The organism is Selenomonas sputigena ATCC 35185, assembly GCF_000208405.1.
Lineage (GTDB): Bacteria > Bacillota > Negativicutes > Selenomonadales > Selenomonadaceae > Selenomonas > Selenomonas sputigena.
Genome location: NC_015437.1, coordinates 1,850,084 through 2,311,456, shown reverse-complemented (window position 1 = coordinate 2,311,456; position 461,373 = coordinate 1,850,084). Strand labels below are relative to the sequence as shown.

The window sequence follows — 461,373 nt, the reverse complement described above, 5'->3', positions numbered from 1 at the left end:
ACCGCGCCGAGTGCGCCGAGGACGATGCCCGAAAAGAGCAGTTCGCGAAAATCGACATCCTTCAGATACAATACCTTGAGCATGCCTGCGTGCTCCTCGGCAATTCCCGTCAGGTAGGTGAAGTGGATGGCGAGGAGAGCGAGCAGGCCTGCGACGAAGATGCCGCCGATCGTGCCGACGATCGCGCCCGCCGACTTCATATTGCAGCCGTTGACGACGAGCTGGGTGCTGAGCGTGATGAGAGAGCCAATGAGGAACGTCCACAAGAGGATGTGCGTCGGCGAGAAGAGGATCAGCGATATGAGCCCCTTGGCGATGAGGAAGACGGCGAAGAGCAGCACGAGAAGAGCCTTGAGCCCCGTTATGCCGCCGAAGAGGATGAGGACGAGCGCGAAGCCGAAGAGCAGCCACAGCACGCCGGGCAGACGGTCGTAGTCGACGATGGCATAGGAGCCGTGTTCCTCGCGCACGAGGATATTCTCGCCCTCCTTCGGATGGATGTCAAAGGCCGGATTGTTGAGCGTGCGGTGGACGATGCGCGCCTCCTCGCCCTCGTTGGGTCCGGATTCGAGACGGATCGTCACATAATATTTCTCGCTGCCCGGCGCGAACTTCTCCATATCGTTCGCGCTCTCCTCGACGGCGAGAATCTGTGCCTTGCACGTCGGCGGATCGTCCCCCTCGCCGCCCGGCAGGTGGAAAAGCCCGTAGAGAGCGAGGGCAATGAGAAAGCAAAAGGAAAGGAATGCGCCCAAACGGCGCGGTTGCGGCTGGATTTTCATAGTGGTCTCCTAAGGTGGTTTATTGCGCGTTATTGTGCCCAGTTTTCTATTGGTAAATCCGGCACGCGAGCAAATTCTCGTACATTATTCGTGACCAAGATCAACTTTTCTGCGCGTGCGTGTGCAGCAATCAACATATCCATTGTTCCAATCGGAGTGCCTTTCTTTTGCAGTGCAGCACAAATGTTGCCGTATTCCCTTGCTGCTACAGCATCAAACGGTAAAATTTGCAAAATGATTAAAAATTGCAGCAGAGCGGCAGCGTTTCTTTCCGGATAGGCACTTTTGCAGACACCATGTTCCAATTCCGCCAATGTGACCGATGATATGGAAATTCCTTCAGAAACATGTGATCGAAGGCGTTGCAGTACCTGCGTCGGTTGGTTTTTTATTGCATAGATGCAGATGTTGGTATCTAGCATATATCTCATAGGACTTCCCTCGGTGAAATGATTTCTACATCTCTGCCATGTTCAAAGAAATCCTCGGAGAAGCTGTGAATACCATTGAGAAAAGTTTTCCAGACATCATTCTTTGGGACAAGGAGAACAGCCTCACCGAGCTGTTGAATGAATACTTCATCGCCACTGAAACGGAATCTTGGGGGTAAGCGAACGGCTTGGTTTTGCCCATTTCGGAATAATTTTGCTGTTTCCATAGAAAACACCTCCTGTATAGTGATGATACCCTTCACGCAAACAGCCCGAGGACATACGCCCAAAGCCCCTCGATGCTCAGCCCTCTGCCGACGCTCTTTTCGGCGAGCAGCGGGATGCGCGTAAGCTCCTTGCCGCCGTGGGAGACGACGAGATCGCCGACGCGGTCGCCCTCCTTGACTCCGGCGGCGATGACGCGCGGCAGGTCGTAGGTCAGGCGATAGTTTTCCTCGGCCTCGCCGTCGACGAGCGGCAGGCGCAGATCCTCCGTCGGATAGACGGCAAGGCGGCCTTCCTTGCCGCCCTTGACCCAAACCCTTCGCGCGAGATCCGTCTTCGTATAGGCGGGCGCGGCCTTCACGCGGCGAAAGCCCATGTCCAAGAGCTTTGCCGCATCAGAGAAGCGTGCCTCTTCGTCTGCCGCGCCGAGGACGACGGCGATCAGCTCGACGCCGCCGCGCCGCGCCGAGGCCGCGAGGCAGCCGCCCGCCGCATTCGTGTAGCCCGTCTTGATGCCCGTTGCGCCTTCGTACGTCGAGAGCAGGCGGTTCGTGTTCGCCATCCGGGCGCGTTTCTTCTCGGGCGTGACCCAGGTGATCTCACGCTCCTTCGTGCCGACGAAGGAGCGGAACTTCGGATTCTTCATGCCGTAGGCGGCGATGCGAGCGATGTCGTGCGCCGTCGAGACATGCGCGGGATCGGGCAGCCCGTTCGGATTGAGGAAATGCGTGTCCTTCGCGCCGATGGCCTTCGCCTTCTCATTCATGTGTGCGGCAAAGCTGCCGACAGAGCCGGCGAGGTCTTCGGCAATGGCGACAGAAGCGCCGTTGTCCGAGCGCAGCATCATCTCGGCGACGAGCTCCGCGAGGACGAAGCGATCGCCTGCGCCGACCTCCGTATCTTCCGTTTCTGCTGCCGTGCGGCTCACGGTGAGGATGGACGAGAGATCTCCCTCCTCGATGGCGAGCACGCATGTCATCATCTTCGTCGTGCTCGCGGGAAAGCGCGGCACATCCGCCGCCTTCTCGTAGAGCACACGCCCCGTCGAGGCCTCGATGAGAATCGCCGAGGCCGCCGTGATCTGTATGTTTTCCGCCGCGCCCGCCCTCGCTGTGAGAAGCAGGAGGACGAGCACGCAGAGGGAAAGGATTCGCTGGAAATGCAAGAAAAAGCCTCCTGTCGTGATTGCTTTCCCTATTATAGCACACGGCGAGAAAAAAAGGACCGCCTCATGCAGCGGATTCGACGCATGAGACGGTTCTTTTGCTTTGCAATCCGTCCGTCGCACGAATTTTCCTGGCAGCTTGCAAAGGGTGCGCTTTGTGGTTATGATAAGGATGAGAAGGTGCATAAAGATGCTCCATCGGGTGAAGGAGGCAGAATCATCATGAAAAAAGCGATTGTCGTCGTCGATATGCAGAAGGATTTTATCGACGGCGCATTGGGGACGAAGGAGGCGCAGGCGATGCTGCCGCGCATGGAGGCGAAGCTGGTGGCGGCGCGTGCGGCGGGGACGGCGCTCGTCTTTACGATGGACACGCACGGCGAGGACTATCTGGCAACGCAGGAGGGGAAGCGGCTTCCCGTGCCGCATTGCATTCGCGGCACGAAAGGCTGGGAAATTGCCGCATCCCTGCAGCCGTTCGTTCAGGCGGCGGCAGCCGTCGTCGAGAAGCCCTCCTTCGGCTCGACAGAACTGCCCGCCGTGCTCGCAGGCTATGACGAGATCGAGCTTGTCGGCCTTTGCACCGATATATGCGTCATTTCCAATGCCCTGCTGCTCAAGGCGTTCTATCCCGAAAAGCGCATATCGGTCGACGCCTCCTGCTGTGCGGGCGTGACGGTTGAGAGCCACGAGGACGCACTGCGTGCGATGAAGATGTGCCAAGTCGACGTGAAGTGAAGGCGGCTCTGCGAAATGTGGCTGGCGGATGTCGGACTGCAATTCTTGAAGCGCCGTTTGTGCGGGGAGGCGCTTCAAGAACCCTAGCAGGCCAGCACGTCTGTGCTGTGGCGCATACGATAGGAATACCTGTTTTTCGAATGGAAATAGAAGGGAGGCGGCACGCCCCATGAAGCAGCGATTCACCTACGGCGTCGTGCATATCGGCTCTGTTCATACGAGTCTACTCATCGCATCATTCGCCGCGCTCGACGATGTCGAGATCATCGAGCGCGTGCGCAAGGAGACGCGGTTCGGCGAGGAGGTGTTCCGTCACGGGCGGCTCTCCTTTGACTCGATTCGCGAGCTTTGCCGCATCCTTGCAGGCTTTCGCCGGCTTCTCGCCGACTACGGCGTGGCGCAGGTCTTCGCCATCGGCACGTCCGTCCTGCGCGAGGCGGAAAATCGCCTCGGCATCCTCGACCAGATTCGCATTCGCACAGGCTTTACGGTTGAAGTCGCCGACATGACGCAGGAGATCTACTACAAGTTCTTTGCCCTGAGTCACGAGCTTTTGGAGAATGCGGAGAACTTCGGCGAAAAGCCCGTGCTGCTCATGGACATCACGTCGAGCGGACTCGGCCTCACGGGCTGGCAGGGGGGCAGGCTGCTCTTTCAGCAGAACGTCGCGAGCGGCAGCCTGAGCATCCTTGAGCATTTCAGCGAGAAGGAACACGAGAGCCTGATCTTTCCCTCTGCCGTGCGCGACTACATCCACGCGACGCTCTCGCCGCTCTGGCCGAGCATCGAGCATCATGCGATTCGCCATCTCGTGCTCTCGGGACTCGAAGCGCGCACCGTCGCCGCGCTCCTCGCGCCGGGCGCGAAAGGCGCGTATACGTTCGTAGAGGGCGAGGACTTCCTGCGCTTCCTCGACTCCTTCGCGGGGCTGACGCCGCAGAAGCTCATGACGCGCTGCGCCGTCACCGAGAGCCGCGCCCATCTCCTCATGCCGACACTGCTCCTCTACGGCGAAGTCGTGCGTGCGACGCGCGTCAAGGGCATGTTCCTCATGGGCACGACATTTCTCATGAGCTACAGCGTCTATCGCGGCGCACAGCTGGCGGAACTTTCGTGCCTCGCCGAGCAGGAAGAGCGCACCGTGCAGCTCGCACGCACGACGGCGGAGAAATACGGCTCGACGAGAGAGCACTGCGCGCGCGTCGAGCGAGCGGCCACGGAGATCTTTTGTGCCTTGGGCGGTGCACATGGGCTTTCCTCGCGCGCACTCTTGCTGCTCAGACTCAGCGCGATCCTGCACGAGACAGGCAAGTTCATCAACCTGCGCCACTACAGCCGCTATTCCTATCAAATCATCATGGGCACCGACTTCTTCGGCGTTTCCGAGGCGGAAAAGGAAATCGTCGCGAGCGTCGCCTACTACTACAACCGCGAGAACCCCGGCAGCAAGGATGAGCACTATGCGCGCCTTTCGCACGAGCAGCAGGTCACGATGCTCAAGCTCTGCGCTGTCCTGCGGCTTGCGGACGCGCTCGACCAAGGGCACAGCGGCAAGATAGCAAAACTCTCGGTCAAGCTCTCAAAGGAGGAGCTTTGCGTGCACTTCGAAGCGGAAGAGGACATCTCCTTGATTCGCTGGACATTCGCCCGCGCCGCCGCGCTCTTTCGTGAAATCTTCGGCATCGAGCCTGTCCTGTGCAAAGCGTGAGGAGGAATCGTCATGGACATGTTGAAAAGAGCCTATTTCCTGAACCGCGAATGTTCGTGGCTGAGCTTCAACCAGCGCGTCCTCAAGGAATCGACGCGCGAGGAGAATCCCCTGTTGGAGCGCCTGCGCTTCATCGCCATCGCCTGCTCGAACCTCGATGAATTCTTCATGATCCGCGTCGCCGGCCTGAAGCACCTCGTCGCGAGCGGCGTCGCGCACAAGGACATCGCGGGGCTTTCTCCCGGCGAGCAGATGCTCGCCGTCTCGCGCCAGGCGCACCGCCAATACCGCGCGATCTATCGCTGCCTCGCTCTCGTCACCCGAGAACTCGCCGCAGAGGGAATAGGCTTCGTGCGCCCCGAAGAGCTGACGGGAGAGCGAGCGCTGTGGCTCGCGGAGCTTTTCGAGCGCGAGATCTATCCCGTCGTCACGCCCATGGCGCTCGACCCCGCGCACCCCTTTCCCTTCCTCGCGAGCCGCAGCCTGAACCTCGCCGTGAAACTTCGCCGTGCGGGCGAAAGCGCCGAGCATCTCGCCATCGTTCCCGTGCCCGCGCCCGTGCTCGACCGCCTGTGGAAACTGCCGGGCGAGCCGACCTTCCTCTTCTTGGAGGACATTCTGCGCTTCTTCGCCGCACGCTTCTTCACGGGCTGGGAAATCGTGCAGACGGCGGCCTTCCGCCTCACGCGCGACGCCGACCTCGACATTCGCGACGACGTCGAAGACCTCTTGGCAGAAGTCGAGAAATCGCTCGAAAAAAGGCGCAAGGGCGCAGCCGTGCGCCTTGAAGTCGCCGAGGACTTTCCCGCCGATCTCCTCGATTTCCTCAAGGAGCAGCTTTCCCTAGAAGAAATGGATGTCTACCGTGCGAAAGGCCCGCTCGGCGCGGCCTTCTTCGCCGCGCTCGCCAATCTCGCGGGTTTCGACCGCCTGCGCTACCCGCGCTTTTCCCCGCGCCCGGCAGAGCTTGCCGCCGAGGGCGACATCTGGCAGGCGATTGAAAAAGACGACATCCTCGTGCACCATCCATTCGACTCCTTCGCCATCGTGGAAGACTTCCTCGCCCGTGCCGCCGCCGACGAGCGCACGCTTGCCATCAAGCAGACGCTCTACCGCGTCGCAGGCGACTCACCCATCATCGCCGCGCTCGAAGAGGCCGCGAAAAACGGCAAGCAGGTCACCGTGCTCATGGAGGTCAAGGCGCGTTTCGACGAGGAGAACAACATCCTCATGGCGCGTCGCCTCGAAGAGGCTGGCTGCCACGTCATCTACGGAATCTTGGGGCTCAAGACGCACTCAAAGATCACGATGGTCATACGGCGCGAAGAAGACGGCATCCGCCGCTACTGCCATCTCGCGACGGGCAACTACAACGGCGCGACGGCGAAGATCTACACCGATGTCGGCCTCTTCACCGCCGAAGTCCTCACGGGCGTCGACGCCTCGGCGTTCTTCAACTTTCTCTCGGGCTTCTCCGATCCGCCCGTCTGGAATCGCCTCGCCGTCGCCCCGCTGACGCTCCGAGAGCGTATCACCGAAAGCATCGAGCGGGAAATCGCGCACGCCAAGCGGAGCGAACGCGCCTACATCGCGGCGAAAATGAATTCGCTCCTTGACCGCTTCATCATCGCCAAGCTCTACGAAGCCTCGGCGGCAGGCGTTGAAATCGACCTCATCGTGCGCGGCATCTGCGTGCTGCGCCCCGGACTCAAGGACGTCAGCGAAAACATCCGCGTGCGCAGCATCGTCGGCCGCTTCCTCGAACACAGCCGCATCTTCTGCTTCTATAACGGCGGCAAGGAGGATGTCTTCCTCTCGTCCGCCGACTGGATGCCGAGGAACCTCAACAACCGCATCGAACTCATGACGCCCGTGCGCAAAAAGGCGCACAAGAAGCGCCTGCTCGCGCTCCTTGCCACATACCTTGCCGACAACACGCGCGCCTGGCTCATGCAGCCCGACGGCAGCTACCGCCGCGTGCGCCGCGCCAAGGGCGAAAAACCGCGCGCCGCGCAGGAAGAGCTGATGAAATAATTTCGTTGTGACACTCTGGTTGCTCAGACGGGAAGAAACTGCTATAATGAACCGAAATATCTAGTTATAGAAAAAGTTTCAAGTCTAAAGACCCAAGAGGAGAAAATGAATGTCCAACAAGAAATTCTCGCGCCCATCCTTGGCGCTTTTTACAGCCATCGCCTTGAGCGGTGGCGCTTTCTTTGTACCGTCCTTCGCCTCTGCTGCGGATGTGACGATCGACAGCACGCATCCGCCCCAGAGGAATGTGCCGAACCCCGATGATCCCAGTACGCCGAACAGTGCGGCGAGTGTCGGGACGGGCAGCGAGGATGCGTCGGGCAACAGCCTGACGGTCGATCGGTATCAAGAGGGTCCGCTGAGTGTCTTCGGCGGCGTCGCCCGAGGTACGGGAAACGCCGACGGCAATACCGTGCGCATCAAGGGCGCGACGACGGAGATCGCCTCCGTCTATGGCGGCGCGGCATGGGGCATAGGTCATGCGAGAGAGAATCGGGTTCGCTTCGATGCGGGGACGATGTCGTTTGCCGAATGGCTGGTCGGCGGCTACGTCGGACGCAGCGGCACGGCGGAAGAAAACACCGTCGAGGTAAACGGCGGCAAGACGGAGTCTCTTTACGGCGGCTTTTCCAACAGCAGGAATGCGGCGGGGCAAATCCAGAAGAATCATGTTGTCATTCGAGGCGGGACGATTGCGGGAAAGGTCTACGGTGGCGCGTTCGGCGGTGCGCATGCCACGGGCGATGTGACGCACAACACGGTCACGATCACGGGCGGCACGCTGAAGAAAGCGGTATGCGGCGGATCGCTTGAAAAAGCAGATTCCACAGGCAATGTGGCGCACAACGAGGTCACCGTCGCGGGCGGCGTCTTCCGCGGGGACGTCTACGGCGGCTATACGCGGCGTGGCGGCGTCTTGACGGGGAATATCGTCACGATCACGGGCGGCGAGCTGAACAACGTCTATGCTGCGCATTCTGCGGGCAATGTCAGCGAGATCAAGGGAAACGTCGTCAATCTCGGCGACGGGAAAAATGAGATGAAGGCGGGTTACCGGATCGCGAAGTACATCTTCGGTGCATCGGGCGGCAATCGTGCATCTTATGCGGGCAATACGCTCAACGTCAAGGCGAGTGCACGGGCGAAGAACATCGTCAATTTCGACAAGGTCAACTTCTATTTTACTGATACGCTGCAGCCGCGTCTCACGCTGCGCGATTCGATGGGTACGAAGTTCAAGAGCCTCAAGGACATCGCCATCTACGGCTCGCCGAGCACCCCCTCGGGCACGCTGATCGAGAACAACACGTCGGGCGGCATCGTCGTGCGCGACGGCGTGAACACGGTCGTACGAACAGGCGATACGGTGGAGGTCACGCTGGAAAAGGACGCGACGGGCAGGAAGATCCTCTATTCGCGCTTGATCTTCAAGGGCGCGACGACGGCTGAGAGTGACGGCACGCATATATGGGGCGGCCGCTCTGCCATCGGCAACACGACGACGGGCAACGACGTTGCGCTCGCAAGCGGCAGCTATGCGAATGCCTTCGGCGGCTGGACGACGGGCACAGGCTCGGACGCCGCCGCCGACAAGCTCGGCGACAGCACGGGCAACAAGATCACCGTTAGCGGCACGGCAAATGTCACGGGCACGGTCTACGGCGGCTATACCGATGCCGCAGGCGGCAGGGCGCGGGGCAACACCGTCACGATTGAGAGTGCCGTGCACGACGTCGTCGGCGGCGAAGGCGCGGGCGAGGCGTCGGGCAATACCGTGGACATCCGCGCGAACGCGGCAGCCGTCACGGGCGGCAGATCCATGGGCGCGGCGTCGAACAACATCGTGAACCTCGGAAATGTCACGGTCACCTCCGTCACGGGCGGCGAAGGTGCAACGACAAACAACAACGAAGTCCATCTCAACGGCAATGTGCGAGTCGCAGGCGCAATCAAAGGCGGTTCGCAGGCAAGCGGTACGGGCAACACGCTCAGCATCAAGGGAAGGGGCAACAAGGCGGGGGAAATCACTGGCTTCCAGAAGCTGACCTTCGATGCCGCAGGCCTTGCCAAGGATGATACGATGCTCGAAGTCACAGGCACGGGTGAGACTGACGTCGATTGGGCAAGCCTCACGGCGACGGGCACGGCGGCGAAGCCGCTCACGCTTCTCAAGAACGAGCAGGGCATCAACCTCGCGCACTACACGGGCGCGGCGAAGTCCGAGACGGGCGATGAGGCGGAGACGAACATCGACGTTCGCAAGTCGGGCGCACGCATCACCGCCATCACCTACGAGGGCTATCGCTTCAAGGGAGCGACACAAGCGACGCGAGAAGGAAGAGACGCCTACGGCGGCCGCTCCAAGGCGGGCAATTCGACGCGCAAAAACGAGATCGCGCTTTCGAGCGGCACACATGCGAACGTTTATGGCGGCTGGACAAGCGGCGTAGGCACGACGGCTGCGGACAAGGGCGCGAGCTATGAGAACAAAGTCAAGATCAGCGGCACGGCAAATGTCACGGGCACGGTCTACGGCGGCTATACCGATGCCGCAGGCGGCAAGGCGAGGGGCAACACCGTTACGATTGAGAGTGCCGTGCACGATGTCGTCGGCGGCGAAGGCGCGGGCGAGGCGTCGGGCAACACCGTGAATATTCGAGCGAACGCTGCAGCAGTCACGGGCGGCAGAGGCGCAGGTGCGGCGTCGAACAACCGCGTGACGCTCGGAAACATTACTGCCACTAGTGTTGTAGGAGGCGATGCCGCGACGATTGCAGAGGGCAACGCCGTCAGCATGGACGGAACGACCGTCACGAATGATGTCATAGGCGGCAGAGGTGCGGCGGCAAATGGCAACACGGTCGACTTGAAGGACGCAGCTGTCAACGGCGCGGTCATGGGCGGTCATGGCACGGTACAGAGTGACGGCAATATCGTCAGCTTGCAGAATGCGATGGTCAACGGCGCAGTCACAGGCGGCCATGGCACGGCGACGAACAGCAACATCATCCATCTGCGCAACACTGTCGTCAACGGCATCGTCACGGGCGGCACGGCGTCGGGCGGCATGGGCAACACGCTCGCCGTCTACTACAGTGCAGGCACATCCTCGATCCATGATTTCAAGGGGATCGAGAACCTCCGACTCGATGTCGAGGATGCCCCGACCGACGGCACGGCGCATACCTTGCTCAAGCTCACGAATGTCAGCGGCGGCAGCAAGAATCTCACGAACATGACGCTCGACTTCCGTCGCAGCGGCGCAGCAAGGAAACTTCAGGCAGGTGATTCATTCACGCTGTTGGAGAACGCGAACGGCAAGATCACCGTTGGCGAAGGTGTCACGATGAAGGGGACGGACGGCATCGCACACGACTGCCTCTTTGCGATTGCGCCCGACAAGGCGCATCCTGAGAAACTCCGGGCGACCGTGACCAAGACGGGTGTTGGCGAGACGGCGAAATCCCCCGTGGAGACGCGTGCGGGTCTCGCGAATTTCGTCAACCAAGGCGCGGACTATCTTGTGGAAATCGGTTTTGCCGCCGCTGAGCTGAGCGCAGAAAATGCAAGTGCCGACGATGCGGCAGAGTCTCGCGCATCTGCCAAGGACACGCAGCGCAGGACGGCTGCGTCAGATCCGGCGTCCTATCATCTATGGGCAGGCGCAGGAGCCAATGCCATGCGTGTGGAGAGCGGCTCCCACGTTGACTCCAAGGGCTGGAATCTCGGCGTTGGCTGGGCGCGTGAAGATGCGGCGAAGGACGGCACGAAGCGACTCTTCAGCCCCTTTGTCGAATACGGACGCAGCACCTATGATTCCTATCTCGACAACGGCGCACATGGCAGTGGCAAGCTCAGCTATCTTGGCCTCGGCGTCATGGGCAAGCTGACGCAGCAGGGCGGCCTGTGGTTCGAAGCCTCCGCACGCGCAGGCCGCGCCAAGAGCGACTACAGCCTGCACGGCGAGAATGCAGAATATGACGGCTCGAATGCCTACTATGGCATCCACCTCGGCGTCGGCAAGACCTTTGCTCTGCAGAAGGGCATTTCCCTCGACGCCTATGTGCGCTATTTTTGGTCGCACCAAGACGGTATGTCAGTGAAACTGCGCGGCTCGGGCGACGCCTATGACTTCGCCGATGTCGACTCGCATCGCCTGCGCCTCGGCCTCCGCTACAGCAGGAAGGACAGGAGCACGGGCGAGTGCTACGCTGGGCTGGCCTGGGAGCATGAATTGGGCGGCGAGACGAGTGCGAGCGTCGGCGGCGACGCAGCGCCCAGCCCGAGTCTCAAGGGATCGAGCTATATGCTCGAACTCGGCTATCGCTTCCTGCCGCAAAATAGCCGCGTCAGCTATGATTTCCACATCAATGGTTGGCAAGGAAAGCGCAAAGGATTCAGCGGCGGCGCCGCTGTCCGATGGGCATTCTGACCGCGTGCAGGTTTTTCCGATGGAAACCGTATGACATCCTTTGTGGAGGTGAGGATGCCCATCGAATCGCATCAAATTTATTTTTCGAGCAGGGAAACGCATTCTTTTAGAGAATCCAAATAATAGAAAGGTCTTGCGGGAAAACTGTATTGGGAGGGATGTATCATGCGGAAAATCTTCTTGGTTCTCGTTTGTGCCTTGCTGCTTCTGCCGGCAAGTCTGGCGGGGGCGGAACCGGCGACGGGCGCACCGGCAGAAGCTGCGCCTGCGGTCGGCATGGAGGCGCGGCTGAAGCTCCTCGAAGGAGATTGGCTCAGTCCCAAGGGAACGCTCATCTTGGAGATTCAAGGGCAGAAGATCAACGGCTGTGAGATCACGAAGTACGAAGATCTCGTTGACCGCTCGACCATGGGCACGACGGTATTTTGGATCGTCGAAGAAGAAGGCGAGCGCATGATGCAGCTCGACTGGCGCATCCAAGGCGACGATAGTGACTACATCTTCCTCGACGGCAAGCTCAAGCTGCACCGCGATGGTGCCTTGTAGGGCAGGACGTACGGCGGCAAAAAAACAGGAGCACAGACCCCGAGGGGGCTGTGCTCCTGTTTTTTGTTTGCTTCTTTGAAGCCGCTTGCTTTAAGCGGGGGATTAGAAGCGATAGGTGACCTGCGCCCTTGCGAAGTTGCCGAGCTTGAAGGTCTCGGGGCCATGCAGGGTGTCGCGCTGGTTTGTGCTCTTGGCGTCGAAGGTGTAGAAAAGTTCCAAGAGCCAGTTCTTCGCGGGGACGTAGCCGCCGCCGATGGAGAAGCTCTCGATGCCGTCGAGGTAGCGATCGGGCAGGTAGTCCGTACCGTTGCCGCCGAAGAAGGAGCCGTGCTCGAAATGCTTGTAATCCACGAACGCATTCCATGTGCCTGGCTTGTCCATATCGGCTTCGCCGATGTCAAGACGCGCCGTCCAGAAGGTCGGCACACCGCCGTCCTGGTGTCCTCGCGGCGTGAAGATGTCGGTACGCGCGGGATGATCGAAGGTCGAATGACCGTTCATATACTTGCCGAACGCGGAGCGATTCTGCCCGTAGTCGAAGGAAACGGCGGTCTTCTTGCCGATCTGCCACTTGGCACCGACACCGATGACATTCGCGAGTTGGTCGAACGTATGCTCATCGTTGCCCGTGCCGTTCGCTGCGAGAATCGTATGGCTCTTATCGCCGACGGAGCGCAGATACCATGCCGTCACGCCGAGATTCGGCGCAAGCTCTTTTCTGACCTGCAGGTAGAACGCCTTGTCGATCGGCGGGATATCGTCCTTTTCAAGGACGACGCCCGTCGTCTTGATGAGGTTGCCGACAACATTGCCCAAAGAAGCGCGAGGCAGCTTGTTGCCGGATTCAGCCTCCGATACGATCCTATTAAGAATATCAAGATACTCATAGCCCATCTGGCTCATATTGGCTAAGCCGTAATTGCTGTTCGCATCTGCAGAAGGCTTTTGGTAAAGTTCCTCTTTGAAGAACTTTAGGACATCGACATTCGTAAGCTTATATTTGTACGGGCTGGGTTCACCCCATTCATATTTATCTTCGTAGGTGCCAACCACGCCGTCAAATGTATAATCGTCGGATTTCGTTGTCCAATCGCTTGAGGATTTCCCCCGCCCGGAAGACAGCTCCCAAACCTCGCCCAAGGACTGACTCGTAGGGTTTCCCTCAGAATCGAATTTGTAGTCTCTCCAGTTTTCCCGCGCCCTGTATTCCGCAATCTCTTTATAGGTGCTTTCCACTTCCGCAGAATGCTTCTGGAAATACGAGCCATCGGACTGCAATGCGTCGGGATCGGTCGGCTTGATGGAAAATTTCTTTTCCATATCCCTTGCCCACGCCTTGCCTGCTGGGGTGGTTTCTCCCTCGGGACCGTTGAAATTCACCGGCGCCTTCTTGATCTTTACATTGCCATGCGAATCTTTGATCCTATAGTAGACATAGGAACCAAACGTCGGCGGGCGCAGCGGAATGGTTTTCTTCGCAAGATCGCTGCCATACGCCTGATTGACGATGGACTGCATGCGCTTCAATACTTCCATCTTCGCCTCCATTGTGGGAGCATCTTTGAGCTGCTGATAGAAGTACAGATTCTGCGTCTGCGCCGTATCGCCTGCCGCCTTCGCAGCAGCATATGCCTGATTGCCGGCATCAGCTGCATGCGCCGAATCCGTCACATCCCGATCAAGACCAAGGAACTCGGCGGCTGTCGGCGGACGATAGAACGTCTGATTTGTCACATGCGTATATGCTGTATCGGAAACGCCCGTCGAGTGCTTGAATGTACCGAAGCCCAAGCGCACCTGCATATCCTTCGCGGTATTCGTATAGACGGCACGCACGCCGTCGTATTCCTTGCCGAACCAATAGCCCGTGACGCCCATCGGCTCTTGGATGCGACCGAGCGCGAACGTCCAATCCTTCGCCTTGTGCGTCAGCGCCGCACGTTCCAGTCGTGCTTCATTCAAGCCTTTGTTATCGGGCAGACTCTGTGCCGTATCGACATCGCCTCTGCCCGACAGGCTGCCGACGACGGTGAGATCGGTGTTCTCGCCGAGACGTGCGCTTGCGCCGACACGCACGCGCTGCTCAAACGCATGACCGTCCGCATCAAGCATATTCTTCTGCGCTGTTTCGCTGACGGAAGAATTCTCTGTATACGTTGACTGCGGGCGATTCGTGCCGTTGTGCGCGTTCCAACGCATCTGATAGTCGCCGAAGAACTCGATGCCTTCCTTGCGGCTCTCATCGAAATCTTTGAGCAGGAAGCCCTGCAGGCGCGGCACTTCGTCCTCCGCTGTTTCGTTGAGCGCAACGGGTGAGCCTGCCGCCTTTCTGACCTTCTTCTTCCATGCCGTATCGAACTTGAAGTTCGCGCCGAAGCGATAGATGCGCTCCTGTGTCGCACGGTCGTCGTCACGGTGATTGAAGAGATTGTTGACGCCGAAGTAGACCATCGCATCGGGCGAAAGCTGCTTCTGGATCATGATGTTCCAAATGCCAAAAGTCTTACTTTGATATGCGTGCTTCTGGTCGAGCGCCAAGCCGCCCTTCAGATAGTCCGTCCAATAGTTTGCACCATTCGCAAGCGTATTGCTGTCGAGCATATCGATATAGTAATCGCCCCAGATCTGACCGCTCCAACCGTATTGCTTGTTTTCGTAGGCAAACGCGATGTCGATCTTATGCTTCGGGCGGTCAAGAAGCCGATCCGGCATCAAGGGATCCGTCTTATTGAGTGCATAGAGCCATGTATAGCCGAGCTTCACATTCCAGAAGGGACTGAGCTTGTGACTCACTTCTGCCTCAAGACCCGTGATCTCTGCCTGTCCGATGTTCTTGAAGCTGTAAATCAAATCCGGCGCACGCATCCATTTTTGGTTTGGATCCTTGATATACGGTGCAAAATCAAGAATTTTTCCTGTGTAGTAAACAGACATGTAATCGCGGATGCGGTTGTGGAAAATGCCGACACGCGCATACGTATCCTTTGTTTCCCCCTCGATGCTCATGTCAATATTGAAAGATTTCTCAGGCTTGAGATTGGGATTGCCTGCCCACCACCAGCCCATTTTTGCGTCACCGCCGCCAAAAAGTCCGGGAAGCGGTGTACTGGCATACATCTCCCAGTTATACCAAAGCTCGCCCATGCCCGGCTCCGTATAGCCCGTGCCGATGTTCGCCTTGAAGCGGCGATGCGGATTGCCCGCGATGTTGTGCGTGATGCCGAGGTTGCCCGAGATATTCGTGCCGAAGAGACTGCTGTAATCAAGGCGCAAAATCGGCGAGAAGATCGTATTCTTCGACATCTGCCAGGTATCGCCAACAAACAGATTGTAGCGTTGAATCGTACCGCTACCGACGGTAATGCGCTGGTCGCGATCCCAATATTCTTCGAGGAACATTTTCCCATTCAGAGTAGGCGTATACTGATCATTCTTATCCGCACGATCTATTCCCTTTTTGAAATACTCTCCGACGATGTTGCTGCCGGGATAAGCGGCACCGTTATGCCGGCTCTTATATTCGTCATTCAATTTTGACTCAAGCTCATCATAGTCCGCTTTAAGATTGCTCCGTGCAATGTCTGTAATCTTGCGTGAGCCGACATAGAGATCGTAGTAGTAATCCTCCGAAAGTATTCCTTTCTGGAATTGATACTTTGTAAAGTCATCATAGGTAAGCTTCGGATTATAGCCGATACCGGTCTCATCGTCGTAGTTATAATATTCAAGCTCTTCCTTCCAACGAGGATTTCCCGTATAGTTCTTAGGAAAGGCATAATCGTGAATATGCGACCAAATATAATTGGTGTTATCTTCGCCGCGCATCAGGCGATCCTTTTTGTCAACCAGCAGACTTTTGTCATAATCCCACGGGTCGATGTGGCGCGTCGAGATGTTCGGTGAACTCTTGAGACGGCTGCCCTCTCCGGACTCCTTCGTATAGCCGAAACCGTAGCTGAGGAGATGCTTGTCACTCAGCTGCGTATTTGCCGATGCCTTGAGGTCAAACTGACTGTGATCGACGTTGTCAACGTAGCGCAGCTCGTTCTTTCCCTCATAAACCGACTTGCCCGCATAGTTGATCAGCGATACATCATCTTCTTTGATCGTCGTATAATTGAACTCAACATTCCAATCGCTGATCTTGTTCATGCCGCGCCAGCCGAGGTTGTATGCGTCGCGTCCTGTCTTGCGTTTGAAATGCTGCTGCGGCTCAAGGTCGGAGTCCGTCCGCTTGATGATGCGGCTGAGATCTTCAGCATAGTGGTCAACGCGGAACTCAAAGGAGTTGTTCTTATTGGCATCGTAGGTGCCTACAAGACCGACCGTCGCCGTATCACCGTAGAAACGCAGCGCATTCGGCTCAAAGTCGAGATCAGAGCCGCTCATGCCAGTTTTCTTGCGCTCCCTGCTCGCGTACACAGGCATGACTTCGCGCTTGCTGCCCGAAAGGCCGATACGGAACTTTCCCATGTCGCCCGAATCGGCGCGCAGGAAGAAGTTCGTATAGGGGATCGTGTGATCGTCGTCGGCGCGGCGCATGCTCTCGACGTTGAACTGCACACCCGGCTCATGCTGCGCCTTCTTCGTGATGATGTTGACGACGCCGCCGATGGCGTCCGAGCCGTACTTCGCGCTCGCCGCGCCCTGGATGATCTCAATGCGCTCGACGTTCTCCGTGCCGAGACGCATGACTTCGTCCGCCGCGCCCGAATATTTCGCCAGATCTCCCAGGACGGGCTGTCCGTCCACGAGAATCAGCGTGTGGCGCGGCTCTGCGCCGCGAATCGAGATGCCGACGCGCCCCATAGCGTCGACCGTGCGCGAGACGCCCGTCTCGGAGAAGATGATGTCTTCAACGGCTTTCGCCTGTTTCTTCTCAATATCTTCCTTGGTGATGATCGTCTTCTGCTGCGACTCGTACTTCGCTTCTTCCTGCGCCGCCTGCGCTTCGACGTCAACGGCTTCCGTCTGGACGCGCTGTGTCTCCTGGGGGGGGGCATCTTCTGCGTGCGCCGCACTCAAAGGCGCCGCCAGCCAAAGTGCCACGCCCAGCGAGAGCAGTTTGTAATCGCGAAGACGGAATCTCTTCCTTGCCATGCTGTTTCCTCCTTGGTAAGTATGAAATAAAATGCAGTCTCTATTATAAAAGAAAACAAAAATGAATACAATTACAAAGTTAGAGTTTTATCAATTAAAAAAATATAATTATTATCCGTCTGCACCCTTCGGGCTTGGTTTCTTGGACTTTCATCGGAAATTCACTTGCCTTGCGAAAGATTCCCCCATATAATAAAAGGCGTATACATCGTGCGGCGGCTGGATGCTGCACGGGCGCTTCTGCGCCGAAGGGGAGAAGGAAGAATGGACATCAAGGACATGCGCGCCTTTTATGCGATCGTGGAGGAGGGCAACATCAGCCACGCCGCAGGGCGGCTTGCCGTGGCGCAGCCCGCGCTGTCGAGACAGATGAAGCGGCTAGAGAGCGCGCTCGGTGTGAAGCTTTTCGAGCGCGGCAGCCGCCGCATCCGGCTGACGGAGGCGGGGCGCGTGCTCAAGGAGCGCGTCGAGCAGATTCTAGGCCTCGTCGACGGCACGGTGCGCGAGATCCAGGACGTGGGCGAAGGCACAGCGGGCGAGGTGCGTATCGGCACGATCACAAGCTCGGGCGCGAATCTCGTGCCGGGGCTTCTGGCGGCGTTCCACAAGACGCATCCGCGCGTGACCTTCCAGATCTTCGAGGCCGAGGGCGCACGCGTCCTCGACATGCTCGACAATCGGCTCATCGAGATCGCCGTCACGCGCACGGAGGTCGAGCGCGAGAGCTACGAGTCCATCGTGCTCGCGAACGAACCGCTCGCGGCGATGATGAACCGCACGGCGTCTTGCGGTGCGGCCGAAGATTTCGTGCGGCTCGCAGAGCTTGCCGAGCAGTCGATCATCATCCCGCTTCGCTGGCAGGGCATCTTTCTTACTGCCTGCCGCAAGGCAGGTTTCGAGCCGCGCATCCTGTGCCTGAGCGACAGCATCGTACAGGATGTCCTGGCGGCGAAGGCGGGACTCGGCGCGGCGATCCTGCCGCAGTCGGCGAAGAGTCTTCTGACGGATGAAGCGATGGTCTGCAAGCGGATCGTCGAGCCGGAGATCTTGACGCACACGGTGATCGCGTGGAAGCGCGATCGACCGCTTTCAGCGGCGGCGGCAAGCTTTTTGTCGCTCCTTCGCGAGCGGCTTCTATAGGAGGCGTATTTTTTTCGTGCTTCCTGTAAGCCGCCGAGAGTGATGATAGGAAGCGTCCGCACGCAAGATGTGCGGGGCGCAGTGAAGAACAGGAGGATACAGCATGGCGAGAGCAGCAAAGGCCGTGAAGGCAGCGAAGAGTGCAGCGACGGAGACGGTGAGCGCAGCGGAGACGGCAGAAGCGGCGAAGAAGATCATGATCGTCGAGGACGAGAGGCGCATCGCACGCTTTCTGCAGATGGAGCTGGAGCACGAGGGCTTCGAGACGGAGTCCGAGGAGAACGGACGCCGCGCCTACGAGCGCATCGTGCAGGAGCAGTACGATCTCGTGCTCCTCGACATCATGCTGCCCGATATGGACGGTCTTGAGGTCTGCCGCCGCGTGCGCGAGATCAGCGACGTGCCGATCATCATGCTGACGGCGAAGGACGATGTCGAGGACAAGGTCAACGGACTCGACATCGGCGCGGACGACTACATAACGAAGCCGTTCGCCATTCAGGAACTTCTGGCGCGCGTGCGCGCGGCGATCCGCGTGCACAAGGCGAACGAGGCGGGCAACCGCGACGAGCGCGTGCTCGCCGTCAAGGATCTCGTGCTCTATCCGGGGCGCTACGAGGTGCGCGTCAAGGGCGATCTCGTCGAGCTGACGAAGAAGGAGTATTCGCTTCTCGAATACATGCTGCGCAACAAGCCCAATGTCCTCACGCGCGACCAGATCCTGCAGGAGGTCTGGGGCTACGACTACGTAGGCGACACGAACGTGGTCGACGTCTACATCCGCTATCTGCGTGCGAAGATTGATGAGCGTTTCGACGACAAGTACATCTACACGGTGCGGGGCGTCGGCTATGCGATCAAGGGCTAGGCGGCTCTGGCGTGCACTTTCCCGCCTGCGCTCCTCGCGCCACATGCGCATATCGACGTGGCTGACGCTCGTCTATGCGGCTGTGCTCGTCTTCGTGCTCGTGTTCACGAGCATCGTTTCCGCCATCGGCATCTATTATTCCCTCTACCATCAGGCGGAGATCGAGCTTACACGTTCGCAGGAGCATGTGCTCTCCGCAATCGAGCACGGTACGGAGATTTTTAATGAAACGGCGCCCGATATGCGCCATCGCTATCCGCTCGCCTTCGCCGTCTACGAGGACGACCTCTTAATGCCCGGCGTCGTGCTGCGCGTGACAGAGGGCGCGGACGGCCCCGTCGTCTACGAGTCGGATACGCACTATCCGTCCATCAGTCTCGTCGAGGCGCACATCGACCAGCATCCACCGCTTTGGGCGAATTCGGCGATGTACGTTTCGACCATCGGCAACACGCACATCTATTACCACAAGATCATCATCAATCAGAGCGGGCACACCTATGTGCTTCACTTCTTCCGCACGATCACGGCGGAGCGCCACTTCCTCACGACCTTGCAGAAGGTGCTGACCATCACGAATCTCGCGGGCATCGTTCTGGCGCTCGCCGCCGGCTACTTCATCAGCTGCCGCATCCTGCGGCCGATCCGCACGATGACGCAGGCGGCGCGCTCCCTCGAGGTCACGGACCTCGGGCGGCGCATCGCCGTGCCGCCTGTCAAAGACGAGCTTGCCGAGCTTGCTGAGACGTTCAACCACATGCTTGAGCGCATACAGGCGGGATTCGAGCAGCAGCGGCGCTTCGTATCCGACGCCTCGCACGAGCTGCGGACGCCCGTGACGGTCATCCGCGGCTATTCGGATATGCTGAGCCGCTGGGGTGCAAGCGACCCCGAGACGCTCGAAGAGGGACTGAGCGCCATACACTCGGAAGCCGAGGACATGCAGGGACTGATCGAGAAGCTCCTGTTCCTCGCACGCGCCGATCAGAAGCGGCTTGCCATGCACAAGGAGCGACTGGAGCTCGCGCCCCTGGTCGAGGATGTCGTGAAGAAGATGGCGCTCATCGCGACGCGGCACGAGGTCGAGCTTCTCGCAAACGAGCCGGGCGCGATCTATGCCGATCCGCTGCTCATCAAGCACATGATGCGCATCATCCTCGAAAACAGCATGAAGTATACGCCCAAGGGCGGCCGCATCACGATCGAGCTGCGCCGCGGCGCGGGCGAGATGGTTCTGACGCTTGCCGACAACGGCATCGGCATTGCGAAGGAGCATCAGGACAAGGTGTTCGAGCGCTTCTATCGCGTCGATTCCGCGCGGACGCGCGGCAAGGATGCGCCGGGCGGTACGGGACTCGGACTTTCGATCGCGCGCTGGATTGCCGAGCAGCATGCGATCGGCATTGGGCTGGAGAGCGATCTCGGCAAGGGCACGAAGTTCATCCTCCATGTGCCGTGCGTGGAGTGAGCGCAGGAGCTGCCCAAGGGCGGAAATCGCGGAAGCGTGAAGGAGGCTGGAATCTTGCAGGCAAAGGGAAAGCTCCTCGTCTTGGAGGCGGGCGACGGCTCAGGCAAGGCGACGCAGACGAAGATGCTCAGGGAAAGGCTCGTCGCCGAAGGCCGCTGCGTGCGGCAGGTCGAGTTTCCCGACTACGCTTCGCCGTCGTCGGCGCTCGTGCGCATGTACCTCGGCGGCGATTTCGGCGAACGTGCGTCCGAAGTCAATGCCTACGCCGCATCTGCCTTCTTTGCCGTCGACCGCTACGCTTCGTTTCAGACAAAATGGCGTGCGGATCTTGAGGCGGGCGCGATCGTCCTCGCCGACCGCTACACGACGGCGAACATGGTGCATCAGGCCGTGAAGCTTGAGGAGGCGGCTGAGCGCGAGGCTTTCCTTGCGTGGCTTGAGGATTTCGAGTACGGAAAGCTCGCGCTGCCGCGCCCCGATCTCGTCCTCTTTCTCGACATGGATCCTGCCGTGAGCCGCCGCCTCATCGCGGCGCGCGCGGCGGCAAGCGGCGCGGCACGGGACATCCACGAGCGCGACGAGGGTTACCTCGTGCGCTGCCATCGGGCGTCGGTCAATCTTGCCGCGCGCTGCGGCTGGCAGCGCGTCCGCTGCAGCGAGGCGGGCGAGCCGCTTTCGCGCGAGGCGGTGCATGAAAAAATTTACGAAGCGGTGCGGCGCATCCTGTGAGGAATATACGCATAAGCGTACAATCGTGCGCCGCCCGCAAAACCGCCCTTGTGGAAGGCGGAATATGATTTGCAGTGAACGAGGGCTGTGCATAAGTCGAAGCGGGCTTATGCACAGCCCCTTTGTGGAAGGGAAAGATATGCTGAAAGAAGTTCTTGTTGTGGAAGGAAAGATGGACGTCGTCGCCGTCCGCAAGGCGATAGACGCCGACTGCATCGTGACGGGCGGCTTCTCGCTGGGCAGGCGTGCGCTCGCCGACATCGAGGCGGCGTACAAGAGGCGCGGCATCATCATCCTCACCGATCCCGATTCTGCGGGCGAGCGCATAAGGCGCTTTCTCGCGAAGAGATTCCCCGAGGCGGGTCATGCCTTCATCCCGAAGGAGGAGGCGACAGCCAAGGGCGACATCGGAGTCGAGCAGGCCTCGCCCGATTCGATTCGCCGCGCACTCGCCAAGGTGCGCACCTGTACGATCGCGCCGCGCGAAGTCTTCACGAGCCGAGATCTCATCCTCGCGGGGCTTTCGGGCGGCGAGGATGCGAGTCGGCGGCGCGCGCGGCTTGGCGCGCGGCTCGGCGTCGGCTGGGCGAACGCGCGTACATTCTGCAAGCGCCTCAACAGCTACGGCGTGACGCGTGAGGAGTTCGAGGCGGCGCTGACGTCATTGGAGGACGGCAATGAAACGGCTGCCGTACGGAACGCGGAAGACGGCGCTGAAACGGCTGCCGTGCGAAATGACGAGCCGAAAGCAGCCGCGAAAGGAGGCGCATTATGATCGCTCCCGAGATTGCCAGCCCCGCCGTCACGCGCCATATTCTGAAGGCTTTCGGCCTTCGCGCCTCGAAGCGGCTCGGGCAGAACTTCCTCGTCGACGGCTCTGTCGTCAAGGACATCGTGGCGGCGGCGGAAATTGAAGAAGGCGACCGCGTCTTGGAGATCGGCCCGGGCATCGGCACGCTGACGCAGGGGCTTCTCGAAGCCGGCGCACACGTCACCGCCGTCGAACTTGACAAGAAGCTGCCCGCCGTCCTCGCCGAGACGCTCGCCGCCTACGATCATCTGCGCATCGTGCCCGGCGACATCTTGAAGACGGACATCCGCGCCCTCATGGAAAATCAGCCGTTCAAGGTCGCGGCGAATCTGCCCTACTACATCACGACGCCGATTCTCCTCGCGCTCCTTGAGCAGCATCTGCCCATCACGCACATCGTGACCATGGTGCAGAAGGAAGTGGCGGAGCGCATGATTGCCGCGCCCGGCTCGAAGATCTACGGTGCGCTCTCCGTCGCCGTGCAGTACCATACGGAGCCGCGCATCGTGCGCGAGGTCGCGCCGCGCTCCTTCATTCCTGCGCCCGAGGTCGCCTCCTCCGTCATCGCGTGCAAAAAGCGTGGGAAACCGCCGGTAGAGGTAACCGACGAGCGCATGTTCTTCCGCGTCGCGCGCGCCTCCTTCGGCCAGAGGCGCAAGACACTCGCCAACGCGCTCCTCGGCACGGGAGCGTCGAAGGACGCCGTGCGCCGTGCGCTGGACGCGGCCGCGATCGACGAGAAAAGGCGCGGTGAGACGCTGAGCCTTGCCGAATTCGCGCGCCTTGCCGACGCCTTTTCTGCCATGCAAACGGAGGGAGAACGATGATATTCGACAGCCACATGCACACGGAAGTCTCCGCTGACTCCGCGATGAAGGCCGAGGTCGCACTCGAAAGAGCCGCAAAGCTCGGCATCGGCGCGGTATTCACCGAGCATGAGGACATGGACTTTCCGGGCGAGAAAGACTTCACCTTTTCGCCCGAAGACTACTGGAAGAAGTACGAGGCGCTTCGCGGCAAGGGAGAGCGGCTTCGACTCGGCGTTGAACTCGGCATGCAGGAAGACCTTGCCGAAAAGAACCGCGCCTTCCTCCTTCGAGCGCCCTTCGATCAGGTCATCGGCTCGATTCACACGCTGCTGGGCTTCGACCTCTACTATGAAGCCCTCTACGAGGGGCGCGAAAAGGACGAGGTCTACCGGCTCTACCTCAAAACGATGGCGCACTGCGTGCGCTCGCACGGCGAGTTCATCGACATCCTCGCGCACATCGACTATATTGCGCGCTATGCCGCCTACCTTGATACGGAACTGACCTATGCGGCCTACGGCGAAGAAATCGACGAGGTGCTCAAAGCGCTCATTGAGACGGACACCGTGCTTGAGCTGAACACGCGCCGCTTCGACGCGCCGCAGGGCAAGTCGTCGCTCGTGCCGATCTTCCGTCGCTACCGCGAGATGGGCGGGCGCGAGGTGACGCTCGGCTCGGATGCGCACAATGCGGCCGCGATCGGCTTCGCCTTTCGTGAAGCGCACGAGATGGCAGAATCTCTCGGGCTTCGTGTCGTAACTTTTTTTGCCCGCAGGAAGGAATATTGCTGAACCTTAGCGAATTTTAAGAGGAGAGTTGACCGATGGAGGATGGAAGTAGACGTGAATGAAAATTTATTTCAAAAAATGCTTGACAGCCGCCGTATGTTGTGATATTCTTTATTCATCAGCTAACAAATAATAATTATTCGCTAGGAGTGATTGAAAATGTCGTTAATCAACAAGGAAATCGGAGATTTTGCTGTACAGGCTTACCAGAATGAGGCCTTCCGCACGGTGACGAAGGCGGATGTGCTCGGCAAGTGGAGCGTATTCTTCTTCTATCCGGCAGACTTCACGTTCGTTTGCCCGACGGAGCTTGAAGACTTGGAGAACAACTACGCGAAGTTCAAGGAAGCGGACTGCGAGGTCTATTCCGTCTCGTGCGACACGCACTTCGTGCACAAGGCATGGCATGACCATTCCGAGCGCATCAAGAAGATCACCTACCCGATGCTCGCCGATCCGACGCACGTCCTTGCGCGTGACTTTGATGTACTTATCGAGGACGCCGGCCTTTCCGAGCGCGGCACGTTCATCGTGAACCCCGAGGGCAAGATCGTCGCCTACGAGGTGAACGCGGGCAATGTCGGCCGCAACGCGGACGAGCTTCTGAGAAAGCTTCAGGCCTGCAAGTTCGTCGCGGAGCATGGCGACGAGGTTTGCCCGGCGAAGTGGCAGCCCGGCGCTGAGACGCTGAAGCCGACGCTCGACCTCGTGGGAGCGCTCTGAGATGGCGGCGGAAAAAAACGAGCTTTATGATGCAGTAGTGATCGGCGGCGGCCCTGCGGGGCTGACCGCCGCGCTTTACTTGGCAAGAGCCTGCTGCCGTGTGCTCGTGGTGGAGAAGGAGACTTTTGGCGGTCAGATCGCTCTGACGGCGGAGGTCGTGAACTATCCGGGCAGCGACCCTACGAGCGGCGCTGACCTCACGGCGAAGATGCACCGTCAGGCGGAAGGCTTCGGCGCGGAGTTCCTGCTCGCCGAAGTCAATTCGCTCGAAAAGAAGGGCGATACTTGGCATGTGCATACGAGCCGCGGCGACTATGAAACTTTTACCGTGCTGCTCGCGACGGGCGCACATCCGCGCCAGATCGGCTTTGCGGGCGAGAAGGAATTTCGCGGGCACGGCGTCGCCTACTGCGCGACGTGCGACGGCGAGTTCTTCACGGGCAAGGATGTCTTCGTCATCGGCGGCGGCTTCGCAGCGGCGGAGGAGAGCGTCTTCCTCACGAAGTATGCGAAGCATGTGACGATCCTCGTGCGCGAGGAGGATTTCACATGTGCTCCCGCCACGGCGCAGCCCGCACGCGACAATGAGAAAATTTCGATTCACTTCCAGTCGGAGGTCGAGTCGGTCGAGGGAGACGCCCTGCCGCGCAAGCTCACATGGAAGAACCTCGCGACGGGCGAGCGAACGGTGTTTACACCCGAAGGCGGAGATTCCTTCGGGGTGTTCGTGTTCGCGGGCTACCAGCCGTCGACCGATCTCGTCAAGGGACTGGCGGAGCTTGACGAGCATGGCTACATCGTGACCGACCGCCAGCAGCGGACGACGGTCGAAGGGCTCTATGCGGCGGGCGACGTCTGCATCAAGCCGCTCAGGCAGGTCGTGACGGCGACGGGCGACGGTGCTCTCGCCGCGACCGAGATGGAAAAGTACGCCATGAAGATGGAAGAAAAGACGGGGCGGAAGACGAACCACAAGGTGTGCCGCGCCGCGCAGCACACGGCGAAGGATACGGGGAAGGACACGGGGAAGGGAGCGGCGACGGCCTCGACGAGCGGCCCCTTCACGGCCGATATGAAGAAGCAGCTCATGACGGTCTTTGATCGCATGGAGCGTCCTCTGCACCTTGAGGTCGCGCTGAGTGACGATCCGCGCTCCAGCGAGCTTCTCGACTTCATGACGCAGCTCGCAGAGATGACGGACAAGCTGTCCGTCGAGATCACAGGCGGCATGGGCGTGCCGAACGTGCGCATCTACAATGCGGACGGCAGCTGGGCGGGACTCGCCTTCCACGGCGTCCCGGGCGGGCACGAGTTCACGAGCTTCGTGCTCGGTCTCTACAACGCTTCGAGCGCCGGACAGAAGGTCGCCGACGAGGATCTCGCGCGCATTGAGAAAATCAAGGAAGATCACCATATCACCATCATGGTAAGCCTCTCGTGCACGATGTGCCCTGAGCTCGTCACGAGCGCTCAGCGCATCGCGACGCTCAACCCGCATGTCAAGACGGATGTCTACGACTTGAGCCTCTTCCCCGAGATCAAGGAGCAGTACAACATCATGAGCGTGCCGTGCTTCTTCATCGACGACGACGCGAAATTCCACTTCGGCAAGAAGAACATCTCACAGCTCCTCGACCTGCTCGAACAGGAAGAAGCGAACGCATGAATTGACAAAGTGTTTGAAGCTTTGCTATAATGAGCGTAGAAAGTATCCCGCTGACCGATATGCGGTATATAAGTGGTCGGGTGGAAGTAGTTACGCATAAAAAAGCCGCAGCCGACGCAAAATTGCGTGGACTGCGGCTTTTTTTGCTCATTTCCTAGAACACATACTTCCTCTTCTGCGGCTTGAGCTCTCCGTAGCGCAGGCGGTCGAGATCCCAGATCGATCCCATGACCTTTTCCATCGGGGCGTCGGCCTCGACAGAGAAGACGGGAGCGACGTCCTCTTCGGGGAATACGAGGAAGGAGGCGACCTCCTCGCCGTTTTGGAAGAAGATCTCGATGGCCGTGCGGTCGATGAAGATGTTCATGGCGAGCGAGTGATAGGTGTAGAGCTTGAAGCTTCGCACGCCGCGGCCGCCGAGCTTCATTCCCTCGCGGCTGATCTCGACGATGTCCGTCTCGCGATTGTAGCTGACCTTCACTTTTTCCCTGCCGTAGCGAAGCTCGATCTTGATGCGCTGGGCGACGCCCAAGACGATGTTCATGAGGATTTCCGAACAGTAGGCAAGCTCCGTCTTGAGGGACGGCACGGCGCGTCCCGAAAGCTCGCGTGCGCTTCTCGCTACGCGAAGCGCCTTGAGTTCGGGCGCGGGTCTTGAGAAGATCTTGCCCTGCTTGAGCGTCAGGACGCGCGGCAGGGTCAAGGTGTGCATCCAGCCGTGCTTTCCCGTCGGATAGTCCTCGTCCTTGTGCGGCATGCTCAGCCAGCCGAAGAGCAGCGCACGCCCCTCGTGCACGCCCACATGCGGCGCGAAGAAGTCGAAGCCGCGGTCGAGCTCGTGGAATTTGCCGTGAATCATCTCGCGTCCCGCAAGAGACAGATGCCCCACGATGTAGCCCGACTGGAAGAGGTTCTGCCAGTCGAACTCGCGATCAGAGAGACCGCGCGGCGAGAAGAAGAGCACGTCGTGCTTGCCGAAGGAGAGGAGTGCCGGGCATTCCCAGACTTTGCCGAAGAAGCCGAGCTGCGTCTTCAGCTCGCCGGCAAAGTGGAAGAGTCCCTTCTCCTCGCGATAGAGCAGAAGGCAGCCGCGTGCGTCGTCTGCGGGCGCCGCCTGTGCGCCGAGGAGCGCGTAGGCGTGGCTGTCGCGCACGAAGAAGTGCGGCCCCTGGAAGAGGTCGGTATATCCTTCGGGCTGCTCCTTGATGAGCACCATGTCCTTGCGGATGACGCCTTCTTTTGTCATCGTGCCGAGAATCTGGCGGTTCGCACGCTTTCCTTCTTCCTCGCGTCTGCCCGTGTAGAGGACGCGCAAGTTTCCGCCGTTGATGAAGGCGCAGCCGGAGCCGCAGCCGCCCTTATCGTTGTCGTCCGTCGGCCACAGGACGAGCTTCGGATCGGTCCAGTAGACGAAATCGCGCGTCTTGAATTCGACCCAGCCCTTGTTCTTGTCTTCAGTCGAAAAGGGATTCCACTGGCAGAAGAGATGGTACTCGCCCTGGAAGAAAACGAGTCCCTTCACACTGCCTGTGAAGCCGAAGGGCAGTTCCAGATGAAAGCGGTTGCGCCAGCGGTGACCCGCGTGGTGCAGCTCATCCTGCAAGCGAGAGTCAAGTTCCTTCTTGTCGTATTCCATCGTGTCCTCCTAGGTCTATTGCATGCGTGAGAGATTGCCGAACTTCGTAAACTGTTTGAGGAACGTGAGATCGACGGTGTCGACGGGGCCGTTCCTGTGCTTGGCGATGATGACTTCCGTGATGTTCTTGTTCTCCGTTTCGGGATCGTAGTAGTCCTCGCGGTAGAGGAACATGACGATGTCGGCGTCCTGCTCCAAAGAGCCGGATTCGCGCAGGTCGGAGAGCATCGGACGCTTGATCTGGCGCGACTCGACGCTTCTCGAAAGCTGCGAGAGCGCGATGACGGGCACGTTCAGCTCACGCGCGAGCGCCTTCAAGGAGCGCGAGATCTCCGAGATCTCCTGCTGGCGGTTGTCGCCGCTCTTATTCCCCCGCCCCTGCATGAGCTGCAGATAGTCGATGACGATGAGCGAAAGCCCGTGCTCGGCCTTCAGGCGGCGCGCTTTCGAGCGCAGTTCCATGACGGTGATGCCCGGCGTGTCGTCGATGTAGAGCGGTGCGGCGGAAAGGCGGTTCGCCGTGTCGATGAGGTCGCCCCACTCCTTTTCCTCAAGCTCGCCGACGCGCAGGCGCTGCGAATCGATGCGCCCTTCCGAGCACAGGAGACGCTGCACGAGCTGCTCCTTGCTCATTTCCAGGGAAAAGAAGGCGACGGGCTCTTTCGCGCGCAGTACGACGTGCGCCGCGATGTTGAGCGTGAATGCCGTCTTGCCCATCGAGGGGCGTGCGGCGACGAGGATGAGGTCGGATTTCTGCAGCCCCGCTGTCAGATGGTCAAGCTCCGTGAAGCCTGTCGGCAGTCCCGTGATGCTGCCCTTGTTGTTGTAGCGCAGATCGATTTGCTCCAGGGTGTCGAGAAGAATGTCCTGCAGCGGCACGAAGTCCTTGCTGCGCTTTCCCGAAGAGACAGCTAGGATGCGCTTTTCCGCGCTGTCCATGATGTCCTCGACTTCGTCGGCGCTCTCATAGGCGGCACCCGCGATCTCCGTCGCGGCGTTGATCAGCGAGCGAAGCTGCGCTTTCTCATGCACGATGCGCGCGTGGTAATGCACGTTCGCCGCCGTCGGCACGGAGTTCGCGATCAGGGACAGCGCGGGGATGCCGCCGATCTTCGCGAGCTTGTCTGCCTTCTTTAGCTGCTCGGTCAAGGTCACGAGGTCGACAGGCTCCGTGCGCTCCTTGAGTTCCATCATGGCCTCGAAGATCAGCCGATGTGTCTCGCGATAGAAGTCGTCCGCCGACAGTTCTTCGGCGGCGGTCGTCACGGCGTCGGGCTTTAAGAGCATTGCGCCGAGAACGGCCTGCTCGGCCTCGATGCTTGCGGGCGGCATGCGATCCATTTCAGACGGCCTCCTTTGGCTTTTCGAGCGATGATTCAGCGAAGTTTTCCGCGTCGATCGTCGCGTTGTCGGCGCGGCCTTTTTCGCTGTTCTGCGGCTTTTCGAGTTTCAGCCGCAGCGGCTCGCCGTCCGCCTCGGGCGCAAAGAGCACGGCGAAGGCTTCCTCCGCCGTCTCGACGGCGTGGATGTCAAGCCCCAAGTGCCCCTCGGGGATGTCCTTGTCGTTCTCCTTCGGGATGACGAGCGTCCGGATTCCCGCCTGCTTTGCGCCGTACGCCTTTTCAAAGACGCCTCCGACGGGGCGCACGCGTCCGGCGAGCGAGATTTCGCCCGTGACCGCGACGTCCTGCCTGAGCGGCTTCTCCGTCACGGCGCTGACGAGCGCCGCGAGGATCGCCGTGCCCGCGCTCGGGCCGTCGATGTTGCCGCCGCCGATGACGTTGATGTGCACGTCGTAGTCGTGGATGCTCTTGCCCGTCAGATGGCGCAGCACGGAGGCCGCGTTGAATACGGAGTCCTTCGCCATGCTGCCCGCCGTCTCGTTGAAGCGCACCTGTCCCTTGCCCTTTTCCTCGGCGGGGAAGACGACGGCCTCGATCTCGATGACAGAGCCTAGGAATCCCGCGACGCCGAGTCCGAAGACGTGCCCGACCTCGGGTTTCTTCGAAGCCTTCTTCGTCACGAACTGGTAGAGGCGGCTGACCTGTGCGACCTCGTAGATGTCGCCCTTGGAGATCTTGACGTCTTCGCCTTCTTTCGTGCGCGAGAGCGCGAGGCTGTAGGCGTCGGCGAGGATGTTGATCGCCTTGCGGCCTTCCGTCGTATACTCGCTGATGAGGCGCACGACTTCCTCTGCGACCTCGACTTTGAGCTTCTTCGCCGCATTCTGCACGATCTCCTCGATGTGCTTGGGCGTCAGAGGCTCGAAGTAGATTTCCGCGCAGCGCGAGCGAAGCGCGGGGTTGACGTGCGAGGCGTCGCGCGTCGTCGCGCCGATGAGCACGAAGTCGGCCGGTGCGCCCTCCTCGAAGAGCTTCCGAATGTAGGGCGGCACCTTCTCGTCCGTATGGTCGTAGTAGGCGGACTCGAAGAAGGCGCGCTTGTCTTCGAGCACCTTCAGGAGCTTGTTCTGCAGCATTTCGTCCATCTCGCCGATCTCGTCGATGAAGAGGATGCCGCCGTGCGCTTCGGTGACCATGCCGGGCTTTGGCTCGGGGATGCCGCCGTCGGCGAGGTCGCGGCGCGCGCCCTGATAGATCGGGTCGTGCACCGAGCCTAAGAGCGGGTTCGTCATGTCGCGCGAATCCCAGCGCAGCGTCGTGCCGTCCGTCTCGACGAAGGGCGCGTTCTCGGCAAAAGGCGAGTGCGCCTCCTTCTTGACGGCTTCGAGGACGATGCGCGCCGCCGTCGTCTTGCCGACGCCCGGAGGCCCGTAGAGCAGGAGGTGCTGCGGGTAGGGCGAGGCGAGCTTCGAAGCGAGCGCCTTGACGGCACGCTCTTGGCCGACGACCTCTTCGAGCGTCTTGGGGCGCAGAAGCTCCATGACGGACTGCGTGAGATGAACCTTTTCGAGCGCTTCGAGTTCCTCGCGCTTCTTCGCAGCCTGCGGCGACTCGATCGCGCTCTTCTCGTCCTTCAAGACCTGCATGCGGATGTCCTGCACATAGTCCTGATGGTTCTCTTCAAGCTTTTCTTGGATCTTCTGCTCGATCTTGTCCTCCATGCTGCGCCGCGCCATGATGTCGGCGATGCGCTCGGAAAGTTCGACGAGGATGGCGGGGATCTCCGACTCCGTCGGCACGCGCTCGATCGTCGGGTTCTCGTAAACGATGCGCTCAAGCGCAAGAACGCGCTCGCCGCGAACGGGCGAGCGCATGAGGCGCATGGCGTCCATCTTGCCCGCCTTGATGACGAGCCTGTCCGATCCCGCCTCGTCGGCGAGAATCGAATAGAGCGCGTCGATCTCGCGGTCGAGGCGCTCTGCCGCCGCGTCGGCCTGAGGTTCAGGCGCGGGCGCTGCGGGGCTTGAGAAAAGACGCTTGAAAAATTTCAGCATGATACCTCTTTCCTCTTCATTCGGCGACGACGAGAACGCGGATCGTGCTCTGGATCTCGGGATGCACCTTGATCACTGCCTCGTACTCGCCCGCGCCCGTGACCTCGCTCTTCAGCGAAATCTTGCGGCGGTCGACGTCGATGCCGTGCTCCTTGGCGAGCGCGTCGGCGACGTCTTTTCCCGTGACCGAGCCGAAGAGCTTGCCGCCTTCACCGATGCGCACGGCGACCTTGACGCTGACCTTTTCGAGCTGCGCGGCCAGAAGACGCGCTTCGTCGGTCGCCTGCTGCTTCTTCCTTGCGGCGGAATTCGCCTTCTGCTTCGCCGTCTCAAGGTTCGCTGCCGTCGCTTCGACGGCGAGCTTCTTGGGCAGCAGGAAGTTCCTGCCGTAGCCTTCCGAAACCTCGACGATGTCACCCTTGCTTCCGACCTTCTTGACGTCCTGCTGCAATATCACTTTCATCTTTATCATTCTCCTCTATATGTTTCTCACTGATGGCGATGGCGCGTTCCTCGATCGAGGCGAGCGGCTCGCCCTTGACCTGTGCGCCCGCGACGTTCTGATGACCGCCGCCGCCGAAGCTTTCCATGATGACCTGCATGTTCAGCTCGCCCGTCGAGCGGGCGCTGATGCCGACGGTGTTAGCGTCGAGCTGGAAGAAGACGAGGCTCATGCGCACGCCCTCGATGCGAAGGAGTGCGTCTGCAACCTGGCCTGCGATCGCCTGCACATTCGGGATGGCGGCAGGGAATCGTGCCGTGATGAGTCCGCCGGGGAAAAGACGCGCTCCCGCTTTCGCCGTCGACAGCGCCTTTTCTGTATCGAAGTCCGCGCGGAAAAGGTGACGCACGACGACGGGATCCGCGCCGCCTCGCCGAAGGTACGCCGCCGCCTCGAAGGTGCGGATGCCCGTCTGCACGGTAAAGTTCTTCGTATCGACGACGATGCCCGAATAGAGCGCCGTCGCCGCGAGGCGCGAGAGCACGAGGTCGTCGTTGAAGTACATCAAAAGCTCTGTCACAAGCTCGCTCGTCGAGCTCGATGCCGGCTCGATGTAGACGAGCAGCGGCGACTTGATGAAGCTCTCGCCCGAGCGGCGATGGTGGTCGATGACGATGACCTGCGCGATGCGCTCTAGGAGCACAGGCGCGGCGACGAGGTGCGGGATGTGCGTGTCGACGACGAAGAGCACGGGATTCAAGGAATCGATTGTCTCCAAGTCCTCGGCACGAACGAGCAGGCCTTCGTATTCGGGCGCGTCCCGCAAAAGATCGGTGAGCTTGTCGATGCCATCGTTCATATCGCTCAAGACGATATGAACGGGCTTCTTGAGTTCGTGCGCCATCTTTGCCACGCCGATCGCTGCGCCGAAGCAGTCGAAGTCCTCGTTGTGATGTCCCATGATGAAGACTTCGTCAGCATTCTCCATGATCTCGCGCACGGCATGGGCGACGACGCGCGCCTTGACGCGCGTATGCTTCTCGACCGCCTTCGCCTTGCCGCCGAAGAACTGGTTCTTGCCGCCCATGCGCACGGCGACTTGGTCGCCGCCGCGCCCGAGCGCGAGGTCGAGTCCCGCCTGCGCTTCTCGGCCAAGCTCTTCCATCGACTGCTCTTCCGCGACGGCAAGCCCCATGGAAAGCGTCAGCGGCAGGCGGTTCGTGCTCTGCAGGGTGCGCACGCGGTCGAGGATGTCGAAGTGCTCCTCGATCGCGCGGTCGAGGGATTTTCGCTCCAGTACGGCGACGTAGAGATCATCGCTCACACGTCGCATGAAGCCGCCGAGTCCCTTGAGCCATTCGTCGAGACGGCGGTTCGCCTCGAAGAGCAGCGCCGTGCGCTCCGCCTCGGAAAGTCCCTGCATGACCTCGTCGAAATTGTCGATCTGGATGTAGGCGAGCACGGCGCGGCTGTTCTTGAAGAAGATGCGCATCTCCTCGTATTCCGTCCAGTCCTCTACATAGAGCGCCATGAGACCCTGGATGTCGTCCGAGGTCACGATGGGGCGGTAGCGCACCTTGTAATAGTGCGCTTCATGGGCGAAGACATACTCGCCCGATGCGCCCCAGATTGGCTCTAAGATGATGCCCGGCCAGAAATCTTTGAGAGAAAGCCCCGGTTCGGGATTTTCCCCCAGATACTCCTTGGCGATGCTGTTCGTCCAAGCGATGCGCCCCTCGGGGTTGACGATGACAACTGCCTGCGGCAGACGCTCGATCGCGAAGTTCGTCACCTCGCTGACGTTGCGCACGACGTCGCGGCAGTAGGTGTCGAAAGCAAAGTGCCGTGCACGGCAGCGCTCGCGCGCGAAGAGCGCGACGAGCAGCCAGACGACGAAAGCGATCGAAGCTACATAAGTGTTGTAATAAGACAGCACCAAAACGAGTGCCAGCAAAGCGGCGAGATGGACGCAGGCATCCACCCACGCCGACAGATTTCGGGGCAAGAAAGCCACCTCCTATGAGATTGGAAAATGCCGCTGGGACGGCATCTCCTAGCGCCGACGGCTGAAGCGGCGGCGGTAGTCGAAGTACATATCGAAAAGCCCCGTAAAGGCGATGAGCTGCATGAGGAATGCGCTCAAAACGGCGAAGGCGACGATCGTCCAGCGCCAGAAGCGTCCGATCTTCCAGTGATCGGCCACATACCACAAGAGCGAAAAGCCCTGGATGAGACCTGCGAACGTCGCAATGATGTCGCCGTTGAGCGATGCCTCGTAAAGAAGCGGGATGTGGCGCGTGCCGCCCCAGTAAAGCCCCACGAGGGAAAAGCCGAAGAGGAAGAGAAAGTAGACGGAAAAGCGCCACTCGCGAAACGGCGGCAAGGACGGCATCTTCTGACCAATACGAGAGAACAGGACGCCTGCGGCGACGAAGTTCACGAGGACGGCGAGAGTCGACTCCACGACGAAGATCGTCGGCGCGATCAGAGAGACCGTCTCGACGAGCGAGGCGACCTGCTTCTCCAAAGCCTGCGTCTCGGCCGGGGTAAGGCTGCCGCTCGACCGCATGGCAGAGCCGAGCCCTTGGTACGACTCGCGCACAGCTTCGATAAAGGGCGCCAGAGGGTCAACGCCGAAGATGAGCGCTGCAAAGAGCAGCGAGACGAGCGTGCCCGAAAGCGAGATCACGAGCCCCCACTTGATGAGGCGCACCGCCTCCCATTTGCGGCGAAGGCCGAATCCTAGGAAGAACGCCAGCGGCACGACGAGAAAAAGCGTATGCAGTGCCCCCAGAGCGCCGAGCACGGCATAGTAGAAACCTGCCGCAAGGACGACGCCGGGCACGGCGTAGCCGTAGCCGTGGCGCACGATCAAGACGACCAGCGGCGCCGTCCAGCCTAGAAGAAAGACCACGCCCAAAACCGGCAGGAACGGTGCGGCAAGCGCAAAGAGAAACGCCATGATGAGGAGCGCCCAACGCTCCTGCCCCGGCGAGATCTGTCGCATCGTCATATTCCATCCTCTCTGAATCAAGCCGCCGCTCTTTTCAAGCTGCGGCTATTTTTGTCGCGATACCCTATTATAGCAGAAAAGGCGGCGATTGTTAAACATTATATATGGACGGCTCAATAGTGGCGAGAGTGAAGCTGCACCTGAGCAGCAAGAAAGTCGATTACCCACTTTTGCGAGGAACGTGACTTGAGGCAAAACCTGAGAACGGCTGGATGCCCGTATGATAACGCCCCTAGGGAGCGCTATTTCAATACGCTGAAGAACGAAGAACTTATCTTCGCGAGCGCCGAGATGAGTAGCCTTCCTGCCGTACCGTGGAATATTTTGCTTATACCACATACAATCATGTACGACCGCATTCTTATAACGGATATCGTACGCTATTTGAAGTGAGAAATTTGACATATGTTGATTGGATACTCGTGTTATAAAAAAACTTGATCACAACAGAAGCTGATGATTCAAGGAGAGCGAGCAGTGAATTTTGCAAGAACGCCTAGACGGCTTCTCTGCCTAGGCGCTCTTGTGTATCGGCAATGCTGCATGTAGTGCTCATCGCATGCTTGATGATATTGTTGCGATAATTAAAAACATCTAAAATAGATTTTTTTTAAGCAAGCAGGATTTTCGACATAAATGTAGTATGGAAATTATAGATAAAGGAAAGTCAAGCATATTCTTTTAACGAGGTGTTTTTTATGATATTGGCTGATACGGAGATAAGGAAATTGGTCAAAGAAAAGGCCATGATCGTACCTTTTGATGAAAAGAAATTGCAGGCGGTATCTTATGATATTTCGTCCAGTGACATTGTTATGGCGTATCAATCTTTAGATAAAGCTGTAGATTTGCGCAATAAGAAACAGATGGAGCTTGTTACCCGCAAGATAGACATCACGAAAGGCTATCATATCAAACCGAACGAATATCTGTTGGTAAAGACGAAAGAAAAATTTTTCATTCCCGCAAATATGACAGCTCATGTTCGCCCGCGTACGACGTTTAACCGGTTTGGTCTTGTGGTGTCTGATCAGCATATGAACCCGAACTTCAAAGGGTATTTGTATCTTGGCTTGTACAATGCTACCCCTAATATCATAGATATTTATCCTGATTTGGCAATTGCTCAGATGGTTTTTGAAGAAGTGACAGGGGATATTACGGAAACAAAATTATATGACCGTAAAAAGGCGGCGAAGTATCAGGATGAGGATGATTTTGTCACGCCTAGCCTAGATGATGATATATCAGACACTGAAAGAAAAAAAGTCGATGCTTTTATCAATGCGCTGGTAGGGAGATAGGATGTCGATACTGCACGATACCTTAAGAAAGTATATATCTACGCAAGATGGCGATGCTGAATTAAAAAGTCGGGCATTGAAACAATTGGAGGCCGAGATAATACAAGAGATTGTATCGTTGAAAGCGAATGAAATTGCAAAGGTTGCTGCAGATAGAGAGAAGAAAAGGTTGACTTCTGTACGCCGACAAGAGATGGTGAGGAAGTTGCAGGACGCACAGCGTGCGTTTTTTATCGTCGTTATACTTGGCCTGTTGGTGGGGATGGTCGGAAATCAATTTACAGAAATGATTAGTGCTCTTAAGAATAGCGCGGATGCATTCTGGATGGGGACGATAGGGGCGCTCGCTTTGCTCCTTGCCTCAGTATATGCTATATTCAGAAGTGAGTACTTTGCAATTGCAGATAAAATGTTGGAAAAAATTTTGAGGGAGACTAATGAGGAATGATTGATAGAGCCTTGCCGATGCATGGTGAAATATGGCGGCATTTCAAACAGAATGATTATCGAATTATCGCGATTGCGGAGCATACGGAGACAGACACGCGATTAGTCGTCTATCAAGCTTTGTACGGAGGGTATGGAATTTATGCCAGACCGTTGGAAATGTTCATGAGTGAAGTAGATCATGAGAAATATCCAACGGTAAAACAGAAATACAGGTTTGAGAAGATTGTGGCACAATAGGTCAGCATTGCTTATCAACTCGAAATTCCCATGCTTAAAGATTGTGATCAAGCATTTTTGTAAGAGGCGTAATCCAATAAGTTTATGCCGAACTCTGCGCGATATCGGGGACTGCGTGATGGAAAGAAGGAATCGTTCAAGGCAGAGCTCAAAGAAGCATTGCAGAACACCTGTCAGGAAAGTTCGGATGGTGTATGGGAGGTATTCCTTCCAGGAGATTAGGTCATTTGTTTCACCGAAACTCATCTAGCAGAGGTTCAGGCAATATTGTCTCTGCTCGAAGAGCATGGTGTGCCGAATGTAGATGCGTGAGCGCAAAACGCAACAAGAAGGGCGCCGTCGACGGACGGCGCCCTTCTTGTTGCGCTGCGTGGCGTCACATGCTATAATCGCCCCAGTGACTGGCGACAGTCGGTTCTCCTCCATGCGAGGAGGTGATGCGCGTGACGCTCTATGAAAAGCTGTCACTCCTGATTGCAGCGCTTGCGCTTGCAGTCGACATCACTTTTCATCTGCTTGATATGTAAGTAGAAAAAAGAACCGCAGCGCGGTTACGGCGGCTCCTCTTTCAAGAACTAAAAATTCAAGGGAGAGACCGACGCGACCAAACGCCAGTCACTCTTCTTTTGTCATTATAGATTTTTCGCAAGTTCCTGTCAAGCGTGCGGCTTCATCAGGCCGCCGGGGATGTCGAGGGTGGCGAAGTAGTCGCCCAAGGTTTCGGCGCGGCGGATGAGTTCGACGCTGCCGTCTTCTCGGAGCAGCAGTTCCGCGCTTCTGAGCTTGCCGTTGTAGTTGAAGCCCATGGCGTGGCCGTGTGCGCCGGTGTCGTGGATGACGATGCGGTCGCCGATGTCGATCTTGGGCAGTTTGCGATCGATGGCGAATTTGTCGTTGTTTTCGCAGAGCGAGCCGGTGATGTCGTAGATGTGATCGCAGAAGGCGTCTTCCTTGCCGACGACGGTGATGTGGTGATACGCGCCGTAGAGTGCGGGGCGCATGAGGTTCGCCATGCAGGCGTCGAGGCCGATGTAGTCCTTGTACGTCTTCTTTTCATGCAGCGCCGTTGTGACGAGCCAGCCGTAGGGGCCGGTGATGTAGCGGCCAGATTCTGCCTTGATGGCGAGGCCTGCGAGTCCCGCCGGCTCGATGATCTTCTTGTAGAGCGCTTCGATGCCGCTTCCGACGCGCTCGACGTCGATGGCTTCTTCTTCGGGGCGATAGGGAATGCCGAAGCCGCCGCCGAGGTTGACGAATTCGAGCGAGATGCCGAGGCGCTTCTTGATTTCTACGGCGAGGTTGAACATGAGTTCCGCCGTGAAGAGGAAGGCTTCATTCCTAAGCTCGCTCGATATGACCATGGTGTGCAGGCCGAAGCGCTTGACGCCCTTTTCGCGTGCGATCTTGTAGGCGTCGAAGATCTGGTGGTGCGTAAGGCCGTACTTCGCCTCGGTCGGCTTGCCGATGATGTCGTTGCCTTCGATGAGCGGGCCGGGATTGTAGCGGAAGGAGAGGCAGTCGGGGAAGCCCGCGCACTTTTCGAGGTAGTCGATGTGGCTGATGTCGTCGAGATTGATGATGGCGCCGAGTTCGCGCGCTTTCTGGAATTCCTCGGCGGGCGTGTCGTTCGAGGTCAGCATGATCTCTTCGCCCTTGATGCCGGCGGCCTCGGAGAGAAGGAGTTCGGCGATGGAGCTGCAGTCCGTGCCCGCGCCCTCTTCGTGCAGAATCTGCAGGAGGCGCGGATTTGGCGCTGCCTTGACGGCGAAGTGCTCGGTGAAGTTCGGCGCCCACGAGAAGGCTCGCTTGAAGCGGCGGAAGTTCTCGCGAATGGCCTTTTCGTCGTAGATGTGAAAGGGCGTCGGATATTGTTCGATGATTTCCTCAAGCCTCTCGCGGCTTATGGGGAAAACTTTTTCTGTCATAAGGATGCCTCCCAAAATGTTTCTGATGGAGTGAAAAGCCGCCTGTGCGGCGGCGCTGATTCTTTCGCCATTATAACAATGCAGCGCAGGGCTGTCAATGAAGGCGATTTGTGGTATAATAGAAGAAAATATTTGATTTGCATGAGAAACTGCACGCACAAACGTCCGCTTCGTGGACAAACGTGCGCCGCCCTTAAGGAAAGTTACCCAATCAGCCTGCGCCTTCGGCTGGGCTTCGTGGGCTTTCATAAAATATCGCTGTGCGCGGAAAGGAGGAGAAGTCTTGCGGCTCTACATTGCGGAGAAACCGAGCATGGGGCGCGAGATTGCCAAGTGCCTCGAAGGCCCTGTGCGCGCGCACGACGGCTGGCTGGAAACGGCGGAAGGCGCGGTGACGTGGGGCTTCGGTCATATCCTGCGACAGAAGGAGCCGGAGGAGTACAGCGAGAAGTACAAGTTCTGGCGCACGGAGGATCTGCCCATCGTGCCCGCCGAGTGGCAGCTCGTCGTCGCGCCGTCGGCAGCGCGGCAGTTCCGCATCGTCAAGGATCTCATCGCGCGTGCCGATGAGATCGTCCATGCGGGCGACCCCGACCGCGAGGGGCAGCTTCTGATCGACGAGGTGCTCGACTTCGTCGGCAACGAAAAGCCCGTCAAGCGCATCCTTCTGAACGCGCTCGACGAGAAGAGCATCCGCGAGGCGAATGCGGATCTTCGCGAGAACAGCGACTTCTACGCGCTCAAGCAGTCGGCGCTGGCGCGTGCCCGCGCCGACTGGCTCATCGGCATGAACCTTTCGCGCGCCTATACGCTCGCGGCACGCCGTGCGGGGCACAAGAAGCTCGTTCTGCCCGTGGGCAGGGTCAAGACGCCGACCTTGGCGCTCGTCGTGCGCCGCGAGCGTGAGATCGAGGGCTTCAAGCCCGTAGATTATTTCGAGATTCGTGTGAAGTTCCGCCATGCAGATGGGGATTTCACAGCCGTCTGGAAGCCGCGCGAGGAGGAGCCGGGGCTTGACCGCGAGGGAAGGCTCGTCGACGAGGCGGCGGCACAGGCGCGCCTCGCGGGTTTCGCCGAGCCGCCTGCAGACGGGCACGTGACGGAGCTGCATCGCGCGAAGAAGACGGAGGGACAGCGACTGCCGTTTTCGCTTTCATCGCTTCAGGTGCTCGCGGGCAGGAAGTACGGCTACGAGCCGCAGCTCGTGCTCGATACGGCGCAGAAGCTCTATGAGAAGAAGCTCACGACATACCCGCGCTCGGACTCGGAATATCTGCCGCTGAACCAGCGAAAGGATGCGTCCGCGATCCTCGCGCATCTCAGGGACGGCGACGATGCGGCTCTGTCGCATTGGGCGGGCGGCGCGGACGCGAAGATCAAGAGCCGCGCATGGAACGACAAGAAGGTGACGGCGCATCATGCGATCATTCCGACGCGCGTGCGTGCGCGGCTCGGGACGCTCACGGAGACGGAAGAGAACATCTACCGCCTGATCGCGCAGGCGTTCATCGCGCAATTCTATCCCGAACATGTCTACGAAAAGACGCATGCGGTTCTCGACTATCACGGCGAGGTGTTTGCCGTGAATGGGCGGCGCGAGATTCAGGCGGGCTGGCGTGCCATTTACCGCACGGCGAAGAAGGGCGCGGGTGAAGAAGCTGATGCGGGCGATGCAGACGGCGAGGAAGAAGACGGCGGCGTCCTGCCGCCCTTGAAGAAGGGCGACGCCGTGACGTACTTGAGCGGCGCGCTCAAGAAGCGTGCGACGAAGCCGCCGCCGCGCTTCACGCCGGCGACGCTCCTGCAGGGCATGAAGGAGATCCACAAGTACGTGCTCGACCCCGAGGCGAAGAAACGCCTCAAGGATGTCTACGGCATCGGCACGGAGGCGACGCGTGCGGCGATCATCGACGATCTCATCAAGCGGCGCTTCCTTTCGGCGAAGGGCAAGAAGAAGCTGCTCTATCCGACCGATACGGCGTACCTCCTCGTCGACGCCCTGCCCGACGATCTCGTCTATCCCGACGCCACGGCGCTTTGGGAGGACAAGCTGCACTCGATGGCAGACGGCGAGGGCACGCTCGAAGAGTTTCTGTCGGCGCAGGTCGCTTTCACGCGCCGCCTTGTGGCGAAGGCGCTCGACGCGAAGATCGAGCGCGGGGGCGAGCATCCGTGCCCGCGCTGCCAAAACGGCGTCCTCGTGAAGCGCCGCGGCAAAAACGGCGACTTCTGGGGCTGCTCGAACTACCCGCGCTGCCGCATGAGCTGCGACGACAAGGAGGGAAAGCCCGATCTCGGCTCGCGTGCGCCACGGGCAGCTTCGGCGAGGTCTGCACCGTCTCGCGCAGGTCAGAAGGATGTGCGCCCCGCCCGCAATTTTGGCGCGCCCGCGCTTTCGGAGGAGGAGATGGCGGCATTCCTCGCCGAGTATGCGCCGCTGCCGTCCGCACAAGAGATGATGAATTCCCCTTCGGACGGCAAAAAGGGAGCAGGAAAAGCAAAAGCGGTTGTAGAATAAACGAAAGTAAGATATGTCAGTGCATTTTGATGGGGGAGAGTTCTTGGAAGATCCTTTTTTATTGTCTTTGAAAATTCTTGTCGTCTTTCTGCTCGTCTTCGGCAATGCGTTCTTCGTTGCGGCGGAGTTTTCCATCGTCAAGATGCGCAGTTCGCGGCTCGACGTGCTCATCGCCGAGGGCAACCGCCGCGCATCGTATGCGAAGAAGCTGGCCGATCGCCTTGACGTGGCGCTTTCCGTCACGCAGCTTGGCATCACCATCGTTTCCCTGGGCTTGGGCTGGCTCGGCGAGCCTGTCGTCGCTTCCTTGCTGCATCCGGCATTTTCGTGGTTCGGCGTGCCCGAGAGCGCGGTTGAAACCGTCTCCTTCGCCATCGCGTTTTTCCTCATCACCTCGCTGCACATCGTGGGCGGCGAGCTGATTCCGAAGAACGTCGCGATCCGCAAGGTCGAGAGTGTCGCGCTCACGGTCGCCTTGCCGCTCCTCGTCTTCCAGCGCATCATGTATCCTTTCGTCTGGCTGCTGAATCACGTCGCGAACTGGGCGGAGGAACGCATGGGCTTCTCCGTCGTGACGAAGGAGGAGGATGTGGCGCATACGGAAGAGGAGATCCGCGTCCTCATGGAGGAGAGTCATCGCCAAGGCTTCATCGATAAGACGGAATTGGAATTCGTCGACAACGTCTTTGACTTCGCCGATCTCTCCGTGCGCGAGATCATGATTCCGCGCACGGACATGGTCTGCCTCGACCTTGAGGATTCCTTGGAAGAGAGCATTGAGATGGCGATGGAGGAGAGGCTCACGCGCTATCCGATCTGCGACGGGGGCAAGGACAACATCATCGGTTTCCTGCATATCAAGGACTTTTTACAAACGCTTTACAAGAAAGAAGAGCCCGATCTTCGGAAGCTCGCTCGTCATGCGCTCGTCGTGCCCGAGGCCATGGCCGTCAGCCGCCTTTTGCAGACGATGCAGCAGGAGCGCTCGCAGCTTGCCATCGTCGTCGATGAGTACGGCGGCACGGCGGGCATGGTCACGATCGAGGACGTCATCGAGGAAATCGTCGGAGATATTCAGGACGAGTTCGATACGGATCGCCCGCTGGTGGAAAAGAAGGGCGCGTGTCTTTACTCTGTCGACGCCAAGATGCTCTTGGAGGAACTTGAGGACATCCTGGAGGTCGCGATCGACGAGGAGGAGATCGACAGCGTGGGCGGCTGGCTTTCGGCGCATGTCGACAATCCGCCGCGCATCGGACAGAAGGCGGCGTTCGGCGATGCACAGTTCTTCGTCGAGGAAACGGAGGGCGTGCGCATCACGCGCGTCCTCTGCCGCCTTGGGCGAGAGCTGCAGAAGGAGCATGACGAGATCGTCGATCTCACGCAGTCGCGCAAGACCGACGGCATAAGATATATGAGCGGGCGCCGCAGGGATGGAAAGGGCGTCCGCGTGAATTGAGATTCTCGTAAGGGAAGCCGGGGCTGGCGCAGGAGAAGGTTGCGAAGCAGCCCGATCAGGGAAAGAACGGTGAGGACATGGCATCAAATTTTGATTTCTTGATGGCGCGAAAGGATTACAAGGCGATCGCGAAGACGGCGATGGAGGCGGAGCGGCGCTTCGGCACGTCATATCCGGAGTGTGCGATCTTGGCGGAGCGTGCAGTCAAGCTGGCGGTGCGCTGGATGTTTACGCACGATGCGGGACTCGCGCTGCCGTATCGCGAGGCGATCGCTCGCCTCATTCATGAGCCGACGCTCAAGAAACTCCGTCCGGCTGGAATGAATTCTCTCGTGCATTACATCCTGCATCTCGGCAATGTCGTCGCTTATCGCGGCATGGACGTCTCACGCGAGGAGGCCTTGCTCGCACTGCGCGGACTGCACGCAGCCCTTTCATGGTTGGCGGCGTGCTACGAGGAAGGTTTTTCGCCGACTCCTTTCGATGAGAGCCTTTTGCCGACGGGCGGCAAGGAACACAATGCGAATCCTCTGAAACTTTTGGAGCTCTACAAGGAGCCGTTCGAAGGCGGCGCCCTTTTGCCGCGGCGCAAGAAGAACCGCGAGGCTTCGGAGAAGTTTGCCGCCCTGCGGGAAAAAAATAGGAACGGCAGCGTCGTCGAGGTGCCTGCCGACCTCCTTGCTGAGACGCGCGGCCGCTACATCTTGGTGGACAGTGCGCAGGCGGGATGGACTCTGGGCGAGGACTTCTTCATGAACGCGCAGATCGAGGGCGCGGGAAAAAAGACGCCGACCATCGACATCCTCTTCACCGACGCCGAGAAGAAACCGCTGGCCGTCATGGCGGTCAAGGCGGCGGAGCATTCCGCAGAAGACGGCGTCGCTCAAGCGAAGGAATGGGCGACGCTCGTGGAACAGAAGTACGGCGAACGTCCCTATATTTTTCTTCTGCGCGAGGGAGGATACTGCTATCTGGATGAGGCGAGCGGCACATTGCGTCCGATTCATGGATGCTTTTCGCGCGCCGGTTTGGAGCGGCGCCTGCGCTTCCGCCGCCTTTACGATCCGGACGGACATCCGGATCTTGCCGGGGACATTGTGAACCGCCCGTATCAGCAGGAAGCCGTCTGGCGTATATGCGAGGATGTGCATCGGGGCGTGCGCCGGCTTCTCGTTTCCACGCCGCCGGGCACAGGGAAGACGCGCATGGCGGCGGGCGCCATTGAGGCATTGCTCCACCAGAAAGCCGTCAGCAAGGTGCTCTACCTTGCTGATCGCGAGGAACTTGTGCATCAGGCTTACGAGCAATTTCGCATGCTGCTGCCCGACGCGAAGCTCGTCGACCTTCTCGGCGATGTGCGCGAAGAGGCGCAGGCAGACATCGTTTTCGCGACGGCGACCATCATGATGGACGCCGTGAACGAGAGTCGGACAGAAACGGGGGCGCGTCTCTACGATCCGGCGCACTTCGATCTCGTCATCATTGACGAGTCGCACCCGAGCATCTACGATGACCATCTTGTCATCCTCAACTACTTCGATGCGATCCTCTTGGGTTTCTCGTCGCTTCCACCGACAGCTCCGGGTGAAGCGGAGGTCTACCGCTTCTACGATCTTGCACCGGGCAAGCCGACCTTTGCCTACAGTCTGGCAGAGGCGCTGCGCGATGGATGGCTCGTCGACTTCACGCTGCGCGACGAAGCGCCCGAGGGCGTCATGGAACCACGCCTTCTCTATGCCGATCTCACGGAGGAGCAGCGAACGATCGCGGAGATGGAGTATTCCGATACGGGCGCGATCGCGAGCAAGGATTTCGACGTGCCGGCCGTGAACAACTGGCTCTTCAGCGAGGAAACGATCCAGGCGATGCTCGAAAACCTTTTGCAGCATGGTCTCAAAACGCCGGACGGCAAGCTCGGCAAGACGATCATCTTTGCGAAGAACAGTCTGCAGGCGAAGGCGATCGCCTTCATTTTCCAGCGGCTCCATCCCGAGTACGGTGCAGACTTCATCCGTGCGCTCGATGCCCGTACGCCCGATCTTGCCGAGGCGGTGCAGGCTTTTTCGCTGTCCGATGAGCAGCTGACGATCGCTGTTTCCGTCGACGTCTTGGACACGGGCTTTGACATTCCTTCCGTCGAGAATCTCGTCTTCTTCCGCAAGGTGCATTCGCTGAGCAAGTTCAGTCAAATGCTCGGCAGGGGCATGCGCTTCTGCGCCGACTTGAACGGTGCGGGAAAGGACAAGGAAAAGTTCCTCGTCATGGACTACTGCAAGAATTTTACATTCTTCGATATGGAGAAGTGAGGGAAGTTTATGAAATTCAAGTTTTTGCATAACAACATCAACGTGCGCGATCTCGCGCGTTCGCTCGCCTTCTATGAGAAGGCGCTCGGTCTCAAGGAAGTGAGCCGCATGGAGATGCCCGATTTCACGCTCGTCTACCTGGGCGACGGCGGCTCGACGCCGCACGAGCTTGAGTTGACATGGCTCAAGGATCGCGAGACGCCGTACAATCTCGGCGACAATGAGTTCCACCTCGCCTTCGGCGTCGACGACTTTGCGGCGGCGCACAAGCTGCACGAGGAGATGGGCTGTATCTGCTACGAGAATGCGGCGATGGGCATCTACTTCATCAGCGATCCCGACGGCTATTGGCTCGAAGTCTTGCCGAAATGGTGATCGCGCAGTTCGAGCGGACTGGCGTATGGGGAAGGGGCACGGCAAGGATGCAGAATATGAGAGATAAGACGAACAGTCATAAGGGAACGAAAGCGGCGCGGACGGCATGAGTCTCCGCGCCGCTTTTTCTATATATAAAATTTATATGTTGATAAGTTTTTCTGGCGCGAAACGAATGACGGCTGTCGAAGAAGCCGAGGCACTTTCGCGCCGCTGCCAAGTCGGGGAGTTTCCCGCACCCAGGAAGGGAGAAAGAACATGAGCAAGAAAACACGTATCGTCGTCGTTGGCGCAGGCTTCGGCGGAGTCAAGGTCGTACGCGAACTGGCAAAGGATAAGAGCCTTGACATCACGATCGTCGACCGCCGCAACTTCCATCTTTTTCAGCCGCTGCTCTATCAGCTCGCGACGTCACTTCTTTCAACCGATGAGATCGCCTATCCGATCCGCTCCTTCTTCCGCCATAACAAAAATGTTGATCTCTTCATGGCGAAGCTTCGCGGTCTCGACAAGGAGCGCAAGGTCGTCATCACGAATCACGGCGAGATTCCCTACGATTATCTGGTTCTCGCGGCGGGCGCGACGACGAATTTCTTTGGCATGGAGAGCGTCGAGGAGCATTCCTTCCCGATGAAGACCTTGCAGGAGGCGCTGCACATCCGCAATCATGTCATCCACATGTTCGAGCGCGCCAACAAGATCGAGCATAACGAGGAGGAGCGCCGCCGCATGCTGAGCTTCGTCGTCGTCGGCGGCGGCCCGACGGGCGTTGAGCTCGCAGGCTCTCTGGCCGAGGTCATCAACCTCATCATGAAGGACGAGTATCACAATCTTTCGCCCGATGAGATCAGCGTCAAGCTCGTCGAGGCGACGGGCGGGCTTCTGCCCATGATGCCGCCTGATCTGCAGCAGGAAACGGTGCGCGTCTTGGAGAAGAAAGGCATCGACGTCATGCTCAACACGCAGGTCGCAGGCTGCGACAAGAACAGCCTGATCTTGAAGGATGGTCGGGTCATTCCGACGAATACGGTCATTTGGGCGGCGGGCGTCAAGGCGGTGCCGATCATCAGTAAGCTCGGTTTCGCGTGCGACCGCGCAGGACGCGTCATCGTCAACGAGAAACTGCAGGTCGAGGGCGAGCGTGACATCTTCGCCATCGGCGACTGTGCCTCCTTCTGCCACGGCACGGAGCGTCCGCTGGCGACGGTCGCGCCCGTCGCGACGCAGGGCGGCGCCGTCGCTGCGCGCAATATCAAGCGCTTGATCGCGGGCGATGAGAATTTGGAAACGTTCCACTACAAGGATCAGGGCGCGATGGCGACGATCGGCAGGACGGAGGCCGTCGTCAATATGAACGGCACGAAGATGAAGGGCTTCATCGCTTGGGTCGTCTGGATGTTCGTCCACCTCCTGCGTCTCGCGGGCGCACATACGAACACGACGGTGCTCTTGAAATGGACATGGAACCTCTTGTCGGGCACGCGTCTTGGCCGCATCATCACGAATATGCAATACGACGAGTCGCGCGAGCTTCGGCCGATGCCGCTCGATCCGGAGGAGAAGGGTTGAACTTGCAGAAAAACTATCATTGCTATTGGAAAAAAAGTGCCGCCGCCCTGGCTTTGTGCCTTGCGGCGGCGGCACTTTCGCCGCAGGGAGCGGAGCGCGCGGAGGCTGCAGCGACCTTGGGCGAAGTGCACATGACGGCGTATGCCGCGACGAAGGACCGTACAATCGTGCTGGAACGTGATGCGGCGCAGAAGGAGGCGGGCGCTCCCATGGAGGAGGATGCGAATGCAAGGAATGAACAGATGGACGAGAGGGCGGCGGCAGGCACGAGGCCGCCGATGTCCGTGAATCCCGAGGGGAAGGAAACGGTGCGCAGGCTGCCGAAGAAGCTGCGCTTCTTGTGGCAGCCCGTCGCCGACGCCGTGCGCTACGAGTTCGTCATCGAAGAAGGCGCGGGAGAGAAGGCGAAGGCTGTCTACCGCGACACGCATGTGTTCAACAACGGCGTGGAAATCGCGCTCGCAGGACGCGGCTGGCTCGATGCGAACCACTATTGGCGCGTGCGTGCGCTCGATTACGACGGCAATGCACGCTCGGCTTTCACGCCGCCTGCCGCCGTCGAGCTGGCCGAGAAGGATCCGGCGGCGCCGCATCCGACGAGCGAGTTCCAGAAGATGGACTATGTGCCGCTCTATCCGACGTACTCGTGGATTCCTGTGCAGGGGGCTGCTGAGTACGAGGTCTCCGTCTGGAAGCGAGGCAGGACGGAGCCCGCGCTCCTGCACATGCTTTACGCGACCGATCTCACTTGTTACGATACCTACGGTTTTGCGACGCCCGGCAATTACTACTGGAAGGTGCGTGCCCTTGACGCTGCACGCCAGCCCATCAGCGGCTGGTCGGAGAACGTGCCGTTCGAGGTCAAGTCTCCCGTCACCGTCGCCGCGCTCGGCGACAGCATCACGCACGGCGGCGGCGCCATCGTCTACGGCCCCGACCGCGCAATCTACGATTGGGAAACGTACGCGGCATTTCCCATCAAGAACCTCGGCTACTCGGGCGATACCGTCGAGGCGATGGAAGCGCGTTTCGAGCGCGACGTGCTGCCGTTCCGCCCGAAGATTCTCGTCATCATGGGCGGCGTGAACAACTATCGCGTGGGCGGCAGGGCGACGGATATCATCATCGTGCTCGCACGCATCCGCGACAAGTGCACGGCGCACGGCATCACGCCCGTCTTCTCTACGGTCACTTCGCTCAATCCCGCGAAGATCGCGAAGCTGCAGTATGCGCAGAATCCGCCCGCCAACTGGAGCGACGAGCAGGCGGCGCTCAACCGCTGGATCTTGTCGCAGCCCTACTGCGTCGACATCACGACGGTTCTCTCCGATGAGCGAGGGCAGCTTGAGGATATTTACACAACTGACGGCCTGCATCCCGACAGCGCGGCGAAGCGCTTCATCGGCGAGACGATCAGCAACTACCTGCGTGCGAGATTTCCGCAGGTGGTCGAGCCGATTTTGCGCGAGCCGAGAGTGTGAAGAAGGGAGTTTCCGGAATAAGAGCTGCCCGCGTTGTCTGCGCGGGCGGCTCTTATTCTGTCTGAATCCCGTGGTCGGCAAAGTTTGTGGAATGTTGCTCCGAACTATGCTATACTTTATGCGTTGCCGCCTCCAGACTGGCACGGGAAGGAGGGTATCGGTGATGTTAGGTACATTTATTCTCTCCATCTTGGCTGGTGTAATTGCCAATCACATTAGCAAATGGCTCGATGAGAGGGAGAACGACGGCGACGAGCCTAGGGAGTAAGCCCACCTGCAATAAGGGAATAGAAAATCCCCCAAGCTGCAATCTTGGGGGATTTTCGCGTATCGGTTATGATACTAGGTACATTCGCCAGTCACAGTATAGCATACTTTACTGTTTTCATGCAAGTTGAATATAGTGGCTTTGCCCTGCTTTCCGGCAGGTTTTGCGTTTTTTAGACCGTCGCCTTGCCCCAAACCGTGCCGCGCTCCTCAAAGATGGCTCTGCCCGCAGTGAGGTCTGTCAGAGTCGCCTGAACGGGAGCGAGCTGATGCTCTTCCAACAGCAGCAGCAAGGTGACCTTTTCCTCGTAAATCGCATCCTCCGTGCGAAGATTCTCCTGCCGCACGAAGTTTTCGACGAGTGCGAGAAGCGTGTAGTCGACTGTCACGGCGAGACGCGCAAGCTGCATAGAGCGCACGAGGGAGGAGGCTTCGAGCGCGAGGTGTGCGGCGTGGCCGTAGGCGCGGATGAGGCCGCCCGCACCGAGCTTGATGCCGCCGAAGTAGCGTGTGACGACGACGACGGTATCGACGAGGCCGCGCTTCTTGATCGCTTCTAAGATGGGATTGCCCGAGGTTCCGCCCGGCTCGCCGTCGTCGTTCGACTTCTGCTTTTCGCCGCCTGCGCCGAGCACCCAGGCGCTTGGGTTGTGGCGTGCGTCGTAATACTTCTTCTTGCAGGAAAGCAGGAAGGCGCGCGCTTCCTCTTCCGTCGCCGCGTGAGCGGCTTCGGCGATGAAGCGCGATCGCTGAATCTCATATTCGGCTGTGCCGCCCGTTTCGATCGTCGTGAAATTTTCCATGTGCTTTCTGCTCTTCCTTATGATTCAATTCCGCAATGTTCGTTGCGGACGCTTGTCTACTATATACTATATATAGTAACACATCTCCCGGTGAAAGACGAGGGGGATCGGGATGTCAAAAAATCCTGCGATTTCTCAGAAATATTCGCTTGGCATTTCCCTGCGTTTGGTGTAGTATTGTCCTTAAGCTGTATTCGTGCAGAGAGTTTCTCTAGGGGGTTTTAACTTCATCATACGGAAGGTTGTGTTATCAAGGCCATGAATGGGACGCAGATGAACAGAGGGTTGAAGAACAGGCATGTGCAGATGATTTCGCTCGGCGGGGTCATTGGCAGCGGCTATTTTCTCGGCACGGGGTATGTGCTGGAAAAGGCAGGGCCGGCGGCGATCCTGGCGTATCTTTTGGGCGGAGTCATCGTGCTCTGCGTCATGCTCTCCTTGGCGGAGCTGGCGGTCGCCAAGCCTGTTTCGGGTTCTTTTGTCGCCTATGCGCGCGAGAACATCTCTTCGACGTGGGCGTGCGGCGTGGGCTGGGCGTACTGGCTCAACTGGATGGCGTATGTGCCGTCCGAGATGATCGCCGCGGGCATCATCATGAACAATTTTGTGCCCGAAGTCAGCCAGCTGTGGTGGGCCGTGTTCTTCGGCCTCGTCGTGACCGTGCTGAACCTCTTTCGCGTCGACAAGTTCGGCGAGAGCGAGTTCTGGCTGTCCCTTGTGAAGATCCTGGCCTTGGTTGCTTTCAGCGTCGTGGCGGCGCTCATCTGTCTCGGGCTTTTCGGCGGAGAGGGATTCATCGGCACGCGCATCCTCCTTTCGAGCGGCGGCTTCACGCCGAACGGCTGGTGGGCGATCGTCCTGACGATGGTCATCATCCTCGTGAATTTCCAAGGCACGGAGATCATCGGCCTTGCGGCGGGCGAGTGCAAAGAGCCGGAGAAGAGCATCCCCATCGCCGTGCGCAACGTGACGTGGCGCATCATCGCGCTCTACATCGTCCCGATCTCCCTTCTGATCTCCATTCTGCCGTGGGAAGAGGCGAGCATCTCCGAAAGCGTCTTTGCGGCGGCGCTCGCCGCGCACGGCCTCGACTCCTTGGCGGCCGCGCTCGCCTTCGTCGTTCTGACGGCCGCCGTGTCGTGCTCGAACTCGGGTCTTTATTCGAGTGCGCGGGCGCTCTATTCGCTCGCTCGCATGGACATGGCGCCGGCATTTCTCGCCCAGATCAACAGCAAGGGCGTGCCGCGCAATTCCATTCTCATGTCGGTTTCGGCGTGCTGGCTCGTCATCCTGCTCTACACGTTCAATCCCGATTCGGCGGTCTATACGTATCTTCTCGCTGTATCGGGCTGCACGGGGGCGATCGCGTGGATTTCGATCTGCTGGAGTCAGTATCGCTTCCGCCGCCGCCTCATCGCCGAGGGGCTGGAGCATACCCTGCGCTACAAGACGCCGTTCTTTCCTTATGTGACGCTCTTCGGCATCTGGGCGCAGGTCTTCTGCCTCGTCGTGCTCGCCTTCACGCCCGACCTGCGGCAGGCCTTCTACATGGGCGTGCCGATGCTCGTCGTGCCGATGCTCTGGCATAGGCTGCGCAGTCTGTACCGCGCACGCGTCGCAGCGGCGAGAAATGGCTGAATCGTAGAGCCAAGAACCAACATAAGAGGCACGCGTGCTGCACCGCCCAATGCGAAGGCAATATTTCCGCGAGCTAAAGCCCGCCCATTCCCCTAAAGAACGACCAAGATTCAAACGCGCTTCGCTTGAACGAGAATCTTGGTCGAAGGGGGAATGGGCGGGCTTTTTGACGCTCGCTCCAAAAAGGCTTCGCTTATGGACGGTGCAGCACGATTCGTCATTCGTCCTTTTCCGGCGGAATCGTGAGATTTTCGCGCAGTGCGCTGATTTCTTCGGCGAGGAAGAGGCCGGGCGGCGATTCGCGGATCATCGTGTCCTCCAGGATGCGGCTCTGCTCGGCGACGTCGCGCGTGAGGAGCTGCGCGGGGTCGGCGGCGTTCTTCGTGCGGCTGATCACCTGCTGCTGCGCTTCGGCGTAGGCGAGCGTCTTCTGCCGCACGGCGGCGCAGAGGTCGTAGTTGATGCCGCTGAGCGCGAGCGGCGGGATGTGCGCGTCGACGGCGTCACGCGTGTGCTTGGCGTCTTCGGCGAGCTGCGTGAGACGCACGTAGGCCGTCTGGATGTCGATCGCGCCTTCTTTGAAGCTCTCAAGGATGTTGTGGTACTGCTGCCAGTTGTAGTCGAGCTGTGTGATGTTCTTCTTGTGCTCGTCGTACCAGGCGGTGAAGATTTCCTGCTGCTGATGAATCTCGCTGCGTTCTTCTTCCGTCATCTTGGACGCGGGCGGCGGCGGGAAGCTCCAGAACGCCGCTGCTCCTGCGAAGAGGAGCGTGAGGGAGAAGAGTGCCCAGATCTTTCGGTTGGGAAGCCAGCGGTAGAGCAGCACGAGGGATAGGAAGATGAGAGCGAGCAGGATGTATTTGTATGATGGCATAGGTTTTTCCTTTCGGGGAGGGAGGAGCAGCAGACAAAACTTTCCTCCATTGTAACATAAGGAAGTCCTTGCGTGAAGCGATGAAAGCCGTTATACTGAAACAGTGTGGACGTGAGAAAGATTCGCGCGGAAAGGTGGAAGCGCATGCTGACGATCGTTATGCTTTTGACGGGGGATGTGCAGGAAGCGCGCATGGTGCGGGCATACCTGCAAGAAAATTATTCGGGAGAGGAATACGAGCGCATCCTTGTCTACTGCGGCGAGAATGCGGAGGCCGTGACTTTTTTGGATCAAGATCCTTCTGCGGTGCTCTTCGACGGCAGGGGAGCAGGTATAGCGGCTTCTTGCAACGCGGCGCTTCAATATGCGAGCGGACGGGAAATTTTGTTTTCAGCAGCGCCCTACGTCCTTGTGCCGGCAGCGCTCCGCTCCATGAAACGGGCCGCAGACGGCAGTGGCGGAGTTTCGCTCGTCGTGCCGATGCTGCAGGCTCCCGTGGGTGTGGACAAGGCGCAGGAGTTGTTCAAAGACCAGCGTCTCCCCTATCAAGATGCCGAGGGGATGGGGCTCTTTGCTGAAGAGTTGTCCGCGAATCTGGACGTTTCGTTTGTTTCGGCCGTTTTGGAGTTCTGCGTCCTCGCGCAGCGTCAGGTGTTGCTCGATATGGGCGGCTTTTCAGAGGAGTTTCATACGACGCCGTTCCTCATGCTTGACATTTGCCTGCGCTTCTGGCAGATAGAGCGGCCGTGCATTGTCGCGCACGGAGCGTTCGTCCATCGAAATGAGCTGCGGCTATCCTATGATCAGGAAGATGATGAGAATTTTACGCGCAAGCACGGCTTGAAATATCCGTACTCCTTCAATCCGCGGCTGGATCTTCTGCAGATGATGGATCTGCAGAAGCCTTCGCTTAGCGTACTTGAGGTTGGCTGTGCCTGTGGCGTGACGCTTCTCACCGTGCGTAATGCGAATCTTGGGGCGAAGACGTACGGCATCGAATTTGACGAGCAGGCGGCAGCGTTCGCCCGCCATTTCTCCGTTGTCGAGGCGCTCGATGTGGAGACGCTCGATCGGCCTGAGTGGCATGAAAAGTTCGATTACATCATCTTGGGCGATGTCATCGAGCATTTGCGTGAGCCGCAGCGAGCGATGACGAATCTCGCGCTTCTCCTGAAGCCGGGCGGCTGCGTCCTCGTCAGCACGCCGAACGTCATGCATTTCTCCGTATTCCGCATGATGCTTGCGGGGCGCTGGAAGTATGAGGAAGCGGGCATTCTCGACCGCACGCACCTGCGCTTTTTCACGCGCACGGAGCTCCTTGCGCTTTTGGAGGCGGCAGGCTTGGAGCCGCAGAAGGTGTTTGAGTCAAGGGAGGAAACGGAGCACGATCAGGCATTTATCGCGCAGCTTGCCGCCCTTTTGGCAACGGGCGTCGATCCGGAGGAGCTTCACGCTTATCAATGGAAGGTCGTAGCAAAGAAGAGATAGGGGAGAGTTTGTGGAGAAGAAGAGCGTCTGGCGTATATGCCGCGCGATTGTTCGCGGCTATTGGTTTTCCGAGGAGAAGTGGAAGGCGCGAGGGCTTCTCGCCGTCGTCATCGCGCTGAATTTCGTTGCGGTCGGCATGCTCGTCCTGATCAACGATTGGTACAACGAGTTCTACAACGCGCTGCAGGCTTACGAGTACGAGCTTTTCTGGCCGCTCGTCGGCAAGTTCGCGTTTCTCGCCTTCGTGCATATCGCCGTCGCCGTCTACGCCATCTATCTGCGGCAGATGCTGCAGATCAAGTGGCGCACATGGCTCACGGATCGCTACCTCGCACGCTGGATGGAGAATCGCGCCTATTACAAGCTCGAAACGCTTGCCGAGGGCACGGACAATCCCGACCAGCGAATATCGGAGGACATCGGGCAGTTCGTCGAGCTGACGCTCACGCTCTCCGTAGGCTTCTTGAAGCAGCTGACGACGCTCGCGGCGTTTGCCGTCGTCTTGTGGAATCTGTCAGGCGTTTTGACCGTTCCTGTCGGCAGCTGGGAGTTTCACATCTACGGCTACATGCTGTGGTTCTCGCTCATCTACTCCGTCTTGGGCACGGTCGGCGCGCACCGCGTCGGCAGAAAGCTCATCGGGCTGAACTTCGAGAAGCAGCGCTTCGAGGCGGACTTTCGCTTCAGCATGATGCGCGTGCGCGAAAACAGCGAGAGCGTCGCCTTCTACGGCGGTGAAACGCAGGAGGTGCGCGGCTTTTCCGAGCGCTTCGCGCGTGTCATCGGCAACTTCCGCGAACTCATGCGTCAGACGAAGATCCTGAACTTCTACATCAACGGCTACGCGCAGCTCGCGATCATCGTGCCGCTCGTCATGGCGGCGCCGCGCTACTTCGGCGGGGAGATGGCCTTGGGCGGACTCATGCAGACGATCTCGGCCTTTGGCAAGGTGCAGGACGCGCTTTCCTACTTCGTCGAGGCATACGGATCGATTGCCGAGTATGCGGCTGTCGTGCGTCGACTGAGCGGCTTCACGGCGCACATGGAAGAGGTCGATGCCAAGGAGAGCGCTGTCACGCTTTCGACGTCTTCAGGCGGTCTTGACGTGGAGGGACTTTGCGTCTCCCTGCCCGACGGCACGGAGCTTTTGCAAGGCTGCTCATTTTCGCTCGCGCCGGGCGAAGCGCTTCTCGTCACGGGCGCGTCGGGCGCGGGCAAGTCGACGCTTCTTCGCGCTCTTGCAGGGCTTTGGCCGTTCGCGCGTGGCCGCGCAGCGTTCCCAGCGAATGAAAAGCGGCTCTTCCTCTCGCAGCGCCCCTATCTGCCGCTCGGCACGCTGGCGCGCGCCGTAGCGTATCCTTTGACGGCGCAAGGCCCGCGCGAGGAGATGGAACGTGCGCTGCGGCTCGTCGGCATGGAAGCCTTTCTCCCGCGTCTCGACGAGGCTGCCGATTGGAGTCACATCCTTTCGCTTGGCGAGCAGCAGCGCATCGCCTTTGCACGCATCCTGCTCGTGCGCCCGGCGTGGGTGTTCCTCGACGAGGCGACGAGTGCGCTCGACGAGGCGCGCGAGAAGGAACTGTATGAAATGCTCGCGCACGAGCTGCCCGAGATGGGCATCGTGAGCGTCGGGCATCGCTCGACGCTTCGAGAGCAGCACGAAAAGGAACTTCACTTGGGCGGGGCGGGCAGCTTTTCGACGCGCGTGCTCACGGAATCAGCATGAACCCAAAATGAACCAAGAGTGAACCAGAAACAGAAAGCGGGTATCTCCTATATGAATCGCAGAAATTTCCTCAAGAGCGCCGTCCTTCTTGCCGCGGGCGCCTATGTCGCGCCGAGTCTCCTTGTGCCCGAGGAAGCGAAGGCAGCCATTTCGAACGGCGTGCATGTCGTGGAGACGAATCTGACGTTCTTGGAGCTTGATAAGCGAAGCTTCACGGACAGCATCATCCTGCACCATATCGGCGACACGGATCGAGATGTGTCGGCAGCGACGATTCACCAGTGGCATCTGCAGAACGGTTGGTCGGGCATCGGCTATCACTTCGTCGTGCACAAGAATGGCATCATTGAGCGCGGGCGTCCGCTCGACGCCGTTGGCGCGCATTGCTGGCATCACAACGCGACGTCGATCGGCATCAACCTTGTCGGCAACTTCGAGCAGGCGGAGCCGACGACCGTGCAGCTCGATTCCGCCATGCGCCTCATCGCGGAACTTTCGCATCGCTACAAGCTAAAGCCCGGCGCGGGTACGGTCTTCGGACATCGTGATTTCAACTCGACGCTCTGCCCGGGCAAGAACCTCTACGCGAAGCTCTCCGGGATTTGTGCGAGCGCTTCGCGCCTGTAGGAGGACGACATGAGCGAATCGTATCATTATCGGAGAATCCCGAAGCCGCCGCCGGAGGCGAAGGCGCAGGAAAAGACGCGCGGACGAAACACGAAGCGCAACCTCGCGCTCGTCATCCTCGGACTTGGCTACGCACTCTACACGCATGATGTGCCGCTTCTCATCGCTGCGGTTTCCATACTGCTCTTCTTCCTGCAGCCGCTTGCGGAAAAGTACCTCGGGAGCTTCGGCAAGGCGACATCGGGCTTCTTGCGCGGCATCGGCATAGCGCTCTTCATCGGGGCGATCGCCATGCTTTTCCTTTGACGGGCGGCGTGCGGCCGCCCTTTTTTATGTGCTGCGTTCCGTGGACAAGAGTTTGAAAAATCGAGAAAAAAACATTTTCCACGGCTATTACAGCAGGAAATCTTCGTGTTTTGTGGAATAGATATAAAAACGTAAGAAAATGCGAAAGAGCAAGACATTCGTTTCCTCCGCATGGGCGGAAAAGCGCGATGGTTAGCAAGGTGAAATATGGGCGCGGCGAAGTGCGCCCCGAGGAGGGATTCTTATGAGAAAAACAGAGTATCTGGCCATGATCTTGGCGGGCGGACAGGGAAGCCGCCTGGGCGCCTTGACGAAGAAGATCGCAAAGCCCGCCGTACCGTTTGGCGGCAAGTACCGCATCATTGATTTTCCCTTGAGCAACTGCGCCAATTCCGGCATCGACAAGGTCGGCGTCCTCACGCAATATCGTCCGCTGGAGCTTCACAACTATCTCGGGACGGGAAGCGCGTGGGATCTCGACAAGAAGGACGGCGGCGTCTTCATTCTGCCGCCCTATGCGCGCGAGAAGGGCGCCGACTGGTATCAGGGCACGGCGGACGCCATCTATCAGAACATCAACTTCATCGACATCGTCGATCCCGAATATGTGCTGATTCTTTCGGGCGACCATATCTACACGATGGATTACTCGTGGATGCTTGAGGCGCACAAGGGGCACAAGGCGGAGGCGACGATCGGCGTCATCGAGGTGCCGTGGGAAGAGGCGTCGCGCTTCGGCATCATGAACGCCGACAAGGATGGGCGCATCCTTGAGTTCGAGGAGAAGCCGTCCGAGCCGAAGTCGAACCTCGCCTCGATGGGCATTTACATCTTCAACCGCAAGTTCCTGCAGCAGTACCTGGAAGAGGATGCGAAGGACACCATGTCGAGCCACGACTTCGGCAAGAACATCATCCCGAAGATGCTCGCCGACAAAGCGCGTCTCTTCACCTACGCCTTCGACGGCTATTGGAAGGACGTCGGCACGATCGAGAGCCTGTGGCAGGCGAACATGGATCTTTTGCAGGATGAGCCGCCCTTCGCCCTCGACGGCAACTGGCGCATCTATTCGTCCAATCCCTCGCTGCCGCCGCACTACGTCGGCCGCGAGGCGCATGTGAGCCGCTCGATGGTGAGCGAAGGCTCGATGGTCTTTGGCCAGGTGAAGAACTCCGTGATCTTCCAGGGCGTTCGCATCGGCAAGGGCGCACGCGTCACGAATTCGGTCATCATGCCGTTCGCGAAGATAGAGGAAGGCGCCGTCGTCGATCATGCAATCCTCGCGCAGGGGGCGACGATTGCAGCCGGCGCGAAGGTCGAGGGCGAGGAAGGCGCGATCGCCGTCATTCCCGAGAATGAGGTTATCACGGCGGAAGCGGGCAGCAAGCAGGCCGGTTGAAACCTTGCAGCAAGATTTCGAGGAACGGAGTGAAACATTGTGAACACGGTCATGGGACTCATCAACCTGCAGGAAGACAGCGGGCGCATCAAGGAGCTGACCGAGAGCCGGCCCATCGGCTCCATGCCGTTTGCGGGACGCTACCGCGTCATTGACTTCGCGCTTTCGAGCATGGTCAACTCCGGTATCAGTCATGTCGGCATCGTGCTGCCTGAGCAGTCTCGTTCCGTCATGGATCACCTGCGCTCGGGCAAGGACTGGGATCTTGCGAGGCGTCACGAGGGCATGTTCTATCTGCCGCCCGCAAAGGGCGACAAGGACACGCGCCCCGGCGACCTCAAGACCTTTTACCAGAACATCGACTTCGTCGAGCACAGCGCACAGAAGTATGTGCTTCTCGCAAACGCGAGCTACATCTACAACATGAACTTCGCGCCCGTGCTGCGTTTCCATCAGAACACGAACGCGGACATCACGATGGTCTACAACATCGTGAGGGAGGAAGTGCCGGGCGAGAGCATCGTCATTGAGACGGCGGAAAACGGCCTCATTGAGGACATCGCCATGAAGCCCGTCGTCTATCAGGGGTCGAAGGTGTCGAACGGAGCGCTGCTCATGGAGAAGCGCATCTTCGTCGATATGGTGCGCTCGACGTACGAGCACGGCGGCACGGATCTCGTGCTCGACGGCATCATCCGCCGCGCCGATCGCTACACAATGTACGGCTGTATGCACGAGGGCTATACGGCGTGTGTCGCCTCGACCGCCTCGTACTACCGCGCCAACATGGAGGCGCTCGAACCTGCGAACTGGGAAGAGCTCTTCATGCAGAACGGCTTCATCTTCACGAAGTCGAAGGACGGCGTGCCCGTGCAGTACAAGGAGTCCTCACACGTCCAGAACTCGCTCGTCGCGAACGGCTGCGTCGTCTACGGCGAGGTCGAGAACAGCATCCTGTTCCGCGGCGTGACGGTGGGCAAGGGCGTCAAGATCCGAAATTCCATCATCATGGAGAAGTGCGACCTTGAGGACGATGCGCTCGTCGAAAATGTGATCTGCGACAAGAACGTCGTGATCACGAAGGGTCGCTGGCTCAAGGGGGCGCCGAACTACCCGCTGATCGTCAGCAAGAATGCCGTAGTCTGAGGAAGGGCGCGCCGGCAGCGCACCCGCAAGGAAGCCGCTCCTGGGCGCTTGCCTGTTGGAAAAGGCGGGGCGCACGGGGCGGCTTTTCGTCAATGGAATCATGAAGCAGGAAAAGCAAGAAAGCAGTCTGCATTTCGGTCGCATCTTGGTGCGCGAAGCACTCGGGGAAATTTCACTGCGCGAGGACTCGTTTTGTGAAAGGCGTGTAGATCCAAGTGACTGCCAATGTAAGTTAGGAGGACTGATCTCATGGCAAACAAGAGGAATGAGCTGGGGCTGGCAAAGGAAGGTTTGAAACAAAGGTTTCTGGCTACGGCGCATATCCTGTGGGGCAGCGATTTCGCCGACCTCACGTCGCATGAGGTTTATGCGACCATTGCTGCCGTCGTGAAACAGTACATCAGCGAGAACTGGGTCAAGACGAACAAGGCGTACACGAAGCGCCGTGACAAGCAGATCTACTATTTTTCGATCGAATTCCTGCTCGGGCGGCTCATGCGCTCGAATCTCGTCAACTTGGGCGAGATGGAGCTTTTCTCCGATGCTTTGGAAGAACTCGGCGTCAACCTTGACGAAGTGTTTCCCGAGGAGCCGGACGCGGGTCTCGGCAACGGCGGCCTTGGGCGTCTCGCGGCCTGCTTCATCGACTCGATGGCCTCGTTGGGGCTTCCCGGTCACGGCTGCAGCATACGCTACCAGTACGGACTCTTCGAGCAGAAGATCATCAAGGGTAACCAGGTCGAGATTCCCGACAATTGGCTCGGCAACGGCTTCGAGTGGGAGTATCGCAAGGCAGATAAGGCGGTCAACGTCAAGTTCAATGGCAATGCCTACATGAAGGAGGAGGAGGACGGCAGCCTCTCTCTTGTACACGAAGACTACATGACGGTCATGGCTGTTCCCTACGACGTGCCGATCGTCGGCTTCCGCAACAATACGGTCAACACGCTGCGCCTGTGGAACGCCGAAGTCAACCGCGATTTTTCCGACTATGGAACAATGACGCGCGAGCAGATTCAGGCGAAGAAGGAATACCGCAACTTCGTCGAGAGTATCACGGAGTATTTGTACCCCGACGACAGCTCCTACGAAGGCCGCCGCCTGCGCCTCATCCAGGAGTACTTCTTCGTGTCGGCGGGCGTGCAGAGCATCGTGCGCCACTACCTGCTCGCGGGCATGGATATCAAGGATTTCGCGAAGAAGATCGCCATCCACATCAACGACACGCATCCGGCGGTCGCCGTCGCCGAGCTCATGCGCATCCTTGTCGATGAAGAGAGGATGGACTGGGAAGAGGCGTGGGAGATTACGCGCGAGACGATGGCGTACACGAACCACACGATCATGCCGGAAGCTTTGGAGAAGTGGCCGATCGACATGTTCCGCCCTCTCCTGCCGCGCATCTATATGATCGTCGAGGAGATCAACCGCCGCCACCTTGAGGAGGTGCGCAGGCGCTTCCCGAACGGCGAGCAGATGGTGCACGAGCTTTCCATCATCGAGGACGGGCAGGTGCACATGGCGCGGCTCGCCATCGTCGGCAGTCACAGCGTCAACGGCGTTGCGGCAATCCATACGGACATCCTGAAAAAAGACACGTTGAAGTTCTTCCATCGCTATTATCCGACGAAGTTCAACAACAAGACGAACGGCATCACGCATCGCCGCTGGCTCATCGGTGCGAATCCAGAGCTGACCGCGCTCATCGACGAGACGATCGGCGACGCATGGCAGAAGGCGCCAGATCAGCTCTCGCACCTCAACGATCATGTGACGGACAAAGCGTTCTTGGCGGAACTTTCGAAGATCAAGCGCCTCAGAAAGGTCGATCTTTCCGACTATATCCACACGCACGGCGGCATCCTCGTCGATCCCGACATGATCTTTGATGTCCAGGTCAAGCGCATCCATTCGTACAAGCGCCAGATCATGAACATCCTGCACATCATGTACCTCTACCATGAGCTGAAGACGAACAAGCGCTTCCGCATCCCGCCGACGGCGCGATTCTTCGGCGGCAAGGCGGCGCCCGGCTACTACATCGCGAAGGAGACGATCCGCCTGATCAACGCCGTCGCCGACAAGGTCAACAACGACAAGGCGGTCAGCGACATGCTCAAGGTCGTCTTCATCGAGAACTTCGGCGTTTCCATCGGTGAGATCGTCTATCCGGCCGCCGACATCTCCGAGCAGATCTCGACGGCCTCGAAGGAAGCCTCGGGCACGGGCAACATGAAGTTCATGATGAACGGCGCTCTGACGCTCGGCACGCTCGACGGCGCGAACGTTGAGATCAGCCAGGCGGTCGGCCGCGAGCACTGCGAGATCTTCGGCCTTCGTGCAGAGGAGGTTCTGAATTACTACGCGACGGGAAGTTACAAGGCGTGGGACGAGTACAACACGAATCCCGCCGTGCGCCTCGTCGTCTCGCAGCTCGTCGACGGCACCTACGGTGACTTCCACTCGCTGCGCGATTACCTGATTCAGGGCAACGACGAATTCTTCGTGTTGAAGGATTTCAGCGCGTACGACAGGGCGCACAAGAACATGAATCGCAAGTACGAGGATCAGGCTGCATGGCTCAAGTCGTCGGCGATCAACATCGCCAACTCGGGCGTATTTTCTTCGGATCGCACGATCAAGGAGTACGCGGACGACATCTGGCATGTGAAGCCCGCGATCATCGTCTGACGGAAGACCGGTTTGCTGCCCCCGGCGCGAAGACGCGGGGGCGGCGCCCGCAGGTAAGTAAGGAACGAGGCAAGCCGCAAGCCCGCACGGTGGGAGAGCCTTCCCGCGTTGAAGTAAGGGCGACGGAAAGGAATCACGGATAAAGGAATGACCGACACATTCAGTACCTTATTCGTGCTCCTTAGAGTTTTTCTAAGCTGGGAGGAATTATTGTGAACGTATCTGCTTTGAGTGAGTTCGATTTATTCTTATACCACCAAGGGACCAACTACCACGCTTACGAGATGCTCGGCGCCCACTTCATGGAGAAAGACGGCAAAAACGGCGTGCGCTTCGCTGTCTGGGCGCCGCATGCGAAGTCCGTGAGCGTCGTCGGCGACTTCAATGCGTGGGACACGCGCACGCACACGATGGAAAGGATCGGCGACGGTGAGATCTGGGTGACGTTCATCGAGGGACTCGAAGAGGGTGAGGTCTACAAGTATGCGATCGAGCCGCAGTGGGGCGGCCCGCACATCATGAAGGCCGATCCTTACGGCTTCTACGCGGAGAAGAAGCCCAAGACGGCATCGCGCCTCTACGACTTGAGCAAATATCAGTGGAACGATGCCGCATGGCAGGAGCGCAAGAAGACGCATCCGTCGTACTCCAACCCCATGCTGACGTACGAGGTTCATCTCGGCTCGTGGCGGCGCACGCTTGAAGGCGGCTATCTGTCGTATCGCGAGCTTGCCGACCAGCTCATCGGCTACGCGAAGAAGATGAACTATACGCACATCGAGGTCATGCCGCTCTGCGAGCATCCGTTCGACGGATCGTGGGGCTATCAGGCGACGGGGTACTACGCGGTCACGAGCCGCTATGGCGAGCCGGATGACTTCCGCTACTTCGTCGACACGGCACATGCGAACGGTATCGCCGTCATCATGGACTGGGTGCCCGGCCACTTCTGCAAGGACGAGCAGGGGCTTCGCCACTTCGACGGCATGACGCTCTACGAATCGGACAACGAACAGCGTGCCGAGAACTGGGAGTGGGGCACGACGAACTTCGACTACGGTCGGACGGAAGTGCAGAGCTTCCTCATCTCGAACGCCATGTTCTGGTTCGAGGAGTACCATATCGACGGCCTGCGCATCGACGCCGTCGCCAACATGCTCTACCTGAACTACGGCAGGAAGGACGGCGAGTGGCAGCCGAACAAGTACGGAGACACGGGCAACTTGGAAGCCATGGACTTCATCAAGAAGCTCAACGAGGCGATCTTCAAGTTCCATCCCGACGCTTTGATGATCGCTGAGGAGTCGACGGCTTGGCCTCTGATCTCGAAGCCCGTCTACATGGGCGGCATGGGATTCAACTACAAGTGGAACATGGGCTGGATGAACGACATGCTCTCGTACATGAGTCTCGACCCCATCTACCGCAAGTGGAATCAGGACAAGGTCACGTTCTCCTTCATGTATGCCTTCAGCGAGAACTTCGTGCTGCCTCTGTCGCACGACGAGGTCGTGCACGGCAAATGCTCGCTCGTGAGCAAGATGCCCGGTGACTACTGGCAGAAGTTCGCGGGACTGCGCGGCTTCTTCGGCTACTGGATGGCGCATCCCGGCAAGAAGCTCCTCTTCATGGGCGGCGAGTTCGCGCAGTTCATCGAGTGGAATTACGACGACAGCCTCGATTGGCACCTCGTCGAGGAGTACCCGATGCACACGAAGATGCTCGAATACTCGCGCGCCTTGAACAAGTTCTACAAGGAAAACCGCCCGTTCTGGGAAGTCGACTTCGACTGGAACGGCTTCGAGTGGATCGACTGCAACGACAGCGAGAACTCCATCATCACTTTCGTCCGAAAGGCCGACAATGCTGCGGACTTCCTCGTCGTCCTCTGCAACTTCACGCCTGAGGTGCGGCATGACTACCGCATCGGCGTGCCGAAGAAGGGCGAATACCGCGAGGTCTTCAACAGCGATGCCGAGGAGTTCGGCGGCTCGGGCGTGAAAAACGAGGGCGCTCTCCATACGGAGGACGTCCCCTGGCACGACCGCGAGCAGTCGCTCGTCATCACGGTGCCGCCGATGGCCACGATCTATTTGAGGCACAAAGACACGCTCCCTTTTGTCAAACGCTCCACGCCTGAAGAGGAGACGGACGTCCTCGTCGTCAAAGGTGTGGAGACGAAGAAGGAAAAAGAGCCGAAGAAGCCGGCGGCGAAGGTGAGCGATTCGGCGCAGAAAGAAGCGACGAAGGCAGAGCAATCGCCCCGCGAAGCGGCAGAGGGGAAGAAGGCGCACGAAGGGAAGGCGGCGCCTTCCAAGGCCGAGGCGGTGAAGAAGTCGTCCGCTGCCCCGCAGAAGAAGCCGAAGGGCGGCGAAGCGAAAAAGTCCGTCAAGGCTCGTCCGCGCAAGGCGGAGACGGCGAAAGGCGCGACGAAGACGGCGAAACCGCCGAAGAAGAGCAGCAAGAAGAAAGCGGCTGCCCAATGATCGTGGGGAAATGACAGCTGCGTCCGCCTTGGGGAAGGCGTGAGCCTTCCGAGGCGGACGCGGGCGATATAGAAGATGGTGCGCTGCGGGGCAGGGGCTGGAAGCCCCGCAGAAGAGAAGGGGGTTCATATCATGCGGGTACTTTATGTTGCTGCTGAAGCGGTGCCGTTCGCCAAGACCGGGGGCCTGGCAGACGTTGCGGGATCTCTCCCGAAGGAACTCGTCAAGCAGGGCGTCGACATCCGCGTCGTCATGCCGAAGTTCGGCAAGATTTCAGCGGAATACATCGACAAGATGGAACATCTTTACGACGGCACGCTCAATGTTGCGTGGCGTGACAAGTTCGTCGGCGTTGACCGACTCGTCATGGACGGCGTGACCTACTACTTCATCGACAATGAAGAATACTTCTACCGCGAGGGCTTCTACGGCTACGATGACGATGCGGAGCGCTTCTCCTTCTTCGCGCGCGCCGTCCTGAACCTCTTGGAGGCGATGGATTTCTGGCCCGACATCATCCATGCGAACGACTGGCACGCGGGACTCGTTCCCGTGCTCTTGAAGCTTGAGCACATGGGAGATGCGCGCTACGAGAAGATCCGCACGATCTACACGATCCACAACCTCAAGTATCAAGGCGTCTTCCCGAAGAACGTCATGCAGGACGTCTTGGGACTCGACTGGAAGTATTTCACGAACGGCGATCTGGAGTTCTACGATGCCGTCAACTTCATGAAGGGCGGCCTGACCTACGCCGACTATATCTCGACGGTGTCGCGCACCTACGCCGAGGAGATCCAGTACGAATACTTCGGCGAGATGCTCGACGGGCTTCTTAGGAAGAGGAGCGCGGACATCTACGGCATTGTCAACGGACTCGACTACGAAGTCTACAACCCGGCGACGGACAAGGCGATCTATGAGACGTTCGACATTACGTCCATCGACCGCAAGATCGACAACAAGGTCGCGCTGCAGAAGCAGCTCGGACTGCCCGTAAATCGTCAGATCCCGATGGTCGCGCTCGTCTCGCGACTCGTGCCGCCCAAGGGTCTCGATCTCATCGTGCGCGTCATGGATGAGATCCTGCAGCACGAGGACATCCAGTTTGTCGTCCTCGGCACGGGCGACAAGGTCTATGAGGATTGGTTCAAGGGGCTCGCGTGGCGTTTCCCGAGCAAGGTTTCGGCGAACATCCGCTTCTCGAACGAGCTTGCGCAGCGCATCTATGCGGGCGCGACCGTCTTCCTCATGCCGTCGAACTACGAGCCGTGCGGCATCGGCCAGCTCATCGCCATGCGCTACGGCACGATTCCCGTCGTGCGCGAGACGGGCGGACTCAAGGACACGGTCACGCAGTTCAGCAACAAGACGGGCGAGGGCACGGGCTACCTCTTTAGCAACTACAACGCGCACGAAATGATGTACGCCGTCAAGCGCGCCATCCGCGAATGCAGCACGCTCGAAATCTGGCAGAAGATCGTCAAGAACGCCATGCAGGCGGACTTCAGCTGGAAGAAATCGGCAGGAGAGTACAAGGCGCTCTATGAGAAATTATTGGCGAAGTGAGATTTGGCAAAGCCCAACGCTTGCGTTGGGCTTTCTTGCCTTTCTCGCCTATTAATTTTCTGCGAAGAAAAGACGAAACAAAGTAGAGAAGGGGAAGAGGGAAGTGCGTTTTCTATCGGTGCTTTCCTAGCGGATTTCCCTGCTTTTTCGAATAATTTAGGAGGCGATATTATGGCGCAGCGAGAAGCGGAGCACAACTCGCAAGATGTGTTTTACCGCTCGCCCGTGGGACCCGCCGAGGCATCATCCTCCGTCCAACTCGGCATTCGCATCCGAACGCAGGACGAAGTATCGAAGGTCATTCTGCGCCTTTGGCGAGAAGGCGCGGGGGAAAGGCTCATCGAGCTGGAGACGAAGTCGGCGGAAGGCGTCCAGGACCGCTTTTATGTCGCGCGCATCGATTTGCCCGATACCGGCTGCCTGCTATGGTACTATTTCATCGTTGCCACGAGTTCCGGCACATGGTATTACGGCAACAACAACGAGCATCTGGGCGGCATGGGCGGCATTTACGACAACGCACCGCCGTCGTTCCAGATCACCGTGTTCAACAAGGGCGCGAAGACCCCTGACTGGGCGAAGCATGCCGTCATGTACCAGATCTTCCCCGATCGCTTCTGCCGCGAGGGCGATGCGATCGTCGAGAAGAAGGGCGCCGTCGTGCACGCGCACTGGGGCGACCAGCCCTGCTACTACAAGGATGTCGATACCAAGGAAATCGTGCAGTACGATTTCTTCGGCGGCAATATCAAGGGGCTGAAGTCGAAGCTTTCCTACCTGAGGGAGCTTGGCATTTCCGTCATCTACCTCAATCCCGTTTTCGAGTCGCCGAGCAACCACCACTACGATACGGGCGACTACCACAAGATCGATCCGATCTTCGGCACGAACGAGGAGTTTCAAGACCTCGTGAAGGCGGCGAAGGCCGAGGGCATCCGCATCGTCCTCGACGGCGTATTCAGCCATACGGGAAGCGACAGCATCTACTTCAACCGCGAGGGCAATTACGATAGCTTAGGCGCGTTCCAGTCGCAGGAGTCGCCCTATTACAGCTGGTACAACTTCCATAAGTATCCTTACGAATACGACAGCTGGTGGGGATTTTCCACGCTGCCGAACGTGACGGAGACGACGCCTTCCTACATGGACTTCGTGATCCGCGACGAGAACAGCGTGCTGCATTACTGGACGAAGATGGGCATCGGCGGCTGGCGTCTCGATGTCGTCGACGAACTGCCCGCGAAGTTCACGCAAGGCTTCTACCGCGAACTCAAGGCGATGAATCCCGATGCGATTCTCATCGGCGAGGTCTGGGAGGACGCGTCGAACAAGATCAGCTACGGCGTGCCGCGCGAGTACCTCTGCGGGCAGGAAATCGACTCGGCGATGAACTATCCATTCCGCAAGACGGTCTTGGACTTCCTGCTCAACTACGTTGACGGACGCCAGGCGATGCGCCTTCTGGAGAGCCTCCGAGAGAATTACCCGAAGGAAAATTTCTACGTGATGATGAACCTCATCGGCAGCCACGACGTCGAGCGAGCGATCACGCTCTTGGGCGAGGCGCCGTTCTACGACGGCATGCCGGCGATCCATCAGTCGCGCTTCAAACTCGACGCCGAGCACTACAAACTCGGCACGGATCGGCTGCGCCTCGCGGCGCTTCTGCAGATGACGTATCCGGGAATGCCGTGCATCTACTACGGCGATGAGATCGGCATGCAGGGATTCCGCGACCCGTACAACCGCAGCCCGTACGCATGGGAGAATCCGGATGCCTCCGTGCGCGACTGGTACAAGAAGCTCATACGCCTGCGAAACGAGCATACGGCGCTTCAAACGGGCGACCTCCTGCCGCTCGCGGGCGAGGGCAACATTCTCGCCTATGCGCGCACGATCCGAAGCGGCACGGACGAGTTCGGCGCACCCGCGAAGAACGAGGCCTTCGTCGTCATCATCAACCGCAGTCGTACGCAGGAGGAGAAGGTCATGCTCAATGTCGGCGATTTCCTGCAGGGAACATTGCAGGAAGCTCTCGAAGGGGAGGAACGCGTGCAGGTTCAGCGCGGCGTCCTGACCGTGAAGCTCCCGCCCCTTTCGGCGCGCATCTACGAGGCCGTGCAGGAGGAGAGGCGCTTCCCGCGCGAAGCGGGCGTCCTGCTTCATCCGACATCCCTGCCGTCAAAGTACGGCATCGGCGATCTTGGCGGCGACGCTTATCGCTTCGTCGATTTCCTCGCCGCCGCCGGGCAGAAGGTCTGGCAGGTTCTGCCGCTGTGCCCCGTCAGCGATTTCGGCTATTCGCCTTATCAATCGCCGTCGGCGTTCGCGGGCAATCCCATGCTCATTTCGCTCGACATGCTCATCGACGACGGACTGCTCGCGGCGCGTGACGTGAAGGCGGCGGCCGACAGTGCGACCGCTTTCATCGATTATGAGCGGGCATGGGCGTTCAAGAAGAAGCATTTGGAGCGTGCGTGGAAGAACTTCCAGAAACAGGGAGAAAGCGACGCTTTCCGGGATTTCTGCGATAAGGAGGCAGCCTGGCTTGACGACTACGCGCTCTTCGAGGCCTTGAAGGCTGAGAACAAGAAAGCGCCGTGGTTCGAGTGGAAGCCAGAGCTGAAGGAGCGACAGAACGCTGCGCTTCGTGCGGCGCGAGAGCGCCTGGCGGACGAGATCGGCTGCCAGAAGTTCTGGCAGTATCTGTTTGACAAAGAGTGGAAACACCTGCACGACTACGCGCGAAAGAAGGGCGTCAAAGTCATGGGCGACATGCCCATCTTCGTCTCGCACGACAGTGTCGACGTCTGGGCGAACCAAGGCTTGTTCTCGCTCAACGAGGACGGCACGGCGAAGACGGTCGCGGGCGTGCCGCCCGACTACTTCAGCGCGACGGGACAGCTGTGGGGCAACCCGCAGTACGACTGGACGGCGATGAAGGAGGACGGCTACGGCTGGTGGAAGGCTCGCTTCCGGAAGCTTTGCTCGCTCGTCGACATCGTGCGCCTCGATCACTTCCGCGGCTTCGAGGCGTATTGGGAGATCGACGGCAAGGCGAAGACGGCGGTCAACGGCTGCTGGCGCAAGGGGCCTGGCAAGGCATTCTTCGAAGAGATGGAGAAGTCGGTCGAGAATCTTTCCATCGTCGCCGAAGATCTTGGCATCATCACCGACGAAGTCGAAAAACTGCGCGACGACTGCGGCTATCCGGGCATGAAGGTTCTGCACTTCTGCCTGAACTTCAACGAGATGCGCCGCGTCGGAATCGCCGTGCCCGAAAACTCCATCGTCTACACGGGCACGCACGACAACAATACGACGGTCGGCTGGTTCACGCAGGATCTCGACGCCCCCGAGCGGGCGGCGGTCGCGGAGCTTTTGAACGCACACGCCGACCGGCCGAAGGACATCTGCGATAAGCTCGTCGAGTTCGCCTATGCGTCGAACGCGCGTCTCGTCATCGTCCCCATGCAGGATGTACGCGCCCTCGACAGCCGCAGCCGTATGAACGTGCCCGGCACCGTCGGCATCAACTGGCGCTGGCGGCTCAAGGACTTCGCACATGCCGAAGAGGACGCGAAGCGCCTTAGGGGCTTGTGCGAGCTGTACGAAAGGTAGCGTATGCAATGGGATGGCGGAAAAGATCCGCCGTCCCTGCAGATATATGATTACAGCAAAGGAGATCTGATACAATGGCTGAAAAGGATTATCTCTATGTGGTGAAGAAGCCCTGCCCGATCTGCAGCATGGAAACGCGTGCGACGAAGGTGCGCTCGCGCCTCATTACCGAGACGGTCGACAATGACCTCTGCACGCACTACAAGGACATCAATCCTTACTACTACCGCATCTGGGTCTGTGAGCACTGCGGCTACGCCGAGGACGAACGCCACTTCCTGAACGGCGTCGCACCGAAGGCGAAGAAGGAGATTCAGGACTTCCTCGCTGGACATAATGGAACGAGCGAGTTCAAGGAGCAGCGCACGCGCGACGATGCCATCAAGGCGCTGAAGCTCGCGATCTTCTACACGAAGTTCACGACGGAGACATTCGCCCACAAGGCGGGACTGAACCTCACGCTCGCATGGATCTACCGTGAGGCAGGCGACAAGGAGAACGAGGAGAAGTTCCTCGCGGAAGCCGGCAAGCTCTACATCGAGTCGCGCTCGCGCGAGGTTTTCCCGCAAGGACAGATGACGGAAGCCGACTGCATCTACCTGATCGGTGCGATCCACTTCCGCCTCGGCGACTACGATACGGCTGGCCGCTACCTGTCGATGCTCATGCACAACAAGGAGCTTGAGACGAAGGAACGCGTGACCGTCGACCGCGCGAAGGATCTGTGGTCAGACATGCGTGACAAGATGAAGGAAGAGCGTGCCGAGACGTCGGACGATGCGTCTCCTGCAGAGTGAAAAGAAGGGAAGTGCAAATTGCAGAAAACATACAAGGTCTTAGCGCTTTTGCTCGCGCTCGCCTTCCTCGCCCTTCCTGCTGCTGAGGCCGGCAGGAAGGACAAGGCGGAAGAGATGCCGCGCCAGAAGCGCATCATGTTCATTCCGCACGACAACCGTCCGATCTCGGACAAGCAGACGGCGGACGTCGTGCGCGAACTTGGCTATGAGGTCATCGTGCCGCCCGACGACATGCTCGGCAGCCGCACCGACCTCGGGCATCCCGAGGAGCTTTGGACTTGGGCGGAGGAAAATGCGTCCGGGGTCAGCGCCGCCGTCATCTCGTCGGACTCGATGCTCTACGGCAGTCTCGTTGGCTCAAGGAAGCACGACTGCACGCGCGGCGAGATCATGGCGCGCCTCAAGAACTTCGAGGATTTCCGCGCAGCGCATCCCGCGCTGCCGCTCTACGTCTTCGGCTCGATCATGCGCACGCCGCGCTCGGGCGAGGCGTCGGGATCGGAAGAGCCGGGCTATTACAAGAACTACGGCGCGGACATCTTTCGCTACACGCTCCTGACGGACAAGCAGGAAGTCGAAGGACTGACGTCGAGGGAAAAGAAGGAATATGCCTTCTTGAAGGAGCTGATTCCCGAAAAGTCCATGGAAGACTGGATGAGCCGCCGCACGAAGAATTTCGCGGCGAACGAAAAACTCATCGACTATACGAAGAGCGGCGTCTTTGACTACTTCGTGCTCGGGCGCGACGACAATGCGCCGTACTCGCAGACGCACATGGAAGGCCGGAAGCTCCTTGCCTACAGCGCAGGACTGGGCTCCTCGAAGTTTCAGACGATGTCGGGCATTGATGAGGTGGGGCTTCTCCTGCTTTCGCGCGCCGTCAACAACATCGAGCACAAGATGCCCTTCATTCACGTTCGCTACAACAAGGGAACGGGCGGGCGCACCGTGCCCGCCTACTCCGACGAGCACATCCAGGATTCGGTGCGCGCCGCTGCCACGGCGGCGGGGGCTGTCCTCATTCAGCGCCCCGAGACGTCGGAGTACGTCCTGCTCGTCAACACGAATCCCAACGGCAAGACGTATGAAGCGAACGAGCGCACGAACGACGGCAAGGTGCGCGATGGCACGCAGTACTTCCTCGATCTGCTCAAGGACTACATCGCTAAAGGTTATCCCGTCGGCATCGCCGACGTCGCCTATGCGAACGGCGCGGACAACGCACTCATGGAAGGCCTGAAGCGCGAAGATCTGCTGTTCAAGCTGCGTGCGTATTCCGGTTGGAATACGCCGACGAACAGCACGGGCTTTGCCGTCGCTGAGGGGCTGCTTGCCGAGCGCATGACGGACGACGCGCGGGACAGCCTCCTGCTCACGCGCTACCTCGACGACTGGGCGTATCAGGCGAACGTCCGCAACAAGATCGCGCGTCAGCTCGGCTGGCTGCGCGGCAGCGGCGTCTACATGAGCCTCGACGACAAGATCCTCGGCGTTCAGTACCGCGCCGACCGCATGATGCGCGAGTTCGCCGACAACAATCTGCCGCCCCTGCCCGCACTGCGCGAGATAAAGGTCAACTTCCCATGGAATCGCATGTTCGAAGCCGACATCGTGACGGCACAGTGATGTAAGAAACGCATAGAAAAGAGCCGCCCGAAGCTGGATTCCAGCTTCGGGCGGCTCTTTCGTGTTTCCTTTAGTTTTCCTTGCGGAATTTCTGCATGAAGTCGACGAGAGCGGCGACGCCTTCGTAGGGCATCGCGTTGTAGATCGACGCTCTCATGCCGCCGACGGAGCGGTGTCCCTTGACGCCGCCAAGTCCGTATTCTGCGGCTTCGGCGACGAACTTCTTCTCAAGCTCCTCGCTCGGCAGGCGGAAGGTGACGTTCATGAAGGAGCGGCTGTCCTTGTCCGCATGTCCCTTGTAGAAGCCGTCGGAGCTGTCGATTGCATCGTAGAGCAGCGCAGCCTTCTTCTCGTTGCGCTTCGCCATTTCGGCGAGACCGCCCTGCGCCTTGATCCATGCGGCGACCTTGCCGACCATGTAGATGCCGAAAGCGGGCGGCGTGTTGTAGAGGGAGTTCTTCTTGTAGTGCGTCGAGTAGCGAAGCATTGTGGGGAGCGTCTCGGGGCTCTTTTCGAGCAGCGACTTCTTCGCGACGACGAGGCAGGTTCCGGCGGGGCCGAGGTTCTTCTGCACACCTGCGTAGATGAAGCTGAATTTCTTGAAGTCGAGGGGACGCGAGAGCATGTCGGACGACATGTCGGCAAAGAGCGGAACTTCGCCCGTCTCGGGAATGTAGTGATACTCCGTGCCGTAGATCGTGTTGTTGTAACACAGATGAAGATACGCTGCATTCGGATCGAGTTTGATTTCTTCCTGCGTCGGCACATGGCGGAAGCCGCCGTCCTTCGAGGAAGCCGCGATCTCACCGACGCCGAGGAGTGCGGCCTCTTCGTAAGCCTTCGTCGCGAAGCTGCCCGACAGCACATAGCTGCCCTTCTTCTCCTTCGTCGCATAGTTCATCGCAATCATGGCGAAAGCGAGGCTTGCGCCGCCCTGCACGAAGAGCGCGTCGTAGTCGTCGCCGAGTCCCATGAGCGAGAGGATGTCCGCCTTCGCCTGGTTGTGCACCTCGTCATACGCCTTGGCGCGGTGCGAAACCTCCAGGATCGACATGCCCGAGTTGTCGAAATTGAGAAACTCCGCCTGCGCTTCCTTGAGCACCTCAAGCGGCAGAGCGGCAGGGCCGGGATTGAAATTGTAAATGCGATTCGCTTCCACAGAAAGACCTCCTGACAGAGTGAAAAGTGACTCCTATACAAATATACACTCAATTCTACCCCCTTTTTCGTGTTTTCGTCAAGTGAATCTTTGTTTTCTCGGTAAGTATGCTTGCCATACGATTGTCCACTGGATAAGTTGCTGAAAAAATGATATGATATTACTATGAAAGTCCAAGAAGTCAAGCCGAAGGCGCAGACTGATTGGATAACTTTCATTAAGGGCGGCGCACAATGTCCACAGAGTGGACGTTTGTGCGTGTAGTTTACTATGAAAGTCCAAGAAGTCAAGCCGAAGGCGCAGACTGATTGGATAACTTTCATTAAGGGCGGCGCACAATGTCCACAGAGTGGACGTTTGTGCGTGTAACTTGCTTATGGAGTGAACATCTAGTCGTAGAGGAGCGATGGATATGAAAATTCTCGTAGCAGACGGCGTATCTCAGAAGGCGATTGACATCCTTTCCCCGAAGTTTGAGGTTGTCGAGAAGCCGAAGCTTTCGCATGAGGAGCTTCTGGACATCATCGGCGATTTCGAGGCTGTTATCGTGCGCTCGGCATCGAAAGTGACGAAGGACGTCATCGACAAGGCGGCGAAGCTCAAGATCATCGGCCGCGCCGGCGTCGGCGTCGACAACATCGACGTGGCGGCGGCGACGGCGCGCGGCATCATCGTCATCAATTCGCCGGGCGGCAATACGATCGCGGCGACGGAGCACACGATGGCGATGATGCTCGCGATGAGCCGTAACATCCCCATAGCCAACGAGACGATGCAGAAGGGCGAGTGGAACCGCAAGAAGTATGTCGGCGTCGAGCTGCGCGGCAAGACGCTCGGCGTCATCGGCATGGGGCGCATCGGCTCGGGCGTCGCCAAGCGTGCGCTCTCCTTCGATATGAACGTCATCGGCTACGATCCGTACATCAACGAGGAGCGCGCCAAGGCGATGGGCGTCGTCGTCGGCACGCTCGATGAAGTGATCGAGAAGTCGGATTTCATCACGGTGCACATGCCGCTCAATCCCGATACGAAGGACATGCTCGACAAGAAGGCGATCGCACGCATGAAGAAGGGCGTGCGCCTCGTCAACTGCGCGCGCGGCGGCATCATCAACGAGCAGGATCTCGCCGACGCTGTGAAGGCGGGGCATGTCGCAGGCGCGGCGATTGACGTCTTCACGAGCGAGCCTTTGGAAGAGGGAAATCCGCTCGTCGGCGTGCCGGGCATCATCCTCACGCCGCATCTTGGCGCATCGACGGTCGAGGCGCAGATCGGCGTCGCTCTCGACGTGGCGGAGGGAATCCGCGCGGCGCTTTCGGGCGAGCCTGTCTTGACGGCAGTCAACATGGCGCCCGTGTCGGCGGACGTCATGCACGTCATCCGTCCCTATCTCGACCTCGCCGAGCGTCTTGGCTGTACGGTATGCTCGCTGGCTGACGGCGCGATCACGGAGCTCGCCGTCGAGTACAGCGGCGACATCACCGAGGTCAACACGCAGATGCTCACGACGGGCGTCATCAAGGGCATGCTGAACCCCGTCCTGGAATTCAACGTCAATTACGTCAACGCACCGAGCCTTGCCAAGGAGCGCAGCATCAAGGTGCGCGAGGTAAAGCACAAGGAGTCGCAGGACTTCCAGAACCTCATCTCCGTCTGCGTCAAGACGGCGAAGGGAGAAACGGTCGTCAAGGGCACGCTCTTCGGCACGGAAGGCCGCATCGTCTCGATCAACGGCTACCGCGTCGACGTCGATCCGCACGATCGCATTCTCATCTGCCCGCACATCAACCGCCCCGGCGTCATCGGCACGGTCGGCACGATGATGGGCGAGCGCGGCGTCAACATTTCGAGCATGCAGGTTGGCCGCACGGACAAGGAAGGAACGAACGTCATGGTGCTGACCGTCGATCACGACATCCCCGAAGATCTGCTGCAGCAGATCACCGCCGTCGACGGCATCTTCGGCGCGCGCCTCGTGAACTTCCACGCCATCTGAGGCTTGGATGCGGCAGATGCTCGTCTGCGGTGAACGCTGATGAAGGCTGCAGGCGTGATGAAAAACACGGTGGAGAGAAGTTTCCTCAAAAAGGGGCGGCATGGGCAGGCCGCCCCTTTTCTTGTTCCATCATGTAGGTTATAATGGAGGAGGAAAGAGAGAGGAGGCCATCATGAATTTGAGAAAAGCAATGCTGATCGGCGCTGTCTTGCTGACTGTCCTGGCTGCTGCGGCGTACAGTCTGCAAGGTTCCTTTGCCGGTTTCGGTTTTGGCGGTCCTAAGGTGCTTGTCGCGTATTTCTCCCGCGCGGGTGAGAATTATGCTGTCGGCCGCACCGAGAAGGGCAATACGGCGGCACTGGCGGAGATCATCGCCGACGAAACAGGCGGCGATCTTTTTGAGATCAAGACGAAGGAGGCGTATCCGGAGAAGCTCAAGGAGGTGCTTGAGGTCGCACGTCGTGAGCAGAAGGAGAACGCGCGGCCGGAGCTTGCGGAGAAGGTGAATCTCGCCGACTACGACATCATCTTCCTCGGCTACCCGAACTGGTGCAGCGATATGCCGATGGCGGTCTATACGTTCCTCGAAACGAACGATTTCGAGGGCAAGACGATCATTCCGTTTTCGACGTCCCTGACGGATGCTCTGACGGGAAATGAGAAGAACATCCCGCTCCATGCGAAGGGCGCGAAGGTTCTCGACGGTCTCGGCCTTGAAGGGAAGTTTGTCCACGATACGCCGAGGCTCGTGAAGCCCTTGGTCAAGGAATGGCTCGACAACCTCAACTGGAAAGAAGCTGCGAAAAGCGAATAGGGATATGGGAAAGGGAAGAGACTTCCTCTGCGCGCAGAGGAAGCCTCTTCCCTTTTTATATGTAGTATTCCGTCTTGTCGGCGGGCTTCAGGGAGAATTCGCGGAAGATGCGGTCACGGATGTGGAGAAAGTCGGGACTTGTGCGGTCACGTTTGCCGTGGAGGTCGACCTCGATGATGCTCTTGACCTTGCCGGGGTTCGGCGTCATGACAACGACGCGGTCGGCGAGCACGACGGCTTCGTCGATGTCGTGCGTGACGAAGATGATGGTCTTGCCCTGCCTGCGGCAGATGGCGGAGATCTCGTCCTGCAGGCTCATGCGCGTGATGGCGTCGAGGGCGGCGAACGGTTCATCCATGAAGATGATGTCGGGATCGACGGCGAGGGCGCGCGCGATGGCGACGCGCTGCTGCATGCCGCCCGAGAGTTCTGCGGGATGGTGCGAGGCGAAGCGCTCCAAGCCGACGAGGGCGAGGTAGCGGCGCGCGATCTTTGCGCGCTCTTCGGGCGCTGTGCCGAGACTTTCGAGCCCCAGTTCGACGTTCTTTTCCACCGTGCGCCACGGCAGGAGCCCGTAGTTCTGGAAGATCGTGACGTTCTTGATGCACGGTGAGGTGACCTCCTCGCCCGCGATGCGCACGCTGCCGCTCGATACGCGGTCGAAGCCCGCGAGCGCTGCGAGGAGCGTGCTCTTGCCGCAGCCCGAGGGGCCGAGGAGGCAGATGAATTCGCCGTGCTCGATGGCTAGGTCGACGTGGGAGAGCGCCGTGAAGCGTGCGCCCTTCTGTTCGTAGTGGCGGCAGACGTCTCGTATTTCGATGTAGCTCATGATTTCCTTCCTCGTATGCCCCAGGCGCGGTAAAGCTGCCTCTCGGCGAGGCTCATGGCGCTGTCCAAGAGAAGTCCGAGAAGTCCGATGGTGAGGATTGCTGCCATCAGGAGGTCGGCTCTGAGATTGTTTCGCGCATCGATGATGAGGAAGCCCAGCCCCGATTGGGCGCCGACCATCTCGCCGGCGACGAGGAAGACCCAGGCCGTGCCGAGGGCGAGGTGAAGCCCCGTGGCAATCTGCGGGAAGATGGCGGGCAGGATGATCTTCGTGAAAACGGCAGGCTCTTTGATGCCGAAGTTTTGCGCGACCTTCAGATAGACGGGGTCGAGCTTCTGCACGGCGGCGACAGTCGCGAGCAGCACGGGGAAGAACGCTGCGAGGAAGATGATGACGATGGCAGGCGCTTCGCCGATGCCGAAGAAGAGTACGATGAAGGGCAGCCAGGCGACGGGTGAGACGGGGCGAAGAACCTGCGCGATGGGGTTGAGGTACGCCCATACCTTGGAGTACCAGCCGAGAATGAGACCTGCAGCGAGCGCGAGGAGGACGGAGGCGAGGTAGCCGACGGCGAAGCGCACGAGGCTCGCCGCGACATCCTCGAAGAGCACACCGTCCTTGAGGAGCTCGACAAATCCCAGGATGGCGGCGAGCGGTGAGGGGAAAAGCGCTTCGTGCCAGCCGCCGAACGCACAGATCGCCTGCCAAAAGAGGAGAGTGACGGCGGCTGCGCCGATAAGATGCCGGACGTTTTTCATAAATCACAAACCTTTCAAGGGAGAAGGCTTCGGTCGACGAAGTCTTCGTAGGGCGGCGCTTTCTGCAGCAGCCCCGCCGCTTTCATGCGTGCGGTCAATGCATCGTAGGTCTCTTCGCTGATGGCGAGATCGTCGTAGGAGATCCAGCCGAAGGATTTTTCCAGTACGGCGGGCTTCGTCTTGAGAAAATGGCCGGCGATCTCCGGCCGGCTTTCAGGATGTTCGCTCAGATGCTCGCTCGCCTCCATGTATGCCTTGACCGTCGCGCGTGCAAGTTCCTCATTTTCGCGCACGAAGCTGCCGTTGAAAACGAGGGCGCAGCACGGGCTTTCGTTCCAGAGTTCGTCATCACGCGCGAAGAGTTTTCCCACGCCGAGAGCGATGGCCTGCGAGCCGAAAGGCTCGGCAACGCAGTAGCCGGCGATTTGTTTCTGCGCGAGTGCGGCGGGCATTTCGGGCGGCGTCATCTCGACGACTTTCAGATCGCGTTCCGTCATGCCGTGAGCGGCGAGAAGCTCGTCGAGGAGCAGCTTGTGCGTCGATTGCTTGTGCGGGATGGCGAAGACTTTGCCCTTGAGGTCTTCGACGCGTTCGATCTCGGGCAGGGTGACGACGATGTTGCCGTCCTTGTGCCCGAGGGTCGCCGCCTTGAGATCGATGCCTTGTTCGCGCGCTTTGACGGCAAGCTCGATGAGCACCGAGGCGCCGTCGACGCGCCCTGTGTTGAGCGCGTCCATAAGCTCGGGCCATGAGCCGTACTTGATCAGCTCGATCCGGACGGGACCGTCGGGCGATTCCATTTCCTTTTGGGCAAAGAGCGGCAGGGCATGGGTGGTCGGCAGGTAGGCGAGGCGCACGGTGCGCACGTCTCGCGGCTCGGCTTCGCTTCGGTAGCTGCCGAAGATGGCGAGTGCGCCGACGACGGCAAGGAGTGAAGCGAGGACGAGGATGCGTTTTCTTGCTGCTTGTTTCATGCGTTTGCCGCCTTCGCTGCCGGTATGGAATCCGTCTCGCCGCTCGCTTCCGAGGCGGAAAGCTGCAGCGGTGCGCACGTCTTCCAGCCGAGCGCCCGACGCGCTTCGTCGATGTCTTCGAGCATTTTCTTCGCGAGCGCCTTGGGATCGGTGATGACCGTCATGACGGCGCCGAGCGTTTCCTGCGTGTCCTTCTTGAGGAAGTTCTCGACGTTCGTCGAGCCCTGTACGGGCGGTTCGACGCAGTGGTAGGAGTTGATGCCGAAGAGGCGGAAGGCGAGCGAGGCGTCAAGTCCCTTCTCGTTCGCCCACTCGGGACTCGCAAACGCGAACGGCATGTCCTTGATGTCCTTGCCTGCCGCTGCTGCCGTGCCGCCGAGGATCGTCGAGGCGCGCGTGTTGTCGACGCACTCGCCCATGTGCCATACGGGCGGCTGGTCTTCGCCGAGGAATTCGCGCAGATTCCTGCTCGTCTTGGTGAGCGCCGAGAGGCTGCAGTAGCCGAGCTTCAAGAGCGGGAACGAGGCGCAGCCGTTGGTGAAGATGAGGACATCGTTCTTTATCAGCTCCTCAGCGATGTCGATGATGGCGCGCTCGTAGACGACGCGCGGGTTGTTGCAGCCGACCATGTTGACGATGCCGCGGATCTTGCCGCTCTTCAGCGCTTCTGCAATCGCGCCGAATCCCTTGTAGCGATCGCTGACGGATTCGGCACTGAAGCCAATTTCCGCCGTGACTTCGTAGGCGGGGATGAAGACGGGCACGTCGCGCCGCGCGGCGAAGCTTTCGATGGCGCGCGTGACGATTTTGCGCGCGAGCTTCTCCGTGTCGGCGACGTTCGAGTGATGGTGGTCGTAGGCGTAGTGCTCCGCACCGGGCAGACGCGCCGCATCGCTCGTCGTGACGACGGTCGTCTTGAAGCAGCGCGCCACGTCCATGATGGAGGGGAAGACGTCCTGCACGTCGGCGACCCAGAGGTCGAGCGCACCCGTGCCGAGCACGAGTTCTGCGCCGACGGCGTTCGAGAGCGGGATGACGCCTTCGTAGCGGTACATGGCGGCGAGGCACGAACAGCAGATGCCGTAGAACTGGATGCCCTCTGCGCCGTGTTTCTTCGCGAGGTCGATGAATTCCTGCGTGCGGCCGATACGCACGATTTCGCTGACGAGCGTCGGCAGATGGCCGTGCACGGCGATGTTGACCCAGCCTTTCTTGAGTGCTCCGACGTTGACCTTCGAGGTCGCGCGATGACCGACGCCGAAGAGCGCGTCGGTCGCGATGTTGGCGGCGACGACGCCCGTGTAGCAGAAGGCGAGGCCGCAGCGCAGGAACTGCTTCATGACGCTCTGCCAATCGCCGTCCGTGCCGCAGCCCGTGCGGTGGAAGGCGTCGAAGACCTCGTTGTAGGCGCTGATCGGCAGAATGTCGAGTTTCTGCCAGACTTCTTTTCGTTCGGCGGGGGCGAGTGCAGCGATGGAGCGATACTCTTCGGGCAGGGCGCGCGAGAGATCGGCGAGCAGCACGTCGGCAAGGCGGCTCGCGAGGCGGCGCGTGCTCTGACCGCGCGTATTGATGCCGAAGGCACGGCAGACCTCGCGGATGCGCTTTGCTCCGAGGAGCGGCAGTTTGAGCTTGCCTTCGGCGGCGAACTTCAGCGACAGCAGCACTTCGCGCGCGTGTGCGCCGTGCTGGGCGACGCCGCCCGCAGCGCTCCGAAGGAGGTTGCGCGAGACGATGAGGTCGGCATCGGCGCCGCAGACGCCGCGCGGGCTCTTCGCCGTGATCTTGCACGGCCCCATGTTGCAGTTCTTGCAGCAGACGCCGGCGAGGCCGAAAGAACACTGCGGCTTCTGCTGATCGAAGCGGTCGAACGCCGTATCACAGCCGATCTGTTCCATGTGCAGCAGCATCTCGCGCACGGCGGGATCGGGCGTCTTGTCGAGCACATCCTGCTTCGAGGCGAACGTCTTGCGGTAGGCGGAAACCGCCTGCATGTAGTCGTTGACTCCGCCGTGCGTGTGCGGATGCGCCGCGTCGTGCGTGTGCGGCTGCCAGGCAGGGTGTGCGTGGTCGTGATCATGTGTGTGCACATGGTCGTGCGTGTGGCCATGTGCATGTTCGTGGTCGTGGCTATGGTCGTGGCTGTGCGTGTGCTCGTGGCTGTCAATCGTCTTCTTCATGGCGGCAGCTCCTTTTTTGTAGAAGGTATTATTCATACATGTTTAGTATACAATAAAGATAATATAACATACTGGATTACATGTCAATGGGGCGAAAAAATTCTTTTTGCTGCGCATTCCTTCTAATCTATTGACAATGATTCTTGCGCGGGGTAAGATAAAAGTGGAATTATGAAACCGATTTCATAGAAAGGGGAATGGGAATGGCGGAATTATTGTTGGAAAGCCCCTTGGAGGGCGAGCTCATCGCCCTCAAGGAGGTCAACGATCCTGCGTTCGCCGGCGAGCTCATGGGGCGCGGTGCTGCGGTCAAGAATCCGCAGGGCAAGGTTCGCGCGCCGTTCGACGGCGAGGTCACGGTGCTCTTTCCGACGAAGCACGCGATCGGCCTTCATTCGACGGCGGGCGTCGACCTGCTCATTCACGTCGGACTCGACACGGTGAACCTTGAGGGCAAGCACTTTACGGCGCATGTGGAGCAGGGGGCCGAGATCAAGAAGGGCGATCTCCTCATCGAGTTTGACGAGGCGGCGATCCGCGCGGCCGGTTACGATACGACGACGCCCGTCGTCGTGACGAATGCGGCGGACTACGGCACGATTACGCTCTCTTTGGGTGCACAGAAGGTCTCCTCGCCGGGCGAAGGCGAGGAAGAGGCAAGCGAGGCGGCAGCGCCTGCGGCGGCGGGAACACCTGCGGCGGCTGCAGCACCGGCAGGGCCGAATCCCGCCTATGCCTCGATGCCTGCCGAGGAGCGCGTGGCGCGAGAGATTCTCGACCACATCGGCGGCATGGCGAACATCCGCTCCGCCGAGCATTGCGCGACGCGCCTGCGGCTAATCTTGAACGACAAGGATAAGATCGAGGACAAGGCGGTCGAGAACATCGACGGCGTCAAGGGGCAGTTCTTCGCGGCGGCGCAGTACCAGATCATTCTCGGCACGGGCTTCGTCAACAAGGTCTACGACGTGCTCGTCGGCATGAATCCCGCGCTTGTGGGCGGCTCCAACAAGGAAGCTGCATACGAGCAGATGACGACGGCGCAGAAGATCTCGCGCACGTTCGGCGACGTCTTCGTGCCGATCATTCCCGTGCTCGTCGCTACCGGTCTTTTCATGGGTTTGCGCGGCATGCTGCAGAACCTCGGCGTCGAGATGAGCGACAACCTCGTGCGCATGAGCCAGATCCTGACGGATACGGCGTTCGCCTTCCTGCCGGCGCTCGTTTGCTGGTCAACGATGAAGAAGTTCGGCGGCACGCCTGTCATCGGCATCGTCCTCGGACTCATGCTCGTTGCGCCGCAGCTGCCGAATGCCTACGCGATCGCGAGCGGGGAAGCGCAGCCCATCTACATGAATCTCTTGGGGCTTTCGATTCCCGTCGTCGGTTACCAAGGATCGGTCTTGCCGGCGCTCGTCCTCGGCATCCTTGCCGCAAAGGTTGAAGCGGGACTCAAGAAGTTCATCCCCGACGTCGTCGACCTCATCTTCACGCCGTTCCTCACGCTCTTCTCGTGCATGATCGTCGGACTTCTCGTGGTCGGACCCATCATGCATACGCTGGAGCTTGCCGTGTTCGGCGCGGTGCGTGCGTTCCTTGAGCTGCCGTTCGGCATCGGCGGCTTCATCGTCGGCGGTCTGCATCAGGTCATCGTCGTCAGCGGCATCCACCATGTGTTCAACGCGCTGGAGATCCAGCTTCTCGCTTCGACGGGACGCGACGCCTTCAACGCGATCATCACGGGCGCGATCATCGCGCAGGGCGGCGCTGCGGTCGCCGTCGCGGCGCGCACGAAGAACAAGAAGAAGCGCGCTCTCTACATCTCGTCGGCGATCCCGGCGTTTCTCGGCATCACGGAGCCGGCGATCTTCGGCATCAATCTGCGCTTCATGAAGCCGTTCCTCTACGCGCTCGCGGGCGGCGCCTGCGCCGGCGCGGCGTCGGGCATCATGCACCTCGCGGGCACGGGCATGGGCGTGACGGTTCTGCCGGGCACGCTGCTCTACATGGATCATCTCCTCGAATACCTGATCGTCAACGTCATCGGCTTCAGCATCGCCTTCGGCCTGACGTACACGCTCTTCGATCCGAAGGAGTGAGATCATGGCAAACGAAGCGTTCGACAAGGCGTTTGACAAGGAAGCGATCGACGCGAAGGTGCGCGAGGGATTTCCCCTGCAGCACCGCTGGCACAACGACTTTCATCTCGAAATGCCGTTCGGCCTCGTCAACGATCCCAACGGGCTTTCGTGGTACGCGGGAAAGTACCACATCTTCTTTCAGTGGAATCCCTTGGGCGTCGAGCACAAGCACAAGTGCTGGGGACATGTGGAAACGGCAGACTTCGTGCATTATCGCCTGCCTGAGCTTGCGCTCTGGCCGAGCGACGTGCACGACAAGGACGGCTGCTACTCGGGCGCGGGCTTCGTCGAGGATGACGCCCTGCGCCTCGTCTACACCTGCAACCGCAAGGAGGACGGCGTGCGCACGCCTGCGCAGAGACTCGCCACGTGGCAGCCGGAAAAGGGGATCGCCGTAAAGGATGAAATCATCATCGAGCACGAGCCGCGGGGGGTTACGGCGCATTTTCGCGATCCGAGCCGCTTCGTAAAAGATGGGCGCGAGTTCCTCGTGCTCGGTGCGCAGACGACAGAAGAGAAGGGACGCGCCGTGCTCTACGAAAAAAAGGAGGGCGCGTGGCAGCTTGCGGGCGAGATTGAGACGGAGCTATCGGACTTCGGCTACATGTGGGAGTGCCCGACGCTTCTGCCGCTTGCGGAAGGCGATGTGCTGCTCTTCTCGCCGCAGGGGCTTGGCGCCGAGGCCTATCGCTGGCAGAACCTCTACCAGTCGGGCTACGTCGCAGGAAAGCTCGACGTCGATTCACTGAAGCTGCAGCACGGCGCATTTCATGAGCTTGATCAAGGATTCGATTTTTATGCGCCGCAGGCGTTCGTGCACGAGGGGCGTGCGATTCTCTTCGGCTGGATGGGTATGCCCGAGCGTGAGGCGGAGTATCCGACACGCGAAGAGGGCTGGCTCTTCTCTCTGACGATGCCGCGCGAACTGCGCCTCGCGGACGGCAGGCTCTTCTACGCGCCGCTCGAAGAGATGAAGGCTCTTCGCAACGGTGCGGCGCAGAAGTTCGGTGCATCCCAAGTGGAGGAGCTTGGACAGGAACTCGCGCCAAAGTCGGAAATCGAGCTTGAGGTTGCTTTTGGTGAGGCGCAGGAGGTTCACATCGATTTCGCTTATATGGAAACGGGCGAATACATGCGCTTTTCCTACGCGCGGCGCACTGCCGTCATGACGCTCGACCGTACGGGAATGCGGCTCGGCGGGCGCGGCGTGCGCCGCTTCCGGCTCGCCGTGCGCGATTCGCTGAGACTGCACATCTATCAGGACAAGACCGCCGTCGAGGTCTTCTTCCAAGACGGCGAGGAAGCTGCTTCCTTCTTCGTCTTTCCAATGAAGGAGGAGAAGCCGAAGCTCGTGATCTCGGCGGACAGGAAGCTCGAACGCATAGAGGGAAGTTTGTGGGAATTGGGGGGATTTACATGGAACGCAAGGTGACGATCCAGGATATCGCAGCGATTGCCGAGGTGTCGAAAAGCACGGTTTCGCGCTATTTGAACCATGGCTATGTGAGCGAGGAGAAGGCGGAGCGCATCCAGAAGGCGATCGCGGCGACGGGATTTTCCTCGAACGCCTTCGCGCGTCGGCTGAAGGCGAAGAAGAGCGGTGTGATCGGCATCGTCATGCCGCGCGTCGATTCGCCGACGGGCGGCAAGCTGCTCACGGGAATTGCGAAGGCGTTCGACGAGGTCGGCTGCCGGACATTGTTCGAATCCTCGTTTCTGGAAATGCCGCGTGAAATCAAGAATATCGAGCATCTCGCGCAGTTCGGCGTCGACGGCATCCTTGTATCGTCTCTCGGCATCACGGACGAGCATATCGCGCTTGTCAAGGAACTGAAAGAGCGGGACATTCCCGTGCTCTTCATCGGACAGCAGCATGAGAAGGTGCGCTATATCAAGGCCGACGATTTCGGCGCGGGACGCCTGCTCGGCGACTACATCCGCCGCATGGGGCATGAGCGCGTCGTCTTCGTGGGCGTCACGGAGAAGGACAAGGCCGTCGGCGTCGCGCGCAAGGACGGCTTCATCGAGGTCTTCTCGCGCGGCAACCGCAACGCGAGCGTGAATTTCGTGGAGACGGACTTCGGCTTCGACGACTCCTATAAAAAGAGCGAGGAGATTCTCGCCTATCAGCCGAGCGCCGTCATCTGCGCGACGGACGGACTGGCCGTCGGCGTTATGCGTGCGCTGCATGAGAACGGCGTCGCCGTGCCCGGAGAAGTCTCTGTCGTGGGCTTCGGCGGCTACGAACTGGGCGCTGTGACGTATCCGCCGCTGACGACCGTCGCCTTCGACTACGAAGCGCTCGGCCGCCGCGCGGCGAAGATGCTGTTGAAGATGCTTGCAGGAGAAGTCGTCGAATCCGTCAGCGACTTCCCCGCCCAACTCATCGAGCGCGGCAGCGTCGGCAAGGTGCTTTGGGGCAGCGAGGGATAAGCAAGATGAAGAAAATCCGCCTACGATTGTGAGTCGAAGGCGGGTTTTCTGTTTTTCGAGTGACAATGGGGACGAAGCCGATAAGAGAAAAAATGTTTCGTATGGCGAGTTTTATGCTACAATGAGTATATAAATCACCGAAAGGAAGCGATAGCATGATGGGCGTTCAAGAGTATCTGGAAATCCTGCGCAATATCCGCGACTGCGCCTTTGCGACCGTCGATTGCACGGGAGCGCCCGCCGTGCGCATCATCGACGTGATGTTGGTGGAAGAGGGGCGGCTTTACTTCTGCACGGCGCGCGGCAAGAATTTCTATGCCGAACTTATGGCGAATCCCGCCGTCGCTGTTACGGGACTCAACAAGGAGTGGCAGACGGTACGTCTTATGGGACGCGCCGAAAGGCTTGCGGACGGCGAGCAGAAGGCGATGATCGACCGTATCTTTCAGGAGAATCCCTCGATGGAGGGCGTCTATCCGGGCGAGGCGCGTTACATCCTCGAAGCCTTCGTCATCGCGGAGGGCAGACTCGAATTTTTTGACCTCGGCAAGAGTCCAATCTGTCGTGAGAGCAGTTCCTTCGGCCGTGCAGAGCGCGAAGAAAAGGGCTTTCGCATCACCGAGGACTGCATTGGCTGCGGCACCTGCGCGGCGGTCTGTCCGCAGCAGTGCATCGCGGAAGGCGAGCCGTACAAGATTGCGGCCGCGCACTGCCTGCACTGTGGACTTTGTTTTGAAAGCTGTCCTGTGGAAGCGATCGAAAGGCTGGACAGCGAGGCGCACTGACTGAGGAGGAATCCCCATGTTTGCAGAGATGATACGACTTTTCCATGAGCGCAGCGATTTTTTCCTGCAGCTTACGCTGGAGCATATTGCCATAGCGCTGGTGGCAATCGTCCTCGCCATCGTGATTGGCGGCGCGATGGGCATTTTGATTGCCGAGGTTGACCGCATGGCGCAGCCGACGCTTCTCGTCGTCAATTTTCTCTACACGATCCCGTCGATCGCGATGTTCGGCTTTCTTCTGCCTTTTTCGGGCATCGGCAATACGACGGCGATCATCGCCTTGACACTCTACGCGCTCTTGCCGATGGTGAAGAATACGCATACGGGCTTGAAGAATGTTGATCCGCTCCTCATCGAAGCGGCGGTCGGCATGGGGTCGACGCGCTTCCAGGTGCTCAGGCGCATCGCCCTGCCGCTCGCCATGCCCGTCATTCTCGCAGGCATCCGCAACATGACGACGATGACGATCGCGCTCGCGGGCATCGCGTCCTTCATCGGTGCGGGCGGCCTCGGCATCGCCATCTACCGCGGCATCACGACGAATAATGCAGCGCTCGCCTTCGACGGCTCGCTCCTCATCGCCTGTCTGGCGCTCCTGGCTGATACCGTTCTCGCTCGCCTCGAAAAGCGTGTCTTTCTCCGCCGAAGCGATACGAGGGGGCGGAGGAGACGTTCGTGGCGGCGTCTTGCGGCGATTTCTCTCGCGCTCGTCGCAGCAGGCGGCGCTTATGCGTTCTTCCAGAGCACGAAGGTCGCCGTCATCCGCATCGCGACGAAGCCGATGACGGAGCAGCTGATTCTCGGAGAAATGCTCAAGTTCGTCATCGAGCAGGACAGCGGCTTGAAGGTCGCCCTGACGCCGGGCGTCGGCGGCGGCACGTCGAACATCATGCCCGCGATGGAGAACGGCGATTTCGACATCTATCCCGAGTATACAGGAACGGGCTGGCTGCAGGTTTTGAAACGCACGGACGCCTACGACGAATCGCGCTTTGCCGAGCTGCAGGAAGAGTATCGCAATCGGTATCACATGGAGTGGCTCGGCATGACGGGCTTCAACGATACCTTCGGCATCGCCGTGCGGCGGGATCTCGCCGAGCGGTATCAGCTCAGGACGTATTCCGACCTCGCACGCATCGCAGACAAGATGAATTTTGGCGCCGAGTACGATTTCTTCGAGCGCGAGGATGGCTTCCCTGCGATGTGCCGCGCTTATGGCATGAACTTCGCTTCGACGGTCGATATCGACATCGGTCTCAAGTATCAGGCGCTAGACGAAGGCAAGCTCGATTCGATGATCGTTTTCACGACGGACGGGCGGCTTTCCAAGGTCAATGGAATCGTGCTTGAAGACGACAAGAAATTTTTTACGTCCTACGAATGCGGCATGGTCGTACGCGAGGAGGCACTCTCTGCACATCCTGAACTTCGCGACTTGCTCGCGCATTTCGACGGACTGATTTCGGAAGCGGAGATGGCAGAGATGAACGACGTGGTCGAGTCGGGCGGCGAGGAGCCGCGCGCGGTTGCACGCCGCTTCTTGGAAGAAAAGGGGGTGCTCCGATGAGCGCGGTCATCACGTTTCGCGATGTAAGCAAATCGTATGGAGGGACGGAGGCCGTCCGCGGTCTGAGTCTTTCCATCGAGACGGGAGAATTCATCACGGTGCTCGGCGCGTCGGGCGGCGGCAAGACGACATTTCTCAAGATGATCAACGGACTCGTCGAGCCGACTTCGGGCGAGATCACGGTGCTCGGCGAAAGCCTCAAAACGGCGGATCTCGTGCAGCTGCGCCGCAAGATCGGCTATGCGATTCAGGGCAGCGTGCTCTTCCCGCATCTGACGGTCGAGGAAAATATCGCCTATGTGCCGAACCTCTGGAACAAGAGCGACAAGGAACGAACGAAGAAGGCCGTGGCGAAGTGGATGGCGATCGTCGGCCTTGCCGCAGAGCTTGGCGAACGCTACCCTGCCGAGCTTTCGGGCGGGCAGCAACAGCGCGTCGGCATCGCGCGCGCCTTGGCGGCGTCGCCCGAGCTTCTGCTGATGGATGAGCCGTTCGGCGCGGTCGACGCTCTCTTGCGCCGTCAACTGCAGGACGAGATCCGCGCCATTCACGCACGCGGCGGTCTCACGATCGTCTTCGTCACGCACGATGTCGAAGAAGCTCTGCGCCTCGGCACACGCGTCCTCATATTGAAGGAAGGGCGCATCGAGCAATTCGCCGCTCCCGAGGAGATCGAGGAGAGTCCTGCGACGGACTTTGTGCGCCAGCTTGTGGAAAAAATGTAGGGCGGTATAGGCAGGAAGCGCTGTCTGTGGTACGGCGGTGCTTTTGCGCCATGAGGAAGCAAATTATGGCATCGCAATGAGGCGAGAAATGGTATCGGAACATCGAAATGAGGGAAAGTAAATGGCATCGAATCCTCCGATGGTTCAGCAGATCGAGCGCCTGCGGCAGGCGCTTTTTGAGGCGGAGGCGGTTGTCGTCGGTGCGGGCGCAGGGCTTTCAGTGGCTGCCGGCTATCTGTACGACGGCGCACGCTTTCAAAAGCATTTTGCCGACTTTATCGAGCGCTATCACTTCCGCAATATGTACGAGGGCGGCTTCTATCCATTCCCGACGCTTGAAGAAAAGTGGGCGTATTGGAGCCGCTATATCTGGATCAACCGCTACGAGGAGCGACAGAATGCGCTCTATCAGCGTCTCCTTTCGGTGCTTTGCAGCAAGGACTTTTTCGTCATCACGACGAATGTCGATCATTTTTTTCAAGACAACGGCTTTCCGAAGGAACGGCTCTTTTATACGCAGGGCGACTATGGCCTTTGGCAGTGCTCCGTGCCCTGTCACGATGCGACGTATGACAACTATGATACGGTTCGCCGCATGGTCGCCGAGCAGGAGGCGATGCGCGTGCCGCGAGAGCTTGTGCCGCATTGCCCTCGCTGCGGTGAGCCGATGGGGATGAATCTGCGTGCGGACAGCACCTTTGTCGAGGATGCGGGCTGGCATGAGGCGGCGAAACGGTATCAAGAATTTTTGCGTGCGCATCAGACGGGGCGCGTGCTCTATTGGGAATTCGGCGTCGGCGCGAATACGCCGGGCATCATCAAGTATCCGTTCTGGGCGCTGACGAAGGAGAATCCCGCAGCCGTCTATTGCGTGATGAATCAGGGGGAAGCCGTCGCGCCGCAGGAAATCACCGCGCAGAGCATCCTCGTCGACGGCGATATTGACGCCTCCTTGAAGGCACTGCAGGAGGTGATGGAAAGGAGTGCGGGGCATGGCGATTGAAGCGCAGGAAAGCGCAGAAGGCCGCAGAGAGAAGGTCGCGTTCCTCATCGAGCATCTTCTGACGGAGATGCCCGTTTACCGCGAGGAAGCCGAGCATGTGCCGGACGTGGAGCAGGCGCAGCGCGACTTTCTGCGTGCCTTGATGAACGTGCGTCCGGCAATCCCCTTGCAGGTGGAATTCCTGCGCGTGCAGGATGAGCTTCTGAAAGAGGAGCGCGAGGCGCGAGGCGTCGTCGACGGCGCGGCTCTGCCGACGGTGGCGGAGGAGCGGCGCACGGCTATGGCACGCGGCGCGGCGAGCGGTGCGGGTATGGACACTGCGGATGAAAACTTCGTGCTCTGGCAGGGCGATATCACGCGCCTTGCCGTCGACGCCATCGTCAATGCGGCGAATTCCGCCCTGCGCGGCTGCTTCGTGCCGCTGCACCGCTGCATTGACAATGCGATCCACTCGGCGGCGGGACTCGCCCTTCGCGCCGCCTGCGATGAAATCATGCGGGAACAGGGACATCCGGAGCCTGCCGGGCGCGCGAAGATTACGCCGGGATTCAATCTGCCCGCTCGTCATGTGCTTCATACGGTCGGCCCGATCATCGCGCCTGCGGGAAGTCCTGTCCATGAGCCGGGAGTATTCGCGGGCGTCACGCACGAAGCACAGCAATGCCTCGTTTCATGCTACCGCGCGTGCCTCGACCTCGCGGCGGAGCGAAGATTGGCCTCCGTCGCCTTCTGCTGCATCTCGACGGGCGAGTTTCACTACCCGCCGCAGGAAGCCGCCGAGACAGCCGTCGCGACCTGCCGCGCATGGCTTCAGGCGCATGACACGCCGATGCGCATCGTGTTCAATGTGTTCAAGGACGAGGATTTGGCGATTTATCGCAGGATCTTTCAGCTTTGATATTTTTGATGCTTTTTTGAGAAATCCTGCGCGATCGTCAAATTGCACGCACGAACGCCCGTGGTCTGTGCAGAAATATTGGGTATAAGACGATGAAAGTCGTTGGGACAAACGGGGAGCGGAAAGGAGACCGTCTTATGTATGGTGCAATCTTAGGCGATATGATCGGTTCACCGTATGAATTCGACCGCGGCGCGAAGACGAAGGATTTTCCTCTGTTCAGTCAAGGCTCGCGCTTTACGGATGATACGGTGATGACGATCGCCGTGGCGGACGCTTTGTTGGAAGTGGGAGAAGAGGCGGACGAAGCGGCGGTTTGTGCGGCGGTCGTTCGCGCGATGCAGCGCTGGGGCAGGAGGTATCCGCGCGTCGGTTACGGCGGACTCTTCCGCCGCTGGCTGGCAAGTGACGAGCCTGAGCCGTACGGCAGTTTCGGCAACGGCTCGGCGATGCGCGTCGCCGCTGCGGGCTGGCTCTATGATACGCTCGCAAGGACGCGCGAGGTAGCAAGGCAGACGGCGGTCATCACGCATAACCATGCGGAGGGAATCAAGGGCGCGGAGGCGACGGCGAGCGCTATATTCCTCTCGCGTGGGGGAAAGTCGAAGGAAGAAATCAAGGATTATATCGTGCGGGAGTTCGGCTACGATTTGTCGCGCACGCTCGATGAGATTCGCCCCTTTTACGCGATGGACGCTACATGCCAAGGGTCTGTGCCCGAGGCGATCCTCTCGTTCCTCGAAAGCACGGATTTCGAGGATACCGTGCGAAATGCCGTGTCCATCGGCGGCGATACGGATACGGTCGCCTGCATCGCGGGCAGTATTGCCGAAGCCTTCTACGGCGTGCCCGAAGAGCTGAAGGCGGAATGCCGCCGCCGTCTGCCGCAGGAGATGCTCGCGGTACTCGCTGCGTTTGACGAGGCGCGGCAGCTAAGTTCCTGTTCAACGGGGCAGGAAAGATCACGAGCATCCATGTAGGCGCTTTCGATTGAAATCTTTGGGAGTACAATTGAAGAAAAGCCTTCGATGATTTTCGTCGAGGGCTTTTTCTATATGAATTTTGCAGCTTGTGTTCCATGATATTTTTTTGTGCGGTACGAAAAAATATTTTTCGTGCTATCGTTCGCACGTAAATGGAACGATAGAAATTTTCGTATCATTTGCGTGCGGCAGGAAAAATTTTTCCGTGCGATACGATTTTTGGCAGCGGACGCGGCACGAAGTACGGCAGACGGTGATTTTTCTCTTCGCATGCTTGACGCGGCGTGCTCCCTGTAGTAATCTACCAACGAAGAGAAAAAGTTGCAGGCTGAGGAGGTGCTGCCTTGGTTCGCGTGGAAAATCTTGTCAAGGAGTTTCGTCATACCGATGCTGCGGGAAAGGCAGCGGTGAAGCGTGCGGTAGACGGGCTTTCTTTTGCTGTCGCACGCGGGGAGATCTTCGGGCTTTTAGGGCCGAACGGCGCGGGCAAGACGACGACGATCCGCATGTTGACGATGCTCACGCAGCCGACTTCGGGTGCAATTTTCTACGAGGGCAGGCCGCTTGAGGGAAATGAAGCGGCGGTCAAGGAGCTGATCGGCGTCGTGCCGCAGCAGGTGAACTTCGACCAGGATTTGACGGCGGGCGAGAATCTTGAGCTGCACGCTCGCCTGCATCATATCGGGGCGGCGGAGCGCCGAGCACGCATAGAAGAGCTGCTCGCCTTCGTCGAGCTTGAGGGCGTGCGGCGCGATCCCGTGCGGCGTCTGTCGGGCGGCATGAAGCGCAGACTTCTCATCGCGCGCGCCCTCGTGCATCGCCCGCGCATCCTCTTCCTCGACGAGCCGACGGTCGCGCTCGACCCGCAGGTGCGGCGGCGCATCTGGGAGCTGATCCGGCAAATGGCGCACGAAGGTGTGACGGTGCTGTTGACGACGCATTACATCGAGGAGGCGGAGAGCCTTTGCGCGCGCGTCGCCATCATGAATCGCGGCAAGCTAGCGGCGCTCGATGCGCCCGCCGCCCTGCGCGAAAGGCTCGGCGATTTCGTCGTCGAGTGGGACGGCGAAGCGGGGCGTGAGTACCGCTACTTCACAGGGCGCAAAGACGCCGCCGCGTTTGCCGCCGCGCTCGACGGCGCGGCGAGCATCCGCCGCTCGAATCTGGAGGACGCCTTCATCGAGCTGACGGGGCGAAAGGAGGGGCTGTGAGTGCTCTATGATATATGGACGGTCTTCTGGCGCGATTGGATCGTCTTGAAGCGCCGCTTGGCGAAGTTCATCCTGAGCCGCATGGTCGCGCCGCTCCTCTACCTCGTCGCCTTCGGCTGGGGTCTGGGCAGGAGCATATCGGTGTCTTCCGGCACCTATCTCGACTTCCTCGTGCCGGGCATCCTCGCGCTCAATTCCATGAACATCAGCTTCAACAGCGTGATTCCCGTGCATGCCGAGCGCATTTACCACAAGAGCCTTGAAGAGTACCTCGTCGCGCCGATCCGTCCGGCGGCCTTCGTCATCGGCAAGGTGCTCGCAGCCGTATTGCGCGGACTCATTTCCTCTGCCATCATCGTCGTGCTCGCCTGCCTTTTCGGCGCGAAGCTCTCTCTTTCCCCGCTCTTTCTTCTCGTGCTCGTGCTGAACTGCGTGATCTTTGCGGAGATCGGCTTCATCGCAGCGATGAAGATCGAGACGTACGAAGAGATGGGGCAGGTCAATACATACATCCTGCTGCCGATGTCGTTCCTCTGCGGCACGTTCTTCTCGACGAAGGCTTTGCCCGAGGTCGTGCGCGTCCTCATCGAGCTTCTGCCGCTCACGCATACGAGCGTGCTCCTGCGTGCACTCGCGGGCGGCGAGGCGGCGTCTGCGCTTTCTTTCGGTGCGCTCGTCTTCTACGCGCTCCTTTGCTTCTGGTTCGCGAACCGGTCTTTTTCCCGGCTGACGCGCTAGGCGCTTTCGCGTTCCCACATTTTTCTCCATGATTCCTTAGAAAGGGGCGTCTCCTTGTTCAAGAATATCCTGCATCATCGCGCGCGTTCTGCGGACGACTGCGGCCATCTCTGCTGCACGAAGATCGAAGACTTCGCCGTATCCTTCGGGCGCGTGGAAATCTTTTCGGGCGTGAACCTTCACGTCCACTGCGGACAGCTCACGGCGCTCATCGGGCCGAACGGCGCGGGAAAATCGACGCTCCTTCGTGCCATCCTCGGCGAAGTGCCGCACAAGGGGAGGCTCTCCTATGCGGACGCGGCGGGAAGGCGCACGGGGCAGCCCGTCATCGGCTATGTGCCGCAGTACCTGCGCTTCGACGTCAGTTCGCCGACGAGCGTCATGGACATCTTCATGGCGTGCCTCTCGCGCCGCCCCGTCTGGCTCTTTCCCGCGAAGTCCTTGCGGCCGCGCGTCTTGAAGAGCCTCGCGCGCGTCCATGCCGAGCACCTCATCGACCGGCGGCTCGGCGCACTGTCGGGCGGCGAACTGCAGCGTGTGCTTCTTGCGCTCGCGCTCGATCCCGTGCCCGACCTGCTGCTCCTCGATGAGCCTGTCTCGGGCGTCGACCAGAACGGCTTGGAGCTTTTTTACAATATCGTTGCCGAGCTTCGCGCCCAAGAGGACATGGCGATCATTCTGATCTCGCACGATCTGAACCTCGTTGCAAAGTATGCTGACCAGGTCGTGCTGCTCGACCATAAAGTTGTCACGAGCGGCACGCCCGCCGAGGTCTTCGGCGACGCACGCACGAAGAAGATCTTCGGCATGCTCGCGGGCGCAGCGCCGCAGAAAATGGAGACGGCGCCCGATGCGCTGCAGGATGAAGCTCTGATAAATGAGTCACTGCAGGCCGAGTCGGAGAAGGAAAGCGGGGCGATGCACTGATGGAACTCCTCTATGCGCTTCTCAGCGCTCTGCCCTTCGACTGGCTGCAGCACGGCTTCATGAAGAATGCCTTTCTCGCCGTGCTGCTCGTGACGCCGCTCTTCGGGCTTCTGAGCACGATGGTCGTGTCGAACCGCATGGCGTTCTTCTCGGACTCTCTGGGACACGGCGCTTTCACGGGGCTTGCCGTCGGCGTGCTCTTAGGTTGGCTCTCGCCGCTCCTCTCGCTCGTCGCCTTCTCCGTTGTCTTCGCGCTCCTCATCACTTACATCAAGAACCGCAGCAGCGCGTCGACGGACACGATCATCGGCGTTTTCTCGTCTACGGGCATCGCGCTCGGCCTCATGCTCATGAGCCGGGGCGGCGGCTTCAACAAATATTCCTCATACCTGATCGGCGATCTTCTTTCCATCTCGCCCGAGGAAATCGGCTCGCTCTTCTTCGTCTTTCTCGCCGTCGTCCTCGTCTGGGCTCTCGTGTTTAACTCGCTTCTCGTGCTCTCGATCAACGCGTCGTTCGCCAGAAGCCGAGGCGTCGCCGCCTTCCTCACGGAGGGGCTTTTTGCTTCCGTGCTCGCCGTCGTCGTCGCCGTCAGCATCCAGTGGGTCGGGCTTCTCATCATCAACTCGCTGCTCGTGCTGCCCGCCGCCGCCGCAAGGAATATCGCGCAGGACGTCAAGAGCTACCATCTGCTCTCCGTTGCCGTCGCGCTCTTTTCGGGGGTTGCGGGGCTCTTGCTCGCCTACTACTGCAACATGGCGGCGGGGGCGAGCATCGTCGTCGTCGCTGCCGCCGTCTTTTTCCTCACATTGCTGTTGAAACCGTACTTTGTGCGCTGAGGCTGCGCTCTCGCGGCAGTTCTTTTTTCACGGCGGTTCGCCGCACTATGGGAGGTGCTTTTCTTGCAGTTCTATACCTATGCTTACATCGTGCAGCACAGTCAGATCAACGACGCTGTACGGTACGGCGTGTCTTTTCTCATGCTTTTCGCGCTGCTCGTTGCCATCATCAAGTATTTTCGCAACCGTCTCGTCACGCGCTATCGCGACCTCATTGTCATCCTCTTCCTTGCCGTCGCCTTCCTGGGCGGCGCACAGTGGAACAGCTTCAGCCAGACGAAGAGCGATCGCGAGCAGACTTCGCGCATGGCGGGATTTTTGCACAATCTCGGCGAGGAGCTGGAGGTGTCGCCCGAGGAGATTCGCACGAGTTCCACGCACCTCAAGCAGGGACTTCTCGTCGAAGCGGAGGGCAAGTATTACGAGATCACGTTCAACGGCGATTACACGTCCTTCAAGTACGAGGAAACGCATCTGATGACGCGTGACGTGAAGATCGTTGACAAGGATTCTTAGGAGGGACGCGCAATGCTCACATATTCACTGGTCTTGGCAAAACTCGCGCTCGGACTTCTGTGCCTCGTGCTGCAGATCAATCTCCTCGGCAAGGGAAATCTCGCGCCTAGCTCCGCGACGGATCAGGTGCAGAACTACGTTCTCGGCGCCATCATCGGCGGCGTCATATACAACGAGAATATTTCTGTCATGGACTTCATCCTCGTGCTCATCGCTTGGACTATGCTCGTCCTGCTCCTGAAATACATGAAGTCGAACAGCAGCGCCGTCAAATCCTTCGTCGACGGACATCCCGTGCGCATCATCGAGCGCGGCAAGCTCGACGTCGAAGAGTGCATGAGGCGGGGACTCTTGGCGCACGACATCCATCTGAAGCTGCGCACGGCGGGCGTCTACTTCGTCAAGGACGTCAAGCGTGCCGTTCTTGAGCCGAACGGTCAGCTCACGGTCATCCAGTACGGCGAGCAGAACGCACGCTATCCCGTCGTCGTCGATGGGCAGGCGGACGAGGAAGCCTTGGAACTTGCCGACAAGGATCGGATCTGGCTCGACGCGGCGCTTCGAGAGCAGGGATATGAACTCAAGGATGTCTACATCGGCGAGTACAAGGAGGGTGCACTCACGGTCTATCCGTATGAGGCGCGGGCGTGAAAAGGCACGAAGGAGGAATGTGACGGATGTATTCAGGGAGGGATAAGGTGAGAAGATCGTATTGTTCCAGTGAAATCCAAGGTTTTCTTGCATGTGAAGCAGATCAGATTTTGCCTATCGGGTTCTTCTGACAAGAGCGAGACAGGGACTGGTCATTTTCATACCGCAAGGTGACTTAAGTGATGCTACGCGTAGACCAGAATATTATGATGGAACATATAATTATCTGCGCAGGATCGGGATTTGTGAGATATAAGGGATTTGTAGAGAAGAAAACGAGCGACTGTATGAAACGGGGAGATGTCTCATACAGTCGCTCGTTTTTTTTTCGGAAGGAGGCTATGGCCTAAAGATATGACCACAGCGCATGCAGATGAAGAGTTTTTCCCACTCCGCAAGACGGCGCGTATATTCTTCCATGGCTTGATCATATTCTTCTTTCCGTGCGCGATTTTTCTTGTTTGTAGTTCTGCGGTCGTTCCAGAGTTTCCAAATGACGAGTGCCGCAGCGATATAGGTCAAGGTATTTTCCAGACCCGAGAGCTTTGAAAATTTGTAGGCCACTAGGCTTATGACAAGTGACAGGATTGGTAGCAGGCAGCCAAAAGAAACGCAGCCAACCGTCATAGTGTCATGTTCAAGTTGCTTGAGCTTTGGCTCGGACGGTGGAGCGATTTCACGGGCAAGATCAGTTACAGTGTAAGTTGGGCGCGTGACATCGCCGTAGACGGCATGCCGGCCGGTCTCCTCTGTTTTTTTCGAGCCGTCTGAATAGGTGGTGGTCGTCGTTTCTACGTCGTAGCCAACGATTTCCTTATGCGTTGCCGTTCCCGTGGCGTGGCCTCTCTTGTACATGAGAGGAACGGATACTGTGTTTTCACTGCCGCAGTTGGGGCAGGCGAGGTTGCTGATTTCCATAAAAGTCCTTTCTATCGCCCGCGCACGGCCTGCGTGATCGCGCCCGCCATCATCGCGAGCGGCAGCTGCCGCTCGACTGCTCCCAGCTCGAAGGCCGCGCGCGGCATGCCGTAGACGACGCATGAGGCTTCGTCCTGACCGAACGTCATGGCGCCCGCGTGGCGCATGGCGAAGAGTCCCTTCGCGCCGTCCGCGCCCATGCCTGTGAGGATGACGCCGAGCGCTGCGTCACCGACGAGTTCTGCTACGGTGAAGAAGAGGACGTCGGCGGACGGGCGCACCCAGTTCACGGGATCGCCCTTCGTGCATGTGACGACGAGCCTGCCCGAACGCCTTTCGAGCTTCATGTGCTGACCTCCAGGCGCGACGTAGGCGGTCGAGTCCTTGATGGTTTCGCCGTCCTCGGCTTCCTTGACCGTGAGCTTCGATATGGCGTTGAGTCTGTGCGCAAAGTGGTTGCTGAAGATGGGCGGGATGTGCTGCACGATGACGATGGGAGGGAGCGGCGGCGCGAGGTTCTTGAGGATGGCCGCGATCGCTTCCGTACCGCCCGTCGAAGCGCCGATGGCGATCAGCTGCTTTTCCTTCGTCGATGCCGGAGGCATGGCGACAGGAAAAAGGCTCGTCTTGCCCCTCTTATCGCTCTTGCCGCTTTCCATGTCGCTTCTCCTCCTTTCATTCATGCTTTTATCACCCGAAGGAATGGCTTTAAGTGTCCGGCTTTTCCTTGACCTCGCGCACGAGGCGCAGGAATTTCTCGCGCCCGATCTGCACGAAGCGCCCGCAGCCTTCGCACTTGAGGCCGAAGTCCGTGCCTGTGCGCAGGATGCGCCAGAGGTCGCTGCCGCACGGGTGGCGCTTCTTCATGCGCACGATGTCGCCCGGTTCATAGCGCTGCATGGCTGCACTCCTTTCCGTCATTCATATCCGCTCGCGTCCTCTTCGGCTGTTTTTCTCCTGCCGCGCATGAGCGAGGCGATGACGCCGGCAACGCATGAGACGGTCAGACAGGAGAAGATGAGGCGGATCGCCGCTGAAAGTTCCTCCGTCCAGTCGGCGGCTGCGGGAAGTGTCGCTTGTGCGAGCAGCAGGGTCACGACCGCCATGGAGACAGCCTGTCCCGAGAGGCGCATGACCGAGACCATGGAAGAGGCGACGCCGTAGAGCTTCTTGGAGACGGCGCCCATGATGGCATTGTTGTTTGCCGGCGAGAAGAAGCCGAAACCGATGCCGATGATGACGCAGGCAGCCGCGATGAGGGGAAGCGGCGTCCCGGCATCGAAGAGCGAGCAGAAGAAGATGCCCGCGGTCGTCAGCGCCATGCCGAAGCTCGCGACGAGGCGCGGCTCGTGCTTGTCGGAGAGCGCTCCCGCGATGGGCGAGAGGATCGCCATCATCAAGGGCTGCAGGAGCAGGACGACGCCCGCCGTCGAAGCGTCGAGGCCGCGCACGAGCTGCAGGTAGAGCGAGAGCAAAAAGCCGATTGCATACGTCGCGCTGTAGTTCAAAAACGCGGCGAGGTTGCTCATGGCAAAGACCGTGTTCGCAAAAAGCGAGAGATGAAGGAGCGGCGTGCTCGCCCGCCGCTCTTGCCAAAGGAAGAGCGCGAGAAAAACGAGTCCCGCGAGAAGAACGAAGCGCATCCAGGGGAAGGCGGCGAGAGAGGAAAGTCCGTAGAGCGTCAGCGTGCTCGCAGCCGTGTAGAAGACGGCGCCGGGCAGATCGAAGCCGCCTTCTCGCTCGCCGTACCAATCTTCTTTGATGGTGCGTACGAGCAGGCTGCTCACGAGGATGACGATGGAGGTGAGGACGAAGAGAAGCCGCCAGTCCAGGTGCTGCGTGACGAGACCGCCGATCACAGGCCCCAAGGACAGTCCGACGTAGGTGGCGGCGGCGGAGTAGCCGATAGCGCGCCCGCGCTGCTTTGCGGGATGTGCCGCCACGAGGAGCGCCATGCCGCTCGAAAAGACGAGCCCCAGGGACAGTCCCTGCAGGGCGCGCATGGCGATGAGGAAGGAGGCCGAGGGGGAAAACGCCGCGACGAAGGAGACGGCGGCCATCGCCGCCGTGCCGATCGCATAGATGCGACATCGGCCGAGGATGTCCGCCATGCGGCCAAAAGGCAGGAGCAGGGCGACGGCGCCCAAGAGGAAGGCGGTCGCGAGCCACGAGAGATCCGTCGCGGGACACGAGAACTCCACGGCGATCGTCGGGATGGCGATGTTGATGCAGCTGCCGAGAAACGGCCCCATGAAGGACGTGAGCAGGACTGCCGAAAAGATCCGCTTTTGTGCTGTCATGGCCGCCGCCTCCTATTGCGATAGAAATAGATCGGGGAAGCGGCGCACGCGCCCCGTCCTCGTTTCACGCGCTGCAAACTCACACGTTGAAGCGGAAGTACGTCACGTCGCCGTCCTGCATCACATAGTCCTTGCCTTCGAGGCGCACTTGCCCCTTTTCGCGGGCGGCCGCCGTGCTGCCCGCAGCGACGAGGTCGTCGTAGTTGACGATCTCCGCGCGGATGAAGCCGCGTTCGATGTCGGAGTGAATCTTGCCTGCCGCTTTGGGCGCCGTCGTGCCGCGCACGATCGTCCAGGCGCGGCACTCGTCCGGCCCTGCCGTCAGGAACGTCAAGAGTCCCAGAAGCTCGAATGCCGCCTTGATCAGACGGTCGAGTCCGCTTTCCGTAAGGCCGAGTTCTTCGAGGAAGGACTTCGCGTCCTCCGCGTCGAGTTCGGCGATTTCCGACTCTACGCGCGCTGAGACGACGACGACTTCCGATCCTTCCTTTGCCGCGTAGTCGCGCACGGCGGCGACGTGCGCATTTCCCGCGCCGTCCTTTGCCGCCTCGTCCTCGGCGACGTTGGCGACGTAGAGCATGGGCTTCAAGGTCAGGAAGTTCATCTCGCGGATGAGCGATAGCTCGTCCTCCGTGAGATCGAGGCTTCTGGCCGACTTGCCCTCTTCGAGGCAAGCCTTGATGCGGCGCAGCACCTCGTCCTCCGCTTTCGCCTCCTTGCTGCCGCTCTTGGCGAGCTTGGCGAGCTTCATGATGCGCTTTTCAAGGACTTCGAGATCGGCAAGGCACAATTCCGTCAAAATCGTCTCGATGTCGCGCACGGGGTCGATCGTCGCCGCGACGTGCGTGATGTTCGTATCCTCGAAGCAGCGCACGACGTGGGCGATGGCGTCGACCTGCCGGATGTGCTCCAGGAACTTGTTGCCGAGTCCTTCGCCCTTCGACGCGCCAGCGACGAGGCCGGCGATGTCGACGAAGCGCACGGAGGCGGGCGTCGTCTTCTTCGACTGGTACATCTCGTGCAGCACCGCAAGGCGCGCGTCGGGCACGTCGACGACGCCGACGTTCGGCTCGATCGTGCAGAAGGGATAGTTCGCCGCTTCTGCGCCCGCCTTCGTAATCGCGTTGAAAAGGGTGCTTTTGCCGACATTCGGCAGACCTACGATACCTACGTCCAGATTGCTCAATGTGATTTCTCCTTGTTCCTGTCTTTCAAAAAAATGACTTTTTGGCGCGAGGCCTTCTTGCGCTCTTCTTTTTTTGCGCGTGCTGCTTGCTGTCGCTCCTTGATCTCGTTCGTCGTGAAGCCGCGGTTCGCGACGGAGCGCGTGCTGTCGTGCAGTCGGTTCAGCAGGCGGCGCAGGGTGACGTCCTGTTCCTTCGTCAGCGCGTCAAAATAGCCGTCGTCCTTAAGCATGTCGCGCACGAAGGAAACGGGAGCGCCCGCGAGCAGTGTCCAATGGATGTGCCGCATGATTTCCACGGTTTCCTCCTCATCGTAGGAGAGCGTTTCGTGGAAGAAGAGACCCAGCGCCTGCTCGTCGTTCGGATCGGAAAGCGCAAGCCCCTGTGCGAAGAGAGGGATTTCCTCTGTGGCGGGGATGTAGAAGTCGCCGTCGCCCTGCGATTCCAGGATGACGCGGATCTCCTCTTCGTCCATCCCTTCGGAGATGAAGACGTCGCCTCGCTGCCAGTAGCCGGCGAGGAACTCGGGCGGAATCTTTTCCATTTCCTTTTTGATTTCCGCAGGCTTCAGGTCGCCGATGCCGCCTTGGTTGTAGATGCGGCACAGGATGTCGAGCGGCGTCACGCTGTAGAGGACGTTCGCCGTGAGAATCGTGTTGATGAGCCATGTGCGCCTTCTGCGCCTGTCGTACAGCTCCTCGCCCATGTCCACGGCGAAGGGTATGAACCCTGCGGCGACGTCGCGTGAGATAACGAGTTCAAATTCGGGCGTTTCGGCGATGTATCCCGCGGTCGAAAGGGTCTCGAAGTTGTGCTCCGATTCTTCCTCGAAGTCGTCAAGGTTGGCGAGCAGCTGCTGCAGGGAAAGGACCTCTTCGTCGCTCAGGCAGAGGAAGTACTCTTCCATGACGCGAGGATCGAGCATCTGCTTCGTCAGCTGACGGATGATGTCCTGCTTGCGCATGCCGTGGCGCACCTCGATGCCCTTTTGTTCGGCAATCGAGAGCAGCTCTTCCTTGGCGAAGCCTGCGAACATGTCGCGAAGCGTCGGCGGCACGCGCTCTTCGTCCTCCGTATCCTGCAGGCGCTGGTGAAAGACCGTGGAAAAGAAGGTTTTCTGCGCTTCCGGCGTGGCGTTCGTCCCCTCGATGGAACGCATCTTGTACTTGTAGGCGGAAAAGCCGTATCTCCCCGCCTCCATATCCTCGTACAGCTTTGTCAGCGGGCGATCCTCGTAGCGCCGTCGGTCAAGGCGGCACCAAAGGGCGAGCTTCTCGTTCACGGCGTCCATATCGTAGTGGACGCTGTCTTCCGCATCTTTCGCGCCTTCGAGTACTGCTGCCGCCGTGCGCGCGCCGCTCCATTCGAGCACCTGCGGCGCTCTGCCGCTCCACGGCTCGACAATCTTTTCCAGATGCACGTCGTGGCGCATCTCGCGCCGGTTTGCGTAGAGGTAAAGAAAGGCGCCCGCACGTTCCAGATGGCTGCAGATTTGCACCACGGCAGCTTCTTTCAGGCGCTCGCCATGCGCCTGCTCTTCCGACAGTTCGGTGATGACCATCTTCTTGTGCGGCAGCAGGAAGGAGAACACCGTTTCCTTCTCCCAACCCATCGCCAGGTTGAAGACGAGTGCGAGCTGTGAAAACGTCAGCTCCTCGGGCACGAGAACGCGCCGCCAAACCTCCGGCGACTGTCCGCGCAAAGCGATTTTCAACTCATAGGCCTTCATGTAACTCTCCCTTCGGACGGCACACGACCCCAAATCATACTCTCTCTATTATACTCCATCGCGGGCAGTTATTCCAGTGGGACGCACAAGACTTCTTCGCGCGTCTTTTGGGGAAAGGGCTTTCATGCGCTGTTGTCTGTGCATGAAAGCCCTTTTGTGTCAATATTCGCGGAACATGCGCTGAATTTCGTCGCGGTCGTTTGTCTTTAAGAGCGCGAGAGCGAGCAGGATGCGCGCCTTGGCGGGCGGCAGCGTGTCGGCGTCGATGAAGCCCGCGTCCGCGTAGGCGCTCTCGGCGAAGAGCACCGCGCCCGCGCCCGTGCGGCTCGCGCGCACGACGCCGATGCCTTTTCCTGCGGCATCGGCGAGTGTCGCGAGCAGCGCTTCGTGTATGCTGCCGTTGCCTGTGCCCGCGTGGACGATGCCCGCCGCGCCGCTCTCGATGGCGGCGCGGGCGAGACGGATGTCCGCGCCTGCATGGCCGTAGAGGATCGGCACATAGGGAAGGGCCGTCACGCCCGCAAGGTCGAATTCGCTCTCGCGCGTATGACGCGTGAGCACGCGGCGGCGAAAATGCGGCGTCCCGTCTTCCATGCGGCCGAGCGCACCGACATCGGGCGAGACGAACGCCTGCACGGCCGTCGTATGCACCTTTTGGACGTCGCGTGTGCTGTGGATTTCGCCGTTCAGCACGACGAGCGCGCCCTGTCCGTGCGCTTCGGGGCTGGCGGCAAGTCGCACGGCGTCGAGGAGGTTCAAGGGGCCGTCGGCGGAGAGCGCCGTCGCGGGGCGCATTGCGCCCGTCAGGACGACGGGCTTTTCGCTCTTTACGACAAGATGCAGGAAGTACGCCGTCTCTTCGAGCGTATCCGTGCCGTGCGTGACGACGATGCCCGCCGCGCCCGCAGCGAGCGCCGCCTCGATGCGGGCGGCAAGATGCAGCCAGACTGTCTCCGTCATATCCTTGCTGTCGATGGCGGCGACCTCCTCGCTCTCGATGGCGCAGACGTCTGCAATTTCGGGCACGGCGGCGAGAAGTTCGTCCGCGCCGAGTGCGCCCGCGCGGTAGCCTGTGAGCGCATCGGAACGCGCCGCCGCGCCTGCGATCGTGCCGCCCGTCGTCAGTATGCAGATTTTCGGCTTCATGCGAATGCTCCTTTCCTCGTGCGCGTCAATGCAGCGGAGCGCCCTTGAGCGCGAGCGGAATCTCCCAGATGACGGCGGCCTTCTCGCGCATCTCGGCGGGGTTCATGCGCTGCCAGATGCTTTGCACGCGCGCGGCGAAGTCCTGCGGCGCGAGAGGCGCTTCCAAGGCGGAAAGCGTGTGGCGGCGCAAAAAATCGGCGAACGGGGCGGGCATCTGCGCCTCGCGCTGTGCGAGCAGCAGGGAAAGCCGCGCGTCGACGAGGCAGAGGTGCAGCGATGCTCTCGCGAGCGACTCCTCTGACGGCAGATGCCCCTTGGAAAGACCGCCGAAGGAAAGCGGCGCGTCGCCCCAGCCGTCCTTGAAGATGCCGGGAATCCGATAGAGAAGGAAGAGGACGCCTTCCGTCTCGTAGAGGGCAAGCTCCATCTCTCCCGTGCGAAAGGCCTCGATGGCGATGATGTCGCTCTTGGCGAGCTGCAAAATGAACATCGCGCCGTTCGCGTCGACCTGGAAAAGTCCGCCCTCGCCTTGCTGGCGGATGGGCAGAGGAAATTTCTCGCCGATTTGAAAATCCGTATATGACATGAAATCCTCCTTTGGTATAAATGATAAGAATGGTGCGCGGACACTGGAGAGTGGCGTGGGGCGGCGGCCATAAGCGAACCGTTTTGAGCAAGTGTCAAAAAGCCCGCACATTCCCCCTCGACCAAGATTCTCGTTCAAGCGAAGCGCGTTTGAATCTTGGTCGTTCTTTAGGGGAATGGGCGGGCTTTAGCTTGCGAGATTCCGCGTTCGTGTTGGACGCCGTCTCACGCGAATGTATCGTTTCCGGCGCGGCGCTTTTCCTTATCGTGGGCACGAGATGCGCCCGACTCGTTCAACTGTGTGGTGCAGTTCTTCGACGAGCGGCGTCTCGGCCGCGCGGTAGTACATCTCCTTGCCTTCGCGCCGCGAGGTGATGAGGCCGCTCGCCTTCAAGAGCCGCAGGTGGTGCGAGATCGCCGGACTCGACATCTGCATGTAGGCGGCGATGTTGATCACGCATTCCTCGTAATGGCACAGGAACCAGAAGATATGCAGCCGCGTCGCGTCACCGAGCTGCTTCATGGCCGCCGATACCGTGGCGAGCGTATCCGCATCGGGCATGTGCGGCAGGGCGGCCTCTTGATGGCCGTGATCGTGCGGCAGGCGCACGGGAGTTTCCTGCATGGTTTCCAGTCCCTTCAAGTGAATTTCAGCGTGTGCCGTCCTTCTTCAGTGCCGTCATTCCTCGACCTTCTTTTTGACGATGCCGAGGCAGAGCGCGCTGAGGACGGCGCCGGCGAAAATCGCGACGAGATAGAGCAGCGGGTTGCCGATTGTCGGCACGACGAAGATGCCGCCGTGCGGTGCGCGCAGCGTGCAGTCAAAGAACATCGACAGGCCGCCCGCCGTCGCCGAGCCAATGACGCACGACGGAATCACGCGCAGTGGATCGGCTGCTGCAAACGGGATCGCGCCCTCCGTGATGAACGAAAGACCCATGATGTAGTTGACGACGCCCGATTTCCTCTGCTGCTCTGTGAAGCGGCTCTTGAAGAACGTCGTCGCAAGAGCGATGGCGATCGGCGGCACCATGCCGCCCGCCATGACCGCTGCCATGATGCCGTATTCGCCCGATACGAGCATTCCCGTGCCGACGACGTAGGCCGCCTTGTTCACGGGACCGCCCATGTCAACCGCCATCATGCCACCCATGAGGACGCCGATGAAGATGCGGCTCGACGTGTCCATGCCCTTCAAGGTCTCGATCATCCAGTTGTTGATGCCGGCGACGGGCGGGTTGATCACGAAGATCATGATGACGCCCACGAGGAAGACGCCGAGGAGCGGATAGAGAAGCACGGGCTTGATGCCTTCCAAAGAGTGCGGCAGATCGGCGAAGACCTTCTTGAGTGCATTGACGACGTAGCCCGCGACGAAGCCCGCGATGAGCGCCCCCAAGAATCCCGCACCGCTCGAAGAGGCGAGCGCGCCGCCCACGAAGCCGACGGCGAGTCCCGGCCTGTCCGCGATGCTCATGGCGATGAAGCCTGCGAGCACGGGCAGCATGAAGCCGAAGGAGATGCCGCCGATGTCCATGAAGGTCTTGGCGTACCAGAGATTCGAGCCGAAGTTTCCAGGGTTGGCGGGGTCGAAGGTGTCGAGGAGGAAGGCGAGGGCAATCAGGATGCCGCCGCCGATGACGAACGGCAGCATGTGCGAGACGCCGTTCATCAGATGCTTGTAGATTTGGCGCGTGATGCTCTCGTCCTCTGCCGCGCTTTCCTCCGCTGCAGCCGCGCCGCCCGCATGGTGGTAGATCGGCGCTGTGCCGGAGAGCGCCTCGTCCAAGAGCGCGTCCGCCTTGTTGATGCCGTTCGCGACCTTCGTCTGAATGACGGGCTTGCCGTCGAAACGCGCCATCTCTACATTTTTGTCCGCCGCGACGATGATGCAGGCGGCCTCGGCGATTTCCGCCGCCGTCAGGATGTTCTTTGCGCCGCCTGAGCCGTTCGTTTCCACCTTGATGGGGATGCCGCGCTTCTTCGCGTGCTGCTCCAGGCTTTCCGCCGCCATGAAGGTGTGTGCGATGCCCGTCGGGCACGCTGTGACGGCGAGGATCTTCTTGGTGATTGCCGCAGGAGCTGCAGTGCTTTCGACCGGTGCGGCTGCCTGTGCGCCGGCTTCTGCTGCGGCGGGGGCAGGCTCTGCCGCAGCCTCGAATTTGCCATCTTCCTTCGCATCGATGAGCGAGAGGAATTCTTCCTTTGATTTCGCTGCAATCAGAGTTTCCTTGAAGTCGGGATCCATGATCATCGTCGCGAGTTTGCTCAGGACTTCGAGATGCACATCGGCCGCCGTATCGGGTGCGGCGATTTCAAAGAAGAGGCGCGAGGGCTTTTGATCCATCGCCTCGAAATCCATGCCTGCGGGCACCGTCATCGCTGCAAGCCCCGGCGCCTTGACGCCCGCGCTCTTGGCGTGCGGCGTCGCGATGCCATCGCCGAGTCCCGTCGTGCCCGACGCTTCTCGTGCGAGCACGTCCTTTTCGTACTGCGCCTTGTCCGAGAGATTGCCGCCCTTTTCCATCAGCCCCGTCAAGATGGCGATGGCGTCATACTTGTCCTTTGGCTGTGCGCCGAGCGCGATGCTCTCGCTCTTCAATAAGTCCGTAATACGCATATCGACCGTTCCTTTCTTTCAGCCGGCGTTCAGCCGATGGTCTTTAACAGCGTCTCGACTTCGGGACGCCGTGCGAGGTTTTCGGAAAATGCCGACGCAGAGCCTGTCGCGATGCCCATGAAGAAGGCGTCTCGCCACGAGCCGCCCGACTCTTCATAGCCGGCGAGGAAGCCTGCGACCATCGAATCGCCCGCGCCGACAGAGTTCACGAGCGTTCCCTTGGGCGCGGGACTCTTGAAGGATTCTCCGCTTTCCGTCAGGAAGAGCGCGCCTTCGCCCGCCATCGAGATCAGCACGTTCTTCGCGCCCATCTCCTGCAGCTTCTTCGCGTGCGCGATCAGCTCCTCTTCTGTCTTGAGCTCCGTATCGAACATCTCGCCGAGTTCGTGGTTGTTCGGCTTGATGAGCCACGGCCCGTACTTCAAGACCTTGAGGAGCAGCCCCTTCGTCGCGTCGACGATGATGCGGATGGAGCGTCCTCCGAGTCGCTCCATGATGCGCTCATAGATGTCGTCGGGCAAAGTGTTCGGTATGCTGCCCGCCAGGACGAGCGTATCGCCCGCCTGGAGCTTTTCAAGCTTTTGGAAAAGCTCCTCCTGCGCCGCCTCTGTAATTTGCGGCCCTTGTCCGTTGATTTCCGTCTCTTCCTTCGCCTTGATCTTCACGTTGATGCGCGAAAATCCTTCGGCAAGGTGTACGAAGTCCGCTTCGCAGCCGAAGCTCTCGAACTGCTTTTTGACAGCCTCGCCCGTAAATCCCGCCACGAATCCCAGCGCGCGGCTCGCGTGGCCGAGGTTCTTCAAGACCATCGACACGTTCAGTCCCTTGCCGCCGGGCAGGATATGCTCGTACGTCACGCGGTTGATCTCGCCCTTTTCGAGCGAGTCGAGCCGCAGGATGTAGTCGAGCGACGGGTTGAATGTCACGGTGTAAATCATATTCTTCACCTCAATCCAATATGACACCGATTATCACGATTTCAGTATACCTTAGGGACGGATGAAAAGGCAAGAAGAATCGAAGTCTTTTGCGTCTCGGACATTCGCGGCAAAGGCGTGTGCGGCAGATCTTTCTGCGCTCGTTTGCACGTCAATACACCTCGCGCCTGTGCCCGAGGGCGAGGGCGAGGATGACGAGCCGCTCGTCCTCAATGGCGCAGATCAGACGGTAGTCGCCGATGCGGTAGCGCCATTCGCCCTTGTGGTTTCCCGTGAGCGCCTTGCCGTGCGCACGAGGATTTTCCGAGTGCAGCAGTCGCTTCTCGATCCACGACTTGATCATCTGCTTGGTGTATGGATCGAGTTTCTTGACATCTTTCTTTGCACGCTCGGAGTAAATTAATTGATAGGATTTCACGGCGTCATCACATCATTCCAGAATTCCTCGTGAGAGTATGTCGTAGGGTTTGCCAGGTACTCCTCATACGCTTCGTCGGCAAGCGCGATGTCGTACTCGTCCTCGATCTTTTCGAAGAGCGCCCGCTTGAATGCTTCGGCGAGCGAGAGCGCGTGCAGCTTCGCGTAGCTTTCGGCGAGCGCCCGCTCCGTGTCCGTCAGTCGGATTGAAAAGCTCATTTCCATCACTCCTTTCGTTAATTACAATGTACTACATCGGTATGAGACTGTCAATTCCCTTCCTTATAAATAATCCGTGCAGGCGCAGACAGATGGCGCGATTTCTCTTGAATCCCCGCTCCGTTGTGCTATAATGGAGCTTACTATGAAAGTCCAAGAAGTCAAGCCCGAAGGGCGCAGACTGATTGGGTAACTTTCATTAAGGGCGGCGCACAATGTCCACAAAGTGGACGTTTGTGCGTGTAGTTTACTATGAAAGTCCAAGAAGTCAAGCCCGAAGGGCGCAGACGGATTGGTAAACTTTCATTAAGGGCGGCGCACAATGTCCACGAAGTGGATGTTTGTGCGTGTAGTTTGCACATTGAAATAGTGGCTTGGATAGTCTTTGGGGAGGCGTCTTTTGACCTTGTGGCATGACTTTTTGCGCGGCATTGCGCTTGCCGGCGTATTTTTTGTGACGAGCGCAGGCGTCTGTCTGGCGAACCATGCGGTGCGCGTTTCGGATCTCGATGCGGCGGCGTTCGTCGCGCGTTACAACGATATGGCTCAGCGTGAGGATTCCGTCGTGCGCCTTGCCGCGCCGTTTCTGTCGAACGACGTGAAGCTCAAGAATTATCGCGTCTATGAGGCCGAGCTCCTCGGCATTGAGGAGAAGGGGCGGCTCTTTCTGAACGTCAATGAGGCGGGGGCGCTTTCGAGCATCGTCATGAAGAGCGAGAAGGCGTCTGTGCCGCGCTCTTTGGCTCTGCGGCGCGTGCTGACGCTCGCCTTGGAATCGCTGGGGCTGACGGAGGCGGAGCGTGCGGACTTCTTCAGCTCGGAAGAGAAGTCGCCGGACAAGGGCGGCGCACTGCGCCATGCGTGGTGCAAGGCGGCGGGGCGCAAGATCGTCGCTTTCTACGACGCCGTCCATGCGCCCGACATCCTTGTGCTCTACGCGTGGGATGAATGATGAATATAAGATATAAGAGATAAGAGATAAGGCGGGTGGACACGCTGCGTGTTCACCCGCCTTGCTTGAAGGAGGAGGAATTTTCCCGATGAAAGACACCTTGGTCAAGGCGATGGCGGGCGACTTCCGCATCTATGCGGCGCGCACGACGCATCTCGTCGGCGAAGCCGTGCGCCGCCACGACTGCCTGCCCGTTGCGGCGGCGGCTCTCGGCCGTACGATGACGGGGGCGCTGCTCCTCGCGGCGAACCTCAAGAACGAGGAGACGCTGACCGTGAAGTTCGCGGGCGCAGGGCCTCTGGGCGCCATCGTGGCGGATGCCGTGCCCGAGGGATTCGTGCGCGGCTATGTCGAGCATCCGCATGTAAATCTGCCGCTGAACGCAAAGGGAAAGCTCGACGTCGGCGCGGGCGTTGGTACGGGACTCGTCACGGTCACGCGTTTCACGGGACTCAAGGAGCCTGTCGCCGGATCGTCTGAGATCGTCACGGGTGAGATCGCCGAAGACTTGACGCGATACCTGTACGATTCGGAGCAGACGCCGTCTTCCGTCGCGCTCGGCGTGCTCGTTGCGCCCGACCTCTCGGTGCTGGCGGCTGGTGGTTTCTTCGTACAGCCATTGCCGGGCGCGTCGGAGGAATCGCTTTCGCAGTTGGAGGAGAATCTTGCCGCGCTTCCCGCCGTCTCCGACATGGTGCATCAGGGCATGACGGCGCATGAGATCGCCGGGCGCGTCCTGCAGGGCTTGGGCGAAATGCAAGTCCTCGCCGAGACTGACCTCGCCTTTCGCTGCTCATGCTCGAAGGAGCGCGTCGAGTCCGTGCTTCTGAGCCTAGGCACAGCGGATCTCGCATCCCTCGTCGCCGACGGCAAGGCGGAGGTCTGCTGTCACTTCTGCGGCGAGAAGTACGCGTTCACGCGCGAGGACTTGGAGGCGCTGCTCGCGGAGAAGGAGCGGGCGGCGAAGGGGTGAGGAGACTCTGTCATGCACGCAGGAATTTCTGATCGCCACGAAAGCGTATCGTGCGTAAATTCGCAAAGTAACTTCCGCTGATGTAAGTCTATGGGATTTAGTCTAAGAAAGCCGATAGGAGTAAGTGCGAGAAGCATCAGAATTTGTATGCAATGGATGACCTGAGCACAATATCGTCTTAAAAGCGACCGAACCATAAGGGATAAGCTAGAAAGAAGGACATGCTTCGCACTCCGAAAAGCGAGGCTTTTCAGAGTAAGTTCCACCCTGGCGGGATTTACTATGAGAAAGATGTGCAGCGCAAGATCAGCCCTTTAGAAGTCTAGGAGACTGCACGACATCTTCCGGCGCAACATACGAGATGCCCAAAAGAGCAGCCAGTTCCTCGGAAAAAGCGAACGTAAACATCTCATAGGGAGACTTGCCGCTGTAAATGTTGCGACGGACGCCATTGATGTGCGAAAAAATCAAATTGACGGTATCCTGTGTGAAATGGTCGAAAGAAGACCCCTTCGGCACAATATCGCGAAAAAGCGTGTGATTCTTCTCAATTTGCGCCTTCTGGTAAGACTGCATGGGATCGCAGAAAAAAAGGCAGGCCTCCTTTTCCCCCTCAAGATTGTTCTCAAAGGCGAAAACATCGGAGAACTCTCCACCGTTGTCCGTAAGCATCACGGGCATAAGGGCAGGAAAAGCAAAACCGCCTGCAGTCAAAGTTCGTTTGACCTCTTGGAACTTCAAGGCAGCCTGCACAGCCGTCTTGTTTTCGAGCAGAAGCCCGAACATGAAATTGAACGCAGTGAAGTGGACGGTGAGGATGACTTTGCCGCCTGAAACTCCGATAACGGTATCAAGCTGCGTATGTGCGCTAAGCCCTTCCCGTTCCATATGAGCGAGGAAATCCGCATAGGTGCGTTCCTTCTTTATGGCAGAAGGAACGACATCCGCCCGCTTCTTTTTGCGAGGCTTGAACTTTACGGCGCGTGGAAGGTGAATCTTGGAAGCCGAATAATATCCCTTGGAAAAATGCCGATAAACTGTGCTGAGAGACACATTGAGCTCTGGGTGAGAAGCGACGATATGATAAATGTGCTGCCCCTTCTCAATGCAAGAGGAAATGATGCGATCCTGCTTGTAAAAAGACGCACGGTTCAACGGAATGCCTTCGCGTGCATCGTGCAGGAGCGCTTCGTATTCGGCATGTGCCTGCGGAGCGACATAGAGAAGGCGGAGGAAGCGGCAGTTAGCAGAACGGCGCTTGGGGCAGGCGTTGCAGACGAAGGGTGCCTTTTCGAGCAAGGGGCAGAGTTCGTCTGTTTGCACGAACGCATTGCGGTGCTCTTTGCGATGTCGCTTCACTTCGTAAGATATGGTGGTAGGATCTTTCTGAACGAGCAGGGCGATCGCCTTGAAGGACAATCCCCTGTCGAGCCCGTTCATGATTTCCTGGCGGTCTTGTGCAGTAAGGTGCTTGTTCTTCTTGTTGTTGTCTGCTTGCTTCATGATGACAGCCTCCTTTGTGTAGAGAGATTTCTCACACTAAATTCAGCCATAAATTCTTCTCAGAGTAAATCCCGTTAGTGACCTATTATGTGGGATTTACTTTGGAAATTTACCTGATGCCGTTATGCCTGAGCATCGCCTTTCGCCGCATGGACTTTTTGGCTGAAAAATGATATACTATTCGGGTTAGATATTATCTCGATTATATTTTTGGGGTGAGAGTGTGGATTTTGGCGAGGGGAAGATCGTTCCTGTAAATCTCGCAAGTGAGATGAAGAATTCCTATATCGACTACGCCATGAGCGTCATCGTCGCCCGCGCCCTGCCGGACGTGCGCGACGGTCTGAAGCCCGTGCACCGCCGCATCCTCTATGCGATGCAGGAAGCGGGCATGGGGTCGGGCAAGCCGTACAAGAAGTCGGCGCGCATCGTCGGCGAAGTCCTCGGTAAGTACCACCCGCATGGCGACAGTTCCGTCTACGACGCGATCGTGCGCATGGCGCAGGATTTTTCCATGCGCTACATGCTCGCCGACGGTCACGGCAACTTCGGCTCGGTCGACGGCGATCCGGCGGCGGCGATGCGCTACACCGAGGTGCGCATGTCGAAGGTCGCGGAGCTCATGCTGCAGGACATCGACAAGGAAACGGTGGATTTCGCACCGAACTACGACGAGTCCTTGAAAGAGCCGACCGTGCTGCCCGCGAAGTTCCCACAGCTTCTTGCGAATGGCACGGCGGGCATTGCTGTCGGCATGGCGACGAACATCCCGCCGCACAATATGCGCGAGGTCATCGACGGCACGTTGATGCTCATCGATCGCCCCGATGCTACCGTTGAAGAGCTTATGACGGTCATCAAGGGGCCGGATTTCCCGACGGCGGGACTGATCCTCGGCACGGAGGGCATACGTCAGGCATACACGACAGGGCGCGGCGTCATCAAGCTGCGCGCGCGCGTGCACATCGAGACGACGTCGAGCGGCCGCTCGCGCATCATCGTGACGGAGCTGCCCTATCAGGTGAACAAGGCGCGTCTCGTCGAGAAGATCGCCGAGCTCGTGCGCGACAAGGCGATCGAGGGCATCACGGCCTTGAACGACGAGTCCGACCGCAGCGGTATGCGCATCGTCATCGACGTGCGCCGCGACGCGAATGCCAACGTCATCTTGAACCAGCTCTACAAGCACACGCAGCTGCAGGACAGCTTCGGCGTCATCATGCTCGCGCTCGTCGACGGCAGTCCGCGCGTGCTCACGCTCAAAGAGGTGCTGCATTACTACATCAAGCACCAGCAGGACGTCATCACGCGGCGCACGAAGTACGAATTGGCGAAAGCCGAGGCGCGCGCTCATATCCTCGAAGGCTTGACCATCGCGCTCGATCACCTCGACGCCGTCATCACGACGATCCGCGAGAGCCGCACGGCGGACATCGCGCGTGAGCGCCTGATGGAAGACTTCAAGCTCAGCGAGAAGCAGGCACAGGCGATTCTCGATCTTCGTCTGCAGCGTCTGACGGGTCTTGAGCGCGAGAAGATCGAGGAAGAGTACCAAGAGGTCTTGAAGATGATCGACTGGCTCAAATCCGTTCTCGCCGACGAGGGAAAGATCGACAAGATCATCAAGGACGAGCTTCTTGCCGTGCGCGAGAAGTACGGCGACGAGCGCCGCACGGAAATCACGATCGACACATCCGAGATCAACGTCGAAGACCTCATCGCGCAGGAAGACGTCGTCATCACGCTCACGCATAACAACTACATCAAGCGCATGCCGCTCGACACATATCGTCGCCAGAAGCGCGGCGGCGTCGGCGTGACGGGCATGGGCACGAAGGAAGCCGACTTCGTCGAAAATATCCTCGTCACGACGACGCACCACACGATCCTCTTCTTTACGAACCGCGGGCGCGTTTACTGTCTCAAGGCATACGAGATCAACGAGGCGAGCCGCCAGGCGAAGGGCACGGCGATCATCAACCTGCTGCAGCTTGAGAGCGAAGAGAAGATCACAGCGGTCATCCAGGTCAAGGAGTTCTTGCCCGAACGCTACCTCTTCATGGCGACGAAGAAGGGCATCGTGAAGAAGACGAGCCTTTCCGAGTTCCAGTCGATCCGCAGAGGCGGGCTCAATGCGATCAACCTCGACGAGGACGACGACCTCATCGGCGTCAAGTTCACGGACGGCGAAAAGCATGTGATACTCGGCACGGCGGGCGGCATGGCGGTCGCCTTCGCCGAAGACGATGTGCGCTCGATGGGACGCACGGCGCGCGGCGTCAAGGGCATCAATCTGAAGGCGGGCGATGTGGTCGTTGGCATGGACAACCTCGCGCGCAATGCCGAGGTTCTGACGATCACGGCGGAAGGCTACGGCAAGCGCACGGCGACGAGCGAATATCGTCTGCAGACGCGCGGCGGCAAGGGCCTCATCAACATGAAGGTCACGGAAAAGACGGGCGCGGTCATCGGCCTCAAGGTCGTGCGTCCAGGACAGGAGCTGATCCTCATCACGACGGACGGCATCGTCATCCGCACGAAGGTCGACGAGATTTCCGTCATCAGCCGCAACACGCAGGGCGTCAAGGTCGTGCGTCTCGGCGAAGGCGACAAGGCAGCGTCGTTCGCCGCGATGGAGCAGAAGAATAACTGATATGGGAAAGCCCGTCATATCTCTGGCGCTCGCGGGAATCCCCGTCGAGCTTGAACGAAAGTCCATCAAGAACATCTATCTGCGCGTCGTGCCGCCCGCAGGCACGGTGCGCTTGAGCGCACCGAAGCGCGCGACGCTCGAAGAGCTCGCACGTTTCGTCGCCAAGCATACGGCATGGATCGAGGAAAAGCAGGCGAAGATCGCCGCGAGTCCTCTGCCAAGCGCTCGCCGCTTCCTAAGCGGCGAGCGCTTCTTCGTCTGGGGCGAGGCGCTCCAGCTCACCGTGAAGTTCGGGCGTGGCTGCAACATCGTCCTGCGAGACGGCAGCCGACTCATCCTGAGCCTCAAGGCGCAGGAGGCCGAGAGCATCCCCGCCGAGCGTGAAGCTCTGCTGAACGAATGGTATCGCCGCGAACTCGCGCGCGCCGTGCCGCCGCTCTTGGCACGAGCCGAGACGATCGTCGGCAAGAGCGCCGCTGAATGGCGCATCAAGAACATGAAGACGAAGTGGGGCACCTGCAACATCCGCGCGCGCCGCATCTGGCTGAATCTGCAGCTCGCCAAATATCCGTCCGCCTGCCTCGAATACATCATCATCCACGAGCTTACGCATCTATGGGAGCGCTACCACAACGCGCATTTCAAGAGCCTCATGGACAAGTTCTGCCCCGACTGGCGCGAGCGCAAGAAGATCGTCAACACGCCGCTCGGGGATTGAAGAAAATAGGAAAGAGCCGCCCGCCGTCGTACGGTGAGGCGGCTCTTTTGACGCTTTGCTGCCGGCAGTGCAGGAGCATCTATACAGGAAATGGAAATTGTTTGTCGAAATACTATATAGGATTTTTTTGATGTTCGTGCGGACGTCGGATGGGACTATATCGATCTTGTCGTCGTTTCTGGGGAGGAAGTAAAAATGACAAAATCTTCTGCTTATCTTGGACATCTTGATGAAGAAACGGGGCGCGAGCAGCTTTTGTTCGACCATCTGACGGGCGTTGCCGATCTTGCAGGGCGCTTTGCCGCCGCTTTTGGCGAGGAGGCGATGGGGCGGCTCTTGGGCTTGTATCACGATATCGGCAAGTATTCGCGCGAGTTTCAAGAGTATCTGCGCGCGGACGAGGCGGAGAAGAAAAGGCGCAGAGGCCGCATCGACCATTCGACGGCAGGGGCCCAGGAGATCGTGAAGCTGCGGCAGAGCGCGGACGATGAGCAAAGCAAAAGGCTTGCTAGAGGCATGGCGCAGGTGATGGCGTTCTGCATCGCAGGGCATCATGGCGGCATACCGAACCAGGGTACGTCAGCGAATACAGCGGAAGACGGCACGCTTTTGGGCAGACTCAAGCGACGGAATCTGCCCGATTACCATGCTTATCACGAGGCCGATCTGCCGCAGACCTTGCCGCCCTCGTCGCTCTTGTTGGCGCAAGCCGCGCGTGCGCCGCTCTCCGCGATGCTCTATACGCGCATGCTTTTCTCCTGTCTCGTCGATGCGGACTTTCTCGACACGGAAGACTTCATGTCGGCGGGGAATGTCGAGAGGGAAGGTTTTGCTTCTGTGGAAACCTTGCTCGAACGCCTGCAGGAGAGCCTTGAAGAGAAATTCTCGAAGCCGAAGACGGAAAAAGAAAAGCAAAAACTACAGTTGCCGATCAATGAAAAGCGCTCCGCACTCCTCGCCGAGAGCATCGCCGCAGGAAAAGAAGCACGAGGGAGTTTATACCGGCTAACCGTACCGACAGGCGGAGGCAAGACGATTTCTTCCCTGGCGTTTGCCCTGCATTATGCAGCTCATGCCAAGAGAAAGCGCAGGCGCATCATCTACGTCATACCGTATACGTCGATCATCGAGCAGAATGCGGCTGTCTTTCGGGATTTGCTGGGGTCGGACAGTGTCGTCGAGCATCATCAGAATGTGGATTATGACGATGTGCAGGATATGGATATGAACCGCAAGCGGCTGGCGACGGAGAACTGGGATGCGCCCGTCATCGTGACGACGAACGTGCAGTTTTTCGAATCACTTTTTTCCAATCGCCCGTCGAAATGCCGCAAACTGCACAATCTTGCCGAGAGCATCGTGATCTTCGATGAGGCGCAGATGATTCCGATTGATTACTTGCGTCCCTCGCTCGCCGCAATCGAGGCGCTCGTGCGGCACTATGCGTGTACGGCGGTGCTCTGCACGGCGACGCAGCCGCCCCTCGGGCAGTTTTTCTCCGCTGATATGCAGCCGCTGGAAATCTGCCCGGCGCTCATGGAAAATGCAGCATTTTTCCGGCGCACGAAGATCGAGCTGCGCGAAGAGACAATGACGGAAGAGGAGCTTGCCGAAGAGCTGGCGGCTCATGAGCAGGTGCTTTGCATCGTCAATGTGAAAAAGACGGCGCAAAGTGTCTTCGATTTGCTGCGGGAAGACGAAGGAACGTACCACTTGTCCACGAATCTCTATCCCGTGCATCGCGAGCAGGTACTGGAAGAGATTCGCGCACGGCTCAAGGACGGCAAGCCGTGCCGCGTCATTTCGACGAGCCTTGTGGAGGCCGGCGTCGACCTCGACTTCCCCTGCGTCTACCGCGAGATCAACGGTCTCGACAGCATCGTGCAGGCGGCGGGCCGCTGCAATCGTGAGGGCAGGAGGTCGGCAGAGGAAAGCGCTGTGCATGTCTTTTCTCTGGAAAAGCTGGCGAAAAATGCGCAGCTGGCAGCTGAGATCACAAAGAATGTGGCGCGGAGTTTTGCCGAAGACTTGGCAAGTCCCGAAGCGATCCGCCGCTACTTTGAAGAGCTGTACGATCTGAGCGGCAAGAATCGTCTGGACAAGAAAGACATCATGGGACAGTCGGGGAAGTTTGCCTTTGCCGATATTGCAGACGATGTCCGCCTGATCGAGGATCGTACCAAGCCGATCTTCATTCCGCAAACCGAGGAGGGACAGGCGCTCTTGGCGCGGCTGGAACAAGGAGAGAGATCGCGCTCGCTTATGCGAAAGGTTGGACGCTACATCGTGACTGTCTATACGGGATATGCTGAAGCGCCGTTCGAACAGCTTGCCGCGCAGGGAAAGATCCGTATGCTGGATGAAAACCTCGCCGTGCTCGTTGATATGGCGGTATATGACTCAGAAAAGGGTCTGTCGAATAATGTTGGAGAGGGCGAAGGAATGTTCCTGTAGATTCGCTGCATGGAATCGTGTTTCTCCGCACAGACGAAAGCGGGGAGATTTGAAAAATCTCCCCGCACTCGTTTTGCATGTGACCAAACACAAATTTCAATCCTCGTGAAGATGAGGCTTTCACGACGATGTTATTTTATTATTTATATATGGATCTGTCAATTTTCTTCGCAGATTATATAATTTATTATTGACAATTCTAATCTTCTATGATATCTTTATCTAGAAATATACCAAACACAAGAAGTATGGAGGTGATTTTATGGCCTATGGCGTTCGCCTTGAGGTTTGGGGCGAAGCGGCGTGCTTTACGCGGCCGGAGTTGAAGGCGGAGCGCTTTTCCTACGCCGTCATGACGCCGAGCGCAGCGCGAGGGGTCTTGGAAGCCGTGTTTTGGCATCCTGGCTTGCATTGGGTGGTTGATCGCATCTATGTCCTCGCCAAGACACAATTCACGAATGTCCGCCGCAATGAGCTCAAGGCAAAGATTCCTGCGCGTACGGTGAAGGCTTTTGCGGAGAAAGAGCGTGGGGAACTCTATCAGTCCACGAAGGAGGATATCCAGCAGCGTGCCGCCACCATCTTGAAGGAGCCGCATTACATCATTGAAGCGCATTTCGAGATGACGGAGAAGGCATCGGCATCGGACAACGAGGGGAAATTTCGTGAGATGTTCTGCCGACGCGCACGCAAGGGACAGTGCTATCATGCACCGTATCTGGGCTGCCGCGAGTTTCCCGCGCGCTTCCGGCTGTACGAGGAAGCGGAGCTTCCGCCGACGAATGGGGAAACGAAAGATCTGGGCTTCATGCTCTATGATATCGACTACTCGGATCCCAAGAATCTTCAGCCGATGTTTTTCCAAGCACAGCTTGTGGACGGCGTGCTCGACCTTAGGGATTGCGGGGTGTATCGTTAAATGCTCCAAGCACTGGTTAAAAGATATGAGACGGAGTGCAAAGAGGGACGGTTGCCGCAGGCAGGCTGGGAATATCGTGGCGTACTCTTCGCGCTCGTGCTTTCCGAAGCAGGCGACTTGCTCCAGGTGATGCCGCTCGCACAACAGACGATGCGCGGCAAAAAGCAGGTGAATGTCCCTAGGCGGATTATTGTCCCGATGGGGGAGACGCGTGCAAGTGGAATCTGCCCGTTCTTTCTCTGCGACAATTCGTCGTACTTTTTGGGGCTGGATGAGAAGGACAAGGCGAAGCGCACGGCAGAATGCTTTGCAGCCGCGAAGAAACTGCATGAAGAAGTCCTAGGCGGTGTCCAGTCGGAGGCGGCTCGAGCCGTTCTCGCCTTTTTCGAGCGTTGGCAGGGCGGCAAGGAGGTGCTGCACACACATCCGGCTCTCGGACCCTATGCCGCCGAGATTTCGGCGGGGGCGAACCTCGTGTTTCGTGTGGCGCGTACCTTCGTGCACGAAGATCCTGCCGTGTGTGAGGCATGGGAAAAATACCTTGATGACAGCGGGTCTAAGGAAAAGCGCCGCTGCCTCGTGACGGGCACATTGGCGCCGATCGCCGCCAAGCATCCGGCGCTCAAGGGTGTCACGGGCGCCCAAGCAACGGGAGCCATGCTCGTCTCCTTCAATGCCAATGCCTACGAATCCTACGGTCACGACGGCGAGCAGGGCGGCAATGCTCCCGTGTCGAAGAAGGCGGCGTTTGCCTACGGCACGGCGCTCAATGCCTTGCTTGCTGATCGCGAGCATACGAAGATCATAGGCGACACGACGATGGTCTATTGGGCCGAGGAGGAGAGCGAGGCGGCACAAGACTTGCTTTGCGGCATGCTTTTCGGCGATGAAGATAAGATGACCGATGATCTGCTGGACGCCGTGCTGAAAAAGGTGCAGGCAGGGGCGGCGATCGACTACGAGGGCGTGGCAATCTCCTATGCCAATCCCTGCTATATCCTGGGTCTGGCGCCCAATGCGGCGCGGCTTTCCGTACGATTCTTCCTGCAAGGATCTTTCGGAGATTTCTTGAGAAATCTCGCCCTGCACATGGAGCAGATGAAGATTGTTCGCCCGAGCTGGGAGACGCGCGGCAATGTGCCATTGTGGGAGCTCCTGCGTGAAACGGTGAATCCCAACGCCAAGGTGAAGATGGCTTCTCCCATCATGGCAGGAGCCATGCTGCGGGCCGTTTTGACCGGCGGCAAGTATCCCGTGTCCGTATTCCAAAACATTTTGCTGCGCATTCATGCAGAGCAGGGGGAGCGGAAAATCAATGCAAGGCGCGCCGGCTTTTTGAAAGCATATTTGATGCGAAATCGAGGGAGGAAGATCGCTGTGGCATTAGATGAAAACTCGACCGATGTTGCTTATTTGCTCGGACGCTGGTTCGCCGTTTTGGAAGAGGTGCAGGAGAAAGCGAATCCTGAGATCAAGGCGACGATTCGCGACCGTTTCTTTGATTCTGCCTGTGGAACGCCGGCGCACGTGTTCCCGATGCTGCAGAAGCTCGCGCTTCATCACTTGAAAAAGTTGGAGGCGGCTCCCAGAGTTTATTTGGACAAGAAGCTGTCGGAGATCATGGGAAAGCTGGACGCCAAGGATATGCCGCGTCATTTGCCGCTTGAGGAGCAGGGCGTATTCATCCTTGGTTACTATCATCAGAAGCAGAAGCGGTACGAAAAGAAGGAGGAAAAGTAAATGGCGGAAGCAATCAAAAATCGGTATGATTTTGTCATTCTTTTTGATGTCGAAAACGGCAATCCGAACGGCGATCCCGATGCGGGCAACATGCCGCGCGTCGATCAAGAGACCGGATACGGACTGGTCACCGACGTTTGCCTCAAGCGGAAGATTCGCAACTACGTGGAAACGGCGCAGGAAGGGAAGCCGGGCTATCGCATTTACATCAAGGAAAACGTGCCGCTCGTTCAAAGCGATCAGGAGGCGTGCGACCACCTCGGCATCAAGGACATCAAGAAGGTCAAGGCCTCAGATCCTGCGATTGACGGCAAGATTCGCGACTTCATGTGCAGCAATTTCTTCGATATCCGCACCTTCGGCGCCGTCATGACGACCTTCGTGCAGGGAGCGCTGAACTGCGGGCAGGTGCGCGGTCCCGTGCAGCTCGGCTTTGCGCGCAGCATCGATCCCATTCTGCCGCAGGAGATCACCATCACGCGCACGGCGATCACGACGGTGAAGGACGCGCAGACGAAGAAGACGGAAATCGGCCGCAAATTCATCGTACCCTATGCGCTCTACAAGGTCGAAGGCTATGTTTCAGCAAACCTTGCGCGCAAGACGACGGGCTTCTCCGAAGAGGACTTGGCGCTCTTGTGGCAGGCGATCCTGCGCATGTTTGAGCTTGACCGCTCGGCGGCGCGCGGCAATATGGCGACGCGCGAACTCATCGTCTTCCGCCACGAAAGCGAGCTTGGCAATGCGCCGTCCTACAAGCTTTTTGAGCGCATTCATGTCAAAAAGAAGGCGACGGAGGAGCCGGCGCGCAGCTATCAGGATTATGAGGTCACCGTTGACGAAGCAGATCTGCCGGAAGGCGTGACCTGCACGCGCATGAGCTGATGGCATATCGCGAAGAGGAGTGGCTGGATGTCGCCGGCATCCAGCATTTCCTCTTTTGCCGCAGGCAGTGGGCGCTCATTCACATCGAGCAGCAATGGCAGGAAAACTTGCGTACAGTCGAGGGGCAGATTGTCCACGAGAAATGTCATGACGGCAGTCTGCACGAATCGCGCGGGGATTTGCTCGTGGCGCGTGCCCTGCGCATTTCTTCGGCAAAGCTCGGTGTGAGCGGCATCTCGGATGTCGTGGAATTTCACAGGGAAAAGGCAGGTGCGCGACTGCACGGGCAGGAAGGATTTTGGCGTCCCGTCCCCGTTGAATACAAGCGCGGCAAGACGAAAGACGGCGAAGAGGATGTTTCGCAGCTCGTCCTGCAGGCGCTTTGCCTTGAGGAAATGCTTTGCTGCCAGATTCCTGTCGGTTATCTTTTTTATGATGAAATCCATCGGCGGCAGAAGGTGGAAATCACGCAAGATTTGCGAGATTTCGTTCTGCATACGCTCGCTGAGATGCACAAGGAATATTCCCGCAGGGCGACACCCAAGGTCAAGGTGACGAAAAAATGCCGCAGCTGTTCGCTGAAAGACCTGTGCCTGCCGAAGCTGGAAAAAGCGGTGGATGTTTTCGACTATTATGCAGCTGCCTTGAAGGGGGTGTGAGCTATGCGTCATATGCTCAATACCCTGTTCATTTTGACCGAAGATGCGTATGTGGCTTTGGAAAATGAGAATGTCGTCGTACTGCAGGAAGAAAAAGTGCTGGGACGGATTCCGCTGCTCACTTTGGAAAATATCCTTTGCTTCACCTATAAGGGCGCGAGCCCTGCCTTGATGGGCGCGTGCGCCCAAGCGAAAATCGGGCTTTGCTTTTTCAGTCCGCGCGGGCGATTCCTTGCGCGCTCCTGTGGGGAAGTGCGAGGCAATGTGCTCCTGCGGAAGGAGCAGTATCGCCGCTCGGAAGATGATGCGGAGAGTGCGAAACTCGCGGCAGATTTCCTTTTCGGAAAAATCTTCAACACGCGTACCCTTGTCGAAAGAATGAAGCGCGACCATCCGCTGAGCTTGGATCTGACGGCGCTTGCGCAAGTGAGTGCGGAACTCAAAAGCAGCCTGCAGAGCTTGCATCGAGTGCAGTCGCTTGATGAAATGCGCGGTATTGAAGGAAATGCCGCACATCTGTACTTCTCGTTGTTCAATCAATTCATTTTGCAGAACAAGGACGCATTTTCCTTGGAAGGCCGCCTCAAGCGTCCGCCTCTCGATCGCGTCAATGCCATGCTGTCTTTTCTTTATACCGTGCTGGCGCATGACTGTGCCTCCGCGTTGGAAGGCGTGGGACTTGATGCGTATGTTGGTTTCCTGCACCGCGATCGCCCGGGTAGGGAATCCTTGGCGCTCGATCTCATGGAGGAACTTCGAAGCCTCTTTGTCGATCGCCTCGTACTCACGCTGATCAACAATCGCATCATCAAGCCGGAGCATTTTGAGAAAAAAGAGAATGGCGCCGTCTGGCTCAATGATGCTGGGCGTAAGCTCGTCCTCAAGGAATGGCAGGATAAGAAGCGGGAACAGATCACGCATCCGTTTCTCAAGGAAAAACTCCCTTGGGGCTTAGTTCCCCATGCCCAATCCCTCCTGCTGGCACGATATTTACGCGGCGACTTGGAGGAATATCCGGCGTTTTTGTGGAAATAAGCAGGAAAGATGGAGGGGGCGGTGGAAATGTTGATTCTCGTGACATACGATGTCAATACGGAAACATCTGCCGGCCGCACACGCTTGAGAAAAGTGGCGAAGTGCTGCGTGCGCCACGGACAGCGCGTGCAGAATTCCGTGTTTGAATGTGTTCTCGATGAAGCACAGTTCTGCACATTGCGGCATGAATTGACATCGTTGATTGATCAAGAAAAAGACAGCCTGCGTTTTTATAACTTGGGCAATAAATATGCAGGAAAAACGCAGCACGTCGGTGCAAAACCAAGTTATGAGGCTGAAGGAACTCTGATGCTGTAGCAGGCATCTCCTTCGCGAGAATGGCCGCAAAATCTTTGTGCGAACCCGTATCACACAGAGGACTTTGCGACGAAAAATGCCTGTAACAGCATGGCCAAAAATGAGGTTCGCGAAAAATATAGCGCAACCGCTGTAATTAAGCCCGTGTAAACAGGCACAGTCGCGCCCCACGCGGGCGCGTGGATTGAAATTTGATAGTATGCCCTTGGCACTTCTCTGCCTTTTGTCGCGCCCCACGCGGGCGCGTGGATTGAAATACAGTCCAAGAGTACGAACGGCAAGATGTTTGAAGTCGCGCCCCACGCGGGCGCGTGGATTGAAATAACGGCCTATGATTCTCCGACACCGTTGAATGAAGTCGCGCCCCACGCGGGCGCGTGGATTGAAATTACGATATTCGGCAGTTCCGCTTGAAAACGGCAGGTCGCGCCCCACGCGGGCGCGTGGATTGAAATCACCAGGCACGCGCCCGCCTTCTGGCGGCAGGGCGTCGCGCCCCACGCGGGCGCGTGGATTGAAATTGCTACTCGCGCGGCGGGGCGGGCGAGGCGCTTGCGTCGCGCCCCACGCGGGCGCGTGGATTGAAATGCGCTGCGCGAATGTTGTCACCGATAGACATAAGGTCGCGCCCCACGCGGGCGCGTGGATTGAAATTCTCGAAGGGCGTGCCGATGAAGTCGCTCAAGGCGTCGCGCCCCACGCGGGCGCGTGGATTGAAATGTCGTGCTGCAAACAGCAAAGCCCCTCGTGCTGTGTCGCGCCCCACGCGGGCGCGTGGATTGAAATCCCGGCGCGTGTAGCTCGGGGCGCAGGGGCGCGGGTCGCGCCCCACGCGGGCGCGTGGATTGAAATGCGATCAAACTCGGGTTCGACCTCAATTTTCGGCGTCGCGCCCCACGCGGGCGCGTGGATTGAAATTTTGTCGCCGCCTCCAACTTCTCTAACGGCTCAGTCGCGCCCCACGCGGGCGCGTGGATTGAAATCCTGCCCGCCGCCACCGATGGCGCTCAAATTGCGGTCGCGCCCCACGCGGGCGCGTGGATTGAAATACCGCGTCCGTATCGTCGGCGACGACGCCGAAGCGTCGCGCCCCACGCGGGCGCGTGGATTGAAATTTATGGACTTTGGCGAGCACATAGGCAAGGTTCAGTCGCGCCCCACGCGGGCGCGTGGATTGAAATGTCTCCGTCGGAAGCGTACCGTTCGAGATGACGGTCGCGCCCCACGCGGGCGCGTGGATTGAAATAGGCTTTCATCCGTCCGGATGCCAACCAGTTGTGGTCGCGCCCCACGCGGGCGCGTGGATTGAAATAGCGGCTTAAATCCTTCCGCCTCAAAGAGCGGTAGTCGCGCCCCACGCGGGCGCGTGGATTGAAATCATTGGCTGCCGAGCGGAAAAGGCATTTGCCATCGTCGCGCCCCACGCGGGCGCGTGGATTGAAATGATACAGCCGCCTTAGACTGCCAGTCGTCCTTGTCGCGCCCCACGCGGGCGCGTGGATTGAAATCTCTACGTATCGCTTGCCGTCAATATCATAGGTGTCGCGCCCCACGCGGGCGCGTGGATTGAAATCCAAGACTTCCCACAGCCGCCGCACACTCCCTTAGTCGCGCCCCACGCGGGCGCGTGGATTGAAATACATCCTCCGCTGCCGCCTCGTCGTTTTTTCCGGTCGCGCCCCACGCGGGCGCGTGGATTGAAATCGTCAAAGACGAAGGCCATATTCGCAGGCATTTGGTCGCGCCCCACGCGGGCGCGTGGATTGAAATCTTGATGCTGTCATACAACAGCTTCATTTCCGGCGTCGCGCCCCACGCGGGCGCGTGGATTGAAATCTCTCGCGTGCCACTGCGCCGCTCCGTCACGGTGGTCGCGCCCCACGCGGGCGCGTGGATTGAAATTTATCCCTCCATATCTTGTATCTGTACTTCGAGGGTCGCGCCCCACGCGGGCGCGTGGATTGAAATTGCGGTCATTTCGCGCGCAATCTCAGCGGTGCGCGTCGCGCCCCACGCGGGCGCGTGGATTGAAATAAGAGCCACACCGCCCATGCGTCTATGATGGCGTCGTCGCGCCCCACGCGGGCGCGTGGATTGAAATTTCAAGCCCTCGCTGGATCGTATCGAGCACTTCGTCGCGCCCCACGCGGGCGCGTGGATTGAAATTCCATCGCCAATGCCGCCTCATACTGGCTGACAGGTCGCGCCCCACGCGGGCGCGTGGATTGAAATGACCCTCCCCCCGGCATCAACATTTCCCGCCAATGTCGCGCCCCACGCGGGCGCGTGGATTGAAATCACAGACAGGCAAGACAGCGCACGATCCACCGCCGTCGCGCCCCACGCGGGCGCGTGGATTGAAATTTCAAGCACGGCTCTAAAATCAGCGCCTTTGTTGCGTCGCGCCCCACGCGGGCGCGTGGATTGAAATATCCGCTTCGTTCTCGACGAGAGCGGCGACGATGGTCGCGCCCCACGCGGGCGCGTGGATTGAAATCGATTCGTCCTCTGCGTCTGCAAATGCAAGCTCCGTCGCGCCCCACGCGGGCGCGTGGATTGAAATTCGTGCCGTCGCTCGAATATTATCCTTCGTGATGGTCGCGCCCCACGCGGGCGCGTGGATTGAAATAATCTCGCTGAGATGAGTTCCAGTGCCGTCCGTGGTCGCGCCCCACGCGGGCGCGTGGATTGAAATAAAGCAGAAACGCTCGGACGGCAAGGCTTGTTTCGTCGCGCCCCACGCGGGCGCGTGGATTGAAATGACAAGATTTTCCTTGCGCCACAGACAGCTCATGGTCGCGCCCCACGCGGGCGCGTGGATTGAAATGGATCGCTTGTCGCGAGGCTGAACATCTCGCCCGGTCGCGCCCCACGCGGGCGCGTGGATTGAAATTGCCTGTTCTTGCAGGCGTCACCGTTGTGCTCCGTCGCGCCCCACGCGGGCGCGTGGATTGAAATCAGTGCCGTCCGTGTTTTCCCGGTGCCTTGTTCCGTCGCGCCCCACGCGGGCGCGTGGATTGAAATCATTGACAATGTACTTTTTCTTCATCGTGGCTCCGTCGCGCCCCACGCGGGCGCGTGGATTGAAATGCGTGTCGGAATGTACGTCGTATCGCAGCCGTTGGTCGCGCCCCACGCGGGCGCGTGGATTGAAATGCTCCCAAGTAGCCGCAGCGGATGTCCCCGCAGACGTCGCGCCCCACGCGGGCGCGTGGATTGAAATGTCTGCGCCTGTCCACCGGCCGAACGGCCTGCTCGTCGCGCCCCACGCGGGCGCGTGGATTGAAATGCGTGTCGGAATGTACGTCGTATCGCAGCCGTTGGTCGCGCCCCACGCGGGCGCGTGGATTGAAATTCGGCCTCCTCCTCGTCTGTCGTCCGACTGCCCCGTCGCGCCCCACGCGGGCGCGTGGATTGAAATGGCGCTGCAGTTTGTGCACGCCCGCCGAAGCGGGTCGCGCCCCACGCGGGCGCGTGGATTGAAATGCGCGCTGCTCCCGGACGTGCAGCGGCGTTCGCAAGTCGCGCCCCACGCGGGCGCGTGGATTGAAATGAAAATCTCGCGCATGTTTTTCTTGCGCCGACGTCGCGCCCCACGCGGGCGCGTGGATTGAAATTGCGGGCTCCATCCTCGCCTCGCCATCTCATCCGTCGCGCCCCACGCGGGCGCGTGGATTGAAATGAGCCGCCAGCACCATGCGAGCGTCGTCACCTCAGTCGCGCCCCACGCGGGCGCGTGGATTGAAATAAGTTATCAACTGTCTCTTGAGATACACCTGACGTCGCGCCCCACGCGGGCGCGTGGATTGAAATGCATCCGTCAGGCTCACGCCGAAAAGGTCGAGCGGTCGCGCCCCACGCGGGCGCGTGGATTGAAATACGACGGCGTTCTGCTGCCTTTGTGATTCACGCTGTCGCGCCCCACGCGGGCGCGTGGATTGAAATGCTCGCAGTTCATAACAAGCGATGTAGGTGTTGGGTCGCGCCCCACGCGGGCGCGTGGATTGAAATGACCTGCCCGGGAGAGCCAATCTGATTAACGTAGTCGCGCCCCACGCGGGCGCGTGGATTGAAATCAGGACGCCGACCTCCTCACCGATGAGGAGGTCTCGTCGCGCCCCACGCGGGCGCGTGGATTGAAATTCTTAATAAAATATAAAAATTGTTTCCGCGCACAGTCGCGCCCCACGCGGGCGCGTGGATTGAAATGACGAGAGAATTGCTGAACCGCATGGGTAAGGGTGGTCGCGCCCCACGCGGGCGCGTGGATTGAAATCGCTTCCGCCGTGTACGGGATATAAAAACGTGGGGTCGCGCCCCACGCGGGCGCGTGGATTGAAATGCTGGATCGTGCGGGCTTCTTTTTCTCTCCCTCGTCGCGCCCCACGCGGGCGCGTGGATTGAAATGACGAGAGAATTGCTGAACCGCATGGGTAAGGGTGGTCGCGCCCCACGCGGGCGCGTGGATTGAAATGCTTGGCTCGACGAAATCGCCATGGGCTTGACGGTCGCGCCCCACGCGGGCGCGTGGATTGAAATGCATGGAGGAAAACATATCTATACGTCGGGAAAAGTCGCGCCCCACGCGGGCGCGTGGATTGAAATGATACAGAAAACGCAAAGTCCGTATTATTGCGGCGTCGCGCCCCACGCGGGCGCGTGGATTGAAATATATTTATGCAGGAGACCGTCAAGCACATCCATGTCGCGCCCCACGCGGGCGCGTGGATTGAAATTCGTCCAAAACAAGGCGCAGCACATGCTCCATAAGTCGCGCCCCACGCGGGCGCGTGGATTGAAATTCCGATATAAGGAATAACGTTGTTATGGAGCGAGGTCGCGCCCCACGCGGGCGCGTGGATTGAAATGCCGATGCGCATACCGGTATGGTATGCCAACATAGTCGCGCCCCACGCGGGCGCGTGGATTGAAATGCCTGCTGGTACAATTCCAAGCTCCAGTTCAACCCGTCGCGCCCCACGCGGGCGCGTGGATTGAAATATCCGCGATCAGACGGGTGGCCGCCGCTGGTGGCGTCGCGCCCCACGCGGGCGCGTGGATTGAAATGCGAGAGACGTGCGCCCCTGTCGCTTATCGGCAGTCGCGCCCCACGCGGGCGCGTGGATTGAAATGGAAATGTGAGGGGGTAGGTCAGGTGAAAACAGGTCGCGCCCCACGCGGGCGCGTGGATTGAAATTCGATACGATCATCCGCTACTGCTGTGAAACGGCGTCGCGCCCCACGCGGGCGCGTGGATTGAAATGCATCCGTCAGGCTCACGCCGAAAAGGTCGAGCGGTCGCGCCCCACGCGGGCGCGTGGATTGAAATGCCAAGGCAAGGGCGATCTCTGCCCTCTGCCGCAGTCGCGCCCCACGCGGGCGCGTGGATTGAAATTTGCGCATCGGCATGGCGGAGAAGGAGCAAGCAAGGTCGCGCCCCACGCGGGCGCGTGGATTGAAATTCAGCGCAAGAAATTGCTATTCTCGCCGAGACGATGTCGCGCCCCACGCGGGCGCGTGGATTGAAATTCTGCGTGAGCGGTTTTAAGTTCTCATGCCCTTTGTCGCGCCCCACGCGGGCGCGTGGATTGAAATGGAAAAAATGCCAGAAATGAAAAATTTTTGACCTGTCGCGCCCCACGCGGGCGCGTGGATTGAAATATTCTGCTGGATAGCCGCATACTTCTGTCCTGCCGTCGCGCCCCACACGGGGCGCGTGGATTGAAATGGATACTAGCCTGCGGCAAAAAGCATCGTAGCATGTCGCGCCCCACACGGGGCGCGTGGATTGAAATCCGTTGACGGCGAAAGTGGGGCGTGGCTGATGCGGTCGCGCCCCACACGGGGCGCGTGGATTGAAATTCAGCCGATCGAGTTTGCGCGTAACGGCGCATGGGGTCGCGCCCCACACGGGGCGCGTGGATTGAAATTCCAAAATGGATATAAACTCGGTGATCGCCAGATGTCGCGCCCCACACGGGGCGCGTGGATTGAAATATCTATAACAAGATGCTTGGCGACCGCCTTGACTGTCGCGCCTCACGCGGGCGCGTGGATTGAAATGGCGAAAAGCAATGTCAAACAGGATGGAAAAAGGGAGTCGCGCCCCACGCGGGCGCGTGGATTGAAATCCGGGACAACGCCGCGCCAAAAGGACGCCCACGCGTCGCGCCCCACGCGGGCGCGTGGATTGAAATTCGCAGTAATGTTTTGACGCAGGATGATTGGCTCGTCGCGCCCCACGCGGGCGCGTGGATTGAAATCGGCAAAACGATCGGCCATCGCCACTGCGCGAGAGTCGCGCCCACATGGGGCGTGATACGCAGATAAGTGCGACGTCTAAAACGCCTGAAATATGGGCTTTGGCGAGTCTCCTGTGAGGCGTACTTGGTCGAGGAGGCGCGAGCGGAACATTTTGCGCAACTGTTTACTCAGGCGCTCGTAGCGCTTGATGAGATCGTCGGCTGCGACGGTTTCGAGGTAGGCGAGATTGACGGTTGCTTGCGGACGCAGGGCGACGATTTGCGCATTGAGCTCAGAATAGTGCATATCAAACTCCTCGCGCTGGATCAGGCCCTCGACGTAGAGTTCTTTGAGTCGTGCCTGCTTTGTCCTGAGTTCATCTATAGTGATGGCCTGCGCATCGGCACCGTGGGAAATCTTGTTGACGTAGGCAAGGTATCGCCGCAGCTCAAGCTCCAACGACGTCAACAGACTAGTCTTGACGTGATTTTCTCGCCAATATGTCTTGTGCGGGCACTCTCGGCCGTGCGTATGGTTGCGACAGGTGTAGTGGGTGCATATCTTGCCACGGAGCTAGCGATTGCGTGACGTGAGGAGTCTGCCGCATTTGAAGCAGTGCAAGGCCCCCTCAGAAGAGATACGTCATCTTGCTATGCGGGTGCCGCGTCCGATTGACAAAAACTTTTTACGCCTGTGCAAAAATCCTTTCATCAATGATCGTCGGATAAAATCTCTTGATGCCGTAATACTCGCCGAGATAGGCACGATTGCACAGCGCTCGACCAATGGCTCTCTCGCTTTTTTCGTATCTGTATTTTTGACGCATCATCCGGAACGTGCTCAGGATTGTACGGTGCTCAATAAAATATGGAAATATCTCCTGCACGATGGGTGCAGGAGCCTCGTCGACGTGTATGCGCTTGTCTTCGCCGAGGCGGTAGCCGAGCGGCATGTGCCCAGTGATGATTCTGGCATCGCACAACAGCCCCTCATGGATGTACCCCACGCGATCGTCGGTTTGGTCGCACTCGTGTTGTGCAAGAGGTAGCTTGAGGTTAAGCGTGAGCCGCCCATTTGTCGTCGTCGTGTTGAAAATCTTTTCTTGCGAGCACTCCTAAAGGATGCCGTGTTGCTCAAGGATGTGCTGCACCGCGTAGTAATCGCGGACGTTGGTCGAGACATTTGGATACAATAATGTTTATGGATCCCGTTTGCACGCCCTCAAGGAGCCGCTGTAGGCCTTTGTGGCGTTTGAGCGCTTTGCATGCCGACGCGCCCTCACTGGCATATAGATCGACAAAGGCGTAGCCCTACTGCTTGGCGTAGCGACGCAAATCATACTTTTGCTCAGCGAGACTGTAGTCGTAGGGTGCCTGCTCATCTGTCTATACGCGGATGTAGAGCGCCGCGCGTTTGGCTGCAAAATGCCAGATGTCCGCCATGGAAAGCACGGGTTCCTGCTGGAAGCCTGTCTACAACCTCTTCGAAGCATCCAACATGGGGATCATGAGCGTCAATGCTAGAAACATGAAGAATGTTTCTGGCAGAAAGATGGATGTGAAGGACGCCGAGTGGATTGCAGACTTGCTGTAACATGGGCTGCTGAATGTGAGCTATATTCCGAAACGGGAACAACGTGAGCTGAGGGAACTGTCACGGTACAGGAAAAGCCTGATTGCCGAGTGCGTGCGTGAACTTAACCGTCTGCAAAGGATGCTGGAAGGGGGCAACATCAAACTTTCCAGCGTGGTTTCCGCCATCAACGGCAAAAGTTCGCGCAACCTCTTGCAAAAACCGTTAGGGGATTTTTGCGCTTTTTCAGCCTTAGCACAAAGGTTCTCACGCTAATAAACGATAAAGTGCTGAGTATGTAAATTGCGTTGCTGAATGAATGCGCCGAGCGTATTATCTAGAAGGGGGTATGAACAAATGACTTCGGTGGAGAAAATACGGAAGTTGAGGGAAATCCAACTGCGGGAAAATTTAGCAAGGATTATTACAGTTAAAAATGAAAACTTTCTTTGCAAAACGATTCAATTCGCAGAAGATGAAGATGACTGGGCTTACGATGTCGAGGTGCTCAACGACCCCGCATTTGAGTATATGGTGATTGAGGGATGCTGCATCAAGAGCATCGAGGAAGTGCCGCAATATTTGGCATGATAGTTTCTGGCATAAAAATATTAAAAACTAATGGGGAAGTGATGTCAATGGTCGTGAAAGAATTTGACAAGGTTTTGTTGAAAACGGGGGAAATGGCATATATTGCTGATGTCATTGTTCCTGCAAAAGCGTACGTGGTTGACATCAATAAACCTGATGGGGTTATCGAAACAGATGTTATCGAGCACGAGGATATTGAAGGCGTGATTGTTGACGAGATGTCAGAACAGCAGCTGGCGTGAGCTGTACCCACAAACGAATAAGGGAAAAGCACTGTGAAAAATGCCCACAGTGCTTTTTTTGTACCCTTTTTAGGAGGTGAAGCCATTGCATCAAGCATCGAGAGAGGAGCTTCTGCGGCTCTTGCCGAGTGTAGAGCTGCCCGAGTGCGTCGCGAAGCCGCTCTATGAGGCGGGTGTCATGCGTGCCTTGGAGGACTACGAGGAAGAGGGCGTCTTGACGGGCTATGAGGTTGACCCGAACGTCGTTTCATTTGCAAGTAAATTTTACCACAAAAAGGCGGTCCGCCACTCGAAAGAGTTTGCGGACCGCCTTTGTTATTAGAGCCGCGCTATTTCACAGCCCCTTTTGTGTTGCCAAGCGTCTTTTCAGCGCACGATGACGGAAACGCCATCGGGGATGACGGTGACTTTTGCGTCCTTGCCTTTGATCTCGAAGGCGCGCTTCAATGCCTCGTCGAAGGTCAGTGCGTGCTCCATGTGCATGTCGCGAATCATCTGCGGATCGCAGAGGTCCGTGACCATGATGACGGTGAAGCAGTCGAGGATTCGCGCGAGGATCTGCATCTCCCACTGGTCGGGCAGCGTGTCTTCCTGCGGCGTCGCTTCGATCTGGTCGAGCAGTTCGCGCGGCGTCTTTGCGGCCTTCAAGGTCTTGTAGAAGGACTCGCCGCCGTGACCGTCGTTGCAGGCCGCGACCATGATGATGACGCCGCCCTCGTTGCAGTTCGCCTCGGCCGCCGTCATGCCCTTGACCGCCTGATAGATGTTCTGGTCGAGCGGGTAGCCGCCGTTCGTCGATACGACGATGTCGGACGGGTTGCGAGGAATCTCGGCGAGTGTGCGCACGTAGTCGCAGCCCGTGACGTGCGCTTCCTGGCTATCGCCGGCAAAGGCGGCGATGACTTCTTTTTCCGCATTGATGACGACGTTCAGAATGAAGGCGAGCTTCGCTTCTTTCGCCGCGTGGAGCATGTCGCGGTGGATGGGGTTGCCGTCGAGGATGCCCGTGCGCGCCTTGTCACTCTTGATGAACTTGCTGCAGTGGTTTGCCATGACCGTCTTGGCGGAAGCGATGCCGGGCAGGATCGCCTTGCGGCCGCCCGAGAAGCCTGCGAAGAAGTGCGACTCGATGAAACCTTCGGCGATGAGCAGATCGGTGTCGATGGCTGCACGGTTGATGAGCAGCTTGCCGCCCGACGGCAGGAGGCCGAGATCCGCCATCGCCGCGTCGTCCTGCGAATCGTGGATGATGATCTTTTCGTTCTTGACGATATCCTCGCCGAAGCGGTCGACGAGTTCTTCATGCGTCGTCGCACGGTGGAAGCCCGTCGCGATGAGGATTGAGATGTCGATCTCGGGATTCGCCTCGCGGATGCGGCGCAGGAGGATCGGCATCGTCACGCGGCTCGGCACGGGGCGCGTGTGGTCGCTTGTGATGATGACCATACGCTTCTTGCCCTTGACGAGTTCTTCGAGCTTCGGACTGCCGATCGCGTTATCGAGTGCACGCTCGACGATTTCCGCCTGCGTGCCGGGCTGCTCCTTGCCCTCCGGGTGGGATTCGAGCACGCCGAGGAAGTTCTCGTCCGGCACATCGATCGTCATCTTGCCCTTGCTGTAAGGAATTTTCAACTGCATTATTCCACGCTCCTTTTGTATTGTTTATGTCTTAGCAGGTCTTATTATATCATAGAGGGAATCGCTTGGGCAATGAAAGGAATTGCGCTTGCGAGAAAATTCCATTATAATGAAGGCGATGCAGAAGAGTGCGGGATATGTGCGCTCCCTGCGCTGGGATACGAGAAGGATGGAGGGCTTTTGAACGATGGCACAGAGATTTCATACTTTGGAAGTAGCGGGCATCCGCAGGGAACTGCCGATCTTGAACGTGACGGATGAGCTGGCGATCGCGGGATTCATCATGCTCGGCGACGTCGAGCTTACGGATGCTTGTGCAAGGGCTTTGGCTGAGAAGGTGCCGAAGGAGACGGAAGTCCTCCTGACGGCAGAGACAAAGGGCATACCGCTCGCGGCGGAGCTCGCGCGCTGTCTCGACATGAAGCGCTACGTCGTCGCGCGCAAGTCGGTCAAGGCGTACATGGAGGACGCCATTTGGGTCGAGGATCGTTCCATTACGACGAAGGGCGTGCAGAAGCTCTGCCTCGACGGCGCGGACAAGGCGCGCATTGCAGGGAAGAATGTGCTGCTTCTTGACGACGTGGTGTCGACGGGCGGCTCGATGAAGGCGCTGACGGAGCTTGCGGACAAGGCGGGCGGCAAGATCGTCGGCGAAGCGTGCGTGCTGGCGGAGGGCAAGGCGGCAGAGAGGAAGGATTTGATCTTCTTGGAAGCGCTGCCGCTTTTCGATGCGAAATGAGCGGGAGAGTTGCGAAAAACATCAGAAAAGGTGTTGACAAACGAGGCGAGAACCGCTAGAATATACTCTGTCAGTCAGCACGTGCGTGTGCGGCGGGCAAATCAAGCGGAAGTAGCTCAGTGGTAGAGCACCACCTTGCCAAGGTGGGGGTCGCGAGTTCGAGCCTCGTTTTCCGCTCCATATATGCGGAAGTAGCTCAGTGGTAGAGCACCACCTTGCCAAGGTGGGGGTCGCGAGTTCGAGCCTCGTTTTCCGCTCCATTTGCTTTTGAGATCTCGCAACGCTTTTGCAGGTTGCGAGAATTTCTTTCCCTAAATTGAGGGGTGGCTTCTCCGGGCCTATAGCTCAGTTGGTTAGAGCATCCGGCTCATAACCGGTCGGTCCCAGGTTCGAGTCCTGGTGGGCCCACCATGCTTCATGCAGGGGGAATGACATGTCCTGGTAGCTCAGTTGGATCAGAGTATTTGACTACGAATCAAAGGGTCGGGGGTTCGAGTCCCTCCCAGGACACCATTTTCAACACAAAAGATTTTCCGAAAAGAAAGTCAAAAAAGTGTTGACAAGCAGGAGAGAATCCTGTATCATTGTACAAGTCGCCGTGAGGCGGCGCGCAAGGGGTCAAATGGGTGCAAGAGTTTTTGATTGTGATATCGTTCTGGCGAACGAACGTTGAAAAAACTGCTTGACAAGAAAAACTCCATGCGATACAATAACAAAGCCGATTTGCAAGAAACGGCGAACGGCCGAAGCGATTCGGCGGTGTTCCTTGAAAACTAAACAATGCAGAAATGAATCATCTATATGATTCAAGCCAGATGTCCATCAAGAGAAATCTTGATGAAACATCGATTGTGAACTACATTTGTAAAAGCAATCGACAATTTCTTTATGCGATTCGAAAGAATCGTATCCAAAGATAAAAAGAGCCAATTCGGCTCTCTGCAAACTGCAAGCAGTTTTCTCCACCACGACTGTCCTACGGTTGGGGTTGGAGAAAAAACGCAGGGATTTTTGTGCTAGGCGAGGCGCAGCGAAGCGACGCCCCGGAAGCGCACTCATGTGCGCTGAGGACGCGACGCGAAACTGCAACGAAGCATAGCGCAAAAAGACCAAGTTTTTTCGGAGAGTTTGATCCTGGCTCAGGACGAACGCTGGCGGCGTGCTTAACACATGCAAGTCGAACGGGAACCTTTATTTCGGTAAAGGTGAGAGTGGCAAACGGGTGAGTAACACGTAGGCAACCTGCCGACAGGATGGGGACAACATTCCGAAAGGAATGCTAATACCGAATGGAGTCCGGAGATGGCATCATCTCCGGATAAAAGATGGCCTCTGAATATGCTATCGCCTGTCGATGGGCCTGCGTCTGATTAGCCAGTTGGCGGGGTAACGGCCCACCAAAGCGACGATCAGTAGCCGGTCTGAGAGGATGAACGGCCACATTGGGACTGAGACACGGCCCAGACTCCTACGGGAGGCAGCAGTGGGGAATCTTCCACAATGGGCGAAAGCCTGATGGAGCAACGCCGCGTGAGTGAAGAAGGTCTTCGGATCGTAAAGCTCTGTTGCACGGGACGAAAACCGAGCTTGAGAATATTGAGTTTGGGTGACGGTACCGAGCGAGGAAGCCACGGCTAACTACGTGCCAGCAGCCGCGGTAATACGTAGGTGGCGAGCGTTGTCCGGAATTATTGGGCGTAAAGGGAGCGCAGGCGGACATATAAGTCCATCTTAAAAGTGCGGGGCTCAACCCCGTGAGGGGATGGAAACTGTATGCCTTGAGTGCAGGAGAGGAAAGCGGAATTCCCAGTGTAGCGGTGAAATGCGTAGATATTGGGAGGAACACCAGTGGCGAAGGCGGCTTTCTGGACTGTAACTGACGCTGAGGCTCGAAAGCCAGGGGAGCGAACGGGATTAGATACCCCGGTAGTCCTGGCCGTAAACGATGAATGCTAGGTGTAGGAGGTATCGACCCCTCCTGTGCCGGAGTTAACGCAATAAGCATTCCGCCTGGGGAGTACGGTCGCAAGACTGAAACTCAAAGGAATTGACGGGGGCCCGCACAAGCGGTGGAGTATGTGGTTTAATTCGACGCAACGCGAAGAACCTTACCAGGGCTTGACATTGAGTGAAAGAGCTAGAGATAGCTTCCTCCCTTCGGGGACACGAAAACAGGTGGTGCATGGCTGTCGTCAGCTCGTGTCGTGAGATGTTGGGTTAAGTCCCGCAACGAGCGCAACCCCTGTCCTTTGTTGCCAGCGCGTAATGGCGGGAACTCAAAGGAGACTGCCGCGGAGAACGCGGAGGAAGGCGGGGATGACGTCAAGTCATCATGCCCCTTATGTCCTGGGCTACACACGTACTACAATGGGATGGACAGAGGGAAGCGAAGGCGCGAGCCGGAGCGGACCCCACAAACCATCCCCCAGTTCGGATTGCAGGCTGCAACCCGCCTGCATGAAGTCGGAATCGCTAGTAATCGCAGGTCAGCATACTGCGGTGAATACGTTCCCGGGCCTTGTACACACCGCCCGTCACACCACGGAAGTCATTCACGCCCAAAGCCGGTGGGCCAACCGCAAGGAGGCAGCCGTCTAAGGCGGGGGCGATGACTGGGGTGAAGTCGTAACAAGGTAGCCGTATCGGAAGGTGCGGCTGGATCACCTCCTTTCTAAGGTTACTGAGCTGTCGAAGAAGCAAGCCCGTAAGGGTGCAGCTGATTCGGAAACAGCTCGTACGCGAAAACGTCCCAAGAACGCGAGCCGAAAGGCGAAGCGTGATTGGCAGACGTTGACCGCGCGAGTCGTTGAAAGATAGCTTGATCTTAAGTCGAGGCATCAGGTTTTCTGCATTGTCTAGTTTTGAGGGAACACAAATCTCTCAAACTTGACCTTCTCGCTGGATTATAACAGCGGCAAGGTCAGGCGTACCTTGAAAACTACACAGAAGACAAAATGAAAGAAAATCATCGAACGCTGTGAGAAATCACGGCAAAGATTTTCCGAACATTTTAGGATCACAAACCAAACCAAGAACATCAGAAATGATGCCTTGAGGCGAAACACACGATGAACATCGTGGAAAAGTCAAGCTACGAAAGGCATACGGTGGATGCCTTGGCGTCAGGAGTCGAAGAAGGACGCGATAAGCTGCGAAAAGCCGTGGGGAGCCGCAAATAGGCCTCGATCCACGGATATCCGAATGGGGCAACCCAGTGCGAGTCATGTCGCACTACCCGAAAGGGAGACAAACCCGGTGAACTGAAACATCTAAGTAGCCGGAGGAAAAGTAATCAAACGAGATTCCCCCAGTAGCGGCGAGCGAAGCGGGAAGAGCCCAAACCGAAAGCTTTCGGGCTTTCGGGGTTGAGGACCAGCACAAAGGGAAAGCAGTCTAGTGGAACGGCATGGGAAGGCCGGGCGAAGAGAGTGAGACCCTCGTACACGAAAGGCTGAAGAACGGGCTGGAATCCAGAGTACCACGGGACACGAGGAACCCTGTGGGAAGCCGGGTGGACCACCATCCAAGGCAAAATACTACCTGACGACCGATAGAGGAAAGTACCGTGAGGGAAAGGCGAAAAGAACCGCGGGAGCGGAGTGAAATAGAACCTGAAACCGTATGTCCACAAGCAGTCGAAGCGCTTTATATGCGCGACGGCGTGCCTATTGAAGAATGAACCGGCGAGTTATCCTGTCGAGCGAGGTTAAGCGGAAAACGCGGAGCCGAAGCGAAAGCGAGTCTTAAAAGGGCGAAGAGTTCGACGGGGTAGACCCGAAACCACAGTGATCTATGCATGGCCAGGCTGAAACTCAGGTAAAATTGAGCGGAGGGCCGAACCCGTGAGTGTTGAAAAACTTTGGGATGAGCTGTGCATAGGGGTGAAATGCCAATCGAACGTGGAGATAGCTGGTTCTCCCCGAAATAGCTTTAGGGCTAGCCTCGAGTGATGCATGCAGACGGTAGAGCACTGATCGGGCAAGGGGGCGTAAAGCCTACCGACCCCAGTCAAACTGCGAATGGCTGCATGTCAAGCTCGGGAGTCAGCGTGCGAGTGATAAGACCCGTACGCAAGAGGGAAACAGCCCAGACCGCCAGCTAAGGTCCCCAATGCTGTACTAAGTGGAAAAGGATGTAGGAATTCGAAAACAACCAGGATGTTGGCTCAGAAGCAGCCACCATTTAAAGAGTGCGTAATAGCTCACTGGTCGAGAGTCCCTGCGCCGAAAATATCCGGGGCTCAAGTACAGAACCGAAGCTGCGGCTGCATACGAAAGTATGCGGGGTAGGGGAGCGTACCATGCGCGGCGAAGCCGTACCGGAAGGAGCGGTGGAGCGCATGGCAGTGAGAATGCCGGTATGAGTAGCGAAAAGGCCAGCAAGAATCTGGCCCACCGAAAGCCTGAGGTTTCCTGGGCAACGCTCGTCGTCCCAGGGTCAGTCGGGACCTAAGCCGAGGCAGCAAGCATAGGCGATGGACAACTGGCAAACATTCCAGTACCGCAGGGAGTCGTTTGAGTGATGGAGTGACGCAGGAGGGAGCTTGGGCGCGCGAATGGAAGAGCGTGTCGAAGCCGGTAGGCTGCAAGGGAGGCAAATCCCCCTTGTAAAAGCCGAGACGTGACAGGGAGGCAAACCTATGGGTGAGCCGAAGCCAAGCGGACCACACTGCCGAGAAAAGCTTCTAGCGAGACGAACTGCGCCCGTACCGAAACCGACACAGGCAGGCAGGGAGAGGATCCTAAGGTGCGCGGGAAAACCCTCGTTAAGGAACTCTGCAAATTGCATCCGTAACTTCGGGAAAAGGATGGCCGGAACTGGTGAAGACCCATGCGGTTGGAGCTGGGGCCGGCGACAGAAGAGAAGCCCAAGCGACTGTTTACCACAAACACAGGTGCCTGCAAAAGAGAAATCTGACGTATAGGTGCTGACGCCTGCCCGGTGCTGGAAGGTTAAGGGGAGAGGTCAGGAGCAATCCGAAGCCTTGAGCTGAAGCCCCAGTAAACGGCGGCCGTAACTATAACGGTCCTAAGGTAGCGAAATTCCTTGTCGGGTAAGTTCCGACCCGCACGAAAGGCGTAACGATTTGGGCACTGTCTCGACGAGGGGCCCGGTGAAATTGAAATACCTGTGAAGATGCAGGTTACCCGCGACTGGACAGAAAGACCCCATGGAGCTTTACTGCAGCTTGGCATTGATGCCCGGCGAATGATGTACAGGATAGGTGGGAGGCTAAGAAAGGCGGCCGCAAGGACGCCCGGAGCCGCTGTTGGGATACCACCCTTCATTCGCTGGTCATCTAACCGGAGTAGTTACGACACTCGGGACAGTGCCAGGTGGGCAGTTTGACTGGGGCGGTCGCCTCCGAAAGAGCAACGGAGGCGTCCAAAGGTTCCCTCAGCGCGGACAGAAATCGCGCGAAGAGCATAAAGGCAGAAGGGAGCTTGACTGCGAGACCGACAAGTCGAGCAGGTACGAAAGTAGGGCTTAGTGATCCGGTGGAATGAGAGTGGAATTGCCATCGCTCAACGGATAAAAGCTACCCTGGGGATAACAGGCTAATCTCTCCCAAGAGTCCATATCGACGGGGAGGTTTGGCACCTCGATGTCGGCTCATCACATCCTGGGGCTGAAGCAGGTCCCAAGGGTTGGGCTGTTCGCCCATTAAAGTGGTACGTGAGCTGGGTTCAGAACGTCGTGAGACAGTTCGGTCCATATCCATCGCGGGCGGAAGAAACCTGAAGGGGGCTGCTCCTAGTACGAGAGGACCGGAGTGGACGGACCAACGGTGTACCAGTCATGGCGCCAGCCGTGCAGCTGGGTAGCTGCGTCCGGAAAGGATAAACGCTGAAAGCATCTAAGCGTGAAACCAGCCCTAAGATGAAGTTTCTCACGGAGTAATCCGGTAAGGCGCCTCAAAGACGATGAGGTTGATAGGCGGGGAGTGGAAGCGCCGCAAGGCGTGCAGCCGACCCGTACTAATACGCCGAGGGCTTGACTTATTACCTAAAATGTTCCATTGAGTCTTCTGTATAGTTTTGAAGGTATGCTATGCAAACCTTCTGCTGACCTGTCCAAGAGGCGAAGCCGATTGGGTAACAGGTCGCATGCGAAAACGTCCCAAGAATGCAAGCGCGAAGCGCGTCGCATGATTGGCTGACGTTGACCGCTAGAAATCCAGTGGCGATAGCTGAGTGGTTCCACCTGTTCCCATCCCGAACACAGTCGTTAAGCACTCATACGTCGAAAGTACTTGGTTGGAGACGACCTGGGAGGATAGAAAGCTGCTGGTTTTATTCCTCGATAGCTCAGTCGGTAGAGCGCCTGACTGTTAATCAGGTTGTCGCAGGTTCGATCCCTGCTCGAGGAGCCATTTTACCCCTGGGGTAATTGGGGTATAGCCAAGTCGGTTAAGGCACGGGACTTTGACTCCCGCATCGTTGGTTCGAGTCCAGCTACCCCAGCCAGTATGGTTCACTAGCTCAGTTGGTAGAGCACCTGACTTTTAATCAGGTTGTCCCGGGTTCGACCCCCGGGTGAGCCACCACGGTGGCTTATCTAGTGACTGGCTTGACCATCTCACATCATGACTCACTAGCTCAATTGGTAGAGCATCTGACTCTTAATCAGCAGGTTCGGGGTTCGAGTCCCCGGTGGGTCACCATCTTGTTGATTTCACCTTCGGGTGTTTCATATTTTCCCTTCCTGGGGATAAGGCTTGTAGCGGGCGATTAGCTCAGCTGGGAGAGCGCCTGCCTTACAAGCAGGATGTCAGCAGTTCGATCCTGTTATCGCCCACCAATGTGGCCCGGTAGTTTAGTTGGTTAGAATGCCGCCCTGTCACGGCGGAGGTCAGGGGTTCAAGTCCCCTTCGGGTCGCCATTTATGCCTCGGTAGCTCAGTTGGCAGAGCAGGGGACTGAAAATCCCCGTGTCGGCGGTTCGATTCCGTCCTGAGGCACCACTTCTTTTGCTGGTGTAGCTCAATAGGCAGAGCAGCTGACTTGTAATCAGCAGGTTGGGAGTTCGATTCTTCTCGCCAGCTCCACTTAGCTTAGATGCGGGTGTAGCTCAATGGTAGAGCTCCAGCCTTCCAAGCTGATCACGTGGGTTCGATTCCCATCACCCGCTCCATTTTTTGCATGCCGGGGTGGCGAAACTGGCAGACGCAGGGGACTTAAAATCCCCCGGTTGGTGACAACCATACCGGTTCGATTCCGGTCCTCGGCACCATCTGATTTCCATATCGCCAAAAATTCAACATGCGGTCGTGGCGGAATGGCAGACGCGCTAGCTTCAGGCGCTAGTGATGGCAACATCGTGGAGGTTCAAGTCCTCTCGACCGCACCATATCATCTAAATTTCATATCTCAACATGCGGTTGTGGCGGAACTGGCAGACGCGCTATCTTGAGGGGGTAGTGTTCACAAGACGTATGGGTTCAAGTCCCATCAACCGCACCACTTGAATTCAAGGCTCAGCGATTGCTGAGCTTTTTTGTTGCAGAAAGGAGAAACGATCATGCTGCAGTCGGAGAAGGTCAAGACGGCGATCGAGGCGGTGGAGGCGTGCTGCGGCAAGTGTGAAATCTGCTCGCCAGATTGTCCTGTCTTTGTGGCGAAACGGGCGCTATCGACGCTTTTCACTGATTTGGAAGAATATGAAGCTTCCATGGACGAAGGCACGCCTTGAAGCTCTTGTCACAGGCGAGAAAATATTATATGATAATGCTGATGTAAGTTTGGATGTCTGAAGTGATGTACCCTTGGAAGGGGTTTGAGATATGTTTGGCATGTCAATGGATATCGGGATTGATTTGGGGACGGCGAATGTGCTTGTTTTCGTCAAGGGCAAGGGCGTCGTCCTGCGTGAGCCTTCGGTCGTGGCGATGGATCGCGATTCGGGACGCGTCCTGGCAATCGGCGAGGAGGCACGCCGCATGATTGGGCGCACGCCCGGCAACATCGCGGCGATCCGTCCGCTGCGTTCGGGCGTCATCGCCGATTATGATATGACGGAGCGCATGATCCGCTTCTTCATTGAGAAGGTCACGGGCAAGAGCTTCGTATTTCGTCCGCGCATCATGATCTGTATCCCGTCGGGCGTCACGACGGTCGAGCAGCGCGCTGTGCAGGAGGCGGCGGAGCAGGCCGGTGCGCGCTACTCACAGCTCATCGAAGAGCCGTTGGCGGCGGCCTTGGGCGCGGGACTCAACATCGAGGAGCCGAACGGCTCGATGGTCGTCGACATTGGCGGCGGCACGACGGATGTCGCCGTCATCAGCCTTGGCGGCATCGTGAACAGCGCGAGCCTGCGCATCGCGGGCGATACGTTTGACGAGGCGATCATCGCTTATGTTAAGCGCGAGTACAACATGCTGATCGGCGAGCGCACGGCGGAGGATATCAAGGTCAATGTCGGCGCGGCCTTTTTCGGCGCGCGCGACGCTTCGATGGAGGTGCGCGGCCGTGACCTTCTGTCGGGATTGCCAAAGACGATCACGGTGACGTCGAAGAATGCGGCGGAAGCGCTTGAGACTCCTGTGACGGGCATCGTACAGTGCGTGAAGAAGGTGCTTGAGGAAACGCCGCCGGAACTTGCAGCGGACATCATGGATCGCGGCATTGTCATGACGGGCGGCGGCGCACTGCTCTACGGACTCGATGAGCTTCTGCGCCGCGAGACGGGCATCGCTGCTGCTCTGGCAGAGGATCCGATGTCGTGCGTTGCCTTCGGCACGGGCAAGGCGCTTGAGTACATCGGCATGTCGGCGGAACGTGTGAAGTTCCTGTCAAAATAAAGCTTTTTGCCCTCTTATGATTTGAGGAAAAATGCCGATAAAAAGTATAAGGAATTTTGCAATTTGTAAGTATACATCTGCTATGCTGCGGATGATGACAAGGAGGCCTTTCCATGCTGCGTGGCTTGTACGTTGCGGCGTCCGGCATGATTACCGAGACGAATCGCACGGATGTGATTGCCAACAACCTCGCGAATGCAGCTTCGTCTGGTTACAAGAGGGACGAGGCGATCAATCAGGAGTTTGCACCTATGCTGCTGAAGCGCATCAATGACAACCAGGACGATGCGGTCACGTCCTTTCGCGGTTTCCGCTTAGAGCAGGGGCCGCCGCGCGTCGGTAATCTCGGGCTTGGCGCCTATACGGCGGAGATTGCTACCGATCACGTGCAGGGCAGTATGAAGACGACAGGCAACATGCTTGACCTCGCTGTTTCAGGCGAGGGATATTTTGCTATCCAGACGCCCCAGGGCGTGCGCTACACGCGTGACGGCAGTTTCTACCGGCAGGCAAACGGTGCGCTTGTGACGGCACGCGGACAGGCTGTCCTGAATGCGCAGAACCGTCCGATCATGCTGCCCGACAGTGCAAACATCACGATCGGTGCCAAAGGTGAGATCATGGACGGACAAAGACGCATCGACACCTTGCAGTTTGTGCAGTTCGACGATCGCCGTGCCGTCCTCAAACAGGGCGATAACCTTTATCGGCCGCAGCAGGGGGCTGAGCCGCAGGCGGCGACGGGGGACATTCAGCAGGGCATGCTCGAAAATTCCAATGTTAACATTGCGAGCGAGATGGTCAGCCTGATCAATAACTATCGCATCTATGAAGCGGGTTCGCGTGCGCTTGTGACGCAGGATTCGATGACGGACAAGACGGTCAATGAGGTCGGTCGGACGAGCTGATGATGTGAGGGATTCTAGGGATAGGGATTTGTTAATTTTTCGGATTTAACGCAGATGGGAGATTTTGCATTATGATGAGAGCACTTTGGTCCGCAGCTTCGGGCATGAAGGCGCAGCAGGACAATATGGACGTCGTTGCGCACAATATTGCGAATGTCAATACCTTCGGTTCTAAGAAGGTGCGCGCGGAATTTCAAGATCTCGTTTACCAGAACTTGCGCGCTGCAGGTGCACAGAGCGGCGCCGATTCGCAGTATCCGACGGGGTTGGCCATCGGCCTCGGCACGCGCACGGCGGCGACGCAGCGCATCTTCACGCAGGGAAACCTGCAGTCTTCGGGCAATCCGACCGATGTCGCCATCCAGGGCGAGGGCTTCTTCCGCATTGAGATGCCGGACGGCACGATCGCTTACACGCGTGACGGCTCTTTCAAGCTCGACCAGAACCGCCGCCTCGTGACGACGGACGGTTATCCTTTGGCGGACGGTATCACGCTCGATGCCAATGCACCGAGCGATAGCATCGTCATCGCGGGCGATGGTCAGGTCTCGTGCACGCCGGCAGGCGGCAACGTGACAGCTGTTGGACAGATCACGCTGTCGCGCTTCGTGAATCCTGCAGGCCTCTTTGCAATCGGCAAGAATTTGTTCAAGGAGACGGACGCTTCGGGCAACGCGATTGACTCCAACCCTGGAGAAGAGGGAGCGGGCACGCTGACACAGGGCGTCGTCGAGATGTCGAACATCCAGATCGTCGAAGAGATGGTCAATATGATCGTGGCGCAGCGCGCGTACGAATCGAATTCCAAGGCGATTACGACGTCGGATTCTATGCTTGAGATTGCGAACTCCCTCAAGCGCTGATGAAGGGATAAAACGTGAAGGCTAAGGCGGCGACAGCACTCTTCTTGGTGTTCGTCGCCCTTTTCCTCGCTTCGGCGGGGACGGTGGAAGCGGCGCGCTTTTCTCAAACCGTCAGCGCCGCTGAGTTCGAGCATATGACGGACGAGAAGATGGCCGCGCTCCTTAAGGACAAGGGCGAGACGCGTCGCTACGAGGTGGCTCTCGTAAAACCGCCTCGGGACATGAAACTGCCGGCGGGCGAGGTTTCGTTCTCAGTGGAAGCTCCACTGGGGCTTCTGTACGACCGCCGCACACCGATCTACGTTTCGGTGCTCTTGGATGGCAGGCCATATCGTCGGGCGCTTTCCTATTATACCGTTCGCGTTTACGATACGGTTCTCGTCGCGTCGCGCAATCTCTTTCCCGAGCAGGCATTGTCGGAAGCGGATATGCGTTTCGAGGAGCGTGAGGTGACGCGCGTGCGTGGACGCTGCTTGAAGGACAAGGGCGAAGTGCTCGGGCATGTCGTCTCGCGCATGGTTCAGGAAGGGGCGGTGCTCTCCGAGGATCTCCTGCGCCAGCCAGTCGTGATGGAATCGGGCGCGGCGGTGACGATCGTTTCGCGTTACAACGGCATAGAGGTGCGTGTTTCAGGAGTCGCGCTCACACGAGGTCGCGTGGGGCAGAAGATCCGCGTGCGTAATGCGGCTTCCCGCAAGGTGATGCTCGCACGGGTATTGGATGCCTCTACGGTCGAGATTGGGTCTTGAGAAGGGGACATTATGAGAAATAGCAGGAAATGGCAGTCTTTCGTGCTCGCCGGTGTTTTCGGCGGAGCGCTCTTCTTCGCTCCTACGGTCTTTGCGCAGTCCCTGTGGGCGGATGCTACGGAGGGTACGTCCTACGGCGTCTTTGCCGACCGCAAAGCGCATAATGTGGGCGATACTCTGACGATCGTGATCAGCGAAAAGACGACGACGACACAGACGAAATCTCGCAAGAACGGAAAGTCAGCTTCGACGAAGCTCAATGCGGGCGCGGGCATCTTTGATTTTTTGACTGCGGCTTCGGCAGGCGGATCCGATTCGTGGAAGGCGGACGGATCTGCCAAGGATTCGAGCAATTTCTCGGGCAATATTGCGGTGACGGTCGTTGAGGTGCAGCCAAACGGCAACATGGTCGTCGAGGGCACGCAGTCCATTTGGCAGAACAAGGACGAACACAAGATTACATTGCGCGGCATCGTGCGGCGCGATGATGTGACGTATGAAAATACAGTGCCGTCGACGAAGGTGGCGGACGCTACCGTGCGCTTCGACGGCAAGGGACCCTTGAACGCGAAGCAGCGCCAAGGAATCCTCACGCAGATACTCAACATTCTGTTCTAGTCGAATTGCCTTTTTGATGGCGTTCGAGTTCCTTGACTTTGGGGAGGCAATTCTATGAAGAAGATTTTTGCGTGCGTTGCCGCGCTTTTCCTCGTCGTCATGATGAGCGCGACGGTTTTTGCAGAGTCGGCAATGACGCGCATCAAGGATATCGCGAAAGTGCAGGGCGTGCGCTCGAACCAGCTCATGGGTTACGGCCTCGTCGTCGGTCTCAACGGCACGGGTGACTCAAATAAGACACTCGAAACCTTGCAGTCCGTGGCGAATATGCTGCGCGAGTACGGCGTGACAATCAACAAGGCGGACTTGAAGACGAAGAACGTCGCGGCCGTTATGGTCACGGCGACGCTGCCGCCCTTCGTGCGCGAAGGCGACAACATCGACATCACCGTGTCTTCGATGGGCGATGCGAAGAGCCTCGCGGGCGGTACGCTGCTGCAGACGCCGCTTCGTGCGGCGAACGGCACGGTCTACGCCGTCGGGCAAGGCCCTGTGGCTACGGGCGGGTTTTCCGCAGGCTCGGGCGGCGGCTCACAGCAGAAGAACTTCCCGACTGTCGGCACGACGCCGGGCGGCGCTATCGTGGAGCGCAGTGTCGAGGACGATGACATCGGCGCGAATGGTACGATGTCACTTTCGTTGAACAAGGCGGACTTTACGACGGCGGCGCGCATCGCGCAGGCAATCAACTCACAGTACGGCAGTATCGCGCGAGCGGCGAATCCCGGGCGCATCGACATCTCTGTGCCCGCCTACTATCGCGGCAATATCGTCACTTTCGTTGCGAGTCTTGAGGATCTTCCCGTCATGCCGGACAATGTTGCCAAGGTTGTCGTCAACGAGCGCACGGGCACGATCGTCATGGGCGGCAACATCGCCGTCGATGAGATCGCCATCACGCAGGGCGGCATTTCCATCAGCATCACGAAGGATCTCACGGTCAACCAACCCCCTCCATTCAGTCCTGGCACGACGGTCGTGGCGGACGATACGAACGTGGAGGCGAAGGAGCAGAAGGCAAGTTCCATCGTGCTGCCCGCGACGGCGAACGTCGGCGATGTCGTCGGCGCATTGAACTCGGTCGGCGCGACGGCGCAGAATATCATTTCCATCCTGCAGGCGATGAAGGCCTCAGGTGCGCTCCATGCAGAGCTGGAAATCATTTGACGAGGTGAGACGGTATGCAGATTTTTGACGCTTTACATGCGGATGCTCTCCATGGACAGGGGGCGGCGAACAGCTCTTTGGAACAGGCGAAGGAGCGCGCTGACAGCGTGCAGTTTTCAGATAAACTGAAGGAGGCGCGGAAGTCGCTCTCTCCCGAAAAGGGGCAGAAAGCGCAGACTTCTGCCGAGGAAGCAGCGGCGAACAAGAAACTCATGGATGCCTGCAAGGGCTTTGAGACGATGTTCCTCGATATCATGTATCGTCAGATGCGCCAGACTGTGCCGAAGGATACGCTCTTCGGACACGACAATACGGATGACATCTTAGAATCCATGCGCGATACAGCCATGGTGGAAAAGATGTCGGAAGCAGGCGGCATCGGTCTCGCCAAGACGCTCTACGAGCAGCTGCAGCGCGAGGCGCATTCGATCAAGGTGGATGCATAGGGAAACAGAAGCAAAAGGCATGGTCAGCGCGGCCATGCCTTTTTTACTATGAAGTCCCAAGAGGTCAAGCCGAAGGCGCAGAGCGATTGGCTAGGCTTCTGTAAGGGCGGCGCACAATGTCCACGAAGTGGACGTTTGTGCGTGTAGTTTACTATGAAGCCCCAAGAGGTCAAGCCAAAGGCGCAGAGCGATTGGCTAGGCTTCTGTAAGGGCGTGTAGCTTATTGCGATATATAAATTTCTTAAATTTTTCCGTTTGCCAAGCAGGGAAATCGACTCCTTTTCCCGAAAGAATATAATATTCAGTAATTCAGAAAACCATGAAGTCATAAGGCAACGTATCAGCAAGAAGAGGTGGCAGTTATGAAAATCAGCAACAAGGGTTTCGGCGCGTATGACATCCGTGGGATTTATCCAGAGGAGGTCAATGAGGAGCTTGCCTATCGCATCGGGCGCGTTTTCGTCGATCTCTTCCACGCGAAGAAGGTCGCAATCGGGCACGACATCCGTCTTTCCGGGCCTTCGATTCGCGACGCTCTTGCGAAGGGGCTGACAGAGGCGGGCGCCGACGTCATGGACATCGGGCAGTGCGGCACGGAGATGATTTATTTCACGACGGCGCACTACGGGCTGGACGGCGGCATCATGATTACGGCGAGCCACAATCCGAAAGAGTATAACGGCATGAAGTTCGTGCGCAAGGAATCGCGCCCGATTTCGAGTGATACGGGGCTCAAGGACATTGAGAAGGCCGTGATGGAGGGCGACTTCAAGCCGCTCGATCGCCCGAAAGGGAAGATCGAAGAGGTCTATGTGCTCGATGAGTACGTCAAGCACATCCTGACATACGTCGATGTCAAGGCACTGAAGCCCTTCAAAATTGTCGTCAATACGGGCAACGGTGCGGCAGGGCCAATCATCAATGCGCTCGAAAAGCATCTGCCCTTTGAGATGGTCAAGGTGTTCAACGAGCCGGACGGCAATTTCCCGAACGGCGTGCCGAATCCGATTCTGCCGGAGAACCGCGAGGCGACGGCGAAGGTCGTGCGCGAATCGGGCGCTGCTGTCGGCATCGCGTGGGACGGCGACTTCGACCGCTGCTTCCTCTTTGACGAGAAGGGCGGCTTCATCGAGGGATACTACATGGTCGGCTTCCTCGCGCAGGCGTTCCTCAAGAAGAACAAGGGCGCGAAGATCATCTACGATCCGCGTCTCGTCTGGAACACGATCGAGATCTGCGACGAGCTTGGCGGCGAGGCTGTGATGTGCAAGAGCGGCCACGCGTTTATCAAGGACAAGATGCGCGAGGTCAATGCGGTCTACGGCGGCGAGATGAGCGCACATCACTACTTCCGCGACTTCTCTTACTGCGACAGCGGCATGATTCCGTGGCTCTTGGTGCTCGAACTGATGAGCGCGGCAGGAAAGCCCCTGTCCGAACTTATGGCGGAGCGCATGGCGCGCTATCCGATCTCGGGCGAGGTCAACAGCAAGGTTGCCGACGCGCACGCCGTGATGAAGAAGGTCGAGGAAATCTACGGCGGCAAGGGCAAGGTCACGAAGGTGGACGGACTCTCCGTCGAGTTCGCGGACTGGCGCTTCAACCTGCGCATGTCGAACACGGAGCCGGTGATCCGTCTCAACGTGGAGACGCGTCATGATGAAAAATTGATGAGGGAAAAGACGGAGGAACTCCTCGCTGTCATTCGGGGGTGATGATGGCAAAGCAGAAAATCCGCAAGGCGATCATTCCTGCAGCGGGACTCGGCACGCGTTTCTTGCCGGCGACGAAGGCGCAGCCGAAGGAGATGCTGCCCATCGTCGATACGCCGGCCATCCAGTTCATCGTCGAGGAGGCCATCGCCTCGGGCATTGAGGAAATCTTGATCATCACGGGGCGCAACAAGCGCTCGATCGAGGATCACTTTGACCGCTCGTTGGAGCTTGAAATGCAGCTCAAGGAGCACGGCAAGTATGACATGCTCAAGATGGTCGAGGAGATCTCGGACATCCAGATTCACTTCATTCGCCAGAAGGAGGCGCGCGGACTCGGCCACGCCGTGCTCTGCGCGCGCCAGTTCGTTGGCGACGAGCCTTTCGCCGTGCTCCTCGGTGACGATCTCGTCGACGCGAAGGTGCCGTGCCTCGCGCAGCTCATCGACGTCTATGAGGATTACGGCGACAGCGTGCTCGGCGTGCAGCAGGTGCCGCAGAGCCAGGTTTCGCGCTACGGTATTGTCGCCACGCACAAGGTGAAGCCGAATGTTTGGCAGGCGGTCGATCTCGTGGAAAAACCCGAGGCAGAAAAGGCACCGTCGCGTCTCGCCGTGCTCGGCCGCTATGTGCTGACACCGGCCATTTTCGACATCTTGGAGCATACGAAACCGGGTGCGGGAGAGGAGATCCAGCTGACGGACGCCATCTGTGAGCTTGCGCGCAAGGAAAAGGTCTACGCCTATCGTTTTGAGGGAAGGCGCTACGACATCGGCGACAAGGAAGGCTTCTTGGAGGCGACGGTGGAGCAGGCGCTGAAGCGTCCCGAGATCCGCGACGACTTCATGGCGTATCTCGTGCAACGGATCGGGCCTTTGCTCCGACAAAAGATGGAAGAAGATGCGGAGTAATTGCCTAAATTAAGATTGTTCTTTTTCCGGCAGTGTGCTATACTGTAAGTATTAAGTTCTGATGTGATTCCGTTTCTCAAATATGACTGATGGCATGGGGGTTGATGCTTGATGGGGTTGAAGTTGAAGTCGGGATTCCTTTTTGACTACGATAATCTCTATGGCGAAGGGAAAGTGACGAAGGCCGATGTCGAGGCGATGGCGGACGACTTGAAGAAGGCGCATGAGGCGATGAAGGTCATGCGCTCGACGGGCGTGATTCGCGGTCATCTGTCGAAGGACGGCACGCCGGAGAAGGTGCTTTTCTCCGAGCTGCCGTATGTCGCCGATGGTCATTTGAACTCGCCCGCCTCGCTCGCGCGTCTGAAAGAACTGACGGCGCATGTGAAAGATCATACGGATGCCGTCGTTTCGCTCGGCATCGGCGGTTCGTTCCTCGGCAACAAGGTGCTCTTCGATGTCGAGTGCGGTGCATACTGGAACGAGAGGACGGATGAAGAGCGCGGCGGCTTCCCCAAAGTCTATTTCAGCGGCAACAATATCGACCCGCGCGCGACGGGCGACCTCATCCGTTCGCTCAAAAATCAGGCGAAGATTGCCAGAAGCCATAAGAAGCGTGCGCTTCGCGTGATGCTCCTCGTGATCTCGAAGTCGGGCGGCACGCTTGACACGATGTCGAACTTCATGGTAGTCTACAAGGCGCTGCAAGATGATGCGGATATCGAGGTCGAAGTCGTCGCCGTGACCGATCCGAATGAGACCCAGCCGACGCTCCTCAAGAAGCTCGCGCAGGACAAGGGCTGGCAGACGTTTGCCGTGCCCGACGGCGTGGGCGGACGCTTCTCGATCTTCTCCGAGGTCGGGCTGTCGCTCGCAGCCTGCGTCGGCTTCGACATCGAATCGTTTCTCGCGGGCGCTCGTGCGATGGACGAGGCGTGCCGAACGGATGACGTCTGGCAGAATCCGGCGATGCTCAATGCGGTCTTGAAGTTCATCGCTTCCGAGAAGTACGGGCGCGACATCGAGGTCATGATGCCCTACGGCGACTACATGAAGTCGGTTTCCGAGTGGTACATCCAACTCTTGGCGGAGTCTTTGGGCAAGGAGGTCGATCGCGAGGGCAATGAAGTCTGCTATGGCAGGACGCCCGTCGTCGCCGTCGGCACGACGGACATGCATGCGCAGACGCAGCAGCATCAGGAGGGAAAGCGCAACAAGGTCGTGCAGTTCATCCGCTTGGAAAAGTGGGCGGACGATCTCGTGATTCCGAACGAATTTCCCGATGTCAAGAAACTCGCGGACATCTCGGGCCTGACGATGGGCGAGGCGCTTGAGGTCGCGCGTCAGTCGAACGCCGATGCGCTCGCGTCGAATGCGCGTTTCAACGCATTGTTCTCGCTGCCTGAACTCAATGCCTTCCATCTGGGCGAGCTGCTCTATCTCTTGGCGCTGAGCATCGCCTACGAGGGCGAGTTTGCCGATGTCGACGCGTTCAATCAGCCCGGCGTCGAGTCGTACAAGCGCATCATGGGGCCGAAGCTCGAAGCGCTCAAGGCGGCGAAAAAGTAGCTGGGGCGTGCCGCAAAGGAAAGGAACATAAAGGAAGATAACGGACGGAAGCTCTGCTAGGATCTTCTTGCAGAGAGCTTCCGCAAGACATAGGGAGCATCGACGGATCGGTGTTTCCGTCGTATACTCGCAAGAGGCGAGTTCAACAGCTCTGCGGATTCTGGCAAGGAGGAAGCGGGGCTGTTTTATTCCTTGAAAGGAGGTGATGGAGAATGCTGGAAAGGGATGAGAGAAAATCAGGCGAAGAGATGAAGGAGAATGCGGGCGTGCGTGAAGTTTTGGCGGACGGTTGGTTTACCGCCTTGCGCGAACGCCTTGTCGGCACTGGTGAGGATGTCAGGCTGCAAGGGCGGCGACCGATTCTTCTCGCGGCTCTTCTTGTCGCCGTGGGCACGTGGTTCTTCGTTGAAGGGACGGAGCCGGAGGCAGGCGTGTTCGTCGCATCGCCCTCGGCAGCAGTGTCTCAGACGCCGCTGCACGAAGAGGCGGCAGGAGCGAAGGAGGCGCGGAATGGAAAGGCGCTGGCCGATCCGTTCGCGCTGCTGCATGGTGAGGAGCAGGCGACGGTTGCAGCGATGGCTGCCGTCGGCGGCGGTGACGAACGATGTGTTGCCGCGCTGAACCGTGCGGCGGACAAGAGCGGCAGCGATCCGAGCGCAGGCGGGCGCCAAGATGAGAAGGCTGCCGGCGTCGCAGCGGGAAAGGCCGCCGGTGCCGCCGTGCCACAGGTGCGCGGCACGGTGACGAGCAATGTCGGAACCGTGCTGCTGCTCTCGGTTGGCGGGCATGACTTTTTCCTCTCCGAGGGCGAGGAAAAAGAGGGCGTGCTGCTGCAGTCGCTTTCGGACAAAAGTGCTGTCGTCGTGGTCGGCGGCAGATCGTACACACTGAACCTGCCCGGCTGAATCTGCTCGATGCAGTTCGGGGACAGATAGCGTCATCAGGGATGCGTTGGGAGAGAATGGTTTGTGCTCCAAGGAGGGAGTTCGATATGGGCATCTCGCCGAGAGTCGGTGCATTTTTCCTTGCCGCATGGTTTGCCGGCGCTTTACCGGCAGCGGCCTCTCCCTTGACGCTTGAAGTTGTCGATGCGGATGTGACGGCGCTTCTGACGTCCATCGCACGGCTTTCGGGACTCGACCTCATACTTGACGATTCTGTGAAAGGACGCATCAGCTTGAGCCTCAAGGATGTCGAGCCGGAAGAAGCTCTGATGCTCATCAGCAGGGCGAAGGGGCTGGCGGTGCAGCATGAGGGAAAAGTCCTTCTCGTGCGTGCGGCGAAGGAGGCGGCGCCTTTTTACCGCATGCACGTCTTGCCCGTTCACCATGCGGATCTTGATACGGCATTCGCTGCCGTAAAATTATCTTTGGGAGAAGCAGGAATTTCCGCGATAGACGAGAATAAGAAAAATGGGAAGGAAGATATAAGCGAGCAGGGGCTTTACCGAACGGGAGAGCGGCTTTTGATTGACCGTGCGACAAATGCCCTGCTTTTCTATGGAACAGAAGAGGAGAAGGCACGCGCTGAGGCCGTGCTGCATTCACTCGATGTGCCTACCGAGCAGGTATCCTTGGAGGCGCGTGTCGTCGCCTTGGAGAAGAATGCGGCGAAGGAGCTCGGCGTGGACTGGGACTGGTCGCCGCTGCCCATCGATCCGCACGGCACGTCGAAGAGCGGCGCGGAAGGCAGCAGACGGGGCATCGACGGCGAGGTGCCGGGCGTCATCCGCTTCGGCAGAACGCCCGAAGGCAAGCCATACGAGTTCTACTATCGGGCAAAGATTGCGGCACTCATCACGGACGGCAAGGCAAATGTCTTGGCACGTCCCAATATCACGACACTGCAGGGCAGGGAAGCTGTGATCAACATCGGCGGTTCCGTGCCCGTGCCCGAGACGCAGACGACGAATTCTACGGTGACGACCTCAATAACGTATAAGAAGGCGGGCATCATCCTGCGCTATACGCCGCGTATCCATGAAAACGGCGAGATCACGGCGCGGGTTCATACGGAGGTCAGTTCCCCCGTCTACGTCGATGCGCTCAAGGCGTACAAGTTCCAGGAGCGCTCGGCCGATACGACCGTGCGCTTAAAAGACGGCGAGACCATGGTCATTGGCGGCCTCATCGGCAGCGAGGAATCGCGCGTCTTTGCAAAGGTGCCGCTTTTGGGTGACATCCCCATACTTGGCACATTCTTCAAAAGCGTGCGCCGCACGAAGACTGATTCGGAAATCATGATATTTTTGACCGCGCACATCTTGCGCGATACTTCTCCGCCTGCCGAAGGAACGGCAGAATCAGAGCGGAAAGGAAAGGATGTTTGGCAATGACAATCAAGATCTTGATCGCAGACGACCATGCGCTGCTTCGGCAGGGGGTCAAACGCGTGCTGAATTTCGAGGACGACCTGGAGGTCATCGGCGAGGCGGAGGATGGGCAGGAGACGCTTGCCAGAACCCTCGTCCTGCAGCCCGACGTGCTGCTCCTCGACCTCAATATGCCGGGGCTGTCGGGTCTTGAGGTAGCGTGCCAGCTTCAGGCGGCGAAGTCCAGAACCAAGATCATCGTGCTGACGATTCACGACAGCGACAACTACGTACTCGAACTCTTGAAGAACGGCGTTCTCGGGTATCTCCTCAAGGATGTCGAACCTTCGATGCTCATCAAGGCGATCCACGTCGTCAACGAGGGCAACGCTTTCGTCTATCCGTCGCTCGCCGAGCGTCTCTTCGGCGGCGTTTCCGAGGACGAGAACATCAACGAGAAGGCGCGCACGATGTGGCGCGAGAGCCGCTCCGAACGCCTGACCTCGCGTGAGATGGACGTCTTGTCGTGCATTGCCAAGGGCTTCAGCAACCAGGACATCGCGCAGGCGCTCTTCGTCAGCGAGAAGACGGTCAAGAATCATCTGACGAATATCTTTAGAAAACTCAACGTCAACGACCGCACGCAGGCTCTGATCTATGTCTTGAAGCACAAGATCATGACGCTGGAATGAGCAGCAGGCATTTTCGGCCGATGCATACGGAGCGTATGCATCGGCCTTTTTATGATAATTATTATCTACAAGGACTTTTGCTTTATGGGATTGACATTTACGATAAAACCACCTAAAATGAAAGGAAATAAATCCCGAGTAGTTTACCATGAAACCCCAAGAGCTCAAGCCGAAGGCGCGAGCGATTGAACATAATGCGTTGCACGGCGGCGAATTGCCAAAAAATTCCGTGCGGAAGAAAGGAGCATCATCATGTCGGATGCATTGCTGAACATCAAGAATCTCTCCGCAGGCGTGGAGGGAAAAGCGATATTGAAGAACCTCAGCCTGACGATCAACAAGGGCGAGGTGCATGTGATCCTAGGGCCGAACGGCTCAGGCAAGTCGACGCTCATGAACGTCATCATGGGTCATCCGAAGTACGAGGTGACGGCGGGCGATATTTCTTTCGAGGGCAGGAGCCTCTTAGAGAAGAAGACGTTCGAGCGCGCGCGGGAGGGTCTCTTCCTCTCGTTCCAGACGCCCGAGGAGATTCCGGGCATCACGGTCGAGAACATGCTTCGGACGGCGAAGCAGGCGGTGACGGGCGAGAAGGTCAAGATCATGGCTTTCAAGAAGGAACTCAAAAAGACGATGGAAGAGCTGAAGATCGATCCTTCGTACGCCGAGCGCTACATGAACGTGGGCTTTTCGGGCGGCGAGAAGAAGCGTAACGAGATCCTGCAGCTTTTGATGCTCGCGCCGAAGCTCGCGCTGCTCGATGAGACGGATTCGGGACTCGACGTCGACGCCGTGCAGATCGTTTCCTCGGGCATCGAGAAGTATCATACGGCGGACAACAGCTGCCTCATCATCACGCACAACTCGAAGATTCTGGAAAAGCTCAAGGTCGACCGCGTGCATGTCATCATCGGCGGCACGATCGTCGAAGAGGGCGGCCCCGAACTCATCGACGAGGTGAATCGCCGCGGCTTCACGCACATCCTTGACGACGCTGCGGCAAAGTGAGGTGGGCGAGATGGCAAAGAAGAAAACCTTTGTGGAGGACATCGAGCGCACGCTCTACGACATCAAGAACCACGACGTCCCCGTCTACAAGGCGCAGCAGGGGCTGACGGAGGACATCATCCGCGACATCGCGAAGCAGAAGCACGATCCCGACTGGATGCTTGAGTTTCGTCTGAAATCGCTGGAGACGTACAACAAGATGGCGCTTCCCTCGTGGGGGCCTGACCTCTCGGAGCTTGATATGAACGAGATCGTCACCTACGTGCGCCCCGATGCGAAGATGACGGGAAACTGGAAGGAAGTTCCCGAGGACATCAAGGACACGTTCGACCGCCTCGGCATTCCTGAGGCGGAGAAGACGTCGCTCGCGGGCGTCGGCGCACAGTACGATTCGGAAGTCGTCTACCACAGCATACAGGACAGTCTCGTGAAGCAGGGCGTCGTCTACACCGATATGGAAACAGCGCTCGTCGAGCACGAGGACTTGGTCAAGAAATACTTCATGAAGCTCGTGCCGCCGAAGGATCACAAGTTCGCGGCGCTGCACGGCGCCGTCTGGTCGGGCGGCTCCTTCGTCTATGTGCCCGAGGGCGTCGACGTGGAGATCCCGCTGCAGTCGTATTTTCGACTCAACGCGCCGGGCGCGGGGCAGTTCGAACACACGCTGATCATCGTGGAAAAGGGCGCGAACCTGCACTTCATCGAGGGATGCTCGGCGCCGAAATACAATGTGACGAACCTCCATGCAGGCTGCGTCGAGCTGTTTGTCAAGGAAGGGGCGCGGCTTCGCTACTCGACGATCGAGAACTGGTCGCGCAACATGATGAACCTCAATACGAAACGCGCCCTCGTCGAGAAGGACGGCCTGATCGAGTGGGTCTCCGGATCTTTCGGCTCGCACGTCTCCATGCTCTACCCGTGCAGCATTCTGCACGGTGAGCGCGCACGTTGCGAGTTCACGGGCGTGACCTTCGCGTCGAAAGGGCAGACGCTCGACACGGGCGCGACGGTCATCCACACGGCGCCGCACACATCGGCGACGATCAACACGCGCTCGATTTCGAAGGCGGGCGGCAAGGCGATCTACCGAAGCGCTGTGAAGGTAGCGAAGAACGCACCTTTCACGAAGTGCTCGGTCAACTGCGAATCCTTGATGCTCGACAGCATCTCTCGCTCCGACACGCTTCCTGCCATGGACATCGAGGGCGATGAGGCGGACATCGGGCACGAGGCGAAGATCGGCCGCATCAGCGACGAGGCGGTCTACTATCTGACGAGCCGGGGCATCGACGAGGAGGAGGCGCGCGCGATGATCGTGCGCGGTTTCGTCGAGCCGATTGCGAAGGAACTGCCTTTGGAATATGCCGTTGAGATGAACAATCTCGTCAATATCGAGCTTGAAGGCACGATGGGATAAGGAGGGGAAGAATATGCAGAATCAAGAACTTTTCAGCTCCATTCCCATGCGCACATGGCGCTGGCTCGGCGTCAACGGCGCAGCTCTGCCCGATGGACTCGATGCCGCCGAAGTGCAGAAGATCCATGTGAAGGCGGGCGAGAAGAAGGAAGCCGTCCAGATCTATCGGGAGGGCGGCCATGCCGAGATCGAGGCGCATGTTGAGGCGGGCGGCACTCTTTCCCTCGTCAAGGTGCAGCTCGTGCCCGAGGGGGAAAATCATGCCGACGACGTCAAGGTGCGCGTCGAAGAGGGCGGCGCATTTTCCTATACGATCATCGAGATCGGCGCGAACGAGCTCGTGTCGAAGCTTTCCGTCGAGCTTGCGGGAAAGGACGCCGCAGCGGATATCGCGGCCTTTTACTTCGCTGACAAGAAGCGCAAGTTCGACTTCAACTATCTCGTGCGCCAGAGGGGCGCGCACACCGACGCAAATATGCAGGTCAAGGGCGCGTTGATGGACGAGGCGCAGAAGGTGTTTCGCGGCACGCTCGACTTCATCGCAGGCTCAGCCGGCTCCGTCGGGCGTGAGAACGAGGACGTCATCATCCTCTCTCCCGGCGTGCGCAACCGCTCTGTGCCGCTGATGCTCTCAGGTGAGGGCGACGTCGACGGACATCATGCCGTGAGCATCGGCAAGATGGACGAGACGAAGCTCTTCTATCTGATGAGCCGCGGACTCGATCTCGCCGAGGCGCGGCGTCTCGTCGTCGAGGCCGACCTCTTCCCCGTGCTCGCGCGCATTTCGGACGAAGCGCTCAAGGAGGAGATTGCCGCTTCCATCGAAGGGAGGATCGAAGATGCGGACTGAGGAAGACATTCGCAAGGATTTTCCCTTGCTTACGCACAAGATGAACAACCAGCCGCTCGTCTACCTCGACAACGGTGCGACGACGCAGAAGCCGAACGAGGTCATTCAGGCGATCTGCGGCTACTATGGCGGCTGCAACGCGAACCCGCATCGGGGCGCGTACGCGCTTTCCGTCAAGGCGACGGACATCTACGAGTACACGCGCGCCGCGACACGCTCCTTCATCCACGCGCGCCTGCCGCAGGAGATCATCTTTACGAAGAACGCGACGGAGGCGCTGAACCTCGTCGCCTACAGCTACGGTCTCGCGAATGTCGAGGCGGGCGACGAGATCGTCATCTCCATCGCCGAGCATCACTCGAATCTCGTGCCGTGGCAGATGGTCGCCCAGGCGAAGGGCGCTGTCTTGAAGTACATGTACCTCGAAAAGGACGGCAGGCTCTCCGTAAAGGAAGCGAAGAAGAAGATCACGAAGAAGACGAAGATCGTCGCCGTCACGGAAGTCTCGAACGTCCTCGGCCTCATCAACCCGGTTCGTGAGATTGCCGCCGTCGCGCACGAAAACGGCGCCGTGATCCTCGTTGACGGCTCGCAGAGCGCGGCGCACATGGCGGTCGATGTGCAGGATATGGACTGCGACTTCTTCGCCTTTTCGGGACACAAGCTGCTTTCGCCCATGGGCATCGGCGTGCTCTACGGCAAGGAGGCCTTGCTCGACGCCATGCCGCCATTTTTGCGCGGCGGCGACATGATCGAGTACGTCACGGAGCAGGAGACGACGTTCGCCGAGCTGCCGCAGAAGTTCGAGGCGGGTACGCAGAACGTCGGCGGCGCGGCAGGCCTTCGCGCCGCTATCGAATACCTCGAAAAGACGGGCTTCGACACCGTGCGCCGCATCGAGCAGGAACTTGTGAACTACGCGCTGCCCAAATTGCGCGAGATCCCCTTCGTCGAGCTTTACGGCTGCGACGCCGACCCTGCCTTGAAGACGGGCATCATCACGTTCAACGTCAAGGACGTCCATCCGCACGACGTTGCGACGATCCTTGACTCCTTCGGCGTCGCCGTGCGTGCCGGCCACCACTGCGCCCAGCCGCTGATGAAGTATCTGGGGCAGAATGCCACATGCCGCGCGAGCTTCTACCTCTACAACACGAAGGCGGATGTCGACCGCTGGCTCGAAGCCTTGAAAGAGGTCAGGAAGGTGATGCATCTATGAGCCTTACGGACATCTATACGGAGCTGATCGCCGAGCACAGCCGCTCGACGGAAAACAAGCATGAACTTGCGGGCGCGACCATCAAGGAGCGCGGGCACAATCCCTCGTGCGGCGACGAGATCACGTTGGAGCTCATCGTCGAGGCGGGCAAGATCAAGGACGCTGCCTTCACGGGCGTCGGCTGTGCCATCTCGCAGGCTTCTACCTCAATGATGATCGACCTCGTCAAGGGCAAGAGCGTTGAAGAAGCGCACCATCTCACCGATCTCTTCATCTCGATGATCAAGGGCAGAAAGCTCTCGGAGGAAGAACTAGAAGAACTCGACGAGGCTGCCGCGCTTGAAGGCGTCTCGCACATGCCCGCACGCGTCAAGTGCGCTGTGCTTTCGTGGCACACGCTTGATACGGCGCTTAAAAAGGAATAAGGAAGAAGCCGCTCCTGCATCATTTTGATGTCGGGGGCGGCTTTTTCATCACAATCAAGAAGAAATCGTTTAATAAAAGGCGTGAAAATAACGAAATAAGTAGTGAAGTGGGTTCATATCCCATGATATGTTTTTCGGAAAGCCTTGCTTTGGTTAGTAAGGGATTGCCAAGAGGGGGTATAGGCAATGTGGCAGTATAAGGCGGATATTCCCGAAACACACTATCAAAATCAATGCGTCAAGCTTCTCTTGCAAAAGCTCGGCGCTATCTTGTTCAGCTACGAACTGAAGACGGATACGATGTCCTTTCGCTTGGTGCGCGGCGGTATGCAGGTGCGTGAGATCGAGGGCTTTCGCCGCACGATGAATGCCGAGCGGCGGTTGATGGTACACCCGGATTTCCTTGAGCAGATGATCGCCTTCTTTTCGGGTCAGAATACGGAACGCGACAGTTTTCTGCTTGACATGGGAAATCCTCCGACGGGCAAGTACTCGTGGTACAAGTTCGTCATCGAGCGGGAGAATGATGAATGTGGACACTTGAGCACCGTGCGCGGCGTCATGTGGCGCACGGATCGCCTGCATGATGCGGCGAAGGAGGGCGGACGCTTCCGTTCCGAACTCGATCCCGTCACGGGCGTTGCCAACGAGAGCGGCTTGCTTAAGGAAGCCGATTGTTTCTTGGCGGGCGAAGGCAAGAAGGACGTCCATGCACTCATCCTCGTGCGCTTGGAGCGCTATGGGGATTTGGAAAAGCGTCTGGGGAAGCGCGGCGCGGAGACGCTTCTCGTGCGGCTCTGCAACTCCATCGGCAGCAAGTTCCGCTCGGGCGATGTGCTCGCGCATCTTGGCGATGGCGCGTTCGCCGTCTTTGTGCGCGATGTGACGAGCAAGCCGCTTTTGGAACTGAACGCCAAGGGCATCGAAGCAATTTTCCGTCCGGGAAATGCGGAATACGGAAAGTACGGCATGAAGTGCCGCATCACGCTCGCCTATTCGCCGGAGGAAGGCATACGCTGCCGCGACCTTCTCGACGCTGCGAGGGAAAAGGCGCCGCTTCTCTGAGTGTGCGGCAGATAAATATACAGCAAAAAAGCCTGCCCTCCGAAGAGGTGCAGGCTTCATTTTCATGGTGCGATCGGCGCGATTCGAACGCGCGACCCCCTGCTTAGGAGGCAGATGCTCTATCCAGCTGAGCTACGACCGCAGGCAACGTGTATATTCTAGCAGAAGAAGCGCGAATATGCAAGCGCTAAAAGCGCGGCAAAGGAACGGGGCGAGATGTTCGGCATGGTTTTTCTGTGCGGAGCAGTCAATCATTTTTCCGAAGTGCGTGGTCGACGTCTTCCTGTCTGCCTGCGACAAGGACGGCGGCATTGGCGGCTAGGATGGTTTGGGCGGAGATATTGAGGTCGATACGGTCGGCTGCTTTTATGCCGAGGATGTTCAAGTGATGACGGCGGCGGACGTCGAGCTCGCCGATGCTTTTTCCCGCCCACGCTCTGGGCACGGGCACTTCATAGATGGCGTATTCGTCGCTGAGCGGGAAGTAGTCGAGGATGTGGTTGGAACCGCAGCGGATGGCCGTCCAAAGGGCGAGTTGGCGCTCGGGGTAGACGGTTTCGTCCGCGCCGTTTCGCAGCAGAAATTTCTCATGAATGTCACGCGAAGCGCGTGCTACGACATAGCGAGCGCCGAACTCCTTGAGGAGCGAGGTCGTTTCGAGGGAGCTCTGAAAGTCATCGCCGATGGCGACGATGCAGACATCGAAGCTGGGGATGTCGAGAGACTGCAGAAAGTCTGCATTGGTGCTGTCGGCGATGAGCGCATTCGTCACGAGCGGCAGTATGCGATTTACACGGTCTTCGTCGTGGTCGACGGCGAGGACCGCATGCTGCATGTCGTGCAGCTTTTCGGCAATGTGGCGGCCGAAGCGGCCGAGACCGATGAGCAGGATGGATTTCATGATGTTCCTCCTATCCGATGGTGATTCGTTCCTCCGGGCGGCGTCCGGATTCGTGCCGGCCGCGCGCGTGTGCCGCAAAGATGACCGTGAGGCCGCCGATGCGTCCGAAGAACATTAAAATCATCATGACGCATTTGGAAAGCGGGCCAAGATCCTCGGTGACGCCGATGGAAAGACCGACGGTCCCCAACGCGGAAGCCGTCTCAAAAGCGCTGTCAATCAAGCGAATGTCGTCGATGAGGTTGAGCAGCACGCTGCCAGAGGCAAAAAGCAGTAGATACATCATGAGGATGGTGACGGCGTGACGCTGGGTTTCGGGCGAAAGACGACGAGAGAAGCAGGTCGGATTCTCTTTGAGCTGAAAGGTGGCGATCATGATGGCGAACAAGGTGAAAGCCGTCGTCGTCTTGATGCCGCCCGCCGTGGAGCCGGGAGAGCCGCCGATGAGCATCAGGACGATGAGAGCGGCGCGTCCCGTCTCGCTGAAGTCTTTGATGTCGATCGTATTGTAGCCGGCAGTGCGGGTTGTGACGGATTGAAAGAGGGAGATCAGGAAGTGTTCGCCCGTGGAAACGCCGGGATCAAGCTCGAAGAAAAAGAAGAAAAGCGCAGGAACAAGGATGAGGACTGCCGTCATCGTGAGGGCGATCTTGCTTTGCAGGCTGTAGGCGCGAAAATTTCTGCGGTTCAGACGTATGTCCGCCCAGGTGGTGAAGCCGAGGCCGCCGGCGATGATGAGGAGCATGACCGTGATGTTTACGACGGGGTCGGCAGCGAAGTCCATCAAGGAATTGCCGAAGAGGTCGAAGCCCGCATTGCAGAAGGATGAGATGGAGTGAAAGACGGCGAAGTAAATGCCGCGCACGAGGCCGACTTTTTGGCAAAAAGAAGGGGCGAGGAAGAGCGCGCCGAGAAATTCGATGAAGAAAGTCAAGCGCAGAATGAAGTAGAGGAGCGGCACGATGCCGCCGAGCTGCGGCGCTGAGACAGCTTCCTTGGAAAGACTGCGCTGCATGAGTCCGATGCGCTGTCCGGAAAGAGCGGCGAGAGAAACGGCGACTGTGATGACGCCGAAGCCGCCGACTTGAATCATGGCGAGGATGACGAGCTGACCGAAAAGCGTCCAGTAGGAAGCGGTGTCCACGGCGGTGAGTCCTGTCACGCAGCTGGCGGAAACGGCGGTGAAGAGCGCGTCCGAAAGGGAGGCGCCTTCGCCGTTTGCCGTTGCCCAAGGCAGCATCAGAAGTCCTGTGCCGCAGAGGATCAGGACGAGGAAACTCAAGATGATGATGCGGAAAGGCGACAGCCTTCGCAAGAGACCGATGATGTTCATAAGACAGCCTCGCTCTATAATAAAGGAATCCCGGATAAATTCAGCTGCCTGTCTTCGCGCATGTGTTTGCCTGCGTTTTTGAAAAGCACGTCCCTATTGTACGCTCCTTTTCTTGTTTATGCAAGGAAAGATACGGAGGCACAAGAGAGCAGGATTATTCTTAAATAATTTTTATTCTCTTATTATCATATCTTTCGTTTTCTGTGGTATAGTGGAGAAAAGAAAGTGCATTTCATGACCTAGAGGGAGGTACCTATGAAAATTCCATCCTTACGCATCATCTGCGCCTTGGGGCTTGCATTTTGTCTGGGCGGCTGCGGGGCGGCGCCCGCATCGATGGCTGAGATGCCTGAGGAAATCGTGCAGAAGAACGCGCCGCGAGACGGCGAGGCGGAGATTTACCTCGCGGGCGGCTGCTTCTGGGGCACGGAGCATTACTTGAGCCTTGCGCCCGGCGTCATATCGGCGGAGAGCGGCTACGCGAACGGGCGCACGGCGCGTCCGTCGTATCGCGAGGTGTGCTCGGGCAGCGGCCATGCCGAAGCCGTGCATGTTGTCTATGATCCGAAGGTTCTGTCGCTCGAAGAGCTGTTGGAACTGTTTTACGAGTCCATCGATCCGACGGCGAAGAACCGCCAGGGAAACGATGTCGGCGAACAGTATCGTTCGGGCATCTACTATGTGGCAAAGAGCGGCAGGGCGCACGGGGAAGTCGCTGTAATCGGCGATTCGCTGCGTCGCCTGGAGGAGAGGTTGAAAAAGCCTGTCGCCATAGAGACGGGGCCTATCGTGAACTTTTACCGCGCGGAAGAGGAGCATCAGAAGTATCTCGAAAAGCATCCGGACGGCTACTGCCATATCCCGCTTTCTTTGATGTCCGACATGCGCGAGAAGAGCGAAGCGGCGAAGGAAGGGCAGAAGGAGAAGTCTTATGCGAGGCCGTCGGACGAGGAACTCAAGGAGCGCCTGACGGCGATGCAGTACAAGGTGACGCAGGAGAAGGCGACGGAAGCGCCGTTTCAGAATGAATACGATCATGAGTTTCGCGCGGGAATCTATTGCGATGTAACGACGGGGGAGCCGCTCTTCGTCTCGACGCACAAGTACGATTCCGGCTGCGGCTGGCCGGCTTTCTCGCGTCCGATCGATGCCTCGCTCATCGCGGAGCACGAGGATACGTCGCACGGCATGGTGCGAACGGAGGTCACGGCAGCCAAGAGCGGCGCTCACCTCGGGCACGTCTTTGAGGACGGCCCCAAGGCGTTGGGAGGCATCCGCTACTGCATCAACAGCGCTTCTTTGCGCTTCGTGCCGAAAGAAGAGATGGAAGCACAGGGCTACGGTGCGTATCTGCCGCTGCTCGATGAGTGAGAGGCTGTGGAAAAAGGAAGAGCCGGGCGAAGATGGATTTCATCTTCGCCCGGCTCTTTTTGGATGTGCGCCCGGCGGCGCACGGTTCTTTTCAGCCTTGACAATCTTTGGCATAGTGCATACTATGATAGTAGAATAAGGTGAGGAAGCTATAGGCGCGGTGAGGATAATCAAGAAGGACATTCCTGCGGAATATGATATGCTGATTCAAAAATTCCGCTTGATCGACGATACGTTTTTCAACGTATGTTTTGACAACTATGTCGAGGGAATGCAGCTCCTGCTGCGTATCTTCTTTGACCGCGACGATCTCGTTGTCAAGCATGTCGTCACGCAGCAGAGTGCGAATAATCTCTATGGTCGCGGCGTGCGTTTTGATGTTTTGGCGGAGGACAGCGAGGGAAAGCTCTATGACTGCGAGGTACAGCGTGCCAACGAGGGTGCCGCTCCGCGTCGGGCACGCTACAACAGCAGCATGATGGATTCGCGGGAACTGGCAAAAGGAGCGGAGTTCTCTGAACTTCCAGAGACATGGGTGATCTTCATTACAGAAAACGACATCTATGGAGCGGGTTGTCCGCTTTACCATGTGGATCGAATCATAGAGGAGCTTCAGCGACCGTTTGATGAGGGGGCGCATATCCTCTACGTCAATGGTGCGAATCATGATGATACGCCGCTCGGGCGATTGATGCAGGATTTTTTCTGCGAGAATCCAAACAAGATGAATTATAAGGAGCTGGCTGAAAGAGCCGACTATTTTAAGGCAGAAGCAGAGGGGGTAGATACCATGTGCGAATTGATGGAGAAATTCGGAGAGAAGAAATTGGAAGAGGGGCGTATGGAATCGGCTCGTCGAACGGCGACGGCTTTAATTGCTTTGGGGAAACTCACACTTTCCCAGATTGCTGAAGCAACACAGTTGCCCCAGGAAGAAGTTGAACGATTGGCAGGGTCAACAGGAGCATAAGAGAAGATCGCTTGTTCCTCAACATTTTGCCCGAGAGAAGGCCACTGGTTGCATTCAGTGTGTGGAATCTCTCGGGTTTTTGTTGCTAAAAATTCCGACCTTCTGGAAACATGAAAACGACATTTATGGAGAGGGGGTTCCTCTGTACCGTTGATGCAGGAAGAGGTTGAATGTTGGGCAGGAACGACCTGCGTATAAGATGAAAACCTGCTGTGTCTCACTTTGAGACATGTTGCCTTATTCAAAACTTCACCCGAGGGAAAATTTGCCAGAGATATCCGGTGTGCGAAATTCTTCGGTTTTCATATTCTATTAAGAATGATGCTTTTATCTGAGGGTTAATTGTAAAATGAAGTTGAACAGCTAAACAAAAACAAAATCCATAGTGACATCCCGTGCTATAATGCTCATGTGCGGCAAAGTAACACACAAGAATTTTGCAGACAGCAGCCCCTATTATTCCGTATCTGTTTATTAAAATTTAGAAAAACTATAATTTCATATTGACTTTTTTCGATTTGAAGCATATATTTAAATCAAGAAGTTTGGATTTGAGGTGAGAGCATGGCAACTATTTATGAGGAAAGAGCAAAAATCTTTAAAGCTTTAAGTGATGCGCGTAGATTACGCATTTTAGAACTTTTGCAGAATGGAGAAAAGTGTACTTGCACTTTAACCGATGAAGTGAATATGCCTCAATCTTCGCTTTCCTATCACATGAAAATTCTATGTGAAGCAGGTATTGTGACAGGTCGTGAGGACGGTAAATGGACACATTACCAAATCAGCAAGCAAGGCAGTGAAAAGGTACTGGCTTTATTGAAAGATACGATTGCTATTGACGAAACAAATATGAGTTGTAATAAGTGTTCAAACACCTAAAAGCCGTTCCAATATGGCAACGGCTTTTTTTAGGAATATCAAATCGAAAATTCTTGATTTATAAGAAAGAGAGGTTAGGATATGCAGGCACTAAAAAGTGTTTGGGATTTCTTTCAGAATGAAATCCTCGGTATGAAATGGCTAAACCAACTGATAGGCAATCTGTTAGAAGCGTGTGGTCTATCTACTGAAACTCGGTTAGGGGGAAGCGTTCAGTTTTTCATCTACGACACCATAAAAATTATGCTATTGCTGGGCGTTTTAATTTTGATAATTTCGTATATTCAAAGTTATTTCCCGCCGGAGAGAACCAAAAAGATATTAGGGAGATTTCGAGGAATAGGGGCAAATATGATAGCTGCCCTTTTGGGAACAGTTACGCCGTTTTGTTCTTGTTCGTCCATTCCAATATTTATCGGTTTTACCAGTGCCGGGCTGCCGCTGGGTGTTACGTTTTCTTTTTTAATTTCTTCTCCTATGGTAGACCTCGGTTCTCTTGTACTCCTTATGAGCATATTTGGCTGGAAAGTGGCAATCGTGTATGTTCTGCTCGGACTTATAATTGCTGTTGCAGGAGGGAGTTTAATCGAAAAATTACACCTTGAAAATGAAGTAGAGGAATACATTAAAAATGGAAAATCTGTTGATATTCCGCAGGAAGAATTGCACTTTAAGGATAGACTTCATTTTGCATGGGAACAGGATGTATCCACTGCGAAAAAGGTTGCACCTTATGTCTTGATCGGTGTAGGTATCGGGGCTATTATTCATAACTGGATACCGGAAGAAATCATTGTTAAGATACTCGGAGCTAATAACCCATTTGGTGTAATTATCGCAACTATTGCCGGAGTACCCATGTATGCAGATATTTTTGGAACAATTCCGATTGCAGAAGCACTACTGGCAAAGGGAGCATTGTTGGGCGTTGTTTTATCTTTTATGATGGGCGTTACCACTTTGTCCCTGCCTTCAATGATTATGCTTCGTAAAGCTGTAAAACCTAAACTTTTATGGATTTTTATCGCAATCTGTACGGTTGGAATTATACTGGTTGGCTATCTCTTTAACGCCGTTCAGCCAATGCTAATTTGAAATGAGGTAGAAAAATACACTGCGAAAATGTAAAAGAATGTATTTGTCCTAAAATATCGTGCCAAAATCATGGAAGGTGTTGTGCTTGCGTCATAAAGCACCGTACAACGGATAGTTTGCCTTATTGCTTGTTCCCGGATAATGGTGGGGATAAAAGCAATCGAAATCATTATGAGGTTTTGAAAAAACGCTTTGAAAGCGAAAAATAAATGGAGGTATTCATTATGTCATTATTTAACAGAAAAAACAAAGAAGAAAAAACGCCTGCGTGTGCTTGTAATGCCGGCTGCCCGACAAGCGAGGCAACAGAAATCAAGCTGGAAAAAGAGTGTTGCGGAGAAACAGTGGACGGAATTTGCTGTATTAAGGTTTTAGGTTCTGGTTGCAAAAGCTGTCGTGCACTGTTAGAAGCAACTCAGGAAGCGGTTCATTCAATGGGACTTGCTATTGAGATTGAATATGTTACAGCCATGGAAAAAATCATGCAGTATGGAGTAATGAGTATGCCAGCTCTTGTTGTAAATGAGCAGGTTGCTTCTATGGGAAAGGTGTTGAAATCAAAAGAAGTAGAAACACTTTTGAAAAAATTGATTTAGCAAATCCAGCCGAGCCGGTCAACGGCGAGTGAATGGACTGCGCCCACCGTTGACAGCCCCGTCTGTCTTTGCTGGTGCGCCATGGAGCGCGCCTCGACTTCGGGATCGAGTCGGATTTGTGCGGATACGGTTGCCATAGTATCATCTCCTTTGCTCTTTGTGGAATCGCTGAATTTGTTTGTGCTTCCATAATTATAGTACGATGCCATTACAGCGTAAACTTTCAGGACATATGTTCAGCCGTCACGCGAAGCGGCACAGTTGCTTTTGTGTCCGTTTCCTGCGATGGTGTCATCAGAGAGGCACGCTGTACATATGTCCTCACGCCTTACAGAAGCCTAACCAATCGGTCTGCGCCTACGACTTGACCTCTTGGGGCTTCATGGTAAACAAGAAATCCCCCGAAGCGGCATTTTGCCGTCGCGGGGGATTTTCTTTTCCTTCTTACTGCACGTTCATCGAAAGCTCGATGATTTTGTTGGCGAGCTTCGCTTTCTGGAGAACCTCTTCGGTGATGTCGCCGCCGGCTTCGACGATGACGACGCCTGTGTCGGTCGTGATGCGGCGCGATGCCTTCTTGTTGAGCAGGAAGCGGCGATGCCTGTCCTCGGTCGCCTTGGCGGCTGCCTTTTCCGCAGGGTCTTCCGCGGCTTCAGGCGCAGCTGCCGGCTCTGGTGCGGGGACTTCGGCGGGCGTCTCGGCAGCGGGTTCAACGACGGATTCCGGCGCTGGCTCTTCCACCGGCTCTGCCGCGGGCATGTCAGGAACTGCAGGCGTCTCGGGCACAGGCTCGGGAGCGGCCTCGGCGACCGGCTCAGCGACGGGCGGCTCGGCGAATGTCGGGGCAGCTTCAAAGGCGGGAGCAGCAGGAGTTTCGGCTGCGGGCATGGCAGGAGCTGCAGTCGCTGCTACGCTGCCGCTGTCGATGACCGTGACCTGCTTGCCGAAGATGGAAATCTGCTCGGCGGAGATGTTGTCGAGGAAATTTCCCTGCGGGTCGGAAATCTCACACTGCACGACCTTGCCGTCGTCACCGATGTAGATTTCGCTGACAGAACCTTGGATAGTACCTGCCTTTGTGATCGCCTTCGTGCCGATGATGCGCACGTTTTCGTCGAGCAGGTTCTCGAAGTCAACGGCATCCTCAAGCGTCAGGATGTTCTCGCTGTTCGTGATCGTGATGGCGTCGGCGCCGACGGCGATGACGCTTTCAAACGGAATGAGCTTGACGCCGCGATACCAGTCGTCGTCCTCGATCGTGATGGCGGCGACGGCGCCGTTCTTGGCGTCGATGAGCAGGGTCTTGCTCATGCCGAGCTCACGGCCCTCGGTGATGCTGATCACGGGCAATCCTAAGATTTCTGCACTTGTCTTCATAGATATTTCCCCCTGTGTGTGATAGGTTTTTCTTTCTCTATGTCGGAGTTGTCGCCTCATGCCTCTTGAGCGGCGCTTTCGATCTCCGCAGAGACTTCAGGCGGTATTTGCGCAAAGGGCGTATGGGCGATTCCGTGGCTTGCCAAGATATGTTGGACGGTGCGCAGGTAGCCGACGCTTCGGTGGAATTCCTGCTGCATGGCAACGCTTTTTTGCGTTGCAGGAAGCGCGAGCGCTGCCTCATAGGTTTCGCTTGCAGCTTCATAATCGCCCATTTCCTTGTAAGTATTGCCAAGGTTGATGGCGATGAATGGTGCGTAATCATCGTTCCAGTAGAGGCCGAGTGCCTGCTTGTAGGCGAAGACGGCACGACGGGGGCGATGCTCCCGCGACTCCTTGTCTGCATAGTCGAGGTAATCGTCCATCGAATGGAGGCGGCTGACGGCTTCGGTGAGTTCCTTGAGCTCGTCCTTGGCACGCTGGCGTTCTTCTTCGCTGGGCAGTACCGCAGGTTCAAGGTCAAGATCTTCCTCATCGACGGCTTCTTCTGCATTTGCTTCAGCCGCCGCGTCTTCGTCCGCAGCTTCTTCAGCAGTTGTCTCAGCCGCATCGACTTCGTCGGCAGCTTCTTCGGCAGTTGCCTCATCTGCCTCGGTTTCGCTGGCAGCTTCTTCAGCAGTCGCCTCAGCCGCCTCGACTTCGTCGGCAGCTTCTTCGGCAGTTGCCTCAGCCGCCTCGACTTCGTCGGCAGCTTCTTCGACAGTCGCCTCAGCCTCATCGGCTTCGTCGGCAGCCTCTTCAGCGGTTGCCTCAGCCGCCTCGACCTCGTCGACAGTTTCTTCAGCAGTCGCCTCAGTCGCCTCGCCTTCGTCGGCAGCTTCTTCGGCAGTTGCCTCAGCCGCCTCGACTTCGTCGGCAGCTTCTTCAGCAGTTGCCTCAGCCGCCTCGACTTCGTCGGCAGCTTCTTCGGCAGTTGCCTCAGCCGCCTCGACTTCGTCGGCAGCTTCTTCGGCAGTTGCCTCAGCCTCATCGACTTCGTCGGCAGCTTCTTCAGCAGTTGCCTCAGCCGCCTCGACTTCGTCGGCAGCTTCTTCGGCAGTTGCCTCAGCCGCCTCGACTTCGTCGGCAGCTTCTTCAGCAGTTGCCTCAGCCGCCTCGACTTCGTCGGCAGCTTCTTCGGCAGTTGCCTCAGCCGCCTCGTCTTCGTCGGCAGCTTCTTCAGCAGCCGCCTCAGCCTCATCGGCTTCGTCGACAGTTTCTTCAGCAGTTGCCTCAGCCGCCTCGACTTCGTCGGCAGCTTCTTCGGCAGTCGCCTCAGCCGCCTCGACTTCGTCGGCAGCTTCTTCAGCAGTTGCCTCAGCCGCCTCGACCTCGTCGACAGTTTCTTCAGCAGTCGCCTCAGCCGCCTCGTCTTCGTTGGCAGCTTCGTCGGCGGTTTCTTCGACTGCGTCAACTTCGTCAGCTGTTGTCTCGTCGGCAGCGGTTTCGCCGGCTTCCTCCGCCTCAGGCTCGCCGCGTATATCGGCAGAAGCTGTAAGACGTTCCTTCTTCAGCAGGCGGGCGTTGTAAAAGGTGACGCCCAAGGATGCTGCAAGTACGAAGATGAGGATGATTGCATAATGTGTTGCCGTCAGAAAGGATGAGATGTTGAGCGTCGCAAAGTTCACGAGGAAGGCCATGACTGCACAGAGAATCAAGGGTTTGTACTTGATGGGACAGTCAAAGAAAATGGCGATTCGGTGAAGAAAGAGGATACTCGCCGCCATGATGGCAGCAGCAAGCAGGAAAAACGTCAATACCTATCACCACGCTTCGTTTCGATAAGTTTTCCTGCAGACGTCTTTGCGTCCGCAGGGGCTGGGGGCTGCTTGCAGAACCCCTGACATTAGCTATTTCGACGTGTATCCTTGAATTCCTGCCGCAGTTTTTGAAAAAACTGCTTCGTTAAAGTCTTTTGATAAAATTTTTCTTTGCAAAAAGGGAATGTCGGACGGACGGCGAATATTATACATTGAATAAGATTCACGGGACAGTGCATCTTGTTGGAAGCTGCGCTGTTTTGGTGATATGAGGTTTTGCTTTGTTCTTTTTTGGTAAGGAGAGATTCAGATGACAGAGGCAACATTGACGATTGAGAACAAGACGGGAATCCATGCGCGTCCGGCTTCCGTTTTTGTGCAGACGGCTGCAAAATTCAAGTCCAAGGTGCAGGTCAAGGCTAAGGGCAAGACGGCGGATGCCAAGAGCATCCTCATGCTCATGAGCCTGGGACTTGCCAAGGGAACGGAAATCACGATCGAGGCGGACGGCCCCGACGAGGCGGATGCTGTGGCGGCTCTCAAGGAACTTATTGTAACGAAGTTCGGCGAGGAGTAATCAGGGAAGCTCCGGGGAGATGTTCGTTTATGCCCCGGAGCTTTTTTATAAGGACTCATCAAAATCGTTGTGCGACATCTGAACGATCCATGAATGGGGGAGAAGCATATGGCAGAAAGTTTGCGCGGCAAGGGCGTCATCGCCGGCATTGCGATCGGCACGATCATGATGGCAGGCCAGAACATTGACGGCTACCTCAAAGGATATACGCCCGGCAATAAGGACATTGAGAACCAGAAGATCAAGGATGCCATCAAGGCTGTCGTCGCCGTATTGCAGGAAAACATCAAGACGCTGCAGGCGAAGGGGATGGCGGAGCAGGCGGCTATTCTTGAAGCGCACCGCATGCTCGCGCAGGATCCGATGATGGAAGAGACGATGCACACGAAGATCGAAACGCTCGCGAACGCTCCTCTGGCAGTGCTCGATACGGCGAAGGAACAGGCGGCAATTTTCGAGCAGATGGACGATCCGTATTTCCGCGAGCGCGCCACCGACATCCGCGACGTCGGCAAGCGCATTGCCAAATACATTCTCGGCGTCAAGGAGCCGGAGATTGGCGACGATCCCGTGATCCTCTGCGGGCACGAGATCGAGCCGTCCGTCATTGCCAACATCCCGACGGACAAGATCGCAGGCGTGATCTTGGGACAGGGAAGCACGACATGCCATGCCGTCATCATTGCCAAGGCGCGCGCGATTCCGACGGTCGTCGGAATCGGCGAGCGGCTTGCCGAGATCCCCGATGGCGCACGCGTCGTCATCGACGGCGAGCGCGGCGACATCCTCGTGCGCCCCGACGAGGTGACGCTCGCAGACTATCGCGAGAAGATCAAGCAGCAGGAGGAGCGCAAGGCGTACTACGCCGAGCTTGCGCCGCTGCCGGCTGTCACGACGGACGGCGTGCGCGTCGAGCTTTGCGCCAACATCGGCAACCACATGGATGTGGACGCGGCGCTCACTTATGGCGCTGAGGGCGTCGGACTGTTCCGCTCGGAATTCGTTTTCATGGGCAGGCAGGACATCCCGACGGAGGACGATCAGTTCAAGGCGTACAAGGAAGCCGTCGAGAAGTGCGGCGGCAAGATCTGCGTGATCCGCACGATGGACATCGGCGGCGACAAGCCGCTGCCGTACCTCAATATTCCTCCCGAGGACAATCCGTTTCTCGGCTACCGTGCTCTGCGCATCAGCCTGCAGAGAAGGGATCTCTTCCTGCCGCAGCTCAAGGCGATCCTCAGAGCCGGCGTCTACGGCAAGGCGGCGATCATGGCGCCGATGGTCATCAACGTTGCGGAGTTCAAGAAGGTTCTGGAGTTCGTCGACGAGGCGAAGCTGGAGCTTTCGCACGAGGGCAAGGCGTTCTCCGAGAACGTGCAGGTCGGCATCATGGTCGAGACGCCGGCGGCTGCCATCATGACGCCCGAACTTGCCAAGTACGTCGACTTCTTCAGCATCGGCACGAACGATCTCGTGCAGTACACGCTCGCCGTTGACCGCGGCAATTCGAGCATCTCGTACCTCTATAATCATTTCAATCCCGCCGTCCTGCGCCTCGTCGAGCGCACGGCGCGCGCTGCGAAGGACAATGGGATATGGTGCGGCATGTGCGGTGAGATGGCGAGCGATCCCTACGCTGCCGTCCTCTTGATGGCGATGGGGCTGACCGAGCTCAGTATGAGCGCACCGTCGATTCCGCGCGTCAAGGAAAAGCTGCGCGCCGTTTCCGCTGTGCAGGCCAAGGAGATCCTCGCCGATGTCATGAAGATGGAAGACGGGGAAGAAATCAAGGCGTACCTGCAGAAGGTTCTCGCCTGATGCTGCGCTTTACAGCAAGCAGGAAAAAGATAATTCGAGGTCTGATCGCGGCGATGTTTCTCGCCGCGATTCTCGTTTTTGCCGACCTTTTCGTGTTGAGCCGCAGCGCCGCGCTGATCTTCAACCATGCGATGGCCGAGCAGACGATGCTGCGCGGCACGGTGACGGTAGAGAAGCTGCATGCGAACGTCTTCGGAGAGGTGCGCTTTGAAAATCTCGACTGGAAGGATTCGGAGGGCAATACGATCCTTTTCGTGCCGCGCGGCAGTTTTCGTGCGCGTCCCTACGATGTCCTCACGGGCAATTTGAAGTCGACGACGATTCAGGAGCTGACCTTGGACGGAGCCGTGCTCTCGATGGCTTTGGACGACGACATGCAGTTCGATTTCCTGCGCCATTCGCCGGAACTTGACGCGTTGGAGGAGGCAAGACTCAAGGAGAAGGAGCGCGAGGAAAAGGAACGCGCTGAAGAACGCAGAGCGAGGCGCGAAGACATGACGGAGGCGGAGCTCAAGGCGCTCGGCGAGGAAGTGCGAGCCAAGAGGAAGGCGGCGATGAAGGAGCGCCTGAAAAACTTCAACCGCGAGGGAAAGAAGCTGCGCCTGAAGCTCGATCTCACGAACTGCCGCGGTGAGCTTTTCTATCGCCGCCGCCATTACCTGCTGCAGGGCATGGAAGTACATGCGGACATCAACACGTCAGAGGAAGTCGCCGTCAAGGGATCGGTCGTGGGACTCGGCGGCACGATGAAGGGAATCGGAATGACGCTCAATGGCGCGGTCGATATGCGCGAGGCGGATCACCCTGTCGCCGACCTTTCCGTGCTCGTCAGCGAGGTCGATCCGAGCTCGTTGGGATTCGGCATGGACATTCGCGACAAGATGACGCTCTCCGTGCGTTTCACCGGGCCTTTGGAAGCGATGGAGGGCAAAGGCTTCGTGCGCATGAAGAAGCTCCGTATCCCGGGCATTGAGTTCAGAAACGTTGAGGGAACGGTGCGCTGGCACGACGCGCGGCTCGACTTCACCGACGTCACGGCGGACGTCTTCGGCGGCAAGCTGTACGCCTACGGCGACTACGACCTCGACACGCGTTATTGGAATCTTTACGGGAAAGGCGAGGGATTGGAAGCGTCGGAAGGATTCCCGAGCGCTTGGCTCGACTGCAAGGTGGAGCTTGACCTCACGATCCACTCGTCGGGAAACTCGCGGCGTACCAAGTACAGCGGGAGCTTTCGCTCGGGCGCGGGGACGTATCGCTGGGTCGTACCGTTTGCGAGCCTTTCGGGTACTTTCGACAGTGCGTGGCACGACCTTCGGCTCGGCAACCTTGAGATCGATCTCGGCGACGGCTACCGTGCACGCGCCGAGATGTTCCGCAAGAAGGACGGCAAGGTGACGCTCTCGCCGATCGAGATCTACGACGCCGAAGGCAAACGCGCCTCGTTTGGCTGGAAGGAAAAGTGGTAGAGGACAGGCGGGGCTGCTGTGCGGAAATTGCCGTACAGCAGCCCCGCTTTTCATGCGAGGACACAGTTATATTAAATTTATATCTCGATAAAAAGAAATTATTTTCCGAAGAAGGATTTTCGTCGCGCATAGCGAATACAATAGGCGCAAGGCGGGAAAGCCCTATTTTTTTGCGCCATGGGCAAGAGGAAACGCGTGAAAAGCAGAATTTTTCCGAAAAAAACCAGAAAAATCTTATTGCCTATTGCGCGGGTTTATAGTATCATAAACGAGGTAGGGCTTTAAGCGATATCATCATAAACGGAGGGGTAATTGTGGAAATTCTCGTATGTATCAAACAAGTCCCGGGCTCGAACAAGGTTGAAGTCGATCCGGTGACGGGCGTCTTGAAGCGTGACGGCGCTGATTCCAAGATGAACCCGTATGACCTGTTTGCTCTCGAGTGCGGCCTCAGTCTCAAGGAGCAGTACGGCGGACGTGTGAGCGTCATCACGATGGGACCGCCGCAGGCGAAGGCCGTCCTTTATGAAGCGTTCGCCATGGGCGCGGACGAAGGTGCGATCATCTCTGACCGTTCGTTCGGCGGCGCAGACGTCCTCGCGACGAGCTACACGCTTTCGCAGGGCATCAAGAAGTTCGGCAAGTTCGACCTGATCATCTGCGGCCTGCAGACGACGGACGGCGATACGGCGCAGGTAGGCCCTGAGGTCTCCGAGGCGCTCGACCTGCCGAGTGTCTGCAACGTCAAGAAGATCAATGGCGTTGAGGGCGACGGCCTCCTGGTCGACATGGAGATGGCGCAGGACATCGAACATTTGAAGGTGAAGTTCCCGTGCCTCATCACGGTGCAGAAGGACATTGTGCAGCCGCGCCTGCCGTCGTACCTCAAGAAGAAGGCGACGGAGACGAAGGAAATCCCGATGTTCACGCTCCAGGACATGGACGACAAGGACAAGAACCATTACGGCTTGAACGGCTCGCCGACGCAGGTCAGCCGCATCTTCCCGCCGACATCCGACAAGGAGCAGGTTTCGTGGACGGGCACAGCGGAAGAGGTCACGGACAAGATTATGGGCATGCTGAAGAAGAAGAAGTTCATCGCCTGATCGTTTGAACCAAGTCGAAGAAACTGCCCGCATGGCGCGAAAGATTCGCCATGACGGGAGTCGAATAAGAACTGGAGGAAATGCACATGGGGAAACTCATTGTCCATCAAGACAAAATCACCAGCGCGGAGATTATGGAGGCGGTCATCGCCGTCTGCCCGTTCAATGCACTGGAAAACAACGACGGCAAATTGGACATCAATGCGGGCTGCAAGCTCTGTAAGCTGTGCGTGAAGAAGGGACCGACGGGTGTCATGGAGTTCGTCGAGGACGAAGTGAAGCCGTCGGTTGACAAGAGCAAGTGGAACGGCATCGCCGTCTACGTCGAGCATGAGGAGGGCGTGATTCACCCCGTCACGTTCGAACTCATCGGCAAGGCGAAGGAACTTGCGGCAAAAATCCACCATCCTGTGTATGCAGTATTCATTGGCAGCGACATCAAGGGCCACGTCGATGAACTCAGGCACTATGGCGTGGACAAGGTGTTCTGTTGCGATGATCCCGAGCTTAAATATTTCAAGATTGAAACGTACACGTCCGCATTTGAGGCGTTCATCAACAAGGTGAGGCCGACGGCGATCCTCGTCGGCGCGACCTCGGTCGGCCGCCAGCTCGCACCGCGCATCGCCGCCCGCTTCAAGACGGGACTCACGGCGGACTGCACGATTCTCGACATGAAGGAAAACACAGATCTCGTCCAGATTCGCCCGGCATTCGGCGGCAACATCATGGCGGAGATCCATACGCCGAATCATCGTCCGCAGATGTGCACGGTGCGTTATAAGATCATGAACGCTCCCGAAAGAAGCGAGTCGCTGACGGGTGAGGTCGAGGAGTTCACCGTCTCCAAGGACAAGCTCAAGAACCGCGTCGACGTCCTCAAGACGACGAAGAAGCCGAAGGAGCAGAGCATCGAGAACGCCGAGATCCTCGTCGTCGCAGGCCGCGGCATCAAGAAGAAGGAAGACCTCGCGATGATCGAGGAGCTTGCAGAACTCTTGGGCGGCCAGCTCGCCTGCACGCGTCCGATGATGGAAAGCGGCTGGTTCGATGCGAAGCATCAGATCGGTCTTTCGGGTCGCACGGTTCGCCCGAAGCTCATCATCACCTGCGGTGTATCGGGCGCGATTCAGTTCGTCGCCGGCATGAACAACTCGGAAAACATCATCGCCATCAATTCGGATCCGAAGGCTACGATCTTCGATGTGGCGAACTACGCCATCGTCGGAGACATCTATGAGATCGTTCCGCAGCTGATCGAAAAGATCAAGAAAGGGGAGGCCATTGTAGCATGAATACCTACAAGACTTTCGACGAAAAAGACTTCGAGGCTCTTGCCCAGATCGTTGACCGCGAGCGCCTTCTTTGGAAGGATGAGATCAAGGAAGAGTACAGCCATGACGAGCTGAGCGCCGAGGCGCACTATCCGGACGTCGTCGTGCGCGTGCTCTCGACGGAAGAAGTTTCCAAGGTCATGAAGTACTGCTATGACAACAACCTGCCTGTGACGCCGCGCGGCGCTGGCACAGGACTCGTCGGTGCAGCCGTCGCCGTGCACAAGGGCGTCATGATTGATACGACGCTCATGAACCACTTCCTTGAGCTTGATGACAAGAACCTCACGCTGACGGTCGAGCCGGGCGTGCTCATCATGGAAATTTATGCTTACGTCGAGCCGCATGGACTCTTCTACCCGCCCGATCCGGGCGAGAAGTCCGCGACGATCGGCGGCAACATCTCGACGAACGCCGGCGGCATGCGCGCCGTCAAGTACGGCGTCACGCGCGACTATGTGCGTGCCTTGGAAGTCGTCATGGCGGACGGCACGGTCATGAACCTCGGCGGCAAGGTCGTCAAGAATTCGACGGGCTACGACATCAAGGATATGATCATCGGCTCGGAAGGAACGCTCGGCATCGTCACGAAGGCGACGCTGAAGCTCATCCCGCTGCCGAAGAAGACGGTCACGTTGCTCGTGCCGTTCCCGACACTGAAGCATGCGATCGATACGGTACCCGTCATCATGCGCTCGAAGGTCATCCCGACGGCCGTCGAGTTCATGGAGCGCGAAGTCATCATGGACGCGGAAGAGTTCCTCGGCATGAAGTTCCCCGACAAGACGGCAGATGCTTATCTGCTGCTGAAGTTCGACGGCAACTCGACGGAGGAGATTTCGGGCACTTACGACGATATCGCGAAGATCTGCCTCGACCAGGGCGCGATCGATCTCTTTATCGCCGATACGGAAGAGCGCGAGACGCCGATCTGGAAGACGCGCGGTGCGTTCCTTGAGGCAATCAAAGGCTCGACGACGGAGATGGACGAGGTCGACTGCGTTGTGCCGCGTGACTGCGTCAACACGTTCGTTGAATATGTGCATCAGGTGCGCGAGGATATGGGCATCCGCATCAAGAGCTTCGGCCATGCGGGCGACGGCAACCTCCATATCTACATCCTGCGCGACGACATGAACGACGCAGAGTGGAAGAAGAACCTTGAAGGGGCCATGGACCGCATGTATAAGAAGGCTCGTGAACTCAAGGGTCTCGTTTCCGGCGAGCACGGCATCGGCTTTGCAAAGATGTCCTACATGGGTGAGAACTATGCGCCTGAGAAGATCGAGCTCATGCGCGGCATCAAGAAGGCCTTCGACCCGAAGGGCATCCTGAACCCGACGAAGCTTTTCTGAGAATCTGCCGTCAAGACGCATTTACGTCTTTGGTGACTGAATGATGAAATTTTGTGGAAGCTGCAGCTGAAAGCAGCGCTTCCCGACAGACAATCCAGCTTATGAAAGCCCCCTTTTCCCGCCTTGCTGTGAAAAGCGCCGTGCGGGCCGCCTCCTGCACGATCTTGAGCGGCAAGCACGGGAGAAGGGGATTTCTTAAGAAATAATATATACTATTTATTTTTAAGACAATTTAATCAAGGGGGATGGACCATGCTGAAAATCTGTCAGGATTGGCCCAAGGAAGCGTTCGATGACAAACTCATCGATGCGAAATATTGGGACGATTTTGAGAAAAACGCCACGTTGGCTGCTGCGGAAGTCTTTCGCGTGAAGGATCTGGCAGCGGCGAAGGCGAAGACGGCAGAACTCATGAAGGAGTTCGAATGCAAGAAGGTCATCGCGACGTGCGGCGACAACAATGCGGGCATCAAGAAGATCTACGAGGAGCTTTCCACGCCCGAAGTGCCGATTTATACGGAAAAGTTCGAGATTGCGGAACATGCGCCGACGGCCGACCTCGGTCTTTCGGTTGCGGAGTTCGGCGTCGGCGAGACGGGCGGCGTCTGTGTCGATACTTACTCCTACGAGGCGCGCGTCACGGGCATGCTGCCACCGGTACATGCCGTATACGTCAATGCGAACTATATGACGGAAAACCTCACGACGGCTTTGAAGATTATCTCGCGCGTCTACAAGCGCGGTTATGTTGGATTCATCACGGGACCGTCGCGTACGGCGGACATTGAGCGCGTGCTGACGCTCGGCGTTCATGGCCCGAGCCGCTTCTTCGTCATTGCAATCGAGAACATGGAAGGGAGTGAGGGCTGATGGCACGCGATCTGCGCAAGGAAATCAATGAAAAGCTTGAAGATCCGATTCTTCGCGGCGCTCTCGGCAAATTCGCCGAGCAGTATCCGGGCGCTCGCCTGAAGTCGTATGAAGGTCACGACATCGAGGCTCTGCGCGAGGATCTGCGCGCGATGAAGCACGACGCCGTACAGCACATCGACCAGCTCGCCGACCAGTTCGAGGCTTCTGTTCGTGAGCGCGGCGGCGTGGTCTACCGTGCGAAGGACGGCCAGGCGGTCAAGGACTATCTCCTCAAGATCTGCAAGGAGAACAATGTCAAGCGCATCGTCAAGTCGAAGTCCATGGCGAGTGAGGAAATCCGCCTCAACGAAGACATTGAGGCGCACGGCATTCACATCCGTGAGACGGACTTGGGCGAATGGATGCTTTCCGTCGCGGGACAGCACCCGTCGCACATGGTCATGCCGGCGATTCACTTGAATCGCGAGCAGTGCGCGGGCTTCTTCTCCAAGGAGTTGAAGAAGGACATCCCGAGCGACATCCCCTTCATGGTTCAGACGGCACGCCAGGTGCTGCGAGAAGAGTTCATGCAGGCGGATCTCGGCTTCACGGGCGCGAACTTCGGCGTCGCCGAGAACGGTGCGACCGGTCTCGTGACGAACGAAGGAAATGCGCGTATCGCGACGACTCTGCCGCGCATCAACGTCGTCCTCATCGGCTACGAGAAGCTCATCCCGAAGGTTGAAGATATTTCTAAGATCCTGCGCCTCTTGCCGCGAAACGGCACGTGCCAGAAAGCGACGAGCTACGAGACGTTCATCTCGGGTCCGACGCCCGTCATCTACAAGAAAGATGGCAAGTGGGTCGAGGAGGATCGCAAGCTCTACGTCATCCTCTTGGACAACGGCCGTTTGGAAGCTGCGCGTGACCCCAAGCTCAACGAGGTCTATCAGTGCGTGCGCTGCGCCTCGTGCCTCAACGTCTGTCCGATTTGGACACTCGTCGGCGGCAACGTCTACGGGCATATTTACTCTGGCGGCATCGGGGCGATTCTCACGGGTCTTTTGGACAACGGTCTTAAGGATTTCTCGAAGTTCAGCGATCTCTGCATAGGCTGCCGCAAGTGCGTGCAGATCTGCCCGGGCAAGATCCCCATCCCGGACATCATCGACGAGCTGCGTTCGAGGAACGTGAAGGAAAACGGCATGCCGTTTGCAGAAAAGACGGTGTTCCAGAACATCCTCACGAACCGCAAGGTCTTCCATACGCTGCTGAGGATCGGCGCGAAGGCGCAGAAGCCGATGACGAGCGGCAAATTCATCCGCCATCTGCCTCTGTTCTTCGCGAAGATGACGGACAACCGGAGTCTGCCCGCCATCGCCGATACGCCGTTCCGCGACCGCGCCAAGGCGCTCGAAAAGGACAACCCGCAGAATCCGAAGATGCGCGTCGTCTTCTTCACGGGCTGCAACATGGACTTCGTCTTCCCTGACTCGGCAGTCAATGCCGTGCGTGTGCTGCAGGATGCCGGCGTCGCCGTGACCTTCCCGCAGGAGCAGAGCTGCTGCGGCAAGCCTGCGATGGGCATGGGCGACCGTGACACGGGAAGGAAGCTCGCGAAGAAGAACATCGAGGCGCTTCTCGCGTCGAATCCCGATGCCATCTTCTCGGCTTGCCCGACCTGCACGGAAACCTTGGAGAAGACGTACGTCGAGATCTTCGAGGACGATCCTGCCATGCTCTCCAAGGTCAAGACGTTCTCAAGCAAGGTTCGCGAGTTCACGAGCCTCGTCGCGGAGCTCTATGAGAAGGAAGGCCGCCTGATGCCTTCGGCTGCCGGTGGACAGAAGGTCACGTACCACGATTCGTGCCACATCCGCCGCGGTCTCGGCATCTACAAGGAGCCGCGCGCGCTTCTGGAGGCAACGCCGGGCATCGACTTCGTCGAGATGAAGGACGCCGACCACTGCTGCGGCATGGCGGGCGCCTTCGGCGTCAAGTACGTTGAGATCTCGATGCCGCTGCTTGAGAAGAAGGTCAACAACATCAAGAACACGGGCGCTGAAGTTTGCGCGGTCGCTTGCCCGGCCTGCATGATGCAGATCGGCGGCGGTCTCGACAAACAGGCGCCGAACATCAAGATCAAGCATGTCGCCGATATTCTTGCGGAAAATATCGCGGCAAGGGGAAGATGAGATTGATGTAAAAGTTCAGCAGCGTTCGATGCTTCCTGCAGACAGCCTGCGGGAAGCGTCGAAACGACTGCGACGCTTAGGGACGCAAGTTGTCCCGAATCTTTGAAAACTGGATAGGAGTTGAAATTCATGTTAGCTTTGCTCGCAGCAGTACCTATTCTGCTGACCATCGTGCTGACCGTTGTGTTCAACATGTCAGCGAAGAAGGTTCTGCCGATCGCTTGGGCAGTCATTGTCGTCATCGGTTATTTTGCCTGGGAAATGAAGGTTTTGGATATCGCCGCGTATTCTGTGGCGGGTTTCCTCGGCTCTATTGATACGCTCCTCATCATCTTCGGCGCGATCCTGCTGATGAACATGCTGGACAAGGCGGGTGCCATGCACCGCATCCAGGGCATGTTCAACGGCATCACGGAGGATGCGCGCATCCAGCTCGTCATCGTTGGTTTTGCGTTCAGCGCCTTCATCGAGGGTGCGGCGGGCTTCGGCACGCCGGCGGCGATTGCTGCCCCGCTGCTCATCGGCTTGGGCTTTCCTCCGATGGCAGCTGCGATCTCCTGCCTCATCCTGAACTCGACGCCGGTTCCCTTCGGTGCAGCCGGCACGCCGACAAATGCGGCGGCTGATATCGTCAAGGAGATGCTGCCCACGATCGGCATTACCGACTTCGAGGCTTGGAAGCTCGGCCTTTCCTTCATCTCGGCGCTCGGCATGGCCGTCGGCGCGCTCCTCATCATCTTCGTTGTCGTCGGCATCATCACGCGCATGTTCGGCAAGAACAAGTCTTTCATGGATGCCATGCCTGTGCTGCCGTTCTGCCTCTTTGCCGCTGTCGTCTTCGACATCTTCTTCCTCCTCCTTGCCAAGTTCATCGGCTCGGAGATCACGTCGCTGACAGCTGCCGCCATCACGATCTTCGTGCTCATTGGCGCAGCGAAAGCCGGCTTCCTCATGCCGAAGACAATCTGGCGCTTTGAGAGCGATGAGAAGAAGGATAAGAAGACGGAAGATATTCCGCACATGTCGCTCTTCAAGGCTTGGATTCCGTACCTCTTCGTTTCTCTGTGGCTGATCCTCACGCGTATCCCGCAGCTCGGTCTTAAGGGACCCATCAAGAGCGTCGTTATCTCCGTCAAGGGCATCCTCGGCGTTCCGGAAGCTGCATGGAACTTCGCGATCCTCAACAACCCGGGCGTCGCGCCGTTCATCCTCATCGTTCTTCTCTCGATTCCTCTCTACGGCCTCACGGGCACGCAGGTCAAGGAAATCTTCTCGAAGTCCGCAAACCAGGTCTATGGTGCGACCATCGCCCTGATCTTCGGCTTCGGCCTCGTCTACATGTACCGCTATTCGAGCATCAACGGCCTCGGCCTTGACTCCATGCTGCTGACGATGGCGAAGGGCGTTGCAGAGCTTGCGGGCGGCAACTATTTCTACTTCGCAACCTTCATCGGCTCGGTCGGCGCGTTCATGTTCGGTTCGAACACGGTGTCGAACATCATGTTCTCCCCGCTGCAGTTCCAGACTGCACAGCTCCTCAACATCCCGCCGACGGTCATCCTCGCCTTGCAGAATCAGGGCGGCGCGATCGGCAACATGATCTGCATCAACAACATCGTTGCTGCTGCCGCCACGACGGGCGTCATCACCATCAAGGGCATCGAGGGCAAGCTGATCCGAACGGACATCGTGCCATGGGCGATCTACTACGTCATCTGCATCATCACGATGCTTATCGCCATGCAGCTCGGTATCGCACCGACCGTCTGACGCTGTAGCAGTCGCCTGACATACGAAGCAGGAAAGAATCCTCAAGTCTTCTGGCTTGGGGATTCTTTTTTGCTTCAAGGATTCAAATGGAGAGGGTACGCCAACCAGAGAAAGACTTTAGTTTTTGAGATGGAAGAAATTCTTGATGATGTTCTTCTTTTCTGTGGAGGCGGCTTCGTGCGCCGCACTGCTGTTTGCGCTGTTGTAGACGGCGTGCGTCCCCATCTTGCTGCTCGTCAGCCATTCCTCTGAAAAGATGGGCTTGTTCATGACAAGCGTGGCAATTCGGTTGCGGATGGATTCAAGATCTGTGTCAGGCAGCTTTTTTTTCAAGGCCGTACTGAGGAGAGCGCCGATGTCGGCAATCTCTTTTTCTTTTAAGGAGCGTATGGTTGGCGTCAGGCTCGAAAGGCGCAGGGCGGGAAGATATTGATCCTTCTGCATGGTCGGTACGCGATCCGCCTTGACCTGAAAGCCTGCCTTCCCCATGTACTCCGTTATATCGATTTCCTGCAGCTCGGCAGGGAGCAGCGGCAGGACGAGATGCGTGTCCGTGCCGTCGCAGAGGAGGGGGATTCCGCTCATTTCCAAAGTATGTTCGAGCTCCTTGCTGTTGGCGAGAACTTGCTTGCCGTATTGACGGAAGGTTTCCGTTCCGGCTTCCAAGAGAGCCGCGGCCAACGCCGCCATATGATTGATATGGAGTGAAGTGTGTCCCGTATTGATGACTGTTTCATCGAGCTTTTGACCGATCTCCTTCGTGGAAAGCACGATGGCGCCATCCGGGCCGTGCAGCGAATCATTCGTGGGGAACGTGACGACATCGGCAAACGGCACGGGGGAAGGAAGGAGACCGGCCGCGACGAGTCCGACGCTCTGCCCGATGTCCACCCAAAGGTATGCGCCGACTTTTCGCGCAATCTCAGAGAGGCGGCGATAATTCGCGTTGCGCGGGTAGCTGACGGGAGAGAAGATGATCAGATGAGGTTTTGTCTCATCCGCCCGCTGCTCGACCTCATCCCAGTCGAGAACTTGTTTTTTTGCGTCTATACCGAAGTTTTTGAATGTGAAGCTGAGGCCGCTGCAATGTTCTGCTTTGCGCAGATTGAAAGAAAGTACGCGGCTGTTTGGCTGTAGCAGCGCGAGGCAGACGACACGCGAAGCGGCGCCGATATTGCCGAGGCGGACGATGGCATGCTCGCTGCCGAAGAGTTTCTTCGCCCGCTTGATGGCAATCTCTTCGAGATTTGTGCTGTTTGCATTCGGATTTTGTGCATCGAAGGCGCTGTTGGCGAGCAGACTACCTTCCAGATAGTGAGCGAAGGGCGACATGGCATTGTTGTTGGGCACGAGGGAGAGCATGTAGCGCTGACGCTGGATTTCATCCTGCAGCAGGGCGAAGATTTCGGGATCGAAGGCTTGCAGTTTGCTCAATAACAGCTCTTTTTTCATATAGGAAGCTCCTTTCAGCTAGAACGGCCATACCACGGGGATGATAACAGCGCATGTGATGAGGGAGAGCACGGCGAGCGGCACGCCGATCTTCACATAATCCATGAAGCGGAATTTTCCCGGCCCCAGAACTAAGGTGTTGGGCGGCGTGGCGACGGGCGTCGTGAAGGCGCAGGAGGCGGCGATGCCGATCGCCATGAGCACGGGGTGCGGCGACACGCCAATCGATTGGGCGATGGAAATGCCGATGGGGGCGAGGAGCGCCGAGGAGGCCGTGTTGGACATGAACTGCGTGAGTCCGCAGGAGAGAAGGAACATGGAGACGACGATCAGCATGGGAGCAGGATGCGTGCCGATGAGGTCGAGGACGCTGTGCGCGATGAGCTTTCCCGCGCCGCTCGTGTCCATAGCCTTTGCCAGGGGAAGCATGCCGGCGAAAAGGAAGATCGTCGTCCAGTCAATGCCCTGATATGCCTGCTTTTCCGATACACATCCCGTGAGCACGCAGGTGAGAGCCCCGACAATCGCTGAGGTCTGCATGGGGACGTGGATCTGCTTTTCAAGCACCATCGCGATGACCGTAGCGATGAGAATTGCCGCGCAGATGATCATCTTTCGCGCATCTTTGGGTGCTTCGGAGGATTTGTCGTCCATCTCGCTTTCTGACATGGTGTGCGGGCAGAGGCGGCTGCCGATGAATACCATGTAGAGCACGCCGATGATGGACAAGGGGATGCCGATCCAAGCGAACTCGAAGAAGCCGAAGGACGTCAAGCCGTTTGCATCCAAAGTCGCGCTCATTAGGATGTTCGGCGGTGTGCCGATCATCGTGATCGTGCCGCCGACGTTCGCCGCGATGGCGAGCGCCATGAGCTGGGGTGCGACGGGAAGGCGCGCGGCGGCGCAGATCTGCATGACGACGGGGATCAGGCAGGCGACGGTCGCTGTGTTTGACGAAACCGAGGACAGGCCGATCGTTATGACCATCAAGGCGACCATCAGCCGCTTTTCATCCGTGCCCGATTTTTTTACCACTTCTACGCCGATCTTCTGAGCAAGACCTGTCTGGAACATCGCCGCACCGATGACGAACATGCCCGCGAACAATACGACGGTGGAATTCGACAGGCCGGCAAATACTTCGGCGGGCGTCAGCACGCCGAGAAAGCCCAGAGCAATCGCCGCTCCCATCGCCGTCACCGCCAGTGGGATGATCTCCGTGGCGAAGAAGAAGGCGGCAATTCCCAGCACCACTAAGGTCAATGTTGCTGCATCCATTTTCTTATCATCTCCTCTTTTGAAATGTACATCTTCAGGGACGCTTTTCTGAGTAATTATATCCTTCTGTTTTTTCTGAACATATCCTGCCTGATCTGGGAATCCCATCCTATGAAATATCTTTATGGAACAATAACCTAAAGGAATTTATGCTCCATGCAGCTGCACATCTTCACATAACAGAACTTCCGCCGAAAATTGAGGTATGATCTTACATATGAACTTTATTTATATATATTCAATAAAAATTTTCATTCCTCTAGATTTCTTTGCAAAAAATGATATAATACCTATAGGAATATAAAAATCAATATCAAGGAGGAAGCGGCATGAAGAAAAGGACGAGCAAGAATGCAGGACGTGCGCTTGCTTTGGCGGTCGCGCTGCATTTTGCTTTGCCTGTATGTGCGGCACACGCGGAAGAAAGTGTGAAGGAAGGGGCAGAGGTTCAGACCGACGCCGTAAACGTCGAGGCGGATGCGGCAAAGGAAGAGGCGAAGTACGAGTCGCAGTCGACGACGATCATCACGAAGGAGGACATCGCGAGAAAGCAGGCGAAGTCCGTCGAGGATGTGATCTTCAACGAGGTCGGCGTCACGCGCACCATCGACGCGATGGGCAACGTCGGCGTGTCGATCCGTGGCGGCGACCCGCGCCATACGCTGCTGATGGTGGACGGTCAGCGCGTCTTGGGCGGCGAGGCGAAGTACAACGGCAACGGCGACGAGCTTCTGCGCATCGGCGCGGAGAACATCGAGCGCATCGAAATCATTCGCGGCGCGGCGAGCGCCAAGTACGGCGCGGACGCCATCGGCGGCGTCATCCACGTCATCACAAAGAAGGGCGTGAAAAGCCCTTCTGTTGAGCTGAATGTCGAGGGACGCTACCATTCCTCGCGTACGGGCAGTGGCACGGAGACGAACACTTTGCCAACGAACTTCTTCCTGCGCGCCGATTCGGGCGACCTCGGCAAGCTGAACCTCAGCGCTTGGGTCTCGAAGCGCGAAGTCTTGCCCGTCTACTCAGGCGGCAAGCAGTTCGTCATGGGCGAGAACTGGTACGACGACTTCAAGCCGTCGCTTCGCTTCTACGGCTCGATCAAGAACGACGGCGTGAGCGGCGTCTACAGCTTTGACAACGCGAGAAAGCTGACCTTCCGCCTGACAACGGAGCGCGAGGATATGCAGCGGCGCAACAAGAACGTGCTTTATCCGCTCGGCTCCTTCTTCGAGCCAATGCAGATTTATCAGCGCAATCGCTCGCGTGATACCTACAGCCTTGGATTCGAGGGACGTTGGTCGAAAAAGACGGACTACAGCGTGAGCTTCGGTCACGGTAGAATGCGCGAGGACGACTCGACAGTTCTTTCCTACTATAGCGGCGGACACGATAAATATGCGGGCAAGAACAGTCTCGCAGGCGTCGATTGGCTTGAACATCGGCAGACGAATCTTGATTTCCATTTCAACACAGCAGCGAATGACGCGCATTATCTGAGCTACGGTTTCGGTTGGCAGAAAGAATACGCCGAAGGTTCGCGTCTTAAGAGTGCATCCAGAGTGCGAGAGGTGACGATCAATCCGTGGGATTACGACAAGTCGCTGTGGGTCGATGATAATACAGCGGGCATGGACGATAAGCCTGACTCCTATGTACACAATCACAAGTTTATTCGCAGTGATAACGGCTTCATCTGGGACAGCAATACGGAATATTACGGTTCGTCGACGCCGCCGCCGCTGACTTACGAGGAAGCGAAGCGGATCAATTTGACAGAGTATTTGATGAGTGGGACGATTTCCGACCCTGTTTTGAAAGCGAAGTTTGAAGCCTTCAATCGACTTTTGCGAGAGCAGAATGATCTCAGCGATCCGAAATTCGCCGACGCCCCGTCGATGTATCTTGATGCTCCCGTATTCGGGTACTATGGACTTTTTGAATCGGCGGGCGAATCCTATAAGAAGCTCAAGGACATGAAGTTCAACGGGCAATACTTCGGGCAGGAGTTCGAGCGGCGTGCAAACAAGATTCTCGTCGGCGAGGCGGATCTTACAAAGACATACGCCTATATACAAGATACCTGGCAGCTTTCGCCCAAGACGATCCTTTCGCCGATTCTGCGGCTCGATCACAGCGACCGCTTCGGCTCGCACGCTACCTTCAATCTCGGCATGACGCATACGCTTGCGCCGCATCGAAGGCTCAAGGCGAACATCGGCACGGGCTACGCCGAGCCGGGATTGGGCGAGCTCTTCTACAACTGGGAGATGTACGGCGGCACGGGAAGAAATCACCTCGGCTGGTACTGGATCGGCAATCCCGATTTGAAGCCCGAGAAGTCGTTCAACATCGACCTTTCGCTCGAAGGGGAAAATGAAAAGACCTATGCTAAAATTGGCGTTTTCCACAACGAGATTTCCGACTATATGACGCATTACTTCACGGGACAGCTCATTGATTTCAAGTTTCAGAGCAAGACGGCAAAAGATTATGAACCCGTCGCCGACCGTATATATAGCTTCAAGAATCTCGGCAAGGCGAAACTCACGGGAATCGAAGCCGAGGTGCAGCACAAGTTCGACAGGCATTGGAGCGCGAAGCTCGGTTACACCTACCTGCGCGCCATAAACGCGAGCGACGACGAGCTGCCGAGCCGTCTGCTCGACCGGCCGACGCACAAGTTCGACATCGGCGTTAACTATAAGGACGAGGCGCACGGCTGGCGCGCCGCTTTCTGGGGCAGCTATTACAGCAATATGCTCGACAGCAACTCCGTCAAGACCGACAATCTCTTCGAGCAGGACAGTCACGGCAATTACATCAAGAAGCGCGGCGAATATCATGAAAAGAGCTTCGGCATCTGGAATCTGCTCATCGAGAAGGATCTCACGAAGGACTTCACTGTCTACGCGGGCGTCGACAATCTGTTCAACCATCAGGACGACGATCGAGCCTATCACGACCGCACGTTCCGCTTCGGCATGAACGCGAAGTTCCACGATCTCGGCACGATCTTCGGCTATAGCTATGCGCGCAATGCGGCGGGGCAGCTCGTCGATGAGAACGGCGTGCCGCTCAAGAACATCTACGGCGCCGACTGGTTCCTGCGCCGTCCGGAATCGGCGACCGACGACAGGAAAAAGGGCGACCTCGAAGTCTTTGGCGACTATCGTATACGCTCGAACACCTATCGAGGAGAGAACAAGGCGGAAATGCGTGAGACGAAAGAGACGCAGGCGGACGACGCTGCGGCGCGCAACTATGCCGACCGAGACGGGCATGGCTTCGAGCAGCGCCTGCGTGTCGGCGCAAGCTACCGCATCGCCGACAAACTCGATCTCAAGGTCATCGCCTCGACGGGCGCGGCGAACGACGCCGCCTACTCGTCGTCGGACAATAAGGGCCTCGCGGGCGCACATATCGAGCGCGCGGAGTTGACGGGCAGTCCCGACCGCTGGGACTGGACGCTCGGGCGCATCCACGAGCCGATGGGCGTGACGGGCTATTACTTTGGCAGGGAGTACGACGGCATGCGCGTGCTCTATACGGCGAACAACACGCAGCTGGCGTTCGGCGTCGGCAACTTCTCGCGCACGACGGGTGTTTCGGACAGCGCTTACAGCCATAAAGAAGCGGCGATGATTCGCCGTGCGCCGACGCTCAACGAGCTGCTCGGTTACTATGCGAGGACGTTCCGCAACTCCGCCGGCGTGGATGAGCATATCAGCAATGAACCGTATCCGATGCCTTACGATCCAAAGGCAAAGGCAAACTATCGCGAGAAGTTCAACAATGCGGGCAAGATTCAGGATGCAAACGGCAACTGGGTACGCGATCCATCTTTGACCGATGCGCAGATCGCCGAAAAGAAACTTGAGGTTGTGCGCGAGCTGGTCGGCATCTTAAAAGATATAGATGCCGAGATGCAGCGGCGTGCCGATGCCGATCCGCGCGGAACGTATAGAAATCAATGGAACAAAGTAATCAATGGACGGCGAGCGACATCGCGTGTATATTATAATTTAAAGCAAGCGGACATCATTATCCGGCGTGGAGATGGGACGGTACATGATCTCACGCAGGGGAAGCCGCTGGAAAATATTCCCCTTTCTTCATATAACCGCATAAGAGATGGAAATATTGCCGGAAGCCCCAAATATGGCGGCATTGAAGGACTCCTGCATTCGGAGAACATCAAGACGATGATGGACGATGTGCTGAAGGTATATGAGGACAGCGGCAGTACCTACGAAACACGCGACGGCAGGACGCTCACTCGTGACGAGGCAATCGATCACATGTTTAGTTCCTTCGTCGGCAATACAGCGTCATGGTATAACCGGAGCAAGCCTTGGACCGATGCGTTCGGCAAGGTTCGCTATGGTATGACGGATGGAGATTGGAGATTCTATCATGGGACGTCCAAATTCTTTGAAGCTCTCACGAAAGGCAGATTTGATCCGCTCAACGATGCGCCGATCCCGCTTCCCGGCGCACCGATTACCTTCACGCAGCCCGGCTTTTTGCTCAAGCATGACGTCATCCCCAAGATGGAAGGCGCGGGCTTCTTCAAGGTGCGTCATCAGGTCGGCGATCATCTCGGGCTTGAGCTTTGGGCGCTGCATTCCTTTGGCAGGGGTGCCGAGGTTAAGGGAGAGGAACTTCGCATCGCGAGCGTCCTCGGTCTCGGCTCGCGTCTACGCCTCGGACCTCGTGCCATGCTCTCTTTCGACTGCGGCGTGAACCGCTCCGATATGGGACGTTACTTCCACGGCGGCAGAGACGCTGCGGGCAGGTACACGGGCGGCGGCACGAATCCGTACTTCTGGATTCTGCGCCTTGACTATGGCATCGCCGATATGGATCTGCCCGGCACATGGGGTGCGTACTTCGACTACAAGAACTTCGAGCACGGCTCTTTCGTCGGTGGTACGGGCGCGGATCTCCCCGACCGCTACCTCGACGGCATCCGCTCGTTCACCGCAGGCATATCCTTCGTACCAGCGAAGAATCTTCTCTTGGAAGCCGCCTATACCTTCGGCGCAAGGAGCACGCAGACGCGCGATACGCTCTACACGCCCGAGCACTTCCGCCTCGGCGACTACGCGCGCTTCCAACTCACCTATCGCTTCTGAGCATCCGCACATTCTGAGGCAGAAGATAAGAAACAGCCCGATGGGAAATGCTCCCATCGGGCTGTTTTTTCATGTCAAAATTTGTTTAGGCCTAGCGCTAGCCCTGCCAGCCCATGGCGTGGGAGACGGCATTCTGCCAGCCGTCGTAGAGGCGTTCGCGCTCTTCTTTGCTGAAGTGCGGCATGAAGCAGGCGTCTTCCTGCCAGAGGGCGGCGAGCTCCTCCGTATTCTTCCATAGCCCGGCGGCGAGGCCTGCCATGTAGGCGGCGCCGAGTGCCGTCGTCTCGCTTTCGACGGGGCGGCGCACGGGAAGGCCGAGGACGCCCGCCTGCATCTGCATGAGCAGGTTGTTGCGGCTCGCGCCGCCCGATACGCGAAGCTCCTCGATGGGAAGAGCCGCGTCCGAGCGAATCGCCTCGTAGACGTCGCGCACCTGGTATGCCATGGCGGCGAGCGCCGCGCGAACGATATGGGCGCGGCGCGTGTCCTCGGAAAGCCCGATGAGCATGCCGCGCGTCTCGCTGTCCCAATAGGGTGCGGAAAGGCCGCGGAAGGCGGGCACGAAGTAGACGCCCGCCGTGTCCGTGACGCGCTTGGCGATCCATTCGGATTCTTCGAGCGAGTCGAGGATCTTGAGTCCGCGCCGCAGCCATTCGAGTGCGACGCCCGCCACGAAGATGCTGCCTTCGAGCGCGTAGGTAATGCGATCGCCGAGCTTCCAGGCGACGGTGGCGTTGAGCCCGTTGTGCGACTGCACGTAGCGATCGCCCGTGTTGAGGAGGAAGAAAGAGCCTTCTCCGTAGGTGTTCTTCGCTGTGCCGGGCGTGAAGCAGCATTGGCCGAAGAGGTCGGCCTGCTGGTTGCCGAGGATGCCGCTGATGGGAATTTCCGTGCCGAACACAGCGGGAGAGGTCATGCCGTATTCGTGCGAGGATGGATGAATCTCCGGCATAAGAGAGTGCGGGATGCGCGTGTGCTGCAGGAGCGTCTCGTCCCATGTGCCGTGCGCGAGATGGTAGAGCATCGTGCGCGAGGCGTTCGAGTCATCCGTCGCATGCACCTTGCCGCCCGTGAGCTTCCACAGAAGCCAGCTGTCGATCGTGCCGAAGGCCAGGTCGCCCTTTTCCGCCAGCTCGCGTGCGCCGGGCACGTTGTCGAGAAGCCAGCAGATCTTGCTGACGGAGAAATACGGCGAGAGCACCATTGCCGTGTTCTGGCGGAACTCTTCGAGGAGGTCAGCGTTCTGGCGGAAGCGCTCGACGATTTCCTTCGACTGCATCGACTGCCAGCTTATGGCATGGTGAATAGGCCGTCCCGTATGGCGGTTCCAGATCACCGTCGTCTCGCGCTGGTTCGTGATGCCGATCGCTGCGATTTCCGACTTCTTGATGCCCGCCTCGCGAATCGCCTGCTCCGCCGTCCAGAACTGCGCCGCCCAGATCTCGTCCGCATCCTGCTCGACCCAGCCGGGCTGCGGCCGGTAGACGCTCAGCTCCTTCTTGACGAGAGAGACGAGATTTGCCCGCTCGTCAAAAATCGCCGTGCGGTTCTTCACCGTGCCCGAATCGAGTGCAAGGATGTATCTCCTGCGCATAGGAAAAGCCCCCTTCCGTATGATGCCGTTACAGACATTATATCATAGGAAGGGGGCTTTGTGGCTTATGCTTTTTCTTTTCGGTTTACAGCATGCCGATGCCGTGCGATACGAAGTAGGCGGCGGCTGCGCCGGCGAGGGGGGCGACGACGGGAATCCAGCCGTAGGCGAAGTCGCTGCCGCCCTTGCCCGCGATGGGCAGGAGGAAGTGGGCGATGCGAGGGCCGAGATCGCGCGCGGGATTCATCGCGTATCCCGTGGGGCCGCCGAGGCTCAAGCCGAGGCCGACGATGAGGATGCCGACGATGTACGGGCCGTAGCCGGGCACGAAAGGCCCGTTGAGCTTGGAGAAGATCGCCCAGATCATGAAGAGCAGGAAGAAGGTAGCGATGAACTCGCAGAGGAAGTTCTTCCAAGCGCAGCGAATGGCTGGAGCCGTGCAGAAGAGGCCGAGCTTCGTCGCCTTGTCTTCCGTCTTTTCAAAATGCGGCAGATAGGCGAGCCAGACGATGGCGGCGCCTACGACGCCGCCGAGAATCTGGACGACGGAAGTCGCGAGGAACTGCTGGAAGTTGTAGACTCCGGCAAGCATCTTGCCGAGGGTGACGGCAGGATTGAGGTCTCCCTGCGGCGCACCGAGCGAGATGGCGGTGAATACGCCGAAGGTCACGGCAAAGCCCCAGCCGAAGACGATGCAGATCCAGCCGCCGCCCTTGCCTTTGGAGCCTTCGAGCGAGCATGTGGCGCAGACGCCGCAGCCGAAGACGAGAAGCACCATCGTGCCGAAAAATTCACCGAGAAGATTGTCGTACATCCTTGCATCCTCCTATTCTTCATCCGCGAGCCAGTTCGCGGCGTGCTTGACGGCCTTCTTCCAGCCCTTGTAGAGCTTGTCCGCATCCTTCTTGTCGAGGGCGGGCGTAAAGCGCGTGTCGAGCTGCCAGCTCTTCTTGAGATCTTCCTTCGACGCCCAGACGCCCGTGGCAAGACCGGCGAGGTAGGCGGCGCCCAGAGCCGTCGTCTCCGTGATCTGCGGGCGGTCGACGGGAACGCCGAGGAGGTCGGCTTGGAACTGCATGAGGAGGTTGTTGGCGACGGCGCCGCCGTCGACCTTAAGCGCAGCGAGGCGGTTGCCCGAGTCGGCTTCCATCGAGCCGAGCACGTCGCGCGTCTGGTAGGCGAGGGAGTCGAGCGTGGCGCGTACGATGTGCGCTTTCGTCGTGCCGCGCGTGAGGCCGATGATCATGCCGCGCGCGTTCATATCCCAATACGGTGCGCCGAGTCCGACGAAGGCGGGCACCATGTAGACGCCGCCGGCATCGGGAACTTTTTTCGCGACCCATTCGGAGTCGGGAGCGGAGTCGACGAGACGCAGGCCGTCGCGCAGCCATTGGATGGCGGAGCCGCCGACGAAGATCGAGCCTTCGAGCGCGTATTCGACCTTGCCGTCAAGTCCCCAGGCGATAGTCGTCACGAGTCCGTTCTTCGACATGCATATATCCGTGCCCGTGTTCATGAGCAGGAAGCAGCCCGTGCCGTAAGTGTTCTTCGCTTCGCCGGGGGAGAAGCAGTTCTGTCCGAAGAGCGCCGACTGCTGGTCGCCCGCCATGCCCGCGACGGGAACGGAAGCGCCGATGACCGAGGGGACGGTGTGACCGTAGACCTCGCTCGACGGACGCACCTCGGGCAGCAGGCTCTTCGGCACGGTCAGATGCTTCAAGAGCGCCTCGTCCCATTCGAGCGTCTTGATGTTGAACATCAGGGTGCGCGATGCGTTGGAGTAGTCCGTCTTGTGCTCTTTGCCGCCCGTGAGCTTCCACAGGAGCCAAGTGTCGATCGTGCCGAAGGCAAGCTCGCCTTTTTCCGCGCGTGCGCGTGCGCCTTCCACATGGTCGAGAATCCACTTGACCTTCGTGCCCGAGAAGTAGGCGTCGATGACGAGTCCCGTCTTCTCCTTGAACTCATCGACAAGACCCTGACGCTTCAAGTCCTCGCAGATGTCCGCCGTCTGGCGCGACTGCCAGACGATGGCGTTGTAGATCGGCCGCCCCGTCGTCCGATCCCAGATGACCGTCGTCTCGCGTTGGTTCGTGATGCCGATGGCGGCGATGTCGCTCGCGACGAGTCCCGACTGTTCGAGAGCTTCCCTCATGACCTCGTGCATGGAGCTCCAGATCTCTTCCGCGTCGTGCTCAACCCAGCCGGGCTGCGGGAAGTGCTGCGTGAACTCCTTCTGCGCGACGCCGACGATCTTGGAATCTGCATCGAAGATGATGGCGCGGTTGCTCGTCGTGCCGGCGTCAAGCGCCATGACGTATTTCTGTCCCATATTGCCACTCCTTTTCTTTCGTTTCTCAGACCTTCTTCTTCTGCACGCCGTCATAGCGTCGTGCAGGCCTCGTTGGATGAAACTGTGGGGTGGTGCTTTCTTCACGTTTCTTGATGACCGCCTCCCTTCCGGGCGAGATTCCTTCCCCTGCGGCTCGTCGTGCTGCAGGAGGCTTGCGGAAGCATTGGACTTATCTGCGCTTCCTTATTTATATCCATACGCTTGCGCGAGGATTTCGATAGGATGGCACGTCGCCCTGCCCGAGCCGTGGCGGATCTGCAGACGGCAGGTGCCGCAGTCGGAGACGACGGTGTCAGCGCCGACCTCGGCGATGCGCTCGAAGACCTTTTCGCCGACCTTCATGGAGATCGCGTACTTGTCGCCCTTGAAGCCGAAGCTTCCCGACATGCCGCAGCAGCCGGCGGCGAGGTTCTCGATGGAAAGGCCGGGGATGCGCTGCAGGAAGTTGAAGGACGGCAGCCCGATGCCTTGGGCGCGCAGATGGCACGGCGGATGGTAGGAGAAACGCCGCTCGATGGGGGCGAAGTCCTCGCTGAGTTCGCCGCGCTCCTCCATGATCTCGAGGAACTCGAAGGCGTCGTAAATGCCCGAGGAAATCTCGCGCATTTCGGGGTCTTCGAAAAGCTCGTGGTACTCGCTCTTGAGCATCAAAGAGCAGCTCGTGCAGCAGGCGACGACGGGAATGCCCTTCGCCTTCCATGCGAGGATGCGTTCGGCGTTCTTTTTCGCGTTTTCGTGCGCCTCGTCGAGGTAGCCCGAGGCGACCATGGGAGCGCCGCAGCAGATGAAGGATTTGTCCGTGATGACCTCATAGCCGTTCTTCTGCATGACGTTGATGAAGGCGCGGCCGATTTCCGGCTCGTATTCGTTGATGTAGCAGCCCGGGTAGAAGACGACCTTCTTCTCCGAGGGCTTCTGTTCCATCTTGGCGAAGATGCTGTAGAAAGAATCGGGCGCGAAGGCGGGCATATCGCGCTCGCCCGTGATGCCGACGGCGGCGAAGACGCCGAGCGCCTTGCCGATCTTCATGCCGATGTTGGCGCATGTTGCGCCAAAGGGCAGGGAGCGCACGAGCTTTGCCATGCGCTCGCCGTGTGCGAGCATGTCGTCCCTCTGCGAGTGCTTGTGCGTGCGGTAGTATTCGCCGCGCTGCAGCATGTTGAGCGTCGCGACGCGCACGCCCGAGGGACAGGTGATCTCGCAGTTTTTGCAGTTCGAGCAGTATTCGAGGCTGCGCTCGACGTCGTCCTCAGCGAACTTCATGCGGCTGTGTGCGGGCCCCGTGAGCTTCGGGCCGGCAAAGGCGCGCGTGGCCTCCGTCACGGGGCAGTTCGCGATGCAGCAGGTGCAGGCGATGCAGTGGTCGGCGGTGTCCGGCGTGTTTTCATGCAGTTCAAAAGTTTTTTCCATCAAATTCCGCTCCTTTCACGCCTGTGCCGCTTTGTAGGCCGATGCCAGCGCCACGCCGTTGCCCGAATGCTCGCGACAGAAGTCGCAGCCCGCAAGCTCGCGCCCGATGACGTGGACATTTTCGAAGACGAGTGCGCCTTTTTCATCGACGGGGCGAAGCATTTCGTCCGTGCGGACGCCCGCCTTCATGAAGGGCTGAGCATCAAAGATGTCGGCAGCCGTCCACTTCTCGGGGTCTTTTTCGCACGCGACGGGCAAATCGAAGATCGGCTCATAGGCTTCCCCGGGATTCTCGGAGATGAGTCCGGCGCTGTAGAAGCCGCCCGTCGCGAGGATGAACTTCTCGGCGCGGTAGTCCTTCTCGTGGACGCCCGTGACGCGGATGGAAAGGCAGCGCTTGCCATCCGCTGAAAAACCCGTGACGCGGGCGTTTTCGAAGAATTCGACGCCCATGCGGCGCGCCGCTTTCATGAGCACATCGCGCAGGCGCATGCCGTTCGCCGAGGGCGGCATGGCGGTCGTCTCAAGGATCTTTCCCTTCATCGCCGCCTGCAGCTTCTTGCAGACCCTTTGGCCGCGCACGCCGAGGATCTGCGGGAAGATGAAGACGCGGTTTGCGCCGTCCTCGGCGGCGAGTTGGCGGCTGACCGTCGTTGCACCGTCGCCCTCAAGCCAGCGAGCGGCGTCGAGGATCGAGAGATCGCGCTCGGCGATCGGCTCAGGCATGACCTCGAACGTGCGGATGCTCGAAGCCTCCTTGAGCGTGTCGGCAAGGTTCGCCGCGATCATCTCGGGGTAGCAGTCCTTGAGCCCCTTGACGCCGACGACGATGACGTCCTTGCCGGCGAAGTCCGGCGCCTGCATGGATGAAGGCACGAGACACGAGGGCTTCAAGGTACCGACAGGCGTCACGGCAGATTGTTGTTCATGCAGGCTGCCGCAGTAGGGGAAGCCCTCCTCTTCCATGAGCTTGAGGAAGAAGTCGGCGGCTTCTTCGATGGATTCTTTGCCGATTCTATGGTAAGGATGCTCGGCGGGCAGCTGCTCGATTGCCGCCAAGGGATCCTTCACCCATGCGCGCGCTTCGTCGTAGCCGAGGAGGTCGATGAGTCCGCTGTTCAAGGGGAAAGAACCCGAGCCGTAGAGGAATACGCTCGCTTTTTTGCCGTTCTTGGCGCAGACGATGGCGGCCATGAGACCGGCAAAGCCGCCGCCGATGATTGCTACGTCCCGTTGTTTCATGCTTTCTTGCCTCCATTGACATTAAAGGAAAGCTCGTAGAGAGCTCGCGTCATCTCCGTCTCGCGGATGTTGCGTCCCATGAGGACGGGGCGCACGCCCTTCCAGCGGCCCTGCAAAAAGCCCTTGAGCTGGCCGAGCGAATCCTTCGCGCCCTCTGTGCTGCCGACGCGTCCGAAGATGCCGGCGGCGCGCAGGCTGCAGAAATTGCCCTGGCACGTGCCCATGCCGAGGCGCGTGCGGCGCCGGATGTCGTTGATGATGTGGCTGTCCGCGCTCTTCGCGATCTCCTCGATCTCTGCGAGCGTGATGTTCTCGCACTCACAGATGAGAGCGCGAGACTCCGGCTCCTCTTCGAGACGTTTGGCGACGCGCTCGAAGGCGTCCGGGCCGAGGCGCGTTGCCGCGAGGTTCGTGCCGAAGGACGGGAAGTACTTCGCCGCCTTCTTCTTCGCCTCCTCGCTGACTTCGGGCACGAGCGGCTCGTCGGCCGTGCGGCACGGCGTCTTGACGTTGAGCTTCTCGGCGATCTGGTCGCTGATGCGCTCCGCCATCAGACGGTACGTCGTGAACTTGCCGCCGACGATCGTCATCATGCCCTTGAGCCCGTCGTTTTCGTGGTCGAGAATCACGAAGCCGCGCGACGCGCCGCGCCCCGATGCGCCCGGCTGCTTGTAGAGCGGACGCGAGCCGGCGAAGGCGCGCAGAATGCGGTAGTGGCGCAGATCCTCGAAGGTCTCTTCGCCGATCTTCATCAATGCCTCGATCTCCTCGTAGGACGAGCTCGTGTCCTCGGGATCGTCGATGCTCATCGACGTTGTGCCGAGGATCGTGATTGAGCCGTGCGGCACGAAGATGTCGCCGTCCGACGGCTTGTGCAGACGATTGACGACGTGGTTCGCGAGGCGCTGGTTGAAGGCGATGAGCGTGCCCTTGTCGGGCTGCACGGGGACGTTGAGTCCCGCAAGCTCGGCGACCTTCTCGCACCAGCCGCCCGCCGCATTGACGAGGATGTCGCAGGCGATCGAGTATTCCTCGCCCGAGAAGCGATTGCGCACGCGCACGCCTTCAAGCTCGCCGTTCTTCTCTTGGATGCCGACGACCTCGGCATACGTCTTGTAGCGCCCGCCGTAGCGCACGGCGGAAGCGACGTTTTGGCACGACATGCGGAAACCGTCGATCGCCGCGTCGGGCACGGCGTAGGCGGAGACGATATGACGCGACAGGCGCGGCTCCATGCGGAACGCTTCGTCGAGCGTCAGAGGGCGCGCCTCGATGCCGCTCACCCGACAGCCCTCGACCCAGCTCGCCTCGAAGTCCGCATCGTCCGAGTCGAGACGCACGAACATGCCGCCGATCGGCTCGACGCACGACTTGCCGATCTTTCGGAGGATCGTGTTCTCCTCGATGCACTCCTTTGCAGCCTCCTGATCCTTGACGGCGTAGCGTCCGCCGCTGTGCAGAAGCCCGTGGTAGCGCGAACTCGCGCCGTTGACGAGATCCTCCTTTTCGAGCAGCAGCACGTCGATGCCGCGCATGGCGAGATCGCGCAGAATGCCGACGCCCGTAGCTCCTCCTCCGATGACGACGACCGTTGCCTTCTCCATATCGTTCTCCTTTCTTCAAAAGCACGGATAAGATGAAGCCTCTCCGTGTCTGCCGATCTGCCCGAGCGCTGCCGCGCATCGCTGCGCCGTGAATTTTGCGCCGTGCAGGAAATATTCTTGGACATGAAACGAAATTTTGCCACGACTTGACAGGTAATACGATTTTTCGTTTCCGAAAGACGCAAAAGCCTCTTTTTCTTGACAAGTTCATGGTATCATAAATTTTCAGATTTATCAATATAAAATCGAGGGATTTCCAACGAAAAAAGAAAATTATTGCAGCGACATTTTGAAGGAGAACATTTTGGCGCATGCCATGCGAGGCGGAAGGTTGCTCGTTTTGCTCCTGTCGTAGTATAATGGGGGCGAGAGGAGGCAGACGGCATGGCGATTCAGATGGACGGACAGAAGGAGCGATATAAAAGCTGCATCGAGCGCTTGTGCCTGATGGATGATACGTTCTTCAACGTATGTATGGATGGCTATCTTGCGGGGATGGCGTGCATCCTGCGCATCATCCTGGCGCTGCCGGAATTGATTGTCGAGAGCGTCACGGTGCAGAAGACGACGGACAGCCTCCATGGCCGCGGTGTGAGGTTCGACGCCTTCGCGCGAGCGGGCGAGAGGCTCATGAACATCGAGGTGCAGCGGGACGATCGAGGGGCTGTGCCTGAGAGAGCGCGATTTAACAGCAGCATGATGGATGCGAGGGAACTGCAGAAAGGCGAGGAAGTGACGGAACTGCCCGAGACGTATGTGGTGTTCATTACGGAAAAAGACGTTTTAGGCAAGGGGCTCTCGCGCTATCATATTGAGCGAACAATCAAAGAAACGGGTGAAGACTTTGGTGATCGATCACATATCATCTACGTCAACGGTACAATACAGGATGAGACGCCGTTGGGCAGGCTGATGCACGACTTCTTTTGTCAAGATGCGGAGAAGATGTATTATGAAGAACTGAGAAATCGGGCGAGTTTTTTCAAGAATGAAGAAGGAGGTCGAGTCGAGATGTGCAAGATCATGGACGAGATTCGTCAGGAAGGTGTTAACTGGGGCATGGAGCGCGATCGTTTGGAGAGTTTGCGGACAATCATGCAGACGATGCGGTTGTCAGAAGATGAAGCGATGAACGCACTTCTGATTCCGCCCGAAAAGAGGGCGAAGTACAAGGAGCTTTTGGCGCAGTGAGCGATGAACTCGTATTGTGAAATATACGAAATGAAATACATGCACGGCAAAAAGGAGGCGAAAGCGTGACGCGTGAGGACTATGTCAAGTCGCTGATCAAGTCGAACGGCTGCAATCTCAAGGAATTCGCGGCGAAGATCCACATGCCGTACACGACGCTTCTTTCCATATTGAATGGCTCCATCGGCGGCGCGGCGATGGACAACGTGCTGAAGATCTGTCGTGCGCTCGATCTGACCGTAGAAGAGCTCAACAATATCGTCGCGAAGTCCGCACCTGTGCGCGGGCAGGAAGCGGACGGCATCGACCCGCATTTATTGGAGTTGATTCGCAAGTTGCCGATGGAAAAGCAGCTGGCGTTGAAGCTGCTTTTGGCAGATATGTGAAGGCGCAGCAGGAAGGGAAATCCTTCGTAAAGAATCTGCGTTCTTGAAAGCTGCTGTGCTCCCTAAAAGAGCGGGCAGCTTCTTTTTGCGTCGTTTTTTGGCACAAAAAAACGCCGCAGATGCGGCGTGATTTGCATGGCTGGGGTAGCTGGACTCGAACCAACGCATGCGGGATTCAGAATCCCGTGCCTTACCAACTTGGCGATACCCCATTGACGAGCGTTGCTGTCAACGTTGACTATTATAGGAGAAAATACGTGCACTGTCAATCCCTTTTTTATAAAAATTTACGATTCGATGATTCTTTGGCTGACAGGAATATAAAAACAAGCTATAATATAACTGGAGGGAATGGCATAGAAAAGGGGGATTCTTCATGCAGACAATCGAGGATTTCTACCGTGAAGCGCTGAAAAAGGCCACAGGGCGAGAGGAGTTCGAGTACGATCCCGAGCAGCTCAACTGTCTTTTCCATCCGACAGTGCATGAGCCGGTCTGGGACGAGGAAAAGCTTTCGGACGAAGGGCAGAAGAAAGCGCTCACGAAGGATGCGCGTGCCGTCTTGGAAGACGTCCTCGCGGGCAAGCGGGCGGGGCGCAAGGCGTACATCCTGCTCGCACCGGCGTTCCTCGGACAGTATCACGATGTCAAGACGGGGCAGATCCGCAACGCTTTCCGCAAGATGGGGTTCGACGGTCTCGTCGAAGTCGCGCTCTTCGCCGACATCTTGACGCTCAAGGAAGCCTTGGAGTTCGACCGCAACATCCAGTCGGAGTCGGATTACATGCTCACGAGCTGTTGCTGTCCCATGTGGGTGGCGATGATCAAGAAGAGCTTTCGGCATCTCATGCCGCATGTGCCGCCGTCCGTCTCGCCGATGATCGCCGCAGGACGCACGGTGAAGAAGCTCTATCCCGACGCCTTGACCGTGTTTTTAGGGCCGTGCATGGCGAAGAAGACGGAGGCGAAGGATCCTGACCTCGTCGGCGCCATCGACCATGTACTGACGTTCCAGGAGTGCAAGGACATCTTTGACCGCCTCGGCATTCATCCGCAGGATCAGTCGGACAAGAAGCGCGTCTACTCGTCGGAAGCGGGACGCATCTACGCCTACGCGGGCGGCGTATCACAGGCGGTGCAGATGACGCTCGACCGGCTGAGTCCCGAGCGTGCGATCAAGGTGCGCTCGCGCCACGCGAACGGCGTCGCCGAGTGCAAGCAGATGCTCAACGACCTCATGGAAGGAGAGGTCAAGGCGAACTTCTTCGAGGGCATGGGCTGCGCGGGTGGCTGTGTCGGTGGTCCGAAGAAGCTCATTCCGCAGGAAGAGGCGAAGGAGCACGTCAAGGCGTACGGCAAGCGCTCGCCGTACCGCACGCCGCTCGACAATCCTTACGTCTTGGAGCTTCTGACGCGCCTCGGCTTCTACACGCTCGAAGGGCTGTTGTACGACGAGACGTTCTTTTCGAGGAAGCGCTTTGCCTGACGAAGAAAGCAGTTTGAAACTGAAAATGGGACGGTGCGTATGCCGAATGTGGCATACGCACCGTCTTTTTTGCTCCGTGACATCCTGCAAATCCCTGCCGCAACTGTCGCATGACGGGCGACCACGATGGGGCATTTTCCAGCTATACTGATGATGTAGACCGATGGCATCGCCGGCATGACAGGCGAGCCTGTTTTCATCGCAGTGTGGCAGTAAAAGGAGAGGGAAGCCATGACGTATCGCAGGATTTTGGCAGTAGGGGACATTCACGGTCATTTTGAGAAGTTTCGCTCCGCTTACGAGAAGGCGAAGGTCGACGCAGCAGACGACCTCCTCGTGTTCCTTGGCGACTACATCGACCGCGGCCCTTCGGTGCGCCGCACGTTGGAATTCGTCATGAAGCTCGCCGAGGAAAAGAATGTCGTCCTTTTGCGCGGCAACCATGAGCAGATGATGCTCGACTATTTCTTCGGCGGTGCGACGGGCGAAAGTTGGCTGATGAATGGCGGCAGGGAGACGATGGCGGAACTTCTGGCATGGGAAAAGGAGTCGCCGGGGACAATTGCGCGCGTACTCGCCTTCCTGCGGGAACTGCCGCTTTCGCATACGGTTGAGCAGGAAGGGGAACGCTATTTCTTCGCACATGCGGGTGTGCGTCCGGGCGTCGCCTTCGAAGAGCAGCGATCGAACGACCTCCTGTGGATTCGCGAGGAGTTCTATGAGCATTACGCGGGTGACGACATCGTCGTCGCCGGACATACGCCGACCTTGTTTCTTGACGGGAGAGGAAAGCCGCTCTTCCTCAACAAGCGCATCATTCTTGCTGATACGGGATCTTACTTCCCCGAAGGGCATGTTTCCATCGTTGATGTTCTCTCGCGGCGCTTTTGGCAGAACGCTGCATGAGAACACTTGCCAAACGTATGTTCTGTATGTTATACTGATTTAGCGAACAGATGTTTGGACAAGATGGGAGGAAGAAGGAATGAAGCATTGGGATTTGCCTGAGGATTGGGAGATCGAGGCGGCGCTGCCCGAATATGTCGATGGGGAGGGCGACGCCACGCGCCTTTTCTTGGCGGACGGTACGGATCGTCTCGTGCGGGCGCGTCTGCGCACTGTGCTGGAGCGTTTGGCAAGGCGTCATTGCCGTTCTCTGCCGCTGCTGCGTGCGTGGGCGAAGGAGCGCACGGCGCTTGCGCAGACAGCGCCCTTGGCGATTGCATCGGAACTCGTGCTCGTGCCCTTTCGCGCACGGCGCCCGCGCATTCGAGGCGATGCGGCGATGGGCGTCGTGAATGCCATGCACGCGCAGCTCGTTCGCGCTGAAGAGCCGGCTGAGATCGAGCTTTCCTGTGGCAGGCGCATCCGTGCGCTTTGGGGTGCGGCAACTCTTGCAGCCCATCTTCGCGCGGCGGAAATCCTGCGTCAAGACCTCGATGCAAAGACCGAAGCTGCCGTACTGCGCCGCCTCTTCTGGCAGAAGGCATGGAATCGCGCCGCTTTAGGAAGGAAATAGAAGAAAATGAAAGAACGTGCGTAGAGCGCCGCAGCGAAATGGGCTGCGGCGCTCTTTGCTGTGTGGCGTGAAGAATAGAAAATCCCCCAAGCACCTTGGAGGGCTTTTCGCATACCGAATGTGTACGCGTCGTTTCTCCTATGAGTTTCGTCGAGTCAACCATCACTCGGCTTTTGCGCCCGCCGCATCCCTTTCGCTACAATAAGCGGCAAGCGCTAATACATAGAGGAACCGGTTCCTCGCCCAAAGGTGAGGAAAATGACGATCAACGAAATGGTTTTGCAGTCGCAGAGGGGAAATGGCGAAGTTCTGGCAGAGCTTTGCGAGAAGTTTCAGGGGATGTTCTTTCGCGCGGCGCGGCAGCGCCATCTGCGCACCGTCTTCGAGGACGCTTTGCAGGCGGCACGCGAGAGCTTTCTGCGCGCCGTGCGCGATTTCGACGCGGCGCTCGGCGTGCCGTTTGAGGGCTTTGCCAAGCACCGCGTCTACGGCGATCTGCATACGCTCTTCCGCCGTGAACGCGCCTATTGGCAGCGCGAGGTGCATCCGGGAGATGACGAGGAGGGCAAGAGCTTCTGGGAATCCGTCGAGGATGAGACCGCGAGCGACGCATCTATGCATTTTGCGCTCAAGGACGCGCTCTTCGCTGCGATGAGGACGCTGTCGGAGCGCGAGAAGGAGCTTCTGTCGCTCGTCTATCTTGCGGATTGGAGTCTCAAGGAAGCCGCCGCGAAGCTCGGTCTCAGCGCTGCCTATGCCGCCGTCGTCAAGCGGCGCGCATTGCAGAAGCTGAAGAAGCTGCTCGTGTGACGGGAGGTGCGCTGCAAGGAGCGAAGGGACATAACGGAAGACTGGCAAATTTGGTGACAATCATGCAGGAAAAAGAGGAATTTCCCCCTTCGTTGGCGAAATAAAAAGACACTTATGGGAGTTTGGGAAATTCCGGGAGGTAAGCAAGATGATGGATTTTAAGGACAGCGAGATTCGGCGGATTCTCGTACCTTATGACGGTTCGGAGCAGGCGCAGCAGGCCGTGCGGCAGGCGGCGCACATCGCGCGGCTGCAGGGGGCGACGCTCATGCTGCTCTCGGTCGTCGATCTCAATGCCGAGGTCGCGGCCTTCGAGCGCGTGAGCATGGACGGCTATGATCCTGCGGCTCTGAAGGAGGGCGCTTACAAGGAACTGGCGAAGATCCTGCGAGAGGTGCCCGCAGACATCCGCACGAACAGCGTGGTGGAACTTGGCTCGCCCGCCGAGGTCATCGTGGAGACGGCGGACGATGAGGGATACGACCTCGTCGTCATGGGCAGCCGCGGTCTCGGCCGTCTGACGGGCTTCTTGATGGGCAGCGTCAGCCAGTATGTGCTGCAGCACGTCCACTGCCCCGTCATGGTGGTTCGCTGATATGCAGAACGATAAGAAAAAAAGCTTCCTTTCCCGATTCTTTCAGAGCAAGGATGACGCAGCGCGACTGAGGCGCGGCGTCGTCCTTTTTGCGGTCTTTTTCCTCGCAGCGTTCCTCGCGCTCGGCTATCGCGCCTACGACAGCGCACGCACGTCGAACGCGACGATATGGAAGGAGAAGGTCGATGCTGACATGCGCGGCATTCTCTTGCTGATCGATTCGACGCATCCCGGCGATTGGACGGTGCAGGACGGACGCATCTACAAGGGAGGCAGACTGCTCAACGATAATGGCAGTTTCGTCGATCACTTGAAAGAGGTTACGGGATCGGACGTCGCGCTCTTCGTCGGCGAACAGTGCGCATCCTCGACGTACGAGACGAGCGGCAAGAGGCTCGTCGGGCAGAAGGCGGACGCCGCCGTCACGAGGATCGTGCTCACGGGCTGCACGCCGTATCTCGGCCGCTCCGATTTCGGCGGCGGGCGACCCATCGGCTCGTATCGTACGCTCTTCGATGCGGACGGCGAGGCGGTCGGCATGATCTTCGTCGGCGTGCCCGAGTCGGAGGAGGAACGCTCGCTCGGCGCACTGACAAACTCCATGACCCTGGCGGGGCTGCTGCTGCTCTTGCTCGTGCTCACGGGATTGGGGCTTCTGCTCGCTTATGCCGGGCGCATCGCACTCCCGCTGCAGGGGCAGAAAGAAGAGGAACAGGCTTCTTTGCCCGAGGTCTCGGATGTTCCTGCAGGTGAAGCGCTTGCCGCGCAGGAATTGGGGACGCCTCGAAGAGATGCAGCGTTCGAGGCCGTGCCGTCGGAGATGCTTTCGCGCATGGGCGCCTTTTGCACGAAACTTCTCGCGGGGGCGCAGGAACAGGCGCAGGCGATGGAGTCGGCTCTCGCACAAGCGGGGGCATTGAAGGAGCGGGCGGAGAAAGCGGCTTCGGTGCTCGCCGAAGCCGCGGACGGCATGGACGAAGATGCGTCGGACGAAGCGCAGAAAGAAGCCGAAGAAGTGCGCCGTCAATTTGGCGAGAACCGGAGGGCGGCGCACGATGCGGCAGAGCGCACGAACGCGCTCGCGAAGGAGTTGAAGGCGGCGGACGAAATGGCGCGCGATCTGGGAAAACGTGCGGCGGCGATCGGCGATACGCTCGCCGAGGTCGCGGAGCTTGCGAGCCAGACGAACCTCCTCGCGTTCAACGCGGCGGTCGAGGCGGCGCGTGCGGGCGATGCGGGCAGGCGCTTCGCCGCTGTCGCCGACGAGGTGCGCCGCCTGTCGGAGGATGCGGGCAAGCTTTCCACAAATGCGGCAGAGCTTCTGACGGCGCTCGCCGGCGACGTCTCCAAGGCGGCCGAGGCCATCGAGGCGGGCGGCCGAGGTGCACGGGAGAGCCGCACGGCGCTTCGTGCGCTTGCCGATACGGCGGCGCGTCTGGAGGAGGCGGCAAGGCGCACGGCAGGACGCGGAAGCGGGACGGCAAGATTCCTGCCGGCGCTCGCCGAGGCGCGTGCGCTGCACGAGAAGATGGCGCAGGATGCGGGGAAACTCCTCGCAATCAAGGAGGGTGAGGAAGCGAAGATCGCCGAACTGCACGCCGCTGCGGACGGCCTGCGCACCCTTCTGGGCACGGTTCTGCCGACGCTTGAAGCGGTGGGCGGCACAGACGGAACGTCTGAAGCGGGGGAAGCGATCGACGCGGCTACCGCAGACGGCGCGGCGGAATCGTCTGAGATGCGAGGGGAGGAAAAGCCATGATCATATCGTGGGATGAATACTTCATGGGCATCGCCCTTTTTTCCAAGTACCGCAGCAAGGATCCGCACACGCAGGTCGGCGCCTGCATTGTCAACGAGGATAAACACATCGTCGGCGTCGGTTACAACGGCATGCCCAACGGCTGCTCCGATGCGGAGTTCCCGTGGGGCAGCACGGGCGAGTTCGGCGACAAGAAGTACGCCTATGTCGTGCATGCCGAACTGAATGCCATATTGAACGCGAGCACATCCTTGAAGGGCTGCCGCATCTACACGTCGCTCTTTCCGTGCAACGAGTGCTGCAAGGCGATCATTCAAAGCGGCATCAAGGAGGTCATCTACCTGTCGGACAAGTACGCGGCGACCGACAGCACGCGCGCTTCGAAGCGCATGTTCGCCGCCGCCGGCGTCCACTATCGGCGTCTGGAAACGGACATCGAAGAGCTGCCTGTGAATTTTGTGCTGCCAAAAGGCGAGCGGGAAGGATGAATAGCGCGCCGCCCTTACCAGAAGCCTAGCCAATCAGTCTGCACCCTTCGGGTTTGACTTCTTGGGGTTTCATGGCAAGCTACACGCACAAACGTCCACTTTGTGGACATAGTGCGCCGCCCTTACCAGAAACCTAGCCAATCAGTCTGCACCCTTCGGGTTTGACTTCTTGGGGTTTCATGGTACAATAATAGAACGTTGAAACGGAGGGCTGCATTTGGCAGCTGCGGCTTTATATGGCCGGCTTTTGCATTTTCCAGCGGAGGAGGATTTCTATTGTCCTTTCAGACGACGATTGCCCGGCGCGTTGATTACGACGGCGTGGGGCTTCATTCCGGCGTCCTCGTGCATCTCTCGCTCCTGCCGGCGCCCGTCGATGCGGGAATCGTCTTCGTGCGCAAGGATGTTGCGGGCGAGCCGAGGATTCGCGCGACCGCGCCGCATGTGACGTCGACGGTGCGCGCGACGACGCTCTCTGAGGGCGGCGTGCGCGTCTTCACGGTCGAGCATCTGATGAGCGCGCTCGCGGCGTTCGGCATCGACAACTGCTTGGTCGAGCTCGACGCCGAGGAGCCTCCCGTCGCCGATGGCTCCTCGCTCGTCTTTTTCTCCCTTTTGAAAGAAGCGGGGAAGGTGCAGCAGGAAAAGGAGCGGCAGGAAATCGTCATCGACCGCGTCTACCGCATCGACGACGGCGAACGCTTCCTCGTTGCCGTTCCCTATGGCGGCGGTCTGCGCGTGAGCTTTACGTCGCTCAACGAGCACGCGCTCGTCGGCACGCAGTATCGGGATTTCCTCGTGAGCGAGGACGCTTACGAGAAGGAGATCGCCCCGGCGCGTACGATTGCTTATGAAGGCGAGGTCGAGGCGCTGAAGAAAGCGGGACTCGGACTCGGCGGCACGCTTGAAAACGTCATTGTCTACAACGATGAGCGCTGGCTCAACGAGCTGCGTTTCCCCGACGAGCTTGTCCGCCACAAGATTCTCGATCTCATCGGTGATCTGCGTCTCGCGGGCTTCGTGCGCGGGCATATTCTCGCCGTGAAGTCGGGGCATGCCCTGAACGCGCAGCTCGCGAAGGCGATTTGCACCTCTCTGGCATGAAAGTGCAGAAGGGGTTTCTGCTTGCGCCGAACTCCGGCGCGTTTTGTGCCGGTTTCAATTAGGAAAGAAGGAGCGAAACTATATGATTTTGGACATCAATGAAATTCAGAAGATCCTGCCGCATCGCCCTCCGATGCTTCTTGTCGACCGCATCATCGAGCTCGTGCCGTTTGAGTCGGCGACGGGCATCAAGTGTGTGACGATGATGGAGGACTTCTTCCGCGGTCATTTCCCCGGCTCGCCGATCATGCCCGGCGTGCTCCTTCTGGAGGCCATGGCACAGGTCGGCGGCATCACGATGCTCTATCCCGAGGAGAACCGCGGCAAGCTCGCGCTCTTCGGCGGCATGGAGGGTGTGAAGTTCAAGAAGCCCGTCGTGCCCGGCGATCAGCTCGTGACGAAGGCGAAGATCACGAAGGTGCACGGCGATTTTGGCAAGCTTCATGCCGACGGCTACGTCGACGGCGTGCTCGTCGCCAAGGCGGACTTCACCTTCGCCCTGCAAAGAGCTGAAAATCTCTCTTAAGGGGCAGATTTGCCAGGAAAATGAGTGCCAGTCTTTTATCAACCCCCGAAAATTGCCGATTTTGCCTGAATATCACAGGCAAAAAACGACAGGATTTGCAGGATTATAACAATATGGCGCTTTATCCGCACAGGAATCGTGGACAGTTTCAGCGATTTCTATAGAAAGCATAGATTGAAAATCCTGTCAGCTCTTTTCGAGTGGAATAAGGGGTGGAAAAAATGATGGACAGCAAAGTGGTGGCATATATCCACGAAACGGCGGTCGTAAGCCCTCGCGCCCATGTGGCGAAGGGCGTGGAGATCGGACCGTATGCTGTGATTGAAGAGAATGTGACGCTCGCCGAGAATGTCAAGGTCGGTGCGCACGCCGTCATCGGTGCGAACGTCTCGATCGGCGAGGGCACGCGCATTGAGCCGCATGCCGTCATCAACAGTTGGACGAGCATCGGCAAAGACAGCCATATCTTCCAGTTCGCTTCGGTCGGCGCGGAGCCGCAGGACTTGAAATTCAAGGGCGAGAAGAGCTATACGATCATCGGCGACCGCACGACGATCCGCGAGTATTCGAGCATCCACCGTGCGACGGGCGAGGGCGAGGAGACGCGCATCGGCAGCGACAGCCTGCTCATGGCTTGCACGCATGTCGCGCACAACTGCGTCGTCGGCAATCACGTCATCATGTCGAACGCGGCGATGATCGCAGGCCATGCCATCGTCGAGGATCGCGCGGTCTTGGGCGGCATGTGCGGCATCCATCAGTTCGTGAAGATCGGCCGCAACGTCATGATCGGCGGCATGTCGAAGATCGTGCAGGACTGCGTGCCCTACACGATCGTCGACGGTCATCCGGCGCGCGTCGTCGGACTCAACAGCGTCGGAATCGCGCGTGCGGGCATCGCGGTTGAGGCGCGGCGAAATATCAAGCGCGCCTACAAGATCCTCTTCCGCTCGGGCTTGAGCCTCGCACAGGCGATCGCCGTCATCGAGCAGGAGGTCGAGACGTCCGAAGAGGTTGAACATTTCCTGCGCTTCCTGCGCAACGTGGATCGCGGCATCTGCCGCGAGCGCCGCGAGAACGAATAGAAATCGGAGGGAAAATCTTTGGAAAAGATCGGTCTTTTGGCCGGCGTGGGGCGATTGCCCGTCGTCTGCGCACAGGCGGCGAAGGCGCTCGGCATTGAGGTCAGCGCCGTTTCGCTTCTCGCGGGCACGGATAAAGAACTTGCGGAAGTCGCTTCCGATCATCGCGCGATCAACGTCGCACAGCTCGGCGCGATCATCGACTACCTCAAGGAGCGCGGCGTGACGAAGGTGACGCTTCTCGGCAAGGTTACGAAGGAGCTTCTCTTCGCGGGCAGCCACGAGCAGCCCGACATGCGCATGATGCAGCTCCTGATGTCGCTGCCCGACAAGAAGGATGACACGATCATGCTCGCCTTCGTCAAGGAGCTTGCGAAGGAAGGTTTGGAAGCCTTCGATCAGACGGCTCTCTTAAAGACGCTGATGCCGCCTGCGGGCACGCTGACGAAGCGTGAACCTACCGCAGAGGAACGCGCCGATATGGAAATGGCGCTCGCCATGGCGAAGGAGATCGGCCGGCTCGACATCGGGCAGACCGCCGTCGTCAAGGCGAAGGCGGTCATGGCGCTCGAAGCGATCGAGGGGACGGACGCCTGCATAAGGCGCGGCGGGGAGCTTTCGGGCGGCGGCGCTGCCGTCGGCAAGGCGGCGAAGCCCCAGCAGGACATGCGCTTCGATGTGCCGGCGATCGGCACGGCGACGATCGAGTCGATGATCGCCGCCGGGGCGAAAGCTCTCGCCATCGAGGCGGGCAGGGTGCTCGTCGTCGATCAGGCGAAGGTCGCGGCGCTCGCTGACGAAAACGGCATAACGATCGCGGCGATTTGACGATTTGCGCGGTGGATGCAAGATCTGCATCCTCGCGCTTTTTCGGCTTAAAGAAGCGCTGGCGAAATTGAGTCCCTGGATTTGCGCAGATGGCAGAGGCGTGAAGATGGGGGCGGTGTTTGTCCGTGCTTTTCGAAGAGGAGGGGCAAGATGAAGATCATGATGTCGGCGGGCGAGGCGTCAGGCGATTTGCACGGCGCACGCCTCGCGAAAGAAATGCTGGAGATGGAGCCGGACGTGAAGCTTTTCGGCTTCGGCGGAGCCAAGATGGCGGAGGCAGGCGTGCGTCTCGTGCGTGACTGTCGCGACTACAGCATCATGGGCGTGTGGGAGGTTGTTCTAGGACTCGGTCGCCTATTGCAGTTGGAAAAGACGCTCGTCGAGTCCATGCGCGAGGAAAAGCCTGACCTCCTCCTCATCATCGACTATCCCGACTTCAACTGGCGGCTTGCGGCGAAGGCGAAGGCGCTCGGCGTCCCCGTCTTTTCCTACATCCCGCCGTCGGCATGGGCATGGCGCAAGGGGCGTGCGAAGAAGTGCGCGGCGATCGCCAAGGAGATCGTCACGATCTTCCATCACGAGATCGGCCCCTACGTCACGGCGGGCGCGAACGTCTCCTTCCTCGGCAACCCGCTCGTCGACACCGTACGCGCCGACATGGAGCCGGAGGCGGCGCGCGCCTTTTTTGGACTCAAGGACGGCGAGCGTGCCGCGCTGCTCCTGCCCGGCAGCCGTCGGCAGGAGATCTCGTTTCTTCTGCCCGACATGCTCAAGGCAGTGCGGATCTTGAAGGAGAAACGCCCTGAGACGCGCTTTTTTCTGCCCGTCGCGCCGGGACTGGAGCGCCAGGAGATCGAGCGCCATATCGAAAAGTCGGGCGCTTCCGTCGAGCTGACGGAGGAGCACGTCTACGACCTCATGGGTGTCGCCGACTTCGCCATAGCGACATCGGGTACGGTCGTCATGGAAGCGGCGCTGATGGATCTGCCCGCCGTCGTCTGCTACCGCATGGGCAGGCTCAACTACGCCATCGGCAGGATGCTCGTGAAGATTGACCATTTCAGCCTGCCGAACATCATCCTCGGAGAGGAGGCGGAGCCGGAGCTGCTGCAGGACGAGGTGACGCCGGAGCGCATCGCCGAGGAAGCTGCGAAGCTCTATAAGGGCGAGCCGCAGCGTGACTCCGTCATGGCGCGTCTCAAGGTCGCCGTGCTGCAGCTCGGGCCTCCGGGCGCTTCCGTGCGCGTCGCGGCGCATGTGCTTGCCGCGGCCGCAGGAAGGGGAAACGAGAGGGAAGCATGAAGAACTACATCCGTTTGATGAACTACATACGGCCCTATGTGAAGCATCTGGCGTTTGCCATCGTCTGCATCGTGCTTGCGGCGGCAGCGAACCTTTATGTGCCGTGGATCATCAAGGACATGATAGACAAGGTGCTCATGGAGCGCGACATGGCGATGCTCAACCTCATCGCGGTCGGTATCGTCGTCGTCTTTTTCTTCCGCGGCATATTCTACTATGGGCAGAGCTACCTCGTTTCTTTCGTTGGGCAGCGCGTCGTCATCGACATCCGCGAGGCGCTCTTCGAGAAGTTCCAGCGCATGCCGCTCGCCTACTTCGACCGCCATCAGACGGGGGAGATCATGAGCTACGTGACGAACGACGTGCAGGCATTGCAGAATGCTCTCGTTGACAAGCTCATCGAGCTTGTGACGGAAAGCTCCGTGCTTGTCGGCTCCATCGTGCTCATGTTCTATCTCGACTGGAAGCTTACGCTGATCACGCTCATCACCGTGCCGCTCGTCGGACAGGCGATGAATATTTTCGGCAAAAAGCTCAAGAAGTCGGGCATCGTCATCCAGGAAAGGCTTGCCGACATCAACTCGCTGCTGCAGGAAAGCATCTCTGCCGTGCGCGTCGTCAAGTCCTTCGTGCGAGAACGCCATGAGATCGCACGTTTCCATAGGCAGAACGAATTAAATTTCCAAGCCGAGATGAAGAACGTGCAGCTCACGAGCCTCCTGACACCGACCGTGGAGTTCCTCGCGGCGATCACGGTCACCTTTATCTTGTGGATCGGCGGCTACGAGGTCGTGCAAGGTGATCTGACGGCAGGCGCTCTCGTTGCGTTTCTGACGTATGCCGTGAATCTCGCGAACCCTGTCAAGCGCATCAGCCGCATCTACGGCACCGTGCAGCGTGCGATGGCGGCGGCCGATCGCGTCTTTGACGTGATCGACATGGAAGAGACGATTCATGACAAGGAAGGGGCCGTTCCGCTGCCCGAAATTGAAGGACGCGTCGCCGTCAAGGACGTGTCCTTTTCCTACAAGGAGGGCGCTCCCGCACTCTCGCATGTGTCGCTTGAGGCGAGCCCCGGACAGCTCATCGCCTTCGTCGGCCCTTCGGGCGCGGGCAAGTCGACGATCGCGAATCTCATCCCGCGTTTCTACGAGGTGAACGAAGGCGTGATCGAGATCGACGGTCACGACGTGCGCGACGTGACACTCGACTCCTTGCGCGAGCAGATCGGCATCGTGCCGCAGGAAACGATGCTCTTTTCGAGCAGTGTGCGCGAAAACATCCGCTATGGCAGGCTCGACGCGACGGACAAGGAAATAGAGGAGGCGGCGCGTGCGGCGAACGCCGAGGAATTCATTCTGCAGCTTCCCCAAGGCTATGAAACGAAGATCGGTGAACGCGGCTTGAATCTTTCGGGCGGCCAGCGTCAGCGCATCGCGATCGCACGCGCCATCCTGAAGAATCCGCGCATCCTGATCCTCGACGAGGCGACGTCGGCGCTCGATACGGAGAGTGAGAAGATTGTGCAGGCGGCGCTCGACAAGCTCATGGTGGGCAGGACGTCCTTTGCCATCGCGCACCGGCTGTCGACGATCTTCAACGCCGACTGCATCTACGTCATCGACGGCGGGCGCATCGTCGAGCAGGGAACGCATGCGGAACTTCTGGCGGCGGGCGGGCTTTACAGCACGCTCTACAATATCCAGTTCCGAGGCGAGGGAGAGGGCGAGAAGAAGGGCGAAGGATCTTTGCAGCCCGCTACATGAAGGAGAGGAAATATGCGGTTACTCTACAATCTCGCGGCGATCCTCGCCGTCATCCTCATCATACCCGTGTTCCTCGTGCGTGCCGTGCGCGAGCGCGGCTTTGTCGAACGCGTGCGCCAGAGCCTCGGCTTCTTTCCTGAGCACGCGCTCGACAAGGTGGCGAAGAAGAACTGTATATGGGTTCATGCGGCATCCGTCGGCGAGATCGTCGCCGCCAGTCCCCTGATCCGCGAGTTCCGCAAGGAATTCCCGAAGAGTCCGATCCTCGTATCCGTCGTCACGACGGCGGGATACGAGATGGCGAACCGCATCATCAAGGATGCGGACAGCATCATCTACTTCCCGCTCGATCTGCCGTGGCGCGCCGGCAGCATCCTGCGCCGCATCCATCCGCGCGTCTTCATGCCCGTCGAGACAGAGCTTTGGCCGAACTTCCTGCGGACGGCGAAGAAGCTCAAGATTCCCGTCATGATGGTCAACGGGCGCATCAGCGACAAGAGCGTCAAGCGCTACAAGCATCTGCACAGCGTCCTTGACGACATGATCAGCACGGTTCGGAAGTTCGCCATGCAGTCGCCCATCGACGCCGAGTACATCATGCGCCTCGGCGCACCGCCCGAGCTTGTGACCGTCACGGGGAATACGAAATTCGATCAGACGTACACGGACGTGAGCCTCGCGGAGAAGGAAAAGCTCCTGCGTGAGATGGGGCTTTGCAAGGGCGGCGGCATCTTCCTCGCGGGCAGCACGCATCGAGGCGAGGAGACGCCCGTCCTCGATGCATTTGCCGCACTTCGGGAAAAGTTCCCCGAGACCAGGCTCATCATTGCGCCGAGGGAGCTTCTGCGCACGACGGAGGTCGCTGCGCTCTGCAGGCACAAGGGATTTTCCGTCGCACGCCGCACGGAACTTCTGAAAGAGCCGAGCGAAGGTCACGACATCGTGATCCTCGATACGATCGGCGAGCTCGGCAGAGTCTACAGCATCGGCGATGTCATCTACGTCGGCGGCAGCCTCATCGCGCACGGCGGTCACAACATCTTAGAGCCGGCGGCGCACGGCAAGGCGATCGTCGTCGGGCACAACATGTTCAACTTCAAGGATACGCATGTACTCTTCACGAAGAGGAATGCCTGCATCACGGTGCACGATGGAGAGGAGCTTTCCGCAGCTGTCTGCAGACTCTTCGAGGACGAAGGGGAAAGGCGGCGCATGGAGCGCGAGACGCTCGCCATCATCGGCGAGAACAAGGGCGCATCCCGAAAGACCGCCGTGATCTTGAGGAGCTTCTTGGAGGACTTCGAGCAGGGAGAGAATGCGGGCAAGGTGCGGACGACGGAGCGCGTCGAAAACTTTCGCACCTACGTCACCGACCTCATGCGTCGCCGCCATGCCGAGGGGCTGGTCCTGCGCAGCGTCATGGGGCTGCTCTACGCGTTCTCCGTCATCTACCGACAGCTTGTGAACTTGAAACTCTGGGGCTACAAGGCGGGGTTTTTCAAGCGCAAGCGGCTCTCCTGCTACGTCATCAGCCTCGGCAACATCACGGTCGGCGGCACGGGAAAAACGCCGACTGCACAGTACCTGGCGGCGGCGATTCGCGACATGGGATATCGTGTCGTCATCTTGAACCGCGGCTATCGTGCGAAGTGGCGCGGCGACGTCGGCATTGTCTCCGACGGGCAGAAGCTCTACATGGACGCGACCGAGGCGGGCGACGAAGCCTTCATGCTCGCCAAGCATCTGCCCGAAGTGCCCGTGCTCATCGGCGCCGAGCGATCGCTTACGGGACAGTACGCGATCGAGCACTTCGGCGCGGAGGTCGCGATCTTGGACGACGGCTACCAGCACTGGCAGCTTGCGCGCGACGTGGACATCCTTCTCATCGACGCGGTCAATGTCTTCGGCAACGGCTACATGCTGCCGCGCGGCACGCTCCGAGAGCCTGTCTCGCACATCGAGCGCGCCGACGTGTGCCTTCTGACGAAGGTCGATCAGGCGGTCGGCGTTTCGCGCGAGCACATCAAGAACACGATACGAAAGTACAACGAGAAGGCTCTGATCATGGAGAGCATCCATCAGCCGCGCCGCTTCGTTGACCTCAAGGACTGGCATCGCGACATCGCAGGCGAGGGCGTCGACATCAAGACGCTCGAAGGCAAACGCGTCATGGCGGTCTCCGCCATCGGCAATCCGATGTCGTTCGAGCAGACGCTCTTCGATATCGGTGCGAAGATCGTCGAGAGCCTGCGCTTCCCCGATCACCACGAGTACACGACGAAGGAACTGCAGGACGTCCTCGATCAGGCGATCTCCCTCGGGGCGGAAGCCATTGTCATCACGGAGAAGGACGCCGTGAAGATCCCGCTGACGATCATTGAGGCGAAGGTGCCGATCCCTGTATTCGTCATCTGCGTCGAGGTCACGTTCCAGGAAGGTGCGAAGGAGTTTCAGGATATGCTCGCTGCACATCTGCAGGAAAGGATCGCTGCCCTGCAAAAGGGAGGAGAAGAAACATGAGGACACTTTGCGTGATTCCGGCGCGCTATGCGTCGACGCGCCTGCCGGGCAAGCCGCTCGCCGACATCTGCGGCAAGCCCATGATCTGCCGCGTCCTAGAGCGTGCGAGCCGCGCCCAAAAGCCTGAGAAGGTGATCGTGGCGACGGACGACGAGCGCATCTACGATGCTGTGCGAGCGGAAGGCGGCGAGGCGCTCATGACGCGCGCCGACCATCCGACGGGCACCGATCGACTCGCCGAGGTGGCAGAGGCATACCCTGAGGTCGACCTCATCGTCAACGTGCAGGGCGACGAGCCGCTGATCGAGCCTTCCGTGATCGACGAGCTCATCGCGCCTTTCGAGATGGATGAGAATCTGCCGATGGCGACCGTCATGGTGCGCATGGACGACGCGGCGGAGCAGCTCAATCCGAACAACGTCAAGGTCATTGTGGACAAGCTCGGCTACGCGCTCTACTTCTCGCGCTCGCTCGTGCCCTATCCGCGTGCGGCGGCAGGCCCCGTGTACAAGCACATCGGCATCTACGCCTATCGGCGCGACTTTTTGCTGCGCTACGCACGCCTTGAGCCGACGCCGTTGGAGAGGGCGGAGTCGCTGGAGCAGCTTCGGGCGCTCGAAAACGGCTACGGCATCCGCGTGCTGGAAACGGATTGCCGCTTCGTCGGCGTCGATACGCCGGAAGACCTCGCGCTCGTGAACAAGATTTATCGGGAGCAGGGGCTGGCGTAAGAAATGTGTTTCGGACAAAAACGATATGGCGCAAGGAATCTATCAGCGAATCCTTAATTGTTTTTAAGAATTTGCTGATAAAATGAGGTCGCTCGGATGTGTGAAGCTGGGCAGTTGAGTTTATCCGTGACTCCCCAAGAGAAAGGCGGTACTATGATGATGAACAAGGTGAAGGTCAGAGATTTCACGATCGGCGGGGGAAGCCCGCTCGTGCTCATGGCGGGGCCGTGTGTCCTTGAGGAAATGGAGCGCTGCCTTTTGATCGGACGCACGATCAAGGAAATCACCGCGAGGCTCGGCATCCCCTACATCTTCAAGGCGTCGTTCGACAAGGCGAACCGCTCGTCTTTCAACAGCTTCCGCGGTCCGGGGCTCAAGAAGGGGCTCGAAATGCTACAGGCGATCAAGGAAGAGCTCGATGTGCCCGTCGTGACCGACGTCCACAAGGAGTCGCAGATCGCGCCGGCGGCGAAGGTCGTCGACGTGCTGCAGATCCCCGCGTTTCTGTGCCGCCAGACCGACCTCATCTACGCGGCGGCAAAGTCCGGCTGCGTCGTCAACGTCAAGAAGGGGCAGTTCCTCGCGCCGCGCGACATGGGCAACGTCGTCGACAAGCTGCACGAGGGCGGCTGCTCCGACATCCTCTTGACGGAGCGCGGCGCCTCGTTCGGCTACAATAATCTCGTCGTCGATATGCGCAGTTTCCCCATCATGCGCACGTTCGGCGCGCCTGTCATCTTTGACGCGACGCACAGCGTGCAGCTGCCGGGCGGCGCGGGCACGTCGTCGGGCGGCAACCGCGAATTCGTCGAGCCTCTGGCACGCGCCGCCGTCGCCGCCGGCGTCGACGGACTCTTCATGGAAGTGCACGACAATCCCGAGGAGGCGCTCTGCGACGGCCCGAACAGCCTCTACCTCGACAAGCTCGAAGAGCTTTTGAAGGAAGTGCTGGCAATCTACAACGTGGTGAAAGGGAAGCTGGTCTGAATGATTCTTTCTGCAGATGCGAGGGAGCGTGCGCACCGCGTGCGCTTCCTCATCCTCGACGTCGACGGCGTTCTGACCGACGGCGGCATCTATATGGGCGAGACGGGCGAGCTGATGAAGCCTTTCTACGTGCGCGACGGACTCGGCATGCGCCTGTGGCAGAACGAAGGGTTCGGTCTGGCCGTCATCACGGGGCGCGACTCCGCCATTGTTTCCCGCCGAGCTGCCGATCTCAAGATCGAGGACGTCTACCTCGGGCACATCGACAAGCGCTCGGCCTACGACGATGTCAAGGCGCGTCACGGCCTTCGCGATGAAGAGATTGCTTACATCGGCGACGACCTTGTCGATCTTGCCGTCATGGAGCAGGTCGGCTTCCCTGCCGCACCTGCTGACGCTGCCGCCGAGGTGCGGGAACTTTCGTGTCTTGTGGCGGGAAATCCAGGCGGCAGGGGAGCCGTGCGCGAGATCGTCGAGTTCATTCTGAAGGCAAAGGATCGTTGGGAGGGCGTTGTCGCACGCTTCACCGCGTCGGCGAAGGTCACGAACGTCTCGCAATGACAGCTTTGGCAAGGACGACACAGCGCTCTATGAGGTGGGCGCGCGTGCGCTCAAGATCTCACAATCTGAAGACAGCAGGTGAATGTTCATGCTCTACAACTCGTTGATGGCGCTGAGCCGTGCGCTGCGCTTCCTGCCGCACGGCGCGCTGCTCTTCCTCGGCGCGCTGCTCGGCAGGCTCTATTATATGATCATCAAGAAGCAGCGCGAGCTTGCCGTGCGCCAGATGATGCAGGGGCTTTCCATCTCGGAAGAGGAAGCGCGGAAAATCGTACGTGCCTCTTTCGTGAACCTCGCGCAAAACATGCTGGAGATTCTCTACATGCCGAAGCTCAACCGAGAGAACCTGCATAAATACATCGAGATCGAGCACCTGGAGCGCCTCCGGGACGCGCTCGCCGAAGGGCACGGCGTCGTCGTTCTCACGGGTCACATCGGCACGTGGGAGTGGCTGTCCGCCGCCTTCTCGCTGTCGGGTCTGCCCGTCACGGCAATCGCCAAGACGCAGCCGAATGCCGAGTATTCGCGCGTCCTCGACGATCTGCGTGCGACGATTGGCGCGGAGATTTTTTCGCGTGGCACGAGCGAGCTTTTGGCGGCGGGGCGCGCCTTGAAGAAGGGCAAGATCCTCGGCTTCCTCGCCGATCAGGATGCAGGTCCCGGCGGCGCCTTCATCGAGTTTCTCGGCAAGACGGCGGCGACGCCCTTGGGGCCAGCCGTCTTTTCGCGCAAGTTTCGAGCGCCCGTCGTTCCTGCGTTCATCCTGCGCCGGCCCGACGGCAGGCATACGGTGCGCGTCTATGAACGCATGGAGTACGTCGACACGGGCGATACAGAAAAGGATCTCTACGACCTGACCGTGCGCATGACGCGCCTCATGGAGGAGGTCATCCGCGAGAACCCGACGCAGTGGCTGTGGTTTCAGAAGCGCTGGAACACGCCGCCCGAGATGAAGAAGGAGAAGCACCACGGCGCGATGCTGCAAGGAGGGAAAGATGAAGCATAGGAAGACTCTTCTCGCAGTCCTCGCCGCAGTCCTCTTCGCTGCTGCACTCGCATGGGCAGTGCTCTCCGTTCCCGAGGTGCCGACCTTGGGCGATCCTGCGTGCACGCTGTGTTATGAGGGAAATACGTTGAGCTTGGAGAAGGACGGGCGCACCGTCTGGCAGCTGACGGCGGAATCGATCGAGGCGGATGCTGACGGCAAGGCGGCAGAGGCGAGAAATATCGAAGGCGTCTTTCATGAAGAAGGCGGACGCGAGCTGAAGCTCACTGCGCCTCATGCTCATTACGATATGACGTCGAAGGATCTCGCCATCGACGGCGGCGTGAGGATTGAGACATCGGATGGCATACGCCTGATGAGCCGAGAGGTCGTCTGGTCGTCAGAGAAGGAAACGCTCGCCGCCGTCGGCGACGCCCTGCTTACGCAGGAGGAAGAGAAGCTTCGCGTGAGCGCGGAGCGCATCGAAAGCTCGGATGGCTTTGCGAAGTTTACGGCGAGCGGCAAGGACGGCAAGAAGGCGCGGATTGAAAAGGGGAGTGGAGCGAATTGAGGAAGAGAATAAGGAAGGCTGCGCTCGCGGCTGCCGTCTTGGCTGCAGCTCTGAACATGGGGACGCTGCAGGCGGCGGATGAGCCATCGTCCTTGGAGGGAGCGAGCGTCAGCTACGACATGGCGACGGGTGTGATCACGGCGGAGGGCGGCATCACATTGAAGCGAGGCACGGCGACCGTCACAGGGGCGAGAGCCAGCTACAACACGAAGACACAGCAGGGCGAGATCACGGGCGGCGTCGTCGCTGTGCGCGATGCGATGCGTCTGACGGCACAGACCGTGACGCTCGAATCCGCCGACGCCATCCATGCGATGGGCGGTGCAGAGATCACGAAGGACGATCTTCGTCTGACGGCAGCAAGCCTCTCTGTATTTGATAAGGATCGCTACGTCGCGGAAGGTGACGTTCGTGCTGTAAAAGCGGACAAGACGTTTACAGGCGCGCGCGCTGAATTCACGCAGTCGGCAAACTACATGCTCGTTCCGGCGGGCGGCACGATGAGGACGGCGGACGGCACCTTCACGGCAGACCGCATGGAAGGCTGGCTGACAGAAGAGCATTACCGCGGCACGGGCAACGTGCATGTCGTCAGCCCGCCGAGAAGCTTCGAGGGCGGCGGCGATACGGTCGATTACTTCGCCAAAGCCGAGGACGGCAAGGGCAAGTGCGTGCTCGACGGCAACGCATGGGCATACCAGGGAAATAACATGCTCAAGAGCAAGCATCTGACGGTTTACCTTGCCAACACGGGCAATCTTGCGGTAGAATGAGAAGGATTCAACATAAGAAGAGAGGTGGAGGGTCTTGCATCTGGAAGCGAAAGATCTGGTCAAGACGTTCAAGCGGCGCAGTGTCGTCGATCATGTGTCCCTGCGCGTCGAAAAGGGCGAGATCGTCGGGCTTCTAGGTCCCAACGGCGCGGGCAAGACGACGACGTTCTACATGATCACGGGGCTTGAGCGGCCGACCTCGGGCGATGTCTTCGTTTCCGATGTGCGCATCACGAGCATGCCCATGTATGCGCGTGCGCGTCTCGGCATCAGCTACCTCGCGCAGGAAGCCTCGATCTTCCGCAAGATGACCGTAGAGGAAAACCTCCTCTCGATCTTGGAGATGACGAAGCTCTCCGCGCAGGAACGCAGAGAGAAGATGGAGAATCTGCTCGCAGAGTTCCGCATCGGTCATGTGCGTGACCGTCTCGGCACGGAGCTTTCGGGCGGTGAGCGCCGCCGCGTTGAGATCGCGCGCTGCCTCGCCATCGAGCCGCAGTTCATCCTGCTCGACGAGCCGTTTGCAGGCGTCGATCCCATCGCCGTCGCCGACATACAGGAGATCATCGCGTATCTGCGCAAGCGAGGTATCGGCATCCTCATCACCGATCACAACGTGCGCGAGACGCTGCACATCGTTGATCGCGCCTATATCCTGAACGACGGCAAGATTCTCCTCGAGGGGGACAGTGCGACCATCGCCGCGAGCGATCTCGCACGCAAGTTCTACCTCGGAGACAACTTCACGTTATAGGAGCGTCCTTATGCAGATACGACTTTTGGACAAATACATCTTCCGTGAGGTCTGCCTCGCCTTCTTCTTCGGTATATGCGGCACGTCTGCCGTATTCGTAGGCTCTGGCACGCTCTTTCGCATCGCGCAGTACATTACGGAATACGGCGCATCGTTTGGCTCCGTCGTAAAGATGTTCATCTTTAGCCTTCCCGCCATCGCCATCTATACATTTCCCATGTCGATGCTCTTGGCGGCGCTCTTGACGTTCGGCAGGCTGTCGAGTTCGAGCGAGATCACGGCGATGAAGTCGTGCGGCGTGAGCTTCTACCGCATCGCTGCGCCCGTCATCGTTCTCGGCGTCGTCGTCAGCATCTTTTCCATCCTCTTCACGGAGCATATCGTACCGCGCGCGAACAACGCCTACGAGAATGTCATCGCCTACGAGATTCAGGGCAATGCCGCACCCAAGTCGCAGGATCACATCGTCATCAAGGAGATCAAGGACGGCGAGATGCAGCGCCTCATGTATGCGCGTCGCTACGACGCTGCAACGGAAACGCTCGAAGGCGTGACGCTGCAGTCGTTCGAGCAGGGTGAGACGAAGTACGTGCAGGATGCCGCCTATGCGAAGTGGGAGGGCACGCAGTGGACGATGTATCGGGGAGCGATCTACGAGGTTTCCGGCGGCAAGTCAGAACATACGATGCGCTTCGACAAGCAGGTGCTGCCCATCAACGCCGGTCCCGGGCGCATCGTGCGCGAGCAGAAGAAGCCGGAGGAACTGACGATGAAGGAGCTGCGTCAGCAGATCGAACTCATGCGCACGCAGTTCGTCGATACGAAGAAATTGGAGACGGAGCTTTATCAGCGCATCACGATTCCGATGGCGAGCCTCGTCTTCGCCATCATCGGTGTGCCGCTCGGCATCCAGCCGACGCGCAGCAGCTCCTCGCGCGGCATCGGCTTGAGCCTCTTGATCTTCTTTTGCTACTATGTTCTCATGACGCTCGCGGGGGCGCTCGGGCAGTCGGGCGCACTGAACCCCGCCTATGCCGTCTGGCTGCCGAATGTCGCGGGTCTTCTCATCGGAGCGTACCTGATGCGCGAGGCGGCGCACTGACAAGAAAGAGGCGGATTTTCCCGCTATAAAGGGGAAAACTCTCGGGAGAGAAAGGAGCATGTCTTGATGTACGGGATCGTCTTGATACTCGTGCTGATCATCACGGGCGGTGTCATCGCCGTCATCGGCGACCGCGTGGGCACGAAGGTCGGCAAGAAGCGTCTGTCACTCTTCGGCCTCAGGCCGCGTCATACGTCGACCATCGTCACCATCGTCACGGGCTTTGTCATCACGACGCTGACGTTTATCATCCTTGCTGCCGCTTCGGAAAACGTGCGCACGGCGCTCTTCGGCATGGAGCAGCTCAACCGCTCGATGCGGGAAACGGAGGAAAAGCTCAAGGATGCGTCGGCCGAGCTTACCGCGGCACGCGCCGAGCAGGCGGCAGCGGACAAGGCGCTCGCCGATCTCAAGGGCAGCGTCAAGTCGCTCGAAGAGGAAGCCGAAAAGCTTTCTGCGGGCAACCGTGCGCTCGCAGAGAAGAACGATGCGCTCGCAAAGAAAAATGCCGCGCTTGATGGGCTGAACCAATCACTTACGGCAGAAAACGATGCGCTCGGTGCGGCGAATGAAACGCTTGGCACGGAGAATGCGGCGCTTGCGACGAGCAACGCGCAGCTTAGCGGCGATAAGAAGGTGCTGGAAATGCGCACGCAGGAGCTGCGCCGCGGGCTTGAGATCATCCGCGAGGGCGATATCGTCTATCGCGCGGGCGAGGTCATCGCGGCGGGTGTCATCAAGGGCGGACGCCCCGAGGACGATGTGCGCGCCGACGTCACGGCACTCGCACAGCTCGCGAGCCGCAACGTCTCAGCACACCTTGGCAAAGATCTGCCGGACGGCGAGATCTGGGTATACTCGCCCGAGGTCGATGACGCCGTCGCACGCATAGCCAAAGGCCCGGGCGACATGGTCGTGCGCATCGTCGCAGCGGGCAACCTCGTGCGCGGCGAAGCCGTGCGCGCCGCCCTCGACCTGCATCCGAACAGCATCGTCTATCGGCAGGGAGAATTCATCCTCGCGCAATCGTATCGTCTGACGGGTACGGGCGGTGCGCAGGCATCGCAGGAAGTCGTCATGGACTTTTTGAAGCGTGTGAATGCCGCCGCTTCGGCACATGGCATTCTGCCCGATCCGATCCGCGGTACGGTCGGCGTCATCGACGGTGAGCAGATGTATGGTATCGTGCAGACACTCGAACCGCTTTACGGCATGATCCTCCTCTCCGCCTATGCGCGAGATAACACCGATGCACTCGGTCCTCTGCGGCTCAACATCAAGGTTGAGCGAGAGGCCGAATGATGGAGGCGGAGACGCTCGCCGCTGTCGATCCCGGCCGCGAGAAGTGCGGGTTTGCGGTTCTCGATGTGCACGGCACGGTGCTTTTCCAAAAAGTAATCGAAACGCTTAAGCTCGGGCTTGAAATCAACGATAAATGTTCTAGGTATGCGTTCACTACCCTTGTGCTTGGAAATGGCACGACGAGCAGGGAAGCGAAGAAGCGCATAGAAGAGGCCGTGCCCGATTTGCGCGTGGTGCTCGTCGACGAGTACCGCACGACGGACATGGCGAAGCGGGCGTATTGGCAGGCGCGTCCGCCGCACGGCTGGAGGAGGCTTCTGCCCGTCTCGATGCTCGTGCCGCCCGAGCCTGTCGATGATTTTGTCGCCGTCATCCTCGCGCGCCGCTTCCTTGAAAAAGCGGCGTCGAAGGATGTTTAGAAGACAGGGAAGCGATTTCCCCGAGATGCCGGAGGCCGCCGCAGGAATTTGGCGCGGTTCTTCCGCAAGGAAAAGGAGAGTTCACATGGCAGAAAAAGAAGAAAAGCTCGAAGCAGAAGAAAAGGACACGAAGAAGAAAGCGGAAAAAGCGGCGGAAGCCGTCAAGTCCGAAAAGGCAGAGAAATTCGACGCGATGCTCAAGGAGCTTGACATTCAGGCGTTCCAGAAGCAGGAAGTCGGCGATGAGTACGGCACGGTGCTCTACCGCTCCTCGATGGAGATCAAGGGTCAGTTCCTGCCTGTCATCGTCATCCTTGACGCTTCCATCTACGGCATTGTGCGCGTCATCGTAGGCAGCAAGGTCGTCAACGAGAAGAACGAGAGCGACCTCGCGGCATACATCAACGAGATGAACAGCCGCTACAAGGTGTTCAAGTACTACACGGTGGAAGACGGCAGCCTCGTCCTCGATGCCTGCCTGCCCGCCTCCGACGAGGGATTTGAGCCGGACATCGTGCGCACGATCCTCGACGTCATCCTGCAGCACCTCGATGAGACCTTCGGCGATACGATGAAGACCATCTGGGCGGATACCTGAGAAACGAATCGAGTAGGAGGCGGGGATTAGCCGCCGTCCTCTCACACCACCGTGCGTACCGTTCGGTACACGGCGGTTTCAATAGGTTGCGTGTACAGACTGATATGCCTCGGCTAAATCATAAAAGCCGAAGCGTATCAGTCTTTCTTTTGTCATTGCCATCTTGACCGCTACCGTGTTGCTTGTCCACCAATAGCCTCTCCGACAGTTTCCTGCCTTGTAGGCTGTTTCAAAGGGGACTCCCAACTTGCATAGATTCCGAATCTTCGTCCTCGGCTTCTTCCAATGCTTCCAGATACACATCCTTACGCGATGGTACAGCCATTGGTTCAATTCGTCTATGCGATTCTTCATGCTCGCTATCCCGTAGTAGTTCAGCCAACCTCGCATATATACTTTGTATCTTGGCCAGAGATGTCGGCAGTTTCTGCACCCTCCTCCGGGACGCAAGTTCTTTGAGTTTGGCTTTCATCTTCTTCCACGCTTTCGGGTGGACTCGTACATAGACGCCGCTTCCGTTTTTCCCCAGCGTGAATCCGAGATATTTGAATTGCTTCGTTGCGAATACGCTGACCGTTCGGCTTTTCTCTTGGTTGACTTTCAGCTTCAGTTTCCCCTCCAGATAGGCTGTGCTTTTGACCAGGATTCGCTGCGCGGCTCGCCTGCTCTTTGCGAGCAGGACGATGTCGTCCGCGTACCGTATGCAGGGGACTCCGCGTTTCTCGTATTCTTGGTCAAACTCGTTGAGATAGATGTTGGCTAGCAGGGGCGACAGATTCCCTCCCTGCGGGGAGCCTTCTTCTCTCTCTCGGACTACGCCTTTTTCCATGATTCCGCTTTTGAGGTATCTCTTGATGAGCTGCATGACTCGCTCGTCTTTTACGTTCTTCCTCAGTAACTGAAGCAGAATTTCGTGGTTCAGGGTGTCGAAATACTTGGATAGGTCTAGTACTACCGCGTAGGTGTAGCCTTCTTCCGCGTATTCTTTCACCTTTCGTATGGCGCTTTTGGCACTTCTTCCCGGTCTGTACCCATAGCTTCCTTCGGCAAACAGCGGCTCATAGATGGGTACGAGCTGCTGTGTGATTGCCTGTTGTATGGTACGGTCTGTGACGGTGGGGATGCCGAGTTTCCGCTCTCCTCCGTCTGGCTTCGGAATTCCCACGCTTCGCACTGGTTGCGGGGTATATTTCCCCCGCCGGATTCGTTCTACCAGTTCTTTCGCATGCCTTCCTTCTTTCAAGTGTGCCTGCGTTTCTTCGATGGTCATGCCATCGACTCCCGCGGCTCCCTTGTTCTTCTTCACTCTCTTGAAAGCTCTGTTCAGGTTCTCCCTGCTCAGTATCTTCTCCAAGAGTTCTGGCTGTACACGGTTCCTTTCCTCCCATATCCGACGGAACGACCTTGACGCTCCCACATATTCTTCGTGTTCCGCACTATCCTTTTGCGGGCAGCCCTTTTCTTTCAGGTTTTCTGCCATTTCCAGTCGCTCCTCCTTTCCCGGTTGTACTTGGATACTCCTACGGATTCGGCCCTTCACCTCTCGGCTACTATGGCCTCTGCTGACTTCTGCATATTCAGCACAGCCTTTCGGCTGTGGTTGCCCTTTTCAGAGCGTTCTATGCAGACCTCCCCGGGTACCACACGTTTCTTTCCCTCCATCTACCTGCCGCATCTACCACCATTGGTTCCGTGTAGCTATGGGACTTCGACCTGTAGTGCGGCCTTATCCCCAACGATAGCCTCCTATGCGGTTCCTGTTCGTCAGGCCAGAGGTTTGCCGCCGACTTCCTTCAGATTTCGCCTCACGACGAACACCCTTGTCTTTGGCTATGTCTTTCCCGCTACCGGGCAGACTCCGGTCTTTCACCGGTTAGAAACGTGCGCCGCCGGGCGCACATCGAGAGAGGGCTGCTCCGAAAAGCGAGATTTCGCTTCTTGGAGCAGCCCTCTTTGCTTGGAAAGCGCATGAAAAAACTGCCGCAAGCTCTAGGCTCGCGGCAGTCTTTTTCGTGCAGATCAGCCCGCAGCGACAGCTTCGTTCAGACCCTTCATCAAGGCGTCGATGTCGATGCCGTGTGCGAGCGCACCCTGCTCGATGTTCTCGAAGTGCGAGGCGGCGCAGCCGATGCAGCCCATGCCTGCACTCATGAATACGGGAACGGTGGCGGGATATTTCTGGACAACCTCTCCGATGCCCATATCTTTCGTTATGGTCATACAAAAACCTCCTTTGTTACAGGGAAACTCCCAAAAAGCCGACGGCAAATCGGCCGGTTGATTGGTTCCATGTAAGGGCGAGTACACGGCGAAGCCGTATACGAAAAACACCTTACTACTGGTTAGATTATATCATGTTTCCTAGCGGATAGCTAGAACATTTTGTGCATTCGTCACCCTTCCACCGTCATGGCGGCGGCGAGGGCTGCACCGAGGGCGGAGCCGGTGTTTTCAAGGACGATGTGGATCTTTTCTGCTTCGTCGCCGAGGAGGTCGGCGAGCGCCTTCTTGAGGTTTTCGGCGACGAGGGGCATCTTCTCGTAGACGGAGCCGTCGATGGCGATGTGCTGTTCCTTGATCTCCGCGCCATGTGCGCGATGGCGCACGATGCCTGCGAAGGTCGCGGCGACGAGACGGGCGGAGCGCGCGATGATGACGCCCGCGAGATCTTGCAGCAGGTTCAGCTCAAGCGCGTTGAACTTTTCGCCCGTCTTTTCTTCGAGGATGGCAGCGGCTTCGTGACGGTCGAGGTAGGCGTCGGCGACGATGGTGGAAAGGTCGATGCTCGTGAAGGAGAAAGGAGCGGCCTTGCCGAGGATGTCGGCGAGCGCCTCGCCGTAGATTTCGCCGAGGTAGCGTCCTGAGACCATCTTTTCGAGGTGCTGTGCGCCGGGCTTTTCGGAGGTTTCGTCGATGTGCCTGTCATACTTTGTCGGGCGCAGCTTGCCGAAGCCGCCCGATTCCATGTTGATGACGGTGGGCGTTTCGGAACCATCCGTGAACTCCTCGAAGTAGCAGGTGTTCTGCCCCGTGGCGTAGATCGAGCCGATGTAGGCATTCGGCTTCTTGTAGGCGGCGGCAAGGAGCGTGGCGACGGTGTCGTTGATGACGGCGACGGGGATGACGTTTCGTGCGCCGCGCCGTGCGAGCGCTTCTTTCAGAAGGTCGTTGACGACCCTGCCCTCGACGCCCTGCGTCGCGAACTCCTTCGTCCAAGTGATGAGCTTGGCGTTGTAGAGGTCAGTCTGCACCGACGGGAAGGAGAAGGTGTGACCGAGCAGGTACGTCGTCGAGCGATTGCTCTCGATGGCCTCGTCGATGAGTTCGGCGAGGAAGTCAAACATCTCCTCGGCGGTGGCGCTTTCCGATACGTAGTCGTAGACGCCCGGCTCGGTCAGGGGCTTCGCCGCCTTCTTGATGACTTGGTATCTGCCGCCTCCGTGCAGGAGGATGTGCAGGGCGCGTACGTTTGTGCCGCCGAAATCGAGCGCGAGGAAATCGCCGATTTCCTTGCCTGTCGGCAGGGCGACGTAGGAGCGCAGCATGCGCAGCGTGGAATCTTCGCCCTCAAGTCCCGCCTGCATTTCCGCCTCGAAGTCGGCGGAAATCTTCTGAAGCTCGTCGTCACTGATGCTGAAGGCGGCGAGCACCTCGTCGTATTTCTTCTTGTCCATGGTCATGGCTGCTCCTCCTCGTATAATATGCTTTGTAGGCAAGGCAGTATCGCCTCGCCTACAGAAGAAATTCCTTTAGGAAACGCTGATAAAATGAAGTCGCCCAGATTTGCGCAGATGCACTGTATCTATCGAGGAGACAAACCGCAGGCGTAGCGGTGCTACGTCGAGGATTTGTTGACGATGAGAGGGCAGTGCAGATGCGTGAAGATGGGTGGCTGAATTTATCAGTGGTTCCTTTATACTTTATAGATAGTGGTTCATCATCGCGCCGACGCTTGGGAAAACTTCCTTCGCCTGCTTCTGAATCGCTTCTCGTGCCGTCGTCAGCGTATAGCCGTCGAATGCCTTGAGCATCGGCAGGTCGTTCGTCTCGTCGCCGATGGCGAAAACTTCCGCGCCGTCCCAGCCCATGACGGAGAGCAGCGTGCGTATGCCCTGATCCTTGCCGACGCCGACGGGCGTGATGTCGAGACTGCAGGCGTTCGGGTAGGCGTGGATCTTATCGCCGAGCCTCGCGTTGAGCGCGGCGGCGCAGGCGTCGGATTCGGCGGGAAGCGGGAAGCCCATGGAGAACTGCTGGATCTTCTTGAGCGTGCCGATCTCGGATTCCTCGATGTAGATGATGGGATAGTCCCATTCCTTTGCCTCGCGCTCGATCCAAGAGCCTTCCGACTGGTGGCACAGGTACGTCACGTCGGCTGCCGAAAAGGCAAAGTGGAAGGACTTCGCCGCCAGAGGCTCTTCGGCAATGGCAACGAGGGCGGCCGGCTCGATCTCTGCCTGGAAGCGCACCGTCTCTTTCGCGTCGCGGATGATGCCGCCGTTGTTGCAGACCGTGTAGTCGAATTCCAGCCCGAAAGCGAAGAGCTGCGGCACGAGCATGCCGTAGTCGCGCCCCGAGATGACGCCGAACTTGTTGCCCGCCGCACGCCACTTCTTGACGGCCTGCAGCGTTTCCTCGTCGATCTTGCCGCCCCTGAGGAGCGTCCCGTCGTAATCGCTTGCAGCTACCTTCATTGTATCTCCTCCTCGTAAATCACGGCTTCCAATGGACGAAGCGAAGTCGTCGGCGCGTCCGCATAGCTTCCGGCAAGGCGCGTGCCGCGAAGGAAGTCTGCGGGAAGCGCCGCGTCCTTCGTGCTGAAGTTGACCGCCGTCTTGATGCGCGCCTTTCCCAGTGTGCGCGAGAACGCATAGATCTGTTCGTTTTCTTCCAGAAGCTCTTCGTATACGCCGTCCAAAAGCGCAGGAATCGTCTCACGCAGCTTGGCGAGCTTGCGGTAGAAGTGCAGCACGGAGTCAGTATCCTTTTCCTCGGCGGCAGCGTTGAGCGTGCGATAGTTCTCGTTGACGGGCAGCCACGGCGTGCCGCTCGTGAAGCCCGCATGTCTTTCTGCCGTCCACTGCATCGGCGTGCGTGCGTTGTCGCGGCTGTTGAAGTGGACGAAGCCCAGCGCTTCCTCCTTGGAGAAGCCATCTTCCAAAGCGAGCGCGTACTGGCCGTGCGACGAAATGTCGTCGTAGGCGTCGATGGAATCCCAAGCCACGTTCGTCATGCCGAGTTCCTCGCCCTCGTAGATGAAGGGCGTGCCGCGCAGCGTGAAGAGGACGGCGGCGAGAGCTTTGGCCGCGAGTTTCTTGTCCGCGCCCTTGGGGAAGAAGTAGTTGACGGAGCGTGCGCGGTCGTGGTTCTCGAAGTAGATGGGAAACCAGCCTTCCTTGGCGGTGGCGTGCTGGCTCGCCGTGAGCGCGCGCTTGAGCTTCGTTAGAGGCCACGGAAGTGCCTTGTGCCAGCATTCGCCGCCTTCGTAGGGAACGAGGACGTGGCTGAACTCGAAGAGCATGGAGAAGACGCCGTTCTCGCCGACCCACAGCGGCAGTTCTTCGGGCGTGACGCCGTTCGCCTCGCCGACGGTGAAGATGTCGTGCCCGTCGAAGACGCGTGCGCGGAACTCGTGCAGGAAGTCGAGGATGCCCGGCGTGTTCGCCGTCATATCGTGGACGCTCGTCATGCCGTCCGCCGCGTCCGGCTCGCCGTCCGTGAAGACGGCGGGCTTCTTGATGTAGGTGATGGCGTCGATGCGGAAGCCGCCGACGCCCTTTGCGAGCCAGAAGTTTGCGGCGGCGAAGAGCGCTTCTCTGACCTCGGGGTTCTCCCAGTTGAGATCGGGCTGCGCCTCGGCGAAGGTGTGCAGGTAGTATTGGCCGCGCTCCTCGCTGTACGTCCACGCAGAACCGCCGAAGATGCCGCGCCAGTTCGTCGGGGCGCTGCCGTCCTCCTTCGCGTCGCGCCATATATACCAATCGCTCTTCGCGTTCGTGCGGCTCTTCTTCGATTCCAAGAACCACGGGTGCTCATCGGAGGTGTGGTTGTAGACGAGATCCATGACGATGCGCATGCCGCGCTTCTTCGCTTCGGCGATCAGCTCTTCCATATCGGCGAGCGTGCCGAAGTCGGGATGGATGCCGCAATAGTCGCTGATGTCGTAGCCGTTGTCGACCATGGGCGACGGGTAGACGGGCGTGAGCCAAAGCGCGCCCGCGCCGAGCGACTTCAGATAGTCGAGCTTTTCCGTGATGCCGCGAAGATCGCCCGTGCCCTTGCCGCGCGTGTCGTTGAAGCTCTTCGGATAAATCTGGTAGACGGCGGTGTTCTGCCACCAATGCGTTGCTTTCATGCGTTTTTCCTTTCCATTCAGCCCCCTGCCGTGCAGGCAGGGGGCTGTGAGATTTGCCGTGCGTCAGAAGGTCAGGACGTCCGTCTTGCCGGCTTCTGCCGTCATGCCCGTATGCTTTTTCATCAGCGGGTATTCGCCCGAGTTCGTCACTGCCATGATGACCGTGTCCTGGTAGCCGGCTTCCTTGATCGTCGCGCGGTCGAACTTCACGAGCGGCGCACCCTGGCCGACCTTGTCGCCCGCACGGACGAGAAGCTCGAAGCCCTTGCCGCCGAGCTTCACCGTGTCGATGCCGATGTGGATGAGCATTTCCGCGCCGTTCGCGAGACGCAGTCCGACGGCGTGCAGCGAATCCTCCATGACCATCGTGACCTCGGCGGCGGCGGGCGCGACGACGAGATTGCCCGTCGGCTCGATGGCGACGCCGTCGCCCATCATCTTCTGCGAGAACATCTCATCCTTGACCTCGCTCATGTCAATGACCTTGCCGTCGGCGACCGCCGCGAAGGAAAGGGATTTTTCCGTGCCGACGGCGAGCTCCGTCGCATCGGACGCAGGCGCTGCGAGAAGTGCCTCGAAGCGCTCGCGCACCTGCGGCACGGAGAGGCCGACGATGACCTGGAACGCATGTCCGTTCCGCACGAGGCCGTGTGCACCCGCACGGGTGAAGACGGCGACCGGCTGCACGAGGTCGGGATCTTCTACCGTCACGCGCAGGCGCGTCGCGCAGTTCGTGACGTCCTTGATGTTCGCAGGGCCGCCGAGTCCTTCGAGGAAGACCTTCGCCTTCACGTCGCGCTCGTCGAGCTTCATATCGGGTGCGACGCCTGCAGCGGCGCCCGCAGCATCCGCCTGCTTCGCCTTGTAGTCGGCTTTCGTGAAGAGCTTGTCCTCGACATCGTCGTCCGTCCTGCCCGGCGTCTTGTAATCCTTGAAGCGGATGACAGCGCGGAAGACGAAGAAGTAGATGGCGGTGAAGCACAGGCCGACGCCGATCTGCGTGAGGTATGTCATGTAGTGATAGGAAAAGAGCGGAATCCAGTTCTGCACGAAGCAGTCGATGAGACCGCCGCCGAAGTTGCCCGAAAGCCCGATGGCGTAGAGCGTCGCCGAGAGCGTCGCCGAGAGGATCGCGTGCAGCAGATAAAGGAGAGGCGCGACGAAAAGGAAGGTGAATTCCAGAGGCTCCGTGATGCCGCAGAGCATCGCCGTGATCGTCGCAGGAATCAGGAGAGCCGCCGTCTTCTTGCGCTTTTCAGGCTTGGCGCACGCGTAGATGGCGAGCGCCGCGCCCGGCAGGCCGAAGACCTTGCCGCTGCCGTGCAGCGCGAAGCCGCCCTCGGGGAAGAGGTCGCGCAAAGATTGCGCGCTCGTCATGAAGTCGTTGATGTGACCGAGCCAGTAGGCTTGGATGCCGCCGTCGACGACGGCAGGGCCGAACATGAACGGCAGGTAGATGAAGTGATGGAGGCCGGCGGGCAGCAGGATCTTCTCCGAGAACGTGTACGCCCAGACGCCGACGATGCCGCTCGTCTTGAGGAAGAACTGGAACTGCTCGATTGCGTGCTGTACCATCGGCCAGACGCAGCAGAAGATGAGAGCCATCGGAATCATGACGGCGAAGCCGACGGCGACGACGAAGGCAGGGCCTTTGAAAATGCCGAGCCAGTCGGGGATGTTCGTGTCGTAGAAGTGGTTGTGCAGATACGCCGTGCAGCACGCGATGAAGATCGCGCCGAGCATGCCCATGTCGAGCGTCTTGACGTTCGCGATCATGGCAAGTCCCGTGCCGGCGCCCGCCGCCTGGCTGTAATCGACGCCGAATGCGCTGCCGTGCAGCGTGAGGATGGCCGAGATGAAATAGTTGAAGAGCATGTAGATGACGAAGGATTCCATGGCGCAGCGCGCGGGCTCCTTCTTCGCGAAGCCTATAGGAACGGCGATGGCGAAGAGAATCGGCATCTGCGCGAACACCGTCCACGCGCCCTGCTCGACGATGTACCAGAAATCGTACCATAGCGTGCCTTCGGCGGCGATTGCGCCGAGCAGCCCCGTGTTCTTGCAGACGATGGACACCGCCACCGTCAGACCGAAGAACGCGAACAGGATGACGGGCGTATACATCGCGCCGCCAAACCGCTGCATGTTCTGCATGAAGACGTCCTTGCTGAGTGACATGAGCTTACCTCCTCTAAAACACTGAAAACCTTTGTCTATTACGATAAAGGAAAATCGTTGAAAAAGCAAGCATTTTGCGCCATTCGGGAGGCATGTACAGAGGTTGCAAGAAGGTACAAGCAGTGAAACTTGTTACAGAAGCCCCAAGAGGTCAAGCCGAAGGCGCAGACCGATTGGCTAGGCTTCTGCAAGGGCGGCGCACAATGTCCACGAAGTGGACGTTTGTACGTGTAGTTTACAGAAGCCCCAAGAGGTCAAGCCGAAGGCGCAGACCGATTGGCTAGGCTTCTGCAAGGCTATTTTCCTGCTCGCTGCGGTAGAGACGGTAGTGGACGTAGAAGATCTCAAGCAGCAGAAAGTAGGCGAGCATGGACTTGAAAGGCAGCCGCTCCTCGCTCTTGGGCAGGTTGAAGGCGGCGGGCACGACGTAGAGGTTCTCCGTCGAGCGGCTCGCGAGCGTGTTGTGCTGCATCTGTGTGATGGCGAGAAGCGGCACGCCCTTGAGGTTCAGCTTCTCGGAGAACTCCTTGACGCGCTCGGACTCGCCCGAAAGCGAGATGAAGACGAAGAGATCGTCCGGTCCCGCCGTCTGATAGACGGAATAGAACTCCTCGCGCCCTGCGATCTCGCAGATGAAGACATTGTCGTAGAGGAAGAGGCGCTTGAGCTCCTGCATGACGTTCGTCTGCACATAGCCCGAAGCATAGGCAAAGACGCGGTGCGCCTCGTGGACGAGGCGGCTCGCGCCGCGGTAGTCGCGTGCCATGAGCTCGCGCCACGACTGGTCGTAGAATTGGCTCAGCGACGTCAGAATGTCGCGGTCGGGCTTTCCGCGCTCTTCGAGTTCCATCTTGAGCACCGTCTTCATCTCGCCGAAGCCATCGAAGCCGATCTTCTGCGCGAAGCGCACGACGGACGCGCTCGAAACGGCACAGAGACGTGCGAGGTCATGGATGGAGGCGCGGCAGGCCGTCTCCTTGTGGCTCTCGATGAAGCGCCAGATGCTCTTGTCGGCATCGCTGAGTTCGTGCAAGTGGAGATTGATGCGCTCAGGAAGCTGCATATTGCTCCGCTCCTTTCGTCGGTTTTTTGCAAAAAAGCTTTGTACTTAATTAATCTTAACGTGTTTTCAGACGGCAGGCAAGTCACAATGCAAAATTTCAGAGCAGATTTCCCAGTATTTGCGAAATAAATCGGAATTGTTTGAAATTCATGAAAATTACTGGACAAAGAAGTTAGGAAAATGGTATGATTTTTGATATTGAAACTAAAAGTTATTACCTATTAGGATTTCATCTGGTATGACAAAGCGCAGGGGCGGCAAGGAGTTGCCAGGACACTCGGGGGAAATCATCCCTCTGAATGCACAAGGAGGAATTGTACTCAATGGTTGATAAGGGGAAATCAAGAAGACGGCTCGCGCTTATGGTGGCGCTCGCCCTGTCCACTGGGGGGGATGCTTGACCTCGGCGGACGGCGGCATGATCTGGGGCATGTCGAAGGCGTATGCGGCGGAGACGCATGAGTATACGGAGACGGCAACTTCGATCAGCGGTCTTGAGGGCACGGAGAAGACCGGCTTCATGAGCGATAATAAGATTACGCTCGGCACAGAAGGCGGAGCGACAGACAAGCCGTTCAGCACCTATGGCACGATCTCCGGCGGCGGCAAGAAGAACGCCACGGCGGATGTCAGCAATAATACACTGACGATTCACGGGCTCAAGGTCAGCAATGGCAATGGCTTTAGCATCATTTACGGCGGCATCAGCGGCACGGGGGCGGTCACGAGCAACAGCGTGTTCTTCAACAATGGCCTGTCGAAAGATCCCATCTATGGCGGATTCAACGGTGCAACTGCAACGAAGGCTGTTACGGGCAATTCCGTGACGGTCGCGGGCGGAACGGTGGAGGGCGATGCCTTCGGCGGCTATACGACGGGCAAGGGCGCTGTCACGGGCAACTCCGTGACGATCAAGGGCGGCAGTCTCGGGGATGAGGCTGCGGGCGGCGTTATTAGCAACTCCGCGAGCAGCGCAAATGCCGCCGACAATACGCTGACGATTTCGGGCGGTGCGTTCACAAAGAGCGGCGGTACGAATGTTTTTGGTGCTTATAATGCAGGCAGCGGCAAAACCATCAACAACATTGTTAACCTCGGCGACGGTGAGAATGCCATGGCGTCGGGGTTCAATCTCACGCGCGTAAGAATCTACGGCGGCAACAAGACGAACGATGTCACGGGCAATACGCTCAACGTCAATGCCTCAGGCATCGTAGTCAGGACGGCGCAGAACTTCGAGAAATACAACTTCAATCTCACAAAGGACGTTGTGGCAGGTTCGACCATGCTCAAGATGTCGGACAGCGGCGGCTTCGGCTCTACGCCCAATGTCCAGTGGAGCAAGATCACGATGAATGCCGAGGGCTGGAATGCCGATACGACGAAGTATGGCCGCCTCGGCACGATGGAACTGCTGCGCACGGGAAGCGGCGCCGATTTGAAGATTTTCAACACCGAGGCGCTCGACCGCAAGGCGACGAGTGGTGACTTCGAGTACCACATGTATACGGATGTGATAACGCCTCCGATGTCGTTCTTCGGATATAATATGGTGAACTATGTGCGTGCCGACATCGACCGCTTTAAGAACGCTGATGCAACGGCAGATAACGTCACAGGCACGGCGGTCTACGACGGCTATTCGAGTTTCGGCAATACGACGACGAACAACAAGATCAAGATCACGAATACGAACAATACGAATCTGAATGTCTACGGCGGCTATACAGTGGGCGCAGGCGATTCGACGAACAACCATGTCAGTGTGAGTCTTGATAGCCGTGCCAAGCAAATTGGCAAAATGGTGGTCGGCGGCACTGCCACGGCCTCGAACAGTGCGATTGTGGGCAATTCCGTGACAGTCGAGGGCGGTTATGTTGGTCAGGCAAGCGCGAAGGATTCTCGGGCAGCGTAGGAGTAAACTGGGCGTTTTGATTTACAGGATAAAGACGAATTAAGGAATAAAAAAGGAACCGGATGCGAAGCCGCAGGGCTTTGTATCCGGTTCCTTTGCATCTGCCGAGGTTATTTGTGCTCTTTCCTGCCGAATATTTCCTTTGTTGTGCCGCAAAGCCACTTCCGGTTCCAGGCGAGGTGAAAAATGACGCCGATGGTCAGGAGATATGAAACATAGATATGAATGTTCTTGTTGACGATGAAAGTCCAAGAAGTCAAGTCCGAAGGGCGCAGACTGATTGGGTAACTTTCATTAAGGGCGGCGCACAATGTCCACAAAGTGGACGTTTGTGCGTGTAGCTTACTATGATAATAAAAATAGTACAAACCAAAAAGAAAACGTTTGCTTTTTTAAAATCTATAGAGTATAATGGAAAACATAAGAAAGAAAACGTTTACTATATTTCCCGCTCCTATTATTTTCAAGGTTTGTTTACGGGAGACGCATAGCCGTTTCCCAATGATGAAGGAGGAAGTCACATGGAGGAGAAGAAATTCATTCTCACCATCAGCCGCCAGTATGGCTGCGGCGGACGGGAGCTTGCCGGGCTGCTCGCGGAGAAGCTGGGCGTTCATCTCTACGATCGTCAGATCGTGCATCTTGCCGCGGCGAAGCTTGGCATCAACGATCTGCATGAGAAGGAGCTGCTCGAACTTGAGAATAGGGTGAAGCCGCTGTCCTCGCGCTTCATCCCGTTTCACTCATTCGGCATGGCGATGGGGGAGTCGAGCCAGGGGATGTTTATGGCGGAGTCGAACGTCGTGCGCAAGCTCGCCGCCGATGGTCCCTGCATCTTCCTCGGACGCTGCGCGGACTATGCGCTCCGAAAGCGCGACGATGTATTTTCCATCTTCGTTTGTGCGGACGACGACTACCGCGAGGAGCGCGGGCGCACGGTCTACGAGGGCAAGACGCTCAAGGAGCTGAATCGCGAGAACGAGAAACGCGCGCGCTACTATGACTACTATACGGGGCGCAAGTGGGGCGACGGAACGAACTATGATCTCGTTGTGAATACGAGTAAAGAACCGCTCGGAAAGATTGCGGACGGCATCATCGCCTACATCCGCACGGTCAAAGGCTGAGGAGGGCTTCCCATGTCGGACAAAAAGAGCAAATTCTGGCCGCGCATTGCGTATTCCTGCGGCACTTTCGGACATGATGTGTTCTATGCTATGCTCGCGACGTATTTCATGATCTTTGTCACGAGCAATCTGTTTCACTCCGAAAACCACGAACACGATGCTTATATGATCGGCATTGTGACGACGATCATCCTCGTCTTGCGCGTGGGCGAGCTCTTCCTCGATCCGTTCATCGGCAATACGATTGACAAGACGAAGACGCGCTGGGGCAAGTTCAAGCCGTGGGTGATTGTGGGCGCGTTTGTTGCTGCAATTTCCCTTGCGATCCTCTTTACGGATATGGGCGGGCTGACGGTGTCGAATCCAATGCTCTACCTCGTCCTCTTCGCGCTGCTCTATCTCATCATGGATGTGTTCTACTCGGCAAAAGATGTTGCGATCTGGTCGATGATTCCCGCTCTCTCGTTTGACTCGCATGAGCGTGAGGTGACAGCGACTTATGCGCGTATCGGCTCGGTGTTCGGCGGTCAGTTGGTGACGGCGATCGTCATGCCCGTCGTCCTCTATTTCTCGCTGAACGAGAATGGCGGCGCCGGTGACTCTGCGGGCTGGTTTGCGTTTGCCGTCATCGGCGGCGGCATCGCGACCCTCGGGGCGATCATCCTCGGTCTTGGGACGAAGGAAGAGGATTCCGCGCTGCGCGAGAACAAGACGGAGACTTCGTTCAAGGACGTGTTCTCCGTGCTCATCAAGAACGATCAGCTCCTCTGGATCGCGATTGCGTATCTTGTTTTCGTTCTTGGGCAGAATGTCATCAATAATTTCAACCTCTATTATTTTATCTATGTGCTCGGCGACGCAAAGCAGTTCTCGTTCCTCGGTGTCATCAACGTCATCATCGGTCTGCTCGCTGTGGCGCTTTTTCCGACGCTGACGGAGAAGTTCAGTCGTCGGAGGCTCTTCTTCGGCTCGGTTGCCGTGATGCTCGTCGGCATCGTGCTCTATGCGATGGCAGGCACGAGCGTTGCTATGACGCTCTTTGCCGCAGGTCTGTTCTCCCTGCCGCAGCCGCTGGTCTTCCTCGTCGTGCTCATGACGATTACGGATACGGTCGAGTACGGGCAGCTGAAGCTCGGGCATCGCGACGAGGCGCTTGTCCTCTGCGTGCGTCCGCTGGTGGATAAGCTCGCAGGTGCGATTGCGAGCGGCATGATCGGCCTCACCGCGATCTGGGTCGGCATGACGAGCGGTGCGACAGCGGAGACGATTGCGCCGGAGAATCTCTTCAACTTCAAGCTCGTGATGTTTGCGGCGCCGTTTGCCCTCATCCTGCTCGGCACGATTCTCTACCGCGCGAAGGTGACGCTCACGGAGGCGGAGCATGCGCGCATCGTGGAAGAACTCGAAGAGAAATGGGATGAAATGAACAAGTGATTCCTTAGGAAACGCTGATAAAATGAAGTCTCCCAGATTTGCACAGATGCGCTGTATCTGGCAAGGAGACAAACCGCAGGCGTAGCGGTGCTACGTCGAGGATTTGTCGACGACGAGAGGACAGCGCAGATGTGTGAAGATGGGCGGCTGAATCTATCAGTGATTCCTTAGGAAACGCTGAATTTATCAGCGCGTCCTCAGGAGGTTGGAAAGCGGTCGTCTTCGGCCGCTTTCTTTAGAAAGAGCTGATAAAACGAAGCTGCTCGGATGTGTGAAGGAGGGCGGCCGAATTTATCCGCGATTCTTTTACAGAAGGGGAGGTTTCACATGGCTGCATTCGACTTTGAGAAATTGAAAGATCCGTGCTACTTCGCAGAGAACCGTCTGCCTGCGCACAGCGACCACGTCTTCTATCGCGACGAAGCGGAGCTTGCGCGCGGCGTGTCCTCATTTTACCGTACGCTCGGCGGCATTTGGCATTTCGCTTATGCGCGGAACACCGAGCACATCCCGCAGGGGTTCGAGGCGGCGGATTACGACTGCCGCGATTGGGAGACGATCCGTGTGCCGGCGCATATCCAGATGGAGGGGCACGGAGCGCCGCATTACACGAATACGACGTACCCGTGGGACGGGCATGAGAGCATCGTGCCGGGCGAGATTCCTGTGCGCGATAATCCCGTCGGCTGCTATGTGAAGTATTTTGCCGTGCCCGAGGATTGGGAGCGCGTCTATATCTCCTTTGGCGGCGTGGATGCGGCGTTCGCACTCTTTCTCAACGGTCATTTCGTCGGCTACAGTGAGGACAGCTGCACGCCTGCAGACTTCGACCTGACGCCGTATCTCGTGGCGGGGGAGAACAAGCTGGCGGCGATGGTATTCCGCTATACGAGTGCGAGCTGGCTTGAGGATCAGGACTTCTGGCGGTTCTCGGGAATCTATCGCGACGTCCTGCTCTACACGAAACCGCAGCATCACATCGAGGATGTTGCCGTTCGTGCCGTGCCGCTTGAGCGGGATGGCTATACGCACGGAAAGCTTGATGTGCGTCTTGCGTTCAACGATGCGTCAGAAAAGCATGTCGAGATCCTGCTCTGCGATTCGGAAGGAGATTGTGTAGAGGGGGAAGAGGCGGTCGTCACGGCAACGACCCATGCGTGCTCGATGGAGGCTGCCTGCGTGCTTCTTTGGAGCGCGGAGCATCCATGGCTCTACCATCTTATGATCCGCGTGCATGATGCGGCGGGTGCTTTGCAGGAGGTCGTGCGCGTGCGCGTCGGTTTCCGTGAGTTCTGCATCCGGGACGGAGTCATGCAGATCAACGGCGAGCGCATCGTGTTCAAGGGAGTCAATCGTCACGAGTTTGACTCTGACCATGGGAGGGCGATGGATCCCGCGCTCTTCGAGCAGGATATCATCGCACTCAAACGTGCGAATGTCAACGCGATTCGCACGTCGCACTATCCGAACAGCAGTCGTCTCTACGAGCTGGCAGACATTTATGGCTTTTATGTGATCGATGAGACGAATCTTGAGACGCACGGCTCATGGATGAAGAACGGGGCGTGTGCGAAGGACGCGCATACCGTTCCCGGCGACAGCGAGGAGTGGCTGCCCGCCGTGCTCGACCGCGCGCAGTCGATGTACGAGCGCGACAAGAATCATCCGTGCATCCTCATTTGGTCGTGCGGCAACGAGTCCTGCGGCGGCCGCACGATCTACGAGATGAGCGAGCACTTCCGCCGCGTCGATTCCACGCGCCTCGTGCATTACGAGGGGATTTTCTGGGACCGCAGCTATCCGGCGACGAGCGATATGGAGAGTCAGATGTATACGAAGGCGGCGGACATCGAAGCGTTCCTCAAGGAGCACCGCGACAAGCCGTTCATTTGCTGCGAGTATACACACGCTATGGGCAACAGCTGCGGCGGCATGCACAAGTACACGGAGCTGACGGAGCGCGAGCCTCTGTATCAGGGCGGATTCATCTGGGATTTCGGCGATCAGGCAATCCGTCGGCGCGGACGCTATGGGGAGGATGTATTCCTCTACGGCGGCGACTTCGGCGATCGTCCGTCGGACTACAACTTCAGCGGCAACGGCATCTTCTTTGCCGATCGTCGTCCGACGGCAAAGCTGCAGGAAGTGAAGTACAACTATCAGAATTTCACGCTCCGTCCTTCGTGGAACGGTGTGGAGATCGAGAATAAGAGTCTTTTCTCCGATGCGGATGACTATGAATTGCGGCTGACGCTCCTCCTTGACGGACGAAAAATCTGGGAGACTTGGCAGCAGGGACATCATGTGGAGCCTGGGGAAACTAAATTCATTGATACGGCGATCTACAAAATGCCGTATCTTGGCGCGGGGGAGTACGTGCTGACGGCATCGCTCTGCCTGAAGAATGAGGAACCGTGGGCACCTGCCGGCTACGAGATCGCCTTCGGACAGGCCGTTGTTGTGCCGCCCGAGAATACAGGAGCAAGTCTCTTCGACATCCTCGGCTGCGGTGTCGCTGCTCCCGCCTATGCAGCACTTGAGGCGTCGGGCAGTCTGCGCGTGGTGCAGGGGGACATCAATCTCGGCGTGCAGGGGGCGGGCTTCTCCCTTATGTTCTCAAGTGCGCAGGGCAATCTCGTCTCCTATCGCCATGGCGGACGTGAGCTGATCGAGGAGCTGCCGCAGCCGAGCTTCTGGCGTGCGCCGATCGACAATGACTACGGCAGCGGACGCATGGCGGATACGGCGCAGTGGAAACTCGCGAGCCTCTATCGTCGCTGCACGCGCATCGAGTACAGCGTGGACGGCGAAGATTTCGAGACGGTGAACGGTTTCTTCGGCAGACGCGATGAGCGGCGCGCCAAGCGCGTCATCGTGCGCTTTACTTATGCGTTTGCCACGGAGCCTGCTGCTGCGTGTGTGGTCTCCTATACGGCGGAGGCAAGCGGGGAAGTTGGCGTCACGATGGAGTATGAGACGGCGGGGATGCCCGAGATGCCCGACTTTGCCATGATCTTTACGCTAGATGCGGACTATGACCGCATTCGCTTCTATGGCTACGGGCCGAAGGAAAACTACATCGACCGCTGCTGCGGCGCACGTCTCGGCGTCTACGAGAGCACGGCGGCGGACGAGGTCGAGCCGTATCTGCGTCCGCAGGAGACGGGCAATCACTGCGGCGTGCGCTGGATCGAGGTCACGGATCATGGCGGTCACGGAATCCGTCTCGCGGCAGATGTGCCGTTTGAGGCATCGGCGCTCCCGTACAGTCCGCACGAGCTGGAGAATGCGCGCCATGCGTATGATTTGCCGCGTCCGCAGCATACATATCTGCGTGCGTCGGCAGGCATGTGCGGCGTGGGCGGCGACGACAGCTGGGGTGCACCCGTGCTTGCGGAGTATACCTATCCGAATGGGAAGAGAAGCCTCTCGTTTAAGATGAAGGGGATTTGACGGCGGGGGCATCCGTCTTTTTCTGAACCTATGAAAATCTCACAAAAACGCTTGCGTTTCTTTGCGAAAGAGGATAAAATAGGAAGCGGGAAAAGAAAACGTTTACTTTCATACAAGCCAAAATATAGACGGACAAATGAAGATATATGGAGGAGGAGCCAATGGCAATCTTGGATGAGATGAAAAAAGTATTTCGTGAGAAATTCGGTGCGGCTGAAACGCATGCGTATTTCTCGCCAGGGCGTGTGAATCTCATCGGCGAGCATACGGACTACAACGGCGGGCACGTCTTTCCGTGTGCGATCTCGCTCGGCACGTATGCGCTCGCTGCGCCGCGTGCGGATGATGTGTCGCGCCTCTACTCGATGAATGCAGAGGAGCAGGGCGTGGTGGAGTTCCCCATGCGCGGCGCGGTAAAGAGCGCGGCCTATGGCTGGACAAACTATCCCATCGGCGTCGTGCGCATGATGGAGGACGCGGGTCATCCTGCAGCGCACGGTTTCGACATCCTCGTCTACGGGACGCTACCCAACGGTGCGGGGCTTTCTTCTTCCGCTTCCATCGAGGTCTTGATGGGGGTCATTCTGAACGAGGAGCTTGGACTCGGCATCGACATGGTGGAGATTGTAAAGCTCGCGCAAAAGGCGGAGAATGAATTCGTCGGCATGAACTGCGGCATCATGGATCAGTTTGCCGTCGGCATGGGCAAGAAGGACTGCGCGATCCTGCTCGACTGCAATACGCTCGAGTATCGCTACAGCAAACTCGACCTCAAGGGGTGCAGCATCGTCATCACGAATACGAACAAGGCGCACAGCCTCGTTTCTTCTGCATACAACGAGCGGCGCATGCAGAGCGAGGCGGCGCTGAAAGCTCTGCAGAAGGTCAAGGCGATCAAAACGCTCGGTGAGCTGACGAACGCGGAGTTCGATGAGAATGCCGCTGTCATCGAGGATGAGGTCGAGCGCAGACGTGCGCGCCACGCGGTTTACGAGAACCGCCGCACACTGGAGGCGGTGGAGGCGCTTGAGCAGAACGATGTGAAGCGGTTTGGCGCACTGATGAACGATTCCCACGTTTCCCTGCGCGACGATTACGAGGTGACGGGGCCCGAGCTGGATGCGCTCGCGGAACTCGCGTGGCAGCAGGAGGGAGTGCTCGGCTCGCGCATGACGGGAGGCGGCTTTGCGGGCTGCACGGTCAGCATTGTGCGCGACGAGGCAATTCCTGCATTTGAGAAGAATGTTGCAGAGGCATATACGGCGAAGATTGGCTATGCGCCGAGCTTCTATGTGGCGAATATTGCGGACGGCGCACACCGTCTGTAAGAGCGGAGCGAAAGGAGAACTCTCATGGCGATATTGGTATGCGGAGGCGCGGGCTACATTGGCTCTCATGCCGTGCACGCGCTCATCGAAAAGGGCGAGCAGGTTGTCATTGTCGACAATCTGCAGACGGGACACCGCGGCGCACTGAATCCGAAGGCGAAGTTTTATGAGGGCGACATTCGCGATGCTTCGGTTCTCGACAAGATTTTTACCGAAAACAAGGTCGAGGCAGTCATCCACTTTGCGGCGAATTCTCTCGTCGGCGAGAGCATGGAAAAGCCCCTGCTCTACTTCAACAACAATGTCTACGGGATGCAGGTGCTCCTTGAGGCGATGGTGCGTCATGGCGTCGACAAGATCGTATTCTCTTCGACGGCGGCGGTCTACGGCGAGCCGAAGCGCGTGCCGATTCACGAGGACGATGAGACATGCCCGACGAACACCTATGGCGAGACGAAGCTCACGATGGAGAAGATGATGAAGTGGGTGAGCCGCGCCAACGGCGTGCGCTATGTGTCTCTGCGCTACTTCAATGCGGCGGGGGCGCTGCCGGACGGCTCGATCGGCGAGGATCACGCGACGGAAACGCATCTCATTCCGCTCATCCTGCAAGTGCCGACGGGGCGGCGCGACCATATCACGGTGTTCGGAGATGATTATCCGACGCCGGATGGGACCTGCCTGCGCGACTACATCCATGTTGTCGATCTCGCGGATGCTCATGTGCTTGCGCTCGAATACCTGCGAAAGGGCGGTGCGAGCGATATCTTCAATCTCGGCAACGGGCAGGGCTTCTCGGTCAAGGAGATGATTGCGGCAGCGGAAAAGGCGACGGGACGCTCCATCAAGGTGGAAATCGGCGCACGGCGCGCTGGCGACCCGGCGCAGCTCATCGCGTCCAGCGAGAAGGCGCGTTCCGTGCTCGGCTGGAAGCCGCAGTTCACGGATGTGGAGCAGGTCATCGGCACGGCGTGGCGCTGGCATGAACATCATCCGCATGGTTATGAGGACTAGAAAGACAGGAGGATGCATCATGTGTGATATGCAGCATGAAATCAGCCGCCTCCTGCACTTTGCCCGTCAGAAGGGGCTGATTGCGCCGGAGGATGAAGTCTATGCCGCGAATCGTTTGCTCGACGTGCTCGGTGTGGAAGAATATGTTCCGGAGCAGGTGGATGAAACGCTTGAGACGGCGACGCCCATCTTGGAGCGCATGCTCGATTATGCGGCGGGGAAGGGGCTGATCGAGGGCACGACGGATGAGCGCGATCTCTTTGATACGCGCATCATGGACTGCGTGATGCCGCGTCCGTCCGAGGTCGTGCGTCAGTTTCGCGCCCTTTATGCGGCATCGCCGCGTGAGGCGACGGATTACTATTATGACCTGAGCATCGCCTCGAACTACATCCGCAAGACGCGCATCGACAAGAACATTGCGTGGCAGGCAGAAACGGAGTACGGCGCTCTCGATGTGACGATCAATCTCTCGAAGCCGGAGAAGGATCCGCGCGACATCGCAAAGGCAAAACTCGCGAAATCTTCCGCCTATCCGAAATGTCTGCTCTGCCGCGAGAACGAGGGCTACGCGGGGCGCGTGAATCACCCTGCGCGCGAGACGCATCGCCTCATCCCGCTCGATCTTACGGGGCGTTCGTGGTTTTTGCAGTATTCGCCCTACACCTACTACAACGAGCACTGCATTGTGCTGAACAACGAGCATGTGCCGATGGCGATCTCGCGCGAGACGTTTGAGAATCTCGCGGCGTTTCTTGAGATTTTTCCGCATTATTTCGCGGGCTCGAATGCTGATCTGCCGATCGTCGGCGGCTCGATCCTCTCGCACGACCACTATCAGGGCGGGCGCTATACGTTTGCCATGGAACGCGCGCCGGTGGAGCAGGAATATCGCTTTGCGAACTATCCGAATGTCCGTGCAGGGCATGTGAAATGGCCGATGTCGACATTGCGCCTCACGTCATCCGACAAGGGAGCGCTCATCGACCTTGCAACGAAGATTCTCGCCGCGTGGCGCACATACAGCGACGCTTCGGTGGAGATTCTGGCGGAGACGGATGCGCCGCACAACACGATCACGCCGATTGCGCGGCGGCGCGGCAAGGATTTCGAGTTCGATCTCGTCTTCCGCAACAACCGCACGACGGAGGAGCATCCGCTCGGGTTGTTCCATCCGCATGCCGATGTGCACCACATCAAGAAGGAGAACATCGGCCTGATCGAGGTGCTGGGGCTGGCAATCCTGCCCGCGCGGCTTAAATCAGAGATGGAACAGGTGCGCACGGAACTCTTGAAGGGAACGGAGGACATCGCGGGCATCGCGGACATTGAAAAGCACGCGGACTGGTATCGCTCGGTACGCGCGTCGCATCCCGAAGTGACGGAGGCGGATGCAGATGGAATCCTGCGCGATGAGATCGGCGCCGTGTTTTTACGGGTGCTCACGCACGCGGGAGTCTTCAAGCGCGATGCGGCGGGGATGGCGGCGTTCGATCGCTGGATCGACAGTATAAAGGACGTTTGAAATCGGGAGTATGAGGGAGCAGAGAAGAACGAGATGAAGGCGACGATCATCGATGTGGCAAAGGATTCCGGCGTTTCAGTGGCGACGGTCTCGCGCGTGGTGAACGGCAATTATCCCGTGCGCGAAAAGACGCGGCTCAAGGTGGAGAATTCCATCAAAAAACTGGAGTATGTGCCGAATTTGCAGGCACGTGAGCTGAACATGCAGCGCTCATCGAGCATCGGCGTCGTCGTGCCGAGTTTCGACAATATGTTCTTTGCCGAGGTGCTCGACGGAATCGAGGAGCATCTGCGGCAGAGCTCGTACTCCCTGCTCCTCGCGTGTGCACAGAACGATGCGGCGCGCGAGGAAGAGTGCGTGCGGGATTTCATCACACGCAATGTTTCGGGCGTCATCGTTGTCAGTCCGAATACGGAGATGGCTGTGTCGGACTTCTACGAGAATACGGCGGCGCGTCTGCCTCTGGTCTTTGTCAACAGTGCGCGGGAGATCGCGGGCATATCATACGTGACGAGCGATCAGAGCAGAGGGGCGCGGGCGGCGCTTGAGCATCTCTTTCACTACGGGCACGAACGCATCCTCTTCGTGCAGGGGGAAAACAGTGATTCCTACCGCATCAAGGAGAAAGTTTACCGTTCCGTCATGCAGGAGCGCGGGACATTCCATGAAGAGGATATTGTCAATATCGGCGAGGGCAATCGCATCGAGACCGTCGAGAACACGATGTTCATCCTGATGGACATGATGCTGGGGTTTGCGCCGACGGCAATCTTCTGCTGCAACGATCTCATGGCGATGGGGGCGCTGAATGCCTGTCAGCGCATGGGGCGGCGCGTGCCGCAGGATGTCTCGTTGATCGGCTATGACAATACGGCACTCAGCCGATATACTGCGCCCAACCTTACGACCGTCGACCAGCACATGGGCGATCTCGGGCGGGAGGCGGCGCGCCTCATGCTGGCAAAGATCGAGGATGGCGTGACGGAGAACGTCGTGCTTGCCAATACTGTGGTTGAGCGCGGGACGACAGGGTTTCACGTGGAAGAAAGTTGAAATGAGGGGACTTGCATGGAAAAGGCTGCAAGTGAAGGGGGAAATTGCATGAACATCGTTTATCATGAGCAGGGCAGGGTCTTTCATCTCTTCAACGATTCCGTGAGTTACATCTTCATGGTGCTGCCCCATGGCGGGCTGGGTTCGCTCTATTATGGCAAGGCGCTTCGCGACCGTGAGGGGTTTGAGCACATCTTCGAGCGTGCGCACCGCGGCATGACGGCATGTGTCTTTGCGGATACGCGCAGCTACTCGCTGGACGCGATCCGCCAGGAATTGCCGACGTACGGCTCGTCGGATTTTCGCCGCCCTGCGCTGAATGTTCTTCAGGAAAACGGCAGCCGTATCCTCGATCTGCAGTATGCAGGCTATCGCGTCATGGACGGCAAGCCGAAACTCGCAGGGCTGCCCGCGACATATACGGAGGCGGAGACGGAGGCAAAGACGCTCATCGTCGAGGTGAAGGACGAATTGACGGGACTGCGTGCCGAGCTTCTCTATACCATATTTGCCGAGGGCGGTGCCATCGCGCGCAGTGTGCGTTACATCAATGAGGGCAAGGAAGTGCTGCATTTGCAGAAGGTCATGAGCATGTCGATTGACTTGCCCGATACGGAGTACGATTGGCTGGAACTGACGGGGGCTTGGTCACGCGAGCGTCATATTGAGATTCGTCCGCTCGCAACGGGCATCACGGCGATTGGCAGCCGCCGCGGGCACTCTTCGGGACAGTACAATCCTTTTGCAGCGCTCCTGCGTCGCGGGACGACGGAGACATGCGGTGAGGCGCTGGCGATGAGCCTCGTCTACAGCGGGAATTTCGAGATGCTTGCCGAGGTCGACAACCACGGTGTGACACGTCTGCAGGCGGGTATTCACAGCACGGATTTCGACTGGAAGCTTATGCCGGGCGCAGAGTTCCAGACGCCCGAGGCGGTTCTCGTCTGGACGGATGCGGGACTCAACGGCATGAGTCAGACGTATCACCGTCTCTATCAGAAGCGATTGGCGCGCGGACCGTGGCGCGACAAGGTGCGCCCGATTCTCATCAACAACTGGGAAGCGACGTATTTTGACTTTACGGAAGAGAAGCTGCTCAAGATAGCGGACAAGGCGGCGGAGTGCGGCATCGAGCTCTTCGTTCTCGACGACGGCTGGTTCGGTGCGCGCACCTCCGACTATGCGGGACTGGGCGACTGGACGGTAAACCGCGACCGTTTGCCGAACGGCATCGACGGACTTGCGGAGAAGATCGAGGCGCGCGGCATGAAGTTCGGCATCTGGGTCGAGCTTGAGATGGTCAACGAGGACTCCGATCTCTATCGTGCGCATCCCGACTGGGTGCTTTCCGTACCGGGACGGCGCAAGTCGCTCGGACGCTCGCAGTGCGTGCTCGATTTCTCGCGCCAAGAGGTGGTCGACAACATCTATGGGCAGGTGGAGGCGATTCTCGCGAGCGGCAAGGTCTCCTATGTGAAATGGGACATGAACCGCAGCATCACGGAATGCTGGTCGCATGCGCTGCCTGCCGATCAGCAGGGCGAGGTGTTCCATCGCTATATCCTCGGCCTTTACGAGCTCTACGAACGCCTGACCGCGAAGTTCCCGCATGTGCTCTTCGAGTCCTGCGCTTCGGGCGGCGGCCGCTTTGACCCCGGTATGCTTTACTATGCGCCGCAGGCGTGGACGAGCGACAATTCGGATGCCGCCGAGCGGCAAAAGATCCAGTACGGCACATCCATGTGCTATCCTGTGAGCAGCATGGGCAGCCATGTCTCCGTCGTGCCGAACCATCAGATGAACCGCATGACGCCGCTGCACACGCGTGCGAATACGGCATACTTCGGAACGTTCGGCTATGAGCTCGATTTGAACAAATTGACGGAAGAGGAGATTGCAGAGGTCAAAGAACAGGTTTCCTTTATGAAGGAGTATCGGGAAATCTTCCAGTACGGGACGTTCTATCGCCTGCAAAGCCCCTTTGAAAATAATGTCATGGCGTGGATGAGCGTGAGTGCGGATCGGAAGACGGCGATTGTCGGATGGTATCGCACACTGAACCGCGTGAATTATCGCTTCGAGCGCGTGAAGCTTGCGGGACTCCTGCCGGATGTCCTCTATGAAAATCGCCGCAACGGTGTGCGCTGCTACGGCGACGAGCTGATGAACTACGGGCTTATCACGACGGACGGCACGGCGGGCGAACCGATTGCGGAGAACGGATTGACGGTGGATTTTGAGTCGCGCATTTATGTGCTGAAGGCTGTTGAATAATCTTTCCAGCTACAAAAACAGGCATCTTTGCGGATGCCCGTTCTATATGTGCTGTCTGTAGTTGATACAATCCGCGGCTTTCTGTACAGTATAGTCGGATACGGCGGCAATGTCTTTGCCTTTAGGGATGAAGTGTCTAACCAAGGCGTGCTGCTTCTGCTTGTCCTTTTTACGTGTCCGATTTCATTTTACGACTAACCGCGCGCGATTTTCTCAGATTTATGAAATCCTCGCTTGACAGCCTGCCCAAAAGCCGCTATAATGACAATGCTTCGTCTTGCACGGGGCATTCATGGGTAGGTGCCCGAGTGGTTAAAGGGAACAGACTGTAAATCTGTCATCTTCGGATTACGATGGTTCGAATCCATCCCTGCCCACCAGCGGCGGCATAGCTCAGTTGGCTAGAGCATGCGGTTCATACCCGCAGTGTCCGGAGTTCAAATCTCTGTGCCGCCACCATGAAATGTAAAGCCCCCGCGCCGAAAGGTGCGGGGGCTTTTTGCGTGTGATTCTTAGAACTTCACTTCAGGGACGGCGTCTGCGCCCTCCTTCGCTTGGAACTGGGGCTTCTTCGTCATGCCCATGAAGCCGGCGAAGAATACGCCGGGGAAGGTTGAGATGCTCATGTTGTACTGGCGTACTGCCTCGTTGTAGTCGCGGCGTGCGACGGCGATGCGATTTTCCGAGCCGGCCAGCTCGCGCATGAGTTCGAGGTACTGTGTGTTTGCCTTGAGATCGGGATATGCCTCGGCGATGGCGAAGAGGCGGCCGAGTGCGCCTGTGAGTTCGGCGTTTGCCGCATCCATCTGCTCGACGTCCTGCGCACCTGCGAGTTTGGCGCGTGCATTGACGACCTCCTCAATGACGGCCTTCTCGTGTACGTCATATCCCTTGACCGTGTTCACGAGGTTCGGGATGAGGTCGCTGCGCCGCTGCATTTGGTTCTCGACCTGTCCGTACGATGCGTCGACGCTGATTTCCGCCTCTTTCAGTCCGTTGTAGAGGGAGATGGCTCCGCCGAGGATGAAGATAATGACGACGACGACAGCGCCGAGCGCGATCAGTCCTTTGTTCATGTTGAAAACTCCTTTCTATTCCTGCAAAATACCGTGTAGTTTACCATGAAGCCCCAAGAGGTCAAGCCGCAGGTGCAGACCGATTGGCTAGGCTTCTGTAAGGGCGGCGCACAATGTCCACAAAGTGGACGTTTGTGCGTGTAGCTTACCAGCCGCCCGATGCGCCGCCGCCGCCGGAAGAGCCGCCGCCGTAGCCGCCGCGCGAGGAACTGCCGCTGGAAGAGCCGCCGCCGTAGCCGCCGCCGTAATCGCCGCTCGAGGAGCCACCGCCGGGGCCGAGCGCTTGGTTGAGGATGCCGAGAAGCCAGTTCAGGATGACGCCGAGCAGAATCATGCCGACGATGGCAAGGAAGAAGATGAAGACATTCATCAGAATGCTCGGTTCCTCTTCTTCATGCGTGGACGCTTCTTCAAGCGTCTCGCTCACATCAGCGCCCGGTGTGACTCCTGCAGCACGGTAGGCGTAGGCGGCGAGCTTCTGATAGGCATTGAGCACGCCCTCGGAGTACTTCTCATCGCGAAAGTACGGCTTCATCTTGTCAAGGATCTCGCCCGCTCTGCCGTCCGTGATTTCGCCTTCAAGCCCGTAGCCGACTTCGATGCGGAACTTGCGGTCGTCCTTGGCGATGAGCAGAAGGACTCCGTTGCTTTGCTTCGCGTTGCCGATGCCCCAGCTGCGGAAGAGTTCGTTTGCGTACGATTCGATGTCTGTGCCGTCCAAGGTGGCGACGGTCACGACGACGATTTCCGCCTTCGTCTTTTCGCGCAGCTCTTCGCCGATCTTCTCGATCTGTGCGCAATCCTCTGCTGAAACGATGCCTGCCGTGTCGACGATGTATTCGCGCTGCGAAGGCTTAGGAAGTACGGCGGCGTCAGCGGATGGGCCGGCAAGTGCGAGGAGGCTGACGATGATGAAGAGGAGGGCGCACAGCTGTTGGTGTGTGCGGGGTGTGTTCATTCGCTTCACATCCTTTCGTAATGCCTGTCTCCTGTGGGGGAGCAGGAAGAAAGAGAAAAATGGTATGAACGATATGCGATAATTTCCGCTTATTATAGCATACGGGAAAACGGTCGTATATCAGACAGAGTTCTTAATGTAGCCATGGTTTGAAATGAAGTCCTTGCCAATATTCTGTTTTTCGACCCCAATAAAATCCTATCACATTTTAGTTGAAGAGAAGAATTTGATCGTGCCGATATCCTTGTGTTGACAAAACAGCCCGCCAAGGCTTTGCGCCTTGGCGGGCTGTTTGCGATTCATGAGGGTTAGCGCGTGATCATGCGTCCGAGACGCGTGCCGAAGAGGTAGTTGAAGAACCATTTGAATGTGACGGAAACGTTGGCATGGAAGCCCGCCTTCGTCAGAAGGTGAATCCAAAGCCATGCCGACCATGCGAGGAAGCCCCTGCCGACGAGAGGACCGGCGGACATGACGGCCTCGCTGTTGCCGATGATCGCCATGACGCCCTTGCTCTTGTAGTCGAGATGCTCAAGCGGCTCGCCCTTGAGCTTGTGCAGGATGTTGGCGGCGGCGACGTCGCCTTCGGCGAGTGCGACGGGCGCGAGCGTCGGCAGCGGGCGCTCGTCTTCGGGCGGCGTGAAGCTTGAGCAGTCGCCGGCGGCGTAGACGTTCTCGAAGCCTATGGCGTGCATCGTGTCATCGACGATGATGCGGCGGCCACGGTCTTTTTGCACGTCAAGTCCGTCGAGGCAGTCGACGGGGCGCACGCCCGCCGCCCAGACGACGGTGCGCGTCTTGATTTCCTGCAGCGGCGCGTCCTTGGGAGCGCTGAAGGGCTTGTAGCGAAGCGTTTCGCCGTCGTAGTCCGTGACCATCATCGAGCACTGCACGGCGACCTTTTTCTTTTCGAGCACGCGCACGGTCTCGTCGCGCAGTTTCTCCGGCATCATCATGAGGACGCCGGGGTCTGCGCCGATGAGATGGATTTCGACCTCGCTGAAGTCGATCGTATGGTACTCCTTTTGAAAGACGTCGTAGATGAGCTCTGAGAGGCCGCCCGAGCCTTCGACGCCGATGGGACCCGCGCCGACGAAGACGAAGGTCAGAAGAGCCTTGCGCTTTGCCGCATCCGTTTCACGCGAGGCTTCTTCGAAAACCTTGAGGACGTGGCTGCGAATCTCGATGGAGTCGACGAGCGTCTTCAAGGGCAGGGAGTTTTCCTCGATGCTTTTCGAGCCGAAGAAGTTTGGCGTCGAGCCGAGCGCGATGATGAGGTGGTCGTAGCCGATATCACCCTGATCGGTGCGCACGGTCTGCGCTGCTGCGTCGATTCCCTCGATTTCGGCGAGCAGGAAGTTGACGTTCGAAGCGCTGCGGAAGAAGCTGCGGATCGGGTAGATGACCTCGTCCGCCGAGAGCATCGAGGTTGCCACCTGATAGAGCAGCGGCTGAAAAACCTGATAGTTGTTGTGGTCGATGATGAGGACATCGACCGCCTCGTTCGCGAGCTTTCGCGCTGCGCGTATGCCTGCAATGCCGCCGCCCAAGATGACGATGCGTGGTTTCGCTGCCTTTTCCGTCATGATTCATACCGCCTTTCCAGAAAATCTTGTGGGGAATATTGTGAATCTCATGTATTCTTTATTATATACTGTTTTTATAGAAATGTAACATATCAATAATTTATATTGATATAAATAACAGTGGGAAAGGCGTGAAGAAGCCCCCCAAGACTGCGGCTTGGGGGGCTGTCCTCAGGCATTCGACTGTTTGATGAACTCCTGCAGTTTCTTCTCCGCCGCGCCGCTTTCGATGAGCGCGCGGGTTTTTTCGACGCCTTCCTTGATGGAGTCGGCCTTGCCGCCGATGTAGATGGCGGCGCCGGCATTCAAAAGCACGATGTCGGTCTTCGCGCCTTGCGCTCCCGTGAGGATAGCACGCGTCACGGCGGCGTTTTCTTTCGCCATGCCGCCGACGATCGCCGTCTTCTCGGCACGCTCAAGACCAAAGTCTTCTGGAGCGATCGTGTACGTCTTGTACCAGCCGTCCTTGAACTCGGAGACCTTCGTCGGGGCGCTGATGGAGATCTCATCGAGACAGTCCGTGCCGTAGATGACCATGCCGCGCTGAACGCCGAGGTCGATGAGCACGCGGGTCAGCGGCTCCAGCAGATATTCATCGTAGACGCCGAGAATCATGCGCTCGGGACGCGCGGGATTCGTCAAGGGGCCGAGGATGTTGAATACGGTGCGGATGCCGAGTTCCTTGCGGATGGCGCCGACGTATTTCATCGAAGTGTGATACTTCTGCGCGAACATGAAGCACAGGCCGATGCTCTTGAGAAGCTTTGTGCATGTTTCGGGCGCTAGGTCGATGTTGACGCCGAGCGCTTCGAGGCAGTCGGCGGCGCCACTTTTCGATGACGCCGCGCGGTTGCCGTGCTTGGCGACGGCGATGCCGGCGGCGGCGATGATGAAGGAGGCCGTCGTCGATATATTGATGCTGCCTGCATGATCGCCGCCCGTACCGACGATTTCAAGCACGTCGATGCCAGGATGCTCGACAGCGAGCGCATGCTCGCGCATGGCGGCGGCAGAGCCGGCGATTTCTGCTGTCGTCTCGGCCTTGGCGCTCTTCGTCGAGAGTGCGGCGAGGTAGGCGGCGTTCTCGGTCGGACTCGTCTTGCCGCTCATGATTTCGTTCATTACGCAGTAAGCTTCTTCATAGGTCAGATCGTGCTTGCTGACGATCTTTTGGATGGCTTCTTTTATCATGGCATAGCGCTCCTTTGCTGTCGGATATGTCCCTGCAGTTTGACATGGCAAGGTTGAATGTCATTTAGTATACTATGGCAGTAGGTTTTTTGCAACAAAGGGCGATGCGTAGGAAGGCGCTCTTTACAAAAAGATGTTTCCTTGCTAGGATTATGATGAACAAAAAAGTGGCAGACAAGCAGATAGTAGGAAAATTTTCAAAATTCTAGGATAAATCCCCTATTGTGGAAGAAAGTGCTGCTTGCTACAATAAAGGAGAGTACAATGATGTTTACAGGGAAGACAAAAAATCTTGCCGTCATCGGCTCGCCGATCGGGCATTCGCTTTCGCCGGCGATGCAGAATGCGGCGATTCGGGCGGTGGGGTTGGACTATGCCTATGTCGCCCTGCCCGTCCTGCCAGAGAGGCTGGAAGACGGCGTGCGCGGCCTTCGTGCGCTGGGGTTTCGCGGCTTCAATGTGACGATTCCGCACAAGTCGGCGATCTTGCCTCTGTTGGATGAGGTGGATGAAGCGGCGCGTGCCATCGGGGCGGTCAATACGGTCGTGTGCGAGGCAGGCCGTCTCAAGGGCTTCAACACCGATGTGGAGGGATTCCTCGGTGCGCTTGCGGCGCGCGGTTTTTCCGTCGAGGGAAAGCGCGTCGTGCTCTTGGGCGCGGGCGGCGCGGCACGCGCGGCGCTTTACGGTTTGCTGCGCTCGGGCGCGGCGGAGGTCACGCTCGGTGTGCGAAATGCCCCGAAGGCGCGTTCCTTGGCTGAGGAGTTCGCGCAGTACGGCGAGGTCTGCGCTCTCGACTGGAACGAGGCGGCGTTCGAGGAAGCCGTCAGGAAGGCGGCTCTCGTCGTCAATACGACACCGCTCGGCATGGCGCCGCAGACGCAGGCGATGCCGCCCGTTCCTTGGCAAGCAGTGCATGAACGGACGTTTTTTTATGACATCATCTATACGCCCGCGAAGACGCAGTTCCTGCAGCGTGCGGAGTCGCTGGGCTGCCCGACGCTGAACGGCGAGGCGATGCTCGTGGGTCAGGGGGCGGCGGCGTTTCGCCTGTGGACGGGACGAGAGGCGGATTTTGCCGTGATGACGCACGCCCTGCGCGAGGCGCTGGAAGGAAAAGAGAAGCAAGCGGCAAAGAATGAAGCAGAGACGAAATGACAAAGCGGCGGAATAAAAGGCAGGAAAGCAATAAAGCAAGAAGAAACAATCTGCAATAAATCAACAAAGGCATAAAGAAAAGAAAGTCAGCACGAAAGCCGAAGCAAGATGTTCATGGATAAGGAAGCGCGGATCAATGAGGTCGCCCGAATGTGTGAAGACGGGTGACCGAATTTATCCGTGATTCCGCAGTCTTTTGGAGGCTCGAAGATGCAGAGGACAGAAGAGGATTCGTATCAGAGGCTGCTCCATCGCCTCGTACAGAGCGTGCGCACGGGAAGTGCGAGCCGTGCTCTGCCGAGGCAGGGAGAGCCGGGACGCGTGCCCGTCGTGGAGTTTGTCGATCGCATGATCGCGGAGGCTCTGCGCCTGCGGGCGAGCGATATCCACATAGAGCCTTTCGAGGGCGCCGTCCGCATCCGTTACCGTGTTGATGGAAGTTTATTGGAAACGCATGCACCGATCCCCCGGGAGGTGCATGCGTTTTTGCTTGCGCGATTGAAGGTCATGGCACATCTTGAAAGCGTGGAGCGCCGCGTGGCGCAGGACGGGCGCATATCGTACATGCCGCCTGAGGGCGGCGAAGCCGTCGATCTTCGTCTGGCGACCTTGCCGCTTCTCGCGGGGGAGAAGGCGGTTCTTCGCATCTTGAACCGCTCGCATGCGCTTCTTTCCGTCGGGAATCTCGGATTTTCCGTGCAGAATGAGATGCTTTTCCGCCGCCTGTGCCATCAGCCCGGCGGCATGGTTCTGATTACAGGACCGGTCAATTCGGGCAAGACGACGACGCTCTATGCGGCTCTCTCGGAGATCAATACGCCCGAACGCAACATCATGACGATCGAAGATCCGCCCGAGTATCGCATCGAGGGCGTCAATCAGATCCAGGTGAACAAGAAGACTGGCATGACGTATGCAGCAGGGCTTCGCGCCATGCTGCGCTCGGACATCGACGAGATTGTGCTCGGCGAGATCCGCGATGCGGAGACGGCGGAGATGGCGGTGCGTGCTGCGCTGACGGGTCATCTGCTCTTTTCGACGCTGCATACGAAGGACGCGCTCGGCGCGGTCTTCCGTCTGCTCGACATGGGCGTGCCCGCGTATCTTCTCGCGGCGGCTCTGACGGGCGTCGTCGCGCAGCGCCTCGTGCGCCGCTTGTGCCCGCACTGCCGCGAGCCGTCCGAGGAGGCGCTTCCCGCATGGGCCGAGGGGGTATCGTCGACCGGACGGCTGTGGCGAGCGGCAGGCTGCGCATCTTGCGGCGGCACGGGCTTTTCGGGGCGGCTCGCGCTGCAGGAACTGCTTGTCGTCGACGCGGCTCTGCAGCAGGCAATCGTGCATAGAGCGGGGCTTGAGGAGATGCGCGAGCTTGCCGGGCGGCAGGGGATGAGGACGCTGGCGGAGGACGGCATAGAAAAGGCGCTGCAAGGCCGTACGACGCTTTCGGAGGTGGTGCGCGTGCTCTACGGTGAGGCGGATGCAGCGGATTTTTCTGGAACTTTTTCGGGAGCGGCGAGAGGGGATTGCGGAGGGGCTGACGATGGCGGCGTCTAGGATAGCGGGCATCTTCGCCGAAGGCTTTGCGCGAGGGGCGTCGGACGTGCATCTAGCGGCGGGGCAGCGCCCGTTTTTGCGGCTCGACGGCGAGATGACGCCGCTGTCGGAGGATTCTTTGACGCAGAAGGAGCTGCAGGATTTTCTCGCGCATATTCTGACCGAGGCGGAGCAAGAGCGTCTGCGGCAGGAGAAGAGTCTGGATCTTTCCCTCGCGCTCGAAGAGAGGCACTGTCGTGCGCATGTGTACGGCATGAGCGGTTCTTGGGCGATTGCCGTGCGCCTCCTGCCGCGCGAGATTCCGGCGCTTTCGAGCCTCGGCGTGCCGCCTGCTCTTTTTTCGCTTCTTCGGGCGCAGGACGGATTGATTCTCGTCGGCGGGCGCACGGGAGCGGGCAAGTCGACGACGCTTGCGGCATTTATCGAGGAGATGAACAAAAGCCGCGCCGCGCACATCATCACGCTGGAAGATCCCGTCGAGTACGCTTTCGTGCCGAAGCGCTGCTTCATCAGCCAGCGCACGCTCGGCAGGGATTTTCCGTCGTTTCCGGTGGGGCTTCGGGATGCTTTGCGAGAAGATCCCGACGTGATTCTCATCGGAGAGATGCGCGAGCGCGAAACGGTGCGCATCGCGCTGCAGGCGGCGGAGTCGGGCTGCCTCGTTCTGGCGACGCTTCACACGAGGGATGCGGCGGAGGCAGTCCTTCGCATCGAGGGGATGTTCGCGGGCGAGGAGCAGCAGATGCGCCATCAGTTCGCGCTCGTGCTTCGCGCCATTTTCTCACAGCGGCTTCTGCCGCAGTCGGGCGGCGGGCGCGTGCTGGCGGCCGAAGCGCTCGTCGCCGCGCCCGCCGTGCGAAACCTCATCCGCACGGGCAGGGTCGCGCAGCTCCGAGGCGCAATCCTCTCGGGTGGGGCGCAGGGCATGCAGACGATGGCGCAGTCCGTCGAGGGACTGCTTCGCGCGGGCAAGATTACACGCGAAGCGGCAGAGGCGGCGCTTGCCGACGGCGACGCCTTTGGCGAGGGGCGCTAGTACAGGGGGCTTGCGCGAAGGGAGGCGGCGATTTGGCGTCCTTTTCTTATACGGCGCGGACGGAAGCGGGAGACTTGCGGCGAGGCGAGGTGGAAGCCGCCACGCGCACGGAGGCAGCGCGGCTCATTCAGGCGCACGGACTCTTCGCCGTGGCTTTGCGGCGAAAGTCTGTGCTGCATCTCGCCCGCCGCCGCGCGGCGGATCGCAAGTACGCCATGGTGTTTTGCCGCGAGTTGGCGCTGATGCTTGCGGCGGGACTTGCCGCGAACGAAAGCCTGCAGCTCCTCGCGGCGGATGCGCCGCAAAAGAGGCGTGCGATGCTTTCGGATATGGCGCGGCGCATGGCGCATGGCGCGACGCTCGCCGAGGCGATGGCGCAGCACGGCGAGGTGTTCCCGCCGGCGATTTCCTCCCTCGTCCGTGCGGGGGAAGCGGGCGGCAGTCTGGAGCCTCTGTTGAAGCGTCTCGCCGACAAGGAGGAAAAGAGCTGGCGCGTGCGGGAGAAATTGCAGACGGCGCTCGTTTATCCTGCGCTGCTCGCATTGGCGGCGATGTTCGCCGTGACGTTCATCTTCATTTTCGTGCTGCCGAACTTCGTCCACATGCTCGACGGTCTTGCCGTGGAGCTGCCCTTGCCCACGCGCCTCGTGCTCGGAATCGGCAGTCTCTTCGAGCGGCACGGCGTCGCAGTCCTTGCGGCTCTTTTCGTTTTCCCCTTGGCGCTTCGGCTTCTCTATCGCGAGAGGCGGCTGCATTTTTTCGCTGACCGCCTTCTTTTGCGCCTGCCGCTTTTCGGCAGGCTGCGCCTCGATTTGGAGCTTATGACGCTCTTCGACACGCTCGCCGTCCTCATGGAGAGCGGCAGTGCGCTGCACGAGGCGCTTGCCGCTTCCGAAGGCGTCGTGCAGAACCGCTTCCTCGCCGCGCTCTTTTCGAGGACGAGGCGCGAGGTCGAGCGCGGCGGCACGCTGGCCGCCGCCTTGGCGGGCAGCGTCGTGCCGCCGCTCGTCTGGGAGCTTGTGCGTGCGGGCGAGCATACGGGCGAGCTTGCGGCGATGCTCGAAAAGGCGGCGGATTTCTGCCGCTTTGCGGGCGAGATGCGCGCCGAGCGCATGGAGGCGATGTTGGAACCGCTGCTCGTGCTCTTTCTGGGAGCGGTCGTCGGAACGGTCGTCCTTGCGGTCGCTCTGCCATTGTTGGAGATGATTGGCTCTTACGGCTATTGAAAAGGATTGCATCGTAGGACAGTTGAAGATTTTGGGATGGGAGGGATGTCGTATGTACGGATGTATGCTGCTCAAAAAGAAAATGCGGCAGAAGGAGAGCGGGCGGCAGGGGGCGATGGCCGGCGCATTCGAGGCGCGGGACGAGAGCCGATGCAGGAGCGGCCGAAAGAAGCGCCGCCCCTTAGGCGAGGAGGGCTTCACGCTCCTTGAAATGCTCCTCGTCATTTGCATCATCGGCGTGCTCGCCGCCGTCGCCGTGCCGAAGTTCTCGCAGTCGATGACGCTCGCGAACACGTCGAAGATTCAGGCCGACCTCAGCACGCTCAACACGGCGGTGGGGCTTTATCGTGCGGAAAAGGGCGTCAATCCGAAGACTTTGGATCAGCTGAAGGAGTATGTTGTCAATCTCGACGCACTGAAGCCGCCATCGGGAAAATATTTTCTGCGCGATAAAACGGAGGCACAGCAGGCGGGTGCGAGTTACGCGCTGAAGGAAGTGAATGGAGAACTGCAGGCGACGCTTGACGAGCACCCCCTTCAGGCGTTTGGCAGGGCGGAAAAGAAAGAAGCGTCGGGCACTTGACGATGCACGGTTTTCAGCGCGTGAAGCCGCTGCCCTTTTGCGGCGAGGCGGCATTTGTCGGCGGGACGCTCTGTGCGGCGTTGTTTCTCTGGCGCATGGACGGTTTCGGCATGGTATTCTTCCAGCGCTGGCTTTTCTTCGCATTTCTCTGGCGCATCTCCCTGCTCGACTGGCGGCACGGCCTCGTTTTTGACCGCCTCGTTTTGCCGTTCTGCGTCATCGGCATTGCGTTCTCGCTGTTTTCAGGCGCTCTGCCGCTGGAAAACTTCGTGTTCGCCGCTTTTCTCGCTGGCGGCTTCCTTTACCTCCTGCGCCTTGTTTCTCGCGGCGGCATGGGCGGCGGCGATGTGAAGCTCAGCTTCGCTCTCGGACTTTGGCTCGGCTTGGAGGGCGTCGCGCTCGCGCTCTTCCTCGCCTTTTTCAGCGGTGGACTCGCAGCCTTCTGCCTGCTGCTCTTCGGGCGCGAAAAGCGCGGGCGACGCATCGCCTTCGCGCCGTTTCTTGCCTTGGGCGCGGTTCTTTCCCTGCTTTTTGCCGACGATCTTCTTGCCTTTTATGGAGGGCTTCTGTGATGAAGGAGGAAGGCTTCACCCTGTTGGAATTGCTTGTCGTCTGCCTCGTTCTCGCGCTCGTTGCGGCGCTTTCCGTGCCCGTCGTGCGCGTGACGGAGCGCATGCGCTTGGAGCGCGAGGCGGCGCTTTTGGCGAGCGATTTCCGCTATCTGCAGGAGGTTTCGCGCACGGAGCGCACGGCGGACGGCAAGGGCGAATGGAGGCTGCGCCCGAAACTCGTCGTGGAGGCGCATCGCTACTATTTCCTTCTGCCGTGGGCGGCGGGCGAGGTTCTGACGCATTCCTTTCCCGAAGACGTCTACGCCGTGCCGAGCGGTTCGAGTGCGCAGTCTGCGGCGACGTATTCGTTTGACTCATCGGGCGATCCGAGCGGGACGAGCGCCTTGGGACACACGATCGAGCTGCAGTCGCCGCACTATTCGCTCGACGTCATCATCGATGAGGCGGGGCGCGTGCGCACGGAAAGCAGGCGATTGCCATGAAGCGGTTGGACGAGGGCGGCTTTCTCGCCGCAGAGGTCGCCGTGCTCGCCTTCCTGCTGCTTTTTGCCGTGGCGTCGCTCGCAGCTTTGGAGCGCTCTGCCGCCCTCTTGGCGCACAGCGAGGCGGAAACGAGCGCGATGTTCTTGGCAGAGGCGGAGCTGGCGCGATTGGAGCAGCAGGCGAGGGCGCAGGGAAGCGGCGCGTCGTTGGGCGAACGGCAGCCGCATGAAGCCGAGGCAAATGGCAGGAATTTCACTTTGACGCCGAAACTTTCTGCTCCGGGGGCGAGTCCTTCCGTTTGTCAGGCGAGCGTGCGCGTGACATGGCTTGAAAAAGGGGAAGTGCAGGAACTTTCCCTTGAAAGGACGGTGCAGTTCGGTGGCGGACGATAGGGGGAGAACCGTGCGGGAGAAATCGTGCGGGACGTGCCAGGAGAGCCGCGCTTCTGCCTTGAAGGAGGAAGGCTATGTGCTGCTGGAGTTTCTGACGAGCTTTCCCGTTTACGTCGTGCTGCTCGTCAGCCTTTTCGCGGTATGGCTGTCCTTTCTCAAGAGCTATGTCGTGCTCCTGGGCGACTGGGAACTGCAGCAGGAGATGCGCCTGACGCTTGAGCGCATCGCGCAGGATGCGTCGATGGCGACGCACATCGAGTGCAGCGCGCCGTATGAACTTCATATTGAACGGCATGTCAACGGGAAGAAATCGACGACGGACTATGTGCTGCGTGAGGGCAGGAAGGGGCAGCCGCCGTACATCAGCAAGAAGGTATCGGGCGAAGACCATGGCTACTACGCGCCGCAGCCCATGACGGGCGGCAGCAACGTCTTCGGCAATCTGGCCGTCGTCGATTTTCAATGTGTGCCGGACAAAGGGCTTCTGCACCTGAGTCTCACGGGGGAGAATCGGCGCACGAAGAAGCGCGTGACATTTTCGACCGACATTTGTCTGCCGCCGAAAGAGAAGGAAGAGAAGGAGGCGCAAGGTGGCAAGACTTGATGAATGCGGCATGGCGTCTGCCTTCGCCCTCGCCGCCGTCCTGCTGCTGCTCGCGGGCACGGCGGCGCTGCTCGTGCTCTCCGGGCACAACCGTCTCGCCGCGCGGGAGGCCGTGCAGACGACGCGCCTTCTGGAAGCTGCGCGGAGCGGTGTGCGGCTGGGCGCGGCGCAGTTGGAAGAGGTGGCGGCTCTTCGGCGGCAGTTGGAGGAGGGAGCGGCTGAGGTGGAGGCGGCGTCCGGTCTTTTGGAGACAAATGACGCTTTCTATCGCGTGACGGCCAAGCGTTTGCCGACAGAAGATACGACAGACGGCGCGGCATATTTGCTGACGGCGGCAAGCTGGCCGAGGGCGGGGAGTGAGCGGCAGGCGGCAGCGGAGATTTCCGGCAAGCGTGCGTATGCGGCGGCGCTCTATCGCCTTGATGGGACGCGGCTCTCATTCGTGCGCTGGGAGAGGTGAGGAGGCGATGCTTTGCGAAACGTGCTGAGAAAGATGCGTGCGCTGTTGCGTGAGCCGCAGCGCGGGGCAGTGGGCGTCTCTTTGACGGATGGCGGAATCTGTCTCGCCTGTCTTGCAGGGACGGAAGAATTTCAACGCAGGGAGGAGACGCTGCATCTTCCCTTGCCGCCGATGGAGGCAAAGGAATCGCTTTGGCAGGAGGCGGCGGGCGTCATCCAAGTTGCCCTTGCCAAGCGCGTCTGGGAGAAGAGCCGCATCGCCGTCTGTTTGACGGAAGACGAGGTCTTTTCCTACAGCAGGGAGTTTCCTCCTTTGTCCGAGCGGGAGATGCGCGAGGCTGCGCGTTGGGACTTGCTCGCGAGTCTGCCGGATGCCCGTGAGGAGGCGGCGTACTCGCTGGATTTTCGGCGCGTGGGCGAGAGGGAGGTCGTTCTGGCGGCCTTGCCGCGCGAAAAGGCGCAGGAAATTCATCGCGCTTTCTCGCATGAGGGACTCTGCCTTGCGTCCCTGTGCTTCTTGCCGACAGGAGCAGGGCGGCAAGTGCCGGGTACTTTTGCCGCAGATGGAATGAATTTGGCGGCGGACGATTTGCCGCAGGAAGAGGATGGGGCTGCTTTTCTGGCGGCGCAGGAACTTCTTTCGCGAGAGAAAAATCACTTGGAACTGCTGCCCGAGTTGATGCGTCCGGCAGATTGGGCATTCGGCAGGCTGGCCGCCCTGCTTGCGGGCATTTTCTTCTTCTGCATGGCGTCGATTTATGGCTGGAACGCTTGGCGCATTCATGAGCTGCAGGGAGTGGTGCAGAAAACCGCGCACGAGATGACGCTCCTTTCCGCTGAGAGGGCACGCATGGAGCAAGAGGCGCAGGAGGATGGACGTGTCGCGCAAAAGGAACGCCAGCTCATTTCCTTGTCGAAAGGCGCTCTGCCGTGCCGCAGCCTCTTGGTACACTTCGGCACGCGCACGGTCGAAGGCGCTTGGATTCGCGGACTGCGCGTCGTCGACGGTCATGCGGTCGAGCTTGAGGGCGCGGCGACGAGTTACGACGCTCTGGCGGATTTCGTGCGCGTGTTGGAGGAGGACAAGGGCTTCTTCCGGGCGGCTCCCGTGCTGAAGAAGTCGGAGCGCAAGCAAGAAGCGGCGGGAGGCTCGCTCATTTATTTTTCGTTGGAATTGAAGATATGAGGGAATTTTCCAGAAAGGATGAAGAAATGCGGTCAAAGATGCTTCTCTCGGCAATCTTTGCGCTGGCGCTGCTTCTCTGCGCGGCATTCTTCCGACTGTGCTTTTTGCCGCAGCGTGCGGAAATCGCGAGGCTGGAAGAAGAAGCGGCGAAGGAACAAGAAGCGCTCATCGCCGTGCAGAACTTCATGAACGCACACGGCGACGGGGCGGAACGCGCAAAAGCGCGTGCCGAACGCAGCGCCGCGTTGGAAAAACGCCTGCCCGCTCGCATGGGGCAGGGCGATTTCCTCGCGCTCTTGGAGCGCGAAGCGCAGCATGAAAAGCTGATGCTCGCCGCCGTTGCGCCCGGGCAGATTGAAGAGGAGGGCGGCGTTTCGCGCCTGCCGCTCGATGTGGAGTTGGACGGCGATTATTTTCATCTGCTCGCCTTCCTGAAGGATTTGGAAAAGAGCGAGCGCTTCGTCCGCATGGAGAGCACGGAGATCAAGAGCGAGGACGGCAGGCTTCATGTGAAGATGCGGCTTTCGATTTTTGCCGAGAAGGAATGAACGTCTCCTCAGCAGATGTTTTAGGGGTTGCACAGGGGACGCTTCCTATTGTGCGCCGCCCTTAACGAAAGTTATCCAATCAGTCTACGCCCTTTGGGCTTGACTTCTTGGACTTTCATAGTAAGCTACACGCACAAACGTCCACTTCGTGGACATTGTGCGCCGCCCTTAACGAAAGTTATCCAATCAGTCTGCACCCTTTGGGCTTGACTTCTTGGACTTTCATAGTAGACTAAATAAAGTTGGAAGGTTATATTTTTGAAAGTGGGAAATCATATTGAGCACATTGCGTTTTTTAACGGCGGGCGAATCACACGGCCCGTCTTTGACAGCCATCTTGGAGGGCATTCCGGCGGGGCTTTCGCTGAAATTGGAAAACATCAACCGTGATTTGGCGCGTCGTCAGAAGGGCTACGGGCGCGGCGGACGCATGAAGATCGAAACGGATACGGTGCGAATTCTCTCGGGCGTGCGCTTCGGCGAGACGCTCGGTTCTCCTATTACGCTCTCGGTCGAGAACCGCGATTGGCAGAACTGGCAGGAGCGTATGGCGGCGTTCGGCGAGGCGCACGGTGAGAAGGTGACGGCGGCGCGCCCCGGACACGCAGACCTCACGGGCGTTCGGAAGTACGCGCGTGAAGACATCCGCGACATCTTGGAGCGGGCGAGCGCGAGAGAGACGGCGATGCGCGTCGCCGTCGGCGCTGTGGCGAAGGAGCTGCTCTTCGCACTCGGCGTCACGGTCGAATCCGCCGTGCTCGACATCGGCGGCGTCGCCGCTGATGCGGCCAAGCGCGAGACGGGCGCGGCGCATAAGGCGGCGTCGGAACTCAACTGCTTTGACGCTGAGGCCGAAGAGCGCATGAAAGAGAAGATTCGCGCGGCGAAAGAGGCGGGCGATACGCTCGGCGGCATCTTCGAGGTACGCATTGCGGGTGCGCCGCTCGGACTCGGCAGCCACATCCAGTGGGATAGGCGTCTCGACGCGCGGTTTGCCGCTGCCTTGATGTCGATCCAGGCCATCAAGGGCGTCGAGATCGGCGCAGGCTTTGGCTATGCGGCACTCCCTGGCAGCGAGGCGCACGACGAGATGTTCTTGGGTGAGAACGACTCCGTTGTGCGCAGGACGAACCGCGCGGGCGGCCTTGAGGGCGGCATGACGAACGGCGAGGATATCGTCATTCGCGCCGTCATGAAGCCGATTCCGACGCTGATGAAGCCACTTCATTCCGTTGACATCGAAAAAAAAGCGCCCGTGCTCGCTTCGAAGGAGCGCAGCGACGTCTGCGCCGTGCCCGCCGCCTCTGTCGTCGGCGAGGCGATGGCGGCCTTCGTGCTCGCCGAAGCCTTCATCGAGAAGTTTGACAGCGACAATATGCGCGACATGAAAGCGGATGTCGAAGCGTACAAGAAGCGCACGGAGGAGGCGTGAGATGAAGAACGTCGTATTGATCGGCTTCATGGGCACGGGCAAGACGAGCACGGGACGTGCACTTGCACAGCGTCTCGGCCGCGCCTTCGTCGATCTCGACCGCATGATCGAGGAAGAGGCGGGGCGTTCGATTCCCGAGATCTTCGCCTCTGAGGGTGAGGCGGCTTTCCGCGCTTTGGAAAGGGAGGCGGTCAGGCGCACGGCCAAGCGCCGTGCTCTCGTGATTTCGACGGGCGGCGGCACGGTCAAGGACGCGGCGAATGTGGCGCTGCTCAAGGAGAACGGTGCGATCATCTGCTTGACGGCCTCTGTTGACGTCGTGCTCGCGCGCACGGCTCATGTGGGCGACCGCCCCGTGCTCGACGCAAAGGATGCAGGAGATCGCCGGCAGGCGGTGGCAGACCTCATGGCGGAGCGCAGGGAGCTTTATGATGTCGCGGATTACAGCGTTGACACGAGCGATCTTTCACCGCTGCAGGTCGTCGACGACATCGCCGGCTATTTGAAGAGGGAAGGTGTTTTTCGTGCGTGAGATGCACAAGGTGCGCGTGGAACTTGGCGCATCGAGTTACGACATCTTTATCGGCGAGGATCTTCTGCCGGAAATCTCCGATTTCGTAAAGGCGCAGAATTTCTCACACAAGGCGCTCGTCATCTCCGATGAAAATGTCGGGAAGATTTATGGCGAGAGGACATTGGCAGCCTTGCGCGAGGCAGGATTGGAACCTGCGCTCCATCTCGTGCCCGCAGGCGAAGCCTCGAAGTCGCTTGCCGTTGCAGATGAGATTTTCACACACGCCATCGAGCTGGGACTTGACCGCCGCTCGCCCGTATTCGCCTTGGGCGGCGGCGTCGTCGGCGACCTCGCGGGATTCATCGCTGCGGCGTACATGCGCGGCGTTCCTTTCGTGCAGCTGCCGACGAGCCTTCTCGCGCAGGTCGATTCAAGCGTCGGCGGCAAGGTCGCCGTCAACCATCGACTCGGCAAGAATCTCATCGGCGCTTTCTACCAGCCCGCTGCTGTTTTCGCCGATCTCGCGACATTCGCCACTCTGCCCGAGCGCGAGATCCGCACGGGACTCGGCGAGATCATTAAGTATGGCATCATTTTCGACGCAGATTTTTTTGCCGCTCTCGAAGATCATGCGGCAGACGCACTGCGCCTTTCGCATGATGCGGCGCTCTTCATGGTCGAGCGCTCGTGCGAAATCAAGGCGGAGGTTGTCGCCAAGGACGAGAAGGAAGGCGGTCTGCGCCGCATTTTAAACTACGGGCACACCATTGCCCACGCCATCGAGAAGGAAACAGGCTATGCGCGCTACAATCACGGCGAGGCCGTCGCCATCGGTTCTTTGGGCGCGGCCTACATCAGCGAGGCGCTCGGCATGATCGATGATGCCGACGTCCTGCGCGTGCGCCGTCTGACAGAGCGTCTGGGACTGCCCCTATTCGCCGAAGGCTGCACGGTCGAAGGCCTCTATGCGGCGATCTTCCACGACAAGAAGACGGTCGACGGCAAGGTCAACTGGGTGCTCATGGAAGGCATCGGCAAGGTCTGCGTGCGAGACGATGTGCCAGAGAGCATCGTGCGTACGGCGATGGCGCGCTGCTTGAGATTTTAGGGAGCGTTGATAAATTCAGCCGCCCATCTTCACACATCTGCGCTGTCCTCTCGTCGTCGACAAATCCTCGACGTAGCACCGCTACGCCTGCGGTTTGTCTCCTTGCTGAGCCGTCCAAGAGCCAAGTCCGAAGGACGCAGGCGATTGGGCAACGGCTCGTATGCGAAAACGTCCCAAGAATGCAAGCGCGAAGCGCGTCGCATGATTGGCTGACGTTGACCGCTATAGATACAGCGCATCTGTGCAAATCTGGGCGACCTCATTTTATCAGCGCTCCCTTAGAAAAAATATGGCGGCCTCGTAATCATTTCCTCCTATTTGATTGACAGATTAGACGGCAGGGTCTATAATGAAATTGCGTGAGTATCAGGCGCGGTTCTGCAACACACCAAGAAACAGGAGGAATTACTATGGTTGGTAAGGTCAAATGGTTCAGCGCAGAAAAGGGCTATGGTTTCATCGAGAGGGAAGACGGCGATGATGTTTTTGTCCATTTCTCTGCAATCCAGGGCGATGGATTCAAGACGTTGGCTGAGGGTCAGGGCGTAGAATTCGAGATCGTCGAAGGTGCACGCGGCCCGCAGGCTTCCAATGTCGTGAAGACGGCGTAAGCTGCGCGAAAGCATGTCGTGCTCCCTCAGAGAACGTTGATTGAACCACGCGTTTTCTGAAGTTTGGCAAAGACCGGCTCCGTTTGGAGTCGGTTCTTTTGTTTTCAAACGAGGGGAACGAGTCGCTGAAAGAGAAATCGGAGGCCGGCACATGGAGCGGAGCGGTTCGCTTCATGTGCCGGCCTTAGGTTTCAGGTAATTTATATTCGTTCAAGATGGTTGGTTCTCCATTTTTAAGGCACGTATCCTGTCTGTCGATAAATTTGTGATGCGTGCAATCATTTCAATGGGTAAATTTTCTTTGAGCATCGAAAGGACAGTCGCCGTGCGATTGGTTTCGATTCCCTGCTCAATTCCTTGCGCGATTCCCTGTTCATAAATCCCCGTACTCAAATTGCACATTGTACTCAACTCCTCCTCTATATCGGTAGTCGTATCCAGATCAAACTCATCTTTCAGAAGTTTCTTTTTCTCTGCCATCGTCATTCTTGTATTCTTGAACAAGAGGCGCAAGAAGCGGATGAGCCAATCTTCGTGTGATTTTCGTTCTTCGCCAAGATAAATCGTTACAATGCTCATCAGGTCGTAATCGGTATGATTTTCCTTGTGACGGTTTAGAACGTGATGCTCGTTGATATCGTAGCGATTGATGGCGCTATTGCCATCGGGAGCATCCATGCAGAGCCAGATGGAGTAGACTTTCTTGATTTCGTCATAAGAAGAGCCTGTGAACTCCGTTTCCTTTTGAGAAGAAAGCAAACGGCTTGCATAGTAGATGGCACGGCGCAAAAGTGCGTAACCAAGTTTTGATCGACGCTGCGTTCTCTGTGCTTCGACGTTGATGATCAAGGTGATGAGTTCGCCTGATTTTGGAGCACGTGCGTGGAAGTGGATGTCGAAGCGAATCCAGCCTTCTGTGATGCCGACACTTTCCGTGGCATCGCCAAGAAATTCTTTTGGCGTATGCAGCGCGTTCCTTGCGGCATTCGTCTTGTCCCGCGCAACGGGAATCTCGCTGATTTGCGGCGAACCTTCGATGTACTTTTCGGCTATGTCAGCGATGGCGACATCTTTGAATTCCGGCACGGTTCGCTTGAGCAGCCGAGCCATGATGGTTCTTTGTGAAAGCAGGCGTTTGGCGTGTTGGTCATAAGTTGGATTTTGGTAAAGCGGCACATGACTCGCCGTCACGGCACGGTCTTCTTGCTGCACGAAATCACCTTCTTTGTTCTTATTATAGCATTGAATATTCATTCGAGCCAGTGAAAACGCATAGGATGACCCTCGTGAAAATTTTCAGAAACATTCTTTTCCAAAAGAAGGGTTTTACGAGCGGAGGGAGAATATATACAGCAGAAGATACAGGAAAGGGGACATGTCACTATGGCCACATTCACGGTACGAGGGAAAAACATTGAGATCACCCCGTCGCTCAAGGATTATGTCGAGAAGCGTGTCGGCAAAATCACGAAGTATTTCGACGAGGTGGGCGAAATCTCGGTGCTCCTCACGGTTTCCAAAGGACGCCATATTGTCGAAGTCACTGTGCCCATCCCGGGTGGTGTTCTGCTCCGGGGCGAGGAGGCCACGATGGATATGTACACCTCCATCGACCTCGTCGTCGAGAAGCTTGAGCGTCAGATTCGCAAGCAGAAGACGCGCCTTGCCAAGCGTTTCCGCGGCGGCGGTTTCAAAGAAGAGGCCGTGCAGCAGATGGGTGCGATTCCCGTACAGGAGGAGGAAGGCGAGTTCCCGCTCGTGAAGACGAAGCGCTTCGTCGTGAAGCCCATGGATGTGCAGGAGGCAATCATGCAGATGAACCTCTTGAACCACAACTTCTTCGTGTTCCGTAACGCTGAGTCGGAGGAGATCAACGTCGTTTATCGCCGCACGGACGGCAAGTACGCGCTGATCGAGCCGGGAAATTAAGTTTTGTATTCTGTGCTTGACTGCCCGCCGGTGCTTCGCGCCGGCGGGCTTTTCACTGTGCGCCCTACGGGCTTGACTTCTTGGGCTTTCATGATAAATCATGACCACCCGTCAAACGGGTGGTTTGCTCGCCCCTATAAGGGGCAGTTACCAGCCAGCGTCTAAAGACGCTGGCTTTCACTACGTTCAAGCCAGATTGCTCTTGACTCGTCACCGCCCTTAAAAGGGCGTTTGTACTACTTGCTACCCTTAAAAGGGTCTTCGTATTCCTTCACACTCAACTTATCCATCGCAACATCATGCCTTTCTTGCTCTTGGATATACTTGCGAATGGTTGCTTCATTTAAGCCAACCGTACTCACATAGTATCTTTCTGCCCAAAAGTGCCGATTGCCAAATTTGTATTTCAAATTGGCGTGTTTGTCAAATATCATTAACGCACTTTTCCCTTTGAGATATCCCATAAATTGTGATACACTAAGTTTCGGCGGAATGCTTACCAACATATGCACATGATCGGGCATCAAGTGTCCTTCCAAAATCTCTACACCTTTATATGCACAAAGTTGCCTTAAAATGTCACGGATGCTCGCTTTATACTGATTGTAGATGATTTTCCTACGGTATTTAGGCGTAAACACGATGTGATACTTGCACAGCCACTTTGTATGCGATAAACTATTAGCTTTCTGTGCCATAAGCACCTTTCCTTTCTGTATACTGGCTTGAACAACCTTAGTATACTACCCGGAAAGGTGTTTTTGGTATAACCATTTGTCTTCCACCCGCATAGCGGGTGGTTTACTGTGTCGCATGCTTTGCATGCGACACTGGGTCACGACCCATAACTACACGCACAAACGTCCACTTTGTGGACATTGTGCGCCGCCCTTATATGAAAGCAGCCAATCGGTCTGCGCCCTACGGGCTTGACTTCTTGGGCTTTCATGATAAAATGGTTCATGAAAAAGTGGAGTGGCTGTTGAATAGAAACGGTGACGCTTTTGGATGCGTCCTGCGGGTATATAAAAGGGGTGCTGTTTTCCATGCCGAATCACGTTTTGGCGTTCCTCGTCGCCATGGTTGTCGCGGTTGCCGTGACGCCGGCGGTCATTTTTTTTGCAGAAAAAACGGGGGCGCTCGATGCGCCAGACGCGCGCAAGGTTCATAAGAAGCCGGTGCCGCGCATCGGCGGCGTCGGCATCTACATCGCCTTTATGGTCGCGATGCTCAGCTTTATGACTTACGGGGAGCTTTCGGATGAGGTTTTGACTGAACTGGCAGGACTCATGACGGGCGGCTCTCTCATCGTGCTTCTGGGACTCGTTGACGACTACAAGAATCTGCCTGCGAAGGTCAAGCTCCTTGGGCAGATCGTCTGTGCCTGCGTGCTCGTCGCTTTCGATGTGCGCATTGACTTCATCACCGATCCGTTCGGTGATTATCTTTACCTTGAGTATCTTGCCATACCCGCGACGATCTTCTGGATCGTCGGTCTGACGAATACCGTGAACCTCATCGACGGTCTCGACGGCTTGGCGGCGGGCGTCGCCACCATTGCGTCTGTGACCATCTGTCTCGTCGCCCTGCAGCAGGGCTATGCGCTCGTCGCCGTGCTGACGGCGGCGCTTGCGGGAGCTGCCATCGGCTTCCTTTTCTACAACTTCAATCCGGCGAAGATCTTCATGGGTGACACGGGCAGCATGTTCCTCGGCTTCATGCTCGCGGGCATCTCCGTCATCGGCGCCGTCAAGAGCGCGGCGACGATCGCTCTCATCGTGCCGATTCTCGCGCTCGGCCTTCCCATCATGGATACGACTTTCGCCATCGTGCGCCGCTATCGCGGCGGCGTGCCGATCTTCAAGCCGGACAAGGGACACTTGCATCACCGCCTGCTTGACCTCGGCTTCACGCAGCGCCAGGCGGTGCTCTTGATGTACATCATCAGCGCCCTTTTGGGTCTGAGTGCCGTCGCCTTGACGGAGGTTTCGGGCGGCATTGCGCTTCTCATCTTCGCCGGCGTCGTCGTCTCCGTGCTCTTTGGCGCGAAGAAGCTCGGCATCTTCCGCATGAACGATTCCGCCCAGACGCATTGATGCGGGGCGGAGTTTTTGCCATACTTTCCACGCGTTCGTTCCAGTGAGGGAAAAGGAGAACAAACCTATGAAGAAGATCAAGGTCATGACGGTTTTCGGCACGCGCCCCGAGGCGATCAAGATGGCGCCGATCGTGCTCGAACTCAAGAAGCATGAGGCAGAGATAACGCCGCTCGTCGCTGTGACGGCGCAGCACCGCGAGATGCTCGACCAAGTGCTTTCGCTCTTTTCTATCACGCCCGACTACGATCTCGACATCATGGCGCAGGGACAGACGCTCTTCGACATCACGTCGAAGGCGCTCCTAGGGCTCGATGGCGTTCTTACGAAGGAGAAGCCCGACATCGTGCTCGTGCATGGCGACACGACGACGACGTTTGCCGGAGCGCTCGCTTCTTATTATCATCAGACAGCGGTCGGACATGTGGAGGCGGGACTTCGTACACAGGACAAGTATTCGCCGTTTCCCGAGGAGATGAACCGCAAGCTCACGGGAGCGATCGCTGACCTCCACTTTGCGCCGACGATGACAGCAAAGGCGAATCTTCTGCGCGAGGGCGTGAGCGAAAGCCGCATCTTCGTCACGGGTAATACGGTCATCGACGCCCTGCGGCAGACGGTGCGCGAGGATTTTTCCTTCGACGATGCGCTGCTCGACGGCCTCGGCCGTGGGGGGCGGCGCGTCGTGCTCGTGACGACGCATCGGCGTGAGAATCTCGGCGAGCCGATGCGCCACGTCTACAAGGCGCTCAAGGAACTTGTCGAGGAACTTTCCGACATCGAAGCGGTGTTCCCTATGCACAAGAATCCCAAGGTGCGCGAAGTCGCCCGCGAAGAGCTCGGCGGCCTCGACCGCGTCCACCTCATCGATCCGTTGGACTACGAGCCGTTCGCGAACCTGATGGCGCGATCGCACCTCATTCTTACGGATTCGGGAGGTGTGCAGGAGGAGGCGCCGGCGCTTGGCAAGCCTGTGCTCGTGCTGCGCAATACGACGGAGCGGCCCGAAGCTGTGGAAGCGGGGACGGTGCGCCTCGTCGGCACGGATAAGGAGCGCGTCTACAGGGAAGCGAAGGAACTTCTGACCGACGATGCTGCTTACCAACGCATGAGCGGCGCCTGCAATCCCTACGGAGACGGTGAGGCTGCGCGCCGCATCATCCAGGCGATCTTTTACCATGCGGGTCTTTCCCATGAAAAGCCCGATGTCTTCTCCGCTTGCTGATGGAACGGCAAACAGCGCCGAAGGAAAAGGGTGCGCTCCGTCAGGCACTCGACGCCTACCTCTTTTTGAGCGGCATCGGCATCTTCTTCTGTGCTGTTCTCGGCATTTGCATGTACGCGGGAAGCTTGGCGGATGAGGTCTTCGCCTTGGGACACAAGGGAATCTTTGCGGGAATCCTCGTGGGGTTTCCGCTCGCCCTCTTTTCCGTCTATCGGCGCGTGCGCCGTATGCGCTGACGATGTTGCAAGCAGTGGAACAAGAAAAGTTTCCGGAGAAACTTAGGAAATGCTTAAGGTTGTCTCTCTTTTTTGCGATACATAGGTATAACGTCGCATTCTCGTATAGCGGAGAATATTTGTCCTTTCACTGCTGCAGATGGGGAAGGCAAGGCGGATTCCTGCAGCGCACATTGACAAGGTGGAGTTATGGATTCTGCCATAATCCATATTGATTATTTATTTATGGGAAAATAGATTCTGTTTATATAATTACCGTCTATTTTTAGTTATTTTATCATTCTTTAATTTTATGGTGATTTCCGCTTGTTTTCGGCAGGGGAATGGCTTCTTTTGTCGAAATAACGAAATAGCCGTGGAAGTTCTCTTTGAAATTTTTCATGGCAGTTTGAGAAGATATTCGCACCACGGCGCTTTTTCCGCCGAAGGAGGAATATGTGAGGGAAGTCTTATCGGTATATGCGAAGCGGCTCGCTGCATGGCTTCTTGGCTTTGCGCTCATGGCACTCGTCTCGTTCGCTGCCGGCGGACGTGCAGGTCTCATTGGCGCATGGCTCATCGGCTATCTGGCGGCGGCAGTCTGTCTGTGGAATCTCGTATGGCGCACGTGGCGAAGCACGACGCTGACCGTCGAACGCGCCAAGCGCGAGATGCGGCAGGGATTTTTTCTGCGGCTCGTCACGATTTTTATCGTGTTTTGGGCTGCCGTGCAGATCTCGACCGAGGTGTTCTTCACAGTGGTTTCGGGCTTTGCCCTATGCTACGTCGTGACGATGCTCCACATCATGCTGCTCGCGCTCGAAAAAGACCGATAAGGGAAAGGCGGACTGAGTCCGCGCTTTCCGGGGAGGCTGCTTTTCGGCGCTCTCCGAGATTTATCCGAAAGGGAGGTAGTTAAACATGCATGAAATCGGTGTTCGCGAAGTTATTCAGTTCGCCGGCATGACCTTCAATGAGGAAACCTTGATCATGACATGGATCACCATGGCGGTCGTCCTTCTCATCGCGATTCTCGCGACGCGCAATTTGCAGCTCATTCCCTCGGGCTGGCAGAACGTGCTGGAGATGGTCGTCGTGTGGCTGCATGAGCAGATGGATGCGACTTTGGGCCCCAAAGGCCGCTGGCTCGCGCCAATGATCATCACCTTGTTCATGTTTCTCTTGGTTTCCAACTGGATCGGCCTCGTGCCGAAGATGGCGTCGCCGACGAATGACTTGAACACCACGTTGGGGCTAGCGCTCTTTGTCGTCGCCTTGGTGCATGGACTGGGACTCTACATAGGAGGCATGAAGTACATCAAGCACTTCTTCCAGCCGACGCCCGTCTTCGTCATCCTCAACATCATCGAGGAAGTGGCGAAGCCCATCACTCTGGCCTTTCGTCTATTCGGCAACATCCTCGCGGGTGAGATACTCATCATCATCTTGCTGAAGCTCTTGCCGATCTGGATGCCTGTGCCGTCCGTCCTTTGGCTTGCCTTCAGTATCTTTATCGGCATGGTGCAGGCGGTCATCTTCACGATGCTGTCGATTGCCTATCTGTCGAACGCCTTCCATTCAGGCGAAGAGCATTGAGGGCGGGGAGGCGCTTGGCGCTCCCGCATGTTTCTTTTGAGGCTTGAGCCAAGTTGCTTGAGCGAGTGTATCTTTAAGGAGGAAATCTTTCATGGAAAACGCGATTATGGTAGCAGCCGCTTTGATTGGCGCAGGTATTACGATGGGTCTTGCTGCGATCGGCGCCGGCATCGGCGACGGTCTTGTCACGGCGCGCTTCATCGAAGGCATCACGCGTCAGCCGGAGGCGAAGAACGCCCTCTTCACGAACACGCTGATTTCCGTCGGTCTGATCGAAGCTATGGCGATCATCGCGACGGTTGTTGCCCTGATCATGCTTTATGCGAACCCGCTTCTGACGAAATAAGGAGAGCGTAAATTCTCTCTATCACAGAAAAGGGGGTACAGCAAATTGATCGATATAAATTGGACCCTTGCGGCTCAGATCCTGAACTTCCTGATTCTTGTCGTGCTGCTTCGCGCCTTTGCCTATAAGCCGATCGTCAACATGCTCCAGGAGCGTCAGAAGAAGATCGAAATGAGCCTCGCCAAAGCGGACGAGGACGTGGAAAAGGCCGAAGCCCTCAAGAAGGAATACGAGGATCAGCTCGCGAGCGCCCGCGTCAAGGCGCAAAGCATCATCGACTCCGCTTCACGTCAGGCGGCGGAGGAGCGCGATGAGAGCGTCGTGAAGACGAAGCGCGATATTGAGCAGATGAAGAAGTCTGCGGCAGAGGAGATCGAGCGCGAGCGCCGCGCGGCAGCGGAGACGCTTCGCGCCGAGGTCGTTGCCCTTTCGATGGCGGCGGCGAGCAAGGTCATCGCGAAGAACCTCGACGAGAAGGCGAACGAGAGCCTCATCGCCGAGTTCGCCGATCGACTCGGCAACGAAAAGCTTGGTGATCTCTCATGCTGAATCTGCAACTGGCGAAAAAGTATTCGCGCGCCATCTTCGAGATTGCCGCGGATGAGAAGAAACTCAAGGAGTACGGCGAAGAACTCACGGGCGTGACGCGCGCTGTATTCGATGAGCCGATGCTCCGAGGCTTCGCGACGAATCCGCAGGTGCCGCCTGAAGCGAAGAAATCGCTGTTCAAGAAGATTTTCTCGGGCGAACTCTCCTCGGACATTGAGAACTTCATCATGCTCTTGATCGACAAGCATCGCATGGACCTTCTGGAGGTCATCGATGCCCAGTATCAAGATTTTTCCAACGAGGCGCAGGGCATCGTCGTCGCGGACATCACGACGGCGCATCCGTTGACGGGAGCGCTGGAAAAGCTTCTCGCCGAAAAGCTCGAAAAGGCGACGGGGCGCAGCGTGAAGCTCAGGAAGCACATCGACGCCGCCATCATCGGCGGTGCGATCGCCCAGATCGGCGACAAGCGCATCGACGGCAGCGTACAGGGCAGACTTGCAGCACTGCGCGCCGAGATACTGGCGAACAAGTGAGAAATTGGGGTGACAGCATAAGATGAAAATGAATCCGGAAGAAATAACAGCCATCATCAAAGACCAGATCAAGAACTACAACGTCGATCTGAACGTCGATGATGTCGGCACTGTTATCGAGATCGGTGACGGCATCGCCCATATCCACGGCCTCACGAAAGCCATGGCAGGCGAGCTGCTCGATTTCGGCAATGATGTATACGGTCTTGCCCTGAACCTCGATCAGGACGACGTCGGCGCCGTTATCTTGGGCGGCGACACGGAAATCAAGGAAGGTGCGACGGTCAAGCGCACGAAGAAGATCATGCAGGTGCCGGTCGGTGAGAACATGGTCGGCCGCGTCGTCGACGCTCTCGGGCGTCCGATCGACGGCAAGGGACCCATTCAGGCGGCAGAGCATCGCGCCGTCGAGTTCTCCGCGCCGGGCATCGCGGACAGAAAGTCCGTCCATGAGCCGCTGCAGACAGGCCTCAAGGCGATCGACGGCCTCGTGCCGATCGGCCGCGGCCAGCGCGAGCTCATCATCGGCGACCGCGGCACGGGCAAGACGGCGATCGCCGTCGATACGATCCTCAACCAGAAGGGACAGAACTGCATCTGCGTCTATGTTGCCATCGGCCAGAAAGCGTCGACGGTCGCACGCGTTGTCAAGACGCTCGAAGACGCCGGCGCGATGGAATATTCCATCGTCGTCGCTGCGACGGCGGCGGACAGCGCTCCCTTGCAGTATCTTGCGCCGTACGCGGGCGTCGCCATGGCGGAGTACTTCATGTACAAGGGCGGCCATGCACTCTGCGTTTACGACGATCTGACGAAGCACGCCGCCGCTTACCGCGCGATGTCGCTTCTCCTGCGCCGTCCGCCGGGGCGTGAAGCCTATCCGGGCGACGTCTTCTACCTGCATTCGCGCCTCTTGGAGCGCGCGGCGAAGCTCTCCGATGAGCTTGGCGCAGGCTCCATCACGGCTCTGCCTGTCATCGAGACGCTGGCAGGCGACCTCTCGGCGTACATCCCGACGAACGTCATCTCCATCACCGACGGTCAGATCATGCTTGAAACCGATGCGTTCTACTCGGGCATCCGTCCGGCGATCAACGTCGGTCTCTCCGTCTCGCGCGTCGGCGGATCGGCGCAGATCAAGGCGATGAAGCAGGTCGCGGGCACCTTGCGTCTCGACCTCGCACAGTATCGTGAGCTCGCTGCTTTCGCGCAGTTCGGTTCCGACCTCGACAAGGCGACGAAGGAGCAGCTCGATCGCGGCGCACGCATGGTTGAGACCTTGAAACAGCCGCAGTACACGCCGCTCGCCGTCGAGGATCAGGTGCTCGTGCTCTTCACGGCCGTGCGCGGCTTCCTCGCGGACATCCCCGTCGAGAAAGTCGTCAAGTTCCAGGAGGACTTCATCAAGTTCATGCACGCAAGCCATGCCGATATCGGTAAGAAAATCGCTGAGCAGAAGAAGCTCGACGATGCTTTGGAAGCCGAGATCAAGAAGTGCATCGAGGGGTTCAAGGAGACGATTTCTTACAGGGTCAAAGAATAATAGCGAGGTGATTCATTTTGGCTAGCTTGCAGGATATACGCCGAAGGATCAAGAGCGTAAAAAGCATCCAGCAGATCACGAACGCTATGAATATGATCGCGACCTCAAGGCTGCGCCGTGCCAAGGATGCGGCGACGAACAACCGCCCCTACGCGGAAAAGATGGCTGAGGTGGTCAAGGACATCGCGGCGAATGCCGGCGATTTCAGCCATCCGCTGTTGGAGACGCATCCGGACGGCAAGACGCTCTATCTCGTCTGCGCCGCTGACAAAGGGCTTGCGGGTGCTTATTCGAGCAACGTATTCAAGCTCGCCCTCAGTCTCATAGAGGACAAGTCGAAGACGACGCTTGTGACCGTGGGCCGCAAGGCGCGCGATCATTTCAAGCACAGAGGCTTCGACGTCGCGGAATCCTACATCGGCATCAGCGAGCGTCCGACTTACGAAGAAGCGCGCACGATAGCCCAAGATCTTACGAATCGCTTCACCGAAGGCGGCATCAAGGAGATCCACATGGTCTACACGCGCTTCATCTCGTCGATCAGCTGCGTGCCGGAAACGATGCAGCTCCTGCCCTTTGCAGGGCTCGGCGAGGCGAAGGAAGGCCCTCATGCGGAGTACATCTACGAGCCGTCGGCGGAGGAAGTCTTGGGCTTCCTGTTGCCGCAGTACCTCGTGACGACGGTGTACGCGGCGCTCTTGCAGTCCGCCGCGAGCGAACTCAGCTCCCGCATGAACGCGATGAGCAACGCGACGGATAACGCCGAGGAACTCATCCGTAAGCTCGACCTGCACTACAACAAAGTGCGTCAGGCTGGCATAACCCGCGAGATCACTGAGATCGTGGGCGGTGCGGAAGCCTTGAAGTAAGGAGGTTTAGCATTGGCTAAAGGTAAAGTCGTACAGGTCATCGGACCTGTCGTAGATATCGAATTTTCGGCGGGAGAGCTGCCGGCCATCCTCAATGCCATCACGATCCAAGGCAAGGTGGAAGACCTCGACATCGACCTCGTCGTCGAAGTCATGCAGCATCTCGGCGACAGCGTCACACGCTGCATCGCCATGAGCTCGACGGACGGTCTCATGCGCGGCATGGAAGCCGAAGACACGGGCGCGCCGATCAAGGTGCCCGTCGGCGATGCGTGCCTCGGGCGCGTCTTCAACGTGCTCGGCCGCACGGTCGATCACAATCCTGCTCCCGTCGGCAATAAGGAGTCTTGGCCGATCCATCGTCCGGCGCCGAAGTTCGATGAGCAGGAGACGTCGACGCAGATCCTTGAGACAGGCATCAAAGTCGTCGACCTCATCGCCCCGTACTCGCGCGGCGGTAAGATCGGTCTTTTCGGCGGCGCGGGCGTCGGCAAGACGGTTCTCATCATGGAGCTTATCCATAATATCGCGACCGAGCACGGCGGCTACTCCGTATTCGCCGGCGTCGGTGAGCGTACGCGTGAAGGCAACGACCTCTGGTCGGAAATGACGGAGTCGGGCGTCATCGACAAGACGGCGCTCGTCTACGGTCAGATGAACGAGCCGCCGGGAGCACGTATGCGCGTCGCCCTGACGGGTCTGACGATGGCGGAATACTTCCGCGATGTGCAGGGGCAGGACGTGCTGCTCTTCATCGACAACATCTTCCGCTTCATTCAGGCGGGTTCCGAGGTTTCGGCTCTTCTCGGCCGCATGCCTTCCGCCGTCGGCTACCAGCCGACATTGACGACGGACGTCGGCGCTCTGCAGGAGCGCATCACCTCGACGAAGAAAGGATCGATCACGTCCGTGCAGGCGGTCTATGTGCCTGCCGACGACTTGACGGACCCGGCGCCTGCAGCGACGTTCACGCATCTCGATGCAACGACCGTTCTTTCGCGCCAGATCGCCGAGCTCGGCATCTATCCCGCCGTCGATCCTTTGGATTCCACCTCGCGCATCCTCGACCCGAACGTTATCGGCGAGGATCACTACGAAGTCGCGCGCGGCGTGCAGGCGGTGCTTCAGAAGTACAAGGAACTGCAGGACATCATCGCGATTCTCGGCATGGAAGAGCTTTCCGACGAGGACAAGCTCACCGTTGCGCGTGCGCGTAAGATCCAGCGCTTCCTGTCGCAGCCATTTGCCGTCGCCGAAGTCTTCACGGGCTCGCCCGGCAAGTACGTGCCGCTGAAGGAAACGATTCGCGGCTTCAAAGAAATTCTCGAAGGCAAGTACGACGATCTGCCCGAGAACGCGTTCTACATGGTCGGCAACATCGACGAGGTCATCGAAAAAGCGGACAAGATCAAAAAGGAGGGATGATTCGTGGCTTCCATCAAGCTCGAAATTGTCTCCCCCGACCGGGTTGTCTACAGCGACGACATCGCCATGCTCATCGTGCGCTCGACGGGCGGCGAGCTAGGCATCCTGCCGCATCACGCGCCGCTTGTCACGGGGCTGCTGCCCCATGCCATGCATGTGAAGTTCCCCGATCGCGAAGAACTCATCGCCGTCTCCGGGGGCTTCATGGAAGTGCAGCCCGAGAAGATCACGGTGCTCGCCTCGGCCGCCGAAGAGCCGATCGACATCGACATCAACCGCGCCCAGCGCGCTTATCAGAGAGCGAAGGAGCGCATCGAAGCGTTCCGCAGCGCCTCGGCGTCGAAGGAGATCGACCTCCAGCGTGCCGAAGCGGCTCTGCTCCGCGCCATCGCGCGTCTCGATGCGACGAAGACATCCTACGACAAATAAGCAACCTCAAAAAAGACGGTGCATGAATCCGAAGATTCATGCACCGTCTTTTTATCTATGCGTCAATTATTTCATCATGGCGGAGAGGGTGGGATTCGAACCCACGGTGCATCGCTGCATCACCGGTTTTCAAGACCGGCTCCATAAACCGCTCGGACACCTCTCCGTGACTTGCTGTACCATTTTAGCAAAAGGGGCGAGGACTGTCAATGTATCGAATGTTCTTTTTGCAAGGATTTGATCTTGTCCAGTGATAGGTTTGTAATTCGGGCAATCATATCGAGGGGAAGATTCTCTTTGAGCATAGAAAGTGCTGTATCTAAGCGATTCTTTTCTATGCCGCGCTCCATGCCGCGCTCCATACCGCGCTCCATGCCGCGTTCCATGCCGTGTTCCATGCCCTGCTCATAGATGCCTGTACTCAGGTTGCACATCGTCTTCAACTCCTCTTCTATATCTGTAGTCGTATCAAGATCGAATTCATTTTTTAGTAGGTTCTTCTTTTCTGATGGAGACGTCTTTGTATCCTTGAATAGGATTTTTAGAAAACGGATGAGCCAATCCTCGTTTAGCTGCTGCTCGTCTCCAAGATGGATCGTGATGATGCTTATCAAGTCATAGTCGACGCGATTTTCCCTATGGCAGTGAAGAATGTGATGTTCATTCAGTTCGTAGCGATTGATGGCGCTTTTGCCGTTGGGGGAATCCATGCAGAGCCAGATGCTGTAAACTTTCTTGATATCATCGTAGGAAGACCCGGTAAATTCGGTTTCCTTTTGGGAGGAAATCAAGCGACTGGCATAGTAGATGGCACGACGTAAAAGTGCGTAACCGAGTTTCGACCTACGCTGCGTTCTCTGCGCCTCGACGTTGACGATCAATGTGATCAATTCTCCTGATTTGGGGGCGCGTGCGCGAAATAAGATGTCAAAGCGAATCCAACCTTCGGTGATGGCGACGTTTTCCGTGGCATCGCCAAAGATTTCTTTAGGAGATTTTCTCACCGTATTCGTCTTATCTCGGTCGATAGGAATCTCACTGATTTGTGGCGTGCCTTCGATGTATTTTTCGGCGATGTCGGAAATGGAGACTTTTTCAAATTCTGGTACGGTTCGTTTGAGAAGGCGCGCCATGATGGCTCTTTGTGAAAGCAGACGTTTGGCATGTTGGTCGTAGATTGGATTTTGGTAAGGAAGCGTATGATCTTTTCCTGAAATCTGTTCCTCTTTTTGCACGAACTCACCTTCTTTCTGTCATTATAGCATTAAAAATCTCTTCTAGCCAGTATACTTGCGTCCTTCATGCTAGAGAATCGGCTCGATCACGGCGCGAAAGCAGCGGTCGAGATCTTCGGGCGTCATCTTTCGGCCGCCCTTGAGCCACCACAGTGTCATTTCGACGAAGCTGCCCGTGATGTGGTTGACGAGAAAATCCTGCGGCACGGCGGGATTTTCCCTTCCGTGCGCGACGATGTGCAGGCGCACGAGCTCCTTCAAACTGTCCTTGAAATAGCGCAGGAAGATGTCGCTGCTCGCAGATGACAGCAGTCCGAGGATATTGCTGTCGTTCTCTTCGAGATGCTGCAGGAGGTGCAGGAAGACGGAGTGGGGCGCTTGGCCATCCGAGTACATCCCGTGCGTGTGCGTGCGGTCCATCGCGCTGCCGACGATGTGGCCGAAAAGCTCCTCGCAAAGAGCCTTGAGGAGATCGTCCTTCGTCTCGAAGTGCGCGTAGAAGGTCGTGCGTCCGATGTCGGCGCTGTCGATGATCTCCTGCACCGTGATCTTGTTGTAGCGCTTCTTCGCTGCAAGCTCGCTGAAAGCGGCAAAGATTGCCGCCCTCGTCTTTTTCTGTCGTCTGTCCATAAATCCCCTTCGCCGTACAAATTTATCGAGATGTTCCGTAAAAAACGCGACGCCTCAATCATCCGTTGTTTTCTTGCGGACATCTGCTTAGAATAATAAAGAACACTATGTTCTCTATTGCATTTATTGTACGCAAGAGGATGTCATCTTGTCAAGGAAATGGGGGATCTTTATGGCAGAGGCGAATGCGGTACAGGGAAAGAAACCTTTGCAGCCAAGCGGCTATGGCTGCGACAGACTGCAAAGTGCGGCGCTACTCAAGAGGCTCAATGATTTTCTTGCGAGCCTTTCCATGACGCTCGTGGCGGCGGCATTCCTGCTGCTCGATCTCGTGCCGCATGTGATGGAGGAGTTCGGCGCGGAAGCGGCGCCCATGCAGATTTTGCCGTTCGACCCCGCATGGGTTACGGTCGTCATCTGCGGCATTCCGCTGCTCTACCTGTCCGTTTGGCGCATCATTTACAATCGCGGCATCAGCAAGATCTCATCGGCGCTTCTGATCTCGATGGCGATGTTTGCAGCGATCGCCATCGGCGATCTCTTCGCGGCGGGCGAGGTCGCCTTCATCATGGCGCTCGGCGCACTTCTCGAAGAGGCGATTACGGAGCGTGCGAAGAAGGGATTAAAGAATCTCCTCGCGCTTTCGCCGACGCAGGGGCGGAGAATCCGAAACGGCAGGGAGGAAATGATCGCGCTCGAAGAGATCGTGCGCGGCGATGTGCTGCGCATCCTGCCTGGCGAACGGATTCCCGTGGACGGCACGATTCTTGCAGGCGAGACTTCCGTCGATCAGTCCGTCATGACGGGCGAATCCCTGCCCGTCGACAAGGGTGTGGGCGAAGAGATCTTCTGCGGCACACTCAACTGTTTTGGCTCGGTCGATGTCGAAGTGAAGGAGGTCGGCGAGTCAAGCTCCCTGCAAAGGCTCATCCGCATGGTGCAGGAAGCCGAGGATAAGCAGGCGCCGATGCAGCGCATCGCCGACCGCTGGGCGAGCTGGCTCGTTCCCATCGTGCTCGTGCTCGCCGTCGGCGCCTATGCTGCGACGGCGAACATCATCATTGCAGTCACGCTGCTGGTCGTCTTCTGCCCGTGCGCTCTCGTCTTGGCGACGCCCACGGCGATCATGGCGGCGATCGGACAGGCGACGAAGCGCGGTGTCATCATCAAATCGGGCGAGACCTTGGAAAAGATGGGCAAGGTCGATACGATCGCCTTCGACAAGACAGGCACATTGACCTGCGGCAAACTCTCTGTCAGCGATGTCCTGCCCTTTGCTGAAACTGTCAGTGAAGAGGAATTGCTCCAAATCGTCGCCTCCGCTGAGGCGAGGAGCGAGCATCCGCTGGGCAAGGCGATCGTCGCCCATGCGAAGGCGCAGGACGTCGCGCTTGCGCCTTCGGAGAATTTCCGCATGACGGCGGGCAGGGGCGTCTCGGCAAAGGTCGCAGGGCGAAAACTCTTGTGCGGCAGCGTGAGCTTTCTCGCGGAAAACGGCGTCATGCCGGAAGCGCCGATGCGTGAAGCTTTGGAGCGCCTGCGCGCCGAAGGCAAGGCGCTCGTGCTCGCGGCGGAAGGGGAGAGGTGCATCGGTGCGCTCGCCCTCTCCGATACGCTGCGTCCCGAGGCGAAGGCGATGGTCGAGCGCCTGCACACTATGGATGTGCGCACCGTGCTCCTGACGGGTGACAACAAGGAAACCGCGGCCTACTTTGCGAGCCAAGTCGGCATCGACGAGATCCATGCGGATCTTTTGCCCGAAGATAAGGTCGCACACGTCAGGAACCTGCAGGAAAAGGGGCGCAAAGTTCTGATGATTGGCGATGGCGTGAACGACGCACCCGCCTTGAAGTGTGCTGACGTCAGCGCGGCGATGGGCGTGATGGGAAGCGATATCGCCGTCGAAGCCGCTGACATAGCGCTGATGCGCGACGATGTTGGCGAGGTGACCTACCTCAAGCGCCTCGCCAATGCCACGGCGACGACGATCAAGCTCAGCATCACGCTCTCGATGTGCATCAATTTTGTTGCCATCGTCCTGTCTCTCATGCAGGAGCTCAACCCTACGACGGGTGCGCTCGTGCACAATGCCGGCTCGTGCTTCGTCGTCCTGATCGCTGCGCTGCTCTACGATAGGAAATTTGACTAGAGTTTCATAAATATAAGAGCATGGCTTTGCATGAGTTGGATCTAATTTATGCAAAGTCCTATGGATTGCATAAGCTACACGCACAAACGTCCACTTTGTGGACATTGTGCGCCGCCCTTAATGAAAGTTTACCAATCCGTCTGCGCCCTTCGGGCTTGACTTCTTGGACTTTCATAGTAAATTCCATGATATATATCGTTCCGTCCAGATTCTTGACGTTGGATGTCCGTCTATGATAGACTGAACTTGCCATGTTTTTCAAAATGAAGGAATTTTTCAGACGATAATGAATCAGGAGATTTTATGCTGGAACTGGTGAATATATCGAATGCAGGCTGCGATATAGAGAATTTGCTGCAAAATAAAACGGAAGCCCTCCATGAATTCATTCAGCGCTACGGACTCGATGGCATCGAATTCATGCTCTGTGCGCCGTGGGATCGAGCGATGTATCCGCCCACGTATATCAAGGGCGTACATCTCCTTTTCTGGCCGTCGTGGCTGGATTTTTGGCGCGGGGATAAAGCTGCGCTCCTTGCAGAGTTCGGCACGGAGGAAAATATCCGCGCCTACTATGGCTCTCTTGATGTTGATGACTGGGTGGAAAGCTGGAAAGAGAATCTGCGCCAAGCGGCGACTTGTCGGCCGCAGTATCTCGTCTTTCATGTCGCGCACAATGTGACTTCGGAGATGTATACGCGCGAGTTCGCTCATACCGATGAAGAAGTCATCGAAGGGACAATCGAGCTTGTCAACGAGATCGCAGATGAGATACCGCAGGGTGTGCGCCTACTCTTTGAAAATCTCTGGTGGCCGGGATTGACATTTCAAAAGCCGCAGCTTGCAGGTGCGCTTTTGGAGCGCGTTTCCCATGCGGATACGGGCTTCATGCTCGATGTCGGGCATCTGATGAATACGAATGCTGATCTCACGAGCGAAGAAGATGGTGCACGCTATGTGAAGGAGATTTATCGAAATCTTGGCGAACTTGGCAAGCGAATCTACGGCGTGCATCTTCATCAATCGCTTTCGGGAAGCTATACGAAGCGCATGATGGAGGAGCATGCGGGCGAGCATCGCAGCCTGTCTTGGCAGGAAGCCATGGAATACGTCCTGCAGGTCGACCGCCATCAGCCGTTTCAGACGGATGCGGCGCGGCGCATCGTCGATCTTATCTGCCCCGACTATCTTGTGCACGAGTTCATACAGCGCTCGCGTACCGATTGGGAAGAAAAGCTGCAAACACAGCAAGAAGCTTTGCGGAATACGATTTCATAGAAACTGAATGTGTCGGTGATTTCTTAAAGATCAGAAGTGCAGAAATTCATAGTTTCTGATATTCCTACTTGACAAGAGTATTGTTCAATGCTACGCTATCTTTCGGAAACTAGCAAAACTTCATACCGATTGGATCAGGTGTCGCAAGACTTAATAGGGAATCCGGTATATGCCGGAGCGGTCCCGCCACTGTAGCAGCGAGCCGGTCTGCACGAGAAAAATCTTTGTGTTTCTTGAGATGGTCACTGAGGAGTCAATCCTTGGGAAGGCGCAGACAGGTGATGAACTGAAGCCAGGAGAACTGCCTGATTGACAATCACCGTTTGACCTGCGAGCGATGGGAAGGAGATTTTCGGCAGCGTATTTGCCTTTGGGCAAAGCGGCTTTTGCGGTGCCATTGTGATAGGAGTGTGCCCTTTCTGCGATGCAGGGAGGGCTTTTTTGTATGGGAATGGGAATGTGTGCTATTCTCGGTATTTATCCGTCGATAAAGCAAGGGCGGCGGCTGAATATAAATTTGTCTGTGGGCAGAATTTTAGGAGGAGATTGAAATGGGAAGAACAGGGTCGAGGAAGAAACTCGGCGCGACGGTGGCGGCGGCGCTTACGTTCGCTGCTTTGTATCCTGCGGGGGGGCAAGTGTTTGCCGCAGAAGCGGAGTCGACGCAGGATGCCGTATCGGAGCATTCGCTCGACGAGACGGTCGTCACGGCGACGCGCACGCCGGTACAGGAGCTCAAGGCGAATGCAAATATCACGGTCATCACGGGAAAGGATCTCGAAAAGCGCCACTATACGGATCTGACGCAGGCTCTGCGCGATGTCCCGGGCGTTACGGTCAATCAGTATGCGCCGGCAGGGTATAATAACAGCACAAAGTTCTATATCAATGGCTCGGAGGATGTTGTTGTTCTCATTGATGGTGTGAAGCAGAATTATGCAGGTGGCTTTGCGGCGTCACTGACATCAGCGATGAAGGATCTCAGCGGTATTGACCGCATCGAGGTGCTGCGCGGCTCGGCATCGACGCTTTACGGCTCGGATGCTAAGGGCGGCGTCATCAACATCATCACGAAGAAGGCGAAGAACGCGAAAGCGACGGTTGAGGCGGCTTATGGCAGCTTCGGCAAGCAGCTCTACAGTGTTGCTTACGAGGGCAGCGAGAACGGTCTTGATTGGCGGCTCAAGTATCAGAAGGACAAGAGCAACGACTTCAAAGATGGGCATGGCAATGAAGTTCCTTCAGGACTCGACGCTGATTCCGTCAACATACACCTCGGCAAAGATCTCAGCAAGGCTTCGTACCTTGTGCTCAACCTGCGCAGTTACAAGGATGGAGACCGCTATCAAGCGCTGTATGAAAAGCAGCAGGGATTGAAGCAGAATCGAGGACGCTACGATCATTTTGATGTAGACTTGATCTGGAATGCGAAGATTGACGATACCTCGAAGAATCAGATGGTCCTTTCCCGCAGCCGCTATAATTATAATCTCTTTTACCATAACATGTGGACGCCGCTAGGATCGAGCTACGAGATGGACGTCTACAGCTGGAAGCTCAGTGACCAGTATGATAAGCGCTTCGGCGATCATCTCCTGACGACCGGTGTGGATTTCACGTATGACGATACGTCGATTTGGAACGGAGGAATAGTGAGTATTGACGGGAGATCCCTCGTGAATCGTTCCGTCTATCTGCAAGATCAGTGGAACATCACGCCTGCACTCAAGCTCATCGGCGGCATTCGCTACGACAGCAATTCGGCTTTCGGCAGCCATACAAGCCCGAGCGTGAGCCTTGGCTATGATATTACGCCTAGAACTCATGCCTATGTAGCTTATACCGAGTATTTCCTGACCCCGACGCCGAATCAGCTCTATGCGCCGACATATGGCAATCCGAACCTCAAGCCCGAGTCCGGCGATACGCGGGAGATCGGTATTGCGCATGATTTTGGCAAAGGACTGAATGTTGCAGCGCACTACTATTGGCGTCATTCCAAGGATCGTATCGGCTTTCATCCCGTGACATATCAGAATATCAACGTTGGCGATGAGGATGCACATGGCTGGGATCTGCAGCTTGCGAAGCGCTTTGACTCACATGTGAGTGCACGCCTTGGCTATACGAACACGCATGTTGGTAAGACCGAACAGCGCAAAGCAAATGTTGATGGTTATTTGCCGACGCATCAGTGGAATATCGGTGTGGATTACAAGAATCGGAGATTCGACGCATCCTTGATGGCACGCGCCATGATTGACCGTCCGGGTCCCGTGGACAACGCTTTCCCGGAGACGTCGTACTGGGTCTGCGATTTCGGCATGAACTATAAGATCATGGAAACGACGAAGGTCTATCTCAAGGTCAACAATCTCTTCGATAAGTTCTATGCTGAGCGTTCCAATGTGAACTACGGTGGAGCCGGTCAGTGGTGGACGGCTCCGGGACGCAGCTTTGTCGTCGGCGTGGAGCATAGCTTCTAAATATTAAAAAATAATTAAACATATACCTTACGGCTATTCATATTGTTTGATTTATGATATGATAAATGCGTATAGGTTATAAAAGAAAAGAGGAGGCGCTTCTGCTGGTTACGGCATGGCTTTTGAGAGCTTTCCAAGAGCCAAGACAACTTCATACCACAAGAAATGGAAGCCGCAAGGCTGAGTGTGGGGAATCCGGTGTGAATCCGGAGCTGTTCCGCAACTGTATGGGGAGTCCTGCCATCGTACGTCTCTCACAAAGAGATGGCAGGATGATGAGCTAAGTCAGAGTGCCGCCTGTTTTCTTTTCGTCACGTCACTTGCGCGATACAAGATGGCGCGTAGCAGGCCAAGGAGTTTGGGCTGTCGTTTGACAGTTCTCATTTTCATGGAAGGCTATGTGTTCTTTTTGTGTCGCGTTTTTTTGTTGGAGTGCTGTCAAGGGAGGCGATGGCAATGGTGTTGGAAAGGCTGAGAACCTGTTAGAAAGGCTGGCAGGCCGGTAAGCGGTTTGAGAGTATTTATGGCGCGGACTGCGCCGCTGAGAAACATGGCAGAGAAAAGAAGTCGCTGAAGAAAGCGATTTCACAGAACAAAGGAGAGATAAAGATATGAGGAAAAAAGCGCGTCTGAAGCAACTGACTTTAGGCATTGCCGCAGCCTTGCTGGCAGGCTCATGGCAAGTGCCGGCGTGGGCGGCAGAGCAGGGACCGATCAAGGAAGATACGACGCTGACGGCGGATACCGAGGTCAAGGCAGATAAGAATACGATCAAGTGGAATATTGTGAATGGCGCATCGGCTGTTTATGCGAACAGCTCGCTTACGCTCGATATGGCAGGGCACGATCTCAAACTGGATATTCGCAATCTAAAGAATGAGAATAATCGCGCCTCGGGACTTCATATTCGCCCTAATGCAACGTTAACTGTTCATAGCGATAAGAACAATGCCAGTGCGGCAAACCGTCTCATCACCATCAATGCCCATGGAAACTGGAAGGATGCCGATCAGCATGGCGGTGCGACAAGCGGCATTCGGTTCGACGAATATGCAAAAAAACCGATGAAAGCGGATATCCATGCAGATGTGCAGATCAATGAGCTTTGGGCAGGCAGAGAATTTGCCCGCGGCATTTGGGCGCCGGGTAAAGCGACGCTCAATCTGGATGGCACGTTCACGATAAAACCGGGAGCCGTCTACCATTATTGGACGGAAGCCGGACTGGGGAACGTGAAATCACCGAGTACGTATGGTATTCATGTGACAGGAGAGAGTAATACGCTGAATATTCGTCGCGTGGATATTGACGATCCGAAGATCCAGCGCGGCATTCAGTTTGGTGATGAATTCAATTCTGCTAAAGACAGCGTTCTGCGCATCGGCGGCGGCAAGCTGAAGATTGCCGACAACAAGGCGCGCGATCAATGGTTGATGTGGGTGAAGGGATCGAGCAAAACCTATTTCAATGTGAATGAGGCGGGCACCGATGCTGCGGATCAAAAGACGGAGCTGGCAGGTCCCATTCATACGGAAAACGGCGGCGAAGTCTACCTCGGCCTTAATGGAGCGGATTCCAAATGGCTCGGCGGTACGGAAGCTGGCGCAACGGGAAAGACGACGCTCTTTTTGAAGAACGGCGCGACGTGGGATACGATGAACGGCGGGCGCGGCACGCGGCTTGCCCGACTCTCAAGCACGAATGGCAATGAGGGAAACATTTTCCAAAATGATGCAGGCAAGCTGACGATTGACGACTATGCGGGTCGGCAAAAGATCTACTACAGTCATACGGGCGGCGACGGCACAGACACATCGCACTACACGGCAGGTGATACGCACATCAAAAAGGCGGCGGCGAACTCTTTCGTCACGATGGTGACGGACCGCACAAATCCTGCAGCGAATGAAGAACAGATTCATAAAACGCTCAACGCACTCGCAGGTAAGCTCTACTACGATGCAGCAAAGAGCGGGGAAGACCATCTCACGGGTCGGGCAATGCTCGCGGAAGGCTTGACGGCATCTTCGGCAGAAGTCAAGGTCGAGCGCATGAAGTTCTCTGCGACGACTGGGCAAGGCAGCACGGACGGTACGCCCGCTGCTCCCTTGCCGCCTGTTACGCCGCCAGGCACGACGCCTGGACAGCCATCTACGCCGCCCGCTTCTGCCGTGCTGGATACGACGCAGCAGATTGCAGAAGTCGGTTTTGACAGCATGGATCTGAGCGAGAAGTGGAAGAATGATGGCTACGGCGATGACAACGGGCACTATACCTTTGACAAGGACGTCATCATTCGCACGAAGGCGAGCGACAACAAGGTGATCCCTGCGCAGCGATATTATACGGGCGGTATCGTGGTTGATGAGGAGGCTCCTGAAGGGCCTGTCACTGTCGATATGAAGGCTCATAGGCTGACGCTGAACAGTACGGCGGACTCGGATGAAAGATATGCGAGCGGTATCGTGGCGACTGCCGGAAATCTGGAAATCAAGCGTGCGGGCGGCATCGATATCAATATTACGGGCAGCAAGCGCTCAGAACACGGCATCTATGCCATGGCAACCAGTCGCAGAGATGGCCGTATCGTCATAGAAAACGACGATACAGCACCGCATGCAGTTAAGATTCGCAATACATCGAGCGGGGAAAAAGGCAACGCCATCACGGCAAAAGGTGCATCATCGAGAAGCGCCCTCGTCGACATCAAGGGGCTTGTCGATATCGAGCAGGATAAGGAAAATCTTCTCTATGCCTCGAATGACGGCGAAATCCGTATCGGCGGCGGACGCATGATGGCCGGAGCGAATGCGAAAGCCGTGCATATCACGAGGCAAGGCAAGGTATTCATCAATGCGAGAAGCGCCGGTGACGGCGTTGACGCTGCTTCGACGGAGCGCGATGTCAAGGTCGAAGGCAACGTGTTGCTTGAGGGCAATGGCGGCGTCTTCGGTGCAGCGCTCAATACGGAACAGTCCTACATCAAGGGAAAGATTGGCAGCTCGGGCAGCGGGAGTACTCGTCTTCTGCTGGCAAATGGTGCGCGTTGGGATAATCAGTCGGTCGGTATCGGCGGCGATACGATTGGCAGGAGTCATTTGACACATTTGAAGTCGGACGGCGGCGCGATTCACCAGAATGATACGCAGGATCTCACCATTGACAAGTTCGAAGGCAAAGCAAAGCTGTTCTATAAGCATGAAAGCGACGGCACGGACACCGCCCATTACAAAGCGGGCGACACGCATATCAAGAGTGCGGCGGAAAATGCTGAAATCACGGTCGCCACAGATGCTGATCGTGTGAATCTGTCGGACGATGCTGCGGTCCATAAGACGCTGAACGCGCTTGCGGGCAAGCTCTACTACGATGCTGCCGCTACCGAGCGCCATCTCAAGGGCAAGGCAATGATCGCCGAAGGACTGACTGCTTCATCGGCGTCGAAGAAGTTGGAGGATATCACCTTCAAAGCAAATGGACAGGGAAGCGTCAAGGAAGATATCGGCGAAGGACGTCAGATTGCGGAGGGCGACTGGAAAGGTGCAGTCCGTGAGCAGAAGTATTGGGACAAGAAGGGCGTTCGCAGCGGCTCGACCTACAGCTTCAGCAACGACGCTGCATTTTCTCCCAAGCTCAGCGACAATCCCGTCAAGGCGCTGAACGAGTACAGCCGCTATGATTTCGGTGGTATCTTGTGGGGCAAAGGAAAGAACGGCAGTATCCATATGAATGGGCATGCGCTGAATATTGATACCGGAGTCGGCAATGTCCGTACGCAATCGGGAGAGCGTCGCGGCGACGAGTCCACCGGCATTCTGGTGAACGGTGGTACGCTTGAGCTGAAGTCGCTCGGCAAGACGACGATTCAGGCGCACAACAACGGCATCCATCTGGTAGGTGATCAGAGGAAGGGGAATGCGAACCTCTATATCAAGAATCAGGCAGATGCAGATCATGCCGTGAAAATTATGTCTAAGGACAAGGGCATCTATCTCGAAAGCTACAACGGCGCTGCGCGGTTGGAAATCGACGGCATGGTCGATATTGATGCACCGAAAGGCGTGGTCGTCGATGGAGGCACGCTCACCATCGGCGGCGGCAGAATCGTCTCGAAGGGTGATGCGGCGCTTTATGTAAACTCGCCCGGTACGGCAAAGATCAATGCGACGATGGATGGTGAAGGTAACGTCGTCCCCATGCACGAGAATCGCGATGTGCAGATTGAGGGCGATATACAGGTGAAAGCAGGATCTGCCTCCGCTTATATCGGTCTGACGACGAAGAATTCCATCCTCAAGGGACTCTTTACTACCGATATGTACACATGGCCACAGAATAATTGGGAATTGGCGTCGGGCAATGGCTATCTCGTTCTCAAGAACGGTGGTACGTGGGAACATACGAAGTTCGGCACGGGCAGGGATAAGAATGGTACGGCGGAGCTGGGCGACAGCCGTGTCAGCCGCCTTAATGCCGACGGCGGCATCATCCGCCAGAAGGACAAGCGCAACATCCTCATCGACGACTTCCGCGGCAATATGAAGGTGATGTACGAGCATGAGAACGACGGTTCGAAAGCAGCGGACTACAAAGCGGGCGATGTCAAGATTGCGGCGGCAAAGCAAGGCTCCGAGGTCACGATGGTCACGGACAGCAAGAACATCACAACATCGGACGAAGCGCAAGTCCGAAGCGTGCTGGATGCACTCGCAGGCAAGCTCTATTATGATGGTGCAAGATCCGGTCTGCGAAACCTCAAGGGCAAGGCGATGATTGCTGAGGGACTGACGGCATCGTCAATTTCGAAGCGGCTGGCAGATATATCCTTCCGTTCGGACAGTGGCCAGGGGTATACGAATGATACCATAGAGAATGGGAACTACAAGAATTTCCACGGTCTGAATACCGGCATTGACCGCAACGACTATAAGCCGCTTACGTTTGATAATTTCTCCGGCAGTGCACGACTCTACTACAAGCATGTCAATGACGGCACGCAGACGGAGGACTATGGCAGCGATCCGGCCCATAAAGATCCCAACAAGTTCTACGGCGATACACATATCAAGCATGCTGCCGCGAACTCTTCGGTCACGATGGTGACGGACAGCAACGGTGTCAATCTCGGCGATGAGACTGCGGTGCGCAAGACGCTCAATGCGCTTGCAGGCAAGCTGTATTACGATGGTTACGTCAATGGTGAGCGCAATCTCAAGGGCAAGGCGATGATCGCTGAAGGGCTGACGGGATCTGCCGTTTCGCAGCAGATGGATCTCGACTACTGGCTGTCAAACGGGCGCGCTCATGTAAAGCCCAAAGATACAACTCCTTTGACGGGTGAAACGATTAAGAAGCAAATTGCCGAAGGCAATTTCGATACGAACGATACCAAGGCATATTGGAAAGGCAAGGGCGTTTACGACGGCAAGGGGAACTATACCTTCCATCGCGACATCAAGCTTGAGGTAAAGGCGGCGGATAAGCCCGTCACTTCGGCGAGGGACAATAAGTTCGGGACGATCTATTGGAACGGCGACGTTGAAGGTTCGATTGATATGACGGGGCATCGCCTCGACATCAAGGCAGGTCCCGGCGGTCATGGCCTTCTGCCGAACGAAGGCCCGCAGGCAGGCTGGGAGCGCACGCCGAATGCCATCACCGTCTACAGCGGCACGCTTACGATCAAGAATGTCAAGGGCATGAATATCGAGTCGGATCCGAAGGGCAGTCTCTACGGACGCGGCATCTTCGTCATGGGTTATCCGGGCGGTCCGGGACACATGAGCGGTCATGGAAAAGCAAAGCTTGTGATTGAGAACGACGACAAGATGGAAAATGCCGTCAAAATCCGCGTGAAGAATACAGGTGAGGATTTCGGTGCGATCGAAGCTCGCAAGAATATGGGCAGCGCGGAGGTCGATATCAAGGGACTCGTGGACATCGACTCGACGATGTGGCGTGCGATTGAGTCGCATGGTGCGAGAATCTCCATCGGCGGCGGCATTATCAAGGGTACTGATGTCGCGTCCATCGCTGCTTATGACCGTGGCACAGTATTCGTCAATTCTAAGTTTGATGGGAATGGCAATGTGGTCGCGACTTCGAATACGCGTCCTGTACAGATTACGGGCGATATCAGCTCGGAGGGCGATGGTCATATCGTCTTGGGATTGAATAATAAGAATTCCTTCTTCAAGGGAATGGTATCGACTGACATCAATGGGATTGACAAGCAGACGCAGAAATGGCGCTACAACCCCGGCAATGTTTCCATGCTGCTCGCCAACGGTGCAATATGGGAACATAAGCAGGTCGGCACTGGCTATCATCACAAGAAGGAAACCGGCTCTAGAGAAAAGGGCATTGCTATGGATAGCCGCGTCACTCGTCTGCAGGCAGACAAGGGCATCTTGAAGCAGAACGATCCGCACAAGATCACGATTGACAACTACTCCGGCAATATGCAGCTCGTCTATCAGCATGAAGGCGACGGCACGAAAGCCGAGCACTATAAGGCGGGCGATGTGCATATCAAGAAAGCGGCGGAGAATTCTTCGGTCACGATGGTGACGGACAGCAACGGTCTTACGTTGACGGACGAGACGCAAGTCTACAAGACGCTCAATGCACTCGCAGGAAAGCTCTACTACGACGGATATAAGACGGGGGAGAGGAATCTCAAAGGCGAGGCGATGATCTCTGAAGGTCTGGTCGCCTCATCCAAGACGCTGAAAAAGGCAAATATGGATTGGTCGGAAGCGAGCGGTCAAGGTTCGGTAAAGGCTCCGCAGCCACAGCCGAAGCCAGAGCCGCAGCCACAGCCAGAGCCGCAGCCGCAGCCACAGCCACAGCCACAGCCGAAGCCAGAGCCGCAGCCGAAGCCAGAGCCGCAGCCACAGCCACAGCCGAAGCCGCAGCCGAAGCCAGAGCCGCAGCCGAAGCCAGAGCCGAAACCGCAGCCGAAGCCGAAAATTGAGTATGGCGACTACGAGACGAAACTCATGAGCGGCGTCAAGTCGGCGATGACGGCATCGACGATGGCGTGGCGTGCCGAGGCGAACGACCTTATGAAGCGCATGGGCGATCTCAGACTTTCGCCAGAAGATGAGGGCGTTTGGGCGCGTGTCTACCGCGGCAAGTCGTCGAGCGACAAGGACAAGACGAACTTCGAGATGAACTACACGACGATCCAGGTCGGTTACGACAAGAAGGTTGGAGACGACTGGCGTGTCGGCGTTGCTGGAAGCTACATGAAGGGAACATCTTCCTTTGCAAAAGGCAATGGCGAAAACAAGGAAGGCAACCTCGGCATTTATGGCACATGGTCGGGCAAGAACGGCGAATATGTCGATCTCATTGCAAAGATCGGCAGACTCTCTAATGAGTACACGGTCTACAACGACTTCAATCACTATGTCAAGGGCGACTTCCACACCTGGGGCGGTTCACTCTCGGCAGAGTACGGCAGACGTATCAACCTGAATGGCGGCAGTTTCGTCGAGCCGCAGATCGAGCTGATCTACAGCCATCTGAACGGTGTCAACTACACGGGTGATACGGACTATGCCGGACAGAAGATGTATGTACGCCAAGGCGCGATGAACAGCTTCGTCGGGCGCATTGGTCTTGGCTTCGGTCAAGAAACGAAGAGCAGCACATGGTTCCTCAAAGCGTCGCTCTATCATGAATTCGCGGGCGATCTCTCGACGGATTACTCTGACGGGACGAATCCGTGGAAAACGACGCATCAAGAAGGAAAGGATACATGGCTTGGTCTCCAGCTCGGCGGCACGATGAAGCTCAGTGACAAAACGAGCCTCTATGGCACATTTGAAAAGACATTCGGCGGCGACATCAAGACTGATTGGCGCGTCGACGCAGGCCTTCGCTGGAGTTTCTAAGGAAATAGAAAGGATGAAAAAGCAGGCAGGCGGCGGGACGTTTTGCACCCGCTGCCGTATCTGCAAACATTGATTTTTGGTTAGGGAGGACCTCGTATGAGTGAGAAAAAAGCAGAAGAAAAGAAAGATATGAAGAAGGACGCGGCGGCGGAAAGCATGGTTGCGAAGGAAAAAGCAGCAAAGCTCCAAGCCTATTTGGTACAGGAGAAGATTTCGGGCATTGAGATGCACAAGGCGGAGGATGCTGTTCATTCACATGTTTTTCGCAGCAATCTGCCGCTTAGGGGGCAGGATCTGCCTTTCATGATCCTCGTGGATGACAGTGTCTATACGTTGATTCAGATTGAAGTCGCCGCACGTATCGCTGCGGCGAAGGAGAAACCGGGCCTTGCAGCGTACTTGGACAATCTGAACAATGAGTATCGCATGTTAAAGTACAACAGTGACGAAGCGGGCAATCTCCTGCTGACCTGCTGCATCCCATCGGGGGTAGAGCAGTTCGACCCGTCCCTGATCGTTGCCTTGGTGAACCAGATCCAAGGCCATCTGGAAGCGCTCTATCCCGACATCATGAAACATCTGTGGGAAGGCGGTGAGGCAGAGAAGAAGGACTGAATCAAACGATATAAAAAGGAGCATCTGCGCGGGAAAATCCCTGCAGATGCTCCTCTTTGTTTTGCGTTTACATGCCGCCGTTCTTCAATATGCCAAAGAGCACGCCGAGCACGCCGGAGGCAGCAAGAATCGTGATGACGCCATATTTGTAGTGCATGGCGATCAGGGCGAAAGCGATGATGACGATGCTGCTCCATTCGGTCGCATCGAAGCTTGTGGGAAGGCTTTCCGTGTTCCAGACGGCGAGCAGGATGAAGTCGATCGCCGCGCCGCAAATGAGAGCGATGACGGCGGGGCGCAGACCGTTCAAGATGCCGCGGATTGAGCCGATGTCACCATACTTGAAGAAGAGTTTGGCGAGTGCAATACCGAGGATTAGCGACGGGAAGGCGAAGCCCGCTGTCGCAGCGACGGCGCCCCAGGTGCCCGCGACTGTCATGCCTGCGAAGGTTGCGGCGTTGATGCCGATGGGACCGGGAGTCATCTGTGAGATCGTGAAGATGTCGATGAACTGCGCGAGTGTCAGCCAGCCGCGCTCATCGACGACGGCGGCTTGGATGAGCGGCATGGAAGCGTAGCCGCCGCCGACACAGAAGATGCTGACCTTGGCAAACTCGAAGAAGAGCTGAAGATATATCATGATCGCGCCCCCTCAGCCGAATTTCCTGTCCTGCATGAGGACGAGGCCGATGATGCCGTCGATGATGACAAGCAGCATGATGTTGACGTCGAAGAACACGTTGGCGACGAAGGTAGCGAGGACGATCGCCATGGGCAGCAGGAGGCGCGTCTTCGCCTGCTTGATGAAGAGGTCGATGGCGACCTTCAGGATGAGAGCTGTCGCGCCGCACTGCATGCCTTTCAAGGCGAGCTGCACCGTCGGATTGCTGGCAAAGGCATCGTAGCAGCGAGCGATGACAGAAAGCGTGATGAGGGGCGGCAGAACCGTCGCGAGGAGCGCTGTCAAGGAGCCTGCGAGCCCCGCCATGCGGTAGCCGAGGATGATGCAGGCGTTGACGGCGACGATGCCCGGCATGGACTGCGCGATGGCGACCATGTCGAGAGCCTCCTTGTCGTCAATCCAGCCGTATTCATCGACGTATTTCGCCTTCAACAGCGGGATGATGACGAAACCGCCACCGATGGTGACGGCGCTGATGACGAAGGTGGAAGAAAAGAGCTTCCAGTAAAAATGCTTGGCATCGCGAGGCGATGCAGGAACTTCTGTCTGCTTCATTGGGATTGCTCCTTTTCGGACTGGCCAGACTTTTGTAGGGCACGAGGATATAGGTACAGTCGACGATTCCTATTGTGATAGAAATAGTTTACCACGAAGCCCCGAGAAGTCAAGCCGAAGGCGCAGACGCATCGGTGAGGCTTCTGTGAGGCATGAGGATATTTCTTAGAATTTACCAGGCGCAGAATGCATGGAGGAGAGTTCCTTTCCAGTTTGACCTCTTAGATTTTCATGGTACAATAAACAAAAGGGCGGGAAAGACATTGTTCGTTCCCTCCTAGGTCTTTTTCTTCGTGCTTTTAAGGAGGTGAAAGCGGCGCCTTGCCTGTGCGATGCGTCGCGAAGTGTATGGGAATCTTATTTATCGGAGGAATTGTTGGCACCGTTGTGCTGGTCGTCGTGCTCTTGGCGATTTTAGTGGGCGGCTATGTAAAGGCTTCGCCGTCGACGGCACTCATTATTTCCGGCATCAAGAAGCGCCCGCGCATCCTCATCGGGCGGGGCGGAGCGCGCATCCCTTTCTTTGAGCGCATGGACAAGCTTTTTCTCGGGCAGATTTCTGTGGACATCAAGACGGAGACACCCGTGCCGACGAATGATTACATCAATGTGAATGTCGATGCTGTTGCCAAGGTCATGGTTGGACGCGATGAGGAAAGCGTGCAGCTTGCAGCGCGGAACTTCCTGAACTTCACGGGGGAACAGATCGCGAAGGATCTGCAGGATTCCCTTGAGGGCAACATGCGCGAGATCATCGGCACGTTGACGTTAGAAGCCATCAATACGGATCGTGACAGTTTCTCTGATCAAGTGGTCAATAAGGCGGCGCAGGATATGAAGAAGCTCGGCATCGAGATCATTTCCTGCAACATTCAAAATGTCACGGACAATAACGGTCTCATCGTCGACCTCGGTGCGGACAACACGGCGCGCATCAAGAAACGCGCAGCTATCTCGCGCGCCGAGGCGGAGCGCGATGTTGCGGTAGCAAAGGCACAGGCGCAAAAGGAAGCGAACGATGCGCAGGTCGAGGCGGACCTTGAGATTGCCCAGCGGCAAACCGACCTTGCAATCCGACAGGCCGAGCTTAAGAGAGCCTCCGATATCAAGCGCGCGGAGGCGGATGCAGCCTACGAAATTCAGGCGCAGGAGCAGCAGAAATCCGTTCAGGCCGCTACGGTCAACGCGCAGATCGCGAAGGCGGAGCGTGAGCAGGAGCTGAAGAAGCAGCAGGTGTCCGTGCGTGAGCAGGAGCTTGCGGCGCAGATTCAGAAGCAGGCGGATGCAGAGAAGTATGCCGTCGAGCAGAAGGCGGCGGCCGATCTTGCCAAGCGTCAGCGTGAGGCGGAAGCCGCGCTCTACGAAACGCAGCGCAAGGCGGAGGCGAAGAAGGCTGAGGCGGAGGCCTCGCGCTATGCGGCAGAGCAGGAAGCGGCAGGAATCAAGGCGCAGGGCGAGGCTGAAGCTGCCGCAATCCAGGCGAAAGGCGAGGCGGAAGCCGCTGCGATGGATCGCAAGGCAGAAGCGCTGAAGAAATACGGCAAGGCGGCTATGGCGCAGATGATCGTTGAGATTCTGCCGCAGATCGCTTCGGAAGTGGCAAAGCCGCTTGAGCGCATCGGCAATGTATCCATCATCGGCGGCAGCAGCGCCTCTGCGGTCGAGCCGATGGCAGACAATGTGCCGCTCGTCATGGCGAAGACGTTTCAGACGGTCAAGGCGGCGACGGGCATCGACCTCGCGGACATCGTGCGCGGCGAGAGCTACGAGGCGAAGGTCACGAAGAATGTCAACGTCACGGGGGCGGATGCTGAGGCCATAAAGGCGGCTGCCGTCAAGGCGGCGACGATTGCCAATGCGATTCGCGACTGAGGGAGGAGAGAGATGACAAAATTTCTGCGGCGGTTTCTGCCGCTCTTCGTGCTGTTCTTTGCGCTGCTTCTGGCGGCGGGTACGGGGGATATTGACGCGCGTATCGCGCAGGAAGTCGAGCAGGGGGCGAAGGTGCGCATCCTGAACTATCACATGGTCAACGACATGGATCATTCGCTCGCCGTCGCGCCGAAGGACTTTGAGCGTCAGATGGCGTGGCTCAAGAAGAACGGCTTCCAGTCGATCACGCCCGAAGAGCTTTACGGCGCATTGACGGGAGCGGGCGATTTGCCCGAAAAGCCCGTGATGATCACATTTGACGACGGTTATATCGACAACTATGAGAAGGCGTATCCGATTCTCAAGAAATACGGTTTTAAGGCGACGATCCTCGTCGTCACGGAGATGGTGGGAAAGAAGAAGGGCTATCTGACGTGGGAGCAGCTGCGCGAGATGGAGCAGCACGGCTTTTCCATCGAGGGGCACACGATGACGCACCGCGCTTTGACGAGTCTCACAGATGACGAGGTCAAGGAGGAGCTTTCCGCCTCGAAGCGCATGATCGAGGAGAAGCTCGGCAAGACGGTCACATGCTTCGCCTACCCGGGGGGCGCGTACAACCTGCACATCGCGAATCTCGTGAAGGAAGCGGGCTACAAGATGGCGTTCACCGTGCGCTACGGCAACGCGGATCGCGCGAGCAATCTCTACGCGATCGACCGCGTGCCGATCTTCCATACGGAAAACACGGAAGGATCGTTTCAGAAGCGACTGCGCTACTTGCCGATTTTCGAGAATTTCGGCTGGCAGAAGCGGTAGGGAAAAGCGCGGCTTCTTTCTGTCTCAAAAAGAAAATATGTTTGTGGGAAAGCAGTCCCTTGCCTTTGGCGAAGGGGGTGCTTTTTCTTTATTTTTTACGCCAAAAGGGGCGCAGGAGGAAAAAAATGAAAGCGAGAGGCAGGAAAAAGACGGGAAAGAAAGAATTAAACCTAGACAATGAAGTGGCGAAAAGTGGGGAAATGTGGTTTAATATAGAGAGCACTGGCAGAGGAGGTGGCAAGCGAGATGTTGATGGGCGAATACACGCATACGATCGACGCGAAGGGGCGCGTGATCCTGCCCGTGGATTTTCGCCCGGAACTCGGCGGCTCGTTTGTCATCACGAAGGGGCTTGACAGCTGCCTCTTTCTCTACGGCGAGGAGGAATGGGAGCGGCTGTCGGCGAAGCTCAAGGCGCTGCCTATGTCGAAGCCCGAGGCTCGCGCCTTTGCCCGCTTCTTCTTTGCGGGTGCACGCAAGCTGGAATTGGACAGGCAGGGACGTTTCCTCGTGCCCGCGAACCTGCGCGCCTATGCGAGTCTCAAGAAGGACGTCGTCCTGAACGGCGTCATGACGCGCGCCGAAATCTGGAGCCGCACGGCTTGGGATGCTTACAACGCCGAGGTGAATCCGATGGTCACGAAGATCGCGGAGACGCTGACGGATCTCGGGATTTGAGGTGAGTGCATGGAGTTTCGCCATACGAGCGTGATGCCGGAGGAGACTCTGGCGGCTCTCGCCGTGAAGCCTGCGGGCACTTACATCGACTGTACGCTGGGCGGTGCGGGTCACGCGCGGCGCATCGCTGACAGGCTCTCTCCCGCAGGACGGCTCATCGGACTTGACCAGGACGAGGCGGCAATCCGCGCGGCGAAGGAGCGTCTTGCCAACGTCTCGTGCCGCGTCGATGTCGTGCGCTCGAATTTCCGTGCGCTCGACTCGGTTCTGCAAAGTCTCGGCGTCACCTCTGTCGACGGCGTGCTCTTCGACCTCGGCGTGTCGTCGCATCAGATCGATACGGCAGAGCGCGGCTTTTCCTACATGCAGGACGCGCCGCTCGACATGCGCATGGACACGTCGCGCCTCCTCTCGGCGCACGAGGTCGTCAACGAATATGACGAGGCGGAGCTTTGGCACATATTCCGCGACTACGGCGAGGAGCGCTGGGCGAAGCGCATCGCCGAATTCATCGTAGCGGCGCGGCAGGAAAAGCCCATCGAGACGACGGGCGAACTCGTTGACATCGTCTGCCGCGCCGTGCCCAAGGGCGTGCGCCGTGCGGCGGGCGGCCATCCGGCGAAGCGCATCTTCCAGGCGATCCGCATCGAGGTGAACGACGAACTCGGCATCCTGCAGGCGAGCGTCGAGAATGCGGTGCACGCGCTAGCGCCCGGCGGCAGGATCGCCGTCCTCACGTTTCACTCGCTCGAAGACCGCATCGTCAAGCAGGCGCTCAAGGAACTCGCACGCGGCTGTATCTGCCCGCCCGGGCTTCCCGTCTGCGTTTGCGGTCACGAGCCCAAGGTCAGGCTCTTGGGCAAGGCGCAGAAGCCGAGCGCTGCAGAAGCTGCAGAAAATCCACGCGCCAAGAGCGCGAAATTGCGCGTGGCTGAGAAATTATAGGAAGCCGCTCTTCGGCGGAGGGCGGATGAGGAAGCAGGCGGAGGCCGCAGGAAGCGGCAGCACCGCTGTCAAGGAGGGATCGACAGATGCTCGCAAGACAAAGGGAGTATGAGTATTATGAGGAGGAGCTGCAGCCGCAGCGGATCGAGAAGCCCGCGCCGCCTCCTAAGAGGCGGCCGACACTCAACACGCATCTGCGCTCCCGCTGCTTCTTGCTGCTCGCGCTGGTCTCTATCATGGCGATGGCGGTGACGATCCGAAGCGGCATCACGGCGAGCCGCGGCTACGATCTCGTGAAGATTCAGCAGCAGGCGGAAACGCTCGAAAAGGAAAATGAGCATCTGAAGATTGAGATCGCACAGATGAAATCGCCCGAGCGCGTGCGCCGCATCGCGACGGAAAAGCTCGGCATGAGCACGCCGAAGACGGTCTACTTTGCGACAGGTGCGAAGGAATAGGTCCGATAAATTTCATGGAGGGATGGCAATGAAGACGCTTGCCGAGTTGGCGGCGCTCGTCGAGGGCGCTGAAATCAAGGGAGATGCAGCTGCGAAGATCGCGGACATCGTGCACGATTCGCGCGAGGTGACGGAGGGGACGCTCTTCGTCGCCATCGAGGGGCTGCATGTCGACGGCCATTCCTTCATCGCGCAGGCGGTCGAGAAGGGCGCGTGCGCGATTCTGACGGAGCGTGAGATCGAGATTCCCGAGGGTGCGGCGGCAGTTCTTCGCGTGCCAAATCTTGCGGCGGCGCTTGAGGTCATCGTGCCGTTTTTCCATGACTACCCGTCGCGAAAGATGCGCATCATCGGCATCACGGGCACGAACGGCAAGACGACGACGAGCTACATGACGCGTGCCATCCTGCGCGAGGCGGGGTACAAGGTCGGGCTCATCGGCACGATTCAGATCCTCGTCGAGGATGAGGCTCTGCCGATTCACAATACGACGCCCGACGTCGTCGTCCTGGAACGAACGCTCGCCTATATGGCGCGGCGCGGCATGGATTTCGTCGTCATGGAGGTTTCTTCGCATGCGCTCGATCAGAACCGCGTGGCGGGCATCGAATTCGATACGGCGGTATTCACGAACCTCACGCAGGATCATCTCGACTACCATAAGACGCTCGAAAACTACAAGCGCGCGAAAGCGCGCCTTTTCGACCTTGTGAGCCGCAAGGGCGCGAAGGAGGGCAAGACAGCCGTCGTCAATGATGACGATGCGGCGGGCGAAACGATGCTCGCCCATGCGAAGTGTGCGCATCTCACGTATGCCGTGAAGAAGGAAGCCGCCCTTCGCGCCGAGAACATCCGCGTCCATGCGCGGGGCCTGGAGCTGACGCTTGCAGGCGCTTTCGGCAGGATGGATCTTTCGCTCGGCGTCACGGGAATCTTCAATGTCTACAACGTCATGAGCGCCGTCGGCGCGGCGCTCGCGGAAAGGATCGCGCCCGAGGCGATCAAGAGGGCGCTCGAAGCTTTCAAGAGCGTGCCCGGGCGTTTTGAGCTCGTCGATGCGGGGCAGGCGTTCTCCATCATCGTCGACTATGCGCATACGCCCGACGGCTTGGAGAACATCCTGAATACGGCGCGTGAGATTGCGGCGGGACGCATCCTCACGGTGTTCGGCTGCGGCGGCGACCGCGACCGCACGAAGCGGCCGATCATGGGGCGCATCGCGGCGGCGCTTTCCGATGTCGTGCTCGTGACCTCGGACAATCCGCGCACGGAAGATCCCGCGCGCATCCTCGATGAGGTCGAGGTCGGTGTGCTTGAGAAGATCGGCGACAAGTGCCATGAAAAAATCGCCGACCGCCGCACGGCGATCGTGCGAGCCGTGGCGCTCGCCGAAAAGGACGACATCGTCATCATCGCAGGCAAGGGGCACGAGAATTACCAGATCTTGAAGGACAAGACGATCCACTTCGACGACAAGGAAGTCGCACGCGAGGCCGTCGCCGCGCGGGAAAAAAGCTATGCGATGCACTTTTCGCTCGCCGACATCGAGCGTGCGGCAAAGGCCGAAGTCGTGCGCACGGCGGCGGACATCGCATTTTCCGACATCGTGACGGATACGCGAAAGATTGCGGCGGGATCGCTCTTCGTCGCGCTTCAAGGCGAGCGCTTTGACGGCGCGGACTTTGCGGCGCAGGCGGTCGAAAAGGGCGCGGCGGGCGTGCTCGTAGCGGTTGATACGCCCGAGGCGAAGCTGCCGAAGACGGGCGTCGTGCTCAAGGCGAAGGACACCCTGCTCGCCTATCAGCAGATCGCCGCCGCGTGGCGCAGGAAGTTTTCGATCCCCGTCGTCGCCATCACGGGATCGAACGGCAAGACGACGACCAAAGACTTGACGGCCGCCGTGCTCGGCGCATGCCTTCTTGTGCAGAAGACGGCGGCGAACTACAACAACGAGATCGGCCTGCCGCTGACGCTCCTTGGCCTTCGCGCCGCGCACGAGGCGGCTGTCGTCGAGATCGGCATGAGAGGACTCGGGCAGATCGCCGCGCTCGCGCCGCTCGCCGCACCGACCGTCGCCATCGTGACGAATGTCGGCGAGGTGCACATGGAGCTTCTCGGCTCGATCGAAAACATCGCGAGGGCGAAGGCGGAGCTTGTCGAGGCTGTGGAGCCGGGCGGCACGGTCATACTGAACGCCGACGATGCGCGCGTCCTAGCGATGCGCGAGAAGGCGAAGGCGGGCGTGCGCGTCGTGACCTTCGGGCTTTCTCGCGATGCCGATGTGCGTGCCGTCGCCGTCGGCAAGGCCGAGGGCGGCATGAGATTCATGCTGGAATGGAAAAACGAGCGCGGGCGACTGGAACGGCACGAGCTCTTCCTGCCGATGCCAGGGAGACACAATGTGTCGAATGCGCTCGCCGCCATCGCTGCGGCCCGCGTGCTCGGCCTTTCGCTCGCGGATGTCCGGCGCGGACTCGCCGTGCCGCCTGCGCAGAAGATGCGCTTCGCCGTCGAGAAGTGCGGCGCATACACCTTCGTCAACGACGCTTACAATGCGAGTCCCGTATCGACACGCGCGTCCTTGAAGACGCTCGCCGAGATGTTCGCGGGCAGGAAGATCGCCGTCCTCGGCGACATGCTCGAACTCGGCAGCGCGTCGAAGAGCGGCCACGCGAGCGTGGGCGAGGAGGCGGCGCATCTTGGCTTTGCCGCCGTCCTCTCGCGCGGCGAGGAGAGCCGCTTCATCGCAGAGGCCGCAAAGGCGGGCGGCGTGCCGCTCGTCGAGCGCATGACGTCGCATGAAGCGGCGGCGGCAAGGCTCAAAGAGATCCTGCAGCCGGGCGACGCCGTGCTCTTCAAAGGATCGCGCGGCATGAAGATGGATGAGATCATCCCCCTGTTGAAGAAGGCGCTGGAGGCAGGCAAATGATGGATGTGAATACGACGGCGCTTTCTCTTGCAGGAGCGGCGGCGCTCGCCGCCGTCCTCGTGCTCGCGGCCGGCCCCTTCGTGATTCCCGAGCTGCACAAGCTGAAGTTCGGGCAGAGCATACGCGAGGAAGGGCCGAAGAGCCATCAGGCGAAGAGCGGCACGCCGACGATGGGCGGCGTCATGATCATCGCCGCCATCACGCTCGCGACGCTTGCCGCCGCGCCCTTGACGGCGGGCGTATGGCTCGCGCTCTTCGTGATGCTCGGACACTTCGCGCTCGGCTTCCTCGATGACTACATCAAGGTCGTGAAGAAGCGCAACCTCGGGCTCAAGGCGCGGCAGAAGCTCTTGGGGCAGATCGTCATCGCCGTCGTCGTCATTTTTTTCGCACAGCATGAACTCGGCATTGCGACGACGGTCTGGCTGCCGCTCGTGCATGCGGAGCTTGACATCGGACTCTTCTACTATCCGCTCGTGCTCTTCGTGCTCGTCGGCACGAGCAACGCCGTGAACCTCACGGACGGCCTCGACGGCCTCGCGGCGGGCACGGTCACGGTCGCCGCACTCGCCTACATGGCGGTTGCGCTCGTCTTTAGCGCGACGGGGCTTGCTGTGTTCGCGGCGGCGATTGCGGGCGCTTCGTGCGCCTTTTTGCGCTTCAATCATCATCCGGCCCGCGTCTTCATGGGCGATACGGGATCCTTGGCGCTCGGCGGCGCGATCGCCGCGCTCGGCATTCTCACGCATACGGAAATTTTGCTCGCCGTCATCGGCATCGTCTTCGTCGCCGAGGCGCTTTCCGTCATCATTCAGGTCATCTCCTTCAAGACGACGGGAAAGCGCGTCTTCCTCATGAGTCCGATTCATCACCACTTCGAGCTCAAGGGGTGGCAGGAGACGCGCGTCGTTCATACGTTCTGGCTCGTCGGCGCAGTCTTTGCGGCGCTCGGCGCATGGCTCGCATATTGACGCGGGCAGACGTTTGACATCTTGGGAAGCCTCCCTCGTCTGCAGGGAAGAGATAAAGCGAGGAGGAAGCATATTGCATCTCGATACGGATTTCACAGGAAAGAAGGTTCTCGTCATCGGCGCCGGGATCAGCGGCTTTGCGGCGGCGAAGGTTCTCAAGAGGCTCGGCGCGAAGGTCGCGCTTTCCGACGCGAAGGACGAGGCGGCGATCAAAGAGGACGTCTCGGAGCTTCGCGCACTCGGCATCGGGCTGATCTTCGGCGCACAGGAAGCCGCGCTCCTTGACGGCTGCGACCTTCTCGTGCTCTCGCCCGCCGTTCCCATCGCCATTCCGCTCGCCGAGGAGGCGAAGCGGCGCGGCATCCGCATCACGAGCGAAGTGGAATTGGCGGCTGCACTTGCCAAGTCGCCGATCTTCGCCGTGACGGGGACGAACGGCAAGACGACGACGACGACGCTCCTGGGGCTGCTGCTCGCCGAGAAGTTCGGCAAGGAGAAGACGCGCGTCGGCGGCAACATCGGCTATCCGCTGTCGGAAGCCGTGCTGGAGGCGGGCGAGGGCGGCGCGGTCGCCGCCGAGATTTCGAGCTACCAGATGGAGGCGACGGAGCACTTCCGTCCGAAGGTCGCCGCCGTCCTCAACGTGACGCCCGACCACATCAAGCGCCACGGCTCGATGAAAGTCTATCAGGCGATGAAGGAGCGGCTTTTCCGCGAAATGGCAAAAGGCGATTGGCTCGTCCTGAACTATGACGACGAGAGGACGCGCTCGATGAAGGAGCGTGCCGCGTGCCCCGTATTTTTCTTCAGCCGCAGGGAGGCGCTCGAAGAGGGCGCTTTGCTCTTAGGCGACAAGCTCGTCCTGCGCCAGGGCGGCGAGGAGATCGCGCTCGTGACGACGGCGGAGCTTGGCATCAAGGGGACGCACAACGTCGAGAACGCGCTCGCGGCGGCGGCGATGGCGCACCTCGCGGGCGTCGAGGCTGAGGCGATCCGCCGCGTGCTGCGCTCCTTCAAGGGCGTCGAGCACCGCATCGAGCATTTTCTCGATCTCGCGGGCGTCGCCTGGTACAACGATTCCAAGGCGACGAATACGGATTCGGCGATCAAGGCGCTCGAATCCTTCTCGGACGGCATCGTGCTCATTGCGGGCGGCGACGACAAGATGACGGATCTGACGGACTTCATGCATCTCGTCTCGGAGCGCTGTACGGAACTGATCCTCGTCGGCGACGCCGCCGTTCGCTTCGCCGACGCCGCGCGCGCAGCGGGCTTTCCCGCCGCGCACATCCACGACGCCGCGTACTCGATGAAGACGGCGGTCTACATCGCGCGTCGTCTGGCGAAGCCGCCTGCCGTCGTGCTCTTGTCGCCCGCGTGCGCGAGCTTCGACATGTTCGACGGCTTTGAGGAGCGCGGCGAGGTGTTCAAGCGCTTGGCACGCGAGCTGGCGTAGGAGTTTGCAGGAAGACGCAGAAATGGCAGGCAAAGGGGAACAGGCATGAAGATCATCGTTTCGGGCGGCGGCACGGGCGGCCACATATATCCGGCGCTGACGCTCGTGAGCGCTCTCGCCAAGAAGGAGCGCACGGCGGAATTTCTCTACGTCGGCACGCAGAAAGGCTTGGAGGCCGACATCATACCGAAGGAAGGCATCCCCTTTGAAACCGTCGATATCGAGGGGCTCAAGCGCAGTTTCTCGCCCGCGAACATCGTGCGGCTCGGACGCGCCATGCACGGCCTTGCAGAGGCGGCGGCCATCGTGCGCCGCTTCCGCCCCGACGTCGTGATCGGCACGGGCGGCTACGTCTGCGGGCCGATTCTCATGGCGGCGAGCCTCGCGCATGTGCCGACGCTCATTCAGGAGCAGAACGTTGTGCCCGGCGTGACGAACAAGATCTTGTCGAAGTTCGTGACGAAGATTGCCGTCGGCACGGAAGAGGCTCTGTGCCGCTTCCCGCGCAAGAAGGCGGTCTTTACGGGAAATCCCATCCGCCGCGAGGTCATGACGGCGAGCCGCGAGAAGGCGCTCGAAACGTTCGGCTTCGATGCGGCAAAGCGCACGGTGCTCGTCTCGGGCGGCAGCCGCGGCGCGAGGAGCATTGACCGCGCGATGGTCGGCGTCCTGCAGGCGGCGCAGGAGTATTCCGAGGTGCAGTTCCTTCTCGTCACGGGAAGGGGCGAGTATGAGGACGTCATGCGCCGACTGGAGGAGGCGGGCGTGGATCTCGCCGCCGCGCCGCACATCAAGGTCGAGCCTTACCTCTACAATATGCCCGAGGCGATGGCGATGGCGGATCTCGCCGTCTTCCGCGCAGGTGCGACGGGGCTTGCCGAGCTCACGGCACGCGGCGTGCCCGCGATCTTGGTGCCGTATCCGTATGCGGCGGAGAACCATCAGGAGTACAATGCACGCGCTTTGGAGCGAGCGGGCGCGGCGCGCGTGATCTTGGATCGCGATCTCACGGACAAGACGCTTTCGGCGCTTCTCGGCGAACTTTTGTCGGAAGAAGGAAAGCTCCGCCGCATGGCAGAGAAGAGCCGTGCGCTCGGTCGCCCCGAGGCGGCCGATGAGATTGCCAATCTCGTGCTGGAGATTGCGAAGGATTAGGAGGAGAGAGAGTTGCTGAAGGACATCCATAAGATACATTTTGTCGGTATCGGCGGTGCGGGCATGAGTGCGCTCGCGCACATTCTGCTGGAAAAGGGCTATGAGGTGACAGGCTCCGACCTCGGCTCTTCCGCGCTGATCGAGCAGCTCAAGGGTCTCGGCGCGCACATCCATCACGGGCATCGCGCAGAGAACGTGCACGGGGCAGAAGCCATCGTCGTCTCAACGGCGATTCCTGAGACGAATCCCGAGATCGTTGAGGCGGCGCGACTCGGCCTGCGTCGCTTCCATCGTTCGGACATCAATGCCGCGCTCCTCAATGCGGCGAAGGGCATCGCCGTGGCGGGAGCGCACGGCAAGACGACGACGACCTCGATGCTCGGCGTCGCGCTCGACCATGCGGGCATCTCGCCGACGATCATCATCGGCGGAGAGGTCGATGTCCTCGGCGGCAACGCGAAGCTCGGCAAGGGCGAGTATCTCGTCTCCGAAGCCGATGAGAGCGACGGCTCGTTCCTGAAGCTCCGGCCGCACATCGCCGTCGTCACGAACATCGAGGACGATCATCTCGATCACTATGGCACGCTCGCGAACATTCGCAAGGCATTTCGCGAATTTCTGGAAAACATAAAGCCCGGCGGCCACGCCGTCTTGTGCTTTGACAACGAGAACGTGCGAGACATCGCTCAGACGCTCGGCCGCAAGGTCATCTCCTACGCCATTGACCATGAGGCGGACTACCGCGCGGGCAAGATTGAGATGCACGGCGCGGGCGTTGATTTCTCCGTGCTGCACGAAGGAAAAGATCTCGGCCGCGTGCGCCTCAATCTGCCCGGCAGGCACAACGTGCTCGACGCGCTCGCGACCGTTGTCACGGGGCTGTCCATCGGCTTGACAGTCGAGCAGATGGCGGCGGGACTTGCGCTCTTTCACGGCGCGAAACGGCGCTTCCAGACGAAGGGGCGCGTGCAGGACGTATGGGTCGTCGACGACTACGCGCACCATCCGACGGAGATCGCGACGACGCTCCTCGCGGCGCGTCAGACGAAGCCGCGCCGCATCATCTGCGCCTTTCAGCCGCATCGCTACTCGCGCACGAAGCTTCTTGCCGCTGAATTTGGCGGCGCTTTTCGCGAGGCGGACGTGCTCGTACTGACGGATATTTATTCGGCGGGAGAAGCGCCGATCGAGGGCGTGTCGGGGCGCACGATCCTCGACGCCGTGCGGCAGACGACGGGGCAGGACGCGGTCTATATTCCGCAGCGGGAAGATATTGCCGCGCACCTTGCCGCCATCGCACAGTCCGGCGACATCGTCCTCACGATGGGCGCGGGCGATATATGGAAGACGGGCGAGGAACTGGTCGCCCTTTTGGAGGGGAAGTAATTTCATGAAGCAGGGAAAGATCGTCGTCGTCATGGGAGGGCCGTCGAGCGAGGCGGAAGTCTCGCGCCGCACGGGAGCCGCCATCGTCAGCGCCTTGGAGTCGAAGGGCTATGCGGTTGAGGGCATGGAACTCGACCCGCCGCACTTTGCCGAGGCGATAAGAAAGAGCGACTGCGCCATCGTCTTCAACGCGCTGCATGGCAGGTACGGCGAGGACGGCGTGCTGCAGGGCACGCTCGACATGCTCGGCATCCCCTATACGGGTTCGGGCGTCCTCGCCGCCGCCGTCACGATGGACAAGGTCATGTCAAAGCGCGTGTTCCTCGGCGCCGGCATCTCGACGCCGCGCTCCGAGACGTTTCATCGCTTTGAGTTTGACGCGGAGCTTCCCTCACGCATCCGAAAGGCTTTCTCGCTGCCCGTCGTTATCAAGGCGTCGTCGCAGGGATCGAGCATCGGCGTCGCCATCGTCGAGAAGGAAGAGGAGCTTGAGGCGGCGCTCAAGGACGCCTTCCGCTACGACGAGGAAGTGCTCGTCGAGGAGTTCATTCGCGGCAAGGAGCTGACCGTCGCCGTCTGGGGTGATGCGAGAGAAGCACAGGCCTTTCCCGTCATTGAGATCACGACCGTTTCGGGACGCTACGACTACGCGAGCAAGTACACGAAGGGCGCGTCGACGCACATCATTCCCGCACGCATTCCTTTAGATGTGACGGAGCGTGTGCAGCAGCTCGCCGTCGACGCTTTCCGCGCCTGTGGCTGCCGCGGCGTGGCGCGTGCCGACATGATGCTCGGCGAGGATATGACGCCCTATGTGATCGAGATCAACTCGATGCCCGGCATGACGGAGACCTCGCTCGTGCCCGATGCGGGACGCGCCATGGGCGTCGAGTTCCCCGAACTCTGCGAAAGGATTTTGGAAATGGCAGGGTACGAGAAGTAAGAAATGAGCGAAGGTACGGGATACGGAAAGGAGGCGGGACGATGGCAGAGGAAAGGCAGGAGAATCTCGGCTTTACCGAGCCCGGCGCATTGCCGGGCGAGACGCATATCGTGCGCCGCCGCAGCCCGCGCCGCGTCCTCAAGGGATTCCTGTTCCTCGTCGTCTCGGGCGCTCTCCTCGCCGTCGCCGTCTACTCGCCGCTCTTTTCCGTGCGCGATGTGCACATCATCGGCAACCACTACATGCCAGCCGATGACATCCGCCGCGTCGCCGGCGTCTATCCGGGCGTGCCGCTCTTCCAGGTGAAGACGGCGGAGATGGCGCAGCTCCTGATGAAGGATCTGCGCGTCGAGCAGGCGAGTGTGCGCCGCTCTTTGCCCTCGACGCTTGAGATTCAGATCGTCGAGCGCCGCCCCGTCGCCACCGTCGACTGCGATTTCGGCTACGTCGATCTCGACCGCGAAGGCACGGTCATCGACGCCTACAAGACGCTGAAAAAGATGGCGATTCCCATGGTCACGGGCATCAAGCTCAAGGACATCTACATCGGCGACAAAACGACGGATGAAAATCTCAAGGCGGCGCTCGTCTATCTCAATGCCCTGAAGCCTGAGACGAATGCGCAGATCTCCGAGGTGTCGCTGAAGAAGCCGGACGACGTCATGGCGTACACGACGGGCGGCGTGCAGATCCGCCTCGGTGCGCTCGACCGCTTGGAAGAAAAGGCGCATCTGACGGACAGCTTCATCGTCGATCAGGAGGTCAAGCAGCGCCCCGTCGAGTACGTCGACTTCAAGTATACGGCGCCGTTCATCAAGCTCAAGCAATAGTGGAAGAAAATTTGAGTTTGCGTTATAATTCCTTTATTATCTCATTTCAGCAACAGCTCGGGAGGCATTTTATGATCAATTTCAAGCAGGGGCGGTGGTCCATCGCCTTTGTCTGCATGGTCTTGGGCTTCATGCTCGCCGTGCAGTTCCGCGCGACGGAGGACATGCGCCAGTCCGTATCGCAGCAGCGCGTGGAGGAACTTGCCACGCGTCTTTTGGAGACGGAGAAGGAGCGCGATCGTCTGCAGGAAGAGCTGAAGGATACGAAGGACGCAGCGTCAGAGGGGCCGAGCAACGATTACCAACGCATGAAGGGCGGCTTCACGGCGCTTGCGGGACCGGGCGTCATCGTCACGCTCGACGACAGCAAGGCGACGTCGAAGGCGGGCGAGAATCCGAACCTCTACCTCATTCATGACGACGATCTCCTGCGCGTCATCAACGAACTGCGCGCCGCAGGCGCAGAAGCCGTGTCCATCAACGGGCAGAGGCTCACGGGAACGTCGGAGATCCGCTGCGCGGGGCCGACGCTCTCCGTCAACAATGTGCGTTCGGCACCGCCCTACAAGATTCATGCCATCGGCGACCCCGAGAGTTTGGAGAAGTCGATCAAGATGCGCGGCGGCGTTGAGGACACGCTGAAGGTCTGGGGCATACAGATTGACGTGAAGAAGGAAGAGCATGTCGAGGTGCCAGCCTACAAGGGCGCGGCGTCGTTCAAGTACGCGAAAGCCATCGAAGCGCTTTCGGATGAAAAGGAGGGGTCAAGATGATCCTGCCCGTTCTCGGACTTCTCGTCGGCGTTGCCGTCGGCATGCTCTCGCCGATCACCGTGCCGCTCGCCTACGCGAAGCTCTCTTCCGTCGCCCTGCTCGCCTCGCTTGATTCCGTTTTCGGCGGCCTTCGGGCGGCATCGGAAAACCACTTCGACAATGCCGTATTCATCTCGGGCTTCTTTATGAACGCCCTCATGGCGGCGTTTCTCGTCTACATCGGCGACCGCCTCGGCATCGACCTTTACTATGTGGCGCTTCTGGCGTTTGGCTTGCGTGTCTTCCAGAATCTGGCGATTCTGCGCCGTCATTTCTTTGAAAAGCATAATTAGAGCGGCAAAAAGAGAAAAAAGCAAGCATTTTCATAATTTTTTTATGGCGCACGTATTAAAATAATGATAGAATGGTAGGGAAACTTTTGAGGACGACTGCCGTACTCCTTCTAGTGGGACGAAAGGCGGACTATGCTATATTTTGGGGGTTGCTATCGTGTTTGAATTGGATGATATGGGTTTGGACCAGTTCGCCAAGATCAAGGTCATTGGCGTGGGCGGCGGCGGCAGCAATGCTGTGAACCGCATGATTTCAGCGGGATTGCAGGGCGTGGAGTTCATCGCTGTCAACACGGACGCGCAGGCTCTTTTGCACGCGATGGCGCCGAAACGCATCCAGATCGGCGAGAAACTTACGCGCGGCCTTGGCGCGGGTGCGCGTCCCGAGATCGGTGAACAGGCGGCGGAAGAGAGCCGCGATGACATCCTGCAGTCGCTGCAGGGCGCGGACATGGTCTTCGTGACGGCTGGCATGGGCGGCGGCACGGGCACGGGAGCGGCGCCCGTCGTCGCCGAGTGTGCGCGTGAGATCGGCGCTCTGACCGTCGGCGTCGTCACGCGCCCCTTCACGTTTGAAGGACGTCTGCGCCAGAAGAAGGCGGAGGCGGGCATCGCGAAGCTGCAGCAGCACGTCGACACGATCATCACGATTCCGAACGACCGCCTGCTGCAGGTCGTCGACAAGAAGACCTCGATCACGGATGCGTTCAGCTTCGCCGACGATGTCCTGCGCCAGGGCGTCAAGGGCATTTCCGACCTCATCGCCGTGCCGGGACTAATCAACCTCGACTTCGCCGACGTCAAGTCCATCATGAGCAATGCAGGCTCGGCGCTCATGGGTATCGGCGAGGCGACGGGCGAGAACGCCGCCGTCACCGCCGCCAAGTACGCGATCGAGTCGCCGCTCTTGGAGACGAGCATCGAAGGGGCGCACGGCGTTCTCCTCAACATCTCCAGCTCGGCGGAGAACCTCAGCATGTACGAGGTCAACGAAGCCTCGTCGACGATTCAGGAGGCCGTCAACGTCGATGCGAACATCATCTTCGGCGCGTCCCTCGACGAAACGCTCGGCGACACCGTGCGCGTGACCGTCATCGCGACAGGCTTCGACAATGATACGGTAGGCATACAGCGTCCCGCTGCGACGGCCGTCCCAGGAAAGCCCGCGCAGCCCGGCGCAAAGCCCGTCCCCCAGGCCGACACGCCGTTGCCAAAAGCGCCGAGCTTCAGCAACTTCGACATCCCCGAGTGGATGAACCGGAAGCGCGATTGAGGGCAGGCAGAAAAATATTGCGAAAAACAACAGGCATCCTTCCGATGATGGAAGGGTGCCTGTTTTGTGTGCGCGTGATGCGGCGCATGTTCTGTTCCTTCGTTAAAGGATTTTCAGTCAAAGATTTTCCACCGATTCGCTTGGATCCGTGCTATAATAGTCTTCACTAGATGGATTTTGAGAGGATGGCGAGAGTATGAGGAAGACGGCGCTGAGTCTGGCTTTGGCTCTGGCGGTGGCCTTGGGGACGGATGCCGTTTCTTTTGCGGCACTGCCGCAGACGCAGGCTCGTGTGCAGGTGCAGCAGCAAGCAGCGAAGACTCTGACGGGCGTGCGCTTTGGCACGAGTGACGAGCGTGAGCGCGTCGTCTTCGACTTGACGACGCTGCCCGCCTACGAAGTTCATACGGAAAATGACGGACAGAGGATCGTGCTTTCCCTTGCGGGCGCACACAGTCAGGCCGTGCAACCAGAGATTTCGGGCAGCATGGTCGAGAGCGTGCGCGTATCGGCCGTACCGCAGGGCGTCAAGGTCGTCATCGATCTTGCAGCGCCGGCATCTTACGAAGTCAAGACGCTGGCGAATCCGACGCGCATCTTCATCGATGTGCAGAAGGAATATGAGGTCGTTTCCGAGGAGACGCCTGCGCCCGGTTTGAAACTCTCGACGCTCAAGCGGCTCGACGCTCGCGGCCGTCTGACGGGATGGGTGCTGGAGGCCGATCCCGCCCGCTATCGCGCCGTGCCTGTGCTCGCCAAGGGGGCTGTGCCGGGACGCGCTTCGGTCAGTGCGATGTCGGATATGGCAGGAGCCGACGCGGCGATCAATGCGTCCTACTTCGCACCGAACGGCGAGATCCTTGGCCTTTTGAAAATGGACGGCACGATCGTCGGTACGACGTACTTTCGGCGCAGTGCTGTGGGGTTTGCCGCTGACGGCAGGGCATATTTCGGCCCTGTCGATTACAGCGGAACGGTGACGCTCGGCAAGAGAAGCTGGCCCGTGGGCGGCGTCGATGCGGAGCGCGGCGAGGACAGTCTCGTGATTTACAATCATTACTATGGATCGACGACGCGCACGAATGAATACGGACAGGAGTACATCGTCCGAGGCGGCAGGGTTGCTGCCGTCAACTCGTCGGACAGCCCAATTCCGAAAGATGGACTCGTCATCTCGGTGCACGGCAAGGCGAAGGACGCCTTCTCCCAAGTGAAGGTCGGCGATGCTGTGCGTGTAGCGGAGACGATCGGTGCACCTTGGGAGAGCCTGCCGACAGTCATTGGCGCAGGCCCGATGCTTGTCAAGGACGGCATCGCTCATGTGACGGCGACGGAGGAGGAATTTCCTCCCGACATCGCACGCGGACGTGCGCCGCGCACGGCGTTCGGCGTGACGGCGGAGGGGCATTACCTGCTCGCCGTCGTCGACGGACGCCAGCCGCACAGCATTGGCTGCACGCTGCAGGAGATGGCGGAGTTCATGCTGCAGTTCGGCGCTGTGCAGGCGATCAACTTCGACGGCGGCGGTTCGAGTGCGCTCGTCGTCGGCGGTGAACTTGAAAACAGTCCGTCCGACGGGCAGGAGCGTGCCGTCGGCTCGGCGCTTGCCCTCTTGCCGCACTGACACGGCATTTTTCCGAGTTTCTGTTGGCACATAGGAAAGAATCCGCTATAATGGAGGGGATGCAGATGAAAAAAGCACTGATGTTTGGCCTTTTCCTTGGCATTATGATATTTGCTGTCCATGCGCTGACGGCAGAGGCGGCAGTGGACGTGAAGTCCGGCATTGCCGGTACGGTCACATGGCGGGCTGAGCCGGGAAGCGCGCTTGCGGCGGGTGCGGAGATCGTGCGCGTGCGCACATTGACGGGAGAGGTCGCGGCGGCGCGTGCCGAGGAGGACTGCAGTGTGAGCGAGATGCTCGTCTCCGTCGGCGATGACATCACTGCGGGACAGGTCGTCGCGCGCTTGAAGAAACAGGATGAATGACTGCGAGGGAAGACTCCCTCTTTTGTGCCGCTCTCCAATCTGTACGAGGTGATATATTTGCGTAATTTCAAAAAGAAGATGCTCGCGCTCGGTCTGTCTCTGTCTCTTTCCATGGGGGTGGCGACAGCGGCTTCCCTGCCGCCGACGCTGCCGCTTTCGGAGGTATACCCGGGTATGGAGGGAACGGCGTACACCGTGGTCGACGAGTCGGGCGAGATCGTGCCGTTCCATGTCGATGTCGTCGGCACGTACGAGGAAGGCTCTTCGACGAATCGCATCATGGCGAAGGCGTCAGGCCCTGTCGTCGAGCGCACGGGCGGCACGCTGCAGGGCATGAGCGGCAGCCCCGTCTATGTGGATGGGGCGCTCGTCGGCGCGCTTTCAGCGGGCATTAAGGGAATGAGCCTCTATACGTTCTTCATCACACCGATCGATGAGATGCTGCCGATCTGGGATATGCCCGACTACAAGGCGGTTCATCTGAAGAAGGAAAAAAAGGAAAAGGCAGCGGACGCCGATGAGCCGATGGGCGAAGGCACGGGCGAGGACGTCGGTGAAGGCGCTGGCGAAGGCGGCACAGGCGGGGCGGAGCAGGCGGCAGGAAAGCGCGCCAAACTCGAAAAGGAAGAATTGCCGGAGCTAGCCGAGGAAACGGCAGAAAAGCCCGACAAGAAGCCGGCAGAAAAGCAGGGAAAAGACCCCGAAAAGAGAAAGAAAGCGGAGAAGGAAAAGCCTGCAGCAGCTGAGGCAAAGATGGAAAAGGCAGAGAAGAAGCCCGCGGCTGCAGAAGAAAAGAAGGAAAAAGCAGAGAAGAAACCTGCGGCTGAGCAGGGAGACTCTGCAAAGGCAGAAAAGAAGCCTGCGGGAGAAAAGAAAAAGCCTGCAGAAGCGGAGAAGAAGCCTGCAGCGGAAAGCGAAAAACCCGAAGAAGCGAGGAAGAAGCCTTCCAAGGCGAAGGGAAATTCTGCTGAGGTAGAGAAGCAACCCGCCGAGGCGATGAAAGAGCCGGCGAAGGAGACGAAAGAACCGGCAGGGGCATCAAAGAAACCGGCGGAGAAGAAGCCCATCGCTGAAGAAGGCGCGAAGCCAGCAGCGAAGAAGCACGAGACGCAGGCGAAATCGGCGCTCTATCTCGCAGGATTCGGCAGAAGCGGCTCCGCCTATATGGAGGAGAAGCTTTCCGCCCTCGGGTTCAAGGCGGGCGAGATGCCGGCCTTCGGCACGCCGACGCCAGGTGCGCATGTCGTCTATGATGCGGCTCTCGCGCCCGGGAGCGCCGTCGGCGTCGCCGTCTCCTACGGCGATTTTTCCGTCGGAGCGACGGGAACGGTGACGGCGGTCGATGGAAAGCGCGTGCTCGCCTTTGGGCATCCGTTCCTGCACAAGGGGAATGTCAACTACTTCATGACGGACGCTAAGGTCGTCGGCACGATCAGCGGTCCGACGGACGGCATGAAGATTGCGAGCATCGGCAACATCATCGGGCGCATCAATCAGGATCGAGAGGCGGGCGTCGCCGGCATCATCGGCGCGTTTCCCGAGAGTGTGCCGATGCGCGTGCGCGTGAAGGACACGTCGCTCGGCTACGACAGAAAGTTTGCGGCGCAGATCGCCTACGACGAGGATTTTCTGCCGATTCTCGTGCCTGGCATCGCTTACGCGGCGATGGGAAAGACGTCGGATACGATCGGCGAGGCGACGGCGAACCTCAAGTTCACGATTCGCACGACGGCGGGCGAGGATGGCAAAATCGAGCGCTCGAACATGTACTATACGGCCTCGGATGTTGGACAGGCTTCGGTGGGCGAGTTGGCGCAGGTCATGACGCTCCTCTGTCAGAATACGGAGAAGGAAGCCGACGTGACTTCGATTGACGTCGACATCGAGATGGAGAGTACGCGCAAGACGGCCTCTTTGATTTCCGCTGTGCCCGAAAAGCCATCGGCAAAGCCGGGGGAGACGGTGAACTTCCGCACGACGATCAAGCCCTTCCGCAGGGAGAAGGAAGAGCTGCTGATTCCCTACCATGTGCCGGAGAGCCAAGCGCCGGGCGTCCTGAGTCTCGATGTGCGCGGCGGCAGTTTCATCCCCGTGACGGCGGCTCTTTTGCAGAACGCGCTCGGCATCGATACGAGCGCCGAGGAGGACAAGACGCAGACGACGGCGGACAAGCTCAAGCAGTTCCTGCAGCTCGGCAGGAACAATGAGATCATCGTAGCGCCTGCGATCGCGCCGAAACTGCCCCTTTCGGCGGAGGAGAAGAAGGAAGCGAAGAAGCGTCTGAAGAAGCAGGAGAGCGCACCGCGGAAGAAACAGGAGAAGCGCATTGACCTCCTCGGGCAGAAAGCGAAGAAGCAGGGCAATCCCTTTGAGGCGAAGTTCGAGACGGGCTATGTCATAGACAATGTGATCCATACTTCATTGCTGATTGAGGAAGAGGATAAGAGATGATGATGCGGCTGTTGGAGAAAATCGGTTCGTTCGTGCTCGAAAGATTCGAGTGGGTCGGCTCCGTTATTTTGCTCCTTGCCGCTGCCGTCAAAGAGATGTGCCGCCCCTTGCGCTTCCGACACATCTTCGCGCAGATGTCGCATCTCGGCGTCGACTCGTTCGCCATCGTCTCCTTGACGATGCTTTTCACGGGCATGGTCATGACGCTGCAGGTCGCGCATGAGTTCATACGCTTCGGCGCGCAGTCGACGATCGGCGGCGTCATAGCCATCGCCATCGGGCGCGAGCTTGGCCCCGTGCTCGTCGGCGTCGTCTGTGCAGGGCGCGTGGGGTCTGCCATCACGGCGGAGATCAGCACGATGAAGGTCACGGAGCAGATCGACGCCCTGCGCGTCATGGCGACGAGTCCCATCGGCTACCTCGTCGTGCCTCGCATGATCGCGTGCATGTGCATGGTGCCGCTCCTGACGATCTTCGGTGACGTTATCGGCGTCTTCGGCGGCTGGTTTGTCGCTGTGCACTATGCGGGCATTGCCTCCTATACCTTCACGAACTCCATCCACGTCTTTGCCGTGCCGCACGACGTCACGGGCGGACTCATCAAGGCGGCGGTGTTCGGCATCGTCATCGCCGTCCTCGGCGCATGGTACGGGCTTCATGCGCCCGAGGGGGCGGAGGGCGTGGGACGCGCCACGACGAAGAGCGTCGTGGCGGCGATCGTCTGCATTTTCTTTTTGAATGTGTTCCTGTCGTTCTTGCTTTATTGACGGGCTGAGGTGGAAGATATGATACGGCTGGAAGGTGTGACGAAGAGCTTCGCTTCCCATGAGGTGCTGCACCCTCTCGATCTCTGCGTCAAAGACGGTGAGACGCTCGCCGTCATCGGCGGCTCGGGTTCGGGCAAGAGTACGCTTCTCCGGCTCATCATCGGGCTGATCCGCCCGACCTCGGGCAGGATCTGGATCGATGACGCCGAAATCTCACAGATGACGGAAAACGAGCTTGACCGGGTGCGCCTGAGGATGGGCATGGTCTTCCAGTATTCGGCGCTCTTCGACTCCATGACCGTAGGGGAGAACGTCGCCTTCGGGCTTCGCGAGCACAAGCGTCTCAAGGAGGCGGAGATCGTGCGCATTGTGCGCGAGAAGCTGCATCTCGTCGGCCTTGACGGCAGCGAGCGCATGATGCCGGGGGAATTGTCGGGCGGCATGAAGAAGCGCGTGAGCTTGGCGCGCGCCATCGCCATCGACCCGTCCATCATCCTCTACGATGAGCCGAGTTCGGGACTCGATCCCCTGACGTCGGCGAAGATCGACGACCTCATCATCGAGACGCAGAGGAATCTTGGCGTGACGAGCGTCGTCGTGACGCATGACATGGCGAGCGCCTGCCGCATCGCCGACCGCATCGCCATGCTGCACAAGGGATCGCTCATAGCGCTCGATACGGTCGAAGGGTTCAGAAAGCTCGAAGATCCGCGCGTCCGCGCGTTTTTTCGCGCGGTGGAGACGGAAGAGAAGGAGGCGAGTTTATGACGACGGAAGCGAAGGTGGGAGCGTTCACGCTTCTCGGCATCGCGATTTTGACGGCAGTGCTCCTGCAGCTTCAGGGATTTTCTTTTTCGACGAGCCGCAATTATACGATTTATGTAGGATTCACGCAGGTCGTGGGGCTTGCCCCGGAAGCGGACGTGCGCTATGCGGGCGTGCTCGCGGGCAAGGTCAAGGCCATTGAGCCGGAGGGGACGGGCGTGCGCGTGACGCTCTCCGTCCATCCCGACATTCAGATCCCGCGCGATGCGCGAATCTCTCTCGCGGCGAACAGCGTCCTCGGCGACAAGTTCGTCCTCATCTCGCCGGCTGGATCGAAGAGTACGGATTACTTGAAGGACGGCGACTTCGTCATCGGCACGGATGAGACGAGCGTCGATTCCGTGCTTGAGAATGTGAGCGAGGCGGTGGCCGACGTGCATGACCTCCTCGGTTCGTTGAACGACATCCTCGGCAATCCGCGCATGAAGGAATCCGTCCTCGGATCGGCGGAAAATGTGCGCGAGGTCACGGCGCACATCCGCGACCTCACGGCTGTGCTCGGGCGCGTTGCGCTGCAGAACGAGGGCAATATGCACGCGATGATGGAGGAGATGCAGATAATCCTCGCGAACCTTTCCGCGACGACGGAGACGGTGCGCCAGATGGCGGCAGATGTCTCTGACGGCGGCGCGACGGCTGCAAATCTTCGTCTGACACTGCTGAACGTCGCCAGGGCGAGCGAGAACATCCGGCAGGTGGCGGAGGAACTGCACGACATCACGGGCGATCCCACGGTGCGCGAAGATCTCAAGGCGACGATCCATCAGGCGCGCGCCGTCACAGAGAAGGCGAACGACACGCTCGATAACTTAAGCAGCATAGAAACGCAGCCTTCGGTTGACATTCTCTACAGCGGCAAGAATCGCGACTGGATCACGAACTTCAACGTCGACGTTTCCAAGGAGGACAGGCCCGATCGCTTCCTGCGCGTCGGCGTCGAGGACATCGGCGAGGGGAACGATTTGAATCTTGAGGTCGGCCGCACGAAGGGCAGACTCGGCGCACGCGCGGGACTCATCGCGGGCGAGCCGGGCGTCGGTCTTGATGCGAATGTTGGAAATCGCTGGCTCTTCTCCGCCGACGCCTACGACCCCGACGATTTCCGGCTGCGCCTTTCCGCCAAGTACCGTCTGCGTGAAGATACGTATTTGATGGGTCAACTCAAAGATCTCAACCGCAGCGAGCGGCGCGCCGCCTACTTCGGTCTGCACCAGTCATTTTAGGAGGAATCATTGTGAAGCAGTCAAAATATTTTTCCAAGAAGCTTGCGGCGCTCGTCGCGGGCGGGCTTTTCTCCCTGAGCTTCGCATCTGCGTCCGCAGCGGAGACGCGCTCTCTCGCACTCTCCGAGAGCGTGGAACTGGCGCTTGAGAACAATCGCTCGATCAAGTCGTCCGTGACCGATGTGGATGCGGCGGACTGGGCATACCATGAGGCGCGCCGCACGGCAGGCCCGAAACTCACGCTCTCGACGCAGGGCAACCGCGTCGGCGGCAAGGCATACAAGATGTATGACCACGACTATGCTTTTCGGAGCAGCGCGGCGCTTTCCTTCCCGCTCTACACGGGCGGCAGCATCGAGCACGGCATCGAGGCGGCGCGCTACGGCGTGAACAATGCCGATCTCGCGCTCGAAGGCACGAAGCAGGCGGTGCGGTATCAGACGACGGGACAATATTTCAAGGCGCTCGAATACCGCAATCTCATCAAGGTCGGCGAGATGTCCGTCGCCAATTTGAAGAGTCATCTGGCAAATGTCAACGCGCAGTACAAGGTGGGCACGGTCGCGCGTTCCGATGTACTCGCATCCCAGGTCTCGCTCGCGAACGCTGAGCAGAGTCTCGTGAACGTGACGAACAACTACGACGTCGCCATCGCCGAACTCAACAAGATCATCGGCTTGCCGACGGGTACGAAGCTCTCGTTGGCGGATGAACTCGCCTACAGAAAGTATGATCTGAGCCTTGAGGATTGCACGGAGTACGCGCTCGCGCACCGTGCGGACGGCATTGCGGCGGACTATGCCGTGCGTCAGGCGAACGCTGCCATGGAGGCGACGCGCGGCGCTTCGCTGCCGCAGGTCAGCGCAGCGGCATCCCGCACGGTCGGCGGCGACAGCCTCTTTTCCAACAACACGGATTCGGCGGACACTTGGTCGATCGGCATACAGGCGAACTGGGCGGCCTTTGACAACAACGTGACGCAGGCGCAGGTGAACCAGAAGCGTGCGGCGGTGCACAAGCTGCAGCAGGCGGCGGAGGACACGCGCGAGCAGATTGCGCTCGACGTGCAGACGGCGTACCTGAGTCTTCTGGCGGCGGAGAAGAACATCAAGACGACGAGCGTCGCCGTCGAGCATGCCGTCGAGGACTTCAAGATTGCGCAGGTGCGCTACACGGCGGGTGTCGGCACGAACCTCGACGTGACGGACGCCGACGAAAAGCTCGTCGCGGCGCAGACGAATTACTACGATGCGCTCTACAACTACAACCTCAGCAAGGCGGCGCTGGACCGAGCCATGGGTCTGCCCGTCGATCTCGACACCGTTTCCTACCGTGAGAAAGTCGATGCCAAGTATTATAAGGCGGCGAAGGAGCAGGCTGAGACGGCGCTCTACCATACGGATGAGGCAGCGGAGAAGATGGCTGTCGAGCAGAAGCTGCTCGATGAGAAGAGCCAGAAGAGCCGCACGGCGAAGGACGATGCGATGATTCCCGTGACGCATGGCGCACCCGTCAAGACCGCACCTGTCAAGACAGCAGAGAAGGATGCGGCGGCCGAAGCGGCTGCAGCGGGGGAGATGTAAAGCGCATCGAGCCGCGATGTCCTTTCGTGCCGCAGAACTTGAAAAAGAGACAACGAGGAGGAAGAGCCGATGAAGAAGGGGAGCATTGTTTTCGCTGCAGTCGTCATCGCGCTCTTCCTTTTTGCGCTCGTTTGCGGCACGGCGGCTTACATCGCCCGCACGGGCGCTTACGTTGAGGAGGCTGGCAGGACGCTTTCTGCAAAGGCGTCCGAGTCGCTCGGCGTTCCCGTCGCCATCGACGCCGTGCGGGTCGAGTCTTGGCATACGCTTGCCCTTGACGGCATCGCGGTGCAGGACAGGGCGGGAGAGGAGATTCTTCGCGCTGCGCACGCCGAGGTGGAAATGAGTCTCTTTGCGGCTCTTTCCGCCTCGCCTGTTGCCGCGATTTCCCATGTGACGGTCATAGAGCCGGAGCTTTCCCTGCAGCAGCGCGCGGACGGAAGCTGGAACGTCGCCGACCTCGTGCAGCAGGAAGCAGGGGGAAATGATTTTTGCGGCAAGGTCAGCGTGAAGGAAGGAAAGGCGAACGTTGCCGTTTCGGGCAAGGAAATCGCCTTGGAAGATATCGGGGCGGAGCTTGACTTCGTGCACAAGTCTTCTGTCTCCGTCGAAGCTGAGGCCAGCTGCAAGGGCGCACCGCTCGCTGTCGAGGGAGAAGTCTCGAAAGAGCGGCAGGAACTGAAGCTCAAGGGGGAAAATATCAATGCGATGGACTATATCGCATTCCTGCCCGAAGGTGTGCTTCCCGACGAGATCGAGCCGCAGGCGCTGCACGTCGACGAGACGGTGCTGAAGCTCGTGCGCGAGGCGGATGACGTTTCGCTTGCGGGCGACGTGCGCCTTTCGGGTGCGAAGGCGCTCGTCCATGGCATGGAGGTTGAGGCGTCGCGTGGACTCGTCGTCTTTTCGGGCAAGGAGGCGCGCATCTTTTTGCGTGCTTCTGCCGAAGAGCAGCAAACGTCCATTCATGGGAAGGTCGCTTGGCAGGAGGAAGTGCCGAGCTTCAACTTCGTCGTCGAGTCCGCGGCCTTTGATCCGTCGAAAATCTTGGCGCAGAGCCCTTTCCAAGGTCCGGTGCGCGTCCTCGCTTCTGTTTACGGCACGCCGCAGGACTGGAAGGTTGACGGAGAGTGCGAAGCCTCAGCCGCAACGCTCTACGGCACATCGCTTTCAGCGGTGAAGGCAAAGGGGCACTACGAGGACGGCCTTCTGACGGCGAGCGGCGAGGCAGGAGCCTTGGGAGGCACGTTCGAGGGCGGGGGGATGCTCCGCACGGCGGACGGCTCCTACAGCGCACACGTCGAAGCGAAGGGGCTTTCGGGCGAGGAAATCGCCGCCGTGCTGCCTGTGGACGGTCTTTCCCTGACGGGGAAGTGCGCTGCGGACATCGCATTGAGCGGCAAGGGGACGGATTTGGCAGATCTTCTCGCTTACGGCACCTTTTCGGGCGAGGGCGCGTCCTTCGGCGGCGTTGCGGCCGAGAAGGTTTCCGCATCGTTCTTCAAGCAAGGGGAGCTTCTTCATTTTGATAACCTCAACGCGTCGTTTGCGGCGGGCGGCACGCTCGTCGTCGAGGGTGACGTGCGGGGCGGCACGGCGCTTGACATGCGCTTTTACGGTACGGCACTGCCGCTGGCGCTCGTCGACGCCTTCGTGCCAGAGGCCGAGGGCGCGGGCACGCTCGACATCGCGGGCGCAGTGCGCGGCGACGCGTCGAATCCTCGGATCGAGGCGGATTTCGAGGGGACGGCAGGAAGTCTCTTCCATCAGCCGTTTGACGCATTCCACGGTGCCGTGCATGGCAGCGCCGACGGCATCGCCATCGACCGCTTCTCCGTGGAGCGTGCGGGCAAGGAGACGTGGATCGCTGAGGGCAGCGTCGGCCTTACGGGCGAGAGACGCATCGACCTGCGCGTTGATTCCATCGGTGCGCGCATGGAGGACATCGCGGCTCTCGTCGCTCCCGACCAGCCGATCACGGGCAATGTCGACAATACGATCCGCTTCACGGGCACGCTCGACAATCCGTCGGCGGTCGGCTACATCCATCTCTATCGCGGCAGCTACAATGGCTATATCCTCTCGGGCATGGACGGCGACTATTATCTGGAGAACGGCGCCGTGCGCCTGCAGGATTTCCATATCTTCTCCCCGCTCGTCGACGTCGACCTCAACGGTACGGTCACGCGCGATGGTGCGCTTGACCTCTATGCCGATGTGCACGATGTGAGCCTCGACCGCTTCGGCAGCAGACTGCCGTATCCGGTCAGCGGCCACGGCACGTTTGCCGGGCATATCGCGGGTACGCTGCAATCGCCTGAATTCATCGGCGTGCTCGATGCAAAGACGCTTCAACTCAACGGACAGGCGATCGAGTCCGTGCACGGCGAACTCGTCTATGGTGCAGATGTGCTGCGCGCTGAGAACATCCGCTTCCAGCAGAATGGCGGCGCCTACGCGATGAAATGCACGGCGAATCTCGAAACGCAGGCGCTTGGCGGCATATTGAACGTCGAGAACGGCGACGTGCGTGCTCTCTTTGCGATTGCGAACCTCAAGAACGACATCCTCGACGGAAGACTGAACGGCACGATCCGCCTTGGGGGCACTCTGGATAATCCCATGGCGGCACTTGACGCCGTCGTCGTCGAGGGCAAGGTGGCAGGCTACGAGATTCGTGATATGGCGCTGGGCGTCAAGCTCGCCGACCACGTCGTGACGATCGATGAACTGCACGGCAGGCAGGGAGACGGCGTATTCGCCGCCAAGGGACGCATTCCATTGGATGGCGCGGCAATGGACGCGCAGTTCGCCGCGAACGGCATCCCCGCCGGCATGGTCGCGAAGGCGGCGGGGGCGGACGCTGACGTGCGCGGCACGATCGATCTCGCCGTGCAGTTCGGCGGCACGCTGGAGAACCCGCAGGCGAACGCCTCTGTTGAAGTGAAGAACGGCGGCGTGGGCGCGTCGACCTTCGACGATATGACGGGTTTGGCGAGTCTTAAGGACAGCGTCATCAACATCGAGCAGCTTCGCGTGAAGAAGAAGCTCGGCGAGCGTGACTACAGCGCGAGCGCCAAGGGCAAGATTCCCGTGAGAAGCCTGACGGTAGCCGCCGATGAAACGGTTGCATCGTCCGAGCAGATCGATCTTTCGCTCGCGCTCGACGACGCCGATCTCTCGCTTCTGCCGATTCTCTCGCCCGCCGTCGAATGGGCGATCGGTCCGACGAAGGGCAAGGTGCGCGTGACAGGGACGCTCGAAAGGCCGCAGTTCGCGGGCGAGGTCAGTCTCGCGGACGGAGCGCTGAAGTTCAAGGACGTCGCGACGCCCGTCACGGAGATGAAGGCGCGGCTGCGCTTCTTCGGCAGCAGCATCACGCTTGAGGATTGCACGGGCAAGATGGGTACAGGCTCTTACCGCATCGCGGGCAGGACGTCGTTTGGCGGCGGCAGGTGGCGCGATTATGCGCTCGATTTTAAGGCGGATGAGCTTTCTGTCGTCAGCAGTTTCTATGACGGTCCCTTGACGGCAGACTTTCACATCGAAGAGGGTGAGATGTCTGGACAGAAGATGCCGAAACTCACAGGAGACATCCGCATCCATCATGCGACACTTTCCATTCCATCCCTTCCCGATGCTGAGAGCACACTGCCCGAGATGATCTTGGATGTTGGCGTGACGCTCGGCGAGCGCGTGCGCTTCTACGATCCCGCACTCTACGACATGCGTCTTTCGGGTGCTTTCCGCTACGGCGGCACGACGCAGCACGTCGAGCCTTCCGGCACGATCCTCGTCGAGCGCGGCACGATCACGTACAACAAGACGCGCTTTACGATCCGAGACGGCGAGGCGTACTTCAATCAGATCGGTTCGTTCTTGCCGAGCCTCACGCTCGAAGCGGAGGCGCACGTCGGCAAGGTGCGCATCTTCCTGCATTCGAAAGGCCCGATCGGGGCGATGGAAACGCATCTCAGTTCGATGCCAGAGATGAGTGAGACGGAGATCGTGAACCTCCTGACCTTTCAGACGCCCGATCTGAAAAGCTCCCAAGCGCTCACATCGCTTTTGACCTTCGGCCTTTCCATGACGGTTCTCGGCGAATTCGAGACGAATGTGAAGAATGCGCTTGGCCTCGATGAATTCCGCATCGCGGGCGAGGACGTGACGACGACGGATAAGGACGTCATGAAGCCGGGCGAGGTGGCGCACGGACTCGAATACACGCTGGAAGTGGGCAAGTACATCAACGACAGGGTCATGCTGCGCTACAAGCAAGGCATTGGCAACAAAGTGCGCGAATTCGGCGTGCGCTACGACTTCAACGACCGCATGAGCATCTATTGGAACCGCAACGAGGATTCGCAGTCCGTCATCGGTATCGAAGCGCGCATCAAGTTCTAGGTGCGAGGAGGAGCGTCATGAAACTTGAGGAGTATCTGCAGGAGCTTGAAAAGGTCGAACTCCTTGCGCCCGAGGAGGAACAGTCCTTGTGGCAGGCCTTCAAGGAGCGCGGTGAGAGGGCGGCGAGGCAGCGCCTGATCGAATCGTACCAGCCGCTCGTATTCAAGACGGCGCTGCCGTGGCGCATGAGCGAGAGCATCATGGACATCATACAGGAAGGCACGGTCGGACTCATCGAGGCGGCAGAAAACTTCGACTGGAAGCGCGGCGTTGCCTTCAGTCTCTTCGCCGTCCACCGCATACGCGGCAGGATGCTGAATTTCCTGCAGAAAGAGGGCAGCCGCGATGTCACCTGCATGGATGCGCCCCGCGCCGACGGCAGGGCGCCTTGGGAACTTCTGCCCGATACGACGCCTTCCGTTGCCGAGCAGGCGGAATTGGGCTTCATGACGCGAGAGCTTCATCGGGCGCTCGCGCGTCTGCCGCAGAAGGAGCGCGTCGTCCTCGAGAGCGTGTACTTGAAGAGCGAGACGATTCCGAAGATCGCCGATGTGCTTGACGTCAGCGCCTCACACATCTACCGCTTGCAGAAGAGCGGCATACGCCGCGTGCGCGGCATGCTCTCGCGCCTCATGCGCTTTTAGGGAAGGAGGGAGAGGAAGATGGCCGAGGAAAGGGAAAAGATATGTGCGCACGTCAAGGCGGCGAAGGACTGGCTGGGGCGTGCAGAATCCTTGTTGGAGAAGGAAGAGGATGTCCGAGGCGGCCTCAATCTCATGCTGGCGGAGGCGGAACTGCAGCGTGTGAGAGAGACGCGCAAAGGGAAGCGCTTCGCACGTTTCCTCACGCCGGCGCTCGCCGTGCTCCTCGCCTTGGGCGGCATCGCCCTGCAGAGGAGTGCGGAGCCGACGGCGGCACCTGCCGAGAAAAGTTCTGCGGCGATCGTCGGACAAGGGACGACGATTCACGAGGAGAAGGGAAGTGAGGCTCTCGCCGAACGAATGGGATCTGCGGCGAATCTTTCGGAATCTCGTGAGATCGAGCTGCCCGTCATGCCTGTGCAGGCGCAGGAAAGCCCGATGGCACGGGCGCAAGGACAAGTGCAATTTGTCGAGCCGCCGCAGCCGCAGCCTGCCTTGGAGCAGCAGACGGAGAAGCCGAAGCAGACCTCTGCCGCTTCGCCGCCGACCGAAGACATGCAGAAGCTCATGGTTACTGCGGGGCGCGTGCTGCGCGAATGATTCTTATTGATTCCTATAATTCGATGAGTCTGCTGTTAAGTCTTTGCGTCCCCCTTGACCTCGTGGGCATTCATGGTACAATAAAGGGGATGTGAAGCATAGGAGGTTGAAAACTTGGATATGAAGAGAACGCGAATCCTCGCCGGGGCCGTCGCACTTGCTGCGGGCGTTGCCGGCTTTTCCGCAGACGCCTCTGCGGCCGTCGCCGTCGTGGGTACAATGCAAGGCGATCAGGAGATGAAGAACGCCGCTGCAGACGCCGAAGAAATCCGGCGCGTGGATGCGCAGACTGCTGCTGAGAGCGCTGCCGCTAAGACGCAGCTGAAGGATGCGCGTGTCGAGGCGTGGGAAGCCAAGCGCCCCGAGGAGCGCAAGATTGACGAGGAGGCGAAGATCGCCGACGGCAAGACCATCGTTGACATCGTCATCGACGGCGCGGGCAAGGATACGATGGCGACGGCGCGTGCTGCCCTCGTGCAGCGCGTAGGTGATGTGTATGATGCGAAGAAGGCACAGGGCGATCGCTCTGCCATCTTCGATACGGGCTATTTTTACGACCTCTACCCATCGTGGGAGTATGTGCCTGAGGGTGTCGTTCTCACCTATCACGTCTTGGAAAACCCCGTACTTCATTCCGTGAAGATCGAGGGAAATACGGTCGAGACGACAGAAGACCTTGAGAAGCTCATCACACTCGAGAAGGAGCGTGTGATGAACAGCCGCGAACTGCAGAAGAATGTATCTGCCATTCAGGAAAGATATAGAGCGGACGGCTTCATCCTCGCCAAGATCGAGGACATGAATATCGACTCTTCGGGAGACCTCACGCTCAAAATCAATGAGGGAAAGCTTGAAGGATTCGCCGTCAAGGGCAATACGAAGACGAAGGATCGCGTCATCCTGCGCGAGATGCGCCTGAAGATCGGCGAACCGTTCGACGTGAAGAAGGCGCGCCGCAGCATGCAGCGCATCTATAATCTCGGCTTCTTCGAAGATGTGAACATGAAGCTCAATCCGGGTGAGGCATCGGGATCCGTCATTCTCGAAGCGGACGTCGTCGAAAAGCGCACGGGAAACTTCGGCATCGGCGCCGGCTACAGCTCGTCGGACGGGCTCGTCGGCATGATCAATGTCGGCGATACGAACTTTCGCGGTACAGGAGATGCCGTGAGCCTGCTCTACGAGATGAGTGGTGACGATACGGACGCACACGGATTCGTCTTCTCCTATCGTCGTCCCTGGCTCGACAGCAAGGAAACGGCGGCCTCCTTGCGCATTTACAACCGTACCTACGAGTACGATGACTATGACACGGACGGCAACTTGGAGGAAGAGTACATGCGCAAGTACTCGGGCGGTGAGATCACCTTGAGCCGTCCCGTCAACGAGTATGCGACGAACTCCATTACGCTGCGCAACCGCAAGGACACTTACGAGAGTCACAAGAGCAGCGGCAACAAGGGAAATCGCAGCACGCCGGCGTGGAAGGCATGGCGCGATGCGAACTTCGGCACGACGCGCAGCATCACGCTGTCGCGCGTGAACGATACGCGCGACAACATCTACAATCCGACATCGGGCGGACGCATGAGCCTTGAGGCAGAATTTGCGGGCTTCGGCGGCGATTTCAACTACCAGAAGTTTACGGCTGAGGATAAGCGCTTCTTCAAGGTCGGTCGGTCGCAGACCGTCGCTGTGCGCGGACAGCTTGGCTACGCGCGCGGCTCAATTTCCGAATCGAACCTCTACAAGATCGGCGGACAGGACTCCCTGCGCGGCTACCGTGACGACCAGTTCCGCGGCACGCGCCTTCTGCTCGCGACGGTCGAGTACCGCTTCCCCATCGTGAAGAAGGTGCAGGGCGCCGTCTTCACCGACTGGGGAAATGCTTGGAGCAACGATCGCTGGCCGAATACGATCAAGGGTAGCGTCGGCGTGGGACTGCAGCTTGAGACGCCGATCGGCCCGATCCGTCTCGACTACGGACGCGGCTCGGACGGCGGGCGCGTGCACTTCAGCGTCGGCGGCTCCTTCTGATGATGGGGCGAAGGGCAAGGGTGCGGGCGTTCTTCGCGCTCTTTGTCCTCGCGCTCCTTTGGATGGGGGGCGGATATGCCCTTGCTTCGGGTACGATCGCAGCGGTTCGCGCCGAGGTTGCAGCGGATGGCGAAGCCTTGCCGCCCACGGTCAAGGTGCGCATGGAAAAAAGCGTCGCGGCCATCTCCGCACAACTCATCGAGGGAAAACCGCTCTCTTCGTATGAAGAGCGCAGGGCGGCGGATGAGGCGACAGTCCGTGAGGTATTCGACAAGGTGCTCGTCGGCTACTCCGTTACGGCCGTTGCCATTGAGCCTGGCGAGGAAGCGCACGTCCGTGTGACTCTTGCGCCTTGGGCAGAGCGCGTCGAGGCGGTCGAGGTCGAATTTTCGGTCGATGGCGTCTCACCTGTCATCGGGAAGATGGCGAAAGAAGACCTCAGAGGCGTTGAGACGGTGTTTCGACAGAGCTTGGAGGGGCTTCCATCTGCAGCTGTCGACTGGACGAACGGCGTCCTGAAGGAGAGTCTGAACGCCTATATGGCGGAGCATCTGCCCGAGTTTCGCGCCGACTTTGATGTCGATACGGCAAGGCGCACGCACGTCGCGCTGACGGTTTATCCGAAGATGCCTGTCGTGCGCACGATCGATCTCGCCATGCGTTCGGATACGATCGCAAACTTCGCTCTGCTTGAAAAGCGCAGCGTTTTGCAGGCGAAGGCGGATGAAATGCTCGGTGTTCCCGTTGCATTCGTGGCACGCCACGAGAAGGAATTTGCGCGGGGGATGGAAGAGATCCTCGATGCGTCAGGCGAGTTTCGCACGCTCGGTTTGAAGACACATGCGACGATCGTAGCAGGTGAGCAGACCTCGGTCATGAGTCGCAGCGATACCTCGCGGTACCGTCTGCGCCTTGAGGGCTGGGGCGATGTCGGCAGACGCTCTGCCGACGGCAATGACATAACGTTTCGTGCCCATGCAGGAGCGATGTTGTCGGCGGCGGACGAGATATTCGTACAGGCCGATGTGCTGCCGCAGGATTTCGACTGGGGTTGGGAAGCGGCCTACGAGAGACGCGTCTTCCCGGGAGTCTTTGCGAGTATTCGCTACGACATGCGCGAGCATGCGTGGACGACGGGCGTGCGGGCAGCCCCCCTGCCGCGCGTCGAAGTGCGCTGGGAGTACCGCCGTGCCGACCATACGGGCGAGGCGGGACTCAGCTACCGCCTGCACGATTTTCTGCGCGCCGAACTCGTGCGGGACTCTTCGGGGGGCTGGCTGCGCCTGATTGGCGATTTTTAAGGGCGTTTGCGCCCTCTTGGGCTTGAATCCCCGAAGAGAGTTTGCTATAATGTTTATCGTTGGATATTTGAGGAAGAATCGCGATGCAGCGTTCTTCAAAAGGGAAAAGGAGACAAGGAAATGGTAAAACTTCAAAAGACGCAGGTCAAGATCTTTTGCGTGGCGCTTGCACTCGTATTCATTGGATCGGTCGTGGCTCTCGGCCTTTCGCAGCTCGGCACGAGCACGGCGTCTGCAGCGTCGTCGTCCGTCGGCGTCGTCGATTACCGCAAGGTGATGATGAGCCATCCGGATTACGCTTCGGCTTCGAACGAGATGCAGAAGGCGATGCAGGAAGCACAGATGCGCTTCGAGGCGGACAACGCAAACAAGAGCGATGAGGAGAAGGCAAAGGCGATGCAGCAGGCGCAGATGGAGCTGCAGCAGAAGGAACAGGATCTCATCTCGGGCATCCAGAAGAAGATCGACGATGCCGTCAAGCAGGTCGCTGAAGCCAAGGGGCTTTCCGTCGTCATCGACAAGAGCGCTGTCGTCTATGGCGGTCAGGACATCACGGACGATGTCATGAAGAAGTTCAAATAAGAAAATACGGATATGAGCGCGCGAGCGCATGATGTACCGGGCGGGCTTCCTGCCCGGTACTTTTAAATGCAGAGGCTTTTTGGGAGGTGGATGCGATGCCGCAGGAAAAGGCGCAGGGCGGCGGCTTTTGGGAAAAGCGCCGGAAGGAAATTTGCGGCGCTCTTGCTGTCCTGTTCTTGACGGCTCTTGGCGGCGCGTTCTTTTTCTTTCGAGATGCGCCGCCGCCCGCCGCTCCAACGAAGCAAGAAGAGGGCGGGATCGGCGTCGTCGATGTGACGCGAGCTGAGAAGGCGCATGAGGCGTATGTGCAGCTGGCGGATCTTGAAGTGCAGTATGCATCGCTCGCCGCCGACATTGATCGACTGAGTCGTGCGCGCCGCACCCTGAAGCCGCCTGCGCTTGCAGATGAGCCGTTCCAGCTTGCAGCGAAAGAGAAGAATCTGCAGCAGCAGCGTCTCGCGGCGGAAGAGCAGGCGCGTGAGCGCCGCAAGGCGCTCGCTGCCTGGGAGGAAGACACGAAGGACGCCTTTCTCAAGGAAAAGAAGGCGCTAGAAGACGCCTATCAGAATCGCATGGTTAACATCGAGATGAAGATTGACAACCGAGAGGCGATGTTCCTTTCGGAGGCTGATGTAAAAAGCCTGCTCGACGAACTCAAGGCTTTGCGCGAGGAGCGTGGCGAGCGCATACGGGCGCTCTTTGCCGCCCGCGACGAGGAGAAGCGAAAATATCTTGACGCGCTCATCGCGCGCGATGCAAAGAGGGAGAAGCCTGCCGCAGCAAGTGCACAGGAAGAAGCCGCACGCCAAAAGGCGGAAGCGGAAAGGCGCAACAGCGAGGCGCTCCTGCAGGCAATGCAGGGCGTCGAGATCGATGAGATCCTGCGCCGCAAGAGGGCGGCGCTCGCGGCAAAGGGCGAAGAAGTGCGCATCATTCGCGAGCACATCCGCAAGGATATTGAGAGCAAGGCGGCGAAGCTCGCGCTCCTCCATCATCTTTCCCTCGTCGTTGCGAAGGAAACGGATGAAGATGCAGATATGCGGCGAGAAGAGACAGACGCTCCCTCGCTTCGCTTTCCTGTCGTCGCTCCCGCCGCACTCGATCTGACAGAAGAATTGATTGCCGAGCTTGCGCCCGGAAATACTTAGAAAGAAGTGGAAAATCATGAAGCAGAACAAGAAGCGCATGGCGATGCTCGCAGGCGCCTTTGCCGTCATGACGCTCGCCGCAGGCTGCGGCAAGGCAGAGATCGGCTATGTCGATCCGAGCCGCGTCGAGAAGGAAGCGCCGGCCATCGTGAATATTGACGCCGAGATGAAGTCGAAAATGGAAGAAGTGCAGAAGCAGGCACAAGAGGAGTTGAATGCGAAGCAGGCGCAGGGTGCGCCGCCCGAGGAGATGCAGCAGGCGCAGCAGCAGGCGATGGGCAAGATGCAGCAGACGGGCAGCATCTACGACCAGCAGAAGACGATCAAACTGCAGACGGCCGTCGGCGAGATTGCACGCACGAAGAAACTGGATGCTGTTCTCTTCAACGTGGATGAGCAGAAGCTCGTCCATCTCGGCGGTACGGACATCACGGACGATGTGATCAAAGCGCTTCAGTGAGACTGGGAGAGGACATGACGATGAAAAAGACGTTGGGGGAAATCGCTCACTTCCTAGAAGGACGGCTTGCAGGCGATGAAAGCATCGTCGTCACGGGCGCGACGAATATCGAGGCGGCGGGCAGGACGGAGATCACCTTTGCCGCCCCGCCCCATATCGAGGAGGCCAAGGCGTCTGCGGCGGCCGCCGTCCTCCTGCCCGAGGATGTGCAGGACTTTCCTCTGCCCGCCATCCATGTGAAGGAGCCGCGTGCTGCCTTCGCGAAGCTTTTGGAGCTTTTCACGCCGCCGCTGCAGATTCCCGCGGGCGTCAGTCCGCAGGCTTTCGTGGCGAAGACCGCCGAGGTGGAAGAGGGCGCCTCGATTCTTCCCTTTGCCGTCGTCGACGAGCACGCGAAGATCGCTGCGGGCGCCGTCATTTACCCGCACGTCTACGTCGGGCAGTACGCTGAAATCGGTGAGAAGAGCGTCCTCTACGCGAGCGTCACAGTGCGCGAGCGCTGCCGCATCGGCAAGCGCTGCGTGCTTCACGCAAACTCGGTCGTCGGCTCCGACGGCTTCGGCTTCACGACGTCGGGCGGCGTTCACACGAAGGTGCCGCAGGTCGGCAACGTTGTCCTCGAAGATGACGTCGAGATCGGCTCGCATGTCGGCATCGATCGCGCTACGACGGGATCGACCGTCATCGGACGCGGCACGAAGATCGATAATCTCGTCCATATCGGGCATAACTGCAAGATCGGCGAGGGAAATCTCATCGTCGCGCAGACGGGCATTTCCGGCTCGACGACGACAGGGCCGAATGTGACCTTCGGCGGGCAGGTCGGCACGGTCGGGCACATCCACATCGGCGGCAACTCCGTGTATGCAGCGCGTTCAGGCATCATCGGCGATATGCCCGAGGGCGTGTTCTGCGCGGGATTCCCCGTGCAGAGCCATCAGGAATGGCTGCGCATGCAGGCGGCGATGAAGCGCCTGCCCGATCTCGTCAAGAAGGTCAAGCAGCTGGAAAAGGCGCTCAAAGAGAGGGACGCGAAGGCATGACGTACTACCTCGTGCACTTTTTGAGCTGCGTCGCCTGTCTTCTGCCCGGGCGCTTCTGCGATCGTCTGGGACGCGCCCTGGCGCTCGCCCTCTGGCCTTTTCTGCCCGCGCGCAGAAAGAAGCTCGCGGCCTCGCAGGTCGCCATGTGTCTGGGGACAGATGAGCGGGAGTCAGAGCGCATCGCCAAGGAGAGCGCCGTGCGTTTCGGCCCCATGCTCTTCGAGGTTCTGCGCTTTCCCGTCATTGTGCGTAACATGGCGGACTACGTCGAGATCGAGGGAAGAGAGCATCTCGAAGGAGTCCTCGCCCAGGGCAAGGGAGCGGTCATCGCCACGGGACATGCGGGCAACTGGGAACTTATGGGCGGAGCGCTGTCACAGGCGGGATTTCCACTCATCGGCGTCGCCATGCGCCAGAAGGATGCGGCGATGGATCGCTTCATCAACGAGTATCGGCGGCTCGTCGGTATGCACATCATCTACAAGAACGACGTGCGCGAGATGTTCCGCATGATGAAGGAAGGCTGGGTCGTCGGACTTCTTGCCGATCAGGATACGAACCGGCACGACGGCATCGTGCTCGATTTCTTCGGCAAGCCGACGAATTGTGTGCCCGGCCCCGCTGCGATGGCACGTTCGGCAGGGATCGGTGTCATCCCTGGATTCATCACGCGCAAGGCGGACGGCACGCATAAGATCATCCTTTACGCGCCCGTCGAGGTGCCTTGCACGAAGGACAAGCGCGCTGACATCCGCACGGCCGAGCAGGCGGTCAACCGCGTCTTGGAGCAGCATATCCGCGAGCATCCCGAGGAGTGGTTCTGGCTGCACGATCGCTGGAAGTCGATGCGTGAGGAGTTTTAGGGCTTCTGCTTGCGCGAAAATGAAAAAACCTTTATAATTCAAGGAGAGTCAAAAATTGCAGGCGGAAGGTGGCTTGTGAATTTATGAAGATAGATGCCTTAAGCTCGCAGCGCTCTGCGCTGCAGACACTTGAGCGCGATGTAGCTGTGCAGGAACCCGTGCGCAGCGATGCGGACTTCGGAACGGAACTCGCCGATCAGCATGCGGCGTTTTCCGATCGCCAGCTGCAGGAAATCCTGAAGAAAATTGACGAGCAGGGCGCACGCCTTACGAATACGCCGACGTACGATGAGCTCAAGGCGTATCGCGATCTCGTCAAGGATTTCGTCGACGAGGCGGTCGGGCGCATGTATCAGCTTCATGTGCAGGCAGGTTGGGATCGCATGGGACGGCAGAAGGTCTACACGACGGTGCGCAAGATCGATCGGAAGCTCGAAGAGCTTGCGGAAAAAATCCGCACGGGTCAGACGGACGCCTTGGACATCGTGGCGAGTCACGATGCGATTCGCGGAATGCTCGTCGACCTCTATATGTGATGGAGGAGGCGCTTTCCTGGAAGGACGTCCTCGGGCACGAAGGGAATATCCATAGGCTGCGGACCATGCTGCGTGACGGTCGCCTGCCCCATGCGCTCCTCTTTTCGGGGATCTCCGGCGTGGGCAAGAAGAAGGTGGCGCGCCTCTTGGCCGCAGCTTTGCTGTGCGGCAGGGAGGATGCGCCTTGCGGCGTTTGTCCTTCGTGCCGCGCCTTCCTCGCAGGTACACATTCCGACTACGTTGAGGCGGCGCCCGAGAGCCGCGGCAAGGGCGTGCGCGTCCTGCGCATCGACGCCGTGCGCGAGATTGAGAAGAAGGCCGCGCGAAAGCCACTGCTCTCGGGACGCTTCGTCGTCCTTGTGGACGATGCCGACGCGATGAATGAGGCGGCGGCGAACAGCCTTTTGAAGACTTTGGAAGAGCCGCAGGGCGCAGTCTTCTTCCTGCTCGTGACGGCGAAGCGCACAGCGCTTCTGCCGACGATCCTCTCGCGCGTGCGCGACATGCACTTCGGTGCGCTCTCTCCCGAGGGAATTGAAGAGGCACTCCTTGCACGCGGCGTGGAAAGCCGGAAGGCACATTCTCTCGCCATGGCGGCGGACGGCAGTCTCGGTCACGCACTGCTCCTGTTCGAAGGGGGCGGGCTGCAGCTCATGGAGGATGCGGCGCAGACGCTCTTTTCACTTTCCGCGCTCAATATGTTCAGTCTTTGGGCGAAAGCGGAAGAGCTCGGCAAATTGCCGCGCGATCGTGCCGAGGAATGGCTGCTCGCGCTCTCTCGCCTTCTTCGTGACATGCTCGCGCTCCTTTCGGGGCGTGGTAGGCTCTACCATGAGGAAAAGCGCGGGGATTTGGCTCATGCTCTCGCGGATTTTCCCGAGACGCACATCTTCGCCTGTCTCGCTCTCGTGCGCGAGACGCTCGGGAGGCTTCGGAGCAACGCAAGCGTTCAGCTCCTCTTTGAAGGGCTTCTGATGCGCCTGCGGGATGCACAGGAGTCGGAACGGTGACGCCGGGCGCGAAAAGCCGCGCTCTCAATAGATGAAGGAGGCAAGGGGTTGCAGACGATTGTGGGCGTCCGCTTCAAGAAAGCGGGCAAGATATATTATTTCAGCCCGGGAAAATACGAACTCGAACTCGACGACGATGTCATCGTCGAGACGGTGCGCGGCATGGAGTGCGGGCGCGTCGTCCTAGGGGCGCGAGAGGTGGAGGAAAACGGCTCTCAAGTCTTGAAGACCGTGCAGCGCAAGGCGACGGAGCAGGATCTTCGCAAGGTCGAGGAAAACCATCGCAAGGAAAAAGAGGCGTTCAAGGTCTGCGAGAAGAAGATCAAGCTGCATGGCCTGCCGATGAAACTCGTCGATGTCGAGTGCACGTTCGACTTGAACAAGATCATCTTCTACTTCACGGCGGACGGGCGCATTGACTTCCGCGAGCTCGTCAAGGATCTGGCCTCCGTGTTCCGCACGCGCATCGAGCTGCGGCAGATCGGCGTGCGCGACGAGGCGAAGCTCATGGGCGGCATGGGCTGCTGCGGCAGACCTTTGTGCTGCTCGATGTTCCTCGGCGACTTCGAGCCGGTGTCCATCCGCATGGCGAAGGAACAGAATCTCTCTTTGAATCCGACGAAGATTTCGGGTATCTGCGGCAGGCTCATGTGCTGCCTCAAATATGAGTGCTCGGACTACAAGAAGAGCTGCCCCAAGCGCCGTCCGAAGCCGCCGAAGCAGGGAAGCCGCGTTGCGTCGGCGGAAGGCGAAGGCAAGGTCATCTCCATCAATGCGCAGCGGCGCACGGCGACGATTTTGCTCGACTCGCACAAGACGCTCGTGGCGGCGTGGGAGGATGTCGTCGCCGTAGAAAAGGGGGACAAGGCGTAAGATGGAGCGCACGGAAGGGGCGCAGGAATCGTCGCCGAAAGAAGCCGGGCACGCAAAGGGCACGCTCTACCTCGCGGCGACGCCCATCGGCAATCTTGAGGACATGACGCTGCGCGCCGTGAGGATTCTCAAGGAAGTGCCGCTGATTGCGGCCGAAGATACGCGCCACACGCGCAAACTTCTCGCACGCTACGATATCCACACGCGCCTCCTCAGCTATCATGAGCACAACAAGTTTGAGAAGGGACCGCGCCTCGTGGAATTCCTGCTCGCAGGAAACGACCTCGTCTGTGTCAGCGATGCGGGGCTTCCCGGCATCGCCGACCCCGGCAGCCACCTCGCCACTCTGGCCATAGACGCAGGAGTCGCCGTATCGCCCCTGCCCGGCGCGAACGCCGCACTCTCGGCGCTCATCTGTTCGGGACTCGACACGCGGCGCTTCACCTTTGTGGGCTTTTTGCCGCGCACGGCGGCGAAGCGCGGCGATCTTCTCGCCGAAGTCGCCGCGCGAAGGGAAACGCTCATCTTCTATGAAGCGCCGCACCATCTGAGGGATACGCTCAAGGCGCTCGCTTCTGCTTTCGGCGGAGCGCGGCCTGCGGCAGCTGCGCGTGAGCTTACGAAGCGCTACGAGGAGTTCCGGCGCGGCACGCTCGCCGACTTGCTCGCGCACTACAGCGCGGAAGAACCGCGCGGCGAGTTTGTCCTCGTTGTCGCGGGGGCGGCAGATGGCGAGGTACAGGAGGCCGCACTGCAGGAGACGCCGCAGGACCTCGTCGCGCGCTTTATGCAAGAAGGCATGTCGAAGAAGGAAGCCATGCGCGAAGCGGCGAAACGGCTGAACTTGAGCCGTCGAGATGTGTATCAGGCCTTGCTGGAAGAGTGAAGGCAGCAAAAAAACAGGCTGCCCTTGGCTGGAAGATCGGCTAGGGGCAGCCTGTTTTTTTCTTCTGCACCCATGGGGAGAGAACCTCTTGATGCATATAAGTCAGGAAATATTGGTGACAAAAGATGTTATTTTCTATATAATGGGTGAACGGAGGAAAATACTTTATGGAGAATGTGATTCGCATACAGGGCGCGCGCGCCCATAATTTGAAGAATATCGACGTGGAGATCCCGCGCGACAAACTCGTCGTCGTCACGGGGCTTTCGGGATCGGGCAAGTCCTCGCTTGCTTTTGATACGATTTATGCCGAGGGACAGAGGCGCTATGTGGAGTCGCTGTCGTCCTATGCAAGGCAGTTCCTTGGTCAGATGGACAAGCCCGATGTTGACAATATCGAGGGACTTTCACCGGCGATTTCCATCGACCAGAAGACGACGAGCCGCAACCCGCGCTCGACCGTCGGCACGGTGACGGAGATTTACGACTACATGCGATTGATGTTCGCGCGCGCCGGCCGCCCGCATTGTCCGAAGTGCGGCAAGCCCATCGCGCAGCAGACGGTCGATCAGATGATGGACAAGCTTGAGGCTCTGCCCGAGCGCACGAAGCTCCTGATCATGGCGCAGATCGTTCGCGGCAAGAAGGGCGAGCACAAGAAGATTCTCGACCACATCCGCCGCGAAGGCTATGTGCGCGTGCGCATCGACGGCGAGGTCGTCGACCTCGGCGAAGAGATTCACCTCGACAAGGCGAAGAAGCATACGATCGAAGTCGTCGTCGACCGCCTCGTCGTTCGCGAGGGCATGGAGCAGCGTCTGGCCGATTCCTTGGAGACGGCTTTGAAGATGGGAGAGGGCGTCGTCTACGTGCAGATCGTCGACGGCGAGCTTTTGATGTTCAGCGAAAACTTCGCGTGCGTCGACTGCGGCATCAGCCTGCCTGAGATCACGCCGCGCATGTTCTCGTTCAACAGCCCTTACGGCGCATGTCCGACGTGCAGCGGCCTCGGCAGCAACATGGAGTTTGACATGGAGCTCGTCGTACCCGACGATTCGCTGTCGCTTGCCGAGGGAGTATTCGCGCCGCTTTCCAAGAACCTCAACACTTATGCGAACTGCCAGATGGAGGCCGTTCTCAAGCATTACGGCTATACGGTCGACACGCCGTTTCGTGACTTGAACAAGAAGGTGCAGGAGCTTCTTCTCCACGGCACGGGCGAGGAGAAGTTCGAATTTGGCTACGAGAACATGTTTGGCGAGTACAAGCTGCATCATTCGGCCTTCGAGGGCGTCATGCCGATGCTTACGCGGCGCTACCGCGAGACGGACACGGACGCGATGCGCGAGGACTACGAGAACTACATGACGATCACGCCTTGTCCTGCGTGCCATGGAGCGCGTCTTCGCCCCGAGGTGCTTTCCGTCAAGGTCGGCGGCAAGAACATCGCTGAGGTCACGGCGCTGACGATTCGAGAGTGCGATGAATTCTTCTCTGGGCTTTCGCTCTCGGAGCGCGAGGCGAAGATCGCCGCGCAGATCTTGAAAGAGATCCATGCGCGCCTCGGCTTTCTCTTGAACGTCGGGCTTGATTATCTGACGCTATCGCGTGCGGCGGGGACGCTCTCGGGCGGCGAGGCGCAGCGCATACGGCTTGCGACTCAGATCGGTTCGGGACTCATGGGCGTGCTCTACATCCTCGATGAGCCGAGCATCGGACTTCATCAGCGCGACAACAACCGCCTCTTGGCGGCGCTGCAGCATCTCCGCGATCTCGGCAACACGCTCATCGTCGTCGAGCATGACGAGGATACGATGTATGCCGCCGACCATATCATCGACATCGGCCCCGGCGCAGGAGCGCATGGCGGGCGTGTCGTCGCCGAGGGTACGGCAGAAGAGATCAAGAAGGTCGCCGAGTCCGTCACGGGACAGTATCTCGCGCGGAAGAAGTTCATCCCCGTGCCGAGCCGCCGCCGGACGGGCACGGGCAATTTCATCGAGATCGTCGGCGCGGCGGCGAACAATCTCAAGAACCTGCGCGTGAAGTTCCCGCTCGGGGAACTGATCCTCGTCACGGGCGTTTCCGGCTCAGGCAAGTCGACGCTCGTCAACGAGATCCTCTACAAGGGCGTCGCCTCAAGGCTCTACCATGTGAAGGGGAAGCCCGGCAAGCACAAGAAAATTCTGGGACTTGAGCACGTCGACAAGATCATCGACATCGACCAGCAGCCGATCGGGCGCACGCCGCGCTCGAATCCTGCGACGTATACGGGCGTATTCGATGCCATCCGGCAGCTCTTCAGTCAGACGACGGAGGCGAAGATGCGCGGCTACAAGCCCGGGCGCTTCAGCTTCAATGTCAAGGGCGGCCGCTGCGAGGCATGCCGCGGCGACGGCATCATCAAGATCGAGATGCACTTCTTGCCCGATGTCTATGTGCCATGCGAGGTCTGCAAGGGAGCGCGATACAATCGTGAGACGCTTGAGGTGCGCTACAAGGGAAAGACGATCGCCGACGTGCTCGCCATGACGGTTGACGAAGCTGTGGAGTTCTTCAAGAATATCCCGCGCATCGAGACGAAGCTCAAGGTCATTCAGGACGTCGGGCTCGGTTACATCAAGCTTGGGCAGAGTGCGACGACGCTCTCGGGCGGCGAGGCGCAACGCGTGAAGCTCGCGACGGAACTGGCGCGCCGCTCGACGGGGCGCACGCTCTACATCCTCGACGAGCCGACGACGGGACTTCACACCGCCGACATCGCGAAGCTCCTCGGCATCCTGCACCGCCTCGTCGACGGCGGTGACACGGTCGTCGTCATCGAGCACAACCTCGACGTCATCAAGACGGCCGACCACATCATCGACCTCGGACCTGAGGGCGGTTCGGGCGGCGGCACGATCGTTGCCGAAGGCCGTCCCGAGGACATCGTGAAGGTCAAGGCGTCGTATACGGGCAAGTTCCTGAAGCCGCTGTTGGAAGAGAATTTTGAGAGGAATGTGAAATGAATCGATTGAAGAAGAAGGATCTTTTGACTCTGGGCTTCATGATGTTCTCCGTCTTTTTCGGGGCGGGAAACCTCATCTTTCCGCCCGCCTTGGGACAGGCGGCGGGGACGAACACGCTGCCTGCCATGCTCGGCTTCATGACGACGGGCGTCGGTCTGCCGCTCCTTGGCATCATGGCGATCGCTCTCGCGGGCGGCGAATATGTGCAGCTTCTGAAGAGGCGCACGTTTCCCTGGTTTGCGACGGCGCTTCTCGTCATCCTTTATCTTATCATAGGGCCGTTGTTCGCCATGCCGAGGACGGGCGCCGTCTCGTTTGAGATCGGCATTCGTCCCTTCATCGGTGCGGGCGATGTCACGCTCCCACAAGTCATCTACACGGCGCTTTTCTTTGGCGCATCGTACTATTTGTCGCTCAATCCGAACAAGCTCATCGACCGTGTGGGCAAGATGCTTACGCCCGCGCTGCTCGTCGTTCTTGTGATCCTCTTTTTGCGTACCTTCTGGTCGCCGATGGGGGAGGTGCTCGCTCCGACGGGCGTTTACCTGGAATCGCCCTATGCGCAGGGATTCCAGGACGGCTATCAGACGATGGATCTCCTCGCGACCATCGCCATCGGCGCGCTCGTCGTCAATGCCGTGCGCTATCGCGGCGTGACCGACACGCGCACCATCGGCAAGGCATGCCTCGCAGCCGGCTTCATCACCGTATTCCTCATGGCCTGCGTTTACGGCTCCCTGGCCTATCTCGGAGCGACGAGCGTGACGGTTCTCGGACATTCGGAGAACGGCGGACAGCTGCTCGCCGAAGCCGTGCGCATCTTCTTCGGCGCGGCGGGCAACGTGCTCCTCGCGCTCATCATCATCCTCGCGTGCATCACGACGTGCTGCGGCATCACGTCGAGCGCAGCGATGTTCTTCCACAAGCTCTTCAAGAAGAAGATTTCCTACGAGCGCCTGCTGCTCTTTTCCATCCTCTTCAGCTTCGGCGCGTCGAACATCGGCCTCACGCAGATCATCGCGCTCGCCGTGCCCTTCCTCGTGGCGATCTATCCGCTCGTCATCGTCTTCGTCATGCTCTCTCTCTTCGATCGCTTCATCGGCTGGCGAAAGAGCATCTACCAGGGCGCGATTCTTTTCACGCTCGTTTTTTCGCTGACGGACGCACTTCATGCCGCAGGCTTCGGCTCGGCGGCTCTCTACGAAATGCTCACGGCGTACGTCCCGTTCTACGGCGTCATGATGGGCTGGGTCTGCCCCGCCGCCCTCGGCGCCGTCCTCGGCTTCGTCATCTCGCTGGGGCAAAAGGAGCCTGTGGCGAAGGAAGCGTGAGGATGCAAGAAATATTCTCGCCAAGGCTGGTTCCTGCAAAAATTCTTGCAGGTTAGGAGGACGTGGCTGCATATTTGGCGAAATACGGAAACAGTCGATGATGTATATGGAAGATTGTGATGCGGTTCAGTTGAAATGAGCGAGGTGGGCAACGGTGTATATCAAAAGACTCCAGCTGGAAAACTTTCGCTGCTTTGAGCAGTTGACGATAGACTTTCCGAAAGATTATACAGTGCTCATTGGCGGGAATGGGGCAGGGAAATCATCGATTTTGGACGCCGTTGCTATTGCGATGGCAAGTTTTCTCGCCGGCTGCGGCATTCAGGCAGCAAATTTCCATAAAACTGATGTAAGATTCTTGACATACACCTATGAAAAAGGAGGCTTTAACAGAGAAGCGCAATATCCTGTGCGCATTTCAGCACAAGCAGAGACGGAAAACCAGGAATGCATAGCATGGACTCGGGCGTTGAACTCCGAACGTGGGCGTACGACTGTGGGAGAAGCGCGTCCTATAATGAACCATGCAGATGCTCTTTGCCAAAGAGTCAAAAAGAATCTCCCGGTGACGTTGCCGTTTCTTGCCTACTATGGGACGGGACGTCTATGGCTGCCAAAACGGACAAAAAAAGATGCCGTGATGCGAGGCGTGCCTTCGCGCCTGCATGGCTATGTTGATGCGCTGGATGCAGCGACGAATGAAAAGCTGATGCTGCAATGGTTTCAGAGGACGGCACTCATGGAGGTGCAAAAAGGAGTATCTCTTCCGATATTTCAGGCAGTGAAGCGTACAATGGAGAAGCTGTATGCTGAAATGGATGATACTGCTGAGGTGGTGCAGGTGTCCTACGACTTCAACGAGTTGGAGATTGAGATTCGTGTAACGGATAAAGCCGGGACGAACGTATCCCTGCCGCTTCGGTATTTTAGCGATGGAATCAAGGCTATGCTGTCCATGACTGCGGATATTGCCTATCGCATGGTGACATTGAATCCGCAGTTGGGTGGGGAAGCGATAGCGGAAACACCGGGGATTGTCCTTATTGATGAAATCGATATGCACCTGCATCCATCGTGGCAAAGGAAAATCCTGACGGCTCTGCGGAAATCATTCCCGAAAATTCAATTCATCGTCACGACACATGCACCCGCTGTACTTGCCAATGCGGAAAACGAGCATATCATGATTTTTTCACATGGAAAGGTCGTTTCATCGGAAAAATATATCTATGGTCGCGATGTTACTGTCATTTTGCGCGATGTCATGCACACTGAGGTGCGTCCGAAGGAAGTCGTGGAAAAGAAAGCCCTGTTTTATGAGGTCCTGGAAAAGGGAGAGTTTTCAAGGGCAGAAGAATTGTTGGCTGATTTAGAGAAAGTTCTGGGAGCACAGGATGAAGATATCCTTCGCATGCAGGTCATGCTGGATATGGAACGATTGTGAGGTGGCCCATGATCTACATAAAGAAAAATGAGCCGCCGGGTGAGTTCATTCGGTATGCCAAAAGTAGCGGAGCTTGCTTTGATGGGATGGATTCTGCCGTCAAGGCAACTTTACGAACAGCGTTGTTGCAGGAGCAAAAATATCTCTGTGCCTACTGCATGACTTCACTGGAAGACTCATATAAATATGTAAAAATAGAACATTATGTACCGCGTGATGCCGATAATGAGCTTGCGTATAAAAATTTATTGGCCGTTTGCTGCGGCAATGCGGGAAAGCCGAAAACGGTACAGACTTGTGATACGAGAAAAGGAAATACGATACTTCAGATCGATCCGCAAAACCAGCATCATATGGCAGATATTTTCTATGATGGAAATGGGAAAATCTACATAAAGAATAAAGAGTGGCAGGCAGATTTGGACGATGTATTGAATCTTAATTGCCCCGAACTTCAAGCCGGAAGAAAAGCTGCATTGGATGGTTTGTGCGCAGTCTTGTATAAAGAGAACAAGGCGAAATCTGCGTCCAAAGCTTATCTGGAAAAAAGACTGAAATTCTACCAGGAAGGTAAAGATGGGCGGCTGCGTTCTTATTGTGGAATATTGCGGTATTATCTTCAAAAGCGGATTCGGCAGTGCCGGTGATATGCCTGCATCCACCGCCAAGCTTTTGCTGTAGCAAGAAAAAGGGGGCGGAGTCTTTTGAAGCGTGTATCTTTGGAGCAGCTGCTCAAGGGACGGTCGGCGGCTCCTTACGAGGAGCAGTACCGCTTCATCATGGGGCTTCTGGCAGAGGGGCGCATCAAGCCGCTGAAGAGCCCGGGCACGAACGGCAAGCGGCCGGCCCTGCACCTCGAATATTGGCTCAGCGAGGAAGCGCCCGATTATGCGGCGTATCGGGAGGAGCTTCTCTACCGCACGATGCCGCGCCTCTCGGTCGACTATTACCTGCGCCACCTCGCCGTCTATGAGAAGGAGCGGGCGGCGGTGCGCGCGCTGCACGATTTCCTGCAGCTGCACGCGGCAAAGCTCGGGCAGGAGATTTCCTGCAACGAGCGCAGCTTCCAGATCTGGGGCGAGGAGAAGTTCCTGCTGCAGGGCGCGGGCAGGAGCGTCTTGAAGCACTGCGGCTTCGAACTGGCGCAGCTCAACTGCTACAGGACGGCGGAGCCTTTTTCCTATTACGCACAGCACAGGGAAACGCCGCAGAAGATACTCATCGTCGAGAACAAGGACACGTTTTTCAGCATGCGGCGCCACTTGCTGGCAGGGGCGTCGTCTCTTCTGGGCGAGGCGGTCGGCAGCTTGATCTACGGTGCGGGCAAGCGCGTCGTGAGCAGCTTTCGCGAGTTTTCTGTCAGCGCGGAGCCGTATATGAAGGAGGAGGCGAACGAGCTCCTCTACTTCGGCGATCTCGATTACGAGGGCATCGGCATTTACGAAAATCTCGCCGAGGCTCTCGCCGCGCCATGGACAGTGCGGCCTTTTTTGGCGGCGTACCGCGCCATGCTCGAAAAGGCGGCGGGCATCGCTCTGCCGCAGACGAAGGAGAAGCAGAACCGGCATATCACGGGCGGCTTTTTCGCGCATTTCGCAGCGGCGGACGTCCTCGCCATGCAGCAGATCCTGGAGGGGGGGCGCTACATCCCGCAGGAGATATTGCACTTGGAAGATTTTTGAGCACGAAATGTGTGCAGGTTCAGGCGGGGTGGCGCAATGCAGTATGATTTTCTCAAGGCTTTCCCAAAGCGCATGAAGACGGTGGGGCTCTACGCCCTGCTCTTCGCGAACAGCAGCCAGAAGGCGCTTTGGCGCGAGTGCGGCTTCGAGACTCTGGCGGAGCAGCTCAACATGATCTTCGCCGTTCTGCTCTACATCATGGAGCAGTCGCTGAAGGAAGAGGCCTGCACGATGGACGACATCAGTGTCTTCGTCGATGCCGTCAACGCAGAGCATTTCCGCAAGGCGATGTCGTTCGACGACTGTCAGCGCCTCGCCGACTTCATCGTCAACATCGTCCTGTCGAACGAGGGGCGCGCCATGTACTTTTCCGGCTGCGATTTCGAACAGGGCGGCTTCGAGGCGATCCATATCAGCTATGTGGCGAACCGGATTGTCTACGTCGAGCGCGAGGTGCGGCGCACCTCGTATTATCTGACGGACGACGGCTACAATCTGCTGCTCGGCACGTTGGAGGTCGAGAGCAATCTGAAGCTGACGATTCAGGAACTCATCTTCCAGATGCATTTGGAGAAGCAGAGCTACGACAAGGCGCTCGATGACATCAAGAACGTCTTCAACCTCATGCAGATCCAGCTGCAGAAGATTCGCGAGGCAATGCTGCGCATCCGCCGCAACGTGCTTGATTACCGCGTCGGCGACTACGAGCGGCTCCTGCGCGATGACCTCGCGACGATCGACGAGACGAAGGAGAAGTTTCGCCACTACCGCGAACTCGTGCAGTCACGCGTGCGCGAGATGGAGGCGGGCAGCGTTGATGTGCAGGCGCTTCTGCCCGAGGAGGCAGAGAAGCTCAGAAACCTGCGCGAGATCGAGCGCTATCTGGGGCGCGTCATCGACGAGCACCAGCGCATCCTTGGCAGCCACTTCGATTTGAAGGCGCTCTATACGTCGGAGCTCGAAAAGATGGCGGAGATGTCCCTCGTGCGGCGCTTCAGCCTGCGCACGGAGCTTTTCGACAAGGTGCTGGCGAATCCTGCTGTGCTCGGCCGGCTCGACATCTTCCTCGCGCCGCTCTTCAACCGCGCGCCCGCGAAGATCTTCAACCCGCGCAAGGTCACGGAGGAGCAGCGCGCCCGCCGGACGGCAGAGGACGAAGAGACGACGGAGGACGTGGACTTCGACGAGGCGGCGTGGCGAGAGGAGCAGGCGCGCCTGCAGCAGGAGAAGCTCGCGAAGTACGCCGCCTGCCTCACCTTCCTGCTCGGTGCTCTGGCAGCGCGGGGCGAGGTGCGCCTCTCGGCGCTCGCCGAGGCGGCGGCAGAAGACGAGGCGAAGCGCGCGGCGCTCCTGCCCGACGTCCATATCTTCAAGGAGGTCATGGTCGAGCTCTTGAAGGCGGCATCGCTTGACGTCGAGGCATTGCGCCGGGAGCGCGCCGCCTACATCCGCGAGGAGGCGAAGGACTTTCGCCTGAGCGCGATGGTGCTCGACATCCTGGACGAGCATCCCGCCTGGGGGAGGATCCGCCGCATCGAGGCGCAGAAGCTCTACGAGGCGCCGCCCGTGATTTTTCGTGGCGTGCCGGACGGTGCGGGCAGCGAGCGCGTCGTGCGCTGCTCGGAGGTGGCCTTGCGCGTGCAGGAGGGGAACGAAGATGGCGTATGAAAGAGAAGAGGTGCGACTCAGTCAGGAGATATTCTACTACCTGCTCGAACATCATGAGCTGCGCGAGGAGGAGGCGCGCGAGCTTTACCGCGCCTATACGGAGTCCGAGCCCGTGCAGGAGATGGTCAAGGCGCAGGGACGGATCGCGGCGAGCCGCGTGAAGCGCTACGGCGACGCTGTTTACCTGATTCCCGAGCCGGACAATGACTTCCTCGGCTACACGCGCGCGCATCTGAAGAAGGAGCTTTGCCGCAGCAACGCGACGGACAAGGACTACTATCTCGCCCAGTTTGCCATCCTCGTGCTGCTGCTCGAATTTTATGACGGGCAGGGCGCGAGCAGCAAGACGCGCGACTACATCCGCGTCGGCGAGCTGCAAAATTCCATCTCGGAACGCCTCCGGGAGGGCGCGGAGCTTGCGGCGGAGGAGCAGGAGGCGCAGGGGCTCGCCTATCAGGATATGCTCGAAGCCTACGAATCGCTGCGCTCCGACGACCGCGGCACGCGCCAGCGCACGACAAAGGAGGGCTTCCTCTACCGCATCCTGCGCTTTTTGCAGGCACAGGGGCTCATCGAGTATGTGGAGCAGGATGAGATGATCAAGACGCGGCGCAAGCTCGATCGTTTCATGGCATGGAATTTATTGAACGAGAACAATCATTCGCGCGTTCTCAAGGTGCTGGGGGTGGAAGCCGATGAGCAAGATCCGCGCGGTGCGGCTGATCAATATCAATTACAACCATGACGCGATCCGCATCAGCGACGAAACGATGCACTTCAACGGCGAGAGCACGCTGATCTCCTTGCAGAACGGCGGCGGCAAGTCCGTCCTCGTGCAGATGCTCTGCGCGCCCTTCGTGCAGAAGCGCTTCCGCAATGTGAAGGACAGGCCGTTCGCCGGCTATTTCCGCACGCCGCAGCCGTCCTTCATCCTCGTCGAATGGCAGCTGGAGCAGGGCGGCGGCTGCCTGCTGACGGGCATGATGGTGCGCCGCAGCCAGGATGTCGACGCGGGCGAGGCGCTTGAGATCGTCAACTTCCTCAGCGAGTACAGGGCGCCGTGCACGGAGGACATACATCATCTGCCCGTCGTCGAGAAGACGCGCACGGAGGTGCGACTCAAGAGCTATGCCGCGTGCCGGCAGCTCTTCGAGACGCTGCGCAGGCAGCCGCAGAAGAAGTTTCTGAGCTACGATATGAACAGCGCCGCGCAGGCGAAGCAATACTTCACGAAGCTCATGGAATACGGCATTGACTATCGCGAATGGCAGAACATCATCCGCAAGGTCAACGAGGAGGAGTCGGGGCTGTCGAAGCTTTTCTCTGACTGCAAGGATGAGAAAGGGCTCGTCGAGAAGTGGTTCCTCGATGCCATCGAGAGCAAGCTGAACAAAGAGCAGAACCGCATGGGTGAGTTCCGCAGCATACTGGAGAAGTATGTGCGCCTCTATCAGGGCAACCGCTCGAAGATCGAGCGCAAGGCAAAGATCCAGCACTTCGAGGAGGAAACGCTGAAGATCGAGGAGCGTGCCGAGGCGTACGGGCGCAGCTCGGCGGCGGCCGCAGCCATGCGCGACCGACTCGTCTGCTACATGAAAGAGATCGCCCGCCTCGACGGGCGGGCGGCGGATGAGAGTTGCAGCGAGGCGGAGGCGCTCGACGCGCTCGAAGGAGCGATCCGCGAGGTCGAGTACCAGCGCTATTCGGCGCGGCACTACGAGGAAGCCGCTGCGTGCGAGGCTTTGCGGCAGCGCCTGCGAGCGGCGCAGGAGCGCATGGCGGCGTGCGAGGAAGAGCGCGCCGCCTGGCAGAAGCGGCGGCAGCTGCTGCAGCTTGCCCGGCAGCAGGAAGGACTCTCGAAAGAGCAGGCGGAGCTGGAAAAGATCGTGCAGCTCCTGGATGTCTGCCGCCATGAGGAGCGCGAGCTGGGGCCGGAGCGCGACTACCTCGGCTATCGGCTGCGCCTGCACTACGAGCGGCAGATCGGAGCCGAGGAGCAGCGCGCAAGGAGCACGGAGAAGCGTCTGGACGAGCTTTCGGCGCGCGAGGCGGCGGCGCGGCAAGAGGCGGAGGCGATGGAGCAGGAGCGCGTCGAGTGCGCGCAGCAGGAGGGCGCCTTGGAGGCGGCGACGGCGGCCTACGACCGCGTCGAGGATCGCTATGCCGAGCGCTGGCAGGCGCCTCTCGTGCGCAACATCGTCGGCGAGTACGAGTCGGGGAAGCTGCAGGCGCTGGCGGCGGCGCTCGACGACGCCGCTGCCGCAGCGGCGGCGAAGGAGCGCAGCAAGAAGGCGCGTCAGGCGGAGGTCGGCACGGAGATCGTGCGCACGGAGCGCGCCGCAGAGATGCAGCGGCAGGAGGAGGCGGAGAAGCAGGCGGCGCTCGTGCGAGCGCGGCAGATCCTGCAGGGCTACGATGAGGAGCTTGCCTACCGCAGGCGGGCGCTCAAGTACCTCGACCGAAGCGAGACGGACGCGGCGCTCTTCGATGGGGAAGGGCTCCTCGCAGCTGCCGCAGGCAAGCTGAAGGAGATGGCGGAGATCCTGCAGAAGCTGACGGTGGAGGAGAAGAAGTGCAGGGATGAGCTGGAAAATCTCCGCACGGGGCGCAACATCAGCCTGCCGCCGGGCTTGCGGAAGATGTTCGAGAATCTCGGCATTCCCCTCGTCTACGGCATGGAGTGGCTGAAGCGCAACGGGCTTTCGGAGGAGGAAAACCTCTCGCTCTGCGAGAAGAATCCCTTCCTGCCGTACGCGCTCATCCTGTCGGAAGCGCAGCTGCAGCGACTTCAAGCGGAGCCGCCGACGGTCTTCACCGCCGCGCCCGTGCCGCTCGTGACGCGCGAGAGTCTGGAGCGCGGCGAAGAGCGCAGTGCACAGCCTGTCGGCAACGTCCACTTCTACATGCTGTTCAACAAGAACCTCCTGAACGAAGAAAAGCTGCGCTGCCTGCTCGAAGAGAAGGAAGCGGCAGCGGCGCGCCTGCAAAAGGAGCTGCAAGAGCGGCGCAAGGAACACGAGAACTATGTGAAGCTGCGCGACAAATTGCGTGAGCAGGCGGTGAAGGAGCCGCTCTACCGTGCGGCAGAGAAGGAGATCGAGGAGCTAGAAGAAGTATGCGCGGCGCTCGCCGCCGCCCTCGTGCAGGCGAAGGCGGACTTGCAGGCGCTGCGGCAGGAGGAAAAGACGTTGGCGGAAGAGCTGCGCGCGCTGGAGAGGGAAGCGGCGCGGCGCGAGCAGCAGCAGAGGGAGTTCGGCGAGCTGACGGACGCCTACGGCAGATATCTGGAAGAAAAGGCGCGGCTGGCAGACTGCCGCGCGCGGCTGGCGGCGCTGGAAAAGAAGAAGGAGGCGGTGCGCGCCTCGCTGGCGCAGCTGGCGCTCGCCGTTCGCACGGAGGAGCGCGGGCGCGAGGAGGTTCTGCGCCGTCTGGAAGAGCTGCAGCGTGCGCAGCTTGCCTTTGCCCATTACGAAGAGGCGGCGAAGCCTGCCGCCCTCAAGACGCCGGTGGACGACTTCACCGCATTGCTGGCACGCTATCAGGCGATCACGGAAAAGGTCTCCGCGCGCGAGCAGGCGCTCGAAGCGCAGCAGAAGCTCGCGGCGGAGCGCGTGCGTCAGGCGCAGAAGGAGTTGCAGCGTCTGGCACGCAAGTATGAGATGGAGCCCGAGGCATGGCGCGGCGTCCTCTACAGCGAGGCGGAGGAGGAGCAGGCGGAGCGCGAGGAGGCAGCGTGCGAAAAGAAGCGGCGCGACGAGGAGCGCGAGAAGAACGCCGCCGACAAGGAAATCGCCCTCGCGGAGCAGCGCATCGAGCAGAACAGGCGCGAGATGAAGCGCGCCTGCGGCAAGGAAGAGCCGCTGGAGCGCGAGGCGATCCCCGTCCTCGACCACGAGGCGCGAAAGGAGGAGCTGCTGCAGCAAAAGCGCCGCCATGAGAAGACTCTGGCGGCATGGCAGGAGCGGCAGCGCTGCTACGAAAGCATCCTGACGAGTCTGGCGGAGTACGAGGCGGAGGAGCCGCAGGCGGAAGTCGCCTTCGAGGAAGACTTCGCCCATGCCGACGCGGCATTCCTGCGCAGTTTCACGGGACGCCTGCAGCAAAGTTATCGAAAGGGCTGCGAGGAGAGGACACGCTCGCGCGAGAAGCTGACGCAGGCGCTCAACAGCGCGGCGCGCATTGAGACGTTTCAGGAGGACTTCTTCAAGAAGCCGCTCGAAACTTTGCTCGCATGCGTCGAGGAGGCGGAGAAGGTGCTGCGCCAGCTCGCCGTCATACGCCAGTCGTATCGCGACCTCATGGCGAAGCTGCTCGTCGACATCGCCATAGTGGAGGACGAAAAGCAGCAGATCGTCGCCCTCCTGCAGGAGTATGTGCGCGAGGTTCACGCGCAGATGGGCAAGATCGACAGCAATTCGAGCATCCGCGTGCGCGGCCGCGCCATCAAAATGCTGCGCATCGAGCTGCCCCTGTGGAGCGAGAACGAAAGCGCCTACCGCACGCGCATCGAGGAGAAGGTCGAGGCGCTCACGCGGCGCGGCATCGATCTGCTCGAAAAGGAGGACACCCTGCACGATTTCATCGGCAAGCGACTGACGACGCGGGAGCTTTACGATGACGTCATCGGCATTGCCAACATCCACATCGAACTTTTCAAGATCGAAGCGCAGCGCGAGCGCCGCATCACATGGAACGAGGTCGCAAGCAACTCGGGCGGCGAAGGCTTCCTGTCTGCCTTCGTCATCCTCGCGAGCCTGCTCCACTACATGCGGCGCGACGAAACCGACATCTTCGCCGAGCGCAACGAAGGCAAGGTTCTCCTCATGGACAATCCCTTCGCGCAGACGAACGCCTCACATCTCCTGAAGCCGCTGATGGAAGTGGCGAAGAAGAACAACACGCAGCTCATTTGCCTCACGGGTCTCGGCGGTGAGTCCATCTACAACCGCTTCGACAATATCTACATCCTCAACCTCGTAGAATCTAGACTGAACCGCGTTCAATACCTGAAGAGCCAACAGCTCGCCGGAAAAGCCCCCGACACCGCGCTTTCCTTCGCAAGGATCGAAGTCGCGGACGATGAGGCACACATGGAATCGCTGTTTTGAAGTATGAAAAAGCCGCCCTCAGCCGATGTCTCGGTCGGGGGCGGCTTCGTTTCCGGATATGTTCGCAAGTTTATCTAACTTCGTAAGTTTTGCGGTTATAATCCTAAAACTTTTGCTTTTTCATAAGTTTTGCGGTAATATTCTTGAAGGGGGTGACAGCGATGATTCCACGGCCGCTGTATGTAGATAAAATCATGGCGTATGCGGACACGCCTTTTGTAAAAGTGCTCACGGGGATTCGCCGCTCGGGCAAGTCTACGATACTGAATATGCTCATGGAGAAATTGCAGGAGCGCGGTGTTCCGTCAGAGAACATCGTCAGCATGCGTTTTGATTCGATGGAGTACGAAATGATGACGGCGCGGGAGATGTTCGCCGCCGCGAAAGCCCGGCTTCGTTCCGTCGGCAAGACATACTTCTTCTTTGATGAAGTTCAGGAGATCGAAGGCTGGGAGCGCGTCGTCAATTCCCTTGCTGCAGAAGGCGATGTCGATATCTATGTGACAGGCTCCAATTCCCGCATGATGTCTTCGGAAATCGCCACATATCTGACGGGGCGCTATGTTTCTTTTCGCATCTTTACGCTTTCCTTTGCCGAATATCTGACATTCAAGAAGCGCTATGCAGAGCTTCTCGATGTTCGCACGGAGCTGGCGGCGTATATCCGTCTTGGCGGTTTTCCCGCCACGCATCTGCGCGAGTATACAGCCGATGAGATTTATACGATCGTGCGCGATATCTATAATTCCACGATCTTTTCCGACATCGTACGGCGCAGCAATATCCGCAAGATCGATCTGTTGGAGCGCGTCGTTCGCTATACGTTTTCCAATGTAGGGAATACCTTCTCGGCAAAGTCGATTTCCGCTTACTTGAAAGCGGAACAGCGCAAACTCGACAATGAAACGGTATACAGATATCTGAGCCAGTTGGAAAAGGCATATCTCCTGCATCGATGTGCGCGCTATGATCTCGCAGGCAAGGAAATACTGAAGACGCAGGAAAAGTTTTATCCGGCAGATACGGCGCTTCGTTACAGTGTGCTTGGCTATACGCCGGACAGTGTGGCGGCTAGCCTCGAAAACGTCGTCTATCTTGAGCTTTGCCGCCGCGGTTATGCGGTCTGTATCGGCAAGACTGCGGACGGTGAGGTGGATTTTGTCGGGGAACGGCAAGGCGAGAAAATCTATGTGCAGGTCACGCAGGAAATCCGCTCGGAAAAGACGGAGCGCAGAGAATATGAGCGCCTGTTGGAAATCCGCGACAACTACCCGAAGTATGTCCTGCGCGCTGATGCATTTGTTGGCGGGAATTACGAGGGGATCAGGAGCATGCATGTAGCGGATTTCCTGCTGCAGGGGCAAATGGGCTGACATGCGCACGAATATGAAAATAGGAAAAGAGCCGCCCTCAGCCGCTGTTTCGGTCGGGGGGCGGCTCTTTTATCAGCGCTGTCTTACAATATCGCGATCATCAGGCTGTCGATCGCGATGAGGAAGATGCCGATGCCGTGCGAGAGAGTGACTTCTTCCTCGAAGATAAGGATGGCGAGAAGGACGGCGAAGACGACGCTGAACTTGTCGATGGGGGCGATGCGTGAAACGTCGCCGGTCTTCAAGGCCATGAAGTAGAAGAGCCAGGACGTGGCGCCGGCAATGCCGCTCAGGGCAACGCATGCCAGAGCGCGGCGATCGGCGAACACCTCGGGCAGATGAGAGGCGTGTCCCTGCACGATCATGACCGTGACGAGGAAGATTGCCATGATGACGCCGCGCATGGCGGTGACGGGGCTGCTGTCGAGCCTTCGAGTCCCATCTTGCCGAAGGTGGAAACAAAGGCAGCAGAAAGTGCGGAGAGGAGTGCGTAGAGCAGCTAGGATGACATCGGAGAAAAACCTTCTTTCTTGTTGTGTTCTTTACTCAAACTTCGCAGATGAATAATCTGCTGTAACCCTTGACATATCTATCGTCTTGGCAAATAAAATAGCATGAGCAACATCCATTTGGTATAATTTTAAGTGTCAACCAAAAACATCCAATGGAGGTTCATGCTATGAACAGTATAACACAAAACCACCAAGACGAGGAACTGCTTTCTAAGGAAATGCAGGTCTTTTTCCGTCGCTATCAAGTCAGTCGCATCCTCCGTGCGGCAAATGCGTACAAGCTTCGCGGCGTCCCTGTCCTCAGCATCTTCCTGCTGGCGTTCCGCATGGTGTTCCAGCAGCGTTCCGTTTACACGCAAATGCATCTCCAAAGCGCCGCCATGCCTTTCGGCAAGGATACGTTTTACCGCTTCATGAACTCTTGCCGGATCCACTGGCGCAGGTTCACGACAGAGCTTGCCGCCGCCATCATCCATGACACGCTCGCTCCCCTGACTCAGGCGGATCGCATCAACGTGCTCATCCTTGACGATTCTATCTACCATCGCGCCCGCTCCAAAAGGGTGGAGCTTCTCGCCCGCCTCTACGGCCATGCCAAGAAGGGGTTCTCCTATGGCTTCCGCTTCCGCATGCTCACGCTCTGCTGGTCGGATGGCAATACGCTTCTGACCGCCAGCCATACGCTGCTCTCTACTGTTGTCGCAAAAACTACGAAAATGTGCATAAAGGGGTATTTTCATTGGTATAAAGTCAGTGTTTTCAAGGTCTGTGGAACGTTTTTAATGTGCGAAGTTTGAGTTTTTATGCGACTAAAGCGGCGGGAGGCAGGATAAAAGTATCCTTTTCACGAATTATGCGCATGGAATGATGGCGACATCATCCATTGAAGAAAGTAAAGGAAACGCTGATAATAGGAGAATCGACTTTAGGAAACGCTGATAAAATGAAGTCGCCCAGATTTGCGCAGATGCGCTGTATCTATCGAGGAGATATACTGGAGGCGTAGCGGTGCTGCGTCGAGGATTTGTCGACGACGAGAGGACAGTGCAGATGCGTGAAGATGGGTGGCTGAATTTATCAGTGGTTCCTTTACTGCAATAAGAAAGGGTAAGAAAACGTGCAAGAAGCAGCCATCGTTATTTCCGTTGTTGCTTTGTGTATTTCCGTCGCTGCGTTCATCAAAGCGGCAAAGAAATAACTGTTTCCTTATGCGCCATACTTTGCATGAAAGCGCGAACGGCGACAGGGATTTTTCCTGCGGAGGATGATATGGATCCAAAAATCATAGAGGAGATCGAGCAGTATCTTAAAACGCATTTTTTTGATTTAGATGGATTGCGTAAGGCGGGCTGGAAGTTTTCTTATAGTGCGCCGGGCTCAGGACGTCTCGGACAGCTGCGCAAAAAGCTGGATAAGATTCTCGCACGTTTCGAGGATTCGTTCGCACAGCGGCTCATGAAACTGATTCGTGAAAAGGGCAGGGATGAGGTCGAAGTCTACAAGAAAGCGCAGCTCGATCGGCGCCTGTTTTCCAAGCTCCGGCGGGATGCGCGTTATACGCCGAGCAAGCGGCATATCTTGGCGCTCGTCATGGCGCTCGAGCTGGATATGAAGGAGGCGGAGGATCTCCTGCGCCGCGCCGGCTACGCGCTATCCGAGACGAAGAAGGAAGATGTGATCGTGCAGTATTTCATCGAGCGGGGGGAGTATGATCTTTTCCTGATCAATGATGTGCTTGATTACTATGGTTTGCCGGTGCTCGGTGACAGCGCCGTGCGCTGATGGAATTGTCTCTCTGAGAGCGACCGCGAAGAACCGTCTGCATGATAGACTTGACTCGTAGGCATGGATGCGAGGAAGGCGGTGTGTGGGATGTTGGATATGGCGTTTCGGTACGATGAGGATTCATACGAGTGGCTGCCCTGCACAGAGGCGCTTGAGATCCATGCGCCAATTGAGGAGCTGCCCTGTGTGCTGACGCTCTCTTTTGAAGGGCTGGAGGAGATCGATGACGACAAAGACTATGTGTTTTGTTTGCAGCATCGACGGTTGGAGGAGGTGGAGCAACGCTTGCCGAATGGCGTTCGCTCCGTATGTGGCTGCGAGATCTGCGGCCTGTCCAGACATGAGGATTTTGACTTGTCGCCGGGGCAGCCGGAAACGCTCTATATTCCGTTCCGCTGGCGCCTGTTCCAGCGCACGCCGGATGGGCCTTTGAATGTTGCGGCGGATGTGGCGGAGATTCATTACGAGTGCGACGGGGTGCTCCTGCGCTGGCATAATTTTTCCCTTTCCGCATGGGTCGCACGGCGACGTTGGGAGTTCACACGGCTTCTCGTCGACGGGAAATGGCAGCCGTGGACAACGTGCACGGCTGTCCGCATTCCGTTGGAAATCGTCGGCTTGGTGCTCGAAGCTCTGGAGGAAGGCGTCTATCGCCGCTATGGCATTCGTCCGAGCATCCTCAGCAATATGACAGGCGCAAAGATGCTTACGGCATACATAGAGCGCCCGTTCGACATCCATATCGTCTACCTCAAAGGCTTCCTGGCGGAGGCTGTGGAAGATTTTGACGAAATGTTTCCTTATGAAGAGACGAATCCCTACCCGATTCTTTGCAACTGCCTTGGAATACGGCCGCCGAAGAGCGTGCGAAGAGCCTATACTTACAATCCCTATGCCGTCATTTGGTACATGCTGCTGCGTCAACTGGGTTTGCAAGATGTCTCGCTCATGCAGCCGTTTTTGGAGCTGGAGTACGAATTTGCCGGCATGTCGATCGATGAATTTTATTTCGATCCAAAGACGCAGCGTGTGGAGCGGCGCGAGGAAGAGGAGCGCTGCTTGTGGCACGCGCTGGAACGTCACGCGCGTTGGCTGTGCGGGCAAAAGGGGGAGAAGGCGCTTGCCGAATTCCTTTCGCGATATTATGTGTGGGGAGGAGTAACGCAACGGCACGGAGAGATCCTTTTGAACTTTCAGCGATACGGCGCACAGCTGAGTGAGGCGGTCAAGCAGCTCCTGCTCTCTGAGGGGATGACGAAGTATGTGCGTGACGCGATTTCTTGGGAAGTCGAGGCGATCCTATCGGGAGATGAGCCGCAGAGGATTCTCTACAGGCCGGAGATCCTGCGCTATGAATGTTGTGTCAATGGCTATGATTTCCGTCTCATCCACCATACGGATGAGCTCGCGCCCATCGGCATTGCTTTGCATAATTGCCTTGCGAGCTATCGCGATTATGTGATAGAGAAGGAATCCATCACCATTGCTGTACGTCAAGGTGAGCGATATCTGGCATGCATCGAGGTGGGGCAGAGTGGCTGCATCGTGCAGGCGTTGGGGAAATATAATCAGCGTCTGAGAGGAAGAGTTCTGGCGATTTGCCGCGCCTGGGCGCGGTATGTGGGACTCTCTGTCGACGTTGACCATCTGGACGTGTTGGACGGAGATGAGGAAGCGACGAATTTCATGGAAGACATTGTCATGACGCCGCTTCCCTACCGGCGTGCGATGGAAGAGGTGGCACTGGAAGAGCTGGAAACGCTGCCAGAGGAGGAGATCGAGGAGGGGTATTATTGCCTGCTCGGCGAATATCTGGCGCGATCTGTGCGCTGCGCTGTCGCAGCACCGCCATGGATGCGGTTCAGGGGTGAAATGGAGTATCTCATGTACGTCTTTCCGCGTGGCGAACGGCTCTATCGGGCAGCTCTCAGCGGCTCGGTTGAAGCGGCGCGCGTTCTGGGGCTGCTCTATCAGCGCGGACGGCCGATACCCTGCGATGTAGAGCGTGCGCGCTACTGGCTCTCGTGGGCGGCAGAGCGCGGTGATGACGAAGCGGCGCTGGTGGCGGAGCGTCTGCAGCGTGCAATCGCATCGGGCAGCATGGAGCGGGATCTGGCGATTCTGCGGGGAATAGAGCGACTGCGCCGTCGCTTTCCGATGAAGCGAGGTGTGGCATGATGGATACGAGCGAATGTTGTTACTGCATGAAGCAAATGTGATGTCGGACGCGGACAGCGAGGAGGGAGCAGAATGAACAGAAAGAAGAAATGGTATCTCATAGACCGTCCGGATGAGAGTGCAAAGTACCTGCAAGGCTGGGCGATAGCCGGTAGACATCTCCAAGCACTGTTCAATCAATACAACCAAAAACTTTCGAATCCTTATACGGGATTTTGTTGGTTGCGAACGCAGATTACGAGCCCGACATTTGACTCTATGAATTTTAGATTCAAGAACAATGTGTTCTCCGTGCAGGTTGAGTTTGGCATCGATAAAAATACAAGGCGTGGTGCTTTTGTATCTGAGAAAAGAAAGGATTTGCAGGTGAGAATTTGTGAGAATAATGATATGATTCCCTGCCTGTTCCGTATTTTCGGTGATGATATGACAACTATGGAAAGCGGCTGGAATTTGCGGCATACCAAGACCGGTGAGAAGATTGTTCCACTGGACATATCCGATGATTCTTTTAAACGTGTGTCCAGATGGGAATTGCTCCATTGGGGCATAGCGATCGTCATGGATAATCTCCGAAAGAAGGGATATAAAGTTCTTTCGTTTACGGATGCACCGGATGTCATGCCTCAACTATGGTTCGAAGATCATAGCGGGAATAAATGTTGGGTTCAAGTTATCGTGAATAAACCAATGTCTATAGCAGATTTTTCGGAAACTTTTCCGGAGGAGCATATGGGATATCTGGCAGGGGTTACAATTTCGCCTGTTGAAGGCGAAGATGTTTTATATCGGTCACATCCGGCTGAAATAGAATATAAAGGGTTGAAGAAGATTTGTTAAAGTGTCTGGCGCGCACGCCGAGAGGGGCGGCTCTTTTGTATTCATAAACCCATACACATTTCATAAGTTTTGCGAGGTGTATGAAATCCTTTAGCTTCTGTTTAGCTGTGGGAGGTATACTAAGCACATCTAAAGAAAAGAGGCGCATGCAAAATGGATTATTGCGCGCCTGACCCTGTCTCGATTTCCCGTGGATGCCTCTGCTCATCCAGCCCCCGACGGATTTTTCCTTTTCGTCGGGGCACACTTTCGGCTCGTTTGCGGCAGCTGCTGCTATTTTTTGCGGCGTGTCTCGCCGCTGGGGTGTTGCCGTACTCGGGCTTGCGGCAGGAATAGGTCTTTCCCGCATTTATCCCTTTGTCCATTATCTGAGCGATGTGCTGGCCGGAGCGCTCCTCGGCATCGTCTTCGGTGCTTTGGCGTAGCGTATCTCGGGTAAGGTCTTCGCCTCTTTGCCGCCCTCTCTGCGCGTTGGACATCGGTTCGGGGAAATTCCTGTACCTGTTGAGGAGCCTCGCTCATGAAGCCGATGAGGTGCGGCTCGGATTCGAGGTGCGCAAATTCCGCCCGCATTCGTCTATCACTGGTGGTTACGAGTTCAATCATCATCGTCCTCCGCATCCAAATCTTTTAAGAGTGCAGACAGGGAGTGATAGCGTTTCGCTTCGATTTTTCCGTCCATGATGTCACGCGCTTCCTGCATGGCGATGAGTGTTTCCTTGTTGTATCGTGGCTGTTTCGGACGGAAGGGAAAGCCGCCCTCCATGATGGAAGCGTACAGAAAGATGTTGATGGCATCGGTGATGGATATGCCGAAGCTGGAAAAGACATCCTCGGCTTGGGCTTTCACAGCAGGCTCAATGCGCATGTTGATGGTGGCAGTCTTAGTCATAATAGATCCCTCCTTTCGCTCATTGTAATGCGAAAGTGAAGCAAATGCAAGCTGACTTTTGCTTCTTCCCCGTGGGGGATAAAATCTTCCAAACTACTTCATTGTTGGCGGATAAGCAACCTTATAGTGGTTAAAATGACGATGACAAAAGAAAGACGGATACGCTTCGCTTTTATGATTTAGCCGAGGCGTATCCGTCCATACAAACAGCCTATTGAAACCGCTGTGTACCGAATGGTACGTACGGCGGTGTGAGAGGACGGCGGCTAATCACCGTCTGCTACTCGATTGTGGAAAGGCTTTATGCGTAATACATGCTCGCGTTGATGGAGGCGGCGAGATCGAGCTTGTCCTTGAGCTTGAGCTTCTTCGGCTCGTTCTCGTAGTAGGTGATGCGGCGTTTGATGAACTGCGTGTCGATATTGCCCGTGCGGAAGTAGCTGTCTTCAAGAATTTTCTGGTGCAGGGCGATCGTCGTCTTGACGCCTTCGATGCGAAATTCGCTCAGGGCGCGTTCCATGATCTTGATGGCATCGCCGCGCGTTCTGCCGTGCACGATGACCTTGGCGATGAGGGAATCGTACCACGGTTCGATCGTCAGTCCCGTCGTCACGCCGCTGTCGAAGCGCACGCGCGGACCGCTCGGCTCGTGCATGAAGGTGATGAGGCCGGGGGACGGCAGGAAGTTGTTGTCGGGATCTTCGGCGTTGATGCGGCACTCGATGGCGTGACCGCGGATCTTGATGTTCTTCTGCATGAGTCCCAGAGGCTCGCCGTCGGCGATCTGGATCTGGCGGCGCACGATGTCGACGCCCGTGACGGCTTCCGTGATGGCGTGCTCAACCTGGACGCGCGGGTTGATCTCCATGAAGTAGAACTTGTTGTCGGCGAGGTCGAGGAGGAATTCCACCGTGCCGGCATTCGAGTAGTGGACGCTCTTCGCCGCCTTGATGGCAAGGCGGCCGATCTCGCGGCGCATCTCTTCCGTCAGGGCGACGGAAGGCGACTCTTCGAGGAGCTTCTGATTGCGGCGCTGCAGCGAGCATTCGCGTTCGCCGAGGAAGAGCACCGTGCCGTAGTTGTCGGCGAGGATCTGCGCTTCGATGTGACGCGAATGCTCGATATAGTGCTCGAAGTAGTGGACGACCTTCTTGAGATCGACGAGCTGCAGGATGTTCTTGAGATCCTCTTCGGAATGCGCGACGAACATTCCCTTGCCACCGCCGCCTGATACGGGCTTCAAGATGACGGGGTAGCCGACTTCCGCGGCAGCCTTCAAGGCCATCTCGTTGTTTTCGAGAGGTGCGCTGCCCTTTGACATCGGTATGCCGGACGGCGCCATGGCGGCGCGCGCCGCATCCTTGTCGCCGACGAGACGCAGGGTCTCGGGCATGGGGCCGATCCAGACGATGCCAGCCTTCGTGACCATCTCGGCGAAGTCGGCATCTTCGGACAGGAAGCCGTAGCCCGGATGGATGGCGTCGGACTTCGTCTGAATGGCTGCCTCAAGGACGGCTTCCTTGTTGAGGTAGCTTTCCGTAGCATCGGCGGGGCCGACGCGATAGGTGAGGTCGGCGAGCTGGACGTGCAGGGCGTTCTTGTCGGCGTCGGAGTAGATGGCGACCGCCTCGACGCCGAGCTCTTGACAGGCGCGGATGACGCGGACGGCGATTTCGCCGCGATTGGCGATGAGGATTCTCTTGAACATGATACAGCCTCCTGATTCGTATTATCCTTTGAGTCCCGAGCCTGTCAGCGGCACGACGACACGATAGTTGTCGGGCTTTGCCTTGCCGAAGATCTGCATGGCTCCGGCGAGAGCTGCGGCGCTTGTCGTTTCCACGTAGATGCCGCGGCGTCCGAGCATCTCCTTGCACCGTACGATGTCCTCGTCCTCGACGATGAGGACGTCGCCGCCGCTGTTCGTGACGGCGGCAAGCATGTCGTTCAGACGCTTGGGCGTTTCGATGCGGATCGAATCGGCGATCGTCTCCGTCTTCGGACTTGCCGGTATCTTGTTGAACGCCTCGTAGAGCGGCGCGCAGTTCTTGCTCTGCACGGGCACGAGGCGCGGCAGGCGGCCGATCTCGATGAAGCCGTAGTAAAGCCCTAAGAGCATCGTGCCGTTACCGACAGGCAGGAAGATGTACTCGGGCACACTCTCGCCGAGCTGCTCGTAAATCTCGTATGCCATCGCCTTCATGCCCTCGAAGAAGAGCGGATTGTAGACATGCGAAGCATAGTAGGCGTCGCCGAGGTTTTCCTTGACCGCTTGGCACGCGCCCATGCGCCCGCCTTCAGCTTTGACGATCTTCGCGCCGTAGGCGGCAATCTGACGCAGTTTGTCAGGCGACGTCTCCTTCGGCACGTAGACTGTGCAGTCGATGCCCGCCGCCGCTGCGTGCGCGGCAATGGAGGCGCCGGCGTTGCCTGCCGAATCGAGCGCGATCTTCTCGATGCCGACGTGGTGGATCTCATTGATCAGCGTGTAAGCGCCGCGATCCTTGAAGGATCCGGTCGGCAGAAGGTTCTCCGTCTTCAGCAGATACTCGATGCCGTCAATCTTGATGCTCAAAAGTTCGGTGTGCATGTGTCCGATCGTGACTTCATGCACAGTCTCTTCGTTGGCCGCCTTGTTCAGATGGAACATGCCGCCGCATTCGCAGCGATAGTTCATCGAGCTGATGGGATATTTTTTTTTGCACTTTTCGCAGTAAAAATACACGGAGCATCCCGCCTTTCGTCATAACATCCGATTTTTCTGCTCAGTATCTTGTCGTCATGGATATATTCGCTTTTTCCCGCGCATTTCCTTTTCCTTTGTAAATTTTCCTGTATTTCAATCAGAAATTTTAAGCGAAAAATAAGGACGGCTTTTTGTTTCTCCAGAGAAAATATGGTTGGCAAAGGAGAAGAAATGATGTATGATAGCATATGAGAGGTTTTTATGATTTTTATCTTTTTGCTGTAGGGACAGCTTTTTTGATATAAGGAGAACGAGGAGGGGCGGCCCTCTTTTTCTTTTTCGCCGGCCGTGCAAACGGCTTTCTTAGGAGAGGATTATGACAAATAAGATTTATGCGCTGGTCGGGCCGCACGCTTCGGGCAAGACGGTGCTGATCGGCAAGCTCATGCAGATGGGGATACATTACATTCCTTTATATACGACGCGGAAGCCCGGAAAGATTGATTCCGATACGAGATTTTACCGCTTTGTCGGCAAGGCGGAATTCTTCAAGCAGGAATTCATTGTGCACGTCACATATAAGGGCGACTATTATGGCGTCTTGAAAAAAGACGTTCTTTCGGCGCTGCAGGAGCATAAGATCAGCCTTGTGATGTTGGAGGCGAATGGCGTCAAGCAGCTCTCGCGCCTTTTGAAAGAGAATTTCGAAACGATCTTCCTCATGGTCGACTATGTGACGCTCGTCGAGCGCATGATTCGTCTCGGACATAAGAATAGTGAGATAAAGTATCATTTGGAATATGCGGAAAACAACAGTGAGTTTGACAACTGGAAGGACGCCACGCATGTCGTGAAGATCCGAAATGTGGCGAATCCGGGGACGGCGTTCGATCAGATCTTGGCAATCATGGGATTGATGCGTCTTCTGCCGCCGGAAAAGCTCAAGGAATGTGTGCAGTAAAGGGGCAGCCTGCAAGGGCTGCTTCTTTATTTTTCAGAGAAATTTACCATGAAAGTCCAAGAAGTCAAGCCGTAGGCGCAGACTGATTGGCTCTTTCATGTAAGGGCGGCGCACAATGTCCACGAAGTGGACGTTTGTGCGTGTAGTTTACACTGCCAACAATATTATGCTTTTTGATTGACACGTTAAAGGCCTCATGTTATCATATAATAAAAATTTCATATGATTGAATTAGGTGTCTTTGGACTTAATAGGGAATTTGGTATAAGCCAAAGCGGTCACGCCACTGTAACAGCGAGCGACTTTGCAGAAGAACGCATAGCGTTTTTAGTCACTGAGATCTTTCTTGGGAAGGCGCAAAGAAACGATGAACTGAAGCCAGGAGAACTGCCTGATTGACAATCGCCGATAGACCTGCGAGTGACGGGGATGGAGATTTTGTGTACATGGATGCTCATACTGTACCTGAGCTTATCAGGCATGGTGTCTTTGTGCAGACTAGATTAAAGTCCGGTTCCTTGGTGGAAACGGACTTTTTGTGTGGAGAAAAGCGGGAGGCTGGCTCATTGCGAATGCACCGCTGCCCGTGCATAGAGTGCATCGAACCGTGTATAACGAGTATGAGAAATACGAGCAGAATCGAAATCCGAAGTTGGAAGAGAGACTTTTGTGGGGGGGTGATTGCAGGAGCGAAAGACGATATGCGTTCGCTTGGATCCGGATCGACGGCGATCCGGCGGAATCTGTGAGAAGTTGTTTCGAAAGTTTAAGAAACGAGGTGTTTTCATGTTTCATACAAAGAAGTATATTGTTTCCGTTGCCGTGGTTCTTCTTCTGCTGGTCAGCATGATCTTCACGGCCTGCGGAGGTTCCAGAGATGTGAAGAAGGATGCGGCGCAGAATGAAAAACCCATTGAGATTACGGATGTGACAGGACAGACGGTCACGTTGAAAAAGCCGGCAGAACGCGTCGTTGTGCAGTGGAGTGCTTCGGGCGGTGCGTTTATGACGATGGCGGCACTGACAGGCAAGGATGTTGCCAATATCATCGTTGGAATCGATCCATATTTGAGCAAATATCGTACCGATATGTGGAATCATTTCAAAGCAGATCTTCCGGAACTGGAAAAGATTCCTCTCATCGGCGCCGTGAATGAAAAGACCTTCGATACGGAAAAGGTGATTTCCCTGAATCCGGATGTCATCTTTATCCCGTTGAATATGAAAGATCAGTACGAATCCGATGTGAAGCCGAAGATCGATGCAGCCGGAATACCGACCATTTATATCGACTATCATGCGGAGAAGCTTGAAAATCATCAGCGTTCGATTGAAGCCATCGGCAAGGCGTTGGGCAAAGAGGAGCGCGCGGAAGAGCTCAAAAAGTTTTATACGGAACACGTGACAAAGGTTACCGATCGCATCAATAAGATCAACAAGCCGAAACCGACGGTTTATATCGAGACGGGCAATGAAGGGCCAGAAGGATTTGGCACTGCATACAGCAACAAGGTTGCATGGGGCGCATTGGCAACAGTGTGCGGCGCCGATCTCATTACAAAAGATGTAGTCGCGTCGGCGGGGCCTGTCAATCCCGAATTTATTCTGGAAAAGGATCCCGACATCATCATGATCATGGGTTCCTATTGGCCGAAAAAGGCTACCGCCATGCGTCTCGGATTTGATACGAACGAAGAGCATTCTCAGGAGCTCTTGAAGGCGTTTACACAGCGCGATGGCTGGGACAAGTTGAAAGCGGTCAAGAACAAGCAGATTTATTCGGCTCATCATGGACTGCCGCGTGAGGTCTACGACTGCGCTGTCTTCGAGTATCTGGCAAAGACGTACTATCCCGAAGAGTTCGCAGATGTTGATCCGGAAGGCACGCTCAAGGAATTCTACGAAAAATTCCTTCCGTTCTCCTATGGGGGAATTTGGTTCATGCATTTGAATTAGGAAAGGGCTTAGCATAGTGGAAGAGATGAAGGACCATTTTGACTACAAAAAGCAGAGTTACCGCAGAATCATCTTTATTTTGCTCGGGCTGCTGATTTGCGCGATAAGTTTTATGACCGACGTGATTGTAGGCCCGGCCTCGCTCACGCCACAGGATGTTTGGATGGCGGTGATACAGGCTCCGGAGGTTTCCAAAAACGCCGATGTCATCGTTTGGTCGATTCGGCTTCCGACGGCCGTCATGGCTTTGCTCGTCGGGGCTTCTCTGGGGATTGCCGGGGCGGGAATGCAGACGATTCTCGATAATCCTCTCTCCAGCCCCTATACCCTCGGCATATCGGCAGGCGCGGGATTCGGCGCCTCTCTCGTGATTGTGGTCGGGCTGAGCTCACTGGAGTTTCTAGGGGAATTCATGGTGCCGTTCGGTGCGTTTATATTCGCAGGACTGACGAGTTTCTTCATATACTCCATCAATAAGATTAAGAGCTTTTCCTCTGAGACAATGATCCTTGCCGGTATTGGCATGATGTTCTTGTTCCAGGCGCTTCAATCTCTGATGCAGTATATGGCAACGCCCGAAGCCCTCCAGAACATTGTTTTTTGGACGATGGGCAGTCTGTCAAAAGCAACTTGGATGAACATCTCCATTGTTTTCGTCGTGCTGCTCCTGATGCTTCCGCTTATGATGCGCGAATCGTGGCGGCTGACGGCATTAAAGCTGGGGGATGAAAAGGCCTCCGGTCTGGGGGTCAATGTCGAGCGTCTGAGAGTCAAAGTTTTTCTCTTCGTATCGATCATTACCGCAGTTGCCGTTTCTTTCGTGGGAACGATCGGCTTTATCGGCATTGTCGGACCGCATATTGCGAGGATGTTGGTCGGTGAGGATCAGCGGTATTTCCTGCCGCTCTCTGCGGTATGTGGAATGGCGATCTTGTCGCTGGCATCCATTGGCAGCAAGATGCTGATTCCGGGCGCTATGTTTCCGATCGGCATTGTGACGGCAATCATCGGAGTTCCCTTTTTCTTCTCGTTGGTATTGACTAGGAAAAGGAGTTATTTCAAATGATTGAAGTTCATGATCTGACCTTTGGATATTCCTCCGATTCCCAAAAGAATATATTGCGGGGGGTCGATTTCGTCGCTCAGACCGGAAAACTGACTGCTGTCATCGGAACGAACGGCGCCGGGAAATCAACGCTCCTGAAAACGATCATAGGAATCTTGTCGGGCAAAGGGGATATCCGGATCAACGGCAAGTTGGCTGAGACATATTCGTCCGAGGAGCTCAGCGGCACGGTAAGCTATCTGTCTCAGGACAACGACTGCAAAATCAATCTAAGTGTCTTTGAGATCGTCATGTTGGGGCGTATGGGCTCGCTGTCTTTCCGCGTCAAAGAGGAAGATATTCGAGCGACGGAGGAAGTGCTGCAGCGGCTGAATTTGCAGGAGTTTGCCTCGCGCAGCATCATGGCCTTGAGTGGAGGGCAGCGGCAGCTTGTGTTTATTGCTCAGGCACTGGTAAGGGAACCTACGGTATTGCTGCTCGATGAACCTACCAGTGCGCTGGATCTGCACAAGCAGTTCAAGCTGTTGACCTTATTGAAAAAGTTGACGCAAGAAAATCAATTTACGACATTGGTCACTCTGCACCATCTCGATTTGGCTGCGAAATTTGCCGATGAGATTATCGTTTTACAGAAGGGGGAAGTGTACGCGCAGGGGGAGCCGCGTGAGATTTTCACGGAGGCCATGATGGAAGAGGTATACCATGTAAAAACGAAAGTTTATGTCGATGAGCATAGTGTGCCGCATGTGATTCCGCTTGAGGCGATTCCCTGAGTACAAATGAATCGGTCCGAAAAAAGAGCCTATCCATGCAGTTTTGGGGCGGATTGCTATTGCAATCCGCCTTGACTGGAAATGTTTCAAGATTTTTCAAAATATTATTGACAACTTATAGGAAATGTTTTATAATAAGTATGCAGATGAAAGGAGGCATCCCTTGCGAAGAAGTTTGCAGAAAGAGGAGAAACTCTAGTATGCAGGCCAGCAGAAATAGCAGAAAGGCTCAGGGTAAGCTGAAGGTTCAGGCATGGAGCGCATCGTGGAGGAGGAAGAGCGTATTCCGAGACCATGGTGAACAAGCTCACGGAGAGAATCCAAAGGGCGGCAAGCCGTTGCAGCAGGACGGCAGGAAGCGGAACGAATGTTCATGAAGGGTTGAGGGGCGCTTGCGGAACTGATGTAAGGCAAGACGCAAGTGCCGAAGAATCCACGGATGCAAGAATCCGTGCGTCGAGGCGGAAGCTCGTGCAGCTGCGAAGGACAATGCATGAGTTTGACGCAGAAGAAGGGCAGTTCCGATCAATTCCGAGTCCGAGTAGGAGAATCATGCGCAGGAAAAACAGGGCGCATAATGCCGATACCGCTTGACTGCCGAAAAAGAGCGCCAGAGAGTGTATCTCCATGCGGCAGGGCAAAGGCTTCATGGCTTCGGTGAAACTTGGGAAATCTGCGGGGGTCGACTTTCAAACAAGCGGGGCTGCCGCATAAGTCGTGTCTGACTTATGCGGCAGCCCCGCTTCTTGTTTCTGCAGCAGTTTGCAAAATCGGCTGACGGGAGATTGTACGCGCGGACGGCTGCATCGTGGAGACGGTGCGTCGCCTTTGCCTGAGTTCAGTCGTTCGAGCTGCACTTTTGGCTCGGCCTGCCGGGTCGTTATGGTTTGAGCGCTCAGTGTCCGCTTTTCTTGAACCTGCCGCCGACGATGTCGTGGACAGCGTTGATGGTCACGAAGGCGTTTTCGTCGATGCTGAGGACGGTTTCCTTGAGCTTGTTGACTTCGAGGCGCGTGACGACGGAGTAGAGAACCTTTTTTTCCTCGCCCGTGTAGCCGCCTTCGCCGTAGAGGAGGGTGACGCCGCGTCCCAATCGCTCGGCGAGGGCGACATTGATTTTGTCCGGTTCGTTTGTGACGATCATGACGGCGTAGGATTCGTCAAGCCCTTGCACGACGACGTCGATCATCTTGGCGATGACGAAGTAGGCGACGAGCGAGTACATCGCCTTGTCCCAGCCGAAGAGAAGACCGGCGCCTGAAAGGATGAAAAGGTTGATGAACATGACGACTTCGCCGACGGAGAACACGGATTTCTTGTCGAGGATGATGGCAACGATTTCCGTGCCGTCGAGCGAGCCGCCCGAGCGAATGATGAGACCGACGCCGAGACCGACGATGATGCCGCCGAAGATGGCGGCGAGGAAAAAATCCTGCGTGACGGTCGGGAACGGTGCGAAGTAGGCCGACCATAGAGAGAGGAGGGCGATGGCGGTCAAGGTGGCGAGGGCGAAGGCTTTGCCAATCTGCTTGTAGCCGAGGTAGAGGAACGGGAGGTTGAAGAGGATGAGAAAGACGCCCAGAGGCTGCTCTGTGATGGCATGCGCCATGATGGAGAGGCCGACGACGCCGCCGTCGATGATGTTGTTCGGGATGAGGAAGATTTCGAGCCCGACGGCCGTGATGACGGCGCCGATGAAGATCGTCACATATTTTTGCATCAGGGAGAGCAGACGCTTCTTGCGGCTTTTCTTTTCTTTTTCCATAGGGCGCTCCTTTCTTGTGGCTTGTATACTTTCTCATTATACGGAAAAAATAGGAGACGTGCAAATTTTTATTTGACAACGAATGTTTCCTGTGATAGAATCACTTATGTTGATTGCGAGAGCGGTCAGCTTGTGACTCAGTAGCTCAGTTGGATCAGAGTATTTGACTACGAATCAAAGGGTCGGGGGTTCGAGTCCCTCCTGGGTCACCATTTTGAAGTTTTGCGCTGGCAGTAGCCGGCGCTTTTTTTGTGCGCGAAAGCGTTCGTCGTTCAAAACGCTTTTTGAGCGACCGTATTTCATCGTGCTTTCTTAAATTTGTGAAGATGCTTCATTTTCTTCTTTAAAAATGAAGGGGATTCATGTATAATAGGCAAAGAGAGTTGGAGTGTGCAGGAGACTCCTTAAGCGAGGGGGATTTGTATGGAAGAAGAGAAGATAAGCCGACGCGAGATGAAGAAGATCCAGTCGCGCAAGGCGATTCTTGATTCGGCGGCAAGCCTGTTTCAGAGTCGCGGACTGGAAGATGTTGCGATCGCGGACATCATGAGCGGGGCGGAACTCGGCATCGGTACGTTTTACAATTACTTTGATTCCAAGGACGACGTCTTGATGGAACTTCTGGGGCGCATCATGAAGGAGCTGGGAGAAAGGGTGCGCGTCCTGTCCGAGGAGCAGAAACCCGTGACGGAAATTCTGCGCGAGCTGCTCTTGGCGGCGGCCAGGCTTCTCGGGGAGAACCGCTATGTGCTGCCGCTCTTCCTGCGCGCGGCGCAGCAGGCGACCTTGCTGAAGCGGTCAGAGACGAGCGTTTCGGCGCCGCCTTTTACGGTGCTTTTCACGCGTTTGGTCGAGGAGGGGCAGGCGAAGGGCGAATTTCGCTGCGACATCCCGACGGCGATCATCTCGGAGCTTTTCCATTCGCTGTTTCAGGCGGCGGCGTTCAGCAAGCTGGAGCTTTCTTTCGAGGAGAATGTGCGGCTGAAGCTCGGATTGATCCTCGACGGCATGCGCGTGATTGAAAAGCAGGAAGAACAAAAGGAATAAACGGGAGGATTTTTATTTCATGATCAGTGTAACGAAGCTTCTTTTTGCGCGCGAGTATTTCGGCGACTCGCTGCGCTATACGAAGAATGCGCATCGCATGAAAAACGGTGCAGCCGAAGGAATGGGACCCGTCGTCGTCTGGAATTCGACGAAGACGTGCAACCTCAAGTGTCGCCATTGCTACATGAATTCGGACGCCAAGAAGTATCAGAACGAGCTGACGACGGAGGAGGCGCGGCGCTTCATCGACGATCTCGCCGACTTTCGCGTGCCCGTGCTGCTCTTTTCGGGCGGCGAACCGCTCCTTCGTCCCGACTTCTTCGAGCTTGCCGAGCATGCGGCGGCAAAGGGCGTGCGCCCGACGCTCTCGACGAACGGCACGCTCATTGACCGCGCGACGGCGCAGCGCATCAAGGACATCGGCGTGGGCTACGTCGGCATCTCGCTCGACGGTCTCAAGGATGTGAACGACAAGTTCCGCGGCAAGGAGGGCGCCTACGAGGCTGCCATGCGCGGCATAGAGAACTGCACGGCGGTCGGGCAGCGCGTGGGGCTTCGCTTCACGATCAACCATCACAACATCATGGAGCTCGACAAGATCTTCGATTTCATCGAGGAGGAGGGCATCAACCGCGTGTGCTTCTATCATCTCGTCTACTCGGGGCGCGGCAACGCGATGATGGAAGAGGATGTGACGGCACAGGAGTCGCGCAGTGCCATGGATACGATCATCCGCCGCACGCGCGATTTTGAGGAGCGCGGTCTGGAAAAGGAAATCCTGACGGTTGACAACCACTGCGACGGCGTTTACATCTACTTGAAGACGCTCAGGGAAAAGGGCGAGGCGGCGGCCGAGCATGTGTGGAAGCACATTTCGATGAACGGCGGCAACCGCTCGGGCATCGCTTTCGGCGAGGTCGATCCCTTAGGCTACGTCCATCCCGATCAGTTCACGCAGCACCATACCTTCGGCAACGTGCGCGAGAGGAAGTTCGGCGAGATCTGGCAGGACACGTCAAACGCCATCATGGCGGGACTCAAGGATCGAAAGCCGCTCCTCACGGGTCGATGTTCCTCGTGCTGCTACCTTTCGTGCTGCAACGGCAACTTCCGCACGCGCGCCGAAGCGCGTACGGGTGATTTCTGGGCAAGCGATCCTTCGTGCTATCTGACGGACGAGGAGATCGGACTCGTGGGCGAGGAGGCGGCGATATGATCATCTCATGGAACACGACGAACGCCTGCAACATGTACTGCAAGCACTGCTACCGCGATGCGGGCTGCAAGGCGGAGGAGGAGCTTTCGACGGCGGAGGCGAAGAAGCTCCTCGATGAGATCGCGCGCGCGGGCTTCAAGATCATGATTTTTTCGGGCGGCGAGCCTCTGACGCGCCCTGACATTCTGGAACTTGTAGAACATGCGACGAAGCTTGGCCTGCGTTCGGTCTTCGGCACAAACGGCACGCTGATCACGCCTGAGATGGCACGCGACTTGAAGGCGGCGGGCGCGATGGGCATGGGCATCTCGCTCGACTCGATGTCGCCCGCGAAGCACGATACGTTCCGCAGCTATCCGGGCGGCTGGGCGGGTGCTGTCGAGGGCATGAAGAATTGCCGCGCGGCAGGGCTGCCGTTTCAGATTCATACGACGGTCATGGACTGGAACGAGAAGGAATTGGAGGCGATTACGGACTTCGCCGTGGAACTCGGCGCTGTGGCGCACCACTTCTTCTTCCTCGTGCCGACGGGACGCGCCGAGACGATCGAGGAGGAGTCGCTTCGTGCCGAGGCGTACGAGAGCGTCCTGACGCGCATCATGAAAAAGTCGGAGGAAGTGGATATCGAATTGAAGCCGACGTGCGCGCCGCAGTTTTTGCGCATCGCGGGGCAGATGGGCATCAAGACGCGCTTTCGGCGAGGCTGCCTCGCTGGACTCAGCTATTGCATCATCAGCCCGCGCGGCAAGGTGCAGCCGTGCGCCTATCTCAACATGGAGCTTGGCGACGTGCGAAAGACGCCATTCGACGAAATCTGGAAGAGCAGCGAGGTGCTGAACAAGCTGCGCACGCTCGAATATTCGGGCGGCTGCGGCACTTGCGACTATAAGCGTGCCTGCGGCGGCTGCCGTGCGCGTGCTGCCTACTACAACGATGGTGATTATATGGCGGAAGAGCCTTGGTGTCTTTACCACGGGCGCAAGGGATAGTATAATTAGATAGGCAGGGGCGACGGTGCGCCGGGAAGCGTGCCGCCGCCCTTTTGCGTGAGGCGGCGCTAGATGTTCAAACGGCGGATGTTGGTGCGTGCAGCCTGCAGCGATGGGAGTTGAAGAAAGGCGGCTTTTATGATCAAGCTGGTATTTTGCGATATGGACGGCACGCTTCTCGATGGGCAGGGAAATCTGCCTGAAGGACTCGGCGCGATCCTCGCCGAACTCAAGGCGCACGGCATGATCTTTGCGCCTGCGAGCGGCAGGCAGTATGCGGCGCTTCTGCGTCACTTCCGACCGTGGGCGACTGATCTCATCTTTTGCGCGGAAAACGGCGCCTACGTCGTGCGGCGCGGCGAGGAGCTTTTCTCTACGACGATCGCGCCCTCCCTGTGCAGGGAAATCGTGCGCCGCGCCGCTGCCGTCAAGGGCGCCTATACCGTCTGGTGCGGCAAGGAGTACGCCTATGTGACGGAGCGCAACGAGGATTTTTTCGCCGAGATGGAAAAATATTATACGGAATACAATATGGTCGAAGATTTTTCTGACGTGCATGATGCGGCGATCAAGTTTTCTATATGCGATCCCGTGGAGGCGGATGCTGAGCGCACGATCTATCCTTCGCTGCAGGACTTGTCCGAGGAGCTGAAGGTCGTCGTCTCCTCGAACTATTGGGTGGACATCATGCAAAAAGATGTGAACAAGGGCGCCGCCGTGCGCCGCGTGCAGCAGCTTCTGGGCATTCGCCCCGAAGAGTGCCTTGCCTTCGGCGACTATCTGAACGACGTCGAGATGCTCGGCGCGGTAGGCGAGAGTTACGCGATGGAGAATGCGCACCCGAAGGCGAAGGCGGCGGCGAAGCATATCGCGCCGCCCAACACGCAGCACGGCGTGCTGCGCATCCTGCGCCGGCTGCTCGATGAAGGAAAGATGTAGGGGAGAAGATCATGAAGCTCGACTATCATATGCATTTGGAATACGGCTCTTACGATGAAGCGTGGGTGGAAGGATTCTTTCGGGCGGCGGCGGCGCGCGGCGTGGCGGAGATCGGCTTTTCCGAGCACAGTCACACGTTTCCGGAGTTTGAATCGCTCTATTACGATGATCTTATCTTGGACGACTCCTTCGTCGGCAGTTTTCAGCAGAAGTGGCTGAAGAAGAACAAGTTCAAGTATACGCTCGAAGAATACTTCGCCTTCATGGCAAAACTCAAGGAAAAGCACGCGGTCAAGACGGGCATCGAGGTCTGCAACTTCCAGGATCAGACGGCTGTTGCCAAAATCCTCGGCAGCTGCGATTTTGACTATGTGATCGGCTCCGTTCACTTCATTCGCGGCTGGGCCTACGACTCGTCCGAGATAAAGGCGGAGTGGGATCGCATCGCGCTCTTTGACATCTACGAATGGTACACGCAGGAGATCGAGAAGCTCTGCGCCTCAAAGCTCTACGATGTGCTCGGGCATCCGTTCAACATCCGCCTCTTCCGCTACTTCCCCGACTTCGATGTCACGCCGTTCTTGGAACGCGCCGTGTGCGCGATGGAAAAGGCGCAGATGGCGGTCGACATCAACACGGGTACGCTCTACCGCTACCCGATTGCGGAGATCTCGCCTTACGAGGATTTCATGCGCCTCGCGGCGGCGCACAAGCTCCCTGTCATCACGACCTCGGACGCGCACAAGCCCGAGGATGCGGGCGCGTACAATGACGAGGCTGTCGCCTACGCACGGCGCTTCGGCTACGAGACGACACTGCGCTTCACGAAGAGGGAGCGCGAGGTCGTGCCGCTCGGCTGATCGTTGCAGCCGCTCCTTTCACCTCTTGCCAGACATGCGGATTTTTCGTACAATATGGGGGAGAGATTTGTACGTTTGTTAAAGAGAAAAGGGGGAGCCGCCTTGAAAAACGCATGGGAGAAGTTCTGTTGCGCGGTCGTTGCCGTGCTTCTTTTTGCCGTCGTGCCGTGCCGCGCTCTTGCTGCGCCCGATGCGTCGGAAGAATGGTATTGGTTGGCATCGGATGCGAAGTACAGCAAGTATTTTGCGCCGAACGAAGTCACGGTCGTCAAGAGTCTCAATGTCGCAGGCCTGGAGCGTGCGATGCCGACGGTCATCCACGGCTGGATAAAGACGAGCTTCAGCTATGAAGGCGCAAAGGAGACGATTGCGAACTACGGCATCAAGGATATCCTGCCCGATCCGGCTACGCTTTCCTACAGCCTCGCACTCGTCGAGGTCAGTCCGCAGAATCGCACTTTCCGCTATCTGGAAGAGGACTTTTACGATGCGCAGGGAAACATCCTTTGGTCGAAACGCACGCCCGGCTCGGAAAAGGAAATGAACTCGCAGCAGTATGATGAAACCTTTTATGCGGCAATCGTCGACAGCGTTTTCGGCATGGGCGAACTGGAGCGTCTGACGAGTTCGGATCGCTGGTATGAGCTTTGGAAAGAAAAGCGGTCGGACGGAGGCGAGGAGAGCGCCATGGCGGACACCTCGACGATGCGGCTCAAAGGGGAACTGCTCTTTTATTGGGAGTGGGTCACGAAAAAGGATGCCAAGGGAAATACGTTGGAGGTGCAGTTCCTCAAGCGCGCCTTGAACGTGCCGATGGGCACGGTAAGCACGAAGGATGGCAAGACTTGGACGCCGCAAGCGGGTTGGCAGGATCTGGAGGAGACGGATCTGACGTTTCACGGCATTCAGCAGGGCAGCAAGGAATATACGGGATTCCTGCGCCTGCGTACCTACACGGCGAAAAACCTCGCGTGGCTCTATCGCGCGAGCTTGGAGCCGAACGCCGAGCGGCGTCTCCAACGCGATGAGGAGTGAGGTGCGGGCATCACGCCGGGCATCTTTGTCATGGGGAGCGGCTCGCCCCGTAGGAAAGTCAACGAGTCGATGGACAAGGAAAGGAATTTTTGATGCAGAACAAATACATCCGCAATTTCTCGATTATCGCGCACATCGACCATGGCAAGTCGACGCTTGCCGACCGCCTCATTGAAAGCACGGGCACTTTGACCGAGCGCGAGATGGAGGCGCAGGTGCTCGACAACATGGAGCTTGAGCGCGAGCGCGGCATTACGATCAAGGCGCAGACCGTGCGCCTGCACTATCGCGGCAAGGACGGCGAGGTCTATGAACTCAATCTCATCGACACGCCGGGTCACGTCGATTTCACATACGAGGTGTCGAGAAGCCTTGCAGCCTGCGAGGGAGCGCTTCTCGTCGTCGATGCGGCGCAGGGCGTCGAAGCGCAGACGCTCGCGAACGTCTACATGGCGCTGGAGCACGATCTCGAAATCATCCCTGTCATCAACAAGATCGACTTGCCGAGCGCCGATCCCGAGCGCGTCAAAGAGGAGATCGAGGAGGCAATCGGCCTCGATGCGTCCGAGGCGATCCTGACTTCGGCGAAGACGGGCGTAGGCATCGAGGAGATCTTGGACGCCATCGTCGAGCGAATCCCGCCGCCGAAGGGCGAGGACAATGCGCCGCTTCGCGCTTTGATTTTCGACTCGTACTTTGACTCGTACAAGGGCGCGATCGCGCATGTGCGCCTGATGGAAGGCCATATCAAGAAGGGTATGGAGCTGAAGATGATGGCGACGGGCAAGACATTCGAGGTGACCGACGTCGGCTGTTTCCGTCCCGCGCCTGCAGAACTCGGCGAGCTTACGGCGGGAGAAGTCGGCTTCGTCGCGGGAAGTTTGAAGAACGTGCGCGACGTGCTTGTCGGCGATACCGTGACGAGCGCGAAAAATCCTGCGCCTGAACCGCTGCCCGGATATCGCGGCGTGACGCCGATGGTCTACTGCGGACTTTATCCTGTGGACAGCGCCGACTACGACAATTTGAAGGATGCGCTCGAAAAGCTGCAGCTCAATGATGCGGCGCTGATCTTCGAGCCAGAGACATCGATCGCGCTTGGCTTCGGCTATCGCTGCGGCTTCTTGGGACTTCTGCACATGGACGTCATCCAGGAGCGGCTGGAGCGCGAATACGGCATGAAGCTCATCACGACGGCGCCCTCCGTCATCTACCACGTCCACAAGACGAACGGGACGATGCTCAAGGTCGACAATCCGTCGAAGCTTCCGCCGCCGACGGAGATCGATTTCATCGAGGAGCCATTCGTCAAGGCGACGGTCATCGTGCCGAAAGATTATGTCGGCCCCGTCATGGAAGTCTCGCAGGAAAAGCGCGGCACGTTCGAGAGCATGGACTACCTCGATACGAACCGCGTCATGATCATCTACCACATTCCTTTGAGCGAGATCATCTACGACTACTTCGACCGCTTGAAATCGACGACGCGCGGCTATGCCTCCCTCGACTACGAGCTTGCCGACTATCGCCAGTCGCGCCTCGTGAAACTCGACATCCTCTTGAACGGCGATCCCGTCGATGCATTGTCGACCATCGTCCACGCCGACCGCGCCGCGACGCGCGGCCGTCAGCTCGCGCAGAAGCTCAAGGAGATCATTCCGCAGCAGATGTTCGAGATTCCGATCCAGGCGGCTGTCGGCAATAAGATCATCGCGCGAGAGAACGTGCGTGCCATGCGAAAAGACGTGCTCGCCAAGTGCTACGGCGGTGACATATCGAGAAAGCGCAAGCTTCTCGAAAAGCAGAAGGAAGGAAAGAAGCGCATGAAGGCGGTCGGCAGCGTCGAAGTGCCGCAGGAAGCCTTCATGGCGATATTGAAGATCGACTGATTCCCGCGAGGTCCTGGGCTTCCTTTTATTGTAGGAATTGCCGAGCGAAGGGGAAAGCGAGAAGTTGAAAGGAAAAGAGGCGGCAGAATGGGCGATTTCGGCGTGTATGTCCATATTCCCTTCTGCCGCCGCAAGTGCTTTTATTGCGACTTCCCTTCTTATGCAGGAGAAGAGCGATGGATGAGCCGCTACCGAGAAGCCCTGTGTCGCGAGATTGCGGCGCAGGGCTGTCGCTGTCTGCAGGAAGGAGCAGTGCGCACCGTCTACATCGGCGGCGGCACGCCGACGGCGCTTGCGGCAGACGACCTTCTCGCTGTCATCTGCTCCGTGCGCGAGAGTTTTCATCTGACGGGCGCGGAGGAGTTCACGGTCGAGGCGAATCCCGGCACGGTCGACGCAAAGCTTCTCGAGCGATTGCGCGAAGCAGGCGTCAATCGTCTGAGCTTCGGTGTGCAGTCGTTTTCTGATGCGCTGCTCGCTGCTATCGGGCGCATTCATACGGCACGGGAGGCGGAGGATGCCGTGCGCATGGCGCAGAAGGCAGGCTTTCGCGTGAGCCTTGACCTCATGTACGGTCTGCCCGGGCAGACGCTTTCTGATCTCAAGGACAGTGTGGCGCGAGCCGCTGCGCTCGGCATTGGTCACATTTCCGTCTACGGGCTTGCCGTCGAGGACGGCACGCCGTTCGCCCGCATGGAAGAGGCGGGGCGGCTTCATCTGCCGACGGATGACAAGTGCGGCGATATGTACGACTATATCACGGCAGAACTGCCACGCTTGGGTTATCGCCGCTACGAAATCTCGAACTATGCGAGGGCGGGCGAAGAGAGCCGCCACAACCTCGCCTATTGGCAGGACGTGTCCTACATCGGTCTCGGCGCAGCGGCGCATTCGTATTGGCACGGACAGCGCACGGAGAACGAGCAGGATCTTTGCCGCTACATCGCGTGCATCGAAGGCGAAGGAGGCCTGTCGCTTGCAAGGGAAGAAGAGCCTTGCTCGCGAGAAAGTCATATCGAAGAATTCGCCTTCCTCGCGCTTCGCACGGCGGACGGCATTGACAAGAAGCGCTTTCGCGGCACTTTCGCCTCGGATGTGCACGAGGTCTATGGCGAAGTGATCGCGCGCTTGCAGGCGGCGGGGCTTGTTGAAGAAACGGCGGTGAGCATACGTCTGACAGAGCAGGGCATGAAGTTTGGCAACCGCGTCTTTGAAGCATTCTTGTTGGAGAGAGATGAAGCGTAGCCGCCGCAAGTGGCTTTGCCGGCAAACGTTAAGCTTTCCGCTTATATGTACGATAAATGGGGGAAGAAAGGAGCGATTTCGATGGATATGAGCATAGCGGCGATGTCGGTCGATATGAGCCAGGCACGCTTCTCGCAGCAGTTCGGCATCTCCGTCATGAAAATGGCGATGGATACGACGGAAGAAGCTGTGGGCGAGATGTTGGAAAGCCTCGACCCTGCGGTCGGCAACAATATTGATATCGCGGTATGAAAACGAAGGCTGTCGCACATTTTGTGCGACAGCCCCTTTTTTGCTGGATTTATTTGAGCGGTTTCAGATTGGATAGCGCAACCTTATCGTAGGCGCCGTTCTTCTTGTCTTCTGGATGCGGTTCCAAGCCGATGATGGTGATATCCTTTTGCTCTGGACCATATACCCAATACATGCGCATGGCACGGCTGCTTCGATTCTCCAAGTAAGATTGCCAAACCTTTCGTCCGTATCGCCTGCTCAGGTCAGGGATTTCGTGCGTGTTAAGACTGGGATAAAACGGATTGCAGGAAAGGATATTTAAGGCTTTGCTCCATTTTTTGTAGAGATTGGCATCCGTTTTGGAAATGTTGCCGTCAATCTTGGCTTGGTACAGACGATTCCAAAGAGCAAGCATTTCAGGGACGCCCATGCGAATGGAAAATGCCATGCTCAGACTCCCGATATATCAATCGGTGCAGAAACATTTCCTGCATCGAGATTGCGAATGGACTCATCCATCATTTGCAAGGTTCTCTTCGATATATTGTCCGGCAATACCAATTCGCGCGGCTCAAGCAGGATGACGCCGTTGTCATATTCTCGGACTTCATAATATTCATATTTTGCACCGCGCAGTGTCAAGCGTTTTTTTGCATCTAAATGGGCATGATATCGACCTTGTACTGCAGTTGACATGGACATGACCTCCGTTTCACTTTGTGGGATTTCCCACCTTGGTACAATCATTATAGATCGAATCGCAAACTTCTGCAAGAGAAAGAAGCGCAAATTACACGCACAAACGTCCACTTTGTGGACATTGTGCGCCGCCCTTAATGAAAGTTACCCAATCAGTCAGCGCCCTTTGGGCTTGACTTCTTGGACTTTCATAGTAAACTTCCAGGACATATGTTCAGCCGTCGCGCAAAACGGCATGATTGTTTTTGCGTCCGTTTCCTGCAATGGCACCATCAGCGAGGCACGCTGTACATATGTCCTCACGCCTTACAGAAACCTAGCCAATCGGTCTGCGCCCTTTGGGCTTGACCTCTAGGGGTTTCATGGTAAAACTTTTTTGCGAAAGACAAAAAAGATGTTGACTTTTTGACTTTTATCGTGTATATTCTAGTCATGGGTTAGCACTCAAGGCGATTGAGTGCTAACAGCGCGAGCTGCACGCACAAACGTCCAATTTGTGGACAAAAGTGCGTCGCCCTTAATGAAAGTCACCCAATCAGTCTGCGCCCTTCGGGCTTGACTTCTTGGACTTTCATAGTAGACCTTATCAGAGGGGGTGTGACAATGCTTGATGAAAGGAAGCGGCGCATCCTGCAGGCGGTAGTCGATGACTACATCTCGTCGGCGGAGCCTGTCGGCTCGCGCACTGTGGCGCGGCGTCATGATTTCGGCGTCAGTTCGGCGACGATACGCAACGAGATGGCGGATCTTGAGGATATGGGATACTTGGAGCATTTGCACACGTCCTCTGGGCGCATCCCTTCGTCGAAAGGGTATCGCCTCTATGTGGACGATCTGCTCTCGCCCGCGCCGATTGACGAGCGCGAGAGGGCGTTGATCGACCACTGGTATCGAAAGCGCGTCAAGCGCGTCGAGAGCGTCTTTCAGGAGACGGCGAAGATCATTTCGCGACTGACGAAGAATCTCGCGCTCGTCCTTGCGCCGCAGCTGGATGAAGCGGCTTTTCGCACGTTGCAGTTCGTGCCGCTGGGCGAAGGGCGCGTCATCGCCGTCTTGATGACGGACGCGGGCTTCGTGGAGAACCGCGTCGTCAAGATGCCGAAGGGCGCGAGCTTCGAGGATTTCCAACGCATGGCTGAGGTCATCAACCGATGTCTGTCGGGCGAGAAGCTTTCCTCCATCGGCACGGCCGCTTTGAAGCGCATACGCGCCGAGGTCATGGACGAGTCGCTTTATCAGGCGGCAATGGAACTGATCTACGAAGCTCTCGACGAGGAGCGCAAGGAGCAGCGGCTCTATCTCGGCGGCACGACAGAAATGCTTGCGCAGCCGGAGTTTCGCGATGTGACGCGCGTGCGTGCGCTCCTCTCACTGCTCGAAGAAGAGAAATTCGTCAAAGACGTTCTGCAGAAGAAATCGCAGGAGGGGCTCGTCGTCACGATCGGCCGTGAAAATGAGTACAGCGGCATCGAGGATTGCAGCATCATTCGCGCGACGTACCACTTGGATGGCGAGTGCTTGGGCACGATCGCCGTCTTAGGGCCGACGCGCATGGAGTACGGCAAGGCGATGGCGCTCTTGGGATATCTGAACCGCCATATCGCTGCGCTCGTGCAGCCTTTCCGCTGGTAGCGGCATAGCATGAAATACGAGGTGAAGGGAATGCCATCATTCATGAAGGATGAGTTGAAGAAGAAGGACGAGGAAAAGCTCGAGGAGATGAAGCGCGAGATCGACGAGGTGGAGGCCGCAGACGCTGCGGAAGATGCAGCGGATGATGTCCGCGCGGAGACCTCCGAAGGAAGCCGTGAAGGTACCGAGGAGGCAGAAAATGGCGCGGACGATCCTGTGAAGCGTGCGGAAAAGCTTGAAGCCGATCTGGCAGAAAAGGACGCACAGATGCTGCGACTGCGCGCGGACTTCGACAACTTCCGTCGTCGTTCGGCGAAGGAGCGCGAAGAGCTTACCGCCGTCGTCACGCAAGGCATTCTCACGGATATGCTGCCGCTCCTCGACAACTTCGAGCGTGCACTTTCCGCCGAAGGTTCTGACCTCGACAGCTTCCGCGCAGGCGTTTCCATGATCTACAAGCAGATGCAGGAAGCGCTCGCGAAGAACGGCTTGGAAGTCATTGATACGAAGGACAAGAAGTTCGACCCGAACTTCCATCAGGCGGTCATGCGCGTGCAGGATCCCGAGAAGGAGGACGATACGATCGAGCAGGAACTGCAGAAGGGCTACATGGCAAAGGGGCGCGTCATACGCCCGAGCATGGTGCAGGTCGTTTCAAATTAAGTCAATGAGTCAATAAGTCAAATAGAGGAAACTCTTTTTATAGATATAAACATGTAGGAGGAATTCATCATGGCAAAAGCAATCGGCATCGATTTAGGTACCACGAACTCTGTCGTCTCCGTCATGGAGGGCGGCAAACCCGTCGTCATTACGAACCCGGAGGGCAGCCGGCTGACGCCGTCTGTCGTTGGCTTCACGAAGACGGGCGAGCGTCTCGTTGGTCAGCTCGCCAAGCGTCAGGCGGTATCGAACCCTGACCGCACGATCGCGTCGATCAAGCGTCACATGGGCGAAAAAGACTACAAGGTTTCGATTGACGGCAAGGACTACACGCCGCCTGAGATTTCGGCGATGGTTCTGCAGAAGCTCAAGGCGGACGCGGAGGCCTATCTTGGCGAGACGGTGACGCAGGCGGTCATCACGGTGCCGGCGTACTTCAACGACAGCCAGCGCCAGGCGACGAAGGACGCGGGCAAGATCGCGGGCCTCGACGTCCTGCGCATCGTCAACGAGCCGACGGCGGCGTCGCTGGCGTACGGCGTCGACAAGGGCGGCGAGCATACGGTTCTCGTCTTTGACTTGGGCGGCGGTACGTTCGATGTCTCGATCCTCGAACTCAGCGAGGGTATGGTCGAGGTCAAGGCGACGAGCGGCGACACGCACTTGGGCGGCGACGACTTCGACCACGCCGTCATGAACTGGATGGTCGAGGAGTTCAAGAAGGAGAACGGCATCGACCTCTCCGCTGACAAGATGAGCGCACAGCGCCTTCTGGAAGCGGCAGAAAAGGCGAAGATCGAGCTTTCGAGCATGATGGAGACGCCGATCAATCTGCCGTTCATCACGGCGGACGCCACGGGGCCGAAGCATCTTGACTTGAAGCTCACGCGTGCCAAGTTTGATGAGCTTACGCACGATCTCGTCGAGCGCACGATGGGTCCGACGCGTCAGGCGATGTCGGATGCGGGTCTTTCGGCATCGGACATCGACAAGGTTCTTCTCGTCGGCGGTTCGTCGCGCATCCCTGCCGTGCAGGAAGCCATCAAGGGCTACTTCGGCAAGGAGCCGGATCGCAGCGTGAACCCGGACGAGTGCGTTTCCATCGGTGCGGCGATTCAGGCCGGCATCATTGTCGGCGAGGTCAAAGACATGCTGCTCCTCGACGTCACGCCGCTTTCTCTGGGTATTGAGACCTTGGGCGGCGTTTCGACGAAGCTCATCGAGCGCAACACGACGATTCCTGTCCGCAAGAGCCAGGTCTTCTCGACGGCAGCGGACAATCAGCCGTCGGTTGACATCCATGTCCTGCAGGGCGAGCGTGAGATGGCAGCGGGCAACAAGACGCTCGGCCGCTTCGAGCTTTCCGATATCCCGCCGGCACCGCGCGGCGTTCCCCGCATCGAGGTTGCCTTCGACATCGACGCGAACGGCATCGTGCATGTCTCCGCGAAGGATCTCGGCACGGGCAAGGAGCAGAAGATCACGATTCAGTCCGACAGCGGCATGAGCAAGGATGACATCGACCGCATGGTCAAGGAAGCTCAGGCGCATGAGGCCGAGGACAAGAAGCAGAAGGAGACCGTGGAGGTCAGAAACCGTGCCGATTCGGCTGTCTATCAGGCGGAGAAGGCGATCAAGGATCTCGGCGACAAGGTCGACAAGGCGAAGGCGGACGAAGTGCAGGCGGCGGCCGACAAGGTCAAGGAAGCTCTGAAGGGCACGGACACGGACGCCATCAAGAAGGCGACGGAAGAGCTGGAAAAGCCGCTCTATGAGATGAGCGCGGCGGCGTACCAGCAGGCGGGCGGCCCCGAGGCTGCAGCAGGCGCGGGCGCAGCTCCCGGTGCAGGTGCAACGGATGCAGGTGCGAAGAGCGAGGACGACAACGTCGTCGATGCCGAGTACACGGAAGTCAAGGACGACAAGAAATAAGCGCAAGAAGTGACGGAGAGTGTGGAGCGTGGAGTTCATGCTCCGCACTCTTTTGACGATAAAGGACAGGCGCACTGGGCGCTGTGAGGTGTTTATTGTGAGCGAGAAACGCGATTACTATGAGGTGCTCGGCCTCTCCAAAGGCGCTTCGGATGCGGACATCAAGAAGGCGTTCAAGAAGATGGCGCGCAAGTACCATCCCGATTTGAACCGCGACAATCCGAAGGAAGCTGCCGAGAAGTTCAAGGAGGTCAACGAGGCTTATCAAGTCCTCTCCGATCCGCAGAAGAAATCGACGTACGATCAGTTTGGCCACGCGGCGTTTGACGGTGCGGGTGGCGGTGCAGGAGGCGCAGGGGGCTTCGGCGGTTTCGGCGGCGGCTTCGGCGGCTTTGGCGGCGGCATGGGCGGCTTCGGCATGGACGACATCATGGACGCCTTCTTCGGCGGCGGTCGTCGTCGTGGGCCGAAAGGCCCTGAGCCGGGCAACGACCTGCGCTATGACTTGGAGATCACCTTTGAAGAAGCGGCATTCGGCAAGGAGGTCGAACTGACGGTTCCGCGCACGGAGAATTGTGATGCGTGTCACGGCACGGGCGCAGCCGAGGGCACGAAGCCCGAGACGTGTCCCGACTGCCACGGCACGGGGCAAGTGCAGAAGGCGCAGCGCACGCCGCTCGGCAACTTCATGACCTCACGTCCGTGCAGCCGCTGCGGCGGCACGGGGCAGGTCGTCAAGAATCCGTGCAAGAAGTGCGGCGGTACAGGACACACGCGCGTCAGCCGCAAGATCGAGGTCAAGATCCCTGCGGGCATCGACGAGGGGCAGCGCGTGCGCATCTCGGGCGGCGGCGAAGCGGGGCAGCGCGGCGGTCCGAACGGCGATCTCTACGTCTATATCTATGTGAAGCATCACAAGCTGTTCAAGAGGAGCGGCGCGGACGTCATCAGCGAGGTGCCGATCTCCTTTGTGCAGGCGGCGCTCGGCGACACGATCGAGGTGCCGACCATCGACGGCAAGGCGGAGCTGAAGATTCCCGCGGGCATCCAATCGGGCACGGTTCTCCGCATGCGCGGCAAGGGCATCCCGCATCTAAGAGGTACGGGGCGCGGCGATCAGCATGTGCGCGTCAAGGTCTTGACGCCGCAGAAGCTTACGAGCAAGCAGAAGGACGCACTGAAGGCATTCGGCGACCTCTGCGGCGAAAGCGTCAATCCCGAGCAGAAGACGTTCAAGGATACGCTGAAGAGTTTCTTCAAGTGAATATTCGGCGCGAAGTGATTTGCGCGAAAAGGCATAGGAAAGGGGAGCTGCTCCGGCAGCTCCCCTTTGTGCTTGCAATATTGGCTTCTTGTTCAAACGTTATATGCACGTTGCCTTTGCTTTTGCGATGCGTCCGCTATTTCTTTCGCGCGGCCGGATCGCTCAATCCCTCGATTGCGCCGCCTGCGATCGCCCATAGGTAGAGGCTGGCGGTACTTGCGTAGGGAGAGTAGCGCTTCTTGTAGCGCTCGAATCTCCTGCGGGCGATTTCCTTGTGCCGGTAGAGCATCCGCAGGCCGCGCTGTATGCCGAGGTCGCCGAAGCTTAAGACGTCGGGACGCCGTAGCGTGAAGATCAGCAGCATTTCCGCCGTCCAGTCGCCGATGCCTTTGAGTGAGGAGAGGGTGCAGATGACCTCGTCATCGCTCATCGCATATAAGGCGGCGATATTGAAATCGCGGCTCGCGACCTTCTCGGCAAAGTCCATGATGTAGTCGACCTTGCGAAAACTCGTGCCGACGGCCTGCAGTTCCTCGCGTCCGAGGGAAAGCAGATGCGTCGCATCCACCGTGCCGACCTTCTCGCAGAGCCTTGCCCAGATGGCTTCCTGTGCCTTCGTCGAGATCTGTTGCCCGATGATGTGATGCACGACGGCGGAAAACACGTCGTCATGTACGGGACGCTCCAGCACACCGAGGCTCTCGATAACGGCGGCGAGTTTCTTGTCCTTGGACTTCAAATAGGCGATTTCCTTTTCGCCGCAGGGAACATACATCATGTGCGTCCTTTCTACAGTACGGCGATGATCAAACTGCCGAGAGCGATGAGAAAGATGCCGATGCCGTGCGTGAGGCTGACTTCTTCCTCAAAAATGAGGATGGCAAGGAGGACGGCGAAGACGACGCTGAGCTTGTCTATGGGAGCGACGCACGAAACGTCGCCAGTCTTCAGTGCCATGAAGTAGAAGAGCCACGATGTCGCTCCAGCAATGCCGCTCAGGGCGACGCATGTCAAGGCTCTGCGGTCGGCGAACACTTCGGGAAGATGCGAGGCATGTCCTTGCACGACCATGACCGCGACGAGGAAGATCGCCATGATGACGCCGCGCACGGCGGTGGCAGCGCTGCTGTCCAGCCCTTCAAGGCCCATCTTGCCGAAGATGGAGACGAAGGCAGCGGAGAGTGCGGAGAGAAGAGCATAGAGAAGCCAAGAGGACATGAGTGAAATCTTTCTTTCCTTGTGGACGATACGAAAATACTGTACAATAGCGGCAGAGAAGCACTAAAGGCTAAGCGGCTGCTTCTTCCACTTCCATTCTGAAAAGAAGGGAGGTGGCGCGTATGACTTCTTTCGAGTTGATCGTAATTCTGATCTTCGCGACAGGGTACATCCTCGTGTTAAAAGAAATAACCGCCCCTCGGACAAAGGAAAGCGGTTAATTCTTTAACCAATATTCTTGGAAGGGGTAGCCGTTTACGGTGGTTCTCTTCTTGTCTGTATCATAGCAGATTCACGACACGCTTGCAAGTATTTTGACGGTCAGAGTAATAAGCACTTGACAGAGTGTGTAGCGTTATTTTATAATGGCAATATCAATTTTCAAATCGCCAAGTGTATATATGTAAATCGTAGAGCAGGAAATAGTAGCCTTGTAAACTTTCCTTCAGCGAGCCGATGACCCTTCGGGGAGGTGTGATGATCGGCGGGAAGCGCATGGTGAATGGTCCTGTGAGAGTCCACCGAAAGGCTGTGCCGAGTAGGCTGGAACGGCTGCCACCGTTAGAGGGCTAGGGTATCGGTTTTTCCTGTACCCGAAACGAGAGGTCAATTTCAGGGTGGCTGCGAATCCATTTCGTCCCTAGGCGGCGAAGTGGCTTTTTTGTTTTCTGAAATTGACTTGAAAAGGGTGGCACCGCGAAATATTTCGCCCCTTGCAGGTTTGTGATTCCTGCAAGGGGCGATTTTTTTGAAGGAGTGAGTGGTATGAAGGTCAAGATTTGCGGCTTGCGCACGGAAGAGGCGGTGTTGGCAGCGGAGGATGCGGGAGCGGACTTTTTGGGTTTTATCTTTTACGAGAAGAGCCATCGCCATGTTTTGCCGGAAGAGGTGCGTGGCCTGACGAAGCATGTGCAGCGCGCCAAGACGGTCGGGGTGTTCGTCGATGCACCGCTCGACGAGGTCAATGCCGCCGCAGATTTCTGCAGTCTTGACTTCGTGCAGCTCCACGGGCATGAGAGTGCCGCCTATGCGCGTGCGGTCTGCCGCCCCGTCATCAAGGCGTTTCGCTGGGGCGACGACTTTTCGGCGGAGGAAGCGAACGATTATCCGGCGGAGATCATTCTGCTCGACAGCTTTTCCAAAGACGCTGTCGGTGGCACGGGGCAGCGCTTCCGCTGGCGCGAGGCTGCGGAGGAAACGGCGCGTCTCGAAAAGCCCCTGTTGGTCGCAGGCGGCATTGCGAGCGGCAATGTGCGCGAGGCGGAAGAGGTCTTCCGCCCCTACGGCGTCGATGTTTCGGGCAGTCTTGAGATCGAGAAGCGGAAATCCGTCGAGAGGATACGAGAATTTATGGCAGTCGTGCAGAAACGGAGGATTCCGGAATGAAAGATATTTTAGCGGAAATCGTGGAAAAGAAGCGTGCCTTGGTGGCGGAGGCGAAGCGGCGGCTGCCCATTGCCGAGCTCAAGGCGAGGGCGAGGGAGCGCTGCGGCGGCTTTTATATGACGAAGCGCTTTCAGGCGCGCGACTGGAATCTCATTGCCGAGTGCAAGCTGCAGTCGCCTGCCAAAGGAAGGCTGTGCCGCACGCATACGGTGGATGAACTCGCGCGCATCTACGCGGAGAACGGCGCTTCGATGCTGTCGGTTCACACCGATCCGCATTTCCTCGGCTCGAACGAGGACTTGGTGCGCGTGCGTTCTCTCGTCGATCTGCCGCTCCTGCGCAAGGATTTCATCATCGACGAGTACCAGATCTTCGAAGCGCGTATGCTCGGCGCGGACGCCGTGCTGCTGATTGCGCGGATCCTCTCACCCGCACAGCTTCGGGAGTATGTGTTCCGCGCTTGGGAGATCGGCCTCGATGTGCTCGTCGAGGTGCACGATGAGGCGGATATGAAGGACGCCCTGGCGACGCCGGCCGAGTTTATCGGCATCAACAACCGCAATTTGCAGACGTTCACGACCTCGATCAAGAACACCTTGGAGCTTCTGCCGAAGGTGGAGGAAAGCCGTACATTTATCAGCGAGAGCGGCATTTTCAGCGTCGCGGATGCGCGTCGGCTGCAGGAGGCGGGTTGCGGCGGCATCCTCGTGGGCGAGGGGCTCGTGCGCGCCGATGATGTCGCGGAGATGACGCGTCATCTGGCAGAGCCGCGTGCACTGGCGCAGGAGAGCGCCTGAGCGGGGAAGAAGCGCAAAGGAAATTATTGCTATTGATTATAGAAGAAAGTTGAGGGATTTACATGAAAAAGAAGGGGAGATTCGGGGCATACGGCGGACAGTATGTGCCGGAAATCGTCATGCCGGCGCTGCAGGAATTGGAAGCCGCCTATGCGAGATGCAGGGAGGACGAGGAGTTTCAAGCGGAGTTTCGGCGCTATCTGCAAGAGTACGCAGGCCGTCCGACGCGATTGTACTTTGCCGAGAAGCTTACCGAGCATTACGGCAAGGCGCGCATCTTCCTCAAGCGCGAGGATCTTCTGCATACGGGCGCACACAAGATCAACAATGCGCTCGGGCAGGCATTGCTCGCAAAACGCATGGGCAAGAAGCGCATCGTCGCCGAGACGGGCGCAGGGCAGCACGGCGTCGCCTCGGCGACGGTCGCGGCGCTCTTCGGCATGGAGTGCCATGTGTTCATGGGGGAGGAAGACGTCAAGCGCCAGAGCCTCAACGTCTTCCGCATGGAGCTTTTGGGCGCGAAGGTCATTCCCGTCGCGAGCGGCACGGGCACGCTCAAGGATGCGACGAGCGAGGCGATCCGCTACTGGGCGACGAATATCACGGACACCTACTACATCATCGGCTCGGCGGTCGGGCCGCACCCGTACCCGAGCATGGTGCGTGACTTCCAGAAGATGATCGGCGAGGAGATCCGCGCACAGGTCCAGGCGGCGTGCGGACAGCTGCCCGATGCGCTCGTCGCCTGCGTCGGCGGCGGCAGCAACGCCATCGGCACGTTCTATGATTTCAAGGACGAGGCTTCCGTCAAGAAGTACGGCGTCGAGGCCGGCGGGCGCGGCGAGGCTCCCGTCGACAACGCGCGCACCTTGAGCGGCGCCGGCGAGCCGGGCGTCCTGCACGGCGCTTACAGCTACCTGCTGCAGGACGCGGACGGACAGGTCGTCGAGGCGTATTCCATTTCCGCAGGGCTCGATTATCCGGGCGTCGGCCCCGAGCATTCTTACTTCAAGGATCAAGGCATCGTGGAGTACGTTTCGGTCACGGACGAGGAAGCGCTCGCGGCGTTTCGGCGGCTCTGCCGCCTGGAAGGCATCGTGCCCGCCATGGAAAGCTCCCATGCGCTCGCGTATCTTGAGAAACTGATGCCCGGGACGAAGGAGAATGAGGTCGTCGTTGTTTGCCTCTCGGGGCGCGGCGACAAAGATGTGCAGATGGTGGCGAACTACACGCACAAACGTCCACTTTGTGGACATTGTGCGCCGCCCTTGCCTGAAACCAGCCAGTCAGTCAGTGCCTCCGGCGTGACATCCTGTGGTTTCATGGCAAAAGCATTGGGGAGGGAAAGCGAATGAGCACGCGTTTGGAACATGTATTGAACGGTCTGAAAGAAAAGGGTAGGAAAGGGCTCATCATCTATCTGACGGCGGGCATGCCCGATGCGGAAGGCACGATCGATGCGGTGCGCCGTGCAGAAGAGGCGGGCGCTGACATCATAGAGCTCGGGCTGCCGTTTTCCGACCCGATGGCGGACGGTCCCGTCATCCAGGCGGCTTCCGTCGCCGCTTTGAAGGGCGGCATGACGCTCGCGAAAGTGCGTGAAATCGTGCAGGCGATTCGCCGTTTCTCCGAGATGCCGCTCGTGGGCATGGGCTATGTCAACAACATGCTGCACTACGGCTTCCCCCGTTTCGTCGAGGATTTCAAGGCGGCGGGCATGGACGGCGTCATCATCCCCGATGTGCCGCACGAGGAGTCGGGTGAAATGCGCGAAATTTGCGCGGCGCACGACTTTCCCTTGATGGAGTTCATCACGCCGGGCACGACGCCCGAGCGCATGAAGGAGACGTGCGCGAGTGCTGCAGGCTTCATCTACTGCGTGTCCAACAACGGCGTCACGGGCGTCAAGAAAGTCGACTACAGCCAGATCGGCAAGATCGTCAAGGGTGCGCGCGCCTATACGAAGACGCCGCTGGCGGTCGGCTTCGGCATCGGCTCGCCCGAGGCGGCTGTCGAAGCGGCGGCACAAGCCGACGCCGTCATCGTGGGCAGCGCCGTCGTCAAGCTCCTGCTCGCGGACAGGCGGGACGAGGCGGCGGAGTTGATCGCGGCGATGCGCAAAGCTCTCGATGCGGCATATCATGGCTGAGGGGGTGCAGAAAATGATGATTTTGCAGCCATCGTTGGCGCGTTTTAAGGAGTTGGCAAAGACGGCGAATCTCATCGCCGTCACGGCGGAGATCTCCATGGATCTCGATACGCCCGTCTCCGTCTTTTGCAGGCTCGTCGGTGAGGCGGAGGGATTCATCCTCGAATCCGTCGATACGACGCATCAGCAGTTCGGGCGCTATTCGTTCATCGGCGCCGAGCCGTTCATTCGCCTGCAGGTTTTCAAGAGCCGCCTGATGATCCGTGAAAATGATTTGATGAAATGCCTTGACGGCACGCCGCAGGAAACGCTCAAAAAATATATGGAAGGCTTCCGCCCTGCGGTGGAGGATGAGGAGCTGCCGCTTGCGAACGGCGGCATGGTCGGCTATCTGAACTACGAAATCGCCGCGACCTTCGACCACGTGCGCACAATGACGCTCGGCGAAGATGAGCTTCTCGGCCAGTTCATGGTCTGCCGTCACCTGGTGGTCTTCGACGCCTTGAAAAATACGGCGCGGCTCATCCATCTCGCGCGCGTCACGGAGGAAACGGCGGACGCTGTGTACGAAGAGGCGGCGCGGAAGATGGAAACGATCGCAGAACGGCTGCGCGCGCCCGTCACGCCTGCCGCCAAAACGGCTGCAAGGCGAGGGGCGCCGCTCGACTTCCTCGCGAAGTATGAAAGCGATTCCGGTGATTTTATTGCCGCCGTCGAAAAGGCGAAGGAGCATATCTTCGCCGGCGACATCTTCCAAGTCGTGCCGTCGCGCCAGTTCCGCGAGAAGATCACGAAGCCGAGCTTCCACTTCTATCGCCGCCTGCGACAGGTCAATCCGTCGCCTTACATGTTCTATCTGAACTTCGGCAGCGTCAAGCTCGTCGGCGCTTCGCCCGAGATGCTCGTGAAGGTGGCGGGAGACAAGATCTTCACTTATCCGATTGCGGGCACGCGCCGGCGCGGCAGAAACGACGAGGAAGACGCGGCGCTCGCCGCCGAGCTCAAGGCGGACGCGAAGGAGTGCGCTGAGCATGCGATGCTCGTCGACCTCGCGCGCAACGACATCGGGCGCATCAGCGAGGCGGGCAGCGTGCGCGTGACGAAGTTCAAGGAGATCGAGAAGTTCAGCCATGTGTTCCACATGGTCTCCGAGGTCGTCGGGCGGCTCAAGAAGGAATGCCGCCCGCTGGACGTCTTGGCGGCGGCATTTCCCGCAGGCACGGTCAGCGGTGCGCCAAAGCTGCGCGCCATGGAGATCATCCGCGAGCTTGAGCCTGTAAAGCGCGACACGTATGCGGGCACGGTCGGCTATATGGACTTCTACGGCAATATGGACATGTGCATCACCTTGCGCACGATGCGCATCGAAAACGACGAAACTGCCGTGATCCAAGCGGGTGCGGGCATCGTCGCGGATTCCGTGCCCGAAAACGAATATCGGGAAATTCTGCAGAAGGCGCGGGCGCTGTTTGAAGTTGTCGAGGAGGTGGAAAACGATGTTGTTGCTTTTTGACAACTACGATTCATTCACATACAATATCTATCAACTTCTCGCTTCCCTCGGCGCAGAGGTCGAGGTCGTGCGCAACGATGCCGTGACGCCCGAGGACGTGCTGGCGGCGCACTACGAGGCTGTGATCCTCTCGCCGGGGCCGGGGCTGCCGAAGGATGCGGGCAATCTTGAAGCGCTGATCGAAGCGGCGAAGGGTAAGGTGCCGCTCCTCGGCATCTGCCTCGGGCATCAGGCAATCGGCGAAGTCTTCGGCGGCCGCATCGTGCGCGCCAAGGAGATCGTGCACGGCAAGCCTTCGCCGATTTGCCACGACGGGCAGGGCCTTTACGCAGGACTGCCCGAGAGAGCGGCAGTAGGCCGCTACCACTCGCTCATCATCGAGCGCGAATCCCTGCCCGACTGCCTCACCGTCACCGCCGAACTGGAAGACGGCACGATCATGGGCGTGCGCCATAAGGAGTACGCCATCGAGGGCATCCAGTTCCATCCCGAATCCATCCTGACGCCCGACGGCGAGAAGATCATGCGAAACTTTCTGCAAGGATTGGCCTGAGGCGGAGGGGGGAGAAGAAACAGCGATTTGCCGTATCCATGCAAACTTTCAGGATATATGTTCTTACGCCTTACAGAAACCTAGCCAATCGATTGGATTCTGCGGCTTGACCTCGTTGGTGTTCATGATACAATAGAGGAAAGCAGTCAGAGCGGGAGGTGAAGGAATGGAAAGATATGCCATCAAGCCGTGGGAGGAACTGACGATTCGCGATGACTATATGTTCAAGCTTATCATGCGCCGCAAGCGCATTTGCAAAAAATTACTAGAGCGCACGCTTCGTATGAAGATTAGAGAAATTCGCTATCTTGAGACCGAAAAATCCATGAAGTCGCAGTACGGTAGAAAGGGAATCCGCTTGGATGTTTATGTGCGTGATGAAAAAGAGACGGTATATAATATCGAGATGCAGGTGCGGCGATTGGAAGGAGACGCACTCTTTAAACGGACGCGTTATTACCAGTCGATGATGGATGCGGATCTTCTTGCAGCGGGAGCCGATTACGATGATTTGAACAAGACGATCATCATCTTCATCTGTCCGTTTGATCCTTTTGATGAAGGTCGCTATATCTATACGTTTGAGAATCTTTGCTTGGAAAACAAAGATTTAAGGCTGAAGGATGGCGCGACAAAAATTTTCCTCAACACGAAAGGCGTGATCGGCGATGTGGATGCCGAGATCATAGCATTCCTGCAATATGTCGATGGGGTGGTTTCGGACAATAGCTTGGTCCAGGAGATTGAGCAGGAGATACAAAAAGTCAAGAGTGAAGAACAGGAGAGGGTGAGTTATATGACTTTCGCTATGAAAATGATGGAAGAACGCAAAGAAGGATTTCGTGAGGGAAAACTTGAAGGAAAACTTGAAGGAAAGCTTGAAGGAAAACTTGAAGGGAAGGCGGAAACGCAGCAGATGATGCTGGAGGTTTTCCCTCTTCTGCGCGCGAACGTGCCGCTGCCGGAAATCTCCAAGCGGACGGGATGCACGATGGAATATTTGCTGCAGCTGCAGGCGGTGATGCAGTAAGACGTATGTGTGCAGGAACGAGAGGCAAGGTGCGGTGAAGAAAAGCAGCCAGCGGCGATCGAAGTGAGCGGAGTGCGCGTGCACAATTTGAAAAATATTTGAATGTATCGTATTGGAATACTAACGGAAACGGCAGGAGGGGGCTGTGCGCACTTCAGTGTGCACAGCCCCCTCCTGTACGCTTACCGCGTGAAAAGCTCGTCCCAGAATGTATAGGCGAGCATGAGGAAGATGAGGAAGAGTAGGAAGATGTCGCTCATGGAGTTCACCCCGTTTGTCGCTAGTTTGCAAATTTTTCGTACCGTTTCCGTTCTCTTTATGATACAATGAGAGGAAATGAAGCGCAAGGGGGGATTTCGTGGAGCGGAAAGGTTTTGCGCTTGAGCGCATGGAGCCTTGGGGCAGGGAGACGGCGGCGGCGGCGATGCGCGAGATCGGCTGCACGGAGGCGGGCGTCGCGATCATGCGTGACAAGGCTGTCTTCTGCGTGATCCGCGTGCATGACCTGCCGACGAAGGCGGCGAATGTCGTCAAGCAGACGTTCCTGTCGAAGGGGGCGGACGCCGCCGTATCGCGCCATGCCGTCGACCTCAGCGAGGAGCGCACGGATGTCCTGCTCTTCGCGACGCTCGCGCAGTACCGTGCGGCTGCCGCCGTGCTTCTGCGTCAGCCGTGGGGGCTTGACGTCTTGGCGCGCGACATCCTAGCGCTTTTGGAGATGTAAAACGTGGGAGAAGGAGTGAATTTTCATGGCAAAGATCAGAATGATGAACATGATGTTTTATGGCTTTCAGGGCGTTTATGAATACGAGAAGGAGCAGGGCGCGAAGCTCAACGTCGATGTCGAGATGGTGACGCGCGACGATAAGGCCTGCGACACGGATCGGATCGAAGACGGTGCGATTGATGCAGCGGCGGTCTATCCTCTGATCGAGGACACCGTGGAGGAGACGAAGGTCAACCTCTTGATGACGCTCGCGGCGAAGACGGGCGACCGCATCTTGAAGAAGTTCCCGCAGGTCGTCGAGGTCACGACGCGCGTACGCAAGCATGCCGTGCTCATCCACGGGCCGTTGGACTACGTTGAGGTCGAGGTCACGCGCAGGGCGTAAGGACGCCTTCGCGGGATTTTCGTGACGCATGAAGGCGCAAAGAGGTGGAGAGGGGTGACTTCATGGAGCGATTCTTCCTCGCGGCTCTTTGCCGTGCTCCGAGCGTGGGGAGCCGTGTGGCGGCCTCCCTCGTGCGCGTTTTTGGGTCGGCGCAGGATGCGTGGCACGCACGCGCCGAGGCGCTTCGTGCAGCGCATCTTTCGCCTGAGCGTGCGGCGGCGCTGCACGATTTCTGCCGCAGGAACGAAGCTCTGCCCGAGAAGATTGCGGCTGCGTGCGAAAAGGGCGGTATCTCGCTCTTCGTCCCGTCAGATGAGGTGTATCCCGCTCGGTTGAAGGAGATCTACAATCCGCCGCAGACGCTCTTTTGCCGCGGCTCGCTCGATTGCCTGAAGCATCCCGCCGTCGCCATGGTCGGCGCACGCCACGCGAGCGCCTATGGCAAGGGGGCGGCGGAGGACATCGCGCTCGGTCTTGCCGAGCGCGGTTTTGTCGTCGTGAGCGGCGCGGCACGCGGCATCGACACGGCCTCGCACAAGGGCGCTTTGCAGGCGGGCGCGACGGTCGCCGTGCTCGGCTGCGGCGTCGATGTCGCCTATCCGCGCGAGAATGCGCGACTTCTGGCGGAGATTGCCGAGAAGGGCGCGGTCATTTCCGAGTATGCGCCGGGCACGGCGCCGCTCGCGGCCTTTTTCCCCGCGCGTAACCGCATCATCAGCGGCGTTGCGCACGGCACAATCGTCGTCGAGGCGGCGGAGCGGAGCGGCTCTTTGATCACGGCGGAGTTTGCCCTGAGCGAGGGGCGCGACGTCTTTGCCGTGCCCGGCAGCATCTACTCGGCGACGAGCCGTGGCTGCCATCGCCTGATTCAGCAGGGGGCGCGGCTTGTCGTCTCAGCGGCGGACGTTGCCGCTGAGTACGAGGACGGCGCGTCGCGAACGAGCGCATCGCCCCCGCAGGAATTGACTGAGGAGGAAGCGGCGGTCTACGCGCTCCTTTCGCGTGAGGCGGCGCTTTCTCTCGACGAGCTGATCTGCCGCCTGCAGGGCAAGGCCGCGAACGTCGCATTCCTCTTGCTGGGACTGCGCGTCAAGGGGCTTGTCGAAGAGACGCCCATGCGCACATACATCCGCAGCGCCAAGGGGAAGAGTGTTTGAGTATCTAAGAGTTGAGGAGGGGCGATCTTGCCGACAGCGCAGAAAAAGACGCCGCAAGAGAAGAATAGGGAAGTCGTAGGGCAAGCGGAGAAAAAAGAAGGGAAGAGAGCCGCTGGAAAAGGCGCGGCGAAGACAGCCGCCGTGGAAAAGCCGGCGGCGAAGAAGTCTGCCGTAAAGAAGGCTTCGGCGAAGAAGACGGCGACCAAGAAATCCGCTGCGAGGGATTCCACCGCGACGACATCTGCCGCTGAGAAGAAGCCTGCCGCAAAAAAGTCAGCGCCGAAGAAGACTGTTGCGAAGAAGACCGTTGCGAAGAAGACCGTTGCGAAGAAGACCGCGGCGAAAAAGACTGCAGCGAAGAAGGAAGCTCCGCAGACCTTGGTCGTCGTCGAGTCGCCGGCGAAGGCGAAGACGATCGAGAAGTATCTCGGCAAGAAATACATGGTGCGAGCGTCCATGGGGCATCTGCGCGATCTTCCGAAGAGCCAGTTCGGCATCGACGTTGAGAACGACTTTGCGCCGAAGTACATCAACATTCGTGGTAAGGGCGATCTCATCAAGGCGCTGAAGAAGGATGCGAAGCACGCCGCCAAGGTCTATCTGGCAAGCGATCCTGACCGCGAAGGCGAGGCGATCGCTTGGCATCTCGCGCACATTCTGGGCATCGATCCGAACGAGAATTGCCGCATCGTCTTCAACGAGATCACGAAGCCCGCCATACAGGCGGCGGTCAAGGAGCCGTACCCGATCAACCTCGACCGCGTGGACGCGCAGCAGGCGCGTCGCATGCTCGACCGCATCGTCGGCTACAAGCTCAGCCCGCTCCTCTGGCGCAAGATCAAGAAGGGGCTTTCCGCCGGCCGCGTGCAGTCGGTGACGGTCAAGCTTATATGCGACCGCGAGAAGGAGATCCAGGCATTCGTGCCCGAGGAATACTGGACGGTCGGCATGAAGCTCAAGAAGGGGCGCGGCGCACAGTTTGCCGCTGAACTCGCGACCGTCGACGGCAAGAAGCTCGCGCTGCACTCGAAAGAAGAAACGTCAGCTCTCGTCAAGGATATGGCGAAGCAGAGCTTTTCGGTCAAGGAGGTCAAGAAGCGCGAGCGCAGGCGCAATCCTGTCGCGCCCTTTACGACGAGCAGCATGCAGCAGGACGCATCGAGAAAGCTCGGCTTCACGTCGCGCCGCACGATGATGATCGCCCAGCAGCTCTATGAGGGCGTCGAACTTGGCCGGCGCGGCCCCGTCGGTCTCATCACCTACATGCGCACGGATTCGACGCGTCTTTCCGACCTCGCGCTCGATGAGGTGCGCGGCTACGTCGGCACGTCGTTCGGCGCGGATTACCTGCCTGAAAAGCCCAATATCTATGCGGCGGGCAAGAAGGCGCAGGACGCGCACGAGGCGATTCGGCCGACGAGTGTCGAGAACACGCCCGAGCTTATGGAAAAATATTTGTCGCGTGAGCAGCTTCGTCTCTACACCCTGATCTGGCAGCGCTTCGTCGCGAGCCAGATGACGCCCGCCGTCTTCGATACGGTGAGCGTCAGCGTGGCGGCAGGCGAGCGCTACATCGCGCGCGCTTCCGGCTCGACGCTGAAGTTCCCGGGCTTCCTCGCCGTCTATGCCGACAACAAGAAGGAAAAGGACGTGCTCCTGCCCGAACTTGCGGCAGGGGAAGCGCTTTCCCTCTTGGATCTCCTGCCCGAGCAGCACTTCACGGAACCGCCGCCGCGATACAATGAGGCGTCGCTCGTCAAGACACTTGAGGAAGAGGACATCGGCCGTCCGAGCACCTATGCGCCGATCATTGAGACGATTTTGGCGCGCGGCTACGTCGTGCGCCAGGACAAGCATTTCCAGCCGACCGACCTCGGCTTCCTCGTCAACGACATGCTCGAAGAACATTTCAAGGACATCGTCGACGTGCAGTTCACGGCGGGACTGGAAAACGAGCTTGACGAAATCGCCGAGGGAAAGGTGGACAAGAACGACCTTCTGCGCGGCTTTTACGAGCCGTTTGAAAAGACACTCGAAGAGGCGGACGAGGCGATTGGCGAGGTAGAGATCCCCGAGGAGGTTTCCGACGTCATCTGCGAGAAGTGCGGCAGGAACATGGTCGTCAAGCAGGGACGCTACGGCAAGTTCCTCGCGTGCCCGGGCTTTCCCGACTGCCGCAACACGAAGCCGCTTTTGAAAGATACGGGCGTGCCGTGCCCCAAGTGCGGCGGCAGGATCGTCGAGCGCCGCTCAAGGCGCGGGCAGGCGTTCTACGGCTGCGAAAATTATCCCGCGTGCGACTATGTGACATGGGACCAGCCATTGACGGAAAAGTGCCCGGAATGCGGCGCTTTCATGCTGCGCCATCGCTACAAGAACGGAAGAATCCTGCCCTACTGCAGCAACGAGGAATGCAAGACGCGCATCGATCACCCGATCAACAAGGAGATTGAGAAGAGTCGCGCACGCTTGGAAGCGAAGAAGGCGAAGGAAGCTGCAGCGGCGGAAAAGGCGGCGGAAGCGGAGGCAACAACGTGAAGAAGGTCATTGTCGTGGGCGCGGGACTTGCGGGCAGCGAAGCTGCATGGCAGGCGGCCGAGAGCGGCGCTCAGGTCACGCTCTATGAGATGCGCCCTGCCGACTCAAGTCCCGCGCACAAGACGGCGGATTTCGCCGAGCTCGTTTGCAGCAATTCTCTGCGCGGCGCGGGTCTTGAGAACGCCGTCGGCGTCCTCAAGGAGGAGATGCGCCGTCTCGGCTCTCTCGTCATGGCAGCGGCGGACGCGACTCGCGTGCCGGCGGGCGGTGCGCTCGCCGTCGATCGTGAGGGATTCTCGCGCTTTATCACTGAGAAGCTCACGGCGCACCCACGCGTCGAGGTCGTGCGGATGCGCGTCGAGACGATTCCGCGAGAAGAGGACGCCGTGACCATCGTGGCATCCGGCCCTCTGACGGACGGTGCGCTCGCCGCCTGCCTGCGCGAGATGATGGGCGATGCGTCCTTTTACTTTTACGATGCGGCGGCGCCCATCGTGACGCTCGAATCCATTGACATGACGAAGGCCTACCGCGCTTCGCGCTACGGCAAGGGCGAGCCTGCCTACATCAACTGCCCGATGACAGAAGAGGAGTACCGCGCCTTCTGGCAGGCGCTGACGACGGCGGAAACAGCGGAGCTGCACAGCTTTGAAAAGCCCGTGTTCTTCGAGGGCTGCATGCCCGTCGAGGTCATGGCTTCGCGCGGGGAAAGCACGCTGCTCTTCGGCCCTTTGAAGCCCGTCGGCCTCGAAGACCCGAAGACGGGCGTGCGCCCGCATGCCGTCGTGCAGCTTCGCCAGGATAATGCCACGGGCACGCTCTACAACATCGTGGGCTTTCAGACGCATTTGAAATGGGGCGAGCAGCGGCGCGTCTTCTGCATGATCCCGGGATTGGAAAATGCCGAGTTCATGCGCTATGGCGTCATGCACCGCAACACATACATCGATTCGCCGCGCCTTCTCGCGCCAACGTATCAGCTCAAGAAGGAGGCGGAGCTTCTCTTCGCCGGACAGATGACGGGCGTCGAGGGCTACGTCGAGTCAGCGGCCTCGGGGCTTGTCGCAGGAATCAATGCCGCGCGGCTCGCAAAGGGGCAGAGGCCGTTCGTGTTTCCGCGCGAGACGTGCCACGGCGCACTCGCTGCCTACATCACGGAGGCGGATTCGCGTCACTTCCAGCCGATGAACGTCAACTTCGGGCTGCTGCCGCCCTTGGAGGGGCGCATCCGCGACAAGAAGCGCAAGAAGGAAATGCTCGCCGAGCGTGCGCTTTGCGCGCTTGAAGATTTTCGCGGCGAGATGGAGTAGGAGGACAAGCTATGGAACAGACATTTCACGCGACGACCATCGTTGCCGTGCGCCAGAAGGGAAAGACGGCGATTGCGGGCGACGGGCAGGTCACGTTCGGACAGAGCGCCATCATGAAATCGACGGCGCGCAAGGTGCGCCGCCTTTACCACGGCAAGGTCGTCGCGGGCTTCGCCGGCTCGGTCGCCGACGCCTTCACGCTCTTCGAGAAGTTCGAGGCGAAACTGGAGGAATTCAACGGCAATCTGATGCGCGCTTCCGTCGAGCTTGCCAAGGAGTGGCGCACGGATCGCGTGCTCCGAAAGCTCGAAGCGCTGCTTCTCGTCGCCGATGCCGAGACGCTTTTGATGATCTCGGGCGGCGGCGAGGTCATTGAGCCGGACGGCGACGTCGCGGCGATCGGCTCGGGCGGCTTCTACGCGCTCGCGGCAGCGCGCGCCCTCGTCAAGCACACGGAGATGGAAGCGGCGGAAATCGCCAAGGAAGCCTTGACGCTCGCCGCCGATATATGCGTCTTTACGAATCACAACATCAAGGTAGAGGAGCTGGATTGACTTGCAGGAAAAGGTCGAAATGGAAGAGAGCATGCTGAACGAGCAGACGCCGCGCCAGATCGTCGAGGAACTTGACCGCTACATCGTCGGGCAGAAGGAAGCGAAGCGAGCCGTCGCCATCGCGCTCAGAAACCGCTGGCGCAGTCGACAGCTTGACGTCGCCATGCAGGACGATGTCATACCGAAAAACATCCTGATGATCGGCTCGACGGGCGTCGGCAAGACCGAGATCGCGCGTCGTCTGGCGAGACTCGTCAAGGCGCCGTTCATCAAGGTCGAGGCGACGAAGTTCACGGAAGTCGGCTATGTGGGGCGCGATGTCGAGTCCATCGTGCGCGACCTCGCCGAGACGGCGGTGCGCATGGTGCGCCAGGAGCGCATGGAAAAGGTGCAGGAAAGGGCAGCCGAGCTTGCCGAGGAGCGCATCCTCGACGTATTCGTGCCGCAGCCGAAGAAGTCGCAGAACCCCTTGGGCAAGCTCTTCGGCGGATCTGACGATGAGGAAAAGGAATCGTCGGAGGAAAATAAGGAGCCGAAGTATGCGGCGGGACGCGAGTGGGTCAGAAAGCGCCTGCTGAAAGGCGAGCTGGAAAAAGAAGTCATCGAGATCGAGATCGAGGACTCGGGCAAGCCGATGGTTGGCATGTTCGCAGGCTCAAGCCTTGAGAGCATGGGCGACAATCTGCAGGACATGATGGCGAACCTCATGCCGAAGAAGCAGAAGAAGCGCAAGGTCTCCGTGGCGGCGGCACGAAAGCTCTTTCAACAGGAAGAGGCCGCGAAGCTCGTCGATATGGAGGAGGTCAAGGACGCCGCCATTCGCGCAGCGGAGAAGAGCGGCATCGTTTTCCTCGACGAGATCGACAAGGTCGCCGTCAAGGGGCAGGGCTCAGGCCCCGACGTTTCGCGTGAAGGCGTGCAGCGCGACATCCTGCCGATTGTCGAAGGCTCGACTGTCATGACGAAGTACGGCCCTGTAAAGACCGACCACATCCTCTTCATCGCGGCGGGCGCCTTCCACACGGCGAAGCCGTCCGATCTCATTCCGGAGCTGCAGGGACGCTTCCCGATTCGCGTCGAGCTGAAGTCGCTGCAGAAAGAAGACTTCCAGCGCATCCTGACCGAGCCGCAGAACGCTCTTTTGAAGCAGTACAAGGCGCTTCTTGCGACCGAGGGGATCGCGCTCGACTTTGCGGACGACGCCATCGAGCGCCTCGCGCAGATCGCCTGCGACGTCAACGCCCAGACCGAGAACATCGGCGCGCGCCGCCTGCATACGATCTTGGAAAAGCTCTTGGAGGATCTCTCCTTCGACGCTCCCGAGATGGAAGAAAAGGAAGTCCGCGTCGATGCCGCCTACGTCGACAAGAAGCTCAAGGACATCGCCGTCAACCGCGATTTGAGTCAGTTTATTTTGTAAGGTTCTTCGGGAAAAGGTGGGATTTGTATGAATCTGAATCTCAGCAGGAAAGTTTTTGCCGCCGTTTTTACATTTTGCCTTGCGGCATTCATCTCCGTGCCGGCAGCTTATGCGGGCGTGCCCGAAGGTGATGTAGCTCCAGGCATCTACAGCTACGACGGCGATCCCAACTTCATCGTATGGGACTGCGGCTCTCATGTGAAATCGGTGGCGGATGTAAGTTCAGCCTATATCATGAGCGAGGGCGAGGACTACGAAGACTTCGCGTTCCTCTCGTTTTCTGTTTGGTGGAACAGCAGCGACGGTGCGATGACGGTAGAGCCGCAGCATACCGTCGTGTTCCGCTATAAGAAGGATACGGACGAATACTATATGCCGTCGTCGAAGTTTGGCTCTGCCGTAAACAAAAGGGACGCAGGCAAGCTCGAATATCTTCGTGCAGCCGCGCATGCGAACAGTGATTGATACGAGAACGCGCCCTGAGTCGGGAACTCGGGGCGCGTTTTGCATTTTTCCGCTTTATATTGCGCGGCTGCGAAAGAGCCGCATGGCGAGGGGCAGCGTGAAGGCGGCGATGAGGAACAGGGGGATGTAGTCGCCGATGAGGTCGGCGGCGACGGCGCCTTCTAGGTAGACGCGCCGCACGGCCTCGACAGCGAAGCGCAGAGGGTCGATGTAGGTGAGGATCTGCAGGATGCGCGGCATGTTGGCGACGGGCGTTGCGATCCCTGAGAGAAGGGCGAGCGGCAGCAGGAGGACGAAGAGGTAGACGAGGACTTGCTGCATGCTGCGTGCGATGGCGGAGACGCACAGCCCGATGCCCGTTGAGCTGAGGATGAAGAGGAAGAGCGTCAGATAGAGCGTAAGGAAGGAGCCGGCAAACGGAATCTCGAACCAAAAGAGGGAAATGAGCAGGAGAAGCGTGCTCTGCACAAGTCCGATGAGCATGGGCGGAAGCGCCTTGCCGATGAGGATCTCCACGGGGGCGAGCGGCGTGACGAGAAGCTGATCGAAGGTGCCCTGTTCGCGCTCTCGGGCGATGGAGAGTCCGGCGAGCATGATGACTTGCACGAAGGAGATCATGGCGATGATGCTCGGCAGGAAGGTCCAGCGCGTGATCTGGTTCTCGTTATACCATGTGCGACTCGTCAATGTGATGGCGGGCGCGGCATGCAGTCTCTCTGCGTTCCAGCGCGCGATGATGGCTGCTGCATAGCCTGTGGCGAGCGTCGATGTGAGCGCGTTGCGGCCGTCGGTGATGACCTCGACGGGGGCGGTTTCGCCGCGTGCGAGACGCGCTTCAAAGTCTGCGGGGATGATGAGTGCCATGAGAATGGTCTCGGAGTTGATCAAAGGCTCAATCTCGGCAGGGACGGCAAGTGTCGCCGTGCGCGAAAATGCGGGCGAGCCGTCGAAGTGCGCGATCAGGCTCTGCGAGGCTTCGCTTCTCGATGCGTCGACGACGGCGTAGGGTACGGAGTCGAGATTGTAGTTGGCGACGTAGCCGAAGAGCAGCCCCTGGGTGAAGACGGGCATGATGAGTGCAATGCGCATGCGCGGATCTTTCAAAATGGCCAGGAGTTCCTTGTGCCCGAGGTAGTAGAGATGTGTGAAGAAGATGCGGATGCGCTGCATGTTCATTCTCCCACCTTCTTTCGCGTCAGATGAAAGGCAGCGCCGACGAAGAGTGCGGCAAAGCCCGCAAGCGCGACTGTGTTTTTGATGATGAGCGGCCAATAATTTCCCGTGAGCAGCAGGGACTTCAACATTTGCAGGAAGTAGGGCATGGGCAGGAAACGGCTGATGATGCGGATGCCGAGCGGTGCCGTATGCAGATCGTAGAGGAAGCCCGACAGCATGATCGTGGGCAGGAAACTTAGAAGAAGCGCCATCTGGCATGCGAGAAATTGATTCTTCGTCATGGCGGAAATCACGAGTCCGAGACCGAGTGCCATGACGAGGTAAAGCATCGTCGTGCCGAGAATCAAGATGAGGGAGCCGCGCATGGGAAGCTCGTAGAGCAGGTGTCCGGTGATAAGGCACAGGATCATGCCCGTCATGGCGACGAGGAAGTAGGGAATCATCTTGGCGAGAATGAGTTCGAGGCGCTGCACGGGCGTGACGAAGAGCGATTCGAACGTGCCGCGCTCCCATTCGCGCGCCATGACGACGGAGGTGAGGAAGACGCCGACGATGGTCAGGACGAGCATCAAGAGGCCTGGAACGAAAAACCATGTGCTCGTGTTGGCGTCGTTGAACCAGACGCGGCTGACGATTTCAGCGCGCCCGACGTTTTGTTTCGCCAAGGAGCTTTCTGCCGCTTTTTTCAGCACGACCGACTCGAAGTAGCCCTGCGCCGAGGCGGCAGTCGTCGCCTCGATGCCGTTTAGCAGCAGCTCGATTCTGGCCGTGCTGCGAGGGAGATTGCGGCTGAAATCCGTGGGGATGATGAGGACGGCGTCGACTTCGCCGCGCCGCATCATCGCTTCCGCTTCCTGTTTCGAGTGAACGTAGGCAGGGGCGAAATAGTCGCTGCCGTCAAGAAAACGGACGGCGGCGCGCGCCGTGGGCGAACTGTCTTCCAGGGCGACGGCGGTGCGCACGTTTTTCACGTCGAGCGACAGGCCGTAGCCGATGATGAGGATGAGGGCGAGCGGCAGGACGACGCCGAGCAGGATGCTGCCTCGGTCGCGTTTCATCTGCTGAAATTCCTTGCGCGTGAGGGCGAAGAGCCGCCGAAGAAAGGCACGGAGATTCATCTTATTGCCTCCTCCCGTCTGCGCGCTTCTTCCACGATGCGGATGAAGACGTCGTTCATGTCGGCAGCGGGCATCTTCATGCGCGCGCGTATCTCAGCGGGGCTGCCTAGGACGAGCATCGTGCCGTGATCTTGGATGAGGATGCGCGTGCAGTATTCGGCTTCCTCCATGAAGTGCGTCGTGATGATGACCGTCGTGCCCCTCTTTGAAAGCGCGTCGATCTTCTGCCAGAAGAGGCGGCGCGCACGCGGGTCGATGCCGCTCGTCGGCTCGTCGAGGAAGAGGAGCGGCGGCTCGTGCAGGAGCGCCGCCGCCATGGCGAGCCGCTGTTTGTAGCCGCCGGGAAGATCGCCCGCGCGGTCGTTTTTGCGCTCTTTCAGATCGAATTCGGCGAGGACGGCTTCGATGCGTGCGGCAAGAGCCTTCGGACGAAGCCCGTAAATGCCGCCGAAGAAGCGCAGGTTTTCGAGTGCCGTGAGGTTCTGGTAGAGGGAGAATTTCTGCGCGACGTAGCCGATCTGTGCGCGAGCCTCCGTGCGTGCGCGCGCGAGGTCGACGCCCGCCACGCGCAGTTTGCCCGATGTCGCGGGCAAGAGTCCGCAAAGCATGCGGAAGGTCGTGGTCTTGCCTGCGCCGTTCGGTCCGAGGAGACCGAAGACTTCTCCTTGATAGACTTGGAACGAGGTGTTGTTGACGGCTGTGAAGTCGCCGAATTTTTTTACGAGGTCGCGCACCTCGATGATGGCGGAGCGCTTTTCTCCCGAAGCGGCGTATTCCGACTGCGCCTGTGCCGCGCTTGCAGGCGATGTGCCGAATATGCTGTGCAGGGGGCGGCGCACCTCGTCGGGAGTCCCGACGGCGAGGATGCGCCCGCGATCGAGGAGAATGACCTTCTGACAAAGAGCCGCCTCCGACATGTAGGCGGTCGCGCAGAGCACGGAAAGGCCGGCTTCTCTCGCCTGCTCTTGGAGGATTTCCCACAGTTCGCGCCTCGACAAAGGGTCGACGCCGGCGGTCGGCTCGTCGAGCAGCAGGAGGTCGGGCGAGCGCACGAGGGTGCAGAGGAGTCCGAGCTTCTGCTTCATGCCGCCCGAAAGATTGCCCGCGAGCCGCCGGGTGAATGGCGCGAGTCCCGTCATGTGCAGGAGGCGCGGGAAGCGCGTGTGCCGCTCCTCTTGCGCTATGCCGTGCAGATCGGCGTAGAGCAGCATGTTTTCCTCGACGGTCAGATCTTCGTAGAGACCGAACTTCTGCGGCATGTAGCTGAGGCGGCTCTGCACCTTCTGCGGCTCTTTCGCGACATCGTGTCCGAGGACGAGGAGATCGCCCGCCGTCTTGTCGAGCAGCCCCGCGATGAGCCGCAGCAGTGTCGTCTTGCCCGCGCCGTCCGGGCCGACGAGCGCCGTAAGCTCGCCTGCGGACACCGAGAAGTCAAGACCTCTGAGCGCCGTGACGGTGTGGGCGTCCTTCGGTGTGAAAGTCTTGACAAGTGCCGTGGCCTCTACAGCGGGCGCGTTTTTGCCTTTCATAGGTCTATCCGCGCATTCACGGGCATGCCGAGGCGCAGGCGGTTGTCGGGATCGTCGACCGAAATGCGCATTTCGTAGACGAGGGATGTCCGAAGATCCTCGGTCTCGACCGTCTTGGGCGTGAACTCCGCCGTTGAGGCAATGAAGCCGACCGTCCCGGTGAGCGGCTTGTCGGCTTCGCTCGTCGTCGTGATGAGCGCCTTTTGTCCTTCGTGGATGCGGCTGAGATCGGCTTCCGATACATAGACGCGCACCTGCTTGCGCTCGATGAGGGAGAGCTTGAAGACAGGCATGGCGGGCGAAGCCATGTCGCCGACTTCGAGGAGGCGCGAGCGGATGACGCCCGCCGACGGCGCACGAAGCTCGTACTGCGTGAGCAGGTGGGCGAGGCGCTCCTCTTCCGCGCGGAGTGCGGCAAGCGTCGCTTCCGCCTGTAGGATGTCCTCGCCTCGTGCGCCTGTACGCGCTTCTTCGAGCGCGGCTTCGGCGGCTCTCGTCTTCGCTTCGGCGGACTCGGCTGCGGCACGTGCGTTGTCGAGCTCCTGCAGGCTGATGCCCTCGCTTGTCTCGTAGATTTCCAGCATGCGTGCGTAGATGCCCCTGGCGTTGGCGGAAGCGGCCGCTGCGGCGCACACGTTTTCCTGTGCATGGAGGATCTCTTCACTGCGCGTGCCGTTTTTCAGCTTCTCCAAGACGGCTTCCTGTGCTTTGGTCTGTGCCTTTGCTTTTTGCAGGTTCAGTGCAAGTTCCGCCGAGTCGAGCCGTGCGAGAAGCTGACCTTCTTCGACGGAATCACCTTCGTCCACGAGGATTTCAGAGAGGCGTTCGCTCGGACGGAAGGCGAGCGTGACTTCGCGGATGTCGACGTTGCCCGAGAGCCTGAGGTGCGCTGCACGCTCGTGCTGTACGGCGGATTCGTGCACATGATAGAGGTACGCGCCGCTTCCCGCTGCGAGCAACACGAGAGAGAAGAGCAGGAGTTTTGTTCGCGTCTTCATGGAGAATGGCCTCCTTCGTCTGCAGGAACGATGTTTATGCTCTCATCATAGCAGATTGCATAGGCGGCTGCAAATGAATCATATTAAGGAAGCCCGCACAAGGAAGTTCTTCATAATCCATGAAGGATTTGTAGCATTAGAAAAATTTTTATGTTATAATTGGGACTGTGCACCTAGGGATGTAAGAATTGGTTTTCAAACGAAGGAGTGCAGGCGGAATGCTGAAGAAGTATGCGGTAGACCAGCTCAAGGAAGGCATGGTCGTCGGACAGGCAGTATATAAGGAAGATATGTCCATCCTCCTGGGAGAAGGCACGGTGCTCAATCAGCAGATGATCGACTCCTTGTCCGAGAGGAACATCGTCTCCGTGGAAATTCGGGAAGAGGGCGGGGAAGAAGTTTCGGCCTCCATGCCACAGAGAGCGCAGGGGACAGCGGCGAAAACCGTTCCGCTGAAGGAGCCGATTCTCGACGAAGGATATGTCAGGGATTATGGCGAGTGCTTCATCGAGCTGAAAGCCCTCTTTGAAGTCACAAAGGCGCACGGTTCTGTCGACAAGGATTCGGCGGAAGTCTTGGCGCAGAATATCCTGCCGCTCTGCTCGGGTGCGAAGGCTGTCGCGCACATCCACAACATGACACTCAAAGGCGAGTACACGATCCATCACAGCCTTCATGTCGCCATCTTGGCAGGTCTTATGGGCAAGTGGCTCAAGATGCCGCAGAAAGATCAGCTGCGCCTGATTACGGCGGGATTTCTCATCCTTATCGGCAACTTGCGCATAGAGCAGGCGATGCTCGATAAGGAAGGCTTCTTGACGCCCGATGAGCGCAAGATCATGCAGGAACATCCGAAGTTCGGACATGAGCTGATCATGGCGGGCGGCTTGGGCGAGGACAAGGAGATCGCCGAGGCCGTGCTGCAATATCATGAGAGAGGCGACGGTTCGGGCTATCCGAGAGGTCTTGTCAAGGAAGAGATCGGAGAATTCGCACGCATCCTCGCCATCATGGACATGTACGATGCGATGGCGTCGGATCGCTCCTACGCGAAGAAGCGCTCGCCCTTTGAAGTGTTTAATATCCTAGCGGACGACATCATGAATGGGCGGCTCGATACGGACTTCGGTTTTCGCTTCATCCGCCGCGTCTGCCATTCCTTGAACGGAAACTGGGTCAAGCTTTCGAACGGCGAAGCGGGCAAGATCATCTACATCGACGAGTCGCGCCTCGCGTCGCTTCCCGTCGTGCAGACGATGGACGGCGAGTTCATGGATCTCAACCTGCGCACGGACATCAAGGCTGAGTATCTGCTGACGAGCCGCGAGATCGAGGAAGAATGAATGCCAGGAATCCGCAGGCGTGAGAAAGCGGAAGGTCTCTCTGCATTTTCTTGACAAATAAAATACGCCTTGCTATAATACCTTGAGGTCGATGCAGAATGATGATGGTTTGTATTGCTGATGCAAACGCCGCGATGGGCAGGGGCGTTTCTTTTTCGTTTGTCACGACGGCAGAAGAGCTTGACGCCGAGCCGGAGGATTGCCGCATAGAAGGGCCTGTCGAGGTCACGGGCGAAATTCTCTACACGGGCGAGGCCTACCGGCTCACAGGCTGCGTGCGCTGCGAAAGAAAAGCCGTCTGCGATCGATGCCTTGAGCATTTCTCCGCTGAGGAGAGCTATGCGTTTGATGAAGAAGTCCGACGAACGGACGACGAAAGCGGTCTTTCTATCGTTGACGACAAGATGGACATTTCGCCGCTGATTCGGGATACGCTTCTTGCTGCTCAGCCGATTCACAATGTTTGTCGGCCGGATTGTCTCGGGCTTTGCCCGAAATGTGGTGCAAACCTCAATGCGGGTGAGTGCGGCTGTGACCGTGCCGTGCCCGATCCGAGGCTTGCGGCTTTGGAGCAGCTTTTGAAGAAGCAGAAGATTTGATGCACACAGTAAGGAGGTGTTTCCCGAATGGCAGTACCTAAGCGTAAGATGTCGAAAGCCCGCCGTGATTCGCGCCGTGCGAATTGGAAGCTCACGGCTCCCGGCTTCGTTTCGTGCCCGCAATGTCATGAGCCGAAGATGCCCCATCGTGTTTGCCCCGAGTGCGGTTACTACGATGGCAGAGAAGTCGTTGCTGCGGACGAGTAAGAAATTAGGGGTGAGCAGGATGTAAGCGATTATGTCCTGCTCATTCTTTTATTTTATATTCCTAAAAGGAATTATCGCAAAGACAGCGAAGATACTAGAATGAGGCATGTGTCTGGGGAGGAAAGATCGTTCGTGAAGATTGCAGTGGATGCCATGGGCGGGGATTATGCGCCGGAGCAGATCGTCTTCGGTGCAGTTCGGGCTGCGAAGGAATATGGCTGCGAGATCGTTCTCGTCGGGGATGAGAAGAAGATCGTGCGGGTCCTTGCCAAAGAGGAAGGCTGGCAGAGCTTAGGCATTTCTGTGCTGCACGCGAGCGAGGTCATAGAGATGGGCGAGCACCCCGTCACTGCCGTGCGCAGAAAGAAGGATTCCTCCGTCGTCGTCGCGACGCGGCTCGTCAAGGAAGGCGCCTGCGACGCCGTGCTCTCCGCCGGCTCGACGGGCGGTGCGGTGGCGGCGGCGCAGTTCATCCTCGGCCGCATTGCGGGCGCCGATCGGCCGACGATCGCGACGCCGATGCCGACGCCCAAGGGTGTGACGCTCCTCCTCGATTCGGGAGCGAACGTCGACAGCAAGCCCAAGCATCTCGTGCAGGGTGCCATCATGGGCGCGCTTTATGCCGAGCATGTCTTCGGCATAAAGAAGCCGCGCGTCGGTCTTTTGAACATCGGCGAGGAAGAGACGAAGGGCAACGAGCAGGCGCAGGCGACGTACCCGCTGTTGAAGTCCATGACGACGGTGAACTTCTGCGGCAATGCGGAAGGGCGCGACATTCCCAAGGGAAATTTCGATGTCGTCGTTTGTGATGGATTTGTCGGCAATGTTGTGTTAAAATTTGCGGAGGGGTTGGCGAAGACGCTCGTGCGTCTCGCGAAGGACGCCGTGAAGAACGGCGGGATTCTCGCGAGGCTCGGCGCGTTCCTGTTGCTGCCGGCGCTGAAGAAGCTCGGCAAGACGATTGACGTGTCGGAATACGGCGGCGCTCCCCTTCTTGGTGTGCGCGGTTGCTGCCTCATCGCGCATGGTTCGTCCAACGCGAAGTCCATCGCGAGCGCCATACGCGTCGCCAAGGACTACGTGGAGAGCGACGTCCTCGCGCATATCAAGGAAAATCTGGCACGCGAAGCGGCCTTGGACGACAGTGGGAAGTGTCCTGCGGCGAACGGGGAAGAGCCGGCCGCAGAAGCCGTCCGGTCGTGAGATGGGTGTATAGGAGGATAAGGGATGTTTGAAGAAAATCGTATTTGTCAGATGCTGCGGATAAAGTATCCAATCTTCCAGGGAGGCATGGCTTGGATCGGCACGGCGGAGCTTGCTTCTGCCGTCTCGAACGCCGGAGGGCTTGGCATCATCGGCGCCGGACACATGCCGCCCGACGTCCTGCGCGCGGAGATTCAAAAGTGCAAGGGCTGGACAGAGAAGCCGTTCGGCGTCAATATCATGCTCATGTCGCCCTTCGTCAAGGAAGTCATGCAGGTCGTTGTCGACGAGCGCGTGCCCGTCGTGACGACGGGAGCGGGAAATCCCGGCGAGTACATTCCGGCGCTCAAGGAGATCGGCAGCAAGGTCATCCCCGTCGTCGCTTCCGTCGCGCTTGCCAAGCGCCTCGTGCGGACGGGCGTCGACGCGCTCATTGCCGAGGGTACGGAGTCGGGCGGTCACGTCGGCGAGATCACGACGATGGCGCTCGTGCCGCAGGTCGTCGACGCCGTCGATGTTCCTGTCATCGCGGCGGGCGGTATCGGCGATTCGCGCGGCATGGCGGCGGCGTTCGCCCTCGGTGCATGGGGCGTGCAGATGGGCACGCGCTTCGTCCTGTCGAAGGAGTGTATCGCGCACGAAAACTACAAGAAGTTCGTCTTGAAGGCGCGCGATCGCTCGACGGTCGTCACGGGGCGCTCGACGGGGCATCCCGTGCGCGTCCTCGCGAACAAGCTCACGCGCGAGTTCGAAGAGATGGAACGGAGCGGCGCTTCGACGGAAGAACTCGACAAGCTTGGCGCGGGCAAGCTCAACCTCGCGACGCACAAGGGCGACGTCGAGAACGGCTCCGTGATGATCGGACAGATTTCGGGCATGCTCGATGATATTCTGCCCGTAGCAGACATCATCCATAACATCGTGGAGGGGTTGCCCGGCGCCGTCAGCGGCGCTGAGGCGCATTGCAAATAAAGGCAAAGAAGAGGTGTTCACGCTAAGGAAGTGCTGATAAAATGAAGCCGTCCGGATTTGCGCAGATGCGTGAAGCTGGCTGGCTGAATGTATCAGCCATTCCTAAAGGAAAGAGAGGTCGGTTCGATGAACAAGCTCGCATTCGTATTCCCGGGGCAGGGCGCTCAGCAGGTCGGCATGGGCAAGGATTTCTACGAGAAGTATGATGTGGCGAAGAAATTGTTTCGTGAGGCGGACGAGGCGCTCGGCTACTCCATCATGGAGATGTGCTTCAATGGCCCGGAAGGGGATCTGCGCCTGACGGCGAACACGCAGCCGGCGATCCTCACCGTCAGCGTGATCGCAAACGAGATCCTCAAGGAGCATGGAATCCAGCCCGAGATCACGGGCGGACACAGCCTTGGCGAATACTCGGCGCTCGTCGCAGCCGACGTGCTCGACTTCTCCGATGCCGTACTCCTTGTCCATAAGCGCGGCTCCTTCATGCAGGAAGCCGTCCCGGTCGGCGAGGGCGGCATGGCAGCCGTCATGGGGCTTGAGCGCGAAAAGATCGTCGAGGTCTGCGAGAAGGTCTCGGCGGACGTCGGTGCCGTGCAGGCGGTCAACTTCAACTGCCCTGGGCAGATCGTCATCGCGGGAACGATGGCGGGCGTCGAGAAGGCGGCGGCTCTCTTGGGCGAGGCGGGCGCGAAGAAGAGCGTGATTCTGCCCGTCAGCGCGCCGTTCCACAGCACCTTGATGCAGCCGGCGGCGGAAAAGCTTGCCGCAGAACTTGACAAGGTCGAGATTCGCGATGCGAAGATTCCCGTCGTCGCCAATGTCTCGGCTGAGATCCTCACGAAGGCGGCGGACATCAAGGAGAGTCTTGTCAAGCAGGCGGCAAGCCCCGTGAAGTGGGAGGACTGCGTTGAGAAGATGAAGGAATTCGGCGCGGACACCTTTGTCGAGGCGGGCCCCGGCAAGACGCTCTGCGGCTTCAACAAGCGCATCGACCGCAAACTCACGAGCATGAACGTCGAAAATCTGGAAACTTTGCAAAAAACGCTTGACTATTTCAAGGAGGTTCGCTAATATGCTTTTAGACGGCAAGACGGCGCTCGTGACGGGCGCATCGCGCGGCATCGGACGCGCCATCGCCCTCTGCCTCGCGGCTGAGGGTGCGCGTGTCGCCATCAACTATGCGGGCAATGTCAAGGCCGCCGAGGAAGTCAAGGCCTCTATCGAGGCGGCGGGCGGCACGGCGATCCTTTGCCAGGCGGACATTGCGGACAGCGCGGCTGTCGAGGCGATGATCGCCGATGTGGTCAAGGAATTCGGCGCGATCGACATCCTTGTGAACAATGCGGGCATCACGCGCGACACCTTGCTCATGCGCATGAAGGACGAGGACTTCGCGAAGGTTCTGGATACGAACCTCAAGGGCGTGTTCTATTGCACGAAGGCGGTCTCCAAGCTCATGATGAAGAAGCGCGCGGGCCGCATCATCAATATGGCGTCTGTCGTCGGCCTCGTGGGTAACGCCGGACAGACGAACTATGCAGCGGCGAAGGCGGGTGTCATCGGCTTCTCGAAGTCGGCGGCGAAAGAGCTCGCTTCGCGCGGCATCACGGTCAACGTCGTCGCTCCGGGCTTCATCGGCACGGATATGACGGCGGGATTGCCGGAATCGGTCAAGGAGAAGATGCTCACGGACATCCCGCTCGGCAGAATGGGAGAGCCGGAGGATGTGGCGAACGCTGTCCTTTTCCTCGCATCGGATCAAGCGTCCTATATCACGGGACAGGTCGTCAATGTAGACGGCGGCATGGTCATGTGATATAAATTATAGAGGGAAACATTGAAAAAGGCAGTGAATCCCGAGAAGAGGCAACGGAGGGAGGTGAATTGTAGTGGCGACTTTTGATAAAGTGAAAGATATCGTTGTGGAGCAGCTCGGCGTTGAAGCGGACGAGGTTTCCATCGATTCTACTTTTATTGACGATCTGGGAGCAGATTCCTTGGACATCGTTGAGCTCATCATGGCATTCGAAGAGGAGTTCGGAATTGAGATTCCGGACGAGGCAGCGGAAAAGATCAAGACCGTTCAGGATGTCGTAACTTACATTGACCAGCACAAAGAAGACGAGGGCAAGTAAAACCCTGTGCTCGTCTTGCCTTTCTTGAAGAAAATCCCGTGAAGTTTCTTCACGGGATTTTCTCAAGGAAGAGAAATATTCTAGGGAAGATCAGATATCAGAACTTCCCTCGATTGGAGGAGTGAAGTTGAAGCTTCCGGAGCTGAAAATTGGCGAAAAGATAGCAAAGATTCCCATCATTCAAGGTGGCATGGCGATTCGCCTATCGACGGCAAAACTGGCGGCCGCTGTGGCCAGTCAGGGGGGCATCGGCCTCATCGCCGCTTCGGGCTTGAGCGATGAAGAACTGCGCTATGAGATCCGACTGGCGCGCTCTTTGACGAAGGGCGTCATCGGCATCAACATCATGGTGGCGGCGCGGGAATTCGCCCGAGTTGTGAAGACGGCAATCAGCGAGGGCATCGACCTCGTCGTGGCAGGCGCAGGCTTTTCGCGCGACGTGTTCGGTCTGGGCAAGGAGTCGGGAACGCCGATCGTGCCCATTGTCTCCTCTGTTAAACTTGCGAAAATTTCACAGCGTCTTGGCGCCTCGGCGATCGTCGTCGAAGGCAAGGAAGCCGGCGGTCACCTCGGTACGGACACCTCCGTGCGCGAACTGATACCCGACATCCGCAAAGCCGTAGACATCCCCGTCATAGCGGCGGGCGGCGTTCTCACGGGTCAGGACATTGTTGATCTCATAAAGATGGGCGCCAACGGCGTGCAGATGGGGTCGCGCTTCGCCGCGAGCGAGGAATCGAATGCGGCTCCCGCATTGAAGGAGTTTTATTTGAAGGCGCAGCCCGAGGACGTCGTCCTCATCCACAGCCCCGTGGGGCTGCCGGGGCGAGCCGTCCGCAACCCCTTCGCGGAGCGCATCCTCAAGGGCAATGTGCCGCCCAAGCAGTGCGACAACTGTCTCAAGGAATGCGCGCACAATTTCTGCATCATCCGTGCGCTCATTCGTGCCGAGCAAGGCGATGTGGAAACCGGACTCGTCTTCACGGGCGAGTACATCTCCCGCATCAAGGAGATTCTTTCGGTCAAGGAGATCTTCCGCCGACTGACCGCCGAGGTTGCGGCCATCGGTTAGAAAGTTTCATGAGACAGAGGAAATAGTTTTTATGGAAAGACAGAGTGAGGTGTCATAGCTTGAGCAATCGTGTAGTCATAACGGGCCTGGGTGCGATCACGCCGATCGGCATCGGCAAGGAAGCCTTCTGGCAGGCGCTTCTTGCAGGAAAGAACGGCATCGATAAGATCACGCATTTCGATGCATCGGGCTGCCACGCGCAGATCGCGGGCGAGGTCACGGACTTCGATCCTGCCGCGTACATCGACAAGAAGGAAGCGAAGCGTATGGATCGCTATACGCAGTTCGCTGTCGCAGCGGCAAAGCTTGCCATCGAGGATGCGAAGCTCGATCTCGAAAAAGAGGACAGGGAGCGCATCGGCACGTTCATCGGCGCCGGCATCGGCGGCATCGAAACGATGCACAGCCAGTACCAGAAACTCTTCGACAAGGGGCCGTCGAAGATCAGCCCGTTCTTCATCCCGATGATGATTGCGAACATGGCGGCTGGGCAGGTCGCCATCACTTACGGCCTGCACGGTCCTTCGGCGTGCATCGTGACGGCCTGCGCAACGGGTACGGACTGCATCGGTCATGCGTTCCGCGCCATTGAGATCGGCAAGGCGGATGTCGCCGTCGCCGGCGGTACGGAAGCGAGCATCTCGGAGGCCGCCGTCGCGGGCTTCTGCGCGATGAAGGCTCTTTGCGCCGATCACAACGACGATCCTGCGCATGCCTCGCGCCCCTTCGACAAAGACCGCAGCGGCTTCGTCATGGGCGAGGGCGCAGGGCTCGTGGTCTTGGAAAGCCTGGAGCATGCCGAGAAGCGCGGTGCGCACATCTACGCCGAGCTTGTCGGCTACGGTGCGAACGCCGACGCCTACCACGTCACAAGCCCTGCGCCGCACGGCGAATATCAGGCGAAGTGCATGACGCGCGCCATCGAGGATGCGGGGCTTACGCCCGCTGACATCGACTATGTCAACGCGCACGGCACGTCGACGCACATGAACGACAAGGGTGAGACCGAGGCGATCAAGACGACGTTCGGCGCGGCGGCGAAGGATATCTCCGTCAGCTCCATCAAGTCCATGACGGGGCATCTCCTCGGTGCCGCCGGCGGTGTCGAGTGCATCGCGACGGCGCTCGCTGTAGAAAACGACATGCTGCCGCCGACGATCAATTACGAAACCCCCGACGAGGGGCTTGACCTCGACTATGTGCCGAACAAGGCGAAGCAGAAGACCGTGCGCGCGGCGATCTCCAACTCCTTCGGCTTCGGCGGTCATAACGCCTGCCTCGTACTCAAGAAGTTCCAGGCATGAAAAAGGCGGCGGAGGTTTTGTCCAAAACGCGCCGGGAAGCTCTCATAGAGCTTTCCGACCATCTCGGCATCGAGTTTCAGAACATCGTGCTGCTGCATGAAGCGCTCACGCATACCTCCTACGCAAACGAGGCGAAAAACAAGGGCGTTGTGCACAACGAGCGCCTGGAGTTTCTGGGCGATGCCGTTCTGGAACTGGCGACGAGCACCTACCTCTTCGAGCGCTTTCCCAACCGTCCCGAAGGCGAGCTGACGAAGGCGCGCGCCTCCATCGTGCGCGAGGCGACGCTCTCAAGGCGCGCGGCGGAGCTCGAGCTTGGCGAATACCTGCTGCTCGGTCACGGCGAAGCGTCGATGGGCGGCGGACATCGCCCGTCGATGCTCGCCGACGCCTTCGAGGCGGTCATCGGCGCTATCTACCTCGACCGCGGCTGGCAAACGGCGTATGACTACGTCCTCAAGCAGCTGCACGATGAGCTTCTGACCATCGACAGCGGCGAGAATATGAAAGACTACAAGACGACCTTGCAGGAAGTCGTGCAGAAGCACGTCGACAGCAAGATCGCCTACGAGCTTCTGACGGAAACGGGACCCGACCACGACAAGACTTTTGAGTTTGCCGTGCGCATCAACGATGCGGTCTACGGCACGGGCAAGGGACGCAACAAGAAGGAAGCTGAGCAGGGCGCTGCGCGAGAAGCGCTGCGCAAGATGAAGAAGCTTTGAAAAGTCCATAAATATCTGAAGGAAGAGGCTGTGCATAGGTCTGGAAAGACCTGTGTGCAGCCTCGTTTGTTTTGCGCTGCGAATACATCCTACGTCTGCGAGGATTTCTATGCTACATAAATATTGTTTATATAAGATGAAAATGGGGAACCTGAAAATATCGAAAAAAACTGGCTAGGATATATTTTCGATTATCGCGATATAATTTGAAATAATGCATATTTATTGAAGATTGCCTGCTTATTTTATGAAAAATCGGTTTGTTTTCTATAAGGAGAAAGAAAAATATTCTCGAAAAAAGCATAAAAAGATATTGACAATCCTTATCCTCAATGCTAAAATACAGAGCATATCATTAATGTTATTTATAATAATGAATGGCGTTCAAGGATGTACGCCGTTCACCTTTGCGAATGGAGGCAATGGAATGAGAATGGGGAACAGGCTGAGAAAGCGCAAGTATGCGGCACTTGGTGCAGCGATGTGGATGCTTTGGGGATCTTCAGCGCTTTGTGCAGCGGGGGGGGACAATGGTTCTTCTTCAGAACGTGTGACGACGGACGCCGTCAATGTCGAGGCGAACTATGAGAAGGAACTTCTCAAGGAGGAGCCGGAGACGAAGACCATCATCACGCGAGAGGATCTCGACCGCAAGGGGGCGCGCACGCTCTCCGACGCGCTGGCTGCCGAGCAGAGCATCCAGATGGGTACGGACAACATGGGGCGCAAGACGATCTCTATTCGCGGCGCGGAGGCTCGCCACACATTGATCCTGGTCGATGGCAGGCGGCTTGCAGGCGGTCTTAGCAAGTTCTACGGCGCGACGGACGAGGCAAACCGTCTCGGCGTCGACAACATCGACCACATCGAGGTCATTCGCGGCTCGGGCACGGCACGCTACGGCGCGGACGCCATCGGCGGCGTCATCAATATCGTCACGAAGATGCCGCATAAGGCGGGCGTCAAACTGATGACGGAAGGCTCGTGGCTCGATCAGGGCGGCAGCCAGTATAACCACAACATTAGTTATGCTACGGGCGATCTCGGAGGCGGGACGTACATGGACTTCTTCTATGGACAGAACAAGACCGCCCCTTTTCTTTACGATAACGATGGGACATCTATGCAGTACTATGGCAAGCGTAATCCGATGGGGGCGCGCGTCGAGTTTACGCTTGGCAAGGATGAAACGCTTACGATTTCTGCGGATCATCAGACGGAGGATTTGAAGAAGGATACGACACTCGGAAGGTTCACGCGCGGCAGAGTGATCGACATGATGGCGGCAGAGGATGCATGGCGCAATAACTTCAGCGTTGACTGGAAGAAGCAGACAAGTCGTGCGGACTATCGCATACGTCTCTATTCGACAGAACATGATTCCGACGTAACTTATCGTGTCTTTGGCAGGGGCATTCCCTATCATCATTTCTATTTTGATGTTTTCAATCGTAAGGACAAGGTTCTGGAGGCGTCGCTCGGTCTCATGGCGAATGACAAGCACTATGTGACTGTCGGTGCGGACTATCATGATGAAAGCGGTGAGGGAACGCGTATCAGAATAAATGGGCAGGAGGCGCGTCAAGAAACAAGAAAATATAGCTTTCCGAATCCGGATGATCCGTCGGATCCCAATATACGTTCCTATACTGGCAATATTTATGAAACTTCTCTGAACTACTACAGCGCCTATGTCATGGACAGTTGGCAGGTCGGGAAGAACCTTCTCGTCGTACCCTCGTTGCGCTACACAAATCACAGTCATTTCGGCGTGAATCTTTCACCGTCCATCGGTGCGACGTACAAGGTTCGTCCTGACCTGCGCGTCAAGGCGAACATCGGCACGAGCTTCGCGACAGGAGGCATCGCCGAGCTTTACCATGACTGGGAGATGTACGAGCCGTCGCTGAATCCGAAGCCGCCGATCCGCAACGGCTGGCTGTTTGAGGGCAATCCCGAGCTCAAGCCGGAAAAGGCGGTCAATATGGATGTTTCTGTCGAAAAGGATTTTGGCAAGAAGACGAGCGCGAAGCTCACGCTCTTCCGCAATGATTATAAGGACTATATGCAGATCATGTATATAGGAGAGAAGCAGAGCAAGAACCTCTATGGCCGCACATATTATGATCCGCTGACACGTTATCCGAGCCTATATGGATCGTATGACTATGACACCCTAGTAGCCATGGTTGAATCCGCTCCCGACTGGCAGTACATTGAGGACAATATCTTAGATGAAATGTCGATGGTGTCAAACGTTCCTGCTACCGACGATGTTTATACCTATAAGAATATCTCCAAGGCACGTACGCAAGGCATTGAAGCGGAGGTGACACACGAGTTTTCGAGCAATTTTAGTATCAAGGCGGGCTATACCTATCTCGACGCTTATGATCGTCAGTCGGGAAAGCGCCTTGAAGGGCGTGGCCGTCACATGTTCAACCTCGCCCTGAACTACAACGACCGCAAGAACGGTTGGCGTGCTACTTTCTGGGGCGACTATACGCGAAACTACCTTGATATTCGTGACCGCATCATTACGGGACGGCTGCTGGATGCAAATGGCAATACAATCACGGAGACGCCTCATTATACATTTAAGGATCCCAATACGGGCGAAGTGTATCATCTTTTCCCCACGGAAACTGAGGCAAATACCCATGTGAAGGGCGGGATTCAGCACGACTTCACGCGCGAGAAGCTTGCCCGCGAGAAAAACTATGGTGTTTGGAATCTGATGTTCGAAAAGGACGTCACGAAGAACGCGACGGTCTATGCGGGCATCACGAATGTCTTCAACACGTACGATCCCTATCTCGGTCTGGGCGGGCGCATCTACCGTCTCGGCATGAGAATGACTTTCTGATGTTTTAAGTTGGCAAGGGGCGCTGCATGATTTACGGCGAAGCTTGACTTCATGCAGCGGCCAAGAATATTTTTAATTTTTAAGGAGTGGTTGACAAATGGAAAACTTTATTCACCTTTTTAACAGCGGCGGTTTCGTCATGTATCCGCTGCTCATCCTCTCGCTGATCACATTGGCGATTGCGGTCGAGAGGTTCTATTATTTCCGCAATAATCGCAAGGGATCGAAGACCTTCTTCCACGGCGTCTACCATGCTGCGGCATCGAAGGATTGGGACGTCGTGCGCCAGCTTTGCTCGGAGTTCCCTTCGGCTTTGAGCCGCGTCATCGAACAGGGCATGGCGCATGATAAGTCGGAAGCAGCGATGAAGAGCGCCTTCGAAGATCGCATGTCGATGGAGTCGATCAGCTTCCATCGCTACCTCGACTACCTCAGTGCCATCGTCACGATCGCACCGCTCCTCGGTCTCCTCGGCACGGTCACGGGCATGATCCAGACCTTCAGCGTGCTGGATAACGGCGGCGGCGCGGCGGCGATCACGGGCGGCGTCGGCGAGGCGCTCGTCGCGACGGCGAGCGGTCTCTGCGTGGCGATCATCGCCTTCTGCTTCTACACGTACTTCGACCATCAGCTCGATACGCTCGTTACGGACACGGAGCGCCTTTGCTCGACCGTCATCGGGGCGAAAAAAGAAAGTTGGGATGAGGCATGAACTTCAGTAAGCATCGCACGGGAAAAAAGCCGGTCTTTATGATCATCCCGATGATTGACATCATCTTCTTCCTTCTCGTGTTCTTCATGATGAACAGCTTGCAGACGGTCGCGCAGAAGGCGCTTGCCGTGCAGCTGCCTCAGGCGCAGAGTGCGTCCGCACCCGCACAGCTGCCGATCATCATGACGCTCGACGAGGAAGGGCACATCACGATCGACAATAAGCCTGTGAGCATTCAGGAATCGGCGACGATCATGAAGCAGCACATGCAGGAGAACGCCAATGCGGCGGTCGTTCTGCAGGCGGATAAGCGTACGGCGCACGGTCAGGTCGTCGCCGTCATGGACATGCTCAAGACTTCCGGGGTGACGCGCTTGTCGATTGCCGCTGAACAAAAGTGAATGAGGGAAGGAAGAAGATATGGAGCAAAACCTTTCATGGAAAAAAGCGTACATTGCTTCCGCCCTGCTTCACGTTGTCATCGCCGTACTTTTTGCCATCGGTCTGGCAGAAATCGTCGCGGAGAAAGAGCAGCAGACCTATGTGGTCGATCTCGCGACTTCGAACTTCAGCCAGGGCAGCGGGCATGAAGGCGGGGGCGGCGGCGCGGCTGCCTTTCCTGAGCCGCTGAAGCCGGAAGAAGTGGCAAAGCGTGTGGAGACGGTGCAGCAGGCGCAGACGCAGACACAGCCGGTCGTAACGGAGCCTGCGCCCGTACAGACTCCCGACGCGGTGCCGTCGCCCACGCCCAGCCCGACGACGAGCGCGCCGTCGAGCGGCGCCCCTTCTGCCTCGTCGGCAGGCGGTACAGGCGAAGGCACCGGTAGCGGCACGGGCACGGGAAGCGGTACAGGCTCGGGCAGCGGTTCCGGCTCCGGCTCGGGGACGGGTGACGGACATGGCTACGGCGAAGGTTCGGGTGCAGGTCAAGGTTCGGGCGATGGCAATGTTTCGGGTACGGGCACGTCGCCTTTCGATGCGGCGGGCTTCCGCGCGGCGATCGATGCGAACAAGCAGTACCCCTACATGGCGATCAAGCGCCGCTTGGAGGGATCGGCGTCGGTTGTATGCACGATCGACACGAGCGGCAGCATCGTCAGCGTCTCGCTCGGCAGTTCATCGGGCAGCGACATCCTCGACGATGCCGCGCTTGAGGCGGCGCGTGCGGTCGGCAGTTTCCCGAATCCGACGGGGCAGACCGTCACGGTTTCGACGCCTGTGAACTTCTACCTGAACTGACTTTGAAGCATCGCGAGCAAAGGTAAGCAGTACAGACCGCAGAGGATGGCGGGAGGAAAGGTTAGAGAAATTTTTCTTCTCGCCTCTTCCCTTTGCGGGATTATATGTTATAATATGAATGTCAAGTCAAGTATATTCATGAATTACATTCAGAAAAAGGAGAATTTTCTATGCGTACGATTGTTGTATATTCGTCCCTTACGGGAAACACGAAGAAGGTCGGTGAGGCGATTGCGAGCGGCCTGCCCGCAGGAACCGAGGCGGTCTCCATCAAGGACGTGCCCGCCGATCTCGCCGACTACGACTGTGTATTCGTCGGCTTCTGGGTTGACCGCGGCACGGCGGACAAGGCGACGGCGGATCTTTTGCCGAAGCTGAGGAACAAGCATGTGGCGCTCTTCGCGACGCTCGGTGCGAATCCGAAGTCGCCTCATGCAGCCGAGAGCTTGGACAAGGCGGCAGAGCTTCTGCCTGAGGGCAAGACGCCTGTTGGCAAGTTTATCTGCCAGGGCGCTGTCGATCCCAAGGTCATTGAGATGATGTACAAGCAGTTCCCGAAGGGTCATGTCCACGGCCAGTCGCCCGAACGCGATGCACTCCATGCCCAGGCGGCGACGCATCCTGACGAGGCGGATTTGGCGGCGGCGAAGAAGTTCGCCGAGGAGACGATGGCGAAGATTTCATGAGGTGAAGCGTAATGGCTTATAAATTGAAAGATATGTTCGATGCCGATACCGAGGAGCAGCGCGAGCTGCAGTTCGGCAGAGCGGCGAACGACCCGCTGACGGAAGCGTTCCCGAGAAAGCGCGTCGTTCATGCAGGCGTGCGCGGCGAGGTCGTGCCGCCCGCTGAGGCGCAGGAGACGTGGCTGCGCATCATGAACACGCCCGCGAAGAAGGGCGAGGTGCAGGCGGCGTACATCCACATCCCGTTCTGCAAGACGAAGTGCCTCTACTGCGGCTTTTTCCAAAATGCCGCGCATCAGTCGGCGGAGGATGACTACGTCGAGGCTCTGATCGAAGAGATCGAGGCGTCTGCGGACGCGCCGCGCCTCAAGGGCGGTCTCATACACGCCGTCTTCATCGGCGGCGGCACGCCGACGTCGCTTTCGGCGGAAAATGCCGCGCGCGTCCTCAGCACGCTGCGCCGTGTCCTGCCCTTGGCAAATGATTACGAGCTGACGCTCGAAGGCCGCATCCATGACCTCGTGCCCGAGAAGATCGAGGCGTGGCTCGCGAACGGCGTCAACCGCATCTCGCTCGGCGTGCAGTCCTTCGATACGAAGGTGCGTCAGTCGCAGGGCAGGATCGAGTCGAGGGAGGAAGTCCTCGAACGGCTCAAACTTCTGAAGTCCTACGAGCAGTGCTCGGTCGTGCTCGACCTCATCTTCGGTCTGCCCGGTCAGTCGATGGAGGTCTGGCAGCAGGATCTCGACGATCTCATTGCCTCGGGCATCGACGGCGCGGACTTCTACCAGCTCAACGTCTTTGAAGGAAGCGACCTCAACAAGCGCATCGCCGAGGGCAAGCTCGATCCTGCTGCGACGACGAAGGAGCAGGCGAAGATGTACGCTTTCGCGCACGATTACATGAAGAAGCGCGGCTGGCGTCAGCTCAGCATGTGCCACTGGGCGAGCAGCAACCGCGAGCGCAGTCTCTACAACGCGCTTGCGAAGAAGGGCGTGCCGATGTTCCCCTTCGGCAGCAGTGCAGGCGGCTTCCTCGAAGGCTACGCCGTCATGCTGCATCGCGTGCTGCAGCCCTACGCCATGCTCGTGGCGAGCAATCAGAAGCCCATCATGGGTCTCGTCAAGCAGTCGGAGATCCAGCCGTTTTCCAACTGCGCCGTCAGCATGTTGGAGCAGGGCTGGATGGAAATCTCACGCCTCACGGCGATGGACGAGCGTCTCGAAGACCTGCGCTGGCTCTATGAGCTTTGGGCAGAGCGCGGACTCGTCGCCTTCAACGGCGTGCAGTACGAGCTGACGGTCGCGGGCAAGTTCTGGGAGGTCAATATCGCGCAGACGACGGTCGAGTGCATACAGTACCTGCTGACGGGCGAGAACGAGATGAGCGTTGAGAGTATCGCGGCGCAGGACAAGAAGCATGGCGAAGCGAAGGAAAAGATGCACGGCGTCGGCATGAACGGCGTGCCGTCCATCGAGATGATGCAGCGCATGCAGAAGATGGCGAAGGGCGGTATGCCGTCCTTGAAAGTGCTCAAGGAGTTCGCTAAGGAAGTCGGCATCCAGGGCATGCCGACGATGGAAGACATGCGGCGTCTTCAGAAGATGATGGAAGAGCGGAAAATCGAGGAGAAATAAGGATTTTCGGGGCGGTGCGGATAGGATGAAGTCCGTCCGATTGGCACGGAATTTCTTCGCGCTTCCTCAGGGCAGGGTGCAGTCGTTTCACGGCTTGCCCTGCCTTTTCTTTTTCTTGACTTTTCCATTTTGTTCATATACTATTGAGAGTTATAAGGGCGGTTTTGCCCTTCCGAAAGGTAAAAAATTTTTGAAGCGCCCCGCAGTCTCGGAAAGCAGGCGAGGGGAAGAAGGGGGCAGAGGAATCTTGTTTTTCCTACAGAAGAAAACGGTCGGTTTTTCCATGTTTTTGGCGGCATCCGTTCTCTCTTTCGCCGTGCTCTTGAGCGGCTGCGGCGGACAGCAGGGCATGCAGAAGGGACCGGCGCAGGTCAAGGTCATGAAGGCCATGCAGCAGGATGCACCGATCACGAGCGAGTATGCGGGTCAGATTGCGGGCAAGGACGAGGTCAAGGTGCAGTCGAAGGTTTCGGGCGCCGTCGTCGAAAAGTATGTGAAGGGCGGCGACTTCGTCACAGCGGGACAGGCGCTCTATCGCATCGACTCGCGTCAGTACGAGTCCGCTGTCTGGCAGGCGCAGGCAGCGCTCGCACAGACGGAGGCGACCTTGAGCAACGCGCGCGTCGATCTCTCGCGCTATGAGGCTCTTTACGAGGCAGCAGCGATTCCGGAGCAGACGGTGGCGACGCAGCGTGCGAACGTCAGCGCCTACGAGTCGGCGGCTGAGGCGAACGCAGCGCTCCTTCGCCGCGCGCAGCAGGATCTTGCCGACACGACGATTTACGCGCCGATGACGGGGCAGCTCGCCGTCGACGATGTTGCCGTCGGCACGTTCGTAACGGCGGGCAATACGACGCTCGTGACGGTCGGCACGAACGATCCCGTCTACGCGACGTTCAGCATCAGCGAGACGGATTACTTGAAGTTCATGGGCGCCGCCATGCGCGGCGAGGGCGCTCCTTCGGCGCATGTGTCACTGACGCTTGCGGACGGTACGGCATATCCGATCGACGGGCGCATCGTTGAGACGGATCGCGCCTTGAAGGACAATACGGGAACCTTGAAGATCAAGGCGCTCTTCGACAATCCCGGCGGCCTTCTGCTGCCCGGCATGTTCGCACGCGTGAAGATCTCGGGCCAGACGGTGCCGAATGCCATTCTCGTGCCCGAGCGTGCCGTGCAGCAGCTTCTCGACAAGTCCTTCGTGATGGTCATGGAGGACGGCAAGTCGAAGGCGCGTACCGTGACGCTCGGCGACAAGGTGGGCAGCTTCTACATCATCAAGGATGGCATTTCGGCGAATGATCTCGTCGTCGTCGAAGGTCTGACGAACCTGCAGGAGGGCGTCGAGCTTTCTCCGACGGAGGTCACGGCAGCCGACATGGGCTTCTCGTTCGAAAACGATATGAAGGCATTCGATTCCAGTGTGAGCACGTTGGGCAAATAGGCATAGGAGGGCATAAGCTTGGCAAAGTTTTTTATCCATCGGCCGATTTTTGCCATCGTCATCGCGCTTTTGATCGTCATCTGCGGCGTCATCGCGGGGCTTCAGCTGCCGATCGCGCAGTACCCGCAGATCTCGCCGCCGACGGTCACCGTCGGCACGATGTATACGGGAGCGAGCGCGAGCGTCGTCAATCAGACGGTCGCGCAGATCATTGAAGATCAGGTCAACGGCACGCAGGGCATGGACTACATGAGTTCCAACTCGGACGACACGGGGCGCTACAGTCTGACGGTCACGTTCGAGACCGGATCGGACGGCGACATGGATTCGGTCAAGGTGCAGAACAATGTCGCCGTGGCGACGGCGAGCCTGCCCGACGACGTCAAGACGGTCGGCGTCACGACGAAGAAGGCGTCGAACGACATGGCGATGATGGTTTCCATCTATTCGGACAGCGACCTCTACGACAGCACGTTCCTCAAGAATTATGCGACGATCTATCTCCTCGATAAGATCAAGCGCGTGCACGGCGTCGGTGACGTCCAGATCTTCGGCTCGGATTACTCGATGCGTGTCTGGCTCAATCCCGACAAGCTCGCAGAACTCGGGCTCACGGTCTCCGATGTCGCAGCCGCGATCAAGGAGCAGAACATGCAGGCGCCGGCGGGTACGATCGGTGCGATGCCCGTGCCCGAGATGCAGGAAAAGCAGGCGACGGGCAAGGTCAACGGCCGTCTCGTGACGCCCGAGCAGTTCGGCAATATCATCGTGCGCGCCGCAGGCGATGGCAGCTTCGTGCGCCTCAAGGATGTCGCGCGCGTGGAGACAGGCGCGAAGACGAACAACATCATCGCCAAGGCGAACGGTCATCCGGCGCTTGCCATGGGCGTTCAGCTCACGAGCGACGCCAATGCCATGCAGACGGTCGCCGCTGTCAAACAGGTCATCGACGAGGCGCGGCCGAACTTCCCCCCCGAGATGCGCTGCGATACGATCGTGGACAGCACGAACTATATCCGTGAGTCCATCACGGAGGTCGTCCACACCTTCGTTGAGGCGCTTCTCCTCGTCGTGCTCGTCATCTTCGTCTTTTTGCAGAGCTGGCGCGCGACGCTCATACCGCTCTTAGCTGTGCCCGTATCCTTGATCGGCACGTTCATCGCGTTCATCGCGCTTGACTTCAGCATCAACACGTTGACGCTCTTCGCGATGGTTCTCGCCATTGGTCTTGTTGTCGACGACGCCATCGTCGTCATCGAAAATGTCGAGCATCACATGGAGGAGGGTCTGAATGTCATCGATGCGACGGAGCGCGCGATGGACGAGGTGCAGGGACCTGTCGTGGCGATCGCCTTCGTGCTCGCCGCCGTCTTCGTCCCCGTCGCCTTCTTGGGCGGCATGATGGGCGTGCTCTACAAGCAGTTCGCCCTGACCATCGCCATTTCCATGGCAATCTCGGCCTTTGTCGCCCTGTCCTTGACGCCGGCTCTTTGCGCTTTGATCTTGAAGCCGCACGCGAAGGACAAGGAAGACAAGAAGGGCATTCTCGACCGCTTCTTCGCCGGTTTCAATACGTGGTTTGACAAGACGAAGAGCGGCTACTTGGGCATTGTCGCCAAGATGATTCGCAAGTCGCGCTTCGCCATTCTCTTCATGGTGCTCGTCTGCGCCCTTACGGCGATCGTCTACAAGAACATGCCATCGACCTTCGTACCGGATGAAGATCAAGGCTTTTACATCGTTTCCGTAAGTCTGCCGCCCGGCACGTCGACCAACGTCACGCAGGAGAGCATAGACAAGGTGCAGGCCTCTCTCAAGGAGCTGCCCGGCGTCGATATGGTCATGGCTATCAACGGTTTCGATATCCTGTCTTTCGGCGCGAAGTCGAGCGCAGGCACGATCTTCGTCGGACTCGATCCGTGGAGTGAGCGCACGACGGTGGAGACGAATATCAACATGCTCATTGGCAAGACCTTCGGCATTGGCGCGAAGGTCGCGCCTGAGTCGCAGGTGATTGCGTTCAACATGCCGGCTCTGCCGGGACTCGGCATGGTCGGCGGCTGGACGATGCAGCTGCAGGATATGTCAGGGCATACGGATGAGGAGCTTGATGCGATCACGAAGCAGATCGTGCAGGCGATGAATCAGCGTCCCGAACTGCAGGGCGTGCGGACGACATACAGCATTGACTCGCCAGTCTATGACTTTGAGATCGACCGCGAGAAGGTCAAGCAGCTCGGCGTGCAGATGAGCGATGTGTTCACGGCTCTGCAGGTCAATTTCGGCGGCTATCAGGTCAATGACTTCAATCAGTTCGGCCGTACCTACAAGGTCATGATGCAGGCGGATATGCCGTATCGCTCGGAGGTTGAGGCGGCGCGCTTCATCTTCGTCAAGTCGAACGCGGGCACGATGGTGCCGCTTGACACGCTCCTGAAGCCGAAGCGCGGCACGGGCGCACCGATCATTTCGCGCTTCAACGCGGCGCGTGCCGTTCAGATCCAGGGCAATGCAGCCTCGGGCTACAGCTCGGGCGACGCGATGCGTGCGGCGGAAGAGGTCGTCTCTGAGGTGGCTCCTGCGGGCTTCAACATCGAGTGGTCGGGTCAGAGCCGCGAGGAGAAGACAGCGGGAAGCTCGACGCTGCGCGTGCTCGCCTTGTGCTTTGTATTCGTATTCCTTTGCCTCGCGGCTCTCTACGAGAGCTGGAGTGTGCCGTTTGCCGTACTCCTGACAGTGCCTACGGGCATCCTGGGCGCACTCCTTTCCGAGTACGTGCTCGGCATGGGCGGCATGATCCTGTTCCACCACATGAATGCAGGGCTGCAGGACAGCATCTACATGCAGATCGGCATCATCATGATCATCGGTCTGGCGGCGAAGAACGCGATCCTCATCGTCGAGTTCGCGAAGGTGCGCGTCGACCGAGGCATGGAGCCGGTCAAGGCGGCGATCGAGGCGGCGGGCCTGCGCCTGCGTCCGATTCTCATGACGAGCTTCGCGTTCATCATCGGCTGCCTGCCGCTTGCTCTCGCAACGGGTGCGGGTGCTTCTGCGAGAAACGGCATGGGCGTCGCCGTCGTCGGCGGCATGCTGTTTGCGACGATCCTCGGCGTGTTCCTGATCCCCGTGTTCTACGTCATCGTGGCATGGATTTCCGCAAAACTCGGCACGCTCAAGCAGGCGAAGAAGAAGACGCCGCTCGATTATATGTGATAGTGTTGGAAGATGCGGCTTGCTGCACTTCCTAAAAAAAGAAGCCGTCCTGCGGGGCGGCTTCTTTTCATGTAATCTATACATACAAATGTTCGCTTCAATAGCGCGAGACGGCAAAATATGATATACTGTACAAGTTGCCGCCCCTATACATGGCAATGGAAAGGGGGGTATCGGTGTCAATCATCACATTCATTCTCTCCATCTTGGCTGGCGTAATTGCCAATTACGTTAGCAAACGGCTCGATGAGAGGGAGACCGACGGCGATGAGCCTAGGGATTAAGCCCACCTGCAATAAGGGAACAGAAAGACCCCCAAGGTGCAACTTGGGGGTCTTTCGTGTATCGGTTATGACAATCATCACATTTGCCACCCGTAGTATAGCATATTTCGCTAATCATGTGCAAGTCGTTTTTCCAGCGGACGGCTGACGCTTCGTGCGTTTTCCTATGCTACATATCTATTTTCTCCTAAAAATATGGGCGAAAGGGAAAATTTGTGATAAGATAGAAGGGCAATCGTCGGAGCGGCGCAAAAAGCGATGCTTCCGAAAATAAGGAGAGAAATCTATGGAACAAATCATGGGGACGGCGCTCTTGATGATGGAGGGCGCACAAATCACGCTGGAAATCTTCTGCGTGACGCTCCTCTTGTCACTGCCCTTGGGGCTTCTCGTCGCGCTCTGCCGCATATCGAAGCTCGGGCCTTTGTGCCTTCTGATGGAGTTCTACATCTGGCTCATGCGCGGCACGCCGCTGATGCTGCAGCTTCTCTTCGTCTACTTCGCCCTGCCGATGGTTGGCATACGTCTGCCCGACATCGCGGCGGCGCTCCTCGCGTTTACGCTCAACTATGCGGCGTACTTCGCGGAAATTTTCCGTGCGGGCATCCAGTCGATCGGGCGCGGGCAGTATGAAGCGGCGAAGTCTCTCGGCATGACGTACACGCAGACGATGCGGCGCATCATCGTGCCGCAGATGATCCGCCACGTCCTGCCGCCTGTGAGCAACGAGACGATCAACCTCGTCAAGGATACGTCGCTCATCTACATTCTGGCGATGAACGATCTCCTGCGCGTGGCGCGTACGATCGTGCAGCGCGAGTTCGACATGACGCCGTTTTTCGTGGCGGCAGTCTTTTATCTCGCGATGACGTTCGTTCTGACGTGGGGATTCAAGAAATTGGAGGCGTACTATGGCAAGTACGATGAATGAGCCGGCAATCCGCATGCACGGCATCCATAAGAGCTTCGGGGCGAATGAGGTGCTGCGCGGCATCGATCTCGTAGCGAAACGCGGCGAGACGCTTTCCATCATCGGGCCTTCTGGCTCAGGCAAGTCGACGCTGCTGCGCTGCATCAATCGGCTTGAGGACATCGACAAGGGGTCGATCGAGATTGATGGGGACTTCCTCGCTGCAGAGAACGAGGACGGTCATACGGAGTACGCTTCGAGCGGGAAGTGCCGCACCCTTCTGTTGAAGATGGGCATGGTCTTTCAGCAGTTCAACCTCTTCCCGCACATGACGGTGCTGCAGAATCTGTTGGAGGCGCCTGTCGAGGTCAAGGGCATGAAGCGCGAGGAAATCCTGCCGACGGCGGAGGAACTTCTCCGAAAGGTCGGGCTTTTTGACAAGCGCGACGCCTACCCTGCACGCCTGTCGGGCGGGCAGCAGCAGCGCGTCGCCATCGCGCGTGCCCTCGCCATGCGGCCCGAGATCATGCTGTTCGACGAGCCGACGTCGGCGCTCGACCCTGAGCTTACGGGCGAGGTCTTGAAGACGATGCGCGAACTAGCGGCAGAGCACATGACGATGGTCGTCGTGACGCATGAGATGGCGTTCGCGCGTGAGGTGTCACAGCAAGTGGTGTTCATGGCGGATGGTACGATCGTGGAGCAGGGAAAGCCCCGAGACCTTTTCCAACAGCCGCAGGAGGAGCGCACGCAGGCGTTCCTGCGCAACATGCTTTGAGGTTTGACAGGAGGGTTTCGCATGAACGTGTCGTTTCGTTGGCTTTTCTTTTTCGTTTTCGCTTTGGGCGCGTTTTTCTTGAGCTTCTTGGCACCTCCGACGGCGCAGGCGGCTTCTTTGGCTCAGATCAAGAATGTGCGCGTCCATGCGGACAAGGAGAAGGTGCGCATCGTCGTCGATGCGGACGGCGAGGTTGACTACAAGTCGATGACGCTCGCCTCGCCCGGGCGCGTCGTCGTCGACATTTCGGGCGCACGCCTCGCGCCTTCCGTTGCAAAGAGCCAGAAGATCGAGAGCCGGTTCGCGACGAAAGTGCGCCTCGGGCAGTTCGATCCGACTACGGTGCGCATCGTCGTGGAGACGGAGATGTATAAGAGCAGCAGCAATTACGACGTGTTCTCTCTGGAAGGCGGCCCTGTGCCGTACCGCGTGGTCATGGATTTTGGCAATCTTTCGGGCAGTGCGGGCAGCAGCGCGTCCTCCGCAGGAGGAGCTTCTTCGGGCGGTTCGAACATCGACTTCGAGCGCGGGAGAAATCCGTCGGGCGAAGTGGAGACGGCGGGAGGATCGGATGATGCGTCTTCCGCAGGGTCGGCCTCCGTGCCGGCACGCCCGAGAAGCCAGAGCAGCGCAGCGCCGGGCATTGACGGCAAGCGCATCGTCCTCGATCCCGGGCACGGCGGCAGCGACACGGGCGCCATCGGGCCGACGGGCGTGACGGAAAAGAGCATCGCGCTCCGCATCGCGAAAAGACTCAAGGTACTCTTGGAAGCCGAGGGGGCAGAGGTCATTCTGACGCGCACGGAGGACACGGAGGTTTCGCCGAAGAAGGCGAAGGCGACGGATGTGGAGGAATTGCAGGCTCGCTGTGACATCGCGAATCAAAATTCGGCGGACATCTTCCTCAGCATACATCTCGATGCTTTCTCCGGGCCTGAAGCGCACGGCACGACGGGCTACTATTACGAGAGAGGGTCGGCTGACAGCACGCGTCTTGCCGACTGCGTCAAGCGCGGCGTGCTGCGCCGCCTCGGTACGCTCGACCGCGGCACGAAGCCGTGCGCCTTCTATGTGTGCCGTCATACGGATATGCCCGCGATGCTCTTGGAGACGGCCTTTGTTTCCAATCCGCGCGAGGAGCAGATGATGAATTCGGAGGAGGGCGTGGAGAATGCCGCGCAGGGCATCGCGGCAGGAATTGCCGAGTATTTCCAATGAGATGGAATGCGTTTGCTGCAGTGGGAAAGCCACGATGAGAAAGGAAGATTTCATGGAGAAGAAGGCGAGATTGGATGGAATCCTGATGGGCGAGGAGGAGCGCAGAAAGCGCTTTTATCGCCGCGCACTGCCCGAAAGCCGCACGCTCAAGGAGGCTCTGGGCTGCCTGTCGCGCGAAGAGCTGGACGACTTGGCGTACAACCTCTGCCTGGAGGGGACGGAGGGCATGACGCTGCCTGCGCTCATCGACACGCTTTTGCCTGCCGCCGTGCAGTTTGCCGAGCGCTGGCTGCCGTCGGCGTTTGAGGAGCAGTACCAGGCGTTTCGCCATATACAGGAGAAGGGCGGGCTTGCCGATGACTTCCGCGAGGACGATGTGCGCATCGACTATCTGTGCGGACTCGGCATCATGGCGGTCGGTGCGGATGGAGGCAAGCTCTATTGGTACATGCCGGAGGAGATGGCCGAAATCTTTAAGAAGCTCGATTCCGCAGCTTATGAGGATGCCGTGCGTCTCAATACGGAGATCATGCGCCTCGCGACGGGGCTTCTCTTCTACTATGGCTTCCTCGACTACGACAAGCTTTTCGCCATGGTCAACGCGTATCTCGAAGAGGGTCAGCGCCTTGAATTTTCCGCCTTCATGGGCGTGATGCTCAACGGCTCCTGCTGGCACAAGGAAGTCGTCGGCACGGAGCGAGGCTTGGCATATCATACGCTTTTGAGTGCGCCGTGGCTCGAGAGGGAGCAGAAAGAGAAGGAGGATCTTCCTTTTGCCGAGATTTCTTACGGCAAGGTTTACGATGCGGGAGAGGAGGGCTATATCGAGGCGACGCTCGCCTACAAGAAGCTCGCGCAGTTCTTCATGGCGAAGCTCTCGATGGAGGTTCTGCAGGCGGCGGAAGCCGTCGGGAAAATCCTCCTGCTCTTCCAGAACGGCGGCAGCATGAAGGACGTCGCCGCGTTTTTGGAAACGTTGGGCAAGCTTGACGATGAGGCGGCAGAAGAGGAGATGACGAAACTCGTGATCGCTCTGCACGCGACGACGCGCCTGTGGCGGCTCAAGGGTCATACGCCGGATGAACTCAAGGAGAATGCGCGCGAGATGGCGCGCAAGATGCATTGAGGGACGCGGGTGAAGAGCGAGGCGATCTCATGGAATACGGCGGCGGCTTGCTGCGCTTTCTCGCGCCGACGTGCTCCGCTCTCTCCGTGCTCGTCGTGGAAAGCCTCGCCTATCTGCCTAAACTGCGCGAGATGATGCCCGCCGCTGCTCTCTTCGCCGTGACGGCGGAAACGGATGCTGCCGATGCACCCGAACTTCAGGGGCTTGACGTCTCGTGGTTCTTCCTCGACTACCGCGATACGCCCCTGCCGTTTGAGAGAGAGAGTTTCGACTATATCCTCGCCGACCGCTGTCTGGAAACGGCGGGAAATCCGCAGGACATCGCTGCGGGGTTCGGACTCTTCCTGCGGCCGACGGGCTATCTCCTGACGAGCTTCTTGAACGTGCGCCATTGGAGCGTCATCGAGGATCTGCGCGACGGGCATTTCTATGCGATTGTGCGCCGTCTCTTCGCTCGCCCCGAGATGGAGACGCTGCTCGCGGCTTCCTTTTATAAGGAAGTCTCTTTTCTTCCCGTATGGCGCGAAGCGCCGCAGGGCGTGATCGAGCACTTGGAAGCGGAGGGATTTGAAAATCCGGGGCGCGACTTGGAAGCGAAGTTTTGGCTCTGCCGTGCGCGGCGGACCTCGGACGAGGTCGCACCGCTGAAGGAGTGCTTCACGCCCGTCGTGCGACGAACGCTCGTGACGCTCCTGCGCCGCCTTGAGTACGGCATAGAGGCAGAAGAAAATGCAGCGGCTCTCTGGCAGCTTTGCCGCGAGGAAGGAATCTTCCTCGAATACCTCGTGGATTTTGCCGCGCAGACCATCGTGCATCAGAAGGATCTCCTGCGCGTGCTCCTGCAGACGGCAGAGCCGCAGCTGGCACGAGAGCTTGCCGAGGCGGCACGGCGCAGGCTTCCGCGTGCCGAGGTGCGGGAGGCCTTGCAGGAACTTGCGGCAGAAAGTGCGAAAGGAGCGGCGGAAGATGAAGGATGAGAGGGCGATCGCCTTCATCACCTGCGTCAACGATGAGGCATGGTACGCGGAGTGTCTGCTCTACCTGCGCCATCTGCGTTTGCCCGAAGGCTTTTGCGCCGAGTACATCGCCGTGCGCGGCGCCGCGTCGATGGCGGCGGGGTACAACGAGGGCATGGCGAGGTCGCGGGCGCGCTACAAGGTCTATCTGCATCAGGACACCTTGCTCGTCAACAAGGATTTTCCACGGGCGATGTTGAATATCTTTGCAGATGAGAGCATCGGCATGATCGGCGTCATCGGCTGCCGTTCGCTGCCCGAAAGCGGCGTGTGGTGGGACGGGCTTCGCTGCTATGGACGCGTGCTTCACGCGTGCGAGGCGGAGAGCATCGTCGACACGCGCATGAGGGAGCCGGACGGCGAGAGCATCGACGTCGAAGCGGCGGACGGACTCTTCCTTGCGACGCAGTACGACGTGCCCTGGCGCGAAGATCTTTTCACGGGCTGGCATCTTTACGACACGTCGCAGTGCAAGGAGTTCTCCAGGCTCGGGTTTCGGACGGTCGTGCCGAATCAGGAGGCGGGATTTTGGTGCATCCACTGTCCCGTGGAGAAGCCGCTCGCCAAAAGCTATAAGGAGTATCAGAAGATCTTTCTTCGAGAATACGGCGCGGAATTGTGCCCGGAGGTTTAGACTATACTTGTTGGAGCGTGTGCTTTATGGACGACAAAGAGAATTGGATCGGAATAGCCAACCGATTTGCAAACCAGGGCGATTTTCGCGGCATGCGCGCTTCGGCGAAGGAGATTCTGCAGATCGTGCCGGAGGACGCGGACGCCTATGCCATCATGGCAGAGGCGTCTTTCTATATGGATGAGCGAGAGAGTGCGAAGGAGTATATAGCGCGTGCCGAAGAGCGCGAGCCGGGGAATTTGCGTGCGCGTCTCGTACGCGCCGCATTCTTCTCCGCGGACTTCGCCTTGGAGGAGGAAATCAAGGAGCTTCTCTCCATCGTGCAGGCGACGGAGAAGGTCGCTGAATCGCTTTGGACGCAGTCGCTTCGCTACGTGCGCTTCAAGGCGCTCGCGTGGCTCTCCGACGCGTGGCTTCTCGCGGCGGAGCCGGAGTTTGCCATGAACACGCTTCTGGCGGCGAGTGATATGCTGACGGGCGAGGAGGCGGCGGAGTGCTACAGCAAGGCGCTCTTCTGCTCGAATTACCGCACGAGGACGCCCGCTGAATCCCTGCGTCTCCATCGCGGCTATGAAAAATTTTTCGAAGGCGTCAAGATCTGTCATCCGTATCGCACCGAGGCGGCAGAGGCGGGGGCATTGCAGCCGAAGGCGGCGCTTTCCGTCGGGGAGGCCATGGCGGCGGCCAGATCGGAAGCCGATCACGAGCGGCGCGGTGCGGCGCTTGTGGCGCAGCAGGCGAAGCAGGAACGCGAGCCTCTTTCGCGTCTCGCGCAGAAGGCCTTGCCGAAGCCGCAGAACGAGGATTCACTTCGTCTATGGGCATGGGAAGCGCGGGCAAATCAAAGGCGCATGGAAGAGGAAAAGGAGTACGAGGCGTTCAAGAAGGAATTGGAAGAGGAGCGAAGAAGCAAGGAGCGGCGAGAGGCGCGCGCCGCCTCGCTTTTTAGCGGCGCACGCCTTTCGCTGTCGCCGGCGCAGAGAACTCAGCCGGCTGTCCGCATCCAGCCGACGGCGCCGCCCATGGAAAAGAGGCGCACGCGCACCTTCAGCCGCAAATTGCGCATCGGCTATATCTCGCCCGATTTCCGCCTTCATGCGGCGGCATATTTCTTCATGCCGCTCGTGCGCGATTTTGACGCCGCTTCTTTTGAAGTCACCTGCTATGCACGGGGCAAGCGCGACCGTGTGACCTCGCTCTTTCGCCAGAAAGGCGTACGGTGGAAGGACATCTCGCGCCTTTCGGCGAGGGATGCGGCACGGCTCATCGAGAGGGATGGCATCGACATTCTCGTCGACCTCGCCGGGCACACGCAGGGAAGCGGTCTGCCCGTGCTCGCCCGGCGGCCTGCGCCCGTGCAGCTGACGGCGATCGGCTACATGGCGACGACGGGGCTTCGTGCGGTCGATTACTTCCTTTCCGACATCTATTGCTCGCCGTGGGACATGGGGGCGCGTGGCTTTTCAGAGAAGGTGCTGCGCATGCCGCACAGCCACCTCTGTTATGTGCCCGTGCTGCGCGATATGCCGAAGAGCGGCGGGGAGGCGCCGTTTGTGAGGAACGGCTATATCACGTTCGGCAGTTTCAACAATTTCTCCAAGGTGTCGGACGATATGCTCGCCTTGTGGCGCGGCGTGCTTGAGCGCATGAAGGGGGCGCGGCTCGTCGTCAAGAGCAAGATCTGCAGCATTGCGGCGGGCAGGAAGATCGTGAAGGAGCGTCTGCAGCGCTTCGGCATACCGTTCGCACAGGTCGAGCTTCGTCCGTACAGCCCCGATTATCTTGAGCAGTACACGGACATCGACATCGCGCTCGACACCTTCCCTTATACGGGCGGCGTCACGACGTGCGAGGCGCTCTACATGGGCGTGCCCGTCATCACGAAGGCGGGCGGCACGCATGGCTCGCGCTTTTCGACAAGTATCTTGGAAAATGCGGGGCTTTCACAGCTCGTAGCGCGAGGCGATATGGAATATGTGCGAAAAGCCGTGGAGCTTGCGGACTCGCCAGACATCCTGTGCCGCCTGCATCGTGACCTGCGCGCGCGCATGGAAACTTCGCCGCTGATGGATGTGAAGGGCTATATGAAGGACTTGGAGGATATATACCGCGAAATCGCTGATGACGTTTGAATTTGCAGGATGCACGGAAAATGGCAGAAGAGGGGGCGAAAGCAATGGAGGATGAAAAGATCGCCGTATTCCAGAATCTATTGAAGGAAAGTGACGACATCGTATTCTTCGGCGGCGCCGGCGTTTCGACGGAATCGGGCATTCCCGATTTTCGCAGCGCCACGGGAATCTACAGCAAGATGCTCGCACAGCACGTTTCTCCCGAAGAGCTTGTCTCGCATACGTTTTTCGAGCGCTGCCCTGAGGAATTCTTCGATTTTTACCGCAAGCGGCTCGTTTATATGGAAGCCAAACCGAACGATTGTCACAAGGCGCTCGCCGCGCTTGAGCGCATGGGAAAGCTCAAGGCCGTCGTCACGCAGAACATCGACGGACTGCACCAGGAAGCCGGCTCTTCGCGCGTGCTGGAACTGCATGGATCGATCCGGCGCAGTTACTGCATGGACTGCCGTGCGTTTTACGATGAAAGATTTCTGCAGGCGAGCGAGGGAGTGCCGCATTGCACGAAGTGCGGCGGCATCGTGAAGCCGGATGTCGTGCTCTATGAGGAAAGCCTCGATGCCGATGTGCTCGATGCCGCTGTACGTGCGATTTCTGCGGCGGATCTCCTCATCGTCGGCGGCACATCGCTCGTCGTCTATCCGGCGGCGGGACTTCTGCGCTGTTTCAAAGGCAGGCGTCTCGTGCTCATCAACAAGACGGCGACGAAGGCGGACGAAAGGGCGGATCTCGTGATTCACGATTCCTTGGGCAAGGTGTTCCGCGAGGCGATGGCTGGGGTGATATGAAAGCGTGAGCGTTCTCTCGTGCCATTGACGAAAAAATCGAGAAAAATTCAACATTTCTTTCCCGCATCTTTGATTATTTAGAAAAATGTGTTAAAATGAAGATGCAGGCAATAGCCTGAATTTGGAAGTCGTATTGCCGTGGAGAAAGGAATGGAATTTGCATGGCGACATTACTGGAGAAAACGAGGAAGATCAACCGTCTGCTGCAGCGCGCAGAGAGTGTCGAGTACGACAGCATATCGCGCGTCTTGAGCGCGGTGATCGATGCGAATGTCTATATTGTGAACAAGGCGGGCAAGATCTTCGGTCATGCCTTCATCGATGATTTCGAGTGCGACTTGATGCTCGCGAATGTCGTGCAGCAGGGGAACTTCCCCAAGCGATATGTGAGCTGGCTCTTGAAGATGGACGAAACGTCGCCGAACTTGAAGTCAAAGACGGGAATCTGCGCCTTCACGGAGGATACAGACTGTCGATTTGAGGGAAAGAACACGACGATCGTGCCGATCTATGGTGTGGGCGACCGCATCGGCACATTGATCATCGCGAAGTATGACACGGATTTCACGGAAGCCGATCTGATTCTTGCCGAGTACGGTGCGACGGTCGTCGGCATGGAGATGCTGCGCGACCGCACGCAGCAGATCGAGATCGAGGCGCGCAAGAAAGCGACGGTGCAGATCGCCTTGGCGACGCTCTCCTTCTCGGAGGTCAAGGCGGCGAAGAGCATCTTTGCCGAACTGGAAGGATCCGAGGGACTGCTCGTCGCCTCGAAGATTGCGGATCGCGCGAAGATCACGCGCTCCGTCATCGTCAATGCGCTGAGAAAATTTGAGTCGGCGGGACTCATCCAATCGAAGTCGCTCGGCATGAAGGGGACGCACATCAAGGTGCTCAATCCCTATTTGCTCGAAGAACTTCAAAGGGTGGAAAACTGAAGAAGCAAGGAAGGGGGCAGCTCCATGCTGAGGCATGAACCTGCCCCTTTTTCTTGCCTCGTATAGGACTATTTTACAGTCGTTAAAAAAAACTGAGAAATGGAGTGAATACTTTTCGATTTTATGGTAGAATAGAAAGTGCAAAATTACGATGGATAAATTTGTTAATCATGATGCATAGATTTGAGCAATGATTTTCAGCCTGTACGCGAAGCGCGGTTGCTTTTTGCTTCGCCTTTTTGAAAAAAAGAATTTCGGCAGGAGAGGATTTTTTCTCATTCCGTCGAACTTTAGAGAGAGTTAAGGGAAAGGATGTGGAACACCGCAATGCTGGAGCAAATCGTAGGCAACAGGGCGCTCGACGTCATGCAGCGCGGTATGGGGGCAGCGAACCTTCGACAGGAGGTCATCAGCCACAACATCGCCAATGTCAACACGCCGAATTTCAAGAAGAGCAATGTCGTATTTGAGGATCTTCTCGCGAAGGAGCTTGACCTCGATGCTGAGGGCGGTCTCAAGATCGTGCGCACGCATGATCGCCACATGCCCATCTCTTTCCGGGGCAGGGCTTTGGCGAAGATCGAACTGGACAAGTCGTCTTCCATGCGCTACGACAACAACAACGTGGACATTGATGTCGAGATGGCGTCTCTGGCCAAGAACAGCCTGTATTTCAATGCTTTGGCCAGGCAGGTCGGAGCCGGATTCTCTCAAATGAGAAGCGTCATTAACGGACAGTGATCGGTCGGACGCGTGATGCAGGTTTTCGGATGATGCAAGGAGCAAGGAGAGTAGAAAAATGAGCATGTTTGGAGGAATCGATGCTTCCGCTTCCGGACTCACGGCGGAGCGTCTGCGCATGGACGTGATTTCAAACAATATCGCGAATGCGAATACGACGCGTTCGGTTGAGGGTGGTCCGTATCACAGGCGCTACGTTGTTTTTCAGCCGCGCGAGAGGGGCAAGGAGGACTTCGCTTCCACTTTGCGTCAGAAACTCGACAATCAGGCGGGCAACGGCGTGCGTGCCATGAAGATTGAAGAAGATCGGTCACAGGGGCCGCTGGTTTACGATCCCGGCCATCCCGATGCGAATGCGGATGGCTATGTCGAGCGCCCGAATATCAATATTGTGCAGGAGATGGTGGACATGATCACGGCTTCACGCGCTTACGAGGCGAATGTGACGGCGATCAATGCCGCCAAGGGCATGGCGCAGAATGCGCTCAATATCGGCAAGTAAAGAAAAGGCTGCACGGCGCGTGCGGTCAGTCAGCAGTTACGGATTGAGGTGGAAAGAACATGCAGGTGGAAGCGCTGCAAATGACGCCGGTGCAGATGACCGGCCAAAGTCATCTGGGGGAAACCGAGCAGAGGGAAGTGAAGCCTTTTCATGAGTTTCTTACGGATTCCCTTGGCGAGGTCAACGGGTTGATCAAGGAATCCGAACGACTCAATATGGAGCTTGCGGCAGGACGCATTACGGATGTGTCCGAGGTCGTCATCGCGAGTGAGAAGGCGGGCATTGCCACGCAGCTCACGATGCAGGTGCGGAACCGTGCGGTCGAGGCCTATCAGGAAATCATGCGCATGCAGGTCTAAGCCTTGGGCGGGAACGATCAGCCAAAGCCGGGCAGGGCTTCGGCAAGCATATTGAGGCGAAGGGATTGAGGAAATGGCAGAGTGGAAAGAGCGCTATCTGGAGCTCTGGAATAATTACAGCAAGCGGCAGCGATATATGATCATCGGCGCCGCGGCTCTCGTATTCATTGCCATTGTTGCCGGCAGCATCATCTACGGCGGCAAGCCGGACATGGTGCCCTTGTTCACGAATATGGAAGCGAAGGATGCCGGTGAAGTCGCGGCGAAGCTCAAAGAGAACAAGGTGAATTACGAGATACAGGAAGGCGGACAGGGTACGACGATCCTCGTTCCTGCGAAGAGCGTCGACAGTACGCGCCTTGATTTGGCTGCTGAGGGTCTGCCCAGAGGCAACAAGGGTTTCGAGCTTTTTGATGACAGCAAGCTCGGCGTAACGGAGTTCCAGAACAAGGTCAACTATCTGCAGGCGTTGCAGGGTGAGCTTACACGCACGATCGAGCAGATTGACGCGGTCGAGAAGGCGCGCGTGCACATCGTCCTGCCAGAGGACAGCCTTTACAAGAAGAATGAGAAGCCGGCGACGGCGTCCATTATGCTGAAGCTCAAGGCGAACATGCAGTTGTCCAAGAAAGAGGTCAAGGGCATTGTGAATCTCGCCGCGCACAGCGTGCAGGGATTGACGCCCGAAAACATCACGATCGTCGATGAGTCGGGCAAGATTTTGAACGACCCCGATGAGAACGGCGACGACGGCGTAGGCCAGAAGACGCTGACGCAGATGGAGATGACGAAGAAGGTTCAGGACAATCTGCAGAAGAACGTCCAGAGCCTGCTCGACGCATCGCTTGGCGAAGGAAAGTCGTTCGTGCGCATCAGCGTTGAGCTTGACTTCGACCAGAAGATGACGGATTCGCAGATCTATACGCCGGTCGTCGATGAGTCGGGCATCGTGCGCAGTCAGCAGACGACGAGCGAAAGCTATGCCGGCACGTCGACGCAGCCCGGCGGCCCTGCCGGCACGCAGTCCAATGTTCCGGGCTACGTCGAACAGAATAACAACTCACAGGCGCAGTATGAGCGCAAGGAAAATACGACGAATTACGAGGTCAACGAGGAGAAACGCAAGGTTGTCGCTTCGCCCGGCTCGATTCGCCGCCTGACTGTCGCCGTCCTCGTCAATGATGATGTGACGCAGGCGCAGCAGGAGAGCATTCTGCGCTCCGTGCGCTCCGCCGCGGGCATCAATCCCGATCGCGGCGATACGGTCTCCGTTGAGCCTCTGCCGTTCAGCACCGAGGCGCGCGACAAGAAGCTCGCCGATGAGCAAGCGGAGCGTGACCGGCTTGACCGCGAGTTCTACCTGCAGCTCGCTGCTTTCCTTCTCGTCATTGCGCTGATTGTCGGCAGCATCCTCATGTATCGCCGCAAGAAGCGTCTGGAGCAGGAAGCTATCGAAGAACAGCGTCGCCAGGAAGAGCTCGAGAGACAGCGTCTGGCCGAGGAACGCGCCGCGCAGATTGAAGCGGGCGAGGTCACGGAGGAAGAGCTTACGGAAGAAGAGCAGCGCCAGCTGACCGAGATGCAGGCGATCGAAGAGATGATCATGCATACGCCGGAAGATGCGGCTATGCTGGTCAAGCAGTGGCTTGCGGGGGATGATTGATATGGCGGAACAGAAGAATCCGCCCCTGACGGGGCGACAGAAGGCAGCAGTTCTCTTCATCGCGCTCGGCGCCGAGAGCTCAGCGCTTCTCTTCCAACATATGAATGAGGAAGAGATCGAGTCCGTAACGCTTCAGATCGCAAATCAGAAGAAGATACCGGCCGACCAGAAAAAAGCGGTCATCAGTGAGTTCTACCAGATGCTCATGGCAAAGAGCTACTTGTCGGCCGGTGGCCTTGAGTATGCACAGAATATCTTGGAGAAGGCTCTTGGCGCGGAGAAGGCGAAGCTTATCCTTAATCGTCTGACGGCAAGTCTGCAGGCACGTCCTTTCGACTTCCTGCATAAGACTGATCCGAGCCAGCTCATGAATTTCATCCAGAACGAGCATCCGCAGACGATCGCTCTGATCATGGCTTACCTCGATCCCGATCAGGCGGCGATTCTCATGGGATCGTTGCCGCCCGACAAGCAGGCGGAGGTCACGAAGCGCATCGCGACGATGGATCGCACGTCGCCGGACATCATACGAGAGGTGGAGAAGGTCTTGGAGCGCAAATTGTCCTCGCTCGTCACACAGGACTTCACTTCGGCGGGCGGCGTAAAGGCTGTCGTCGAGATCTTGAACCGCGTCGACCGCACGACGGAAAAGACGATTACGGAAACGCTCGAAGTCGACAACCCCGAGCTTACGGAAGAGATCAAGCGTCTCATGTTCGTTTTCGAGGACATCGTCATGCTCGACGACCGCTCCCTGCAGATGGTGCTCCGAGAGGTCGATACGAAGGATTTGTCGCTCGCCCTCAAGGCTACGCCGAAGGAAGTTGCCGACAAGCTCTACAAGAACATGTCGAAGCGTGCAGCAGACATGCTGCGTGAAGAGATCGAGTTCATGGGGCCGGTTAAGATCCGCGACGTCGAAGAGGCGCAGCAGAAGGTCGTCAACGTCATCCGCAGCTTGGAAGACAAGGGCGAGATCGTCGTTGCACGCGGAAAGGGTGACGAGATGATTGTCTAGGATAATCAGAACTGCACTGTGGCAGGAAGAAGCCTGCGTCGTCGAGCCGCCGCCTCCGCCGCCGAAGCCCAAGGTGCTTCCCAAGGAGCTTGAGGGCGTCACGGAGGAATCGCTTGCCGAGCGGCTGGAATATGTAAAAGAAAAGGAAAGCAAGGCTGAAAATCTGCTGGAAGAGACGCGCGAGAAATGTGCGATCATGGTGCAGGACGCCGAGTATGCGAGTGAGCGCAGCGAGGCGGATGCACGCAGTCTTGCCGAGGAAATCAAGGAAGAGGCGCGTGAAGCAGGCAGAGAGGCGGGCTTCCAAGAGGGGCACAAGGATGGTATGAAGAAAGCCGCTGAGGACTGCGAAGGCATTCTCGCGGCGGCGAACGACAAGGCGGGTGCCTTGATGAGCGCGGCGCTTGAAGCTCGTAAGACCTATCTGCAGATGGCAGAGGAGGATATCACGAGCATAGCGATGCACGTCATCGAGCAGATCCTGCCGCAGCATTTCATCGATGCGCCGCAAATCGTCCTGCCCCTCGTGCGCAAAGCCCTGATGAAGGTGCGCGATCAGGCGGAAGTCATCATCTACGTTGCGCCCGACGCCTACGAGTTCGTTCTCATGGCGCAGTCGGAGTTCCAGCACATGCTCGAAGGACAGGCGGTGCTTCTCGTCAAATCGGATGCGGGGCTTCAGCCGGGAGACTGCGTGCTTGAAACGCCGAACGGCAATGTCGACGCGCGTCTTGCGACGCAGATTGAATTGGTGAAGAAAGCGATACGGGAAGTGTGTCTATGAATGACTTGCAGGAAGCCTGCGCGGCTTCTGAATGGGAAACTTCATCATGGGAGGACGAGGCGCAGCCCGATGTCTTTGACGACGGCGGCGACGCCGTCCTGACGGGCGATGGACATCTGCGCATCAACGTGCAGAAGTTTCTCGATGCCGCCGATGCCTGCGAGTCGATCAAGATGAGCGGCAAGATCGTGCAGGTCATCGGACTCGTCATTGAGTCTGCAGGGCCAAACGTGAGCATGGGCGAGCTTTGCTATGTGAAGTCGCGCTTCCCGCATGTCGAGCCGATACCGGCAGAAGTCGTGGGCTTTCGCGACGGTCATGTGCTCTTGATGCCCATTGGCGAGATGCAGGGAATCGGCCCTGGCTGTGAGGTCGTTTCGGCGCAGAAGACGCTGCAGGTGCAAGTCGGTCCGGAGCTTCTGGGGCGTGTCCTCGACGGTCTCGGCGAGCCAATCGACGGCAAGGGGCCGCTCCTCTGCAAGCACGAGTATCCGCTGCAGGCCGATCCGCCGTCGCCGCTCGAACGGCCGCGCATACGGGATTCGCTCTACGTCGGCGTGCGTGCCATCGACGGGCTTATCACCCTCGGCGATGGGCAGCGCATCGGCATCATGGCGGGTTCGGGCGTGGGAAAATCGACGCTCCTTTCCATGATTGCGCGCAACACGGAAGCCGACATCAGCGTCATCGCACTCGTCGGCGAGCGTGGGCGCGAGGTCAAGGAATTCATTGAGCGCGACCTCGGCGAGGAGGGCTTGAAGCGCTCCGTCGTCGTTGTCGCTACGTCGGACAAGCCGGCGCTCGTGCGCATCAAGGGCGCGATGACGGCGACTGCCATCGCCGAGTACTTCCGCGACCAGGGGAAGCGTGTCGTGCTCATGATGGATTCCGTCACGCGCTTTGCGATGGCGCAGCGCGAGGTCGGCCTGACGATCGGCGAGCCGCCCGCAACGCGCGGCTATACGCCGTCCGTCTTCGCGCTGCTGCCGCGCCTTTTGGAGCGTGCAGGGACGAGCCGCAAGGGATCGATCACGGGCATCTACACGGTGCTTGTCGATGGCGACGACATGAACGAGCCGATCGCCGACGCCGTGCGAAGCATCCTCGATGGTCACATCGTCCTGTCGCGCGCCATTGCCGCACAGAACCACTTCCCTGCCATCGACGTGCTCGCGAGCGTCTCGCGCGTCATGAACGAGGTCGTCGATGAGGCACACCTCAAGGCATCGCAGAACTTGCGCGCTTTGATGGCGGTCTATAAGGAAGCCGAGGATCTCATTCACATCGGCGCCTATGTCAAGGGATCGAGTCAGAAGATCGATACGGCGGTCGCGAAGATCGACGCGATCAATGATTTCCTGCGCCAGGGCGTATTCGAGCAGAGTTCCTATGAAGAAACGGAAAAGACGCTGGAGTCGATATGATGAGGAGTGCGCCCGATGAAGAGGTTTCGCTTCAAACTGGAAACTCTGCTGAAGGTCACACGCTCGAAGAAGGAAGAGGCGGAGGTGCGGTTCGCTGAGGCATCGAGAAAGCTTGAAGCGGACAAGGAGAAGCTCGGCGAGCTTCTGGCTGAAATGCAGCAGGGCAGAAAAGATTATGACCGACTGACGGATGGGCATACGATCTCCCTCGGACGTCTTCTGACGTTTAACAGCTTCTTTGAATGGAAGAGGGGGCAGATTGAAAGCCAGCAGGAGCAGATTCTCCGAAGCCGCGCGGAGCGTCAGAAGAGGCTCAAGGTGCTCCTGCAGCTCATGAACAAGCTCAAGAGCATCGAGCAGCTCAAGGCGAAGCGACTTCAACAATATAAGGACGAGGCGCTTTTAGAAGAGCAGAAACTTTTGGATGAGATTGGCTTGCAGCTCTACATGCGGGGCATAAACATGTAAGATAAGGAGAATGGACGCGATGGAACTCTCGGGCGTTGAGGCAATACAGGCGAGAATATCGGAAATTCAGAGGAGGTTCGGCATTGAAGGCCCTGTGCCCGGCACGGCGGTCGGCTTTCAACGAGCCTTGAATGCTGAACTCAAGAAGAATGATGCTGCAGCGCCGCAGCAGATCGTAGGAACGGCGAAGGCGTCGACGGCAGCGAAGGCGGATACAGATGCCGCGCGGACGACGTCGGCAGGGGCAGCTGTGGATCTTTCCGGTGCATCAAATGAGACGACACGATTCATTCGGGAAGCAGCTGCGAAGTACGGCCTTGACTCACGTCTTGTCGCCGCTGTTGCAGAAGCGGAGTCGAGCGGCAATCAGAGCGAGGTTTCGGATGCCGGCGCTGTCGGTGTCATGCAGCTGATGCCCGATACGGCGGCAGCGCTCGGCGTCAATCCCTACGACGAGAAACAGAACATCGAGGGTGGGGCGCATTACCTCAAGCAGATGCTCGACACGTTCGGCGGCGATATGAAGAAGGCGATTGCTGCCTACAATGCAGGACCTCAGGCGGTCAAGGACTATGATGGAGTGCCGCCCTACGCAGAGACGCAGAATTATGTGAACAAGGTTCTCGACCTGTACCAATAACGAGACGCGGGGAATGAAGAAAGGGGCTTTTCTCTGAAAAAGTCCCGCGCAGTCCCGAAAGGAGCCGAAGCCCGATATGAAGAAGATAGTCAAGATCGCACTCGCTGCAATATTGCTGCTCGTGCTTGTTGTGGGAGGGTTCCTGCTCGGCGTGTACCTGCAGATTTTTGATGTGGGTACGATGAATGAAAAGATGAAATTATACGATATGCCTATCATCGGGGAATTTTTCGTAAAGCCGGCGCCCGAGACGGAAGAAGCGCCGAAGGAAGAGGCGTCGGGCAAGCCGAAAGAAGAGATGACGGACAGCAAGCTGAATCCCGACAAAGACAAGGATAAGGATAAGGGACAGTCGAAACCCAAGGTGCTGACGAAAGAAGAGATCGAGAAACAGATGAAGGAGCGCGAGGCGCAGGAAAAGAAGCGTGTCTCGAAGCTTGCGCGCGTTTACAACGAGATGAAGCCGCAGCAGGCGGCCGAGGTCATGAAGGATCTCGACGACGATCTCTCCGTCGCCATTCTGCAGAAGATGGATGAATCGCAGGCGGCGAAGACGCTCGCTGCGATGGATGCCGATCAGTCGGCCCGCTTGACGAAGCTCATGTATACGGGCGTGCCGAAGAAGGTCATCTCGCCGCTTGACCGTCAAGGACAGAATCCGCAGAATGCAGCGAATGAAGGTCAGCCGACGGATGAAGCGGCACAGTGAAGACGGAAAGCAGCAGGCTCTGCCTGATGCTATAGAACCTTATTTTGAAAGGAGGTGACAAAGATGAACAATGTACAGACAAACATTATGAGTGCCGCACCTGCGCCGAGCACGACGATGAAGGCGAATGCCGCTGAATCCGTGCGCCCGGCAGGCCGGGCGGGGGCAACCGCTGATCGCGGGGCGAAGAATCCGTCCTTCGACCGAGCGCTTGCGAAACTCAAGACTCTGAAGCAGAATCTTGCTGAGACGACGGAGACTCTGGGAAAGGATTCTCTAGCTGCTTCTCTAGCCGCTTCGCAGCAGATGAAACGGACGGAGGCCGGAGATTCGATGGCAAAAGCGGTGGAAATCGCAGAGCCCGTTGAATCTGGATCGTTGGCGAGAGCTGTTGCTGACACAGGTATGCCATTGGAAGCTCCTGCTTTGATGACACTGCCTGCCGCTGAGGAGGAACAGCAAGAGTCTTCCTTTGAGATGGCTTCCGCAGATGATGTGCAGGATACGGCGAAACTTCCTTTGCAGGAAGAGATGCCGGCGACTGAAAGCAAGCCGATGCCCGCGCACAATGAGAGCGACAGTGCTGCAAAGGCGCAGATGCTGAACAAGACGGCAGATATGAGCTGCCTTGCCTCGTTGCTTCCGCGCCGTGAACAGTCGGAGCAAGGGTTGCTCCAAGCACTCTCCGGCAGGATTTTGCCGCCGATGCTGCAAGCCGAGACGACTGCAACGTCGGAGCAGGTGGATCGGGCGATGGAGATGCTTCAGTTGACGGTGGACGACGGCTTTTCAGGAGCGGTCAAAGCCGCACAACAGGCAGACATGAACTCGACCGTGCACACGGAAGATGATGCGGTTTTGCCTGACTCACTCTTGCGTGCTCTGGCGCAGCAACCGGCAATTTCCGCTGTGGCGGGAACGACACAAGAAGCGCGACAAGCGGCGGTGTCGTTGCCGTTGGATGAAGCGGGGAATTCGATTCCCGCTGCGCCGCTTGATGCAGGGATTGTGTCCTCCACTTCTGCCGACACGGCGGAAGGCCAAGATTCTCCGCAGGAGAATTTTGCGGAACTCTTTGGTGAGCAACAGATGCCGCAGGATAAAAAAGCGGAAGGAAGCAATGCTGTCGTCCCATCTGCGACGACGCAAGTGCTCGAGGGAGCAGCAAAGCCAAAGTCGAATGACGCTATGCGGCTTTTTACAGAAGCTGCGCAAACTCCGCAAGGGAGTCAGGAGACGAGTCATGCTTCTCAGATGAATCCTGCCGTATCGTTCCAGACGACACTGCAGGAGGCTGCCGAAGCGCAGCCGACAGCACCCGCAGCCCCGCAGAAAGATTACGAGGTGGCCAAGCAGATCGTCGAACAGGCAAGGCTTCTGCGCATGCCCGATGAAACGCAGATGGTCATCCGTCTGAAGCCCGAGCACCTTGGCGAACTGACGCTCAAGGTTTCCGTCGCCGCAAGCGGCGCGGTCAATGCAGCGTTCCATACGGACAATGCTTCCGTGCGTGCCATCATCGAAACCTCGATGATTCAGCTCAAGCACGAACTGCAGGCGCAGGGACTGAAGGTGGACAACGTTGGCGTCTACGCAGGTCTTGGTGACCATTCCATGATGAATGGACAACAGGACGCGGATGCGCATTATGCACAGCACGGCGGCCAGGGCAGCAGCCAGGGGCGCGACGCCCAGCAGGCGCTTGCATCCTTTGAAGAGGAGCAGCAGGCTCTCACGGCAGGTGTGCAGCAGGGCGTGCTCGCACAGGACGGCGTGGACTATCGCATCTGATGATTTCAAGACAATGAAGAAAGGAGAAAGGTATGAACGGAACGAATCTCAATACCGTCACGGTCGACGGTGTGAAGTACGATCGTGCCAAGTATGAAGCGTCTCAGACGAAGACGGCAAGGAAGAACGACTCGCTCGGCAAGGACGCCTTCCTGCAGCTTCTCGTGACGCAGCTCCGGCATCAGGATCCTCTGAGCCCGGACGACAATACGCAGTACATCGCCCAGCTCGCGCAGTTCTCGTCGCTTGAGCAGATGACACAGATGGTCAAGGGCTTCGAGAATGTATCGAAACTCGTGTCGAACATCGACAGCTCCGTGCTCGTCGGCTCTTTGAGCAATATGATCGGCAAGAACATCCAGTGGACGCACGTGACGAAGACGAAGGATGCGGAGGGCAATCCCAAGACAAAATCGGAAACCTTTGCAGGAAACGTCCGCGGCGTCAAGGTTTCGAACGGCAAGCCGATGGTCGTCGCTCAGGATGCGAAGGGCAAACTGCATGAGGTCGAGGTTTCGGAGATCGATGCGATCGCCGATCCGCCGAAGCCGAAAACATCGGGAACGTAATGTACGGAGGCGAATATGGCTGACGCGAGAATCTACCTTTCGTCCCAGCCGCTCCTGCCGCAGATGCCTGCCGCAAAGCAGCCGGCATCGCAGAAGAATGCCCCGTCCTTTGCAGCGGAGCTCGAAAGAGCCAACTCCGAGGTCAGCTTTTCGGCTCATGCCGCAGAACGCATGAGAGCGCGTGGTATCGACCTCAGCGACGAAGAACTTTCAAAACTCGATGATGCCGTCAATAAGATGGCTTCGAAGGGTGCAAAGGAATCCCTGATCTATATGAACGACGTCGCGCTCGTCGTGAGTATCAGGAACAGGACGGTCATCACTGCCATGGACGGCATGAGCGCCAAGGATAATATTTTCACGAACATTGACAGTGCAGCAATCCTTTGAGCCGGTCCTTCGGGAGGCTCTGGCTCGCCGACTGACAGACGCGAGCCGAGGGAGGATGTGGGCAAGCTGCCCACCCTCCCCGCTGCACCAAATAAAGGAGATTGATACATTATGATGCGTTCTCTTTTCTCCGGCGTATCGGGGCTTAAGAGCCACCAGACGCGCATGGACGTCATCGGCAACAACATCGCGAACGTCAACACGATCGGCTTCAAGTCGAGCCGCGTGACGTTTGCTGACACGCTTTATCAGACGCAGTCGGGGGCCGCCGCACCGACAGGAACCGTCGGCGGTACGAATCCCAAGCAGATCGGCCTCGGCGTCGGCGTTGCGAGTGTCGACCAGCTCTTTGGTGACGCCTCACCGCAGGCTACGGGCAAGAACACGGATCTGGCTCTTTCGGGCAACGGTCTCTTCGTCGTTTCGCGCGATGCGGGAGGCAAAGACAAGTACTATACGCGCGCGGGCAACTTCTCCTTCGATGCGAACTACAACTACGTCGTGCCGGGTTCGGGCTACCACGTCGTCGGCTGGAACGCTGACGAGAACGGCAGCATTGATACGAAGGGCACGCCGACAGGCATCCAGATCAAAGATGCGATGCGCAGCATGGGGGCGAAGGCGACGACGACGATCAGCTACAAGGGCAACATGAATTCGTCTGTGCCGACGATCACGTCGATTCGCAACCAGACGGGGGCCGTGGTCGCCAGCCCCGCCAAGGTGGATGGCGTGACGAATACATCGCTGACACTTACCCTTTCGGACGGCACGACGCAGACGGTCACAGCGAAGAGCAACTATGAGTATCGCACGAAATGCAGCATGCCGATCACGACGATCGCCAATGTCTACGACAGCCTTGGTAATCTGCACAAGGTGCCGTTCCTCTTCACGAAGGTACCGGGCAGCGGCACCCCGCCCTTGATGTATGATGAATGGGAAGTCTCCTTGAGTCCGGCGACGACATCCGGCGGCACACTTGATCCTGTTAATCAGTGCTCCATCAAGGAAGATGACGGCTCGTGGACGACGGTCAAGATGAACAAGAAGACGTTGAAGTTCGACCAGAACGGCAAATACGTCTCTGGTGCAGGAGACCCGGAACTGACGTTGCAGAACGGCGCGGGATCTATATCCGGTTCAGGAACGCCATCTGCTACAATGACGGCCACGGTCGACCTCAAGAGCCTCACGCAGTACAGCGGCAGCGATACGATCAAGGCAGACTACGACGGACATTCTGCAGGTACTTTGAAGGAGATCAACACCGATCAGAGCGGTATTCTCACGGGCACCTACACGAACGGTGAGAAGCGCGCACTGGCGCAGGTAGCCGTCGCGCAGTTCGACAATGCGCCAGGCCTCACGAAGGCAGGGGCGAATCTCTATACCGAGTCGAATAACTCGGGCACGGCGAATATCAAGACGGTCAGTGCTCTCGGTCTGACGCTCACGCCGTCGGCACTTGAAATGTCGAATGTCGACGTTGCGAATGAGTTCGCCGACATGGTCGTGACGCAGAGGGGCTTCCAGTCCAACTCGAAGGTCATCACGGTCGGCGATGAGATGCTCGAAACCGTCATCAACATGAAGCGTTGATGACGTTCTGAGCTGAGAAGCCGCGAAGTGTGGCGGCTTCCGGTTCTCCTAAGGACAGGGAGGGGAGGGAATTTTCCCTCCCACTGTCCACGCACTTATATCTTAAAGGAAGCATGGACGGGTTTCGTGTCCGGCTTTCTGCGGCGAAAGGATGGGCGAATGATCAAACTGACAAAGTTCAAGTCGGAGGCGCACAAAAAAGGGGAATTCGTCCTCAACGCCGAAATAATAGAAACGGTGGAGGAGACGCCCGATACGGTCGTCACCCTCACAAATGGCAAGAAACTCATCGTGGAAGAATCGATGGAAGAGATCGTGCGGCGCGTCATGGAGTATCGCCGCAGCATGCATGGTTTGTGATTCCGGGGATTTCCCTGGATGATTGATGATAGAGAGAAGAGTTAGGAGGAGGAAGTTTCATGGCGGAAGAAAAAGAAGTGCAGGCCATTGCTCCAGAGCCGAGCAAGAAATCCCCGATCATCCTGATCGTTGTCATCGTCGTCGTGGCGTTGGCCGCGGCAGTCGGTATTTCCTTTTTCATCACGCAGCATATGATGGCGAACAATGCTGGTGACGGCGGCCCTTCGAGGTTGAGCCACGATCCAGGCGTCTTCATCAAGCTCGGCGATCCCAAGGACGGCATACTCGTCAACGTCGGCGGCCTCAAGGCGGGGCGCTTCTTGAAAACGAGCATTGTCCTGGAGATGAACCCCGGCAAGAAGGATAATATTGCCGATGGCAAACTCCTGGCACCGGCGGAGACGAAGGTCATGGATGTGACACTGCAGACGCTGCGCTCCCTGAAGGTCGAGGAACTCGACGCGGGCAAGCAGGATGAGTTGAAGACGACCTTGCGCGACAGCCTGAACAAGGCGTTGGGTGAGGGGTCGGTGTATGAGGTCTACATCACGAGTTTCCTCATGCAGTGATGGGTCATCTGAGCATGGGAGAAAGGAGGAGGAAGATTGGCAGAAGATGTCTTGTCACAAAACGAGATAGACAAACTTCTCTCAGCTCTGTCGACCGGTGAGGTTTCCGCCGAGGAAGTGCAGGCGGAAGAGGAAGAGAGGAAGGTCAAGACATACGACTTCAAGCGGCCGGACAAGTTCTCGAAGGATCAGATCCGCACGCTGAATATGCTCTATGAGAACTTCGCGCGTCTCTTGAACACCCACCTATCTACCCATTTGCGGACGATGGTCAACGTGGAAGTCGTTTCCGTGGAGCAGCTCACTTACCAGGAATTCCTGCAGTCTTTGAGCAATCCGAGCGTCATCGGAGTCATGGCGCTGCCGCCCTTGAAGGGCAACATCATCATGGAGGTCAACACGGGCATTGCCTTTGCCTACATCGACCGCGTATTCGGAGGCTTGGGTGAGAATACGCTGAAGCCGCGCATCCTTACGGAGATCGAGGAAGCGGTCATGCGCAAGTTCATCGCAAAGGCGAGTGAGTTCCTCAAGGAATCCTGGTCGAATGTGATTGAAATCAATCCGATACTTGAGGCGATCGAGGCGAATCCGGGTTTCGTACAGATCGTGCCGCCGAGCGACATGGTCATCATCGTCACTGTGCAGGTCAAGATTGGCGAGGTCGAGGGTTTCATGACACTCTGTATCCCGTACCTCGTCTTAGAGCCCGTCATGTCGAAGCTCTCCACTTCGTTCTGGGTGGCGGCCTCCGTCGCAAAGGACAACAACCCGGACAAGATCCGCGCGCTTGAGAAGAAGATTCACAAGTCGCCGATTCCTTTGATTGTGGAGCTTGGCACCATCGATATGACGATTCGCGAGTTTTTGACCTTGGGCTTCGGCGATGTGCTGCAGCTCGACACGAAGGTCAAGGACGAGCTGAAGATCCTCGTCGGGCAGAAGCCCAAGTTCCTTTGCCGTCCCGGCACACAGGGCAAACGCTCGGCAGTCCAGATTACACAAGTAGCCTTTGAAGGGGATGAAGATACGGATGAGTGATGATTTAATTTCGCAAGAGGAAATTGATGCGTTATTAAACGGCGGCGGCGACAGCGCGGCAGCGCCCGAAGCCCCGGCGGATAATCCGGCGCCCGCGGAAGGTTCTCCATCTCAAGAAGGGGATGCTCTGACGGACATTGAGCGCGACGCGCTCGGAGAAATAGGCAACATTTCCATGGGGAGCGCGGCGACGACGCTCTCGGTCCTCTTAGGACACAAGGTCTCGATTACGACGCCGACGGTGTCGGTGGATACGCTGGCCTCGATCAAAGACCAGTACCCGATGCCCTACCTCATCGTGGAGGTTGGCTATACGGTCGGCATCGACGGAAACAACGTGCTCGCGATCCAGGCGCAGGACGCTTCGATCATCGCCGATCTCATGATGGGCGGCGACGGCACGAACCCGACGCAGGAGCTCAATGAGATTCATATGAGCGCCGTCGGCGAATCAATGAATCAGATGATGGGATCGGTCGCCACATCATTGTCGACGATGTTCAACAAAAAGATTGATATCTCGCCGCCGAAGGTCAATATGATCGATCTCGGTTCGGAAGATAAGGTCACGGAGATCGTTTCGGCAGAAGACCCAATCGCGAAGATTTCGTTTCGCATGGAAGTCGACGGTTTGATCGACAGCGAGATCATGCAAATTCTGCCGATTCCTGTCGCGCAGGAAATGGTGGGATATTTGTTGAACAACGAAGCAGAGGAGGAAGAGCCAATGCCAGCACCAACACCGGCACCGGCAGCACCCGCGCCAACGCCGGCAGCAGCGGCTCCGCCGCCGGCAGCGCCGATGATGGGCGCAGCTCCGGCCTACGGTGCGCCGCCGACGCCGCATGTGGCGTCGAATGTGCCCGTACAGCCTGCGATGTTTGCGCCGCTTTCTACGGCTCCCGTGCAGGTCAATGATGCGAATATCGGCTTGATTCTTGATGTGCCGCTTCAGGTAACCGTGGAGCTCGGTCGCACGAAAAAGACGATCAAGGATATTCTGGAACTTACGAACGGCTCCATCGTCGAGCTTGACAAGCTCGCGGGCGAGCCGGTTGACATCATGGTCAACGGCAAGTTCTTAGCAAAGGGCGAAGTTGTCGTCATTGACGAGAACTTCGGCGTGCGCATCACCGACATCGTAAGTCCGGCGGAAAGGGCGCAGCAGCTGCAATAAGCGTGCGCCTCACTGGACATTTTCAGGTGATTCATATACAATAGGATGTACGATGTGATTTACATCGCGGACTGCGCCAAAAGCCGTGAGCGGCTCTGGATGCAGTCGGGTGCGGATGCGCATGAACGGCATCCGCGCGTGGGAAACAGGCATATAGATCAGACGAGGAGAGATATTTATGGCAAGCAGAGTTTTAGTGGTGGATGATGCGGCATTCATGCGAATGATGGTCAAGGACATCTTGTCCAAGAACGGCTACGAGATCGTTGGTGAGGCGGAAAATGGCATGAAGGCCCTGGAGAAGTATCAGGAGCTTAAGCCTGACCTCGTGACAATGGACATCACGATGCCGGAAATGGACGGAATCAGCGCGGTCAAGGAAATCAAGAAGGTCGACCCGAATGCGAAGGTCGTCATGTGCAGCGCCATGGGTCAGCAGGCGATGGTCATCGAGGCGATCCAGGCGGGTGCGCGCGATTTCATTGTTAAGCCGTTCCAGGCGGATCGCGTTCTTGAGGCCGTGCGTAAAGCGCTTGGCTGATGCTGGGAAGAAAGGGGTACTTCCTTTGCCTCCTCCTGTGGGTTTTCATTGTCCTTGTCCTTCCGTCCGTCGGCTTGGCTGCAGACGGCGGAGGATACCTTTCGGGTTATGAAAACCGGGATCCGGTGCCGAACGGTACGCCGGGCGTTTCATGGTGGTCGACCATCGCCTATGTCGCGAGTCTCGTTGTCGTGTTTCTCTTCGTGGCCGGTCTTGCCTATTATGTTTCCAAGATCTTGGGCGGGCGTTTCGGGCGTGCGATGTCAAGCGGTGGCGGGCGCTTGCTGGAAAATCTTCCGCTTGGTCCTGGCCGCTCTGCCTGTGTCGTTGAGTTGGCGGGCAGAATTTTGCTGCTCGGTGTGACGGAACATACGATCACTCTCTTGGGAGAGGTCGAGGATGCAGCGGAGGCAGAGGTAATCTTGAAGAAGAGCATGGAGGCGTCGCCGGCGCCATTTCCCAGTGTGGCGGGGTTTGAACGGCAGTTTGGCTCTCTTGACAAGCTGGCCGAGAGAATCCCGACGATATTCAAGAATGATGCATTTCGGAAGTAGAGGAGTTGTGAAGCGTTGATGGAGAAGCGGCCGATTTTGCTGGGAAGCCTCCTTTTCTTTTCCTTGTTGCTCATCGCACAGGAAGCTCTTGCGGCACCTCTGATTCCAAGTCTCAGCGTCAATGTCGGCGAGGCAGCCGGTCCGCAGGATGTTGCGACATCCTTGCAGATACTTGCACTCTTGACGATTCTCTCGCTTGTGCCGTCGATCTTGGTCATGACGACCTCGTTCGTGCGCATCGTTGTCGTCATCGGCTTTTTGAGGAACGCCATGTCGACGCAGAATGTGCCGCCGAATCAGGTGGTGCTTGCGCTTTCGCTCTTTCTGACGTTCTACATCATGCAGCCGTATTGGAGCGAGGCGAATCAGCAGGGAATCCAGCCATACCTTGCGGGACAGATCACACAGGAGCAGGCGATTGACAACACGCTCGCGCCTCTCAGGGAGTTCATGTTCCGCCAGACGCGCGAGTCGGATTTGGCGCTTTTCGTCAATCTTTCCGATGCCGAGCGGCCCGAGTCGCAGGCCGACGTCTCGACGGCGACCTTGATACCGGCTTTCGTCATCAGCGAACTCAAGACAGCGTTTCAGATCGGCTTCATGATCTACATCCCGTTCATCGTGATCGACATGATCGTGGCGAGCACCTTGATGTCAATGGGTATGATGATGCTGCCGCCTGTCATGATTTCCTTGCCGTTCAAGATCCTGCTCTTTGTCATGGTCGACGGCTGGCATCTTCTGATCAAGTCGCTCATCATGAGCTTTAGGTAGGAGGGACGCGGATGTCCAGCGATCTCATCATACAGATCGGGCAGAACGCCCTTTGGATCGTGCTCTTGGTGTCCGCCCCCATGCTTGGCCTCGGTCTTGCCGTCGGACTCCTTGTGAGCGTCTTTCAAGCGACCACGTCCATTCAGGAAGCTACGCTTGCTTTTATTCCGAAGATCATCGCGGTGTTTGTCGCCATCTTGATTTTTGGTCCGTGGATGCTCAGCATTCTCGTGGAATACTTCACGAATATTTTCGTGAACTTGCCGCTCTATATCGGATAGCGAGGGGAGATGCGCCGTGGATTTCTACACCCTGCTCCAGGGGCATGCGGCAGCTTATCTGCTCGTTCTGACGCGCGTTACGGGAATTTTCGTCATCGCGCCTTTTTTTGGCAGTCTGAACATCCCCGCGCATATTCGTGTGGGGACTGCTGTTGCGTTTTCTTTCGTGCTGTTCCCTATCGTGGACAGCTACGGCCCTGTGTCGGCGCCGGACAATGTCTTCCTTTATGCGGCGGCAGCAGCAGGTGAACTCTTTGTTGGCTGGTTGATCGGCTTTGTGGCATACGTGACCTTTTCGGCCATTCATTTCGCCGGCAAGGTCATGGATATGCAGGTTGGATTCGCAATGGTCAATGTGATGGACCCGACTTCCGGTCAGCAAATTCCGCTTATCGGAAGTTTTCTTTATAATTTGGCGATCATCGTCTTTCTCGTCGTCAATGGACATCACATGCTCATTGCGGCGCTGTTTGAGAGCTTTCAATCCGTGCCGATGATGGGGCTTTCGCCTTCGCCGAACCTTGCAGGCTTCGTTGTCAATCTTGTCAACGGTGTTTTCGTCACGGGCATGAAGCTGGCGATGCCCGTGACGTTCTCCATACTCTTGACGAACGTCGGTCTTGGCATCTTGGCGCGCACGATGCCGCAGCTCAACATCTTCGTCGTCGGCCTGCCGCTTCAAATCGTCATCGGCATGTTCGTCCTTTCGATCCTCATGCCGTTCTACGTCTTGTTTCTGGATGTGTTGTTCAATGAAACGTATGCGCAGATCACTACCGCCCTCCATGCGATACAATAGCGAGATGCCCGAGTTCGTCTTCGACCTCCAGCTCTTTGCCGGAGAGAAGACGGAAGAGCCTACGGCGAAGCGGCGCAACGATGCGCGGCAGAAGGGGCAGGTCGCAAGAAGCCAGGAGCTCAGCGGCGCCTTCGTGCTGTTGGCGGGCTTCTTCGTGATGCGCGCGCTCGGCAGCACGATTCTCACGGAGATCGAGACGTACACGGTTCATATCTATGCGAACATGAACCAGACAGTCGATGCGGAAACGGTCATGCGCCTCATCATCGATGGGATGATCGTTCTGGCGAAGACGGCGTTTCCTGTGATGATCGCCATTCTCGTCATGGGGCTGGCCATCAATTTCTACCAGGTCGGCTTCATGTTCACGACAGAGCCGCTTTCTTTCAAACTGGATAAGCTCAATCCCATCACGGGATTCGGGCGCATCTTCTCGAAGCGCTCCATCGTGGAACTGCTGAAGTCCCTGCTGAAGATCGCGATCATCGGCGCGTTTCTCTACGTCTATTTGTCCGGAGAGATCATGCACATGCCGGAGTTCATCTATCTCGATCTCAAGAGCAGCATGGCGCGCATGGGCGATATCATCTTCTCGCTCGTATTTCAGATCATCATCGTCTACTTTGTCATGGCGGCAGCGGATTTCGCCTATCAGAAATGGCAGACGACGCAGGATCTCAAGATGAGCAAGCAGGACATCAAGGAAGAGTTCAAGCAGACGGAAGGCGATCCGCAGATCAAGGGCAAGATTCGCCAGAAGCAGCAGCAGATGGCGATGAACCGCATGATGAAGGAAGTGCCGGAAGCCGACGTCATCGTGACGAACCCGACGCATTATGCCGTCGCCTTGAAGTACAAAGCGGGCATGAAAGCGCCGGAAGTCGTTGCCAAGGGGCAGGATCTCGTCGCGCAGAAGATCAAGGATATCGCGAGAGAACACCGCGTGACAATCGTGGAGAACAAGCCTCTGGCGCGGGCGCTCTATGCAGCGGTGGATGTCGGAGGCATCGTGCCGCCCGAACTTTACCAAGCGGTTGCAGAGGTGCTCGCTTACGTCTACCGATTGAAGAAGAAAAAATTTGCTTGATGAGAGGTTTCCTAGGGATAGAGGAGCAAGAACAGCATGGCGACAGAAAATCCGACGCTTTCCAATGGATTCATAACGAAATACAGCGACATTTTCATAGCTGTGGCAATCGTCACGATCGTCATCATGATGATCATTCCGTTGCCTACGGCTCTTCTTGATTTGTTGATCTGCGTGAACATCACGCTGGCGCTCGTCATCGTCATGGTGACGATCTACAATGTGGAGGCTCTTGATTTTTCCGTATTCCCATCGCTGCTCCTCGTGACGACGCTGTTTCGACTTGCCCTCAACATATCAGCTACGAGACTGATCTTGTTGAACGGCTATGCAGGCGATGTCATCATGGCATTCGGCAACTTCGTCGTCGGCGGCAATGCGCTCGTCGGCTTCATCATCTTCGTCATTCTCATCATCATCCAGTTTATTGTCATCACGAAGGGCGCGGAGCGCGTCGCGGAGGTGTCGGCGCGCTTCACTCTCGACGCGATGCCGGGCAAGCAGATGGCGATCGATGCCGACTTGAATCAGGGAGCCATCACGGATGTCGAGGCGAGCAAGCGCCGCTTGAAGATCCAGCAGGAAGCGGACTTCTACGGTGCGATGGATGGTGCTTCGAAGTTCGTCAAGGGCGATGCCATCGCGGCCATCATCATCATCATCATCAACATTACGGGCGGTTTCGTCATCGGCATGCTGACGCGCAACATGACGGCGCTGCAGGCTCTGCAGAGCTATACGCTGCTAACGGTCGGCGAGGGTCTCGTCAGTCAGATTCCGGCGCTGATGATCTCGACGGCAACGGGCATACTCGTCACGCGCTCGGCGTCCTCGAAGGGCAACCTCGGACTCGACGTGGCGCTGCAGCTCTTCAACCGCAGCCGCATCTTCTACATCGTCAGCGGTGTGTTGCTGTTTCTCGCCATCGTTCCTGGTATGCCGGGAATCCCCCTCGGTGCGCTTTCCGTCCTGTGCTTCATCGCGGCGCGCCGCCTCAAGGGCTCGGAGAAGGCGGTCGAGGAAGTGCCCGAGCAGAAGAAGGCGGAGAAGGCGAAGGCGGACGCCACGAAGCCTGAGAACATCGTCAATCTGCTGCAGGTTGACCCGATGGAGCTTGAGATCGGCTACAGCCTTATACCGCTCGTCGACACGGGGCAGGGCGGCGATCTTTTGGAACGCATCGTCATGATTCGACGACAGTGCGCGTTGGAACTTGGACTCGTCGTG

387 protein-coding genes, 22 tRNA genes, 3 rRNA genes, 3 pseudogenes, 1 CRISPR repeat array, 3 riboswitches and 1 other annotated feature (2 of these 420 only partly in view) are annotated in these 461,373 nt (G+C 58.2%); of the genes and pseudogenes, 332 read left to right on the top strand and 83 right to left on the bottom strand.

Going from position 1 to position 461,373, the window contains the following annotated elements; genetic code table 11:
* The 4 genes in view from SELSP_RS10575 to SELSP_RS10560 are tightly spaced (at most 32 nt apart) and all read right to left on the bottom strand, a layout consistent with a single transcriptional unit that may run on beyond the window.
* A protein-coding gene (locus SELSP_RS10575) for a YibE/F family protein (RefSeq protein ID WP_006193925.1) crosses the window boundary here: on the bottom strand, positions 1–782 show its 5' portion. Its footprint begins 382 nt before the window's first position; the window shows 782 of its 1,164 coding nt (coding positions 1–782); its start codon is at positions 780–782; its stop codon lies off the left edge, out of view.
* Between the two features lie 29 nt (positions 783–811).
* On the bottom strand, positions 812–1,213 hold the full coding sequence (vapC, locus tag SELSP_RS10570) for a type II toxin-antitoxin system tRNA(fMet)-specific endonuclease VapC (RefSeq protein ID WP_006193926.1): 402 nt from the start codon (positions 1,211–1,213) through the stop codon (positions 812–814).
* Positions 1,210–1,440, bottom strand: a complete 231-nt coding sequence (gene vapB / locus SELSP_RS10565; RefSeq protein WP_006193927.1) for a type II toxin-antitoxin system antitoxin VapB — start codon at positions 1,438–1,440, stop codon at positions 1,210–1,212. The genes vapC and vapB overlap by 4 nt, the downstream gene beginning before the upstream one ends.
* Before the next feature lie 32 nt (positions 1,441–1,472).
* Complete coding sequence (locus tag SELSP_RS10560) at positions 1,473–2,603, bottom strand: D-alanyl-D-alanine carboxypeptidase family protein (RefSeq protein WP_013741027.1); 1,131 nt, start codon at positions 2,601–2,603, stop codon at positions 1,473–1,475.
* A gap of 222 nt (positions 2,604–2,825) precedes the next feature.
* Between SELSP_RS10560 and SELSP_RS10555 the strand changes: the two genes are divergently transcribed.
* The 5 genes from SELSP_RS10555 (at position 2,826) to SELSP_RS10535 (ending at position 12,061) form a co-directional block, all read left to right on the top strand.
* Positions 2,826–3,341, top strand: a complete 516-nt coding sequence (locus SELSP_RS10555) for a cysteine hydrolase family protein (protein ID WP_006193929.1) — start codon at positions 2,826–2,828, stop codon at positions 3,339–3,341.
* A 169-nt stretch (positions 3,342–3,510) separates the two neighbouring features.
* Positions 3,511–5,049, top strand: a complete 1,539-nt coding sequence (locus SELSP_RS10550; protein WP_006193930.1) for a Ppx/GppA phosphatase family protein — start codon at positions 3,511–3,513, stop codon at positions 5,047–5,049.
* 12 nt (positions 5,050–5,061) lie between these two features.
* Entirely contained in the window at positions 5,062–7,083 is a 2,022-nt protein-coding gene (gene ppk1, locus SELSP_RS10545) for a polyphosphate kinase 1 (protein WP_006193931.1), read from the top strand.
* A 109-nt stretch (positions 7,084–7,192) separates the two neighbouring features.
* On the top strand, positions 7,193–11,515 hold the full coding sequence (locus SELSP_RS10540) for an autotransporter outer membrane beta-barrel domain-containing protein (RefSeq protein ID WP_006193932.1): 4,323 nt from the start codon (positions 7,193–7,195) through the stop codon (positions 11,513–11,515).
* Between the two features lie 165 nt (positions 11,516–11,680).
* A complete protein-coding gene (locus SELSP_RS10535) occupies positions 11,681–12,061 on the top strand; it encodes a hypothetical protein (protein WP_006193934.1) in 381 nt (126 codons plus the stop codon).
* Positions 12,062–12,163: 102 nt separating this feature from the next.
* On the opposite strand, the gene SELSP_RS10530 is transcribed toward SELSP_RS10535, so the two are convergent.
* A complete protein-coding gene (locus SELSP_RS10530) occupies positions 12,164–17,161 on the bottom strand; it encodes a TonB-dependent receptor plug domain-containing protein (protein WP_006193935.1) in 4,998 nt (1,665 codons plus the stop codon).
* A gap of 264 nt (positions 17,162–17,425) precedes the next feature.
* Here SELSP_RS10530 and SELSP_RS10525 point away from each other — a divergent pair, with 264 nt between their 5' ends.
* From SELSP_RS10525 to SELSP_RS10485, 9 genes are all read left to right on the top strand, one after another.
* On the top strand, positions 17,426–18,301 hold the full coding sequence (locus tag SELSP_RS10525) for a LysR family transcriptional regulator (protein WP_006193937.1): 876 nt from the start codon (positions 17,426–17,428) through the stop codon (positions 18,299–18,301).
* A gap of 196 nt (positions 18,302–18,497) precedes the next feature.
* A complete protein-coding gene (locus tag SELSP_RS10520; RefSeq protein WP_037367929.1) occupies positions 18,498–19,169 on the top strand; it encodes a response regulator transcription factor in 672 nt (223 codons plus the stop codon).
* Positions 19,153–20,637 carry a sensor histidine kinase gene (locus SELSP_RS10515; protein WP_456113436.1) on the top strand — a complete coding sequence of 495 codons (1,485 nt, stop codon included), beginning with the start codon at positions 19,153–19,155 and terminating at the stop codon, positions 20,635–20,637. The genes SELSP_RS10520 and SELSP_RS10515 overlap by 17 nt, the downstream gene beginning before the upstream one ends.
* 54 nt (positions 20,638–20,691) lie before the next feature.
* Positions 20,692–21,366, top strand: a complete 675-nt coding sequence (locus SELSP_RS10510; protein WP_013741026.1) for a dTMP kinase — start codon at positions 20,692–20,694, stop codon at positions 21,364–21,366.
* 139 nt (positions 21,367–21,505) lie between these two features.
* Positions 21,506–22,141: a ribonuclease M5 gene (gene rnmV, locus SELSP_RS10505; RefSeq protein ID WP_013741025.1), complete on the top strand. Its 636-nt coding sequence runs from the start codon at positions 21,506–21,508 to the stop codon at positions 22,139–22,141.
* The gene (rsmA, locus tag SELSP_RS10500; protein WP_006193942.1) at positions 22,138–23,004 is read left to right on the top strand and encodes a 16S rRNA (adenine(1518)-N(6)/adenine(1519)-N(6))-dimethyltransferase RsmA; all 867 of its coding nucleotides are present in this window, start codon (positions 22,138–22,140) and stop codon (positions 23,002–23,004) included. Before rnmV ends, rsmA begins: the two co-directional genes overlap by 4 nt.
* A complete protein-coding gene (locus tag SELSP_RS10495) occupies positions 23,001–23,777 on the top strand; it encodes a histidinol-phosphatase HisJ family protein (protein ID WP_006193943.1) in 777 nt (258 codons plus the stop codon). Before rsmA ends, SELSP_RS10495 begins: the two co-directional genes overlap by 4 nt.
* 156 nt (positions 23,778–23,933) lie before the next feature.
* Positions 23,934–24,497 carry an alkyl hydroperoxide reductase subunit C gene (gene ahpC, locus SELSP_RS10490; protein WP_006193944.1) on the top strand — a complete coding sequence of 188 codons (564 nt, stop codon included), beginning with the start codon at positions 23,934–23,936 and terminating at the stop codon, positions 24,495–24,497.
* A gap of 1 nt (position 24,498) precedes the next feature.
* Positions 24,499–26,163 (top strand): FAD-dependent oxidoreductase, encoded by a 1,665-nt coding sequence (locus SELSP_RS10485; RefSeq protein WP_006193945.1) that lies wholly within the window; start codon positions 24,499–24,501, stop codon positions 26,161–26,163.
* A gap of 154 nt (positions 26,164–26,317) precedes the next feature.
* Here SELSP_RS10485 and SELSP_RS10480 read toward each other — a convergent pair whose 3' ends face one another.
* The 6 genes from SELSP_RS10480 to SELSP_RS10455 are packed head-to-tail and all read right to left on the bottom strand — an operon-like array spanning position 26,318 to position 34,651.
* Entirely contained in the window at positions 26,318–27,799 is a 1,482-nt protein-coding gene (locus tag SELSP_RS10480) for a glycoside hydrolase family 32 protein (protein ID WP_006193946.1), read from the bottom strand.
* Positions 27,800–27,814: 15 nt separating this feature from the next.
* Positions 27,815–29,140 carry a replicative DNA helicase gene (dnaB, locus tag SELSP_RS10475; protein WP_006193947.1) on the bottom strand — a complete coding sequence of 442 codons (1,326 nt, stop codon included), beginning with the start codon at positions 29,138–29,140 and terminating at the stop codon, positions 27,815–27,817.
* 1 nt (position 29,141) lies between these two features.
* Positions 29,142–31,196: a Lon family ATP-dependent protease gene (gene lonC / locus SELSP_RS10470; RefSeq protein ID WP_006193948.1), complete on the bottom strand. Its 2,055-nt coding sequence runs from the start codon at positions 31,194–31,196 to the stop codon at positions 29,142–29,144.
* Positions 31,197–31,212: 16 nt separating this feature from the next.
* Entirely contained in the window at positions 31,213–31,659 is a 447-nt protein-coding gene (gene rplI, locus SELSP_RS10465; RefSeq protein ID WP_006193949.1) for a 50S ribosomal protein L9, read from the bottom strand.
* Complete coding sequence (locus SELSP_RS10460; protein ID WP_013741024.1) at positions 31,610–33,643, bottom strand: DHH family phosphoesterase; 2,034 nt, start codon at positions 33,641–33,643, stop codon at positions 31,610–31,612. Before SELSP_RS10460 ends, rplI begins: the two co-directional genes overlap by 50 nt.
* A 48-nt stretch (positions 33,644–33,691) precedes the next feature.
* Positions 33,692–34,651, bottom strand: coding sequence for a YybS family protein (locus SELSP_RS10455; protein WP_006193951.1), 960 nt, complete (start codon positions 34,649–34,651; stop codon positions 33,692–33,694).
* Between the two features lie 698 nt (positions 34,652–35,349).
* Here SELSP_RS10455 and dcd point away from each other — a divergent pair.
* From dcd to SELSP_RS10435, 3 genes are read left to right on the top strand one after another with little or no spacing between them, the layout of a single operon-like run.
* The gene (gene dcd, locus SELSP_RS10445) at positions 35,350–35,955 is read left to right on the top strand and encodes a dCTP deaminase (protein ID WP_006193953.1); all 606 of its coding nucleotides are present in this window, start codon (positions 35,350–35,352) and stop codon (positions 35,953–35,955) included.
* 1 nt (position 35,956) lies between these two features.
* Complete coding sequence (locus SELSP_RS10440; RefSeq protein WP_006193954.1) at positions 35,957–36,403, top strand: hypothetical protein; 447 nt, start codon at positions 35,957–35,959, stop codon at positions 36,401–36,403.
* On the top strand, positions 36,400–36,642 hold the full coding sequence (locus SELSP_RS10435) for a DUF1653 domain-containing protein (protein WP_006193955.1): 243 nt from the start codon (positions 36,400–36,402) through the stop codon (positions 36,640–36,642). The genes SELSP_RS10440 and SELSP_RS10435 overlap by 4 nt, the downstream gene beginning before the upstream one ends.
* A gap of 656 nt (positions 36,643–37,298) precedes the next feature.
* On the opposite strand, the gene SELSP_RS10430 is transcribed toward SELSP_RS10435, so the two are convergent.
* Positions 37,299–38,567 (bottom strand): diaminopimelate decarboxylase family protein, encoded by a 1,269-nt coding sequence (locus SELSP_RS10430; RefSeq protein WP_013741023.1) that lies wholly within the window; start codon positions 38,565–38,567, stop codon positions 37,299–37,301.
* A gap of 283 nt (positions 38,568–38,850) precedes the next feature.
* Between SELSP_RS10430 and SELSP_RS10425 the strand changes: the two genes are divergently transcribed.
* The 6 genes from SELSP_RS10425 to SELSP_RS10400 all read left to right on the top strand — a co-directional run bounded on the left by SELSP_RS10425 (position 38,851) and on the right by SELSP_RS10400 (position 48,275).
* Positions 38,851–41,085 carry a DNA topoisomerase 3 gene (locus tag SELSP_RS10425; protein ID WP_013741022.1) on the top strand — a complete coding sequence of 745 codons (2,235 nt, stop codon included), beginning with the start codon at positions 38,851–38,853 and terminating at the stop codon, positions 41,083–41,085.
* Positions 41,086–41,098: 13 nt separating this feature from the next.
* Positions 41,099–42,544 carry a hemolysin family protein gene (locus SELSP_RS10420; protein WP_006193962.1) on the top strand — a complete coding sequence of 482 codons (1,446 nt, stop codon included), beginning with the start codon at positions 41,099–41,101 and terminating at the stop codon, positions 42,542–42,544.
* A 101-nt stretch (positions 42,545–42,645) separates the two neighbouring features.
* Positions 42,646–44,850: a DEAD/DEAH box helicase family protein gene (locus tag SELSP_RS10415; RefSeq protein ID WP_232362402.1), complete on the top strand. Its 2,205-nt coding sequence runs from the start codon at positions 42,646–42,648 to the stop codon at positions 44,848–44,850.
* Between the two features lie 9 nt (positions 44,851–44,859).
* A complete protein-coding gene (locus tag SELSP_RS10410) occupies positions 44,860–45,225 on the top strand; it encodes a VOC family protein (protein WP_006193965.1) in 366 nt (121 codons plus the stop codon).
* Positions 45,226–45,483: 258 nt separating this feature from the next.
* A complete protein-coding gene (locus SELSP_RS10405; protein WP_006193967.1) occupies positions 45,484–46,794 on the top strand; it encodes an NAD(P)/FAD-dependent oxidoreductase in 1,311 nt (436 codons plus the stop codon).
* A complete protein-coding gene (locus SELSP_RS10400; protein ID WP_006193968.1) occupies positions 46,791–48,275 on the top strand; it encodes a GDSL-type esterase/lipase family protein in 1,485 nt (494 codons plus the stop codon). The genes SELSP_RS10405 and SELSP_RS10400 overlap by 4 nt, the downstream gene beginning before the upstream one ends.
* 440 nt (positions 48,276–48,715) lie before the next feature.
* Here the strand turns inward: SELSP_RS10400 and SELSP_RS10390 are convergent, their stop codons facing one another.
* A complete protein-coding gene (locus SELSP_RS10390) occupies positions 48,716–49,345 on the bottom strand; it encodes a YigZ family protein (protein ID WP_006193972.1) in 630 nt (209 codons plus the stop codon).
* Between the two features lie 273 nt (positions 49,346–49,618).
* Between SELSP_RS10390 and SELSP_RS10385 the strand changes: the two genes are divergently transcribed.
* Positions 49,619–50,983 (top strand): amino acid permease, encoded by a 1,365-nt coding sequence (locus SELSP_RS10385; protein WP_013741020.1) that lies wholly within the window; start codon positions 49,619–49,621, stop codon positions 50,981–50,983.
* A gap of 217 nt (positions 50,984–51,200) precedes the next feature.
* Here the strand turns inward: SELSP_RS10385 and SELSP_RS10380 are convergent, their stop codons facing one another.
* Positions 51,201–51,857, bottom strand: coding sequence for a signal peptidase II (locus SELSP_RS10380; RefSeq protein ID WP_006193974.1), 657 nt, complete (start codon positions 51,855–51,857; stop codon positions 51,201–51,203).
* A gap of 144 nt (positions 51,858–52,001) precedes the next feature.
* Between SELSP_RS10380 and SELSP_RS10375 the strand changes: the two genes are divergently transcribed.
* From SELSP_RS10375 to SELSP_RS10320, 12 genes are all read left to right on the top strand, one after another.
* Positions 52,002–53,345, top strand: coding sequence for a methyltransferase domain-containing protein (locus SELSP_RS10375; protein ID WP_013741019.1), 1,344 nt, complete (start codon positions 52,002–52,004; stop codon positions 53,343–53,345).
* A gap of 10 nt (positions 53,346–53,355) precedes the next feature.
* Positions 53,356–55,071 (top strand): ABC transporter ATP-binding protein/permease, encoded by a 1,716-nt coding sequence (locus SELSP_RS10370; RefSeq protein ID WP_006193976.1) that lies wholly within the window; start codon positions 53,356–53,358, stop codon positions 55,069–55,071.
* Between the two features lie 51 nt (positions 55,072–55,122).
* A complete protein-coding gene (locus tag SELSP_RS10365; protein WP_013741018.1) occupies positions 55,123–55,698 on the top strand; it encodes an N-acetylmuramoyl-L-alanine amidase in 576 nt (191 codons plus the stop codon).
* A gap of 9 nt (positions 55,699–55,707) precedes the next feature.
* A complete protein-coding gene (locus tag SELSP_RS10360) occupies positions 55,708–56,004 on the top strand; it encodes a hypothetical protein (RefSeq protein ID WP_006193978.1) in 297 nt (98 codons plus the stop codon).
* Positions 56,005–56,248: 244 nt separating this feature from the next.
* The gene (locus SELSP_RS10355; protein ID WP_006193980.1) at positions 56,249–57,403 is read left to right on the top strand and encodes a glucose-1-phosphate adenylyltransferase; all 1,155 of its coding nucleotides are present in this window, start codon (positions 56,249–56,251) and stop codon (positions 57,401–57,403) included.
* Between the two features lie 39 nt (positions 57,404–57,442).
* Entirely contained in the window at positions 57,443–58,549 is a 1,107-nt protein-coding gene (gene glgD, locus SELSP_RS10350) for a glucose-1-phosphate adenylyltransferase subunit GlgD (protein ID WP_013741017.1), read from the top strand.
* A gap of 249 nt (positions 58,550–58,798) precedes the next feature.
* Positions 58,799–61,240 (top strand): glycogen/starch/alpha-glucan phosphorylase, encoded by a 2,442-nt coding sequence (locus SELSP_RS10345; RefSeq protein WP_006193983.1) that lies wholly within the window; start codon positions 58,799–58,801, stop codon positions 61,238–61,240.
* 212 nt (positions 61,241–61,452) lie between these two features.
* On the top strand, positions 61,453–63,726 hold the full coding sequence (glgB, locus tag SELSP_RS10340; RefSeq protein ID WP_013741016.1) for a 1,4-alpha-glucan branching protein GlgB: 2,274 nt from the start codon (positions 61,453–61,455) through the stop codon (positions 63,724–63,726).
* Between the two features lie 132 nt (positions 63,727–63,858).
* The gene (gene glgA / locus SELSP_RS10335) at positions 63,859–65,295 is read left to right on the top strand and encodes a glycogen synthase GlgA (protein ID WP_013741015.1); all 1,437 of its coding nucleotides are present in this window, start codon (positions 63,859–63,861) and stop codon (positions 65,293–65,295) included.
* A 171-nt stretch (positions 65,296–65,466) separates the two neighbouring features.
* Positions 65,467–68,916 carry a 4-alpha-glucanotransferase gene (gene malQ / locus SELSP_RS10330; RefSeq protein ID WP_006193986.1) on the top strand — a complete coding sequence of 1,150 codons (3,450 nt, stop codon included), beginning with the start codon at positions 65,467–65,469 and terminating at the stop codon, positions 68,914–68,916.
* 74 nt (positions 68,917–68,990) lie between these two features.
* On the top strand, positions 68,991–69,713 hold the full coding sequence (locus tag SELSP_RS10325; protein ID WP_006193987.1) for a DUF2225 domain-containing protein: 723 nt from the start codon (positions 68,991–68,993) through the stop codon (positions 69,711–69,713).
* Between the two features lie 18 nt (positions 69,714–69,731).
* Positions 69,732–71,339, top strand: coding sequence for a DUF4127 family protein (locus tag SELSP_RS10320; RefSeq protein ID WP_006193988.1), 1,608 nt, complete (start codon positions 69,732–69,734; stop codon positions 71,337–71,339).
* A 70-nt stretch (positions 71,340–71,409) separates the two neighbouring features.
* Here the strand turns inward: SELSP_RS10320 and serC are convergent, their stop codons facing one another.
* A complete protein-coding gene (gene serC / locus SELSP_RS10315; protein WP_006193989.1) occupies positions 71,410–72,498 on the bottom strand; it encodes a 3-phosphoserine/phosphohydroxythreonine transaminase in 1,089 nt (362 codons plus the stop codon).
* Positions 72,499–72,910: 412 nt separating this feature from the next.
* Between serC and serA the strand changes: the two genes are divergently transcribed.
* Together serA and SELSP_RS10305 are read left to right on the top strand one after the other, a co-directional pair.
* Positions 72,911–74,494 carry a phosphoglycerate dehydrogenase gene (gene serA, locus SELSP_RS10310; RefSeq protein ID WP_013741014.1) on the top strand — a complete coding sequence of 528 codons (1,584 nt, stop codon included), beginning with the start codon at positions 72,911–72,913 and terminating at the stop codon, positions 74,492–74,494.
* A gap of 172 nt (positions 74,495–74,666) precedes the next feature.
* Complete coding sequence (locus SELSP_RS10305; RefSeq protein ID WP_013741013.1) at positions 74,667–75,308, top strand: flavodoxin; 642 nt, start codon at positions 74,667–74,669, stop codon at positions 75,306–75,308.
* 55 nt (positions 75,309–75,363) lie between these two features.
* Here the strand turns inward: SELSP_RS10305 and SELSP_RS10300 are convergent, their stop codons facing one another.
* The 4 genes from SELSP_RS10300 to SELSP_RS10285 are packed head-to-tail and all read right to left on the bottom strand — an operon-like array spanning position 75,364 to position 80,049.
* Positions 75,364–76,137 carry an ABC transporter ATP-binding protein gene (locus tag SELSP_RS10300; protein WP_006193993.1) on the bottom strand — a complete coding sequence of 258 codons (774 nt, stop codon included), beginning with the start codon at positions 76,135–76,137 and terminating at the stop codon, positions 75,364–75,366.
* Positions 76,134–76,895, bottom strand: coding sequence for an ABC transporter permease (locus SELSP_RS10295; protein ID WP_006193994.1), 762 nt, complete (start codon positions 76,893–76,895; stop codon positions 76,134–76,136). Before SELSP_RS10295 ends, SELSP_RS10300 begins: the two co-directional genes overlap by 4 nt.
* Before the next feature lie 14 nt (positions 76,896–76,909).
* Positions 76,910–77,869, bottom strand: a complete 960-nt coding sequence (locus SELSP_RS10290; protein WP_006193995.1) for an ABC transporter substrate-binding protein — start codon at positions 77,867–77,869, stop codon at positions 76,910–76,912.
* On the bottom strand, positions 77,866–80,049 hold the full coding sequence (locus SELSP_RS10285; RefSeq protein ID WP_013741012.1) for an anaerobic carbon-monoxide dehydrogenase catalytic subunit: 2,184 nt from the start codon (positions 80,047–80,049) through the stop codon (positions 77,866–77,868). The genes SELSP_RS10290 and SELSP_RS10285 overlap by 4 nt, the downstream gene beginning before the upstream one ends.
* 203 nt (positions 80,050–80,252) lie before the next feature.
* Between SELSP_RS10285 and SELSP_RS10280 the strand changes: the two genes are divergently transcribed.
* From SELSP_RS10280 to SELSP_RS10210, 15 genes are all read left to right on the top strand, one after another.
* Positions 80,253–82,148 carry a sucrose-specific PTS transporter subunit IIBC gene (locus tag SELSP_RS10280; RefSeq protein WP_013741011.1) on the top strand — a complete coding sequence of 632 codons (1,896 nt, stop codon included), beginning with the start codon at positions 80,253–80,255 and terminating at the stop codon, positions 82,146–82,148.
* A 4-nt stretch (positions 82,149–82,152) separates the two neighbouring features.
* Positions 82,153–83,622, top strand: coding sequence for a sucrose-6-phosphate hydrolase (locus SELSP_RS10275; protein WP_006193998.1), 1,470 nt, complete (start codon positions 82,153–82,155; stop codon positions 83,620–83,622).
* On the top strand, positions 83,607–84,623 hold the full coding sequence (locus tag SELSP_RS10270) for a LacI family DNA-binding transcriptional regulator (protein ID WP_006193999.1): 1,017 nt from the start codon (positions 83,607–83,609) through the stop codon (positions 84,621–84,623). Before SELSP_RS10275 ends, SELSP_RS10270 begins: the two co-directional genes overlap by 16 nt.
* A 155-nt stretch (positions 84,624–84,778) precedes the next feature.
* Entirely contained in the window at positions 84,779–85,408 is a 630-nt protein-coding gene (locus SELSP_RS10265) for a pyridoxamine 5'-phosphate oxidase family protein (RefSeq protein ID WP_006194000.1), read from the top strand.
* A 16-nt stretch (positions 85,409–85,424) separates the two neighbouring features.
* Positions 85,425–86,975 (top strand): ABC transporter permease/substrate-binding protein, encoded by a 1,551-nt coding sequence (locus SELSP_RS10260; RefSeq protein WP_006194001.1) that lies wholly within the window; start codon positions 85,425–85,427, stop codon positions 86,973–86,975.
* Positions 86,972–87,700, top strand: coding sequence for an ATP-binding cassette domain-containing protein (locus SELSP_RS10255; RefSeq protein WP_006194002.1), 729 nt, complete (start codon positions 86,972–86,974; stop codon positions 87,698–87,700). The genes SELSP_RS10260 and SELSP_RS10255 overlap by 4 nt, the downstream gene beginning before the upstream one ends.
* A gap of 121 nt (positions 87,701–87,821) precedes the next feature.
* Entirely contained in the window at positions 87,822–88,703 is an 882-nt protein-coding gene (locus SELSP_RS10250; protein ID WP_013741010.1) for an SIR2 family NAD-dependent protein deacylase, read from the top strand.
* Positions 88,693–89,601 carry a protein-ADP-ribose hydrolase gene (locus SELSP_RS10245; RefSeq protein WP_006194004.1) on the top strand — a complete coding sequence of 303 codons (909 nt, stop codon included), beginning with the start codon at positions 88,693–88,695 and terminating at the stop codon, positions 89,599–89,601. The genes SELSP_RS10250 and SELSP_RS10245 overlap by 11 nt, the downstream gene beginning before the upstream one ends.
* Positions 89,602–89,693: 92 nt before the next feature.
* Entirely contained in the window at positions 89,694–90,581 is an 888-nt protein-coding gene (locus SELSP_RS10240) for an ADP-ribosylglycohydrolase family protein (protein WP_006194005.1), read from the top strand.
* Between the two features lie 347 nt (positions 90,582–90,928).
* Positions 90,929–91,795, top strand: coding sequence for an ABC transporter ATP-binding protein (locus tag SELSP_RS10235; RefSeq protein ID WP_013741008.1), 867 nt, complete (start codon positions 90,929–90,931; stop codon positions 91,793–91,795).
* A complete protein-coding gene (locus tag SELSP_RS10230) occupies positions 91,796–92,533 on the top strand; it encodes an ABC transporter permease (protein ID WP_006194008.1) in 738 nt (245 codons plus the stop codon). It abuts the gene before it with no gap.
* Between the two features lie 54 nt (positions 92,534–92,587).
* A complete protein-coding gene (locus SELSP_RS10225) occupies positions 92,588–93,460 on the top strand; it encodes a metal ABC transporter ATP-binding protein (protein ID WP_006194009.1) in 873 nt (290 codons plus the stop codon).
* Positions 93,460–94,299: a metal ABC transporter permease gene (locus SELSP_RS10220; RefSeq protein WP_006194010.1), complete on the top strand. Its 840-nt coding sequence runs from the start codon at positions 93,460–93,462 to the stop codon at positions 94,297–94,299. Before SELSP_RS10225 ends, SELSP_RS10220 begins: the two co-directional genes overlap by 1 nt.
* Before the next feature lie 63 nt (positions 94,300–94,362).
* On the top strand, positions 94,363–94,815 hold the full coding sequence (locus tag SELSP_RS10215; RefSeq protein WP_013741007.1) for a DUF3290 domain-containing protein: 453 nt from the start codon (positions 94,363–94,365) through the stop codon (positions 94,813–94,815).
* 12 nt (positions 94,816–94,827) lie between these two features.
* Positions 94,828–95,466 carry a DUF421 domain-containing protein gene (locus SELSP_RS10210; RefSeq protein ID WP_006194012.1) on the top strand — a complete coding sequence of 213 codons (639 nt, stop codon included), beginning with the start codon at positions 94,828–94,830 and terminating at the stop codon, positions 95,464–95,466.
* A gap of 339 nt (positions 95,467–95,805) precedes the next feature.
* On the opposite strand, the gene SELSP_RS10205 is transcribed toward SELSP_RS10210, so the two are convergent.
* From SELSP_RS10205 to relB, 13 genes are all read right to left on the bottom strand, one after another.
* A complete protein-coding gene (locus SELSP_RS10205) occupies positions 95,806–96,384 on the bottom strand; it encodes a hypothetical protein (RefSeq protein ID WP_006194014.1) in 579 nt (192 codons plus the stop codon).
* Between the two features lie 11 nt (positions 96,385–96,395).
* Entirely contained in the window at positions 96,396–97,043 is a 648-nt protein-coding gene (locus SELSP_RS10200; protein WP_232362397.1) for a CheB methylesterase domain-containing protein, read from the bottom strand.
* 49 nt (positions 97,044–97,092) lie between these two features.
* Positions 97,093–97,284 (bottom strand): DUF951 domain-containing protein, encoded by a 192-nt coding sequence (locus SELSP_RS10195; RefSeq protein WP_009646157.1) that lies wholly within the window; start codon positions 97,282–97,284, stop codon positions 97,093–97,095.
* 17 nt (positions 97,285–97,301) lie between these two features.
* On the bottom strand, positions 97,302–98,684 hold the full coding sequence (locus SELSP_RS10190) for an MFS transporter (protein WP_006194017.1): 1,383 nt from the start codon (positions 98,682–98,684) through the stop codon (positions 97,302–97,304).
* A 79-nt stretch (positions 98,685–98,763) separates the two neighbouring features.
* Complete coding sequence (ychF, locus tag SELSP_RS10185; RefSeq protein ID WP_006194018.1) at positions 98,764–99,870, bottom strand: redox-regulated ATPase YchF; 1,107 nt, start codon at positions 99,868–99,870, stop codon at positions 98,764–98,766.
* Entirely contained in the window at positions 99,867–101,597 is a 1,731-nt protein-coding gene (locus tag SELSP_RS10180) for an IS1096 element passenger TnpR family protein (protein ID WP_006194019.1), read from the bottom strand. Before SELSP_RS10180 ends, ychF begins: the two co-directional genes overlap by 4 nt.
* A 159-nt stretch (positions 101,598–101,756) precedes the next feature.
* Positions 101,757–102,743 (bottom strand): asparaginase, encoded by a 987-nt coding sequence (locus SELSP_RS10175; RefSeq protein ID WP_006194021.1) that lies wholly within the window; start codon positions 102,741–102,743, stop codon positions 101,757–101,759.
* A 25-nt stretch (positions 102,744–102,768) separates the two neighbouring features.
* Positions 102,769–103,329 carry a hypothetical protein gene (locus SELSP_RS10170; protein WP_006194022.1) on the bottom strand — a complete coding sequence of 187 codons (561 nt, stop codon included), beginning with the start codon at positions 103,327–103,329 and terminating at the stop codon, positions 102,769–102,771.
* 261 nt (positions 103,330–103,590) lie between these two features.
* A complete protein-coding gene (locus SELSP_RS10165) occupies positions 103,591–103,971 on the bottom strand; it encodes an ArsR/SmtB family transcription factor (RefSeq protein ID WP_232362398.1) in 381 nt (126 codons plus the stop codon).
* A 36-nt stretch (positions 103,972–104,007) separates the two neighbouring features.
* Positions 104,008–105,948 (bottom strand): PTS fructose transporter subunit IIABC, encoded by a 1,941-nt coding sequence (locus SELSP_RS10160; RefSeq protein ID WP_006194024.1) that lies wholly within the window; start codon positions 105,946–105,948, stop codon positions 104,008–104,010.
* Between the two features lie 29 nt (positions 105,949–105,977).
* Positions 105,978–106,886, bottom strand: a complete 909-nt coding sequence (gene pfkB, locus SELSP_RS10155; protein ID WP_006194025.1) for a 1-phosphofructokinase — start codon at positions 106,884–106,886, stop codon at positions 105,978–105,980.
* Between the two features lie 151 nt (positions 106,887–107,037).
* Complete coding sequence (locus tag SELSP_RS10150; RefSeq protein WP_006194026.1) at positions 107,038–107,304, bottom strand: type II toxin-antitoxin system RelE family toxin; 267 nt, start codon at positions 107,302–107,304, stop codon at positions 107,038–107,040.
* Positions 107,301–107,522: a type II toxin-antitoxin system RelB family antitoxin gene (relB, locus tag SELSP_RS10145; RefSeq protein WP_013741006.1), complete on the bottom strand. Its 222-nt coding sequence runs from the start codon at positions 107,520–107,522 to the stop codon at positions 107,301–107,303. Before relB ends, SELSP_RS10150 begins: the two co-directional genes overlap by 4 nt.
* Before the next feature lie 400 nt (positions 107,523–107,922).
* Between relB and SELSP_RS10140 the strand changes: the two genes are divergently transcribed.
* Positions 107,923–108,474: a hypothetical protein gene (locus SELSP_RS10140; RefSeq protein ID WP_006194029.1), complete on the top strand. Its 552-nt coding sequence runs from the start codon at positions 107,923–107,925 to the stop codon at positions 108,472–108,474.
* 88 nt (positions 108,475–108,562) lie between these two features.
* A complete protein-coding gene (gene hslO / locus SELSP_RS10135; protein ID WP_006194030.1) occupies positions 108,563–109,447 on the top strand; it encodes an Hsp33 family molecular chaperone HslO in 885 nt (294 codons plus the stop codon).
* Between the two features lie 306 nt (positions 109,448–109,753).
* On the opposite strand, the gene SELSP_RS10130 is transcribed toward hslO, so the two are convergent.
* A complete protein-coding gene (locus SELSP_RS10130; RefSeq protein ID WP_006193208.1) occupies positions 109,754–110,950 on the bottom strand; it encodes a helix-turn-helix domain-containing protein in 1,197 nt (398 codons plus the stop codon).
* A 223-nt stretch (positions 110,951–111,173) separates the two neighbouring features.
* On the opposite strand from SELSP_RS10130, the gene gyrA reads away from it, so the two are divergent.
* From gyrA to cas2, 9 genes are all read left to right on the top strand, one after another.
* Positions 111,174–113,603 (top strand): DNA gyrase subunit A, encoded by a 2,430-nt coding sequence (gene gyrA, locus SELSP_RS10125; RefSeq protein ID WP_006194031.1) that lies wholly within the window; start codon positions 111,174–111,176, stop codon positions 113,601–113,603.
* Between the two features lies 1 nt (position 113,604).
* The gene (locus SELSP_RS10120; RefSeq protein WP_006194032.1) at positions 113,605–114,321 is read left to right on the top strand and encodes a M48 family metallopeptidase; all 717 of its coding nucleotides are present in this window, start codon (positions 113,605–113,607) and stop codon (positions 114,319–114,321) included.
* Positions 114,322–114,516: 195 nt separating this feature from the next.
* Positions 114,517–116,775, top strand: a complete 2,259-nt coding sequence (locus SELSP_RS10115) for a CRISPR-associated helicase/endonuclease Cas3 (protein WP_006194034.1) — start codon at positions 114,517–114,519, stop codon at positions 116,773–116,775.
* Positions 116,776–117,037: 262 nt separating this feature from the next.
* The gene (cas5c, locus tag SELSP_RS10110) at positions 117,038–117,694 is read left to right on the top strand and encodes a type I-C CRISPR-associated protein Cas5c (RefSeq protein ID WP_006194035.1); all 657 of its coding nucleotides are present in this window, start codon (positions 117,038–117,040) and stop codon (positions 117,692–117,694) included.
* Positions 117,695–119,434, top strand: coding sequence for a type I-C CRISPR-associated protein Cas8c/Csd1 (cas8c, locus tag SELSP_RS10105; protein ID WP_006194036.1), 1,740 nt, complete (start codon positions 117,695–117,697; stop codon positions 119,432–119,434).
* Positions 119,435–120,319, top strand: a complete 885-nt coding sequence (cas7c, locus tag SELSP_RS10100; RefSeq protein WP_006194037.1) for a type I-C CRISPR-associated protein Cas7/Csd2 — start codon at positions 119,435–119,437, stop codon at positions 120,317–120,319.
* Positions 120,319–120,978, top strand: coding sequence for a CRISPR-associated protein Cas4 (gene cas4 / locus SELSP_RS10095; protein ID WP_006194038.1), 660 nt, complete (start codon positions 120,319–120,321; stop codon positions 120,976–120,978). The genes cas7c and cas4 overlap by 1 nt, the downstream gene beginning before the upstream one ends.
* Before the next feature lie 3 nt (positions 120,979–120,981).
* Positions 120,982–122,013, top strand: coding sequence for a type I-C CRISPR-associated endonuclease Cas1c (gene cas1c, locus SELSP_RS10090; protein ID WP_013741005.1), 1,032 nt, complete (start codon positions 120,982–120,984; stop codon positions 122,011–122,013).
* Positions 122,014–122,040: 27 nt separating this feature from the next.
* A complete protein-coding gene (gene cas2, locus SELSP_RS10085; protein ID WP_037367922.1) occupies positions 122,041–122,331 on the top strand; it encodes a CRISPR-associated endonuclease Cas2 in 291 nt (96 codons plus the stop codon).
* Between the two features lie 159 nt (positions 122,332–122,490).
* A CRISPR array of direct repeats spans positions 122,491–127,992; the repeat unit is 32 nt; unit sequence GTCGCGCCCCACGCGGGCGCGTGGATTGAAAT.
* A gap of 678 nt (positions 127,993–128,670) precedes the next feature.
* Here cas2 and SELSP_RS12205 read toward each other — a convergent pair.
* Positions 128,671–129,033 carry a hypothetical protein gene (locus tag SELSP_RS12205; protein WP_006194061.1) on the bottom strand — a complete coding sequence of 121 codons (363 nt, stop codon included), beginning with the start codon at positions 129,031–129,033 and terminating at the stop codon, positions 128,671–128,673.
* Between the two features lie 226 nt (positions 129,034–129,259).
* Positions 129,260–129,580: a serine integrase family protein gene (locus SELSP_RS10075; protein ID WP_006194062.1), complete on the bottom strand. Its 321-nt coding sequence runs from the start codon at positions 129,578–129,580 to the stop codon at positions 129,260–129,262.
* Between the two features lie 425 nt (positions 129,581–130,005).
* Between SELSP_RS10075 and SELSP_RS12585 the strand changes: the two are divergent.
* From SELSP_RS12585 to SELSP_RS10055, 4 genes and pseudogenes are all read left to right on the top strand, one after another.
* A pseudogene (locus SELSP_RS12585) lies at positions 130,006–130,422 on the top strand (IS110 family transposase).
* 81 nt (positions 130,423–130,503) lie between these two features.
* On the top strand, positions 130,504–130,737 hold the full coding sequence (locus SELSP_RS10065; protein WP_006194066.1) for a hypothetical protein: 234 nt from the start codon (positions 130,504–130,506) through the stop codon (positions 130,735–130,737).
* A gap of 47 nt (positions 130,738–130,784) precedes the next feature.
* Entirely contained in the window at positions 130,785–130,979 is a 195-nt protein-coding gene (locus tag SELSP_RS10060; RefSeq protein ID WP_013741002.1) for a hypothetical protein, read from the top strand.
* Positions 130,980–131,055: 76 nt separating this feature from the next.
* Entirely contained in the window at positions 131,056–131,301 is a 246-nt protein-coding gene (locus SELSP_RS10055) for a hypothetical protein (protein WP_006194068.1), read from the top strand.
* A gap of 44 nt (positions 131,302–131,345) precedes the next feature.
* Here SELSP_RS10055 and larA read toward each other — a convergent pair whose 3' ends face one another.
* The gene (gene larA / locus SELSP_RS10050; RefSeq protein WP_006194069.1) at positions 131,346–132,617 is read right to left on the bottom strand and encodes a nickel-dependent lactate racemase; all 1,272 of its coding nucleotides are present in this window, start codon (positions 132,615–132,617) and stop codon (positions 131,346–131,348) included.
* 187 nt (positions 132,618–132,804) lie between these two features.
* On the opposite strand from larA, the gene SELSP_RS10045 reads away from it, so the two are divergent.
* The 40 genes from SELSP_RS10045 (at position 132,805) to SELSP_RS09850 (ending at position 160,085) form a co-directional block, all read left to right on the top strand.
* Entirely contained in the window at positions 132,805–133,356 is a 552-nt protein-coding gene (locus SELSP_RS10045) for a phosphoribosyltransferase family protein (RefSeq protein ID WP_006194070.1), read from the top strand.
* A gap of 105 nt (positions 133,357–133,461) precedes the next feature.
* Positions 133,462–133,536: transfer RNA gene (locus SELSP_RS10040), tRNA-Gly, on the top strand.
* A gap of 5 nt (positions 133,537–133,541) precedes the next feature.
* A tRNA-Gly gene (locus SELSP_RS10035) sits at positions 133,542–133,616 on the top strand.
* A gap of 74 nt (positions 133,617–133,690) precedes the next feature.
* Positions 133,691–133,767, top strand: a tRNA-Ile gene (locus tag SELSP_RS10030).
* Between the two features lie 24 nt (positions 133,768–133,791).
* Positions 133,792–133,869, top strand: a tRNA-Arg gene (locus SELSP_RS10025).
* A gap of 603 nt (positions 133,870–134,472) precedes the next feature.
* Positions 134,473–136,027 (top strand): 16S ribosomal RNA (locus SELSP_RS10020).
* Between the two features lie 413 nt (positions 136,028–136,440).
* Positions 136,441–139,358, top strand: a 23S ribosomal RNA gene (locus SELSP_RS10015).
* 174 nt (positions 139,359–139,532) lie between these two features.
* Positions 139,533–139,649: ribosomal RNA gene (gene rrf / locus SELSP_RS10010) — 5S ribosomal RNA — on the top strand.
* Together the 16S, 23S and 5S rRNA genes with 12 tRNA genes alongside form the textbook arrangement of a ribosomal RNA operon.
* 4 nt (positions 139,650–139,653) lie before the next feature.
* Positions 139,654–139,729 (top strand) — tRNA-Asn (locus SELSP_RS10005).
* Between the two features lie 18 nt (positions 139,730–139,747).
* Positions 139,748–139,823 (top strand) — tRNA-Gln (locus tag SELSP_RS10000).
* 4 nt (positions 139,824–139,827) lie between these two features.
* A tRNA-Lys gene (locus SELSP_RS09995) sits at positions 139,828–139,903 on the top strand.
* 41 nt (positions 139,904–139,944) lie between these two features.
* Positions 139,945–140,020 (top strand) — tRNA-Lys (locus SELSP_RS09990).
* A 61-nt stretch (positions 140,021–140,081) separates the two neighbouring features.
* Positions 140,082–140,157: transfer RNA gene (locus SELSP_RS09985), tRNA-Val, on the top strand.
* Positions 140,158–140,161: 4 nt separating this feature from the next.
* A tRNA-Asp gene (locus SELSP_RS09980) sits at positions 140,162–140,238 on the top strand.
* Between the two features lie 5 nt (positions 140,239–140,243).
* A tRNA-Phe gene (locus tag SELSP_RS09975) sits at positions 140,244–140,319 on the top strand.
* A gap of 8 nt (positions 140,320–140,327) precedes the next feature.
* Positions 140,328–140,403, top strand: a tRNA-Thr gene (locus SELSP_RS09970).
* A 12-nt stretch (positions 140,404–140,415) separates the two neighbouring features.
* A tRNA-Gly gene (locus tag SELSP_RS09965) sits at positions 140,416–140,489 on the top strand.
* A 10-nt stretch (positions 140,490–140,499) separates the two neighbouring features.
* Positions 140,500–140,588 (top strand) — tRNA-Leu (locus SELSP_RS09960).
* Between the two features lie 31 nt (positions 140,589–140,619).
* A tRNA-Leu gene (locus SELSP_RS09955) sits at positions 140,620–140,705 on the top strand.
* Between the two features lie 27 nt (positions 140,706–140,732).
* A tRNA-Leu gene (locus SELSP_RS09950) sits at positions 140,733–140,818 on the top strand.
* 58 nt (positions 140,819–140,876) lie between these two features.
* Positions 140,877–141,047: a hypothetical protein gene (locus SELSP_RS12290; protein WP_006190534.1), complete on the top strand. Its 171-nt coding sequence runs from the start codon at positions 140,877–140,879 to the stop codon at positions 141,045–141,047.
* A 91-nt stretch (positions 141,048–141,138) separates the two neighbouring features.
* Positions 141,139–142,155 carry a rod shape-determining protein MreB gene (gene mreB, locus SELSP_RS09940; RefSeq protein WP_006190536.1) on the top strand — a complete coding sequence of 339 codons (1,017 nt, stop codon included), beginning with the start codon at positions 141,139–141,141 and terminating at the stop codon, positions 142,153–142,155.
* Positions 142,156–142,268: 113 nt separating this feature from the next.
* Positions 142,269–143,063 (top strand): flagellar hook-basal body protein, encoded by a 795-nt coding sequence (locus SELSP_RS09935; protein WP_006190537.1) that lies wholly within the window; start codon positions 142,269–142,271, stop codon positions 143,061–143,063.
* A gap of 71 nt (positions 143,064–143,134) precedes the next feature.
* Entirely contained in the window at positions 143,135–143,926 is a 792-nt protein-coding gene (flgG, locus tag SELSP_RS09930) for a flagellar basal-body rod protein FlgG (RefSeq protein ID WP_006190540.1), read from the top strand.
* Positions 143,927–143,940: 14 nt separating this feature from the next.
* Positions 143,941–144,675: a flagellar basal body P-ring formation chaperone FlgA gene (gene flgA, locus SELSP_RS09925; RefSeq protein ID WP_006190546.1), complete on the top strand. Its 735-nt coding sequence runs from the start codon at positions 143,941–143,943 to the stop codon at positions 144,673–144,675.
* A 12-nt stretch (positions 144,676–144,687) separates the two neighbouring features.
* Positions 144,688–145,293, top strand: a complete 606-nt coding sequence (locus SELSP_RS09920; RefSeq protein ID WP_006190547.1) for a flagellar basal body L-ring protein FlgH — start codon at positions 144,688–144,690, stop codon at positions 145,291–145,293.
* Between the two features lie 54 nt (positions 145,294–145,347).
* Positions 145,348–146,460: a flagellar basal body P-ring protein FlgI gene (locus SELSP_RS09915; RefSeq protein ID WP_006190551.1), complete on the top strand. Its 1,113-nt coding sequence runs from the start codon at positions 145,348–145,350 to the stop codon at positions 146,458–146,460.
* Positions 146,461–146,474: 14 nt separating this feature from the next.
* Entirely contained in the window at positions 146,475–146,906 is a 432-nt protein-coding gene (locus tag SELSP_RS09910; protein ID WP_006190554.1) for a rod-binding protein, read from the top strand.
* A gap of 362 nt (positions 146,907–147,268) precedes the next feature.
* Entirely contained in the window at positions 147,269–148,621 is a 1,353-nt protein-coding gene (locus tag SELSP_RS09905) for a phosphohexomutase domain-containing protein (RefSeq protein WP_006190557.1), read from the top strand.
* Positions 148,621–149,529 (top strand): UTP--glucose-1-phosphate uridylyltransferase GalU, encoded by a 909-nt coding sequence (galU, locus tag SELSP_RS09900; RefSeq protein ID WP_006190560.1) that lies wholly within the window; start codon positions 148,621–148,623, stop codon positions 149,527–149,529. The genes SELSP_RS09905 and galU overlap by 1 nt, the downstream gene beginning before the upstream one ends.
* A gap of 111 nt (positions 149,530–149,640) precedes the next feature.
* Positions 149,641–151,098: a glucose-6-phosphate isomerase gene (locus tag SELSP_RS09895; RefSeq protein ID WP_006190562.1), complete on the top strand. Its 1,458-nt coding sequence runs from the start codon at positions 149,641–149,643 to the stop codon at positions 151,096–151,098.
* 212 nt (positions 151,099–151,310) lie between these two features.
* The gene (locus SELSP_RS09890; RefSeq protein ID WP_006190565.1) at positions 151,311–152,003 is read left to right on the top strand and encodes a hypothetical protein; all 693 of its coding nucleotides are present in this window, start codon (positions 151,311–151,313) and stop codon (positions 152,001–152,003) included.
* A gap of 86 nt (positions 152,004–152,089) precedes the next feature.
* Positions 152,090–153,433, top strand: a complete 1,344-nt coding sequence (locus SELSP_RS09885; protein WP_013741000.1) for a type II secretion system protein GspD — start codon at positions 152,090–152,092, stop codon at positions 153,431–153,433.
* A complete protein-coding gene (locus SELSP_RS09880; RefSeq protein ID WP_006190568.1) occupies positions 153,430–154,101 on the top strand; it encodes a response regulator in 672 nt (223 codons plus the stop codon). The genes SELSP_RS09885 and SELSP_RS09880 overlap by 4 nt, the downstream gene beginning before the upstream one ends.
* Positions 154,102–154,353: 252 nt before the next feature.
* Positions 154,354–155,109 (top strand): Fe-S cluster assembly ATPase SufC, encoded by a 756-nt coding sequence (gene sufC, locus SELSP_RS09875; RefSeq protein WP_006190570.1) that lies wholly within the window; start codon positions 154,354–154,356, stop codon positions 155,107–155,109.
* Between the two features lie 10 nt (positions 155,110–155,119).
* Positions 155,120–156,526 (top strand): Fe-S cluster assembly protein SufB, encoded by a 1,407-nt coding sequence (gene sufB / locus SELSP_RS09870; RefSeq protein WP_006190585.1) that lies wholly within the window; start codon positions 155,120–155,122, stop codon positions 156,524–156,526.
* 13 nt (positions 156,527–156,539) lie between these two features.
* Positions 156,540–157,376: a SufB/SufD family protein gene (locus SELSP_RS09865; RefSeq protein WP_013740999.1), complete on the top strand. Its 837-nt coding sequence runs from the start codon at positions 156,540–156,542 to the stop codon at positions 157,374–157,376.
* Entirely contained in the window at positions 157,366–158,595 is a 1,230-nt protein-coding gene (locus tag SELSP_RS09860; RefSeq protein ID WP_006190589.1) for a cysteine desulfurase, read from the top strand. The genes SELSP_RS09865 and SELSP_RS09860 overlap by 11 nt, the downstream gene beginning before the upstream one ends.
* On the top strand, positions 158,592–159,020 hold the full coding sequence (gene sufU, locus SELSP_RS09855) for a Fe-S cluster assembly sulfur transfer protein SufU (RefSeq protein ID WP_006190591.1): 429 nt from the start codon (positions 158,592–158,594) through the stop codon (positions 159,018–159,020). Before SELSP_RS09860 ends, sufU begins: the two co-directional genes overlap by 4 nt.
* Positions 159,021–159,206: 186 nt before the next feature.
* Positions 159,207–160,085, top strand: a complete 879-nt coding sequence (locus SELSP_RS09850) for a diguanylate cyclase domain-containing protein (protein ID WP_006190593.1) — start codon at positions 159,207–159,209, stop codon at positions 160,083–160,085.
* A gap of 65 nt (positions 160,086–160,150) precedes the next feature.
* On the opposite strand, the gene SELSP_RS09845 is transcribed toward SELSP_RS09850, so the two are convergent.
* The 3 genes from SELSP_RS09845 to SELSP_RS09835 form a co-directional block, all read right to left on the bottom strand.
* A tRNA-Arg gene (locus SELSP_RS09845) sits at positions 160,151–160,227 on the bottom strand.
* Between the two features lie 105 nt (positions 160,228–160,332).
* Positions 160,333–160,986 (bottom strand): potassium channel family protein, encoded by a 654-nt coding sequence (locus SELSP_RS09840; RefSeq protein WP_006190596.1) that lies wholly within the window; start codon positions 160,984–160,986, stop codon positions 160,333–160,335.
* 10 nt (positions 160,987–160,996) lie between these two features.
* Positions 160,997–162,319 carry a TrkH family potassium uptake protein gene (locus SELSP_RS09835; protein WP_006190600.1) on the bottom strand — a complete coding sequence of 441 codons (1,323 nt, stop codon included), beginning with the start codon at positions 162,317–162,319 and terminating at the stop codon, positions 160,997–160,999.
* 255 nt (positions 162,320–162,574) lie between these two features.
* On the opposite strand from SELSP_RS09835, the gene msrB reads away from it, so the two are divergent.
* The 5 genes from msrB (at position 162,575) to SELSP_RS12020 (ending at position 167,233) form a co-directional block, all read left to right on the top strand.
* Positions 162,575–163,690: a peptide-methionine (R)-S-oxide reductase MsrB gene (gene msrB / locus SELSP_RS09830; RefSeq protein ID WP_006190603.1), complete on the top strand. Its 1,116-nt coding sequence runs from the start codon at positions 162,575–162,577 to the stop codon at positions 163,688–163,690.
* 160 nt (positions 163,691–163,850) lie between these two features.
* Entirely contained in the window at positions 163,851–164,660 is an 810-nt protein-coding gene (locus tag SELSP_RS09825) for a PD-(D/E)XK nuclease family transposase (protein ID WP_006190606.1), read from the top strand.
* A gap of 564 nt (positions 164,661–165,224) precedes the next feature.
* The gene (locus SELSP_RS12030; protein ID WP_006190609.1) at positions 165,225–165,542 is read left to right on the top strand and encodes an ArsR/SmtB family transcription factor; all 318 of its coding nucleotides are present in this window, start codon (positions 165,225–165,227) and stop codon (positions 165,540–165,542) included.
* 81 nt (positions 165,543–165,623) lie between these two features.
* Complete coding sequence (locus SELSP_RS09820; RefSeq protein ID WP_006190613.1) at positions 165,624–166,637, top strand: permease; 1,014 nt, start codon at positions 165,624–165,626, stop codon at positions 166,635–166,637.
* Between the two features lie 209 nt (positions 166,638–166,846).
* Positions 166,847–167,233 carry a thioredoxin family protein gene (locus tag SELSP_RS12020; protein ID WP_211204954.1) on the top strand — a complete coding sequence of 129 codons (387 nt, stop codon included), beginning with the start codon at positions 166,847–166,849 and terminating at the stop codon, positions 167,231–167,233.
* Here SELSP_RS12020 and SELSP_RS12195 read toward each other — a convergent pair.
* From SELSP_RS12195 to SELSP_RS11750, 3 genes are all read right to left on the bottom strand, one after another.
* Entirely contained in the window at positions 167,230–167,370 is a 141-nt protein-coding gene (locus tag SELSP_RS12195; protein WP_013740996.1) for a hypothetical protein, read from the bottom strand. The two genes, SELSP_RS12020 and SELSP_RS12195, sit on opposite strands and share 4 nt — an antisense overlap.
* 307 nt (positions 167,371–167,677) lie before the next feature.
* Positions 167,678–168,610, bottom strand: coding sequence for a PRC-barrel domain-containing protein (locus SELSP_RS09810; RefSeq protein ID WP_006190621.1), 933 nt, complete (start codon positions 168,608–168,610; stop codon positions 167,678–167,680).
* A 56-nt stretch (positions 168,611–168,666) separates the two neighbouring features.
* Positions 168,667–170,406, bottom strand: a complete 1,740-nt coding sequence (locus tag SELSP_RS11750; protein ID WP_049781165.1) for a tetratricopeptide repeat protein — start codon at positions 170,404–170,406, stop codon at positions 168,667–168,669.
* Between the two features lie 313 nt (positions 170,407–170,719).
* Here SELSP_RS11750 and SELSP_RS09795 point away from each other — a divergent pair, with 313 nt between their 5' ends.
* The 9 genes from SELSP_RS09795 to SELSP_RS09755 all read left to right on the top strand — a co-directional run bounded on the left by SELSP_RS09795 (position 170,720) and on the right by SELSP_RS09755 (position 182,885).
* On the top strand, positions 170,720–170,986 hold the full coding sequence (locus tag SELSP_RS09795) for an HPr family phosphocarrier protein (protein ID WP_006190627.1): 267 nt from the start codon (positions 170,720–170,722) through the stop codon (positions 170,984–170,986).
* A gap of 108 nt (positions 170,987–171,094) precedes the next feature.
* On the top strand, positions 171,095–172,804 hold the full coding sequence (gene ptsP, locus SELSP_RS09790; RefSeq protein WP_013740994.1) for a phosphoenolpyruvate--protein phosphotransferase: 1,710 nt from the start codon (positions 171,095–171,097) through the stop codon (positions 172,802–172,804).
* Positions 172,804–174,273: an AsmA family protein gene (locus tag SELSP_RS09785; protein ID WP_006190632.1), complete on the top strand. Its 1,470-nt coding sequence runs from the start codon at positions 172,804–172,806 to the stop codon at positions 174,271–174,273. Before ptsP ends, SELSP_RS09785 begins: the two co-directional genes overlap by 1 nt.
* Before the next feature lie 314 nt (positions 174,274–174,587).
* A complete protein-coding gene (locus SELSP_RS09780; protein WP_006190637.1) occupies positions 174,588–175,379 on the top strand; it encodes an electron transfer flavoprotein subunit beta/FixA family protein in 792 nt (263 codons plus the stop codon).
* 86 nt (positions 175,380–175,465) lie between these two features.
* Positions 175,466–176,674 (top strand): electron transfer flavoprotein subunit alpha/FixB family protein, encoded by a 1,209-nt coding sequence (locus tag SELSP_RS09775; protein WP_013740993.1) that lies wholly within the window; start codon positions 175,466–175,468, stop codon positions 176,672–176,674.
* Positions 176,671–178,068, top strand: coding sequence for an FAD-binding oxidoreductase (locus SELSP_RS09770; protein ID WP_006190639.1), 1,398 nt, complete (start codon positions 176,671–176,673; stop codon positions 178,066–178,068). Before SELSP_RS09775 ends, SELSP_RS09770 begins: the two co-directional genes overlap by 4 nt.
* A 252-nt stretch (positions 178,069–178,320) precedes the next feature.
* A complete protein-coding gene (locus tag SELSP_RS09765) occupies positions 178,321–178,938 on the top strand; it encodes a LutC/YkgG family protein (RefSeq protein WP_006190641.1) in 618 nt (205 codons plus the stop codon).
* A complete protein-coding gene (gene ldhH / locus SELSP_RS09760) occupies positions 178,938–181,115 on the top strand; it encodes an L-lactate dehydrogenase (quinone) large subunit LdhH (RefSeq protein WP_006190642.1) in 2,178 nt (725 codons plus the stop codon). The genes SELSP_RS09765 and ldhH overlap by 1 nt, the downstream gene beginning before the upstream one ends.
* Before the next feature lie 129 nt (positions 181,116–181,244).
* Complete coding sequence (locus SELSP_RS09755; protein WP_006190645.1) at positions 181,245–182,885, top strand: L-lactate permease; 1,641 nt, start codon at positions 181,245–181,247, stop codon at positions 182,883–182,885.
* 117 nt (positions 182,886–183,002) lie between these two features.
* Here the strand turns inward: SELSP_RS09755 and SELSP_RS09750 are convergent, their stop codons facing one another.
* Together SELSP_RS09750 and SELSP_RS09745 are read right to left on the bottom strand one after the other, a co-directional pair.
* A complete protein-coding gene (locus SELSP_RS09750) occupies positions 183,003–184,337 on the bottom strand; it encodes a serine hydroxymethyltransferase (RefSeq protein WP_006190648.1) in 1,335 nt (444 codons plus the stop codon).
* 18 nt (positions 184,338–184,355) lie between these two features.
* Positions 184,356–185,615: an SLC13 family permease gene (locus tag SELSP_RS09745; RefSeq protein ID WP_013740992.1), complete on the bottom strand. Its 1,260-nt coding sequence runs from the start codon at positions 185,613–185,615 to the stop codon at positions 184,356–184,358.
* 329 nt (positions 185,616–185,944) lie between these two features.
* Here SELSP_RS09745 and SELSP_RS09740 point away from each other — a divergent pair, with 329 nt between their 5' ends.
* A complete protein-coding gene (locus SELSP_RS09740) occupies positions 185,945–190,750 on the top strand; it encodes a TonB-dependent receptor plug domain-containing protein (RefSeq protein WP_006190654.1) in 4,806 nt (1,601 codons plus the stop codon).
* A gap of 97 nt (positions 190,751–190,847) precedes the next feature.
* Here SELSP_RS09740 and glpK (SELSP_RS09735) read toward each other — a convergent pair whose 3' ends face one another.
* From glpK (SELSP_RS09735) to glpA, 6 genes are all read right to left on the bottom strand, one after another.
* Positions 190,848–192,344, bottom strand: coding sequence for a glycerol kinase GlpK (gene glpK, locus SELSP_RS09735; protein ID WP_006190655.1), 1,497 nt, complete (start codon positions 192,342–192,344; stop codon positions 190,848–190,850).
* 85 nt (positions 192,345–192,429) lie between these two features.
* Positions 192,430–193,158, bottom strand: a complete 729-nt coding sequence (locus SELSP_RS09730) for an MIP/aquaporin family protein (protein WP_006190656.1) — start codon at positions 193,156–193,158, stop codon at positions 192,430–192,432.
* A 12-nt stretch (positions 193,159–193,170) separates the two neighbouring features.
* Complete coding sequence (gene glpK, locus SELSP_RS09725; protein ID WP_006190657.1) at positions 193,171–194,673, bottom strand: glycerol kinase GlpK; 1,503 nt, start codon at positions 194,671–194,673, stop codon at positions 193,171–193,173.
* Positions 194,674–194,877: 204 nt separating this feature from the next.
* Complete coding sequence (locus tag SELSP_RS09720) at positions 194,878–196,104, bottom strand: anaerobic glycerol-3-phosphate dehydrogenase subunit C (protein WP_006190658.1); 1,227 nt, start codon at positions 196,102–196,104, stop codon at positions 194,878–194,880.
* Between the two features lie 15 nt (positions 196,105–196,119).
* On the bottom strand, positions 196,120–197,346 hold the full coding sequence (glpB, locus tag SELSP_RS09715; RefSeq protein WP_006190659.1) for an anaerobic glycerol-3-phosphate dehydrogenase subunit GlpB: 1,227 nt from the start codon (positions 197,344–197,346) through the stop codon (positions 196,120–196,122).
* Positions 197,343–198,950, bottom strand: coding sequence for an anaerobic glycerol-3-phosphate dehydrogenase subunit GlpA (glpA, locus tag SELSP_RS09710; RefSeq protein ID WP_006190661.1), 1,608 nt, complete (start codon positions 198,948–198,950; stop codon positions 197,343–197,345). The genes glpB and glpA overlap by 4 nt, the downstream gene beginning before the upstream one ends.
* Positions 198,951–199,334: 384 nt before the next feature.
* On the opposite strand from glpA, the gene SELSP_RS09705 reads away from it, so the two are divergent.
* On the top strand, positions 199,335–200,141 hold the full coding sequence (locus SELSP_RS09705; protein ID WP_006190665.1) for a PD-(D/E)XK nuclease family transposase: 807 nt from the start codon (positions 199,335–199,337) through the stop codon (positions 200,139–200,141).
* A 65-nt stretch (positions 200,142–200,206) separates the two neighbouring features.
* Positions 200,207–200,527 (top strand): helix-turn-helix domain-containing protein, encoded by a 321-nt coding sequence (locus SELSP_RS09700; RefSeq protein WP_006190666.1) that lies wholly within the window; start codon positions 200,207–200,209, stop codon positions 200,525–200,527.
* 136 nt (positions 200,528–200,663) lie between these two features.
* Here the strand turns inward: SELSP_RS09700 and SELSP_RS09695 are convergent.
* Positions 200,664–200,739, bottom strand: a tRNA-Gln gene (locus SELSP_RS09695).
* Positions 200,740–200,903: 164 nt separating this feature from the next.
* Between SELSP_RS09695 and SELSP_RS09690 the strand changes: the two genes are divergently transcribed.
* From SELSP_RS09690 to SELSP_RS09570, 25 genes are all read left to right on the top strand, one after another.
* Entirely contained in the window at positions 200,904–202,013 is a 1,110-nt protein-coding gene (locus tag SELSP_RS09690) for a [Fe-Fe] hydrogenase large subunit C-terminal domain-containing protein (protein ID WP_006190671.1), read from the top strand.
* Between the two features lie 249 nt (positions 202,014–202,262).
* Complete coding sequence (locus tag SELSP_RS09685) at positions 202,263–202,919, top strand: metallophosphoesterase family protein (RefSeq protein WP_233275173.1); 657 nt, start codon at positions 202,263–202,265, stop codon at positions 202,917–202,919.
* A gap of 79 nt (positions 202,920–202,998) precedes the next feature.
* Positions 202,999–203,532: a hypothetical protein gene (locus SELSP_RS09680; RefSeq protein WP_006190675.1), complete on the top strand. Its 534-nt coding sequence runs from the start codon at positions 202,999–203,001 to the stop codon at positions 203,530–203,532.
* Between the two features lie 258 nt (positions 203,533–203,790).
* The gene (locus tag SELSP_RS09675) at positions 203,791–204,342 is read left to right on the top strand and encodes a sigma-70 family RNA polymerase sigma factor (protein WP_006190676.1); all 552 of its coding nucleotides are present in this window, start codon (positions 203,791–203,793) and stop codon (positions 204,340–204,342) included.
* Between the two features lie 148 nt (positions 204,343–204,490).
* Positions 204,491–204,937: a universal stress protein gene (locus SELSP_RS09670; RefSeq protein WP_006190680.1), complete on the top strand. Its 447-nt coding sequence runs from the start codon at positions 204,491–204,493 to the stop codon at positions 204,935–204,937.
* Position 204,938: 1 nt separating this feature from the next.
* The gene (locus SELSP_RS09665) at positions 204,939–206,696 is read left to right on the top strand and encodes a methyl-accepting chemotaxis protein (protein WP_006190682.1); all 1,758 of its coding nucleotides are present in this window, start codon (positions 204,939–204,941) and stop codon (positions 206,694–206,696) included.
* A complete protein-coding gene (locus SELSP_RS09660; RefSeq protein WP_006190684.1) occupies positions 206,693–207,184 on the top strand; it encodes a deoxycytidylate deaminase in 492 nt (163 codons plus the stop codon). The genes SELSP_RS09665 and SELSP_RS09660 overlap by 4 nt, the downstream gene beginning before the upstream one ends.
* Positions 207,185–207,460: 276 nt before the next feature.
* Positions 207,461–208,288, top strand: coding sequence for a UDP-3-O-acyl-N-acetylglucosamine deacetylase (gene lpxC / locus SELSP_RS09655; RefSeq protein ID WP_006190686.1), 828 nt, complete (start codon positions 207,461–207,463; stop codon positions 208,286–208,288).
* Positions 208,289–208,370: 82 nt separating this feature from the next.
* Positions 208,371–208,814: a 3-hydroxyacyl-ACP dehydratase FabZ gene (gene fabZ / locus SELSP_RS09650; protein WP_006190687.1), complete on the top strand. Its 444-nt coding sequence runs from the start codon at positions 208,371–208,373 to the stop codon at positions 208,812–208,814.
* A 221-nt stretch (positions 208,815–209,035) separates the two neighbouring features.
* Positions 209,036–209,899: an acyl-ACP--UDP-N-acetylglucosamine O-acyltransferase gene (lpxA, locus tag SELSP_RS09645; protein ID WP_006190689.1), complete on the top strand. Its 864-nt coding sequence runs from the start codon at positions 209,036–209,038 to the stop codon at positions 209,897–209,899.
* 18 nt (positions 209,900–209,917) lie between these two features.
* Complete coding sequence (locus SELSP_RS09640; RefSeq protein ID WP_006190691.1) at positions 209,918–210,724, top strand: LpxI family protein; 807 nt, start codon at positions 209,918–209,920, stop codon at positions 210,722–210,724.
* A 150-nt stretch (positions 210,725–210,874) separates the two neighbouring features.
* Positions 210,875–212,026 carry a lipid-A-disaccharide synthase gene (lpxB, locus tag SELSP_RS09635; RefSeq protein ID WP_006190694.1) on the top strand — a complete coding sequence of 384 codons (1,152 nt, stop codon included), beginning with the start codon at positions 210,875–210,877 and terminating at the stop codon, positions 212,024–212,026.
* Positions 212,023–213,792: a lipid A export permease/ATP-binding protein MsbA gene (gene msbA / locus SELSP_RS09630; protein WP_006190695.1), complete on the top strand. Its 1,770-nt coding sequence runs from the start codon at positions 212,023–212,025 to the stop codon at positions 213,790–213,792. The genes lpxB and msbA overlap by 4 nt, the downstream gene beginning before the upstream one ends.
* Positions 213,793–213,804: 12 nt before the next feature.
* Positions 213,805–216,312 (top strand): tetraacyldisaccharide 4'-kinase, encoded by a 2,508-nt coding sequence (lpxK, locus tag SELSP_RS09625; protein ID WP_006190697.1) that lies wholly within the window; start codon positions 213,805–213,807, stop codon positions 216,310–216,312.
* Positions 216,309–217,043, top strand: a complete 735-nt coding sequence (gene kdsB, locus SELSP_RS09620) for a 3-deoxy-manno-octulosonate cytidylyltransferase (RefSeq protein ID WP_006190698.1) — start codon at positions 216,309–216,311, stop codon at positions 217,041–217,043. The genes lpxK and kdsB overlap by 4 nt, the downstream gene beginning before the upstream one ends.
* A 159-nt stretch (positions 217,044–217,202) precedes the next feature.
* Positions 217,203–218,030 (top strand): 3-deoxy-8-phosphooctulonate synthase, encoded by an 828-nt coding sequence (gene kdsA, locus SELSP_RS09615; protein ID WP_037367488.1) that lies wholly within the window; start codon positions 217,203–217,205, stop codon positions 218,028–218,030.
* On the top strand, positions 218,031–218,591 hold the full coding sequence (locus SELSP_RS09610) for a KdsC family phosphatase (protein WP_006190702.1): 561 nt from the start codon (positions 218,031–218,033) through the stop codon (positions 218,589–218,591).
* A gap of 88 nt (positions 218,592–218,679) precedes the next feature.
* On the top strand, positions 218,680–219,597 hold the full coding sequence (locus tag SELSP_RS09605; protein ID WP_013740989.1) for a lysophospholipid acyltransferase family protein: 918 nt from the start codon (positions 218,680–218,682) through the stop codon (positions 219,595–219,597).
* Positions 219,587–220,147 carry an LPS export ABC transporter periplasmic protein LptC gene (gene lptC / locus SELSP_RS09600; RefSeq protein WP_006190705.1) on the top strand — a complete coding sequence of 187 codons (561 nt, stop codon included), beginning with the start codon at positions 219,587–219,589 and terminating at the stop codon, positions 220,145–220,147. Before SELSP_RS09605 ends, lptC begins: the two co-directional genes overlap by 11 nt.
* Positions 220,144–220,920 (top strand): LptA/OstA family protein, encoded by a 777-nt coding sequence (locus SELSP_RS09595; RefSeq protein ID WP_006190706.1) that lies wholly within the window; start codon positions 220,144–220,146, stop codon positions 220,918–220,920. Before lptC ends, SELSP_RS09595 begins: the two co-directional genes overlap by 4 nt.
* Before the next feature lie 34 nt (positions 220,921–220,954).
* Positions 220,955–221,674 carry an LPS export ABC transporter ATP-binding protein gene (gene lptB / locus SELSP_RS09590; protein ID WP_006190708.1) on the top strand — a complete coding sequence of 240 codons (720 nt, stop codon included), beginning with the start codon at positions 220,955–220,957 and terminating at the stop codon, positions 221,672–221,674.
* Between the two features lie 10 nt (positions 221,675–221,684).
* Positions 221,685–222,776 (top strand): LptF/LptG family permease, encoded by a 1,092-nt coding sequence (locus SELSP_RS09585; protein WP_006190709.1) that lies wholly within the window; start codon positions 221,685–221,687, stop codon positions 222,774–222,776.
* Between the two features lie 66 nt (positions 222,777–222,842).
* Positions 222,843–224,078: a DUF3084 domain-containing protein gene (locus SELSP_RS09580; protein ID WP_006190710.1), complete on the top strand. Its 1,236-nt coding sequence runs from the start codon at positions 222,843–222,845 to the stop codon at positions 224,076–224,078.
* On the top strand, positions 224,075–224,497 hold the full coding sequence (locus tag SELSP_RS09575) for a RuvC family protein (RefSeq protein ID WP_006190711.1): 423 nt from the start codon (positions 224,075–224,077) through the stop codon (positions 224,495–224,497). The genes SELSP_RS09580 and SELSP_RS09575 overlap by 4 nt, the downstream gene beginning before the upstream one ends.
* Positions 224,498–224,582: 85 nt before the next feature.
* Positions 224,583–225,095 (top strand): YbjN domain-containing protein, encoded by a 513-nt coding sequence (locus SELSP_RS09570; protein ID WP_013740987.1) that lies wholly within the window; start codon positions 224,583–224,585, stop codon positions 225,093–225,095.
* Between the two features lie 78 nt (positions 225,096–225,173).
* On the opposite strand, the gene SELSP_RS12630 is transcribed toward SELSP_RS09570, so the two are convergent.
* The 8 genes and pseudogenes from SELSP_RS12630 to SELSP_RS09535 form a co-directional block, all read right to left on the bottom strand.
* Positions 225,174–225,485, bottom strand: a complete 312-nt coding sequence (locus tag SELSP_RS12630; protein WP_407635824.1) for a group II intron maturase-specific domain-containing protein — start codon at positions 225,483–225,485, stop codon at positions 225,174–225,176.
* A 61-nt stretch (positions 225,486–225,546) separates the two neighbouring features.
* A pseudogene (ltrA, locus tag SELSP_RS09565) lies at positions 225,547–226,575 on the bottom strand (group II intron reverse transcriptase/maturase); the annotation flags it as partial.
* 539 nt (positions 226,576–227,114) lie between these two features.
* The gene (locus SELSP_RS09560; protein WP_006190717.1) at positions 227,115–227,315 is read right to left on the bottom strand and encodes a DUF1858 domain-containing protein; all 201 of its coding nucleotides are present in this window, start codon (positions 227,313–227,315) and stop codon (positions 227,115–227,117) included.
* A 173-nt stretch (positions 227,316–227,488) separates the two neighbouring features.
* Positions 227,489–228,775, bottom strand: coding sequence for a hexokinase family protein (locus SELSP_RS09555; protein WP_006190719.1), 1,287 nt, complete (start codon positions 228,773–228,775; stop codon positions 227,489–227,491).
* Positions 228,776–229,015: 240 nt separating this feature from the next.
* The gene (locus SELSP_RS09550; RefSeq protein ID WP_006190722.1) at positions 229,016–229,789 is read right to left on the bottom strand and encodes an HAD-IIB family hydrolase; all 774 of its coding nucleotides are present in this window, start codon (positions 229,787–229,789) and stop codon (positions 229,016–229,018) included.
* Positions 229,786–231,450, bottom strand: a complete 1,665-nt coding sequence (locus SELSP_RS09545; protein ID WP_006190723.1) for a glycoside hydrolase family 13 protein — start codon at positions 231,448–231,450, stop codon at positions 229,786–229,788. Before SELSP_RS09545 ends, SELSP_RS09550 begins: the two co-directional genes overlap by 4 nt.
* A gap of 63 nt (positions 231,451–231,513) precedes the next feature.
* Complete coding sequence (locus SELSP_RS09540; RefSeq protein WP_006190724.1) at positions 231,514–233,628, bottom strand: alpha-glucoside-specific PTS transporter subunit IIBC; 2,115 nt, start codon at positions 233,626–233,628, stop codon at positions 231,514–231,516.
* A gap of 280 nt (positions 233,629–233,908) precedes the next feature.
* Positions 233,909–234,691 carry a MurR/RpiR family transcriptional regulator gene (locus SELSP_RS09535; RefSeq protein ID WP_006190728.1) on the bottom strand — a complete coding sequence of 261 codons (783 nt, stop codon included), beginning with the start codon at positions 234,689–234,691 and terminating at the stop codon, positions 233,909–233,911.
* 397 nt (positions 234,692–235,088) lie between these two features.
* Here SELSP_RS09535 and SELSP_RS09530 point away from each other — a divergent pair, with 397 nt between their 5' ends.
* The 11 genes from SELSP_RS09530 to SELSP_RS09480 all read left to right on the top strand — a co-directional run bounded on the left by SELSP_RS09530 (position 235,089) and on the right by SELSP_RS09480 (position 250,273).
* Positions 235,089–236,606, top strand: a complete 1,518-nt coding sequence (locus SELSP_RS09530; protein ID WP_232362307.1) for an autotransporter outer membrane beta-barrel domain-containing protein — start codon at positions 235,089–235,091, stop codon at positions 236,604–236,606.
* Between the two features lie 521 nt (positions 236,607–237,127).
* Entirely contained in the window at positions 237,128–237,733 is a 606-nt protein-coding gene (locus SELSP_RS09525; RefSeq protein WP_006190735.1) for a cytidylate kinase-like family protein, read from the top strand.
* Positions 237,734–237,745: 12 nt separating this feature from the next.
* On the top strand, positions 237,746–239,167 hold the full coding sequence (locus SELSP_RS09520) for a glycoside-pentoside-hexuronide (GPH):cation symporter (RefSeq protein ID WP_006190736.1): 1,422 nt from the start codon (positions 237,746–237,748) through the stop codon (positions 239,165–239,167).
* 327 nt (positions 239,168–239,494) lie between these two features.
* Positions 239,495–242,620, top strand: a complete 3,126-nt coding sequence (locus tag SELSP_RS09515) for a glycoside hydrolase family 2 TIM barrel-domain containing protein (protein WP_013740986.1) — start codon at positions 239,495–239,497, stop codon at positions 242,618–242,620.
* A gap of 161 nt (positions 242,621–242,781) precedes the next feature.
* Entirely contained in the window at positions 242,782–243,948 is a 1,167-nt protein-coding gene (locus SELSP_RS09510; protein ID WP_013740985.1) for a galactokinase, read from the top strand.
* A 24-nt stretch (positions 243,949–243,972) separates the two neighbouring features.
* Entirely contained in the window at positions 243,973–244,962 is a 990-nt protein-coding gene (gene galE, locus SELSP_RS09505; RefSeq protein WP_006190744.1) for a UDP-glucose 4-epimerase GalE, read from the top strand.
* Positions 244,963–244,981: 19 nt separating this feature from the next.
* On the top strand, positions 244,982–246,487 hold the full coding sequence (gene galT, locus SELSP_RS09500) for a UDP-glucose--hexose-1-phosphate uridylyltransferase (RefSeq protein WP_013740984.1): 1,506 nt from the start codon (positions 244,982–244,984) through the stop codon (positions 246,485–246,487).
* Positions 246,488–246,520: 33 nt separating this feature from the next.
* A complete protein-coding gene (locus SELSP_RS09495) occupies positions 246,521–247,540 on the top strand; it encodes a LacI family DNA-binding transcriptional regulator (RefSeq protein ID WP_006190746.1) in 1,020 nt (339 codons plus the stop codon).
* 48 nt (positions 247,541–247,588) lie between these two features.
* The gene (locus SELSP_RS09490; protein WP_013740983.1) at positions 247,589–249,814 is read left to right on the top strand and encodes an alpha-galactosidase; all 2,226 of its coding nucleotides are present in this window, start codon (positions 247,589–247,591) and stop codon (positions 249,812–249,814) included.
* Positions 249,815–250,108: 294 nt separating this feature from the next.
* A tRNA-Tyr gene (locus SELSP_RS09485) sits at positions 250,109–250,194 on the top strand.
* Positions 250,195–250,196: 2 nt separating this feature from the next.
* A tRNA-Met gene (locus tag SELSP_RS09480) sits at positions 250,197–250,273 on the top strand.
* A 53-nt stretch (positions 250,274–250,326) separates the two neighbouring features.
* Here the strand turns inward: SELSP_RS09480 and SELSP_RS09475 are convergent.
* The 4 genes from SELSP_RS09475 to trpD form a co-directional block, all read right to left on the bottom strand.
* On the bottom strand, positions 250,327–250,890 hold the full coding sequence (locus tag SELSP_RS09475) for a LemA family protein (RefSeq protein WP_006190749.1): 564 nt from the start codon (positions 250,888–250,890) through the stop codon (positions 250,327–250,329).
* A 145-nt stretch (positions 250,891–251,035) separates the two neighbouring features.
* Complete coding sequence (locus SELSP_RS09470; protein WP_006190751.1) at positions 251,036–251,848, bottom strand: TPM domain-containing protein; 813 nt, start codon at positions 251,846–251,848, stop codon at positions 251,036–251,038.
* 308 nt (positions 251,849–252,156) lie between these two features.
* Positions 252,157–253,434 (bottom strand): NAD(P)/FAD-dependent oxidoreductase, encoded by a 1,278-nt coding sequence (locus SELSP_RS09465; RefSeq protein WP_006190753.1) that lies wholly within the window; start codon positions 253,432–253,434, stop codon positions 252,157–252,159.
* A 171-nt stretch (positions 253,435–253,605) separates the two neighbouring features.
* Positions 253,606–254,625: an anthranilate phosphoribosyltransferase gene (gene trpD / locus SELSP_RS09460; protein WP_006190755.1), complete on the bottom strand. Its 1,020-nt coding sequence runs from the start codon at positions 254,623–254,625 to the stop codon at positions 253,606–253,608.
* 267 nt (positions 254,626–254,892) lie between these two features.
* Here trpD and SELSP_RS09455 point away from each other — a divergent pair, with 267 nt between their 5' ends.
* From SELSP_RS09455 to SELSP_RS09380, 16 genes are all read left to right on the top strand, one after another.
* A complete protein-coding gene (locus SELSP_RS09455) occupies positions 254,893–255,783 on the top strand; it encodes a shikimate dehydrogenase (protein WP_013740981.1) in 891 nt (296 codons plus the stop codon).
* 210 nt (positions 255,784–255,993) lie between these two features.
* Positions 255,994–257,337 carry a GspE/PulE family protein gene (locus SELSP_RS09450; RefSeq protein WP_006190760.1) on the top strand — a complete coding sequence of 448 codons (1,344 nt, stop codon included), beginning with the start codon at positions 255,994–255,996 and terminating at the stop codon, positions 257,335–257,337.
* Positions 257,324–258,373, top strand: coding sequence for a type IV pilus twitching motility protein PilT (locus tag SELSP_RS09445; protein ID WP_006190762.1), 1,050 nt, complete (start codon positions 257,324–257,326; stop codon positions 258,371–258,373). Before SELSP_RS09450 ends, SELSP_RS09445 begins: the two co-directional genes overlap by 14 nt.
* Positions 258,374–258,405: 32 nt before the next feature.
* The gene (locus tag SELSP_RS09440) at positions 258,406–259,599 is read left to right on the top strand and encodes a type II secretion system F family protein (protein ID WP_006190764.1); all 1,194 of its coding nucleotides are present in this window, start codon (positions 258,406–258,408) and stop codon (positions 259,597–259,599) included.
* Between the two features lie 52 nt (positions 259,600–259,651).
* Positions 259,652–260,182 carry a competence type IV pilus major pilin ComGC gene (locus SELSP_RS09435; protein WP_013740980.1) on the top strand — a complete coding sequence of 177 codons (531 nt, stop codon included), beginning with the start codon at positions 259,652–259,654 and terminating at the stop codon, positions 260,180–260,182.
* A gap of 2 nt (positions 260,183–260,184) precedes the next feature.
* Entirely contained in the window at positions 260,185–260,754 is a 570-nt protein-coding gene (locus tag SELSP_RS09430) for a prepilin peptidase (protein ID WP_006190767.1), read from the top strand.
* Positions 260,754–261,236 (top strand): prepilin-type N-terminal cleavage/methylation domain-containing protein, encoded by a 483-nt coding sequence (locus SELSP_RS09425; RefSeq protein ID WP_006190768.1) that lies wholly within the window; start codon positions 260,754–260,756, stop codon positions 261,234–261,236. Before SELSP_RS09430 ends, SELSP_RS09425 begins: the two co-directional genes overlap by 1 nt.
* Positions 261,233–261,628, top strand: a complete 396-nt coding sequence (locus SELSP_RS09420; protein WP_006190770.1) for a hypothetical protein — start codon at positions 261,233–261,235, stop codon at positions 261,626–261,628. The genes SELSP_RS09425 and SELSP_RS09420 overlap by 4 nt, the downstream gene beginning before the upstream one ends.
* Positions 261,629–261,638: 10 nt before the next feature.
* The gene (locus tag SELSP_RS09415) at positions 261,639–262,232 is read left to right on the top strand and encodes a PilW family protein (RefSeq protein WP_013740979.1); all 594 of its coding nucleotides are present in this window, start codon (positions 261,639–261,641) and stop codon (positions 262,230–262,232) included.
* Positions 262,219–262,692, top strand: coding sequence for a hypothetical protein (locus SELSP_RS09410; protein ID WP_013740978.1), 474 nt, complete (start codon positions 262,219–262,221; stop codon positions 262,690–262,692). Before SELSP_RS09415 ends, SELSP_RS09410 begins: the two co-directional genes overlap by 14 nt.
* Positions 262,693–262,713: 21 nt before the next feature.
* Positions 262,714–263,877, top strand: a complete 1,164-nt coding sequence (locus SELSP_RS09405) for a PilN domain-containing protein (RefSeq protein WP_232362331.1) — start codon at positions 262,714–262,716, stop codon at positions 263,875–263,877.
* Positions 263,878–263,903: 26 nt separating this feature from the next.
* Positions 263,904–264,425, top strand: a complete 522-nt coding sequence (pilO, locus tag SELSP_RS09400) for a type 4a pilus biogenesis protein PilO (protein ID WP_013740976.1) — start codon at positions 263,904–263,906, stop codon at positions 264,423–264,425.
* Positions 264,426–264,702: 277 nt separating this feature from the next.
* Complete coding sequence (aroC, locus tag SELSP_RS09395) at positions 264,703–265,857, top strand: chorismate synthase (protein ID WP_013740975.1); 1,155 nt, start codon at positions 264,703–264,705, stop codon at positions 265,855–265,857.
* Position 265,858: 1 nt separating this feature from the next.
* Positions 265,859–266,389 (top strand): shikimate kinase, encoded by a 531-nt coding sequence (locus SELSP_RS09390; RefSeq protein WP_006190778.1) that lies wholly within the window; start codon positions 265,859–265,861, stop codon positions 266,387–266,389.
* Position 266,390: 1 nt separating this feature from the next.
* Complete coding sequence (gene aroB, locus SELSP_RS09385; RefSeq protein WP_006190779.1) at positions 266,391–267,479, top strand: 3-dehydroquinate synthase; 1,089 nt, start codon at positions 266,391–266,393, stop codon at positions 267,477–267,479.
* A gap of 410 nt (positions 267,480–267,889) precedes the next feature.
* Positions 267,890–268,090 (top strand): cold shock domain-containing protein, encoded by a 201-nt coding sequence (locus SELSP_RS09380; RefSeq protein ID WP_006190995.1) that lies wholly within the window; start codon positions 267,890–267,892, stop codon positions 268,088–268,090.
* Positions 268,091–268,300: 210 nt separating this feature from the next.
* Here the strand turns inward: SELSP_RS09380 and SELSP_RS09375 are convergent, their stop codons facing one another.
* The gene (locus SELSP_RS09375) at positions 268,301–269,344 is read right to left on the bottom strand and encodes a hypothetical protein (protein WP_006190996.1); all 1,044 of its coding nucleotides are present in this window, start codon (positions 269,342–269,344) and stop codon (positions 268,301–268,303) included.
* Between the two features lie 129 nt (positions 269,345–269,473).
* Between SELSP_RS09375 and hpf the strand changes: the two genes are divergently transcribed.
* Positions 269,474–270,019: a ribosome hibernation-promoting factor, HPF/YfiA family gene (gene hpf, locus SELSP_RS09370; protein ID WP_006190997.1), complete on the top strand. Its 546-nt coding sequence runs from the start codon at positions 269,474–269,476 to the stop codon at positions 270,017–270,019.
* A 236-nt stretch (positions 270,020–270,255) separates the two neighbouring features.
* Here hpf and tnpA read toward each other — a convergent pair whose 3' ends face one another.
* Entirely contained in the window at positions 270,256–270,717 is a 462-nt protein-coding gene (gene tnpA, locus SELSP_RS09365; protein ID WP_013740972.1) for an IS200/IS605 family transposase, read from the bottom strand.
* 348 nt (positions 270,718–271,065) lie between these two features.
* Between tnpA and SELSP_RS09360 the strand changes: the two genes are divergently transcribed.
* The 12 genes from SELSP_RS09360 to SELSP_RS09305 all read left to right on the top strand — a co-directional run bounded on the left by SELSP_RS09360 (position 271,066) and on the right by SELSP_RS09305 (position 280,848).
* Positions 271,066–272,115: an MraY family glycosyltransferase gene (locus SELSP_RS09360; protein ID WP_006191001.1), complete on the top strand. Its 1,050-nt coding sequence runs from the start codon at positions 271,066–271,068 to the stop codon at positions 272,113–272,115.
* Between the two features lie 67 nt (positions 272,116–272,182).
* Positions 272,183–273,340 (top strand): non-hydrolyzing UDP-N-acetylglucosamine 2-epimerase, encoded by a 1,158-nt coding sequence (wecB, locus tag SELSP_RS09355; RefSeq protein WP_006191002.1) that lies wholly within the window; start codon positions 272,183–272,185, stop codon positions 273,338–273,340.
* Entirely contained in the window at positions 273,340–273,576 is a 237-nt protein-coding gene (locus tag SELSP_RS09350) for an AtpZ/AtpI family protein (RefSeq protein ID WP_006191003.1), read from the top strand. Before wecB ends, SELSP_RS09350 begins: the two co-directional genes overlap by 1 nt.
* 437 nt (positions 273,577–274,013) lie before the next feature.
* Positions 274,014–274,391, top strand: coding sequence for an ATP synthase subunit I (locus SELSP_RS09345; protein ID WP_006191006.1), 378 nt, complete (start codon positions 274,014–274,016; stop codon positions 274,389–274,391).
* A gap of 85 nt (positions 274,392–274,476) precedes the next feature.
* Positions 274,477–275,151 (top strand): F0F1 ATP synthase subunit A, encoded by a 675-nt coding sequence (atpB, locus tag SELSP_RS09340; RefSeq protein ID WP_006191008.1) that lies wholly within the window; start codon positions 274,477–274,479, stop codon positions 275,149–275,151.
* Positions 275,152–275,242: 91 nt separating this feature from the next.
* Positions 275,243–275,497: a F0F1 ATP synthase subunit C gene (gene atpE, locus SELSP_RS09335; protein WP_006191010.1), complete on the top strand. Its 255-nt coding sequence runs from the start codon at positions 275,243–275,245 to the stop codon at positions 275,495–275,497.
* A gap of 45 nt (positions 275,498–275,542) precedes the next feature.
* Positions 275,543–276,046, top strand: a complete 504-nt coding sequence (gene atpF, locus SELSP_RS09330; protein WP_006191016.1) for a F0F1 ATP synthase subunit B — start codon at positions 275,543–275,545, stop codon at positions 276,044–276,046.
* Positions 276,040–276,582 carry an ATP synthase F1 subunit delta gene (gene atpH, locus SELSP_RS09325; RefSeq protein WP_006191018.1) on the top strand — a complete coding sequence of 181 codons (543 nt, stop codon included), beginning with the start codon at positions 276,040–276,042 and terminating at the stop codon, positions 276,580–276,582. The genes atpF and atpH overlap by 7 nt, the downstream gene beginning before the upstream one ends.
* A gap of 22 nt (positions 276,583–276,604) precedes the next feature.
* Complete coding sequence (atpA, locus tag SELSP_RS09320; RefSeq protein ID WP_006191019.1) at positions 276,605–278,125, top strand: F0F1 ATP synthase subunit alpha; 1,521 nt, start codon at positions 276,605–276,607, stop codon at positions 278,123–278,125.
* Between the two features lie 17 nt (positions 278,126–278,142).
* Positions 278,143–278,994 carry an ATP synthase F1 subunit gamma gene (atpG, locus tag SELSP_RS09315; protein WP_006191025.1) on the top strand — a complete coding sequence of 284 codons (852 nt, stop codon included), beginning with the start codon at positions 278,143–278,145 and terminating at the stop codon, positions 278,992–278,994.
* Between the two features lie 12 nt (positions 278,995–279,006).
* Entirely contained in the window at positions 279,007–280,419 is a 1,413-nt protein-coding gene (gene atpD / locus SELSP_RS09310) for a F0F1 ATP synthase subunit beta (RefSeq protein ID WP_006191027.1), read from the top strand.
* Between the two features lie 3 nt (positions 280,420–280,422).
* Positions 280,423–280,848 carry a F0F1 ATP synthase subunit epsilon gene (locus SELSP_RS09305; RefSeq protein WP_006191028.1) on the top strand — a complete coding sequence of 142 codons (426 nt, stop codon included), beginning with the start codon at positions 280,423–280,425 and terminating at the stop codon, positions 280,846–280,848.
* 77 nt (positions 280,849–280,925) lie between these two features.
* On the opposite strand, the gene SELSP_RS09300 is transcribed toward SELSP_RS09305, so the two are convergent.
* From SELSP_RS09300 to SELSP_RS09290, 3 genes are all read right to left on the bottom strand, one after another.
* Positions 280,926–281,014 (bottom strand) — tRNA-Ser (locus SELSP_RS09300).
* A 40-nt stretch (positions 281,015–281,054) separates the two neighbouring features.
* Positions 281,055–282,083 carry a nuclease gene (locus SELSP_RS09295; RefSeq protein WP_013740971.1) on the bottom strand — a complete coding sequence of 343 codons (1,029 nt, stop codon included), beginning with the start codon at positions 282,081–282,083 and terminating at the stop codon, positions 281,055–281,057.
* A 69-nt stretch (positions 282,084–282,152) separates the two neighbouring features.
* The gene (locus tag SELSP_RS09290) at positions 282,153–282,713 is read right to left on the bottom strand and encodes a TetR/AcrR family transcriptional regulator (protein ID WP_006191032.1); all 561 of its coding nucleotides are present in this window, start codon (positions 282,711–282,713) and stop codon (positions 282,153–282,155) included.
* Between the two features lie 172 nt (positions 282,714–282,885).
* On the opposite strand from SELSP_RS09290, the gene SELSP_RS09285 reads away from it, so the two are divergent.
* The 5 genes from SELSP_RS09285 to SELSP_RS09265 all read left to right on the top strand — a co-directional run bounded on the left by SELSP_RS09285 (position 282,886) and on the right by SELSP_RS09265 (position 297,142).
* On the top strand, positions 282,886–284,862 hold the full coding sequence (locus tag SELSP_RS09285) for a heavy metal translocating P-type ATPase (RefSeq protein WP_006191035.1): 1,977 nt from the start codon (positions 282,886–282,888) through the stop codon (positions 284,860–284,862).
* 303 nt (positions 284,863–285,165) lie between these two features.
* Complete coding sequence (locus tag SELSP_RS09280; protein WP_006191037.1) at positions 285,166–286,140, top strand: sugar phosphate isomerase/epimerase family protein; 975 nt, start codon at positions 285,166–285,168, stop codon at positions 286,138–286,140.
* Positions 286,141–286,259: 119 nt separating this feature from the next.
* Positions 286,260–286,463, top strand: a riboswitch (cobalamin riboswitch).
* A 228-nt stretch (positions 286,464–286,691) separates the two neighbouring features.
* Positions 286,692–288,626, top strand: coding sequence for a TonB-dependent receptor plug domain-containing protein (locus SELSP_RS09275; protein WP_006191039.1), 1,935 nt, complete (start codon positions 286,692–286,694; stop codon positions 288,624–288,626).
* Between the two features lie 160 nt (positions 288,627–288,786).
* Positions 288,787–288,941, top strand: a riboswitch (cobalamin riboswitch).
* A gap of 296 nt (positions 288,942–289,237) precedes the next feature.
* A complete protein-coding gene (locus SELSP_RS09270; RefSeq protein ID WP_006191044.1) occupies positions 289,238–296,527 on the top strand; it encodes an autotransporter outer membrane beta-barrel domain-containing protein in 7,290 nt (2,429 codons plus the stop codon).
* Between the two features lie 96 nt (positions 296,528–296,623).
* Complete coding sequence (locus SELSP_RS09265) at positions 296,624–297,142, top strand: hypothetical protein (RefSeq protein WP_006191045.1); 519 nt, start codon at positions 296,624–296,626, stop codon at positions 297,140–297,142.
* Between the two features lie 67 nt (positions 297,143–297,209).
* Here SELSP_RS09265 and SELSP_RS09260 read toward each other — a convergent pair whose 3' ends face one another.
* Together SELSP_RS09260 and SELSP_RS09255 are read right to left on the bottom strand one after the other, a co-directional pair.
* A complete protein-coding gene (locus SELSP_RS09260) occupies positions 297,210–297,782 on the bottom strand; it encodes a chromate transporter (RefSeq protein WP_006191048.1) in 573 nt (190 codons plus the stop codon).
* Between the two features lie 12 nt (positions 297,783–297,794).
* Complete coding sequence (locus tag SELSP_RS09255; protein WP_006191050.1) at positions 297,795–298,379, bottom strand: chromate transporter; 585 nt, start codon at positions 298,377–298,379, stop codon at positions 297,795–297,797.
* Positions 298,380–298,727: 348 nt separating this feature from the next.
* Between SELSP_RS09255 and SELSP_RS09250 the strand changes: the two genes are divergently transcribed.
* The 46 genes from SELSP_RS09250 to SELSP_RS09030 all read left to right on the top strand — a co-directional run bounded on the left by SELSP_RS09250 (position 298,728) and on the right by SELSP_RS09030 (position 356,035).
* Complete coding sequence (locus SELSP_RS09250) at positions 298,728–300,251, top strand: flotillin family protein (protein ID WP_006191054.1); 1,524 nt, start codon at positions 298,728–298,730, stop codon at positions 300,249–300,251.
* A gap of 12 nt (positions 300,252–300,263) precedes the next feature.
* Positions 300,264–301,070, top strand: coding sequence for a polysaccharide deacetylase family protein (locus SELSP_RS09245; protein ID WP_006191055.1), 807 nt, complete (start codon positions 300,264–300,266; stop codon positions 301,068–301,070).
* Between the two features lie 37 nt (positions 301,071–301,107).
* Positions 301,108–301,251, top strand: a complete 144-nt coding sequence (locus SELSP_RS12190) for a hypothetical protein (RefSeq protein WP_006191056.1) — start codon at positions 301,108–301,110, stop codon at positions 301,249–301,251.
* 65 nt (positions 301,252–301,316) lie between these two features.
* A complete protein-coding gene (mraZ, locus tag SELSP_RS09240) occupies positions 301,317–301,748 on the top strand; it encodes a division/cell wall cluster transcriptional repressor MraZ (RefSeq protein WP_006191057.1) in 432 nt (143 codons plus the stop codon).
* Between the two features lie 9 nt (positions 301,749–301,757).
* Complete coding sequence (gene rsmH / locus SELSP_RS09235; protein WP_006191059.1) at positions 301,758–302,693, top strand: 16S rRNA (cytosine(1402)-N(4))-methyltransferase RsmH; 936 nt, start codon at positions 301,758–301,760, stop codon at positions 302,691–302,693.
* An 86-nt stretch (positions 302,694–302,779) separates the two neighbouring features.
* The gene (gene ftsL, locus SELSP_RS09230) at positions 302,780–303,151 is read left to right on the top strand and encodes a cell division protein FtsL (protein WP_006191060.1); all 372 of its coding nucleotides are present in this window, start codon (positions 302,780–302,782) and stop codon (positions 303,149–303,151) included.
* A 22-nt stretch (positions 303,152–303,173) separates the two neighbouring features.
* A complete protein-coding gene (locus SELSP_RS12580; RefSeq protein ID WP_006191061.1) occupies positions 303,174–306,080 on the top strand; it encodes a UDP-N-acetylmuramoyl-L-alanyl-D-glutamate--2,6-diaminopimelate ligase in 2,907 nt (968 codons plus the stop codon).
* Positions 306,077–307,051 carry a phospho-N-acetylmuramoyl-pentapeptide-transferase gene (gene mraY, locus SELSP_RS09220; RefSeq protein ID WP_006191063.1) on the top strand — a complete coding sequence of 325 codons (975 nt, stop codon included), beginning with the start codon at positions 306,077–306,079 and terminating at the stop codon, positions 307,049–307,051. The genes SELSP_RS12580 and mraY overlap by 4 nt, the downstream gene beginning before the upstream one ends.
* Before the next feature lie 73 nt (positions 307,052–307,124).
* A complete protein-coding gene (gene murD, locus SELSP_RS09215) occupies positions 307,125–308,507 on the top strand; it encodes a UDP-N-acetylmuramoyl-L-alanine--D-glutamate ligase (RefSeq protein ID WP_006191066.1) in 1,383 nt (460 codons plus the stop codon).
* Between the two features lie 45 nt (positions 308,508–308,552).
* Positions 308,553–309,662 carry an undecaprenyldiphospho-muramoylpentapeptide beta-N-acetylglucosaminyltransferase gene (murG, locus tag SELSP_RS09210; RefSeq protein WP_006191069.1) on the top strand — a complete coding sequence of 370 codons (1,110 nt, stop codon included), beginning with the start codon at positions 308,553–308,555 and terminating at the stop codon, positions 309,660–309,662.
* Positions 309,663–309,674: 12 nt separating this feature from the next.
* Positions 309,675–311,048, top strand: coding sequence for a UDP-N-acetylmuramate--L-alanine ligase (gene murC, locus SELSP_RS09205; protein ID WP_006191071.1), 1,374 nt, complete (start codon positions 309,675–309,677; stop codon positions 311,046–311,048).
* A 4-nt stretch (positions 311,049–311,052) separates the two neighbouring features.
* Positions 311,053–311,991, top strand: coding sequence for a D-alanine--D-alanine ligase family protein (locus SELSP_RS09200; RefSeq protein ID WP_006191073.1), 939 nt, complete (start codon positions 311,053–311,055; stop codon positions 311,989–311,991).
* A 41-nt stretch (positions 311,992–312,032) separates the two neighbouring features.
* Positions 312,033–312,821 carry a cell division protein FtsQ/DivIB gene (locus SELSP_RS09195; RefSeq protein WP_006191075.1) on the top strand — a complete coding sequence of 263 codons (789 nt, stop codon included), beginning with the start codon at positions 312,033–312,035 and terminating at the stop codon, positions 312,819–312,821.
* A 71-nt stretch (positions 312,822–312,892) separates the two neighbouring features.
* Complete coding sequence (locus SELSP_RS09190) at positions 312,893–313,594, top strand: DUF881 domain-containing protein (protein ID WP_013740968.1); 702 nt, start codon at positions 312,893–312,895, stop codon at positions 313,592–313,594.
* Positions 313,591–313,926, top strand: coding sequence for a small basic family protein (locus SELSP_RS09185; protein WP_006191080.1), 336 nt, complete (start codon positions 313,591–313,593; stop codon positions 313,924–313,926). Before SELSP_RS09190 ends, SELSP_RS09185 begins: the two co-directional genes overlap by 4 nt.
* A gap of 157 nt (positions 313,927–314,083) precedes the next feature.
* Positions 314,084–315,199 carry a cell division protein FtsZ gene (ftsZ, locus tag SELSP_RS09180; RefSeq protein ID WP_013740967.1) on the top strand — a complete coding sequence of 372 codons (1,116 nt, stop codon included), beginning with the start codon at positions 314,084–314,086 and terminating at the stop codon, positions 315,197–315,199.
* A 196-nt stretch (positions 315,200–315,395) separates the two neighbouring features.
* Entirely contained in the window at positions 315,396–316,823 is a 1,428-nt protein-coding gene (locus tag SELSP_RS09175) for a phosphodiester glycosidase family protein (protein ID WP_006191083.1), read from the top strand.
* Between the two features lie 104 nt (positions 316,824–316,927).
* Positions 316,928–317,188 carry an acetyl-CoA carboxylase gene (locus tag SELSP_RS09170; protein WP_232362313.1) on the top strand — a complete coding sequence of 87 codons (261 nt, stop codon included), beginning with the start codon at positions 316,928–316,930 and terminating at the stop codon, positions 317,186–317,188.
* Between the two features lie 48 nt (positions 317,189–317,236).
* A complete protein-coding gene (locus SELSP_RS09165) occupies positions 317,237–319,639 on the top strand; it encodes a SpoIVB peptidase S55 domain-containing protein (RefSeq protein ID WP_232362337.1) in 2,403 nt (800 codons plus the stop codon).
* Positions 319,639–320,406, top strand: a complete 768-nt coding sequence (locus tag SELSP_RS09160; RefSeq protein WP_037367501.1) for an MlaE family ABC transporter permease — start codon at positions 319,639–319,641, stop codon at positions 320,404–320,406. The genes SELSP_RS09165 and SELSP_RS09160 overlap by 1 nt, the downstream gene beginning before the upstream one ends.
* A gap of 18 nt (positions 320,407–320,424) precedes the next feature.
* Positions 320,425–321,174 (top strand): ABC transporter ATP-binding protein, encoded by a 750-nt coding sequence (locus SELSP_RS09155; RefSeq protein WP_006191089.1) that lies wholly within the window; start codon positions 320,425–320,427, stop codon positions 321,172–321,174.
* The gene (locus tag SELSP_RS09150) at positions 321,171–322,454 is read left to right on the top strand and encodes an MlaD family protein (RefSeq protein ID WP_006191091.1); all 1,284 of its coding nucleotides are present in this window, start codon (positions 321,171–321,173) and stop codon (positions 322,452–322,454) included. The genes SELSP_RS09155 and SELSP_RS09150 overlap by 4 nt, the downstream gene beginning before the upstream one ends.
* 11 nt (positions 322,455–322,465) lie before the next feature.
* Positions 322,466–324,037 carry a TolC family protein gene (locus SELSP_RS09145; RefSeq protein WP_006191094.1) on the top strand — a complete coding sequence of 524 codons (1,572 nt, stop codon included), beginning with the start codon at positions 322,466–322,468 and terminating at the stop codon, positions 324,035–324,037.
* A gap of 69 nt (positions 324,038–324,106) precedes the next feature.
* Complete coding sequence (locus SELSP_RS09140; protein ID WP_006191096.1) at positions 324,107–328,441, top strand: translocation/assembly module TamB domain-containing protein; 4,335 nt, start codon at positions 324,107–324,109, stop codon at positions 328,439–328,441.
* Between the two features lie 17 nt (positions 328,442–328,458).
* Positions 328,459–329,085, top strand: coding sequence for a sigma-70 family RNA polymerase sigma factor (locus tag SELSP_RS09135; RefSeq protein ID WP_006191097.1), 627 nt, complete (start codon positions 328,459–328,461; stop codon positions 329,083–329,085).
* An 18-nt stretch (positions 329,086–329,103) separates the two neighbouring features.
* Positions 329,104–329,682: a hypothetical protein gene (locus SELSP_RS09130; protein ID WP_006191098.1), complete on the top strand. Its 579-nt coding sequence runs from the start codon at positions 329,104–329,106 to the stop codon at positions 329,680–329,682.
* A gap of 114 nt (positions 329,683–329,796) precedes the next feature.
* A complete protein-coding gene (locus SELSP_RS09125) occupies positions 329,797–331,719 on the top strand; it encodes a BamA/OMP85 family outer membrane protein (RefSeq protein ID WP_013740964.1) in 1,923 nt (640 codons plus the stop codon).
* Positions 331,719–333,020, top strand: a complete 1,302-nt coding sequence (locus SELSP_RS09120; RefSeq protein WP_006191101.1) for a hypothetical protein — start codon at positions 331,719–331,721, stop codon at positions 333,018–333,020. The genes SELSP_RS09125 and SELSP_RS09120 overlap by 1 nt, the downstream gene beginning before the upstream one ends.
* Positions 333,021–333,140: 120 nt before the next feature.
* On the top strand, positions 333,141–333,602 hold the full coding sequence (locus SELSP_RS09115; RefSeq protein ID WP_006191103.1) for an OmpH family outer membrane protein: 462 nt from the start codon (positions 333,141–333,143) through the stop codon (positions 333,600–333,602).
* A gap of 95 nt (positions 333,603–333,697) precedes the next feature.
* The gene (locus tag SELSP_RS09110) at positions 333,698–334,750 is read left to right on the top strand and encodes a hypothetical protein (RefSeq protein ID WP_006191105.1); all 1,053 of its coding nucleotides are present in this window, start codon (positions 333,698–333,700) and stop codon (positions 334,748–334,750) included.
* A gap of 16 nt (positions 334,751–334,766) precedes the next feature.
* A complete protein-coding gene (locus tag SELSP_RS09105) occupies positions 334,767–335,210 on the top strand; it encodes an OmpH family outer membrane protein (protein WP_006191106.1) in 444 nt (147 codons plus the stop codon).
* Between the two features lie 20 nt (positions 335,211–335,230).
* Positions 335,231–336,253, top strand: a complete 1,023-nt coding sequence (gene lpxD / locus SELSP_RS09100; RefSeq protein ID WP_037367503.1) for a UDP-3-O-(3-hydroxymyristoyl)glucosamine N-acyltransferase — start codon at positions 335,231–335,233, stop codon at positions 336,251–336,253.
* Positions 336,250–337,116 carry a lysophospholipid acyltransferase family protein gene (locus SELSP_RS09095; protein WP_006191114.1) on the top strand — a complete coding sequence of 289 codons (867 nt, stop codon included), beginning with the start codon at positions 336,250–336,252 and terminating at the stop codon, positions 337,114–337,116. The genes lpxD and SELSP_RS09095 overlap by 4 nt, the downstream gene beginning before the upstream one ends.
* Before the next feature lie 83 nt (positions 337,117–337,199).
* A complete protein-coding gene (locus SELSP_RS09090; RefSeq protein ID WP_006191119.1) occupies positions 337,200–337,652 on the top strand; it encodes a YaaR family protein in 453 nt (150 codons plus the stop codon).
* Complete coding sequence (gene holB, locus SELSP_RS09085) at positions 337,652–338,662, top strand: DNA polymerase III subunit delta' (RefSeq protein ID WP_006191120.1); 1,011 nt, start codon at positions 337,652–337,654, stop codon at positions 338,660–338,662. The genes SELSP_RS09090 and holB overlap by 1 nt, the downstream gene beginning before the upstream one ends.
* 48 nt (positions 338,663–338,710) lie before the next feature.
* Positions 338,711–339,535, top strand: a complete 825-nt coding sequence (locus tag SELSP_RS09080; protein WP_006191121.1) for a PSP1 domain-containing protein — start codon at positions 338,711–338,713, stop codon at positions 339,533–339,535.
* Between the two features lies 1 nt (position 339,536).
* On the top strand, positions 339,537–340,421 hold the full coding sequence (gene rsmI / locus SELSP_RS09075; RefSeq protein WP_006191123.1) for a 16S rRNA (cytidine(1402)-2'-O)-methyltransferase: 885 nt from the start codon (positions 339,537–339,539) through the stop codon (positions 340,419–340,421).
* Between the two features lie 167 nt (positions 340,422–340,588).
* Positions 340,589–343,429 (top strand): excinuclease ABC subunit UvrA, encoded by a 2,841-nt coding sequence (gene uvrA / locus SELSP_RS09070; protein ID WP_006191126.1) that lies wholly within the window; start codon positions 340,589–340,591, stop codon positions 343,427–343,429.
* A complete protein-coding gene (gene brnQ / locus SELSP_RS09065) occupies positions 343,426–344,760 on the top strand; it encodes a branched-chain amino acid transport system II carrier protein (RefSeq protein ID WP_006191127.1) in 1,335 nt (444 codons plus the stop codon). Before uvrA ends, brnQ begins: the two co-directional genes overlap by 4 nt.
* Before the next feature lie 154 nt (positions 344,761–344,914).
* Positions 344,915–346,204, top strand: a complete 1,290-nt coding sequence (locus SELSP_RS09060; RefSeq protein WP_006191128.1) for an AAA family ATPase — start codon at positions 344,915–344,917, stop codon at positions 346,202–346,204.
* A gap of 8 nt (positions 346,205–346,212) precedes the next feature.
* A complete protein-coding gene (locus tag SELSP_RS09055) occupies positions 346,213–346,851 on the top strand; it encodes an HNH endonuclease family protein (protein ID WP_006191129.1) in 639 nt (212 codons plus the stop codon).
* A 57-nt stretch (positions 346,852–346,908) separates the two neighbouring features.
* Positions 346,909–347,886 carry a Wadjet anti-phage system protein JetD domain-containing protein gene (locus SELSP_RS09050; protein WP_013740962.1) on the top strand — a complete coding sequence of 326 codons (978 nt, stop codon included), beginning with the start codon at positions 346,909–346,911 and terminating at the stop codon, positions 347,884–347,886.
* A 36-nt stretch (positions 347,887–347,922) separates the two neighbouring features.
* Positions 347,923–349,554 (top strand): hypothetical protein, encoded by a 1,632-nt coding sequence (locus SELSP_RS09045; protein WP_006191133.1) that lies wholly within the window; start codon positions 347,923–347,925, stop codon positions 349,552–349,554.
* Entirely contained in the window at positions 349,544–350,299 is a 756-nt protein-coding gene (locus SELSP_RS09040) for a DUF6063 family protein (protein ID WP_006191136.1), read from the top strand. Before SELSP_RS09045 ends, SELSP_RS09040 begins: the two co-directional genes overlap by 11 nt.
* Complete coding sequence (locus tag SELSP_RS09035) at positions 350,250–354,662, top strand: hypothetical protein (protein WP_006191138.1); 4,413 nt, start codon at positions 350,250–350,252, stop codon at positions 354,660–354,662. The genes SELSP_RS09040 and SELSP_RS09035 overlap by 50 nt, the downstream gene beginning before the upstream one ends.
* A gap of 161 nt (positions 354,663–354,823) precedes the next feature.
* The gene (locus tag SELSP_RS09030; RefSeq protein WP_006191141.1) at positions 354,824–356,035 is read left to right on the top strand and encodes an ATP-binding protein; all 1,212 of its coding nucleotides are present in this window, start codon (positions 354,824–354,826) and stop codon (positions 356,033–356,035) included.
* A gap of 83 nt (positions 356,036–356,118) precedes the next feature.
* Here the strand turns inward: SELSP_RS09030 and SELSP_RS09025 are convergent.
* Positions 356,119–356,534: pseudogene (locus SELSP_RS09025) on the bottom strand (EamA family transporter).
* A 180-nt stretch (positions 356,535–356,714) separates the two neighbouring features.
* On the opposite strand from SELSP_RS09025, the gene SELSP_RS12490 reads away from it, so the two are divergent.
* The 5 genes from SELSP_RS12490 to SELSP_RS12010 all read left to right on the top strand — a co-directional run bounded on the left by SELSP_RS12490 (position 356,715) and on the right by SELSP_RS12010 (position 361,775).
* A complete protein-coding gene (locus SELSP_RS12490; RefSeq protein WP_174261612.1) occupies positions 356,715–357,344 on the top strand; it encodes a transposase in 630 nt (209 codons plus the stop codon).
* Between the two features lie 472 nt (positions 357,345–357,816).
* On the top strand, positions 357,817–358,329 hold the full coding sequence (locus SELSP_RS09015) for a hypothetical protein (protein WP_013740961.1): 513 nt from the start codon (positions 357,817–357,819) through the stop codon (positions 358,327–358,329).
* A 99-nt stretch (positions 358,330–358,428) separates the two neighbouring features.
* Positions 358,429–360,510, top strand: coding sequence for a PcfJ domain-containing protein (locus SELSP_RS09010; RefSeq protein ID WP_169304909.1), 2,082 nt, complete (start codon positions 358,429–358,431; stop codon positions 360,508–360,510).
* A gap of 72 nt (positions 360,511–360,582) precedes the next feature.
* Positions 360,583–361,350, top strand: coding sequence for a hypothetical protein (locus SELSP_RS09005; protein WP_006191152.1), 768 nt, complete (start codon positions 360,583–360,585; stop codon positions 361,348–361,350).
* 194 nt (positions 361,351–361,544) lie between these two features.
* Complete coding sequence (locus tag SELSP_RS12010; RefSeq protein ID WP_006191153.1) at positions 361,545–361,775, top strand: phosphatase PAP2 family protein; 231 nt, start codon at positions 361,545–361,547, stop codon at positions 361,773–361,775.
* Between the two features lie 173 nt (positions 361,776–361,948).
* Here the strand turns inward: SELSP_RS12010 and SELSP_RS08995 are convergent, their stop codons facing one another.
* From SELSP_RS08995 to SELSP_RS08985, 3 genes are all read right to left on the bottom strand, one after another.
* The gene (locus SELSP_RS08995) at positions 361,949–362,242 is read right to left on the bottom strand and encodes a type II toxin-antitoxin system RelB/DinJ family antitoxin (protein ID WP_006191154.1); all 294 of its coding nucleotides are present in this window, start codon (positions 362,240–362,242) and stop codon (positions 361,949–361,951) included.
* A gap of 301 nt (positions 362,243–362,543) precedes the next feature.
* On the bottom strand, positions 362,544–363,950 hold the full coding sequence (locus SELSP_RS08990; protein ID WP_006191155.1) for an acetyl-CoA carboxylase biotin carboxylase subunit: 1,407 nt from the start codon (positions 363,948–363,950) through the stop codon (positions 362,544–362,546).
* Between the two features lie 21 nt (positions 363,951–363,971).
* Complete coding sequence (locus SELSP_RS08985; RefSeq protein WP_013740959.1) at positions 363,972–364,967, bottom strand: pyridoxal-phosphate dependent enzyme; 996 nt, start codon at positions 364,965–364,967, stop codon at positions 363,972–363,974.
* 337 nt (positions 364,968–365,304) lie between these two features.
* Between SELSP_RS08985 and SELSP_RS08980 the strand changes: the two genes are divergently transcribed.
* The 4 genes from SELSP_RS08980 (at position 365,305) to SELSP_RS08965 (ending at position 369,684) form a co-directional block, all read left to right on the top strand.
* Positions 365,305–365,889, top strand: coding sequence for a nucleoside/nucleotide kinase family protein (locus SELSP_RS08980; protein ID WP_006191160.1), 585 nt, complete (start codon positions 365,305–365,307; stop codon positions 365,887–365,889).
* A gap of 216 nt (positions 365,890–366,105) precedes the next feature.
* Positions 366,106–366,298, top strand: a riboswitch (cobalamin riboswitch).
* Between the two features lie 302 nt (positions 366,299–366,600).
* A complete protein-coding gene (locus SELSP_RS08975) occupies positions 366,601–367,845 on the top strand; it encodes an ABC transporter substrate-binding protein (RefSeq protein WP_232362315.1) in 1,245 nt (414 codons plus the stop codon).
* A gap of 25 nt (positions 367,846–367,870) precedes the next feature.
* On the top strand, positions 367,871–368,911 hold the full coding sequence (locus SELSP_RS08970; protein WP_006191170.1) for a FecCD family ABC transporter permease: 1,041 nt from the start codon (positions 367,871–367,873) through the stop codon (positions 368,909–368,911).
* Complete coding sequence (locus SELSP_RS08965) at positions 368,908–369,684, top strand: ABC transporter ATP-binding protein (protein WP_006191172.1); 777 nt, start codon at positions 368,908–368,910, stop codon at positions 369,682–369,684. Before SELSP_RS08970 ends, SELSP_RS08965 begins: the two co-directional genes overlap by 4 nt.
* 895 nt (positions 369,685–370,579) lie before the next feature.
* Here SELSP_RS08965 and SELSP_RS08960 read toward each other — a convergent pair.
* Positions 370,580–371,449 (bottom strand): YitT family protein, encoded by an 870-nt coding sequence (locus tag SELSP_RS08960; RefSeq protein ID WP_006191175.1) that lies wholly within the window; start codon positions 371,447–371,449, stop codon positions 370,580–370,582.
* 134 nt (positions 371,450–371,583) lie between these two features.
* On the opposite strand from SELSP_RS08960, the gene SELSP_RS08955 reads away from it, so the two are divergent.
* The 10 genes from SELSP_RS08955 to SELSP_RS08910 all read left to right on the top strand — a co-directional run bounded on the left by SELSP_RS08955 (position 371,584) and on the right by SELSP_RS08910 (position 380,921).
* Positions 371,584–371,661, top strand: a tRNA-Arg gene (locus SELSP_RS08955).
* Between the two features lie 211 nt (positions 371,662–371,872).
* The gene (locus tag SELSP_RS08950; protein ID WP_006191177.1) at positions 371,873–372,496 is read left to right on the top strand and encodes a TetR/AcrR family transcriptional regulator; all 624 of its coding nucleotides are present in this window, start codon (positions 371,873–371,875) and stop codon (positions 372,494–372,496) included.
* A 19-nt stretch (positions 372,497–372,515) separates the two neighbouring features.
* Complete coding sequence (nirJ1, locus tag SELSP_RS08945; protein WP_006191179.1) at positions 372,516–373,712, top strand: putative heme d1 biosynthesis radical SAM protein NirJ1; 1,197 nt, start codon at positions 372,516–372,518, stop codon at positions 373,710–373,712.
* Entirely contained in the window at positions 373,709–374,701 is a 993-nt protein-coding gene (gene nirJ2 / locus SELSP_RS08940) for a putative heme d1 biosynthesis radical SAM protein NirJ2 (protein ID WP_006191181.1), read from the top strand. Before nirJ1 ends, nirJ2 begins: the two co-directional genes overlap by 4 nt.
* Positions 374,702–374,839: 138 nt before the next feature.
* On the top strand, positions 374,840–375,640 hold the full coding sequence (locus SELSP_RS08935; protein WP_006191183.1) for an HAD family hydrolase: 801 nt from the start codon (positions 374,840–374,842) through the stop codon (positions 375,638–375,640).
* 11 nt (positions 375,641–375,651) lie between these two features.
* Positions 375,652–376,500: a histidinol-phosphatase gene (locus SELSP_RS08930; RefSeq protein ID WP_006191186.1), complete on the top strand. Its 849-nt coding sequence runs from the start codon at positions 375,652–375,654 to the stop codon at positions 376,498–376,500.
* Between the two features lie 102 nt (positions 376,501–376,602).
* Positions 376,603–377,535 carry a hypothetical protein gene (locus SELSP_RS08925; protein ID WP_013740957.1) on the top strand — a complete coding sequence of 311 codons (933 nt, stop codon included), beginning with the start codon at positions 376,603–376,605 and terminating at the stop codon, positions 377,533–377,535.
* 92 nt (positions 377,536–377,627) lie between these two features.
* Positions 377,628–379,424 carry a translation elongation factor 4 gene (gene lepA, locus SELSP_RS08920; RefSeq protein WP_006191189.1) on the top strand — a complete coding sequence of 599 codons (1,797 nt, stop codon included), beginning with the start codon at positions 377,628–377,630 and terminating at the stop codon, positions 379,422–379,424.
* 87 nt (positions 379,425–379,511) lie between these two features.
* Entirely contained in the window at positions 379,512–380,669 is a 1,158-nt protein-coding gene (hemW, locus tag SELSP_RS08915) for a radical SAM family heme chaperone HemW (RefSeq protein WP_013740956.1), read from the top strand.
* 81 nt (positions 380,670–380,750) lie between these two features.
* Positions 380,751–380,921, top strand: a complete 171-nt coding sequence (locus SELSP_RS08910; RefSeq protein WP_009647227.1) for a YjfB family protein — start codon at positions 380,751–380,753, stop codon at positions 380,919–380,921.
* 49 nt (positions 380,922–380,970) lie between these two features.
* Here SELSP_RS08910 and SELSP_RS08905 read toward each other — a convergent pair whose 3' ends face one another.
* Positions 380,971–381,351 (bottom strand): hypothetical protein, encoded by a 381-nt coding sequence (locus SELSP_RS08905; RefSeq protein WP_006191193.1) that lies wholly within the window; start codon positions 381,349–381,351, stop codon positions 380,971–380,973.
* A gap of 2 nt (positions 381,352–381,353) precedes the next feature.
* Entirely contained in the window at positions 381,354–381,599 is a 246-nt protein-coding gene (locus tag SELSP_RS08900; RefSeq protein WP_013740955.1) for a hypothetical protein, read from the bottom strand.
* 606 nt (positions 381,600–382,205) lie between these two features.
* Between SELSP_RS08900 and hrcA the strand changes: the two genes are divergently transcribed.
* The 4 genes from hrcA (at position 382,206) to dnaJ (ending at position 387,093) form a co-directional block, all read left to right on the top strand.
* Positions 382,206–383,234 (top strand): heat-inducible transcriptional repressor HrcA, encoded by a 1,029-nt coding sequence (hrcA, locus tag SELSP_RS08895; protein ID WP_006191196.1) that lies wholly within the window; start codon positions 382,206–382,208, stop codon positions 383,232–383,234.
* Between the two features lie 30 nt (positions 383,235–383,264).
* On the top strand, positions 383,265–383,897 hold the full coding sequence (grpE, locus tag SELSP_RS08890; RefSeq protein WP_013740954.1) for a nucleotide exchange factor GrpE: 633 nt from the start codon (positions 383,265–383,267) through the stop codon (positions 383,895–383,897).
* A gap of 69 nt (positions 383,898–383,966) precedes the next feature.
* Positions 383,967–385,829: a molecular chaperone DnaK gene (gene dnaK / locus SELSP_RS08885; protein WP_006191198.1), complete on the top strand. Its 1,863-nt coding sequence runs from the start codon at positions 383,967–383,969 to the stop codon at positions 385,827–385,829.
* Positions 385,830–385,926: 97 nt separating this feature from the next.
* Positions 385,927–387,093, top strand: a complete 1,167-nt coding sequence (dnaJ, locus tag SELSP_RS08880) for a molecular chaperone DnaJ (protein WP_037367510.1) — start codon at positions 385,927–385,929, stop codon at positions 387,091–387,093.
* Positions 387,094–387,229: 136 nt separating this feature from the next.
* Here the strand turns inward: dnaJ and SELSP_RS08875 are convergent, their stop codons facing one another.
* Together SELSP_RS08875 and SELSP_RS08870 are read right to left on the bottom strand one after the other, a co-directional pair.
* Positions 387,230–387,871, bottom strand: a complete 642-nt coding sequence (locus SELSP_RS08875; protein ID WP_006191201.1) for a DNA-3-methyladenine glycosylase family protein — start codon at positions 387,869–387,871, stop codon at positions 387,230–387,232.
* Positions 387,872–387,882: 11 nt separating this feature from the next.
* Complete coding sequence (locus tag SELSP_RS08870; RefSeq protein ID WP_006191202.1) at positions 387,883–388,311, bottom strand: EamA family transporter; 429 nt, start codon at positions 388,309–388,311, stop codon at positions 387,883–387,885.
* Positions 388,312–388,713: 402 nt separating this feature from the next.
* Positions 388,714–389,028, top strand: a binding site (T-box leader).
* Between the two features lie 48 nt (positions 389,029–389,076).
* Here SELSP_RS08870 and SELSP_RS08865 point away from each other — a divergent pair.
* The 15 genes from SELSP_RS08865 (at position 389,077) to SELSP_RS08795 (ending at position 404,295) form a co-directional block, all read left to right on the top strand.
* Positions 389,077–389,697 carry a phosphoribosylanthranilate isomerase gene (locus tag SELSP_RS08865; RefSeq protein WP_006191204.1) on the top strand — a complete coding sequence of 207 codons (621 nt, stop codon included), beginning with the start codon at positions 389,077–389,079 and terminating at the stop codon, positions 389,695–389,697.
* Complete coding sequence (gene trpC, locus SELSP_RS08860) at positions 389,694–390,494, top strand: indole-3-glycerol phosphate synthase TrpC (RefSeq protein ID WP_006191205.1); 801 nt, start codon at positions 389,694–389,696, stop codon at positions 390,492–390,494. Before SELSP_RS08865 ends, trpC begins: the two co-directional genes overlap by 4 nt.
* A 62-nt stretch (positions 390,495–390,556) precedes the next feature.
* Positions 390,557–391,849: a tryptophan synthase subunit beta gene (gene trpB, locus SELSP_RS08855; protein WP_006191207.1), complete on the top strand. Its 1,293-nt coding sequence runs from the start codon at positions 390,557–390,559 to the stop codon at positions 391,847–391,849.
* On the top strand, positions 391,846–392,643 hold the full coding sequence (trpA, locus tag SELSP_RS08850) for a tryptophan synthase subunit alpha (RefSeq protein ID WP_006191209.1): 798 nt from the start codon (positions 391,846–391,848) through the stop codon (positions 392,641–392,643). Before trpB ends, trpA begins: the two co-directional genes overlap by 4 nt.
* A gap of 16 nt (positions 392,644–392,659) precedes the next feature.
* Positions 392,660–394,156: an anthranilate synthase component I gene (gene trpE, locus SELSP_RS08845; RefSeq protein WP_037367513.1), complete on the top strand. Its 1,497-nt coding sequence runs from the start codon at positions 392,660–392,662 to the stop codon at positions 394,154–394,156.
* Positions 394,140–394,709, top strand: a complete 570-nt coding sequence (locus SELSP_RS08840; RefSeq protein ID WP_006191211.1) for an anthranilate synthase component II — start codon at positions 394,140–394,142, stop codon at positions 394,707–394,709. The genes trpE and SELSP_RS08840 overlap by 17 nt, the downstream gene beginning before the upstream one ends.
* Before the next feature lie 166 nt (positions 394,710–394,875).
* A complete protein-coding gene (locus tag SELSP_RS08835) occupies positions 394,876–395,739 on the top strand; it encodes an Rpn family recombination-promoting nuclease/putative transposase (RefSeq protein ID WP_006191214.1) in 864 nt (287 codons plus the stop codon).
* 358 nt (positions 395,740–396,097) lie between these two features.
* The gene (locus SELSP_RS08830; RefSeq protein ID WP_013740950.1) at positions 396,098–396,463 is read left to right on the top strand and encodes a hypothetical protein; all 366 of its coding nucleotides are present in this window, start codon (positions 396,098–396,100) and stop codon (positions 396,461–396,463) included.
* Positions 396,464–396,488: 25 nt separating this feature from the next.
* Complete coding sequence (gene folB, locus SELSP_RS08825) at positions 396,489–396,851, top strand: dihydroneopterin aldolase (RefSeq protein ID WP_006191220.1); 363 nt, start codon at positions 396,489–396,491, stop codon at positions 396,849–396,851.
* Between the two features lie 62 nt (positions 396,852–396,913).
* Entirely contained in the window at positions 396,914–398,008 is a 1,095-nt protein-coding gene (gene dprA / locus SELSP_RS08820) for a DNA-processing protein DprA (RefSeq protein ID WP_013740949.1), read from the top strand.
* 27 nt (positions 398,009–398,035) lie between these two features.
* Positions 398,036–400,546, top strand: a complete 2,511-nt coding sequence (gene topA, locus SELSP_RS08815) for a type I DNA topoisomerase (RefSeq protein WP_006191226.1) — start codon at positions 398,036–398,038, stop codon at positions 400,544–400,546.
* Complete coding sequence (trmFO, locus tag SELSP_RS08810) at positions 400,543–401,856, top strand: methylenetetrahydrofolate--tRNA-(uracil(54)-C(5))-methyltransferase (FADH(2)-oxidizing) TrmFO (RefSeq protein WP_006191228.1); 1,314 nt, start codon at positions 400,543–400,545, stop codon at positions 401,854–401,856. Before topA ends, trmFO begins: the two co-directional genes overlap by 4 nt.
* Before the next feature lie 11 nt (positions 401,857–401,867).
* A complete protein-coding gene (hslV, locus tag SELSP_RS08805) occupies positions 401,868–402,410 on the top strand; it encodes an ATP-dependent protease subunit HslV (protein ID WP_006191230.1) in 543 nt (180 codons plus the stop codon).
* Positions 402,411–402,429: 19 nt separating this feature from the next.
* The gene (gene hslU / locus SELSP_RS08800) at positions 402,430–403,830 is read left to right on the top strand and encodes an ATP-dependent protease ATPase subunit HslU (RefSeq protein WP_006191234.1); all 1,401 of its coding nucleotides are present in this window, start codon (positions 402,430–402,432) and stop codon (positions 403,828–403,830) included.
* 27 nt (positions 403,831–403,857) lie between these two features.
* Positions 403,858–404,295 carry a hypothetical protein gene (locus SELSP_RS08795; RefSeq protein WP_006191238.1) on the top strand — a complete coding sequence of 146 codons (438 nt, stop codon included), beginning with the start codon at positions 403,858–403,860 and terminating at the stop codon, positions 404,293–404,295.
* A gap of 54 nt (positions 404,296–404,349) precedes the next feature.
* Here the strand turns inward: SELSP_RS08795 and SELSP_RS08790 are convergent, their stop codons facing one another.
* The 4 genes from SELSP_RS08790 to SELSP_RS08775 are packed head-to-tail and all read right to left on the bottom strand — an operon-like array spanning position 404,350 to position 409,116.
* On the bottom strand, positions 404,350–405,471 hold the full coding sequence (locus SELSP_RS08790; RefSeq protein WP_006191239.1) for an ABC transporter permease: 1,122 nt from the start codon (positions 405,469–405,471) through the stop codon (positions 404,350–404,352).
* Positions 405,468–406,589, bottom strand: coding sequence for an ABC transporter permease (locus tag SELSP_RS08785; RefSeq protein WP_006191240.1), 1,122 nt, complete (start codon positions 406,587–406,589; stop codon positions 405,468–405,470). The genes SELSP_RS08790 and SELSP_RS08785 overlap by 4 nt, the downstream gene beginning before the upstream one ends.
* A complete protein-coding gene (locus SELSP_RS08780; protein ID WP_006191243.1) occupies positions 406,586–408,118 on the bottom strand; it encodes an ATP-binding cassette domain-containing protein in 1,533 nt (510 codons plus the stop codon). The genes SELSP_RS08785 and SELSP_RS08780 overlap by 4 nt, the downstream gene beginning before the upstream one ends.
* Complete coding sequence (locus SELSP_RS08775; RefSeq protein WP_006191245.1) at positions 408,115–409,116, bottom strand: HlyD family efflux transporter periplasmic adaptor subunit; 1,002 nt, start codon at positions 409,114–409,116, stop codon at positions 408,115–408,117. Before SELSP_RS08775 ends, SELSP_RS08780 begins: the two co-directional genes overlap by 4 nt.
* A 218-nt stretch (positions 409,117–409,334) precedes the next feature.
* On the opposite strand from SELSP_RS08775, the gene SELSP_RS08770 reads away from it, so the two are divergent.
* From SELSP_RS08770 to flhA, 53 genes are all read left to right on the top strand, one after another.
* Positions 409,335–410,459: an HD-GYP domain-containing protein gene (locus tag SELSP_RS08770; RefSeq protein ID WP_006191247.1), complete on the top strand. Its 1,125-nt coding sequence runs from the start codon at positions 409,335–409,337 to the stop codon at positions 410,457–410,459.
* A 98-nt stretch (positions 410,460–410,557) separates the two neighbouring features.
* Positions 410,558–411,058: a YceD family protein gene (locus tag SELSP_RS08765; protein WP_006191249.1), complete on the top strand. Its 501-nt coding sequence runs from the start codon at positions 410,558–410,560 to the stop codon at positions 411,056–411,058.
* Between the two features lie 27 nt (positions 411,059–411,085).
* A complete protein-coding gene (rpmF, locus tag SELSP_RS12005) occupies positions 411,086–411,265 on the top strand; it encodes a 50S ribosomal protein L32 (RefSeq protein WP_009644988.1) in 180 nt (59 codons plus the stop codon).
* Between the two features lie 132 nt (positions 411,266–411,397).
* A complete protein-coding gene (plsX, locus tag SELSP_RS08760; protein ID WP_013740947.1) occupies positions 411,398–412,468 on the top strand; it encodes a phosphate acyltransferase PlsX in 1,071 nt (356 codons plus the stop codon).
* 24 nt (positions 412,469–412,492) lie between these two features.
* Entirely contained in the window at positions 412,493–413,440 is a 948-nt protein-coding gene (gene fabK / locus SELSP_RS08755; RefSeq protein ID WP_006191253.1) for an enoyl-[acyl-carrier-protein] reductase FabK, read from the top strand.
* Between the two features lie 126 nt (positions 413,441–413,566).
* The gene (fabD, locus tag SELSP_RS08750; protein WP_013740946.1) at positions 413,567–414,511 is read left to right on the top strand and encodes an ACP S-malonyltransferase; all 945 of its coding nucleotides are present in this window, start codon (positions 413,567–413,569) and stop codon (positions 414,509–414,511) included.
* A 1-nt stretch (position 414,512) separates the two neighbouring features.
* A complete protein-coding gene (fabG, locus tag SELSP_RS08745) occupies positions 414,513–415,256 on the top strand; it encodes a 3-oxoacyl-[acyl-carrier-protein] reductase (RefSeq protein WP_006191255.1) in 744 nt (247 codons plus the stop codon).
* 73 nt (positions 415,257–415,329) lie between these two features.
* Positions 415,330–415,575 (top strand): acyl carrier protein, encoded by a 246-nt coding sequence (locus tag SELSP_RS08740; RefSeq protein WP_006191257.1) that lies wholly within the window; start codon positions 415,330–415,332, stop codon positions 415,573–415,575.
* Positions 415,576–415,702: 127 nt separating this feature from the next.
* Positions 415,703–416,647, top strand: a complete 945-nt coding sequence (locus SELSP_RS08735) for an NAD(P)H-dependent flavin oxidoreductase (RefSeq protein WP_013740945.1) — start codon at positions 415,703–415,705, stop codon at positions 416,645–416,647.
* Between the two features lie 59 nt (positions 416,648–416,706).
* Entirely contained in the window at positions 416,707–417,951 is a 1,245-nt protein-coding gene (gene fabF, locus SELSP_RS08730) for a beta-ketoacyl-ACP synthase II (RefSeq protein WP_006191259.1), read from the top strand.
* Entirely contained in the window at positions 417,948–418,676 is a 729-nt protein-coding gene (gene rnc / locus SELSP_RS08725) for a ribonuclease III (RefSeq protein ID WP_006191260.1), read from the top strand. The genes fabF and rnc overlap by 4 nt, the downstream gene beginning before the upstream one ends.
* Before the next feature lie 427 nt (positions 418,677–419,103).
* Positions 419,104–421,542, top strand: a complete 2,439-nt coding sequence (locus tag SELSP_RS08720; RefSeq protein WP_013740944.1) for a TonB-dependent receptor plug domain-containing protein — start codon at positions 419,104–419,106, stop codon at positions 421,540–421,542.
* Positions 421,543–421,639: 97 nt separating this feature from the next.
* On the top strand, positions 421,640–422,254 hold the full coding sequence (locus SELSP_RS08715; RefSeq protein ID WP_006191262.1) for a MotA/TolQ/ExbB proton channel family protein: 615 nt from the start codon (positions 421,640–421,642) through the stop codon (positions 422,252–422,254).
* On the top strand, positions 422,251–422,655 hold the full coding sequence (locus SELSP_RS08710; RefSeq protein WP_006191263.1) for an ExbD/TolR family protein: 405 nt from the start codon (positions 422,251–422,253) through the stop codon (positions 422,653–422,655). Before SELSP_RS08715 ends, SELSP_RS08710 begins: the two co-directional genes overlap by 4 nt.
* Before the next feature lie 19 nt (positions 422,656–422,674).
* Positions 422,675–423,493 (top strand): TonB family protein, encoded by an 819-nt coding sequence (locus SELSP_RS08705; protein WP_006191264.1) that lies wholly within the window; start codon positions 422,675–422,677, stop codon positions 423,491–423,493.
* 170 nt (positions 423,494–423,663) lie between these two features.
* Positions 423,664–424,179, top strand: coding sequence for a flavodoxin family protein (locus SELSP_RS08700; RefSeq protein WP_006191265.1), 516 nt, complete (start codon positions 423,664–423,666; stop codon positions 424,177–424,179).
* Between the two features lie 11 nt (positions 424,180–424,190).
* A complete protein-coding gene (gene hutW, locus SELSP_RS08695) occupies positions 424,191–425,816 on the top strand; it encodes a heme anaerobic degradation radical SAM methyltransferase ChuW/HutW (RefSeq protein ID WP_006191266.1) in 1,626 nt (541 codons plus the stop codon).
* 283 nt (positions 425,817–426,099) lie between these two features.
* Positions 426,100–427,263: an efflux RND transporter periplasmic adaptor subunit gene (locus SELSP_RS08690; protein WP_155813672.1), complete on the top strand. Its 1,164-nt coding sequence runs from the start codon at positions 426,100–426,102 to the stop codon at positions 427,261–427,263.
* 18 nt (positions 427,264–427,281) lie between these two features.
* Complete coding sequence (locus SELSP_RS08685) at positions 427,282–430,479, top strand: efflux RND transporter permease subunit (protein WP_006191268.1); 3,198 nt, start codon at positions 427,282–427,284, stop codon at positions 430,477–430,479.
* A gap of 570 nt (positions 430,480–431,049) precedes the next feature.
* A complete protein-coding gene (locus SELSP_RS08675; protein WP_006191275.1) occupies positions 431,050–431,694 on the top strand; it encodes an amino acid ABC transporter permease in 645 nt (214 codons plus the stop codon).
* Entirely contained in the window at positions 431,675–432,451 is a 777-nt protein-coding gene (locus tag SELSP_RS08670) for an amino acid ABC transporter ATP-binding protein (RefSeq protein WP_013740942.1), read from the top strand. Before SELSP_RS08675 ends, SELSP_RS08670 begins: the two co-directional genes overlap by 20 nt.
* Before the next feature lie 21 nt (positions 432,452–432,472).
* Entirely contained in the window at positions 432,473–433,669 is a 1,197-nt protein-coding gene (locus tag SELSP_RS08665; protein ID WP_006191277.1) for an N-acetylmuramoyl-L-alanine amidase, read from the top strand.
* Between the two features lie 34 nt (positions 433,670–433,703).
* A complete protein-coding gene (locus SELSP_RS08660) occupies positions 433,704–434,795 on the top strand; it encodes a hypothetical protein (protein WP_006191278.1) in 1,092 nt (363 codons plus the stop codon).
* Positions 434,792–435,772: a methyltransferase domain-containing protein gene (locus tag SELSP_RS08655; protein WP_006191281.1), complete on the top strand. Its 981-nt coding sequence runs from the start codon at positions 434,792–434,794 to the stop codon at positions 435,770–435,772. The genes SELSP_RS08660 and SELSP_RS08655 overlap by 4 nt, the downstream gene beginning before the upstream one ends.
* A complete protein-coding gene (locus SELSP_RS08650) occupies positions 435,762–436,445 on the top strand; it encodes a glycosyltransferase family protein (protein ID WP_006191283.1) in 684 nt (227 codons plus the stop codon). Before SELSP_RS08655 ends, SELSP_RS08650 begins: the two co-directional genes overlap by 11 nt.
* A 26-nt stretch (positions 436,446–436,471) precedes the next feature.
* A complete protein-coding gene (locus SELSP_RS08645) occupies positions 436,472–438,577 on the top strand; it encodes an O-linked N-acetylglucosamine transferase, SPINDLY family protein (protein WP_006191285.1) in 2,106 nt (701 codons plus the stop codon).
* Between the two features lie 20 nt (positions 438,578–438,597).
* Positions 438,598–439,365, top strand: coding sequence for an NAD-dependent protein deacylase (locus SELSP_RS08640; RefSeq protein WP_006191286.1), 768 nt, complete (start codon positions 438,598–438,600; stop codon positions 439,363–439,365).
* 161 nt (positions 439,366–439,526) lie between these two features.
* Complete coding sequence (gene codY / locus SELSP_RS08635) at positions 439,527–440,303, top strand: GTP-sensing pleiotropic transcriptional regulator CodY (RefSeq protein WP_006191287.1); 777 nt, start codon at positions 439,527–439,529, stop codon at positions 440,301–440,303.
* A 327-nt stretch (positions 440,304–440,630) separates the two neighbouring features.
* On the top strand, positions 440,631–441,044 hold the full coding sequence (gene flgB, locus SELSP_RS08630; RefSeq protein ID WP_013740938.1) for a flagellar basal body rod protein FlgB: 414 nt from the start codon (positions 440,631–440,633) through the stop codon (positions 441,042–441,044).
* A gap of 58 nt (positions 441,045–441,102) precedes the next feature.
* Positions 441,103–441,546 (top strand): flagellar basal body rod protein FlgC, encoded by a 444-nt coding sequence (gene flgC, locus SELSP_RS08625; protein ID WP_006191289.1) that lies wholly within the window; start codon positions 441,103–441,105, stop codon positions 441,544–441,546.
* Between the two features lie 59 nt (positions 441,547–441,605).
* Positions 441,606–441,905, top strand: a complete 300-nt coding sequence (gene fliE, locus SELSP_RS08620) for a flagellar hook-basal body complex protein FliE (protein WP_006191290.1) — start codon at positions 441,606–441,608, stop codon at positions 441,903–441,905.
* A gap of 73 nt (positions 441,906–441,978) precedes the next feature.
* Positions 441,979–443,568 (top strand): flagellar basal-body MS-ring/collar protein FliF, encoded by a 1,590-nt coding sequence (gene fliF / locus SELSP_RS08615; RefSeq protein ID WP_006191291.1) that lies wholly within the window; start codon positions 441,979–441,981, stop codon positions 443,566–443,568.
* 1 nt (position 443,569) lies between these two features.
* Complete coding sequence (fliG, locus tag SELSP_RS08610; RefSeq protein ID WP_013740937.1) at positions 443,570–444,586, top strand: flagellar motor switch protein FliG; 1,017 nt, start codon at positions 443,570–443,572, stop codon at positions 444,584–444,586.
* Complete coding sequence (locus SELSP_RS08605; RefSeq protein WP_006191295.1) at positions 444,579–445,370, top strand: FliH/SctL family protein; 792 nt, start codon at positions 444,579–444,581, stop codon at positions 445,368–445,370. The genes fliG and SELSP_RS08605 overlap by 8 nt, the downstream gene beginning before the upstream one ends.
* Complete coding sequence (fliI, locus tag SELSP_RS08600) at positions 445,367–446,794, top strand: flagellar protein export ATPase FliI (protein WP_006191297.1); 1,428 nt, start codon at positions 445,367–445,369, stop codon at positions 446,792–446,794. Before SELSP_RS08605 ends, fliI begins: the two co-directional genes overlap by 4 nt.
* Positions 446,795–446,809: 15 nt before the next feature.
* Positions 446,810–447,262 (top strand): flagellar export protein FliJ, encoded by a 453-nt coding sequence (gene fliJ / locus SELSP_RS08595; protein ID WP_006191298.1) that lies wholly within the window; start codon positions 446,810–446,812, stop codon positions 447,260–447,262.
* Positions 447,263–447,281: 19 nt separating this feature from the next.
* Entirely contained in the window at positions 447,282–447,902 is a 621-nt protein-coding gene (locus SELSP_RS08590) for a lytic transglycosylase domain-containing protein (RefSeq protein ID WP_013740936.1), read from the top strand.
* A 76-nt stretch (positions 447,903–447,978) separates the two neighbouring features.
* Entirely contained in the window at positions 447,979–448,611 is a 633-nt protein-coding gene (locus SELSP_RS08585; protein WP_006191301.1) for a MotE family protein, read from the top strand.
* 63 nt (positions 448,612–448,674) lie between these two features.
* Positions 448,675–450,402 (top strand): flagellar hook-length control protein FliK, encoded by a 1,728-nt coding sequence (locus SELSP_RS08580; RefSeq protein ID WP_006191304.1) that lies wholly within the window; start codon positions 448,675–448,677, stop codon positions 450,400–450,402.
* Between the two features lie 32 nt (positions 450,403–450,434).
* A complete protein-coding gene (locus SELSP_RS08575; RefSeq protein ID WP_006191306.1) occupies positions 450,435–450,971 on the top strand; it encodes a flagellar hook capping FlgD N-terminal domain-containing protein in 537 nt (178 codons plus the stop codon).
* 15 nt (positions 450,972–450,986) lie between these two features.
* On the top strand, positions 450,987–451,361 hold the full coding sequence (locus SELSP_RS08570; RefSeq protein ID WP_006191308.1) for a TIGR02530 family flagellar biosynthesis protein: 375 nt from the start codon (positions 450,987–450,989) through the stop codon (positions 451,359–451,361).
* Between the two features lie 111 nt (positions 451,362–451,472).
* Complete coding sequence (locus SELSP_RS08565; RefSeq protein ID WP_006191309.1) at positions 451,473–452,963, top strand: flagellar hook protein FlgE; 1,491 nt, start codon at positions 451,473–451,475, stop codon at positions 452,961–452,963.
* Between the two features lie 159 nt (positions 452,964–453,122).
* Positions 453,123–453,323, top strand: coding sequence for a flagellar FlbD family protein (locus tag SELSP_RS08560; RefSeq protein ID WP_006191311.1), 201 nt, complete (start codon positions 453,123–453,125; stop codon positions 453,321–453,323).
* A gap of 59 nt (positions 453,324–453,382) precedes the next feature.
* On the top strand, positions 453,383–453,892 hold the full coding sequence (locus SELSP_RS08555; protein WP_006191312.1) for a flagellar basal body-associated FliL family protein: 510 nt from the start codon (positions 453,383–453,385) through the stop codon (positions 453,890–453,892).
* Positions 453,893–453,928: 36 nt separating this feature from the next.
* Complete coding sequence (gene fliM / locus SELSP_RS08550; protein ID WP_006191313.1) at positions 453,929–454,933, top strand: flagellar motor switch protein FliM; 1,005 nt, start codon at positions 453,929–453,931, stop codon at positions 454,931–454,933.
* Positions 454,926–456,110 carry a flagellar motor switch phosphatase FliY gene (gene fliY, locus SELSP_RS08545; protein WP_013740935.1) on the top strand — a complete coding sequence of 395 codons (1,185 nt, stop codon included), beginning with the start codon at positions 454,926–454,928 and terminating at the stop codon, positions 456,108–456,110. The genes fliM and fliY overlap by 8 nt, the downstream gene beginning before the upstream one ends.
* A gap of 178 nt (positions 456,111–456,288) precedes the next feature.
* A complete protein-coding gene (locus SELSP_RS08540; protein WP_006191318.1) occupies positions 456,289–456,651 on the top strand; it encodes a response regulator in 363 nt (120 codons plus the stop codon).
* On the top strand, positions 456,651–457,205 hold the full coding sequence (gene fliO, locus SELSP_RS08535; RefSeq protein WP_006191319.1) for a flagellar biosynthetic protein FliO: 555 nt from the start codon (positions 456,651–456,653) through the stop codon (positions 457,203–457,205). The genes SELSP_RS08540 and fliO overlap by 1 nt, the downstream gene beginning before the upstream one ends.
* An 18-nt stretch (positions 457,206–457,223) precedes the next feature.
* Positions 457,224–457,979, top strand: a complete 756-nt coding sequence (fliP, locus tag SELSP_RS08530; RefSeq protein ID WP_006191320.1) for a flagellar type III secretion system pore protein FliP — start codon at positions 457,224–457,226, stop codon at positions 457,977–457,979.
* Between the two features lie 11 nt (positions 457,980–457,990).
* On the top strand, positions 457,991–458,260 hold the full coding sequence (gene fliQ / locus SELSP_RS08525) for a flagellar biosynthesis protein FliQ (RefSeq protein WP_006191321.1): 270 nt from the start codon (positions 457,991–457,993) through the stop codon (positions 458,258–458,260).
* A gap of 16 nt (positions 458,261–458,276) precedes the next feature.
* Positions 458,277–459,059 carry a flagellar biosynthetic protein FliR gene (fliR, locus tag SELSP_RS08520; protein WP_006191322.1) on the top strand — a complete coding sequence of 261 codons (783 nt, stop codon included), beginning with the start codon at positions 458,277–458,279 and terminating at the stop codon, positions 459,057–459,059.
* A complete protein-coding gene (gene flhB, locus SELSP_RS08515) occupies positions 459,046–460,146 on the top strand; it encodes a flagellar biosynthesis protein FlhB (protein WP_006191323.1) in 1,101 nt (366 codons plus the stop codon). The genes fliR and flhB overlap by 14 nt, the downstream gene beginning before the upstream one ends.
* Before the next feature lie 36 nt (positions 460,147–460,182).
* Positions 460,183–461,373, top strand: partial view of a flagellar biosynthesis protein FlhA gene (gene flhA / locus SELSP_RS08510; RefSeq protein WP_006191325.1) — the 5' portion only. Its footprint extends 882 nt past the window's final position; the window shows 1,191 of its 2,073 coding nt (coding positions 1–1,191); it begins with the start codon at positions 460,183–460,185; its stop codon lies off the right edge, out of view.

Bases quoted from the DNA above. Each gene is read 5' to 3' on its own strand.
- SELSP_RS09510 (WP_013740985.1), top strand. From the start codon at position 242,782: ATGGCAATCTTGGATGAGATGAAAAAAGTATTTCGTGAGAAATTCGGT.
- SELSP_RS10060 (WP_013741002.1), top strand. From the start codon at position 130,785: ATGGTCGTGAAAGAATTTGACAAGGTTTTGTTGAAAACGGGGGAAATG.
- msrB (WP_006190603.1), top strand. From the start codon at position 162,575: ATGAAAATTCCATCCTTACGCATCATCTGCGCCTTGGGGCTTGCATTT.
- SELSP_RS10195 (WP_009646157.1), bottom strand. From the start codon at position 97,284: ATGCAGCGCTATGAACCGGGCGACATCGTGCGCATGAAGAAGCGCCAC.
- SELSP_RS10535 (WP_006193934.1), top strand. From the start codon at position 11,681: ATGCGGAAAATCTTCTTGGTTCTCGTTTGTGCCTTGCTGCTTCTGCCG.
- SELSP_RS09465 (WP_006190753.1), bottom strand. From the start codon at position 253,434: ATGACGGAAAAGGCAGCGAAACCACGCATCGTCATCTTGGGCGGCGGC.
- SELSP_RS09420 (WP_006190770.1), top strand. From the start codon at position 261,233: ATGAAGCGGTTGGACGAGGGCGGCTTTCTCGCCGCAGAGGTCGCCGTG.
- flgB (WP_013740938.1), top strand. From the start codon at position 440,631: ATGCTGGAGCAAATCGTAGGCAACAGGGCGCTCGACGTCATGCAGCGC.
- SELSP_RS08705 (WP_006191264.1), top strand. From the start codon at position 422,675: ATGGAGCAAAACCTTTCATGGAAAAAAGCGTACATTGCTTCCGCCCTG.
- nirJ1 (WP_006191179.1), top strand. From the start codon at position 372,516: ATGATCAGTGTAACGAAGCTTCTTTTTGCGCGCGAGTATTTCGGCGAC.
- larA (WP_006194069.1), bottom strand. From the start codon at position 132,617: ATGCAGTTGAAAATTCCTTACAGCAAGGGCAAGATGACGATCGATGTG.
- hrcA (WP_006191196.1), top strand. From the start codon at position 382,206: ATGCTTGATGAAAGGAAGCGGCGCATCCTGCAGGCGGTAGTCGATGAC.
- SELSP_RS09090 (WP_006191119.1), top strand. From the start codon at position 337,200: ATGAAGATAGATGCCTTAAGCTCGCAGCGCTCTGCGCTGCAGACACTT.
- SELSP_RS10375 (WP_013741019.1), top strand. From the start codon at position 52,002: ATGCTGACGATCGTTATGCTTTTGACGGGGGATGTGCAGGAAGCGCGC.
- serA (WP_013741014.1), top strand. From the start codon at position 72,911: ATGAAAATTCTCGTAGCAGACGGCGTATCTCAGAAGGCGATTGACATC.
- SELSP_RS08560 (WP_006191311.1), top strand. From the start codon at position 453,123: ATGATCAAACTGACAAAGTTCAAGTCGGAGGCGCACAAAAAAGGGGAA.
- dcd (WP_006193953.1), top strand. From the start codon at position 35,350: ATGATATTGGCTGATACGGAGATAAGGAAATTGGTCAAAGAAAAGGCC.
- SELSP_RS08665 (WP_006191277.1), top strand. From the start codon at position 432,473: ATGAACGTGTCGTTTCGTTGGCTTTTCTTTTTCGTTTTCGCTTTGGGC.
- tnpA (WP_013740972.1), bottom strand. From the start codon at position 270,717: ATGGCACAGAAAGCTAATAGTTTATCGCATACAAAGTGGCTGTGCAAG.
- SELSP_RS12290 (WP_006190534.1), top strand. From the start codon at position 140,877: ATGCTGCAGTCGGAGAAGGTCAAGACGGCGATCGAGGCGGTGGAGGCG.
- SELSP_RS09910 (WP_006190554.1), top strand. From the start codon at position 146,475: ATGCAGATTTTTGACGCTTTACATGCGGATGCTCTCCATGGACAGGGG.
- SELSP_RS08795 (WP_006191238.1), top strand. From the start codon at position 403,858: ATGAATCTGAATCTCAGCAGGAAAGTTTTTGCCGCCGTTTTTACATTT.
- SELSP_RS09670 (WP_006190680.1), top strand. From the start codon at position 204,491: ATGATGGATTTTAAGGACAGCGAGATTCGGCGGATTCTCGTACCTTAT.
- SELSP_RS10345 (WP_006193983.1), top strand. From the start codon at position 58,799: ATGGCAAACAAGAGGAATGAGCTGGGGCTGGCAAAGGAAGGTTTGAAA.
- fabZ (WP_006190687.1), top strand. From the start codon at position 208,371: ATGATTTTGGACATCAATGAAATTCAGAAGATCCTGCCGCATCGCCCT.
- trpA (WP_006191209.1), top strand. From the start codon at position 391,846: ATGAGCACGCGTTTGGAACATGTATTGAACGGTCTGAAAGAAAAGGGT.
- SELSP_RS10205 (WP_006194014.1), bottom strand. From the start codon at position 96,384: ATGGAAATCAGCAACCTCGCCTGCCCCAACTGCGGCAGTGAAAACACA.
- SELSP_RS09860 (WP_006190589.1), top strand. From the start codon at position 157,366: ATGCGGACTGAGGAAGACATTCGCAAGGATTTTCCCTTGCTTACGCAC.
- holB (WP_006191120.1), top strand. From the start codon at position 337,652: ATGGAGGAGGCGCTTTCCTGGAAGGACGTCCTCGGGCACGAAGGGAAT.
- SELSP_RS09525 (WP_006190735.1), top strand. From the start codon at position 237,128: ATGGAGGAGAAGAAATTCATTCTCACCATCAGCCGCCAGTATGGCTGC.
- SELSP_RS12490 (WP_174261612.1), top strand. From the start codon at position 356,715: ATGAACAGTATAACACAAAACCACCAAGACGAGGAACTGCTTTCTAAG.
- SELSP_RS08640 (WP_006191286.1), top strand. From the start codon at position 438,598: ATGGCAGAAGAGGGGGCGAAAGCAATGGAGGATGAAAAGATCGCCGTA.
- SELSP_RS09570 (WP_013740987.1), top strand. From the start codon at position 224,583: ATGGCAGAAAAAGAAGAAAAGCTCGAAGCAGAAGAAAAGGACACGAAG.
- SELSP_RS09920 (WP_006190547.1), top strand. From the start codon at position 144,688: ATGAGAAATAGCAGGAAATGGCAGTCTTTCGTGCTCGCCGGTGTTTTC.
- SELSP_RS09660 (WP_006190684.1), top strand. From the start codon at position 206,693: ATGATCATATCGTGGGATGAATACTTCATGGGCATCGCCCTTTTTTCC.
- SELSP_RS09290 (WP_006191032.1), bottom strand. From the start codon at position 282,713: ATGGACAGACGACAGAAAAAGACGAGGGCGGCAATCTTTGCCGCTTTC.
- hslU (WP_006191234.1), top strand. From the start codon at position 402,430: ATGGAAGAGAGCATGCTGAACGAGCAGACGCCGCGCCAGATCGTCGAG.
- SELSP_RS10260 (WP_006194001.1), top strand. From the start codon at position 85,425: ATGTTTGCAGAGATGATACGACTTTTCCATGAGCGCAGCGATTTTTTC.
- pilO (WP_013740976.1), top strand. From the start codon at position 263,904: ATGCGGTCAAAGATGCTTCTCTCGGCAATCTTTGCGCTGGCGCTGCTT.
- SELSP_RS09515 (WP_013740986.1), top strand. From the start codon at position 239,495: ATGGCTGCATTCGACTTTGAGAAATTGAAAGATCCGTGCTACTTCGCA.
- rsmA (WP_006193942.1), top strand. From the start codon at position 22,138: ATGATCGCTCCCGAGATTGCCAGCCCCGCCGTCACGCGCCATATTCTG.
- SELSP_RS08585 (WP_006191301.1), top strand. From the start codon at position 447,979: ATGAAGAAGATAGTCAAGATCGCACTCGCTGCAATATTGCTGCTCGTG.
- SELSP_RS09140 (WP_006191096.1), top strand. From the start codon at position 324,107: ATGAAGAAGGGGAGCATTGTTTTCGCTGCAGTCGTCATCGCGCTCTTC.
- SELSP_RS09490 (WP_013740983.1), top strand. From the start codon at position 247,589: ATGAACATCGTTTATCATGAGCAGGGCAGGGTCTTTCATCTCTTCAAC.
- murG (WP_006191069.1), top strand. From the start codon at position 308,553: ATGAAGATCATCGTTTCGGGCGGCGGCACGGGCGGCCACATATATCCG.
- SELSP_RS10130 (WP_006193208.1), bottom strand. From the start codon at position 110,950: ATGAAGCAAGCAGACAACAACAAGAAGAACAAGCACCTTACTGCACAA.
- SELSP_RS09375 (WP_006190996.1), bottom strand. From the start codon at position 269,344: ATGAATATTCAATGCTATAATAAGAACAAAGAAGGTGATTTCGTGCAG.
- fliO (WP_006191319.1), top strand. From the start codon at position 456,651: ATGCTGGGAAGAAAGGGGTACTTCCTTTGCCTCCTCCTGTGGGTTTTC.
- SELSP_RS10300 (WP_006193993.1), bottom strand. From the start codon at position 76,137: ATGAGCTACATCGAAATACGAGACGTCTGCCGCCACTACGAACAGAAG.
- SELSP_RS09545 (WP_006190723.1), bottom strand. From the start codon at position 231,450: ATGAAAGCAACGCATTGGTGGCAGAACACCGCCGTCTACCAGATTTAT.
- ppk1 (WP_006193931.1), top strand. From the start codon at position 5,062: ATGGACATGTTGAAAAGAGCCTATTTCCTGAACCGCGAATGTTCGTGG.
- SELSP_RS09610 (WP_006190702.1), top strand. From the start codon at position 218,031: ATGATTCTTTCTGCAGATGCGAGGGAGCGTGCGCACCGCGTGCGCTTC.
- SELSP_RS08570 (WP_006191308.1), top strand. From the start codon at position 450,987: ATGGCTGACGCGAGAATCTACCTTTCGTCCCAGCCGCTCCTGCCGCAG.
- rsmH (WP_006191059.1), top strand. From the start codon at position 301,758: ATGGAGTTTCGCCATACGAGCGTGATGCCGGAGGAGACTCTGGCGGCT.
- SELSP_RS08590 (WP_013740936.1), top strand. From the start codon at position 447,282: ATGGAACTCTCGGGCGTTGAGGCAATACAGGCGAGAATATCGGAAATT.
- SELSP_RS08900 (WP_013740955.1), bottom strand. From the start codon at position 381,599: ATGTCAACTGCAGTACAAGGTCGATATCATGCCCATTTAGATGCAAAA.
- vapB (WP_006193927.1), bottom strand. From the start codon at position 1,440: ATGGAAACAGCAAAATTATTCCGAAATGGGCAAAACCAAGCCGTTCGC.
- fabD (WP_013740946.1), top strand. From the start codon at position 413,567: ATGAACAAGCTCGCATTCGTATTCCCGGGGCAGGGCGCTCAGCAGGTC.
- glgA (WP_013741015.1), top strand. From the start codon at position 63,859: ATGCGGGTACTTTATGTTGCTGCTGAAGCGGTGCCGTTCGCCAAGACC.
- SELSP_RS09045 (WP_006191133.1), top strand. From the start codon at position 347,923: ATGCAGTATGATTTTCTCAAGGCTTTCCCAAAGCGCATGAAGACGGTG.
- fabG (WP_006191255.1), top strand. From the start codon at position 414,513: ATGCTTTTAGACGGCAAGACGGCGCTCGTGACGGGCGCATCGCGCGGC.
- glpK (WP_006190655.1), bottom strand. From the start codon at position 192,344: ATGCGCAGGAGATACATCCTTGCACTCGATTCGGGCACGGTGAAGAAC.
- SELSP_RS09425 (WP_006190768.1), top strand. From the start codon at position 260,754: ATGAAGGAGGAAGGCTTCACCCTGTTGGAATTGCTTGTCGTCTGCCTC.
- SELSP_RS10435 (WP_006193955.1), top strand. From the start codon at position 36,400: ATGATTGATAGAGCCTTGCCGATGCATGGTGAAATATGGCGGCATTTC.
- SELSP_RS09765 (WP_006190641.1), top strand. From the start codon at position 178,321: ATGCTGAAAATCTGTCAGGATTGGCCCAAGGAAGCGTTCGATGACAAA.
- atpE (WP_006191010.1), top strand. From the start codon at position 275,243: ATGGAAAACGCGATTATGGTAGCAGCCGCTTTGATTGGCGCAGGTATT.
- vapC (WP_006193926.1), bottom strand. From the start codon at position 1,213: ATGAGATATATGCTAGATACCAACATCTGCATCTATGCAATAAAAAAC.
- malQ (WP_006193986.1), top strand. From the start codon at position 65,467: ATGGCGCAGCGAGAAGCGGAGCACAACTCGCAAGATGTGTTTTACCGC.
- SELSP_RS09275 (WP_006191039.1), top strand. From the start codon at position 286,692: ATGGGAAGAACAGGGTCGAGGAAGAAACTCGGCGCGACGGTGGCGGCG.
- SELSP_RS10485 (WP_006193945.1), top strand. From the start codon at position 24,499: ATGGCGGCGGAAAAAAACGAGCTTTATGATGCAGTAGTGATCGGCGGC.
- SELSP_RS08565 (WP_006191309.1), top strand. From the start codon at position 451,473: ATGATGCGTTCTCTTTTCTCCGGCGTATCGGGGCTTAAGAGCCACCAG.
- SELSP_RS09135 (WP_006191097.1), top strand. From the start codon at position 328,459: ATGAAACTTGAGGAGTATCTGCAGGAGCTTGAAAAGGTCGAACTCCTT.
- SELSP_RS09285 (WP_006191035.1), top strand. From the start codon at position 282,886: ATGGCAGAGGCGAATGCGGTACAGGGAAAGAAACCTTTGCAGCCAAGC.
- SELSP_RS09455 (WP_013740981.1), top strand. From the start codon at position 254,893: ATGTTTACAGGGAAGACAAAAAATCTTGCCGTCATCGGCTCGCCGATC.
- SELSP_RS10305 (WP_013741013.1), top strand. From the start codon at position 74,667: ATGAATTTGAGAAAAGCAATGCTGATCGGCGCTGTCTTGCTGACTGTC.
- SELSP_RS10250 (WP_013741010.1), top strand. From the start codon at position 87,822: ATGGCATCGAATCCTCCGATGGTTCAGCAGATCGAGCGCCTGCGGCAG.
- SELSP_RS09055 (WP_006191129.1), top strand. From the start codon at position 346,213: ATGATCTACATAAAGAAAAATGAGCCGCCGGGTGAGTTCATTCGGTAT.
- hpf (WP_006190997.1), top strand. From the start codon at position 269,474: ATGGCCACATTCACGGTACGAGGGAAAAACATTGAGATCACCCCGTCG.
- SELSP_RS10275 (WP_006193998.1), top strand. From the start codon at position 82,153: ATGGCAAACGAAGCGTTCGACAAGGCGTTTGACAAGGAAGCGATCGAC.
- SELSP_RS10480 (WP_006193946.1), bottom strand. From the start codon at position 27,799: ATGGAATACGACAAGAAGGAACTTGACTCTCGCTTGCAGGATGAGCTG.
- SELSP_RS09880 (WP_006190568.1), top strand. From the start codon at position 153,430: ATGACAATCAAGATCTTGATCGCAGACGACCATGCGCTGCTTCGGCAG.
- SELSP_RS09795 (WP_006190627.1), top strand. From the start codon at position 170,720: ATGACAGAGGCAACATTGACGATTGAGAACAAGACGGGAATCCATGCG.
- SELSP_RS09755 (WP_006190645.1), top strand. From the start codon at position 181,245: ATGTTAGCTTTGCTCGCAGCAGTACCTATTCTGCTGACCATCGTGCTG.
- lpxA (WP_006190689.1), top strand. From the start codon at position 209,036: ATGATGGACAGCAAAGTGGTGGCATATATCCACGAAACGGCGGTCGTA.
- SELSP_RS08905 (WP_006191193.1), bottom strand. From the start codon at position 381,351: ATGGCATTTTCCATTCGCATGGGCGTCCCTGAAATGCTTGCTCTTTGG.
- SELSP_RS08670 (WP_013740942.1), top strand. From the start codon at position 431,675: ATGGCAAGTACGATGAATGAGCCGGCAATCCGCATGCACGGCATCCAT.
- fliG (WP_013740937.1), top strand. From the start codon at position 443,570: ATGGCGGAACAGAAGAATCCGCCCCTGACGGGGCGACAGAAGGCAGCA.
- SELSP_RS08675 (WP_006191275.1), top strand. From the start codon at position 431,050: ATGGAACAAATCATGGGGACGGCGCTCTTGATGATGGAGGGCGCACAA.
- SELSP_RS09380 (WP_006190995.1), top strand. From the start codon at position 267,890: ATGGTTGGTAAGGTCAAATGGTTCAGCGCAGAAAAGGGCTATGGTTTC.
- atpB (WP_006191008.1), top strand. From the start codon at position 274,477: ATGCATGAAATCGGTGTTCGCGAAGTTATTCAGTTCGCCGGCATGACC.
- SELSP_RS08970 (WP_006191170.1), top strand. From the start codon at position 367,871: ATGAAGGACCATTTTGACTACAAAAAGCAGAGTTACCGCAGAATCATC.
- SELSP_RS09015 (WP_013740961.1), top strand. From the start codon at position 357,817: ATGGATCCAAAAATCATAGAGGAGATCGAGCAGTATCTTAAAACGCAT.
- SELSP_RS09115 (WP_006191103.1), top strand. From the start codon at position 333,141: ATGGTAAAACTTCAAAAGACGCAGGTCAAGATCTTTTGCGTGGCGCTT.
- SELSP_RS10555 (WP_006193929.1), top strand. From the start codon at position 2,826: ATGAAAAAAGCGATTGTCGTCGTCGATATGCAGAAGGATTTTATCGAC.
- SELSP_RS09360 (WP_006191001.1), top strand. From the start codon at position 271,066: ATGCCGAATCACGTTTTGGCGTTCCTCGTCGCCATGGTTGTCGCGGTT.
- grpE (WP_013740954.1), top strand. From the start codon at position 383,265: ATGCCATCATTCATGAAGGATGAGTTGAAGAAGAAGGACGAGGAAAAG.
- cas5c (WP_006194035.1), top strand. From the start codon at position 117,038: ATGGCCTATGGCGTTCGCCTTGAGGTTTGGGGCGAAGCGGCGTGCTTT.
- SELSP_RS10365 (WP_013741018.1), top strand. From the start codon at position 55,123: ATGAATCGCAGAAATTTCCTCAAGAGCGCCGTCCTTCTTGCCGCGGGC.
- aroB (WP_006190779.1), top strand. From the start codon at position 266,391: ATGCACAAGGTGCGCGTGGAACTTGGCGCATCGAGTTACGACATCTTT.
- SELSP_RS08960 (WP_006191175.1), bottom strand. From the start codon at position 371,449: ATGGAAAAAGAAAAGAAAAGCCGCAAGAAGCGTCTGCTCTCCCTGATG.
- SELSP_RS09160 (WP_037367501.1), top strand. From the start codon at position 319,639: ATGATGCGGCTGTTGGAGAAAATCGGTTCGTTCGTGCTCGAAAGATTC.
- SELSP_RS10420 (WP_006193962.1), top strand. From the start codon at position 41,099: ATGTCAGTGCATTTTGATGGGGGAGAGTTCTTGGAAGATCCTTTTTTA.
- fliF (WP_006191291.1), top strand. From the start codon at position 441,979: ATGGCAGAGTGGAAAGAGCGCTATCTGGAGCTCTGGAATAATTACAGC.
- SELSP_RS08980 (WP_006191160.1), top strand. From the start codon at position 365,305: ATGACAAATAAGATTTATGCGCTGGTCGGGCCGCACGCTTCGGGCAAG.
- SELSP_RS09705 (WP_006190665.1), top strand. From the start codon at position 199,335: ATGGCGATTCAGATGGACGGACAGAAGGAGCGATATAAAAGCTGCATC.
- SELSP_RS08865 (WP_006191204.1), top strand. From the start codon at position 389,077: ATGAAGGTCAAGATTTGCGGCTTGCGCACGGAAGAGGCGGTGTTGGCA.
- glpB (WP_006190659.1), bottom strand. From the start codon at position 197,346: ATGAAACAACGGGACGTAGCAATCATCGGCGGCGGCTTTGCCGGTCTC.
- SELSP_RS10200 (WP_232362397.1), bottom strand. From the start codon at position 97,043: ATGGAAAGCGGCAAGAGCGATAAGAGGGGCAAGACGAGCCTTTTTCCT.
- SELSP_RS10290 (WP_006193995.1), bottom strand. From the start codon at position 77,869: ATGAAACAAGCAGCAAGAAAACGCATCCTCGTCCTCGCTTCACTCCTT.
- fliI (WP_006191297.1), top strand. From the start codon at position 445,367: ATGAATGACTTGCAGGAAGCCTGCGCGGCTTCTGAATGGGAAACTTCA.
- SELSP_RS09785 (WP_006190632.1), top strand. From the start codon at position 172,804: ATGCTGCGCTTTACAGCAAGCAGGAAAAAGATAATTCGAGGTCTGATC.
- lepA (WP_006191189.1), top strand. From the start codon at position 377,628: ATGCAGAACAAATACATCCGCAATTTCTCGATTATCGCGCACATCGAC.
- SELSP_RS09195 (WP_006191075.1), top strand. From the start codon at position 312,033: ATGGCAGAGGAAAGGCAGGAGAATCTCGGCTTTACCGAGCCCGGCGCA.
- lpxK (WP_006190697.1), top strand. From the start codon at position 213,805: ATGCGGTTACTCTACAATCTCGCGGCGATCCTCGCCGTCATCCTCATC.
- lptC (WP_006190705.1), top strand. From the start codon at position 219,587: ATGAAGCATAGGAAGACTCTTCTCGCAGTCCTCGCCGCAGTCCTCTTC.
- SELSP_RS09450 (WP_006190760.1), top strand. From the start codon at position 255,994: ATGCAGAGGACAGAAGAGGATTCGTATCAGAGGCTGCTCCATCGCCTC.
- SELSP_RS09745 (WP_013740992.1), bottom strand. From the start codon at position 185,615: ATGGATGCAGCAACATTGACCTTAGTGGTGCTGGGAATTGCCGCCTTC.
- SELSP_RS09730 (WP_006190656.1), bottom strand. From the start codon at position 193,158: ATGTACGACAATCTTCTCGGTGAATTTTTCGGCACGATGGTGCTTCTC.
- hslV (WP_006191230.1), top strand. From the start codon at position 401,868: ATGGAACAGACATTTCACGCGACGACCATCGTTGCCGTGCGCCAGAAG.
- SELSP_RS10270 (WP_006193999.1), top strand. From the start codon at position 83,607: ATGGAACGCAAGGTGACGATCCAGGATATCGCAGCGATTGCCGAGGTG.
- SELSP_RS09915 (WP_006190551.1), top strand. From the start codon at position 145,348: ATGAAGAAGATTTTTGCGTGCGTTGCCGCGCTTTTCCTCGTCGTCATG.
- ptsP (WP_013740994.1), top strand. From the start codon at position 171,095: ATGGCAGAAAGTTTGCGCGGCAAGGGCGTCATCGCCGGCATTGCGATC.
- SELSP_RS09555 (WP_006190719.1), bottom strand. From the start codon at position 228,775: ATGACCATGGACAAGAAGAAATACGACGAGGTGCTCGCCGCCTTCAGC.
- SELSP_RS09580 (WP_006190710.1), top strand. From the start codon at position 222,843: ATGTACGGGATCGTCTTGATACTCGTGCTGATCATCACGGGCGGTGTC.
- folB (WP_006191220.1), top strand. From the start codon at position 396,489: ATGGCAAAGATCAGAATGATGAACATGATGTTTTATGGCTTTCAGGGC.
- trpE (WP_037367513.1), top strand. From the start codon at position 392,660: ATGATTTTGCAGCCATCGTTGGCGCGTTTTAAGGAGTTGGCAAAGACG.
- SELSP_RS08645 (WP_006191285.1), top strand. From the start codon at position 436,472: ATGGACGACAAAGAGAATTGGATCGGAATAGCCAACCGATTTGCAAAC.
- SELSP_RS09105 (WP_006191106.1), top strand. From the start codon at position 334,767: ATGAAGCAGAACAAGAAGCGCATGGCGATGCTCGCAGGCGCCTTTGCC.
- SELSP_RS10415 (WP_232362402.1), top strand. From the start codon at position 42,646: ATGGCGCGAAAGGATTACAAGGCGATCGCGAAGACGGCGATGGAGGCG.
- SELSP_RS09435 (WP_013740980.1), top strand. From the start codon at position 259,652: ATGTACGGATGTATGCTGCTCAAAAAGAAAATGCGGCAGAAGGAGAGC.
- dnaK (WP_006191198.1), top strand. From the start codon at position 383,967: ATGGCAAAAGCAATCGGCATCGATTTAGGTACCACGAACTCTGTCGTC.
- SELSP_RS10520 (WP_037367929.1), top strand. From the start codon at position 18,498: ATGATCGTCGAGGACGAGAGGCGCATCGCACGCTTTCTGCAGATGGAG.
- SELSP_RS09110 (WP_006191105.1), top strand. From the start codon at position 333,698: ATGCCGCAGGAAAAGGCGCAGGGCGGCGGCTTTTGGGAAAAGCGCCGG.
- SELSP_RS10430 (WP_013741023.1), bottom strand. From the start codon at position 38,567: ATGACAGAAAAAGTTTTCCCCATAAGCCGCGAGAGGCTTGAGGAAATC.
- SELSP_RS09495 (WP_006190746.1), top strand. From the start codon at position 246,521: ATGAAGGCGACGATCATCGATGTGGCAAAGGATTCCGGCGTTTCAGTG.
- lpxB (WP_006190694.1), top strand. From the start codon at position 210,875: ATGAAGATCATGATGTCGGCGGGCGAGGCGTCAGGCGATTTGCACGGC.
- SELSP_RS12010 (WP_006191153.1), top strand. From the start codon at position 361,545: ATGCCTCTGCTCATCCAGCCCCCGACGGATTTTTCCTTTTCGTCGGGG.
- SELSP_RS12020 (WP_211204954.1), top strand. From the start codon at position 166,847: ATGGAGGTATTCATTATGTCATTATTTAACAGAAAAAACAAAGAAGAA.
- dprA (WP_013740949.1), top strand. From the start codon at position 396,914: ATGGAGCGATTCTTCCTCGCGGCTCTTTGCCGTGCTCCGAGCGTGGGG.
- SELSP_RS08700 (WP_006191265.1), top strand. From the start codon at position 423,664: ATGCGTACGATTGTTGTATATTCGTCCCTTACGGGAAACACGAAGAAG.
- SELSP_RS09675 (WP_006190676.1), top strand. From the start codon at position 203,791: ATGACGATCAACGAAATGGTTTTGCAGTCGCAGAGGGGAAATGGCGAA.
- trpD (WP_006190755.1), bottom strand. From the start codon at position 254,625: ATGATAAAAGAAGCCATCCAAAAGATCGTCAGCAAGCACGATCTGACC.
- SELSP_RS09540 (WP_006190724.1), bottom strand. From the start codon at position 233,628: ATGTCACTCAGCAAGGACGTCTTCATGCAGAACATGCAGCGGTTTGGC.
- lpxD (WP_037367503.1), top strand. From the start codon at position 335,231: ATGAAAAAGACGTTGGGGGAAATCGCTCACTTCCTAGAAGGACGGCTT.
- SELSP_RS09430 (WP_006190767.1), top strand. From the start codon at position 260,185: ATGCACGGTTTTCAGCGCGTGAAGCCGCTGCCCTTTTGCGGCGAGGCG.
- SELSP_RS10455 (WP_006193951.1), bottom strand. From the start codon at position 34,651: ATGACGATGCGACAGATCTCGCCGGGGCAGGAGCGTTGGGCGCTCCTC.
- SELSP_RS08840 (WP_006191211.1), top strand. From the start codon at position 394,140: ATGTTGTTGCTTTTTGACAACTACGATTCATTCACATACAATATCTAT.
- SELSP_RS09150 (WP_006191091.1), top strand. From the start codon at position 321,171: ATGACGACGGAAGCGAAGGTGGGAGCGTTCACGCTTCTCGGCATCGCG.
- SELSP_RS10355 (WP_006193980.1), top strand. From the start codon at position 56,249: ATGAGAAAAACAGAGTATCTGGCCATGATCTTGGCGGGCGGACAGGGA.
- kdsA (WP_037367488.1), top strand. From the start codon at position 217,203: ATGAACAAGGTGAAGGTCAGAGATTTCACGATCGGCGGGGGAAGCCCG.
- hslO (WP_006194030.1), top strand. From the start codon at position 108,563: ATGAAAGACACCTTGGTCAAGGCGATGGCGGGCGACTTCCGCATCTAT.
- SELSP_RS10410 (WP_006193965.1), top strand. From the start codon at position 44,860: ATGAAATTCAAGTTTTTGCATAACAACATCAACGTGCGCGATCTCGCG.
- SELSP_RS10245 (WP_006194004.1), top strand. From the start codon at position 88,693: ATGGCGATTGAAGCGCAGGAAAGCGCAGAAGGCCGCAGAGAGAAGGTC.
- SELSP_RS09835 (WP_006190600.1), bottom strand. From the start codon at position 162,319: ATGAACATCATCGGTCTCTTGCGAAGGCTGTCGCCTTTCCGCATCATC.
- SELSP_RS12190 (WP_006191056.1), top strand. From the start codon at position 301,108: ATGTTTGTGGGAAAGCAGTCCCTTGCCTTTGGCGAAGGGGGTGCTTTT.
- cas7c (WP_006194037.1), top strand. From the start codon at position 119,435: ATGGCGGAAGCAATCAAAAATCGGTATGATTTTGTCATTCTTTTTGAT.
- SELSP_RS08990 (WP_006191155.1), bottom strand. From the start codon at position 363,950: ATGTTCAAGAGAATCCTCATCGCCAATCGCGGCGAAATCGCCGTCCGC.
- SELSP_RS09665 (WP_006190682.1), top strand. From the start codon at position 204,939: ATGCAGAACGATAAGAAAAAAAGCTTCCTTTCCCGATTCTTTCAGAGC.
- SELSP_RS10190 (WP_006194017.1), bottom strand. From the start codon at position 98,684: ATGACAGCACAAAAGCGGATCTTTTCGGCAGTCCTGCTCACGTCCTTC.
- atpH (WP_006191018.1), top strand. From the start codon at position 276,040: ATGCTGAATCTGCAACTGGCGAAAAAGTATTCGCGCGCCATCTTCGAG.
- cas1c (WP_013741005.1), top strand. From the start codon at position 120,982: ATGCGTCATATGCTCAATACCCTGTTCATTTTGACCGAAGATGCGTAT.
- ftsL (WP_006191060.1), top strand. From the start codon at position 302,780: ATGCTCGCAAGACAAAGGGAGTATGAGTATTATGAGGAGGAGCTGCAG.
- glpK (WP_006190657.1), bottom strand. From the start codon at position 194,673: ATGGGACAGAAATACGTCATGGCGCTTGACGCCGGCACGACGAGCAAC.
- brnQ (WP_006191127.1), top strand. From the start codon at position 343,426: ATGAATCGATTGAAGAAGAAGGATCTTTTGACTCTGGGCTTCATGATG.
- SELSP_RS09885 (WP_013741000.1), top strand. From the start codon at position 152,090: ATGGGCATCTCGCCGAGAGTCGGTGCATTTTTCCTTGCCGCATGGTTT.
- SELSP_RS09585 (WP_006190709.1), top strand. From the start codon at position 221,685: ATGCAGATACGACTTTTGGACAAATACATCTTCCGTGAGGTCTGCCTC.
- SELSP_RS10255 (WP_006194002.1), top strand. From the start codon at position 86,972: ATGAGCGCGGTCATCACGTTTCGCGATGTAAGCAAATCGTATGGAGGG.
- sufU (WP_006190591.1), top strand. From the start codon at position 158,592: ATGAGCCTTACGGACATCTATACGGAGCTGATCGCCGAGCACAGCCGC.
- SELSP_RS08540 (WP_006191318.1), top strand. From the start codon at position 456,289: ATGGCAAGCAGAGTTTTAGTGGTGGATGATGCGGCATTCATGCGAATG.
- pfkB (WP_006194025.1), bottom strand. From the start codon at position 106,886: ATGATTTACACCGTGACATTCAACCCGTCGCTCGACTACATCCTGCGG.
- SELSP_RS09170 (WP_232362313.1), top strand. From the start codon at position 316,928: ATGATATTTGCTGTCCATGCGCTGACGGCAGAGGCGGCAGTGGACGTG.
- SELSP_RS09270 (WP_006191044.1), top strand. From the start codon at position 289,238: ATGAGGAAAAAAGCGCGTCTGAAGCAACTGACTTTAGGCATTGCCGCA.
- SELSP_RS09770 (WP_006190639.1), top strand. From the start codon at position 176,671: ATGAATACCTACAAGACTTTCGACGAAAAAGACTTCGAGGCTCTTGCC.
- SELSP_RS10180 (WP_006194019.1), bottom strand. From the start codon at position 101,597: ATGAAGGCCTATGAGTTGAAAATCGCTTTGCGCGGACAGTCGCCGGAG.
- mreB (WP_006190536.1), top strand. From the start codon at position 141,139: ATGTTTGGCATGTCAATGGATATCGGGATTGATTTGGGGACGGCGAAT.
- rpmF (WP_009644988.1), top strand. From the start codon at position 411,086: ATGGCAGTACCTAAGCGTAAGATGTCGAAAGCCCGCCGTGATTCGCGC.
- SELSP_RS09575 (WP_006190711.1), top strand. From the start codon at position 224,075: ATGATGGAGGCGGAGACGCTCGCCGCTGTCGATCCCGGCCGCGAGAAG.
- SELSP_RS08870 (WP_006191202.1), bottom strand. From the start codon at position 388,311: ATGTCCTCTTGGCTTCTCTATGCTCTTCTCTCCGCACTCTCCGCTGCC.
- SELSP_RS08575 (WP_006191306.1), top strand. From the start codon at position 450,435: ATGAACGGAACGAATCTCAATACCGTCACGGTCGACGGTGTGAAGTAC.
- SELSP_RS08775 (WP_006191245.1), bottom strand. From the start codon at position 409,116: ATGAAGACGCGAACAAAACTCCTGCTCTTCTCTCTCGTGTTGCTCGCA.
- sufB (WP_006190585.1), top strand. From the start codon at position 155,120: ATGGCAAAGAAGAAAACCTTTGTGGAGGACATCGAGCGCACGCTCTAC.
- SELSP_RS10495 (WP_006193943.1), top strand. From the start codon at position 23,001: ATGATATTCGACAGCCACATGCACACGGAAGTCTCCGCTGACTCCGCG.
- fliQ (WP_006191321.1), top strand. From the start codon at position 457,991: ATGTCCAGCGATCTCATCATACAGATCGGGCAGAACGCCCTTTGGATC.
- SELSP_RS10380 (WP_006193974.1), bottom strand. From the start codon at position 51,857: ATGCCATCATACAAATACATCCTGCTCGCTCTCATCTTCCTATCCCTC.
- SELSP_RS09200 (WP_006191073.1), top strand. From the start codon at position 311,053: ATGAAGCAGGGAAAGATCGTCGTCGTCATGGGAGGGCCGTCGAGCGAG.
- flhB (WP_006191323.1), top strand. From the start codon at position 459,046: ATGCGATACAATAGCGAGATGCCCGAGTTCGTCTTCGACCTCCAGCTC.
- SELSP_RS09035 (WP_006191138.1), top strand. From the start codon at position 350,250: ATGAGCAAGATCCGCGCGGTGCGGCTGATCAATATCAATTACAACCAT.
- SELSP_RS08780 (WP_006191243.1), bottom strand. From the start codon at position 408,118: ATGAAAGGCAAAAACGCGCCCGCTGTAGAGGCCACGGCACTTGTCAAG.
- SELSP_RS08660 (WP_006191278.1), top strand. From the start codon at position 433,704: ATGAGAAAGGAAGATTTCATGGAGAAGAAGGCGAGATTGGATGGAATC.
- SELSP_RS08875 (WP_006191201.1), bottom strand. From the start codon at position 387,871: ATGATGTATGTTCCCTGCGGCGAAAAGGAAATCGCCTATTTGAAGTCC.
- uvrA (WP_006191126.1), top strand. From the start codon at position 340,589: ATGGAGAATGTGATTCGCATACAGGGCGCGCGCGCCCATAATTTGAAG.
- SELSP_RS09190 (WP_013740968.1), top strand. From the start codon at position 312,893: ATGATCAATTTCAAGCAGGGGCGGTGGTCCATCGCCTTTGTCTGCATG.
- ldhH (WP_006190642.1), top strand. From the start codon at position 178,938: ATGGCACGCGATCTGCGCAAGGAAATCAATGAAAAGCTTGAAGATCCG.
- SELSP_RS09245 (WP_006191055.1), top strand. From the start codon at position 300,264: ATGACAAAATTTCTGCGGCGGTTTCTGCCGCTCTTCGTGCTGTTCTTT.
- SELSP_RS09390 (WP_006190778.1), top strand. From the start codon at position 265,859: ATGAAGAACGTCGTATTGATCGGCTTCATGGGCACGGGCAAGACGAGC.
- SELSP_RS10515 (WP_456113436.1), top strand. From the start codon at position 19,153: ATGCGATCAAGGGCTAGGCGGCTCTGGCGTGCACTTTCCCGCCTGCGC.
- kdsB (WP_006190698.1), top strand. From the start codon at position 216,309: ATGAGGACACTTTGCGTGATTCCGGCGCGCTATGCGTCGACGCGCCTG.
- cas4 (WP_006194038.1), top strand. From the start codon at position 120,319: ATGGCATATCGCGAAGAGGAGTGGCTGGATGTCGCCGGCATCCAGCAT.
- SELSP_RS09120 (WP_006191101.1), top strand. From the start codon at position 331,719: ATGATGGGGCGAAGGGCAAGGGTGCGGGCGTTCTTCGCGCTCTTTGTC.
- SELSP_RS09680 (WP_006190675.1), top strand. From the start codon at position 202,999: ATGAAGCATTGGGATTTGCCTGAGGATTGGGAGATCGAGGCGGCGCTG.
- SELSP_RS09005 (WP_006191152.1), top strand. From the start codon at position 360,583: ATGAACAGAAAGAAGAAATGGTATCTCATAGACCGTCCGGATGAGAGT.
- SELSP_RS09535 (WP_006190728.1), bottom strand. From the start codon at position 234,691: ATGCAGCTTCCTGAGCGCATCAATCTCCACTTGCACGAACTCAGCGAT.
- flgG (WP_006190540.1), top strand. From the start codon at position 143,135: ATGATGAGAGCACTTTGGTCCGCAGCTTCGGGCATGAAGGCGCAGCAG.
- fliY (WP_013740935.1), top strand. From the start codon at position 454,926: ATGAGTGATGATTTAATTTCGCAAGAGGAAATTGATGCGTTATTAAAC.
- SELSP_RS10405 (WP_006193967.1), top strand. From the start codon at position 45,484: ATGAGCAAGAAAACACGTATCGTCGTCGTTGGCGCAGGCTTCGGCGGA.
- ahpC (WP_006193944.1), top strand. From the start codon at position 23,934: ATGTCGTTAATCAACAAGGAAATCGGAGATTTTGCTGTACAGGCTTAC.
- SELSP_RS09905 (WP_006190557.1), top strand. From the start codon at position 147,269: ATGAAAATCAGCAACAAGGGTTTCGGCGCGTATGACATCCGTGGGATT.
- SELSP_RS10115 (WP_006194034.1), top strand. From the start codon at position 114,517: ATGACAAAATCTTCTGCTTATCTTGGACATCTTGATGAAGAAACGGGG.
- glpA (WP_006190661.1), bottom strand. From the start codon at position 198,950: ATGGAGAAGGCAACGGTCGTCGTCATCGGAGGAGGAGCTACGGGCGTC.
- SELSP_RS09130 (WP_006191098.1), top strand. From the start codon at position 329,104: ATGGCCGAGGAAAGGGAAAAGATATGTGCGCACGTCAAGGCGGCGAAG.
- SELSP_RS08950 (WP_006191177.1), top strand. From the start codon at position 371,873: ATGGAAGAAGAGAAGATAAGCCGACGCGAGATGAAGAAGATCCAGTCG.
- galT (WP_013740984.1), top strand. From the start codon at position 244,982: ATGTGTGATATGCAGCATGAAATCAGCCGCCTCCTGCACTTTGCCCGT.
- SELSP_RS10065 (WP_006194066.1), top strand. From the start codon at position 130,504: ATGACTTCGGTGGAGAAAATACGGAAGTTGAGGGAAATCCAACTGCGG.
- SELSP_RS09280 (WP_006191037.1), top strand. From the start codon at position 285,166: ATGCTGGAACTGGTGAATATATCGAATGCAGGCTGCGATATAGAGAAT.
- SELSP_RS08710 (WP_006191263.1), top strand. From the start codon at position 422,251: ATGAACTTCAGTAAGCATCGCACGGGAAAAAAGCCGGTCTTTATGATC.
- SELSP_RS08690 (WP_155813672.1), top strand. From the start codon at position 426,100: ATGTTTTTGGCGGCATCCGTTCTCTCTTTCGCCGTGCTCTTGAGCGGC.
- SELSP_RS09095 (WP_006191114.1), top strand. From the start codon at position 336,250: ATGACGTACTACCTCGTGCACTTTTTGAGCTGCGTCGCCTGTCTTCTG.
- rnmV (WP_013741025.1), top strand. From the start codon at position 21,506: ATGCTGAAAGAAGTTCTTGTTGTGGAAGGAAAGATGGACGTCGTCGCC.
- SELSP_RS08935 (WP_006191183.1), top strand. From the start codon at position 374,840: ATGATCAAGCTGGTATTTTGCGATATGGACGGCACGCTTCTCGATGGG.
- SELSP_RS09750 (WP_006190648.1), bottom strand. From the start codon at position 184,337: ATGAAAAAAGAGCTGTTATTGAGCAAACTGCAAGCCTTCGATCCCGAA.
- SELSP_RS12580 (WP_006191061.1), top strand. From the start codon at position 303,174: ATGGCAATGAAGACGCTTGCCGAGTTGGCGGCGCTCGTCGAGGGCGCT.
- SELSP_RS08930 (WP_006191186.1), top strand. From the start codon at position 375,652: ATGAAGCTCGACTATCATATGCATTTGGAATACGGCTCTTACGATGAA.
- galE (WP_006190744.1), top strand. From the start codon at position 243,973: ATGGCGATATTGGTATGCGGAGGCGCGGGCTACATTGGCTCTCATGCC.
- SELSP_RS12195 (WP_013740996.1), bottom strand. From the start codon at position 167,370: ATGGCAACCGTATCCGCACAAATCCGACTCGATCCCGAAGTCGAGGCG.
- SELSP_RS09740 (WP_006190654.1), top strand. From the start codon at position 185,945: ATGAAGAAAAGGACGAGCAAGAATGCAGGACGTGCGCTTGCTTTGGCG.
- SELSP_RS09250 (WP_006191054.1), top strand. From the start codon at position 298,728: ATGGGAATCTTATTTATCGGAGGAATTGTTGGCACCGTTGTGCTGGTC.
- galU (WP_006190560.1), top strand. From the start codon at position 148,621: ATGATGGCAAAGCAGAAAATCCGCAAGGCGATCATTCCTGCAGCGGGA.
- SELSP_RS10525 (WP_006193937.1), top strand. From the start codon at position 17,426: ATGGACATCAAGGACATGCGCGCCTTTTATGCGATCGTGGAGGAGGGC.
- SELSP_RS09810 (WP_006190621.1), bottom strand. From the start codon at position 168,610: ATGAAGACAAGTGCAGAAATCTTAGGATTGCCCGTGATCAGCATCACC.
- SELSP_RS10530 (WP_006193935.1), bottom strand. From the start codon at position 17,161: ATGGCAAGGAAGAGATTCCGTCTTCGCGATTACAAACTGCTCTCGCTG.
- SELSP_RS08720 (WP_013740944.1), top strand. From the start codon at position 419,104: ATGAGAATGGGGAACAGGCTGAGAAAGCGCAAGTATGCGGCACTTGGT.
- SELSP_RS08785 (WP_006191240.1), bottom strand. From the start codon at position 406,589: ATGAATCTCCGTGCCTTTCTTCGGCGGCTCTTCGCCCTCACGCGCAAG.
- SELSP_RS10390 (WP_006193972.1), bottom strand. From the start codon at position 49,345: ATGGAAAATTTCACGACGATCGAAACGGGCGGCACAGCCGAATATGAG.
- SELSP_RS09445 (WP_006190762.1), top strand. From the start codon at position 257,324: ATGGCGGCGTCTAGGATAGCGGGCATCTTCGCCGAAGGCTTTGCGCGA.
- SELSP_RS08765 (WP_006191249.1), top strand. From the start codon at position 410,558: ATGATGATGGTTTGTATTGCTGATGCAAACGCCGCGATGGGCAGGGGC.
- SELSP_RS10175 (WP_006194021.1), bottom strand. From the start codon at position 102,743: ATGAAGCCGAAAATCTGCATACTGACGACGGGCGGCACGATCGCAGGC.
- SELSP_RS12030 (WP_006190609.1), top strand. From the start codon at position 165,225: ATGGCAACTATTTATGAGGAAAGAGCAAAAATCTTTAAAGCTTTAAGT.
- SELSP_RS09010 (WP_169304909.1), top strand. From the start codon at position 358,429: ATGGCGTTTCGGTACGATGAGGATTCATACGAGTGGCTGCCCTGCACA.
- SELSP_RS10280 (WP_013741011.1), top strand. From the start codon at position 80,253: ATGGCGGAATTATTGTTGGAAAGCCCCTTGGAGGGCGAGCTCATCGCC.
- SELSP_RS10265 (WP_006194000.1), top strand. From the start codon at position 84,779: ATGATGGGCGTTCAAGAGTATCTGGAAATCCTGCGCAATATCCGCGAC.
- rplI (WP_006193949.1), bottom strand. From the start codon at position 31,659: ATGAAAGTGATATTGCAGCAGGACGTCAAGAAGGTCGGAAGCAAGGGT.
- relB (WP_013741006.1), bottom strand. From the start codon at position 107,522: ATGAGCTTTTCAATCCGACTGACGGACACGGAGCGGGCGCTCGCCGAA.
- hutW (WP_006191266.1), top strand. From the start codon at position 424,191: ATGGCTTATAAATTGAAAGATATGTTCGATGCCGATACCGAGGAGCAG.
- SELSP_RS09935 (WP_006190537.1), top strand. From the start codon at position 142,269: ATGCTGCGTGGCTTGTACGTTGCGGCGTCCGGCATGATTACCGAGACG.
- fliE (WP_006191290.1), top strand. From the start codon at position 441,606: ATGCAGGTGGAAGCGCTGCAAATGACGCCGGTGCAGATGACCGGCCAA.
- wecB (WP_006191002.1), top strand. From the start codon at position 272,183: ATGAAGAAGATCAAGGTCATGACGGTTTTCGGCACGCGCCCCGAGGCG.
- SELSP_RS09690 (WP_006190671.1), top strand. From the start codon at position 200,904: ATGCAGACAATCGAGGATTTCTACCGTGAAGCGCTGAAAAAGGCCACA.
- SELSP_RS10360 (WP_006193978.1), top strand. From the start codon at position 55,708: ATGAGCGAATCGTATCATTATCGGAGAATCCCGAAGCCGCCGCCGGAG.
- mraY (WP_006191063.1), top strand. From the start codon at position 306,077: ATGATGGATGTGAATACGACGGCGCTTTCTCTTGCAGGAGCGGCGGCG.
- dnaB (WP_006193947.1), bottom strand. From the start codon at position 29,140: ATGGATCGCATGCCGCCCGCAAGCATCGAGGCCGAGCAGGCCGTTCTC.
- SELSP_RS09890 (WP_006190565.1), top strand. From the start codon at position 151,311: ATGCTGGAAAGGGATGAGAGAAAATCAGGCGAAGAGATGAAGGAGAAT.
- nirJ2 (WP_006191181.1), top strand. From the start codon at position 373,709: ATGATCATCTCATGGAACACGACGAACGCCTGCAACATGTACTGCAAG.
- SELSP_RS09850 (WP_006190593.1), top strand. From the start codon at position 159,207: ATGTGGCAGTATAAGGCGGATATTCCCGAAACACACTATCAAAATCAA.
- SELSP_RS08995 (WP_006191154.1), bottom strand. From the start codon at position 362,242: ATGACTAAGACTGCCACCATCAACATGCGCATTGAGCCTGCTGTGAAA.
- SELSP_RS10550 (WP_006193930.1), top strand. From the start codon at position 3,511: ATGAAGCAGCGATTCACCTACGGCGTCGTGCATATCGGCTCTGTTCAT.
- SELSP_RS10295 (WP_006193994.1), bottom strand. From the start codon at position 76,895: ATGAAAAACGTCCGGCATCTTATCGGCGCAGCCGCCGTCACTCTCCTC.
- rsmI (WP_006191123.1), top strand. From the start codon at position 339,537: ATGGAGCGCACGGAAGGGGCGCAGGAATCGTCGCCGAAAGAAGCCGGG.
- SELSP_RS08910 (WP_009647227.1), top strand. From the start codon at position 380,751: ATGGATATGAGCATAGCGGCGATGTCGGTCGATATGAGCCAGGCACGC.
- SELSP_RS10170 (WP_006194022.1), bottom strand. From the start codon at position 103,329: ATGTCATATACGGATTTTCAAATCGGCGAGAAATTTCCTCTGCCCATC.
- SELSP_RS08715 (WP_006191262.1), top strand. From the start codon at position 421,640: ATGGAAAACTTTATTCACCTTTTTAACAGCGGCGGTTTCGTCATGTAT.
- SELSP_RS09155 (WP_006191089.1), top strand. From the start codon at position 320,425: ATGATACGGCTGGAAGGTGTGACGAAGAGCTTCGCTTCCCATGAGGTG.
- SELSP_RS09350 (WP_006191003.1), top strand. From the start codon at position 273,340: ATGGAACGGCAAACAGCGCCGAAGGAAAAGGGTGCGCTCCGTCAGGCA.
- SELSP_RS08790 (WP_006191239.1), bottom strand. From the start codon at position 405,471: ATGAACATGCAGCGCATCCGCATCTTCTTCACACATCTCTACTACCTC.
- flgC (WP_006191289.1), top strand. From the start codon at position 441,103: ATGAGCATGTTTGGAGGAATCGATGCTTCCGCTTCCGGACTCACGGCG.
- SELSP_RS10160 (WP_006194024.1), bottom strand. From the start codon at position 105,948: ATGCGTATTACGGACTTATTGAAGAGCGAGAGCATCGCGCTCGGCGCA.
- SELSP_RS09865 (WP_013740999.1), top strand. From the start codon at position 156,540: ATGCAGAATCAAGAACTTTTCAGCTCCATTCCCATGCGCACATGGCGC.
- trpC (WP_006191205.1), top strand. From the start codon at position 389,694: ATGAAAGATATTTTAGCGGAAATCGTGGAAAAGAAGCGTGCCTTGGTG.
- SELSP_RS10120 (WP_006194032.1), top strand. From the start codon at position 113,605: ATGGGAAAGCCCGTCATATCTCTGGCGCTCGCGGGAATCCCCGTCGAG.
- SELSP_RS10240 (WP_006194005.1), top strand. From the start codon at position 89,694: ATGAAAGTCGTTGGGACAAACGGGGAGCGGAAAGGAGACCGTCTTATG.
- SELSP_RS09255 (WP_006191050.1), bottom strand. From the start codon at position 298,379: ATGAAGCAGACAGAAGTTCCTGCATCGCCTCGCGATGCCAAGCATTTT.
- SELSP_RS08580 (WP_006191304.1), top strand. From the start codon at position 448,675: ATGAACAATGTACAGACAAACATTATGAGTGCCGCACCTGCGCCGAGC.
- SELSP_RS10210 (WP_006194012.1), top strand. From the start codon at position 94,828: ATGCTCACATATTCACTGGTCTTGGCAAAACTCGCGCTCGGACTTCTG.
- fliP (WP_006191320.1), top strand. From the start codon at position 457,224: ATGGAGAAGCGGCCGATTTTGCTGGGAAGCCTCCTTTTCTTTTCCTTG.
- msbA (WP_006190695.1), top strand. From the start codon at position 212,023: ATGAAGAACTACATCCGTTTGATGAACTACATACGGCCCTATGTGAAG.
- SELSP_RS10045 (WP_006194070.1), top strand. From the start codon at position 132,805: ATGGCACAGAGATTTCATACTTTGGAAGTAGCGGGCATCCGCAGGGAA.
- SELSP_RS08835 (WP_006191214.1), top strand. From the start codon at position 394,876: ATGGAAAGATATGCCATCAAGCCGTGGGAGGAACTGACGATTCGCGAT.
- SELSP_RS09030 (WP_006191141.1), top strand. From the start codon at position 354,824: ATGATTCCACGGCCGCTGTATGTAGATAAAATCATGGCGTATGCGGAC.
- sufC (WP_006190570.1), top strand. From the start codon at position 154,354: ATGTCGGATGCATTGCTGAACATCAAGAATCTCTCCGCAGGCGTGGAG.
- SELSP_RS10220 (WP_006194010.1), top strand. From the start codon at position 93,460: ATGGAACTCCTCTATGCGCTTCTCAGCGCTCTGCCCTTCGACTGGCTG.
- SELSP_RS09550 (WP_006190722.1), bottom strand. From the start codon at position 229,789: ATGAAGGTAGCTGCAAGCGATTACGACGGGACGCTCCTCAGGGGCGGC.
- SELSP_RS09260 (WP_006191048.1), bottom strand. From the start codon at position 297,782: ATGATATATCTTCAGCTCTTCTTCGAGTTTGCCAAGGTCAGCATCTTC.
- SELSP_RS09265 (WP_006191045.1), top strand. From the start codon at position 296,624: ATGAGTGAGAAAAAAGCAGAAGAAAAGAAAGATATGAAGAAGGACGCG.
- SELSP_RS09475 (WP_006190749.1), bottom strand. From the start codon at position 250,890: ATGAACAAAGGACTGATCGCGCTCGGCGCTGTCGTCGTCGTCATTATC.
- SELSP_RS09840 (WP_006190596.1), bottom strand. From the start codon at position 160,986: ATGAAATCCATCCTGCTCATCGGTCTCGGCCGCTTCGGCCGCCACATT.
- rnc (WP_006191260.1), top strand. From the start codon at position 417,948: ATGAAAAAGGCGGCGGAGGTTTTGTCCAAAACGCGCCGGGAAGCTCTC.
- SELSP_RS10385 (WP_013741020.1), top strand. From the start codon at position 49,619: ATGAACAGAGGGTTGAAGAACAGGCATGTGCAGATGATTTCGCTCGGC.
- SELSP_RS08965 (WP_006191172.1), top strand. From the start codon at position 368,908: ATGATTGAAGTTCATGATCTGACCTTTGGATATTCCTCCGATTCCCAA.
- SELSP_RS09605 (WP_013740989.1), top strand. From the start codon at position 218,680: ATGCTCTACAACTCGTTGATGGCGCTGAGCCGTGCGCTGCGCTTCCTG.
- fabK (WP_006191253.1), top strand. From the start codon at position 412,493: ATGTTTGAAGAAAATCGTATTTGTCAGATGCTGCGGATAAAGTATCCA.
- fliJ (WP_006191298.1), top strand. From the start codon at position 446,810: ATGAAGAGGTTTCGCTTCAAACTGGAAACTCTGCTGAAGGTCACACGC.
- cas8c (WP_006194036.1), top strand. From the start codon at position 117,695: ATGCTCCAAGCACTGGTTAAAAGATATGAGACGGAGTGCAAAGAGGGA.
- SELSP_RS09820 (WP_006190613.1), top strand. From the start codon at position 165,624: ATGCAGGCACTAAAAAGTGTTTGGGATTTCTTTCAGAATGAAATCCTC.
- cas2 (WP_037367922.1), top strand. From the start codon at position 122,041: ATGTTGATTCTCGTGACATACGATGTCAATACGGAAACATCTGCCGGC.
- SELSP_RS10540 (WP_006193932.1), top strand. From the start codon at position 7,193: ATGTCCAACAAGAAATTCTCGCGCCCATCCTTGGCGCTTTTTACAGCC.
- SELSP_RS08770 (WP_006191247.1), top strand. From the start codon at position 409,335: ATGCTGAAGAAGTATGCGGTAGACCAGCTCAAGGAAGGCATGGTCGTC.
- SELSP_RS08650 (WP_006191283.1), top strand. From the start codon at position 435,762: ATGAAGGATGAGAGGGCGATCGCCTTCATCACCTGCGTCAACGATGAG.
- trpB (WP_006191207.1), top strand. From the start codon at position 390,557: ATGAAAAAGAAGGGGAGATTCGGGGCATACGGCGGACAGTATGTGCCG.
- SELSP_RS09040 (WP_006191136.1), top strand. From the start codon at position 349,544: ATGGCGTATGAAAGAGAAGAGGTGCGACTCAGTCAGGAGATATTCTAC.
- SELSP_RS09775 (WP_013740993.1), top strand. From the start codon at position 175,466: ATGGGGAAACTCATTGTCCATCAAGACAAAATCACCAGCGCGGAGATT.
- SELSP_RS09560 (WP_006190717.1), bottom strand. From the start codon at position 227,315: ATGACCATAACGAAAGATATGGGCATCGGAGAGGTTGTCCAGAAATAT.
- SELSP_RS08555 (WP_006191312.1), top strand. From the start codon at position 453,383: ATGGCGGAAGAAAAAGAAGTGCAGGCCATTGCTCCAGAGCCGAGCAAG.
- lonC (WP_006193948.1), bottom strand. From the start codon at position 31,196: ATGCTGAAATTTTTCAAGCGTCTTTTCTCAAGCCCCGCAGCGCCCGCG.
- SELSP_RS10325 (WP_006193987.1), top strand. From the start codon at position 68,991: ATGGCTGAAAAGGATTATCTCTATGTGGTGAAGAAGCCCTGCCCGATC.
- SELSP_RS09720 (WP_006190658.1), bottom strand. From the start codon at position 196,104: ATGGAAAAAACTTTTGAACTGCATGAAAACACGCCGGACACCGCCGAC.
- SELSP_RS10285 (WP_013741012.1), bottom strand. From the start codon at position 80,049: ATGAAGAAGACGATTGACAGCCACGAGCACACGCACAGCCACGACCAT.
- codY (WP_006191287.1), top strand. From the start codon at position 439,527: ATGGCGACATTACTGGAGAAAACGAGGAAGATCAACCGTCTGCTGCAG.
- atpA (WP_006191019.1), top strand. From the start codon at position 276,605: ATGAAAATGAATCCGGAAGAAATAACAGCCATCATCAAAGACCAGATC.
- SELSP_RS09895 (WP_006190562.1), top strand. From the start codon at position 149,641: ATGGGGTTGAAGTTGAAGTCGGGATTCCTTTTTGACTACGATAATCTC.
- mraZ (WP_006191057.1), top strand. From the start codon at position 301,317: ATGTTGATGGGCGAATACACGCATACGATCGACGCGAAGGGGCGCGTG.
- SELSP_RS12630 (WP_407635824.1), bottom strand. From the start codon at position 225,485: ATGCGAGGTTGGCTGAACTACTACGGGATAGCGAGCATGAAGAATCGC.
- SELSP_RS09470 (WP_006190751.1), bottom strand. From the start codon at position 251,848: ATGAACACACCCCGCACACACCAACAGCTGTGCGCCCTCCTCTTCATC.
- SELSP_RS09520 (WP_006190736.1), top strand. From the start codon at position 237,746: ATGTCGGACAAAAAGAGCAAATTCTGGCCGCGCATTGCGTATTCCTGC.
- SELSP_RS09185 (WP_006191080.1), top strand. From the start codon at position 313,591: ATGATCCTGCCCGTTCTCGGACTTCTCGTCGGCGTTGCCGTCGGCATG.
- SELSP_RS09175 (WP_006191083.1), top strand. From the start codon at position 315,396: ATGAGGAAGACGGCGCTGAGTCTGGCTTTGGCTCTGGCGGTGGCCTTG.
- hemW (WP_013740956.1), top strand. From the start codon at position 379,512: ATGGGCGATTTCGGCGTGTATGTCCATATTCCCTTCTGCCGCCGCAAG.
- SELSP_RS10440 (WP_006193954.1), top strand. From the start codon at position 35,957: ATGTCGATACTGCACGATACCTTAAGAAAGTATATATCTACGCAAGAT.